Source organism: Enterobacter sp. UPMP2052, assembly GCF_053709675.1.
The window spans coordinates 1-461,373 of the sequence record NZ_JBSKJR010000001.1 but is presented as its reverse complement, the minus strand read 5'-3'; the positions used below and the strand labels follow the sequence as shown (position 1 = coordinate 461,373).

General features: G+C 56.3%; 400 protein-coding genes, 8 tRNA genes, 1 rRNA gene, 1 pseudogene and 1 riboswitch (1 of these 411 only partly in view). Of the genes and pseudogenes, 148 read left to right on the top strand and 262 right to left on the bottom strand.

The window, feature by feature from the left end; translation table 11 throughout:
• The 25 genes from ACWKX3_RS02050 to ACWKX3_RS01930 all read right to left on the bottom strand — a co-directional run.
• Window positions 1–781: the 5' portion of a glycosyltransferase family 4 protein gene (locus ACWKX3_RS02050; protein ID WP_454541186.1), read on the bottom strand. Its footprint begins 272 nt before the window's first position; 781 of the gene's 1,053 nt are visible here — the first part of the coding sequence; its start codon is at window positions 779–781; its stop codon lies beyond the left edge, outside the window.
• The gene (locus tag ACWKX3_RS02045) at window positions 768–1,868 is read right to left on the bottom strand and encodes a glycosyltransferase family 4 protein (RefSeq protein WP_454541185.1); all 1,101 of its coding nucleotides are present in this window, start codon (window positions 1,866–1,868) and stop codon (window positions 768–770) included. Before ACWKX3_RS02045 ends, ACWKX3_RS02050 begins: the two co-directional genes overlap by 14 nt.
• The gene (locus ACWKX3_RS02040) at window positions 1,865–3,025 is read right to left on the bottom strand and encodes a CDP-glycerol glycerophosphotransferase family protein (RefSeq protein ID WP_137272378.1); all 1,161 of its coding nucleotides are present in this window, start codon (window positions 3,023–3,025) and stop codon (window positions 1,865–1,867) included. The genes ACWKX3_RS02045 and ACWKX3_RS02040 overlap by 4 nt, the downstream gene beginning before the upstream one ends.
• Window positions 3,022–3,417 (bottom strand): adenylyltransferase/cytidyltransferase family protein, encoded by a 396-nt coding sequence (locus ACWKX3_RS02035; RefSeq protein ID WP_137272376.1) that lies wholly within the window; start codon window positions 3,415–3,417, stop codon window positions 3,022–3,024. Before ACWKX3_RS02035 ends, ACWKX3_RS02040 begins: the two co-directional genes overlap by 4 nt.
• A 316-nt stretch (window positions 3,418–3,733) precedes the next feature.
• Window positions 3,734–4,627, bottom strand: a complete 894-nt coding sequence (gene galF, locus ACWKX3_RS02030; protein ID WP_454541184.1) for a GalU regulator GalF — start codon at window positions 4,625–4,627, stop codon at window positions 3,734–3,736.
• Between the two features lie 175 nt (window positions 4,628–4,802).
• A complete protein-coding gene (gene wcaM, locus ACWKX3_RS02025; RefSeq protein ID WP_006176297.1) occupies window positions 4,803–6,194 on the bottom strand; it encodes a colanic acid biosynthesis protein WcaM in 1,392 nt (463 codons plus the stop codon).
• 12 nt (window positions 6,195–6,206) lie between these two features.
• Window positions 6,207–7,427 (bottom strand): colanic acid biosynthesis glycosyltransferase WcaL, encoded by a 1,221-nt coding sequence (wcaL, locus tag ACWKX3_RS02020; protein WP_006176298.1) that lies wholly within the window; start codon window positions 7,425–7,427, stop codon window positions 6,207–6,209.
• Complete coding sequence (gene wcaK, locus ACWKX3_RS02015) at window positions 7,424–8,704, bottom strand: colanic acid biosynthesis pyruvyl transferase WcaK (RefSeq protein WP_088208134.1); 1,281 nt, start codon at window positions 8,702–8,704, stop codon at window positions 7,424–7,426. The genes wcaL and wcaK overlap by 4 nt, the downstream gene beginning before the upstream one ends.
• A gap of 15 nt (window positions 8,705–8,719) precedes the next feature.
• On the bottom strand, window positions 8,720–10,198 hold the full coding sequence (gene wzxC / locus ACWKX3_RS02010; protein ID WP_102890507.1) for a colanic acid undecaprenyl disphosphate flippase WzxC: 1,479 nt from the start codon (window positions 10,196–10,198) through the stop codon (window positions 8,720–8,722).
• A gap of 1 nt (window position 10,199) precedes the next feature.
• On the bottom strand, window positions 10,200–11,594 hold the full coding sequence (gene wcaJ, locus ACWKX3_RS02005) for an undecaprenyl-phosphate glucose phosphotransferase (protein WP_006176301.1): 1,395 nt from the start codon (window positions 11,592–11,594) through the stop codon (window positions 10,200–10,202).
• Between the two features lie 115 nt (window positions 11,595–11,709).
• Entirely contained in the window at window positions 11,710–13,080 is a 1,371-nt protein-coding gene (gene cpsG, locus ACWKX3_RS02000; protein WP_454541183.1) for a colanic acid biosynthesis phosphomannomutase CpsG, read from the bottom strand.
• Window positions 13,081–13,190: 110 nt separating this feature from the next.
• Entirely contained in the window at window positions 13,191–14,627 is a 1,437-nt protein-coding gene (gene cpsB, locus ACWKX3_RS01995; protein ID WP_006176303.1) for a mannose-1-phosphate guanyltransferase, read from the bottom strand.
• Between the two features lie 3 nt (window positions 14,628–14,630).
• Window positions 14,631–15,854 (bottom strand): colanic acid biosynthesis fucosyltransferase WcaI, encoded by a 1,224-nt coding sequence (gene wcaI, locus ACWKX3_RS01990; protein WP_454541182.1) that lies wholly within the window; start codon window positions 15,852–15,854, stop codon window positions 14,631–14,633.
• On the bottom strand, window positions 15,851–16,330 hold the full coding sequence (locus ACWKX3_RS01985) for a GDP-mannose mannosyl hydrolase (protein WP_006176305.1): 480 nt from the start codon (window positions 16,328–16,330) through the stop codon (window positions 15,851–15,853). Before ACWKX3_RS01985 ends, wcaI begins: the two co-directional genes overlap by 4 nt.
• 2 nt (window positions 16,331–16,332) lie before the next feature.
• Window positions 16,333–17,298 carry a GDP-L-fucose synthase gene (gene fcl / locus ACWKX3_RS01980; protein WP_006176306.1) on the bottom strand — a complete coding sequence of 322 codons (966 nt, stop codon included), beginning with the start codon at window positions 17,296–17,298 and terminating at the stop codon, window positions 16,333–16,335.
• A 2-nt stretch (window positions 17,299–17,300) separates the two neighbouring features.
• A complete protein-coding gene (gmd, locus tag ACWKX3_RS01975; RefSeq protein WP_088208132.1) occupies window positions 17,301–18,422 on the bottom strand; it encodes a GDP-mannose 4,6-dehydratase in 1,122 nt (373 codons plus the stop codon).
• A 21-nt stretch (window positions 18,423–18,443) separates the two neighbouring features.
• On the bottom strand, window positions 18,444–18,998 hold the full coding sequence (gene wcaF, locus ACWKX3_RS01970; protein WP_006176308.1) for a colanic acid biosynthesis acetyltransferase WcaF: 555 nt from the start codon (window positions 18,996–18,998) through the stop codon (window positions 18,444–18,446).
• A gap of 16 nt (window positions 18,999–19,014) precedes the next feature.
• Entirely contained in the window at window positions 19,015–19,761 is a 747-nt protein-coding gene (wcaE, locus tag ACWKX3_RS01965) for a colanic acid biosynthesis glycosyltransferase WcaE (protein WP_058609786.1), read from the bottom strand.
• Between the two features lie 16 nt (window positions 19,762–19,777).
• Window positions 19,778–20,998 carry a colanic acid polymerase WcaD gene (gene wcaD, locus ACWKX3_RS01960; RefSeq protein ID WP_454541181.1) on the bottom strand — a complete coding sequence of 407 codons (1,221 nt, stop codon included), beginning with the start codon at window positions 20,996–20,998 and terminating at the stop codon, window positions 19,778–19,780.
• A complete protein-coding gene (wcaC, locus tag ACWKX3_RS01955; RefSeq protein ID WP_454541180.1) occupies window positions 20,973–22,190 on the bottom strand; it encodes a colanic acid biosynthesis glycosyltransferase WcaC in 1,218 nt (405 codons plus the stop codon). Before wcaC ends, wcaD begins: the two co-directional genes overlap by 26 nt.
• A complete protein-coding gene (wcaB, locus tag ACWKX3_RS01950; RefSeq protein ID WP_042320603.1) occupies window positions 22,187–22,678 on the bottom strand; it encodes a colanic acid biosynthesis acetyltransferase WcaB in 492 nt (163 codons plus the stop codon). Before wcaB ends, wcaC begins: the two co-directional genes overlap by 4 nt.
• On the bottom strand, window positions 22,678–23,520 hold the full coding sequence (wcaA, locus tag ACWKX3_RS01945) for a colanic acid biosynthesis glycosyltransferase WcaA (protein ID WP_006176315.1): 843 nt from the start codon (window positions 23,518–23,520) through the stop codon (window positions 22,678–22,680). Before wcaA ends, wcaB begins: the two co-directional genes overlap by 1 nt.
• 106 nt (window positions 23,521–23,626) lie before the next feature.
• A complete protein-coding gene (gene wzc, locus ACWKX3_RS01940) occupies window positions 23,627–25,789 on the bottom strand; it encodes a tyrosine-protein kinase Wzc (RefSeq protein WP_006176316.1) in 2,163 nt (720 codons plus the stop codon).
• A gap of 2 nt (window positions 25,790–25,791) precedes the next feature.
• The gene (gene wzb / locus ACWKX3_RS01935; RefSeq protein ID WP_006176317.1) at window positions 25,792–26,235 is read right to left on the bottom strand and encodes a low molecular weight protein-tyrosine-phosphatase Wzb; all 444 of its coding nucleotides are present in this window, start codon (window positions 26,233–26,235) and stop codon (window positions 25,792–25,794) included.
• 6 nt (window positions 26,236–26,241) lie between these two features.
• Window positions 26,242–27,381, bottom strand: a complete 1,140-nt coding sequence (locus ACWKX3_RS01930) for a polysaccharide export protein (RefSeq protein ID WP_006176318.1) — start codon at window positions 27,379–27,381, stop codon at window positions 26,242–26,244.
• A 694-nt stretch (window positions 27,382–28,075) separates the two neighbouring features.
• Between ACWKX3_RS01930 and ACWKX3_RS01925 the strand changes: the two genes are divergently transcribed.
• Window positions 28,076–29,659, top strand: coding sequence for a TerC family protein (locus ACWKX3_RS01925; protein WP_006176320.1), 1,584 nt, complete (start codon window positions 28,076–28,078; stop codon window positions 29,657–29,659).
• 90 nt (window positions 29,660–29,749) lie between these two features.
• Here ACWKX3_RS01925 and asmA read toward each other — a convergent pair whose 3' ends face one another.
• The 3 genes from asmA to udk form a co-directional block, all read right to left on the bottom strand.
• Complete coding sequence (asmA, locus tag ACWKX3_RS01920) at window positions 29,750–31,600, bottom strand: outer membrane assembly protein AsmA (RefSeq protein WP_101737316.1); 1,851 nt, start codon at window positions 31,598–31,600, stop codon at window positions 29,750–29,752.
• Window positions 31,601–31,622: 22 nt separating this feature from the next.
• Window positions 31,623–32,204 carry a dCTP deaminase gene (dcd, locus tag ACWKX3_RS01915; protein ID WP_006176323.1) on the bottom strand — a complete coding sequence of 194 codons (582 nt, stop codon included), beginning with the start codon at window positions 32,202–32,204 and terminating at the stop codon, window positions 31,623–31,625.
• Window positions 32,205–32,294: 90 nt separating this feature from the next.
• Window positions 32,295–32,936 carry a uridine kinase gene (gene udk / locus ACWKX3_RS01910; RefSeq protein WP_006176324.1) on the bottom strand — a complete coding sequence of 214 codons (642 nt, stop codon included), beginning with the start codon at window positions 32,934–32,936 and terminating at the stop codon, window positions 32,295–32,297.
• Between the two features lie 342 nt (window positions 32,937–33,278).
• On the opposite strand from udk, the gene ACWKX3_RS01905 reads away from it, so the two are divergent.
• Window positions 33,279–36,608 (top strand): diguanylate cyclase, encoded by a 3,330-nt coding sequence (locus tag ACWKX3_RS01905; protein ID WP_202560875.1) that lies wholly within the window; start codon window positions 33,279–33,281, stop codon window positions 36,606–36,608.
• Here the strand turns inward: ACWKX3_RS01905 and alkA are convergent.
• Complete coding sequence (gene alkA / locus ACWKX3_RS01900) at window positions 36,573–37,445, bottom strand: DNA-3-methyladenine glycosylase 2 (protein WP_101737314.1); 873 nt, start codon at window positions 37,443–37,445, stop codon at window positions 36,573–36,575. The genes ACWKX3_RS01905 and alkA overlap by 36 nt on opposite strands.
• Window positions 37,446–37,576: 131 nt before the next feature.
• On the opposite strand from alkA, the gene yegD reads away from it, so the two are divergent.
• Window positions 37,577–38,929 carry a molecular chaperone gene (yegD, locus tag ACWKX3_RS01895; RefSeq protein WP_454541179.1) on the top strand — a complete coding sequence of 451 codons (1,353 nt, stop codon included), beginning with the start codon at window positions 37,577–37,579 and terminating at the stop codon, window positions 38,927–38,929.
• 252 nt (window positions 38,930–39,181) lie between these two features.
• Here the strand turns inward: yegD and ACWKX3_RS01890 are convergent.
• The 4 genes and pseudogenes from ACWKX3_RS01890 to ACWKX3_RS01875 form a co-directional block, all read right to left on the bottom strand.
• Window positions 39,182–39,490, bottom strand: a pseudogene (locus ACWKX3_RS01890) (type VI secretion system Vgr family protein); the annotation flags it as partial.
• 59 nt (window positions 39,491–39,549) lie between these two features.
• The gene (locus tag ACWKX3_RS01885; protein WP_454541178.1) at window positions 39,550–40,701 is read right to left on the bottom strand and encodes an Imm72 family immunity protein; all 1,152 of its coding nucleotides are present in this window, start codon (window positions 40,699–40,701) and stop codon (window positions 39,550–39,552) included.
• Window positions 40,698–42,242 carry a hypothetical protein gene (locus ACWKX3_RS01880; protein ID WP_454541177.1) on the bottom strand — a complete coding sequence of 515 codons (1,545 nt, stop codon included), beginning with the start codon at window positions 42,240–42,242 and terminating at the stop codon, window positions 40,698–40,700. Before ACWKX3_RS01880 ends, ACWKX3_RS01885 begins: the two co-directional genes overlap by 4 nt.
• Window positions 42,239–44,791 carry a type VI secretion system Vgr family protein gene (locus ACWKX3_RS01875; protein WP_454541176.1) on the bottom strand — a complete coding sequence of 851 codons (2,553 nt, stop codon included), beginning with the start codon at window positions 44,789–44,791 and terminating at the stop codon, window positions 42,239–42,241. Before ACWKX3_RS01875 ends, ACWKX3_RS01880 begins: the two co-directional genes overlap by 4 nt.
• A 458-nt stretch (window positions 44,792–45,249) precedes the next feature.
• Between ACWKX3_RS01875 and ACWKX3_RS01870 the strand changes: the two genes are divergently transcribed.
• The 7 genes from ACWKX3_RS01870 to trhP all read left to right on the top strand — a co-directional run bounded on the left by ACWKX3_RS01870 (window position 45,250) and on the right by trhP (window position 57,793).
• Window positions 45,250–46,494 carry an MdtA/MuxA family multidrug efflux RND transporter periplasmic adaptor subunit gene (locus ACWKX3_RS01870; protein WP_454541175.1) on the top strand — a complete coding sequence of 415 codons (1,245 nt, stop codon included), beginning with the start codon at window positions 45,250–45,252 and terminating at the stop codon, window positions 46,492–46,494.
• The gene (locus tag ACWKX3_RS01865; RefSeq protein ID WP_454541174.1) at window positions 46,494–49,616 is read left to right on the top strand and encodes an MdtB/MuxB family multidrug efflux RND transporter permease subunit; all 3,123 of its coding nucleotides are present in this window, start codon (window positions 46,494–46,496) and stop codon (window positions 49,614–49,616) included. Before ACWKX3_RS01870 ends, ACWKX3_RS01865 begins: the two co-directional genes overlap by 1 nt.
• The gene (gene mdtC, locus ACWKX3_RS01860) at window positions 49,617–52,694 is read left to right on the top strand and encodes a multidrug efflux RND transporter permease subunit MdtC (protein WP_454541173.1); all 3,078 of its coding nucleotides are present in this window, start codon (window positions 49,617–49,619) and stop codon (window positions 52,692–52,694) included. It begins immediately after the preceding gene.
• Window positions 52,695–54,110, top strand: coding sequence for an MFS transporter (gene mdtD, locus ACWKX3_RS01855; RefSeq protein ID WP_088208121.1), 1,416 nt, complete (start codon window positions 52,695–52,697; stop codon window positions 54,108–54,110).
• Window positions 54,107–55,510, top strand: a complete 1,404-nt coding sequence (gene baeS, locus ACWKX3_RS01850) for an envelope stress sensor histidine kinase BaeS (protein ID WP_006176338.1) — start codon at window positions 54,107–54,109, stop codon at window positions 55,508–55,510. Before mdtD ends, baeS begins: the two co-directional genes overlap by 4 nt.
• Complete coding sequence (gene baeR, locus ACWKX3_RS01845; RefSeq protein WP_058609798.1) at window positions 55,507–56,229, top strand: envelope stress response regulator BaeR; 723 nt, start codon at window positions 55,507–55,509, stop codon at window positions 56,227–56,229. Before baeS ends, baeR begins: the two co-directional genes overlap by 4 nt.
• A gap of 202 nt (window positions 56,230–56,431) precedes the next feature.
• Window positions 56,432–57,793: a prephenate-dependent tRNA uridine(34) hydroxylase TrhP gene (gene trhP / locus ACWKX3_RS01840; RefSeq protein WP_454541172.1), complete on the top strand. Its 1,362-nt coding sequence runs from the start codon at window positions 56,432–56,434 to the stop codon at window positions 57,791–57,793.
• A 255-nt stretch (window positions 57,794–58,048) separates the two neighbouring features.
• Here the strand turns inward: trhP and ACWKX3_RS01835 are convergent, their stop codons facing one another.
• Entirely contained in the window at window positions 58,049–58,387 is a 339-nt protein-coding gene (locus ACWKX3_RS01835) for a contact-dependent growth inhibition system immunity protein (protein ID WP_137272351.1), read from the bottom strand.
• Between the two features lie 7 nt (window positions 58,388–58,394).
• Window positions 58,395–59,207 (bottom strand): RNase A-like domain-containing protein, encoded by an 813-nt coding sequence (locus ACWKX3_RS01830; RefSeq protein WP_454541171.1) that lies wholly within the window; start codon window positions 59,205–59,207, stop codon window positions 58,395–58,397.
• 423 nt (window positions 59,208–59,630) lie between these two features.
• Here ACWKX3_RS01830 and yegS point away from each other — a divergent pair, with 423 nt between their 5' ends.
• On the top strand, window positions 59,631–60,530 hold the full coding sequence (gene yegS, locus ACWKX3_RS01825) for a lipid kinase YegS (RefSeq protein ID WP_454541170.1): 900 nt from the start codon (window positions 59,631–59,633) through the stop codon (window positions 60,528–60,530).
• A gap of 173 nt (window positions 60,531–60,703) precedes the next feature.
• On the opposite strand, the gene fbaB is transcribed toward yegS, so the two are convergent.
• Window positions 60,704–61,756: a class I fructose-bisphosphate aldolase gene (gene fbaB, locus ACWKX3_RS01820; RefSeq protein WP_454541169.1), complete on the bottom strand. Its 1,053-nt coding sequence runs from the start codon at window positions 61,754–61,756 to the stop codon at window positions 60,704–60,706.
• 251 nt (window positions 61,757–62,007) lie between these two features.
• On the opposite strand from fbaB, the gene ACWKX3_RS01815 reads away from it, so the two are divergent.
• The 3 genes from ACWKX3_RS01815 to ACWKX3_RS01805 are packed head-to-tail and all read left to right on the top strand — an operon-like array spanning window position 62,008 to window position 65,236.
• The gene (locus tag ACWKX3_RS01815) at window positions 62,008–63,285 is read left to right on the top strand and encodes a nucleoside permease (RefSeq protein WP_006176350.1); all 1,278 of its coding nucleotides are present in this window, start codon (window positions 62,008–62,010) and stop codon (window positions 63,283–63,285) included.
• Window positions 63,282–64,286, top strand: a complete 1,005-nt coding sequence (locus ACWKX3_RS01810) for an ADP-ribosylglycohydrolase family protein (RefSeq protein WP_101737306.1) — start codon at window positions 63,282–63,284, stop codon at window positions 64,284–64,286. The genes ACWKX3_RS01815 and ACWKX3_RS01810 overlap by 4 nt, the downstream gene beginning before the upstream one ends.
• The gene (locus ACWKX3_RS01805) at window positions 64,283–65,236 is read left to right on the top strand and encodes a PfkB family carbohydrate kinase (RefSeq protein ID WP_454541168.1); all 954 of its coding nucleotides are present in this window, start codon (window positions 64,283–64,285) and stop codon (window positions 65,234–65,236) included. The genes ACWKX3_RS01810 and ACWKX3_RS01805 overlap by 4 nt, the downstream gene beginning before the upstream one ends.
• Here the strand turns inward: ACWKX3_RS01805 and ACWKX3_RS01800 are convergent.
• From ACWKX3_RS01800 to thiM, 3 genes are read right to left on the bottom strand one after another with little or no spacing between them, the layout of a single operon-like run.
• On the bottom strand, window positions 65,210–65,956 hold the full coding sequence (locus ACWKX3_RS01800) for a GntR family transcriptional regulator (protein ID WP_006176355.1): 747 nt from the start codon (window positions 65,954–65,956) through the stop codon (window positions 65,210–65,212). The two genes, ACWKX3_RS01805 and ACWKX3_RS01800, sit on opposite strands and share 27 nt — an antisense overlap.
• A 42-nt stretch (window positions 65,957–65,998) precedes the next feature.
• Window positions 65,999–66,799: a bifunctional hydroxymethylpyrimidine kinase/phosphomethylpyrimidine kinase gene (thiD, locus tag ACWKX3_RS01795; protein ID WP_006176356.1), complete on the bottom strand. Its 801-nt coding sequence runs from the start codon at window positions 66,797–66,799 to the stop codon at window positions 65,999–66,001.
• Complete coding sequence (gene thiM, locus ACWKX3_RS01790) at window positions 66,796–67,566, bottom strand: hydroxyethylthiazole kinase (RefSeq protein WP_454541167.1); 771 nt, start codon at window positions 67,564–67,566, stop codon at window positions 66,796–66,798. The genes thiD and thiM overlap by 4 nt, the downstream gene beginning before the upstream one ends.
• Window positions 67,567–67,601: 35 nt before the next feature.
• A riboswitch (TPP riboswitch) is annotated at window positions 67,602–67,699 on the bottom strand.
• A gap of 767 nt (window positions 67,700–68,466) precedes the next feature.
• Here thiM and ACWKX3_RS01785 point away from each other — a divergent pair.
• The 3 genes from ACWKX3_RS01785 to ACWKX3_RS01775 all read left to right on the top strand — a co-directional run bounded on the left by ACWKX3_RS01785 (window position 68,467) and on the right by ACWKX3_RS01775 (window position 72,079).
• Window positions 68,467–68,904: a hypothetical protein gene (locus ACWKX3_RS01785; protein ID WP_058609806.1), complete on the top strand. Its 438-nt coding sequence runs from the start codon at window positions 68,467–68,469 to the stop codon at window positions 68,902–68,904.
• Window positions 68,905–69,217: 313 nt separating this feature from the next.
• Window positions 69,218–70,594, top strand: coding sequence for a diaminobutyrate--2-oxoglutarate transaminase (locus tag ACWKX3_RS01780; protein WP_006176373.1), 1,377 nt, complete (start codon window positions 69,218–69,220; stop codon window positions 70,592–70,594).
• Window positions 70,595–70,612: 18 nt separating this feature from the next.
• On the top strand, window positions 70,613–72,079 hold the full coding sequence (locus tag ACWKX3_RS01775; RefSeq protein WP_058609807.1) for a pyridoxal phosphate-dependent decarboxylase family protein: 1,467 nt from the start codon (window positions 70,613–70,615) through the stop codon (window positions 72,077–72,079).
• A 36-nt stretch (window positions 72,080–72,115) separates the two neighbouring features.
• Here ACWKX3_RS01775 and ACWKX3_RS01770 read toward each other — a convergent pair whose 3' ends face one another.
• Both ACWKX3_RS01770 and ACWKX3_RS01765 read right to left on the bottom strand, forming a co-directional pair.
• On the bottom strand, window positions 72,116–72,631 hold the full coding sequence (locus ACWKX3_RS01770; RefSeq protein ID WP_088208112.1) for a protein disulfide oxidoreductase: 516 nt from the start codon (window positions 72,629–72,631) through the stop codon (window positions 72,116–72,118).
• 76 nt (window positions 72,632–72,707) lie between these two features.
• Window positions 72,708–73,628, bottom strand: coding sequence for a LysR family transcriptional regulator (locus ACWKX3_RS01765; protein ID WP_167519796.1), 921 nt, complete (start codon window positions 73,626–73,628; stop codon window positions 72,708–72,710).
• Between the two features lie 123 nt (window positions 73,629–73,751).
• Here ACWKX3_RS01765 and ACWKX3_RS01760 point away from each other — a divergent pair, with 123 nt between their 5' ends.
• Together ACWKX3_RS01760 and ACWKX3_RS01755 are read left to right on the top strand one after the other, a co-directional pair.
• Window positions 73,752–75,530, top strand: a complete 1,779-nt coding sequence (locus ACWKX3_RS01760; RefSeq protein ID WP_236347936.1) for an adenine deaminase — start codon at window positions 73,752–73,754, stop codon at window positions 75,528–75,530.
• A 20-nt stretch (window positions 75,531–75,550) separates the two neighbouring features.
• Window positions 75,551–76,894 (top strand): NCS2 family permease, encoded by a 1,344-nt coding sequence (locus ACWKX3_RS01755; RefSeq protein ID WP_088208110.1) that lies wholly within the window; start codon window positions 75,551–75,553, stop codon window positions 76,892–76,894.
• Here ACWKX3_RS01755 and ACWKX3_RS01750 read toward each other — a convergent pair.
• From ACWKX3_RS01750 to ACWKX3_RS01740, 3 genes are read right to left on the bottom strand one after another with little or no spacing between them, the layout of a single operon-like run.
• Entirely contained in the window at window positions 76,891–79,089 is a 2,199-nt protein-coding gene (locus ACWKX3_RS01750) for a polysaccharide biosynthesis tyrosine autokinase (protein WP_454541166.1), read from the bottom strand. The two genes, ACWKX3_RS01755 and ACWKX3_RS01750, sit on opposite strands and share 4 nt — an antisense overlap.
• Complete coding sequence (locus tag ACWKX3_RS01745) at window positions 79,089–79,538, bottom strand: arsenate reductase/protein-tyrosine-phosphatase family protein (RefSeq protein WP_006176381.1); 450 nt, start codon at window positions 79,536–79,538, stop codon at window positions 79,089–79,091. Before ACWKX3_RS01745 ends, ACWKX3_RS01750 begins: the two co-directional genes overlap by 1 nt.
• Window positions 79,538–80,674 carry a polysaccharide export protein gene (locus tag ACWKX3_RS01740; protein WP_153681811.1) on the bottom strand — a complete coding sequence of 379 codons (1,137 nt, stop codon included), beginning with the start codon at window positions 80,672–80,674 and terminating at the stop codon, window positions 79,538–79,540. Before ACWKX3_RS01740 ends, ACWKX3_RS01745 begins: the two co-directional genes overlap by 1 nt.
• 467 nt (window positions 80,675–81,141) lie before the next feature.
• On the opposite strand from ACWKX3_RS01740, the gene ACWKX3_RS01735 reads away from it, so the two are divergent.
• Together ACWKX3_RS01735 and ACWKX3_RS01730 are read left to right on the top strand one after the other, a co-directional pair.
• Window positions 81,142–81,474, top strand: coding sequence for an RcnB family protein (locus ACWKX3_RS01735; protein ID WP_006176384.1), 333 nt, complete (start codon window positions 81,142–81,144; stop codon window positions 81,472–81,474).
• Complete coding sequence (locus tag ACWKX3_RS01730) at window positions 81,425–81,904, top strand: GNAT family N-acetyltransferase (RefSeq protein ID WP_058609898.1); 480 nt, start codon at window positions 81,425–81,427, stop codon at window positions 81,902–81,904. The genes ACWKX3_RS01735 and ACWKX3_RS01730 overlap by 50 nt, the downstream gene beginning before the upstream one ends.
• Window positions 81,905–81,995: 91 nt before the next feature.
• Here the strand turns inward: ACWKX3_RS01730 and apbC are convergent, their stop codons facing one another.
• Window positions 81,996–83,105 carry an iron-sulfur cluster carrier protein ApbC gene (gene apbC / locus ACWKX3_RS01725; protein WP_042320242.1) on the bottom strand — a complete coding sequence of 370 codons (1,110 nt, stop codon included), beginning with the start codon at window positions 83,103–83,105 and terminating at the stop codon, window positions 81,996–81,998.
• A gap of 136 nt (window positions 83,106–83,241) precedes the next feature.
• Here apbC and metG point away from each other — a divergent pair, with 136 nt between their 5' ends.
• Window positions 83,242–85,275: a methionine--tRNA ligase gene (gene metG / locus ACWKX3_RS01720; RefSeq protein ID WP_042320245.1), complete on the top strand. Its 2,034-nt coding sequence runs from the start codon at window positions 83,242–83,244 to the stop codon at window positions 85,273–85,275.
• Window positions 85,276–85,374: 99 nt separating this feature from the next.
• On the opposite strand, the gene ACWKX3_RS01715 is transcribed toward metG, so the two are convergent.
• Genes ACWKX3_RS01715 through ACWKX3_RS01705 form a run of 3 tightly spaced genes read right to left on the bottom strand, consistent with a single transcriptional unit; the run spans window position 85,375 to window position 88,291 of the window.
• Window positions 85,375–85,845, bottom strand: coding sequence for a YehS family protein (locus tag ACWKX3_RS01715; RefSeq protein WP_006176388.1), 471 nt, complete (start codon window positions 85,843–85,845; stop codon window positions 85,375–85,377).
• Between the two features lie 47 nt (window positions 85,846–85,892).
• Window positions 85,893–86,612: a two-component system response regulator BtsR gene (gene btsR, locus ACWKX3_RS01710; RefSeq protein ID WP_337278475.1), complete on the bottom strand. Its 720-nt coding sequence runs from the start codon at window positions 86,610–86,612 to the stop codon at window positions 85,893–85,895.
• Window positions 86,606–88,291: a sensor histidine kinase gene (locus tag ACWKX3_RS01705; protein WP_006176390.1), complete on the bottom strand. Its 1,686-nt coding sequence runs from the start codon at window positions 88,289–88,291 to the stop codon at window positions 86,606–86,608. Before ACWKX3_RS01705 ends, btsR begins: the two co-directional genes overlap by 7 nt.
• Window positions 88,292–88,508: 217 nt before the next feature.
• Between ACWKX3_RS01705 and mlrA the strand changes: the two genes are divergently transcribed.
• Together mlrA and ACWKX3_RS01695 are read left to right on the top strand one after the other, a co-directional pair.
• A complete protein-coding gene (mlrA, locus tag ACWKX3_RS01700; RefSeq protein ID WP_454541165.1) occupies window positions 88,509–89,249 on the top strand; it encodes an HTH-type transcriptional regulator MlrA in 741 nt (246 codons plus the stop codon).
• 69 nt (window positions 89,250–89,318) lie between these two features.
• On the top strand, window positions 89,319–89,432 hold the full coding sequence (locus ACWKX3_RS01695) for a protein YohO (protein WP_071599713.1): 114 nt from the start codon (window positions 89,319–89,321) through the stop codon (window positions 89,430–89,432).
• Here the strand turns inward: ACWKX3_RS01695 and ACWKX3_RS01690 are convergent.
• The 5 genes from ACWKX3_RS01690 to bglX all read right to left on the bottom strand — a co-directional run bounded on the left by ACWKX3_RS01690 (window position 89,407) and on the right by bglX (window position 95,603).
• Window positions 89,407–90,144, bottom strand: a complete 738-nt coding sequence (locus ACWKX3_RS01690; RefSeq protein ID WP_058609812.1) for an ABC transporter permease — start codon at window positions 90,142–90,144, stop codon at window positions 89,407–89,409. The genes ACWKX3_RS01695 and ACWKX3_RS01690 overlap by 26 nt on opposite strands.
• Window positions 90,128–91,078 (bottom strand): ABC transporter ATP-binding protein, encoded by a 951-nt coding sequence (locus ACWKX3_RS01685; RefSeq protein WP_006176393.1) that lies wholly within the window; start codon window positions 91,076–91,078, stop codon window positions 90,128–90,130. The genes ACWKX3_RS01690 and ACWKX3_RS01685 overlap by 17 nt, the downstream gene beginning before the upstream one ends.
• Entirely contained in the window at window positions 91,071–92,228 is a 1,158-nt protein-coding gene (locus tag ACWKX3_RS01680) for an ABC transporter permease (protein WP_088208102.1), read from the bottom strand. The genes ACWKX3_RS01685 and ACWKX3_RS01680 overlap by 8 nt, the downstream gene beginning before the upstream one ends.
• Window positions 92,229–92,240: 12 nt before the next feature.
• Window positions 92,241–93,158, bottom strand: a complete 918-nt coding sequence (osmF, locus tag ACWKX3_RS01675) for a glycine betaine ABC transporter substrate-binding protein OsmF (RefSeq protein ID WP_313827062.1) — start codon at window positions 93,156–93,158, stop codon at window positions 92,241–92,243.
• A gap of 147 nt (window positions 93,159–93,305) precedes the next feature.
• Window positions 93,306–95,603 carry a beta-glucosidase BglX gene (bglX, locus tag ACWKX3_RS01670; protein WP_088208101.1) on the bottom strand — a complete coding sequence of 766 codons (2,298 nt, stop codon included), beginning with the start codon at window positions 95,601–95,603 and terminating at the stop codon, window positions 93,306–93,308.
• 189 nt (window positions 95,604–95,792) lie between these two features.
• On the opposite strand from bglX, the gene dld reads away from it, so the two are divergent.
• Both dld and ACWKX3_RS01660 read left to right on the top strand, forming a co-directional pair.
• On the top strand, window positions 95,793–97,541 hold the full coding sequence (gene dld, locus ACWKX3_RS01665; RefSeq protein ID WP_058609817.1) for a D-lactate dehydrogenase: 1,749 nt from the start codon (window positions 95,793–95,795) through the stop codon (window positions 97,539–97,541).
• A gap of 112 nt (window positions 97,542–97,653) precedes the next feature.
• Window positions 97,654–98,208, top strand: a complete 555-nt coding sequence (locus ACWKX3_RS01660) for a GNAT family N-acetyltransferase (protein ID WP_042320259.1) — start codon at window positions 97,654–97,656, stop codon at window positions 98,206–98,208.
• Window positions 98,209–98,305: 97 nt separating this feature from the next.
• On the opposite strand, the gene pbpG is transcribed toward ACWKX3_RS01660, so the two are convergent.
• Together pbpG and ACWKX3_RS01650 are read right to left on the bottom strand one after the other, a co-directional pair.
• A complete protein-coding gene (gene pbpG, locus ACWKX3_RS01655) occupies window positions 98,306–99,226 on the bottom strand; it encodes a D-alanyl-D-alanine endopeptidase (protein ID WP_454541164.1) in 921 nt (306 codons plus the stop codon).
• Window positions 99,227–99,393: 167 nt separating this feature from the next.
• Complete coding sequence (locus ACWKX3_RS01650; protein ID WP_006176402.1) at window positions 99,394–99,981, bottom strand: Yip1 family protein; 588 nt, start codon at window positions 99,979–99,981, stop codon at window positions 99,394–99,396.
• 157 nt (window positions 99,982–100,138) lie between these two features.
• On the opposite strand from ACWKX3_RS01650, the gene ACWKX3_RS01645 reads away from it, so the two are divergent.
• Window positions 100,139–100,708, top strand: coding sequence for a DedA family protein (locus ACWKX3_RS01645; RefSeq protein WP_006176403.1), 570 nt, complete (start codon window positions 100,139–100,141; stop codon window positions 100,706–100,708).
• Window positions 100,709–100,789: 81 nt separating this feature from the next.
• On the opposite strand, the gene ACWKX3_RS01640 is transcribed toward ACWKX3_RS01645, so the two are convergent.
• Both ACWKX3_RS01640 and mdtQ read right to left on the bottom strand, forming a co-directional pair.
• A complete protein-coding gene (locus ACWKX3_RS01640; RefSeq protein ID WP_137849384.1) occupies window positions 100,790–101,554 on the bottom strand; it encodes an SDR family oxidoreductase in 765 nt (254 codons plus the stop codon).
• A 50-nt stretch (window positions 101,555–101,604) separates the two neighbouring features.
• Window positions 101,605–103,023, bottom strand: a complete 1,419-nt coding sequence (gene mdtQ / locus ACWKX3_RS01635) for a multidrug resistance outer membrane protein MdtQ (protein WP_236347953.1) — start codon at window positions 103,021–103,023, stop codon at window positions 101,605–101,607.
• Between the two features lie 207 nt (window positions 103,024–103,230).
• On the opposite strand from mdtQ, the gene yohP reads away from it, so the two are divergent.
• Window positions 103,231–103,314 carry a small membrane protein YohP gene (gene yohP / locus ACWKX3_RS01630; protein WP_015572324.1) on the top strand — a complete coding sequence of 28 codons (84 nt, stop codon included), beginning with the start codon at window positions 103,231–103,233 and terminating at the stop codon, window positions 103,312–103,314.
• 40 nt (window positions 103,315–103,354) lie between these two features.
• Here yohP and ACWKX3_RS01625 read toward each other — a convergent pair whose 3' ends face one another.
• The 6 genes from ACWKX3_RS01625 to map form a co-directional block, all read right to left on the bottom strand.
• Window positions 103,355–104,749, bottom strand: coding sequence for a glycoside hydrolase family 1 protein (locus ACWKX3_RS01625; protein ID WP_088208096.1), 1,395 nt, complete (start codon window positions 104,747–104,749; stop codon window positions 103,355–103,357).
• A 12-nt stretch (window positions 104,750–104,761) separates the two neighbouring features.
• Window positions 104,762–106,615: a PTS beta-glucoside transporter subunit IIABC gene (gene bglF, locus ACWKX3_RS01620; protein WP_454541163.1), complete on the bottom strand. Its 1,854-nt coding sequence runs from the start codon at window positions 106,613–106,615 to the stop codon at window positions 104,762–104,764.
• A gap of 135 nt (window positions 106,616–106,750) precedes the next feature.
• The gene (gene licT, locus ACWKX3_RS01615) at window positions 106,751–107,584 is read right to left on the bottom strand and encodes a BglG family transcription antiterminator LicT (RefSeq protein WP_006176409.1); all 834 of its coding nucleotides are present in this window, start codon (window positions 107,582–107,584) and stop codon (window positions 106,751–106,753) included.
• Between the two features lie 165 nt (window positions 107,585–107,749).
• Window positions 107,750–109,039 (bottom strand): carbohydrate porin, encoded by a 1,290-nt coding sequence (locus ACWKX3_RS01610; RefSeq protein WP_454541676.1) that lies wholly within the window; start codon window positions 109,037–109,039, stop codon window positions 107,750–107,752.
• Between the two features lie 366 nt (window positions 109,040–109,405).
• Complete coding sequence (gene dusC / locus ACWKX3_RS01605) at window positions 109,406–110,338, bottom strand: tRNA dihydrouridine(16) synthase DusC (RefSeq protein WP_101737283.1); 933 nt, start codon at window positions 110,336–110,338, stop codon at window positions 109,406–109,408.
• 66 nt (window positions 110,339–110,404) lie between these two features.
• Window positions 110,405–111,184, bottom strand: a complete 780-nt coding sequence (map, locus tag ACWKX3_RS01600) for a type I methionyl aminopeptidase (RefSeq protein ID WP_006176412.1) — start codon at window positions 111,182–111,184, stop codon at window positions 110,405–110,407.
• Window positions 111,185–111,385: 201 nt separating this feature from the next.
• Here map and ACWKX3_RS01595 point away from each other — a divergent pair, with 201 nt between their 5' ends.
• The 4 genes from ACWKX3_RS01595 to sanA all read left to right on the top strand — a co-directional run bounded on the left by ACWKX3_RS01595 (window position 111,386) and on the right by sanA (window position 114,331).
• Window positions 111,386–111,784, top strand: coding sequence for a CidA/LrgA family protein (locus ACWKX3_RS01595; RefSeq protein ID WP_006176413.1), 399 nt, complete (start codon window positions 111,386–111,388; stop codon window positions 111,782–111,784).
• Window positions 111,781–112,476 carry a CidB/LrgB family autolysis modulator gene (locus tag ACWKX3_RS01590; protein WP_058609826.1) on the top strand — a complete coding sequence of 232 codons (696 nt, stop codon included), beginning with the start codon at window positions 111,781–111,783 and terminating at the stop codon, window positions 112,474–112,476. Before ACWKX3_RS01595 ends, ACWKX3_RS01590 begins: the two co-directional genes overlap by 4 nt.
• Window positions 112,477–112,605: 129 nt before the next feature.
• A complete protein-coding gene (gene cdd, locus ACWKX3_RS01585) occupies window positions 112,606–113,490 on the top strand; it encodes a cytidine deaminase (RefSeq protein WP_102890473.1) in 885 nt (294 codons plus the stop codon).
• Window positions 113,491–113,617: 127 nt separating this feature from the next.
• Window positions 113,618–114,331, top strand: coding sequence for an outer membrane permeability protein SanA (gene sanA / locus ACWKX3_RS01580; protein ID WP_006176416.1), 714 nt, complete (start codon window positions 113,618–113,620; stop codon window positions 114,329–114,331).
• A 104-nt stretch (window positions 114,332–114,435) separates the two neighbouring features.
• Here the strand turns inward: sanA and mglC are convergent, their stop codons facing one another.
• From mglC to ACWKX3_RS01545, 7 genes are all read right to left on the bottom strand, one after another.
• On the bottom strand, window positions 114,436–115,446 hold the full coding sequence (mglC, locus tag ACWKX3_RS01575; protein WP_006176417.1) for a galactose/methyl galactoside ABC transporter permease MglC: 1,011 nt from the start codon (window positions 115,444–115,446) through the stop codon (window positions 114,436–114,438).
• Between the two features lie 15 nt (window positions 115,447–115,461).
• The gene (gene mglA / locus ACWKX3_RS01570; RefSeq protein WP_454541162.1) at window positions 115,462–116,982 is read right to left on the bottom strand and encodes a galactose/methyl galactoside ABC transporter ATP-binding protein MglA; all 1,521 of its coding nucleotides are present in this window, start codon (window positions 116,980–116,982) and stop codon (window positions 115,462–115,464) included.
• Window positions 116,983–117,061: 79 nt separating this feature from the next.
• On the bottom strand, window positions 117,062–118,060 hold the full coding sequence (gene mglB / locus ACWKX3_RS01565) for a galactose/glucose ABC transporter substrate-binding protein MglB (protein WP_006176419.1): 999 nt from the start codon (window positions 118,058–118,060) through the stop codon (window positions 117,062–117,064).
• 294 nt (window positions 118,061–118,354) lie between these two features.
• Window positions 118,355–119,377 carry an HTH-type transcriptional regulator GalS gene (gene galS, locus ACWKX3_RS01560; RefSeq protein WP_042320612.1) on the bottom strand — a complete coding sequence of 341 codons (1,023 nt, stop codon included), beginning with the start codon at window positions 119,375–119,377 and terminating at the stop codon, window positions 118,355–118,357.
• Window positions 119,378–119,532: 155 nt separating this feature from the next.
• A complete protein-coding gene (gene yeiB, locus ACWKX3_RS01555; RefSeq protein WP_454541161.1) occupies window positions 119,533–120,690 on the bottom strand; it encodes a DUF418 domain-containing protein YeiB in 1,158 nt (385 codons plus the stop codon).
• A gap of 18 nt (window positions 120,691–120,708) precedes the next feature.
• Complete coding sequence (folE, locus tag ACWKX3_RS01550; RefSeq protein ID WP_042320272.1) at window positions 120,709–121,377, bottom strand: GTP cyclohydrolase I FolE; 669 nt, start codon at window positions 121,375–121,377, stop codon at window positions 120,709–120,711.
• A gap of 103 nt (window positions 121,378–121,480) precedes the next feature.
• On the bottom strand, window positions 121,481–122,629 hold the full coding sequence (locus tag ACWKX3_RS01545; RefSeq protein ID WP_137272328.1) for a YbfB/YjiJ family MFS transporter: 1,149 nt from the start codon (window positions 122,627–122,629) through the stop codon (window positions 121,481–121,483).
• Between the two features lie 137 nt (window positions 122,630–122,766).
• Between ACWKX3_RS01545 and fghA the strand changes: the two genes are divergently transcribed.
• Window positions 122,767–123,594 (top strand): S-formylglutathione hydrolase, encoded by an 828-nt coding sequence (gene fghA, locus ACWKX3_RS01540; RefSeq protein WP_454541160.1) that lies wholly within the window; start codon window positions 122,767–122,769, stop codon window positions 123,592–123,594.
• Window positions 123,595–123,695: 101 nt separating this feature from the next.
• Here the strand turns inward: fghA and cirA are convergent, their stop codons facing one another.
• The 3 genes from cirA to yieE form a co-directional block, all read right to left on the bottom strand.
• Entirely contained in the window at window positions 123,696–125,666 is a 1,971-nt protein-coding gene (gene cirA, locus ACWKX3_RS01535) for a catecholate siderophore receptor CirA (RefSeq protein ID WP_058609831.1), read from the bottom strand.
• Window positions 125,667–125,893: 227 nt separating this feature from the next.
• Window positions 125,894–127,363 carry an amino acid permease gene (locus ACWKX3_RS01530; RefSeq protein WP_153688093.1) on the bottom strand — a complete coding sequence of 490 codons (1,470 nt, stop codon included), beginning with the start codon at window positions 127,361–127,363 and terminating at the stop codon, window positions 125,894–125,896.
• A 180-nt stretch (window positions 127,364–127,543) separates the two neighbouring features.
• Entirely contained in the window at window positions 127,544–128,410 is an 867-nt protein-coding gene (gene yieE, locus ACWKX3_RS01525) for a DNA-binding transcriptional regulator YeiE (RefSeq protein WP_006176427.1), read from the bottom strand.
• A 97-nt stretch (window positions 128,411–128,507) separates the two neighbouring features.
• Here yieE and ACWKX3_RS01520 point away from each other — a divergent pair, with 97 nt between their 5' ends.
• Window positions 128,508–129,554, top strand: a complete 1,047-nt coding sequence (locus tag ACWKX3_RS01520; protein WP_454541159.1) for a YeiH family protein — start codon at window positions 128,508–128,510, stop codon at window positions 129,552–129,554.
• Window positions 129,555–129,618: 64 nt separating this feature from the next.
• Entirely contained in the window at window positions 129,619–130,476 is an 858-nt protein-coding gene (nfo, locus tag ACWKX3_RS01515) for a deoxyribonuclease IV (RefSeq protein WP_006176429.1), read from the top strand.
• 47 nt (window positions 130,477–130,523) lie between these two features.
• Here the strand turns inward: nfo and fruA are convergent, their stop codons facing one another.
• Genes fruA through fruB form a run of 3 tightly spaced genes read right to left on the bottom strand, consistent with a single transcriptional unit; the run spans window position 130,524 to window position 134,294 of the window.
• Complete coding sequence (fruA, locus tag ACWKX3_RS01510) at window positions 130,524–132,209, bottom strand: PTS fructose transporter subunit IIBC (protein ID WP_313827100.1); 1,686 nt, start codon at window positions 132,207–132,209, stop codon at window positions 130,524–130,526.
• A gap of 16 nt (window positions 132,210–132,225) precedes the next feature.
• Entirely contained in the window at window positions 132,226–133,164 is a 939-nt protein-coding gene (fruK, locus tag ACWKX3_RS01505) for a 1-phosphofructokinase (protein WP_006176431.1), read from the bottom strand.
• Complete coding sequence (gene fruB, locus ACWKX3_RS01500; protein ID WP_454541158.1) at window positions 133,164–134,294, bottom strand: fused PTS fructose transporter subunit IIA/HPr protein; 1,131 nt, start codon at window positions 134,292–134,294, stop codon at window positions 133,164–133,166. The genes fruK and fruB overlap by 1 nt, the downstream gene beginning before the upstream one ends.
• A 353-nt stretch (window positions 134,295–134,647) precedes the next feature.
• Here fruB and setB point away from each other — a divergent pair, with 353 nt between their 5' ends.
• Entirely contained in the window at window positions 134,648–135,829 is a 1,182-nt protein-coding gene (gene setB, locus ACWKX3_RS01495; protein ID WP_102890465.1) for a sugar efflux transporter SetB, read from the top strand.
• Here the strand turns inward: setB and ACWKX3_RS01490 are convergent.
• Window positions 135,826–136,080 carry a YkgJ family cysteine cluster protein gene (locus ACWKX3_RS01490; RefSeq protein ID WP_454541157.1) on the bottom strand — a complete coding sequence of 85 codons (255 nt, stop codon included), beginning with the start codon at window positions 136,078–136,080 and terminating at the stop codon, window positions 135,826–135,828. The two genes, setB and ACWKX3_RS01490, sit on opposite strands and share 4 nt — an antisense overlap.
• A gap of 163 nt (window positions 136,081–136,243) precedes the next feature.
• Here ACWKX3_RS01490 and yeiP point away from each other — a divergent pair, with 163 nt between their 5' ends.
• Entirely contained in the window at window positions 136,244–136,816 is a 573-nt protein-coding gene (gene yeiP, locus ACWKX3_RS01485; RefSeq protein ID WP_006176435.1) for an elongation factor P-like protein YeiP, read from the top strand.
• A 117-nt stretch (window positions 136,817–136,933) separates the two neighbouring features.
• On the opposite strand, the gene uxuA is transcribed toward yeiP, so the two are convergent.
• Window positions 136,934–138,124 (bottom strand): mannonate dehydratase, encoded by a 1,191-nt coding sequence (gene uxuA / locus ACWKX3_RS01480; protein WP_058609836.1) that lies wholly within the window; start codon window positions 138,122–138,124, stop codon window positions 136,934–136,936.
• A 205-nt stretch (window positions 138,125–138,329) separates the two neighbouring features.
• Between uxuA and ACWKX3_RS01475 the strand changes: the two genes are divergently transcribed.
• The 9 genes from ACWKX3_RS01475 to yejF all read left to right on the top strand — a co-directional run bounded on the left by ACWKX3_RS01475 (window position 138,330) and on the right by yejF (window position 149,920).
• Entirely contained in the window at window positions 138,330–139,796 is a 1,467-nt protein-coding gene (locus tag ACWKX3_RS01475) for a mannitol dehydrogenase family protein (protein ID WP_454541156.1), read from the top strand.
• Between the two features lie 123 nt (window positions 139,797–139,919).
• Window positions 139,920–140,906 carry a CobW family GTP-binding protein gene (locus tag ACWKX3_RS01470; RefSeq protein WP_337285089.1) on the top strand — a complete coding sequence of 329 codons (987 nt, stop codon included), beginning with the start codon at window positions 139,920–139,922 and terminating at the stop codon, window positions 140,904–140,906.
• Window positions 140,907–140,939: 33 nt separating this feature from the next.
• Window positions 140,940–141,656, top strand: a complete 717-nt coding sequence (locus tag ACWKX3_RS01465) for a phosphatase PAP2 family protein (RefSeq protein ID WP_454541155.1) — start codon at window positions 140,940–140,942, stop codon at window positions 141,654–141,656.
• Window positions 141,657–142,067: 411 nt separating this feature from the next.
• A complete protein-coding gene (mepS, locus tag ACWKX3_RS01460; RefSeq protein WP_006176441.1) occupies window positions 142,068–142,637 on the top strand; it encodes a bifunctional murein DD-endopeptidase/murein LD-carboxypeptidase in 570 nt (189 codons plus the stop codon).
• 127 nt (window positions 142,638–142,764) lie between these two features.
• Window positions 142,765–144,321 (top strand): cyclic di-GMP phosphodiesterase, encoded by a 1,557-nt coding sequence (locus tag ACWKX3_RS01455; RefSeq protein WP_137849400.1) that lies wholly within the window; start codon window positions 142,765–142,767, stop codon window positions 144,319–144,321.
• A 73-nt stretch (window positions 144,322–144,394) separates the two neighbouring features.
• Window positions 144,395–146,200, top strand: coding sequence for an extracellular solute-binding protein (locus tag ACWKX3_RS01450; protein ID WP_454541154.1), 1,806 nt, complete (start codon window positions 144,395–144,397; stop codon window positions 146,198–146,200).
• A 9-nt stretch (window positions 146,201–146,209) separates the two neighbouring features.
• Window positions 146,210–147,304: a microcin C ABC transporter permease YejB gene (locus ACWKX3_RS01445; RefSeq protein ID WP_006176444.1), complete on the top strand. Its 1,095-nt coding sequence runs from the start codon at window positions 146,210–146,212 to the stop codon at window positions 147,302–147,304.
• On the top strand, window positions 147,304–148,329 hold the full coding sequence (locus ACWKX3_RS01440; protein ID WP_006176445.1) for an ABC transporter permease: 1,026 nt from the start codon (window positions 147,304–147,306) through the stop codon (window positions 148,327–148,329). The genes ACWKX3_RS01445 and ACWKX3_RS01440 overlap by 1 nt, the downstream gene beginning before the upstream one ends.
• A 1-nt stretch (window position 148,330) precedes the next feature.
• Window positions 148,331–149,920 (top strand): microcin C ABC transporter ATP-binding protein YejF, encoded by a 1,590-nt coding sequence (gene yejF, locus ACWKX3_RS01435; protein WP_006176446.1) that lies wholly within the window; start codon window positions 148,331–148,333, stop codon window positions 149,918–149,920.
• 3 nt (window positions 149,921–149,923) lie between these two features.
• Here yejF and ACWKX3_RS01430 read toward each other — a convergent pair whose 3' ends face one another.
• The 3 genes from ACWKX3_RS01430 to rsuA all read right to left on the bottom strand — a co-directional run bounded on the left by ACWKX3_RS01430 (window position 149,924) and on the right by rsuA (window position 152,467).
• Entirely contained in the window at window positions 149,924–150,268 is a 345-nt protein-coding gene (locus ACWKX3_RS01430; protein ID WP_042320285.1) for a YejG family protein, read from the bottom strand.
• A 279-nt stretch (window positions 150,269–150,547) separates the two neighbouring features.
• On the bottom strand, window positions 150,548–151,744 hold the full coding sequence (locus ACWKX3_RS01425; protein ID WP_454541153.1) for a Bcr/CflA family multidrug efflux MFS transporter: 1,197 nt from the start codon (window positions 151,742–151,744) through the stop codon (window positions 150,548–150,550).
• A 15-nt stretch (window positions 151,745–151,759) separates the two neighbouring features.
• Window positions 151,760–152,467 carry a 16S rRNA pseudouridine(516) synthase RsuA gene (gene rsuA / locus ACWKX3_RS01420; RefSeq protein WP_088208074.1) on the bottom strand — a complete coding sequence of 236 codons (708 nt, stop codon included), beginning with the start codon at window positions 152,465–152,467 and terminating at the stop codon, window positions 151,760–151,762.
• A gap of 151 nt (window positions 152,468–152,618) precedes the next feature.
• Here rsuA and ACWKX3_RS01415 point away from each other — a divergent pair, with 151 nt between their 5' ends.
• The gene (locus ACWKX3_RS01415) at window positions 152,619–154,379 is read left to right on the top strand and encodes a DEAD/DEAH box helicase (RefSeq protein WP_454541152.1); all 1,761 of its coding nucleotides are present in this window, start codon (window positions 152,619–152,621) and stop codon (window positions 154,377–154,379) included.
• A 125-nt stretch (window positions 154,380–154,504) separates the two neighbouring features.
• Window positions 154,505–154,789 carry a 50S ribosomal protein L25 gene (rplY, locus tag ACWKX3_RS01410; RefSeq protein ID WP_006176451.1) on the top strand — a complete coding sequence of 95 codons (285 nt, stop codon included), beginning with the start codon at window positions 154,505–154,507 and terminating at the stop codon, window positions 154,787–154,789.
• Between the two features lie 51 nt (window positions 154,790–154,840).
• Here the strand turns inward: rplY and yejK are convergent, their stop codons facing one another.
• Window positions 154,841–155,848, bottom strand: coding sequence for a nucleoid-associated protein YejK (yejK, locus tag ACWKX3_RS01405; protein ID WP_006176452.1), 1,008 nt, complete (start codon window positions 155,846–155,848; stop codon window positions 154,841–154,843).
• A 157-nt stretch (window positions 155,849–156,005) separates the two neighbouring features.
• On the opposite strand from yejK, the gene ACWKX3_RS01400 reads away from it, so the two are divergent.
• The 3 genes from ACWKX3_RS01400 (at window position 156,006) to ACWKX3_RS01390 (ending at window position 158,162) form a co-directional block, all read left to right on the top strand.
• Complete coding sequence (locus tag ACWKX3_RS01400; protein ID WP_001135586.1) at window positions 156,006–156,233, top strand: YejL family protein; 228 nt, start codon at window positions 156,006–156,008, stop codon at window positions 156,231–156,233.
• Between the two features lie 19 nt (window positions 156,234–156,252).
• The gene (gene yejM, locus ACWKX3_RS01395; protein ID WP_137272316.1) at window positions 156,253–158,013 is read left to right on the top strand and encodes an LPS biosynthesis-modulating metalloenzyme YejM; all 1,761 of its coding nucleotides are present in this window, start codon (window positions 156,253–156,255) and stop codon (window positions 158,011–158,013) included.
• A 72-nt stretch (window positions 158,014–158,085) separates the two neighbouring features.
• Window positions 158,086–158,162: transfer RNA gene (locus tag ACWKX3_RS01390), tRNA-Pro, on the top strand.
• A 55-nt stretch (window positions 158,163–158,217) separates the two neighbouring features.
• Here the strand turns inward: ACWKX3_RS01390 and ACWKX3_RS01385 are convergent.
• The gene (locus ACWKX3_RS01385) at window positions 158,218–158,478 is read right to left on the bottom strand and encodes a DUF2534 family protein (RefSeq protein WP_042320288.1); all 261 of its coding nucleotides are present in this window, start codon (window positions 158,476–158,478) and stop codon (window positions 158,218–158,220) included.
• A gap of 215 nt (window positions 158,479–158,693) precedes the next feature.
• Here ACWKX3_RS01385 and eco point away from each other — a divergent pair, with 215 nt between their 5' ends.
• The gene (gene eco, locus ACWKX3_RS01380; protein ID WP_454541151.1) at window positions 158,694–159,197 is read left to right on the top strand and encodes a serine protease inhibitor ecotin; all 504 of its coding nucleotides are present in this window, start codon (window positions 158,694–158,696) and stop codon (window positions 159,195–159,197) included.
• Window positions 159,198–159,290: 93 nt separating this feature from the next.
• On the opposite strand, the gene mqo is transcribed toward eco, so the two are convergent.
• Window positions 159,291–160,940 carry a malate dehydrogenase (quinone) gene (gene mqo, locus ACWKX3_RS01375; protein ID WP_454541150.1) on the bottom strand — a complete coding sequence of 550 codons (1,650 nt, stop codon included), beginning with the start codon at window positions 160,938–160,940 and terminating at the stop codon, window positions 159,291–159,293.
• A gap of 186 nt (window positions 160,941–161,126) precedes the next feature.
• Here mqo and ACWKX3_RS01370 point away from each other — a divergent pair, with 186 nt between their 5' ends.
• On the top strand, window positions 161,127–162,413 hold the full coding sequence (locus tag ACWKX3_RS01370; RefSeq protein ID WP_137272552.1) for a SulP family inorganic anion transporter: 1,287 nt from the start codon (window positions 161,127–161,129) through the stop codon (window positions 162,411–162,413).
• Here ACWKX3_RS01370 and mgtE read toward each other — a convergent pair.
• From mgtE to ACWKX3_RS01340, 6 genes are all read right to left on the bottom strand, one after another.
• The gene (gene mgtE / locus ACWKX3_RS01365) at window positions 162,376–163,812 is read right to left on the bottom strand and encodes a magnesium transporter (RefSeq protein ID WP_006176459.1); all 1,437 of its coding nucleotides are present in this window, start codon (window positions 163,810–163,812) and stop codon (window positions 162,376–162,378) included. The genes ACWKX3_RS01370 and mgtE overlap by 38 nt on opposite strands.
• A 186-nt stretch (window positions 163,813–163,998) precedes the next feature.
• A complete protein-coding gene (locus tag ACWKX3_RS01360) occupies window positions 163,999–165,642 on the bottom strand; it encodes a multidrug ABC transporter permease/ATP-binding protein (protein WP_454541149.1) in 1,644 nt (547 codons plus the stop codon).
• A gap of 75 nt (window positions 165,643–165,717) precedes the next feature.
• Window positions 165,718–166,368: a DNA oxidative demethylase AlkB gene (alkB, locus tag ACWKX3_RS01355; RefSeq protein WP_006176462.1), complete on the bottom strand. Its 651-nt coding sequence runs from the start codon at window positions 166,366–166,368 to the stop codon at window positions 165,718–165,720.
• Complete coding sequence (gene ada, locus ACWKX3_RS01350; RefSeq protein ID WP_454541148.1) at window positions 166,368–167,423, bottom strand: bifunctional DNA-binding transcriptional regulator/O6-methylguanine-DNA methyltransferase Ada; 1,056 nt, start codon at window positions 167,421–167,423, stop codon at window positions 166,368–166,370. The genes alkB and ada overlap by 1 nt, the downstream gene beginning before the upstream one ends.
• Window positions 167,424–167,495: 72 nt before the next feature.
• Window positions 167,496–168,551 carry an FAD:protein FMN transferase ApbE gene (apbE, locus tag ACWKX3_RS01345; RefSeq protein ID WP_202560902.1) on the bottom strand — a complete coding sequence of 352 codons (1,056 nt, stop codon included), beginning with the start codon at window positions 168,549–168,551 and terminating at the stop codon, window positions 167,496–167,498.
• Between the two features lie 115 nt (window positions 168,552–168,666).
• Window positions 168,667–169,773 carry a porin OmpC gene (locus ACWKX3_RS01340; RefSeq protein WP_058609847.1) on the bottom strand — a complete coding sequence of 369 codons (1,107 nt, stop codon included), beginning with the start codon at window positions 169,771–169,773 and terminating at the stop codon, window positions 168,667–168,669.
• A 742-nt stretch (window positions 169,774–170,515) separates the two neighbouring features.
• On the opposite strand from ACWKX3_RS01340, the gene rcsD reads away from it, so the two are divergent.
• Both rcsD and rcsB read left to right on the top strand, forming a co-directional pair.
• A complete protein-coding gene (rcsD, locus tag ACWKX3_RS01335) occupies window positions 170,516–173,191 on the top strand; it encodes a phosphotransferase RcsD (protein ID WP_446186918.1) in 2,676 nt (891 codons plus the stop codon).
• A 16-nt stretch (window positions 173,192–173,207) separates the two neighbouring features.
• Window positions 173,208–173,858, top strand: coding sequence for a response regulator transcription factor RcsB (gene rcsB, locus ACWKX3_RS01330; RefSeq protein ID WP_006176468.1), 651 nt, complete (start codon window positions 173,208–173,210; stop codon window positions 173,856–173,858).
• A gap of 111 nt (window positions 173,859–173,969) precedes the next feature.
• Here rcsB and rcsC read toward each other — a convergent pair whose 3' ends face one another.
• Window positions 173,970–176,816: a two-component system sensor histidine kinase RcsC gene (gene rcsC, locus ACWKX3_RS01325; RefSeq protein WP_454541147.1), complete on the bottom strand. Its 2,847-nt coding sequence runs from the start codon at window positions 176,814–176,816 to the stop codon at window positions 173,970–173,972.
• Between the two features lie 140 nt (window positions 176,817–176,956).
• Window positions 176,957–179,593 carry a DNA topoisomerase (ATP-hydrolyzing) subunit A gene (gyrA, locus tag ACWKX3_RS01320; RefSeq protein WP_088208022.1) on the bottom strand — a complete coding sequence of 879 codons (2,637 nt, stop codon included), beginning with the start codon at window positions 179,591–179,593 and terminating at the stop codon, window positions 176,957–176,959.
• Window positions 179,594–179,739: 146 nt separating this feature from the next.
• On the opposite strand from gyrA, the gene ubiG reads away from it, so the two are divergent.
• The 4 genes from ubiG to yfaE all read left to right on the top strand — a co-directional run bounded on the left by ubiG (window position 179,740) and on the right by yfaE (window position 184,571).
• Window positions 179,740–180,468, top strand: coding sequence for a bifunctional 2-polyprenyl-6-hydroxyphenol methylase/3-demethylubiquinol 3-O-methyltransferase UbiG (gene ubiG / locus ACWKX3_RS01315; protein ID WP_006176471.1), 729 nt, complete (start codon window positions 179,740–179,742; stop codon window positions 180,466–180,468).
• 332 nt (window positions 180,469–180,800) lie between these two features.
• Window positions 180,801–183,086, top strand: a complete 2,286-nt coding sequence (gene nrdA / locus ACWKX3_RS01310; RefSeq protein ID WP_006176472.1) for a class 1a ribonucleoside-diphosphate reductase subunit alpha — start codon at window positions 180,801–180,803, stop codon at window positions 183,084–183,086.
• Window positions 183,087–183,186: 100 nt separating this feature from the next.
• Window positions 183,187–184,317 carry a class Ia ribonucleoside-diphosphate reductase subunit beta gene (nrdB, locus tag ACWKX3_RS01305; protein ID WP_042320295.1) on the top strand — a complete coding sequence of 377 codons (1,131 nt, stop codon included), beginning with the start codon at window positions 183,187–183,189 and terminating at the stop codon, window positions 184,315–184,317.
• Entirely contained in the window at window positions 184,317–184,571 is a 255-nt protein-coding gene (gene yfaE / locus ACWKX3_RS01300) for a class I ribonucleotide reductase maintenance protein YfaE (protein ID WP_042320298.1), read from the top strand. Before nrdB ends, yfaE begins: the two co-directional genes overlap by 1 nt.
• 34 nt (window positions 184,572–184,605) lie before the next feature.
• Here the strand turns inward: yfaE and ACWKX3_RS01295 are convergent, their stop codons facing one another.
• From ACWKX3_RS01295 to glpT, 4 genes are all read right to left on the bottom strand, one after another.
• Window positions 184,606–185,532: a LysR family transcriptional regulator gene (locus tag ACWKX3_RS01295; RefSeq protein ID WP_454541146.1), complete on the bottom strand. Its 927-nt coding sequence runs from the start codon at window positions 185,530–185,532 to the stop codon at window positions 184,606–184,608.
• 29 nt (window positions 185,533–185,561) lie between these two features.
• Complete coding sequence (locus ACWKX3_RS01290; protein WP_454541145.1) at window positions 185,562–187,103, bottom strand: GMC family oxidoreductase; 1,542 nt, start codon at window positions 187,101–187,103, stop codon at window positions 185,562–185,564.
• 165 nt (window positions 187,104–187,268) lie between these two features.
• Window positions 187,269–188,330, bottom strand: coding sequence for a glycerophosphodiester phosphodiesterase (gene glpQ / locus ACWKX3_RS01285; protein ID WP_454541144.1), 1,062 nt, complete (start codon window positions 188,328–188,330; stop codon window positions 187,269–187,271).
• An 11-nt stretch (window positions 188,331–188,341) separates the two neighbouring features.
• Complete coding sequence (gene glpT / locus ACWKX3_RS01280) at window positions 188,342–189,694, bottom strand: glycerol-3-phosphate transporter (RefSeq protein ID WP_006176478.1); 1,353 nt, start codon at window positions 189,692–189,694, stop codon at window positions 188,342–188,344.
• Between the two features lie 251 nt (window positions 189,695–189,945).
• Here glpT and glpA point away from each other — a divergent pair, with 251 nt between their 5' ends.
• From glpA to glpC, 3 genes are read left to right on the top strand one after another with little or no spacing between them, the layout of a single operon-like run.
• The gene (glpA, locus tag ACWKX3_RS01275) at window positions 189,946–191,574 is read left to right on the top strand and encodes an anaerobic glycerol-3-phosphate dehydrogenase subunit A (protein WP_454541143.1); all 1,629 of its coding nucleotides are present in this window, start codon (window positions 189,946–189,948) and stop codon (window positions 191,572–191,574) included.
• Window positions 191,564–192,781 (top strand): glycerol-3-phosphate dehydrogenase subunit GlpB, encoded by a 1,218-nt coding sequence (gene glpB, locus ACWKX3_RS01270; RefSeq protein ID WP_454541142.1) that lies wholly within the window; start codon window positions 191,564–191,566, stop codon window positions 192,779–192,781. The genes glpA and glpB overlap by 11 nt, the downstream gene beginning before the upstream one ends.
• Window positions 192,778–193,968 carry an anaerobic glycerol-3-phosphate dehydrogenase subunit GlpC gene (gene glpC, locus ACWKX3_RS01265; RefSeq protein WP_454541141.1) on the top strand — a complete coding sequence of 397 codons (1,191 nt, stop codon included), beginning with the start codon at window positions 192,778–192,780 and terminating at the stop codon, window positions 193,966–193,968. Before glpB ends, glpC begins: the two co-directional genes overlap by 4 nt.
• A gap of 33 nt (window positions 193,969–194,001) precedes the next feature.
• On the opposite strand, the gene ACWKX3_RS01260 is transcribed toward glpC, so the two are convergent.
• From ACWKX3_RS01260 to tctD, 4 genes are all read right to left on the bottom strand, one after another.
• On the bottom strand, window positions 194,002–195,201 hold the full coding sequence (locus ACWKX3_RS01260; protein ID WP_058609857.1) for a nicotinamide mononucleotide deamidase-related protein YfaY: 1,200 nt from the start codon (window positions 195,199–195,201) through the stop codon (window positions 194,002–194,004).
• 94 nt (window positions 195,202–195,295) lie between these two features.
• A complete protein-coding gene (locus ACWKX3_RS01255; RefSeq protein WP_042320303.1) occupies window positions 195,296–195,835 on the bottom strand; it encodes a YfaZ family outer membrane protein in 540 nt (179 codons plus the stop codon).
• A gap of 127 nt (window positions 195,836–195,962) precedes the next feature.
• Window positions 195,963–197,372, bottom strand: a complete 1,410-nt coding sequence (locus ACWKX3_RS01250; RefSeq protein WP_454541140.1) for a sensor histidine kinase — start codon at window positions 197,370–197,372, stop codon at window positions 195,963–195,965.
• A complete protein-coding gene (gene tctD / locus ACWKX3_RS01245; RefSeq protein ID WP_101737233.1) occupies window positions 197,359–198,033 on the bottom strand; it encodes a transcriptional regulator TctD in 675 nt (224 codons plus the stop codon). Before tctD ends, ACWKX3_RS01250 begins: the two co-directional genes overlap by 14 nt.
• Before the next feature lie 152 nt (window positions 198,034–198,185).
• Between tctD and ACWKX3_RS01240 the strand changes: the two genes are divergently transcribed.
• Genes ACWKX3_RS01240 through ACWKX3_RS01230 form a run of 3 tightly spaced genes read left to right on the top strand, consistent with a single transcriptional unit; the run spans window position 198,186 to window position 201,135 of the window.
• Window positions 198,186–199,166, top strand: coding sequence for a Bug family tripartite tricarboxylate transporter substrate binding protein (locus ACWKX3_RS01240; RefSeq protein WP_058609860.1), 981 nt, complete (start codon window positions 198,186–198,188; stop codon window positions 199,164–199,166).
• Between the two features lie 11 nt (window positions 199,167–199,177).
• Window positions 199,178–199,609, top strand: coding sequence for a tripartite tricarboxylate transporter TctB family protein (locus tag ACWKX3_RS01235; protein ID WP_102890431.1), 432 nt, complete (start codon window positions 199,178–199,180; stop codon window positions 199,607–199,609).
• Between the two features lie 11 nt (window positions 199,610–199,620).
• A complete protein-coding gene (locus tag ACWKX3_RS01230; RefSeq protein ID WP_058609861.1) occupies window positions 199,621–201,135 on the top strand; it encodes a tripartite tricarboxylate transporter permease in 1,515 nt (504 codons plus the stop codon).
• Here the strand turns inward: ACWKX3_RS01230 and menE are convergent, their stop codons facing one another.
• The 8 genes from menE to ACWKX3_RS01190 all read right to left on the bottom strand — a co-directional run bounded on the left by menE (window position 201,136) and on the right by ACWKX3_RS01190 (window position 209,048).
• Window positions 201,136–202,497 (bottom strand): o-succinylbenzoate--CoA ligase, encoded by a 1,362-nt coding sequence (gene menE / locus ACWKX3_RS01225; RefSeq protein WP_454541139.1) that lies wholly within the window; start codon window positions 202,495–202,497, stop codon window positions 201,136–201,138.
• Complete coding sequence (gene menC, locus ACWKX3_RS01220) at window positions 202,494–203,459, bottom strand: o-succinylbenzoate synthase (protein WP_454541138.1); 966 nt, start codon at window positions 203,457–203,459, stop codon at window positions 202,494–202,496. The genes menE and menC overlap by 4 nt, the downstream gene beginning before the upstream one ends.
• Complete coding sequence (gene menB / locus ACWKX3_RS01215) at window positions 203,459–204,316, bottom strand: 1,4-dihydroxy-2-naphthoyl-CoA synthase (RefSeq protein WP_006176492.1); 858 nt, start codon at window positions 204,314–204,316, stop codon at window positions 203,459–203,461. The genes menC and menB overlap by 1 nt, the downstream gene beginning before the upstream one ends.
• On the bottom strand, window positions 204,313–205,089 hold the full coding sequence (menH, locus tag ACWKX3_RS01210; protein WP_454541137.1) for a 2-succinyl-6-hydroxy-2,4-cyclohexadiene-1-carboxylate synthase: 777 nt from the start codon (window positions 205,087–205,089) through the stop codon (window positions 204,313–204,315). Before menH ends, menB begins: the two co-directional genes overlap by 4 nt.
• Window positions 205,086–206,756, bottom strand: coding sequence for a 2-succinyl-5-enolpyruvyl-6-hydroxy-3-cyclohexene-1-carboxylic-acid synthase (gene menD, locus ACWKX3_RS01205; protein WP_102890427.1), 1,671 nt, complete (start codon window positions 206,754–206,756; stop codon window positions 205,086–205,088). Before menD ends, menH begins: the two co-directional genes overlap by 4 nt.
• Before the next feature lie 88 nt (window positions 206,757–206,844).
• A complete protein-coding gene (gene menF, locus ACWKX3_RS01200) occupies window positions 206,845–208,131 on the bottom strand; it encodes an isochorismate synthase MenF (RefSeq protein ID WP_454541675.1) in 1,287 nt (428 codons plus the stop codon).
• A 96-nt stretch (window positions 208,132–208,227) separates the two neighbouring features.
• Window positions 208,228–208,533 carry a stress response protein ElaB gene (gene elaB / locus ACWKX3_RS01195; protein WP_042320308.1) on the bottom strand — a complete coding sequence of 102 codons (306 nt, stop codon included), beginning with the start codon at window positions 208,531–208,533 and terminating at the stop codon, window positions 208,228–208,230.
• Between the two features lie 53 nt (window positions 208,534–208,586).
• Window positions 208,587–209,048: a GNAT family N-acetyltransferase gene (locus tag ACWKX3_RS01190; protein ID WP_101737226.1), complete on the bottom strand. Its 462-nt coding sequence runs from the start codon at window positions 209,046–209,048 to the stop codon at window positions 208,587–208,589.
• Window positions 209,049–209,120: 72 nt separating this feature from the next.
• Here ACWKX3_RS01190 and rbn point away from each other — a divergent pair, with 72 nt between their 5' ends.
• Both rbn and ACWKX3_RS01180 read left to right on the top strand, forming a co-directional pair.
• Entirely contained in the window at window positions 209,121–210,038 is a 918-nt protein-coding gene (gene rbn / locus ACWKX3_RS01185) for a ribonuclease BN (protein ID WP_101737225.1), read from the top strand.
• Window positions 210,039–210,102: 64 nt separating this feature from the next.
• Window positions 210,103–211,107, top strand: coding sequence for a chemotaxis protein (locus tag ACWKX3_RS01180; protein ID WP_006176501.1), 1,005 nt, complete (start codon window positions 210,103–210,105; stop codon window positions 211,105–211,107).
• Between the two features lie 99 nt (window positions 211,108–211,206).
• On the opposite strand, the gene nuoN is transcribed toward ACWKX3_RS01180, so the two are convergent.
• The 14 genes from nuoN to lrhA all read right to left on the bottom strand — a co-directional run bounded on the left by nuoN (window position 211,207) and on the right by lrhA (window position 227,870).
• On the bottom strand, window positions 211,207–212,664 hold the full coding sequence (gene nuoN / locus ACWKX3_RS01175) for an NADH-quinone oxidoreductase subunit NuoN (protein ID WP_006176503.1): 1,458 nt from the start codon (window positions 212,662–212,664) through the stop codon (window positions 211,207–211,209).
• Between the two features lie 6 nt (window positions 212,665–212,670).
• Entirely contained in the window at window positions 212,671–214,200 is a 1,530-nt protein-coding gene (gene nuoM, locus ACWKX3_RS01170) for an NADH-quinone oxidoreductase subunit M (protein ID WP_006176504.1), read from the bottom strand.
• Window positions 214,201–214,375: 175 nt separating this feature from the next.
• Window positions 214,376–216,217, bottom strand: a complete 1,842-nt coding sequence (gene nuoL / locus ACWKX3_RS01165) for an NADH-quinone oxidoreductase subunit L (protein ID WP_006176505.1) — start codon at window positions 216,215–216,217, stop codon at window positions 214,376–214,378.
• On the bottom strand, window positions 216,214–216,516 hold the full coding sequence (nuoK, locus tag ACWKX3_RS01160; RefSeq protein ID WP_006176506.1) for an NADH-quinone oxidoreductase subunit NuoK: 303 nt from the start codon (window positions 216,514–216,516) through the stop codon (window positions 216,214–216,216). Before nuoK ends, nuoL begins: the two co-directional genes overlap by 4 nt.
• The gene (gene nuoJ / locus ACWKX3_RS01155; protein WP_006176507.1) at window positions 216,513–217,067 is read right to left on the bottom strand and encodes an NADH-quinone oxidoreductase subunit J; all 555 of its coding nucleotides are present in this window, start codon (window positions 217,065–217,067) and stop codon (window positions 216,513–216,515) included. Before nuoJ ends, nuoK begins: the two co-directional genes overlap by 4 nt.
• Window positions 217,068–217,077: 10 nt before the next feature.
• Window positions 217,078–217,620 (bottom strand): NADH-quinone oxidoreductase subunit NuoI, encoded by a 543-nt coding sequence (gene nuoI / locus ACWKX3_RS01150; protein ID WP_003861491.1) that lies wholly within the window; start codon window positions 217,618–217,620, stop codon window positions 217,078–217,080.
• A 13-nt stretch (window positions 217,621–217,633) separates the two neighbouring features.
• On the bottom strand, window positions 217,634–218,611 hold the full coding sequence (nuoH, locus tag ACWKX3_RS01145; RefSeq protein ID WP_006176509.1) for an NADH-quinone oxidoreductase subunit NuoH: 978 nt from the start codon (window positions 218,609–218,611) through the stop codon (window positions 217,634–217,636).
• A complete protein-coding gene (gene nuoG, locus ACWKX3_RS01140) occupies window positions 218,608–221,331 on the bottom strand; it encodes an NADH-quinone oxidoreductase subunit NuoG (protein ID WP_137272295.1) in 2,724 nt (907 codons plus the stop codon). Before nuoG ends, nuoH begins: the two co-directional genes overlap by 4 nt.
• Window positions 221,332–221,437: 106 nt before the next feature.
• Window positions 221,438–222,775 carry an NADH-quinone oxidoreductase subunit NuoF gene (gene nuoF, locus ACWKX3_RS01135; RefSeq protein WP_454541136.1) on the bottom strand — a complete coding sequence of 446 codons (1,338 nt, stop codon included), beginning with the start codon at window positions 222,773–222,775 and terminating at the stop codon, window positions 221,438–221,440.
• Complete coding sequence (nuoE, locus tag ACWKX3_RS01130) at window positions 222,775–223,275, bottom strand: NADH-quinone oxidoreductase subunit NuoE (RefSeq protein ID WP_006176513.1); 501 nt, start codon at window positions 223,273–223,275, stop codon at window positions 222,775–222,777. Before nuoE ends, nuoF begins: the two co-directional genes overlap by 1 nt.
• Before the next feature lie 2 nt (window positions 223,276–223,277).
• A complete protein-coding gene (gene nuoC, locus ACWKX3_RS01125; RefSeq protein WP_006176514.1) occupies window positions 223,278–225,080 on the bottom strand; it encodes an NADH-quinone oxidoreductase subunit C/D in 1,803 nt (600 codons plus the stop codon).
• Between the two features lie 89 nt (window positions 225,081–225,169).
• On the bottom strand, window positions 225,170–225,844 hold the full coding sequence (nuoB, locus tag ACWKX3_RS01120; RefSeq protein ID WP_006176515.1) for an NADH-quinone oxidoreductase subunit NuoB: 675 nt from the start codon (window positions 225,842–225,844) through the stop codon (window positions 225,170–225,172).
• A 15-nt stretch (window positions 225,845–225,859) separates the two neighbouring features.
• Entirely contained in the window at window positions 225,860–226,300 is a 441-nt protein-coding gene (gene nuoA / locus ACWKX3_RS01115; RefSeq protein WP_006176516.1) for an NADH-quinone oxidoreductase subunit NuoA, read from the bottom strand.
• 631 nt (window positions 226,301–226,931) lie between these two features.
• Window positions 226,932–227,870 (bottom strand): transcriptional regulator LrhA, encoded by a 939-nt coding sequence (gene lrhA, locus ACWKX3_RS01110; RefSeq protein ID WP_042320321.1) that lies wholly within the window; start codon window positions 227,868–227,870, stop codon window positions 226,932–226,934.
• A 946-nt stretch (window positions 227,871–228,816) separates the two neighbouring features.
• On the opposite strand from lrhA, the gene alaA reads away from it, so the two are divergent.
• On the top strand, window positions 228,817–230,031 hold the full coding sequence (gene alaA, locus ACWKX3_RS01105) for an alanine transaminase AlaA (protein WP_006176518.1): 1,215 nt from the start codon (window positions 228,817–228,819) through the stop codon (window positions 230,029–230,031).
• Window positions 230,032–230,148: 117 nt separating this feature from the next.
• Window positions 230,149–230,748 carry a 5'-deoxynucleotidase gene (gene yfbR, locus ACWKX3_RS01100; RefSeq protein WP_058609873.1) on the top strand — a complete coding sequence of 200 codons (600 nt, stop codon included), beginning with the start codon at window positions 230,149–230,151 and terminating at the stop codon, window positions 230,746–230,748.
• 65 nt (window positions 230,749–230,813) lie between these two features.
• Here the strand turns inward: yfbR and ACWKX3_RS01095 are convergent, their stop codons facing one another.
• The 4 genes from ACWKX3_RS01095 to yfbV all read right to left on the bottom strand — a co-directional run bounded on the left by ACWKX3_RS01095 (window position 230,814) and on the right by yfbV (window position 234,436).
• The gene (locus ACWKX3_RS01095) at window positions 230,814–232,646 is read right to left on the bottom strand and encodes an SLC13 family permease (RefSeq protein WP_088208006.1); all 1,833 of its coding nucleotides are present in this window, start codon (window positions 232,644–232,646) and stop codon (window positions 230,814–230,816) included.
• 77 nt (window positions 232,647–232,723) lie between these two features.
• Window positions 232,724–233,383 (bottom strand): sugar phosphatase, encoded by a 660-nt coding sequence (locus tag ACWKX3_RS01090; protein ID WP_454541135.1) that lies wholly within the window; start codon window positions 233,381–233,383, stop codon window positions 232,724–232,726.
• A gap of 11 nt (window positions 233,384–233,394) precedes the next feature.
• Window positions 233,395–233,889 carry a YfbU family protein gene (locus tag ACWKX3_RS01085; RefSeq protein WP_006176522.1) on the bottom strand — a complete coding sequence of 165 codons (495 nt, stop codon included), beginning with the start codon at window positions 233,887–233,889 and terminating at the stop codon, window positions 233,395–233,397.
• 91 nt (window positions 233,890–233,980) lie between these two features.
• Window positions 233,981–234,436 carry a terminus macrodomain insulation protein YfbV gene (gene yfbV, locus ACWKX3_RS01080; RefSeq protein WP_006176523.1) on the bottom strand — a complete coding sequence of 152 codons (456 nt, stop codon included), beginning with the start codon at window positions 234,434–234,436 and terminating at the stop codon, window positions 233,981–233,983.
• Between the two features lie 337 nt (window positions 234,437–234,773).
• On the opposite strand from yfbV, the gene ackA reads away from it, so the two are divergent.
• Window positions 234,774–235,976: an acetate kinase gene (gene ackA, locus ACWKX3_RS01075; protein ID WP_006176525.1), complete on the top strand. Its 1,203-nt coding sequence runs from the start codon at window positions 234,774–234,776 to the stop codon at window positions 235,974–235,976.
• 76 nt (window positions 235,977–236,052) lie between these two features.
• Window positions 236,053–238,194, top strand: coding sequence for a phosphate acetyltransferase (pta, locus tag ACWKX3_RS01070; RefSeq protein ID WP_058609876.1), 2,142 nt, complete (start codon window positions 236,053–236,055; stop codon window positions 238,192–238,194).
• A gap of 113 nt (window positions 238,195–238,307) precedes the next feature.
• Here pta and ACWKX3_RS01065 read toward each other — a convergent pair whose 3' ends face one another.
• From ACWKX3_RS01065 to ACWKX3_RS01045, 5 genes are all read right to left on the bottom strand, one after another.
• A complete protein-coding gene (locus tag ACWKX3_RS01065) occupies window positions 238,308–239,261 on the bottom strand; it encodes a transketolase family protein (protein WP_454541134.1) in 954 nt (317 codons plus the stop codon).
• Window positions 239,254–240,084, bottom strand: a complete 831-nt coding sequence (locus tag ACWKX3_RS01060) for a transketolase (RefSeq protein ID WP_400444838.1) — start codon at window positions 240,082–240,084, stop codon at window positions 239,254–239,256. The genes ACWKX3_RS01065 and ACWKX3_RS01060 overlap by 8 nt, the downstream gene beginning before the upstream one ends.
• The gene (locus tag ACWKX3_RS01055; protein ID WP_006176529.1) at window positions 240,081–241,472 is read right to left on the bottom strand and encodes a PTS ascorbate transporter subunit IIC; all 1,392 of its coding nucleotides are present in this window, start codon (window positions 241,470–241,472) and stop codon (window positions 240,081–240,083) included. The genes ACWKX3_RS01060 and ACWKX3_RS01055 overlap by 4 nt, the downstream gene beginning before the upstream one ends.
• 21 nt (window positions 241,473–241,493) lie before the next feature.
• Window positions 241,494–241,766, bottom strand: a complete 273-nt coding sequence (locus ACWKX3_RS01050; RefSeq protein WP_006176530.1) for a PTS sugar transporter subunit IIB — start codon at window positions 241,764–241,766, stop codon at window positions 241,494–241,496.
• 80 nt (window positions 241,767–241,846) lie between these two features.
• Entirely contained in the window at window positions 241,847–242,290 is a 444-nt protein-coding gene (locus ACWKX3_RS01045; RefSeq protein WP_454541133.1) for a PTS sugar transporter subunit IIA, read from the bottom strand.
• A gap of 237 nt (window positions 242,291–242,527) precedes the next feature.
• Between ACWKX3_RS01045 and ACWKX3_RS01040 the strand changes: the two genes are divergently transcribed.
• Window positions 242,528–243,547, top strand: coding sequence for a LacI family DNA-binding transcriptional regulator (locus ACWKX3_RS01040; RefSeq protein WP_454541132.1), 1,020 nt, complete (start codon window positions 242,528–242,530; stop codon window positions 243,545–243,547).
• A gap of 3 nt (window positions 243,548–243,550) precedes the next feature.
• Here ACWKX3_RS01040 and yfcD read toward each other — a convergent pair whose 3' ends face one another.
• From yfcD to yfcF, 3 genes are read right to left on the bottom strand one after another with little or no spacing between them, the layout of a single operon-like run.
• On the bottom strand, window positions 243,551–244,105 hold the full coding sequence (gene yfcD / locus ACWKX3_RS01035; protein WP_404599908.1) for an NUDIX hydrolase YfcD: 555 nt from the start codon (window positions 244,103–244,105) through the stop codon (window positions 243,551–243,553).
• A 55-nt stretch (window positions 244,106–244,160) separates the two neighbouring features.
• Window positions 244,161–244,712, bottom strand: a complete 552-nt coding sequence (yfcE, locus tag ACWKX3_RS01030; protein ID WP_442779561.1) for a phosphodiesterase — start codon at window positions 244,710–244,712, stop codon at window positions 244,161–244,163.
• Window positions 244,713–244,769: 57 nt separating this feature from the next.
• Window positions 244,770–245,414 carry a glutathione transferase gene (gene yfcF, locus ACWKX3_RS01025; protein ID WP_042320328.1) on the bottom strand — a complete coding sequence of 215 codons (645 nt, stop codon included), beginning with the start codon at window positions 245,412–245,414 and terminating at the stop codon, window positions 244,770–244,772.
• Window positions 245,415–245,552: 138 nt separating this feature from the next.
• Between yfcF and yfcG the strand changes: the two genes are divergently transcribed.
• The 4 genes from yfcG (at window position 245,553) to ACWKX3_RS01005 (ending at window position 248,086) form a co-directional block, all read left to right on the top strand.
• A complete protein-coding gene (gene yfcG / locus ACWKX3_RS01020) occupies window positions 245,553–246,182 on the top strand; it encodes a GSH-dependent disulfide bond oxidoreductase (protein WP_006176537.1) in 630 nt (209 codons plus the stop codon).
• Window positions 246,183–246,257: 75 nt separating this feature from the next.
• A complete protein-coding gene (gene folX, locus ACWKX3_RS01015) occupies window positions 246,258–246,626 on the top strand; it encodes a dihydroneopterin triphosphate 2'-epimerase (protein WP_006176538.1) in 369 nt (122 codons plus the stop codon).
• 13 nt (window positions 246,627–246,639) lie between these two features.
• Window positions 246,640–247,533: a TIGR01777 family oxidoreductase gene (locus tag ACWKX3_RS01010; protein ID WP_058609882.1), complete on the top strand. Its 894-nt coding sequence runs from the start codon at window positions 246,640–246,642 to the stop codon at window positions 247,531–247,533.
• 43 nt (window positions 247,534–247,576) lie between these two features.
• Window positions 247,577–248,086 (top strand): GNAT family N-acetyltransferase, encoded by a 510-nt coding sequence (locus ACWKX3_RS01005; RefSeq protein ID WP_446186903.1) that lies wholly within the window; start codon window positions 247,577–247,579, stop codon window positions 248,084–248,086.
• Window positions 248,087–248,260: 174 nt separating this feature from the next.
• Here ACWKX3_RS01005 and hisP read toward each other — a convergent pair whose 3' ends face one another.
• The 15 genes from hisP to pdxB form a co-directional block, all read right to left on the bottom strand.
• Window positions 248,261–249,034: a histidine ABC transporter ATP-binding protein HisP gene (hisP, locus tag ACWKX3_RS01000; protein ID WP_042320620.1), complete on the bottom strand. Its 774-nt coding sequence runs from the start codon at window positions 249,032–249,034 to the stop codon at window positions 248,261–248,263.
• Window positions 249,035–249,042: 8 nt separating this feature from the next.
• Complete coding sequence (locus tag ACWKX3_RS00995; RefSeq protein WP_006176542.1) at window positions 249,043–249,759, bottom strand: ABC transporter permease; 717 nt, start codon at window positions 249,757–249,759, stop codon at window positions 249,043–249,045.
• Entirely contained in the window at window positions 249,756–250,442 is a 687-nt protein-coding gene (locus ACWKX3_RS00990; RefSeq protein WP_006176543.1) for a histidine ABC transporter permease HisQ, read from the bottom strand. The genes ACWKX3_RS00995 and ACWKX3_RS00990 overlap by 4 nt, the downstream gene beginning before the upstream one ends.
• Window positions 250,443–250,530: 88 nt before the next feature.
• The gene (hisJ, locus tag ACWKX3_RS00985; protein WP_454541131.1) at window positions 250,531–251,313 is read right to left on the bottom strand and encodes a histidine ABC transporter substrate-binding protein HisJ; all 783 of its coding nucleotides are present in this window, start codon (window positions 251,311–251,313) and stop codon (window positions 250,531–250,533) included.
• 226 nt (window positions 251,314–251,539) lie between these two features.
• Window positions 251,540–252,322: a lysine/arginine/ornithine ABC transporter substrate-binding protein ArgT gene (argT, locus tag ACWKX3_RS00980; RefSeq protein WP_088207996.1), complete on the bottom strand. Its 783-nt coding sequence runs from the start codon at window positions 252,320–252,322 to the stop codon at window positions 251,540–251,542.
• A 290-nt stretch (window positions 252,323–252,612) separates the two neighbouring features.
• Window positions 252,613–253,182, bottom strand: coding sequence for a UbiX family flavin prenyltransferase (locus ACWKX3_RS00975; RefSeq protein WP_404599904.1), 570 nt, complete (start codon window positions 253,180–253,182; stop codon window positions 252,613–252,615).
• An 89-nt stretch (window positions 253,183–253,271) separates the two neighbouring features.
• Window positions 253,272–254,789 (bottom strand): amidophosphoribosyltransferase, encoded by a 1,518-nt coding sequence (purF, locus tag ACWKX3_RS00970; RefSeq protein WP_006176547.1) that lies wholly within the window; start codon window positions 254,787–254,789, stop codon window positions 253,272–253,274.
• Between the two features lie 36 nt (window positions 254,790–254,825).
• Window positions 254,826–255,314, bottom strand: a complete 489-nt coding sequence (gene cvpA / locus ACWKX3_RS00965) for a colicin V production protein (RefSeq protein ID WP_000262116.1) — start codon at window positions 255,312–255,314, stop codon at window positions 254,826–254,828.
• A 253-nt stretch (window positions 255,315–255,567) separates the two neighbouring features.
• A complete protein-coding gene (gene dedD / locus ACWKX3_RS00960; RefSeq protein WP_058609886.1) occupies window positions 255,568–256,263 on the bottom strand; it encodes a cell division protein DedD in 696 nt (231 codons plus the stop codon).
• Window positions 256,253–257,521 (bottom strand): bifunctional tetrahydrofolate synthase/dihydrofolate synthase, encoded by a 1,269-nt coding sequence (folC, locus tag ACWKX3_RS00955; protein ID WP_006176549.1) that lies wholly within the window; start codon window positions 257,519–257,521, stop codon window positions 256,253–256,255. The genes dedD and folC overlap by 11 nt, the downstream gene beginning before the upstream one ends.
• A 70-nt stretch (window positions 257,522–257,591) precedes the next feature.
• Entirely contained in the window at window positions 257,592–258,497 is a 906-nt protein-coding gene (accD, locus tag ACWKX3_RS00950; RefSeq protein WP_006176550.1) for an acetyl-CoA carboxylase, carboxyltransferase subunit beta, read from the bottom strand.
• A 154-nt stretch (window positions 258,498–258,651) separates the two neighbouring features.
• Window positions 258,652–259,311, bottom strand: coding sequence for a DedA family protein (locus ACWKX3_RS00945; protein WP_006176551.1), 660 nt, complete (start codon window positions 259,309–259,311; stop codon window positions 258,652–258,654).
• A 28-nt stretch (window positions 259,312–259,339) separates the two neighbouring features.
• A complete protein-coding gene (gene truA, locus ACWKX3_RS00940; RefSeq protein ID WP_088207994.1) occupies window positions 259,340–260,152 on the bottom strand; it encodes a tRNA pseudouridine(38-40) synthase TruA in 813 nt (270 codons plus the stop codon).
• Complete coding sequence (locus ACWKX3_RS00935; RefSeq protein WP_006176553.1) at window positions 260,152–261,165, bottom strand: aspartate-semialdehyde dehydrogenase; 1,014 nt, start codon at window positions 261,163–261,165, stop codon at window positions 260,152–260,154. Before ACWKX3_RS00935 ends, truA begins: the two co-directional genes overlap by 1 nt.
• A 67-nt stretch (window positions 261,166–261,232) precedes the next feature.
• Window positions 261,233–262,369 (bottom strand): 4-phosphoerythronate dehydrogenase PdxB, encoded by a 1,137-nt coding sequence (pdxB, locus tag ACWKX3_RS00930; RefSeq protein ID WP_088207992.1) that lies wholly within the window; start codon window positions 262,367–262,369, stop codon window positions 261,233–261,235.
• A 112-nt stretch (window positions 262,370–262,481) separates the two neighbouring features.
• Between pdxB and flk the strand changes: the two genes are divergently transcribed.
• Entirely contained in the window at window positions 262,482–263,486 is a 1,005-nt protein-coding gene (gene flk / locus ACWKX3_RS00925) for a flagella biosynthesis regulator Flk (protein WP_042320340.1), read from the top strand.
• 83 nt (window positions 263,487–263,569) lie between these two features.
• Here flk and ACWKX3_RS00920 read toward each other — a convergent pair whose 3' ends face one another.
• Complete coding sequence (locus ACWKX3_RS00920; RefSeq protein WP_088207991.1) at window positions 263,570–264,748, bottom strand: MFS transporter; 1,179 nt, start codon at window positions 264,746–264,748, stop codon at window positions 263,570–263,572.
• 205 nt (window positions 264,749–264,953) lie between these two features.
• The gene (gene fabB / locus ACWKX3_RS00915) at window positions 264,954–266,171 is read right to left on the bottom strand and encodes a beta-ketoacyl-ACP synthase I (protein ID WP_006176557.1); all 1,218 of its coding nucleotides are present in this window, start codon (window positions 266,169–266,171) and stop codon (window positions 264,954–264,956) included.
• A gap of 158 nt (window positions 266,172–266,329) precedes the next feature.
• Here fabB and mnmC point away from each other — a divergent pair, with 158 nt between their 5' ends.
• Window positions 266,330–268,330, top strand: coding sequence for a bifunctional tRNA (5-methylaminomethyl-2-thiouridine)(34)-methyltransferase MnmD/FAD-dependent 5-carboxymethylaminomethyl-2-thiouridine(34) oxidoreductase MnmC (gene mnmC / locus ACWKX3_RS00910; RefSeq protein ID WP_454541130.1), 2,001 nt, complete (start codon window positions 266,330–266,332; stop codon window positions 268,328–268,330).
• 97 nt (window positions 268,331–268,427) lie between these two features.
• Here the strand turns inward: mnmC and ACWKX3_RS00905 are convergent, their stop codons facing one another.
• From ACWKX3_RS00905 to prmB, 6 genes are read right to left on the bottom strand one after another with little or no spacing between them, the layout of a single operon-like run.
• Window positions 268,428–268,709, bottom strand: coding sequence for a YfcL family protein (locus tag ACWKX3_RS00905; RefSeq protein WP_006176560.1), 282 nt, complete (start codon window positions 268,707–268,709; stop codon window positions 268,428–268,430).
• 13 nt (window positions 268,710–268,722) lie between these two features.
• Window positions 268,723–269,268 (bottom strand): elongation factor P hydroxylase, encoded by a 546-nt coding sequence (locus tag ACWKX3_RS00900; RefSeq protein WP_006176561.1) that lies wholly within the window; start codon window positions 269,266–269,268, stop codon window positions 268,723–268,725.
• Window positions 269,268–270,077, bottom strand: coding sequence for a sulfite exporter TauE/SafE family protein (locus ACWKX3_RS00895; RefSeq protein WP_006176562.1), 810 nt, complete (start codon window positions 270,075–270,077; stop codon window positions 269,268–269,270). Before ACWKX3_RS00895 ends, ACWKX3_RS00900 begins: the two co-directional genes overlap by 1 nt.
• Entirely contained in the window at window positions 270,077–270,901 is an 825-nt protein-coding gene (mepA, locus tag ACWKX3_RS00890) for a penicillin-insensitive murein endopeptidase (RefSeq protein ID WP_088207988.1), read from the bottom strand. The genes ACWKX3_RS00895 and mepA overlap by 1 nt, the downstream gene beginning before the upstream one ends.
• Window positions 270,902–270,903: 2 nt before the next feature.
• Window positions 270,904–271,989, bottom strand: coding sequence for a chorismate synthase (gene aroC, locus ACWKX3_RS00885; RefSeq protein ID WP_006176564.1), 1,086 nt, complete (start codon window positions 271,987–271,989; stop codon window positions 270,904–270,906).
• Window positions 271,990–272,049: 60 nt separating this feature from the next.
• Window positions 272,050–272,982, bottom strand: coding sequence for a 50S ribosomal protein L3 N(5)-glutamine methyltransferase (gene prmB / locus ACWKX3_RS00880; protein WP_006176565.1), 933 nt, complete (start codon window positions 272,980–272,982; stop codon window positions 272,050–272,052).
• Window positions 272,983–273,127: 145 nt separating this feature from the next.
• Here prmB and smrB point away from each other — a divergent pair, with 145 nt between their 5' ends.
• On the top strand, window positions 273,128–273,679 hold the full coding sequence (gene smrB, locus ACWKX3_RS00875) for an endonuclease SmrB (RefSeq protein WP_006176566.1): 552 nt from the start codon (window positions 273,128–273,130) through the stop codon (window positions 273,677–273,679).
• 48 nt (window positions 273,680–273,727) lie between these two features.
• Here the strand turns inward: smrB and sixA are convergent, their stop codons facing one another.
• The 4 genes from sixA to ACWKX3_RS00855 all read right to left on the bottom strand — a co-directional run bounded on the left by sixA (window position 273,728) and on the right by ACWKX3_RS00855 (window position 278,371).
• Window positions 273,728–274,213, bottom strand: coding sequence for a phosphohistidine phosphatase SixA (gene sixA / locus ACWKX3_RS00870; RefSeq protein WP_006176567.1), 486 nt, complete (start codon window positions 274,211–274,213; stop codon window positions 273,728–273,730).
• A gap of 209 nt (window positions 274,214–274,422) precedes the next feature.
• Window positions 274,423–276,570 (bottom strand): fatty acid oxidation complex subunit alpha FadJ, encoded by a 2,148-nt coding sequence (gene fadJ, locus ACWKX3_RS00865; RefSeq protein WP_102890412.1) that lies wholly within the window; start codon window positions 276,568–276,570, stop codon window positions 274,423–274,425.
• Entirely contained in the window at window positions 276,570–277,880 is a 1,311-nt protein-coding gene (fadI, locus tag ACWKX3_RS00860; protein ID WP_006176569.1) for an acetyl-CoA C-acyltransferase FadI, read from the bottom strand. Before fadI ends, fadJ begins: the two co-directional genes overlap by 1 nt.
• 206 nt (window positions 277,881–278,086) lie before the next feature.
• The gene (locus tag ACWKX3_RS00855) at window positions 278,087–278,371 is read right to left on the bottom strand and encodes a YfcZ/YiiS family protein (protein WP_042320346.1); all 285 of its coding nucleotides are present in this window, start codon (window positions 278,369–278,371) and stop codon (window positions 278,087–278,089) included.
• Window positions 278,372–278,743: 372 nt separating this feature from the next.
• On the opposite strand from ACWKX3_RS00855, the gene fadL reads away from it, so the two are divergent.
• Entirely contained in the window at window positions 278,744–280,072 is a 1,329-nt protein-coding gene (gene fadL / locus ACWKX3_RS00850; RefSeq protein ID WP_058610259.1) for a long-chain fatty acid transporter FadL, read from the top strand.
• 45 nt (window positions 280,073–280,117) lie between these two features.
• On the opposite strand, the gene mlaA is transcribed toward fadL, so the two are convergent.
• Window positions 280,118–280,870 carry a phospholipid-binding lipoprotein MlaA gene (gene mlaA / locus ACWKX3_RS00845; RefSeq protein WP_006176573.1) on the bottom strand — a complete coding sequence of 251 codons (753 nt, stop codon included), beginning with the start codon at window positions 280,868–280,870 and terminating at the stop codon, window positions 280,118–280,120.
• Window positions 280,871–281,186: 316 nt separating this feature from the next.
• Between mlaA and ACWKX3_RS00840 the strand changes: the two genes are divergently transcribed.
• Together ACWKX3_RS00840 and ACWKX3_RS00835 are read left to right on the top strand one after the other, a co-directional pair.
• Window positions 281,187–282,116, top strand: a complete 930-nt coding sequence (locus ACWKX3_RS00840; protein ID WP_058610260.1) for a formate/nitrite transporter family protein — start codon at window positions 281,187–281,189, stop codon at window positions 282,114–282,116.
• A 75-nt stretch (window positions 282,117–282,191) separates the two neighbouring features.
• A tRNA-Arg gene (locus tag ACWKX3_RS00835) sits at window positions 282,192–282,263 on the top strand.
• Here the strand turns inward: ACWKX3_RS00835 and ACWKX3_RS00830 are convergent.
• On the bottom strand, window positions 282,226–282,909 hold the full coding sequence (locus ACWKX3_RS00830; RefSeq protein WP_454541674.1) for a helix-turn-helix domain-containing protein: 684 nt from the start codon (window positions 282,907–282,909) through the stop codon (window positions 282,226–282,228). The two genes, ACWKX3_RS00835 and ACWKX3_RS00830, sit on opposite strands and share 38 nt — an antisense overlap.
• Window positions 282,910–283,284: 375 nt before the next feature.
• Between ACWKX3_RS00830 and lpxP the strand changes: the two genes are divergently transcribed.
• Window positions 283,285–284,202, top strand: a complete 918-nt coding sequence (gene lpxP, locus ACWKX3_RS00825; RefSeq protein WP_042320354.1) for a kdo(2)-lipid IV(A) palmitoleoyltransferase — start codon at window positions 283,285–283,287, stop codon at window positions 284,200–284,202.
• A gap of 357 nt (window positions 284,203–284,559) precedes the next feature.
• Window positions 284,560–284,631, top strand: a complete 72-nt coding sequence (gene ypdK, locus ACWKX3_RS00820; RefSeq protein ID WP_099458937.1) for a membrane protein YpdK — start codon at window positions 284,560–284,562, stop codon at window positions 284,629–284,631.
• A gap of 55 nt (window positions 284,632–284,686) precedes the next feature.
• On the opposite strand, the gene alaC is transcribed toward ypdK, so the two are convergent.
• Window positions 284,687–285,910, bottom strand: a complete 1,224-nt coding sequence (gene alaC, locus ACWKX3_RS00815; protein WP_454541129.1) for an alanine transaminase — start codon at window positions 285,908–285,910, stop codon at window positions 284,687–284,689.
• Window positions 285,911–286,294: 384 nt separating this feature from the next.
• On the opposite strand from alaC, the gene ACWKX3_RS00810 reads away from it, so the two are divergent.
• Together ACWKX3_RS00810 and ACWKX3_RS00805 are read left to right on the top strand one after the other, a co-directional pair.
• Window positions 286,295–287,992, top strand: a complete 1,698-nt coding sequence (locus tag ACWKX3_RS00810) for a sensor histidine kinase (RefSeq protein ID WP_042320358.1) — start codon at window positions 286,295–286,297, stop codon at window positions 287,990–287,992.
• A 13-nt stretch (window positions 287,993–288,005) separates the two neighbouring features.
• A complete protein-coding gene (locus ACWKX3_RS00805) occupies window positions 288,006–288,740 on the top strand; it encodes a LytR/AlgR family response regulator transcription factor (protein ID WP_454541128.1) in 735 nt (244 codons plus the stop codon).
• A gap of 37 nt (window positions 288,741–288,777) precedes the next feature.
• Here the strand turns inward: ACWKX3_RS00805 and glk are convergent, their stop codons facing one another.
• Entirely contained in the window at window positions 288,778–289,743 is a 966-nt protein-coding gene (gene glk, locus ACWKX3_RS00800) for a glucokinase (RefSeq protein ID WP_137849455.1), read from the bottom strand.
• A gap of 205 nt (window positions 289,744–289,948) precedes the next feature.
• Between glk and ACWKX3_RS00795 the strand changes: the two genes are divergently transcribed.
• Window positions 289,949–291,184: an ion channel protein gene (locus tag ACWKX3_RS00795; protein WP_042320362.1), complete on the top strand. Its 1,236-nt coding sequence runs from the start codon at window positions 289,949–289,951 to the stop codon at window positions 291,182–291,184.
• On the opposite strand, the gene ipdC is transcribed toward ACWKX3_RS00795, so the two are convergent.
• Window positions 291,185–292,843, bottom strand: a complete 1,659-nt coding sequence (gene ipdC / locus ACWKX3_RS00790; RefSeq protein WP_454541127.1) for an indolepyruvate decarboxylase — start codon at window positions 292,841–292,843, stop codon at window positions 291,185–291,187. It lies immediately after the preceding gene.
• Window positions 292,844–293,026: 183 nt separating this feature from the next.
• Between ipdC and mgrA the strand changes: the two genes are divergently transcribed.
• On the top strand, window positions 293,027–294,025 hold the full coding sequence (mgrA, locus tag ACWKX3_RS00785) for an L-glyceraldehyde 3-phosphate reductase (protein ID WP_454541126.1): 999 nt from the start codon (window positions 293,027–293,029) through the stop codon (window positions 294,023–294,025).
• Window positions 294,026–294,150: 125 nt separating this feature from the next.
• Window positions 294,151–294,492, top strand: a complete 342-nt coding sequence (gene ypeC, locus ACWKX3_RS00780) for a DUF2502 domain-containing protein YpeC (protein ID WP_058610265.1) — start codon at window positions 294,151–294,153, stop codon at window positions 294,490–294,492.
• A gap of 47 nt (window positions 294,493–294,539) precedes the next feature.
• Here the strand turns inward: ypeC and ACWKX3_RS00775 are convergent, their stop codons facing one another.
• The gene (locus ACWKX3_RS00775; RefSeq protein WP_102890405.1) at window positions 294,540–295,778 is read right to left on the bottom strand and encodes an Nramp family divalent metal transporter; all 1,239 of its coding nucleotides are present in this window, start codon (window positions 295,776–295,778) and stop codon (window positions 294,540–294,542) included.
• 345 nt (window positions 295,779–296,123) lie between these two features.
• Here ACWKX3_RS00775 and ACWKX3_RS00770 point away from each other — a divergent pair, with 345 nt between their 5' ends.
• Window positions 296,124–297,311, top strand: a complete 1,188-nt coding sequence (locus ACWKX3_RS00770) for a NupC/NupG family nucleoside CNT transporter (protein ID WP_006176588.1) — start codon at window positions 296,124–296,126, stop codon at window positions 297,309–297,311.
• 47 nt (window positions 297,312–297,358) lie between these two features.
• Here the strand turns inward: ACWKX3_RS00770 and ACWKX3_RS00765 are convergent, their stop codons facing one another.
• From ACWKX3_RS00765 to ACWKX3_RS00755, 3 genes are all read right to left on the bottom strand, one after another.
• On the bottom strand, window positions 297,359–299,548 hold the full coding sequence (locus ACWKX3_RS00765; protein WP_454541125.1) for an EAL domain-containing protein: 2,190 nt from the start codon (window positions 299,546–299,548) through the stop codon (window positions 297,359–297,361).
• Between the two features lie 212 nt (window positions 299,549–299,760).
• Window positions 299,761–299,836 (bottom strand) — tRNA-Ala (locus ACWKX3_RS00760).
• A gap of 41 nt (window positions 299,837–299,877) precedes the next feature.
• Window positions 299,878–299,953: transfer RNA gene (locus ACWKX3_RS00755), tRNA-Ala, on the bottom strand.
• A gap of 217 nt (window positions 299,954–300,170) precedes the next feature.
• Between ACWKX3_RS00755 and ACWKX3_RS00750 the strand changes: the two genes are divergently transcribed.
• A complete protein-coding gene (locus ACWKX3_RS00750; protein ID WP_006176590.1) occupies window positions 300,171–300,533 on the top strand; it encodes a YfeC-like transcriptional regulator in 363 nt (120 codons plus the stop codon).
• 1 nt (window position 300,534) lies between these two features.
• Complete coding sequence (locus ACWKX3_RS00745) at window positions 300,535–300,921, top strand: YfeC-like transcriptional regulator (protein WP_006176591.1); 387 nt, start codon at window positions 300,535–300,537, stop codon at window positions 300,919–300,921.
• A gap of 53 nt (window positions 300,922–300,974) precedes the next feature.
• On the opposite strand, the gene gltX is transcribed toward ACWKX3_RS00745, so the two are convergent.
• A complete protein-coding gene (gltX, locus tag ACWKX3_RS00740) occupies window positions 300,975–302,390 on the bottom strand; it encodes a glutamate--tRNA ligase (RefSeq protein ID WP_006176592.1) in 1,416 nt (471 codons plus the stop codon).
• Between the two features lie 259 nt (window positions 302,391–302,649).
• On the opposite strand from gltX, the gene ACWKX3_RS00735 reads away from it, so the two are divergent.
• The 5 genes from ACWKX3_RS00735 to ACWKX3_RS00715 all read left to right on the top strand — a co-directional run bounded on the left by ACWKX3_RS00735 (window position 302,650) and on the right by ACWKX3_RS00715 (window position 303,556).
• Window positions 302,650–302,725 (top strand) — tRNA-Val (locus ACWKX3_RS00735).
• Between the two features lie 41 nt (window positions 302,726–302,766).
• Window positions 302,767–302,842 (top strand) — tRNA-Val (locus ACWKX3_RS00730).
• A 29-nt stretch (window positions 302,843–302,871) separates the two neighbouring features.
• Window positions 302,872–302,947: transfer RNA gene (locus ACWKX3_RS00725), tRNA-Val, on the top strand.
• A 4-nt stretch (window positions 302,948–302,951) separates the two neighbouring features.
• Window positions 302,952–303,027: transfer RNA gene (locus ACWKX3_RS00720), tRNA-Lys, on the top strand.
• Between the two features lie 187 nt (window positions 303,028–303,214).
• On the top strand, window positions 303,215–303,556 hold the full coding sequence (locus ACWKX3_RS00715) for a FlxA-like family protein (RefSeq protein ID WP_042320366.1): 342 nt from the start codon (window positions 303,215–303,217) through the stop codon (window positions 303,554–303,556).
• On the opposite strand, the gene ACWKX3_RS00710 is transcribed toward ACWKX3_RS00715, so the two are convergent.
• Window positions 303,547–304,488 carry a LysR family transcriptional regulator gene (locus ACWKX3_RS00710; RefSeq protein ID WP_454541124.1) on the bottom strand — a complete coding sequence of 314 codons (942 nt, stop codon included), beginning with the start codon at window positions 304,486–304,488 and terminating at the stop codon, window positions 303,547–303,549. The two genes, ACWKX3_RS00715 and ACWKX3_RS00710, sit on opposite strands and share 10 nt — an antisense overlap.
• 89 nt (window positions 304,489–304,577) lie before the next feature.
• Between ACWKX3_RS00710 and ACWKX3_RS00705 the strand changes: the two genes are divergently transcribed.
• Complete coding sequence (locus ACWKX3_RS00705; RefSeq protein WP_058610269.1) at window positions 304,578–305,573, top strand: bile acid:sodium symporter family protein; 996 nt, start codon at window positions 304,578–304,580, stop codon at window positions 305,571–305,573.
• On the opposite strand, the gene ACWKX3_RS00700 is transcribed toward ACWKX3_RS00705, so the two are convergent.
• From ACWKX3_RS00700 to zipA, 3 genes are all read right to left on the bottom strand, one after another.
• Complete coding sequence (locus ACWKX3_RS00700; protein WP_006176597.1) at window positions 305,570–305,785, bottom strand: DUF3820 family protein; 216 nt, start codon at window positions 305,783–305,785, stop codon at window positions 305,570–305,572. The two genes, ACWKX3_RS00705 and ACWKX3_RS00700, sit on opposite strands and share 4 nt — an antisense overlap.
• 1 nt (window position 305,786) lies before the next feature.
• Window positions 305,787–307,802 carry an NAD-dependent DNA ligase LigA gene (gene ligA / locus ACWKX3_RS00695; protein WP_454541123.1) on the bottom strand — a complete coding sequence of 672 codons (2,016 nt, stop codon included), beginning with the start codon at window positions 307,800–307,802 and terminating at the stop codon, window positions 305,787–305,789.
• A gap of 69 nt (window positions 307,803–307,871) precedes the next feature.
• The gene (gene zipA, locus ACWKX3_RS00690) at window positions 307,872–308,873 is read right to left on the bottom strand and encodes a cell division protein ZipA (protein WP_454541122.1); all 1,002 of its coding nucleotides are present in this window, start codon (window positions 308,871–308,873) and stop codon (window positions 307,872–307,874) included.
• A gap of 230 nt (window positions 308,874–309,103) precedes the next feature.
• Here zipA and cysZ point away from each other — a divergent pair, with 230 nt between their 5' ends.
• The 5 genes from cysZ (at window position 309,104) to crr (ending at window position 313,896) form a co-directional block, all read left to right on the top strand.
• Window positions 309,104–309,865, top strand: coding sequence for a sulfate transporter CysZ (gene cysZ / locus ACWKX3_RS00685; protein WP_042320621.1), 762 nt, complete (start codon window positions 309,104–309,106; stop codon window positions 309,863–309,865).
• A gap of 163 nt (window positions 309,866–310,028) precedes the next feature.
• Window positions 310,029–311,000 (top strand): cysteine synthase A, encoded by a 972-nt coding sequence (gene cysK / locus ACWKX3_RS00680; protein WP_006176601.1) that lies wholly within the window; start codon window positions 310,029–310,031, stop codon window positions 310,998–311,000.
• Between the two features lie 317 nt (window positions 311,001–311,317).
• Window positions 311,318–311,575: a phosphocarrier protein Hpr gene (gene ptsH / locus ACWKX3_RS00675; RefSeq protein WP_000487600.1), complete on the top strand. Its 258-nt coding sequence runs from the start codon at window positions 311,318–311,320 to the stop codon at window positions 311,573–311,575.
• 44 nt (window positions 311,576–311,619) lie between these two features.
• Window positions 311,620–313,347 carry a phosphoenolpyruvate-protein phosphotransferase PtsI gene (gene ptsI / locus ACWKX3_RS00670; RefSeq protein WP_006176603.1) on the top strand — a complete coding sequence of 576 codons (1,728 nt, stop codon included), beginning with the start codon at window positions 311,620–311,622 and terminating at the stop codon, window positions 313,345–313,347.
• Window positions 313,348–313,386: 39 nt separating this feature from the next.
• Complete coding sequence (gene crr / locus ACWKX3_RS00665; RefSeq protein ID WP_003861316.1) at window positions 313,387–313,896, top strand: PTS glucose transporter subunit IIA; 510 nt, start codon at window positions 313,387–313,389, stop codon at window positions 313,894–313,896.
• Between the two features lie 44 nt (window positions 313,897–313,940).
• Here the strand turns inward: crr and pdxK are convergent, their stop codons facing one another.
• The 10 genes from pdxK to ACWKX3_RS00615 all read right to left on the bottom strand — a co-directional run bounded on the left by pdxK (window position 313,941) and on the right by ACWKX3_RS00615 (window position 322,280).
• Complete coding sequence (gene pdxK / locus ACWKX3_RS00660; RefSeq protein WP_454541121.1) at window positions 313,941–314,777, bottom strand: pyridoxine/pyridoxal/pyridoxamine kinase; 837 nt, start codon at window positions 314,775–314,777, stop codon at window positions 313,941–313,943.
• A gap of 5 nt (window positions 314,778–314,782) precedes the next feature.
• On the bottom strand, window positions 314,783–315,694 hold the full coding sequence (cysM, locus tag ACWKX3_RS00655) for a cysteine synthase CysM (RefSeq protein WP_454541120.1): 912 nt from the start codon (window positions 315,692–315,694) through the stop codon (window positions 314,783–314,785).
• A 113-nt stretch (window positions 315,695–315,807) separates the two neighbouring features.
• Window positions 315,808–316,902 carry a sulfate/thiosulfate ABC transporter ATP-binding protein CysA gene (gene cysA, locus ACWKX3_RS00650; RefSeq protein WP_088207973.1) on the bottom strand — a complete coding sequence of 365 codons (1,095 nt, stop codon included), beginning with the start codon at window positions 316,900–316,902 and terminating at the stop codon, window positions 315,808–315,810.
• Window positions 316,892–317,767 carry a sulfate/thiosulfate ABC transporter permease CysW gene (gene cysW, locus ACWKX3_RS00645; RefSeq protein WP_006176607.1) on the bottom strand — a complete coding sequence of 292 codons (876 nt, stop codon included), beginning with the start codon at window positions 317,765–317,767 and terminating at the stop codon, window positions 316,892–316,894. The genes cysA and cysW overlap by 11 nt, the downstream gene beginning before the upstream one ends.
• Window positions 317,767–318,600, bottom strand: coding sequence for a sulfate/thiosulfate ABC transporter permease CysT (gene cysT, locus ACWKX3_RS00640; protein WP_006176608.1), 834 nt, complete (start codon window positions 318,598–318,600; stop codon window positions 317,767–317,769). The genes cysW and cysT overlap by 1 nt, the downstream gene beginning before the upstream one ends.
• On the bottom strand, window positions 318,600–319,613 hold the full coding sequence (locus tag ACWKX3_RS00635; protein WP_454541119.1) for a sulfate ABC transporter substrate-binding protein: 1,014 nt from the start codon (window positions 319,611–319,613) through the stop codon (window positions 318,600–318,602). The genes cysT and ACWKX3_RS00635 overlap by 1 nt, the downstream gene beginning before the upstream one ends.
• A 175-nt stretch (window positions 319,614–319,788) precedes the next feature.
• On the bottom strand, window positions 319,789–320,688 hold the full coding sequence (locus ACWKX3_RS00630) for a Dyp-type peroxidase (RefSeq protein WP_454541118.1): 900 nt from the start codon (window positions 320,686–320,688) through the stop codon (window positions 319,789–319,791).
• Between the two features lie 92 nt (window positions 320,689–320,780).
• Window positions 320,781–321,356 carry an RpoE-regulated lipoprotein gene (locus ACWKX3_RS00625; RefSeq protein ID WP_006176611.1) on the bottom strand — a complete coding sequence of 192 codons (576 nt, stop codon included), beginning with the start codon at window positions 321,354–321,356 and terminating at the stop codon, window positions 320,781–320,783.
• 62 nt (window positions 321,357–321,418) lie between these two features.
• Window positions 321,419–321,868, bottom strand: coding sequence for a DUF2919 domain-containing protein (locus ACWKX3_RS00620; protein WP_006176612.1), 450 nt, complete (start codon window positions 321,866–321,868; stop codon window positions 321,419–321,421).
• Window positions 321,855–322,280 carry a GNAT family acetyltransferase gene (locus ACWKX3_RS00615; RefSeq protein WP_006176613.1) on the bottom strand — a complete coding sequence of 142 codons (426 nt, stop codon included), beginning with the start codon at window positions 322,278–322,280 and terminating at the stop codon, window positions 321,855–321,857. The genes ACWKX3_RS00620 and ACWKX3_RS00615 overlap by 14 nt, the downstream gene beginning before the upstream one ends.
• A gap of 212 nt (window positions 322,281–322,492) precedes the next feature.
• Between ACWKX3_RS00615 and amiA the strand changes: the two genes are divergently transcribed.
• Window positions 322,493–323,368: an N-acetylmuramoyl-L-alanine amidase AmiA gene (gene amiA, locus ACWKX3_RS00610; protein WP_006176614.1), complete on the top strand. Its 876-nt coding sequence runs from the start codon at window positions 322,493–322,495 to the stop codon at window positions 323,366–323,368.
• A complete protein-coding gene (gene hemF, locus ACWKX3_RS00605) occupies window positions 323,368–324,267 on the top strand; it encodes an oxygen-dependent coproporphyrinogen oxidase (protein WP_006176615.1) in 900 nt (299 codons plus the stop codon). Before amiA ends, hemF begins: the two co-directional genes overlap by 1 nt.
• A gap of 69 nt (window positions 324,268–324,336) precedes the next feature.
• Here the strand turns inward: hemF and maeB are convergent, their stop codons facing one another.
• Window positions 324,337–326,616: an NADP-dependent oxaloacetate-decarboxylating malate dehydrogenase gene (maeB, locus tag ACWKX3_RS00600; protein ID WP_454541117.1), complete on the bottom strand. Its 2,280-nt coding sequence runs from the start codon at window positions 326,614–326,616 to the stop codon at window positions 324,337–324,339.
• Window positions 326,617–326,906: 290 nt separating this feature from the next.
• On the opposite strand from maeB, the gene tal reads away from it, so the two are divergent.
• Window positions 326,907–327,857 carry a transaldolase gene (gene tal / locus ACWKX3_RS00595; RefSeq protein ID WP_006176617.1) on the top strand — a complete coding sequence of 317 codons (951 nt, stop codon included), beginning with the start codon at window positions 326,907–326,909 and terminating at the stop codon, window positions 327,855–327,857.
• Between the two features lie 19 nt (window positions 327,858–327,876).
• Window positions 327,877–329,865, top strand: a complete 1,989-nt coding sequence (gene tkt, locus ACWKX3_RS00590) for a transketolase (RefSeq protein WP_454541116.1) — start codon at window positions 327,877–327,879, stop codon at window positions 329,863–329,865.
• A gap of 97 nt (window positions 329,866–329,962) precedes the next feature.
• On the opposite strand, the gene ACWKX3_RS00585 is transcribed toward tkt, so the two are convergent.
• Both ACWKX3_RS00585 and nudK read right to left on the bottom strand, forming a co-directional pair.
• Entirely contained in the window at window positions 329,963–331,000 is a 1,038-nt protein-coding gene (locus ACWKX3_RS00585; protein WP_088207968.1) for a DUF1176 domain-containing protein, read from the bottom strand.
• Between the two features lie 103 nt (window positions 331,001–331,103).
• Window positions 331,104–331,700, bottom strand: coding sequence for a GDP-mannose pyrophosphatase NudK (nudK, locus tag ACWKX3_RS00580; RefSeq protein ID WP_236346781.1), 597 nt, complete (start codon window positions 331,698–331,700; stop codon window positions 331,104–331,106).
• A 280-nt stretch (window positions 331,701–331,980) separates the two neighbouring features.
• Here nudK and narQ point away from each other — a divergent pair, with 280 nt between their 5' ends.
• Both narQ and acrD read left to right on the top strand, forming a co-directional pair.
• Window positions 331,981–333,666 carry a nitrate/nitrite two-component system sensor histidine kinase NarQ gene (gene narQ, locus ACWKX3_RS00575; RefSeq protein WP_454541115.1) on the top strand — a complete coding sequence of 562 codons (1,686 nt, stop codon included), beginning with the start codon at window positions 331,981–331,983 and terminating at the stop codon, window positions 333,664–333,666.
• A gap of 201 nt (window positions 333,667–333,867) precedes the next feature.
• The gene (gene acrD / locus ACWKX3_RS00570) at window positions 333,868–336,981 is read left to right on the top strand and encodes a multidrug efflux RND transporter permease AcrD (RefSeq protein WP_101737183.1); all 3,114 of its coding nucleotides are present in this window, start codon (window positions 333,868–333,870) and stop codon (window positions 336,979–336,981) included.
• Between the two features lie 119 nt (window positions 336,982–337,100).
• Here acrD and ypfM read toward each other — a convergent pair whose 3' ends face one another.
• Window positions 337,101–337,160 (bottom strand): protein YpfM, encoded by a 60-nt coding sequence (ypfM, locus tag ACWKX3_RS00565; RefSeq protein WP_100780840.1) that lies wholly within the window; start codon window positions 337,158–337,160, stop codon window positions 337,101–337,103.
• A gap of 387 nt (window positions 337,161–337,547) precedes the next feature.
• Here ypfM and ACWKX3_RS00560 point away from each other — a divergent pair, with 387 nt between their 5' ends.
• The 3 genes from ACWKX3_RS00560 to ACWKX3_RS00550 are packed head-to-tail and all read left to right on the top strand — an operon-like array spanning window position 337,548 to window position 339,258.
• Window positions 337,548–337,904: an ArsC family reductase gene (locus tag ACWKX3_RS00560; protein WP_058610280.1), complete on the top strand. Its 357-nt coding sequence runs from the start codon at window positions 337,548–337,550 to the stop codon at window positions 337,902–337,904.
• A 3-nt stretch (window positions 337,905–337,907) separates the two neighbouring features.
• Window positions 337,908–339,035, top strand: a complete 1,128-nt coding sequence (dapE, locus tag ACWKX3_RS00555; protein WP_042320379.1) for a succinyl-diaminopimelate desuccinylase — start codon at window positions 337,908–337,910, stop codon at window positions 339,033–339,035.
• Between the two features lie 25 nt (window positions 339,036–339,060).
• Window positions 339,061–339,258, top strand: coding sequence for a YpfN family protein (locus ACWKX3_RS00550; protein WP_000383991.1), 198 nt, complete (start codon window positions 339,061–339,063; stop codon window positions 339,256–339,258).
• A gap of 39 nt (window positions 339,259–339,297) precedes the next feature.
• On the opposite strand, the gene ypfH is transcribed toward ACWKX3_RS00550, so the two are convergent.
• The 6 genes from ypfH to dapA form a co-directional block, all read right to left on the bottom strand.
• Window positions 339,298–339,993, bottom strand: coding sequence for an esterase (gene ypfH / locus ACWKX3_RS00545; protein ID WP_220710444.1), 696 nt, complete (start codon window positions 339,991–339,993; stop codon window positions 339,298–339,300).
• Window positions 339,994–340,066: 73 nt separating this feature from the next.
• On the bottom strand, window positions 340,067–342,040 hold the full coding sequence (locus ACWKX3_RS00540; protein WP_454541114.1) for a tRNA(Met) cytidine acetyltransferase TmcA: 1,974 nt from the start codon (window positions 342,038–342,040) through the stop codon (window positions 340,067–340,069).
• Complete coding sequence (gene ypfJ, locus ACWKX3_RS00535; protein ID WP_454541113.1) at window positions 342,040–342,909, bottom strand: KPN_02809 family neutral zinc metallopeptidase; 870 nt, start codon at window positions 342,907–342,909, stop codon at window positions 342,040–342,042. Before ypfJ ends, ACWKX3_RS00540 begins: the two co-directional genes overlap by 1 nt.
• A gap of 121 nt (window positions 342,910–343,030) precedes the next feature.
• Window positions 343,031–343,744, bottom strand: a complete 714-nt coding sequence (gene purC / locus ACWKX3_RS00530; protein ID WP_042320387.1) for a phosphoribosylaminoimidazolesuccinocarboxamide synthase — start codon at window positions 343,742–343,744, stop codon at window positions 343,031–343,033.
• Window positions 343,745–343,853: 109 nt separating this feature from the next.
• Window positions 343,854–344,888 (bottom strand): outer membrane protein assembly factor BamC, encoded by a 1,035-nt coding sequence (gene bamC / locus ACWKX3_RS00525; RefSeq protein WP_006176630.1) that lies wholly within the window; start codon window positions 344,886–344,888, stop codon window positions 343,854–343,856.
• Between the two features lie 16 nt (window positions 344,889–344,904).
• Complete coding sequence (dapA, locus tag ACWKX3_RS00520; protein WP_058610283.1) at window positions 344,905–345,783, bottom strand: 4-hydroxy-tetrahydrodipicolinate synthase; 879 nt, start codon at window positions 345,781–345,783, stop codon at window positions 344,905–344,907.
• 145 nt (window positions 345,784–345,928) lie between these two features.
• On the opposite strand from dapA, the gene ACWKX3_RS00515 reads away from it, so the two are divergent.
• Together ACWKX3_RS00515 and bcp are read left to right on the top strand one after the other, a co-directional pair.
• Window positions 345,929–346,498 (top strand): glycine cleavage system transcriptional repressor, encoded by a 570-nt coding sequence (locus ACWKX3_RS00515; RefSeq protein WP_042320389.1) that lies wholly within the window; start codon window positions 345,929–345,931, stop codon window positions 346,496–346,498.
• Window positions 346,498–346,968 (top strand): thioredoxin-dependent thiol peroxidase, encoded by a 471-nt coding sequence (bcp, locus tag ACWKX3_RS00510; RefSeq protein ID WP_058610284.1) that lies wholly within the window; start codon window positions 346,498–346,500, stop codon window positions 346,966–346,968. Before ACWKX3_RS00515 ends, bcp begins: the two co-directional genes overlap by 1 nt.
• A gap of 84 nt (window positions 346,969–347,052) precedes the next feature.
• On the opposite strand, the gene ACWKX3_RS00505 is transcribed toward bcp, so the two are convergent.
• Complete coding sequence (locus tag ACWKX3_RS00505) at window positions 347,053–348,117, bottom strand: AI-2E family transporter (protein WP_006176634.1); 1,065 nt, start codon at window positions 348,115–348,117, stop codon at window positions 347,053–347,055.
• Window positions 348,118–348,337: 220 nt separating this feature from the next.
• Here ACWKX3_RS00505 and bepA point away from each other — a divergent pair, with 220 nt between their 5' ends.
• Both bepA and arsC read left to right on the top strand, forming a co-directional pair.
• Window positions 348,338–349,801, top strand: coding sequence for a beta-barrel assembly-enhancing protease (bepA, locus tag ACWKX3_RS00500; protein WP_006176635.1), 1,464 nt, complete (start codon window positions 348,338–348,340; stop codon window positions 349,799–349,801).
• An 18-nt stretch (window positions 349,802–349,819) separates the two neighbouring features.
• Window positions 349,820–350,176, top strand: coding sequence for an arsenate reductase (glutaredoxin) (gene arsC, locus ACWKX3_RS00495; protein ID WP_102890392.1), 357 nt, complete (start codon window positions 349,820–349,822; stop codon window positions 350,174–350,176).
• Here the strand turns inward: arsC and ACWKX3_RS00490 are convergent.
• Window positions 350,173–350,991, bottom strand: a complete 819-nt coding sequence (locus tag ACWKX3_RS00490; protein WP_454541112.1) for an XRE family transcriptional regulator — start codon at window positions 350,989–350,991, stop codon at window positions 350,173–350,175. The genes arsC and ACWKX3_RS00490 overlap by 4 nt on opposite strands.
• A gap of 147 nt (window positions 350,992–351,138) precedes the next feature.
• On the opposite strand from ACWKX3_RS00490, the gene celB reads away from it, so the two are divergent.
• From celB to ACWKX3_RS00475, 3 genes are read left to right on the top strand one after another with little or no spacing between them, the layout of a single operon-like run.
• Complete coding sequence (celB, locus tag ACWKX3_RS00485) at window positions 351,139–352,458, top strand: PTS cellobiose transporter subunit IIC (protein ID WP_137272254.1); 1,320 nt, start codon at window positions 351,139–351,141, stop codon at window positions 352,456–352,458.
• A gap of 3 nt (window positions 352,459–352,461) precedes the next feature.
• Window positions 352,462–353,415 carry a N(4)-(beta-N-acetylglucosaminyl)-L-asparaginase gene (locus ACWKX3_RS00480; RefSeq protein ID WP_058610288.1) on the top strand — a complete coding sequence of 318 codons (954 nt, stop codon included), beginning with the start codon at window positions 352,462–352,464 and terminating at the stop codon, window positions 353,413–353,415.
• A 2-nt stretch (window positions 353,416–353,417) separates the two neighbouring features.
• Entirely contained in the window at window positions 353,418–354,839 is a 1,422-nt protein-coding gene (locus tag ACWKX3_RS00475; protein WP_454541111.1) for a leucyl aminopeptidase family protein, read from the top strand.
• A gap of 37 nt (window positions 354,840–354,876) precedes the next feature.
• Here ACWKX3_RS00475 and ACWKX3_RS00470 read toward each other — a convergent pair whose 3' ends face one another.
• The 4 genes from ACWKX3_RS00470 to ACWKX3_RS00455 form a co-directional block, all read right to left on the bottom strand.
• Entirely contained in the window at window positions 354,877–355,578 is a 702-nt protein-coding gene (locus ACWKX3_RS00470; RefSeq protein WP_212743972.1) for a DnaA inactivator Hda, read from the bottom strand.
• A gap of 95 nt (window positions 355,579–355,673) precedes the next feature.
• Window positions 355,674–356,963 carry a uracil permease gene (gene uraA, locus ACWKX3_RS00465; protein ID WP_454541110.1) on the bottom strand — a complete coding sequence of 430 codons (1,290 nt, stop codon included), beginning with the start codon at window positions 356,961–356,963 and terminating at the stop codon, window positions 355,674–355,676.
• Window positions 356,964–357,047: 84 nt separating this feature from the next.
• Window positions 357,048–357,674 (bottom strand): uracil phosphoribosyltransferase, encoded by a 627-nt coding sequence (gene upp, locus ACWKX3_RS00460; RefSeq protein WP_006176643.1) that lies wholly within the window; start codon window positions 357,672–357,674, stop codon window positions 357,048–357,050.
• A 216-nt stretch (window positions 357,675–357,890) separates the two neighbouring features.
• Window positions 357,891–359,321 (bottom strand): 6-phospho-beta-glucosidase, encoded by a 1,431-nt coding sequence (locus ACWKX3_RS00455; RefSeq protein ID WP_337285045.1) that lies wholly within the window; start codon window positions 359,319–359,321, stop codon window positions 357,891–357,893.
• A gap of 266 nt (window positions 359,322–359,587) precedes the next feature.
• On the opposite strand from ACWKX3_RS00455, the gene purM reads away from it, so the two are divergent.
• The 4 genes from purM (at window position 359,588) to ppx (ending at window position 365,070) form a co-directional block, all read left to right on the top strand.
• A complete protein-coding gene (purM, locus tag ACWKX3_RS00450; RefSeq protein ID WP_058610291.1) occupies window positions 359,588–360,625 on the top strand; it encodes a phosphoribosylformylglycinamidine cyclo-ligase in 1,038 nt (345 codons plus the stop codon).
• Complete coding sequence (purN, locus tag ACWKX3_RS00445; RefSeq protein WP_006176647.1) at window positions 360,622–361,263, top strand: phosphoribosylglycinamide formyltransferase; 642 nt, start codon at window positions 360,622–360,624, stop codon at window positions 361,261–361,263. Before purM ends, purN begins: the two co-directional genes overlap by 4 nt.
• Before the next feature lie 204 nt (window positions 361,264–361,467).
• Window positions 361,468–363,528 (top strand): polyphosphate kinase 1, encoded by a 2,061-nt coding sequence (ppk1, locus tag ACWKX3_RS00440; protein WP_006176648.1) that lies wholly within the window; start codon window positions 361,468–361,470, stop codon window positions 363,526–363,528.
• Window positions 363,529–363,531: 3 nt separating this feature from the next.
• Complete coding sequence (ppx, locus tag ACWKX3_RS00435) at window positions 363,532–365,070, top strand: exopolyphosphatase (protein WP_006176649.1); 1,539 nt, start codon at window positions 363,532–363,534, stop codon at window positions 365,068–365,070.
• Window positions 365,071–365,074: 4 nt separating this feature from the next.
• On the opposite strand, the gene ACWKX3_RS00430 is transcribed toward ppx, so the two are convergent.
• Window positions 365,075–367,318 (bottom strand): bifunctional diguanylate cyclase/phosphodiesterase, encoded by a 2,244-nt coding sequence (locus tag ACWKX3_RS00430; RefSeq protein WP_400444945.1) that lies wholly within the window; start codon window positions 367,316–367,318, stop codon window positions 365,075–365,077.
• 326 nt (window positions 367,319–367,644) lie between these two features.
• Between ACWKX3_RS00430 and ACWKX3_RS00425 the strand changes: the two genes are divergently transcribed.
• The 3 genes from ACWKX3_RS00425 to ACWKX3_RS00415 all read left to right on the top strand — a co-directional run bounded on the left by ACWKX3_RS00425 (window position 367,645) and on the right by ACWKX3_RS00415 (window position 369,193).
• A complete protein-coding gene (locus ACWKX3_RS00425; protein ID WP_042320405.1) occupies window positions 367,645–367,833 on the top strand; it encodes a YfgG family protein in 189 nt (62 codons plus the stop codon).
• 146 nt (window positions 367,834–367,979) lie between these two features.
• Window positions 367,980–368,444 carry a DUF6130 family protein gene (locus ACWKX3_RS00420; protein ID WP_006176653.1) on the top strand — a complete coding sequence of 155 codons (465 nt, stop codon included), beginning with the start codon at window positions 367,980–367,982 and terminating at the stop codon, window positions 368,442–368,444.
• An 11-nt stretch (window positions 368,445–368,455) separates the two neighbouring features.
• The gene (locus ACWKX3_RS00415) at window positions 368,456–369,193 is read left to right on the top strand and encodes an alpha/beta fold hydrolase (RefSeq protein WP_454541109.1); all 738 of its coding nucleotides are present in this window, start codon (window positions 368,456–368,458) and stop codon (window positions 369,191–369,193) included.
• Window positions 369,194–369,258: 65 nt separating this feature from the next.
• On the opposite strand, the gene guaA is transcribed toward ACWKX3_RS00415, so the two are convergent.
• Both guaA and guaB read right to left on the bottom strand, forming a co-directional pair.
• Window positions 369,259–370,836 carry a glutamine-hydrolyzing GMP synthase gene (gene guaA, locus ACWKX3_RS00410; protein WP_042320409.1) on the bottom strand — a complete coding sequence of 526 codons (1,578 nt, stop codon included), beginning with the start codon at window positions 370,834–370,836 and terminating at the stop codon, window positions 369,259–369,261.
• Window positions 370,837–370,899: 63 nt separating this feature from the next.
• Window positions 370,900–372,366, bottom strand: coding sequence for an IMP dehydrogenase (gene guaB / locus ACWKX3_RS00405; RefSeq protein ID WP_006176656.1), 1,467 nt, complete (start codon window positions 372,364–372,366; stop codon window positions 370,900–370,902).
• Window positions 372,367–372,525: 159 nt separating this feature from the next.
• Between guaB and xseA the strand changes: the two genes are divergently transcribed.
• Genes xseA through ACWKX3_RS00390 form a run of 3 tightly spaced genes read left to right on the top strand, consistent with a single transcriptional unit; the run spans window position 372,526 to window position 375,328 of the window.
• The gene (xseA, locus tag ACWKX3_RS00400) at window positions 372,526–373,899 is read left to right on the top strand and encodes an exodeoxyribonuclease VII large subunit (RefSeq protein ID WP_454541108.1); all 1,374 of its coding nucleotides are present in this window, start codon (window positions 372,526–372,528) and stop codon (window positions 373,897–373,899) included.
• 58 nt (window positions 373,900–373,957) lie between these two features.
• The gene (locus tag ACWKX3_RS00395; protein ID WP_058610294.1) at window positions 373,958–374,977 is read left to right on the top strand and encodes a M4 family metallopeptidase; all 1,020 of its coding nucleotides are present in this window, start codon (window positions 373,958–373,960) and stop codon (window positions 374,975–374,977) included.
• Window positions 374,978–375,328, top strand: a complete 351-nt coding sequence (locus ACWKX3_RS00390; protein ID WP_058610295.1) for a protealysin inhibitor emfourin — start codon at window positions 374,978–374,980, stop codon at window positions 375,326–375,328.
• Here the strand turns inward: ACWKX3_RS00390 and ACWKX3_RS00385 are convergent.
• From ACWKX3_RS00385 to ACWKX3_RS00305, 17 genes are all read right to left on the bottom strand, one after another.
• Window positions 375,325–375,546, bottom strand: coding sequence for a zinc ribbon domain-containing protein (locus ACWKX3_RS00385; protein WP_006176660.1), 222 nt, complete (start codon window positions 375,544–375,546; stop codon window positions 375,325–375,327). The two genes, ACWKX3_RS00390 and ACWKX3_RS00385, sit on opposite strands and share 4 nt — an antisense overlap.
• A gap of 49 nt (window positions 375,547–375,595) precedes the next feature.
• Window positions 375,596–376,630 carry a Gfo/Idh/MocA family oxidoreductase gene (locus tag ACWKX3_RS00380; RefSeq protein WP_088207953.1) on the bottom strand — a complete coding sequence of 345 codons (1,035 nt, stop codon included), beginning with the start codon at window positions 376,628–376,630 and terminating at the stop codon, window positions 375,596–375,598.
• A 63-nt stretch (window positions 376,631–376,693) separates the two neighbouring features.
• Window positions 376,694–378,235, bottom strand: a complete 1,542-nt coding sequence (locus ACWKX3_RS00375; protein ID WP_006176662.1) for a peptide MFS transporter — start codon at window positions 378,233–378,235, stop codon at window positions 376,694–376,696.
• Window positions 378,236–378,534: 299 nt separating this feature from the next.
• Window positions 378,535–380,010, bottom strand: coding sequence for a ribosome biogenesis GTPase Der (gene der, locus ACWKX3_RS00370; protein WP_454541107.1), 1,476 nt, complete (start codon window positions 380,008–380,010; stop codon window positions 378,535–378,537).
• 112 nt (window positions 380,011–380,122) lie between these two features.
• Window positions 380,123–381,301 (bottom strand): outer membrane protein assembly factor BamB, encoded by a 1,179-nt coding sequence (gene bamB, locus ACWKX3_RS00365; protein ID WP_454541106.1) that lies wholly within the window; start codon window positions 381,299–381,301, stop codon window positions 380,123–380,125.
• A 10-nt stretch (window positions 381,302–381,311) separates the two neighbouring features.
• On the bottom strand, window positions 381,312–381,932 hold the full coding sequence (locus ACWKX3_RS00360; protein WP_006176665.1) for a YfgM family protein: 621 nt from the start codon (window positions 381,930–381,932) through the stop codon (window positions 381,312–381,314).
• 13 nt (window positions 381,933–381,945) lie between these two features.
• The gene (gene hisS, locus ACWKX3_RS00355) at window positions 381,946–383,220 is read right to left on the bottom strand and encodes a histidine--tRNA ligase (RefSeq protein ID WP_042320417.1); all 1,275 of its coding nucleotides are present in this window, start codon (window positions 383,218–383,220) and stop codon (window positions 381,946–381,948) included.
• A gap of 81 nt (window positions 383,221–383,301) precedes the next feature.
• Entirely contained in the window at window positions 383,302–384,420 is a 1,119-nt protein-coding gene (ispG, locus tag ACWKX3_RS00350) for a flavodoxin-dependent (E)-4-hydroxy-3-methylbut-2-enyl-diphosphate synthase (protein ID WP_454541105.1), read from the bottom strand.
• A gap of 26 nt (window positions 384,421–384,446) precedes the next feature.
• Window positions 384,447–385,460, bottom strand: a complete 1,014-nt coding sequence (rodZ, locus tag ACWKX3_RS00345) for a cytoskeleton protein RodZ (protein ID WP_088207950.1) — start codon at window positions 385,458–385,460, stop codon at window positions 384,447–384,449.
• Window positions 385,461–385,752: 292 nt separating this feature from the next.
• Window positions 385,753–386,919, bottom strand: a complete 1,167-nt coding sequence (locus ACWKX3_RS00340) for a bifunctional tRNA (adenosine(37)-C2)-methyltransferase TrmG/ribosomal RNA large subunit methyltransferase RlmN (protein ID WP_006176669.1) — start codon at window positions 386,917–386,919, stop codon at window positions 385,753–385,755.
• Between the two features lie 147 nt (window positions 386,920–387,066).
• Window positions 387,067–387,498 (bottom strand): nucleoside-diphosphate kinase, encoded by a 432-nt coding sequence (ndk, locus tag ACWKX3_RS00335; protein WP_006176670.1) that lies wholly within the window; start codon window positions 387,496–387,498, stop codon window positions 387,067–387,069.
• A 122-nt stretch (window positions 387,499–387,620) separates the two neighbouring features.
• On the bottom strand, window positions 387,621–388,496 hold the full coding sequence (locus ACWKX3_RS00330; protein ID WP_454541673.1) for a 4Fe-4S dicluster domain-containing protein: 876 nt from the start codon (window positions 388,494–388,496) through the stop codon (window positions 387,621–387,623).
• On the bottom strand, window positions 388,493–389,296 hold the full coding sequence (locus ACWKX3_RS00325) for a dimethyl sulfoxide reductase anchor subunit family protein (RefSeq protein ID WP_101737166.1): 804 nt from the start codon (window positions 389,294–389,296) through the stop codon (window positions 388,493–388,495). Before ACWKX3_RS00325 ends, ACWKX3_RS00330 begins: the two co-directional genes overlap by 4 nt.
• On the bottom strand, window positions 389,289–389,918 hold the full coding sequence (locus tag ACWKX3_RS00320; RefSeq protein ID WP_006176673.1) for a DMSO/selenate family reductase complex B subunit: 630 nt from the start codon (window positions 389,916–389,918) through the stop codon (window positions 389,289–389,291). Before ACWKX3_RS00320 ends, ACWKX3_RS00325 begins: the two co-directional genes overlap by 8 nt.
• Window positions 389,915–392,293: a DMSO/selenate family reductase complex A subunit gene (locus ACWKX3_RS00315; RefSeq protein WP_454541104.1), complete on the bottom strand. Its 2,379-nt coding sequence runs from the start codon at window positions 392,291–392,293 to the stop codon at window positions 389,915–389,917. Before ACWKX3_RS00315 ends, ACWKX3_RS00320 begins: the two co-directional genes overlap by 4 nt.
• A 155-nt stretch (window positions 392,294–392,448) precedes the next feature.
• Window positions 392,449–394,776 (bottom strand): peptidoglycan glycosyltransferase PbpC, encoded by a 2,328-nt coding sequence (pbpC, locus tag ACWKX3_RS00310; protein ID WP_454541103.1) that lies wholly within the window; start codon window positions 394,774–394,776, stop codon window positions 392,449–392,451.
• Between the two features lies 1 nt (window position 394,777).
• Window positions 394,778–399,730 carry an alpha-2-macroglobulin family protein gene (locus tag ACWKX3_RS00305; RefSeq protein WP_454541102.1) on the bottom strand — a complete coding sequence of 1,651 codons (4,953 nt, stop codon included), beginning with the start codon at window positions 399,728–399,730 and terminating at the stop codon, window positions 394,778–394,780.
• Window positions 399,731–400,016: 286 nt separating this feature from the next.
• Here ACWKX3_RS00305 and ACWKX3_RS00300 point away from each other — a divergent pair, with 286 nt between their 5' ends.
• The 4 genes from ACWKX3_RS00300 (at window position 400,017) to ACWKX3_RS00285 (ending at window position 404,650) form a co-directional block, all read left to right on the top strand.
• Complete coding sequence (locus ACWKX3_RS00300) at window positions 400,017–401,561, top strand: PTS transporter subunit EIIC (RefSeq protein ID WP_454541101.1); 1,545 nt, start codon at window positions 400,017–400,019, stop codon at window positions 401,559–401,561.
• A gap of 12 nt (window positions 401,562–401,573) precedes the next feature.
• Entirely contained in the window at window positions 401,574–402,941 is a 1,368-nt protein-coding gene (locus tag ACWKX3_RS00295) for a 6-phospho-alpha-glucosidase (protein ID WP_454541100.1), read from the top strand.
• A 90-nt stretch (window positions 402,942–403,031) separates the two neighbouring features.
• A complete protein-coding gene (gene sseA / locus ACWKX3_RS00290; RefSeq protein WP_454541099.1) occupies window positions 403,032–403,880 on the top strand; it encodes a 3-mercaptopyruvate sulfurtransferase in 849 nt (282 codons plus the stop codon).
• Window positions 403,880–404,650 carry a MurR/RpiR family transcriptional regulator gene (locus tag ACWKX3_RS00285; protein ID WP_454541098.1) on the top strand — a complete coding sequence of 257 codons (771 nt, stop codon included), beginning with the start codon at window positions 403,880–403,882 and terminating at the stop codon, window positions 404,648–404,650. Before sseA ends, ACWKX3_RS00285 begins: the two co-directional genes overlap by 1 nt.
• Before the next feature lie 18 nt (window positions 404,651–404,668).
• Here the strand turns inward: ACWKX3_RS00285 and sseB are convergent, their stop codons facing one another.
• From sseB to trmJ, 11 genes are all read right to left on the bottom strand, one after another.
• Window positions 404,669–405,445 (bottom strand): enhanced serine sensitivity protein SseB, encoded by a 777-nt coding sequence (gene sseB / locus ACWKX3_RS00280; protein ID WP_454541097.1) that lies wholly within the window; start codon window positions 405,443–405,445, stop codon window positions 404,669–404,671.
• A gap of 111 nt (window positions 405,446–405,556) precedes the next feature.
• A complete protein-coding gene (gene pepB / locus ACWKX3_RS00275) occupies window positions 405,557–406,843 on the bottom strand; it encodes an aminopeptidase PepB (RefSeq protein WP_006176684.1) in 1,287 nt (428 codons plus the stop codon).
• A gap of 53 nt (window positions 406,844–406,896) precedes the next feature.
• Window positions 406,897–407,097 carry a Fe-S cluster assembly protein IscX gene (iscX, locus tag ACWKX3_RS00270; protein WP_006176685.1) on the bottom strand — a complete coding sequence of 67 codons (201 nt, stop codon included), beginning with the start codon at window positions 407,095–407,097 and terminating at the stop codon, window positions 406,897–406,899.
• Window position 407,098: 1 nt separating this feature from the next.
• Complete coding sequence (fdx, locus tag ACWKX3_RS00265; RefSeq protein ID WP_006176686.1) at window positions 407,099–407,434, bottom strand: ISC system 2Fe-2S type ferredoxin; 336 nt, start codon at window positions 407,432–407,434, stop codon at window positions 407,099–407,101.
• Between the two features lies 1 nt (window position 407,435).
• A complete protein-coding gene (hscA, locus tag ACWKX3_RS00260) occupies window positions 407,436–409,286 on the bottom strand; it encodes a Fe-S protein assembly chaperone HscA (protein WP_448891244.1) in 1,851 nt (616 codons plus the stop codon).
• Between the two features lie 15 nt (window positions 409,287–409,301).
• Window positions 409,302–409,817 (bottom strand): co-chaperone HscB, encoded by a 516-nt coding sequence (hscB, locus tag ACWKX3_RS00255; RefSeq protein ID WP_006176689.1) that lies wholly within the window; start codon window positions 409,815–409,817, stop codon window positions 409,302–409,304.
• Window positions 409,818–410,018: 201 nt separating this feature from the next.
• A complete protein-coding gene (gene iscA / locus ACWKX3_RS00250) occupies window positions 410,019–410,342 on the bottom strand; it encodes an iron-sulfur cluster assembly protein IscA (RefSeq protein WP_003860659.1) in 324 nt (107 codons plus the stop codon).
• 13 nt (window positions 410,343–410,355) lie between these two features.
• Complete coding sequence (iscU, locus tag ACWKX3_RS00245) at window positions 410,356–410,742, bottom strand: Fe-S cluster assembly scaffold IscU (protein WP_003860661.1); 387 nt, start codon at window positions 410,740–410,742, stop codon at window positions 410,356–410,358.
• A gap of 24 nt (window positions 410,743–410,766) precedes the next feature.
• The gene (gene iscS, locus ACWKX3_RS00240; protein ID WP_058610313.1) at window positions 410,767–411,981 is read right to left on the bottom strand and encodes a cysteine desulfurase; all 1,215 of its coding nucleotides are present in this window, start codon (window positions 411,979–411,981) and stop codon (window positions 410,767–410,769) included.
• A 116-nt stretch (window positions 411,982–412,097) separates the two neighbouring features.
• Window positions 412,098–412,589, bottom strand: coding sequence for a Fe-S cluster assembly transcriptional regulator IscR (gene iscR / locus ACWKX3_RS00235; protein WP_006176693.1), 492 nt, complete (start codon window positions 412,587–412,589; stop codon window positions 412,098–412,100).
• 305 nt (window positions 412,590–412,894) lie between these two features.
• Window positions 412,895–413,620: a tRNA (cytosine(32)/uridine(32)-2'-O)-methyltransferase TrmJ gene (gene trmJ / locus ACWKX3_RS00230; protein WP_058610338.1), complete on the bottom strand. Its 726-nt coding sequence runs from the start codon at window positions 413,618–413,620 to the stop codon at window positions 412,895–412,897.
• A gap of 132 nt (window positions 413,621–413,752) precedes the next feature.
• Between trmJ and suhB the strand changes: the two genes are divergently transcribed.
• Window positions 413,753–414,556, top strand: a complete 804-nt coding sequence (suhB, locus tag ACWKX3_RS00225; RefSeq protein ID WP_058610314.1) for an inositol-1-monophosphatase — start codon at window positions 413,753–413,755, stop codon at window positions 414,554–414,556.
• Window positions 414,557–414,604: 48 nt separating this feature from the next.
• Here the strand turns inward: suhB and ACWKX3_RS00220 are convergent, their stop codons facing one another.
• The gene (locus ACWKX3_RS00220) at window positions 414,605–415,585 is read right to left on the bottom strand and encodes a nickel/cobalt transporter (protein ID WP_454541096.1); all 981 of its coding nucleotides are present in this window, start codon (window positions 415,583–415,585) and stop codon (window positions 414,605–414,607) included.
• Window positions 415,576–416,214: a DUF1007 family protein gene (locus ACWKX3_RS00215; RefSeq protein WP_202560964.1), complete on the bottom strand. Its 639-nt coding sequence runs from the start codon at window positions 416,212–416,214 to the stop codon at window positions 415,576–415,578. The genes ACWKX3_RS00220 and ACWKX3_RS00215 overlap by 10 nt, the downstream gene beginning before the upstream one ends.
• 125 nt (window positions 416,215–416,339) lie before the next feature.
• Here ACWKX3_RS00215 and csiE point away from each other — a divergent pair, with 125 nt between their 5' ends.
• Window positions 416,340–417,617 (top strand): stationary phase inducible protein CsiE, encoded by a 1,278-nt coding sequence (gene csiE, locus ACWKX3_RS00210; RefSeq protein WP_454541095.1) that lies wholly within the window; start codon window positions 416,340–416,342, stop codon window positions 417,615–417,617.
• Here csiE and ACWKX3_RS00205 read toward each other — a convergent pair.
• Complete coding sequence (locus tag ACWKX3_RS00205) at window positions 417,614–418,753, bottom strand: 3-phenylpropionate MFS transporter (RefSeq protein ID WP_454541094.1); 1,140 nt, start codon at window positions 418,751–418,753, stop codon at window positions 417,614–417,616. The genes csiE and ACWKX3_RS00205 overlap by 4 nt on opposite strands.
• A gap of 174 nt (window positions 418,754–418,927) precedes the next feature.
• Between ACWKX3_RS00205 and ACWKX3_RS00200 the strand changes: the two genes are divergently transcribed.
• Window positions 418,928–419,350 (top strand): DoxX family protein, encoded by a 423-nt coding sequence (locus tag ACWKX3_RS00200; protein ID WP_006176701.1) that lies wholly within the window; start codon window positions 418,928–418,930, stop codon window positions 419,348–419,350.
• 54 nt (window positions 419,351–419,404) lie between these two features.
• Here ACWKX3_RS00200 and glyA read toward each other — a convergent pair whose 3' ends face one another.
• Window positions 419,405–420,658: a serine hydroxymethyltransferase gene (gene glyA / locus ACWKX3_RS00195; RefSeq protein WP_045783563.1), complete on the bottom strand. Its 1,254-nt coding sequence runs from the start codon at window positions 420,656–420,658 to the stop codon at window positions 419,405–419,407.
• Between the two features lie 304 nt (window positions 420,659–420,962).
• Between glyA and hmpA the strand changes: the two genes are divergently transcribed.
• A complete protein-coding gene (hmpA, locus tag ACWKX3_RS00190; protein ID WP_042320435.1) occupies window positions 420,963–422,153 on the top strand; it encodes an NO-inducible flavohemoprotein in 1,191 nt (396 codons plus the stop codon).
• Between the two features lie 83 nt (window positions 422,154–422,236).
• Here hmpA and glnB read toward each other — a convergent pair whose 3' ends face one another.
• The 5 genes from glnB to purL all read right to left on the bottom strand — a co-directional run bounded on the left by glnB (window position 422,237) and on the right by purL (window position 430,589).
• A complete protein-coding gene (gene glnB / locus ACWKX3_RS00185) occupies window positions 422,237–422,575 on the bottom strand; it encodes a nitrogen regulatory protein P-II (protein WP_003860685.1) in 339 nt (112 codons plus the stop codon).
• An 80-nt stretch (window positions 422,576–422,655) separates the two neighbouring features.
• Window positions 422,656–423,993, bottom strand: a complete 1,338-nt coding sequence (glrR, locus tag ACWKX3_RS00180; RefSeq protein WP_006176705.1) for a two-component system response regulator GlrR — start codon at window positions 423,991–423,993, stop codon at window positions 422,656–422,658.
• On the bottom strand, window positions 423,980–424,753 hold the full coding sequence (qseG, locus tag ACWKX3_RS00175) for a two-component system QseEF-associated lipoprotein QseG (RefSeq protein ID WP_236346854.1): 774 nt from the start codon (window positions 424,751–424,753) through the stop codon (window positions 423,980–423,982). Before qseG ends, glrR begins: the two co-directional genes overlap by 14 nt.
• Complete coding sequence (gene qseE, locus ACWKX3_RS00170) at window positions 424,750–426,183, bottom strand: two component system sensor histidine kinase QseE/GlrK (RefSeq protein ID WP_454541672.1); 1,434 nt, start codon at window positions 426,181–426,183, stop codon at window positions 424,750–424,752. The genes qseG and qseE overlap by 4 nt, the downstream gene beginning before the upstream one ends.
• 518 nt (window positions 426,184–426,701) lie before the next feature.
• A complete protein-coding gene (purL, locus tag ACWKX3_RS00165) occupies window positions 426,702–430,589 on the bottom strand; it encodes a phosphoribosylformylglycinamidine synthase (protein ID WP_454541093.1) in 3,888 nt (1,295 codons plus the stop codon).
• 266 nt (window positions 430,590–430,855) lie between these two features.
• Here purL and mltF point away from each other — a divergent pair, with 266 nt between their 5' ends.
• Window positions 430,856–432,406, top strand: coding sequence for a membrane-bound lytic murein transglycosylase MltF (gene mltF / locus ACWKX3_RS00160; RefSeq protein WP_058610321.1), 1,551 nt, complete (start codon window positions 430,856–430,858; stop codon window positions 432,404–432,406).
• Here mltF and tadA read toward each other — a convergent pair.
• Genes tadA through murQ form a run of 4 tightly spaced genes read right to left on the bottom strand, consistent with a single transcriptional unit; the run spans window position 432,294 to window position 435,764 of the window.
• On the bottom strand, window positions 432,294–432,800 hold the full coding sequence (tadA, locus tag ACWKX3_RS00155) for a tRNA adenosine(34) deaminase TadA (protein WP_006176711.1): 507 nt from the start codon (window positions 432,798–432,800) through the stop codon (window positions 432,294–432,296). The two genes, mltF and tadA, sit on opposite strands and share 113 nt — an antisense overlap.
• A 57-nt stretch (window positions 432,801–432,857) precedes the next feature.
• Window positions 432,858–433,493 (bottom strand): phosphatidylglycerophosphatase C, encoded by a 636-nt coding sequence (gene yfhb, locus ACWKX3_RS00150; RefSeq protein ID WP_006176712.1) that lies wholly within the window; start codon window positions 433,491–433,493, stop codon window positions 432,858–432,860.
• A gap of 3 nt (window positions 433,494–433,496) precedes the next feature.
• Entirely contained in the window at window positions 433,497–434,858 is a 1,362-nt protein-coding gene (locus ACWKX3_RS00145; protein WP_137272227.1) for a PTS transporter subunit EIIC, read from the bottom strand.
• Window positions 434,859–434,867: 9 nt separating this feature from the next.
• Window positions 434,868–435,764: an N-acetylmuramic acid 6-phosphate etherase gene (gene murQ, locus ACWKX3_RS00140; protein ID WP_102890369.1), complete on the bottom strand. Its 897-nt coding sequence runs from the start codon at window positions 435,762–435,764 to the stop codon at window positions 434,868–434,870.
• 118 nt (window positions 435,765–435,882) lie between these two features.
• Between murQ and ACWKX3_RS00135 the strand changes: the two genes are divergently transcribed.
• Entirely contained in the window at window positions 435,883–436,731 is an 849-nt protein-coding gene (locus ACWKX3_RS00135; protein ID WP_006176716.1) for a MurR/RpiR family transcriptional regulator, read from the top strand.
• Between the two features lie 56 nt (window positions 436,732–436,787).
• The gene (locus ACWKX3_RS00130; protein WP_088207935.1) at window positions 436,788–437,048 is read left to right on the top strand and encodes a YfhL family 4Fe-4S dicluster ferredoxin; all 261 of its coding nucleotides are present in this window, start codon (window positions 436,788–436,790) and stop codon (window positions 437,046–437,048) included.
• Here the strand turns inward: ACWKX3_RS00130 and acpS are convergent.
• From acpS to rpoE, 11 genes are all read right to left on the bottom strand, one after another.
• The gene (gene acpS, locus ACWKX3_RS00125; RefSeq protein WP_454541092.1) at window positions 437,045–437,425 is read right to left on the bottom strand and encodes a holo-ACP synthase; all 381 of its coding nucleotides are present in this window, start codon (window positions 437,423–437,425) and stop codon (window positions 437,045–437,047) included. The genes ACWKX3_RS00130 and acpS overlap by 4 nt on opposite strands.
• Entirely contained in the window at window positions 437,425–438,156 is a 732-nt protein-coding gene (gene pdxJ / locus ACWKX3_RS00120; protein ID WP_006176719.1) for a pyridoxine 5'-phosphate synthase, read from the bottom strand. The genes acpS and pdxJ overlap by 1 nt, the downstream gene beginning before the upstream one ends.
• Window positions 438,157–438,231: 75 nt before the next feature.
• Window positions 438,232–438,939: a DNA repair protein RecO gene (recO, locus tag ACWKX3_RS00115; RefSeq protein WP_042320627.1), complete on the bottom strand. Its 708-nt coding sequence runs from the start codon at window positions 438,937–438,939 to the stop codon at window positions 438,232–438,234.
• Window positions 438,940–438,957: 18 nt separating this feature from the next.
• Window positions 438,958–439,863, bottom strand: coding sequence for a GTPase Era (gene era, locus ACWKX3_RS00110; RefSeq protein WP_006176722.1), 906 nt, complete (start codon window positions 439,861–439,863; stop codon window positions 438,958–438,960).
• Window positions 439,860–440,540: a ribonuclease III gene (rnc, locus tag ACWKX3_RS00105; RefSeq protein WP_042320629.1), complete on the bottom strand. Its 681-nt coding sequence runs from the start codon at window positions 440,538–440,540 to the stop codon at window positions 439,860–439,862. The genes era and rnc overlap by 4 nt, the downstream gene beginning before the upstream one ends.
• A gap of 222 nt (window positions 440,541–440,762) precedes the next feature.
• Window positions 440,763–441,737: a signal peptidase I gene (gene lepB, locus ACWKX3_RS00100; RefSeq protein WP_006176723.1), complete on the bottom strand. Its 975-nt coding sequence runs from the start codon at window positions 441,735–441,737 to the stop codon at window positions 440,763–440,765.
• 15 nt (window positions 441,738–441,752) lie between these two features.
• Window positions 441,753–443,552 (bottom strand): translation elongation factor 4, encoded by a 1,800-nt coding sequence (lepA, locus tag ACWKX3_RS00095; protein ID WP_006176724.1) that lies wholly within the window; start codon window positions 443,550–443,552, stop codon window positions 441,753–441,755.
• A gap of 185 nt (window positions 443,553–443,737) precedes the next feature.
• Window positions 443,738–444,214 (bottom strand): SoxR-reducing system protein RseC, encoded by a 477-nt coding sequence (rseC, locus tag ACWKX3_RS00090; protein WP_006176725.1) that lies wholly within the window; start codon window positions 444,212–444,214, stop codon window positions 443,738–443,740.
• Window positions 444,211–445,164, bottom strand: coding sequence for a sigma-E factor regulatory protein RseB (gene rseB, locus ACWKX3_RS00085; protein WP_088207931.1), 954 nt, complete (start codon window positions 445,162–445,164; stop codon window positions 444,211–444,213). Before rseB ends, rseC begins: the two co-directional genes overlap by 4 nt.
• Window positions 445,164–445,814 (bottom strand): anti-sigma-E factor RseA, encoded by a 651-nt coding sequence (gene rseA / locus ACWKX3_RS00080; protein ID WP_006176727.1) that lies wholly within the window; start codon window positions 445,812–445,814, stop codon window positions 445,164–445,166. Before rseA ends, rseB begins: the two co-directional genes overlap by 1 nt.
• A 31-nt stretch (window positions 445,815–445,845) precedes the next feature.
• Window positions 445,846–446,421, bottom strand: coding sequence for an RNA polymerase sigma factor RpoE (gene rpoE, locus ACWKX3_RS00075; protein ID WP_006176728.1), 576 nt, complete (start codon window positions 446,419–446,421; stop codon window positions 445,846–445,848).
• 425 nt (window positions 446,422–446,846) lie between these two features.
• On the opposite strand from rpoE, the gene nadB reads away from it, so the two are divergent.
• Window positions 446,847–448,466, top strand: coding sequence for an L-aspartate oxidase (nadB, locus tag ACWKX3_RS00070; protein ID WP_141114548.1), 1,620 nt, complete (start codon window positions 446,847–446,849; stop codon window positions 448,464–448,466).
• On the opposite strand, the gene trmN is transcribed toward nadB, so the two are convergent.
• Entirely contained in the window at window positions 448,451–449,188 is a 738-nt protein-coding gene (trmN, locus tag ACWKX3_RS00065) for a tRNA(1)(Val) (adenine(37)-N(6))-methyltransferase TrmN (protein ID WP_006176731.1), read from the bottom strand. The two genes, nadB and trmN, sit on opposite strands and share 16 nt — an antisense overlap.
• 132 nt (window positions 449,189–449,320) lie before the next feature.
• Between trmN and srmB the strand changes: the two genes are divergently transcribed.
• Window positions 449,321–450,649 carry an ATP-dependent RNA helicase SrmB gene (gene srmB / locus ACWKX3_RS00060; RefSeq protein WP_006176732.1) on the top strand — a complete coding sequence of 443 codons (1,329 nt, stop codon included), beginning with the start codon at window positions 449,321–449,323 and terminating at the stop codon, window positions 450,647–450,649.
• Between the two features lie 53 nt (window positions 450,650–450,702).
• Here the strand turns inward: srmB and grcA are convergent, their stop codons facing one another.
• Window positions 450,703–451,086 (bottom strand): autonomous glycyl radical cofactor GrcA, encoded by a 384-nt coding sequence (grcA, locus tag ACWKX3_RS00055; protein ID WP_006176733.1) that lies wholly within the window; start codon window positions 451,084–451,086, stop codon window positions 450,703–450,705.
• 314 nt (window positions 451,087–451,400) lie between these two features.
• Between grcA and ung the strand changes: the two genes are divergently transcribed.
• Window positions 451,401–452,090: a uracil-DNA glycosylase gene (gene ung / locus ACWKX3_RS00050; protein ID WP_454541091.1), complete on the top strand. Its 690-nt coding sequence runs from the start codon at window positions 451,401–451,403 to the stop codon at window positions 452,088–452,090.
• Window positions 452,091–452,129: 39 nt separating this feature from the next.
• Here ung and ACWKX3_RS00045 read toward each other — a convergent pair whose 3' ends face one another.
• A complete protein-coding gene (locus ACWKX3_RS00045; RefSeq protein ID WP_042320444.1) occupies window positions 452,130–453,260 on the bottom strand; it encodes a tRNA/rRNA methyltransferase in 1,131 nt (376 codons plus the stop codon).
• Between the two features lie 193 nt (window positions 453,261–453,453).
• Between ACWKX3_RS00045 and trxC the strand changes: the two genes are divergently transcribed.
• From trxC to ACWKX3_RS00020, 5 genes are all read left to right on the top strand, one after another.
• A complete protein-coding gene (gene trxC, locus ACWKX3_RS00040) occupies window positions 453,454–453,873 on the top strand; it encodes a thioredoxin TrxC (protein ID WP_006176737.1) in 420 nt (139 codons plus the stop codon).
• A gap of 70 nt (window positions 453,874–453,943) precedes the next feature.
• Entirely contained in the window at window positions 453,944–454,642 is a 699-nt protein-coding gene (tapT, locus tag ACWKX3_RS00035; RefSeq protein ID WP_153681844.1) for a tRNA-uridine aminocarboxypropyltransferase, read from the top strand.
• 35 nt (window positions 454,643–454,677) lie between these two features.
• Window positions 454,678–457,341, top strand: coding sequence for a bifunctional acetate--CoA ligase family protein/GNAT family N-acetyltransferase (locus ACWKX3_RS00030; protein WP_454541090.1), 2,664 nt, complete (start codon window positions 454,678–454,680; stop codon window positions 457,339–457,341).
• Window positions 457,342–457,451: 110 nt separating this feature from the next.
• Complete coding sequence (pssA, locus tag ACWKX3_RS00025; RefSeq protein ID WP_153689565.1) at window positions 457,452–458,807, top strand: CDP-diacylglycerol--serine O-phosphatidyltransferase; 1,356 nt, start codon at window positions 457,452–457,454, stop codon at window positions 458,805–458,807.
• Between the two features lie 45 nt (window positions 458,808–458,852).
• Window positions 458,853–459,176 carry a YfiM family lipoprotein gene (locus tag ACWKX3_RS00020; RefSeq protein ID WP_088207924.1) on the top strand — a complete coding sequence of 108 codons (324 nt, stop codon included), beginning with the start codon at window positions 458,853–458,855 and terminating at the stop codon, window positions 459,174–459,176.
• Here the strand turns inward: ACWKX3_RS00020 and ACWKX3_RS00015 are convergent.
• The 3 genes from ACWKX3_RS00015 to rrf all read right to left on the bottom strand — a co-directional run bounded on the left by ACWKX3_RS00015 (window position 459,173) and on the right by rrf (window position 461,323).
• On the bottom strand, window positions 459,173–460,480 hold the full coding sequence (locus ACWKX3_RS00015) for an MFS family transporter (protein ID WP_454541089.1): 1,308 nt from the start codon (window positions 460,478–460,480) through the stop codon (window positions 459,173–459,175). The genes ACWKX3_RS00020 and ACWKX3_RS00015 overlap by 4 nt on opposite strands.
• Before the next feature lie 150 nt (window positions 460,481–460,630).
• Window positions 460,631–461,083, bottom strand: coding sequence for a DUF4385 domain-containing protein (locus tag ACWKX3_RS00010; RefSeq protein WP_454541088.1), 453 nt, complete (start codon window positions 461,081–461,083; stop codon window positions 460,631–460,633).
• 124 nt (window positions 461,084–461,207) lie between these two features.
• Window positions 461,208–461,323 (bottom strand): 5S ribosomal RNA (gene rrf / locus ACWKX3_RS00005).
• Between the last annotated feature and the right edge of the window lie 50 nt (window positions 461,324–461,373).

Below are 461,373 nucleotides of genomic sequence, written 5' to 3'. Positions count from 1 at the left end.
CAAAGCAGTCACTTATAAGTAATTCGTTAGATAACTTTTTATTTTCAATATAGCCTAAGAATCTGATGTTTTTGCATCTATCATCTTCAAGCTGCTTTTTTAAAGCACCATCTCCAACAAGAATTAATTCATAAGGGAGGGATTTGAATATATTGACAATGAATTCAATATTCTTTTCAGGTGAAATTCTTCCAATGTAGATAAACCGAAGCGGATTATTCCTTAGAGATTTTTTTTCATGCAATTCGGTTTCATTAAAATTTGAGAGACCGACACCATGAGTAATAACAATCTGCCCTTTGAAGGATAAAGCTTCCAAAATCGCTTTTTGCAAGTGCCCGGAAGGATATGCTAACGACATACGCCCGATAGCTAATTTTTTAAGAAACCAAGACAAACCACCTTTCTTTGTTTCGATTATACTGCTTTCGATTACTATCGCATTTTTTTTCCGCTTATTAAAGAACGCTGCTAAGGTAACCTCTTTAACTTCCCATCCTGAAAATACAATTTTCTTGTATGAAATCGTTCGTAACTTTTTTACCAAATTAAATAAAGTTGAAACTTTACTTCGCTCTTCAAAATTGCCTTTATTTAAATAAAAGTGTTCAAAGTTAAAATCGAATGAATAAAAATCATCGTTGCGTATTTTTGACTCATTTGAAACGAATATAACTAATATTTTTTTATACTTGCTTATTTCATTAAATAAATTGACTTTATAGAAAGCAGGCACATTAGTAAGAAATACTGCATCATATTCTTTCCTATTGGATTTCATTCAATAATTCTCGCCATTTAGCAATTACGTTTGTTTCTTTAAATCTATCTACAGAAGCCGCGGATTTTTTTTGTAATCTTTTCCTTTCGTCTTCATTGTTTATTAAGAATGAGATCGACTGCGATAATTTTTTTATGTCACCTGTGGGAACTAACACTCCATTATCGCTTGTGATTATGGTTTTGGGGCCTGCAGGACAGTCGAAGCTGATACATGCTAAACCACAGGTAAGTGCTTCTATAAGCACCATTCCCAGGCCTTCAAATCGAGAAGAAAGAACGAATATTTCGGAGGAGCAATATAAATACTGAATATTGGTCTGAAAGGGCACTATTTCCGCGTTAGATATTTTTAACTTAGTAATAAGTGAGTTTAAATTATCAGACTCTTCTCCATCTCCGACGATCTTTAAGCTCCAATCATTTGTGTCGGCTTCAGCCCAAGCCTGGAGAAGAAGATCAAACCCCTTTTGATAAGTTAATCGCCCTACTGCAAGCACAATCTTTTGCTTAATTTCATTCCCGGAGCTTTCAATAGCCTCAAAGCTTACAATATTTGGAATAATTTTATGTTTATTTTGTGGTAGCCATTTTAAATATTTACTTTGATCTTCAAGTGTTTGCGATACCACTGCTGAAAACTTGGGATATAATTTCCCCCTAATTTTTCTTAACACTGCGTTACCGATATCGTGTTCAAAATGCTCAATTGCTATAATTTTACTTTTTCTTGCAAACAAAGCTAACAATAGTGACATTTTAATATCACACGATAAAAGCACATCATTTTTACTTAAATTTAAATTTATCTTCTTAAGTTGCTTGAGTTTTCTCATCATGTACATGAAATCAAATTTCAATCCTGAAATCCCTTTCAGGTTACGATTATACATACTTTTTTCAAAATCATCATGTAAGTATATTACGTTGACCTTATCACTTGGAATGAATGTTAAATACTTAGTAGAACGATATAAACTAATGATAGTGACATCATAACATTTAGCCAATCCATTGGCTAAAGCTACAGAAACACGTTCTATTCCACCTTTGGAACTCAAATCACCTAAGAAAACATATAGTTTCATGACAAACTCTTCATCAATTCAACAACTCTCTGGCTACTGTTAGCATCATTATATTTGTTTATTATGCTATTCACCTGGCTGCGTCTCTCAATATATTCATCTTTGCCGGAGATAATTTTGTCAACAGAATCTAATAATGTCTTCTGACTGTTGACCTTATCTCCAGGAGTCCAAAAATCAAACGGCTCTAAAGTAAACCCACCTCGTGAAGAACTATAAGCATCAACATCTGGCACTAGGAAAATAAGAGGTTTATTTAAAATCAAATAATCTAAATAAATTGATGAATAATCTGTTATTAAAATATCAACTAAGGAAAGCAACTGATTCAAATCGATATTTTTTTGGGTAAGTTCTTCAGAGCTTATGATTGTAATATTAGAACTTAATGTTGCGATCCCTCGAAAATATTCTTCTTCATATGGATGAAGTTTTAATATTAGATGCGTTTTAGTTTTTTCTAAATAAGTATCTATTTCTTCTAAAGAGAAATCATTTACTCTAAGGAAATTATTATCAGTAATCTCCGCACCATCAGAGTATCTTTTATCTTCATTATTCATTCGAAAAGTAGGTGCAAGCATAATTATGTTTTTATCCTTGCATGATTCAATACCAACATCTGCTAAATCAATTGGTTTGAATAAAAAATCATTACGCGGTTGCCCTGTAATATAAACATTATTAGCTTTCTCACGAAAACTTGCTGATATTATAGAACGCATTACTTCTGAAGTGGCAATCCTGGTTGCTGAGAAATCGATCATTCCTTGATGATCATTCTCACCGAGGTAACAAATTTTCTTAAAAGGCATCCCGTGCCACAAGCTAATGTAGCGTTGATTTCTGGCAACAGGACCTATCATTTCATTATGTGTCGTAATTATATATTTACTGGTGAAATAATAATAATATTCTTTTAAGGTTCCAGTCGTAACCTTGGTGAAATTTGGCTGCTTAATAGCTTTTTTTAGGGACCAAACGATTTGATAGGGAAGGTTATTTTCTATAATATAATCGCTTAAAGCTTTACAATTACCGGAGTAGTCTGGTTTGCTTTTAAAAAATATTCTATTTTTTGTCTTTGGAATAAAATAATTTAGCAATGATAGTGTTCTACTGAGTATTTTTCTAAATGATTTTTTAAAATTTATCATCTGAGCGTCTTCACAACTTCAATAATTTCTGTAGTAGATACTGATGGCGTCCTTGGTAAATATATAACTTTACAAATATCATTCACCCAATCAAATCGACCAGCCCAATCATCACCCATAACCAGAACATCTGCATTGTAGTGCTTTATATACTCTTTTTTAAGTTCCAACGACTCTTCAACAAATACCTCATTCACCACTCTGAGAGAGCTTATAATTCGGCAGCGATCTTCCTGATTATAGATAGGGTAACGCCCTTTTTTACTGAAGTTTAATTTATCTGAACTAACACCAACTATCAGTTGATCACCTAAAGAAGCTGCCCGCTCAAGGATATTTACATGACCAACATGAAAAACGTCAAATGTACCAAATGTTATGATTCTCTTCATCGTTCTCTCGCAATAAGTAAGCTACCGCCCCTGGCTCAACAGCTACCAGTGCACTGCATAAAAATTCTACCTTCATAAGCTCATTTTACGAGCTATCCAGTTACAACAAGATCCATCAGTATATTTGACCCACTATTTTGGGTGCAATCTCTTCGTAAAACAAGGATAAAACTGATGTTTTAACCGAAAATTGTTCTTTTCGGAATTTTATAAATTTTTTATAAAAAAAGGCAGATATTGTGATTAGAGATGTTTATCAATCACAATAACCTGCCGTTATGTAAAGACTTAGAGTTAAACCAAGCTCCACTGCGGTTTATTTTGACAGCAACGTCTCAATCCGGCTTCTGAACTTCTGACCTTCCTTCAGGTTACGCAGGCCATACTTCACAAACGCCTGCATATACCCCATTTTCTTACCGCAGTCATAGCTGTCGCCCGTCATCAGCATGGCATCAACTGACTGCTTCTTCGCCAGCTCAGCAATCGCATCGGTCAGCTGGATACGGTCCCAGGCACCCGGCTCGGTTTTTTCCAGCTCGGCCCAGATATCTGCATTCAGCACATAGCGGCCTACTGCCATCAGGTCGGAATCCAGCGTCTGCGGCTGATCCGGCTTCTCAATGAACTCGACGATGCGGCTCACCTGCCCTTCCGTCTCCAGCGCTTCTTTTGTCTGGATAACAGAGTACTCAGACAGATCGCCTTTCATGCGTTTCGCCAGAACCTGGCTGCGGCCCGTTTCATTGAAGCGTGCAACCATCGCCGCCAGGTTGTAACGCAGAGGATCGGCAGAGGCATTGTCAATGATGATATCGGGCAGCACAACGATAAATGGATTATCACCCACCACCGGGCGTGCGCACAGAATTGAGTGGCCCAGACCCAGCGGCTGTGCCTGACGCACGTTCATGATGGTTACGCCAGGAGGACAGATAGACTGCACTTCGGCCAGCAGCTGGCGTTTGACGCGCTGCTCAAGCAACGCCTCGAGTTCGTAGGAGGTGTCGAAGTGGTTTTCAACGGCATTCTTGGAGGAATGCGTGACCAGGACGATTTCTTTGATCCCTGCAGCCACAATCTCGTCGACGATGTACTGAATCATCGGCTTGTCGACAATCGGCAGCATCTCTTTTGGAATTGCCTTTGTGGCTGGCAGCATATGCATGCCCAGACCCGCTACCGGAATGACTGCTTTCAAATTAATCATTATACCTTCCACCTTAAAATGGTTGACGAATTATAGCTTTTAAACCTGTTTTCGCCAGTATGATTTGCCGTAAATCTCATAGAATGTTACGCCACCGCACCACAAATTACAGTAGTTGTAATCTGAATAGTAAACGCTTATCTACCAGGAATAGTCGTAAAATTGCCAAATGTGCTTATCTGTGAGGCAGCGCAAAATTCAGCCGTTCTGTATTCACCGTTTGTTGGTCGACCCGGTCAATATCCACCGAGCTCTGCCCTTTTTCATTCACAGCCTTGATGTTTGCCAGCGAGAGCAAGGTCTCATCTTTGGCCATGAACTTCCCGCGCACATCTTTGCGCAGGTCAAAATTCATCTTCAGCGCCGGGCCTGTGGCCGCCTCCTGCATGACGTTGATATTGCGCAGGAAGAGATGCTGAGGCTTGTTGTGCAGTTCAAGTGTAGCACGCTTGAGGTCGAGGTTTGTGATGGCGACAAAGGAGGTCGCATTGCCCGATGAAATCTGTATTCCGCGCAGTTTATACGCAAGCTGGCGATTATCCAGGCGAATATCGTTAAGCCTGAAGTTCTGCGGGATCGACAAATAATCCCCCTTGATCACCCCGTACCCGATTAACATTCCGGCACTATTGACCATATCGATATTATCAATGATGAAATTATCACAGCCATAAATAGCTACCGTGGCATTATCAATCCCCGCCTTTTTACTGAAATCCGGTGTGATATTGGTGGCTTTTACATTACGGATAATGAAGTGTTTGCCGTTTTCGACGTGGACTAATTGCCGACAGTTGCTGCCCGTAATATTGGCGACAACGAAGTTCTTCACCGTTTGCTTTTCAGGGTAGTCATTGTCATAGGTGCTCCCGGCAAGGCCAATGCCGATACCCCAGTTCGTCTTGCCGTTGGTGCAGTTGATCGTGTCAATCACGTGGTCGGAAATCAGGATATTGCGGTCATTAATCGCCACGTTCCACTCGATTGCATCACCCTGCAAATGGCTGAATTGACAATTGATGATCCGCGCGCCGTCAACCTGGTTATGAAACCCCTGGCGCAGAATGGCGTAATTGGCCTGGCTCACGCTGAGGCCATCAATCAGCAGATTGCGCATCACGCGCGGTTTCTTTCCGCCAATATAAATCTGCGTGACCGGCCCGAAGCCGCTCATCGCCAGGCCCTTAATCACGCAGTCGGACCCGCGAACGTCCAGGGTGATGTTGTGGGTGCGCCCTTTTCCCTCACCGATAACTTTACAACCTTCCTGAAGCACAAACCGCCCGCGTCCGTTACCTTTCAGCGCGCCGCGAACGAGCAGCGTTTTACCGTCCGGAATAAAAATGCCGGTATTGATGTTCTCGCAGGTGAGCCCGGCGGGCACCACAACGGTATCGGCTTCGCTAAATGCCTGCTTAAAGGCCGCAATCCAGTCGTTATGATTGTAGCGATCGATACTGACCGTCGACCCGCCAGCTGCCCGCGCCGGTCGGGACGAGAGCAGTGGCGCAGCGGCCAGAAGCGATAAAGATGAAACAAAGCGGCGTCGGGTAATCTTTTTCAGCATACAACCTCGGCGTTACAACGTTTGCAGCAGGCTTGCTAACTGGCGATTGATCGCCTGCTGGTTAAATTCGGCTTCCACTTTTCCGCGCGCATTGCGCAATATCGACACCAGATCCTGCGGGTCAATATCGCAAAAGGCGGCGAGACGATCGGCCAGCGCTAAGGCATTGTTTTCAGGCACCAGCCAGCCGGAATGCTCCGACGTAATCAACTCGGGAATACCGCTGTGCAACGTAGACACGACGGGAATGCCCACCGCCATCGCCTCCATCAGCGCCACCGGGATCCCTTCCATGTCGCCGTCCGCTCCTGTCACCGAAGGCAGCAGGAACACGTCCGCCTCATCGAGCATGGCCTTCACCTCGTGGCTCGGCTTAAAGCCCGGCATCTCGACATAACCTTCAAGCTGATACTGTTCGATTAGCGTTCGTAAACGGCGCTCCCACGGCCCAATCCCCAGGATGCGGTAATGGAAGTCCACGCCGCGCGCTTTAAGCTGACGACAGGCTTCGATAGCCACATGCAGCCCCTTCTTCTCGGTCAGACGGGCCACGGAGATAATCTGCAAGGGTGTACCCGGCGCTTTTACCGGACGCTGGGTGAATCGCGCCATGTCCACGCCCATCCGTGATACGGTGATTTTTTCGCTCGGGCAGCCCATGGTTTTGAGCCGTCCGGCCCACAGCTCGCTGATGGGCAGCATCATGTCGCCCCGGCGGAAAAGCTGCTGATACTCAGGCGTGTAGTGGTTGAGCACCTCGCGACTCGAGATGTCGATTCCGTGGAAGATGGTGGCGATCTTGCCCTCAATCACGCCAAGCTCACGCAGTTTCGCGGCGGTCACGCCCGCCGGGCCGAAGTGGGCGATAAACACATCGGCACGATACGGCTGCGCCGTTTGCCCGCAAATAGCCGAGAGGATCAAATTGCGGGATTCGGCCCCGTAGCGTGACACGTTCAGCGCCCGCCACGTTGACGCGCGGTGGAGTCCCCGCAGCGTCTGGCCTGCACGGTAGCGCAGCTTATTCATTCGCCCGCTCGGTTCATCCTGCAGCCAGCGGGTTTTCGCCTCCAGCCCATACTGGGTATACGCCGCATGGGTGTTCTGCGTGTCGCCCTTTTGCAGGGCGACAATCTCCACGTCATATCCCATATCGATAAACGCGGTGATCTGGTTCAGCACAAAGGTTTCAGACGACAAAGGAAATTTCAGTAAGAAGAAACCAACCTTCATTTCCCCTCCCCGACGCGGTCGAGAACCGATTTCACCATCCCAATCCCTTTCTCGCGCTCGGCTTTCACCGCCGCAGCCAGCCGTTCATTGATAGCAGGCAACTGTCCCAGCGTGTCGCCGACCATGGCCCCGAGGGAGCCGTCCAGCAGATGACGTATATCGACCGCCATTTCGGGCATGCCGAGCTGCTGCATAATGCCGGCAGATTTGTGCTCGTAGTTGATCGCGATAGCGGGCGTACCGAAGTTCATGGAGATAATCGCCGAGTGCAGACGGGTGCCCACGGTCAGGTCACAGGCGGAGAGGATCTTGCCCATCTCCAGGTCGTTCAGTTCATCCATCACCACATGGTAACGCGAAGGGTCATTGACCAGCCCACGCAGGTTCAGGGCCACCATGCGGTCGTCTTTGTTATAGCTGTCGATACCGGTACAGGTTGAGAGCGCCAGCACCTGATACCCGCTGTCGAGCACCCGGTTAACCACCTCGGCGAAGGCTTTCTCATACGCCGCCTGGGTGGTGCCAAGACGTTTATCAAACGGCGCCAGCTCGCGCAGGGTAATGGCAACGGTTTTCTGTTTCGCGGTCACATCCAGCCAGTGCTGCACGGCATAGCTTGCCTGGAAAGTGGCGTCCTGATGGTCCACCAGCCAGGCGGTATCCACGCCGTGTTCGACTTTTGTGGTATCAATTTCGCTGCGCTTCATCATATCGAGGCTCACCGATTCACGCAGGATCAGCGCGTCGCAGTGGCCAAACACGTAGTTCGCCAGCTGGTTAAACTGCGGATCCTGGAATGGCCCCACGCTGTGGCCGATCATGAACAGCGGTTTTTTCGCCATAAAGGTGCAAAGCGCGTGTTCGAACTGCGGCACACCGTACAGGTCGACAAAGAACGATCCGCCCACCTGGATAATGGCGTCATAGCCCGACAGCAGACGGACAAAATCGGTAAAGCCCTGCGCGATGGCAATATTGCGCAGCTTGCCGGTATCGGTCACGCGGGAGAGCAACACCTGATGCTGATAGCGACGGCGCAGCACTTTCTTCACGCGGCCCATCACGCCCGCGGCGTTATTATGTTGTTTCATCTGGCTGTACAGCGGATCGCCCATTACCGGGCGGTTTAAAAGCCAGGAGGAGCTGACCGGGTAACGGCTCATCACGTCGACTTCCGTCTCAGGCTCAAGGGTGTTAATCGCATCCAGTAAACCGCGCAGAATGGCGCTGTCGCCACGGTTGCCGCAGGTATGGTTGCCAAGAATAAGTAATTTCATAATGGCCTCTTAAAATTAGCCTGCGCGAAGCAGCGTTTTCATTTTTTCGTTACGGCAAAACTGACGTTTCATCTCAACCACCAGCGCATTACGCGACAGCACAATCATCACCCCGAACGCCAGCGCGCCCGCCGCCACCTGCACGGCCAGCAGCGCGGCGAGCGGCAGCTGCCCGTTGAGCACCACGCCCAGCCCGTAGCTCACGACAAGGGTCGGCAATGAGAGGTAAAACGGCAGCCACAGGCTCAGGATGTACTGGCGGTAGCTGGAGCCGAGCACCGGCTTAATCATCACGAAGTAGCTCAGCACGGTATTGATGATTTGCACCAGCAGGAAGCCGAGCGTCACGCCGAGGGCGCCGGCCATGTGGCCGCCGACAACGATCGCCGGAATAAACAGAAAGGTTTTGAAGACGTTGAATTTGAAGCTGATATCAACGCGGGCTTTCGCCATCAGCAGCGAACCAATCGGGTTCCCCACCGAGCGCAACAGCCCGACCACGCAAAGCAGCTGCAGGATCGGCACGATGCTGACCCACTTATCGCCAAACACCAGCGGGACGAAGTTGCTGGAGACCACCATCAGCCCCAGCAGCACCGGGAAGTTGATAATGCCGACCACGGAGAGCAGCTTGTAGAAGTTGACGCGCAGCTTCTCCGTGTCGTCCTGGATTTTGGCGAACGCCGGGAACAGCACGCGGGTGATAATCGGGTTCAGCTTCATCGGCGGAACAACCGCGACGTTGTAAGCCAGGTTGTATCCCCCTGCGACACTCGCGCCGAGAATACGCGCCAGCACCAGCGTGGAGAGATTGGTATTGACGTAGTTAATGATACTGTCGGCGGTCAGCCATGCACCAAAGCGCAGGTTAGAGGAGACCGACGCCAGCGAGAAGTGCAGCCCCGGGCGATAAATTTTGCGGCCAAAGTAGCCAAACAGCAGCGTACGCACGGCAGAATTGACCAGATAGCCCAGAATAGCGGTCATCGCCAGCGGCCAGAAATGGGCGCTGACCACGGTAAAGGTGAAGCCCGCCAGCACGGCGCTGGTTTCGATCATGCCGATTTTGTTGAACTCCAGCTCCTTTTGCATCAGCGCGCGAAACTGCTGCCCGTGGGGGATCAGCACAAACGCAAAGGAGAGCGTGCGCATCAGCGGTGCCAGGTCCGGGTTATGCAGCACGCGGGCGATGGTGTCGCTCAGCAGGAATACCAGCACAAACACGACGATCCCAAGCCCAACGTTCAGCCAGTAGAGCGTGGTCAGCTCCAGATGGCTAATCTCCTTGCGCTGGATAATCGAGTTGGCAATACCAAAGTCAGACAGCGTATCGGCGAGGGCGATAATCACCAGCGACACGGTCAGAAGACCGAACTGGTGATTATCGATAATACGCGCCAGCACCGTCATCTGCACCAGCCCAAGGCCAATGATGACGATGGTCGCCATTGCTGACCACTTGGCGCCACTGATGGTTTTTTCTCGTAAGCTCATCTTAGTACGCCGCTTTGTTCACGAAACCTTTGAAGATAGTCAGAAAGACAATCTTGATATCGAACCAGACGCTCCACTCGCGGATGTACTCCAGATCGAACTCAATGCGTTTTTCCATTTTTTCCAGCGTGTCGGTCTCGCCGCGCCAGCCGTTGATTTGCGCCCAGCCGGTAATGCCTGGCTTCACTTTGTGGCGCAGCATGTAGCCTTCGATCAGGGTGCGGTACTGCTCGTTATGGGCGACGGCGTGCGGACGAGGCCCCACAATCGACATGCCGCCGGTAAAGACGTTGATAAACTGCGGCAGTTCGTCCAGCGAGGTCCGGCGCAGGAAGTTGCCAACGCGGGTCACGCGCGGATCGTTTTGCGTCGCCTGCGTTACCACGCTGTCGTTTTCCATCACCTTCATGGAGCGGAATTTCCACACCATAATCGGCTTACCGTCCATGCCGTAGCGGGTCTGGCGGAAGATAACCGGGCCGGGCGAGCTGATCTTTACGGCCAGCGCAATACAGCACAGCACCGGGGAAATCAGCAGCAAAATCAGCGACGAGAGCACGATATCTTCGAGGCGTTTCAGCACGCGGTTAATACCGGACAGCGGCGTGTCGTACAGCGGAACCACCGGAACGCCGTTCACTTCTTCAATACGGGAGTGGAGAATGTTAAAGGTAAAGACGTCCGGAATGAGGATTACCGAACAGGTGGTGTCCGCCAGGTCACGCACCAGCGTTTTGATGCAGGATTCATCTTTCATCTGCATGGCGATGTAGACGTTGTGGATCTTGCCAGCTTTTGCGTCCTCGACCAGCTGTTCGTAGTTTCCCGCCCAGTCCGACGACACACCGCCCGGCTTAGCATCGTGATAAATCCCAACCACGTCGAAACCTAACCACGGCTCTTTGCGGAAGGAGTTAAGCAGCACCTGACCTACCGGCAAATCACCGGCAACGGCCACATAGCGGGTGTTATAGCCCCGGTTACGCAGCCAGCCTGCGCCAAAGCGGATCAAGGATCGGCACACCACCATGCCTACGCTGGTCAGCAGATACCAGGCCAGATAGGTTACCAGACGGTTATCGAAATCCTGGCTGAAAGCCACCAGCCCGGCGCTGAAGATCAGGCTCAGGGTCCAGTTTTGCAGGAGAAGCATCAGCTCGGTGGTTATTTTCACGCCGCGCCACGAGCGATAAAAATCGGTCATTCCGCCGATCATCTGGAACACCACCAGCGCGATCAGGGCCATCAGCAGATGCATATATAAGAACGACTGCCCGCTGATCTGACACACCACCCACAATCCGCCGACCATGATGGTGATATCAGAAAATCGCTGCACCATAGAGATTAACGATGCATTCGTTCTCGCTCGGTCGCGCTTTTTTAGATTCGTCATCGTTGTTCCTTTAGTTACCTTTCCCCTCACCCCGCCCTCTCCCCAAAGGGGAGAGGATGTTCAGGTTCCCTCTCCCCTTTGGGGAGAGGGTTAGGGTGAGGGGTAGGTTTTCGTATTACTGATTCAACAGCGCCAGAATGTCCTTCGTTCGCGCTTCCATCAGCCCCGTATCGGCCCGTGATTCCACGTTCAGGCGCACCACCGGTTCGGTGTTGGAGGAGCGCAGGTTAAAACGCCACTGCGGGAACGACATGCTGATCCCGTCGGTGCGGTCGATTTCAAGTGCATGGATCGCGAAGTGATGCTCCACGCGGGCAATGGCCTCGGCAGGCTGCGCCAGCGTGCTGTTGATTTCCCCGCTTGCCGGGAAGGCGGCCATGCGGTCACGCACCAGTTCGCCCAGCGTTTGCCCTTTCAGGCACAGCAGCTCGGTTACCAGCAGCCACGGGATCATCCCGCTGTCGCAGTAGGCAAAATCGCGGAAATAGTGATGCGCGCTCATTTCGCCGCCGTAGATGGCGTCCTCTTCGCGCATGCGCTCCTTAATGAACGCATGGCCGGTTTTGGACATCACCGGCTCGCCGCCCGCCGCGCTTACCACGTCGACGGTGTTCCAGGAGAGACGCGGATCGTGAATGATCTTCGCCCCCGGGTTCTTCTCAAGGAAGGCTTCCGCCAGCAGGCCGACAATGTAATAGCCTTCGATAAACTGGCCCTTTTCATCGAACAGGAAGCAGCGGTCAAAATCGCCGTCAAAGGCAATGCCCATATCCGCGCCGTGCTCAATCACCGCGTTGCGGGTGTCGTCCCGGCACTCGGGCAGCAGCGGGTTCGGAATACCGTTCGGGAAGGTACCGTCCGGGGTGTTATGCACCTTGATGAAGGTCACCGGCACGTCCAGCGCCTTAAAGCGCGCTTCCAGCGCATCAATAACCGGACCCGCCGCGCCGTTACCGGAGTTAATCACCAGCTTCAGCGGCTTGAGGTTCGCCACGTTGATGTAGCCCAGCAGGTGGTCGATATACTCTTTTTGCAGGGTGATCTGCTGATAGCTGCCGCGTTTCGCTTCATCCACCGGCGGGAAGTCATTCGCTTCCGCCAGGCGCTGCACGTCGCGCAGGCCGGTATCACCGCTGATCGGACGCGCGCCCTTGCGCACCAGCTTCATGCCGTTGTAGTCCATCGGGTTATGGCTGGCGGTCACTTCGATACCGCCGTCCACGCCCAGGTGGAAAGTGGCAAAATAGATCTCTTCTGTGCCGGAAAGGCCGATATCCAGCACGTCTACGCCCGCGTCCTGCAGCCCTTTCGCCAGCGCCAGCTTGAGGGATTCGCTGGTCAGGCGCACGTCGCCGCCCAGCACGATTGTTTGGGGCTTTAAATATTCGCCATATGCACGGCCAATGCGCCACGCAATGTCTTCATTCAGCTCTTCGCCCAGCTTGCCGCGAATATCGTAGGCTTTAAAACAGGTTAATTTTTCCATGATGACCCCTTTTTCAGGCAACAGTTGGCCCTGACCACGTAATGGCCAAATTTATTTTTTTCATTCGTAGGCCCGGTTAGCGCAGCGCCACCGGGCGAGGTGCAAAGGCGCTATACCCGCCCGTAACGGTCCTGGAAGCGCACGATGTCGTCCTCTTCCAGATAGGAACCGGAGCGCACTTCAATTAAGTCGAGCGGAATTTTCCCCGGGTTTTCCAGGCAGTGGGTCGCCCCCAGGGGGATGTAAATAGACTCGTTCTCACCCAGCAGCTTGATTTCACCGTCGATGGTGACTTTGGCGGTCCCCGCCACCACCACCCAGTGCTCGGCGCGGTGGTGGTGCATCTGTACTGACAGCCCTTCGCCCGGCTTTACGGTAATACGCTTCACCTGATAGCGATCGCCCGCGTCGATGGAGTCATATTTACCCCACGGACGGTACACTTCACGGTGGATATGATGCTCGTGACGACCGTCGGCCTTAATCTGCTCGACGACTTTCTTCACGTCCTGCACCGCGTTACGGTCAGCGATCAGCACCGCGTCTTTGGTCTGAACGACCACCAGATCCTTTACCCCCACCGTGGTGACCAGGCCGGACTCGGCGTAAACGTAGCTGTTTTCTGTTTTGTGACTGATCACGTCACCGTGATGAACGTTTCCCTCCGGCGTATGGGCGCTGATCTCCCACAGAGAGGACCAGGAGCCGACGTCGCTCCAGCCGGCATCCATTGGCACGACCACGGCATCCGCCGTGCGTTCCATCACCGCGTAGTCGATGGACTCTTCAGGACAGGCGAGGAAAGAGGCTTCATCGACACGGATGAAATCAAGATCCGGGTCAACCACGGCCATGGCTTTTTCGCAGGCGCGTAAGATATCCGGACGATACTTTTCCAGCTCTTCCAGATAACGCCCGGCGCGGAACAGGAACATGCCGCTGTTCCAGTAATATTCCCCGCTGGCTACGTAGGCCTGCGCGGTTTCAAGATTGGGTTTTTCAACGAACTGCGCCACATCGAACGCCACGCTGTCACCTTCGCCAGCCGTGACCGTGCCGCGGCGGATATAGCCATAACCGGTTTCCGGCAGATCCGGAACGATGCCAAAGGTCACCAGCTTGCCGCTCTCGGCGTAAGGAATGGCGGCCCGTACCGCGTCGCGGAACGTCTCTTCCTGCTGAATGACGTGATCAGCGGCCAGGACCAGCATCAGCGGGTCACATTCCGGGCTGCTGCGTTTCGCCGCCAGCGCCGCCAGGGCGATAGCGGGTGCGGTATTACGTCCGGCAGGCTCCAGAATGATATTTTCTGTGAGTTTGTTCAGCTGGCGCAGCTGCTCGGCAACGATAAAGCGGTGCTGCTCGTTGCAGATCACCACCGGGCTTTCACACTCCACGCCCTGCAGACGGTTGACCGTCGTTTGCAGCATGGTGAGCTCCCCTTTCAGGCAGAGGAACTGTTTTGGATAGAGCACGCGGGACAGCGGCCACAACCGGCTACCAGAGCCACCAGCCATCACGACCGGAAACAATTTGCTTTGACTCATGATTTATCCCCGTATATCTGCAATAAATTGGCTCAGCACGTTCTCTTTTTCGAGCGTGCGTTCGGCATATTCACGTGCCACCGTGTTGACTTTTGGCATGGCAAGCGCGTGCTCAATGCCAGCGACCAGGGCGGACACCGACTCCGGCTCGACGCAAACGGCGATCCCCGGATAGTTCTCGCACAGCTGGCCTAACTCGGTCTCCGGCTCAGCGGTGATGACCGCGTTGCCGCCGACCGCCAGAATGTTGGTGAGCTTCGACGGCAATACCGCATCCGCCGCGCCGCGCTTTTGCACCACCAGATGGCAGTCGCCCATCTTCAGCAACGCAGGCAAGGCCTCGTAAGACTGAAGCGGGAAAAATTTCACGTTGGTCAGGCCGCGTTCGCTTGCCATTTTTTCCAGGCGCGCTTTACCGCCACCCTGCCCGACAATCACAAACATCCATGAATGTTTGCTTAACTGATGCGCCGCCTCGATAACGCTTTCCAGCCCCTGCTTTTCACCGATGTTGCCTGAATAAAGAATGATTTTTTGGTCATCAGGCAAACCGAGCTGAGTGCGTAACGCCCGGGCATCAATTTCCGTTACGTCACGAAAGCGCGCCACTTCGGACCAGTTCGGGAAAAAGATCACTTTCTCCTGCGCGACGCCCTTCTCCTGCGCTTTGTTCATCATTGAGCGCGAGATGGTCGACACGTAATCCACGTTGTGCAGGCCGCTGCGCTCAAAGGCGCTGGCGAGTCTGGCAACACGGCCACCCTTGCCTTTACCGGCCATGCCCAGACCGAGCATCGCATCGACTTCATAATCCTGAATGTGCAGCAGGGTGCGTGCGCCGGAGAGTTTCCCCAGCAGGCGCATGCCCGGCGTGCAAAATAGCGTCGGCACCACGCCGATAATGCGATCCGGCTTCCAGCGACGCTGCGCCATCAGCGGGAAGAAACTGCTCAGGGCAAAGCTGCCGAGATGGAGCAAGCGTTTCAGGGTTGACGGCTGCTTCGGCACGTACAGCGGGCAGCGCCAGACGGTGGCGGCCCCCTGTTCGCGGCGATAGCGCCAGCCCGAGTAACGCTCGCCTACCTTCCACTCCGGGTAATACGGCGGTGCGGTAATGACCCGCACCTCGTGGCCCTGGCTCGCCATCCACTCCACCATTTCACCGGTATATTTTCCGATGCCGGTCAGCTCCGGCGAGTAGTTGATTCCGTAAACAAGGATTCTCATAAGCCCGGCACTCCGGCCTGACGATCTGCCAGAAAATAGGCACGACTGTTGTCGTGCACATTGTCACTGGCAAGCAGCGCCTCTGGCGTTTGCCAGCGGTAGTCGTCATGTTGAGAATCAGGCAGACGCAGGTCTGCCTCACTCACTTTCAGGCGGAACCCCAGCACGATGTAGTGCGTGGTGAAGTCGCTACCGGAAAAGTTATCGTCATAGAAGTGCTGCCAGACCCCGTAAAACTGGCCCGATGCCATCGGCAGTTGCAGGCCCAGTTCCGCCAGAGTGAGACGTTCAAACGCATCGGTAAGCCGCTCATCCTTCTGCACGCGCCCGCCGGGCACGAACCAGAAGCCCTGTGCAGGACGATTGGTTCGTTTCCCCAGCAAGAACTCGCCGCGTTCGTTCTCCACAATCAAATCCATTGAGATGAGCGGTGTGGAACGAACGATCGTGGCAAAATCTTCCTGACTCAAAAACATGGTTACCCCCGGAAGCGGTGCTGATTTTCAAGGAACCACTGGTAGGTACTTGCCAGCCCCTGCTCCAGTGACACCTCGTGATACCAGCCCAGCTGATGCAGGCGGGTCACGTCGAGCAGCTTGCGCGGCGTACCGTCCGGTTTCGTGGCGTCAAACACCACGCGGCCTCTGTAGCCCACCACCTGCGCGATGGTCTGCGCCAGCTCGCGGATCGTGCAGTCCACACCGGTGCCAACGTTGATGTGCGACAGCATTGGCTCGGTGTTTTCCTGCCAGACCTCGCGATCCAGCTCCATAACGTGAATGCTGGCCGCAGCCATGTCGTCCACGTGCAGGAACTCACGCATCGGCGTGCCGCTCCCCCACACCACCACATCCGGTGCATTCTCGGCGGTCGCCTCGTGGAAGCGGCGCAGCAGCGCCGGGATCACGTGCGAGTTGCTCGGGTGGAAGTTATCGTGCGGCCCGTACAGGTTGGTCGGCATCACCGAGCGATAGTCGCGGTTGTACTGACGGTTGTAGGACTCACACAGCTTAATCCCGGCAATTTTGGCAATCGCGTACGGCTCGTTGGTCGCTTCCAGCGTCCCCTGCAGCAGTTCGCTCTCGGCGATCGGCTGCTTCGCCATTTTCGGGTAAATACAGGATGAACCGAGGAACAACAACTTGTTCACGTTGTGCAGGTGCGCCGCGTGAATGATGTTGCTCTCAATCATCATGTTTTCGTAGATGAAATCCGCCGGGTAGGTGTTGTTGGCGACGATACCGCCCACCTTTGCCGCCGCCAGATACACCTGGTCAATGCGTTCGTTCTCAAAGAACGCCTGCACTGCGCGGCTGTCGAGCAGGTTCAGCTCGTCGCGCGTGCGGACAATCACCTCGACGTCGCCGCGCTGTTCAAGCTGTCGGACAATCGCGGAACCCACCATTCCGCGATGACCGGCGACAAAAATACGTTGTTTGGTCATTCTCAGGACTCCAGCGCGATGGCAACCTCGTAGCCATGGGACTTCAGCAGTGAGTGTTTTTTCGCCGCTTCAAGATCTTTAGCTACCATCTCTGAGACCATCTCCTGCAGCGTGGTTTCTGGTTTCCAGCCCAGGGTTTCGTGCGCTTTGGTTGGGTCGCCGAGCAGGGTTTCCACTTCCGCAGGACGGAAGTAACGCGGGTCAACCTGGACAATCACGTCGCCCGGCTTCACGCCCGGTGCGTCATGGCCGGTCACGGAGACCACAATGCCCTTCTCTTCCACGCCGGTGCCTTCAAAGCGCAGTTTGATGCCCAGTTGTGCCGCGGCCATTTCCACGAACTGACGCACGGAGTACTGCACGCCGGTCGCAATCACGAAGTCTTCTGGCTTGTCCTGCTGCAGCATCATCCACTGCATTTTCACGTAGTCCTTCGCATGGCCCCAGTCACGCAGGGAATCCATGTTGCCGAGGTGCAGGCAAGACTCCAGGCCCTGAGCGATGTTGGCGATCGCGCGGGTGATTTTGCGGGTTACGAAGGTCTCGCCGCGGCGCGGGGATTCGTGGTTGAACAGAATGCCGTTACAGGCGTACATGCCGTAGGATTCACGGTAGTTCACGGTGATCCAGTAGGCGTACAGTTTTGCCACCGCATACGGTGAACGAGGGTAGAACGGCGTGGTCTCTTTCTGCGGGATCTCCTGCACCAGGCCGTACAGCTCAGAGGTGGACGCCTGATAGAAGCGGGTTTTCTTCTCAAGACCGAGGAAGCGAATCGCTTCCAGCAGACGCAGGGTACCCATGGCATCAACGTCAGCGGTGTATTCCGGGGATTCGAAAGAAACGGCGACGTGGCTCATCGCGCCCAGGTTATACACTTCATCCGGCTGCACTTCCTGCAGGATGCGGGTCAGGTTGGAGGTATCGGTCAGGTCGCCGTAGTGCAGGTGGAATTTCGGGTTCGCGGCATGGGGATCCTGATAGATATGGTCCACACGCTCGGTGTTGAAAGACGATGCACGACGTTTAATACCGTGAACTTCATAACCTTTTTCCAGCAGCAATTCTGCCAGGTAAGAACCATCCTGTCCGGTAACGCCGGTGATGAGAGCGACTTTAGACATGTTTATATTCCTCTGTACTTATCAAAGTTTTTCAGTTTCAACGCGTTCGCGTATCACCACTGCGGGATTGCCACGGCAAATTTTATTTGCCGGTAGCGATTTAAAAACACTGCTGCGGGCACCAATAACCGTGCCGTCGCCAACAGAAACACCGGGTGCAACGAAAACGTCCGTTGCTAGCCAGCATTTTTCACCAATCACAACAGGCGTGGCGGTAATATCAAAATGCGGGCTCATAAAATCATGGCTGCCGGTGCACAAATAACATTTCTGTGAAATCACCGAGTTGGCACCAATCGTAATATCGCCAAGGGTATATAGCACCGCGTCATCCCCGACCCAGGCGTAATCCCCAAGCGTTAATTTCCAGGGGTACGTAATTTTTACCGATGGACGAATAACTACGTTTTTTCCGATTTTTGCACCAAACAGGCGCAATAAAAATGCTCGCCAGCGGTACAGTATTTGCGGAGACCAGGCAAATAACGTTGCCTGAACCGCCCACCACAACTGCACCTTAATACCGTTCCCGCCCCGAAAACCTTTCGGCACGGAGAATCCGTTAAGTTCCTGCATTACGTTTCCTTATATTTCAGGCTTTGTTATATAAGGCTTTCGCTTTACCCGTCGTTTTAAGACGGAAGAAATAAGACAATTCTGCCCAGAAGCCCGGCACGCGTAATATTTTACGCTGAACGTTTTTCGCGTCCTGGCATAGTTCCAGATTATTAGAGGTTGACACGCCCCCCATCGAAAATTCGGACACCAGCCCTTTAATTCGACGGAACGGATAACCGGCTTTATACAAACTGGCCGTCAGGGCATAATCTGATGACACTTTATACTGCAAATCATAAGGCTGTTTTTTCAGCCCGCTGACCGGGTAGAAAATGGCCTGATGGCTGGCGGGCAGGCTGTGATAGATATACCAGCCCGGTTTTGCGCTACGCAGTACCCTGTTACCATCACCGAAATCGAGCAGCGCATCGCCGATAAACATCGCGTCCTCTTTCTGACGCGCCAGCTGACGGGCAAAAAGCGCCACATCATCGTGGAAGGTATCGCCGGAATTGAGGAAGATGGCATAGCGCCCTTGCGCCATGGCGATCCCCTTGTTCATGGCGTCGTAGATGCCTTTATCTTTCTCGCTGATGTAACGTAAGTTGAACTCACCGTTGAGTTTTTCCAGAAACTCCGCCGTGCCGTCGTTCGAGCCGCCGTCGACCACGATCCACTCAAAGGTGATACTCGGATCGCGCGCCAGGTTGCGCAGCGAGCGCCAGGTTTTTACCACGCCTTCGTAGTTGCGAAAGGCGACGGTAACCACACTAAGAAACATAAATCACCTCATTTCGTCATACGCGCGTAATATTAAGCGCCTTGCGCAAAATAAACGGACAGACAATCAAGAATGCATATTCCGGGCTAAATATTGACCCCGTAAAAAACAGCGACACTGGCGTAAAAAGATAAAGCTGTACGCGAAAGTTCTGGTTATCACCAAACGCGTTGATCATCATTTTGAAAACTTTAAACAGATACCACAGCGTCAACAGTACGGCGAACCAGGAAAAATAAATAATTAACAGATACAGGCCATTGTCTATTGTTTTTCCGACGTCCGCACCGTTAAAGATTCCGAATGATGCAACATATTCGTAAAGTGAGCCGAATCTTACTACGCCATCAATGTGGGTTAATGAATACCCCACCATCACCAGCGGACCAATGATGCGATAATAGGACGACGAGCCTTCGGTTCCCAAATCACCAAGACGTTCGGAGATGTACGGAAACGCAAATATTACGCCCACCAGAAATACCGTCAGGGAGATTATCGCCAGCGGCAGCTTTTTCTTAATCGCTTCTTTGTTCAGATACTGAAACACCCACTCCAGCAGGTAAAACAGGATAAATGTCATTACCCCTGAGAACGATCCGGACAGAACGATTCCTGCAAGAATCATAGCATCGGTCTTAGGGGTTTTGATACCGAACTGTTTGATGCTGAGCCAAATTGAGATTAATGCCAGAGCAAAAAACGCGGGTTCAAAATAGAGGGCAGTGGTACGTTTACCACCAAACTTAATAAAGTTCAGTACATAGCTGTTACTGTAAATGAGATATTTCGAAATTATTTCCATCAGGCTACTGCCGCCGGTCAAAATAATTTGCGCCATCTCCATGGCCGCAAGCATAACAACCAGCCCGACGACAATATAAAAGAACCTGAGGATTTTCCTATAATTGTGCGGAGAAATAGTTTTAAAGCGAATACTCCACACCATGCCAATAATAATGACGATATACACAAACAGCATGGTTGAGGTGACGTATTTGCTGGCATCCAGCGACTGACCAAACAGGTAGTTAAAGGCCGTTAAGCCAAACCCCAGCCCCAGCGCAATCATCAGTTTCTTGAGGCTGATTTTCTCAACGTAGAGCAAAAGCAGGACCGGCAAGAAGGTGACGATAGTGATCGGGAAGCTCTCTCCCAGCTGGGCAATCTTGACGTTGACCAGCAGGTAGATCAGCGGCAGCAGCAGATAACTACAGATTCTGATAGAACGAGACATACTCCTCCAGCATCTGTTGTCCACTGTAGGCCTTGCGGCTGCGGTTGCGGAACGATTCCAGGTCAGTGCCAAAAACGGCCTGCGCAATCTCCGCCTTCGGCAGCTGCACCAGAGGCAGAACCTCACTCTCTGCAAAGGTCTTTCCGCCCGATTTATCCAGCACTTCGCGCGCGGCGTCGCTGTGGGTGGCAATCACCGGCACGCCGATAGAGAGCGCTTCGCACAGGATCAGCGGGTAGTTGTCCACGCGGGAGCTAAACACCAGGGCGTCCATACCGTTGAGCGCACTCATCAGTTTGCGTTTGTCGGTTTCAAACCCGTGGTTAATCACATTCGGCCCCTCAAACGGGGAGAATTTGCCGAAGGTATGCAGCTCAATCTTGTTCCCCAGCGCCATAATGTCGCGCACCAGCTGCTGGTTGGTTTTGCCGTCGTAACGCAGATCGTGCGCCACCACGGCAATTTTCGGCTGACCTGCCGTTACGGCAACCGGCGTCAGTTCGGCCAGGATCTCTTCCGTTGCCACGTCGATCCCGTTGTTGACGATCTTGCACTGCTCTGCCCCGTACAGGCTGTTGAACGCATCCGCGACGTGCTGACTTGGCGAGATAAAGATGCAGCCGAGCGAAAGCATGGCGCGGAACAGCTGGCGCTTGCCCTCAACTAACTGGTGCGCGCGATCCACTTTAACCGGCGGATAGTTACTCAGGGTCGGGCATTTCTGGCAGTCGGTTTTCCAGCCTTCGCAGCCGTCGGTAAACGCGCAGCGCCCGGTCACGCTCCAGTGATCGTGCAGCGTCCAGACGAATCGCGTGTCCGGCTTGTGGGCCTGCACGTTTTCGCAAAACGCCACCACCTCTTCCAGGTTCAGCCAGTAACTGTGCAGGACGTGAAAATGCAGAACAACCGGCCCGGAGGTACGGGTCACGGTGCGATAGAGATTATTCAGATTGCCAAACAGATCGCGGTTAAACAGGCGGAACAGCGCAATGTTCGCCACCGACGTCAGGCGCGGCGTCTGCTTCAGAACGTGCGGATAGTTATCGTGGCTGACGCTTTTCTTGCCGCCCTTGCCGTAACCGTAGACGAAACGGGACTGTAGTCCTTTTTCCAGCGCGCGCTGGTGCAGATCCAGCGCCACGCCTGCCGCGCCGCCTTCCGCCAGGCGCACGTTAAATTGCAAAATATTCATTTGATCACCTTCACGCGGGCTTTCTCACCGACCACCAGCGCGTTGTCCGGGATGCTGTCCAGCACTACGCTACCGGCACCAATGGTGACGTTATTGCCCACGGTAATATCACCAATCATCACCACGTTAGCGCCCAGCTCGACGTTATTGCCGATAACCGGGCAGGCCAGGCTTTCCGGCCCGCGATTGCCAATAGTGACCGCGTGACGGATGGTGAAATCATCCCCTGCCACCACGAACTTATTGATCACCACCGCATAGCCATGATGAATGGTAAAGCGACGGCCAATGGTGGCCGCAGCCTGAATTTCATAGCCGAAGAAACATTCAGTGATGATGCGGTACAGCACCAGCACCGGTGCCGCCCAAAGATTGTTGAGCACATTTTTTTTGCGCCACACCGAGCAAAAATGCGCGATGCGGTAGGCAAGCACCATGCAGCACGGGCGCAGGCTCCAGCCGTTTGCGCGGCAATCTTCCAGAAACATTATTTCCCCCGAAGTCCATCGGCCAGACGCTTGCCGTTACGTACGGAAAGCAGCGTGAGCAGCGTGCGCCAGTTCATGCGCTTGTTGCGGATCTGGTAGAGGGTAAAAAGCTGATACTTACGGCTGGCACGGTCGAATTTTTCTTTGTGCTTGCGGTAAAAGTGGAAATAGCCCGAGAATTTCTTTGGCGACGAGGTGATTTGCATCTCGCCATGATTGATGTGCAGGATCTGCGTGGCCTCTTCCACCTTCCACGGCTCGCCGTACTCCACCACCATCCGCAGGAAAATGTCGTAGTCCTGCGCGGCCTTCAGTTCGGTATCAAACAGACAGGCTTTAAAGCGTTGTGCCCAGGTAAACACCTGATTACCGATAATGTTGCGCTTGTAAAACAGGCGACGGGAGTACGGTGATTTCGGGTACAGCGGCAGGCTCGCCGGCTGCGAATAAACTTCGCCCTGGCAAACATAGTCGTTGGCATACAGGAACGCGTGCGTCACCAGCTGCGCTTTGTGCGACAGGAAGATCGACAGACGGTTTGGCGTCCATTCGTCATCATCGTCGATCCCGGTCAGATACTGCCCTTTCGCCTGCATAATCGCCTGATTACGCACCGCACACGCCCCGGAATTGATGGGGTTATGCGTGTACATCACGCGCGGGTCGTTCAGGTCTTCAACAAATTTTTGCAGTTGCTCAAACGAGGAGGAACAGTCATCGACGATGATCAGTTCCCAGTTATCGTAATCCTGACGCAGGACCGATTTAATCGCGCGGATCGCCAGCTGCTGACGATTCCATGTCGGCATATAGATAGAAATCAAAGGGCGTTGTGTGGTCATGGTCTTCCCCGGATAAATTCGATGCCCTCACCCCCGCCCTCTCCCAAAGAAGAGGGGGATAACATTCCCTCTCCCTCAGGGAGAGGGTCAGGGTGAGGGAAACTGGTTATTTACTGTCAGACTTATATTCGTACTCGTAATAGCCGTAATCCTGATACCCGGTCGCGCGGCGGAAGATGGAGTTGAGGATCACCCCTTTCACCTCAATGCCGTTCTGCTCGAAGCGGCTCAGGCTGGTTTCCACTTCCTTGAGCGTGTTCACCGCGTAGCGCGCCACCATCAGCGTGGTCCCCGCATGGCGACCCACCACTGCGGCATCGGTCACGGCGAGGATTGGCGGGGTATCGATCAGTACCAGGTCGTAGTGCTTGCTCGCCCACTCGATAAGCTGGGTAAAGCGCTCGCTCATCAGCAGTTCAGACGGGTTAGGCGGTACCTGGCCGCGTGGGATCAGGTCAAACTTCGGAATCGAGGTCGGTTTCGCGCTATCGGCGATCTCCCCTTTGCCGAGCAGGATTTCAGACAGACCGTTGACGTTGTTGGTCCCCAGCAGCTCGTGGGTGTAGCCCTTACGCATATCGCAGTCGATCAGCAGCACGCGTTTGTTGGTCTGGCTCACCACTGCCGCGAGGTTGGCACAGACGAACGTCTTACCAATCGACGGGCTGACCCCGGTCATCATCAGGACGTTGTTTTTGGCCTGCATCATGGCGAAGTGAAGGCTGGTACGCAGGCTGCGCACGGCTTCAATCGCGAGGTCGGTCGGGTTACCCACGGCCAGCAGCTGGCTCTGCTTGTAACGCTTCACGCCCTTGACGGTTTTCACGCTGTCGCGCGATTTCTGCCACTCAGAGAGCGGGATGCTGGCGTAAACGCTGATGCCATTTTCTTCCAGCACCTGCGGGCTTTCGATACCGCGGTTGAACAAGGAGCGCAGCAGCACGCCCACGATGGAGAGCATCAGGCCGAGAATAATGCTGCCGAGAATAATCAGCGCCTTCTTCGGCTTCAGCACGCCAGGCTGCGTGATGGCCGGGTCAACGATGCGCACGTCGCCAACGGTACTGGCTTCGGTGATCTTCAGCTCCTGCTGTTTATTCAGCAGCTGCATGTACACCTGCTGGCCAGATTCCACGTCGCGGGTCAGACGCACAATCTCCTGCTGGGTTTTTGGCATTGCGGTGACGCGGTTATTCAGCTTCGCCTTCTCGTCTTCCAGGGTACGGCGTTTTTCCAGCAGCGTGCGGTAGGCCGGGTGGCGTTTGGTATAAAGCTTGGAGATTTCCGCCTCTTTGAAGGTCAGTTCGTTGAGCTGCGCGTCGATGTTAACCATCGAATCCAGCACCGATTTCGCTTCCAGCGGCAGGTCGACGGAGTCTTTATCCTGGCGATAAGCGTTCAGCTTGTTCTCGGCGTCATCCAGGCGCGAACGCACTTCCGGCAGCTGTTTAGCGAGGAAAGCCAGACTTTTTGCTGCTTCCGCCGACTTGCGCTCAACGTTCTGCTCAAGGTAGTTGCGGGTGATGCTGTTGAGGATGTCGCGGATCTGATCTTTATCTTCACCGGTAAAGGTCATGCTCAGAACACCAGTGTCCTTGCCGTTTTCGGTCACGGTCAGGTTGTTTTGCAGGTTATTGATCATCCCGAGCGTGGAGAATTTGGTGACCGTGAACTCACCGCCTTCCTGCGCGTGAATGGCGCTGACCATCATGCTGACGCCGTCTTTGGAGAGCATCTTCCCGACTTCACCACGCGCGCTAAAACCGGCGTCACTGGTAAGCTGATACTGGTTTGGCCCGAGAACCTCCAGGGTAAAGGTTTGATCTCCGGCCCCTTTCGGCAGCACAAAGTCGGTGACTTTCACCGTATCATTGCTGCGGCCCATCAGGCGATCCCAGCCCGCGCCAAACACCGGGAAGGTGTTTTTAGTGACCGAAATATCCAGCCCCAAATCGTGCACCGTTTTGCCGAGTACAAGACGCGACTGGATCAGCTGAATTTCCGCATCCGACGCCGGTGGCTTATTTGCCAGCGCGGAGCCGATGTCCTGTACCAGCGAGTTGCCGGTATTCTGTTCAATCTGGACCAGCGCGTCGGCGCTGTAGATTGGCGTCGCAAACAGCGTATAGATAAACGCCCCAACGGCGAACACGGCGGTGATGCCGAGCACCCACCACTTCGCTTCAACCACGGTGCCGACAAGACGACCAATATCAATTTCATCACTGCCCGAGATCGGGGCGGCAGATGTTTTTGTTTTTTCTGTCATTGTTATCCCTGCTGAGCTTTCAGTGCCTGCGCCCACTGACGGGCAGACTGGTCAAGTAAGGTGTACACCGCCTCAAATGCCTCACGGCTCTTGCGATACGGATCGGGGATCTCGCGTTCATTGTCCCAGTGACCAAACAGCATCACCTTGCCGCGCATCTCCGGGGCGATGTCGCACAGCGCATGAATATGGCGTTTTTCCATCGCGAGGATCAGGTCATACTCGCGGCACATCCGGCCCGTGACCTGACGGGCGATATGCCCGTCGAGGGAGAGGTTATGATCCAGGGCAACGTGGGTGGCACGTTCGTCGGCCCCTTTACCGACCAGCGCACCCAGCCCTGCGGACTCCACCGTGAGATCAGGCTGATACTGTTTCAGCAGGCGTTCAGCCGTGGGGGAACGGCAAATGTTCCCCACACACACCACTAAAATTTTGTTAAACATCGCGGATTACCAGGTGTGAATGTCGCGCGCCGTATCCGTCATGTAGCGAACGCCACTGATGGTTGGCAGCAACTGGTTGATCAGACGGTTCCAGCGGGCAACCGGCGCGGTGGTGACATAGACCACATCGTATGGCTGGAGGCGGAACTCGGTGGCCATGACCAGCGATGTCGCATCGGACATATCCAGCTGGTAGATATTGGCAATCTTGCCTTTCGCGCTGCCCTCGCCCTTCAGCGGACGGATCACGAAGATGCCGCTGGCGTTGGAGGAGGTCAGATCGATGCCTTCCGCATTGCCCAGCGCTTCGGTCAGGGTCATGCCGCTGAAGTCCATTTTGAGGGTGCTCTGTTTCTTCACTTCACCCATGACGAAGACTTTCAGATCGTCGTTACGCGGCACGTACAGAATATCGCCTGGATAAAGCAGGCGGTTCTGGGTCAGGTCGCCGTTTTGCATCAGCGCCTGCAGCGAAATGCGCTGCTCTTTGCCTTCGTGGGTCAGCACGACGTTGCGCCAGTCGGCGCCATCGGTTAAGCCGCCCGCGGCATTGATGGCATCCAGAACGGTGAGCGGTACGTTGGTGATGGCCTGCTGGCCGGATTTGTTCACCTGGCCGGAGATGTAGGCTTTCTGCGAGCGGAATGCGGCGATATTAACGTCCACCTGCGGGTCAGCAATGTACTGCGCTAAGCGGCTGGTAATATCACTACGGATCTCGGCAAGCGTTTTGCCGACAACATGCACTTTGCCAATGTACGGATAGAACATGGTGCCATCGGACTGGACCCAGTTCCCGGTATCGCTTGAGCTGCGGTACTGGCCCGCCGGGGTGGTGAGTTCAGGGTGATCCCAGACGGTAACGCTAATCACGTCACCCGGCCCCACGCGATACTCATAATTGGCGATTTCCTGGTCCAGAGACATATTCGGCTGGGCAACATTCGGACGCGGACGTAATTGTTCGACCAGACGCGGGGTCAGGGGATAAACATTGACCATTTTGTCGAGATCGAAATCGGCATCCTGTTGTTTAATCACATCCTTGCCCGATGTGGACATATTGCTGCCGGGAAAGACCGTGCAACCACTCATCAAGGTCACAGACACCAATAATGGCATCAATTTCATTTTGGATTTCATCATTGATTATTTATCACTTTGGCAGAGTAATTATCCTGTGCAAATTAAATAAGCGCGGGTCGTTTTGGCATTCAGCATGCAGTTAATCAATTTGAAATATAACTGGCATCTGTCCTAAAAAAACCGTATTCATCCATTGGCTATTGACAGAATAATTGAGGCTGTTTTACACGCCTTCAGGCACGCTACCGCCCTTGGCTTTCAGTTACCAATCCACTGACTAAACAATATGTTATGGATAGACACCCTCTTGGACATGGCTTCAGGGAAAATATATCGGCCATGAAAAACCCATGACGGATAAACATTTTCATTCCCTGAATACCGAAACAAAAATAGCAGCAAGAAGTTTTAACATTTGATGCTGGGAGAATTGTTGCAGCTAACCTAATAGCAGGCAAGGAGACAACCGTCTGAATAACAGTTTTTAAGATTAATATTAAGAGCAAATTTTTAAGGTTTTAGGAATTTCTTTATATTGACAAAATATCGAATAAAACCACTCAGTGCGATATATCCTAAATAACGTCTCCGATAATCAAAACCTCGCACTATACTTATTTACACCCTCCCGCATGTTGTTCATTTTTTTGGTTATCGATTAAGAGAAATCTCAGCCTGCCATTGCATTTTTGGTCAGCTTTATCCATGATCGCAATGTGACATTAGTCATATAACAGAAGGTATTGCTATTACTATGGAATGGATTGCCGATCCGTCAATCTGGGCCGGGCTGGTTACGCTGGTCGTCATCGAATTAGTGCTCGGTATTGATAATCTGGTCTTTATCGCCATCCTTGCCGAAAAATTACCGCCTTCGCAGCGCGACCGTGCGCGCGTCACGGGGCTGGTGCTGGCGATGGTGATGCGTTTGCTGCTGCTGGCCTCCATCTCCTGGCTGGTCACTCTCACCACGCCGCTGTTTACGGTTTACGGCCTGAGCTTCAGCGCCCGCGATCTGATCATGCTGTTCGGCGGGCTGTTCCTGCTGTTCAAAGCCACCGTCGAGCTTAACGAGCGGCTTGAAGGGAAAGACCATGACAACCCGACCCAGCGTCGCGGGGCAAAATTCTGGCCGGTGGTGGCGCAAATCGTGGTACTGGATGCCGTCTTCTCGCTGGACTCGGTCATTACCGCCGTCGGCATGGTAGACCACCTCGCGGTGATGATGGCCGCGGTAATCATTGCTATTACGCTGATGATCATGGCAAGCAAGGCGCTGACCCGCTTTGTGAACAGCCACCCGACCATCGTTATTCTCTGCCTGAGCTTCCTGCTGATGATCGGCTTTAGCCTGGTGGCCGACGGCTTTGGCTTCCATATTCCGAAGGGGTATCTGTACGCCGCAATCGGGTTCTCGGTGATGATCGAATCCCTTAACCAGCTGGCGATTTTCAACCGTCGCCGCTTTCTCTCCGCTAATCAGACCCTGCGTCAGCGCACCGCCGATACGGTGATGCGCCTGCTCAGCGGGCGAAAAGAGGATGCAGAACTGGACGCCGAGTCCGCCGCGCTGCTTGCCGACCACAGCGACGGGCAGATCTTTAACCCGCAGGAACGGCGCATGATTGAGCGCGTGCTGAACCTTAACCAGCGCTCGGTCAGCAGCATCATGACCTCCCGTCATGACATCGAACATGTCGACCTGACGGCCCCGGAAGAGCAGATCCGCGCCCTGCTGGATAAAAATCAGCACACCCGCGTGGTGGTGACCGGGGGCGACGAGGAAGAAGAGCTGCTCGGCGTGGTACACATCATCGACCTGCTGCAACAGCAGTTGCACGGCGAGCCGCTCAACCTGCGTGTTCTGGTCCGCCAGCCGCTGGTGTTCCCGGAGGCGCTGCCGTTACTGTCCGCCCTTGAGCAGTTCCGCAACGCGCGCACTCACTTTGCCTTTGTGGTGGATGAGTTTGGGTCCGTTGAAGGTTTAGTGACGCTGAGCGACGTGATGGAAACGATCGCCGGCAATCTGCCTAACGAAGTCGATGAAATCGATGCGCGCCACGATATCCAGAAGAATGCCGACGGCACCTGGACGGCAAACGGCCATATGCCGCTTGAGGACCTGGTGCAGTTTGTTCCGCTGCCGCTGGATGAGAAGCGTGAATACCACACCATTGCAGGGCTGTTGATGGAGTATCTCCAGCGCATTCCGACGCCAGGCGAAGAGGTGCAGGTAGGAGATTACTTGATCAAAACGCTTCAGGTTGAAAGCCATCGCGTGCAGAAGGTGCAGCTGATACCGCTACGTAGCGAGGATGAGCTGGATTTTGAGGTATAAAAAAGCCGGGTAGCGCTTCGCTTACCCGGCCTGCGATTTACGGATTTTACAGGCCGGGTAAGGCGTAGCCGCCACCCGGCACTAACACTCTCAAAGCTTATCTAACAGCTTTTTCACGTCCTTACCGTTTTGCGAATCCTTGTTGCGATCCGCCCAGTCGTTCAGCCGACGTTTTGCTTCATCCTGAAGGTGCTTACGCAGAATTTGATCAACCTGCAGGCTGTAATTCAGCGCCTGCCATTTTCCGTAGACGTGCAGCGGGACTGGCGTCGCTTTGAGGAAATCAATCAGTTCACCCTCGCCTTCCCAGCCGGAAAGCACGCGGACGTTAAACCGGGTGTCAGCCGTCTCTTTCACCAGATCCATCTTGCCCTCACCGGTGAGCGCCAGCATCGACGAGGTGCCCTGCATCTGATTCAGCGAAAGCTGCCCGTTATCCAGGGTCAGATCGCTGGTGAAGTTATCAAGACGTGTCGCGCTGTCGTAGTTTTCATTCGCCTTAACGTTACTGCTGCGCTCAACCGCCTGCTGGACCAGCTGCTGGAAGTTGAGGCCTTCCATGCGGGTGTCTTTCAGCTCAACGTGCGCCTGGCCCTGCCAGTTATGGCGGAACGCGTCGGCGTCAATTTTCGTGCCGGCGAAATCCCCCGCCAGCGACATCTGTCCGGTCAGTGAAATCGGGTAGTTAAAGGCGTTCAGAATGGTGCCGATTTCGACATTATCCAGGCGCGGCTGGAAGGCAGCGCTGGCCGTGTCTTTACGCACATCCAGCGTACCCGGCAGCGACAGATGCCCTGCCCCCATCTTGCCGCCCAGCTCGGAGATGACGAGCAATCCATTGTGATTGAACATCTGGCTACTGACGTCGGTAAACTCAATGCCGCGCCAGCGCAGCCGGTTAGCTTTTAGCAGAATATCGGCGGTAAAACCGCGCAGGCCGTTATAGTCAGGCTGATCGAGATTAGATGAAATCACTGGCCGCGGCTTCATCGCCTGGCTCTGACCGTTTTGCGCCGCACCGGCATCAGCCGTGCTGGCGGGCTGTGTTGGAAGCAGGTTTTCAAGATTCAGCGTGTCGAACTGCAAATCCAGAACCCACTTCGGCTCCTCAGCCAGGGTCACGCTCGCCTGCCCTTTCATGCTGCTGTCATTGGCCTGCAGGTTAAGGTTATTGAGCTGCAGCTGTTTGTGTTCTTCCTGCCAGATGGCCTGCAAGGTCCCCTGGCCGGCAATGCCTTTGGTCGGCAGGTCGGCGCCGGTGAGCTGCCAGTTCAACTGGCGGATATCGGCAGTCAACTGGTGCGGATAGTCCGACGCGTTTACGTTGGCATCCATCGACAACGTCAGATCGCGCTGGTCGCGGTTGATACGCCCGGAAAACGCCATGGTCGCAATGTGGTTCGCGTCCTGCTCCATCGTCAGGCTGATGTTGCGCACGGTAACCTGCTCATCGTCTTCATGCTGAAAAACCAGCACGCTGTCGGCAATTTTCAGGTTGGCGATGTCAAATGACCAGCCGGCATCGGACGGCACGTCGGGCAAGGTATTTTCGTGCGGGGCAACCGGCGCGTCCGGCTGGCGAACCGCTTCGCTTTGCGGCGTAAGCTGGATCACCGCCCCTTTCAGCATCACCCGATCAACCTGAAGCTGATGGGAGAAAAGCGGGATCAGCGCGACATCAAGACGCATGTTGTCGGCCGCCACCAGCGGCTGTGATGCCCCTGGCGCAGTCAGCGACATGCGCCCGGAGAGAATGCTCAGCTGCGGCCAGACGTGCCAGCGCAGCGGCCCGTCCAGCTTAAGTTCGTAACCACTGCGCGCTTCGACCTGACGCACCATATAGGCACGGAAGTCATTCGGGTTAACCAGCAGTACCAACGCCGAAAGGCCAGCAACCAGAACCACCAGCAAAATCATCAGCGTTGTCAGAACTCTTCTCATGGCATCCTCAATGGTCTAACAATCAGTCTTTATCAATACGACTGGCAACCGCACCCTGCTGGTCGCGATATTTTGCATCCTGACGGCGATTATAAGGACGATCCGCCGGGCCTGTCAGCGGTTCAAAGCTCAGCGCACCGATCATCATGCCCGGACGCAGCGCGAGCGGGAGTTTACCCGCATTGAAGAACTCCAGCACAATACGGCCTGACCAGCCCGGATCGATGCGGTGCGCCGTTACGTGGACCATCAAACCCAGACGCGCCAGCGAGGAGCGGCCATCGAGCCAGCCCACCAGATCGGCAGGCAGCGTGACCGATTCAAACGTCACGGCCAGCGCCAGTTCACCCGGATGCAGATAAAACGCCTCACCCTCGTCGAGGACAATTTCGTCGCTCATCACGCGGTCCAGCGCCGCGCTCACCTCGTCTTTCGGCCCGCTCAGGTCGATAAACGGCGCCGTGTGGCCGCTAAAGGTGCGAAACTTATTCCCCAGACGCACATCGACCGTCACGCCGTTAATGCGCTCAACCGGCGGACGCGGGGTGATAGACAGGCGGCCTTCATCCAGCCAGGCTTCTATATCGCGGTCACAAAGACGCATGGCACTTTCTCCTTTCGTGCATCGTACCCTGAGGCGCTATCGGCTCAGGGCAAACCAGGTTATCTCTGAACGGTACACAATTCGCGCGGCTTATTCAAAAAACTGACTGATTTTCGCTTTTAAGATATCAATGGCAATACGATTTTTACCGCCACGAGGCACGATAATATCGGCGTATTGCTTGGATGGGTCGATAAACTGCAGGAACATCGGACGCACGGTTTTCTGATACTGTGCCATCACGGAGTCCATAGAACGCCCGCGCTCGTTGACGTCACGCTTAATGCGGCGCATCAGGCAGATGTCCAGCGGGGTATCGACAAAAATAGAGAAGTTCATCGACTCGCGCAGCCGCGCGTCCGTTAACAGCAGGATCCCTTCAAGGATGATGACCTTCTTCGGCTCAATGCGAACGGTCTCTTTTAAGCGGGTATGTTCTACGTAGCTGTAAACAGGCAATTCAATAGCCTTGCCGCTTTTCAGCGCTTCTAAGTGCTGGAACAGCAGGCTGTGATCCATGGCATTAGGGTGGTCGTAGTTAGTCTTTACGCGCTCTTCCATCGACAGATGGGATTGATCTTTGTAATAGCAATCTTCGGGAATGACGCCGATATGCTCATCACCAACCTGTTCACGCAGTTCGCGATACAGCGTACTGGCAATAAGACTTTTACCTGAAGCCGATGCGCCGGCGATGCCTATAATGACGCACTGATGAGACTTATCAGTCATAAATTTAGCGACCTGATTAACCTGGATGTTAAGGAAGGACGACGCCGGAGCGTCAAACGCGGCAATTATAGGGATTTCGCAGGCGTGATACCAGTCGAAACCGCAGGTAATGCGAGAGAGCCTCCAAAGTCGCTTTTTCTCCCTGAGTGAAATTTAAATGACCACTTTTTGATCGTTTAACGGGAATTTTTTGGCGAGTAACTATTTAATAAGTCTATGATGTCAAAATCTGAGCAGTCAGCATATGAATTGTAAATTGTTTGTACTAGCATAAACCAAATTCTTAATTTCTCGCGTCCGGACATCGCTCCTGGCGACCTGGCGTCTCGGGATAAAGCGGTAATGAATAAACAATACCAGCGGGTTTTGATTACCACCCAACATCCTTTACTGCGACTTGTCTGTCTGGGTCTGGTCACGTTTATTTTTACCCTATTTTCCCTGGAACTCACCCGTTTCGGCACCCTGCTCGCGCCGTTATGGTTCCCTACCTCTATTATGACGGTGGCGTTTTATCGTCATGCCGGGAAGATGTGGCCGGGTATTGCCCTCGCCTGTTCATTCGGGAATGTCCTGGCCTCATGGATGCTCTTTTCGTGGGGATCCGTTAGCTTCATTTATACCTCCGTCAATATTATTGAGGCCTGCATCGGCGCACTGCTGCTGCGTAAGCTGCTGCCGTGGTATAACCCGCTACAAAACTTGAATGACTGGGTGCGTCTGGCGATAGGCAGCGCCCTGATCCCGCCGCTGACAGGGGGCGTGTTAATCCATTTTCTGGCGCCCGGACCTGAGCCGCTGCGTAATTTTCTGGTGTGGGTGGTTTCCGAATCAATCGGCGCGCTGGCGCTGGTGCCATTAGGGCTGCTGTTCAAACCGCACTATCTCCTGCGCCACCGCGACCCGCAGCTGCTGCTGGAAACTCTGGTCACCATGGCGGTAACGCTGGTTCTGAGCTGGGCTGCCATGAACTGGCTGCCGTGGCCCTTTACCTGCGTGATTGTCCTGCTGATGTGGAGCGCGGTCCGCCTTCCGCGCGTGGAAGCGTTTCTGGTGTTCCTGGTCACCGTCATGATGGTCTCCCTGATGATGGCGCAAAACCCCACCCCGGTAGCAACGCCGAACGCCAGCGCCATGCTCAACGCGCCGTGGCTGCCGTTTCTGATGATGTTACTGCCTGCCAACGTGATGACAATGGTGATGTATGCCTTCCGCGCCGAGCGCAAGCACATTACCGAGAGTGAAGAACGTTTTCGTAATGCGATGGAGTACTCCGCCATCGGCATGGCGCTGGTGGGCATCGACGGCCAGTGGCTGCAGGCCAATAAGGCGCTGTGCAACTTTCTTGGCTACAGCCAGACGGAGCTTCAGTCGATGACGTTCCAGCAGCTCACCTGGCCGGAGGATTTACACTCTGATATCGAACAGCTCGATCAGCTGGTCAACGGGGATATCAACAACTACAGCCTCGAGAAGCGTTACTACACCCGCGACGGGGAAGTGGTCTGGGCGCTACTTGCCGTCTCTGTCGTACGCCACGCCGACGGCACCCCGCTCTACTTTATCGCCCAGATTGAAGACATTAACGATCTCAAGCATACCGAATGGGTCAATAAGCGCCTGATGGAGCGTATTACCCTGGCGAATGAAGCGGGCGGAATTGGGATCTGGGAATGGGATTTGCAGCCGGACGTCATCAGCTGGGATAAGCGGATGTTCGAACTGTATGAGATCCCGCCCCACATCAAGCCCACCTGGCAACTGTGGAATGCGTCGATTGTGCCTGAGGACCGCGCCCATGCGGAACAGGTGATCCGCGACTCCCTGAAGGCGCGCATGCCGTTTAAGCTCGAATTCCGTATTCGTGTCAAAGAGGGGGTGCGCCATATTCGCTCCCTGGCCAACCGGGTACTGAACAAGCAGGGTGAAGTGGAGCGTCTGCTCGGCATCAACATGGACATGACCGAGGTCAAGCAGCTTAACGAGGCGCTATTCCAGGAAAAAGAGCGTCTGCACATTACGCTCGACTCTATCGGCGAGGCCGTGCTCTGCACCGACGTCGACATGAACGTGACCTTTATGAACCCGGTGGCCGAGAAGATGAGCGGCTGGCCCCAGTCCGAGGCCATCGGGCAGCCGATTCTGAACGTGCTGCACATCACCTTTGGTGAGAAAGGACCGCTGATGGAAAACATCCACAGCGGCGATATGTCCCGTTCCGATATCGAGCAGGACGTGGTACTCAACTGCCGCAACGGCGGCAGCTTCGATATCCACTACAGCATCACGCCCCTCAGCACGCTGGACGGGCAGGCCATTGGCTCGGTGCTGGTTATTCAGGATGTGACCGAATCACGCAAAATGCTGCGCCAGCTGAGCTACAGCGCCTCCCATGACGCGCTCACGCATCTGGCTAACCGCGTCAGTTTCGAAACCCATCTGAAGCGCCTGATCCAGACCGTGCAGGAGACGCGCCAGCGCCATGCCCTGATTTTCATCGATCTTGACCGCTTCAAAGCCGTCAACGATACCGCAGGCCATGCCGCGGGCGACGCCCTGCTTCGTGAGCTGTCATCCTTAATGCTGACCATGCTTCGCTCCAGCGACGTTCTTGCCCGTCTGGGGGGCGATGAGTTTGGTCTGCTGCTGCCGGACTGCAATATCGAAAGCGCACGCTACATTACCGGGCGGCTGATCCACGCCATCAATAACTATCACTTTATGTGGGAAGGCCGCCTGCACCGTATCGGCGCCAGCGCGGGCATTACCCTGATTGATGAGACCAACCATCAGGCGGCAGAGGTGATGTCCCAGGCCGATATCGCCTGCTATGCGTCTAAAAACAGCGGGCGTGGGGTGGTGACCGTTTACGAACCGCAGCAGGAGCGGATCCACAGCGCGCGCAGCATGATGTCGCTCGATGAGCAGTGGCACATGATCAAAGATAATCACCTGCTGATGATTGCCCGCAGCGTCGCCTCCCCGCGCATACCGGAGAGCAGCAACTTCTGGCTCATCTCGCTGCGCCTGTGGACCAGCCAGGGTGAAGTACAGGAGGAGCAGGCGTTCCGCTCTGGTCTCGCCGAGCCTGAGCTGCTTCACGCCCTCGACCGGCGTATCTTCAGCGAGTTCTTCCGCGCATACGCTGCCCAGGTAGCGGCCAAAGGGATGGGGGTTGCGCTACCGCTTTCGCAAGCCGGGTTATCCAGCGTCACCCTGGTAGACGAGCTGATTGAACTGCTGGAGAAAGGCCCATTCCCGGGCCGCCTGCTGCACCTGATCATCTCCGCAGAGGTACTGCGCAATACGGATGAGAACCTGCAGCAGGGTCTGCAAAAACTGCGACACGCAGGTTGCCGGGTGGTGTTAAGCCAGGTGGGGCGCGACATGAGCCTCTTTAGCCATCTCAGCGCTAACATGGCCGACTATCTGATGCTCGATCCGGACGTGGTGTCAAACGTTCACGGAAACCTGATGGATGAAATGATGGTGACCATCATTCAGGGCCACGCCCAGCGGCTGGGAATGAAAACCCTGGCAGGCCCCTGCAACCAGCCAATCATGATGGATACCCTCTCGGGCATCGGCATCGACTTTATCTATGGCGACACCATCGGCGAACCGCAGCCGCTGGAACTACTGCTCAACACCAGCTATTTCGCCATCAACTGAGGGCGTCCAGCCGTCGGTATACCAGATGTGCAACAGCGCATAGGAGCGCCACGGCTGCCAGCGTTCGGCGTAACGGCGGATTTGCGCGGGCGTCATGCCAGCGAAGCGCTGTTTAATCAGATAATCATCCGGCAGAAACACATCTTTGGCCTGCCATCCCCGCAGCGCTAAATAGTTTGCCGTCCAGCGGCCAATGCCGGGCCGCTGCTGCAACGCTTTCATGCCCGCGTCGATGTCCACCGGCGGAACGAGAGGAAAGTCACCGTCCACCACCGACCGGGCGAGATGAATCAACGATTCCGCCCTTTTTACCGGCATCCCGAGCGCTTTCAATGCCAGCGGATCGGCGGCGGCCAGCGCCTGCGGGGTGGGAAAACAGAGATAATCTGGCGCATCTTCAACCGCCTCACCGTACAGCGCCACCACCCGTCCGGTAAGTTTCGCCGCCATCGCCACGCTCACCAGTTGCCCGAGGATCGCCCGCACGCCCTGCTCGTAAGCATCCATTGCGCCAGGCAAACGCAGCCCGGGCCGCGCAGCACCCAACTCGCCGAGCGTCCGGGCAATCTGCTGCGGATCGCAGTCAAGATCGAACAGCCGTGCGATGCGGTCCAGACAGCCTGCCGCCACCGGCATTAGACCCGGGCTGAGCGTGACGTTGAGGGTGTGGGAGGCAAGGTCTGGTGTGACGCGAAAAATGCCCCGGTGCCCGTCACAGGCAAAACTGCGCTCGTAGTCGTCCTCGGTCACGGTTTCCACGCCCGTCACGGCACGCGCGCCCAGAAAGCCAAACATCCACTGCCAGTCGTAGGGGGGTTGCCAGTTCAAGGTAAACATCGTTGCTCCTGTCATGTTCTCCTCAGCATAAACCGAAAGGCCTTGTTTCGCCTTGCTTTCATATTCCAGTTGTCGCGGAAGAGACATTTCGTTAAAGTCTCGCCCCTTCTCACCGGCATGGGGATTTCTACGTGTTTATTGGATTCGATTACGGTACGGCAAACTGCTCGGTTGCGGTAATGCACAACGGGCAACCACAGCTCCTGAAAATGGAAAAAGAGAGCACGCTGCTGCCGTCAATGCTCTGCGCGCCAACCCGTGAAGCGGTAAGCGAATGGCTTTTCCGCCATCACCAGGTTCCGGCCACCGCGGCGGAAACGCAGGCTCTGCTGCGCCGCGCCGTGAGCTATAACCGCGACGAGGACATCGACGTTACGCCTGCCAGCGTACAGTTCGGCCTGTCGTCGCTCGGGCAGTACATTGAGGATCCGGAGGAGGTTTACTTCGTTAAATCACCGAAGTCATTCCTCGGGGCCAGCGGCCTGAAGCCGCAGCAGGTCGCGTTATTTGAGGATCTGGTCTGCGCCATGATGCTGCACATCCGCAATCAGGCGCAAACGCAGGTCACGGAAACCATCGACCAGGCGGTGATTGGCCGTCCGATAAACTTCCAGGGCCTGGGGGGCGATGAGGCCAACCAGCAGGCGCAGGGTATTCTGGCGCGCGCGGCGCACCGTGCAGGTTTTCGCGACGTGGTGTTCCAGTACGAGCCGGTAGCGGCGGGACTGGATTTTGAAGCCACGTTGACGGCAGAAAAACGTGTGCTGGTGGTGGATATCGGCGGCGGAACGACGGACTGCTCGCTGCTGCTGATGGGACCGCAGTGGCATCAGCGTCGCGATCGTGAAAACAGCCTGCTGGGGCACAGCGGCTGCCGCGTTGGCGGTAACGATCTGGATATTGCCCTCGCCTTTAAGAGCCTGATGCCGCTGCTGGGCATGGGCGGACAAACCGAAAAAGGGATCGCCCTGCCGGTTCTGCCATGGTGGAATGCCATTGCGATCAACGATGTGCCTGCGCAGAGTGATTTTTACAGCACCGCAAACGGTCGTTTTCTCAACGATCTGATACGCGATGCGCAGGATGCCGACAAAGTCGCGCTGCTCCACAAGGTCTGGCGTCAGCGCCTGAGCTACCGCGTGGTGTGCACCGCCGAAGAGAGCAAAATTGCGCTCTCAGATCGCCCGGAACATGCGGTCACCCTGCCGTTTATCAGCGATGAACTGGCAACGAGTATCTCGCAGGAAGGGCTTGAAACGGCCCTGTCGCAGCCGCTGCAGCGCATTCTCGAACAGGTACAGCTGGCGCTGGATAATGGCAGAGAGCAGCCGGACGTGATTTATTTAACCGGGGGTAGCGCCCGTTCGCCGCTGATTAAGAAAGCGCTGGCGGAACAACTGCCGGGCATACCGATTGCCGGTGGCGATGATTTTGGCTCCGTAACCGCAGGGCTGGCGCGCTGGGCGCAGGTGATGTTTAGCTAACACGGGTGTGGCCTGGCTATCACCCACGGAGCTATTCGGCACCGTGGGTGATAGCCACCATAAAATCTGATTTTATGTGACGTTAAATCAGGCAAGCAACATAGAGAAACGATACTGGAACTCTTTGAAACAGTAGTTAAATTCTGTCACCTCCATCACTCAGGCTTCAGGTATTTCCATCGAGTGGATAACAAAAAATCCTGCGAGATACCCGCACCTATGTCCACCGTCTGCAGATCATGAACAAACCACGTCTGCGGCCATTTCCAACTGCCGGGGCTGCTGCAGGCAGACATCGATCCCCCGTAGCGCCGTCGCCATATCCAGCACCTCGCCCGTCGCCTTCTGCTGCCCACCAGCGGTGATAAACAGCCCCTTATCGACGCGAATTACGCCGTGTTTATCGGTTTTGAGCTCAAAGCCTTTACCACGGGGTTTTTCCTGCGGGCCGGTAATATCCCCCTGATTAAGCTGTGTCGCCCCGTAAGGCGTAGTCAGGGCGATAGGTTCTTTTCCGCGCCGTTTTTCCGCCGCGGTTCGCAGGATGTTCTGGCGGTGGTTCGCGGCTAACGGGATCAATTATTGAAAATTGCGCAGGCCGTGAATCAGCCCATTTTTATCTATTTTTTAATGGGTTTAATAAAATTAGATTTGATAAAAACACCACCGTCATCATCCCGGCGCAACAGACTCCACATCGCGGGGAGTCTTATCACTGGTGCGTATATATCACTCTGATATCGGGTTGCTTCCGGCATCAACTGCCCGGCCTGAACATCAATAAACTGCTGATGCCCTCCGGCTATGGTCGCCCAGTGGCCTGAATGCGGGCAAACCTCCCCGCTCGGGCAGGTAATGCGTTTGCCTGGCGCGTCATCCAGAAAGTATTCTGATTCATCGGGAATAATGCCGTCACAGTAGCGCGTGTCTTCCCAGACCAGACGCCAGTGAACATCCCGGTAACGGATTGGATCGTCAGGGATAACCATTTCTGTGTCACTTTCAATTAATACGTCGTAATACACCTGTCGGGGAGCATTCATTCCACGAATAAAATAATTATAAGCGCCGAGATTTTTAAACCCACTGATGCCATCTTTAATAATTAATAGCTTATGGTTGTAATGAATTTTTACCGGTTCCCAGATACCATCGCAGGGCACCGGGTCATCGGTTTTAATAATAAAATCGCTGCGTTCTGGAACAGGAGGAAGATTTTCTGGGAAAGCCGGATACGCTAACTTATTAAAATTACATTCATAATTATCTAATTCTAATAGATATGCAGCATCGAAAAAGTTGCATACATTGTCATGTGGTGGATACATGATATAGTCACCATGTATTTTTGCTGCAATCTTCAGCTTATTAAGCTTTTCTATATCTGGCGGGTAAGGTTCCTGCTGAGAGCCTCGTTCATGACAAAGAGGGTAAAAAAAGCTTTCGATCAATCCAACCGGACGGGCTAATTGATGAAATGCTCCTGTCTGACGCTGCCACACCTGTCGATTTCCCATAGCCAGTTCAGCGAGCCCTTCGTCATAGAGACGCAGTGCATCGTAAGCCCAGATAATGTTTTTCGGATGAAAGCCATCTGATTTATCTTCCGGCCATGTCTTCAACGCTTCTTCATATTGCTGCACAAAATAGGCCCATGCATTCCGCTTGCGCTGCCACACGGTATAGCTGCTCAGTCGCTGTAACAGCCAGAACAATTTGCGTCTCACCAGGTCATCACTCATTGGATATTTTGTCTTTTCAATCGTAATCATTGCTCACTCCCTGTGGTCATCTGGTGTTCAATGCGTGCTGCATTAAGTATCGCCCGGTCTGTCACTTTGCTGCGCAGTTCATCATCATGTAACTCTCTTGTGGTCGTGGCATAGGGTGGCTCTATTCCTTCTGGTTTACTGTAGCCATGCACGCCGTTAGCATCCTGCCAGTTTGTGGGATAAAACTCAGCCTTTACGCCATTAATTTCAACACTGGCAGCCTGTCCGGTAGCTTTGACCTGTTCCCCAATACGGTTAACCTCTTGTTTAAACATCTCATCCAGATTAATAATCACCTGCTCGCCACCACCTTTCAGATATTGAGCTGGAATTTCGTTCCCGAACTGTTCGGCTATTTTTCCGTACCAGGCATTGCTACCCGGCATACGAGTTGCCGGGTCTTCCGGCAAATGCAGCACCACCAGAAAACCGTTGCTGTTCCACTCATCCAGTACCGCCGATAACTGGCGCCACTCTTCGGCACTGCCCGGCACTTTTTGATACCCCCAGAATCCACCAGCAGCCCACGAACCATTAGGAGCTAAATCTGTGGGATTACCAAAGGCACGAAAAATAGTGCTTCCCGCCATATCACGGGCGCTTTTAGCCGTGATGTCACCACTAAATGAAGCGATGGATGTAAATACTGGCTTATTACCAAAAGCAGGACTTTTCCCTTTACTTCTCATCAAATCTGGATATCCGGCTTTTGAATATTTTCGACGCAATGTCGTTTTATACAATTCCTCCGCATGAATACTCGGATACCGCGTCCCCTGCTTCGGCGCTTCCTGCAGCGGACGTTCAATCAAATACGCCTCAGCCTCACGCCGGACTTCAGCCCGTCCTGTTCCCGTTGCTATCGTATGAATTTCGCCTTTATACACCAGCGCCTGTAACATCCGCAGTTTCGCATCCAGCTCTTTCAGCGCCTGCGGGATCATTCTCGACGCCAGTTGTTGCAGCGCCGCAAAACCATCCCGTACCCGGAGCAAGTCCGCCTGCCATTTCTCCGGCAGCATCCGCCCGACCCGGGCTTTCAGGATTTGATTGATGGTGGTGATCATCGTGTTGCAGAAATCACTCATCTTTTCTATCAACTGCGCCTGATATTCAACGACATTCAGCTTATTCAGCCACTTCACCGCATCGCCTTCGCCGGTACGGTTCAGAAACTTAATCACAGCGCCAAGGGTTTCCACATTCTCTGCCGCTTTTGTTGTCACACGCAGGGCCAGACGTCCGACGCCTTTTATCACGCCACCAATTACCGGGATTAGTGCAAACAGCAGGATCACCAGAAATACCCATTCAGTCACGCTTTCCCGTTTCTTCGGTTCTTTTGCCAGTCCTATCGAAACGGCAATAAGATCGCGCACTGCCGTTACATCGCCGACCAGTGGGATCATGCCGATCGCCGCATCAACGATGATCTGCCCGATGGTCTGTTTTTCATTAAATGCCCCCTGAAGCGTACCCCAGATCCACTGTCCGGTTTCCAGGCTGGTTTCCTTAAACCAGGCAACGCTCACCCCACTCATTCCACACCTCCGCTGTGCTTCGCTATCAGTGAGTCAATGTCTGCCTCGCTGAGCGATGTCCCAACAAACGACTGATTATCGGTCTTATTTTTACGTAAATAATTCCGGGTATCCGGTCCGAACTCCACCTGCACACTCCCCGGCGGGACGTCTTCGAGATGCAAATATCCCTCACCGTCAAGGTTACCTTCCCGGACAGTGCCATCAGCGAGAGTCGCTTTGAAAGACGAGCCCACTACCGGAACATCGTCGTGATACAGATACTGCATCAGCGCACTGGCAGAGGATTTAACCGGATCGGCAAGCCAGGGCATTTCAGGCTGCTGTGACGCAGCCCCCGCCGCCATCGTCCTTTTCACCCGCCGCAGGTACATCGCCGTCGTGCCGTACTCGATTTTTCCGGCCTCCAGGCGCAGGTAGCTCCCGCCGCCAATCAGCGTGATGCGTTTTTTACCGGCAAAGGAGATGTCACTCGCCGAGCTCATCGTCAGCTTCTTCTCTGCAAACAACCGCAGGCTGGCGTTCTGCGCCTGGACCTCCACCTGGCCTTCACTGGCCTTCAGGCTCAGCTGGCCGGTGCGGGCAAACAGGCCGAGCTTTTCTCCCGCCAGCGCGGTCATGTTGCCCATGACGCCTGCGCTGATATCCCCTGCGGCGTTAATGGCGACGTTTTTCTTCGCGGCCATTTGCAGGTGCTCCCCGCTGGTCAGGGCCATCCCTTCCGGGGCCGACATCAGCAGCGCCTCATTGAGCGGTTTCAGCCGCTGCTCAAACATCGCTATCTGACTGTCAACGTCCGCCTTCAGGGCCTGCGCCTGTTCTGCCGCCATTTCCAGCTGCTGCAGCTGCTGATTAAGCCGGTCGATTTCCTTCAGGGCAGTGCTCATGTCCAGCGCCTCACCCTGCGCCTTTGGCTGAGCATCCGCGCTGACAAACAGCCCCTTTCCGGCGCGGATAACCCCGTGTTCATCGGTGCGCAGCTCTGCACCCTGACCGCGACGCTGCCCCTTCGCGTCCACCAGATGTCCGCTGTTGAGCTGCGTCTTACCGTATTCCGTGGCGAGCTTAATGTGCTCCTTCCCGCGCTGGTCTTCCATCCGCAGCTTGTTGTTCGCCGGGGTGCGCAGAACGTTGCGGGTGTGGTTGTCACGATTTACATGGTCCGGGTGCTCCGAGTCATGCAGGGCATACGCGATGTATGGCAGGTCAATATCTCCATTGCTGTACGCAACCTCCACTTCGGTGCCGTCGGTGAGCGGCGTGTGCCAGCCCAATGTGTCACCGGCGTAAGGCTTCGCCATCCGCAGCCACAGGTAGCCGTAGCCCGGTGCCGTCCCTTCCCGGTCAAAGTCCAGCCTGACCCGGTGGCGCCCCTGGTCATCCAGGTGGGCGTAAATGTCGTTCATCTCCCGGCTCTCAACGCGGGCAGGCAGGGTGCCGTGGATTTCAGGACGCGGGATTTCAGTCGGGCGGAAGCACCAGCGCTCGGTGTAAGGCTGGCCCCAAACCGACACGTGCAGACGGGAATCACGAGCGCCCCGGAAGGTCACCAGCGTGAGAATGACGCCCTCTTTCAGGGCAGCAATGACATCCCCCTGCGGCTCCAGCACCTGCCCGGGGGTGAGACCAGAGGCATTGCTGAACAGGTGCACGCGGGCCGATTTGTTCAGCTCCCGCTCGTGATGGATTCGCGCATAAAACGCCCCGGATTCGGTTTCCGGCTCCGGGTCAGTGTCGTCACCCGCCTTGCGGTACGGGGCGGCGTACCGGTAGTGCTCCCCGGTGGTGACAGCATCGCTTCGCACGCTGACCGCAGCGTCCATCGGCGTGGTGGCCGTACGGTAGTTGTAATCCCGCGTCGCGACGGAGCCCGTGACAACCCTGTGCCAGGTCCGCACGTCCCAGACCGATTCCGCCGCGCCGTCGAACAGGCCCGACGGCTCACGGTACGGCAGGCGCACATCGAACCGGTAGTGAAGCTGGCTGTCGGCCAGTATATACACGTCCAGCCCGCGCACGTCGTCCATCTCCGTGCGCCAGTAAATGCCCGCCTCGGACAGAATGCGCTGAATGAATTCCAGGTCCGTTTCCCGCCACTGGGTGATAATTTCACGCGCCGGGTAAGTCCGTTCCAGCCGGAGCTCAAAGTCCGGCCCCTCCAGCCCGCGGCCGCGCAGCACCTGCTCCACCACCTCCGGCACCGACTGGTTCTGAAAAACACGGCACTGGCGGGTGTATCCCAGCAGCGCCAGGCGGGAGCTGAGCCTGAGCCGGTAGTGGGACTGGTCGGCGGTGGTGGAGAGCCACTCCAGGCGGGTGACGATACCGTGAACGTTTTTGCCGTTGCGCATCCGGAACGACGCATACTTCATCAGCACCTCTTCCGGAGCGATATTGCCCTGCGGCGTGGTGAACTCAATGTCCCACCTGAACGGCTCGCTCAGCGCTTCCCTGCCGCGAAAGCACAGGACGTCCGGCTTTACCGGGCTGTCGTTGATATCCAGAAAATAGCGGGTCTGTCCGTCAAAAAGCGCCAGCCAGTTATCCATAACAAAGACCTGAATTAATGAAGGGTTAAAATGAAATGGTTACATAACCCAAATTTATTGTAAATGTCTGATCTTAGGCAGGGAAATCGCAGCATCAGATATATAATGGAGGAGATAAATAAACAGACCCGTAGGCATACAAATTATTTATATAATTACTCACACATCTGCATTCACTCTTAAAAAACAAGGCCCCTGCTTTTCCTTTTAACCGAATGTAAGAACATTAAGGAAATACGACTTCGGCATCAGTCAAGTTCTGACGCCAAAGCAGGACAACAAAGCCAAACCGATATGACCAACGAGCGGGTCAATTAACGAAACTGATAAGATCTCCAGCCATGGACACCATTCAGACAATTCCAGACAGTGTTCCACATTTCCTCCATTTTTCTGCCGGGTAGCCTGACTAAACTAGTATCATTCCCCGAAGTGTTTCAGGATGAGAACGTAAAACGATGAAAGGCAGTAACAAATCCCGCTGGGCTATCGCCGCTGGCATCATTGTGGTGGTCCTTGCCGCCGCCTGGTACTGGCACAGTCAATCCGCGAAGACCCCTGCATCCTCGGGGGCGAGCAGCTCATCTCCGCGCGCGGCGGGTGGTGGCCGCCACGGTATGCGCGGCGCGGCGCTGGCCCCCGTGCAGGCAGCGACCGCCGTCAACAAAGCCGTTCCGCGTTATCTCACCGGGCTTGGCACCATTACTGCGGCCAATACCGTCACCGTGCGCAGCCGGGTAGAGGGGCAGCTGATGGCGCTTCACTTCCAGGAAGGCCAGCAGGTTAAGGCCGGTGATTTACTGGCAGAGATCGACCCAAGCCAGTTCAAAGTCTCGCTCGCTCAGGCGCAGGGGCAGCTTGCCAAAGACAAAGCCACCTTAGCCAACGCCCAGCGCGATCTCGCCCGCTATCAGCAACTGGTGAAAACCAACCTGGTGTCGCGTCAGGAACTGGACACTCAGCAGTCGCTGGTCAGTGAAACCCGAGGCACGATCAAAGCAGACGAAGCAGCGGTCGCCAGCGCCCAGCTGCAGCTCGACTGGAGCCGCATTACCGCGCCGATTGACGGACGCGTCGGCCTGAAGCAGGTTGATATCGGTAACCAGATCTCCAGCGGCGATACCACGGGCATCGTGGTCATTACCCAGACTCACCCCATCGATTTAGTCTTTACCCTGCCGGAGAGCGACATCGCCACCGTGGTGCAGGCGCAAAAAGCCGGTAAAGGGCTGGTGGTTGAAGCCTGGGACCGCACCAACAAACAGAAACTCAGCGAAGGAGCTCTGCTGAGCCTCGATAACCAGATTGATACCACCACCGGTACCATCAAGCTGAAAGCACGCTTTAGCAATCAGGATGATGCGCTTTTCCCGAATCAGTTCGTTAATGCGCGCATGCTGGTCTCTACCGAAGAAAACGCGGTAGTGATCCCAACGGCAGCGCTGCAGATGGGTAACGAAGGCAACTTCGTCTGGGTGCTGAACGATGACAACCAGGTCAGCAAGCATCTGGTGAAAACCGGGATTCAGGATAGTCAGACGGTGGTGATTAGCGCCGGGCTCTCCGCAGGCGATCGGGTAGTGACCGACGGCATCGACCGTCTCACTGAAGGGGCGCGCGTCGAAGTGGTCGAGGCGCATGGCACGACCACCAGCGAACAGCCGGCGAAACGCGAGCACGCTAAACAGGGAGCCAGCGCCTGATGCAGGTCATGCCACCGAGCGCGACAGGTGGGCCATCACGCCTGTTTATTATGCGCCCCGTCGCCACCACGCTGTTGATGGTGGCCATTTTGCTGGCCGGGATAATTGGTTATCGCTTTCTGCCCGTGTCGGCGCTGCCGGAAGTGGATTACCCTACGATTCAGGTGGTCACGCTCTACCCTGGCGCCAGCCCGGACGTGGTGACGTCGGCCATTACCGCGCCGCTGGAGCGCCAGTTTGGGCAGATGTCCGGCCTGAAGCAGATGTCCTCGCAAAGCTCTGGGGGGGCATCGGTGGTGACGCTGCAATTTCAGCTGACGCTCTCGCTGGACGTTGCCGAGCAGGAGGTGCAGGCCGCGATCAACGCCGCCACCAACCTGCTGCCGTCTGACCTGCCTAATCCGCCGGTCTACAGCAAGGTCAACCCGGCCGATCCGCCAATCATGACGCTGGCCGTCACCTCCTCCGCCATGCCGATGACGCAGGTGGAAGATATGGTTGAAACCCGCGTGGCACAGAAGATTTCACAGGTAACGGGCGTCGGTCTGGTGACCCTGGCGGGCGGACAACGTCCTGCCGTGCGCGTGAAGCTTAACGCGCAGGCGATTGCCGCGCTGGGGTTAACCAGCGAAACCATTCGTACCGCCATCACCAGCGCCAACGTCAACTCGGCCAAAGGCTCGCTGGACGGGCCAACCCGCGCGGTCACGCTTTCGGCCAACGATCAGATGCAGTCAGCCGATGAGTATCGCCAGCTGATTGTCGCCTACCAGAATGGCGCGCCAATTCGCCTCGGCGACGTGGCGACCGTAGAACAAGGCGCGGAAAACAGCTGGCTTGGCGCGTGGGCCAACAAGCAGCAGGCGATTGTCATGAACGTTCAGCGCCAGCCGGGTGCGAACATCATCGAGACCGCCGACAGCATTCGTGCCATGCTGCCGCAACTGATTGAAAGCCTGCCGAAATCGGTCAGCGTGAAGGTGCTTTCCGACCGCACCACCAACATTCGCGCCTCCGTTACCGACACCCAGTTCGAGCTGATGCTGGCGATTGCGCTGGTGGTCATGATTATCTACCTGTTCCTGCGCAACGTGCCGGCCACCATTATTCCCGCCGTTGCCGTACCGCTCTCGCTGGTCGGAACCTTTGCGGTGATGGTGTTCCTTGATTTCTCGATCAACAACCTGACGCTGATGGCCCTGACCATCGCCACCGGATTCGTGGTGGATGACGCCATCGTGGTGATCGAGAACATTTCGCGCTACATCGAGAAAGGCGAGAAGCCCCTCGCCGCCGCGCTGAAGGGGGCGGGCGAGATCGGCTTTACCATTATCTCCCTCACCTTCTCGCTGATTGCGGTGCTGATCCCGCTGCTGTTTATGGGCGATATCGTCGGACGGCTGTTCCGGGAGTTTGCCGTCACCCTGGCGGTGGCGATCCTGATCTCCGCCGTGGTGTCGCTGACGCTGACCCCGATGATGTGCGCCCGCATGCTGAGCGTGGAGTCCCTGCGCAAGCAAAACCGTTTCTCGCGCGCCTCAGAGCGGATGTTCGAACGCATCATCGCCGCCTACGGCCACGTGCTGGCGAAGGTGCTGAACCACCCGTGGGCGACGCTTGGTGTTGCCCTGGGTACGCTGGCGCTCAGCGTGATGCTGTGGATTTTCATCCCGAAAGGCTTCTTCCCGATTCAGGACAACGGCATTATTCAGGGTACGTTACAGGCCCCGCAGACCGTATCGTTCGCCAACATGGCACAGCGCCAGCAGCAGGTGTCGGAGATCATCATGAAAGATCCGGCGGTGGAAAGCCTCACCGCCTACGTGGGCGTCGACGGCACTAACCCGTCGCTGAACAGCGCGCGCCTGCAGATCAACCTCAAACCGCTTGATGACCGCGACGATCGCATCAACACGGTGATCCAGCGCCTGCAAAACGCGGTGGCGAAGGTGCCGGGCATCGAACTCTACCTGCAGCCGATTCAGGATTTAACCATTGATACCCAGGTGAGCCGCACTCAGTACCAGTTTACTCTGCAGACCACCAGCCTGGAGGCGCTCAGTACCTGGGTGCCGCAGCTGGTTGATACTCTGCGCGGCCTCCCGCAGCTCTCCGACGTCAGCAGCGACTGGCAGGATAAAGGGCTGGCGGCCTACGTTAACGTCAACCGTGACACCGCCAGCCGTCTGGGCATTTCCATGGCGGACGTGGATAACGCACTGTACAACGCCTTTGGCCAGCGCCTGATCTCCACTATTTATACGCAGGCGAACCAGTACCGCGTGGTGCTGGAGCACAACACCGGGAACACGCCCGGGCTTGCCGCGCTGGACACCGTACGCCTGACCAGTAAGGACGGCGGCATCGTGCCGCTCAGCGCCATTGCCAGCGTGGAGGAGCGCCACACCCCGCTGACCATCAACCATCTGGATCAGTTCCCGTCGACCACCATTTCGTTTAACGTCCCGGACGGATACTCGCTGGGCGAGGCGGTGGAAGCGATCCAGCACGCCGAAAAAAACCTCGGCTTCCCGACGGATATACAGACCCAGCTCCAGGGGAGCACGCTGGCGTTCCAGGCGGCGCTGGGCAGCACCATCTGGCTGATCGTGGCCGCCGTGGTGGCAATGTACATCGTGCTGGGCGTACTGTATGAAAGCTTTATTCACCCGATCACCATCCTCTCCACCCTGCCGACGGCGGGCGTCGGGGCGCTGTTAGCGCTGATGCTGGCGGGCAGCGAGCTGGACGTGATTGCGATTATCGGCATCATTCTGCTCATCGGTATCGTCAAGAAAAACGCCATCATGATGATCGACTTCGCCCTTGCCGCCGAGCGCGAACAGGGAATGTCGCCGCGCGATGCGATCTTCCAGGCCTGTCTGCTGCGTTTTCGTCCGATCCTGATGACCACCCTCGCCGCCCTGTTAGGCGCGCTGCCGCTGATGCTAAGTACCGGCGTCGGGGCCGAGCTGCGGCGTCCTTTAGGGATCGGTATGGTCGGCGGTCTGCTGGTCAGCCAGGTGCTGACGCTGTTTACCACGCCGGTGATCTACCTGCTGTTTGACCGTCTGGCCCTGTGGACCAAAAGCCGCTTCCCGAAACGTGAAGAGGAGGCGTAAGTGAAGTTTTTCGCGCTCTTCATTTACCGCCCGGTGGCGACGATATTGATTTCGCTCGCCATCACCCTGTGCGGCGTACTCGGCTTCCGGCTGTTGCCGGTAGCCCCGCTGCCGCAGGTGGACTTCCCGGTGATCATGGTCAGCGCCTCGCTGCCTGGTGCGTCGCCGGAAACCATGGCCTCGTCGGTCGCCACGCCGCTGGAGCGGTCACTCGGGCGCATTGCGGGGGTCAACGAAATGACCTCCAGCAGTTCGCTGGGCAGCACGCGTATTATCCTTGAGTTCAACTTCGACCGGGATATCAACGGCGCAGCGCGCGACGTGCAGGCAGCGATCAACGCCGCGCAGAGCCTGCTGCCGAGCGGTATGCCGAGCAGGCCGACCTATCGCAAAGCCAACCCGTCCGACGCGCCAATCATGATCTTAACGCTCACCTCGGACACCTATTCCCAGGGCGAGCTGTATGACTTTGCCTCTACCCAACTCGCGCAGACCATCGCCCAGATCGACGGCGTGGGCGACGTGGACGTGGGCGGTAGCTCCCTGCCCGCCGTGCGCGTGGGGCTCAACCCGCAGGCGCTGTTCAACCAGGGCGTGTCGCTGGACGACGTGCGTTCCGCCATCAGCAACGCTAACGTGCGCAAACCGCAGGGGGCGATTGAAGACAGCAGCCACCGCTGGCAGATCCAGACAAACGATGAACTCAAAACCGCCGCGGAATACCAGCCGCTGATTATTCACTACAACAACGGCGCGGCGGTGCGTCTGAGCGATATCGCCAGCGTGACCGATTCGGTGCAGGACGTGCGCAACGCCGGGATGACCAATGCCAAACCGGCGATTCTGCTGATGATCCGCAAGCTGCCGGAAGCCAACATTATCCAGACGGTGAACAGCATTCGCGCGCGACTGCCGGAGCTGCAGGAGACCATTCCGGCAGCGATAGACCTGCAGATTGCCCAGGATCGTTCCCCGACGATCCGCGCCTCGCTTGAAGAGGTTGAGCAGACGCTGATCATCTCCGTCGCGCTGGTGATCCTGGTGGTCTTCCTGTTCCTGCGCTCGGGCCGCGCGACGCTGATCCCGGCCGTTGCCGTACCCGTGTCGCTAATCGGCACCTTTGCTGCCATGTACCTGTGCGGCTTCAGCCTCAACAACCTGTCGCTGATGGCGCTGACCATCGCCACCGGCTTCGTGGTGGATGATGCGATAGTGGTGCTGGAAAACATCTCACGCCACCTCGAAGCGGGCATGAAGCCGCTGCAGGCGGCGCTGCAGGGCACGCGCGAGGTCGGCTTTACGGTGCTCTCCATGAGCCTGTCGCTGGTAGCGGTATTCCTGCCGCTGCTGCTGATGGGCGGGCTTCCTGGCCGCCTGCTTCGCGAATTTGCCGTCACGCTTTCCGTCGCGATTGGTATCTCGCTGGTGATCTCACTCACCCTCACGCCGATGATGTGCGGCTGGATGCTCAAACGCAGCAAACCACACACCCAGCCGCGCCGTAATGGCTTTGGCCGCGTGCTGATGGCGATGCAGGAAGGCTACGGCAAATCGCTGAAATGGGTGCTGAACCACACCCGCATCGTCGGGCTGGTGCTGGTGGGCACCATCGCGCTGAACGTCTGGATGTATATCTCCATCCCGAAAACCTTCTTCCCGGAACAGGATACCGGGGTGCTGATGGGCGGTATTCAGGCCGACCAGAGCATCTCCTTCCAGGCGATGCGCGGCAAGCTGCAGGACTTTATGAAGATTATTCGTGAAGACAAAGCCGTGGATAACGTCACCGGTTTTACCGGCGGGTCGCGCGTGAACAGCGGGATGATGTTTATCACCCTGAAATCGCGGGATGAGCGTAACGAAACCGCGCAGCAGGTGATCGACCGGCTGCGGGTCAAGCTCGCCAAAGAGCCGGGTGCAAACCTGTTTTTGATGGCCGTTCAGGATATCCGCGTCGGCGGACGTCAGGCCAACGCCAGCTATCAGTACACCCTGCTCTCGGATGATTTAGCCGCGCTGCGCGAGTGGGAGCCGAAGATCCGCAAGGCCCTGGCTGCTCTGCCGCAGTTGGCCGACGTGAACTCCGACAGCCAAAACAACGGCGCGGAGATGAACCTGACCTACGATCGCGAAACCATGTCGCGGCTGGGTATTGACGTGGCGGCGGCCAACAGCCTGCTGAACAACGCCTTTGGTCAGCGTGAAATCTCCACCATCTACCAGCCGATGAACCAGTACAAGGTGGTGATGGAGGTCGATCCGCGCTACACCCAGGACATCAGCGCGCTGGACAAAATGTTTGTGATTAACAGCGACGGCAAGGCGATCCCGCTCTCCTACTTTGCCAGCTGGCAGCCCGCGAACGCGCCGCTGTCGGTGAACCATCAGGGGCTGTCGGCGGCATCGACGGTCTCCTTCAACCTGCCGACCGGCTCGTCGCTGTCTGAAGCGAGCGATGCCATTAACCGCACCATGATCCAGCTTGGCGTGCCCTCTACGGTGCGCGGCAGCTTTGCCGGTACCGCGCAGGTATTCCAGGACACGATGAACTCGCAGGTGATCCTGATCCTCGCGGCGATTGCGACGGTCTATATCGTGCTCGGCGTGTTGTATGAGAGCTACGTCCATCCGCTGACCATCCTCTCGACGTTACCGTCGGCGGGCGTGGGGGCGCTGCTGGCGCTGGAATTGTTCGGCGCGCCGTTCAGCCTCATCGCGCTGATTGGTATCATGCTATTAATAGGCATTGTGAAGAAAAACGCGATCATGATGGTCGACTTCGCGCTGGACGCCCAGCGCAACGGCAACCTGACGCCGGAAGAGGCCATATTCCAGGCCTGCCTGCTGCGTTTTCGCCCGATCATGATGACCACGCTGGCGGCGCTGTTTGGCGCGCTGCCGCTGGTCATTTCCGGTGGCGACGGGTCCGAACTGCGCCAGCCGCTGGGGATCACCATTGTTGGCGGGCTGGTGATGAGCCAGCTGTTGACGCTCTACACCACGCCGGTGGTCTATCTGTTTTTCGACCGTCTGCGGCTGCGTTTTTCACGTAAAAACAGAACAACGGTGACCGAGTAAATGACCGATCTTCCCCGTCAGGTTCGCTGGCAGCTATGGATAGTGGCGTTCGGCTTCTTCATGCAGTCGCTGGACACCACCATCGTGAATACCGCCCTCCCCTCCATGGCGAAAAGCCTGGGGGAAAGCCCGCTGCACATGCATATGGTGATCGTCTCCTATGTGCTGACGGTGGCAGTAATGCTCCCCGCCAGCGGCTGGCTGGCGGATAAAGTCGGGGTGAGAAATATCTTTTTCACCGCCATCGTGCTGTTTACCGTGGGATCGCTGTTTTGCGCCCAGGCGAACACGCTCGATCAGCTAATTATGGCCCGCGTCTTACAGGGCGTTGGCGGCGCGATGATGGTGCCTGTGGGGCGGCTAACGGTAATGAAAATAGTCCCGCGCGAGCAGTATATGGCGGCGATGACCTTCGTGACGCTCCCCGGCCAGGTGGGGCCGCTGCTCGGCCCGGCGCTGGGCGGGATTCTGGTGGAGTACGCCTCGTGGCACTGGATCTTCTTGATCAACCTGCCGGTCGGCATCGTGGGGGCGATCGCCACCCTGATGCTGATGCCGAACTACACCATGCAAACCCGGCGCTTCGACGTCTTTGGCTTTATCCTGCTGGCCGCCGGGATGGCCACGCTGACGCTGGCGCTCGACGGGCAGAAAGGGCTGGGGATTTCCTCTCTGACCCTGGGGATACTGGTCGCCCTCGGCATCACCGCCATTCTGTGGTATCTGTGGCATGCCAGAGGGAACGACAAAGCGCTGTTTAGCCTTCATCTGTTTAAAAACCCCACCTACCGCCTTGGCCTGTTCGGCAGCTTCGCCGGGCGCATCGGCAGCGGCATGCTGCCGTTTATGACGCCGGTCTTTTTGCAGATTGGACTGGGCTTTTCGCCGTTCCACGCGGGCCTGATGATGATCCCGATGGTGCTCGGCAGCATGGGCATGAAGCGCATCGTGGTGCAGGTGGTCAACCGCTTCGGCTACCGCCGGGTGTTGGTCGCCGCCACGCTTGGGCTGGCGCTGGTAAGCCTGCTGTTTATGGCCGTGGCGCTGATGGGCTGGTATTACGCGCTGCCGTTGGTGCTGTTCTGCCAGGGCATCATTAACTCCATGCGCTTCTCGTCGATGAATACCCTGACGCTGAAAGACCTGCCGGACGAGCTGGCAAGCAGCGGTAACAGCCTGCTGTCGATGATTATGCAGCTCTCAATGAGCGTGGGCGTGACCATGGCGGGCATCCTGCTCGGCATGTACGGCCAGCAGCATCTCAGCGTTGACACCCCGGGCGCGCATCAGGTGTTTTTATATACCTATCTCAGCATGGCGGTGATTATCGCCCTGCCCGCCTTTATCTTCGCCAGAGTCCCGAACGATACCCGTAAGAATGTCGTGATCCGACGCGGCAAAAGGAGTGCACCATGAAATTCTGGCGTCCGGGCATCACCGGCAAGCTGTTTGTCGCGATTTTTGCCACCTGTATCGTTCTGCTGATCACCATGCACTGGGCGGTGCGGGTCAGCTTCGAGCGCGGCTTTATCGACTACATCAAGCACGGCAACGAGCAACGCCTGCAGGGCTTAGGCGATGCGCTTGGCGAGCAGTACGCCCTGCACGGGAACTGGCGTTTTCTGCGCAATAACGACCGCTTCGTGTTTCAGATCCTGCGTTCGCTGGAGCACGATAACGATGACGACCGCCCCGGCCCCGGCATGCCGCCGCACGGCTGGCGCACCCAGTTCTGGGTGATTGACCAGGAGATGCGCGTGCTGGTTGGCCCGCGCGCGCCGGTTCCGCCCGACGGCTCAAAGCGCGCCATCAGGGTTAACAATGAGACCGTCGGCTGGGTCATCGCCTCCCCGGTCGAGCGTCTGACGCGCAACACGGATATCAACTTTGACCGCCAGCAGCGCCAGACCAGCTGGCTGATTGTCGCCCTCTCCACCCTGCTGGCCGCACTTGCCACCTTCCCGCTGGCGCGCGGCCTGCTTGCGCCGGTAAAACGTCTGGTAGAAGGCACCCACAAGCTGGCCGCCGGGGATTTCTCCACCCGCGTGGATACCCGCAGCCAGGATGAGCTGGGCAAGCTGGCCCAGGACTTCAACCAGCTCGCCAGCACGCTGGAGAAAAACCAGCAGATGCGCCGCGATTTTATGGCCGACATTTCCCACGAACTGCGCACCCCGCTGGCGGTGCTGCGCGGCGAGCTGGAGGCGATTCAGGACGGCGTGCGCCAGTTTACGCCTGAATCGGTGGCGTCATTACAGGCCGAGGTCGGGACGCTCACCAAGCTGGTGGACGACCTGCACCAGCTCTCAATGTCCGACGAGGGCGCGCTGGCCTACCAAAAAGCGCCAGTGGACGTGATTAACATTCTTGAAGTGGTCAGCGGCGCATTCCGGGAACGCTTTGCCAGCCGCAACCTGAAAATTGACCTCTCGCTACCGGACAGCGCCGTGGTGTTTGGCGACCCCGACCGCCTGATGCAGTTGTTCAATAACCTGCTGGAAAACAGCCTGCGCTATACCGACAGCGGTGGCGGGCTACTTATCTCTGGCAAACAAGAGAACGGACGCTTCGCCCTGACCTTTGCCGATTCCGCCCCCGGCGTGCAGGACGCGCAGCTGGAAAAATTATTCGAGCGCTTTTACCGCACCGAAGGCTCGCGCAACCGCGCCAGCGGCGGCTCCGGGCTGGGGCTGGCGATCTGCGTTAACATCGTCGAAGCCCACAACGGCACGATCCGCGCCGCCCATTCGCCATTTGGCGGGGTTAGCATTACAGTAGAGTTACCTCTGGAACGGGATTTATCGAGAGAAGCATGACCGAATTACCGATTGACGAAAACACACCGCGCATTCTTATCGTGGAAGACGAGCCTAAGCTTGGGCAACTGCTTATCGATTATTTACGCGCCGCAGGCTATGCCCCCACGCTGATTAATCATGGCGACCAGGTGCTCCCCTATGTGCGCCAGACTCCGCCGGACCTGATCCTGCTGGACCTGATGTTGCCGGGCACCGACGGCCTGACCCTGTGCCGGGAAATCCGCCGCTTTTCAGACGTGCCCATCGTCATGGTGACCGCCAAAATCGAAGAGATCGATCGCCTGCTGGGTCTCGAAATTGGCGCTGACGATTACATCTGCAAACCCTACAGCCCACGCGAAGTGGTTGCCCGCGTGAAAACTATCCTGCGCCGCTGCAGGCCGCAGCGCGAGCTGCAGGTGCTGGACGCGGAAAGCCCGCTGATTGTCGACGAAAGCCGTTTCCAGGCCAGCTGGCGCAGCAAGCTTCTGGACCTTACCCCTGCCGAGTTTCGCCTGCTGAAAACCCTCTCTCACGAGCCGGGGAAGGTTTTCTCCCGCGAACAGCTGTTGAACCACCTGTACGATGATTACCGCGTGGTGACCGACCGCACCATCGACAGCCATATCAAAAACCTGCGCCGCAAGCTGGAAGCGCTCGACGCTGACCAGTCGTTTATCCGCGCGGTGTACGGTGTCGGGTATCGCTGGGAAGCGGATGCGTGCAGGATAATGTGAGGTTACTCCCCTCACCCTGACCCTCTCCCCTGGGAGAGGGGACTGTACAGAGCCCTCTTTCACCCTCGCCCGTTCGGGTGGGGCAAAGGCTTTACCTCCCCGCCCCGCAGCGCTACAATGCCCGCCCTTAAAGTATGGGAACTCCCCCTACCGCGTCACCTGGTGCTCGCGGATCTGACCTGTCATCAGAATGAGAACAAACATGTTTAAACCGGAACTCCTTTCCCCGGCGGGAACGCTGCAAAATATGCGTTACGCCTTTGCCTATGGTGCCGATGCCGTTTACGCGGGCCAGCCGCGCTACTCGCTGCGCGTGCGCAACAACGAATTCAACCACGAGAACCTGCAGCTCGGCATCAACGAAGCGCATGCCCTGGGCAAAAAATTCTACGTGGTGGTCAATATCGCGCCGCACAACGCCAAGCTGAAAACGTTCATCCGTGACCTGAAGCCGGTGGTGGAAATGGGACCGGACGCGCTGATCATGTCGGACCCGGGTTTAATCATGCTGATTCGGGAGAACTTCCCGGAAATGGACATTCACCTCTCCGTTCAGGCTAACGCCGTTAACTGGGCGACGGTGAAATTCTGGAAACAGATGGGGCTGACCCGCGTCATTCTGTCTCGTGAACTGTCCCTCGAAGAGATTGAAGAGATCCGCACTCAGGTGCCGGACATGGAAATTGAGATCTTCGTCCACGGCGCGCTGTGCATGGCCTACTCCGGCCGCTGCCTGCTCTCGGGGTATATCAACAAACGCGATCCTAACCAGGGCACCTGCACCAACGCCTGCCGCTGGGAGTACAACGTTCAGGAAGGCAAAGAGGACGACATCGGTAACATCGTGCACAAGCACGAACCGATCCCGGTGACTAACGTGGAACCGACGCTCGGCATCGGCGCGCCGACCGACAGCGTGTTTATGATTGAAGAGGCTAAACGTCCGGGCGAGTACATGACTGCCTTTGAAGACGAGCACGGCACCTACATCATGAACTCCAAAGATCTGCGCGCCATCGCGCACGTCGAGCGTTTAACCCAGATGGGCGTGCATTCGCTGAAAATCGAGGGTCGCACCAAGTCTTATTACTACTGCGCACGCACCGCACAGGTTTATCGCAAGGCGATCGACGATGCAGCAGCCGGTAAACCATTCGACACCACCCTGCTGGAAACGCTGGAAGGGCTGGCGCATCGCGGGTACACCGAAGGTTTCCTGCGCCGTCACACCCATGACGACTATCAGAACTACGAGCACGGCTACTCCATTTCTGAACGCCAGCAGTTTGTCGGCGATTTCACCGGCGAGCGTAAAGGCCCGCTGGCAGCCGTCGCGGTGAAAAACAAATTCACCAAAGGCGACAGCCTGGAGCTGATGACCCCGCAGGGCAACATGAACTTCACGCTGGAGCATCTGGAAAACGGCAAAGGCGAGGCGATTGAGGTCGCACCGGGCGACGGTCATACCGTATGGCTGCCGGTTCCGGAAGAGGTGGAGCTGGAGTTTGCGCTGCTGATGCGCAACTTTGACGGTGAAAACACCCGCAATCCGCACGCAAAATAGTTGATTAGGGAAATTTTTTCACGCTGGGATAATTCTTAGAAACGGATCACATACCGCTTCGCTCGTTACGGGTATTATCCCCCCGCTGAAAAACATAACCCATAAATGCTAGCTGTACCAGGAACCACCTCCTTAGCCTGCGTAATCTCCCTTACGCGGGCTTATTTTTTTGCGTCAAACCACCGGACATTGTTTGACGCCGGTTTCACGACCGCTCGGTCTGGATCAGAGTGCGTAGAGCTCGCCAGCTGTATACTAGAAATGCGACAACTCTGTTGAGTAACCTTTGGCTGTCATGTAGCTTATCAGTCGGGCTTTAACAGTACTGAGCCATTCCTGCGCTGTCATATTCCAAAGGTCAGGAGCAAACTCACCTTTGTAACGAGCAATAAGCACTTCATACCCATCAGATTGGTTTTCTATTTCGTTAATATTAGCAAGAAGCATCCGTAAATTAAATTCTGTGGAAGTAGTCAAGTACTCGTCAAGAAGCTTATTAAAATCACAATCTTCAACAATAAGATCGCAATCTTGCCCGAAGTAAACAACAACTAATGTATCAAGTTCGCATGGTTTGCTGGAATCAGTATTCATAAGTACCTTATGGTGCCGGATATGCTGTCAAAATGAAGTAGGTTTTATCACCATAGCGTCTGGCTTTAATTATCACCCGAACAGTATACGCTTTTTTGACTTCCGTAGATCCTCTATCAACATACCTTCCAACCGGGTAAGGAAAGCTATGCTCCAGAGGTAATTTAGCTTCGGGCTGCATATATTTTAATGCGCCGGTTAATTGACCACGTTTTACTGAAAGAACTTCTGATATCAATAACTCTGCTTGTTTTATACTATTAAAGCTACTCACCCGAGAAAGTCTCGTTGTTGTGAGACGTGTAATCATTTGCTCTGGAGTTTGACCAATATGCCGCGCAATTGTATGCCCGAACGTACCGCCTTCATGCGCCAGCAAACGAATACGGCCAGAATACACTGAGCCAACTCTAGCGGCACCGGCTGCACTTGCGAATGCAAACGGAACAGCGAGATCAACTGTAACACCGACTTTATAGGCAACATCAGGACTTGCACCCAATCCGGTAGCTGCAAACTCTGCCAGTTGAGCGGTTGCTGTAGCAGCCTGTCTGCCCGTAATCACCTGCTTAAATGACGCCGTTAGGGTATCGAGACTATGGGAGCCAACAACAACACATCCTGCTTTAGATAACATTGTGGGTTCAGGAACCACGCACAAAACGCCTGCACCGAACATTTCTACAACGCCGCTTACAACGCCCAGACCGCCCCATAAACGGTTACTCATTGTTTCTCCTTCGCTGACAGTTTTACCACGTAATATAGCGGCCATCTGTACCGGAGATATCGTAACGGTAAGCCCATCCTGGGTTTGCATATAAACTCCCTTTTATCATTAAGCAGTTAAAACCGAGGTTATTATCCATTAGATGCACGGTCAATAATGATTCATCAGCTTACGCCTCGCGCGTATTGCTCGTTGTTTAACGCCGCCTGCCCTTCAAACACGTTTCAGCCCCGGTAGCATTACGTTTATTGGGTCTGTGCCTGTGAGATATTATCCGGGAATTTCGGAATTTTGGCCGGGCTTGATACCTTAAATTGCGGATGACTGATATCGCCTCCTGCTGCCATAACCCTTCCGCCCAAAGTACACGCATGGGCTAACGTGGTTTAACGCCTCTGCGTAACCTGGGTAGCTTTAGTGTTAGCCTTATTTTTTGCCTTTCGTCCTGTTCTTACCCGCTTTTCCCCTCCCTGAGATACACTCTTGGTAGACCAAGAAAAGGGAGCAACGTGGATGGCAACCTATCCAGACAGTTTATTGATTCTTAATGGTAAAAGTGCAGGCAATGATTTGCTGCGTCAGGCGATCGACGAACTGCGTGAAGACGGCGCATCAATTCACGTCCGGGTGACGTGGGAAAAAGGCGACGCGGCGCGCTATATCGATGAAGGGAGACACCTCGGCGTTGATACGATTATTTCCGGCGGCGGCGACGGTACTATTAACGAAATCGCCGGGGCGCTGATCGACCTCAACCCGGCGGACCGCCCGGTGATGGGCATTCTGCCCCTTGGCACCGCCAACGATTTTGCCACCAGCGCCGGCATCCCCGAGGATTTTATGAAAGCGCTACAGCTGGCGATCCTCGGTAAAGCCACCGCCGTCGACATTGCACAGGTGAACGATCAGACCTGCTTTATCAATATGGCTACCGGCGGATTCGGCACGCGCATCACCAGCGAAACGCCGGAAAAGCTGAAGGCCGCACTCGGCGGCGTCTCCTATTTGATTCACGGCCTGATGCGTATGGACACCCTTAAGCCGGACAGCTGTGAAATCAGCGGTGAGAATTTCCACTGGCAGGGCGATGCGCTGGTGATCGGCATTGGCAACGGTCGCCAGGCGGGCGGCGGACAGCAGCTCTGCCCGGAGGCGTTGATTAATGATGGGCAGCTACAGCTGCGGATCTTCACCGGCGACGGGCTGCTACCCGCGCTATTTACCACCCTGACCCAGCCAGCAGAAAGCCCGAATATTATCGACGGAAAATCCGCGTGGTTTGAGGTGGTCGCCCCAAACGGTATGACCTTTAACCTTGATGGCGAGCCGTTGAGCGGCGATCGGTTCCGCATCGAAGTTGTCCCGGGCGCGCTGCAGTGCCGGTTGCCGCCGGACTGCCCGCTTCTGCGCTGATGTTTTTGCCGGGTGGCGGCTACGCCTTACCCGGCCTACAAGTCTCGCTCTCCCTGTAGGAGGGAGGAAAAACAGTCCCGTGCGACGCCCTCCCTCATGAAGGACGAGGCTACAAGGCAACTCCGCCCGATTCCCTCTCCCACCGGGAGAGGGTCAGGGTGAGGGGCAAAACGTTACGCGATCGTCACTTTGCTATCCAGATAGACATTCTGCACCGCATTGATCAGCTTCACGCCGTCGGCCATGGTTTTCTTGAAAGCCTTACGACCAAGGATCAGCCCCATGCCGCCCGCGCGTTTGTTGATCACCGCCGTACGCACCGCGTCAGTGAGGTCGGTATCACCGCCCGCCGCACCGCCGGAGTTAATCAGCCCGGCGCGACCCATGTAGCAGTTCGCCAGCTGGTAGCGCACCAGATCGATCGGGTTTTCGCTGGTCAGCTTGCTGTACACGCGGTCATCGGTGTAACCATAGTTCACCGCCTTGTAGCCGCCGTTATTCTCGGCCATCTTCTGCTTGACGATATCCGCGCCGATGGTGGCCGCCAGATGGTTCGCCTGGCCGGTGAGGTCGGCGGAAACATGGTAATCCACCCCGTCTTTTTTGAACGCGTTGTTACGCAGATAGGCCCACAGCACTGTCACCATACCCAGCTCATGCGCGCGTTCAAACGCCGCAGAAATCTCCTCAATCTGGCGACGCGACTGTTCGGAGCCGAAGTAGATGGTCGCGCCGACCGCGACCGCGCCCATGTTGAACGCCTGCTCAACGCTCGCGTAGAGCGTCTGGTCGTATTCCGTCGGGTAGCTCAGGGTTTCGTTGTGGTTGAGTTTAACGAGGAACGGAATGCGGTGCGCATAGCGGCGCGACACCGAGGCCAGCACGCCATAGGTGGAGGCCACGCAGTTACAGCCGGCTTCAATCGCCAGCTCAACAATGTTTTTTGGGTCGAAGTAAAGCGGGTTAGCCGCAAAGGATGCCCCTGCGGAGTGCTCAACGCCCTGATCTACAGGTAAAATAGAGAGGTAACCCGTGCCGGCCAGTCGTCCGGTGTTGTAGAGCGTCTGCATATTTCGCAGTACCGCCGGTGGACGGTTGTTGTCCACCATTACGCGATCTACGTAGTCGTGACCAGGCAGGTAAAGCTGGTCGGCTGGAATGGTCATACAACGATGCTGTAAAAGGCTGTCGGCGTCTTTGCCAAGCAACTGCGCAATATCAGTCATAGTGATGCTCCCGTAAGTCCGACGTGATGTCGGCGTGTGTTATCCAGTCCCACCGTGTTGTGGGCAGACTAAGCCTGGTACCGACTTAACAGATTTTCCACCATCTGCAACTTTTTTAAGCACAATCTGCTGGCTCGTTTCGGTTACAACAATTTTGTTACACCGATCAAACAATCGCCTTAAAGGTATTTAAAAGGTATTATTAGATGGTATGTTAAAGGCGTACCCTCTCTGACATGCAGGATTAAACAATGAAAACGAAAGTCCAACTGTCATTCATGATGTTTGTTGAATGGTTTATCTGGGGCGCATGGTTTGTGCCACTGTGGCTATGGCTCAGCAAAAGCGGTTTTACCGCAGGGGAAATTGGCTGGTCTTACGCCTGTACCGCCATCGCCGCGATCGTCTCGCCGATCCTCGTCGGCTCGCTGACCGACCGTTTCTTTGCCGCCCAGAAAGTGCTGGCAGTGCTGATGTTCGCCGGGGCGGTGCTGATGTACTTCGCTGCACAGCAAACCCAGTTCAGCACCTTCTTCCCACTGCTGCTGGCCTACTCATTAACCTACATGCCGACCATTGCGCTGACCAACAGCATCGCCTTTGCCAACGTGGATGATGTCGAAGCCGATTTCCCGCGCATCCGCGTGATGGGCACCATCGGCTGGATCGCCTCCGGGCTGGCGTGCGGTTTCCTGCCGCAGATGCTGGGCTATAACGATATTTCAGATACCAATATTCCGCTGCTGATGACCGCAGCCAGCTCCGCGCTGCTCGGCGTGTTCGCGCTGTTCCTGCCAAACACCCCGCCGAAAAGTACCGGCAAGCTGGACGTCAAAGTGATGCTGGGGCTGGACGCGCTGATCCTGCTGCGCGATAAAAACTTCCTGGTGTTCTTTATCTGTTCGTTCCTGTTCGCCATGCCGCTGGCCTTCTACTACATCTTCGCCAACGGCTATCTCACCGAAGTGGGCATGAAAAACGCCACCGGCTGGATGACGCTCGGCCAGTTCTCCGAAATCTTCTTTATGCTGGCCCTGCCGTTCTTCACCAAACGCTTTGGTATTAAGAAGGTCTTGTTACTGGGCCTGATCACCGCCGCCATCCGCTATGGCTTCTTTGTTTACGGCGGCGCGGAACAGTACTTCACCTATGCCCTGCTGTTCCTCGGCATTCTGCTGCACGGGGTGAGCTACGACTTCTATTACGTAACCGCGTACATCTACGTGGACAAAAAAGCGCCCGCGCACATGCGCACCGCGGCGCAGGGCCTGATTACGCTGTGCTGTCAGGGCTTTGGTAGCTTGCTGGGTTACCGCCTGGGCGGCGTGATGATGGAAAAAATGTTCGCATATAAAGAGCCGGTGAATGGCTTGACCTTCAACTGGGCCGGGATGTGGACGTTTGGCGGGATCATGATTGCCGTGATCGCCGTGCTGTTTATGCTGTTTTTCCGCGAATCGGATAAAGAGATCACCGCAATTGAGGTGGTTGATGGCGATACCGCGCTGACACGAGGGGAAGTTAAATGAAACGAGAACGTATTCTCGGTGCTCTTTACGGGCAGGCGTTAGGGGATGCGATGGGCATGCCGTCGGAGCTGTGGCCACGAACGCGCGTCAAAGCGCACTTCGGCTGGATTGACCACTTCTTACCCGGCCCGGCAGAAAATAATGCGGCCTGCTATTTCAACCGCGCCGAATTCACCGACGATACGTCAATGGCGCTGTGCCTGGCCGACGCCATTATCGAGTGCGAGGGGGAGATCAACGCCGACGTTATCGGCAAGCATATTCTGCGCTGGGCGCTGGACTTCGACGCGTTTAATAAGAACGTGTTAGGGCCAACCTCCAAAATTGCCCTTAACGCCATCCGCGACGGCAAACCGGTCAGCGAGCTGGAGAACAACGGCGTCACCAACGGTGCGGCGATGCGCGCTTCCCCGCTGGGCTGCCTGCTTCCCGCCACGCGTCTGGCGCATTTTGTTGAGCAGGTGGCGCTGGCCTCCAGCCCAACGCATAAATCCGATCTGGCCGTTGCCGGCGCGGTCGTGATTGCCTGGGCGATTACGCGCGCCATCGACGGTGAGTCCTGGCAGAACATCGTCGATGCCCTGCCGGGGATCGCCCGCGCGGCGCAGGAGGCGAAATCCACCACCTTTAGCGCTTCGCTTGCGGCACGCATTGAGCTGGCGCTGAAAACCGTGCGCAACGCAAACGGGACAGAATCCGCCAGCGAGCAGATTTATCAGCTTATCGGGGCGGGAACCAGCACCATTGAGTCCGTACCTGCGGCTATCGCGATGGTTGAACTGGCCGGGACCGACCCGAACCGCTGCGCGATCCTGTGCGCCAATCTGGGCGGTGACACGGACACCATCGGTGCGATGGCAACGGCAATCTGCGGCGCGCTTCACGGCGTGCAGGCGATTGACCCGGCGCTTAAGGCCGAGCTAGACGCCATTAACCAGCTTGATTTCGGCCACTACTGCGAAAAACTGCTGCACTACCGGGAGCAAAGGGAGGGCGTATGAGTTCATTTGCCCACAGCCTTGCCACGCTTACGGCCACGCGTCCGGTAACGGTGCTGGGCGCGGCGGTCATTGACGTGATCGCCGATGCCTACGCCCTGCCGTGGCGCGGATGTGATATCGAGCTAAAGCAGCAGGGGGTGAACATTGGCGGCTGCGCGCTGAACATCGCCATTGCCCTGAAACGCCTTGGGATCGAGACGCAAAATGCCCTGCCCGTCGGGCACGGCGTGTGGGCGGATATCATTCGTAACGCCATGGCGAAGCAGGATCTGCACAGCGCCATCGAGGCCGAATCCGGCGATAACGGCTGGTGCCTGGCGCTGGTCGAGCCCGACGGCGAACGCACGTTTATGTCATTTAGCGGCGTGGAAAACCAGTGGCAGCAGAGCTGGCTGGATGCGCTGAACGTGCCGCCAGGGAGCCTGGTCTCGTTGTCCGGGTATCAGCTGGCCTCGCCGAGCGGTGAACGGCTGACGCGCTGGCTGGAAGGACTGCGGGACGTCACCGCGTTTATCGACTTCGGCCCGCGCATTGTCGATATCCCCGACGCGCTGATGGCGCGGATCATGGCCTGCAAACCGATTGTGTCGCTTAATCGCCAGGAGGCGGATATTGCCGCTGAACGAGCGGGTATGCATGTCGACACCCTCGGCGCGCAGTGGCAGCAGCGTTTCACCGCGCCATTGATCGTACGGCACGATAAAGACGGTGCTGCATGGTACGACGGCGACGCCTCGGGCTACGTGCCAGCGTTTTCAGCAACGGTGGTGGACACCATTGGCGCGGGCGACAGCCACGCGGGCGGCACGCTTGCCGGCCTGGCGGCGGGCTGGAGTCTGGCGGATGCGGTACGGCTGGGAAATGCGGTCGCCGCGTGGGTGGTCAGCCACCGCGGCGGTGACTGTGCCCCCACGCGCGAGGCGCTACTCCTCGCACACAAAGACGTATAAATCGCTGCGACAGTAGCTAATACTGTACTCAATCGGCCGGTGCTGTTGGTCAAGCGCAACTTGCTTGATCACCAGCACCGGTATTTTTTCGTCCATCTTAATGTGGGTCTGGAATTCAGCGTCCGGCATCCGCGCGCTGACGCGGGAGCGGGTGCGCTGGGGGTAGATATTCTGGCTGCGGAAATAGTCGTACAGCGAAACACCGATGGCATCGGGATCGGGGATCAGCCCGACCGGCACCCAGGATTCCTCAATCGACACCGCATCGTCATCCACATAGCGGATGCGTTTGAGCAAAAAAACCTGGCTGTCCGGCGGAAGGGAAAGATGGTTAGCCACCTCTTCCGGGCAGGTCACCACCCGCTTGTTGACCCACAGGGTGTTAGGCTTTTGGCCGCGTAGCACCACCTGCTGAGAAAACCCGCGCGCTTCCTTGAGCGAATATTCGAAGATATTGTTGATTTGTGTGCCGTAGCCGCGGGCGCGCGTGACCACGCCCTCCTCCTCCAGCGCCTGCATCGCTTTACGCACGGTGATGCGTGACACCCCGGTCAGCTGACTCAGGTCACGTTCGCCCGGCAGGATATTCCCGTGTGCCAGCACGCCGCTGCGTACTGCGTTTTTAACCGTTTCGGCAAATTTCAGGTACAGCGGCGTATTATCGGGCGCGGCGATCCGTTCATTGAGTTGGGCGATCAACCGGGTATGCGCTTGTTCCATCTCTGTTTTTCTCAGGCGAGGTGTATTCTGTCAGTATACGGCTTACCACCATGCATGAAAATGGTGAACAGGGCCAATACCGTGACCCACTTCCAGAGAATCGGCTTTTGCCAGCGCGTGTGAGAGCCAGACTTTGGCCTCCTGCACCGTATCGGCCCAGTTCGTATGGCGCGGACGCAGCGCCGCCAGCGCGGCAGAGAGCGTGCAGCCCGTCCCGTGGGTGTTTTTGGTCTGCACGCGCGGAGCGGTAAAACGTTGCGCGCCGTCCCGCGTGAACAGCCAGTCCGGGCTTTGTGCATCATCCAGATGTCCGCCTTTCATCAGTACCGCACCGCAGCCCATCGCCAGCAGCGCGGCCCCCTGCTCTTTCATCTCCCGCTCATTTTGCGCGTGACACGCGTTCAGCAGCGCGGCGGCTTCCGGCAGATTCGGCGTGATCAGCGCCACCTGCGGCAGGAGCTTTTTACGCAGCGTCTCAACGGCCGACGCGGAAAGCAGCGGATCGCCGCTTTTGGCCAGCATCACGGTATCAAGCACCACGTTTTGCACCTGGTAGCGGTTAAGCCGTTCCGCCACCGCTTCAACGATATCAGTCTCGGCCAGCATGCCGATTTTGGTGGTATCAATGCGCACGTCGCTGAAAACGGAATCGAGCTGCGCCGCGACAAAATCCGGCTCAATGCGATAGACCGACTGCACGCCGCGCGTGTTTTGCGCCACCAGCGCGGTAATGACGGAGCAGCCGTACGCCCCAAGCGCCGAGAAGGTTTTCAAATCGGCCTGGATCCCCGCGCCACCGCTCGGATCTGTGCCTGCGATAGTCAGTGCGTTGATGCGTTTCATGCCTGCACCTCCAGCGTGTACAGCGCGTCGAGGAAGGCGCTGGCAAAACTGCCCGGACCACGGCTTTGCGACGCGGCAAGCGTGCCGGCACGCTTCATAAATCCGCAGGCGGCCGTGACGTTATCCAGCCTGTCGCCGGGAAGCGAGCAGCTGGCCGCAACCACCGCCGAGAGCGCACAGCCGGTGCCCACTACCCGGGTCATCAGCGGATCGCCCCCGGCCACCGTGCGGGTACGCTGTCCGTCGGTGATGTAATCCACCTCACCCGTCACCACCACTATCGCATTGGTTTGCCGTGTCAGTGCCTGTGCAGCAGGTACCGCGCTGGCGGCGGTATCGGTGGTGTCTACCCCGCGTCCGCCCGCGCTCATGCCGGCCAGCGCGAGGATTTCCGAGGCATTGCCACGAATGGCGGCGGGGCTAAGGGTGAGGATTTGATGGCAAAAACGGCTGCGGAACGCCAGCGCGCCTACAGCAACCGGGTCAAGCGTCCAGGGCTTTCCTGCCGCCACGGCGCGCTCAATGGCGCGGCGCATCGACTGCGCGCGCGGTGAAGTGAGCGTGCCGACGTTAATCAGCAGTGCATCAGCAAGCGCGGCAAACTGTTCAGCCTCTTCTGCTTCAATCACCATGGCGGGCGATGCGCCCAGCGCCAGTAGCACGTTGGCGGTAAAGGTCTGCACGACGTCGTTGGTCATACAGTGCGTGAGCGGGGAACGGGTGCGGAATTGATGTAAAACGTGTAAATCGAGCAGGTCAGGCTGCATGGTTTCGCTCCTGCCTTGCGTGAAGAAGCGATGACCGGGAAGGCATCTGACTTCCCTACGCTGGCATTATCCAGATCAGGTAATACGGGTATTTCTCAGCCTTCATTTAAGAAGGGCACCCCGAGTCAAAGAGACACCAGTATAACGAATTAGCGCCCTTTGTTTAATCTATTTTTTTGACTTTTAAGAAAGGCATTTTCACGTAATACCCAGTGAGTTTCATTCGAAATAATAACCTGAAACTGTGCAATTACACCTCTACATAATAACCTTGAAAACATTACTCCAATTAACGCATGTGCAATCAACGACTTATCTTCAGAACGCCATAAAAAACACATAAGTTAATGTTTACATTAATATTTTACACTCACTCTCACTGTTGCAATTCGTGCTTAACGTGATCTTAATCAAAGTTTTAAACGTCACCTTACTGGATAGTTCACCCCAGTTATCTTTTTCACTTTTATGAAACCCCATGCGCGGGTTCGTATAAACACGATTATATTAACCTTTAGTTCGTTAGCAATAATAACGAAAACAGTCACCAACATGTCTAAATATATATTTCTCTCTGCCGCCCTCTACATGATGCTTATTACTCTCGGGATCTGGATTGGCGTGATGTACGTTTCTTATTATCTGTGTAGGTTATAAGGCAATAACATGAAGAAGTTGATGATGATAGTCATAAGCACGGCCATGCTTGCGGGATGTGTCTCGCCTGAACAGCGGATCGCGAATTGCACCGCGAAAGGGGTGAGCTACGATACATGTTATCTCTCTGAGCAACAAAGGCAGCAAAGCATTACCAATGCGTCCCTCTCCGCGGCTTATGCAAACGCGGCCCGGGCGACAGAGACGCATCCTGAACATACGAAACATCCTTGAGGCAGGAATATGAAAACGAAATTAGCCCTTATCGCATTGCTGTTCTCCGTCGCCACCGCGCCGGCTTACGCCATCAACGCGCACTATCGCGCTCAGTTAGAACGCTCGGGATGTACTGAAATAAGCGCCAGCGATGGCTCGTGCGATATTAACAAAAGCAAAGCGGAAAACGCGGCGCAGCCCGAGAAGGCAGCACAAATCCACGACCCGATGCGGGAAGCCTCTTTCTCGGCAAACGGGCTTAACGCCACCATTTCAAACGGCTTTTTTAGCGCGACGGTCAATGGCAAAAAGGCGACCGTTAAGCGTCTGAATGCCCATTTCTATGAAATCCACGGCGCGGGGTACGTTATATCGATTGTGCTTGATGACAACGGTATTACGGATGCGTCCTGGAATAAAACGACCGGTCGCGAGCACGGTGTTTTACAGGTGACGCAACAATAAGCGGTTAAAGGAGGCGTAAAGCCTCCTTATCCCTTAAAAAAAGGCACGATTTGTAACACTCTTTGACGTACATTTGCAGTCCTCATTAAACACGTGAAACCCCTTGTTCTGCCTGAATAAAAACCACCGCCTCGTGGGTTAAATTTGGGATAAAACCCGCCCTGTTCGCCATGTAACAAAACGGTAAGCAAATTATCGATTGAGCCACGTGTCAAAAGGCTCTATATTGGCGGCGTTTTTTCAGGCCCCATCTATTTTTTAAAACTATTTATTCAATCGTGGCGCATAACGAAGCCGCGGTTGTAGGAGAGATATGATGACGGATAAAGTCCGTATTGACACCGCAGATGCCCCTAAAAGCAACGAAACCTATCTGGCCCGTCAGGCCGAGTTCGAATCTAACGTCCGCAGTTATCCGCGCAAGCTGCCTTTAGCGATCACTAAAGCAGAAGGCGTGTGGATCACCGATGCAGATAATAAAGAATACCTTGATTGTTTAGCTGGCGCGGGCACCCTTGCGCTTGGTCACAATCATCCTGATGTGCTGAAAAGCATCCAAAATGTCATTACCAGCGGCTTGCCGTTACATACCCTGGATCTGACTACGCCGTTGAAAGACGCGTTTTCAGAATACCTGCTCTCCCTGCTGCCAGGTCAGGGCAAAGAATACTGCCTGCAGTTTACCGGCCCGTCCGGTGCTGACGCCGTTGAAGCGGCGCTGAAGCTGGCGAAAAAAGTCACCGGCCGTAGCGGGATCATCAGCTTCTCGGGTGGTTACCACGGCATGACCCACGGCGCGCTGTCCGTGACCGGCAACCTGTCTCCGAAAGAAGCCGTGGACGGCATGATGCCGGAAGTGCAGTTCATGCCTTATCCGCATCAGTACCGCTGCCCGCTGGGTATCGGTGGTGAAGCGGGCGTGAAAGCGCTGACCTACTACTTCGACAACCTGATTAACGACGTTGAAAGCGGCGTGCGTAAACCTGCGGCGGTGATCCTTGAAGCCGTTCAGGGTGAAGGCGGCGTGAACCCGGCTCCGGCTGAGTGGCTGCAGCGCATCCGTAAAGTGACTCAGGAACACGGCATTCTGCTGATCCTCGACGAAGTGCAGGCAGGTTTTGCCCGTACCGGTAAATTCTTCGCCTTCGAGCACGCGGGCATTGAGCCAGACATCATCGTGATGTCCAAAGCGGTTGGCGGCGGTCTGCCACTGGCTGTGCTGGGTATCAAAAAGCAGTTCGATGCATGGGCACCAGGCCACCACACCGGCACCTTCCGCGGCAACCAGCTGGCGATGGCAACCGGTCTGACGACGCTGAAAATCCTGAAAGACCAGAACATTGCAGACAAAGTGGCTGCACAGGGCGAATGGCTGAAAGGCCAGCTGAAAGAGATGGCGAAACGCTATCCGGTGATCGGCCACGTTCGCGGTCTGGGCATGATGATCGGTATTGAGATCGTCAAGCCAGACGAAGCCGCTGACCACATGGGCTGCTTCCCTGGCGACGGCGAGCTGTCAGCGCTGATCCAGAAGAAGTGCTTCGAAGCGGGCCTGATTCTGGAGCGCGGTGGCCGTAACGGCGTCGTGCTGCGTCTGCTGCCGTCACTGCTGATCAGCGATGAAGAGCTGAAAGTGTTCCTGGATAAATTCGAGCAGGCGCTGCTTGCTGCGGGCGTTCGCCCGGCGTAACCGGAGTTGTTGATTACGATGTCTGATTCAAACCCAATTTTGTTCTCCTCTGCGCAGAGCATTGATGCTTACAAGCAGGCGATTGAACAAAGCACTCAGGCTGTGATGCAGTGGCTGAAACAGCCTGAGATGTATCAGGGCAAAACGGTCGCGGAGCTGCGCGACCGTATTCAGCTGGATTTCAACCCGAAAGGGCTGGGCAACGACGCGGCGATTGAACGCGCCGTGGAGTTCTTCCTGAAAGACAGTTTGTCCGTTCATCACCCGCAGTGCGTGGCGCACCTGCACTGCCCAAGCCTGGTGGTAAGCCAGGCGGCGGAAGTGCTGATCAACGCCACCAACCAGAGCATGGACTCCTGGGATCAAAGCCCGTCCGCAACCATTATTGAGATCAAGCTGATCGAATGGCTGCGTACCCGCGTGGGTTATCAGGCTGGCGACGCGGGTGTCTTCACCAGCGGCGGTACCCAGAGCAACCTGATGGGCCTGATGCTGGCGCGCGATGCGTTCTTCGCACGTCAGGGCCACTCTGTTCAGCAGGACGGTCTGGTCGGCGATCTGCGTAAAATTCGCGTGCTGTGCTCCGAAAACGCGCACTTCTCCGTGCAGAAAAACATGGCGCTGATGGGCCTCGGCTATCAGTCCGTACTCCAGGTGAAAACGGACGAATTCTCGCGTATGGATCTCAACGATCTGGCGGCGAAAATCGAGCAGTGCAATGCCAACGGCGAGCAGATCCTGGCGATTGTTGCGACGGCTGGTACCACCGATGCCGGTGCTATCGATCCGCTGCGTGCGATTGCGGAACTGGCGGCGAAGCAGAACATCTGGGTGCACGTTGATGCGGCCTGGGGCGGCGCGCTGCTGATGTCCGAGCAGTATCGTCACTACCTGGACGGTATTGAGCTGGTGGATTCCGTTACCCTGGACTTCCACAAGCAGTTCTTCCAGACCATCAGCTGCGGCGCGTTCCTGCTGAAAGAAGCGCGTCACTATGAGCTGATGCGCTATCAGGCGGCCTACCTGAACTCTGAGTTCGATGAAGAAGCAGGCGTGCCAAACCTGGTGTCCAAGTCTTTGCAGACAACCCGTCGTTTCGACGCGCTGAAGCTGTGGATGAGCCTGGAAGCGCTGGGTCAGGAGCAGTACGCGGCGATTATCGATCACGGTGTGACGCTGGCGCAGCAGGTTGCGGACTACGTGAAAGCGCAGTCTGCCCTGGAACTGGTGATGCAGCCACAGCTGGCAAGCGTGCTGTTCCGCTTCCGCCCAGAGACGCAGATGGACGACGCGGGCATCGCCCTGCTGAACCAGAAAATTGGCGACGCGCTGCTGGAGTCAGGCCGCGCGAACGTCGGCGTGACCGAGCATAACGGCATCACCTGCCTGAAGCTGACCCTGCTGAACCCAACCGTGACGCTGGAAGATGTGAAAGTCCTGCTGTCGCTGGTTGAGCGTACCGCTCAGGAAGTTCTGGCGAAGTAATCTCAGCCCCTCTCTCGTCAGGGAGAGGGGTTATTTTTATATTCCCGCCCACCAGAGTCTGACCTTCATTCCCCAGTAGCTTGTCCAGCCCGTTGTGGTACTCACCACTTTGCCTTTCGACACAATCACCAGCGTCGGCGTGACGCTCACCTGCCATTCCTGCGACAGCGCGCCGTTGGCATCGTTGATGACCGGCATGGCGAGCTGTTTCTTCTCTACCCAGCGGTGCAGTTTGGCATTATCACCGGAGCGGAGCGCAATGCTCACGACGTTACCGCCCTCTTCTGCCAGAGCGCTGACGGACGGGGTAGTGAACCTGCAGATGCTGCACCAGGTCGCCCAGACGTAAATCAGCAGCGGCCGGTCCTGGCTGAGCGCGGCAATATCGTACGTTTTGCCGTCGATGCTTTGCATGGGTGTCGCGCTGAAGCTGGCAGGCAACGTCGGTTTGCGGAACTGATCCACGCCCCACATCACGACCATAACCAGCAGGATTAAAACACACCCTTCCCGCACCCAGCGGCGCAGTTTACTCACTTTACGGTTATCCATTGTGCCCTCATCTATTGACGAGGGTTATCTTAGCGAGCATTGCCCCGCCTCGCTGTAAAGAAGTGTCGCATAGAGGTCAGGATGACCGCAGGGTGTCGACCATCAGGGTAAAGCAGGATTCGATAAACGGTGGGAGCGTCTGAGGTGCCCGCATCAGCGCCACCGTGCGGGCCAGCGCGGGCTGTTGCAGGTGCACCACGCAAAGCTGCGGGTCCTGCAGATGGGTGGTATACAGCTGCGGTAAAATCGCCACGGCCAGCCGGGAACGCACCAGACCATACAGGGTTTCGATGTAGTCGACCTGGTAGCGCGTCTGCAGGGACAGACGATGGCTTTCTGCCAGCGCCGCCACCAGCCGCTGAATATTGCCTTTCGAAAAGACGGCGATATCGCGCCCGGCCAGCTGCTTCCATGGTATGTGTGCCGACGCGGCCAGCGGGTCGTCGCGGTGGAACACCGCCACAAAAGGATCGTCCTGAAGCGGAAAGAGGTCCAGCCGGTCGGGCACCGTATTATCGATAGCACCCACGCCAAAATCGATCTGCCCTTTTAGCAACTGGGCGACCAGCTCATCGTTAGTTTGATCGTGAAACTCCACCCTCAGACGGGGAAAAGCCTGGGCGAGGATCTGCGGAAGGCGGGGAAACAGCAGCGAACTCACGGAGGGGATCAGCCCAATGCGCACGGTGCCGTCGCCCCCGGCCTGCACGATGTGCTGCATATCATCGAAGGCGAGTTGCGCCACGCTGAGCACCCGCTGGGCGTGCGGCAGAATGGCAGCGCCAAGCTCCGTCAGCGTGACCGCCGAGGCCGTGCGGTTCACCAGTTTGCCGCCCAGCACCGTCTCGATTTGCCGCAGCGCGCTGCTCAGCGCCGGCTGGCTGATTGCCAGTTTATTAGCGGTGTCGGTAAAATGACGCAGCTGCGCCAGCGTCACAAAATACTGTAGCTGTCGAAGCGAAAGCGCGGGCAAGCGCTGCCAGGGTTCCATCATCATTATCTTTGTCTACACGTCACAGAATAACCCGCCGTTATCGGGCGATAAATTTTATCAGCTGGGCAAACGTTTGCCGAGTGCATAGAGTAGCGCCATTGTTTTAAAGCTGGAACCGTTAATTGCATGACTTCCGAAACCCGACGCCGCGCCGTTCAGGCCGCGCGAGGCGAAACGCCCTTTGATCTGCTGCTCACCCACGCGCGCATTATTGATATGGCCACGGGCGAGATCCGCGAGGCGGATATTGGCATCGTTGGCGAACTGATCGCCAGCGTACATCCCCGGGGCAGCCGTACCGACGCGCATGAGATACAGGATCTGAACAACCAGTACGTATCGCCGGGGCTGATGGACACGCACGTCCACCTGGAAAGCTCGCATCTGCTGCCCGCCCGCTACGCCGAAATCGTGCTGGCGCAGGGGACCACGGCGGTATTTTGGGATCCGCATGAACTGGCGAACGTGCTGGGCATTGAGGGCGTCCGTTTTGCCATTGAGGCCAGCCGAAATTTACCCCTGCAGGTGATGGTGGCCGCGCCGTCGAGCGTGCCCTCCACGCCGGGCCTCGAGATGTCCGGAGCCGATTTTGCCGGACAGGAAATGCAAACGCTGCTGAGCTGGCCGGACGTGCGCGGCGTGGCGGAAGTGATGGATATGCATGGTGTGCTCAACGGCAGCCCGCGCATGCTGGAGATCATGCAGGCGGGGCTGGAGAGCGGTAAGCTCATTGAGGGCCATGCGCGCGGGCTTAGCGGTGCCGATCTACAGGCTTATCTGGCCGCGGGTGTCACCTCAGACCATGAGCTGACCTCCGCAGACGACGCGCTGGAGAAATTGCGCGCCGGGCTGACGCTGGAAATTCGTGGCTCCCATCCTTATCTGCTGCCCGATATTGTTAATGCCCTGAAAACGTTGCCGCATCTCTCCTCGCAGATCACGGTCTGTACCGACGATGTGCCGCCGGACATCCTGCTGGAGAAAGGCGGCATTATCGCGCTGCTGAACCTGCTCATCGGGCACGGTTTAGCGGCAACGGACGCACTGCGCTTCGCCACGCTGAACGCGGCTATTCGCCTGCAGCGCAACGACCTGGGGCTGATTGCCGCCGGGCGCCGTGCGGATCTGGTCGTCTTTGATTCGCTGCAAAAGCTCACGGCTCGCCAGGTCTACGTTGCTGGAAAAGAGATCGCCCGCAACGGGAAGATGCTGACTTCTCTGCCCGATACCCCCCTGACGCTCCCGCGCGATACGGTGCAGCTGCCCGCGCCAGGCGTCGATGATTTCCAGATGCGCATCGCAAACGCCCACCACGGCGTTGCCCGGTTGCGCCATATCAGCGGCGCGCGATTCACCCGCTGGGGAGAAACCGAGGTTCAGGTGCGCAACGGGCAGGTGCAGATCCCGAGTGGTTTCAGCCTGATTTGGGTTCAGCATCGCCACGCGCGGCACGCGGCAAAACCGCAGATGGCCCTGCTGGAAGGCTGGGGAGAACTGCGCGGCGCTATTGCCACCAGCTATTCTCACGACTCGCATAACCTGGTGGTCCTGGGACGCGATCCCGAAGAGATGGCCCTGGCCGCCCGCGCGCTTATCCAAAGCGGCGGCGGAATGGCGCTGGCCCAGCATGGCCAGGTGATTGCCCATGTCGCCATGCCTATTGCGGGGATGCTCTCTGAGCTGCCTGCTGATGAGCTGGCCCGCCAGTTCAAGGCGCTGCGCGATCGCAGCAGCCTGATTGCCGACTGGGAGCCGCCCTACCGCGTCTTTAAGGCGATAGAGGGAACCTGTCTCGCCTGTAACGCCGGGCCGCATCTGACCGATCTTGGACTGACGGATGGATCGACACGCGAAATTGTCGATCCGCTGATTTCTTACCGGGAAACCCCGGACATTACATCATAATTGCGAAGGAGAGCCGGATAATGGCCGACAACACCGTTAATTCGCCAGCACCAGGGAGCTGGCTTGAACGACGTTTTGCACTGCGGGCGCGGGGCAGTACCGTGCGCACCGAGTGTCTGGCGGGGATCACCGGTTTTCTGGCCGCTGCCTATCTGCTGGTGGTGATACCGGGGCTGCTGGCCGTGGGCGGTATGGACAAGGGAGCAGCCACAACGGGCACCATTCTGGTCTTCGTCGCGGGCACGTTGCTGATGGCTTTCTATGCCAATCTGCCGTTTATCGTCGGGCCAGGTATTGGTGGTTCCGTGCTGGTCGGCGTGACCCTGGCGGGAAGCGAAGGCATTGGCTGGCAAATTGGCCTGGGTATCGCCTGCTGGTCGGGGATCCTGTTTTTCCTGCTGACGCGTTTTGGCCTGCGTGAAGTGGTGACCCGCTCCGTTCCCCAGTCAATCAAGCTCGGGCTGACGGCCTCCATCGGACTGTTCGTCGCCGTGCTGGGGTTCCGCAACGCCGGGCTGGTGCTGGCGAACGCCAAAACCAACGCGCTGATGCTGGGGGATTTTCTCTCTCCCGCCGCGCTGGTCGCCCTGGCGGGCCTGTTTCTGGCTATCGCCCTTCAGGCGCGTCGTATACCGGGGGCGATCCTGTGGGCAATCCTGTTTGCCACGCTGATTGGCATCCCGGCTGGCGTAACAAAGTTGCCCGTGCGTTTTCTCGATCTCCCCCACTCGCTGACCCCGGTCTTGGGCCATATCGATATGCTGGGTGCGCTCAACATTGCCTTTCTGCCTTTCCTGTTCGTCTTCTTCGCATCGGAATTTTTCTCCACCATGGGGACCACGCTGGCAGTAGGCGGTGAAGCGGGCCTGCTGGACGAGGAAGGCAACATGCCCCACATCAACCGTCCGTTTATGGTGGATTCGATTGCCGCTGCGATTGGCCCGTGGGTTGGCATTCCTGCGGCGACCGCGCTGATTGAATCTTCAGCGGCTGCCGAAGCCGGGGGCAAAACCGGCATGACGGCACTGGCTGCCGCCGTGATGTTCCTGTTGATGCTGCTCTTTACCCCGGTAGCGCTGATGATCCCGAAAGAAGCCACCGCGCCAGCGTTGATTCTGATTGGCCTGAACATGTTTAGCGGGCTGAGAAAAGTGGATTTGGCGAATTTCACCGACGGCCTGCCGGTGCTGATGATGGTGATGATCACGCTGATTGCCAACAGCTTCGGCACGGGCATTGCGGGAGGATTGCTGTTTTACATCGTGATTAAAGCAATTGCCGGGAAATGGCGTGAAATCCCCGTTGGTCTGTGGATCCTCGCCATTCCCCTGGTGTACTACTTTGCGACGCTGGTGAAGCACTAACCTTTGCGCTGCTTACGCTTCGGGGTGTAGCCGTAGTCATACTGGCTATACCCCTCGCTGTAATACAGCGCAGCGGATTTAATAATATCGTTCAGGATAATACCGCTGACGCCCACGCCAGATTGCTGCAGGCGTTTTAAGCTGTTCTCGATCTCTTTCACGCTGGTTTTGGCATAACGGGACACCAGAAGTGTAATTCCCGCCGTTTGTGCAGCCAGGGAAGCGTCGGTAACGGCCAGCACCGGCGGCGTATCAATCACAACCAGATCGTAGCGCTCGTTGGCCCATGCCATCAGCGTCCTGAAGCGTTCATTCATCAGCAGCTCCGCCGGATGGGTCGGCGCAGGTCCGCTGGTCATCACGTCGATGCCCGCTTTCTCGAAACGCTGAATCGCCTGCACGCCGTCGCATTTTCCTTCAAGCACGCTCGACAGCCCGCAGTCGTTATTCAGGCCAAAGATTTTATGAACGTAGCCCTCACGCATATCCGCATCGATAAAAAGCACCTTTTGTCCCGACTGGGCAGCAATGGCCGACAGTGAGGTACTGACCAGGGTTTTCCCGCAGTCCTGAGTCGGGCCAGAGAACATCACAATGCGGTTTGCAGCATCCATCATTGTAAAGTACAGGCTGGTACGCAGGCCCCTCACCGCTTCGACGTAGCTGTCTGCGGGACGGTCGACAGGCAAAAACGGTACGTTCGAGGTGGTGTGCCGCCAGCGTGATGCAAACAAACTTTTGCTGCGCAGATGCGTTTTCTTCCAGAGCCAAACCGAGCGCGGAAGCGTGGCCAGAACCGGAACGCCCAGCGGCTCCAGCTGTTCCGAACTCATGATGCCGCGTTTTAGCGCCACGCTGGCGATGACGTAGCCCAGTGAAAGAGCCAGCCCCGCCACAAAACCGAGTACGATAATCAGCGCTTTTTTGGGTTTGATCGGCTCAGGCTGGGTTTCAGCCTGATCGATGATACGCACGTTACCAATCGCGCTGGAACGCGAGATATTCAGCTCCTGCTGGCGCGTCAGCAGCTGGAGGTAGATGGTGCGACCGGATTCAACGTCACGGCTCAGACGCAAGATCTCCTGCTGCGTGGTGGGCATGGTTGAGACGCGGTGGTTAAGCCGGCTGCGTTCATTCTCCAGAGTCTGCCGCTTTTCCCGCAGCGCGCGATAGGTCGGGTGATCTTTCTTAAACAGCTGCGAGATCTCCGCCTCGCGGAAGGTCAGTTCGTTAAGCTGATTTTCAACGTTGACCACCTGATCGAGAATCGACTTCGCTTCCAGCGTCAGGTCGACGGAATCCCGCTGTTTACGATAGGCATTAAGCCGTTCTTCGGCCTCATCCAGCTCGCTGCTGATTTTAGGCAACTGGCGCTCTAAAAACGCCAGACTGCGGGTGTCCTGGGCTTCCTGACGCGCAATATTCTGCTTCAGAAAATTGCTGGTGATGCCGTTGAGCACCTTCGTAATTTTCTGCGGATCTTTGCCGGTCAACGTTAACGCCAGCATGCCGCTCTGCTTGGCCATTTCTTTGACCGTAAAGCTTTTGCTTAACGCGTTGATCGCCTCAAGCTTCGTGAGCGTTTTCAGCGTGAACTCGGTCCCTACCTCTGCGTCAATCGACTGGACGTTGACATAGACCCCCGCTTTCGCAAGCGGCTTGCCAACAGCGCCTCGCGCGTGAAAATTGTCGCCATCCAGAGAATACTGGCCCTGCGCCTGTACGGTGAGCACCAGCGTCTGGGGTTTACCGTCTTGATGGGGGATCTGCAGCCAGCCGAGCTGAATATCGCCCGGCTTGCGTCCCTGAATGCGCTCCCATAAACGCCCGATCACCGGGTAAACGCGCTGATGAACCTGCTGGGTCAGCCCGAGATTTTCCACCGTTTCACCAAGGATCATGCGCGACTTGAGCAGCAATATTTCCGGCGTGGCATCAGGTAACAGACCAGAATCAAGCTGGCCTAAGTTTTTAAGCAGCCCGTTTTCCTGTTTTGATTCAATTTGTACCAGCGCATCCGCCTGGTAGACCGGTGTGGTAAAGAACGCCCACGCGCCCGCCAAAAGGGTGAACAGGAGCGTGATGCAGACGATCTTGACGCGATGATCGATCGCTTCGCCGAGCAGTCGAACGAAATCAACTTCACTGGCTTGAGGTGCGGCTGCACCATAGTTGTCTGTGCTGTAAGACGTCATTAATGCGTTATTCCTTTTTGACCCAAACGGCGAGCCCACTCCCGGCTGGCTTTTCCTAACTGCTCGAAAACATATTCAAACGCTGCATAGCTTTTACGGTACGGGTCAGGAATGCTCTGCGATTCCAGCCATTGCCCAAACAGCAGCGACTTCCCGCGAATTTCAGGCGCAATGGCGGAAATAAAGTGAAGATGTTCCGGCTCCATCACCAGAATCAGATCGGCTTTTTGCATCAGGCCTGGCGTTAGCTTGCGCGCTCTGTGGTCGTCGAGAGAGATCCCATGACGCAACGCCACATACTGCGCGCCTTCGTCCGCCGGCGATCCTTCCATCCCCCACACGCCAGCAGAGGAGATCTGCTTGCCGGGTAACTGCTGGCGCAACAGCCGCTCCCCAATGGGGGAACGACAAATGTTGCCGGTGCAAACCACTAATATTGAATTAAACATTATTGCGGCCACGATCTGATGTAACGCACCGTTTCGGTCAGGTCGTGAACGCCGCTGATCGTCGGAACAAGCTGGCTTATCACGCGGTTCCAGCGCGACAGCGGCGCGGTCGTGACGTAGACGATGTCATAGGGTTCAAGCTGGAATTCCGTGCCTAACACCATGGCAGACGCATCCTGTGCATTCAGCTGGTAGATGCTGGCAATTTTGTCCTGCTGGCCTTTCTTCGCAACGGATCGAATGACAAAGATCCCCGTGGCATCCGCCATATCCTGATTCAGGCCGCCTGCACTGCTCAGCGCTTCGGCAAGCGTCATGCCGCTGCGATCCATTTTGAGGGTGCTTTGCTTAACAACTTCGCCCATCACGAACACTTTCAGGGCGTCGTTGCGCGGAATAAATAGAATGTCGCCGGGATGAAGCAGTTTATTCTGCGTCAGGTCGCCTTTTTGCATCAGCGCGTAGAGCGAGAGGCGTGAGTCCTCGCCGTTGTGGGTGAGCACCACGTTTCGCCAGTCCGCATCGACAGACAACCCGCCCGCCGCATTGACCGCATCCATCACCGTCAAGGGAATGTTGGTGATGGGCTGCTGGCCGGATTTAGCCACTTCGCCGGTGACATACGCTTTTTGCGACCGGAACGCGGCCACGCTGACATCGACCTGCGGGCTTTCAATGACGCTATCCAGCTTGCGGGTAATCGCTTCGCGCACCTCTGCCACGGTTTTTCCCAGCACGTTGAGCTTGCCGACGTAAGGATAGAAAAGCGTACCGTCCGCATTCACCCAGTTACCGGTGTCGCTTGCGCTGCGGTACTGCCCCGCCGGGGTGGTGAGTTCAGGGTGGTCCCACACGGTGACGGTCAAAATGTCACCCGCTCCGATGCGGTATTCCCAGTTTTTGATCTGCTCATCCAGTTTAGGATTCGGCTGAGATTTCGATTCCGCAGGACGGAGTTTTTCGATAATTGAAGGTGTTAGAGGATAGACGTCTATGCGTTTATCTAAATTAGTTTCATCCGAAGATGCGACAATATTTTTTCCGGTCGTGCTGAGATTCTGCCCTGGAGAAAATACGCAACCCGTTAATTGAGATATTGTTAAGAAAATTACAGAGAATGTTGTTGTGCTTTTCATTTGTATAAATTTTTTATTCATGAACGCGACGGACGCGCATACGGCAACATACTGATGTCACCACTTTTTTATTAAAAACTGAATTAAATAAAACAGATAAAGCATGCGTCATCGAATGGTGAGCAGAATTAACATTGCTACCAAAAATCCGCGAGCAATGTTTAAACGGCTCTGCTTTTATTAGCTTAAAACTTCTTTTGATAAAATGCATGCCATATTTATTATAAAATTATATCTGGCATGCATTTTCAGAATTAATTAAAAAAAATATCACAGCAATGAATTAGTCTGAGGTTTTTATATTCGCGAAAAATATATCATTAACCTTTTGCCCTACACAAAACCGTCCATTTTTGTTACATTTTTTTTCGAACAACCTCTGCTGGGGTACTTAAAATAGGCTATCTGCCACACTGTCAACGCAACAGCAGGCTGTGAGTATCAGTAACGGTATAACTGGAGAAAAAATGGCTAAGCATAAATGGCTGCTTCTGGGTGTAATGATGTCTCTGGCGGGTGCAGCGTCCGCGGCCCCGCAAACAGCGTCTGCGCCTTCTGGCATCAAGGCCTATGAAGAGCAAGAGTTCATTGCCGATTTCACAAAGTTCAAAATTGGCGATACGGCACCTGCGATGTATCAAACGCCAGAATACACGATCAAGCAGTATCAGCTCCGTAACCTTCCGGCGCCGGATGCTGGCACACACTGGACTTACATGGGCGAGAATTACGTCCTGATTGGCGATGCCGATGGCAAGATCTACAAAGCGTACAACGGCGATATCTTCTATCACCGCTAATCCCGTTTTCGTCCGTCCGTGGCAGGAAAGCGATCGTCCTTTCCTGCGCACGCTGTTTCTTCATGCCCGGCGCGAGGCCTGGCCCTGGCTGAACAGTGAAGAATGGCAGCTGGAGGATTTTGACGCGGTCACCCGCGACGAGCAGATCTGGGTGGCGGTGCAAAACGGCCATCGCGTGGGGTTTGCCTCCGTCTTGCCTAACGATAACTTCCTGCACAACCTGTTCGTCGGCCCGGAGCATCAGGGACTTGGGGTTGGCAGCGTATTGCTGGAGCAGGTGCAAAAGACCTTCACCAGCACTGGCGCACTGAAGTGTCTGGTCAAGAATGAACGGGCGGTTGCGTTTTACCAGCGTCACGGCTGGCACATCGAGGCGACGGGAGATTCGCCGGAAGGCGAGTATTATTTGATGCACTATCGGCCTGGTTAAGTCAGGTGGCGCTTCGCGTACCTGACTTACAAAACCGTATTTCACAGGCCGGGGAAGGCGAAGCCATCACCCGGCACTCAACGCAGAAGAATTACACCGCGCGGAAGGCGATTTCGCCCGGAATGATTTCGCCCTGCCAGTAGAGTTGCGCCGCGACGCGCCCCGCCAGTTGACGATACATCTCGGCAAATTCACTGTCCGGACGGCTGACGACCGTCGGTTTTCCGCTATCCAGATCTTCACGCAGGGTAATGTGCAGCGGCATCTGACCCAGCAATTGAGTGTGATACTGCGCGGCCAGTTTCTCTGCGCCACCAGTGCCGAAAATAGGCTCATGATGCCCGCAGTTGCTGCAGATATGCATACTCATGTTCTCGACAATGCCCAGCACCGGCACGTCAACTTTCTCAAACATCACGATGCCTTTTTTGGCGTCGATCAGGGCAATATCCTGGGGTGTGGTCACAACCACTGCGCCCGTCACGGGAATGTTCTGCGCCAGCGTCAGCTGAATATCACCGGTGCCCGGCGGCATATCCAGCACCAGGTAATCCAGATCCGGCCACATCGTTTCCTGCAGCATTTGCAGCAGCGCTTTGCTGGCCATCGGGCCACGCCAGACCATCGCGTTATCGTCTGTAACCAGATAACCGATAGAGTTGGTTGCCAGACCGTGCGCCATAATCGGTGCCATGTGGGTACCGTCCGGCGAGGTGGGGCGCTGGTTTTCTGCGCCCAGCATAGCCGGGATGGACGGGCCGTAGATATCCGCATCCAGAATACCGACTTTCGCCCCTTCGGCAGCCAGCGCCAGCGCCAGGTTGACCGCGGTGGAGGACTTACCTACCCCGCCCTTGCCAGAGCTGACGGCAATGATATTTTTGACGCCATTAATGCCCGGCTGGTTTTTCACGCGCTTAAGTGTGGCGATGCTGTGGCTCAGCTTCCAGTCAATCGCTTTTGCACCGGTGATGCGCAGCAGTTCGGAACTGGTTTGCTCTTTGAGGACATCAAATGCGCTGGTCCAGACGAACGGCATCTGCAGTTCAATATGCAGCGTGTCGTCCAGCCATGCGACGTGGTGAAGCGCTTTCAGCGTGGTGAGATTGTGCTTCAGGGTTGGATGCTGAAAATTAGCCAGCGTCCCGGCGACCATTGCTCGTAAGGCTTCCGGTGATTTGGCCTGGGATTGAGAACTCATCCCGACTCCTTTGTTCTTGTGAATAAGACCTTAGATGACAAGTTTACCTGAAAGGCCGTGGTTTGTGCTTACTTAATAATGCCCCTTTTGGTAATATCAAAAACCCTTTTCACAGTTAAAAGAAGTAATGACTACTATGACTCAAGTCGCGAAAAAAATTCTGGTAACGTGCGCACTGCCGTACGCCAACGGCTCAATCCACCTCGGCCACATGCTGGAGCATATCCAGGCTGATGTCTGGGTCCGTTACCAGCGAATGCGCGGCAACGAGGTCAACTTCATCTGTGCAGACGACGCCCACGGCACGCCGATCATGCTGAAAGCGCAGCAGCTCGGCATCAGCCCGGAGCAGATGATCGGTGAAATGAGTCAGGAGCACCAGACGGATTTCGCCGGTTTTGACATCAGCTATGACAACTACCACTCGACGCACAGCGACGAGAACCGCGAGCTGTCTGAGCTTATCTACACCCGTCTGAAAGAGAACGGTTTTATCAAAAACCGCACCATCTCTCAGCTCTACGATCCGGAAAAAGGCATGTTCCTGCCGGACCGTTTCGTCAAAGGCACCTGCCCGAAATGTAAATCCCCGGATCAGTACGGCGATAACTGCGAAGTGTGCGGCGCGACCTACAGCCCGACCGAGCTTATCGAGCCGAAATCCGTGGTGTCCGGCGCAACGCCTGTCATGCGCGACTCTGAGCACTTTTTCTTCGATCTGCCGTCGTTTAGCGAAATGCTGCAGGCGTGGACCCGCAGCGGTGCGCTGCAGGAGCAGGTCGCCAATAAAATGCAGGAGTGGTTCGAATCCGGTCTGCAGCAGTGGGATATCTCCCGCGATGCACCTTACTTCGGCTTCGAAATCCCGAACGCGCCGGGCAAATATTTCTACGTCTGGCTGGATGCGCCTATCGGCTACATGGGCTCGTTCAAGAACCTGTGCGACAAACGCGGCGACACCACCAGCTTTGATGAATACTGGAAGAAAGATTCCGACGCCGAGCTGTACCACTTCATCGGCAAAGATATCGTTTACTTCCACAGCCTGTTCTGGCCGGCGATGCTGGAAGGCAGCAACTTCCGCAAGCCAACCAACCTGTTCGTGCACGGCTATGTGACGGTGAACGGCGCGAAGATGTCTAAATCCCGCGGCACCTTTATTAAAGCCAGCACTTGGCTGAACCACTTCGACGCGGACAGCCTGCGCTACTACTACACCGCGAAGCTCTCTTCACGCATCGACGATATCGACCTGAACCTCGAAGATTTCGTCCAGCGCGTTAACGCGGACATCGTCAACAAGGTGGTGAACCTGGCCTCCCGTAACGCGGGCTTTATCGCCAAGCGTTTTGACGGCGTGCTGTCTGCCGAACTGGCCGATCCTGAGCTGTACAAAACCTTCACCGACGCCGCCGCTGCGATTGGCGATGCCTGGGAAAGCCGTGAATTCGGTAAAGCGATTCGTGAAATCATGGCGCTGGCTGACGTGGCTAACCGCTACGTTGACGAGCAGGCACCGTGGGTTGTCGCTAAGCAGGAAGGCCGCGATGCGGACCTTCAGGCTATCTGTACCATGGGCCTGAATATGTTCCGCGTGCTGATGACCTGGCTCAAGCCGGTTCTGCCGCAGCTCTCTGCGCGTGCTGAAGCATTCCTGAACACCGAGCTGACCTGGGATGCCATCCAGCAACCGCTGCTCGGCCACAAGGTCAACACCTTCAAGGCGCTGTATAACCGCATCGAAATGAAGCAGGTTGACGCCCTGGTCGAGGCCTCCAAAGAAGAGGTGAAGGCTGCCGCTGCGCCGGTAACCGGCCCGCTGGCAGACGATCCGATTCAGGAGACCATTACCTTTGATGATTTCGCCAAAGTCGACCTGCGCGTGGCGCTGATTGAAAATGCGGAATTCGTCGAAGGCTCTGACAAACTGCTGCGCCTGACGCTGGATCTGGGTGGCGAGAAGCGTAACGTCTTCTCCGGCATCCGTTCTGCCTATCCCGATCCGCAGGTGCTTATTGGTCGCCAGACGGTGATGGTTGCGAACCTTGCGCCGCGCAAAATGCGCTTCGGCATCTCTGAAGGGATGGTGATGGCGGCAGGTCCTGGCGGGAAAGATATCTTCCTGTTAAGCCCTGACGAAGGCGCGAAGCCGGGTCAGCAGGTGAAATAACAAAAAAGCCGGAGTTGATCTCCGGCTTTTTTTTGCAATGTGTTTTCTCCCTCTGGGAGAGGGGCGGGGTGAGGGCATCAGGCCGCCACCCGGCTAAAATCACGCTTTCGGGTGATGCACCCGGTGGGTCAGCCCGCGCAGGAAGTTACGCAGAAACTGGTCGCCGCACTCGCGGTAGTTTTTATGATCCGGCGCGCGCATCATGGCGGTCACTTCCGGCACCGATACGCGGTATTTTTGCTCGGTCATGATCGCCACAATATCGTCAGTTTTCAGTGAGAAGGCGATGCGCAGTTTTTTCAGCACGGTGTTGTTATTCACGCGGCGCTCCAGCGCCAGCTCGGGCGCAGACTCATCTTTGCCGCGCTTGTCGTAAATCAGGCCGTTCAGGAAGCCAGACAGAATAATGTCCGGGCAGCGAACAAAACCCTCTTCATCTTCTTTGGTCATCCAGGTATCGAAACCTGCCGACGTGGCTTCCATATCGGACAGCGCAAGAATGCGCACCATGTCGTTATTGTTTGCTTTCAGGGTGTAGCGCAGGCTACGAAGAATGTCATTACTAATCATGAGTGCCTTTAACTTTCGATGTTGCAATGGCGCGCAGTGTACCAGTTTTACAGGCCAATCGCTTCTTTCAAACTTTTCAGGTAGCGACGACTGACGGGAACCGTTTGTCCGGCCCGCAGCACCAGCTCGGCCTGGCCGTTATCCTCGAGACGGATCTCCTTGAGATGCGCCATATTAACCAGATACTGTCTGTGACAGCGGATCAGCGGGGTGCGGCTCTCCAGCGTGCGCAGCGTCAGTTCGGTGAACCCTTCGTTGCCCTCGGCACTGGTGACGTACACGCCGCTCAGCCGGCTGCTGACAAAGGCGACGTCATCCATTTGCAGCAGATAAATTCGGCTGTGTCCGGTGCAGGGGATGAACTTCAGCGGCTGCTGGTTCTCCGGCAGCAGGGTCACATCCTGCACGCCACGCTCCTGGCGCAGGCGGGTCAGCGTCTTTTCCAGACGCTTTTCCTCGATCGGCTTTAGCAGATAATCAAACGCATGTTCTTCAAAGGCTTTCACGGCATATTCATCAAAGGCCGTCAAAAACACGATATAGGGACGGTGCTGGGGATCGAGCATCCCCACCATCTCCAGGCCGCTGATGCGCGGCATCTGGATGTCGAGAAACAGCACGTCCGGGCGCAACTTGTGCACCGCGCCAATCGCCTCGATGGCATTGGCACACTCTCCTGCCACCTCAATATCACTGTGCTCCTGCAACAGAACGCCCAGGTTTTCCCGTGCGAGCGGCTCATCATCCACAATCAGCACTCTCAGCATGCGTTTTCCTCCAGCGGCAGTCGTAAGGTAATGCGGGTAAAGTGGTCTGGCTCGCAGGCGACGGTGATCCCGCAGTCGTCACCAAAATGCGCACGCAGGCGTTTATCCACCAGGCTCATGCCCAAACCGCCTGATGCGGTAGGCGCATAAAGCCCGGCGTTATCTTCAATATCGAGTACCAGATGGTGGTTAAACCGGCTGGCAGAAATCGTGATCTCGCCAATCCCCAACAGCTGCGACGTGCCGTGCTTGATGGCATTCTCGACGATAGGCTGCAGGGTAAAGGCCGGAAGGTGCTGGTACGCCAGCTCATCCGGCACCGACAGCGACACCTGCAGTCGCGACTGAAAACGCGCCTGCTCAATTTGCAGATAGGCGTTAACGTGCTCGACTTCATCCGCCAGGGTGACAATCTCCGACGGACGCTTGAGGTTCTTGCGGAAAAACGTCGAGAGGAACTGCACCAGTTGGGCCGCCTGATCGCTGTCACGGCGAATGACCGCCTTCAGCGTGTTGAGCGCGTTAAACAGGAAATGCGGGTTGACCTGAGCATGCAGAAGCTTGATCTCTGACTGCGTCAGCAGCGCTTTTTGCCGTTCATACTGTCCGGCCAGAATCTGGGCCGACAGCAGCTGGGCGATCCCCTCCCCCAGCGTGCGGTTGATCGAGCTGAACAGGCGGTTCTTCGCTTCATAAAGCTTGATGGTGCCCATTACCCGCTGGTTTTCACCGCGCAGCGGAATGACCAGCGTAGAGCCGAGCTTGCACTGCGGATGCAGGGAGCAGCGGTACGGCACTTCGTTGCCGTCGGCGTAGACCACTTCACCGGTCTCGATGGCGCGCAGGGTGTACGCAGAAGAGATCGGCCTGCCCGGCAGATGATGGTCGTCCCCGGTGCCGGTAAAGGCCAATAGCCGTTCACGGTCGGTAATCGCGACCGCGCCGATATCCAGCTCCTGATAAAGCACCTGCGCCACCTTCATGCTGTTTTCTTCGTTAAAGCCCTGGCGCAGGATCCCTTCGGTCGACGCGGCGACTTTTAACGCCGTTGCGGAGAACGCCGAGGTGTATTTCTCAAACATCGCGCGCTTGTCGAGCAATATACGCATAAACAGCGCGGCCCCGACGGTGTTAGTCACCATCATCGGCGCGGCAATGCTGCTCACCAGATGCAGCGCGTCTTCGTAGGGCCGGGCGATCAGCAAAATAATCGCCATCTGCGCCATCTCCGCCACGAAGGTAATTGCCCCGGCGGTGATCGGGCTAAAGACTTTATCCGGGCGTCCGCGTTTGATCATGTAGCTGTGCACCAGGCCACCGAGCAGCCCTTCAACAATGGTCGAGATCATGCAGCTTAGCGCCGTCATGCCGCCCATTGAGTAGCGATGCAATCCGCCGGTTAACCCAACCAGCCCGCCCACGACCGGACCACCGAGCAGACCGCCCATGACCGCGCCGATGGCGCGCGTGTTGGCAATGGAGTCTTCAATGTGCAGCCCGAAATAGGTGCCCATGATGCAAAAAATGGAGAAGGTGACGTAGCAAAGCAGCTTGTGCGGGAGACGAACGGTCACTTGCATCAGCGGGATGAACAGGCGCGTTTTACTCATCAGCCAGGCGATGACAAGAAACACACACATCTGCTGAAGCAGCAGCAGCACCAGATTGAACTCGTACATACGCAGGGACCGCACATTTCAAAAACGCGTAACATACACTGATGGCGGTAAACTTTCTTTGAAGTATTCCAAAAAAGCCGCATTTCGTGTCCGCTGTCACACCTTTTGCCGAATATCCCCCATAACGGGCATTATTCGTTCAAAAAAACGACAATTCTTCCTGGTTCGCCAAACTGGGTCTACAGTTAAGCTGGGAACGCGCAAGCCGGGGGCAACTATGGCGCTTTACACGATAGGTGAAGTGGCACTCCTTTGTGATATCAATCCCGTCACGCTGCGCGCGTGGCAGCGACGTTATGGATTACTGAAGCCGCAGCGAACCGACGGCGGTCATCGTCTGTTCAATGAGGCAGACATCGACCGCATCCGCGAGATCAAAGGCTGGATCGACAATGGCGTGCAGGTGGGCAAAGTCAAAGATCTGCTCAGCCAGGACGACCCGGATACCCAGCATCTCTGGCGCGAGCATCAGGAAACGCTGTTGCGGCTTCTGCAGGCGGGCAACCTTCAGCGCCTGCGTGCCTGGATTAAAGAGCAGGGGCGCGATTATCCCGCCCGGACCTTGATCACCCACCTTTTCATCCCGCTGCGCCGACGGCTGCAGTGTCAGCAAACCACCCTGCAGGCGCTGCTCAGCATGCTGGACGGGGTACTCATCAACTACATCGCCGTCTTTCTTGCATCGGCCAGAAACAAGGGTGGAAAAGATGCGCTGGTTATCGGCTGGAACGTTCACGATACCACCCGGCTATGGCTGGAAGCGTGGATCGCCACCCAGCGGGGCTGGCGTGTGGACGTACTGGCACATTCCCTCCCCCAGCTTCGCCCCGACCTTTTCGACGGACAAACCCTGCTGGTGTGGTGCGGCGAAGTGCCAACCGCCTCGCAGCAGCAGCTGCTCACGGAGTGGCGTGAGCATGGCTACCCCGTTTACCCGCTTGGTCCGAATGAGCCTTAACGACATTTAATGGTTCATTAACAGCTGCGCTTCACCGTATAATTGTTCCGTTAACAACAGGAGCAGATGATGAAGGCAACTAAACTGGCCGTAATAACCCTTTTCGTGCTGATGGCCCTCAGCGGTATCGGCGGCGTGATGCTGGCGGGTTACTCATTTATTGTACGCGGCGGTGTCGGCTGAGATAAACGGCCAGGCGCTCAAACAGGCGATCGACGACGATAGCTGCCAGCGCGACGAGCAGTGCACCCTGAATGATATAGGCCGTATTAAACCCGCTTAAGCCGATAATAATCGGCGTTCCGAGCGTATTAGCCCCCACCGTTGAGGCGATGGTCGCGGTGCCAATGTTGATAATCACCGACGTGCGGATCCCCGCCACGATCACCGGTGCCGCAAGCGGCAACTCAACCTTGCCAAGCCGCTGCCAGGCGCTCATCCCCATCCCTTCCGCCACGCTCAGCACCGACCCCGGAACCGAGGCAATCCCCGCCAGCGTGCCCTGAAGAATGGGCAAGACGCCGTACAGGATCAGCGCGACAATCGCCGGCACCTGACCAAAGCCCATCACCGGCACCGCAATGGCCAGCACCGCGACCGGCGGAAAGGTCTGGCCGATAGCGGCTATCGTCTCCACCAGAGGACGAAACTCCTTGCCGGATGGGCGCGTTACCGCAATCCCGGCCCCCACGCCAATCACAATCGCCACGACGCTTGAGAGGATCACCAGCCAGGCGTGCGCCAGCGCAAGATTAATAAAGCTCTCCTGCTGATAAACCGGACGCGGCAGGCCGGGAAACAGGGTACTAAACAGCCCGGCGCTGTAAGGCATGGCCCACAGCAAGACCAGAAAAAGCCCCACCAGCCAGGGCAGCGGATCACGCATCCACTTCACGCGCCACCTCCCCCACCAGCAGATCGCGGAAATGCAGCGCGCCGCAGAGTGTCCCCTGCGCATCACAGACCGGCAGCGCCTCGCACTGGCGCGCCACGAAGGCCGAAAGCGCATCGCGCAGACTCATCTGTTCCTGAAGCGGTTCGCCGCCAGGCGACGCATCGCCCCGCCGCATGTACTCGCCCACCGTGCGCAGGGAGAGCAGCCTGACGCCCAGCTCGCTGCGGCCAAAAAACTCGCGGACAAAATCATTGGTCGGATGGCTCAACAGCGCCAGCGGCGTCCCCTGCTGGATCACTTCGCCGTTGTCCATCAACACCAGGTGGTCGGCCAGCCGCAGCGCTTCATCGATATCGTGGGTCACGAGAACGATGGTGCGCCCAAGAATGCGGTGGATGCGCGTCATCTCTGCCTGAAGGGCCGCGCGCGTAACCGGATCGAGCGCGCCGAAAGGTTCATCCATCAGCAGCACCTGCGGGTTGGCGGCCAGTGCGCGCGCCACCCCGACCCGCTGCTGCTGCCCGCCGGAAAGCTGGTGCGGATAACGGTCGCGCAGCGCAGGCTCCAACCCTAACAGCGCCATCAGCTCATCCACGCGCTCGTCGATGCTGCGTCGGCTCCATTTTTCCAGCTGTAGCACCGTGGCGATATTTTGCGCCACCGTCCAGTGCGGGAACAGGCCGATGGACTGAATGGCGTACCCCATGCGACGGCGCAACTCCAGCACCGGCAGGCTGCGAATCTCTTCCCCGGCAAAGCGGATCTGCCCGCTGTCGTGCTCGACCAGGCGGTTGATCATCTTCAGGGTGGTGGATTTACCTGACCCCGAGGTGCCGATCAGCACGGAAAATGCGCCCTCGGCAAAATTCAGGTTCAGATGGCTTGCCGCCGGACGGCCCGCAAAGGTTTTACTGACATCGTTAAATTCAATCATTGGCTCTTCTCCTGAGCAACGCGAGCCACAAGGCAAACAGCGCATCAAGCACGACCGCCAGCGCGATGGTAGGGATCACCCCGAGCAGCACTAAGTCCAGCGCGCTGCTGAGCAGCCCCTGGAACACCAGCGCACCGAAACCGCCTGCACCAATCAGCGCGGCAATCACCGCCATGCCCACGGTTTGCACCGTCACCACCCGCAGGCTGCGCACCAGCAAAGGAAGCGCAAGCGGCAGCTGGATTTTCCAGAAACACTGGCGGGCGCTCATGCCCATCGCCTGCGCGCTCTCCAGCACGTCAGACGAGACCTGTCCCAGCCCGGCCACGACGCCACGGACCAGCGGCAGCAGCGCATACAGCACCAGGGCAATCAGCGCAGGCGTAAGCCCGGTTCCCGCAATGCCCAACGAGCCAAGCGCCGGAAAGGATTGCACCAGCCCCGCCAGCGGTGCGATCAGCAGGCCGAACAGCGCAACGGACGGGATGGTCTGGATAACGTTAAGCACGGTAAACACCCCACCCTGGCGCGAGGGATGGCGATAGCACCACATGCCCAGCGGTACGCCCACCAGCAGGGCCGGCACCAGCGTACCGAACAGGATGGTCAGGTGCTGCGCGAGCGCATCGTCAAACACCTCCTGACGATTGGCATACTCTTTTAATAACGACAGGTCGTTCAGCTCGCCGCTGAACAGCAGCACCAGCGGAATACACCAGAGCTGGGCGTTAAGCAGCCAGCGCCAGGCGGACATCGGCATCAGGCGGCGAATCGCATCGCTGCAGGCCAGCAGGCACAGCGCCAGCCACAGCCACAGACCGCTGCCTATCGACGTTCGCGCAAGGGGGCTTTCAAGCGAAGTCATCTGCGTCGCCGCCAGCCCCGCGCTCCAGAACAGCGCAATAAACAGCGCTTCACACAGCACGAGTGACAGCCAGAGGGATAAACGCGATGACCACAGGGATAAGGCGATCAGCACAGCCAGCGCGGCGGCAAGCAGCGCTGGCGTAAATGACCAGATAGTCCAGATCGCGCGCCCTTCGCCCGAGACCAGGCGATTGGGCGCAACGTTCACAAAGGGTAGCGCGACGGCAGCGAGGGCGACAAACACCAACAGCAGCAGTACGCGGTTATGACATTTTATTGGCACAGCCTTTCCCTGTTACTTCACAAGCCCTTGTTGTTTCAGGAAGTCGGCAGCCACTTTTTTGGCATCCAGTCCTTCAACGGCAATGTTGGCATTGAGCTGCTGCAGCGTTTTTTCATCCAGCTTTTCAAAGACCGGCTTAAGCCAGTCGCCAATCTGCGGATAGGCTTTGAGGACCGCCTCACGCACTACCGGTGCCGGGGCATAAATCGGCTGGACGCCTTTTGGATCGGTTAAGGTTTGCAGGCCCAGCGCGGCCACCGGGCCGTCGGTGCCGTAGGCCATCGCCGCATTCACGCCAGAGGTCTGCTGCGCGGCCGCCTTAATGGTCACTGCGGTATCGCCGCCCGCCAGGGAGAGGAGTTGCGACTGGTCGAGTTTAAAATCGTAGGCTTTTTCAAAGGCAGGAAGCGCGTCGGGGCGCTCAATGAACTCCGCAGAGGCGGCAAGCTTGATATCGCCCTTCTCTTTCAGATAGCGGCTCAGATCCTCAAGCGACGTCAGCTTGCCTTTCTCAGCAACATCTTTGCGCACCGCAATGGTCCAGGTGTTGTTGGCTGGTGCAGGCGTCAGCCAGACCAGTTTGTTTTGTTCCGCATCCAGCTTTTTGACCTTCTCATAACCGGCTTTGGCGTTTTTCCATGCCGCGTCGTTTTCATCTTTAAAGAAGAAAGCGCCGTTACCGGTGTATTCAGGATAGATATCCAGTTCGCCCGAGACGATCGCGCCGCGCACCACCGGCGTGGTACCAAGCTGCACTTTATTGACGGTTTTCACGCCATGGCTCTCAAGCACCTGCAAGATGATATTGCCGAGCAACGCCCCTTCGGTATCGATCTTTGAGCCAACCTTCACCGGCTCGGCGGCCTGCAATGGCAGGCTCAGCGCCGCCATTAATGCCGCCGCGCCTAAAATCCCCTTTGTCTTCGTCATTCCGCTGTCCTCATTTTTTTATCGCCTTTTTCAGAGGCTTGAGAGAAAAGCGTAGCTTAAAACGGCGGATTTAACCGTCAAAATGCCTTTTTAGCATAAGGTAAGATACATCCCCCGGCCTGCGGGGGATGTCAGAGAAAGGAAGGGTTACTGCAGCTCGAACTCGCCTTTATTCACGCGGGCGGAATCCACGCCGATAAAGACGTTGAACTTGCCCGGTTCAGCATCGTATTTCATCTGCTGGTTCCAGAACTTCAGCGCGTTGACGTCAATCGGGAAACTCACCGTTTTGGTCTCACCAGGCTTGAGATCCACCTTCTCAAAACCACGCAGTTGCTTCACCGGACGGCTCATGGACGCGGTAACGTCCTGAACGTACATCTGGATCACCGTTGCGCCGTCACGCTTGCCGCTGTTGGTCACGTCCACGCTGGCGGTGACGCTGCCGTCACGGGTCATGGTCGGAGCCGACATTTTCACGTCAGACACCGTGAAAGTGGTGTAGCTCAGCCCATAGCCAAACGGATACAGCGGGCCGTTGGCTTCGTCGAAGTAACGGGAGGTGTACTTATTCGGCTTATCGGCGTTATACGGACGGCCAGTATTAAGATGGCTGTAGTACACCGGAATCTGCCCGACGGAGCGCGGGAAGGACATCGGCAGCTTGCCGGACGGGTTGTAATCGCCAAACAGCACGTCGGCGATGGCGTTACCGCCTTCGGTCCCGGCGAACCAGGTTTCGAGAATCGCATCAGCCTGCTGATCTTCTTTCACCAGCGCCAGCGGGCGACCGTTCATCAGCACCAGTACCAGCGGCTTACCGGTCGCTTTCAGGGCGGCGATCAGATCGCGCTGGCTCTGCGGAATCGTGATGTCGGTACGGCTGGAGGCTTCGTGCGCCATCCCCTGCGCTTCACCAACCACGGCCACCACCACGTCGGACTGCTTCGCGGCGTTAACCGCTTCGTCGATCATCTCCTTCGGCGTACGCGGATCGACCTTCACGGCCTCTTCATACTGATTGAGGAAGGTGACGATATCTTTATCGTTGGTGACGTTCGCCCCTTTGGCGTACACCACTTTCGCATTATCCCCGACAGCGCTCTTAATGCCGGTCAGCACGGTTACGGACTGATCGGCTACGCCCGCGGCGGACCAACTGCCCATCACGTCGCGCTTGCTGTCGGCCAGCGGGCCGACCACGGCAATGGTGCCGGATTTCTTCAGCGGCAGCGTGTCGAGGCGGTTTTTCAGCAGCACCAGGCTTTCACGCGCCACTTCGCGCGCTTCTTTGCGGTGCAGACGGCTTTCGGCGTTGGTGTCCGCCGGGTCAGAATCTTTCGGCCCGAGGTGGCTGTACGGATCGTTAAACAGCCCCATGTCATATTTGACGTTCAGCACGTGGCGGGTGGCGTCGTCCAGCTCGGCCATCGTCACTTTGCCGCTTTTCACCAGCCCCGGCAGGTATTTGCTGTAATACTCGTCGCTCATGCTCATGTTGATGCCGGACTTAAGCGCCACGCGTACCGCATCTTCTGGATCGGCGGCCGTGCCGTGTTTAATCAGCTCTTTAATCGCGCCGTGATCCGAGACGGTGATGCCCTTAAAGCCCCACTGGTCACGCAACACGTCTTTCAGCAGCCAGGCGTCGGAGGTTGCAGGCGTGCCGTTCAGGGAGTTCAGCGCCACCATCACCGCGCCGCTACCCGCATCCAGCCCCGCTTTATACGGCGGCATATAGTCGTTGAACAGGCGCTGCGGGCTCATGTCCACGGTGTTGTACTCTTTTCCGCCTTCCACCGCGCCGTAGGCCGCGAAGTGTTTGACGCTGGTCATTACCGAGTAGCGGTCCGCCGGGCTTTTGCCCTGCATCGCTTCCACCATGGTTTTCCCCATCGTGGCGGTTAAGTAGGTGTCTTCACCGAAGCCTTCCGACGCGCGGCCCCAGCGCGGATCGCGGGAGACGTCGACCATCGGTGCCCAGGTCATGTTCAGGCCGTCGTCCGCCGCTTCATAGGCGGAAATACGCCCGACGGTTTTTACCGCGTCGAGGTTAAAGGAGGAGGCTAAGCCGAGGCTGATTGGGAAGACGGTGCGCTGGCCGTGCAACACGTCATAGGCGAAAAAGAGAGGGATTTTCAGGCGGCTGAGTTCCATCACCTGATCCTGCATTTTGCGGATATCCTGGCGGGTAACGGTGTTAAAAATGGCCCCGACCTGGCTCTCCTTGATCATGTCGCGGATAGCCTCTTTCGGGTTATCCGGGCCGACGCTGATCAGACGCAGCTGGCCAATTTTCTCATCGACCGTCATCTTCTTGAGCAGCTCGGTGACAAATGCATCACGGGCTTCAGGCGTGAGCGGATGATTACCAAACAAATCGTCTGCCAGCGCAGGTTGCAGCGCCAGGCTAACGGCGACACCTACCGAACATAGCCATTTCATGTCGTTTTACTCTCTCATCAATAACCGCCGGCAGCCCTCGGCCAGCCCGTGCGAAAAGCGCAGTGTGCCATAAACCCTTTGATCCGTGCAGGGTTATTCTCTGATTTTTCTCATGAATAGTAGACCGCTTGACGATTAATCGCGCTATGCTTTACAGCGAGAAATTTGCCCCACCACAAGGAGTGGAAGATGTCTTCTGTTCGATCTCACGATAACACCGCATTTATTAACGAACTGTCGCGCCTGGTTGGCTCCTCTCACCTGCTTACCGACCCGGCCAAAACCGCGCGCTACCGCAAGGGCTTTCGTTCCGGACAGGGCGACGCCCTGGCGGTGGTCTTCCCCGGCACGCTGCTGGAACTGTGGCGTGTACTGAGCGCCTGCGTCACCGCCGACAAAATTATTCTGATGCAGGCCGCCAATACCGGTCTGACGGAAGGCTCAACGCCGAACGGCAACGATTACGATCGCGACATCGTGATTATCAGCACGCTGCGTCTCGACAAACTGCACCTGCTGGATAAAGGCGAACAGGTGCTTGCCTTCCCCGGCACCACCCTGTATTCCCTGGAAAAAGCGCTCAAGCCGTTGGGACGCGAACCGCATTCGGTCATCGGCTCCTCCTGCATCGGCGCCTCCGTGGTGGGCGGGATCTGCAACAACTCCGGCGGCTCGCTGGTGCAGCGCGGCCCGGCTTACACCGAAATGTCCCTTTTCGCCCGTATCGACGAGAACGGCAAACTGACGCTGGTGAACCATCTGGGGATCGATCTGGGCGTGACGCCGGAGCAAATTCTCAGCAAGCTCGACGACGATCGCGTGCGGGATGAAGACGTTCAGCACGACGGACGTCATGCTCACGACCATGACTACGTAACCCGCGTGCGCGACATTGAAGCCCAGACCCCGGCGCGCTATAACGCTGACCCGGACCGTCTGTTTGAATCCTCCGGCTGCGCGGGCAAGCTTGCCGTCTTCGCCGTGCGCCTGGACACTTTCCCGGCTGAAAAAAACCAGCAGGTGTTCTACATCGGCACCAATGAGCCAGGCGTACTGACCGAGATCCGCCGCCACATTCTTGGCAACTTTACCCATCTGCCGGTGGCAGGCGAGTATATGCATCGCGATATCTACGATATCGCCGAGCGTTACGGTAAAGACACCTTCCTGATGATCGACAAGCTCGGTACCGACAAAATGCCGTTCTTCTTTACGATGAAGGGCCGCACCGACGCGATGCTGGAAAAAGTGCCGCTGTTTAAGCCGCACTTTACCGACCGCTTCATGCAAAAACTCGGCAACGTCTTCCCGGCGCATTTACCTGAAAGAATGAAAACATGGCGCGACAGGTACGAACATCATCTGCTGCTGAAGATGGCCGGCGATGGCATTGCCGAAGCGCAGACCTGGCTGACCGAGTTCTTCAAAACCGCCGACGGGGATTTCTTTGCCTGTACGCCGGAAGAAGGCAGCAAAGCCTTCCTGCACCGCTTCGCGGCGGCGGGCGCGGCCATTCGCTATCAGGCGGTTCATTCCGACGAGGTGGAAGATATTCTGGCGCTGGATATTGCCCTGCGGCGTAACGATACCGAATGGTTTGAACACCTGCCGCCGGAGTTCGACAGCAAGCTGGTGCACAAGCTCTACTACGGTCACTTTATGTGCTACGTCTTCCATCAGGATTACATCGTCAAGAAAGGGGTCGATGCACACGCTCTGAAAGAGCAGATGCTGACGCTGCTACGCGCCCGCGGGGCACAATATCCGGCGGAACATAACGTTGGGCATTTATACGAAGCGCCCGAGACGCTTAAACGGTTTTATCGCGAAAATGACCCTACAAACAGTATGAATCCCGGCATTGGTAAGACTACGCGGAATAAATACTGGAAAGAGTCGGCCGACGCGGAGCCGCACAATACGCAAGCCTCTGATTAGTTCCTACAGCCAAATTTAAGAGATTGTTAAGCAGTCCTCAAACGTACTAGAGTAGGTGCCTGACGCCAGAGAAACGTTTCTCTGGCTTTCCATGTTGAGGAGCAGGCACATCATGTCGGCTGTTGATATTTTGTCTGAAACTGAAGTCGACGTGCGCGACGCCCTTCCTGACGATGCGCATGCCATTTCGGCCATCTATGCATGGCATGTCCTTCACGGCCGTGCGTCGTTTGAAGAGGTTCCCCCCACCGTCGATGAAATGCGTCAGCGCATGCAAAACGTTGCCGACAAAGGTCTGCCATGGCTGGTTGTGCTCTATCGTGGGATTGTGGTGGGCTATTGCTATGCGACCTACTACCGCCCCCGCCCCGCCTACCGTTTCACGCTTGAAGAATCGATTTACGTCGACGCCAGCACCACCGGACGCGGTTTTGGATCGGCGCTGATGGATGCGCTGATTGCGCGCTGTGAAAAGGGTCCATGGCGACAGATGATTGCGGTTGTCGGTGACGGGAATAACAATGCCGGGTCGCTGCGTTTACATAAAAAGCACGGCTTTGAAGTCGTCGGCCAACTGCGAAGCGTGGGCTACAAGAAAGGGGACTGGCGGGATACGTTGATTATGCAGCGCCCGCTTAACGACGGGGACTGGACGCTGCCGGAGTAAGTCGCTGTTGCCCTGGGCGGCGTCGCTTACCGGGCCTGCATGCGACGCCCTTGTAGGCCGGGTAAGGCGAAGCCGCCACCCGGCGCTCACAAACGGCTCAATCGTTCTGTGCGGTCGCCATCTGTTCTGCTTTCTGCTTCTTATACGCCAGCGCTGAAGCCGGCACCGGCTGCACTTTCCCGGTCTCAATCCAGGTACGCAGGCGGCTGGCATCCGCGAAGTGGGTGTATTTCCCAAACGCATCCATCACCACCAGCGCCACCGGTTTGCCGTTGAACACGGTGCGCATCACCAGGCAGTGCCCCGCCGCGTTGGTAAAGCCCGTTTTGGTTAACTGGATATTCCAGTTATCGCGATACACCAGATGATTGGTGTTGCGAAACGGCAGCGTGTACGGAGGGTTCGAGAACGTCGCCATATCTTCACGCGTGGTGCTGAGCTGGCCGAGCTGCGGATAGCGTTTGCTGGCGACCAGCAGCTTCGTCAAATCCCGCGCCGTCGAGACGTTATGAATCGACAGGCCCGTAGGCTCCACAAAGCGGGTGTTGGTCATCCCCAGCGATTTGGCTTTGGCATTCATGGCACGAATAAACGCGTCATAGCCGCCCGGATAATGATGCGCCAGGCTCGCCGCCGCACGGTTCTCAGAGGACATCAGCGCCAGCAGCATCATATTTTTACGGCTGATCTCACTGTTCAGACGCACGCGAGAGTAGATCCCTTTCATCTCCGGCGTGTGGCTGATATCCACCTTCAGCTTTTCATCCAGCGGCAGTCGTGCATCAAGCACCACCATCGCGGTCATTAATTTGGTTATCGAGGCGATCGGGCGCACCAGGTCCGGATGGCTGGCGTAAATCACCTTGTTGGTGTTCAGATCCACGATCATCGCGCTGCCGGACGCAATTTGCGGTTGCGCAGCGGTGGTTACCGCGGGCGTTTTGGCCATCACCGGTGCGGCAACAGACGCTCCCAGCAACAGCGCCAGGCTAAGTAAAGAGACTCGGAATTTTAACATGGTGAGACTTCTGGTAATTATTCACGCACGTAATGACGTACACCGCCTGCATGGATGGGTAAATGCAGGCTGGCTTCGGCATCATAGCGGGCACTGTGCGTTGTCGCCAGCAGTTAATCGTGAACAGATGCTGCATTGCTGGCATTTACGCCAGCAATGCAATACGCCTAGAAGAGACGGTAACCATAGCCCCAAAGAATCACCGTCAGCGCCAGTAACGCCTCCAGTACCAGTACGCCAATGGCAAGCGTTGAGCTGGAGAAGCTCAGGCCCTCTTCTTTATTGATATTCAGGAAGGTGGGAATACCCAGGTACAGCAAATAGCCGGTATAAAAGAGTGCGACCGTACCGACCAGCGCGCACAGCCAGACCAGCGGATAGAGCGCAACAATGCCGCTTAAGAACAGCGGCGTCGCGACGTATCCGGCGAAGATCATGCAGTTCGCCAGCGATGGACGCTGCGGGTAGTTGCGTGCCATCCAGTAGATGACGCGTCCCATGATGGCAACACCGGCCAGCATCAGGCCATAGAACAGCACCGCAAGCCCCAGCCCGGTGAACCAGGAGAGCTGGACCACGGTGCCATCACCAAAGTTCCAGCCGATTTGAGTCGTACCAATAAACGCGCAGATCACCGGCACCGCTGCCATCAGCAGTACATGGTGCGTGTAATGATGCGCAACCGTTTCGTTCTCGCTTCTGATTACGTGCATTTCACGATCGGGATGGGAGAAGAGTCCCCAGACATGGTTCATAGCGCCCCCTTGTTGTCGGCCCGTCAGCGATAGCCTAGGTATAATGCAGGCTGTCGATTATTTTATGTACATCAGGAAATTTGCCTTGATTGCCGCGTTATTTATTCATGGGGTATATGATTAATGCAGGCACGCTGAGGGAGACTACGCTTACTTAATGGATATTAATGGTCTGATTGAACACTATGGATACGCTGCGCTGGTTGTCGGAAGCGTGGCGGAAGGCGAAACCATCACCCTGTTAGGAGGGGTTGCGGCACATCAGGGATTGCTGAAATTTCCGCTGGTTGTCGCCGCCGTGGCGCTGGGCGGCATGATAGGCGACCAGCTTCTCTACTTCCTCGGGTTACGCTTTGGGCCAACGCTGCTCAGGCGGTTTTCGAAGCACCGCAAAAAAATCAACCGGGCGCAGAGGCTTATCCAGCGCCATCCCTATCTTTTCGTCATTGGCACCCGCTTTATGTACGGATTCCGCATCATCGGGCCGATACTGATCGGGGCCAGCCGGTTACCCCCTAAAATTTTCCTGCCGCTGAATATCCTTGGCGCGATCGCCTGGGCGCTGATCTTTACCACTCTCGGCTACGCGGGTGGCGAAGTGATTGGCCCGTGGCTGCATAACCTCGATCAGCATCTTAAACACTGGGCGTGGCTAATTCTGGTGGTCGTGGCGGTGATTGCGGTGAGGCTGTGGCTGAAGCACCGGGAGAAAAAGCGGGAGGAGTAGTGCGGCCTGATGCCCTTACCCCCGTCCCGTCGGGTATCACGTTCCCTCTCCATTTGGGAGAGGGTCAGGGTGAGGGAAAACCTACTCCGCAGGTTTAAACTGCGGATTCGCCAGCATAAATCCGCCGTCGACAATAAACGATTGCCCCGTGGTATAGCTGGCATCATTGTCGCAAAGCCACGCCACCAGGCTGGCAATCTCTTTGGTGTGCCCCGGTCTCGCCAGCGGGATAGCCGGCATCGAACCCGCCTTCACCTCGCTGTCGTCCATGTCGTTCATCGGGGTGGCGATAGCGCCGGGGGCCACGGCATTCACCAGAATGTTGTGGCCCACCAGCTCCAGCGCCATCGACTTGGTTAGCCCGCCCAGAGCGTGTTTTGCCGCCGTGTAGGCGCTGGCATCGGGTAAAGGCGTATGCTCATGCACCGAGGTGATATTCACGATCCTTCCGCCCTCCCCCTGCTTCACCATCTGGCGGGCGGCGATCTGCGAACAGAGAAACGCCCCGTCAACGTCCACGGTGAAAATGCCCCGCCAGTCCTCATATTTCATCTCAAGAAACGGCGCCTTGGTCATCGCACCAGCGTTGTTGACCAGCACGTCCAGCCGCCCAAAACGCGCGATAAGCGTTTCAATCGCCTTTGCCCCTTCCGGGAGCGTACTCAAATCCAGATGGATGGCTTCGGCCCGCTGTCCGAGCGCCTCCACCTCACGGCAGGTTTCGAGCGCGCCTTTCTCGTCGGAGTGCCAGGTTACGCCGATATCAAAGCCTCTTTCAGCCAGCATCAGCGCCGTGGTTTTACCTATCCCGGAATCTGAAGCGGTGACAATTGCAACTCGGGTCATACTCACCTCCTGAAAATGTGCAGAGAGGTAAGTATAGATAACGCCCGGATTTAGCCGTGGCGATATCCGCCGCCCAGAGCAGACGTCAGCTGCAGCGTGGCGTCGACGTACTCGCCCTGAAGCGTCAACCCGGCGATACGCTCCTTCAGCGCCGGAATGCTGGCTTCGCTGACGCGCGAGCCTGCCACGATCCCCGCCCTGAAGCGCGCCTGCGCCAGTGACACCACGCGCGCCGCTTCTTTTTCAACCTTCTGCTGATGCTGGTTTTTCGCCGTCAGGGTTTCCACTTCGCTGGCCGTGCGCGCCACCTGATTGACGGCCTCCACCACGGCTTTGTTGTAGTTCGCCACCGAAAGATTATTTTGGGCCTGAGCAATATCCAGGCTGGCGTTCAGCCTGCCGCTGTCAAAAATCGGTAACGTCAGCCCGGCCGTCACGCCCATCTGCTGCGCCGACGAGCGGAACAGATCGCTCAGGTGCAGGGCATCCTGTTGCAGAAACGCCATGACGTTCACATCCGGATAAAAAGCGGCTTTGGCGGCGTCGACCTCGCTCATGGAGGCTTCGATATACCAGCGGGCCTCTTGCAGATCGGGCCGGCGGGCCAGCAGTTCGTAGCCCAGCGTGGTCGGCAATGACGCTTCAACAGCGGGCAGCGCATGAGGCGTGAGTTTCAGCGACGTGGTATGAGTCAAGGCTTCCAGCCGGGCCTCAATCGTTCTCATTTTGCCGTTCACATCGGCTATGTGTTCATCGGTTTTGCTGGCGTTGATATCGGTTTCTATCCCCTCCACAGAGGAAGTGATCCCGTGCTGATATAACTCAACGTCGGCGCCAATGATATTCTCCTGCTCATGCTTGATCCGGGTAAGCACCCCGGCGACCGCAGACTGGGTTTGCCACGCCCAGTAGAGCCGCGCCACGCTGCTGGCAAGAAGCTGGCGGGTCTGTTCCAGTTCGGCTTTTTGAGCATTGACCCTGCCGATACGGGACTCGACCTGCGCGCGGTTTTTCCCCCACAAATCCAGATCCCAGCCCGCCGTCAGGCCAAAGGTGCCGTTGGTATACCATGGCCCGGTGGTACCCGCTGCCGGGTCAGTTAGGGCAAACGGCCCCATCAGCCCTTCTGCCGACATTTTTTGCCGCTCGGCATCGGCTGAAAAATCGATTTGCGGGCCGTCGGCGGCCATCGTGGCTTTGGCCTGCGCCTCGGCCAGGGTGATTCGCTGCCGGGCAATCTGCATATCCGGTGCGTCCTGCAAGGCTTTGGCAATCAGTTCGTTAAGCTGCGGATCGTTGAAGTCTTTCCACCATTCGCTTTTTGGCCAGTCGATACGGGACAGGTGGGCGTTAACGGCAGAGGCGACCGGTTGCGCAGTTATCCCCGTCACTGTGGGATGCTGCGGGGCGCACGCGGTCAGGAATAAAATCAGAGAGGTATTAAGAGAAAGAATAAGAGAACGCTTCATGACGTTATGCACTCAAAAAATAAAGGCGCAAATTACGCTTGAAACCGTCCCTTTTTTTAGTAACGCGTGGCAATCCGCACTTTGTCATACATTTTCATAATCAGAAAATTATTTCCCTTAGTAATTAATTATATGAATGCATTCATCGCACTTATAAATTGACTGCTACACTTACCGGGAACAAACAAACATGCGCAGGAGAAGCGAATGAAAATACTATTGTGGGTTATTTTAATTATATTTCTGATTGGGCTGCTGGTGGTCACCGGTGTATTCAAGATGATTTTCTGACGCGTCTGCCCGGCGAGTTGCCGGGCAAATACTTTTTCAATCAGCCCTTGAGGGAGCCGCCGTTGGTGGCAATCACCTCTTTATACCAGTAGAAACTTTTCTTGCGGCTGCGCGCCAGCGTACCTTCTCCGCTGTCATCGCGGTCAACGTAAATAAAGCCGTAGCGTTTGGACAGTTCCGCTTTCGATGCGCTGACCAGATCGATGGGTCCCCAGCTGGTATACCCCATCACCTCCACGCCATCGTCAAGGGCTTCGCGCACCTGGACCAGATGATCGTTCAGGTAGCTGATGCGGTAATCATCCTGTACCACGCCGCTGGCGTCCGGTTTATCCTTCGCGCCGAGACCATTCTCCACGATAAACAGCGGCTTTTGATAGCGATCCCACAGCACGTTCAGCAGCGTACGCAGGCCGACAGGGTCAATCTGCCAGCCCCACTCGGAGCTTGCCAGGTGCGGGTTTGGAACCATGCTCAGAATATTGCCGCGCGCCTGCTGGTTCAACGCCTCATCGGTGGTGACACAGCCCGTCATGTAGTAACTGAACGAGATAAAATCAACGGTCGATTTCAGCGCCTCGCGGTCAGCATCGGTTATCGCTATTTCAATACCGTTGTCACGGAAGAAACGCAGCATATACCCCGGATAGGCACCGCGGCACTGCACATCGCCGAAGAACTGCCAGGCACGGTTCTCCTGCAAGGCTTCAAGCACGTCTTCCGGTTTGCAGGTCAGCGGGTACATCAAACCGCCCAGCAGCATGTTGCCAATTCTGGCGTCCGGAATGATGTCGTGACAGGCTTTTACCGCCAGGGCACTCGCCACCAGCTGATGGTGGATCGCCTGATACACGTCGCCTTTACTGCTGGACTCCGGCAGGCCGACGCCGGTCATCGGCGCATGCAGCGACATGTTGATTTCATTGAAGGTCAGCCACAGCTTGACCTTCTCCCCATAGCGCGCAAATACGGTGCGAGCGTAATGTTCAAAAAAGCCGATCGTCTTGCGATTGCCCCAGCCGCCGTACTGCTTAACCAGCCCCCACGGCATTTCGTAGTGCGACAGCGTTACCAGCGGGGTGATGTTGTGCGCGGCCAGCTCGTCAAATAGCCTGTCATAGTATGCCAGCCCCGCCTCATTTGGTTGCTGCTCGTCACCGTTCGGGAAGATCCGCGTCCAGGCAATGGACACGCGCAGGCAGCTAAAGCCCATTTCGGCAAACAGTTTGATGTCTTCCGGGTAGCGATGGTAGAAATCGATGGCGACGTCCTTGATGCCGCTGTCACCCGCCACGCGCTCCACCACCGGGCCAAACACGCCCTGCGGCTGCACGTCAGAGGTAGACAGCCCTTTGCCATCTTCCCGATAAGCCCCCTCTACCTGATTCGCGGCCAGCGCGCCGCCCCATAAAAAATCATCCGGGAAAGTCTTCATCACGTTCTCCTGTTATTGATGGCTTACGCTGAGCAATGGCGCACCGGCGGTTACGGACGTTGCCGCCACGGTCACCACGTCGCGATACTCATCGCTGTTACTGATAATAATCGGGGTCGTCAGGTCATATCCGGCGTCAATAATCGCCTGACGGTCAAATTCCAGCAGCAGGTCGCCCGGCTGCACGCTGTCGCCCACCTTCACATGGGCGGTGAACAGCCTGCCGTCGAGCTTCACGGTGTCGATCCCGACATGGATCAACACCTCAATACCGCTCTTGCTGAGCAGGCCGATAGCATGTTTGGTCTGAAAGAGAGAGGCCACCTCGCCGGCAAACGGCGCAACGACCTGATTAGTGGCGGGAATAATTGCCGCACCGCTGCCCAGCAGGCCGCTGGCAAAGGTCGTATCCGGCACCTGATCAAGCGCCAGCACGGTGCCGGTCATCGGAGAGAGCACCTCGTTTTCACCCGCTGACGGCGCGACCTCTGAGGTTGTGTGCCCCGGCATGCCCGCCGCCAGCGTCAGGCCACAGCTCAGCACCAGGGCGACCACCGTGCCGATAATGCCGCCCCACAGCGTGGCGTTTACGCCGCCCGGAGGGATCATTTGTGCGATGGTAAAAATATTGGCAAAGCCAAAGGAGTAGACGTGTGTATCGCTAAAACCGACAATCGCCCCGCCGATCGCACCCGCCACGCAGCCAAAGATAAAAGGGCGGCGCAGCGGCAGGTTAAGGCCATACACAGCCGGTTCGGTGATCCCAAAAATCCCTGCCGTGACGGAGGAGCCGGCCAGCATTTTCTGGCGCGCATCGCGGGTACGCAGGAAGATCCCCAGCGCCGCGCCCACCTGACCAAAGACGGCGGGAAGCAGCATCGGCAGCATCGAGTCATGGCCCAGCACCGCCAGGTTATTGATCATCAGCGGCACCAGCCCCCAGTGCAGGCCGAAAATCACGCAAACCTGCCACAGCGCGCCCATTGCCGCCCCCGCCAGCCACGGAGCCAGCACATAGATCCACTGATAACCGTTCGCCAGCAGCTGGCTCAGCCAGGTGGCGAGAGGGCCGATCACCAGAAACGTCAGCGGTACGGTGACGGCTAAACAGATCAGCGGCGCAAAAAAGTTTTTCATCGACGGAGGCAAAAGCGACGTGCTCCGCTTTTCCAGCCAGCAGCTTACCCACGCCGCGAGAATAATGGGGATCACCGACGAACTGTAGTTAAACCAGGTGACCGGAAGGCCGAGAAACGTCTGGGCAACCGCGCCCGACTGCTGGCTGGCGTCAAATGCGGCAATCATCATCGGATGGGTCAGCGCCCCGCCGATCACCATGGTGATAAACGGGTTGCCGCCAAACTTTTTCCCGGCGGTGTAGCCCAGCACCAGCGGGAAGAAGAAGAACAGCGCGTCGCTCGCGGCGAACCAGATTTTATAGGTCCCGCTTTCCACACTGAGCCAGCCGCACACCAGCGCCAGCGCCAGCAGTCCTTTCAGGATACCGGAGGCCGCCAGAATGCCGATAAAAGGGGTGAAAATGCCAGAGACGATATCTATCAGGCGCCCCAGTAAATGACCTTTATCACCCTTGTCGTCCACCACGGGGGCATCATCCGTTAGCCCTGCGGCATCGCGCACCGCCTGCCAGACTGTGTGAACGTGATTGCCAATCACCACCTGAAACTGTCCGCCGCTTTCAACCACCATAATGACGCCCGGATTTTTCTTCAGCCCGTCGGCATCCGCTTTTTGATTATCTTTCAGTTTGAAGCGAAGCCGGGTAGCGCAGTGAACAAGACTGACGATGTTCTCTTTTCCGCCAACGTGGCTGAGAATATCCTTTGCTAACGCCTGGTATTCCATCGCAATTTCCTTACATCCGATGCCCGCAGGCACCTGTTGACTGAGTATAAAAATAAAAAAACCCGAGGCGTCCTCCTGTCGAAGGCCGCACTCAGGTTTTGCCTGCATGATGCAGTAACAATCCAGCGTTGAGGCTTAACGCCCCTCTTTTCTCACCCGCTCAATGTGAATAGCGAGGAACATAATTTCTTCGGTTGTCAGCGCTCGCTGATAGCTTTTGTTCAGATGCTGGGCGATTTTCTCGGCGCATTTCCACGCTTTCGCGTAGTTGTCCTTCACCGCCGTATGCAGCGTAACGTCATCATCTTGCACCACGGTGCGGGTCAGCATCCGCTGGGCAAAAAATTTCAGATGGGTGACAAAGCGCTGATAGCTCAACGACTCCTCGTCATACTCCAGTTGCAGCTGATACTTCACCAGTTGCAGGATCTCCTGCATGACCCGGGTGACGTGCATCACTTCCGGCATTTCACTGTTCAGCTGCGCGGTGACCAGGTGCAGGGCGATAAACCCGGCCTCATCCTCCGCCAGCTCAACGTTAAGGCGTTTGGCAATAATGGCCCTTGCCTCCTGCCCCAGTTCGAACTCCTTTGGATACAGCCGCCTGATGTCCCACAGCAGCACGTTTTTGATTGCCAGCCCTTTTTTCTGACGCTCAATCGCAAAGAAGCAGTGGTCCGTCAGGGTGATATACAAACTGTCCTGCAATTTGCCCAGCCGCTGCGCCGCCAGCCCAATGATGCGGTCGCAGGTGGTCATAACTTCCAGCGGAATCTGGTTCAGCAACTCACCCAAACGCCGTACCAGCTCGTCGCTTTGCAGAGCAAAGACTTTTTCAATCAGCGCGGTATCCAGCGCGTCACCCATGCGCTTCTGAAAGGCCAGCCCACGCCCCATCACCACCTGTTCGCGCCCGCGCTCATCCAGAACAACCACCACATTATTATTCAGAATCTTGGCGATTTTCATCGGAACCCCAGAAACAAAAAAACCTGACCTCCGGCAGAAGCCAGAAAATCAGGTTTTGCCTGCCTAAGCAGTAACAATCCAGTTCTGGCACTCTATCAGTTTCATTCGTAGCCTCAATCTGTCACGCGTAAAAACGTGATGCAGATCGTGCTTGTCAGGGCGATATCAGAAGGTCACCACGGTTTTGAGCTCGGTGACCCATGCATCCTGAGTACGTGAAACGCCGCCCGGATGGTGCCAGTACTGAATACCCGGCTGAAGCTCAAGCCAGGCAACGGGACGGAAACGATAGTAAAACTCACCGTTGAGGGAATGGCCGGGGACCGGATGATACGCCGGGTCGTTATAGTCTGCGACGCCGTTCAGGGCATTCATCTCACGCTGGTTACGCGCGTACTGATTGCTCATGTCTATCCAGGTCAAACCAAAGCCTATCCAGTCTTCCGGACGGGCATCAAACAGCCCACGATAGCGCAGCGAGGCGGCATAGACCTGATGCATATAGTTGCTGCGTTGATCGGCCAGGCTCATGCTGACAGAGGTACTTAACCCGCGGTTTGGATCGTCGTGATGCTGCGTGAGCTGCTGGTTCAGACCGGCGTACATAAACCACGTCCGGTTGTGATGATCATATCCGTCCGGGTCGGTCGCACCCGCCCCGCCGGATTTCCCGCGATAAAGATCGGTTTGCGATGCATTGGTAAACACCACGCCCAAATTGTACGCGCCCGGCAGACCGTTAATCAGCGGACGGGCGTCGATCTCGACCGGCAGTAATACCCCTTTGCTGCCCTTCGTTGACCAACTCCAGGCGTGGCTGCGGCTTGCGGCATTGGGATTTTGCTCCATCACGCCGCCTTTCAACGTGACGGTAGGCGTCACTTTATACTCCAGCGTGGAGCCCCATGTATGCACGTTCCAGTTGTTCCAGGTGAGCGAGTTGGCCGATTTTCCGCCGCACTGGGAAAGCATCTGGAAGTCACACGGGATGATCTGATCGAAGGTCTGTACCTTGTTCATCATCCCCACCCGCCAGGTAAGACGCCGATCGTCAAAGCTTCTGGCGAAGGTTAGCCAGCCCAGGCGCGTAATCGACTGTCCGCCCCAGCTTTCCTGGGTCAGATCGTTAAAGTTTACCCGCGGGTCCTGCAGGCGTTTAGTGGTGAGATCGTCATTGTGGTTGCGGTTAACGATATTGCCTTCGATCCGCGCGTCCGGTATGCCGGTCCATCGCGCCAGGTCCTGGTTGAAGGTCAGCGCAAACTGATCGATATAGGCCACATGGGTATCATGGTTGTAGCCCCCCCCGCCGTTCGAGGCAATTTCATTCAGATAACCCAGATTATAGGTAAACCCGTTATCGTTAAGGATCTTTCGTATTCCGAGCATGTCACCGAGAATCGGATCCGGTGGGGTCTCGAAGCCTAATACGGTTCCGTTCCATTCCTGCGCCATCGACAACGAGGAAAGCGTCAATATGGCGAACGCGCACAGCTTGCAGGGAATAATTCTATATTCCATCATAACCACCTGTGAAAGAGTATTAGTGCGTAACCGGTCGCAGGAAATTTTTTAATTTCCTGTCGCGATCTGTTTATTAATTTCTTTGAATAGCGTTAAGCCAGGTTTTTCTCCTGCGTAAATGACAGGCAAAAAAAAACCTAAGCGTTCCACAGCGGCGTATGCTGCGGAACGCTTAGGTTTTGCCTGTTAACCAGTAACAATCCTGCGTTGAAAACAGTGGCACCTTAACACCGTCGCGCCACGTTTAAAACCTTCGATGTTTTCTTATTTAAAAAATTGTGAGCAAATTAACGCTTATTATTTTGACTGAATTACCCGCGCGATATCCGCCGACGTTTGCAGCGTACGGATCTCCTGAAATAATCCCAGCGCCTCGTCGTATTCTTTACGCAAATAGCTAAGCCACTGCTTGATGCGTGCGACGTGATATAAACCGGTGTCACCCTGCTTTTCCAGGCGGCTGTATTTTTGCAGCAGCGCCACGACGTCGGCCCAGGGCATCCGCGGCGCGTTATATTTCACCACCCGGCTAAGGTTCGGCACGTTCAGCGCTCCACGGCCAATCATCACCGCGTCACAGCCCGTCTCTTTCAGGCAGGCCTGGGCGCTCTCGTAATCCCAGATTTCACCGTTAGCGATAACCGGTATGCTGAGCCGCTGGCGGATCTCACCGATGGCCTGCCAGTTGATGCGCTCCGCTTTGTAGCCATCCTCTTTGGTACGGCCATGCACCACCAGCTCGGTTGCCCCGGCCTGCTGTACCGCATCGGCGATTTCAAACTGGCGCGCGCCGCTGTCCCAGCCCAGGCGCACTTTAACCGTTACCGGCAGATGCGACGGCACGGCTTCACGCATGGCTTTTGCGCCGCGATAGATAAGCTCAGGATCTTTTAACAGCGTCGCCCCACCGCCGCTGCCGTTGACCATTTTCGACGGGCAGCCACAGTTGAGATCGACGCCGTAAGAGCCCAGCTCAACCGCGCGAGCGGCGTTTTCTGCCAGCCATTCGGGATACTGGCCCAACAGCTGGATGCGCACCAGCGTACCGGAGGAGGTCCGGCTCTGGTTGTGCAGCTCAGGGCAGAGTCGGTGAAAAGATTTTACCGGCAACAGCATATCGACCACGCGTAAAAACTCCGTCACGCAGAGATCGTAATCGTTCACCTCGGTCAGAAGTTCGCGCACGAGAGAATCGAGCACGCCTTCCATTGGGGCCAGTAAAACACGCATGCAGAGTACCTGTGAAAAAAGACGCGCTATGGTATCTGCTCGCAGGGTCAGTGGGAAGCCCGGAGGTTAATCCGGGATCGTTTCTTCAGGACGCAGGGTGAGCACCTCAAATCCGTCTGCGGTAACCGCAATGGTATGCTCCCACTGCGCCGACAATTTTTTATCGCGCGTCACCACCGTCCAGCCATCTTTTTTAGTCTTGATGCGGCTGTCGCCCTGGTTGACCATCGGCTCGATAGTAAACACCATCCCCTCTTTCAGCACCGCACCTTCGCCCGGTTTTCCGTAATGCAGCACCTGTGGCTCCTCGTGCATCTCTTTGCCGATACCGTGGCCGCAGTACTCACGCACCACGCTGTAGCCGTTGCTTTCAACGTGCGACTGAATAGCGTGGCCGATATCCCCGAGCGTCGCGCCGGGCTTCACCGCCTTGATCCCTTTCCACATCGCTTCGTAGGTTTTTTTCACCAGCCGACGCGCCAGCGGTGAAACATCGCCAATCAGATACATTTTGCTGGAATCGGCAATCAGGCCCTCTTTTTCGAGGGTGATATCAACGTTCACAATTGAACCGGACTTCAGATGTTCAGATTCTTTAGGAATGCCGTGGCAGACCACCTCGTTGACGGAGGTGTTAAGCACATACGGGAAATCATACTGCCCTTTACTGGCCGGGCGGGCCTGAAGCGTATCGACGATAAACGCCTCAACACGGTTGTTTATCGCCATGGTGGTCACGCCGGGCGCGATAAATCCGTCTAACATGGTAAAGACGGAGGCCAACAGTTCCCCGGCGTGGCGCTGTCTGACGAGCTCATCGGCGGTTTTAATGATGATTGACGGCATAAATCGTCTCCTGCGCAGCCTGTTAATCGTTTGATTCATAAATGAAACTAATACTGGCATGCAAACGGGCTGCTGTCCATTTGGTGAAATGCCCAACGTTCCCTTTCGGAATGTCTGGTATTCTCAAATTTCATGATGTGATCCGTGGCACACTTCTGGGTTTAATTGTATGATGAATGCGTTTCTTCAAGGACTTTTACCATGAGCAAATCATTGAATACTGTCTGGCAATATCTGCGCGCATTCGTCCTGATTTACGCCTGTCTCTATGCCGGGATCTTTATCGCCTCGCTGCTGCCCATCACGATCCCCGGCAGCATTATCGGCATGCTGATCCTGTTTGTGCTACTGGCGCTGCAGGTGCTACCCGCAAAGTGGGTCAACCCCGGTTGCTTCGTACTTATCCGCTATATGGCGCTGCTGTTCGTGCCTATCGGCGTGGGGGTGATGCAGTATTTCGATTTGCTCAAAGCGCAGTTCGGCCCGATTGTGGTCTCCTGCGCGGTCAGTACGCTGGTGGTATTGCTGGTGGTGAGCTGGAGTTCGCATCTGGTACACGGCGAACGTAAAGTGGTCGGGCAAAAAGGAACCAAACAATGATAGCCAATATCTGGTGGTCGCTGCCGTTAACCCTGGTGGTCTTCTTCGCCGCGCGTAAACTGGCCGCACGTTTTAAGATGCCGCTGCTTAACCCGCTGCTGGTGGCGATGGTGGTGATTATTCCTTTCCTGATGCTCACCGGCATTCCTTACGAACGCTACTTTGCCGGGAGCAAAATATTAAACGATTTGCTGCAGCCTGCCGTCGTGGCGCTGGCGTTTCCTTTATATGAACAGCTGCACCAAATCCGCGCCCGCTGGAAATCCATCATTACCATCTGTTTTTTGGGCAGCCTGGTGGCGATGATCACCGGCACATCGGTGGCGCTGCTGATGGGCGCATCGCCCGAGATTGCCGCCTCCATTATGCCTAAATCCGTCACCACGCCGATTGCCATGGCCGTGGGCGGCAGCATCGGTGGGATCCCGGCCATCAGTGCCATGTGCGTGATCTTCGTGGGTATCCTGGGGGCGGTGTTTGGCCACACCCTGCTTAATGTGATGAAAATTCATACTAAAGCCGCGCGGGGTCTGGCGATGGGTACTGCCTCACACGCGCTGGGTACCGCGCGCTGTGCCGAAATGGATTACCAGGAGGGCGCATTCAGTTCCCTGGCGCTGGTCATCTGCGGGATTATGACCTCGCTGATTGCCCCGTTCCTCTTCCCGGTGATCCTGGCCGTGGTGGGCTAAAATTTTGCGATGCGTCGCGCAAATTTCATTTTGATTTCATAAGTTGCAGACATTATGAGAAGTGGATCACATATTAAGGCCCATCGGCTCCGTACACTACCGATCCATTAACCTTGATGAGGCAACGCCATGCACCCACGTTTTCAAACAGCTTTCGCCCAGCTTGCAGAGAATTTGCAATCAGCCCTGGCCCCGGTTCTGGCGGATACGCATTTCCCCGCCCTGCTGACGGCGGAGCAGGTCACGACGCTTAAACAAGCCACGGGACTGGACGAAGACGAACTGGCTTTTGCACTGCTGCCGCTGGCTGCCGCCTGCGCCCGTGCTGACCTCTCCCACTTCAACGTTGGCGCCATCGCGCGCGGCGTCAGCGGCGTCTGGTACTTCGGCGGGAACATGGAGTTCCTCGGGGCCACCATGCAGCAAACCGTTCACGCTGAACAGAGCGCCATCAGCCACGCCTGGCTGCGCGGTGAAAAGGGCCTGCGCGCGATCACCGTTAATTACACCCCCTGCGGCCACTGCCGTCAGTTTATGAACGAGCTGAACAGCGGGCTTGAGCTGCGCATCAATCTGCCGGGCCGTGAGCCGCATACGCTGGGCGATTACCTGCCAGATGCGTTTGGCCCGAAAGATCTGGAGATCAAAACGCTGCTGATGGACGCGCAGAACCACGGTTTCGCCCTCTCCGGTGATGAGCTGAGCGAAGCGGCGATTGCCGCTGCTAACATGAGCCACACCCCTTACAGCACATCGCCAAGCGGCGTGGCGCTTCAGTGTCGTGACGGGCGCATCTTCACCGGCAGCTACGCAGAGAACGCCGCGTTTAACCCGACGCTGCCGCCGTTGCAGGGCGCGCTCAACCTCCTGAGCCTCAACGGCTACGACTACCCGGACATCCAGCGCGCGATCCTCGCAGAAAAAGCCGATGCACCGCTGATCCAGTGGGACGCTACCGCCGCCACCCTGAAGGCGCTCGGCTGCTCGACAATCGACCGCGTACTGTTGGCGTAATGTTGACGGCGGGCAGAAATGCCCGCCCGTTTGCTGAAAAACCCCTCAGTTGATTCACCGATTCTTGCGCTAACCAGGCGGGTAAAGTAGCCTGAGTTAAATTTCACCTTCGGTACGAGCCATCTTCATGTTAAAGCGCGTTTTTTACAGCCTGTCTGTCCTGGTCGGCATACTGCTGTTGGTCGTGCTTGGCCTTGACCGCTGGATGAGCTGGAAAACCGCCCCCTACATCTTTGACGATTTACAGGATCTCCCGTATCGCCAGGTCGGCGTGGTGCTCGGCACAGCCAAGTACTATCGCACCGGGGTCATTAACCAGTATTACCGTTACCGTATTCAGGGTGCGCTGAACGCCTATAACAGCGGCAAGGTGAACTACCTGCTGCTAAGCGGGGATAACGCCCAGCAAAGCTATAACGAACCGGTGACGATGCGTAAGGATCTGATTGCCGGCGGCGTTGACCCGGCGGATATCGTGCTCGATTATGCCGGCTTCCGCACGCTGGACTCTATTGTGCGCACCCGCAAAGTCTTCGACACCAACGACTTCATCATCATCACCCAGCGCTTCCACTGCGAGCGTGCGCTGTTTATCGCGTTGCATATGGGCATTCAGGCCCAGTGCTACGCCGTACCGTCGCCAAAAGATATGCTCAGCGTGCGCGTGCGTGAGTTTGGCGCTCGCTTCGGTGCTCTGGCTGACCTCTACATCTTTAAACGCGAACCGCGCTTTTTAGGCCCGCTGGTGCCCATCCCAACGATGCATGAAGTGCCGGAAGATGCGCAGGGTTACCCGGCAGTACGGCCGGAACAGCTGCTGGAGTTGCAGAAGAAACGCTAAACCCCGTGGGGTGGCGGCTTCGCCTTACCCGACCTGCCATTGCGATTTTGTAGGCCCGGTAAAAAAAGCCCGCTACAGGAGCGGGCTTTTTCACATCACTTCTCTTATTTCTTACGCGCGTATTTCAGGGAGTCCAGCGCTACCGCGAAGATGATAATCGCGCCCTTGATAATGTACTGCCAGTAAGGGTTCACGCCGATATAGGTCAGACCGTAGTTGATCACGGTGAAGATGATCACACCGGTTACCACGCCGATGACGGTACCGACACCGCCGCTGAAGGAGACGCCGCCGACCACGCAGGCCGCAATCGCATCCAGCTCATACATAAAGCCGAGGTTGTTGGTGGCAGAGCCGATACGCCCCGCTTCCAACATCCCGCCAAACGCGTAGAAAACGCCGGACAGGGCATAGATCATCAGCAGGTTCAGCGCCACGTTCACGCCGGAAACTTTCGCCGCTTCCGGGTTCCCGCCGATGGCGAAGATGTTCTTACCGAAGCGCGTTTTATTCCACAGCACCCAGACGAAGGCCACCGCAATCAGCGCATAGAAGGTGATGTACGACAGGCGGAAGCTGCCCATCGCAATAAACCCTTGCGTGAAGGTTGAGAAGCCGCTGTCGAAGCCCGAAATGGGGGAAGCGCCAACAAAGTCGTAATAAAGGGAGTTGATACCGTAAACGATGATCATCGTACCCAGGGTGGTGATAAACGGCGTCACGTTCAGGTAAGCGATGATGATACCGTTAATCAGGCCGATGATTGCCCCGATGGCGCAGACAATCAGGATCACCACGAAAATCGGCATGGTTGCCATTTCCGGGAAGACCTTATTGGCGTTTTCCATCGACTGCAGCAGCGTTGCCGCGATAACCGCCGCCAGGCCAACCTGACGCCCTGCCGACAGGTCTGTCCCCTGGGTGACGATAAGACCCGCCACGCCCAGCGCGATGATAATACGCACGGAAGACTGGGTCAGAATGTTACTCAAGTTCAGCAGACTTAAGAACGTAGGGTCCTGGAAAATAATAATGGCCAGCAAGACTAAAAGAACAACGTAAATACCGCCTTCTTTCAGGTAAGTGAGAAAACTTTTTTTATTTAACGCACTCATGAGGAGCCCCTGATCTTAAAGGTGCAAAGACGCAAGACGTAAAATTTCGTTTTGCGTTGTCGTTTTGGTGTCAACAATTCCGGCAACGAGACCATTGCTCATGACCAGAATACGATCTGTGATCCCTAACAATTCCGGCATTTCGGAAGAAATAATAATGATCCCTTTATTCTTTTTCGCCAGCTCAGCGATCAACTGATAAATCTCAAACTTTGCACCCACATCGATACCGCGGGTGGGTTCGTCCAGCATCAGAATTTCTGGCTGAGTCAATAACCAACGACCAATAATCACCTTCTGCTGGTTACCACCGGAAAGCGAACCGATTTGCGTACGGTGGCCCGGCGTTTTCACGCGCATGGAGTCAATAACCCACTGGGTATCGCTTTTCATGCGGGAATTATCCAGCAGACCGATTTTACTTTTGTAGTTACGGATATTGGAGATCAGCGAGTTAAAATTAATATCCAGATAAGCATAAATGCCGGTTGAGCGACGCTCTTCCGTCACCAGCGCAAAGCCGTGATTAATGGCTTCGTTGGCGTTGTGGTTATTAATTTTTTTGCCGTGCAGCGTAATAGTGCCGCCGGATTTTTCGCGAATACCAAACAGCGTTTCCACAATATCGGTGCGCTTGGCGCCGACCAGGCCCGCGATCCCCAGAATTTCGCCTTTATGCAGATCGAACGACACGTCACGAATCGACGGCTGGCGCAGCGAGGTGAGGTTGCGCACCTCAAGGATCACTTCGCCCGGCGTGTTCCCTTTGTCCGGGAAGCGCTGGTTCAGGGAGCGGCCCACCATCATGGCGATGATTTTGTCCATGTCCAGCCCTTCCAGCGGCTGGGTGGCAATCCACTGGCCGTCGCGCAGGATGGTAATTTCGTCGCACAGCTGGAAAATCTCTTCCATCTTATGCGAGATATAGACAATACCGCAGCCGCGGTCTTTCAACTTACGAATAATGGTAAAAAGGTGGTTAACCTCTTTTTCCGTTAAGGAAGAAGTGGGTTCGTCCATAATGACGATTTTGGCGTCATAGGAGAATGCTTTCGCAATTTCGATCATCTGCATCTGGGAAACGGATAATGTTCCCACGCGGGCGCGCGGATCGATATCAATATCCAGCTCGTCGAATATGGCTTTGGTGTCGCGATACATTTTATCCTGATCGACAAATACACCTTTGGTGGGATAGCGACCCAGCCACATATTATCCATAACCGACCGTTGCAGTACCAGGTTCAGTTCCTGGTGAACCATTGAGATACCGTTTTCCAGCGCCTCTTTCGCCGAATGGAAATCGATCTCTTTCCCCTGAAAAAGAATGCTGCCAGAATCTTTTTGATAGATCCCAAAAAGACATTTTAATAACGTTGATTTACCCGCACCGTTCTCCCCCATCAGGGCATGAATAGAGTGAGGACGCACTTTTAAATTAACGTTATCGAGTGCCTTAACGCCGGGAAATGACTTGTTGATACCGCTCATTTCCAACAGGTATTCACCGGACGACTGAGTAGTTGTGCTGACCATAATTATACCTTGTTGGCCTCGCATAGCGCGTTATAAATGGGCGCAACGAATTGCGCCCAGTGGAGACAGGTTAACTCACTTATTTACCGAGAAACTCAGCCAGGTTGGACTGGTCTACGCCCACGTAAGGTACGCGAACGATTTTGTTTTCAATTTTCCAGTTGGTACCATCAGCGGCACCTTTACCGTCAGCCAGGTTTTTCGCCAGATCGAAGGTGGCTTTCGCCTGGTTGTTGGCATCGTTCAGCACGGTACCGGCCATCGCGCCAGATTTCACCAGCGCCAGCGCTTCTGGCAGAGCATCCACGCCGAACACCGGAATGGAAGATTTGTTGTGTGCTTTCAGCGCTTCTACCGCGCCCATTGCCATCGCATCGTTGTTGGCGATAACCACTTCGATTTTGTTGGCGTTCGGACCAGAGAGCCACGCGTCCATCTTATCTTTCGCCTGAGCGGTGTCCCACATGGCGGTATCTAACGCCAGCTGCTGGGTTTTCAGACCTTTGTCGTTCAGCTCTTTGATAACGTAGGTGGTACGTGCTTCCGCATCCGGGTGGCCCGGTTCGCCTTTCAGCAGAACGAACTGAATCTGACCGTCTTTGTTCAGATCCCAGTTCGGGTTTGCCGCCCAGTGTTTAGCAATCAGGTCGCCCTGGATAATACCGGACTCTTTGGAGTCAGTCCCGACGTAAAACGCTTTGTCATAGCTGTCCAGCGCTTTACGGGAAGGTTCTTTGTTGAAGAAGACGATTGGCACGTTCTGGCCGCGCGCTTTTTCAATTACCGTGCCTGCTGCAGCCGGGTCAACCAGGTTGATTGCCAGCGCTTTCACGCCTTTTGCCAGCAGCACGTCAATCTGATCGTTCTGTTTGGACTGGTCGTTCTGGGAATCATTCATCAGCAGCTGAACATCTGGCGCTGCCTTGGCATCTTTTTCAATTGCTTTACGCACAACAGACATGAAGTTGTCGTCGTATTTATAAATGGTCACGCCAATACGGGTATCCGCAGCGTGTGCAGCTGCACCAAAAAGCATGCTTGCCATTACAGCAGACAGAGTCAACACCTTCTTATTCATGGTATCTCCGGTTTTTTTATGCAGGGTAGTTCTTGTGAATAACGGTCGGCGGGCAGATGTTAAATAAACGTTACTGGCAGCCGAAGTTCACTTATAAACTTTCTCTCTTCCGTGATCGGTAAGGCTCCAGAAATGCGTTTTTTTAGATGTTTACGGCACGTTTGCTATGGTCAAAGTGAATAATCACCGTTACATAGCGTTTCAGCCCCTAAAACGCTGACATCATAGTCAGCGTCTTGTTAAGATACTGTGAATTTACTCACAGATTGAAAACGGTTACATCACTCTGTGTAATCAGTTAGTGATCGGAGCCACAATTTGCCGAATGGATACCGAATGACGACGCACTAAAGTCGGCATGAAACAGTGGGTTGCACCCGCATCAAGCATGCCTGCTGCGCCCTGTAACGCCAGCTCCGTCGCCAGTTTTGCCATGGAGGCAATGGGGTAGCGAACCGTTGTCAGCTGCGGATCGGTGTAACGCGCGATGGGGATATCATCAAATCCTATCAGCGATAAATGCTGTGGCACCGCAATACCGTTGTCCTTCAGGGCGGTCAGCGCCCCCGCCGCCATGCTGTCGTTATAGGCAAAGACGGCAGAGAGCTGAAGATTACGTCCCAGCAGCTCGACCATCGCGGCCTCGCCTCCCTGCATATCCGGCGTACCCGTGCCGATCCAGCTGTCCAGCGGGACAATGCCCTGCTCTTTCAGCGCGTTTTGCCACCCTTCCCGGCGCATATCGTCATCTTCAATGTGATGGCTGGAAGCAAGGTAACCAACGCGCTGATGGCCGTTGTTTATCAGCATCCGCGTCGCCATCATTGCGCCGCTGACGTTATCCAGCCCGACGCAGCGATGGGCATAGCCAGGGACAATCCGGTTGATCAGCACCATGCCGGGGATCTGCTCCATAAACCCGGCCAGCTCCTCATCGCTGAGCGCTTTTGAGTGCACGATTAAGGCGTTACAGCGCTGGCGGATCAACACCTCAATGGCATAGCGCTCTTTTTCCGCCTCATGATAGCTGTTGCCAATCAGCACGTACTTCTGATGCTGCTGCGCGACAACGTCCACCGCTTTGACCAGTGCGCCAAAAAAGGCATCTGACACATCCATCACCACCACGCCAATGGTGTCGCTGACCTGGGTCGCGAGCGCCTGAGCATTGGCATTGGGTCGGTACCCCAGTTGGGTGACGGCTTTTACAACGGCTTCACGCGTTTCAGGGCTGACCAGCGCACTGTTGTTCAGCACGCGAGAGACGGTCGCTACGGAAACGCCCGCCAGACGGGCAACGTCACGAATGGTGATCATGTTCACCATCCTTCAAAGGATTGCAGCAACTCACAGACACCCCCTGTGTTTAGCAAGGAGGCTATTCTGGCAGCGAGCGGAAGGGGACTACGTGAAGAAGGTCACACAGATGAAAACGCTTACATCCGTTTTGTTAATGATTGTGATCCAGATCGTTATCTGGTTGTATTACTCAATGATACACCCGACGCAAGTGCGGTTAATTGACGCCATCCCCACTCCAGCGGTCCCTGGCGGAAATAGCGCAGCCAGATAACGGAAAACGCCAGGTTCACGGCCCAGACCGGAATAACGAATGCCAGGAGCGTCAGCCGGTCGAATTTCATAAACAGGCCAAATCGATAGAACAGCGTGGTGCAAATCAGCGTCTGAAGGAGGTAGTTGCTGAGCGCCATGCGGCCTACGCAGGCCACGGCGCTGACGATCCACAGCCGGCTAAGCTGTGGCCAGAAACCGTAGATCAGCGCCGCATAGCCGATGGTCTGAAACGGCGCGCTCAGCTCACGTGGAGCCTGAAGCAGGAAGGCACACCAGCGGTAGTTCCACGACAGATGCCACTGCATCACGACCGCCGGGAGATTGATCAGCAGGCCAAGCAGCACCAGCCCTGCCCCTGTCAGACGATAATGACGTGGGCTGAATTCGCCTTTCAGCCAGCCGGTGCGCATCAGCGACGCGCCCATCAGCATCATTCCCGCCAGCTGCCAGCCGTACTGCGCGCCCAGCGCAATGAGATTGTCGCCCAACATATCCGCGCGATTGCTTATCGCCTCGGTGCCGCCTTTAAGCTTCCAGAAATGTTCGTACTGAAGGTGAGCCGCGTCCGGGATCCATGCGCGGTTGGTTGAATCGCCCGAAATAAGGCCGAGCAGCACCAGCACGCCCAGCCCCATGACGTACAGCATCACGCCGGTGTTAAACAGGCTTTTGACGCTGGGCGCATCGCGAATCAAGCGCCAGCAGATTAGCCCCACCAGCCCGTACGCCAGCAGAATATCGCCGTCCCAGAAGAACAGCCCATGGATAAAACCGAGTATGACCAGCAGCGTCAGGCGCGCCTGGATCCAGCGCGTGCCGCGCCTGAGCAACAGCTGAAGGCCCGCGCCAAACAGCAGGGCAAACAGCGTCAGGAATTTGACCTGGGCGAAGAGATCGAGCACCGCCCAGGTCCAGGCATCGCTGCGAGCGATCTCGCCATACCAGGCCGGATTAAGATAGGCCGCCTTCGGCAAACCGAAGGCGTTAATATTGAGCAGCAGGATACCGAGAATGGCGACGCCGCGAACAAAATCGAGCGTGACGTTTCGCTCCATGGTTCCTGCCCTGCCTGATTAGTTGTGGTGACGCACGGCGCGCAGAAACTCCTGGCGGGTGTTCTGGCTGGATTTAAACAGGCCACCGAGCGAGGTGGTGGTGGTCGCGCTGGTGGCGTCACGTACGCCGCGCGCCTTAACGCAGTAATGCACCGCGTCGATAGAGACGGCCACGTTGTTGGTGCCCAGCAGGGTCTGCAGCGCGGTAAGGATCTGCTGCGTCAGACGCTCCTGCACCTGCGGGCGCTGGGAGAAGAACTGCACGATGCGGTTGATCTTGGACAGACCAATCACCGTGTCTTTCGGGATGTACGCCACGGTCGCCTTGCCGTCGATGGTTACGAAGTGGTGCTCGCAGGTGCTGGTCAGGGTGATGTCGCGCACCGTCACCATTTCATCAACCTTCATCTTATTTTCGATGACGGTGATTTTAGGGAAATTGGCGTAATCGAGGCCGGAGAAAATCTCGTCGACATACATCTTGGCAATGCGGTGCGGCGTTTCCATCAGACTGTCGTCGCTCAGGTCGAGATTCAGCAGTTGCATGATCTCGGTCATGTGCCCGGAAATCAGACGTTTGCGGGTTTCATTATCCAGCTCCTGAACCGGCGGGCGCAGTGGCGTTTCAAGACCGCGCGCAACCAGGGCTTCATGGACCAGGGCAGCTTCTTTACTGAGTGATGACATTTTTTTCTCCTGCAGGTGTGGCTTCCTTCTGCCCTCGTTGTGGCAAAAGTGTGCGCTCATTGTGCGTGAGGTGACGCACATAATCCAGTATTCACGATGATAATTATTGCAATTGCCGCTGCCTTTCGGCCTGACGGTTCCACACCAGCGCGCCGCCAATGAACAAGGCGACCCCGGCCAGCCCCAGCGCAGGCTCCAGCTGATGGGTCAGCCAGGTGGAAATAGCGGAGGTGACCGGACCAATCAATTGACCGATTGCATAGCCCGTGGTCAGCAGCCCCGCCATATAGCGCGTATGGTTCGGCGCCAGCTCGCGTCCATAGAGTAAGGAGAGCTGAACCGCACACAGGAAGCCGCCGCCCACCAGCAATCCGCCCATCAGCAGTCCGCTAAGTCCGGGTAACAGCCAGGCCGCCAGCACGCCTGCACCCTGCAGCCACAGGACGATGGCCAGCCTGCGGTTCGAGGTGGAGAAATGACGCAGGGCGATACTGAGCGCAATGCCCAGCACGGCGGCCGCACCAAACAGCGGCCAGACAAACTGCGCGAAGACGCTGCCGGGGAATCGCACGGCCGCCATTTGCGAGAGAAAGGTCGCTGGCAGGATGTAACCGAATCCCGCCAGGCTGTAGCTCCAGACCAGCCGTTTCAAATCCGTGGTCAACGTGAGTGGCTCAGGCGCCGTGCCGGGTCGATGGAGTTGACCCGCACGCGGCAGATACCGCGCCACCAGCGCGATAAGCACCAGCGCCAGCACGCCATAGATTTGCCAGGCCGCCCCTGCCGACAGCCCCTTCGCCTGAATATAGACCGCCAGCAGTCCGCTCAGGGCGATACCCGCCCCCGGCCCGGCGAAGACCGCCGCGCTCAGGCCCGGCTTTCCCAACTGGCCCAGACGCTCGTTGGTCCAGGCGGCAATCAGCACCATTGACCAGCCGCTCATGCAGCCGATAACAAAGCGCAGCAGTCCGTGGACGAGCGCATTATCCGCGGCGGCGGAAAGGAGCGTCAGCGCAACCGCGCCGGTCATACCCAACCAGAGACGCGTTTCCACGAAGCGATGGGCGCGCATGGCATCCCAGGCCCCTACCAGATAACCCAGGTAGTTCATCGCCGCCACCAGCCCCGCGCTGGTCAGCGTGAGTTGCCCGGCGGCAATCATCAGCGGCACCTGAGGCGTAAAGGCAAACCGCCCGATGCCCATGGCAACCACCAGAACCACAAATCCGCTGAGCGCGATACGCAGCGCCATGATCACTCCAGTTGTTAAAGAAAAGTAAATTTATGATGCAGTATCCCGCCGTGAAGCGGAAGTGAAAGTTACTCACAGGTCAATGAAAACTCTGTATTATGAGTTTGATGAATCGTTTTTCGTATAAGGAGCCCTGCATGGAACTGCTCGAAGAGCACCGTTGTTTTGAAGGTCGACAGCAGCGCTGGCGGCACGACTCCGCCGTTCTGAACTGTGCTATGACGTTCAGCATTTTTCTGCCACCGACGGAAAATCCCCCCGTTCTGTTCTGGCTGTCAGGCCTGACCTGCAACGACGAAAACTTCACCACCAAAGCCGGGGCGCAGCGGGTCGCCGCTGAGCTGGGTATTGCACTGGTCATGCCGGACACCAGCCCGCGCGGTGACGAGGTTGCCGACGATGCTGGCTACGATTTAGGCAAAGGCGCAGGCTTCTACCTCAATGCGACCCAACAACCCTGGGCGAACCATTACCGCATGTACGATTACATCCGCGATGAACTGCCCGCGTTGATTCAGGCAGAGTTTGCGGTGAGCGAGCGTTGTGCAATTAGCGGTCACTCGATGGGCGGCCACGGCGCGCTGATCATGGCGCTGAAAAATCCGGGGAAATACACCAGCGTGTCGGCATTTGCGCCGATTGTGAACCCTTCTCAGGTGCCGTGGGGGCAAAAAGCCTTTACGCACTACTTGGGTGAGGACGCTGAACAGTGGCAGGAATGGGACAGCTGTGCGCTGATGCTGGCGAGCGATTCGGCGGATGCGATCCCCACGCTCGTCGACCAGGGCGATGCGGATCAGTTCCTCGCCGGCCAGCTGCAGCCAGCGCTACTGGCAGAGGCCGCACGTCAGAAAAACTGGCCGCTGACCCTGCGCATTCAGCCGGGGTACGATCACAGCTATTACTTTATGGCATCCTTTATTGAGGATCATCTCCGCTTCCATGCGGCGCATTTAATGGGATAAGTGCGCCCTTTGTTGCCCGGTGGCGCTTCGCTTACCGGGCCTACAAATCCCTCGAATGTAGGCCCGGTAAGGCGCAGCCGCCACCCGGCATTAAAGCGACATCAGAACTTATAATCCACGCCCACAAAGTAGCGACGACCATCTTCCGTGTAGCTGTAGTCGTCACGGCTGAGGTCTTTATCCAGCAGGTTCTGCACGCCCGCGCGCAGCTTAACGGCTTTCGTTGCCTGCCATGACGCTCCCGTGTTCCACACGACATAGCCACCCGGCGTCGCGGCACCGCTGGTTAAGGCGCGTTTCTCGCCGGTATAGTTGCCCTGCACATAGAATGACCAGTCCTGCGTGGCTTTCCAGTCAACGGTTCCGTTTGCCGTATGGAACGGCAGCTCCGACAGCGGTTTGTTGCCGCCGTTGCTGATATCGCGGCCATCGTTATAGGTGTAGTTCAGCGTGACTTTCCAGTCTTCCGCCACCGGGAATTTCAGTTCGGTTTCCACACCCCGGATGCGCGCCTTGTTAACATTGTAATAGCGGAAAATAGGCTCGCCGTCGGCGTTCAGACCGACATAATTCGGGTAGCTTTGTGCCTGATCGACGTTAGCCGTACGGCTGATACTGATACGATCGTCTACGTCGTTCTGGAAGGTGGTGATGCTCGCCTGCACACCCTCTAACCAGCCCTCTTCCCCGCTATAATAGAGACCCAGTTCGAAACTTTCGCTGGTCTCAGGCTTCAGGTCCGGGTTACCGACGATCTCACACGCCCCGCGGCACGAGCCGGTGATCCAGTCCGGGCTAAGCTGCAGCAGAGACGGCGCTTTAAACGCGGTGGCCCAGCCGCCTTTCACCGTTACCGTATCCGTTGCGTTATAGACCAGATAGGCACGCGGGCTCCAGTGGTCGCCGTAGGTTTCGTGGTCATCCATACGGATACCGGTGGTCAGCGCCAGCGGCTCAAAGATGCGCCACTCGTCTTCCAGGAAGAGTGCGTACTGGCTTGCTGAGGTGTTGCTGCTGGAGCCGCCCGTGAGGTTGACCGGATCTTTCAGCTTGTCGTGACGCCACTCGCCGCCAAAGGTCAGCAACTGGTTAATTTCACCCAACGGCAGCACATATTTACCGTCAACAGCGTTGCTCTCGGAGGTAATCGCATTGGCGTTGCCGGGATTTTTGTTATCCACCTTCTCGCCATACACTTTCAGCTCGCTATTGCCCACGCCCCAGCGGCCATTGTGGCTCAGGGAGTAGTTCTGGCGCTCGAGGCGGTTTTTATCGAGAGAGTCGGAATCGCGATCCTGACGGTCGAAGCCGTAGCCCGCGGTGAAGTCGTGGTTCTCCGTCGGCGTCCAGGCAAATTCGACGTTGGCATCACGGCTGGTGAACCCTTCAATACGCGGGGTTTCACCGGTGGAAGAGGTAGAAGATGATTGCTGGTCGTCTTTTTCGCGTTTGGACAGGCTGCCGTAGGCTTTCAGCCCCAGCACACCGTCCACCAGTGGACCGCTGGTATAGAACTGACCGTTATAGGTATCACCGCGATCGCGATGTTCCTGTATCGTTGAATCCGCACTGAGGGTACCGGTCCATTTCTGGCCGATCTTTTTGGTGATGATGTTGACCACGCCGCCCAGCGCATCCGACCCGTAGAGCGAGGACATCGGCCCGCGCACCACTTCGATACGCTCAATGGCGTCTACAGGCACCCAGTTCAGGTCGAAATCGTTATGGCGGAACACCGCGTTACGCGAACTCACGCGCTTACCGTCGATCAGGATCAGCGTATAGCTGCTGTCCAGCCCACGAATGCTGACGCCTTTACGGTTATCCCCTTCGTTGGTGAGCTGCACGCCCGGCACATCCTGTAACACATCCTTCAGGTTCTGAACCGGCTTACGCTTCAAATCTTCCTGGGTAATCACGCTGATACTGGCGGGCGCATCCTTCAGGTTTTGCTCAGTAGCCGAGGCCGTGACAACCAGCGTGTCGCCGGATTCCGCCGCTACAACAGGCAGTGCCAGGGACATAGCGGACGCACAAAGGCCTCCCCTGACGATGGGATTCAACCTAAACATTCCATATCTCCATGAGGTGAACACAACTAAATCAATGAATTATTGCTCGCAATGCCCATCATGCCGCCCACGTCTGTGGCGGGTCGGCTGGCGCGTTATAATTTTTGATAACGATAAAGCAAACGATAACTATTATCAATTTAATTGTTAAAAATTATATCCGTTCTGCATACTGTGGAGATAAAAAAGCCCGCTCGAGTGAGCGGGCTGAAAGAGAGGAACTGCGGTTATTTTTTGAATCGTTCCGGGAAATCCATTTCGCTATAGCGAACGAAACGTGTGCCTTTCACCAGCTTGTAACCAAACCAGATCGCCAGGAACAGCGGAATGCCGATGTAGGTCGCCATCACGCCGCCCCAGTCAATGGTGTCAGACAGGAACGCCTCATAGTTCTGGCCAAGCGTAATGATCAGACACAGAACAAAGGCAAAAATCGGCCCCAGCGGGAAGAACCCTGAGCGGTACGGCAGGTCATTAATGTCGTGACCCTGCATCACGTAACCACGGCGGAAACGATAGTGGCTGATGGCAATCCCCAGCCAGGCGATAAAGCCGGTCATACCCGAGGTGTTGAGCAGCCACAGATAAACGGTCTGGTTACCGAACATCGAGGTCAGGAAGCAAAGGCCCGCGATTACCGTGGTTGCGTACAGCGCGTTACGCGGTACGCCGCCGCGAGAGAGTTTGGCGAAAATACGTGGCGCTTTACCGTCGCAGGCCAGGGTGTAGAGCATACGGGTAGAGGCGTACATACCGGAGTTACCCGCAGAGAGTACCGCGGTCAGGATAACGGCGTTCATCACCGCTGCCGCCGAGAGCAGGCCAGCATGCTGGAAGACCAGAGTGAACGGGCTAACGCTGATGTCTTTCACGTCATTACGCAGCAGGCTCGGATCGGTATAAGGAATGATCAGGCTGATAATCAAAATGGCGAACACATAGAACAGCAGGATACGCCAGAACACCTGGCGCACCGCGCGCGGAATGTTCTTCTCCGGATTTTCAGATTCACCGGCCGCGATGCCGATAAGCTCGGTTCCCTGGAAGGAGAAACCGACGATCATCGCCACGCCAATCATTGCCGAGAAGCCCCCGGCAAACGGCGCGTCGCCTATGGTCCAGTTGCTCCAGCCCGCCGGCTCTGTCCCTTTGAAAATGCCGACGATCATCGCCACACCGACGACGATAAAGATGATGACGGTCGCCACTTTGATCAGAGAGAACCAGTATTCCGCTTCACCGAAGCCGCGAACGGAGATGTAGTTCAGCAGGAAAATCACCGCCAGGAACAACGCACTCCAGATCCAGCCGGGCGTGTCCGGGAACCACCAGGTCATCACCAGCTGTGATGCCACCAGGTCAACGGCGATGGTTACCGCCCAGTTGTACCAGTAGTTCCAGCCCAGCGCGAAGCCGAAGCCTTCTTCAACATACTTTTGCCCGTAAGTGGAGAAGGAACCCGAGACCGGCATGTAAGCGGCCAGTTCGCCCAGACTGGTCATCAGGAAGTACACCATCAGGCCAATCAGGATATAAGAGAAGAGTGCCCCGCCCGGGCCTGCTGCCGAAATCGTTGCGCCAGAGGCAACGAAAAGACCTGTACCAATGGAGCCGCCAATGGCGATCATCGTCAGGTGACGCGCCTTGAGTTCGCGACGTAGCGCGGGCGCTTCTGTGGTTTTATTTTCTGAAACCATGTGAAAATGCTGTCCATTTATTAAATGAGGCGCGATTGTAGCAGACGATCCGCGTTCCTTCCGGCAGAAATACCCAGTTATAAGAGAGCTTCATGACGCGGCCAGGATTATAAGTAAAGCATAAAAACAGGGGCATAAAAGCGCGCCTGGCCCCGGTCAGCGAAGCGCCACCGGGGAGGGTTACATCTCGCAGTAGCGTAAAAAACGCTGCAACGAACTGGAAAGGTGTTTCTGACGATGATGGATGCACCACAGCGTGCGCACCAGTTTTGGCAGCGGAACAGGGATTTCAACCAGCGTACCCGCCTCAAGCTGTTCAGCAATCACCCGCCGCGAAAGACAGCTGATGCCCAGCCCGTGACGCACCGCATGTTTAATGGCTTCGGAATTTCCCAGCTCCATCCCCAGCTGAAACTGTGGCAGATGGGAGAGCAGCAGGTAATCCACGATTTCGCGCGTGCCGGACCCCTGCTCACGCAGGATCCACTGGGCCTGCGCCAGGCGCTCGAGCGTTACCTCGCCCTGTAATAACGACGAGGCTGGCGAAGCGAACACCACCAGCTCATCCTCCAGCCAGGGCTCAGCAATAATGTCGACGTTGTGGCACGGCCCTTCGATAAGACCAATGTCCACGCGAAAATCGATTACCGCGTTGATCACGTCCTGACTGTTGCCGACGCTCATCTCCAGCGGCAAGGCCGGGAAGTCGCGGCGGTAGCGGGCAATGACCTCGGGCAGAATGTAGTTGCCGATGGTGCTGCTGGCGTAAACGCGGATCGCGCCGTTGTCCTCGCGGAACAGCTGTTCGATTTCCGTCGCCTGCTCCAGCAGCGCCAGCGCGCGCGGATATAAAAGCCGACCGTGTTCGTTCACCACCAGCCGCTTCCCTACCCTATCGAAAAGCTGAACGCCCAGCTGCCCTTCGAGGTCGGTTAACGCAGCGCTGACGGCAGACTGCGAAAGCGACAGCATTTGCGACGCCTGCGTCGTCGAGCCGCTTTTCAGCACTTCCGCAAACACTTCCAGCTGACGCAAAGTAATGTGCATGGTTGCTTACCACTTATAAAGATTGATTATAAATATATAATCAATTTTATTTTTAAGCCAGAGCGCCGTAACCTTTAGCCAGACAAAGGAGAAGGTTATGTCAGAAATCACCTTACAGCATCATCGTACATTGTGGCACTTCGTGCCGGGTCTTGCGCTCAGTGCCGTCATTACCGGCGTGGCGCTCTGGGGCGGCAGCATTCCGGCGGTGGCGGGCGCAGGCTTCAGCGCCTTAACGCTGGCCATTTTAATTGGCATGGTCGTCGGGAATACCGTTTATCCGCACATCTGGAAATCCTGCGACGGTGGGGTTATTTTCGCCAAGCAGCATCTTCTGCGACTCGGGATTATTCTCTACGGCTTTCGCCTCACGTTTTCCCAGATTGCGGACGTGGGCGTGAGCGGCATCGTCATTGATGTCCTGACGCTGAGCAGCACCTTCTTGCTGGCGTGCTTTATCGGCCAGAAGATCTTCGGGCTGGATAAGCAAACCAGCTGGCTGATTGGCGCGGGCAGCAGCATCTGCGGCGCAGCAGCGGTGCTGGCAACGGAGCCGGTGGTGAAAGCAGAGGCCAGTAAAGTCACCGTCGCGGTGGCAACGGTCGTGATCTTCGGTACCCTGGCGATTTTCCTTTACCCGGCCATGTACCCGCTGCTGGTGCACTGGTTTAGCCCTGAAACCTACGGTATCTACATCGGCTCGACCATGCATGAAGTGGCGCAGGTTGTCGCGGCGGGTCACGCCATTAACCCGGATGCGGAAAACGCTGCGGTGATCGCCAAAATGCTGCGCGTGATGATGCTGGCTCCGTTCCTGATTTTCCTGGCCGCACGCGTTAAACAGCTGACGCCCGCTGATGGCAACCAGAAGAGTAAAATCACGATCCCGTGGTTTGCGATCCTGTTCATCGTGGTGGCGATCTTTAACTCGTTCCATCTGCTGCCAAAAGCCGTGGTGGATATGCTGGTGACGCTCGATACCGTGCTGCTGGCAATGGCGATGGCGGCGCTGGGGGTTACCACCCACGTCAGCGCGCTGAAAAAAGCCGGGGCAAAACCGCTGCTGATGGCGCTGGTGCTGTTCATCTGGCTGATTGTTGGCGGTGGCGCGATTAACCTCGCGGTACACAGCCTGATGGCATAAACCACTACATCCTTCCCCTGTTAACCCGTTATCATACGCATTTCGGGTTAACAGGAATTCCCTTATGAAATATGTTGGAGCGCACGTTAGCGCTGCAGGCGGCCTGGCGAATGCCGCCATTCGCGCCGCAGAAATCGAGGCGACCGCTTTCGCCCTGTTCACCAAGAACCAGCGCCAGTGGCGTGCCGCACCGCTGACCACCGAAATAATTGATGATTTCAAAGCCGCCTGCGAGAAATATCACTTCGGGCCGGGCCAGATCCTTCCCCACGACAGCTACCTCATTAACCTCGGCCATCCGGTTGAAGAGGCGCTGGAGAAATCCCGTGAAGCCTTCCTCGATGAAGTTCAGCGCTGCGAACAGCTCGGGCTGACGCTGCTGAATTTCCATCCGGGTAGCCATCTGAAGCAAATTGATGAAGACGCTTGTCTGGCGCGCATCGCTGAATCCATCAACATTACGCTGGACAAGACGCAGGGCGTGACGGCGGTAATTGAAAACACCGCCGGTCAGGGCAGCAACCTTGGCTTTAAGTTTGAACATCTGGCGGCGATTATCGACGGCGTGGAAGACAAAACCCGCGTGGGCGTGTGCATCGATACCTGCCACGCCTTTGCGGCGGGTTACGATCTGCGTACCACCGAGGCGTGTCAGCACACCTTCGATGAGTTCGAGCGCATCGTCGGCTTTCAGTACCTGCGCGGCATGCACTTAAACGATGCCAAAAGCGCCTTCGGCAGCCGGGTCGACCGTCACCACAGCCTGGGCGAAGGGAACATCGGTCACGATGCGTTCCGCTTTATCATGCAGGACCCGCGCTTCGACGGGATCCCGATGGTGCTGGAAACCATCAATCCCGATATCTGGGTCGAAGAGATTGCCTGGCTGAAAGCGCAGCAAACCGCCGAACAGGCGGCATAAAAAAAGCCGGGTGCTCATGCAACCCGGCTTTTTTTTCATCTTACTGCTTATGCCGCTTTGGCTACGGCTTCAGCTTCCGGGCGTTTCAGCACGGCGTAAGAGAGGCCCGCCACCAGCGTACCGGCGACGATCGCCAGCAGATAGCCCAGCACCGGGGTGATTGCGCCAGGGATCAGCAGCACGAACAGACCGCCGTGCGGTGCCATCAGCTTCGCACCCACCGCCATTGAGATAGCGCCGGTCACCGCGCCACCGACGATGCAGCAAGGCAGCACGCGCATTGGATCACGCGCGGCGAACGGAATCGCCCCTTCGGTGATGAAGCACAGCCCCAGCACCAGCGCGGCTTTACCGCCTTCCTGCTGTGCTTTGTCGAACTTACGACGCGCGATGATTGTCGCCAGTCCAAGCGCCAGCGGTGGCACCATACCTGCCGCCATGATCGCCGCCATTGGCGCGTAGGTCTGGGTACTCAGCAGGCCAACGCCAAAGGCATAGGCCGCTTTGTTCACCGGACCGCCCATGTCGGTACACATCATGCCACCGAGGATCGCACCCAGCAGAACGGCGTTCGCCGTCCCCATGGTTTGCAGCCAGTGGGTCAGCCCTTCCAGGATGCCCGCAACCGGTTTACCAATCAGGTAAATCATCGCCAGACCGACCACCAGGCTGGAGATCAGCGGGATGATCAGGATCGGTTTCAGCGCTTCCATGCTCTGCGGCAATTTCAGCTTCGAGCTGATAAGCTTCGCGACGTAACCCGCCAGGAAGCCCGCAATGATACCGCCGATAAAGCCGGAACCGGTGCTCACGGCGAGCATACCGCCGATAAGACCTGGGGTCAGACCCGGACGGTCAGCAATGGAGAAGGCAATAAAGCCTGCCAGCACCGGCACCATCAGCGCGAAGGCTGAGCCGCCACCAATCTGCATCAGCGCCGCGGCCAGGGTGCCCTGCTCCTTAAACGCTTCAATACCAAACGCGAAGGAAAGCGCAATACACAGACCGCCCGCAACAACCATCGGCAGCATGTAGGAGACGCCGGTCAGCAGGTGGCGATACGCGCCCGCAGACTCTTTTTTCCCTTCTGTAGCGGTTTTCGCCGCGCCGGTTGCCTGATACGGCTTAGCTTCCGCCAGTGCTTTATCAAACTCCTGAGCGGTCTTTTTCAGCGCCAGGCCGGTCGAGGTGCGGTACATCGGCTTACCGGCGAACTTCGCCAGATCCACTTCGATATCCGCCGCGACGATCACCAGATCCGCCTCAGCCACCTCTTCCGCCGTAATAGGGTTGCCCGCGCCAACGGAACCGCGGGTTTCAACCTTCACCCACCAGCCGCGTTTTTTCGCTTCGGTTTCAATGGCTTCAGCCGCCATAAAGGTGTGCGCCACGCCCGTCGGGCAGGCCGTCACGGCAACAATACGTTTCGGGCCGGACGCCGCAACCGGCGCTTCAGCAACAGGTGCGCTGTACACCGTTGCGTGGCTTTTTGCCTCGCTCAGGAACAGTTCAGGATGCGCCACCGCGCGATTGATATCGCCCAGCCATACTTTTTTGCCGTTCAGCGCGCTGTCCGCCGGGATGCTGTCGCCCAGCACAATCGCCAGTTCGGCATCGCCCGGGTTGTCGATAATATCCAGATGTGCTTTGTGAGCCGCCGCGCCCAGCAGCGTCTTCGCCATATAGGCGCGAGCCTGTCCGAGTCCGGAGTCAATAATCAGCAGCGTTTTCATTATTCCTCTCCTGCTGTTAGTTAAAAGGTTTTAAGTCAACGCGCGCCATCATCGCGGCCAACTGGGTACGATCGGTAATGCCGACGTTGCTCTGGCTGACGGCCAGGGCGGCAACGGCAGTGGCAAGACGTAACGTATGCTCGCTGGATTCACGCATCAGCAGGCCGTAAATCAGGCCGCCAACCATCGAATCCCCTGCGCCGACGGTGCTGACTACCTCAACCGACGGTGGTTTGGCGATCCATTCGCCCGAGGCGTTCACCCACAGTGCGCCTTCCGCACCGAGAGAGATCACCACGTGCGCAATACCTTGCTCACGCAGGGCATGGGCAGCTTCAATCACATCTTTTAATTCTGGCAGCTTGCGGCCTGCCCAGATCTCCAGCTCGCGGCGGTTAGGTTTCACCAGCCATGGCGAGGCCTTGAGGCCGGCTACCAGGGCGTCACGGCTGCTGTCGAAGATAATGCACGGACACTGGCTGCGCAGGCGCGTCATCCAGTCGGTGAAGGCTTCCGGGCTGACGCCTGACGGCAGGCTGCCGCTGACGCAAACCATGTCAAACTGACCGAGCCAGGTCAGCGAATCGTTAACGAAACGCTCCCAGTCCGATGGCGTAACCTCGAAACCGGAGAAGTTCAGATCGGTCACTTCACCGTCTTTTTCCGTCAGCTTAACGTTGATGCGGGTACGGCCCTGAACGACCTGGAAACGGTTCGCAATGCCCAGTTCGCTGAACAACTGCTGAAAACCGTCCTGGTTGTCTTTACCGAGGAAACCGCCCACGGTGACGTCGATACCCAGATCCTTAAGAACCTTGGCGACGTTAATGCCTTTCCCTGCTGCATGCAGGCCCGTTGTGCGGACGAGGTTAACTTCGCCGCGCTCGATTTCCGGGCAGAAGCCCACCAGATCGTAAGCCGGGTTGAGGGTAATCGTAGCAACACGTCTGCTCATTATGCGCCCTCCCCCAGACCTGCCGCGATGGCGTCGCCAATAGCTTTCAGCGCCTGTTCAGCATCCGCACCCTGCGCGGTGAAACGCAGGCGGTGGCCTTTCTTCACGCCCAGCGCGACAACTTTCATCAGGCTGCGGCCATTCGCCGGTTTACCTGAACCGTCGAGGTTGGTCACGGTGATGTCACTTTCGAACTGTTTCACCGTATTCACCAGCATGGTGCCCGGGCGGGCATGCAGGCCGTGTTCATTACGTACCACAAACTCAGCGCTCAGCACGTCATCCGTCGGCACGTCGTCGCTGGTCAGCAGCGCCAGCACGGTGGCGGCATCGGCGTTCAGCAGTTTTTCAGCTTTATTGTTCAGGAGCAGATCGCCCAGGCGCTTCAGCACGGAAACCGGCTGTTCATCGGCCATGGCGACGGTGACGAGCATCGCAGCGCGTTCACCTTCTACCTCGAAAGCGGTGGCCGCGCGGCTAACGGCAATCGCGCTGCGCAGGTTGCCTTCAGCACTGTCGTTCAGCCAGATGCCCTGACCGAGATTCAGCGGTTTGTCGTTAATGACGCGCGTCACGAAGGCAGTATCAGCGGCACCGGCCTCTTTCAGGCGACCGGCGTTCAGCGCCTGCAGCGTCACCAGATCGCTTGTGGCAACGTCCAGGGTCAGCGTTTCGTTGTCCAGCTTCAGCGCTTCGCTCTGTTTTTCACCCATCAGCAGGGCGCGCAGCTCTTCGGCGGTGGTAACAGATTTCAGCTGTTCAGCAACGGCGTCATCGCTTAACACGTGCGTCAGCTGACGCAGCAAGCCCAGGTGTTCATCACTGCTCGCGGCGATACCGATGGCGACATAAGCCACCTGGCCGTCACCCCAGACGACGCCCTGCGGAAACTGATAAACCTGAACGCCGGTTTTCAGTACCTGGTCGCGGGTATCCGTTGTACCGTGCGGAATGGCAATGCCGTTGCCGAGGAAGGTAGACGTCTGCTGCTCGCGCGCCAGCATGCCATCAACGTAGCCTTCCGCGACGTTGCCTGCCTGTACGAGCGCGGCGGCAATCTGGCGAATGGCCTCTTCTTTATTCCCGGCCTGTTCGCCCGGGTGAATATCCTGAACAGATAACTGGAACATGGTTCTCCTCTCCTGCTGAACTTGAATCGTTTCAGCCTTAATGAGAAAAAATGCGCTAACCTGCTCCGTCAGTTCAAACAAGATAGCGCTGAAACGTTTCAAGAATTCTTGCCTTTTTCTTGAGAATGTTGCAAGAAAAGTTACATTCCGTATAACAGAATTTAGAGATGCCGCACATTTCTGTTGCAGCGAGCCGTTTTGCTGACGTTCAGCAAACGGCGTCAGCAGCTTCAGCTGAACGACTAAAATGAAATGCTATTTTGATTTTTTGTGGCGAAATTGACGGCACCCACTGTTTATTTTATGACGGGCGGCGTAAACTCCGCGGTTTTGTCATTCTCTGATTATAAAACATGCATAACACCCCCGCTGCCGCCTCACCAAAGCCCTTTGATTTGACGTCAACGGCGTTTCTGATTGTCGCTTTCCTCACCGGTATCGCGGGGGCATTACAAACGCCCACGCTGAGCCTGTTTTTAACGAACGAGGTTCATGCCCGCCCGGCGATGGTTGGCTTCTTCTTTACCGGCAGCGCCATTATCGGGATCCTCGTCAGCCAGTTTCTTGCTGGCCGCTCTGACCGTAAAGGCGATCGCAAAAGCCTGATTGTGTTCTGCTGCCTGCTGGGTGTGTTCGCCTGCGTGCTGTTCGCCTGGAACCGAAACTACTTCGTTCTGCTGTTTGTCGGCGTATTCCTGAGCAGCTTTGGCTCCACCGCCAACCCGCAGATGTTCGCCCTTGCCCGCGAGCACGCCGATCGCACCGGGCGCGAAGCGGTCATGTTCAGCTCCATTCTGCGTGCCCAGGTCTCCCTGGCATGGGTGATTGGCCCGCCGCTGGCGTATGCGCTGGCGATGGGTTTTGGTTTTACGGTGATGTACCTGAGCGCCGCCGTGGCGTTTGTGGTGTGCGGCGCAATGGTATGGTTTTTCCTGCCGTCGATGCGCAAAGAACCAAAAGTCACGACCGGCGTGCTGGAAGCGCCGCGCCGCAATCGTCGTGACGCGTTGCTGTTATTCATCATTTGTATGCTGATGTGGGGAACCAACAGTCTCTACATTATTAATATGCCGCTGTTTATTATTGACGAGCTGCACCTGCCGGAGAAACTGGCGGGCATAATGATGGGTACCGCGGCAGGTCTGGAGATCCCGACCATGCTCATCGCCGGTTATTATGCGAAGCGCTTCGGAAAGCGCTTTTTGATGCGCATTGCGGCCGTCGCCGGGCTGCTGTTCTATATCGGCATGCTGACGGTGCATAGCCCGGCGCTGCTGCTGGCGTTACAGCTGCTGAACGCGATTTACATCGGGATCCTGGCGGGCATCGGGATGCTCTACTTCCAGGATCTGATGCCCGGACAGGCAGGCGCAGCCACCACCCTTTATACTAATACCACCCGCGTGGGCTGGATTATTGCCGGCTCCATGGCCGGGATCGTGGCGGAAATCTGGAATTATCACACGGTGTTCTGGATTGCGCTGGTGATGTGCGTCGTGACCATCGGGTGTCTGACGCGCATTAAAGACGTTTAGGGCGCGGTGAGGCTCTCCAGCTCAAGCAGCCAGGTCATGGCCTGTTCGCGCGTGCTGCCGCACATTCCGGCACTGGGCTGAAGCCCGGCGCACACCTTCGGGCGCAAAGGCGAACTAAAGATCATGCACAGATTGGACTCAGAGAGCTGAACGCAGCGCATGTTTGCCGGCTTGCCCTGCGGCATGCCGGGTATGGGGCTTGAGATGGACGGTGCGGTACAGCACGCGCCACAGTCCGGACGACAATCCATAAAGGCTCTCTGTGGGTAGAAATGCCCGCGCAGTCGGGCATCGGGCGCACAGTAACACCTTTTGTGTATTGATAGCAAAAGCCGCGAATTCCTCTTGCCTGAAAGGGCGCGCGCGAGTAATTTGGCGCGATATTTTTTACCTCCCGTAAACAGGATTACTGCAATGCCAAGAGCGAACGAAATTAAGAAAGGTATGGTACTGAATTACAACGGCAAACTGCTGATTGTGAAAGATATCGATATTCAGGCCCCGAGCGCCCGCGGTGCTGCAACGCTGTATAAGATGCGTTTCGCCGACGTGCGTACCGGCCTGAAGGTTGAAGAGCGCTTCAAAGGCGACGATATCGTGGATACCGTGACCCTGACCCGTCGCTACGTTGATTTCTCCTATATCGACGGCAACGAATACGTGTTCATGGATAAAGAAGACTATACGCCGTATATCTTCACCAAAGATCAGATCGAAGAAGAGCTGCTGTTCATTCCTGAAGGTGGGATGCCGGACATGCAGGTGCTGACCTGGGATGGCGTGCTGCTGGCGCTGGAACTGCCGCAAACCGTCGACCTGGAAATTGTCGATACGGCACCGGGTATCAAAGGCGCGTCCGCGAGCGCCCGTAACAAACCGGCAACGCTGACGACCGGCCTGGTTGTTCAGGTGCCTGAGTACCTCTCAGCAGGCGAGAAAATCCGCATCCATATCGAAGAAAAACGCTATATGGGTCGTGCTGACTGATTGCCGCATTTGTCGGGTGGCGGCTTCGCCTGACCCGACCTGCAAAAACTAAAAAACCGGCTCTCAGGCCGGTTTTTTGTAGGCCCGGTAAGCGGTAGCGCCACCGGGCAACAGAGCTTACAGCAGCTCCGGATACTTCGTCATCTTCAGCGCCAGCTCAACGCCGCGCACTTCCGCCATCCCTTTCAGGCGACCAATCGCCGAGTAGCCCGGGTTGGTTTTCTTGCGTAAATCATCCAGCATCTGATGCCCGTGATCCGGACGGAACGGAATTGGACGCACATCGCCCGCCTGCTTACGGCGAACTTCCTGCGCCAGGATCGCATCCACCACCGCCACCATATTCACGTCGCCGCCCAGGTGCGCCGCTTCGTGGAAGGTTTTCGGGTTCTCTTCCCGGCAGGTAGCGCGAAGGTGGGTGAAGTGGATCCGATCGCCAAAGGTCTCGATCATCTGCACCAGGTCGTTATCCGCGCGCACGCCGTAGGAGCCGGTGCACATGGTAAAGCCGTTATAGATGCTGTCGACCGTCTCTTTCAGCCACTGCATATCCTCGATTGTCGAGACAATACGCGGCAGGCCGAGGATGGGACGCGGAGGATCGTCAGGATGGATAGCCAGACGCACTTTCACCTCTTCTGCGACCGGGACAATGGCGCGCAGGAAGTGGGCCATGTTGTCGCGCAGCTGGTTTTTATCGATATTACCGTACTCGGCCAGACGCGCGCGGAACTGATCCAGGGTGTACCCCTCTTCGGCCCCCGGCAGACCGGCAATGATATTGCGCGTCAGTTTTTCGATATCAGCTTCGCTGGCGGCATCAAACCACTGCTTCGCCTGCTCCTGCTCTTCGGCGGTGTAATCCGCCTGGGCACCAGAACGTTTCAGGATGTGCAGCTCAAATGCCGCAAAGGCAATCTGGTCAAAGCGCAGCGCTTTAGAGCCGTCTGCCATCTGGTATTCCAGATCGGTACGCGTCCAGTCCAGAATAGGCATAAAGTTATAGCAAACGGTATCAATCCCGCAGGCGGCGAGGTTACGAATGCTCTGCTGATAGTTGGCAATCCAGGTGTCGCACTCGCCGGAACGGGTTTTGATCTCTTCATGCACCGGAATGCTTTCGACCACGGACCAGGTTAAGCCCTTTTCCGCCAGCAGCGCCTGGCGCTGTTTAATTTCGTCAACCGGCCACACCTGGCCGTTGGGAATGTGGTGCAGTGCCGTCACGACGCCCGTCGCGCCTGCCTGACGCACATCATCAAGCGAAACCGGATCGTTCGGTCCGTACCAACGCCAGGTTTGTTCCATCGTCCCACCCCTTAAAGTTGTTATACCAATATGAATGACTTTGTTGACGACTACCATACATGTTTAATCATGAGGGTCAATATAGCCCACGGCATTGATTGATCAAACTCACATAATCGCGATATTTACGGCTTACCAATTCTCTTTGTTGTCATATAACTTTACACTGGCATTGTTAATTAATGGTTAATCAGGTGTGTATTTCATGAAGACAATTGCCTCCACCGCGCTTCCTTTCCACGTTCAACAGCCGCACTACGACCGTCAGTCACTGCGCTCGCGCATCGTCCATTTTGGCTTTGGTGCGTTTCATCGCGCGCATCAGGCATTGTTAACAGACCGGGTACTGAACGCAAAGGGGGGTGACTGGGGGATTTGCGAAATCAGCCTGTTCAGCGGCGACGTGCTGATGAGCCAGCTGCGCGCCCAGGACCATCTGTTTACCGTGCTGGAGAAAGGGCCTGACGGGAATCAGCCGATTATCGTCGGCGCGGTACATGAATGTCTGAATGCAAAACTCGACTCGCTGGCGGCGATCATTGAAAAATTCTGCGAACCGCAGGTGGCGATTGTTTCTCTCACCATCACTGAAAAGGGCTATTGCCTCGACCCGGCTACCGGCAGGCTGGATACGCAAAACGCCCGCATTGTCCATGACCTTGAAAATCCGTCTGAACCGCATTCCGCGCCGGGTATTCTGGTCGAAGCGCTGCATCGCCGCCGCGAGCGGGGGTTGCAGCCGTTTACCGTTCTCTCCTGCGATAACATCCCGAATAACGGACATGTGGTGAAAAACGCCGTGCTCGGGATGGCGCAAAAACGCTCCCCTGAGCTTGCCGCCTGGATTGATGCGCACGTCAGCTTCCCGGGCACCATGGTCGACCGGATTGTTCCGGCCGCCACCGAGGCCTCTCTGGCCGAAATCACCCAGGCCCTTGGCGTGGACGATCCCTGCGCCATCAGCTGTGAGCCATTTATCCAGTGGGTGGTTGAAGATAACTTTGTCGCCGGACGGCCAGAGTGGGAGGTCGCAGGCGTGCAGATGGTGCAGGACGTTTTGCCCTGGGAGCAGATGAAACTGCGGATGCTGAACGGCAGCCACTCGTTTCTGGCCTACCTTGGCTACCTGGCGGGCTACGCGCATATTAATGAATGCATGGAGGATGAGCACTTCCGCGAGGCCGCGCGCCGGTTGATGCTGGACGAACAGGCCCCTACCCTGCGCATTACGGATGTTGACCTCACCGCCTATGCCGACAGCCTGATCGACCGTTTTGCCAACCCGGCGCTTCAGCACCGGACCTGGCAGATTGCGATGGACGGCAGCCAGAAATTGCCGCAGCGGATGCTCGACGGCATCCGCGTGCATCTTGAACGTCATACCGCGTGGCCTCTGCTGGCGCTGGGCGTGGCGGGCTGGATGCGCTACGTCAGCGGCACGGATGACCAGGGAAACGCAATCGACGTTCGCGATCCGCTTAGCGAGAAAATCCGTGGCATTGTGAGCACCAGCAGCGAAGCCGATCGCGTCACCGCCCTGCTGGGGCTAAACGAGATCTTCGGCCACGACCTGCCGCAAACGCCGGCGTTCGTGGACGCAATCGTTCAGGCCTACCAGCGCCTCGTCCGCGATGGCGCGCGCCGGGCCGTTATCGAAACGTTAAATATTTAGCGATTATTGCGTTTAACGCGAACGGGGCGCCTCTCCGTTCGCGCCTCCCCTTCTCAATGCCCGTTTTTTTCGCCAGGATGATAGATTATCGGTTTAGCATTACGATTATCTCTCGGAGCACACGTGACCAAAACCAACCTCATCACCGGCTTCCTCGGTAGCGGCAAAACAACCTCCATTCTGCATTTGCTGGCAAATAAAGATCCGTCCGAAAAATGGGCCGTGCTGGTTAACGAATTTGGCGAAGTCGGTATCGACGGTGCGCTGCTGGCCAACAGCGGTGCGATGATCAAGGAGATCCCCGGCGGCTGCATGTGCTGTGTGAATGGTCTGCCGATGCAGGTGGGGCTGAACACGCTGCTCCGTCAGGGCAAACCCGACCGTCTGCTGATTGAACCCACGGGGCTGGGCCATCCGAAGCAAATTCTCGATTTACTGACCGCACCGGTTTATGAACCCTGGATCGATCTGCGCGCCACGCTTTGCCTGCTCGACCCGCGCCAGCTGCTCGATGAAAAAACGCTGAGCAATGAGAACTTCCGCGACCAGCTCGCCTCGGCAGATATCATTGTGGCGAATAAATCCGACCGCAGCACGCCCGAGAGCCAGGCGGCACTGGCGGCCTGGTGGCAACACGCGGGCGGCGGACGCCAGCGTGTCGAGACCACGCAGGGAAACATTGATGGCACGCTGCTCGATCTTCCTCGCCTGAATCAGACAGAACTGCCATCCAGCCCCGAGCACGCGCATCATCATGGCGTGAAGCATGGCCTGGCGGCGTTAAGCCTGCCTGAGCATCAGCGCTGGCGGCGTAACCTGAACAGCGGTCAGGGGCATCAGGCCTGCGGATGGATTTTTGACGCCGACACGCAGTTTGACACCATTGGCATCCTTGAGTGGGCCAGGCTGGCCCCGGTTGAGCGTGTAAAAGGGGTGATGCGCACGCAGGACGGCCTGGTGCGGATAAACCGCCAGGGTGAGGACTTCTTTATCGAAACGCAGAACGTCGCGCCGCCGGATAGCCGAATAGAGTTAATTAGTGCGGTTAACACCGACTGGAACGCACTCCAGTCCAGTCTGTTGAAGCTTCGTTTAAGTTCGGGTGGCTAACGTTGCCCCAGTTTTAACACTATGCTGAAGAATATGACGACTCGATACCCCCAGATATTACTGTTGAACGCTGCCGGGCTGGCGCTCTTTTTATCCTGGTATCTTCCGGTGAACCACGGCCTGTGGTTCCCGCTGGATTCCAGCATTTTCCATTTCTTTAATCAGGAACTGGTAAAAAGTAAGGCGTTTTTATGGCTGGTAGCGATTACCAATAACCGTGCCTTTGACGGTTGCTCGCTGCTGGCGATGGGCTGTTTAATGCTCTCCTTCTGGCTGAAAGAGGACAAAACAGGGCGTCGTCGTATCATAATGATGGGTCTGGTGATGCTGCTGGCGGCGGTGGTGATCAACCAGCTGGCGCAGCATCTGATGCCGGTTAAACGCGCAAGCCCCTCCCTGTCGTTCCCGAATATTTACCGCGTGAGTGAATTGCTGCATATTTCGACAAAAGACGCGTCGAAAGACAGTTTCCCTGGCGATCACGGCATGATGCTGCTTATTTTCTCCGCCTTCATGCTGCGTTATTTCGGTAAAAAAGCCTTTGCCATTGCTCTGGCCATCGTCGTGATATTTGCCTTCCCGCGCGTCATGATTGGTGCGCACTGGTTTACCGATATTGCCGTTGGCTCCCTGACGGCGGTGCTCATTGGGGCACCATGGTGCTTAATGACCCCCTTAAGCGACCGTTTAATTGCGCTTTTCGATCGTTATATGCCTGGAAATAGCAACAAAATTAAAACAAATATCTAACCTAAATTATCATCATCCATCAGGGATCGTTTGGGATCCCTGATGCGACTCCCCCCTTTCGCCTGTCTGGCTGTCATATTCTCGTCATCACATTCATGTTAGAAATGAATGAATTGCGCATTTAAGCAGCAATTTTGACGGCATTTTGCGCTATTGCAGTTATTCACTTTCTGTATCACTTTTTCTTATAAAAAAAAGGGTATTTTTGCTCGCAATAGCCCTTGCAATCGGGTAATCTCAGACTCGTTTTGCCCCACAAAGATAATTATTACTGTGGTGAATAAATTTGTGCGCTGTGCCACAGATTTGGCCATAAAGAATTGTCTGATTGTGCGCAGGTAATTAGTCTCGTCACGTTTGGCATTTTTATAACGATTTTTTCGTTAAGGACTTCAAGGGATAATAAACAACATGGTCAAATCTCAACCGATTTTGAGATATATCTTGCGGGGGATCCCGGCGATTGCAGTGGCGGTACTGCTTTCAGCATGTAGCACAACGAACACCGCGAAGAATATGCATCCTGAGACGCGTGTTGTGGGAATGGAAGATTCCTCTTCACTGCAAGCCTCTCAGGATGAATTTGAAAATATGGTACGTAATCTGGACGTGAAGTCCCGTATTATGGACCAGTATGCTGACTGGAAAGGCGTGCGTTATCGTCTGGGCGGCAGCACCAAGAAAGGCATTGATTGTTCCGGTTTCGTACAGCGTACCTTCCGCGAGCAATTTGGGTTAGACCTCCCGCGTTCAACCTATGAACAGCAGGTGATGGGCAAGTCGATTTCACGCACCAAACTGCGTACCGGTGATTTAGTCCTGTTCAAGGCAGGATCGACCGGCCGACATGTGGGCATCTATATCGGCAACGATCAGTTTGTCCATGCCTCCACCAGCAGCGGTGTGACCATCTCCAGCATGAACGAGCCATACTGGAAGAAGCGCTACAACGAAGCGCGCCGAGTTTTGACCCGCAGTTAATATAACTGTTGTATCGTGAGTTATCCCTTGGCTGGCGATACGATAAAGAAAGACACTGCTTCGGCAGTGTTTTTTTTTGCCCGTTACACTGAACACATTCAGCGGCCATTCAGGAAGCACGACGTCTATGTTTACCCGCTACTTTTTCAGCAATCGCAAAATAGCGATCCTCAGTATCCTGACAGGCCTTTTCATCGCCCTGCTTATGGGTTCAATACAGTTTTTTTGGAGCTATCAGAAGCGACAGGCCAAGTTTGATACCTTAATTTCAGACCTGAGCGTGTACATGGAGGGGTATTTCGGCGAGCTGAAAACTGCTATCGATGTGCTCCAGCCGCTCACGCTGAGCAACTGCCATGATGTGAGCGGCGAGCTGACCTCGCGCGCAGCCTTTAGTATCAACGTACGCGCCTTTTTGCTGGTCCGGGACAGCAATGCGTTTTGCTCATCCGCAACCGGGCCTATGCAGGTCCCCATGCAGGAACTCATTCCTGACCTGAATATCACTAAGCAGATCGATATGGCCCTTTTGCCAGGGACGCCCATGCTCCCCAACAAGCCGGCGATCGCCATCTGGCATCGAAATCCGCTGGTGAAAGACGGCGGCGTGTTTACCTCGGTGAACCTCAACCTGGCCCCCTACCTGCTCTACACCTCACGTCAGGACGCATTCACGGGAATTGCCGTCGTCATTGGCGATAAAGCGCTATCCACCATGTCCCCGAACCTGGTCAACGCGCACGACCTGAATCAACATCCGGCCCGCACCGCCACGCTTAAGGCCGTGCCGATCACCATCAAAATGTATGCGCAAGCCTGGACCACGGATGAAATGCTCTTCGCCCTGTTTTTCGGCCTGGTCTGCGGGATTGCGGGAGGCTCCCTTAACTTCTACATCCTGACCATTCGCCAGAACCCGGGTAAAGAGATTTTAACCGCCATCAAGGCAGGTCAGTTCTACGTGGTCTATCAACCGGTGGTGGATGCGAAAGAGCTTAAAATGCGCGGCGTAGAGGTGCTGATGCGCTGGAAGCACCCCACCATGGGCGAAATCCCGCCCGACGCCTTTATCAACTTTGCCGAAGCCCAGAAGCTGATCGTCCCGCTGACGCTGCATCTTTTCGACCTGATTATTCGCGATGCGCCGGTTTTACAAACGCTTTTACCGCCCGGCGCGAAGCTCGGGATCAACATCGCGCCAGGGCACCTGCACGCCGACAGCTTTAAAGACGATATGCGTACCTTTACCAGCCTGCTGCCTCCACATCATTTCCAGACCGTACTGGAGATTACCGAGCGCGATATGATCAACCATCATCAGGCCAATACGCTGTTTGAGTGGCTGCACAACGAAGGGTTTGAGATCGCCATCGACGACTTCGGGACCGGGCACAGCGCGCTTATCTACCTTGAGCGTTTCACCATGGACTACATCAAAATCGACCGCGGCTTCGTTAACGCCATTGGGACAGAAACCGTGACCTCCCCCGTGCTTGACGCCGTGCTGACGCTGGCGAGGCGGTTAAACATGTCCACCGTGGCGGAAGGTGTGGAAACCCCCGAACAGGCGGCCTGGCTGCGGGAGCACGGAGTGAACTTCCTGCAGGGCTACTGGATTAGCCGTCCGATGCCGCTGGAGCAATTCAGCCAGTGGACGCCGGATAAGCCGCAACCCCGCGAATAATTTCACAATCGCGTCGGCGTCACTTATTATTCAGTTTATCTGAGCCATTCGATACAAAGAGGGACCGCGGCCGATGGTGATGCGCGTAATACTGATGCTAATGGCATTCCTGTGCCTGCCCGCTCAGGCACAGACAATCAAAGAGAGCAGCGCGTTTGCCGTCATCGGCGAGCCGAAATATGCCGTTAACTTCACCCACTTTGATTACGTCAACCCCGCCGCGCCAAAAGGGGGAAACGTCACCCTTTCCGCCACCGGCACCTTCGATAACTTTAACCGCTACGCGCTGCGCGGCGTGGCGGCTGCGCGCACCGAATCGCTCTACGATACCCTTTTTGTTACCTCCGACGACGAACCGGGCAGCTACTATCCCCTGGTGGCGGATAATGTCCGTTATGCGGATGATTTTGCCTGGGCTGAAGTGTCGATTAACCCCCGCGCGCGTTTTCATGACGGCACGCCGGTAAAAGCCAGCGACATCGCCTTCACGTTCCATAAGTTTATGACCGAGGGCGTGCCGCAGTTTCGTCTGGTGTATAAAGGCACCACCATTAAGGCCATCGCACCGCTTACCGTGCGTATCGAACTGAGCGAGCCGAATAAAGAGAACATGCTGAGCCTGTTCTCCTTGCCGGTGATGCCGGAATCCTTCTGGAAGAACCATAAGCTCAGCGATCCGCTCTCCGTGCCGCCGCTGGCGGGTGGTCCCTACCGCATCACCGCCTGGCGGATGGGTCAGTATCTGGTCTATTCCCGCGTCAAAGACTACTGGGCCGCCGATCTGCCCGTCAACCGCGGGCGCTGGAACTTCGATACCATCCGCTACGATTACTACCTGGACGATAACGTCGCGTTTGAGGCGTTCAAAGCCGGTGCCTTTGATTTACGCCTCGAGAGCAGCGCCAAAAACTGGGCGACCCGCTACATCGGCAAGAACTTCGCTAAAAAGTACATCGTCAAAGACGAACACAAAAATGAGTCTGCCCAGGACACGCGCTGGCTGGCGTTTAATATCCAGCGTCCGGTCTTTGCCGACCGACGGGTCCGCGAGGCGATAACCCTGGCGTTTGATTTTGAATGGATGAACAAAGCGCTCTTTTACGGTGCCTACAGCCGCGCCAACAGTTATTTCCAGAATACGGAATATGCCGCCCGCGATTATCCCAATGCGGACGAGCTGGTCCTGCTGGCCCCGCTGAAAGCTGAACTGCCTCCCGAGGTGTTTACCTCCGTCTTTACCCCGCCGGTGTCGGACGGCAATGGCTTCGATCGCGATAACCTCCTGAAGGCCAGCCGGTTGCTGGACGCGGCGGGCTGGCCGCTTAAAAATCAAAAGCGGATCAACGCAAAAACCGGGAAACCGCTGAGCTTTGAGCTACTGCTCTCCTCGGGTGCTGATAACCAGTGGGTGATGCCGTTTAAACAGAACCTTGAACGCCTGGGCGTGACCCTGAATATTCGTCAGGTGGATAATGCGCAGATCACCAACCGCATGCGCAGCCGTGATTACGATATGATGCAGCGCCTGTGGTCCGCTCAGCCCTGGCCGAGCAGCGACCTGCAGATCGCCTGGGCCTCGAGCTATATTGACTCGAGTTATAACGCGCCAGGGGTGAAAAGCCCGGCCATCGATGCCCTCATCGCCAAAATTATTGCGGCGCAGGGCGATAAAGACAAACTGCTGCCCCTGGGCCGGGCGCTTGACCGGGTGTTAACCTGGAACTATTACATGCTGCCGATGTGGTACATGGGTGAAGATCGTACGGCCCGCTGGGATAAATTCTCGCTGCCGTCCGTGCGCCCCATTTATTCACTGGGTTTTGATACCTGGTGGTATGACGTGAATAAGGCCGGGAAGCTCCCTGCCGAGCGGCGCTAAGGAATAACCATGGGTGCTTATCTGATCCGTCGTCTGCTGCTGGTTATTCCAACGCTGTGGGCCATCATCACCATCAACTTTTTTATCGTGCAAATTGCGCCCGGCGGCCCGGTGGATCAAGCGATCGCGGCGGTGGAATTTGGCAACAGCGGCGCGATACCGGGCGGCGGCGGGGAAGGTTTAGGCGCAAGCCATGCCAGAACCGGCGTGGGTAATATCAGCGATAGCCATTACCGGGGCGGGCGCGGGCTGGATCCGGAGGTGATCGCCGAGATCACCCAGCGCTACGGCTTTGATAAGCCGCTGCACGAGCGTTATTTCACCATGCTGTGGAACTACGTACGTTTTGATTTTGGCGACAGCCTGTTTCGCAGCGCCTCGGTCCTGACCCTAATTAAGCAGAGCCTGCCGGTGTCGGTTACGCTGGGTCTGTGGGGGACGCTGATCATCTACCTGGTGTCGATTCCGCTGGGGATCCGTAAAGCGGTCCACAACGGCAGCCGCTTTGATATCTGGAGCAGCACGTTCATCATTGTGGGCTATGCGATCCCGGCGTTTTTGTTTGCCGTGCTGCTGATTGTCTTTTTCGCTGGCGGCAGTTACTTCGATATCTTCCCGCTTCGCGGGCTGGTGTCAGCCGACTTCAGCACCCTGCCGTGGTATAAAAAAATCACCGACTATTTCTGGCATATCACTTTGCCGGTGCTGGCGACGGTGATTGGCGGCTTTGCGGCGCTGACGATGCTGACCAAAAATGCGTTTCTCGATGAGATCCGCAAACAGTACGTGGTCACCGCGCGCGCCAAGGGCGTCGGTGAAAAGCAGATCATGTGGAAACACGTTTTCCGCAACGCCATGCTGCTGGTGATTGCAGGCTTTCCGGCCACCTTCATCAGCATGTTTTTTACCGGTTCGCTGCTGATAGAGGTGATGTTCTCCCTGAATGGCCTGGGACTGCTGGGCTACGAAGCGACCGTCTCTCGCGATTATCCGGTGATGTTTGGCACACTCTACATCTTCACCCTGATTGGCCTGCTGCTGAATATCATTAGCGATATCAGCTATACGCTGGTCGATCCCCGTATCGACTTTGAGGGCCGCTGATGCCGCACTTAAGCCCCGTTAATCAGGCCCGCTGGGCGCGCTTTCGTCATAACCGCCGCGGCTATTGGTCATTGTGGATCTTCGCCGTGTTGTTCGCGTTGAGCATGTGTTCGGAGCTGATTGCCAACGATAAACCCTTGCTGGTGCACTTCAACGACCGCTGGTACGTGCCCGTGCTGGCTAACTACAGCGAAAGCGATTTTGGCGGGCCCTTTGCCACACCGGCGCAATATCAGGATCCCTGGCTGCGTCAGCATATCGAGCAGCACGGCTGGGCGCTGTGGGCACCGATTCGCTTTGGCGCAAACAGCATCAATTACGCCACCCAGACCCCCTTCCCTTCTCCGCCCTCCCGGCAAAACTGGCTGGGCACCGATGCCAACGGCGGTGATGTGCTGGCGCGCATCCTCTATGGCACACGAATCTCGATCCTCTTTGGGCTGATGCTGACGCTGTTTTCCAGCGTCATGGGCGTCGTGGCGGGCGCCATTCAGGGCTATTACGGGGGCAAGGTCGATCTCTGGGGCCAGCGTATCATTGAGGTCTGGTCCGGCATGCCGACCCTGTTTTTAATCATTCTGCTTTCAAGCGTGGTTCAGCCGAATTTCTGGTGGCTGCTGGGGATCACCGTTCTGTTTGGCTGGATGGCGCTGGTGGGCGTGGTGCGCGCGGAGTTTCTGCGAACCCGCAATTACGACTACATCCGCGCCGCCCAGGTTCTGGGCGTGAGCGACAGCGGGATCATCTTCCGCCATATGCTGCCCAACGCCGTGGTGGCGACCCTCACCTTCCTGCCGTTTATTTTGTGCAGCTCCATTACCACCCTGACCTCGCTTGATTTTCTCGGGTTCGGGTTACCGCCCGGCTCCCCGTCGCTCGGCGAACTGCTGCTGCAGGGCAAGAATAATCTTCAGGCGCCGTGGCTGGGCATCACCGCCTTCCTCTCGGTGGCTATATTGCTCTCGCTGCTGATCTTCATTGGCGAAGCCGTGCGCGACGCGTTTGATCCTAACAAGGCGGTATAAGATGACGCAGCCTCTTCTGAGTATTGATCACCTGTCGATTGCGTTTTCCAGGCAGGGCGAAACGCGCAGGGTGGTCACGGATTTGTCTTTGCAGATCCAGCGCGGTGAAACCCTGGCGCTGGTGGGCGAGTCCGGTTCCGGCAAGAGCGTTTCGGCGCTCTCGGTGCTGCGCCTGCTCCCATCCCCGCCGGTCAGTTATCCGCAGGGCGATATTCTGTTTCACGGCAGCTCGCTGCTTCACGCCGATGAGCGGACCCTGCGCGGGATCCGCGGCAATAAAATTGCCATGATTTTTCAGGAACCGATGGTGTCGCTCAACCCGCTGCACACCCTGGAAAAACAGCTTTATGAAGTGCTGTCCCTGCACCGGGGCATGCGTAAAGAGGCGGCGCGAGGAGAGATCCTGGACTGCCTTGAGCGTACCGGCATACGTCACGCGGCCAAACGGCTAAGCGATTATCCCCACCAGCTCTCCGGCGGTGAGCGCCAGCGCGTGATGATCGCCATGGCCCTGCTCACCCGCCCGGAACTGCTGATTGCCGATGAGCCGACAACCGCTCTTGACGTCACGGTGCAGGCGCAGATCCTGCACCTGCTGCGCGAACTGCGTGACGAGCTGAACATGAGCCTGCTGTTTATCACCCACAACCTGAGCATTGTGAAAAAGCTGGCGGACAGCGTGGCCGTTATGCAAAACGGACGCTGCGTTGAGCAAAACCGCGCCGCCGCCCTGCTCAGTGCTCCACAGCACCCGTATACGCAGCGCCTGCTGGATAGCGAACCGTCAGGCGACCCGGTTCCCCTGAGCGCAGACAGCGTGCCGTTACTGCAGGTGAAGGATCTGGCCGTCTCGTTTCCGGTGCGCAAAGGCATACTGCGGCGCGTCGTTGACCACACAATCGTGCTAAAAAACGTCAGTTTTTCGCTGCGACCGGGGGAATCGCTCGGGCTGGTTGGCGAGTCAGGCTCGGGTAAAAGCACCACCGGCCTGGCGCTGCTGCGCTTAATTGCCTCACGGGGGGATATTATTTTCGACGGTATGCCACTGCACGACTGGAACCGGCGTCAGATGCTTCCCGTGCGTCCGCGTATGCAGGTTGTTTTTCAGGATCCGAACTCGTCGCTCAACCCACGGCTGAGCGTGTTGCAAATCATCGAAGAGGGGCTGCGCGTTCATCGCCCTGAACTGACGACCCGGCAGCGCGAAGACGACGTGATGCGCGTGATGGTGGAGGTAGGCCTGGATCCCGACACGCGGCATCGCTACCCGGCTGAATTTTCCGGCGGACAGCGCCAGCGCATTGCGATAGCCCGCGCGCTTATCTTAAAACCGGAGCTGATCATTCTTGATGAGCCAACGTCTTCACTCGACAGAACGGTGCAGGCGCAGATCCTGGCACTGCTAAAAGACTTGCAGGAAAAGCACCGCCTTGCCTATATCTTCATCAGTCATGATTTACAGGTGGTGCGGGCGCTGTGCCATCAGGTGATTGTGCTTCGGCAGGGAGAGGTTGTCGAGCAGGGGGAGTGCCAACGCATTTTCGCCGCGCCAACGCAAAACTATACGCGCCAGCTGCTGCAGGCAGACTAGCGCTTAGAAGGGATAGTGACCAGAGAAAGGCTCGGCAATCGCCACGCCAAAGTTTTTCAGACGACAAGTGGCGGCAAATTCGTCCTGGCTGTTGACGAACAGGCAGGGTTCGCCTTCGCACTCCAGCACGGAGCTGACCACTTCGATATCCGTCAACGCCTGGCTAAGACGTTCCATTACCGGCCATGCGTTTTCATCGCTCGGGCTTAGCAGCTTAAGCGCAACCAGACAATTCTCGCACTCTTTACCACTTTGCGGAATCGGTTCAACTTTTGAACCTGCAAAACCCGCCGACCAGCGATAGCTCTGGGGCAAGCGATGGACAATGGAGAGTTGTAATGTATTCACGTTCGTTCCCCGGAAGCAAAATTTACTTAACAATTTATTTACATTTATAGTAACACATCATCGCTAACCTGCACTGTTCAGCGCTTTTTATAGGAGTGGCAGCCTCGCGTCGGGGCTATATGTACCCGTTTCTGCGATCTAACTCAACCTTTTTAAATACAATGATGTGACTTTTTACACAAATAGATTTTACATAAAAGAAACAAACAGAGGGTAAACGAACGGGGGTTTGGTTGACATGTGTCAAAAAAAAGGCCCGAGTTGGGCCTTATTTATGCGCTAGTTCGCGACTTTTCGCGACCGGCTGGCGTACAGGTAAAAAAGAACCGAGCTTGTGGCGCAGAAAGCGATCGCCCAGAGCATCGGCCAGGCCGTGTTAAAGGTCGCCAGCGAAAGCAGCGCCCCCACAATCGCGCCGATGCCGAAGCGGAAGGTCCCCGCCAGCGACGATGCCGTTCCTGCCATGTGGGGAAACTCGTCGAGGATCACCGCCATCGCATTGGAGGAGATCATCGACACACAGCCGACAAACGCCGCAACCCCTATCACCAGCGCCCAGAAACCGATGCCAAAGAAGGCACTCACCACCAGCCATATCGCCATCACAAACTGGATCCACAGCCCGGCGCGGAACATATTCAACGCCCCAACGCGCCGTACGAAGCGGCTGTTAATGATGGTCATCACAAACAGGAACACGATGTTCAGCGCGAAGTAATAGCCAAAGTGCTGCGGGGAGACGTGGTTCAGCTCAATGTAGACAAACGGCCCGGCGCTCAGGAACGAAAACATCCCGGCGAAGCTGAAGCCGCTTGCCAGCATGTAGCTCAGCACGCGCTTGTGGCGGAACAGCGAAGCGAAGTTCCCGAGCGTGGTACGGATGTGGAACTTCTGCCGACGCTCAACGGGCAGCGTTTCATCAATAAAGAAGAAAATCATCGCCGACGCCAGCAGCGCGGCAATGGCCAGAATCCAGAAAATCGCATGCCAGCTGAACCACACCAGCACCGCACCGCCCACCATTGGCGCAACCAGCGGCGCAATGGTGGTCACCAGCATGACAAACGACATCATGCGGGAGAACTCTTCTTTCGGGTAGATATCACGCATCAGGGCATTAATCACCACGCTTGCCGCAGCCGCCGCCAGGCCGTGGAAAAAGCGCATGACGATCAGGTGATCGATTGTCTGCGCCAGGGCACAGGCCACCGCTGCGCCAGCAAAGATTAACGTCCCGCCAAGGATAACCGGTTTACGCCCGAGGCTGTCTGCCAGCGGGCCGTACAGCAGCTGACCGATGGCAAAACCGAGAATATAGGTACTGAGCGTCATCTGGGCGCTGCCCGCCGGTACGCCAAACTGCGCGGAAATCACCGGCAGCGCGGGCAGATACATATCGATAGACAGCGGCATCAGCATGGCCAGCAGGCCAAGAATGAAGACGATTTTGAAAGACGAGTGTGGCCTGGTGGTCACAGGGTTCTCCTGAAATTAACGCGAAGGTGTGCCTACGCTGGCGATCTCTTCTTCCGTCAGCGGGCGGTATTCGCCTGGCGCAAGTTCCGGATCGAGTTCAATGGCGCCAATGCGCTCGCGATGCAGACCCACCACCCGGTTGCCCACGGCGGCAAACATCCGTTTCACCTGGTGGTATCGCCCTTCGCTGATGGTCAGACGGACTTCCGTTGGGGTGATAACCTCCAGCACTGCCGGTCGGGTGAGATCTTTTTCATTGTGCAGCTGAACGCCTTTCGCAAAGTGTTCTGCCGTATCGTCCGCCACCGGCGACTCCAGCGTAACCAGGTAGGTTTTCTCGCAGTGGTGACGCGGAGAGGTAATGCGGTGCGACCACTGGCCGTCATCGGTCATCAGTACCAGACCGGTGGTGTCGATATCCAGACGACCGGCGGCGTGCAGCTTGTGCGCGACCGGCTCATCCAGAAAATAGAGCACCGTCGGGTGATCGGGATCGTCCGTTGAGCAGACGTAGCCTTCCGGCTTGTGAAGCATGAAGTAGCGCGGGCCGTTCTGCTGGGTAAGCGTGTTACCGTCATACTCTACCTGATGTTCAGGCTGGAGTTTGAACGCCGAGTCTTTCACAATGTCGCCATCCACGGTAACGCGGCTGGCGCGGATCTCGCGCCCTGCAATAGCGCGGCTTACGCCGAGTTGCTGAGCGATAAACTTATCAAGTCGCATGAAATCTTTTTAGCCTTAATGGTGCTGGAAGTCGGACAACGCGTCCGAAAAAGAAGCAGTCAAGAACGGTTCAGTATAATGGTCTGGTTGCGCCACTCAAGGGAAAAAGTTTCGTGGCATACTATATGCGAAATAACTAAACCGAGACCTCATGACTTTCACACTCCGCCCCTATCAGCAGGAAGCCGTTGACGCCACCCTGGCCTGGTTTCGAAAACACACAACGCCCGCGGCCATTGTGCTCCCCACCGGCGCGGGTAAAAGTCTGGTGATTGCCGAGCTGGCACGTCTGGCGCGCGGGCGCGTGCTGGTGCTGGCGCACGTCAAAGAGCTGGTGGCGCAGAACCACGCCAAATATTGTGCGCTCGGGCTGGACGCCGACATCTTCGCCGCCGGGCTGAAACGCAAAGAGAGCCACGGTAAAGTGGTGTTTGGTAGCGTGCAGTCGGTTGCCCGTAACCTGGAGCAGTTTCGCAGCGAGTTTTCGCTGCTGATCGTCGACGAGTGCCACCGCATCAGCGATGACGACGACAGCCAGTATCAGCAGATCCTGACGCATCTGAAAACGGTAAACCCGCAGATTCGCCTGCTCGGGCTGACCGCGACCCCCTTTCGCCTGGGCAAAGGCTGGATCTACCGTTTCCACTATCACGGCATGGTGCGCGGGGACGAAAAAGCGCTGTTCAGCGACTGCATTTACGAGCTTCCGCTGCGGTACATGATTAAGCACGGCTATCTGACGCCGCCCGAGCGGCTGGATATGCCCGTGGTGCAGTACGACTTCAACCGACTCCAGGCGCAGAGCAACGGATTGTTCAGCGAAGCGGACCTCAATCATGAGCTGAAAAAGCAGCAGCGGATCACGCCGCATATCATCAGCCAGATTGAAGAGTTCGCCCGGACACGCAAAGGGGTGATGATTTTCGCCGCCACCGTCGAGCACGCGAAAGAGATCACCGGCCTGCTGCCCGCTGACGATGCCGCGCTTATCACCGGCGATACCCCCGGCCCGGAGCGTGACGCGCTGATTGAGGCTTTCAAGGCGCAGCAGTTCCGCTATCTGGTCAACGTATCCGTGCTGACCACCGGCTTTGATGCCCCGCACGTCGACCTGATCGCCATTCTGCGCCCGACCGAATCGGTCAGCCTGTATCAGCAGATCGTCGGGCGCGGGCTGCGCCTGGCGCCGGGGAAAACCGACTGCCTGATCCTGGACTACGCCGGGAACCCCCACGATCTTTACGCGCCGGAAGTGGGCGCGCCGAAAGGCAAAAGTGACAACGTGCCGGTTCAGGTCTTTTGTCCTGCCTGCGGATTCGCTAACACCTTCTGGGGCAAAACCACCGCTGACGGCACGCTGATTGAACATTTTGGCCGGCGCTGCCAGGGCTGGTTTGAAGATGACGACGGCCATCGCGAACAGTGCGATTTCCGCTTCCGCTTTAAAAACTGCCCGCAGTGCAACGCGGAGAACGACATCGCCGCCCGTCGCTGCCGGGAATGCGACACCGTGCTGGTTGACCCGGACGACATGCTCAAAGCCGCGCTGAAGCTGAAAGACGCGCTGGTGCTTCGCTGTTCCGGCATGGCGCTGCAGCCGGGGGCGGACGAAAAAGGCGAATGGTTAAAAATTACCTATTACGATGAGGACGGCGCAGACGTCAGCGAGCGGTTCAGGTTACACACGCCTGCCCAGCGAATGGCGTTTGAGCAGCTGTTTATTCGCCCACATACCCGCACGCCGGGGGTGCCCCTGCGCTGGATAACGGTTGCCGATATCGTGCATCAGCAGGCGTTTCTGCGCCATCCCGATTTCGTGGTTGCCCGTCAAAAAGGCCAGTACTGGCAGGTGCGTGAAAAGGTCTTTGACTACGAAGGCCGCTTTCGCCGGGCAAATGAATTACGCGGCTGACGGGACTTTTCGTTGATGTGCGGGGCGTTTGAGTATAAAATGCCGCCCGCTTCACATCCGTGAGGCAGAACACTCACCTGCTGCTGGGTCGCCTGTAGTAGGGTTTTAAATACAGAGAGAAATCTATGTTCACTATCGAAGCAGAAGTACGTAACGTGCAGGGTAAGGGTGCGAGCCGCCGCCTGCGTAACGCTAACAAGTTCCCGGCTATCGTTTACGGTGGCGAAGCTGCTCCAGTTGCAATCGAACTGGATCACGACAAAGTATGGAACATGCAGACTAAAGCTGAATTCTACAGCGAAGTTCTGACCATCGTTGTTGGCGGTAAAGAAGAAAAAGTGAAAGTTCAGGCTGTTCAGCGTCACCCGTTCAAGCCAAAACTGTCTCACATCGACTTCGTTCGCGCGTAATCGCAAACTCGTCGAGAAAAACCCCGCTTCTGCGGGGTTTTTTTATGGCCGTTATTTACCGCCCGAGGTGCGGCGCTGCAGCTGATCGCGCAGGTTCGGCGGTGTGCCTTTGATGGTCAGCGTATCGGTCGCCGGATCCCAGAAGATACGTTCCCCCAGCAGCATGGCATCAAAGTTGATGGTTAAGCCGCCACCGCTGCCGGCAAATTTCGTCAGCTGACGCAGCGTGCTGCGATCCGCCGGGAAGCTCTCTTCAAGCTCATAGCCTTTTTCGGCGGTAAACTCCTGGAAGCTCACTTCGCTGACGCCCGCCAGCTCTTTAGAGAGCGACTCCAGTTCAATCTCCTCCCCCGCCTGCAGCTGTTCGTTACAGTAGCTATAAACCTGCTGACGCACGTTCTGGCGCTCGGATTTATCGAGCTGCGCTTCTGAGGTGAAGTCATCCACCGCCTGCAGCAGACCTTTGTTCTGCGCTTTCGCGTTCAGCCCTTCGCTCGCGCCGAGAAAGTCCATGAAGAAATCGGCCACCTTGCGGCCCACGCGGCCTTTCAGGAAGGTCAGATAACGGGTGGATTCCGGGTTGGTTTCCCATTCGGTCAAATCGATACGCGCGACGATATCCGCATGATTGATATCGAGATAGTGCGTGGAGCTGATGTCCAGCTGCTCGTTGACGCGCATGCTGCTTAAGTTGTTCAGCACCGTGACCAGTAAATACTCCACCGCCAGGTAACGGTAGTGGCAGAACAGCACGATACCGCCGTCGGCAAACGGGTATTTCGCCAGTTCATCACGCAAACGACCGGTTGCCGCGCGGCTGAACGCCAGGAAATCTTCTTCGCCCTGACGCTGCAGGCGCAGGCTATCAGCCAGTTCGCTCTCTTCGCTGAACAGGCCATAGGCTTTATTTTTTGCGCTGTAGACGCGGTGTAACTCCGCCATCATCTCTACAACGGTAGGCGTTGGTTCAAGTAACGAATCGCGCAGCACCACCTCAAGGGTTTGCTCATCACGCTTGATAAGCTGGTGCAAGGCAATCTGGTTGATTTCCAGACTCATGATAAACTCTCCTTTTAGACCGGGCGGTATTCAACCACCACCAACGCATGTGTGCAACAACCACCAACGCATGTGTGCAACAGAAGATAAAAAAGGGGAAAAAAAGCTGTTGCTACGGTAATATGTTGCCCTCTTATCAACAGACTGATTTTGATTTATGCCACAACATTCCCGCTACAGTGATGAACACGTTGAACAATTGCTCAGTGAGCTGGTCAACGTACTGGAAAAACACAAAACGCCGACCGATCTCTCCCTGATGGTACTGGGAAATATGGTCACCAACCTTATCAATACCAGCGTTGCTCCGGCTCAGCGTCAGGCGATCGCCAAATCTTTCGCCCAGGCACTGCAGTCATCTGTTAGCGACGACCAGGCCCACTAAGGGAAACGAACAACAGTTTATGGTGACGAATCGTCAGCGCTACCGTGAAAAAGTCTCCCAGATGGTTAGCTGGGGGCACTGGTTTGCCCTGTTCAACATCCTGTTGGCGATGGTGATTGGCTGTCGTTATCTGTTTGTCGCGGACTGGCCCACCACCTTAACCGGGCGTGTCTACTCCTGGATAAGCGTTGTCGGTCACTTTAGCTTTTTGGTGTTCGCTACCTATCTGCTGATCCTGTTTCCCCTGACGTTTGTCGTCATGTCGCAGCGTCTGATGCGCTTCCTGTCCGCGATCCTCGCGACAGCGGGCATGACGCTGTTGCTTATTGACAGTGAAGTCTTTACCCGTTTCCACCTGCATCTCAACCCCATCGTCTGGGAGCTGGTCATTAACCCTGACCAAAACGAGACCGCACGTGACTGGCAGCTGATGTTTATCAGCGTGCCCATTATTCTCCTGATTGAGATGCTCTTCGCCACCTGGAGTTGGCAAAAACTCCGCAGCCTGACGCGACGTCGCCATTATGCGAAGCCGGTCGCGGCGCTGTTTTTCATCTCTTTTATCAGCTCGCACATCATGTATATCTGGGCGGATGCGAACTTCTATCGCCCGATTACCATGCAGCGCGCCAACCTGCCGCTCTCCTACCCGATGACCGCGCGTCGCTTCCTTGAGAAGCACGGCCTGCTGGATGCTCAGGAGTATCAACGTCGTCTGGTTGAGCAAGGTAATCCGGAAGCGGTCAGCGTGCAGTATCCGCTGAGCGATCTGCGCTACCGCGATATGGGTCGCGGCCAGAACGTCCTGCTGATCACCGTGGACGGTCTGAACTATTCCCGTTACGAGAAACAGATGCCGGCGCTGGCCGACTTCGCCGGACAGAACATCACCTTTACGCAGCATATGAGCTCTGGTAACACCACCGACGCGGGGATCTTCGGCCTGTTTTACGGCATTTCCCCAGGCTATATGGATGGTGTGCTGGCCGCACGTATTCCGGCGGCGCTGATCACCGGGCTGAATCAGCAGGGATATCAGTTAGGGTTATTTGCCTCAGACGGCTTTAACAGCGCGCTGTATCGCCAGGCGTTGCTGTCTGATTTCTCCCTGCCTGCGCCGCGTAGTCAGTCCGACGAGCAGACCGCCAACCAGTGGGTTAACTGGCTGCAGCGCTATGCTCAGGAAGATAACCGCTGGTTCTCGTGGGTTGCCTTTAACGGCACCACGCTTGATGACAGCAATCAAAAAGGCTTTGCTCGCCGCTACAGCCGTGCTGCGGGTGATGTCGATGCGCAAATTGCGCGCGTGCTGAAGGCACTTCGCGACTCTGGCAAGCTCGACAATACGGTGGTAATTATTACTGCGGGTCACGGCGTGCCGCTGGGCGATGAGACTAAAAATATGGACTGGTCTCGTCCTAACCTGCACGTCCCACTGGTCATTCACTGGCCGGGCACCCCTGCTCAGCGCGTCACGATGCTGACCGATCATAAAGACGTCATGACCACGCTTATGCAGCGTCTGCTGCACGTCAGTACGCCAGCAAATGAATATTCGCAGGGACAGGATCTCTTCAGCGCCACGCGCCGACATGACTGGGTCACGGCAGCTGGCGGCAACACCCTGGCGGTGACAACGCCGGCGCTGACGCTGGTGCTGAACAGCAACGGCAGCTACCAGACGTACAATCTTCAGGGTGAGAAGCTCAAGGATCAGAAGCCGCAGCTCAGCCTGCTGCTGCAGGTGCTAACGGATGAGAAACGCTTCATCGCTAACTGATTAATTATAAACCAGTTAGCGTGGTCTCCCCTTGCATTCAAAAAGGATTCGAGTAGTATTCCTTTTATGCGTCGGCACGTAGCGCAGCCTGGTAGCGCACCGTCATGGGGTGTCGGGGGTCGGAGGTTCAAATCCTCTCGTGCCGACCAATCAAATACAAAAAACCCGCCTTATGGCGGGTTTTTTTATGGCTGACGCTCAGGCTTAGTGCTTGTCGCGCTCCCCGAGGAAGAAGATCCCCAGCGGAATGGCGAGCAGAACGGTGAAGACCAGGCTGTAGACAAAGATCATCGCCGACTGCAGCACATACATGCTGGTGGTCCAGGCGGAGAGCGGAATATTGTACTGCTCAATCACGCCCACAATGGTTGCCCGGCCAACGCACGCAGCGGCAATCAAAAACACAACCAGTAATGCCAGTAAAAACTTGCGGCCTTCAGCTGTTTTCAGTTTTGCACGAACCATCTTTCTCTTCCTTTTACAGATGAATAACATTTTTAACGCTTAAAATAACACGATCTCCCCCTCGACTCCACACCAGCACGAAAGACCAGTGATAGCGCCATAAGGCAGTGTATTCATCCATACATAATGAAAATGTAAGTAAATCACTCCAATCATTCATTTGAATTATGCTAATCTGGCAGCGAACGTTTTGACATAGACATAAAGGGATAACTGTGAAAAACGCATCTAAATTTGCCATCGCCCTGCTGGCTGCAGCCTGCGTCAGCACCAGCGCATTCGCCACCGACACCAAAAACGATCAGCCTCTGGAAAAAGTAGCCCCTTATCCGCAAGCGGAAAAAGGGATGAAGCGTCAGGTTATTCAGGTTCCGGCCCAGGAAAATGAAGCCAACTTCAAAGTTGAGTTGCTGATTGGTCAGACGCTGGAAGTGGACTGTAACCACCACCGTCTGGGCGGCAAGCTGAAGAGCAAAACCCTGGAAGGCTGGGGTTACGACTACTACGTCTTTGATAAAGTGACTTCTCCGGTCTCCACTATGATGGCCTGCCCGGACGGCAAAAAAGAGAATAAATTTGTGACCGCGTATCTGGGTGACAACAGTCTGCTGCGCTACAACAGCAAGCTGCCTATCGTGGTATACACGCCTGAAAATGTGGATGTGAAGTATCGCATCTGGAAGGCGGATGAGAACGTTGGGCAAGCGGTAATTCGTTGAAAAAAGTCGGGTGACGGCTTCGCCTTACCCGACCTGCAACACAGCAACGAATGTAAGCCGGGTAAGCGTTAGCGCCACCCGGCTTTTTTTATATTACAGTGCGATATCCGCGACCGGTTTATTTTCCGGCTGAGGTTTCAGCTCTGCCTTAGGTGCCGCGTCGGCGGCCTGCGGCTTGATGTACTGCAACTGCAGCACGCGGCTGGTGTATTCCAGCTCTTGTTCCGTCGCCTCAACGTTACCGTTCAGCTTCGTGCCGTAAGATGGAATGATGGTTTTCAGCTTCGCCTGCCATTCCGGGCTGGCGACTTTATCTTTAAACACTTTTTCCATCAGGTGCAGCATGATCGGTGCCGCGGTGGACGCGCCCGGTGATGCACCCAGCAGGGCAGCAATCGTCCCGTCTTTATCGCTCACCACTTCGGTACCCAGACGCAGTACCCCGCCCTCTTTAGGATCGCGTTTGATGATCTGCACGCGCTGGCCCGCCTGCCACAGACGCCAGTCCTCTTTCTTCGCCTGCGGATAGTACTCTTTCAGCGCCTCGAAGCGTTCGTCGTCAGAGAGCATCACCTGGCTAATCAGGTATTTCACCAGGTCGAAGTTATCCAGACCGACGTCGATCATAGGCTTCACGTTAGAGGTAGTGGTCGCGCTCAGCAGATCCCACAGCGAACCATTTTTCAGGAACTTGGTCGAGAAGGTTGCGAACGGCCCGAACAGCACCACGCGCTTGCCGTCAAGCATACGGGTATCGATGTGCGGAACGGACATCGGCGGCGCGCCGACAGAGGCCTGGCCGTACACTTTCGCCAGGTGACGGTTTACCACTTCAGGGTTTTCAGATACCAGGAACTGTCCGCCTACCGGGAAGCCCGCATAGCCATCCGCTTCAGGAATACCGGTCTCCTGCAGCAGCTTCAGCGCTGCCCCGCCTGCACCAATAAAGACGAACTTCGCTTTAATGACGTGCTCGGCTTCGTTGTTTTTCAGATCGGCAACGGTCACGCTCCAGCTGTTATCCGCGTTGCGCTTGAAGCCGCGTACTTCGGTGTTAAGCTGCAGCTTGAAGTTGTTTTTCTTCTGCAGGGAGCCAACCAGCTGACGGGTGATCTCACCGTAGTTCACGTCGGTACCAATTTCGGTACGGGTCGCCGCGACTTTCTGGTTCGGGTCACGACCTTCCATTACCAGCGGTGCCCACTCTTTGATTTGGGCGTGATCTTCAGAGTATTTCATGCCGCGGAACAGGGTGCTCTGCTGCAGGGCAGCGTAGCGCGCGCGCAGGAAGTTAACGTTCTGATCGCCCCACACGAAGCTCATGTGCGGAACGGTGTTGATAAAGGAGTGCGGGTTTTGCAGCACGCCGCTGTTAACCTGGTGAGACCAGAACTGACGAGAGATCTGGAACGCTTCGTTGATCTCTACCGCCTTCTCGATACTAATGGAACCGTCCTTTTTCTGCGGCGTGTAGTTCAGTTCCATGAGTGCCGAATGCCCGGTACCGGCGTTGTTCCAGCCGTTAGAGCTCTCCTTCGCCACGCCATCAAGGCGCTCGACCATGGTCATCGACCAGTCCGGCTGGAGTTCGTGCAGATAGGTGCCCAGCGTAGCGCTCATGATGCCGCCACCAATTAAAAGGACGTCCGTTTCCTGCTCTTCAGGCGTGTCGGCTTTCGCCGCCAGGGAGACGGTATTCAGCCCCACAGCCAGAGAAAAGAGCATGGCAGTCATTTTTTTCATAATTTATGCCTTCGTTGAATAGTACGTGATGCGTGGAAATTGCAGGTGAAACAGCTGCGCGGGAACGTTAACAACTTTTAAATATTGTTTAAAGGTTACGAAATTATTGTAATTGTGAAATTTAATGATGGATTGTTTGTAGGGGATTGCGCGTGCCGCTGGCAATGGCCGGTTTTTATGGCTACTATGCTGCACTTTGTGATCGCGCGCACGGAAGCCTGCCCTAACCTGCGAATTGTTATGTCATTACCCATCTCCCAAGAAAATCACGTTGCTAACGTACTTCGATCGCCATCGAGTCTGATGCGCGAAACGCTGGCGGGCGTTATTACCGCGCTGGCGCTGATCCCCGAGGTCATCTCGTTTTCCGTCGTCGCGGGCGTAGACCCGAAAGTGAGCCTGGTCGCCTCCGTGGTTCTCTGTCTGGCCCTGTCCGTGCTCGGTGGTCGCCCGGCCATGGTGACGGCTGCCGCAGGCTCCGTTGCGCTGGTGATTGGTCCGATGGTGCATCAGCACGGCGTGCAGTACATCCTGCCTGCGGTCCTGATGGCCGGGGCTATCCAGATCCTGTTTGGCGTGCTGGGCATGGCGCGGTTAATGCGCTTTATCCCCCAGTCGGTGATGACCGGGTTTGTAAACGCCCTCGGCATTTTGATTTTCTTCGCCCAGGTTCCACACTTCTGGAGCAAAAGCCCGCTGATTGTCGGCCTGTTTGTCCTGACGCTGCTGATTGTGCTATGGGTTCCGCGCTACATCAAAAGCGTCCCCTCGCCGCTGATCGCCATCGTGGTGTTAACCCTTTTCACCGTCACCAGCGGGCAGATCCTGCCCACCGTCGGCGATGAAGGCTCTATGAGCGGCGGCTTGCCGGGGCTGACGCAGCTGCTTGTTCCGCTGAATCTGCACACGCTGTCCATCATCTGGCCGTGCGCGCTAAGTATTGCCTTTGTCGGTCTGCTGGAGTCACTGCTGACGGCGAAGCTGGTGGATGAGCTGACCGTCACCCCGTCAAGCAAGCGCCGGGAAAGCATCGGGCTGGGCGTGGGTAATATCATGGCCGGGCTGTATGGCGGTATTGCAGGCTGTGCGATGATTGGACAAACCATCGTCAACGTTGAGATGGGCAAAGGCCGCAGCCGCATCTCAACCGTTGCGGCGGGCATTGTGCTGCTGGTGCTGGTCACCGCGCTCAGCGAGGTGATGGCGAAAATACCGATGGCTGTTCTGGCCGGGATCATGGCCATCGTGGCCATTAAAACCTTCAGCTGGCATAGTATTCAGCCTGCGACGTTAAAACACGCCCCGATTGCCGAAACGGTCGTGATGCTGGTCACCGTGGCGGCAACGGTCTACACCGGTAATCTGGCGATTGGCGTGCTGGGCGGGATTGTGATGATGGTTATCCTGCCCGCCCGACTTAAGCGCACGCCTCGGGTTACAGAAGAAAAATCGTCGCCAGCCCAAGAAAAATAAAGAAACCGCCGGTATCGGTAATGGCAGTGATCATCACGCTCGACCCCACTGCGGGGTCGCGCTTGAGCTTAGTCATCGTCAGCGGAATAATGACCCCCATCATTGAGGCCACCAGCAGGTTTAACACCATTGCCAGCATCATCACCCCGCCGAGCGCCATATCATCGTACAGCCACCAGGTGATGCCCCCCATGATCCCGCCCCACACCAGGCCGTTGATCAGCGCCACGCCCATCTCCCTGAAAATCAGAAAGGCGAAGTTGCCGGGCTGAATGTTTTCCAGCGCCAGCGCGCGGACGATCATGGTGATGGTCTGATTACCGGTGTTGCCGCCGATCCCTGCCACAATGGGCATCAGCGAGGCCAGCGCCACCAGTTGTGAAATGGTATGTTCAAAGCCGTCAATCACGCGCGAGGCAATGAACGCGGTACAGAGGTTGATGGCCAGCCACGCCCAGCGCGTTTTGACAGCCTTGCCGACGGAGGCGTGAACGTCATCTTCGGCGCTGATCCCCCCGAGGGCACGCAAATCGTTATCGGTCTCTTCGTAAACCACATCGACGATCTCGTCGATGGTGAGACGCCCCATCAGCTTGCCCACTGAATCCACCACTGCCGCACTCACGAGGTTGTCACGCTCGAAGGTACGCGCGGCTTTTTCCGCGTCATCTTCCGGCGAGAAGACCATCGGTTCGTTCTCCATCACCTCACTCACCCGCCGCTGGGTGCTGTTGAGCAGAATAGTTTTCAGCTCCAGCTCGCCGAGCAGGGTTTTATCCCGTGAGGTGACAAACAGCTTATCGGTGTTGTCCGGCATGTCGCCCAGGCGACGCAGATAGCGCTGCACCGTCCCGAGGGTCACATCCGGGCGCACCATGATGACGCCAAACTCCATGATCGCGCCGACGCTGTTTTTTTCGTAGTGCATCACTTGACGCACCCGCGCGCGCTCCTCCGCCGGCAGGGACGCCAGCAGTCGCCCGGTCAGGTTTCGCGGCAGGTGCTGAACCAGGTAAATCTGCTCGTCGATGTCGAGCGTTTGCAGGGCATCCAGAATGGCCTTGTCGCTCATCTCATCGATGAGGTCATCCCAGACGTTTTCGGACGCCTCAAGCAGGACCTGACCACGCTCGTGATCCTGTACCAGCCGCCACAGGGCATGGCGTTCTTCCGAAGGGAGTGCTTCAAGGGTGTCCGCCAGGTCGGGCGGGGGCAAGTGAGCAACCAGCGCTCCTACCTCAGCAATATCGTCGGATAACGTACCGACATCATATTGCTCAGCCAGGGTCAGTTTACCCAGTAAAGCAGACGTAACCGCTTTATCGGTCGTGAGAAGCCAGATTAGACGCGCACGTTCCTGATCGCGCACCCTGGCGCTGTTTTTGCTTAATACCGACATCAATCATAAATCCATGAAATGAGATGGCATTAAGCATAGCGCGGGGATATGTAAATAAGAATAAACAACGCGGCGGGATGGAGAAAAAAGCGGCATATCATGCAAAACAGCGTGCACGGCGTTGCTACCTTCGCACGGGCGTAAACATGCCGGGTGAGGCGAAGCCACCGCCCGGCACTATCGCACTCAGGCCGTACGGGCCACCGCATCACGCGAAGCCGCGTCGCGCTCTTCGCCGGTCAGCTCGCTGAGCTTCCCGTCGCGCATCTCCAGCAGACGATCGGCATGGATGAAGTAGTGATCGTCATGGCTGATGGCAAAAATGGTCTTGCCCATCTCCTGCATCAGCGGCAGAAGCACCTGATAAAACTCACGGCGGAAGTGAGGGTCCTGATCGGCTGCCCACTCGTCCAGCAGGATGATGTCGCGCTCTTCAGCCAGCGCCAGCAGCAGCGCCACGCGCTTTTTCTGCCCCTTGGAGAGCTTCAGGTTGAGGATCTTGCCGTCCTGCAATTCCAGCTTGTGCGACATTTGCAGGTGCGCAAGCCATTTGTCCACCAGCGCAGGGTCCGCCTGCTGCCCTTCCGGCCCCAGCAGGTGGTCGAACAGCCAGACGTCGGTGAATACCGCCGAGAAGAGTTTGCGGTAATCCTCCGGCTTTTCTGCGTTCAGCGCTTTGCCATCAAGCAAAATTTCGCCCGACTGCGGCTGATACAGCCCGGTCAGCAGCATCGCCAGCGTCGATTTTCCGCTGCCGTTGCCGCCAATCAGGAACAGCAGCTCGCCGCGGTGAATCGTCAGGTTTACCGGCCCGACGGAAAACGCGTTGTCCTGATAGCGGAAGGTGACGTCGCGCAGTTCCAGCGTTTGCCAGTGCGGGAAGGCCTGCGGGCACGGGAACTCGGCTTTGAACGGCGCGAGGTCGAATTTTTTAAGTTTGTTAAACGCCACCTGAGCGCTCAGCAGCGTGGGCAGCGCGCCGACAGCGGAAAGCAGCGGCGTGCGCAGGAACAACAGCGTCAGCGAGTAGGTTGCCGCCACGTTGGTATCGGCCCAGCCCAGGCTATTTGCCATCCAGAACACCAGGCCAATCGCCCCCAGCATCATAATGTTCGACCAGTTCACCGCGCTAAGATGGAAGGTATCGGCCCGAATAATATGGTGCCGGTATTCGCGCGCATCGGGCGTATACAGGTGATTAAAGATATGCTCGGCACGCTCGCGGTTCAGCGTCAGCTCCTTGCGCCCTTCCAGTACCGTCTGGTAATCGTTATAGAGCTTATCTTCGGTTTCGCGCAGCACTGCCATGTGTTTATAGACACGCGATACCAGCAGGAAGCCGCCCCAGATGGTAATGACGATCCACAGCGCGGTCACGGCCAGCATTTTGGTGGAAAGCCAGGCCAGATAGGCCGCCGAGCCAAAGGTCAGAATGATCCCCTGCACCAGTTCCGGCAGACGTACAAACGCAATGGTGATGGCACGTACGTCGCTGGTCAGCCCCGCCAGCAGAGAGGCGCTGCCAAGCTGCTCAATGCGCTCAACGTGGGTATCCATGATCCGTTTGATGAATTCGCTTCGCAGACGGAAAACGAAATGGTGGCCAAGCGCGGTCAGGGCCAACTGTGAGCCAAGCGTCACCGCCATCAGCAGCAGCAGTAATCCCAGGAATTCCGGCAAAACGGAGAGTGAAGTGTCGACCATTTCAATCAAACGCACGTTGATGAAAGCAATCAGGCCAATCCCCAACGCGGCGCTGGCAAGGCTTAGGGCCATTACCGCAATAAAAGGCCAGCGATACTGACGCCAGACAAGAAGAAGTAGTTGCATGCAGAGCAATCCGGACAATAAAAACAGCCAGCAGTGTAAACTGCCTTGCGCCTACATCAAGAATAATTCTTATTTTTATTCGCTGTACGCTGCCTGCCGGAAGGTCAGGTTGTAACGGTATTCCCCCGTCATAGGATGAACGCCAGGCTTAAGAGGCTGAATACCGTGGTAATACAGGCGGGATTCCCGGCCCCAGACCACCACGTCACCATGCTCCAGCATCAGGCGTTTCAGGGGATCGCTGCGTTTTAACCCGCCAAACTGAAACACGGCAGGCAGACCTAAGGAGACGGAAACAATGGGTGCGCGCAGGTCCGGTTCATCCTTATCCTGGTGCAACGACAGCTTCGCTCCAACGGCGTAGCGGTTTATCAGACAGGCGTCGGGCTGAAATTCGGGATACCCCGCTTCGATGGCTGCCTCGTGGCACAGAGCCTCAAAAACCGCAGGCACGGGCGGCCAGGGGTGGCCGGTGACCGGGTCTTTCGGGGCGTATAAATAGCCGCGGGCATTGGTTGCCCAGCCCAGCGGCCCGCAGTTGGTCATCGCGACAGACATGGTGTAGCCGCCGGGCGTCACCATGTGGCGAAACGGCGAGATGGCCGCTACGTCGTTGATCCCGTCGAGCAGCGCCTTCGCGCGCGTAAGCGCAAAGCGCCGCAGGATCACCGCCCCGGGAGCCAGCGGCTCCTGCCAGGGTTCAGCCTCCGCAAAAAGATCGAGCATTAGCCCTCCTGCTTTTTTGCCTCACGTTGTAATAATAGCGTCTTGCGGGCGGTTCCCCAGCGATAGCCCGACAGCGCCCCGTCGTTACGCACCACGCGGTGACAAGGAATAACAATCGCCAGCGTATTCGCCGCGCAGGCTCCCGCCACGGCACGCACGGCATTGGGTTTGCCAATGGCCTTCGCCACCTGCTGATAGCTTAGCGTTTCACCGGCCGGAATGGCGCGTAACGCCTGCCAGACCTGCTGCTGGAAGGCCGTGCCGCGAATATCCAGCGGCAGCGTCAGCGGTATCCTGTGGCTGTCGATACTGGCGATAACCTGATGGATGCGCTGGGCAAACTCGCCCTGCATAGGCTCGCGCGCCGCGTTGGGAAACAGCGTTCGCAACTCCTCTTCAAGTGCCGCGTCATTATCCCCCAGCAGTATCGCGCAGATCCCGCGTTCGCTTTCCGCCACCAGGCAGCGGCCCAGGGAACAGTCAACGAGGGTATAGCGCACCGCGATATCCCCTCTGCGATACTGTTTTGCCGTCATTCCCAGTGCGCCATCGGCTTTGCGGTAATAGCTGCTGCTGTCCGGAAAACCGGCGGTCAGTACGGCATCGGTAATGTTCTCGCCCTGAGCAAGCGCAGTACGCAGGCGCTGCGCCCGCGCGGCCTGCTGCCAGGCCTTCGGCGTCATGCCGGTCACGGATTTAAACAGACGATGGAAATGGAACGGGCTGGCGGCAACCTGCCGGGCCAGCGCCTCCAGACTCAGGGCCAGCTCCTGCTCGAGCAGACGGCAGGCCAGCTCAATTTTTTGCAGCTTTTGCGCCTGCGGATCGGGTTTGTCCGGCATGCAGCGCTTGCAAGGACGAAAGCCAGCCTGCGCAGCGCGTTTTGCATCGGGATAAAAACGAACATTCTGGCGCAGCGCGTGGCGGGCGCGGCAGGAAGGACGGCAGAAAATGCCGGTCGTCTGTACCGCAAAGACAAACTGGTTATCGGCGAGCGGATCGCGGGCCAGCACGGCCTGCCAGCGCTCATCATCGGTCATGGTCAGGTTTTTCATCATCGGCTCCTCTTACAAGCATACCCCTACCTTGCCCGAGCGCCAGCGAAGAAAAACCCGCAACCTTGCTTTTTAATTTTGTTCCTTAACCAAAAAGCTATCGAACTGCGGTGAATGCCAGGTTTTGAATCCATCCGCCTCTTTGGTGATCATGTAAACAGCCAGCCCTTCCTGACGCACAACCTCTTTTGCTTTTTCGGTACCCAGCACCATCAGCCCGGTGTCCCAGGCGTCCGCCTCCAGCGCCGTCGGGGCGATAACCGTGACCGAGACCAGGTTATGCGTGATTGGACGTCCCGTCTGCGGGTCGATCACATGCGAAATCCGTTTACCGTCAAGTTCATAGTAGTTACGGTAGCTGCCTGAGGTGCTGATGCCGTGACCGTTGATATCCACAATCGCCTGAACCGCGTTCTGCTGGTCGGTTGGCTTTTGGATAGCCACCCGCCACGGTTTACCGCTGGCGTTCATGCCCCGGCTGACCAGCGCACCGCCCACTGAAACCAGATACCGTGAAATCCCTTCCTGCGCCATCAGCTTAGCAAGATGGTCCGCTGCATAGCCCTCGCCTACCGTCGAAAGGTCGACAAACAGATCGGGAATATCTTTCTGAAGATACTGCTGACCGTACTGATAGATCGTCGTCAGATGCTGTAACCCCGTGCGGGCGCGGGCGTCATCAATCGCCGCCTGGTCGGGGGTGGTGTCAGGCTGTTTAGTGGGGCCAAAGCCCCAGAGGTTCACCAGCGGCCCGACGGTGACATCCATCGCGCCGTTGGTTTTGTATCCCACACGCATTGCTTCGGTCACGATGTCGGCCATCGCCTCACTGACCGGCCACAGCGAGGTGCTTCTGGAAAGGTTAAAGCGCATCAGCGCGGAGTCATTTTTCCAGGTCGACAGCAGCTGATCGTCAGCATCCAGCTGCGACTGGATTTTTTCGCGGAGTTCGTCGGCGCGCGCGTTGTCGAGGTTCATCACGCTGACGCGCCAGACGGTGCCCATGGTTTTACCATCCAGAACCGTTGGCGCTGGCGCGGTGGTTTTTTCCGGAGGCGTTGATGCGTCGCATGCTGTCAGAAGTAAAAGCGTAGCCAGAAAGCTGGCGCGTAAAAAAGTCATGTCCATTCTTATTATCCTCATGCCAGGGCGGCAAGAGTACACCAAACGGGGGCATTTGTAAGACCCCAATCATTGCATGAAAAAAGGGGCCAAAAGGCCCCTTCAACGTACTGAAACGCGATTAGAACTGGTAAACCAGACCCAGCGCTACGATATCATCAGTACCGATACCCGCCTGACGGGTGAATTCGTTTTCGTCCACGAGGTTGATTTTGTAATCAACGTAGGTAGACATGTTTTTGTTGAAGTAGTAAGTCGCGCCAACATCAACATATTTCAGCAGATCCTGATCGCCGTAACCTTCGATGTCTTTGCCTTTAGACTGCAGGTACGCCACGGATGGACGCAGGCCGAAGTCGAACTGGTACTGAGCAACCACTTCGAAGTTCTGCGCTTTGTTAGCAAAACCGTAGATGTCGCTGGTGCTCTGGGAATTACCGAAACGGGTTGCGTTATAGGTCTGAGAGTACTGCGCGGCCAGGTAGATGTTGTTGGCGTCGTATTTCAGACCACCGGTGTACACTTCTGCGCGATCGCCATCACCCAGTGCTGCGGTGTTGTTCTGGTCAGAGGTACGTTTGGAAGAGGACATCGCACCGCCGATGCTGAAGCCTTCGCCCAGGTTGTAGGACAGGGATGCGCCGTAACCGTCGCCGTTCTGTTTCAGGGTGCTACGACCCGCATCGTTTTCACCGCTGACGCTGCCGTTTTTACCCTGATACTGCAGAGCAAAGTTCAGGCCATCAACCAGACCGAAGAAGTCCTGGTTACGGTAGGTTGCTACGCCGTTGGCACGGGATTGCATGAAGTTGTCTGCGCCGTAGGTGTCGCCGCCAAACTCTGGCAGGACGTCGGTCCAGGAGGTCACGTCGTAGATTACGCCGTAGTTACGACCGTAATCGAAAGAACCCGCGTCAGCGAATTTCAGACCCGCGAACGCCACACGCGTCCAGGACTGGTTGTCGCTTTCATCGGTGTTACCCTGAATCTGGTATTCCCACTGGCCGTAACCGGTCAGCTGGTCGTTAACCTGAGTTTCGCCTTTGAAGCCAAGACGCATGTAGGTCTGGTCGCCGTCAGCGCTCTTGTCATCAGAGAAATAGTGCAGACCATCTACTTTGCCGTACAGATCTAATTTGTTGCCGTCTTTGTTATAAATTTCAGCCGCATTTGCTGCGCCTGCTACCAGCAGAGCTGGTACCAGGAGGGAAAGAACTTTAACTTTCATTTTATTAACCCTCTGTTATATGCCTTATTATTGCCACTGCTTACTGATCAACCCTCTTAATCAGTCGGCGGATTCATTCTCCTTAAAATTACAGAATAATCCAATGGGAATATGATACTAAAACTTTGAAGATGTTTCATTGTTCTATAAAGATGTTTCCATTTGTAAATAAAGAGGAACTTTTACAAAGCACAAACAGTGAAAAAATAGAGCACGTATAATCAAGCTTAAAAATGTCAATAATAAGATCAACAGGTTAAATCAAAATTCTTTACAGCACTGAAAGACAAAACAAAATCGCACAACCTCACTAAAATAACTCTCGCTATCATCATTAACTTTATTTATTACCGTCATTCAGCTTTGAATGTCTGTTTATCCCTGATTAGACCGAATGCAATGCATTCGGTTTTTTTTTACCTATCTTTACGTAAATATAATTTTCTTGTGCTACCCGCGTGAAATTATAACGACTATTAACTAAATCGATTATTTTCCTCTCTAAAATATCCATTCTGGCATGAATTTTTAATTTCTTGTTTATTAGTGCTATTTTCGCCCTCTTATCGCCACTTATTTGTACACTCAGCATGATGTTGTACATCTTTTAAGCTTTATGCGATGAGGGTATTCAGGCAATAAAAAGTCCCTGCTTCACCGATGACGGCGCTGGAAATTCGGTTATTACCCTTTATACTGCCCTATCCCCTTAAAGCGCAGCCACCACGGGTTAAACATATCAATGAGTCAGACTGAAACTACCGCCCCGAGCAAATTTTCCCTTCTTCCCGGGAGCATCACCCGTTTCTTTCTTCTGTTGATCATTGTGCTGTTAGTCACGATGGGGGTGATGATTCAAAGCGCGGTGAATACCTGGCTTAAGGACAAAAGCTATCAGGTCGTCGATATCACCCACGCCATCCATAAACGAATCGATACCTGGCGCTACGCCACGTGGCAGATTTACGACAATATTGCCGCCGCCCCGGCCACATCGTCCGGTGAAGGACTACAGGAAACGCGTCTTAAGCAGGACGTTTATTACCTCGAAAAACCACAGCGTAAAACGGAAGCCCTGATTTTCGGCTCGCACGACAGCGCCACGCTGGAGATGACCCAGCGCATTTCAAGCTATCTTGATACCCTCTGGGGTGCGGAGACCGTGCCGTGGTCTATGTATTACCTGAACGGCCAGGACAACAGCATGATTCTGGTCTCGACGTTGCCGCTTAAAGATCTCTCCTCCGGCTTTAAAGAGACTACCGTTGGCAGCATCGTTGATTCCCGCCGGGCGGAAATGCTCCAGCAGGCTAACGCCCTGGACGAACGCGAAAGTTTCTCCTCCCTGCGTCGGCTGGCCTGGCAAAACGGGCATTACTTTACCTTGCGCACCACCTTTAACCAGCCAGGGCATCTGGCGACGGTGGTAGCCTTCGACTTACCCATTAATGACCTGATCCCGCCGGATATGCCGCTGGACAGCTTCCGTCTGGATCCTGACAACAGCACGCAAAACATGCGCACGCCGCCGGATAAAGAAGGGGCAGAGAGCGTCTCGATCTCCTTTAACGGTTCGAAGATTGAAATTTCCTCCTCGCTGAACTCAACCGGCATGCGTCTGGTATGGCAGGTTCCTTTCGGCACGCTGCTGCTCGACACCCTGCAAAATATCCTGCTGCCGCTGCTCCTGAACATTGGCCTGCTGGCGCTGGCGCTGTTTGGCTACAGCACCTTCCGTTTCCAGCCGGGCCGCCAGAAGGGGGAATCCTCTTCCGTCTCCGTTGGAACAAGTAACGAGCTACGCGTATTGCGCGCCCTTAATGAAGAGATTGTCTCCGTGCTGCCATTGGGTGTGCTGGTTCACGACCAGGAGGCTAACCGCACGGTAATGAGTAACAAGATTGCCGACCACCTGCTGCCACATCTGAACCTGCAGAACATTACCACCATGGCGGATCAGCATCAGGGGGTAATCCAGGCCACCATTAATAATGAACTCTATGAGATCCGCCAGTTCCGCAGCCAGGTGGCATCGCGCACGCAGATTTTTGTTATTCGCGATCAGGATCGCGAAGTGCTGGTGAATAAAAAGCTGAAGCAGGCGCAGAGGCTGTATGAAAAAAACCAGCAGGGGCGCGCCGCGTTCATGCAAAACATTGGCGAGGCCTTCAAGCAGCCGTTGAAAACGCTTGCCGCGAAGGCTGCCGAACTGAGCACGCCTGAAAGCCATCAGCTTGCAGACCAGGCTGACTCGCTGGTGCAGCTGGTAGATGAAATTCAGCTTGCGAACATGCTGGAAAGCGACAGCTGGAAAGGCAATCCATCCCTGTTCTCAATTCAGGATCTGATTGATGAAGTGGTGCCTGACGTGCTGCCCGTGATTAAGCGCAAGGGTCTGCAACTGCTCATCAACAACCACTTACCGGCTAACGATAAGCGCCACGGCGATCGAGAAGCCCTGCGCCGGATCCTGTTAATGCTTATCCAGTACGCGGTGACCACCACGCAGATCGGCAAGATCACCCTGGAGGTCAGCACCGACGAGTCAACGGACGATCGTCTGACTTTCCGTATCCTCGACACCGGCGAAGGCGTCACCGTGAGTGAAATTGATAACCTGCACTTCCCGTTCCTTAACGATACGCAGGGCGACCGCTACGGCAAGGCAAATGCCCTCACCTTCTGGCTGTGCGATCAGCTGGCGCGCAAGCTGGGTGGGCACCTGAACATCAAGGCGCGTGAATCTCTCGGCACGCGCTATTCATTGCACGTAAAAATGACCGCCAACCCGCGGGAAGAAGATGAAGAACGCCTGCTGGATGATGTGGTGGTGATGGTCGATGTGACCTCAAACGAGATCCGCAATATCGTGGTTCGCCAGCTGGAAAACTGGGGCGCAAGCTGTATCACCCCCGATGAACGGCTCGCGAGTCAAGAATTTGATCTGTTTTTAACTGATAATCCGTCTAATCTTACTGCCTCCGGCTTGCTTTTAAGCGATGATGAGCCAGGCGTGCGAAAAATCGGCCCTGGGCAGATGCGCGTCAACTTTAACATGAGCAATGCGATGCAGGAGGCTGTACTACAACTGATCGAGGAGCAGCTGGCGCAGGAAGATATCCTGGAGTCCCCGTTGGGCGGTGATGAAAATGCCGAACTCCATGCCAGCGGATACTATTCACTGTTTGTTGATACAGTACCAGATGATGTTAAGCGGTTGTATACTGAGTCCGCTGCGAATGATTTTGCAGCGCTGGCGCAGACAGCACACCGGCTTAAAGGCGTGTTTGCCATGCTTAATCTGGTTCCCGGCAAGCAGTTATGTGAAACGCTGGAACATCTAATTCGTGAGAAAGATGCCTCTGGCATTGAAAATTATATCAGCGACATTGACGCCTACGTCAAAAGCTTGCTGTAGCAAGGTAGCCTTATACATGAACAATATGAACGTAATTATTGCCGATGACCATCCGATTGTACTGTTCGGTATTCGCAAATCGCTTGAACAGATCGAGTGGGTGAATGTAGTCGGTGAATTTGAAGACTCTACAGCACTGATCAATAACCTCCCAAAGCTTGATGCACACGTCCTCATCACCGATCTCTCCATGCCTGGGGACAAATACGGTGATGGGATTACGCTCATCAAATATATTAAACGTCACTTCCCTGACATCTCCATTATCGTTCTGACCATGAACAACAACCCGGCTATCCTGAGCGCGGTGTTGGATCTGGATATTGAAGGGATTGTGCTGAAGCAAGGTGCGCCTACCGACCTGCCGAAAGCGCTCGCCGCGCTGCAGAAAGGCAAGAAGTTCACCCCTGAGAGCGTATCCCGTCTGCTGGAGAAAATCAGCGCGGGTGGCTACGGTGACAAACGCCTGTCACCGAAAGAGAGTGAAGTTCTGCGTCTGTTCGCTGAAGGTTTCCTGGTCACCGAGATTGCCAAGAAGCTGAACCGCAGCATTAAAACCATCAGTAGCCAGAAAAAATCCGCGATGATGAAGCTGGGTGTGGATAACGATATCGCCCTGCTGAACTATCTCTCTTCCGTTACGCTGAGCGCGTCGGACAAGGATTGATCTCCGCTGCCTGTGCCGGGTGGCGCTCGCGCTTACCCGGCACACAGAACCCGTAGGCCCGCGCAAGCGCAGCGCCGCCGGGCAAATAAAAAGGCCCTTACGGGCCTTTTTTTATACTCTCGTTTTCCTGACCCTGTCTGCATACACCGACAACGTCTGCTTCAGCACGTCCAGCGTCACCGGTTTTGACAGGCAGCTGTCCATACCCGACTCAAGACAGCGCTGTTTCTCTTCCGCCAGGGCGTTTGCCGTCACGCCTACCACTGGCAGCGTCAGGCCAAGCTGACGAATGCGCTGCGTCAGGCGATACCCGTCCATATTCGGCATGTTCACGTCGCTCAGCACGATATCAATATGGTTTTTGCTGAGAACGTTAAGCGCATCGACGCCATCGTTCGCCGTTTTGCACTGATACCCCAGCGAGCCGAGTTGGTCAGCCAGAAGGCGACGGTTAATTGGATGGTCATCCACCACCAGGATCATCATGTCGTCATTCAGCGAGGCCAGCGACTCAGGAGAAGGCAGCGCCGATGCGTTATCCCCGTCGTCCAGCTGGATGCTGTAAATGCGCGCCAGCAAGGCTAACAGCTCGTGCGGCGTAGCCACGCTGTGCACCCACTCGCCGGGCGCGCGCTCAACGGGTATGCCGATATGACGTCGACAGAAGATCACCGCGCCCCTGCCCTGCCACGGCTGCTCCGGCGGGTCATCCGCAATCAGCATGTCGTCCGCATCCGGGTTTTGCCCTTCGTAGAGAGATACCTCGATGCCGTTACTGCTTAACAAGGATCTGAGGTATTCGTTCAGCGATGCGTTATTGACGGCCAGCCAGCAGCGTTTACCGCTCAGGCCGTCCAGCATCGGTTTGGCCGGATACTGCGCCGAGTAGAGCGGAATACGAATGGTAAACTGGCTCCCCATGCCCGGTTCGGTATCCACGGAGATATCGCCGTCCATCATGCTGATCAGTTTTTCGCAAATCGCCAGCCCCAGCCCGGTGCCCTGGAAGTTGCGCTGTACTCCGGTTCCCACCTGGAAGAAGGGATCAAACAGGCGCACTACTTCTTTCGCCGGGATCCCGACGCCCGTATCGCGCACGCGGATGGTCAAATAGTCGCCAACGAGGCAGACATGCAGCACAATACAGCCCGTGTCGGTGAATTTAATCGCGTTGCTAAGCAGGTTCGAGATGACCTGCTGCAGGCGCATCGGGTCGCCATGCAGCGTCAGCGGCACGTCAGGCTCAATAAAGCAGTACAGCCCCAGCTGTTTACGCACCACCAGCGGCATGTAGTTCGCGCTGATGTGGTTCATCACCTCGCGCGGGGAGAACTCCCGCGGCTCGATTTTGAGCTGCTCGGACTCAATTTTCGAGAAGTCGAGAATGTCGCTGATGATTTTCAACAGCAGACTTGAGGAGTTGTTCATGGCCGTGACCAGCCTGTCGACCCCTTTCGGTAACTCCTTGGTCTGCAACAGATCGAGGTTACCGATAATGCCGTAAAGCGGGGTGCGCAACTCATGGCTGACGGTGGCAAGGAACATCGACTTCGACTGGCTGGCCTGCTCCGCCGCCTGCGCCATCTCCTGCAACGACTCTTCCATTTTCACGCGCGCAGAGACATCCACCAGCACGCAGATCGCCACGTTTTCATTACGGTAGCGCGAGTGCACAAAGCTGATCTGCAGGTTAGTGTGGGTGCTGGTCAGCACGTCGACAAAGTTAACCTGCTGACCGCAGATGATCTGCGTCAGCCGCTGCCGGTCTTCGTGGGTCAGCATGTTGAGGTAGTTATGTGCCAGCTCATTGCTGAGGATGTTGGTGCCATCCTGGGTGCGCAGAATACAGATCCCCACCGGCGCAGAGGCGACAATCTTGCGGTTGAACTGCTCGTGCTCTTCCAGACGCTGGGCATCACTCTCGGCAGGGATAAATATCCGGCGCTCGTACATCCGCGCCAGCATGAACAGCGCGACGCCGACCAGCACGTTCAGCAGGATGGCATTGAGGATCAGGATACGGATCCGCTCAAGCACCATATCAACAGGCACCGAGTAGACGATGCTGAGCGAGGACGGCGGTAAACTTTTCTTGAGCACCAGCTCGCGGAAGCCCGAGGTGTAGCCAAACCACGAGCGCTCCTGCATCCAGTGCGGATCGATTTTTAAGCGGCTCTCCGGCCCGGTCAGCGAAATCAGCGTATGGCCGTTTTCATCCAGAATGGTCACGCCCATCGGCAGGCTGCCCGGCGTGAAGAAGTTTTCCATACGGATGGTTTGTTCCGTTCCCAGCAGCGCCTGCAGGCGGTTAGCCAGGTAAACGGGGGTAAGGGCATAGAAATAGCCGACGCCCATGCGCGGCCCCTGGCTTATCCAGAAGATGTTATTGCCGCGCTCTTCCTGAGGCGCATTGCGGTACTTAACGATTCGTTCATGCAAGCTTTTCAGCGCATCATCCCGTTCGACGGGCATATCACGCAGGCCAAAGTCGGCCATGCAGAGGTTTTCGCTGCCGATCAGGAACACGCGGTTCAGATCGTAGGCGGCGGAAAAATTATCGCGCCAGTAGCGCATAAACCAGGCAAGGGATTCGAGTGAACCGCGCCAGGTGTTACCCATCGCGGAGCAGTCTGAGTCCGGGAACAGTGGCTCGAAATTGGGCACTTCCGTTTTATCTTTGCGTCCACGGATAGCCATGATGCCGTTTTCCGCCGTCAGGCGATTTTCAGCAATGTATTTCAGCTCCTTCATTACATCCGACGTTCGCTGAATGTAACGCTGGGCCTGATCGGAGCTGATACTGAACTCCTGGCGAATTTCAGCTTCTTTCTGGTTAAGCGCGTTAACAATATAAAAGACCGAGATCAACGCCACCAGCAGCCACAGCAACAGTGCCAGCGCCCGAAACAGATAACGAGAGACTTTCAGCGTAGTACGAAAGGAGACAAGGTATTTCAAAGGGGCGAGGCTCCGCCATCGGGGTCAAAAAAGAATGTGGTTAAGGTAGCGGTAAACGCGCCATGCCGCAACGTTCAGTTATCTGCAACTGCAAAACAAAAGGGCCGGAAACCGGCCCTTTTCTTCACATCAGGTGATGATTACTCGTCTGCGTCATCCGCAGCATCATCGTCGGACTCGGCTTCCGGCGCGATGTCATCATCGCCTTCCGCTACGGTACCGTCGATAGAGTCAAGCTCTTCGTCATCAACTGGCTCAGCAACGCGCTGCAGACCCACCACGTTTTCATCTTCCGCAGTACGGATAAGGATAACGCCCTGGGTGTTACGCCCTACCACGCTGATCTCAGACACGCGTGTACGCACCAGCGTACCGGCATCGGTGATCATCATGATCTGGTCAGCATCGTCTACCTGCACCGCGCCCACAACGGAACCGTTACGCTCGGTCACTTTGATGGAGATAACGCCCTGCGTGCCGCGAGACTTGGTCGGGTATTCGCTTTCTGCCGTACGCTTACCGTAACCGTTCTGCGTGACGGTCAGGATTGCGCCTTCGCCACGTGGAACGATCAGGGAAACCACGGCGTCTTCCCCCGCCAGTTTGATCCCGCGAACGCCGGTCGCGGTACGACCCATTGCGCGCACCGCGTTCTCTTTAAAGCGCACCACTTTACCGGCGGCAGAGAACAACATCACTTCGTCAGAACCGGAGGTCAGATCCACGCCAATCAGTTCGTCGCCTTCGTTGAGGTTGACGGCGATGATACCGGCAGAACGCGGACGGCTGAACTCGGTCAGCGCCGTTTTCTTCACGGTACCGCTGGCGGTCGCCATAAAGACGTTAACGCCCTCTTCGTACTCGCGCACCGGCAGGATCGCGGTGATACGTTCATTCGCTTCCAGCGGCAGCAGGTTGACGATCGGACGACCACGCGCGCCGCGGCTCGCTTCCGGCAGCTGATACACTTTCATCCAGTACAGACGACCCCGGCTTGAGAAGCAGAGGATGGTGTCATGGGTGTTGGCCACCAGCAGGCGGTCGATAAAGTCTTCTTCTTTGATACGTGCGGCAGATTTGCCTTTACCGCCACGACGCTGTGCTTCGTAGTCGGTGAGCGGCTGATACTTCACATAGCCCTGGTGAGACAGGGTGACCACCACGTCTTCGCGGTTGATCAGGTCTTCGATGTTGATATCAGAGCTGTTCGCGGTGATTTCGGTGCGGCGCTCGTCGCCAAACTGGTCGCGGACCAGCTCCAGCTCTTCGCGGATCACTTCCATCAGGCGATCGGCGCTGCCCAGGATGTGCAGCAGCTCAGCAATCTGTTCCAGCAGCTCTTTGTACTCGTCGAGCAGTTTTTCGTGCTCAAGGCCGGTCAGTTTCTGCAGACGCAGATCCAGAATCGCCTGGGCCTGCTGTTCAGTCAGGTAGTACTGACCGTCACGCACGCCGAATTCAGGTTCCAGCCATTCAGGACGCGCGGCGTCATCACCGGCACGCTCCAACATCGCAGACACGTTGCCCAGCGCCCACGGCTGTGCCACTAACGCGGCTTTCGCTTCAGCAGGGGTTGGTGCGCGGCGGATCAGCTCGATAATCGGGTCGATGTTTGCCAGCGCGACGGCCAGTGCTTCAAGGATGTGCGCACGGTCGCGGGCTTTACGCAGTTCGAAGATCGTACGGCGGGTCACCACTTCACGACGGTGACGCACAAACGCGCTCAGGATCTCTTTCAGGTTCATGATCTTCGGCTGACCATGGTGCAGTGCAACCATGTTGATACCGAAGGAGACCTGCAGCTGAGTCTGGGAGTAGAGGTTGTTCAGCACCACTTCACCCACCGCGTCGCGTTTGATTTCAATCACGATGCGCATCCCGTCTTTATCAGACTCGTCACGCAGCGCGCTGATGCCTTCAACGCGTTTTTCTTTTACCAGCTCGGCGATTTTTTCAATCAAACGCGCCTTGTTCACCTGATACGGGATCTCGTGAACAATGATGGTTTCACGGCCGGTTTTGGCGTCGGCTTCCACTTCGGCGCGGGCACGGATGTAAATCTTGCCGCGACCGGTGCGGTACGCTTCTTCAATACCGCGACGGCCGTTGATGATCGCTGCCGTCGGGAAGTCTGGCCCCGGGATGTGTTCCATCAGCCCTTCAATGCTGATCTCTTCATCATCGATATAGGCCAGGCAGCCGTTAATCACTTCCGTGATGTTGTGTGGCGGAATATTGGTTGCCATGCCCACCGCGATACCGGATGACCCGTTAACTAACAGGTTCGGGATCTTGGTTGGCATAACATCTGGGATTCGCTCAGTGCCGTCGTAGTTATCGACGAAATCAACGGTCTCTTTTTCCAGGTCGGCCATCAGCTCGTGAGCGATTTTCGACATACGGATTTCCGTATAACGCATCGCCGCCGCGGAGTCGCCGTCAACAGAACCAAAGTTACCCTGACCATCTACCAGCATGTAACGCAAGGAGAATGGCTGCGCCATACGAACGATGGTGTCATAAACGGCGGTATCACCATGCGGGTGATATTTACCGATGACATCACCCACGACACGGGCAGATTTTTTATAGGCTTTATTCCAGTCATTGCCCAATACGTTCATGGCGTATAGTACGCGACGGTGTACCGGCTTCAGGCCATCGCGGACGTCCGGCAGCGCACGGCCAACAATGACCGACATCGCATAGTCCAGATAGGAGCTCTTCAGCTCTTCCTCGATGTTAACCGGTGTAATTTCTCTCGCAAGGTCGCTCATCTAACCGCTATCCCTCTACTGTATCCCGGATTCAAAGGTCGCAAATTATAACACAGCCACGGTGATTGAGGTAAAGCAATACGCTTTATTCACGGGGATTGCCTGATATACTCCTTTGTCTTGCTAAATAAGGAGTAAAAGCGCCCATGAATGCCGAAAAATCCCCGGTAGCTCACAACGTTGACCACGAAGAGATTGCCAAATTTGAAGCCGTGGCGTCCCGCTGGTGGGATCTCGAAGGTGAGTTTAAACCTCTGCATCGCATCAACCCGCTGCGTCTGGGCTATATCGCGGAGCGTTCCGGCGGTCTGTTCGGTAAAAAGGTGCTCGACGTCGGCTGCGGCGGCGGGATCCTGGCAGAAAGCATGGCGCGTGAAGGGGCCACCGTGACCGGCCTCGATATGGGCTTTGAGCCACTGCAGGTGGCGCGTCTGCACGCGCTGGAATCGGGCGTGCAGGTAGAATATGTGCAGGAAACGGTAGAAGCGCACGCGGCAGAACATGCGCACCAGTACGACGTGGTGACCTGCATGGAGATGCTGGAGCACGTTCCCGATCCGCAGTCGGTCGTCAACGCCTGTGCGAAGCTGGTGAAACCGGGCGGCCAGGTGTTCTTTTCCACCATCAACCGTAACGGCAAGGCCTGGCTGATGGCCGTGGTCGGCGCGGAGTATGTCCTGCGGATGGTGCCGAAAGGCACGCACGACGTGAAGAAGTTCATCAAGCCTGCTGAACTGCTGGGCTGGGTGGACCAGACGTGGCTCAAGGAGCAGCACATTACCGGCCTGCATTACAACCCGTTAACCGACAAGTTCAAACTCGCCCCGGGTGTGGATGTTAACTATATGTTGCACACTACGGCAAAAAATAGCTAACGTCATACGAACTTCTTATAAAGATTGCGCGACATTCGTTGCGCAATTTTGACCACTCGTTGAAGAAATCAGCACTCGATCAAATTTTAGATTTTTTTTCTGAAATATTGACATGTCGTCCAGGCCTTACGATACGAGGACTTAGGCTTTTTTACCCTTTCACAACCTCAATTTAACCTCAAAATCAACTCTTGTACTGAAATGATTCGCTACTAGAATACTCACCATCTTGCGTTAATCTTATCGTAAAACCCCTATATGTAGTATTTATCCACAGACTCCTGTGGATAAGCGGGGGATATTTTTTTATTTCACGGACAGGTAAAACCCACATGAATCAGAGTCTGCTGGTGACAAAGCGCGACGGTACTACCGAGCGTATCAATCTGGACAAAATCCATCGAGTTCTCGACTGGGCAGCAGAAGGGCTGAATAACGTATCTATCTCCCAGGTTGAACTGCGCTCACACATCCAGTTCTACGACGGCATCAAAACGTCTGATATCCACGAAACCATTATTAAAGCAGCGGCAGATCTCATCTCCCGCGACGCACCGGACTATCAGTACCTTGCAGCACGTCTGGCCATTTTCCATCTGCGTAAAAAAGCCTACGGCCAGTTTGAGCCGCCGAAGCTGTACGATCACGTCGTAAAAATGGTTGAACTGGGCAAATACGATACGCATCTGCTCGAAGACTATACGGAAGAAGAGTTCGAGCAGATGAACGGGTTTATCGATCACTGGCGCGACATGAACTTCTCCTACGCGGCGGTGAAGCAGCTCGAAGGCAAATACCTGGTTCAGAACCGTGTGACCGGTGAAATCTATGAGAGCGCCCAGTTCCTCTACATTCTGGTGGCCGCCTGCCTGTTCTCTAACTACCCGCGTGACACCCGTCTGGAATACGTGAAGCGTTTTTACGATGCGGTCTCGACGTTCAAGATTTCGCTGCCAACGCCAATCATGTCCGGCGTACGTACGCCAACCCGCCAGTTCAGCTCCTGCGTGCTGATCGAGTGCGGTGACAGCCTGGATTCCATCAACGCGACCTCCAGCGCAATCGTAAAATACGTCTCCCAGCGCGCCGGTATCGGCATCAACGCGGGTCGTATCCGTGCGCTGGGTAGCCCGATTCGCGGTGGTGAAGCGTTCCACACCGGCTGTATCCCGTTCTACAAGCATTTCCAGACCGCGGTGAAATCCTGCTCTCAGGGCGGCGTTCGCGGCGGTGCAGCCACCCTGTTCTACCCGATGTGGCACCTGGAAGTGGAAAGCCTGCTGGTGCTGAAAAACAACCGTGGCGTGGAAGGCAACCGCGTGCGCCACATGGACTACGGCGTGCAGATCAACAAGCTGATGTACACCCGTCTGCTGAAAGGTGAAGATATCACCCTGTTCAGCCCGTCCGACGTACCGGGCCTGTACGACGCGTTCTTTGCCGATCAGGACGAGTTCGAGCGTCTGTACACCAAATACGAAAAAGACGAGAGCATTCGCAAGCAGCGCGTGAAGGCCGTCGACCTGTTCTCGCTGATGATGCAGGAACGTGCCTCTACTGGCCGTATCTACATCCAGAACGTTGACCACTGCAACACCCACAGCCCGTTCGATCCGGTTGTTGCGCCGGTACGCCAGTCCAACCTGTGTCTGGAGATCGCCCTGCCGACCAAACCGCTCAATGACGTGAACGATGAGAACGGTGAAATCGCGCTGTGTACGCTGTCTGCCTTCAACCTGGGCGCGATTAAGAGCCTGGACGAGCTGGAAGAGCTGGCGGTGCTGGCGGTTCGCGCACTCGACGCCCTGCTCGACTATCAGGACTACCCAATCCCGGCGGCCAAACGCGGCGCGATGGGTCGTCGTACCCTGGGGATTGGCGTGATTAACTTCGCCTACTGGCTGGCGAAAAACGGTAAGCGTTACTCCGACGGCAGCGCCAACAACCTGACGCACCAGACGTTTGAAGCTATTCAGTATTACCTGATGAAAGCCTCCAACGAGCTGGCAAAAGAGCAAGGCGCGTGCCCGTGGTTCAACGAAACCACCTATGCGAAAGGCATTCTGCCGATCGACACTTATAAGAAAGACCTGGACGGGATCGTCAGCGAACCGCTGCACCTGGACTGGGAAGGCCTGCGCGAGTCCATCAAGACTCACGGCCTGCGTAACTCCACGCTCTCTGCCCTGATGCCGTCCGAGACCTCTTCGCAGATCTCTAACGCCACCAACGGCATCGAGCCACCGCGCGGCCACGTCAGCATCAAAGCGTCGAAAGACGGCGTGCTGCGCCAGGTCGTACCCGATTACGAGACGCTGGGCAACAACTACGAACTGCTGTGGGAAATGCCGAACAACGACGGTTACCTGCAGCTGGTGGGTATCATGCAGAAGTTTATCGACCAGTCGATCTCGGCGAATACCAACTATGACCCGACGCGCTTCCCGTCTGGCAAGGTTCCGATGCAGCAACTGCTGAAAGACCTGCTCACCGCCTATAAATTTGGCGTGAAGACCCTGTACTATCACAACACCCGTGACGGTGCAGAAGACGCGCAGGACGATATGGTGCCGTCAATTCAGGACGATGGCTGCGAAAGCGGCGCATGTAAGATCTAAGCACTTCGCCGGGTGGCGCTACGCTTACCCGGCCTACGGTTTTGTAGGCCCGGCAAACGCAGTGCCGCCGGGCAATAAAATCTCAACAGGACTCACCGCAATGGCATATACCACCTTTTCACAGACGAAAAACGACCAGCTCAAAGAGCCCATGTTCTTCGGCCAGCCGGTCAACGTGGCACGCTACGATCAGCAAAAATATGACATCTTCGAAAAGCTGATTGAAAAGCAACTCTCCTTTTTCTGGCGCCCGGAAGAAGTTGACGTCTCTCGCGACCGTATCGATTTCCAGGCCCTGCCGGAACACGAAAAGCATATCTTCCTTAGCAACCTGAAGTATCAGACGCTGCTGGACTCCATTCAGGGCCGTAGCCCGAACGTGGCGCTGCTGCCGCTGATCTCCATTCCGGAGCTGGAAACCTGGGTTGAGACCTGGGCGTTCTCCGAAACGATCCACTCCCGCTCGTACACCCATATCATCCGCAATATCGTGAACGATCCGGCGGTGGTGTTTGACGATATCGTCACCAACGAGCAGATCCAGAAGCGTGCCGAAGGCATCGCGCACTACTACGACGAGCTGATTGAGATGACCAGCTACTGGCATCTGCTGGGCGAAGGCACCCACAACGTGAACGGCAGAACTGTCACCGTGAACCTGCGCGCGCTGAAAAAGCAGCTGTATCTGTGCCTGATGAGCGTTAACGCGCTGGAAGCGATCCGCTTCTACGTCAGCTTCGCCTGCTCCTTCGCCTTTGCCGAGCGCAAGCTGATGGAAGGCAACGCCAAAATTATTCGTCTGATCGCCCGTGACGAAGCCCTGCACCTGACCGGTACCCAGCACATGCTGAACCTGCTGCGCAGCGGTACGGACGACCCGGAAATGGCGGCTATCGCCGAAGAGTGCAAACAGGAGTGCTACGACCTGTTCGTGCAGGCCGCACAGCAGGAGAAAGAGTGGGCAGATTACCTGTTCCGCGACGGCTCCATGATTGGTCTGAACAAGGACATCCTGTGTCAGTACGTTGAGTACATCACCAACATCCGTATGCAGGCGGTGGGTCTTGATCTGCCGTTCCAGACACGCTCAAACCCTATCCCGTGGATCAACACCTGGCTGGTGTCCGATAACGTGCAGGTCGCGCCTCAGGAAGTGGAAGTCAGCTCTTACCTGGTCGGTCAGATTGATTCTGAAGTCAACACCGACGACCTGAGCGACTTCCAGCTCTGATGAGCCGGGTGACGCTACGCCTTACCGGCACAGAAGTCCTGTGTCGGGAAGAGCACCCTTCCCTGTTGGTCGCCCTTGAGGCGCATCAGGTTGAGGTTGAGTATCAGTGTCGGGAAGGCTATTGCGGCTCGTGCCGCTGTCGCCTGGTCGCAGGCCAGGTGGACTGGCTGACCGAACCGCTGGCCTTTATCAGCGAAGGGGAAATTTTGCCCTGCTGCTGCCGGGCAAAAGGCGATATTGAGATCGAGATGTAACGTCCCTGATACCCTTTTCCTGTGGGAGAGGGCATCAGGGCAGTTGTCCATTCAGGCGCAATCGTCTTTCCCATTCTGGCTCCGCGCCCAGATGTTCTCCAATGCAGTTCACTAAAGCCTGTATCACCGGTGAATCCCGACGCGTTTTGCGATACAGGGCAACAATATTCCCACCATCCGGACGCCACTCGGGCAGTATCACCTGCAGTTCACCTTTTTCAACGGCCTCTGCGCCTAAAAAAAGCGGCAACAGCATAATACCCAATCCGGCCTTTGCAGCTGCCAGCAGGCTGAAGGCGTTATCCGAACGCAGACGACTGCGGACGCGCCATGGCTGAACCTCCCCCTGATGAACAAGCTGCCAGACCCCGCCCGGCGCGCGGTGGCTGTACAGTAGCCCGTCGTGGTGCGCCAGTTCCTCTGGATGCAGCGGCGTGCCACAACGCTGGAGATAGGCCGGGCTGGCGCATAAATAGGTCAGGTTACGCGCCAGATGCCGGGCAATCAGGGTGGAATCCGGCAGTGTGCCAAGGCGGATCGCCACGTCAAAGCCGGGCTGATGCATATTGATATGCCGATCTTCAGTGACGATATCCAGCGCGATCTGCGGATAGCGCGCGGCGAAATCGGCCAGAATGGGCGACAGGTGCGTACACATAAAGGTGTGCGAAGTGGTCATTCGCAGCCTGCCACAGACGTCGGTTCGCCCTGGCGTCACCGCCTCTTCCGCAAGGCTTACCTCATCCAGAATGCGTACGCATTCGCGGTAGAACAATAGCCCCTGTTCCGTGAGACTCAGGCTCGGCCCGCGCTCCAGCAGGCTTACGCCCAGGCGCTTCTCCAGCCCCTTGATACGCTGGCTAACCACCGATTTCGTTGTCCCCAGCTTTTGCGACGCGCCGACAACGCTCAGCGCGTCCACCACCGCGATAAAGGTGCTCATCTCCACGAATTTGTTCATCAGGTATTCCGTTCGGGCACGTCCTTTTACTATGGCCCACTGGCGGAGGCGGCGAAACGGCTGGCGATATATTCTGCTGCCATGATCACATCCGGGTTGGTGGCCTGAGAGGGCACGTCCGGGAAAATTGACGCATCGGCAACATAAAGTCCCTGGGTACCCAACACCCGCCCCTGCTGATCCACAACGGCCTGCGGATCGCTCTCCAGCCCCATCGGCGCCGTGGCGGAGAGGTGAAGATTGCTCTTGACCGTTGCGTACTGCTCTTTCACCTTTTGCGACTTCGTGACCGCCAGCTTTCCGCCCTTCACGGCGGGAAATTCCCCGGTAACCAGCTCGCGCAACGGTGTTTCCTCCACCAGCGCGCGCGACAGTTCCAACGCCTCCAGCATACGCGCGACGTCCCGCTCATCGTCCAGCAGATTGAGATCGATGTTCGGCTTCAGCAGCGGGTTAAGGCTGGTGAGCGTCAGCGTCCCGCGCGACCAGGGGCGTGAAACGGTATAAAACAGCTGAAAGCCTGACCCTTGCGGAAACAGCGCCGGATCAACGAAATGGTTATTACTGATGTAAATATCCAGCTCACCGGGTTCCGCCAGGGTGGAACGGGTCCAGAGCGTCGCGCCGATGGGTGGGCTGTCGCTCTGCGGCGGCAGCGTGCCGAGCATAATACCGTTCACCGGCTGCTCCTGCAGATTCAGCCCTACAGGTAAATCCTGGCAGACGGGAATATCAAGCTGGCGCAAATCACTCCCTGGCCCCACGCCCGAGCGGAGCAGTATAGCGGGCGTTCCCGCCGCGCCAGCGCACAGGAACACCGTATCGGCAAACAGGCGGTTGCCCTCAGCCAGTTGCACGCCCTCGACGCGGCCTTTATTCAACAGAACTTTGTCGACCACCGCCATGCCTGCGATTTCCAGATTAGGCCTGGCGCGAACCTGCGCGTTGAGATAAACCATGCCGGTGTTCTGCCTGACGCCGTTCACGACATTGAGCGGATAGAGGGCAATACCGTGCTGATGCGGCCCGTTCACGTCTGCAATTTCCGCAAAACCATGTGCACGGCAGGCGTGATAAAACGCCTGGCTGGCGGGGCTCAGCGATGCCAGCGTCGGCAGCCTGACCGGTACAGGTCCGTGACGCCCGTGCCAGTCATCGTCGCCATAATCGGCGCTCTCCAGCGCCTTGAACCAGGGTAAGACCTTATCGAAAGACCAGTCCGTCAGGCCGCGCTTTACCCAGCGATCGAAATCAGACCTGGGGGCCCTGACGAAGGCCCCGGCATTGATCGCCGATCCGCCGCCCAATACCCTTGCGCGGAGATGCTCTGCGGTGTGATCGGTTCCGGTCGCCGTGCCTCGCTCCCAGACATAGTCGCCACCGCCCACGCGGTGACTCATCGACAGCTCGGGGGGATACTCATCTGGCGCAAAGGCCGGCCCCGCTTCCAGCAGCAGCACGCGCCGGTCCGGATTTTCACTTAGCCTTGCAGCCACCACCGCACCGCCTGAACCGCCCCCGACCACTATCACGTCCCAAACATCGTTGATACCGGCTGTCGTTGCACTCATCTCTTTCTCCTCTGTCGCGCTACCGGCAGAAAACAGCCACGCCGGGGTATAAAAGGAGAATATGTGAGGCCAACCGCGCTGAACAGAGCGCCAAACGCGAACCGGCGTTCATAAAACAAGAACAAAAAAAGACCCGCCGAAGCGGGTCCATGTCAGTGCAACGCGTTACTGAGACGTTCGCAGGAACTGCACTGCTTTATCCGTGAAATCCGTAAACAACCCGTCGACGCCCGCCTGGTTATACAGCACGTCATAAAGCTGATTCACATCCGTCGCATAGTCCGGCAACTGGTCTGCACGTACCGTGTAAGGATGCACCTGCATCTTGCTGGCGTGCGCCTCTTTCACCATCGCCGTGAAGGTGATGTGCCCCGGCGTGGAGCCTTCCGCCACCAGCATGTGGTAATCCGGCCCGATGCCGTCGGCGTACTGCGCAATCTGCTTCATCGCGCCCGGCTTAAACATCCAGTCGTAGTTGTAGTTAACCCACTTGCCGTCCGGCTGTTTCTCCTGCGTTTCATTCCAGTCGGTATAGGCAATCAGCTGCACCAGGTTGAGATCCATCCCCCGCTTCGGTTCCAGCTCGTTTTTGATGCGCTTGAGTTCAGCCGCATCAAAGCACTGGAGGTAGACCTTATCCTTCTTACTGGTGTAGCCGTACTGCTTCAGCACATCCAGCGTTTTCGCCGCAATGTCCTTCCCTTCCTGATGATGGAACCACGGCGCTTTGATCTCCGGGTAGATACCTATGTTTTTACCGGTAGAGTGGTTAAGCCCCTGAACAAATTCGATTTCCTCTTCAAAGGTATGAATGCGGAAGTCGGACTTGCCCATCGGGAAACGCCCCGGATAGACCTGCACCTTCTTGCCGTTTTCAATCTCGAAGCCTTCGGTAAATTTCAGCGAGCGGATCTCGTCAAGCGTGAAGTCGATGGCGTAATAACGGCCGTCCTTGCGGGCACGGTCGGGAAAACGGTCGGCGACATCTGTGACGCGGTCAAGATAGTGGTCATGCAGGACGACCAGATGATCGTCCCTGGTCATCACCAGATCCTGCTCAAGGTAATCCGCCCCCTGCGCGTAAGCCATCGCTTTCGCGGGCAGCGTATGCTCGGGCAGATAGCCGCTGGCACCACGGTGAGCAATGACAATCTTATCTGCCGCCAGCGCCGAGCCTGTCATGACACTGGCCAGCAGCAGGCCGGTAGCGAGTTGAGTCAGTTTCATCGTAATGCTCCTTATTGACGACGTGCCTGTATTTCGGCGTGATGACGTTTTTCACCAATCATGACAACAATCAGCAGCAGTACCGCCAGTACGCTACCGCCAATCATGACCATGAAGCCGCCATCCCAGCCGAAGAAGTCAACGGTATAGCCGACAATGGCGCTTGCGGCGACCGAGCCACCAAGGTAGCCAAACAGGCCGGTAAAGCCTGCCGCCGTCCCTGCCGCTTTTTTCGGTGCCAGCTCAAGGGCATGCAGGCCAATCAGCATCACCGGACCGTAGATCAGGAAGCCGATCACAATCATACAGGCCATGTCCACGCCCGGGTTGCCCGGCGGGTTAAGCCAGTAAACGACGGTGGCGATGGTCACCAGGGTCATAAAGAACACGCCCGTTGCACCACGGTTGCCGCGGAAGACCTTGTCCGACATCCAGCCACAAATCAGCGTGCCCGGGATACCCGCGTATTCATACAGGAAGTAGGCCCAGGACGATTTATCCAGCGCGAAGTGTTTCACCTCTTTCAGGTAGGTTGGCGACCAGTCGAGGATGCCGTAACGCAGCAGGTAAACGAAAACGTTGGCTACCGCGATGTACCACAGCAGTTTGTTGGGCAGCACGTACTTCATGAAGATCTGTTTGGCCGTCAGCTCCTCTTCATGCTGTTCGCTGTAGTCGTCCGGATAATCGTTTTTGTACTCTTCAATTGGCGGCAGGCCGCAGGACTGCGGCGTATCGCGCATCAGGGCGAAGGCGATAATCGCCACTACGATCGCGCCAAAAGCCGGCATGTAAAGGGCGGCTTTCCAGTCGTTGAACCATGCCATCCCGAGCAGGAACAGCAGCGGAGGAATACCGCCGCCCACGTTATGCGCGCAGTTCCAGACCGACACAATTCCGCCACGCTCTTTCTGCGACCACCAGTGCACCATGGTGCGTCCGCACGGCGGCCAGCCCATCCCCTGGAACCAGCCGCAGAGGAACAGCAGCACAAACATAATCGCAATACTGGACGTCGCCCACGGTACAAAGCCCATAAACAACATCACCGCAGCCGCCAGAATCAAACCGGCTGGCAGGAACACGCGCGGATTCGAGCGATCCGACACCGACCCCATAATGAATTTGGAAAACCCGTAGGCGATAGAGATCCCCGAGAGCGCAAACCCTAAATCACCGCGGGAGAAACCCTGCTCCACCAGATACGGCATGGCGAGCGCGAAGTTTTTACGTACCAGATAATACGCCGCGTACCCGAAGAAAATCCCCAGGAAGATTTGCCAACGCAGACGGCGGTAAAGCGGATCTATCTCTGCCTCTGGCAGACGCGCCCGATGCGGCGCAGGTTTAAAGATACTGAGCATGACAGCCTCCGTGGCCTTGTAATGAATGAGAAGGTGCCTCGCACCCGATTCCAGAGGCGGCGATGTTAAGAAATCACGGTGATTGTTACTGTGAATCAACGCACAGATTGTTACAGAAATATGACAGAATGCGCAAAAAAGCGCATGGAATCACGTTTCACTTTCGAATAACGCGCGTTTATGTTCGAAATCAAACAAACCACATTTTCAGTGTGGCTAAATGATAAAAAAACGAACATAGAGGGAAGACAATGACGGTTCTCGATCCTCGCTACAGCGATGTGATAATCATTGGCGGCGGCGCAACCGGGGCCGGCATCGCCCGCGACTGTGCCCTGCGTGGCCTGAGCGTGACCCTGCTGGAGCGCCATGATATTGCGACAGGTGCCACAGGCCGCAACCACGGCCTGCTGCACAGCGGCGCGCGGTACGCGGTGACCGACGGTGAGTCAGCCCGGGAGTGTATTGCGGAAAATCAGATCCTGAAACGCATCGCCCGCCACTGCATCGAGCCAACCAACGGACTGTTCATTACCCTTCCCGAAGACGATCTCGCGTTTCAGCAAACCTTTATTTCCGCCTGCACGGCCGCAGGGATCCAGACCGACGCCATCGACCCGGCGCTGGCGCGTCGGCTGGAGCCGTCTGTCAACCCGGCGCTCACCGGCGCGGTGAAAGTCCCCGACGGCACGGTCGATCCGTTTCGCCTGACCGCCGCAAATATGCTGGACGCCCGGGAACACGGCGCACGCATTCTGACCGGGCATGAGGTCACCGGGCTTATTCGCGAAGGCAACACAGTGCGCGGCGTGCGGGTGTTCGACCCGCAATATAACGAGCGCAGCGAACTGTACGCCGCCGTGGTTATCAATGCAGCGGGGATCTGGGGGCAACGCATCGCGGAATACGCCGACTTATCCATCCGCATGTTCCCGGCAAAAGGTTCGCTGCTGATCCTCGACCATCGCATCAACAACCACGTCATCAACCGCTGTCGTAAACCTTCCGACGCCGATATTCTGGTGCCGGGCGACACCATTTCGCTTATCGGCACCACCTCCACCCACGTCGATTACAGCGAGATTGACGTTAACCGGGTAACGGCCGAAGAGGTGGATATTCTGCTGCGCGAAGGCGAGAAACTGGCTCCGGTGATGGCGCAAACCCGCATTCTGCGCGCCTATGCGGGTGTGCGACCGCTGGTCGCCAGCGATAACGACCCAAGCGGGCGCAACGTTAGCCGGGGGATCGTCCTGCTCGATCATGCCCAACGTGACGGCATGGAGGGTTTTATCACCATTACCGGCGGCAAGCTTATGACCTACCGCCTGATGGCGGAGTGGGCCACGGATGCGGTCTGCCGCAAACTCGGTAACACAACGCCGTGCGTCACGGCAGAACAGCCCCTGCCCGGATCGCGTCAGTCCACCGAGAAAACGCTGCAGAAAATCATCTCTCTGCCCGCTCCGCTGCGCGGCTCCGCCGTTTATCGCCACGGCGACAGAACCCCGCAGTGGCTTGGCGAGGGGCGGCTTAGCCGCAGCCTGGTGTGCGAGTGCGAAGCGGTGACCGCAGGCGAGGTGCAATATGCCGTCGAGAATCTGACGGTCAATACGCTGCTCGATCTTCGCCGCCGCACGCGCGTCGGCATGGGTACCTGTCAGGGCGAGCTTTGCGCCTGTCGCGCCGCCGGGCTGCTGCAACGCTTTCACGCCACCACCTCAACGCAGTCCCTGACCCAGCTCAGCGATTTCCTCAATGAACGCTGGAAAGGCATTCAGCCCGTTGCCTGGGGCGATGCCCTGCGCGAAAGCGAGTTTACCCGCTGGGTTTATCAGGGACTTTGCGGCCTGGAGAAGGAGCCACATAATGAAATTTAATACCGTTATTGTCGGCGGCGGGCTGGCAGGGCTGCTGTGCGGGATCACGCTCACGCAACGTGGTCTGCGCTGCGCCATCGTCACCCGCGGGCAGAGCGCTTTGCACTTCTCTTCCGGATCGCTGGATCTCCTCGACGATGCCTGTCGCGGCGCACTTGCGCCTGAGCATCCCTACAGCCTGATCGGCGAGCACAACATTGCCCGCCTGGCGCAGGAAACCGAAAGGCTGCTGAGCGCCTGTGGCGCGCGGATGCAGGGCAGCGCTGAGAAAAATCACCAGCGCGTGACGCCGCTCGGCACCCTGCGTTCCGCGTGGCTCAGCCCGGAAGAAGTTCCTGTCGCCCCGTTCAGCGCAGAACGCGTAATGGTGGTGGGGATTGGCGGTTTTCTTGATTTTCAGCCGCACCTGGCGGCGGCCTCGCTCTGTCAGCGCGGTATTAACGCGACGGCGGCGGAAATAGACCTTCCCGAACTGGACGTGCTGCGCGAAAACCCCAGCGAGTTTCGGGCAGTGAATATCGCGCGGCTGCTGGATAACGACGATAACTGGCCGCTGCTGTATGACGCGCTCAGGCCGCTCGCCGAACAGTGTGACGCCCTGTTGATGCCTGCGTGCTTTGGCCTCACCGACAATCGACTCTGGCGCTGGCTGTCGGACCGTCTGCCGTGCACGCTCGGCTTGCTGCCGACCCTTCCCCCTTCCGTACCGGGTATTCGGCTGCACACGCAGCTTAAGCAAAAATTTATTGCCCAGGGCGGCGTGTGGATGGCGGGTGACGAGGTGAAAAAGATCACGCTGTCTGATAGCGATGTCAGCAAGGTGTGGACGCGAAACCACGGCGACATTCCGCTGCGCGCACGCGCCGTGGTACTGGCCAGCGGCAGCTTCTTCAGTAACGGCTTACTGAGTACCCGCGAGGGGATCCGCGAAGCCATTCTGGGGCTGGATGTCCGGCAGAGCGCCTCCCGTTCGGACTGGTATCAGAGTGATTTCTTTACGCCGCAGCCCTGGCAGCAGTTTGGCGTGATTGTCGATAACCAGCTGCACCCGCAGCTCAGCGGCCGGTCGCTTAACGGCCTCTACGCCATCGGCTCGATTCTGGGCGGCTATGATCCGATTGCCCAGGGCTGCGGCGGCGGCGTGTGTGCGATCACGGCGCTTCATGCCGCAGAGCAGATAATTCAACGCACGGAGGCAGAACAATGAGCGATAGCCGTTTCGAAAGCTGCATAAAATGCACGGTGTGCACCACGGTCTGCCCGGTCAGCGGCGTGAACCCGCGTTATCCCGGCCCAAAACAGGCCGGGCCTGACGGCGAGCGCTTGCGTCTGAAAGACGCCGCACTCTACGATGATGCGCTGAAATACTGCATTAACTGCAAGCGCTGCGAGGTGGCCTGTCCGTCAGACGTCAAAATCGGCGACATCATCCAGCGCGCCCGGGCGCAGTACAGCACGCAAAAACCGACGCTGCGCGATGCGATCCTCAGCCATACCGACCTGATGGGCAGCGTTTCCACGCCCTTCGCGCCGCTGGTGAATGCCGCCACCTCCCTGAAACCGGTACGCCGGCTGCTCGACGCGACGCTGAAAATTGACCACCACCGCAGCCTGCCGAAATACGCCCACGGCACCTTCCGTCGCTGGTACAAATCGGTGGCGGCAGAGCAGGCCCGCTTTGCCGAGCAGGTGGCGTTCTTCCACGGCTGCTACGTGAATTACAACCACCCGCAGTTGGGAAAAGACCTGCTGAAAGTGCTGAACGCGATGGGCACGGGTGTGCAGCTCCTCAGCAAGGAAAAATGCTGCGGCGTGCCGCTGATTGCCAACGGCTTTACGGATAAAGCGCGCAGGCAGGCCCGCAGCAACGTCACCTCCCTGCGCGACGCGATCGTCGGGAAAGGCATACCGGTCCTGGCCACCTCGTCTACCTGCACCTTCACCCTGCGCGACGAGTACCCTCACCTGCTGGACGTGGATAACACCGATCTGCGCGACCATATTGAACTGGCAACGCGGTTTTTGTGGCGCATGCTGGACAGCGGGAAGACCTTACCGCTGGGCACCCTGCCGCTGAAGGTGGTGTATCACACGCCGTGTCATATGGAAAAGATGGGCTGGTCGCTATATACCCTGGAGCTGCTGCGGCTGATCCCGGGGCTGGAGCTGACGGTGCTGGATTCGCGCTGCTGCGGGATAGCAGGCACCTACGGATTTAAGCGTGAAAATTACGACACGTCGCAGGCAATTGGCGCGCCGCTGTTCAGGCAGATAGAGGAGAGCGGAGCCGACCTGGTAGTGACCGACTGCGAAACCTGCAAATGGCAGATTGAAATGTCCACCAGCAAACGCTGCGACCATCCCATCACCCTGCTGGCAAACGCGCTGGGCTAAGCGATGCCGGGGCGGTTTGCCCCGGCACATTCGTTACTCAACAAACAGGGAATCAACCACATTGATCCAGCCATGCTCGCTGGCGACCGGTTTGCCGTTCAGCCAGCGTCGCAGCATGTTGAGCGCCATCATGGCACACACCTCCTGACGCACCGCCTGGCTGTGGCGGGTGATACTCATTTTTACCTGCAGCGCATGGGTTCCTTCCGGCGTCGCGAGGGCAAAATTAAGGTGCTCGCCCTCCACGCCGCCGACGGCCAGCGCCAGCCCGGCGAAATGCTTAACCCTGCGCTCCGACGCCCAGCGCGCGGTCTGCGCCAGCGTTTCCTGCTGGAACGGCACCACTTCACTGGCCAGAAGCGGCGCATCCGCCCGTGAAAGCTGCAGCGCCAGAAGCCCGCCGGTGAACTGTTCGCTCAGCGTGACGCTCAGCTGACGCGACTTCAGGGTGCGGGCTATCTGCGCAGGCAGCCCTTCCGTTCCCTCAAAGATCAGGCTCTCTCCCGCTACGCGCTGTACCTCAGGCCACAGCGCCAGCATGGCCTCCTTTTGCGTCGCCGGGCCGGTCAGCTTCAGCTCGATAATCGGCATAGAAGAGCGGTAGCCCATCGAGACGCCCGGCGGCAGCGGCAGGCTGTCGAGGCTCTGGGCAAGATCGCTTTCAGAGCGGCCAAAGGTGGTCAGACGCAGACACAGCGGCGGCTCAGGCAGGGTGAAACGCGCGCGCAGGCGCGGCAGGATTTGCTGCTCGACCATCACTTTAAATTCAGACGGCACGCCCGGCGTGAAGAACATCAGGCAGCGGTTAAGCTTAACGGCAAAGCCACAGGCGGTACCGACGGGGTTATCCACCAGCTCGGCGCTAGCGGGGATTTCGGCCTGCTTGCGGTTGCTGGGGGCCATGACGCGACCGCGCTCGGAGAAAAAGCGCTCCATCTGCGCCAGCCACGCTTCGTGGAGGACCAGCCCTTCGCCTTTCGCCGTGGCGGCGGCCAGCGCGCTAAGATCGTCGCCGGTTGGGCCAAGGCCGCCGTTCACAATCAGCACGTCAGCGTGCTCGCTGCGTTCGCGCAGAATGTTCACCAGCGACTCAAGGTTGTCGCCTACCGTATTGCGGCGCGTTAACGGTAATCCCTGCTCAAAGAATAAATCGGCGAGCCAGGCCGCATTGGTATCGATGATTTGACCATGCAGCACTTCATCGCCGGTGGATAACATCTCCACGTTAATCATTGTGTTCTCCCGCTTTAATAGTCAAAACACTATAGCGCAATTGGGAGAGGGGGGAAGCGATAAACTGGCGCGGCAGGCCGCCGCGCCGGGGGGATTAGAAGCCTGCGCTCACGCCCACGTACGGGCCGTCGGCCAGCGCGTTGTCGCGGTTGCCGTCTTTACCGGCCAGGTTCAGATAGCGGTAGCCTGCTTCGATGGTAACAGGACGCATGATGGTCCAGCGTGCACCGGCGTTAGCTTCCTGATAGCTGTCGATACCGCTGGAGAGCGAATCCGGAGAGTAGTAGTACTCGCCGAACAGGCCGAAGCTGTCGCCAATTTTCCACTGCAGTCCGCCGCCAACGGCCGCCGCGTATCCTTCGTCACCGTCGTTCGGGTTGGTGTAGATACCTTTACCGCCCACGGTTGCCAGGAATGGCCCCAGCGGAACGTTAAGGCCAAGGCCGAGGCTTGCCGCATCGCCGTCGTCGTCGTTATGCGTCCAGCCGCCCGTCATCGCCAGGCCAGAGGTTTCCGTCCCCAGGCCAAAGCCCAGGTGGGTGTAATCCTGACCCGCTGAGCCGTTAAAGGAAATTGCGTTTGCCGCAACTGAAACAAACATCAGGCCTGCGCCCAAAAATGCCACTTTTTTCATTGTCATGTCCCGCACGTAATAATTAGAGATGTCCCAAAACCGCGAGATTTTAACCTGCGTGTCTTTGGGATCAAGCACTCTGCGTGCGTCAGGCAATTAGTTTGTAACGATTTGATAATTTCGGTATTTACACCATCAATAAAAAGCGCATTTTCACGCTCAGCCCGCCCAGATTTTCGCTGCGCGTTAGCTGAAGATGGCTACGGTGCAGGCGGGCAATATCATTTGCCAGCGCCAGCCCAATGCCGGACCCGGCGGCGTCGCCCACGTTATCCAGCCGGTGAAACGGCAGCAACGCCTGCGGGATGAGATCGTCGGCAATCCCCGGCCCGCTGTCCTCCACGCTCAGCTCAACCGCGCCGTTGTCCGTGCGCAGGTACACCGTCACGATCCCGTGCTCGGGCGTGTATTTGATCGCGTTCTCCAGCAAGTTGGCGCAAAGTTCGCCCAGCAGCACGTCATCGCCCTCAATCATCACCGGCTGCTGAACGCCGTCATAACCCAGATCGATAGCCTTACTGCGCGCCTGCGCCAGCCGGGAGAAACAGCAGTTTTGCACCACCTGCACCAAATCGACCGGGGCAAACTGCCGTTCCCCCTGCTCTTTTCGCTTCACCACCGAAAGCTGTAACAGCCGTTCGGTCAGCACGATGGTGTTATCCAGGGTGACGTTCATCGCCCGCAAGCTCTCCTGCCACAGCGCCGGATCGTTACGCGTCAGGGCAACGGAAACCTGGGTTTTCAGCACCGCCAGCGGCGTTTTGAGCTGATGAGAGGCATCGGCATTGAAACGCGCCTGTCGCGACAGCACACCGCGCAGCCGATCGATGTAACGGTTAAACGCCACGATCAGCAGGCGCGTTTCAGACCAGGGCAACAGCTCCGGCAGCGGGGCCAGCAACCCTGGCTCACGGCGGACCATCAGCGACGAGAGTTGACGCATCGGGCGCAGCACGCGGCGCAGCAGCCAGGCGGTTAAAAACAGCGTCAGCAGCACCAACAGTCCCTGGGACACGAGTGATGAGAACAGAAGCTGAGTCGCCAGATAACGCCGGGACTGGAGGGTTTCGGCGACGTAGATCTCCGCCATCCCCACCACATTGTCTTCGTTTACGGGCTGGAGCAGCTTCGCCACGCGGATCGCCTGCCCGCGATACTCGGTATGGTAAAACCAGGCCAGCGCGGGATAGAGCCGGGTGCGCGACGTGGAGGGGGGCATTTTCGGCAGATCGTCATAGCCGGAGATCACCCGACCGTCGGGATCGACCACCTTGTAGTAAAGACGATCGTTCATGTTCAGCTCGAAGCTGTCGAGCACCACCCAGGGGACGTTCACCTGGAGCTTACCGTTGTGTACCTCCAGCCGCTCCGACACCGTGCGCGCCGAAGATAACAGCGTGCGGTCATAGGCCTGCGTCGCCGCCTGTAGTGCACTGACGTAGCTGTTAAAGGCTGACAACCCCCATAACAGCAGCAGCGGTAAACCCAGAAAGAGCAAAAGTTGCAGGTAAAGCGACTGCGGCTTAAGCCACTTCATCGCCGCACTCCAGCACGTAGCCCAGCCCTCTGAGCGTGGTGATCCGCACGCCGCTACCGGTCAGTTTCTTACGCAGGCGATGAACATAAAGGTCGATGCTCTCGGGACTGACGTCATCGTTCAGGCTAAACACCTGGTCGAACAATTGCTGTCGTGAGACGGGGCGGGTCCGGCGGTGCATCAGCACCTTCAGTAAAGAGAGTTCGCGCGGCGTCAGGGAGAGGGGTTCATCGCGCAGCAGGAAAAAGCCTTCATCATCGTATTCAAGCTCCCCCAGACGCTGACGCTCCTGGGTCCGCCCTTCACTTCGACGCAGCAGCGCGCGCAGGCGCGCATCAAGCTCTTCCAGCTCGAACGGCTTCGGCAGATAGTCATCCGCCCCGGCATTCAGCCCTTTGACCCTGTCTGCCACGTTGCTGCGCGCGGTTAGAAACAGCACCGGCAGCGTCTGCCCGCGTTTTCTCAGACGATGGACCACCTCCAGCCCGTCGAAGCCGGGCATGCCGATATCAAGAATAGCGACAGCGTAGTTTTCGCCCTGCAGAAGGTGATCTGCCGCGCGTCCGTCGTTGACGCAGTCCACGGCAAAACCGTTCTGTACCAGCGCTTTCTCCAGCCAGTGAGCCAGCTCACGATTATCTTCCGCCAGTAAGAGACGCATATCACATCCTGTAAAGTTGGTGCCGCAGTGAAAGGGAAATGAAAGGTTATTGTTTTAACAATCACGCAACGGAACCGCTACAAGGTGGTTCACATAATCAGAAAAAAGACACCCGTACCCGTACTCCCGGTTCTCCGGCGTGAGGATAAACGATGAAAAAACAATTACTTTCCACCCTTGCTGCAAGCGTATTGATGTTGAGTGCCTCTGTTGTCCAGGCGCAGGAAGCGCCCTCCCGCACCGAATGTATCGCCCCGGCCAAACCCGGCGGCGGCTTTGATCTGACCTGCAAGCTGATTCAGGTCAGCCTGCTGGAGACGAAGGCCATCGAAAAACCGATGCGCGTCACCTACATGCCCGGCGGCGTAGGCGCGGTGGCCTATAACGCGATTGTCGCGCAGCGCCCTGCCGAAGCGGGTACCGTGGTGGCCTTCTCCGGCGGCTCCCTGCTTAACCTGGCACAAGGAAAATTTGGCCGATATGACGTGAATGACGTGCGCTGGCTCGCCACCGTGGGCACCGATTACGGCATGATTGCCGTACGCGCAGACTCCCCGTGGAAATCCCTGAACGATTTGCTGGCCGCCATGGAAAAAGACCCCAACAGCGTAGTGATTGGCGCGGGGGCCTCTATCGGCAGTCAGGACTGGATGAAAGCCGCTCTGCTGGCGCAGCAGGCGAAAGTCGATCCACACAAGATGCGCTACGTGGCGTTTGAAGGCGGCGGTGAGCCGGTGACGGCGCTGATGGGTAATCACGTCCAGGCGGTATCGGGCGATCTCAGCGAAATGGTGCCCTACCTGAGCGGGGACAAAATTCGCGTGCTGGCGGTGTTCTCAGAAAACCGTCTGCCGGGCCAGCTGGCAAACGTCCCTACCGCCAAAGAGCAGGGTTATAACCTGGTCTGGCCGATCATTCGCGGCTTCTTCGTCGGGCCGAAAGTGACCGACGCCGAATACCAGTGGTGGGTGGAGACCTTCGCGAAGCTCCAGCAGACCGACGAGTTCAAAAAACAGCGCGATCTGCGCGGGCTGTTTGAGTTCAATCTGAACGGTAAGCCGCTGGACGAATACGTTAAAAAACAGGTGAATGACTACCGCGAGCAGGCGAAAGCCTTTGGTCTGGCGAAATAACCGGAGGCGCTATGAGCGATCGTATTTTTGCCGGAATTTGGCTGCTGCTCTGCATTGGCGGGATGTTCATCGCCTGGCAGATCCACAGCGAATACAGCTATGAACCCGTGGGGCCGCGCCCCTTTCCCGTGGGCATTGTCGGCCTGATGCTGCTCTGCTCGGTGGCCCTGCTGCTGCGCCACCCGGACACCATAGAGTGGCCGCCACGCCGCACCCTGCAACGGCTGCTGGTCATGGTGATCGTCCTGCTGATGTACGCCTGGGGCTTTGAATGGCTCGGCTTCCCGATTGCCACTGCCATTCTGACAATGGTGATTGGCATGCTATTTAACGCCTCGCTGCCTGCGGCGGGGATCTCCGGGGTCGTACTGGGCATTTTACTCTGGTACGCCTTCGACCGTCTGCTGGACGTGACGCTGCCCCTCGGCGCATGGTTTAACTAACGGAGCACGCTATGGATACCTGGATCTATCTCTCTCAGGGGTTCGCGGTAGCGATGACCCCGGAAAACCTGGTGATCGCCCTGATCGGCTGTTTCGTCGGGACCATCGTCGGCCTGCTGCCCGGCCTTGGCCCCATCAATGGCGTGGCGATTCTGTTACCGCTGGCCTTTGCCCTGCATTTGCCCGCGGAGTCGGCGCTGATCCTGCTGGCGACGGTCTATATCGGCTGCGAATACGGCGGGCGCATTTCGTCGATACTGCTTAACGTGCCCGGCGATGCCGCCGCCATTATGACCGCGCTGGATGGCTACCCGATGGCGCAACAGGGACGCGGCGGTGTGGCGCTCTCGATTTCCGCCGTCAGTTCGTTCTTTGGCTCCCTGATCGCCATTGGCGGCATCATTCTGTTCGCGCCGGCGCTGGCCGAGTGGTCGCTGGCGTTTGGTCCGGCCGAATATTTTGCACTGATGGTGTTTGCCATCGCCTGCCTTGGCAGCATGATGGCGCAAAATCCGCTGAAGTCGTTTTTGTCCGCACTGATTGGCTTAGGGTTAGCCACCGTCGGTGTGGATGCCAACACCGGGGTTTATCGCTTTACCTTCGACAGCGTTCACCTGTCTGACGGCGTGCAGTTTATCGTCGTTGTGATTGGGCTGTTCTCTGTATCGGAAATCTTACTGATGCTGGAACATACCAGCAGCGGGCAGACGCTGGTCCGTAAGACCGGACGTATGCTCTTTAATGCCAAAGAGGGGGCGCAGTGTGTGGGTGCCACCTTACGTTCGTCGGTGATCGGCTTCTTCGTCGGCGTTCTGCCCGGCGCAGGGGCCACCATCGCCAGTGCCATCACCTACATGACCGAGAAAAAGCTGAGCGGTAACAGCGACAGCTTTGGCAAAGGCGATATCCGTGGCGTGGCCGCGCCAGAGGCGGCGAATAACGCCTCGGCCTGCGGCTCGTTTATCCCGATGCTGACCCTCGGTGTGCCCGGCTCCGGCACCACGGCGGTGATGATGGGCGCGCTGACGCTCTACAACATAACACCGGGTCCGGCAATGTTTACCGAACAGCCGGATATCGTCTGGGGTCTGATTGCCGCCCTGCTGATCGCCAACGTGATGCTGCTGGTGATGAACATCCCGCTGATCGGCCTGTTCACGCGTATGCTGACCATTCCCCTGTGGTTCCTGGTTCCTGCTATCGCCGCCGTCTCTGCGGTTGGGGTGTATGCGGTGCACAGCACAACCTTTGACCTGGTCCTGATGGTGCTGCTTGGGGTGCTGGGCTACATCTTACGCAAGATGCACTTCCCGATGTCGCCGCTGATCCTGGGGTTTGTATTAGGTGAAATGCTGGAGCAGAACCTGCGCCGCGCCCTCTCCATCAGCAACGGCAACATGGCTATTCTGTGGGAGAGTAGCGTGACGAAAGTCCTGCTGGCGCTGGCGATTATGGTGATTGTCGTGCCACCGGTGCTGCGCTGGGTTCGTCGCCGCCAGCACAAACCGCAGCCGGATATCGGCTGATTACCCTCTTAGCAGGGCATTGACCCACTGTTTTAACGCCTGGCGGGAGATCTTTATCCCGCCATTTTTCAGCTCTGGCGGCAGCGCCAGCCAGTGGACCGGCTGCTCAAAGCGCGCCAGCTTACCCTGAACCCACTCCGGTAATTCCGTGATGTCCGTGCCCGGCTCACATTCCACCACTGCGACCGGGCGCTGCCCGAACTCAGCGTCGTCCAGCGGGACGATAAACACCTGATTTACCTGCGGATGGGTAACGATCACGCGCTCCAGCGATTCCGGCTGGATCCCCTCTCCCCCACTGAAAAAGAGATTGTCCATGCGGCCCAGAATAGTCAGGCGACCGTTGTGCCACTCACCGCGATCGCGGGTGGCAAACCAGCCCTGCTCGTTGACCAGCGGTAAGAGTGCGCCGTCTCGCCAGTAGCCCGCCGCCATGCTTTGCGCCCTGATCCAGACTTCACCGTTCACCACCTGTACGTCTCTGCCCGGCAGCGCGCTGCCCACATCCGGCGCGCCGTCGGCCTCTTTGGCGCAGACGGTGGAGGCGAACTCGGTCAGTCCGTAGCCGCAGAAGGTCCGAATACCCTGCTCACGCGCGCGCGCAGTCAGTTCAACGGGGATTTCCGCCCCGCCAAGCAGCACGGCTTTCAGTGCGATGCGGCACTCACCATTAAGCAGTCGCCACAGCTGTGTTGGCACCAGCGAGGCGTGGGTGCAGCCCTGTAGCGCCTGCTCCAGCGGCTGTTTCACACGCACCGTAAGACGCGCCCCGGCCTGAAGCCAGCGCCACAAAATCCCCTGACCGGAGACGTGAAACAGCGGCAGGGAGAGCAGCCAGTCGTCGTCATCGCCGTAAGGCATCAGCGACAACACGCCTGCCGCGCTGGCAAGATGCGCCGCACAGGTGTGTACCGCCGCCTTGGGTAAGCCGGTAGAGCCGGAAGTGAGCGTCATCGACGCCAGACGCTCCGGCTGCCACGGGGCGGCATGCTCACCGGGTTGGTCATCCAGCGCGAGCCGCGAAAGCCCGTCAAACGCGCCGTCAAGCAGCAGCGCGAAGCGCAGCGTCATCTGCGGGAGCAGGACGTCAAGCAGAGGGCGCGGAAGCTGAGGATTGACCGGAAGAATACGCGCGCCGCACTGCAACAGTGCCAGCCACGCCAGCAGCGTTTGAGGATGGTTATGGGCGAGCAGCATCACGCCATCGCCCTCACTCAGCCCCTGACGGTGGAAGCCTGTCGCCAGCCTGTCCACCCGCTCGCACAGCTGCTGCCAGCTCAGCGCGTCGTCGTTTAACCGCAGCGCGGGTTTATCCGCACGCTGCGCGCGCCAGTGTCGCCACGGCCAGTCAGTAAACATCATAACAACGGCTCCAGCGCCTCGACCCCGAGGCACGGCAGGGCACTGTCCGGCCACGTGCGGATCAGCTGCGCCTGCATCAGGTTCAGCGTGTCGAGACCCGGGAGGGTGTCGGGCGTTAACCACGCGGCGAGGCGCGCCAGCTGGGTCAGCCCGAGGCTGGATTCAATGGATGAACTGATCACCGCCGTCAGCCCTAAGGCATGGGCCGCCGCGACCTGCTCGCGCACTTTATCCAGGCTGCCGGTGAGCGTGGGTTTGATCACCACCGCGCTCACGCCAGGCTCGGCGATGAATGCAAAATCCGCCTCGCGCAGGCTTTCATCCCACGCAATCGCAATGCCCGTTTCACGGGCAAAGGCGCGGGAGTCATCGCGGGTTTTGCAGGGCTCTTCAAGGAAGGCGATACGGTTGCGGTATGCGGGATTAACATACTTCGCAAACTGCTGAGCCTTGAGCGGCGTCCAGGCGCGGTTGGCGTCCAGACGCAGATGCAAATCGGGGATCGCTTCAAGCAGCAGGTTAGCCACCATTCCGTCGCGCACCGCTTCGTACAGCCCGACCTTGATTTTCGCCACTTTTTCGCCCGGCATGGCGGAGAGCAGCGCAAACAGCTCGTCCGGATCGCCGGTGCAGAGCGGCGCGGCGCGATAGTTCGCCGCGTTGGGCAAGCGGCCCTCAAGCTCGGCCAGCGCGCAGCTGACACCGAAGGCAGCGGAGGGGATGTCCGGCAGTGCCGGTTCGGCCCCCTCGCGCCATTCGCGCGCCCAGGCAAGCACTGCAGCCCGCGCCTCCTCCAGCGACTCCTGGCTAAAGCCCGGAAGGGGCGAAACCTCGCCCCACCCTTCGCGCTCGCCCTGCCGGAGATGCACGAACAGCCCGTCACGGGTTTTTAACCGCCGTTCACGCAGCACCACGCCCGCGTCCATGGGTATCTGCCAGCGGTAAACCTGCGCGCGACGCATTACGGGTTCCGTTTGTATTTGCTGAAGTCTGGCTGACGTTTTTCATTGAACGCGTTGCGTCCTTCCTGACCCTCTTCGGTCATGTAGAACAGCATGGTGGCGTTACCCGCCAGCTCCTGCAGACCCGCCTGGCCGTCGCAGTCGGCATTGAGTGCCGCCTTCAGGCAGCGCAGCGCCATTGGGCTGTTTTGCAGCATTTCGCGACACCAGCGGACGGTCTCTTTTTCGAGATCGGCGACAGGTACCACGGTATTCACCAGGCCCATGTCCAGCGCTTCCTGAGCGTTGTACTGACGGCACAGGAACCAGATTTCGCGTGCTTTTTTCTGACCGACAATGCGAGCCATGTAGGACGCGCCCCAGCCGCCGTCGAACGAGCCGACTTTCGGGCCGGTCTGGCCGAAGATGGCGTTTTCAGCGGCAATGGTCAGGTCGCACATCATGTGCAGCACGTGACCACCGCCGATGGAGTAGCCCGCGACCATGGCAACAACCGGTTTTGGACAGGTGCGGATCTGGCGCTGGAAATCGAGCACGTTCAGGTGGTGCGTACCGGCATCATCCTGGTATCCGCCGTAATCGCCACGCACTTTCTGGTCACCGCCGGAGCAGAAGGCTTTGTCGCCTTCACCGGTCAGGACGATGACGCCGATATTGTCGTCATAGCGTGCATCCGCCAGCGCCTGAATCATCTCTTTTACGGTCAGCGGGCGAAACGCATTGCGCACCTGCGGGCGGTTGATGGTGATTTTGGCAATCCCATCAGCCGATTTGTGATAACGAATGTCGGTATAGCCTTCGGAGCAGTCTTGCCATTCAACCGGTGCGTAGAGCATGTTTTCATCAGGATAGATCATAGTGTGTCCTTTGTTGGAAGACGCAGAATCTGCGCCAGAGTCGCAGCCACCGCAGCGGGATTTTCCCGATGGGCGTTGTGTCCGGCATGAGGGATAGCATGGCGAACGGCGTTCAGTTCGGCGGCGATGCCACCAAATTTTTCATCACGTTCACCATAGAGATAGTAAAAAGGCACGGTATTTGCCGCGAGCGCAGAACGGAGGTCGGGCTGTACGGCGAGCGAGGTCGCCTCGAGCATATCCGCCAGAGCCGCGCCGCTGTTCTGGCTGCGCAGGGTTATCAGCTCGCTGCGCTGCGCCTGCGTGAGTGAGGCGAACACCGGCTGCTGATACCAGTCGGCGAAAACCGTGCCGAGCGGTTCCGTGCGCAGACGCTTCGCCCAGCGGCGATCGGAATCCAACCGGGCGTCGCGCGCGTGCGCATCCTGCAGCCCCGGATGGCCCCCTTCGACCACCACGCCGCGCAGCCCTGTTGGCTGCTGGCAGGCGTGAAACATCGCAATGCGGCCGCCGAGGGAGTACCCCACCAGCCAGTAAGAGAGTATGTTGTAACTAATGAGCATTGTGGTCAGCAACTGGCTGACCTCATTAAAGCCCGAAACGGAGATACAGGTAGAGCCACCGTGCCCCGGCAGGTCAAGGTACAGCTGCGGGTAGTCGCCGAGCTGCTCCCCAACCGCCCGCCACTCGCGGGCATCGCCGGAAAAACCGTGCAAAAAGACCAGCCAGGGGTAACCTGGTTTCCCGGCCCTTTGCTCGCCCGCGAGGATCACAGCTGGCTCACCTGCGCCAGCAGATTTTGCAGCCGCTGGGCGCCGTCAGAGTCGTTAACCACCAGCTCAATCAGCGTAGCGCCAGGCTGACGCCAGGCCGTGCTCAACGCCGCGTCCAGATCGGCCCAGCTTTCCGGGCGATGGTACGTGAGGCTGAACATCGCTGCCGCATGCTCGAACTGCACGTTCTGCGGCATCAGGTAGAAACGCTCGCGCTCGCTCTGCGGAGTAGGAAGCAGAGAGAAAATTTGTCCGCCGTTGTTATTCACCACAATCAGCACAAACGGCGCGGAAGCCTGACGCAGCAGCGCCAGCGCGTTGAGGTCGTACAGGGCGGAAAGATCGCCAACAATCGCAAGCGTGGATTTCGCACTGGCGCGCTGCACGCCTGCCGCGGTGGAGATCAGCCCGTCAATTCCGCTGGCCCCCCGGTTACTGTACACCGGGTAGCCCGCAGGCAGCTGAGATAAGGCGTCAATCAGACGCACCACCAGACTGTTGCCGACAAACAGCTGCCCCTGCTCCGGCAGATACTGACGGATCCGGTGCGCCAGTTCCGCCTCGCCAAACCCTTCGCACTGCGCCTGGGTAAGTTCCCACGCCTGGCGGGCAAGGTCCGGGATTGCCGTTGCCCAGGGTTTGCGTTTTTCAGCAGGATGCTGCTCAAGCCAGGCGTCAATCTCGCAGACCAGACGGCGACCACGATGGTGCGCCGGGTCGAGCCGCCCTTCCAGCGGGTCCACCAGCCAGTACTCTTCCGGCTTGCAGGTCGCCTGCCACTGCAGGAGCCGTTTACCGGTCAGGCTGGAGCCAATCTGCACCACGATATCCGCCTGCGCCAGTTCGGTCACCGCCTTGGCGTTCCCCAGCCAGAGATCGGCACAGGGCAGCGGCTGGCCAGTCTGGGAAAGCACGTCGCCAATCAGCGGCCAGCCGAGCGTCTTCGCCCAGTCGGCGACCAGTTTGCCCTCGGCGGCGCTCATGCGCCCGGCAACCACCACGCCGCGCTTCTGCCGCCAGAAAAACCAGTCACGCTGTCTGGCGCTTTCCAGATGCGTGTGTTCACGCAGCCAGGGTTTTTCGCTTTCCCACCACTCGCCAAGCTGCTGCTGCCAGACCCGACCCGTTTCGTTCATTTCGCCATACAGCGGCTCGGCAAACGGGCAGTTGATATGTAATGCGCCGCTGCGCAGCGATCCCATTGCATGGTCAATGGTCGAGACCAGCCAGGCTGCCGGAATATCCTGCGTCGGGCGCGGTAAAGACAGGGTCTCTGACGGATGGGTCGCAAAGATATTCGGCTGACGAATCGCCTGATTTGCACCGCAGTCAATAAGCTCAGGGGGACGGTCGGCGGTGAGCAGGATCAGCTTTTCGCCCGTCAGCCCGGCCTCAATAATCGCCGGGTAGAGGTTCGCCACCGCCGTACCGGAGGTCACAATCACCGCGACAGGCGCTTTGCTGACTTTCGCCAGGCCCAGCGCCAGATGTCCCAGACCGCGTTCATCAAAATGGGTATGGTGAATAAAGGCCCGGTTCTCTGCTGCCGCAAGGGTCAGCGGAGTGGAACGAGAGCCTGGTGCAATGCACACGTGCCTGACGCCATGGCGGGTCAGGGCTTCAAGGATCACCGTCGCCCAGCGTCGGTTGAAAGAACTTACTGACATGAGATTGTCCGGTATCAATAATGCGACACAGTATAAATAATAGAGAAAGTTGTAATTTTGATATGAATCGGGATTGCGAGAATCAGTATTAATCCCTTAGGAGCAGAGATCGCAGTCCGGCAGCTTTATTTTCAATCTCCTGCCACTCCTGCTCCGGGTCCGACCCGCTGACAATACCCGCACCGGCGTACAGGCGCAGGGTGTCATCGTGGATCCGCGCCGAGCGTAGCGCCACGCAGAACTCGCTGCGTTCGGGCGATAAAAAGCCCGCTGACCCGGCATACCACTCCCTGTCGAAGGGTTCGTTATTATCGATAAACTCACGCGCCGGCTGGCGCGGCAGGCCGGCGACTGCCGCCGTCGGCTGTAGCACATGCAGACAGCGTTCGTCGTCCGCCTGTTTCAGCTCGGTCCAGATGCATCGACGCAAATGCTGGACTTTACGCAAGCGAACCACCTGCGCGGGCAGAACCTCGAGCGTCCGGGTATGATGCTGTAACCGCTGGCAGATATCTTCGACCACCAGCATATTTTCGCGCTGGTTTTTATCATCGTTCAATAACCATTCACCCAGGCGTTGCGCCTGGCGATCGTCAGGATGGCCTGCGACCGTTCCCGCCAGCGCTTCGGTACGCAGCAGCGCGCCGCGCCGCCGCCATAACCGCTCCGGCGTGGAGCCGATAAAGGCGTTGTGGGCATCAAACACCATGCAAAAATGGTAGCAACGTAAGTTCACCGCCCGGCTCGCTGCCATCAACGCGACGGCGGAAATCGGCCGGTTAAACTGCAAATCGGTAGCCCGCGCGAGCACAACTTTTTCGAAATTGCCCTGGGCTATGGCATCGGTGGCCTGTTGCACCAGACGTAACCACTCGGGCTTTTGCGGGTGGTGGGTTTCATGCAGAACCTGAACCGACAGCGGAGAGATCGGTCTGGCCTCACGCAGGGCATCTAAAAACGCCAGCGCGGTACGGGCATCGTCCTGAAGCGAGGTATCACTCCACAACTGCAGGCGCAGGGTAGCAACCCCGGCATGTCGTCGCCAGAGCAGGCGCGGTAAAAATAACGATCCCTGCTCAGGATTGAAGGCGTTAAGGCCGCAGATCCGGGTATCGGCCTGCTGAGGATGGTTGTGCAAAAACTGTGAGGCAGAAGCCAGAGAGGAGAAGTGGATGACGGCACCGAGCGCGGAAAGCTCCTCGTCGCCGTTTCGCTGCTGCCAGTAAAATTGCGGATAGCACACCTGCACGCCCAGCCAGGCGAGAGGATCAAAGGCATCGTTTAACGGGAAAGAGACGTCAAAATGACGTAAACCGGGTGTAGCGGGTAACGCTTGCGCAAGCTGGCTGCGCAGGCGCTCCAGCGCGATGGACATCGAATGCACGCGAACCTCTCCCTGCTAAAACCTCACATTATACGGGGTACTGGCGATAAAGTGCAGTACCCACGTATAGGGAGTGGTTACACGCGATTAACGACGTGCCAGAAGCAGCCCAAGCACCAGGCCTGCCGCCGCCCCGACGCCAATGCCTTGCCACGGTTTTTCATGCACGTAATCATCGGCACGGTAGACCGCTTTTTTCGCACGGTAGTAGTAATTGTCTGAGGCATGGCTGACGCGGTTTTTAACCTCGTGCAGCGCCTGTTCAGCGCGCGCTTTCAGCTCGATGTATTTTTGATCGGCAGGGTCGCCAGATGAACGTAACACCTCTTCCAGCGTTTCGCTCAGTAACGCCAGGTCGTCGTCAATGCGGGTATCCAGGGATTGATATGACATATTTATCTCCATGTTAGTACACCAGTTCGCTAACTATAGCTAATGACTGACGATTACGCCTGCTTCGCTTCCCGCGCCATACCGATATGGGGAATGCCGTCTTCGTCGTACACCTCCGTCACGGGGGTAAAACCAAAGTGCGCATAGAATGGCTGGAGGTGCGCCTGAGCGCCAAGGTATAACGCCTTGTCCGGCCACTGTTTTTGACAGGCATCGAGCGTTTTTTCCATCAGCTGATAGCCCAGCTTTTCGCCCCGCGCGTGGCTGCTGACAATCACCCGGCCAATCACCACCGGCTCGACATCGTCTTCGCTTTTCAGAATCCTCGCATACGCCACCAGGACGTTATTTTTCCAGCCGAGGATGTGACGGTTTTCGCCCACCAGATCATCGCCGTCGATGTCCTGATACGGGCAGGTTTGCTCTACCACAAACACTTCGCAGCGCAGTTTGAGCAGGGCATAAAGTGCCGTAACGGTCAGCTCGCTATGGTGTAAATCTTGCCACTGGATCATGTCATTCTCCTTCCTGGGGTTCATCACGTTATACTAAACACTTTACCGTTCGGCAAAGGGTCTGACTGCGTTATGGAACTGATTTTTCTGGGGACGTCCGCTGGCGTGCCAACCCGCTCGCGAAACGTGACGGCCATCCTGCTGGATTTGCAGCATCCTACCCGCGGCGGGCTGTGGCTGTTTGACTGTGGAGAAGGGACTCAGCATCAGCTGCTGCACACCCCTTATCACCCGGGAAAGCTGGATAAGATTTTTATCACCCACCTGCATGGCGACCACCTGTTTGGCCTGCCCGGCCTGCTGTGCAGCCGGTCGATGGCGGGGATCGCCAGCCCGTTAACGATTTACGGCCCCGCTGGGGTTCGTGAATTCGTTGACACCGCCCTGCGTCTGAGCGGCTCCTGGACGGATTATCCGCTTGAGATCGTTGAGATTGCCGAAGGGTTAATCTTTGATGATGGGGTATATAAAGTCACTGCCACAGCGCTTAACCATCCCATTACGTGCTACGGCTACCGTATTGAAGAGCATGATAAGCCCGGCGCGCTCAACGCGGCTGCGCTGCTGGCAGACGGCGTGAAACCAGGGCCACTGTTCCAGCGCCTGAAGCAAGGCGAAACCGTCACGCTGGACGATGGCCGCATCGTCAACGGGCAGCACTATCTCTCGGCTCCTCTGCCGGGCAAAAAACTGGCCATCTTTGGCGACACGGCCCCCTGCCCTTCCGCCCTGCAGCTGGCACAGGGCGTGGACGTGATGGTGCATGAAGCTACCCTCGAAGCGGCAATGGAGGAGAAGGCCAACAGCCGCGGTCACAGCTCCACGCGTCAGGCCGCGCGGCTTGCCCGTGAAGCGGGCGTCGGGAAGTTAATCATCACGCACGTTAGCTCCCGCTACGATGCCCACGGCTGCGAGCGGCTGCTGGCGGAGTGCCGGGATGCGTTCGCACACTGTGAACTGGCCGAAGATTTTACGCAGTTCAGCGTTTAGTCCTTCATTTTTCCCTCAGGATGCCGATAACGATTAAAAGGTCAGCATTTTACTTGAGGGTACAATGGATAATTTCCAGAAAGATATTGATGACAGGGCGAATCTCACGCTGTCGAACCGTTTTGAACTGCTGCTGTTTCGGCTCGGCACCTCGCTGAACGAAAACAAATCCGAGCTGTTCGGCATTAACGTGTTTAAGCTGCGTGAGATCGTGCCGATGCCGGAGTTCACCAAACCTGCGGGAATGAAGTCGCCGCTGATGGGGATGGTGAACATTCGCGATCAGGTGATCCCGGTCATCGACCTCGCCGCCGTGGCTGGCTGTAAGCCGACAACCGGGCTGAACATTCTGCTGATCACCGAATATGCCCGCAGCGTTCAGGCGTTTGCCGTGGAGTCCGTTGAGAACATTATGCGCCTGGACTGGAAGCAGGTTCACGCGGCTGAAACTGCCGTCAGCGGGCGTTACATCACCAGTATTGCGTGCCTGGACGAAAAGACCGACACCAACGACCTGGCGATGGTGCTGGACGTTGAGCAGATCCTGTATGACATCACCCCGGCGAACCACGATCTGCACGCTACCGACCTGAAAACCACCCAATTCAACATCAAGCCAGGGTCCGTTGCGATTGTCGCAGAAGATTCCAAAGTGGCGCGTTCAATGCTGGAGAAAGGTCTGCAGGCAATGCAGATCCCGGCGCAGCTGCATATTACCGGTAAGGACGCGTGGGAGAAGATCGGCGTGCTGGCCGCGCAGGCTCAGGCTGAGGGTGTGCCGATCACCGATAAGATTGCGCTGGTGCTGACGGATCTCGAAATGCCGGAGATGGACGGTTTTACGCTGACGCGCAAGATTAAGTCTGACCCGGTGCTGAAGGATATTCCGGTGGTGATCCACTCATCGCTTTCGGGCAATGCCAACGAAGACCATATCCGCAAGGTGAAAGCCGACGGCTACGTGGCGAAGTTCGAGCTGAACGAGTTGTCGTCGGTAATTGAAGAGGTGCTGGACCGCTCGATGAAGAAGATTGACGGACCGTTGATCAGTAGGAAACAGCTGGCTTAGTCGGGTGGCGCTACGCTTACCCGACCTACAAAACCCGTAGGCCCTGCAAGCGTAGCGCCGCTGGGCAATAAAAAAACCCGCCGAGGCGGGTTTTTGTTTTTACATCAGCGGCATTGCATGCTGCACGATATCAATCAGCGGCTGCGGATAGATACCGAAGATGAGCACCAGCAGCGCGGAGATGAGCACCACGATACCGCCCGCGCTGTACTGCCAGTTAGACGGCGCATCGCGGTTGAGCTGCTGAGGCGCGCTCAGGTAGAGGCTCACGGCAACGCGCAGGTAGTAGTACAGACCAATCGCGGAACCGATAACCACACCGGCGGTCAGCCACCACAGGCCAGCCTGCACACCGACAGCCAGGACGTAGAACTTACCGATAAAGCCCAGGGTCATTGGGATACCCGCCAGGGACAGCATCATCACCGTCATCACCGCAGACAGAATCGGACGGTGCCAGAACAGACCACGGTAAGAGAACAGTGAGTCAGCATCCGGGCCACGGTACGGGCTGGACATCAGGCTCACCACGCCGAACGCGCCGAGGCTGCTGAACAGATAACCGGCCAGATACACGCCCACGGTTTCCATCGACATTTCACCGCTCTGCAGCGCAATCAGCGCCACCAGCAGATAACCCAGATGGGAAATAGACGAGTAGCCCAGCAGACGTTTGATGTTGGTCTGGCTCAGCGCCATCAGGTTACCGAAGATGATGGAGACGAACGCGATAATGCCCAGCACCACGCGAACCGCTTCGCTATCCCCCACCGGCGCGTACAGGAACAGACGCATGACCACACCGAAGATAGCGATTTTGCTCGCCGTCGCCAGGAAGGTCGATACCGGTGCCGGAGCACCCTGGTAAACGTCTGGCGTCCACAGGTGGAACGGAACCAGAGAGAGCTTAAAGCCAAGGCCAACGATCATCATGCCCAGACCCGCCAGCAGCAGCGGCTCGTGCAGCATACCGTCGCCAAGGCTCTTGCCGATAGCCAGGAAGGAGAGGTTACCCGTCTGTGCGTACAGCAGCGCGATACCGAACAGCAGGAACGACGACGCGGCAGCGGACAGGATCGTGTACTTGATCGCCGCTTCCAGCGAGCGTTTCTGGCGGAAGGCGTAACCAATCAGGCCAAACAGCGGCAGAGAGATCAGCTCAATACCGAGGAACAGCGCGGCCAGGTGGTTTGCATTCGCCAGCAGAATGCCGCCAAGCGCGGCAATCAGTACCAGCAGGTAAAACTCTTCTTTGTTGTCGTTGTAACCTTCAAGCCACGGGTACGCAAAGGTGCAGGTTGCCAGGCTCGCCAGCAGAACCAGACCGGTATACAGCATGGCATAGCCATCAACGCGCATCAGCGGCGTGACGTCCATCGCGCCCGCCTGGCCTACAAACCAGAGGGACACTAACGCAGCGTTCAGACCCAGAACGGACAGGGTCGCATTCAGGAAGTGATTGCGTCGCCACGCAATGGAGAGCATCACAACCACCACCGTCAATCCGACGATCAGCAGCGGTAGCAGCGCGATCAGTTGTTGTGGAGTTATTGTCATGGCGAATTACGGCCTTGTAGTAGAAGCAGAATTAACAAACCACTGCTGGATGTTACCCATCGCGGAGTGCGAGGTATCCAGAATCGGCTGCGGATAGAAGCCCAGCAGCACCAGCAGTACGACCAGCAACAGGATGATGAACAGCTCACGCAGCGACATCCCCGGCAGTTGTTGTGCAGCAATTTCGCTCTTCGCTTTACCGAAGTAGGCGCGATGCAGCATCGCCAGTGAGTAGACGGAAGCGAACACCAGACCAAAGGTGGAGATCACGGTAATCACCGGAACCACCTTGAAGCTGCCGAACAGAATCATAAATTCGCCGACGAAGTTACCGGTACCCGGCATACCCAGCGTCGCCACTGCGAAGAACATGGAGAGCGCTGGCAGCCATTTCATCTTGCCCCACAGGCCGCCCATCATGCGCATGTCGCGGGTGTGCAGACGCTCATACAGCTGACCACACAGGATGAAGAGACCGGCTGCGGACAGACCGTGCGCAATCATCTGAATCACCGCGCCCTGGTACGCCAGCTGGCTGCCGGTGTAGATAGCAATCAGCACGAAGCCCATGTGGGAAACGGAGGTGTAAGCAATCAGACGCTTGATGTCGTACTGCGTGAAGGCCATCCAGGCACCGTAGAAGATACCAATCACACCCAGCCACATGGCAATCGGCGCGAACTCTGCGGAAGCGTTCGGGAACAGCGGCAGCGCGAAGCGCAGCAGACCGTAGGCCGCGGTTTTCAGCAAGATACCCGCGAGGTCAACGGAACCCGCCGTTGGCGCCTGAGAGTGCGCATCCGGCAGCCAGCCGTGCAGAGGAACCACCGGCATTTTCACCGCAAAGGCGATGAAGAAGCCCAGCATCAGCAGGTATTCAATACCGTGAGACATTGGGGTATTCAGCAGATCTTCGTAGTTGAAGGTCCAGACGCCGGTCGCCTTGTAATGCACAAACACCAGCGCCAGGATCGCAATCAACATCACCAGACCACTCGCCTGGGTGTAGATGAAGAATTTGGTTGCCGCCGTGATACGCGTTTTACCGTCGGACGCCTTATGGCCCCACAGCGCGATCAGGAAGTACATCGGCACCAGCATCATCTCCCAGAAGAAGAAGAAGAGGAACATGTCGATGGCCAGGAACACGCCGATCACGCCGCCCAGGATCCACATCAGGTTCAGGTGGAAGAAGCCCTGGTATTTTTCGATTTCTCGCCAGGAGCAGAGTACCGCCAGAACGCCGAGCAGGCCGGTCAGCACCACCATCAGCAGCGACAGACCGTCAATCGCCAGGTGGATCGTGATACCGAAACGTGGGATCCACGGGAGGATAAACTCAGACTGCCACTGCGGAATGCCCGCAGACTGGGTCAGAGAGTAGCCACCCTGCAACCAGAGTTGCAGACCAAGCGCGAGCGTTAATCCCATGGTGATCAGCGCAATCCAGCGCGGCATCTTCACGCCAAAGCGTTCAGTCTGCCAGCACAGGAAGCCGCCGATGAAGGGAATTAATATTAGCCAGGGTAGTAACATGGCGATTTTTATTCCTTGTTAAAGTCCCTAAGGGACCGATTTTCAACGAATTCGACTACATTCACGGTTGAGTGCGGTTTGTTGTGTCGGGTGGCGCTAACGCTTACCCGACCTACGGTCTCGTAGGCCCGGTAAGCGCAGCGCCACCGGGCAAAACCGCAATCTCAAATCACAATCAACGCAACACCATCAGCAGCGCCAGCACGACAACCGCACCGATGCTCATGGACGCCACATACCAGCGCAGGTAACCGTTCTCGCTGTACAGCAGGCCTTTACCTGCAAAGCGGGAGAGGATCGCCGGGATATTCATCATGCTGTTCATCGGGTCGCGCTTCAGCAGCCACGCAATGCCCAGGAACGGCTTGACGAAAATCATGTCGTACAGCCAGTCGAAGCCCCACGCGTTGTACCACCAGGTACCCAGCAGACGGCCTGGCGCACTGTTGGCAACGGCAGTCACCAGCGTACGTTTGCCCAGCCACAGCCATGCAGCAATCAGGATGCCCGCAATGGCTACCACACCGGAGGTGATTTCAAGCGTCAGTACGCGACCGTGCTCAAGCTCGGTTGTTGCCGGCAGTACGCCCTGCAGCGGTGGCACAATCATCGCGCCAACGAAGGTGGAGAGTACCAGCAGCACAATCAGCGGCAGGTGGTGGGTAATCCCCTTCCCTGCGTGTGCGTGAATTTGTTCTTTACCGTGGAATACGATGAAAATCATACGGAAGGTATACAGGGAGGTCATAAACGCACCGACCAGACCCGCAACCATCAGATTGATATGTCCATTCGCCATGGCACCCGCAAGGATTTCGTCCTTACTGAAGAAGCCCGCGGTGATCAGCGGCAGTGCCGCCAGTGCCGCGCCGCCCACCAGGAAGCAAGCATAAACCAGCGGGATGGACTTGCGCAGTCCGCCCATCTTGAAGATGTTTTGCTCGTGGTGGCAGGCCAGAATCACCGAACCGGATGACAGGAACAGCAGCGCTTTAAAGAACGCGTGAGTCATCAGGTGGAAAATGGCCGCGTCCCACGCCTGAACGCCCAGCGCCAGGAACATGTAGCCAATCTGGCTCATGGTGGAATACGCGAGAACGCGTTTGATGTCGGTCTGCACCAGCGCGGCAAAGCCTGCCAGCACCAGCGTTACCGCACCAACAATACCCACCAGATGCAGAATTTCCGGCGTCATCAGGAACAGGCCATGGGTACGCGCAATCAGGTAAACACCTGCGGTTACCATGGTCGCGGCGTGGATCAGCGCGGAGACAGGGGTTGGACCCGCCATCGCGTCGGCCAGCCACGTTTGCAGAGGAAGCTGCGCGGATTTACCCACGGCGCCGCCCAGCAGCATCAGCGTTGCCCACCACAGCATGTCGTTGCCTGCAGCGAAGTGTGCCGGTGCCAGTTCCACCATTTCGCGGAAGTTCAGCGTGCCCAGTTCGTTGTAAAGAATGAACAGCGCGAAGGCGAGGAAGACGTCACCCACGCGGGTCACGACGAACGCTTTCATGGCCGCTGCGCCATTCTTCGGATCGGTGTAGTAGAAACCGATCAGCAGGTAAGAGCACAGACCCACGCCTTCCCAGCCGAGATACATCAGCAGCAGGTTATCGGCCAGCACCAGAACAACCATGCTGGCGATAAACAGGTTGGTGTAGGCGAAGAAGCGGGAGTAACCCTCTTCACCGCGCATATACCAGGAAGCGAACATGTGGATCAGGAAGCCCACGCCGGTGACCACAGAGAGCATAGTCAGCGACAGTCCGTCCAGCACCAGATTAAAGCCGATGTTGAAATCACCGACCGACATCCAGGTCCACAGTGGAACGCTAAAGGCCTGACGTCCGTTGTTGAAGAAATCGATGCCCGCATAGGCTGTCACCAGCGCAGACAAACCGATAGAGCCGATGCCCACGGTTGCAGACAGATTCTCAGACCAGCGGCCACGAGAAAACGCCAGCAGCACGAAGCCGATCAGCGGAAAAATAATGGTTAAGGCAAGCATGTTCATCCACGCAACTCACTTACTGAATCGATGTTCAGGTTCTGGCGGCGACGATGGAGCTGCAGCAACAGCGCCAGGCCAATACTCGCTTCGGCAGCCGCGAGGCTGATGGCGAGAATGTACATCACCTGACCATCGGCCTGGCCCCAGTAGCTCCCGGCGACCACGAAGGCCAGCGCCGAAGCGTTAATCATGATTTCCAGCCCAATCAGCATAAACAGCAGATTGCGGCGGATAACCAGACCGGTTAAGCCCAGGACGAACAAAATCGCAGCGAGGATCAGTCCATGTGTTAAGGGGATCATGCGCGCTCCTCCGTTTTTCTTTTCGCGCGGTCATCAGTGCGGTTGCTCAGCACCTCGCCGACACGCTCTTCGCGGCCAACGTGGAAGGCAACAACCAGGCCCGCCAGCAGCAGCATTGACGCCAGTTCAACCGCCAGAACGTACGGGCCAAACAGGGCAATACCCACGGCCTTGGCGCTGATCGGCGTGCCGTCGATGCCCTGATCGTTCACGCCCAAAATTGCGTAAACAATTACCACCAGCATGATGGCCGACAAAATTGCCGGGCCAATCCACACCTGCGGTTTTAACCACTGACGTTCCTGCTCAATTTCGGAGCCGCCCAGGTTCAGCATCATCACCACGAAGACGAACAGCACCATGATGGCCCCGGCGTAGACGATGATTTCCAGCGCACCGGCGAAATGCGCGCCCAGCGCAAAGAACACCCCGGAAATGGCCAGCAGCGAGATGATTAAATACAGCAGCGCATGCACCGGGTTGGTGTGCGTAATCACTCGTAGCGTAGCCAGGATGGCGATAAGGCCACAGATATAAAAAGCGAATTCCATTGCCCTCTCCTTACGGTAACAGGCTCTTGACGTCGATAGGCTTAGCTTCGTTCTCTGCTTCGCCCTTATCTTTGCCGTCGATTGCCATACCCGCCATCCGGTAGAAGTTATATTCCGGGTATTTGCCCGGACCGGAAATCAGCAGATCCTCTTTCTCGTACACCAGATCCTGACGCTTGTACTCACCCAGTTCGAAATCTGGAGTCAGCTGAATCGCCGTGGTTGGGCACGCTTCTTCACACAGACCGCAGAAGATGCAGCGTGAGAAGTTAATGCGGAAAAACTCAGGGTACCAGCGGCCGTCTACCGTCTCTGCTTTCTGCAGAGAGATACAGCCTACCGGACAGGCTACCGCACACAGGTTACAGGCAACGCAGCGCTCCGAACCGTCCGGATCGCGCGTCAGCACGATACGGCCACGGTAGCGCGGCGGCAGATATACCGGCTCTTCCGGGTACATCCGGGTTTCGCGTTTGGCAAACGCGTGCAGGCCGATCATCCAGATACTGCGTACCTGGGTGCCGAAGCCTACCAGTAATTCTTTTAAGGTCATGGTCTATAGCCCCTTATGGCTGCTGCCAGAGAATGACAGCCGCCGTTACCAACAAGTTGACGAGCGTCAGCGGCAGGCACACTTTCCAGCCGAAGGACATTACCTGGTCATAACGCGGACGCGGTAAGGACGCACGAATCAAAATGAACATCATCATGAAGAACGCGGTTTTCAGCGCGAACCAGATGAACGGCGGTAAGAACGGGCCATGCCAGCCACCAAAGAACAGCGTTACCATCAACGCGGAAATGGTGACGATACCGATGTACTCGCCCACGAAGAACAGACCGAACTTCATGCCGGAATATTCAATGTGGTAACCGTCGGCCAGTTCCTGTTCGGCTTCTGGCTGGTCAAACGGGTGACGGTGACACACCGCCACGCCCGCGATAGCAAAGGTAACAAAACCAAAGAACTGCGGGATTACGTTCCAGATGTCGGCCTGGTTGTTGACGATGTCGGTCATGTTGAATGAACCGGCCTGCGCCACCACGCCCATCAGGGAGAGACCCAGGAACACTTCGTAGCTCAGCGTCTGCGCGGAAGCACGCATCGCACCCAGCAGCGAGTATTTGTTGTTACTGGACCAGCCGGCGAACAGCACCGCGTAGACCGCGAGGCCTGCCATCATCAGGAAGAACAGGATGCCGATGTTCAGGTCAGCCACAACCCAGGTCGGGCTGACGGGAACGATAGCAAATGCCAGCAGCAGCGAGGTAAAGGCGATCATCGGTGCCAGAGTGAAGATCACGCGATCCGAGAAGCGCGGGATCCAGTCCTCTTTGAAGAACATCTTGATCATGTCCGCGACCAGCTGGAGTGAACCACCCCAGCCCACGCGGTTCGGTCCGTAACGGTTCTGGAACAGACCGAGCAGACGACGTTCACCAAAGCTCATGAACGCACCGCAGGTGACCACCACCAGCAGAATCACAACCGCTTTCAGAATGCTCAGCAGGATGTCGATAAGATCCGGCGTTAACCAACTCATGCTTTTGCCTCCTGCAGGTTATCAAGTCGCGCACCCGCCAGTACCGGCGCGATGCCAGGCATTCCCATCGGCAGACCCACCTGCCCCGCGGACAGACCTTCAGAGATGATCAGCGGCAGGCTGATCGTCTGGCCGTCGTAGCTAAAGGCGATGTTCGCACCCGCGTTAACGCCAAGCTTCGCGGCATCGGCCGGGTTGAGCTTGATGTACGGTTGCGGCATACGGGTCTGGAAGACCGGAGAGCGCTGGGACATTTCGTCGCTACCAAACAGATGGTAGTACGGCGCAATACGCCAGTTGCCTTCCTGAGCCTGGAAACGTTCCGGAACGGTAGTGAAGAAGTCCAGACCGGTTTCGGAGGCTTCAATCAGACGCACGCCCGGGTCGCCGTGGCGCAGAGAACCGCCCACTTCAGCCTGGAACTTGTTCCATGCCTGCGGGGAGTTCCAGCCCGGTGCCCATGCAAACGGAACCTGAGAGCGTGGCGCAGACGGCTGGTTGTTCCCTTCCATGGAGAAGGCGAACATCGTGTCTTTATCCTGCGGCTGACGAGGTTCATGCACGCTGATATTGGCACGCATCGCGGTACGACCGCTGTAGCGGTGCGGCTCACGCGCCAGTTTCTGGCCGCGAATGCGGAAGCTTGCGTCAGGAGCTGCATCTTTGATGCCCGCCAGCTGTGGCAGTTTTTCCACTACCGCGTCGATAACGTGGTCGAGTTGCGTCCAGTCCACTTCACGGCTCTGCACGGTGCTGTGCAGGGAGTGCAGCCAGCGCCAGCTTTCCAGCATCAGCGTATTGCTGTCATAGTACGCCGGGTCATAAACCTGGAAGAAGCGCTGTGCACGGCCTTCGTTGTTGATGACCGTGCCGTCGCTTTCGGCGAAGCTTGCCGCAGAGAGCACCAGGTGCGCTTTGTCCATAATGGCGGTGCGCTGATGGTCAATGACCATCACCAGCGGCGCTTTAGAGAGCGCTGCGTCAACGCGAGCGGCTGAGGCGTGGCGATGCAGGTCGTTTTCCAGCACCACAACGGCGTCAGCAGAACCGGATTCCAGTTCACTTAACGCTTCTTCCAGCGAGCCGCCGCCAATCATACCCAGACCGATGCTGTTCACCGCACGGGCAATCATGGTGATACCCACGTCCGCGCCGCGGCCTTTCAGGGCTTTAGCAACGTTCGCTGCCGCCTGAACGATCTCGGCGCTACCGGCGTTGGTACCGGAAATAATCAGCGGTTTTTTCGCGCCAGCCAGGGCCTGAACAATCACGTCAACCTTGTTTTGCAGGTCGCGATCCAGTTCAACCGCCGGCGAGCTGTTATCCAGCGCGTGAGCAATCGCGAAGCCAAGACGCGCCTGATCTTCCACCGGTGCGCAGTAGGTCCACGCGGCGATGTCGTCCAGACGGGTGTTGTCGACGTTGGTCACAAACAGCGGATGCTTCGCGCGCTGACCGATGTTCAGGATTGCCGCAATCTGCCAGTCAGCCACTTTCTGGGCCGCTGCCATTTCACGCGCTTTACCTTTCACCGCCTGACGAACCGCCAGAGCTGCACGCGCGCCGGTCTGGGTCAGATCTTCACCGAGCACAAGCACCGCATCATAAGATTCGATTTCGCGCAGCGCAGGAGTATGAATACCGCCTTCGCGCAGCACTTTCAGCACCAGCTGCAGACGTTCCTGCTCACCCTGGGCGATACCGGTGTAGAAGTTTTCTGCCCCAACCAGCTCGCGCAGCGCAAAGTTGCTCTCGATGCTGGCACGCGGGGAGCCGATACCGATCACTTTCTTCGACTGACGCAGAATATCCGCAGCGCCCTGCATCGCCTGCTCGGCGTTCAGGGTGATCAGGTCATCGCCACGGCGCTGAACCGGCTGACGCGGACGGTCTTTCAGGTTTACATAGCCATAGCCGAAACGACCGCGGTCGCAAAGGAAGTAGTGGTTAACGGTACCGTTGTAACGGTTTTCGATACGACGCAGTTCGCCATAACGTTCACCCGGGCTGGTGTTACAACCCAGGGAGCACTGCTGGCAGATGCTTGGCGCAAACTGCATGTCCCATTTACGGTTGTAGCGCTCGGAGTGCGTTTTGTCGGTGAATACGCCGGTCGGGCAGATTTCTACCAGGTTGCCGGAGAATTCGCTTTCCAGAACGCCATCTTCCGGACGACCGAAGTAGACGTTGTCATGCGCGCCATACACGCCCAGATCCTGACCATCTGCATAGTCTTTGTAGTAACGCACGCAGCGGTAGCAGGCGATGCAGCGGTTCATTTCGTGAGAGATGAACGGCCCCAGATCCTGGTTACGGTGGGTACGCTTGGTAAAGCGATAGCGACGGAAGCTGTGACCGGTCATTACGGTCATATCCTGAAGGTGGCAGTTACCGCCCTCTTCACAAACCGGACAGTCGTGCGGGTGGTTGGTCATCAACCACTCCACCACGCTTTCGCGGAACTGTTTGGCTTCTTCGTCATCAATCGAAATAAAGGTGCCTTCGGTGGCTGGCGTCATACAGGACATCACCAGGCGACCACGCGTGTCTTCCGCGTTCTGATATTGCTTCACCGCACACTGGCGGCAAGCACCGACGCTGCCCAGCGCCGGATGCCAGCAAAAGTACGGAATATCGAGGCCAAGAGACAGACAAGCTTCTAGCAGGTTGTCCGCCCCGTTGACTTCGTATTCTTTGCCGTCTACATGAATCGTAGCCATTAGCATGCTTCCAGTTGGCTCGAATTGCTTCGAGCGTTAATCAAAATTCTTTTATCGCCCTCACCCTCCCCCTCTCCCTGAGGAAGAGGGCCGGAATGAGGGGGAATTACCAGCGTGCTTTTAGCAGGTTCGGCTGAATCCCATTGATGGCATGGGTATTACTGAACGGCTGCTTGATGCCTGCTTCGAATTCTTCGCGGAAATATTTAATCGCGCTTTGCAGTGGCTCGACCGCACCCGGTGCGTGGGCGCAGAAGGTTTTGCCTGGGCCCAGGAATCGACACAGTTGCTCAAGTGTCTCGATATCGCCAGGCTGGCCTTCGCCACGCTCGAGGGCGCGAAGGATCTTCACGCTCCACGGCAGACCATCACGGCACGGTGTACACCAGCCGCAGGACTCACGGGCAAAGAACTCTTCCAGGTTACGCACCAGCGGAACCATGCCGATTTCGTGATCGACGGCCATTGCCAGCGCCGTACCCAGACGGCTGCCTGCTTTACCAATGCTTTCGAATTCCATCGGCAGATCAAGGTGGGCCTCGGTCAGGAAGTCTGTTCCTGCCCCGCCCGGCTGCCAGGCTTTGAACTTCAGGCCATCACGCATGCCGCCCGCGTAGTCTTCAAGAATTTCACGCGCGGTGGTACCGAACGGCAGTTCCCAGACGCCAGGATTCTTCACGCGCCCGGAGAAGCCCATCAGCTTGGTGCCGGCATCTTTGCTTGAAGAGATGCCCTGATACCACTCCACGCCGTTGGCAAGGATCGCCGGGACGTTACACAGGGTTTCGACGTTGTTAACGCAGGTCGGTTTACCCCACACGCCGGAGCTGGCCGGGAACGGTGGCTTGGAACGTGGGTTCGCACGGCGGCCTTCCAGGGAGTTAATCAGCGCGGTTTCTTCACCGCAGATATAACGCCCTGCGCCGGTGTGCACAAACAGTTCGAAGTTAAAACCGGTGCCCAGAATGTTTTTACCGAGCAGACCGGCTTCGGTCGCTTCGGCAATCGCGCGACGCAGATTTTCTGCCGCTTCGATATATTCGCCGCGCAGGAAGATGTAACCACGGTAGGCTTTCAGCGCAAACGCGGAGATCAGCATGCCTTCCACCAGCAGGTGCGGCAGCTGCTCCATCAGCAGGCGGTCTTTATAGGTGCCCGGCTCCATTTCATCGGCGTTACACAGCAGGTAACGGATGTTCATGGATTCGTCTTTTGGCATCAGGCTCCACTTCAGACCGGTGGAGAAGCCCGCGCCGCCGCGCCCTTTCAGGCCGGCGTCTTTAACCGCATTGACGATCTCATCCGGTGCCATACCGCCGAGCGCCTTGCGCGCGCCAGCATAGCCGTTCTTCGCCTGATACTCTTCCAGCCACACCGGCTGCTTGTCGTCGCGAAGACGCCAGGTCAGCGGATGGGTTTCGGGAGTCAGAATAATATTTTTCATTATTTATACTGCTCCAGCAGGTCAGGAATCGCTTCCGGCGTCAGATGGCTGTGAGTGTCCTCATCAATCATCATGGTCGGCCCCTTGTCGCAGTTACCCAGGCAGCAGGTTGGCAGCAGGGTAAAACGCCCGTCGAACGTGGTCTGGCCTGGCTTGATATTGAGTTTCTTCTCAATGGCGGCCTGAATACCCTGATAACCCGTGATGTGGCAAACCACGCTGTCGCAGTAGCGGATCACGTGACGGCCTACCGGCTGACGGAAGATCTGGCTGTAGAACGTCGCGACGCCTTCGACATCACTGGCCGGGATACCCAGCACTTTTGCGATCTCGTAGATCGCGCCATCCGGCACCCAGCCACGCTGTTTCTGTACGATTTTCAGCGCTTCAATGGACGCCGCACGCGGGTCTTCGTAGTGGTGCATCTCGTGCTCAATGGCGGCACGCTCTGCTTCACTCAGCTCAAAAGCCTCGGTTTGTGGTTGTTGATTCTCGTGCATAATTAGCGGTCCACATCTGACATAACAAAATCGATACTACCCAGATACACAATCAGGTCGGAGACCAGACTGCCGCGAATGGCTGCCGGGATCTGCTGCAGGTGCGCAAAGCTTGGCGTACGCACGCGGGTACGGTAGCTCATGGTGCTGCCGTCACTGGTCAGGTAGTAACTGTTAATACCCTTGGTCGCTTCAACCATCTGGAAGGATTCTTGCGCCGGCATGACCGGACCCCAGGAAACCTGCAGGAAGTGGGTGATCAGGGTTTCGATATGTTGCAGCGTGCGCTCTTTCGGTGGCGGCGTGGTCAGCGGGTGATCCGCCTTGAACGGGCCTTCCGGCATGTTATCGAGGCACTGCTGGAGAATGCGCAGGCTCTGGCGCAGCTCTTCCACTTTCAGCATGACGCGGGTGTAGCAGTCGGAAACCCCGCCGCCAACCGGTACTTCAAAGTCGAAGTTCTCATAGCCAGAGTATGGACGGGCTTTACGCACGTCGAAATCAATACCTGCTGCACGCAGACCTGCACCCGTGGTACCCCACTCCAGCGCTTCTTTCGCGCCGTAAGCGGCGACACCCTGTGAACGGCCCTTGAGGATGGAGTTGCGCAGCGCGGCTTTCTCGTAAGAATCCAGACGCTTCGGCATCCACTCCAGGAACTCGCGCAGCAGACGGTCCCAGCCGCGCGGCAGATCGTGCGCCACGCCGCCGATGCGGAACCAGGCCGGGTGCATACGGAAACCGGTAATCGCTTCCACCAGATCGTAGATTTTCTGACGATCGGTAAAGGCGAAGAAGACCGGGGTCATTGCGCCGACGTCCTGAATGAACGTGGAGATGTACAGCAGGTGGCTGTTAATACGGAACAGTTCTGACAGCATGACGCGGATCACGTTAACGCGGTCCGGCGTGGTGATGCCTGCCAGTTTCTCAACGGCCAGCACGTATGGCATTTCGTTCACGCAGCCGCCGAGGTACTCGATACGGTCGGTGTACGGAATGTAGCTGTGCCAGGACTGACGCTCGCCCATCTTCTCAGCACCACGGTGGTGATAGCCGATATCGGGGACGCAGTCGACAATCTCTTCGCCATCAAGCTGAAGAATAATACGGAATGCACCGTGCGCAGACGGGTGGTTTGGACCGAGGTTGAGGAACATGAAGTCCTCGTTGTCGGTACCGCGCTTCATACCCCAGTCTTCCGGCTTGAAGGTCAGCGCTTCCATCTCCAGATCCTGCTTGGCTTTGGTCAGCTCAAACGGGTCGAATTCAGTTGCGCGCGCCGGGTAGTCTTTACGCAGCGGGTGGCCGGTCCAGGTCTGCGGCATCATGATGCGCGTCAGGTGCGGGTGGCCGTCAAAGGTCATGCCGAACATTTCCCAGGTCTCACGCTCGTACCAGTTAGCGTTCGGGAAAAGTTTGGTGATCGTCGGCAGATGCATGTCGTTTTCAGACAATGCCACCTTGAGCATGATATCCGTGTTGCGGTCTATTGAGATCAGGTGGTAGAAAACGGAAAAATCCGCAGCAGGGAGACCCTGGCGGTGCGTACGCAGACGTTCATCCATGCCGTGTAAGTCAAACAGCATGACGTATGGTTTTGGCAATTTCTTAAGGAAATCGACCACTTCCAGTAATTGTTCACGCTTCACCCAAACGACGGGTACGCCGGTGCGGGTGGCCTGAACAGTAAAGGCATCCGGCCCAAAACGGTTGCGCAGTTCGCCAATGACGGGGTCATCAAGATGATCCCTTGTCTGCCAGGCGGCTTCTTGCGCGGTTAAGTCGGTCATATTGTTCACCATTGCAAATGGTCCGTGGTGACTGTTAAGTCTGGCTTCGCGCTATTTGAGTAGTGATATGCGAAGGTTTTCTCCAGGCTCACAGGCGCAAATTAAATTTCGTCAGGCGTACGCAGGTTGGTTACTGCAATACGTTCACCGCGTTTACGCTCGCGCTCAGACGGCATATTGGCGCGGTACACGCCCTGATCGCCAACCACCCACGAGAGCGGGCGACGTTCTTTACCGATAGACTCCTGCAGCAGCATCAGCGCCTGCATGTAAGCTTCCGGACGCGGCGGGCAGCCCGGGATGTACACATCCACAGGAATGAACTTATCAACGCCCTGCACAACAGAATAAATGTCGTACATACCGCCAGAGTTTGCACATGCGCCCATGGAGATAACCCATTTTGGCTCAAGCATCTGGTCATACAGACGTTGAATAACCGGCGCCATTTTGGTGAAGCAGGTGCCCGCCACCACCATCAGGTCAGCCTGACGTGGAGAAGCACGGAGTACCTCTGCCCCAAAACGCGCAACGTCATGCACCGCAGTGAATGACGTCACCATTTCAACGTAGCAGCAAGAAAGGCCAAAGTTATAAGGCCAAATGGAGTTCTTACGACCCCAGTTGACCATATCGTGCATGGCATGTTCGAGCTTGCCCATGTACACGCTTTTATTGACTTCTTGCTCCAGGGGGTCTGTTACGATCTCCTGTTTCTGCAGGGGGTAACGGTCATTCTCACCGTTAGGATCTATGCGGGTGAGCGTATAATCCATCTTGTTGCCTCGCTGTTACTGCTGACGATTAGAGATACTGTTTTCCGGGTTGATGTGTTCACGACGTGAACGCGCAGGCGTCCAGTCAAGCGCGCCAATACGCACCAGATAAACCAGACCGGCCAGTAGCACTAAAATGAAAATTGCGGCCTCGACAAAGCCCACCCAACCACTTTCGCGTATGGACGTTGACCATGCGAAAAGGTAAAGCGCTTCCACGTCGAAGATGACGAAGAACATGGCTACCAGATAGAACTTGGCAGACAGGCGTAAGCGAGCGGTGCCGACTGAATCAATACCTGATTCAAAAGGCGTGTTTTTGTGCCTTGCGCGGGCGCGACCGCCCAGGAACCAGCCGCCGACTAACATCAGGCAGCACAGGCCAATGGCTACAATAAGAAAGATTGCGAATGCCCAGTGATGAGCGATGACTTCTGTGGATGTTGACATACTCATTGCTTACTCATCAAAAGTGATACCTGTGAGACTGCTCTTGCTGGCAGATGGGTATCACATCGATTCATGGGGAGGAACAAAATAACCTTACACTAACTGTCAGAAATGAGACATAGACAGCAAAATGATGGGGTTTTTTACTCCTTTCTATAACCTTTTGTCAACTTTAACAAAGGTTTCTTCACAGTAAATTACATCGAGCGATTCTCATTAACATTTCATGCCCTTTAACCCTGGTGGGTACATGACTATACGTCAAATGCATGCTGTTGAATCGTGTCCGTTTTGGAAGTAAAAAAAATAACCCTCCTATTTTGACAGGATTTGCCAACGATTCCTCCCCCCAAAGAGGAGTATTTTCTTGATCTGAGACACGCTTTTGTTAATTCAATCAAAAAAACAGCAACATATTTCCTGTTTTTTTAACATGGAGGGGAGATGAAGCAGGAGAGAACTGAAATCGTTCGAAGATCAGCCAAAAACATTTATCGTAATGATAATTAATGGTTATTTCTTAATCCCATTCTATGAAAGTGGGTATAACTGACGAAAAAAAACCACTCAACGCGAAAACCGCGCGAGTGGTCTTTTTTTACACTTACATTTTGTTACGAGAATTTTGAGTGGTTGATCACTCAAAATCCCCCTCAGCGATCAGGGAGTTATCCCCCCCTTCTGGAGTAACATGCTCGAACTGCCACGGATTGTGGTAGTTTTCCATCGCGTCAAACACCACTTTCGCCAGCTCGTTGTTGCTGGAAGCGTTATGGCACAGCATGTACTCCGTATCTGGCAATACAGGCAGGCCATCACTTCTCCCCAATACTCGCAGATCCGGGCTCATCATCTCCACCGGTCGGGCCGTCACACCCAGCCCGGCTTTCACGGCGGCGCGAACGGCGGGCAACGTTGAAGCAACGTAGGCCAGACGCCACGGAATATTGGCTTCATTAAGCGCAGAAAGCACCATATCGCGGAACGGGCTTGGATCATCCAGTAACACCAGAGGAATGGCCTCGCCTTTTTGCAGCACATATTCCGCCGCACAATACCAGTGCGTGGGCGATGTGCGAAGCGTCAGGCAATCAAACGCCCCTGGACGATGGGTGGTGACGACCAGGTCCACTTCGTTCTCTTTCAACATCTCAACCATAAACGCATTGCGTTTTACGCTGACATCTAACGCAAGCTTCGGATAAACCGAACTAATTCGGTTGAGAAGAAACGGTAATATGGTGTCCGCTGACTCATCAGATGCACCTAACGTTAGTACCCCCTGAAGGTTGCTAAACATTAACGACATACATGCTTCATCATTAAAGCGAAGTATTTTTCTGGCATAACCCAGTAGCTGTATACCGTGTTCGGTTAAGAGCTTATTGCGCCCGTGACGCGCAAAGAGTTCTTTACCCACCAGCTGCTCCAGCCTCTGCATCTGTTGGCTTACGGCAGACTGGGTTCGGCAAACTGCGGCAGCAGCTGCTGCAAAAGTGTTGAGATCGGCGACCGCAACAAACGTTCTCAGCAGATCGAGGTCGAGATTCATGATCGGACGATTTGCATTTATCATATCTATTCACTTTCAGGTTGCTCGTGCGGAGCTGCCCGGGTTGAAGCTGTGTGTAAAAGTTAAGCAATTCCCTCTGAAGGTTTCCCTCGCATCCCGGCCCGGCAGTCTGCCTGACAGACAGTTATTGTGCTGCGTTAAACCAACAGTCAGAAACAAGGTTTCATGACGTTATTTTTATTCTCTAAAACGTTCAGGTTATTTAGATGTTTGCAGATGTAGGTAAATCCCTTTAAAGGGAAAACATATTTCTGCCATCTTTATCGCAGCGCTGTCAACGTGACAGGATGTGATCCTCACAATCCAGCCAGAGATAACTTTAACAATAACAATCGATTAATTTAGAACAGCGGGTTCAGATGGACATAACAAGCTTATCTGTCATCTGCTTTCCCGTAAGACATCTTAACTCAAATCCACTATATTTATAAGTCTTATTGTAAAGCTGGAGATTAAACTGCGTTGAAAAACCGCTACTGTAATTTTATTAAAATTAATGAAGTTGCATTTTCGTCGATAATAATAAATAAATTTTAATTTAGAATAAGGCCATACATTAATAACACTTAACATTTAATTCACACGAGTAACTTTTAGCCCATCAGGCATATTAGTACAACCCTTATGTTAACATTCAGGTTTTACGAAAGGTCACCTGGAGCAACGGCCCCCGCCTGTTCACGCCTGTGGGAAAATCACCTCATTTTTAACAGAATAAAATTCAATTAATTTACCTTTAACCAGCACATTAATCCCTTTAATGCATTAAAAACGAGATGATAACCACCGTAAAACAATCCATGGCAGCAATATAAATTTAAAGCAAAATTCACCTCTGCACAAAATCTTCTGCTGTATACCCTTCAAAACGCAGCGAGGGGGGAGTACATTGTTCCGTGCTGACTTCCACGGCAGGGAGTGGCAATAATAGCGAAAAGGTTAAAGGTTCATGTCCCCTATCGAAAAATCCAGCAAGCTAGATAACGTCTGTTATGACATTCGAGGCCCGGTACTTAAAGAGGCGAAACGCCTTGAAGAGGAAGGTAATAAGGTTCTCAAACTCAACATTGGCAACCCTGCGCCGTTTGGTTTTGAAGCGCCGGATGAGATCCTGGTTGATGTGATCCGCAACCTGCCTACGGCACAAGGTTACTGCGATTCAAAAGGACTCTACTCTGCACGTAAAGCCATCATGCAGCATTATCAGGCGCGCGGCATGCGTGATGTGACCGTTGAAGACATCTATATTGGTAACGGCGTTTCTGAGCTGATCGTCCAGGCGATGCAGGCGCTGCTGAACAGCGGAGACGAAATGCTGGTACCGGCACCGGATTACCCGCTGTGGACGGCGGCTGTCTCTCTGTCCAGCGGCAAAGCGGTGCATTACCTGTGCGATGAGTCGTCTGACTGGTTCCCGGACCTCGACGATATCCGCGCCAAAATCACGCCGCGCACCCGCGGTATCGTGATCATCAACCCGAATAACCCGACGGGTGCCGTCTATTCCAGAGAGCTGCTGATGGAGATCGTTGAGATCGCCCGCCAGCACAACCTGATTATTTTTGCCGACGAAATCTACGACAAAATTCTTTACGACGCCGCACAGCATCACTCTATCGCCGCGCTGGCGCCGGATTTGCTCACCGTCACCTTTAACGGTCTGTCAAAAACCTACCGCGTGGCCGGTTTCCGTCAGGGCTGGATGGTGCTTAACGGGCCGAAGAAACACGCGAAAGGCTATATCGAAGGGCTGGAGATGCTGGCGTCAATGCGCCTGTGCGCCAACGTTCCGGCGCAGCATGCGATCCAGACGGCGCTGGGTGGCTACCAGAGCATCAGTGAATTCATTGCCCCCGGTGGCCGTCTGTACGAACAGCGTAACCGCGCCTGGGAGCTGATTAACGATATTCCCGGCGTCTCCTGCGTGAAGCCTAACGGCGCGCTCTATATGTTCCCGAAAATTGACGCTAAGCGCTTTAATATTCACGACGACCAGAAAATGGTGCTCGATTTCCTGTTACAGGAGAAGGTGCTGCTGGTGCAGGGTACCGCGTTTAACTGGCCGTGGCCGGATCACGTCCGTATCGTGACGCTGCCGCGCGAAGACGATCTTGAAATGGCGATCAGCCGCTTCGGGCGATTCCTCTCCGGCTATCATCAGTAATGTAGTCTGTCTGCCGGTTGGCGCGATGCTGACCCGGCAGACACAATCCGCAAATTTGCATCTTGCCTCCCCTCCCCCCACAATGAAGCCTGTCGCAGTGAAGACAAAAGGTAACCTATGAGTCAGAGTCATTTCTTTGCCCACCTCTCCCGCCTGAAACTCATCAACCGCTGGCCGCTGATGCGCAACGTGCGCACCGAGAATGTGTCCGAGCACAGCCTGCAGGTGGCGATGGTCGCTCATGCGCTGGCGGCCATTAAGAATCGTAAGTTCAACGGACGCGTGAATGCGGAACGTATCGCCCTGCTGGCGATGTATCACGACGCGTCAGAAGTCCTGACCGGGGATCTGCCTACGCCTGTGAAATATTTCAACTCGCAGATTGCCCAGGAATATAAAGCCATTGAGAAGATCGCCCAGCAAAAACTGATCGAGATGGTGCCGGAAGAGCTGCGCGATATTTTTGAGCCGCTGATCGACGAACACCAGTACACCGAAGAAGAGACGTCGCTGGTGAAGCAGGCTGATGCGCTGTGCGCTTATCTGAAATGTCTGGAAGAGCTGTCGGCTGGCAATAATGAGTTTTTACTGGCGAAAACGCGTCTGGAAAAAACCCTGGAATCCCGCCGCAGCGAAGAAATGGATTACTTTATGCAAGTGTTCGTGCCGAGCTTCCATCTCTCCCTGGATGAAATCAGTCAGGATTCCCCCCTCTGACTTTTCGCCTGTTTTTTGCCGGGTAGCGGCTTCGCCTTACCCGGCCTACGTTTCTGGCCCCACGCTTAAAACGGGAACAGGACCGGGATCAACACCACGCATACCACCATCACCAGCACGGTGAATGGCACCCCAAGCTTCACGAAATCGCTAAATGTATAGTTCCCTGGCCCCAGCACCAGCGTGTTAACCGGTGATGAAACGGGCGTCATAAACGCAGCCGAGGCGGCCATCGCCACCATCATGGCAAACGGATAGGGGGAGACGCCCATAGACTTCGCCATCGCCAGCGCAATCGGCGCCATCAGCACCGCGGTCGCCGTGTTAGAGATAAATAACCCTATCGATGCACACATCACAAACAGGCAAACCAGCATCATATACGGGCTATAACCTCCGCCGATGTCCATCAGCCCTTTGACAACCAAATCCACTCCGCCCGTTTTTTGCAGCGCTAAGGCAAACGGCATCATTCCGACAATCAGGATAATGCTCGGCCAGTGAATGGCTTTATAGGCACTTTCGGCATCAATACAGCGGAATTTCCCCATCAGCAGGCAGGCAATAATCGCCGCCACCGGGTTGGGAATTTCATCGGTGAGCATCAAGGCTACCATCAGCACCAGGCAAAAGATGGCGTGCGGGGCCTGGCTGTGGGCGGGAGAGGCATCGCTCTCTTCGACGGGCATATTCAGCACCACGAAATCACGCCCCATCTGACCGAGCTGGCTAATCAGCTTCCAGTTACCGACCACCAGGAAGATATCCCCCAGCAGGATAGGCTCGTCCACCACCGCACCTTCCATCGCCACGCCATCGCGCTTGAGGCCCACCACGTTAAGCCCGTAGCGGGTGCGGAATCCCATCTCGCGTACCGTTTTACCCAGCAGTTCCGATTCCGGAATCAAGGAGACTTCTGCCATCCCCACGTCCAGCGCCTGATCGGAGAAGTATTCCCCGCGCAGGACCATCGGTTCCAGCAGCTGTTCGCTGCAGAACTCTCGCAGGTCGACGTCAGCCGTGGACATATCAATAAGCAGCACGTCACGCGCGCGGAATTCCGATACCCCGTTGACGTTGACGATCACCCGGCGAAAGCGCCGCCAGCGCTCGACGCCGATGACGTTTGCCCCGTAGCGTTCGCGCAGCTTGAGATCGTCAAGCCGTTGGCCGATCAGTGGTGAACCGGGACGAATAGCCAGGCGACGTGCGCGTCCGGTTAAACGGTACTCTTTGATCAGGTCGCGAAACGTCCGCCGTTTCCAGCTCTCTTTGCTTTTGTCGTGCTTCTCCCCTTTCAGGGCAAAGCGCGTCAGCAGCATATAGACGACGCCCAGCACCAGGATCACCAGCCCAAGCGGGGTGACGCTGAAAAAACTAAATCCCTGCAACCCTTCGCGGAGCAATTCGCTGTTAACGACCAGGTTCGGTGGCGTGGCCACCAGCGTCATCATGCCGCTGATCAGCCCGGCAAAGCTCAGGGGCATCATCAGGCGTGACGGCGAGGTCTGCATCCGCATCGATACGCTGAGCACGACCGGAATAAAAATGGCGACTACGCCCGTTGAGCTCATGAACGCGCCCAGCCCGGCCACCGTCACCATCAGGTAGATCAGCATTTTGGTTTCGCTACTGCCCGCCACCTTTACCAGCCAGGCGCCCATGATAGTCGCCACGCCGGTGCGCACCAGGCCATCGCCGATGATAAACAGGGCAGCAATCAAAATAACGTTGGGATCGCTAAAACCGGAGAACGCCTCAGACAGCGTGAGCGTACCGCTCAGCACAAAGGCGACAATCACAAACAGGGCGACGGCATCCATGCGCACCTTGCCTGTCGCAAAGAGAATGATGGCGATTAAGAGCAGGCTGAGCACCCAAATCAGTTCACCGTTCACAACATATCCTTGTCAGTGGAAGAAGACGCGATTTTGCCATAAAAAAAGCCCCGACAATGCGGGGCTAAATCATAGGATTACATTTTCAGCGAGACGGTTACACTTCCATCCGGTGCCTTCGCGACGTTTAACGCGGCCAGGGAGTTAACCACATAGTCCGCCTCGTCCAGTCGGGGGGAGCCCGCCGGTACGTTAACGGCGATAACGTGGCTTCCGGCATTCAGCCCGGCTAAAACGCCCGCCGCAGCATCTTCCACCACCACGCACTCGGCTGGCGCAAGGCCCAGCATTTCAGCGCCGAGTAAAAAGGCATCCGGTTCAGGCTTGCCGCGCTTTACGCGTTCAGCCGTAATAAAGACCTCCGGCCTCGGCAGGCCCGCGGCCTGATGACGCGCGTGGGCAACGGGAACAGAACCTGAGGTCACAATCGCCCAGGGGATCTGCGCTTCGTTGAGGTGTTCAAGCAGCTCGCGCGCGCCGGGTAAGGCGGTGATCCCGTTCGTGTCGTTGGCTTCGATCTTTTCGAGGTAGCGAAATTCCGCCTGGATCTCTTCCTCAGAACGCCCGGCCAGGAAGTGCCGCAATGAGGTAATGGCCTGTTTGCCATGGATGAAATTCAGTACGTCCTGATGGTCGATGCCGTGCCTGTCGGCCCAGTGGCACCATGAACGCTCCACTACCGGCAGCGAATCTACCAGCGTACCGTCCAGATCAAACAGAAAACCTTTACACTGCACACGCACCTCCGTCAGGCATTAATGATTTGTTGAATTTCGTTGCTGCTCAAATGGTACTGGCGCGGGCAGGAGTGCCATACGCTCAGCATACGTTGATATTTATCCCACATTGGGGTCTGGGCGTTAAAGCCATGCGTACCCGCATCAAAATGGGTGTAACGCCCTTCGGTATTCACCATAAAGCGTACATAGCTGAGATAGCGCGCTTCCGTCGCGGCATCGAATCCGAGGAAGGTCACGCGGCGCTCGTCGATGGACTCACGGTCTTTCAGGTTGGTCCAGGAAACATGCAGCGCGTGATACATCTCCATAATGTCGATCACGAGGCGGCAGGTTTCTTCTTTTAGCTCGCCGAACTCGCGGTCCAGCTCGCGCATCTGCAGGCCAAACCCGCGTTCGACAATGGTCTGTAAGCGGCTGTAGCGCTCAGCGTTGTCGGGATCAAGCATAGTCATCATCTTGTACTGGTTAGACAAAATCAGACGTTGAGCATGGGTCATTTCCATCTTTCGACTCCTGTAGCGCATGGCACTTGAAAAAAAAGACACGGTAACGTTTGTCACTGTGCCTTCTTTTCGTCGTCGTTTCGATGATCAATCACAAGTCATCGAGGAATGTTTTATCAAGTTGTTTGAAAGCCCGCTTAAGGGTATCGGCCAGCGCCTGATAATCTGGCTTGCCTTCGACGGGTGCCAGCGCCTGCCCGGCCTCTTCAAGTTTTCCACGGACTTCATAAAACCAGTGTAAAATTGTAGGCGGGAGCGGCGTAATGGATCGTTTACCGAGCCACCACAGCCCCTGCATCGGAAGACTCAGCGCGAAAAGCGCCGTGGCAACGGCCGGACCGAGCTGGCCGCCGAGTGCAATTTGCCAGCACAGGGTAAAGATGGCGACGGGCGGCATAAAGCGAATCGCGTAGCGCGTGGCGCGGATTGTACGATTCTCAATAAACATTGGCGCAAGGCGCTTTTCCATTGGCCACGTCTTTGCGTAATGCTGCCCCCGGCGAAACAGACTGAAGAAGTTCACGGATGGGATTTCGGGTGTCGACATGGCTTTACCTCAACTTCACGTATAAAAATTAAAATTTTTGTACAAAACCACAACAGGCTATGACAACGTTCAAAATATTTTGTCATCGCTACCCAGTATCAGGTATTCTGTGCCAGCCTGATGCGGCCTTAGACGAGAAACATTAACTCGTCAAATTATCGCATATTATGCCATTGCCTGAAAAATGTTCAAAATGGCATAAAATCATATGTATTTCTTCCGTCATGCCAGAATGTTCGTTTGGCATGATGTTAATCATAAATGTCTGGGTCAGCATGCGTTACGCTTTTAGACTCACTGACGTTTTTTTAGCCACGTATCAATAATAGGTACTTCCATGTCGAGTAAGTTAGTACTGGTTCTGAACTGCGGTAGTTCTTCCCTCAAATTTGCCATCATCGATGCGCTGAACGGTGAAGAATACCTCTCTGGTTTGTCCGAATGTTTCCATCTGCCTGAAGCACGTATCAAGTGGAAGATGGACGGCAACAAACAAGAAGCGGCTTTAGGTGCAGGCGCCGCTCACAGTGAAGCGCTGAACTTTATCGTTAACACTATTCTGGCACAAAAACCAGAACTGTCTGCTCAGCTGACCGCGATTGGTCACCGTATCGTCCACGGCGGCGAAAAATACACCAAATCCGTGATCATTGACGACACCGTGATCCAGGGTATCAAAGATGCTGCGCCGTTTGCGCCACTGCACAACCCTGCTCACCTGATCGGTATCACTGAAGCGCTGAAATCCTTCCCGAATCTGAAAGACAAGAACGTTGCCGTGTTCGATACCGCGTTCCATCAGACCATGCCGGAAGAGTCTTACCTCTACGCCCTGCCGTACAACCTGTATAAAGAGCACGGCGTACGTCGCTACGGCTTCCACGGTACCAGCCACTACTATGTGACGCAGGAAGCCGCGAAAGTCCTGAACAAGCCGGTTGAAGAGCTGAACATCATCACCTGCCACCTGGGTAACGGTGGTTCCGTTTCGGCTATCCGCAACGGTGAATGTGTTGATACCTCTATGGGTCTGACCCCGCTGGAAGGTCTGGTGATGGGTACCCGTACCGGTGACATCGACCCGGCGATCATCTTCTTCCTGCACGACAACCTGGGCATGAGCGTTGATCAAATCAACAAAATGCTGACCAAAGAGTCTGGCCTGCTGGGTCTGACCGAAGTCACCAGCGACTGCCGTTACGTTGAAGACAACTACGACGCGAAAGAAGACGCTAAACGTGCAATGGACGTTTACTGCCACCGTCTGGCGAAATACATCGGCTCCTACACTGCGCTGATGGACGGTCGTCTGGACGCGGTTATCTTCACCGGTGGTATCGGTGAAAACGCGGCAATGGTGCGTGAACTGTCCCTGGGTAAACTGGGCGTTCTGGGCTTCGAAGTTGATCACGAGCGTAACCTGGCTGCCCGCTTCGGTAAGTCTGGCTTCATCAACAAAGAAGGTACCCGTCCTGCTATCGTTATCCCAACTAACGAAGAGCTGGTCATTGCGCAAGACGCGCATCGCCTGACTGCCTGATTCCACACCGCCAGCCATGCTGGCGGTGCTGTTTTGTAGCCCGCCAAACGTCGGCGGTAACGAAAGAGGATAAACCGTGTCCCGTACTATTATGCTGATCCCTACCGGAACCAGCGTCGGCCTGACCAGCGTCAGCCTTGGCGTGATCCGTGCTATGGAACGCAAAGGCGTTCGTCTGAGCGTCTTTAAACCTATCGCCCAGCCTCGTGCCGGTGGCGATGCACCAGACCAGACCACCTCCATCGTGCGTAAAAACTCCAATCTTCCAGCGGCTGAACCGCTGAAGATGAGCCACGTTGAGTCTCTGCTCTCCAGCAACCAGAAAGACGTGTTGATGGAAGAGATCATCGCCAACTACCACGCGAACGCGCAGGACGCTGAAGTGGTGCTGGTTGAAGGCCTGGTCCCGACCCGCAAACACCAGTTTGCCCAGTCGCTGAACTTCGAAATTGCCAAAACGCTGAACGCTGAGATCGTTTTCGTGATGTCTCAGGGCACCGACACCCAGGAACAGCTGAAAGAACGTATCGAACTGACGCGCAGCAGTTTCGGCGGCGCAAAAAACAGCAACATCACCGGCGTTATCGTTAACAAACTGAACGCCCCGGTTGATGAGCAGGGCCGTACTCGCCCTGACCTGTCCGAGATCTTCGACGACTCCTCCAAAGCGAAAGTGGTTAAAGTTGATCCGGCTACGCTGCAGAACTCCAGCCCGCTGCCGGTGCTGGGCGTAGTGCCGTGGAGCTTTGATCTGATTGCGACCCGTGCAATCGACATGGCGCGTCACCTGAACGCAACCGTGATCAACGAAGGCGACATCAATACCCGCCGCGTGAAGTCCGTGACCTTCTGTGCGCGTAGCATTCCGCACATGCTGGAACACTTCCGTGCTGGTTCCCTGCTGGTGACCTCTGCAGACCGTCCGGACGTGCTGGTTGCTGCCTGTCTGGCCGCGATGAACGGCGTTGAAATTGGCGCTATCCTGCTGACCGGTGCATACGAAATGGACCCACGCGTGAGCAAACTGTGCGAACGCGCCTTTGCTACTGGCCTGCCGGTATTTATGGTCAACACCAACACCTGGCAGACCTCCCTGAGCCTGCAGAGCTTCAACCTCGAAGTGCCGGTTGATGACCACGAGCGCATTGAGAAAGTTCAGGAATATGTCGCAAGCTACATCAACGCAGACTGGATCGAATCCCTGACCGCGACCTCCGAGCGCAGCCGTCGTCTGTCTCCGCCAGCCTTCCGCTACCAGCTGACCGAGCTGGCACGCAAAGCAGGCAAACGCGTGGTTCTGCCAGAAGGCGACGAACCACGTACCGTGAAAGCGGCTGCTATCTGTGCCGAACGCGGCATCGCGACCTGTGTGCTGCTGGGTAACCCAGACGAAATCAACCGCGTTGCGGCGTCTCAGGGCGTTGAGCTGGGTGCTGGCATCGAAATCGTTGACCCGGAAGTGGTTCGCGAAAGCTACGTTGCCCGTCTGGTTGAGCTGCGTAAGAGCAAAGGCATGACCGAAGCCGTTGCGCGCGAGCAGCTGGAAGACAACGTGGTGCTGGGTACGCTGATGCTTGAGCAGGATGAAGTTGACGGTCTGGTTTCCGGTGCTGTTCACACCACCGCCAACACCATCCGTCCACCGCTGCAGCTGATCAAAACCGCGCCAGGCAGCTCTCTGGTCTCTTCCGTGTTCTTCATGCTGCTGCCTGAACAGGTTTATGTTTACGGCGACTGTGCGATCAACCCGGACCCAACCGCAGAGCAGCTGGCAGAAATCGCTATCCAGTCCGCAGACTCCGCGATTGCCTTCGGTATCGAACCACGCGTTGCGATGCTCTCCTACTCCACCGGCACCTCTGGTGCAGGTAGCGACGTAGAGAAAGTGCGTGAAGCCACCCGTCTGGCGCAGGAAAAACGTCCTGACCTGATGATCGACGGCCCGCTGCAGTACGATGCGGCCGTGATGGCTGACGTGGCGAAATCCAAAGCGCCGAACTCGCCGGTTGCAGGTCGCGCTACCGTGTTCATCTTCCCGGATCTGAACACCGGTAACACCACCTACAAAGCGGTACAGCGTTCTGCAGACCTGATCTCCATCGGGCCGATGCTGCAAGGCATGCGCAAGCCTGTGAACGACCTCTCCCGTGGTGCGCTGGTAGACGATATCGTCTACACCATCGCGCTGACGGCGATTCAGTCTTCGCAGCAGCAGTAAGCTTAAGGTCTTGCCGGATGGCGCCTCGCTTATCCGGCCTGCAGGACCGTAGGCCCGGTAAGCGCCAGCGCCACCGGGCAACAAAAAGGCGACCTCACGGTCGCCTTTTTTATTTACAGCAACTCTCGCGCCGCCGACACAATGTCATGCGCCGTCAGGCCATACTCCTTCTGCAGAAAGTCCTGCGTCCCCACCTGGCCGTAACGCTCCTTCACCCCCACCCGCCGCATCGGTACCGGGCAGGTTTCCACCAGCACTTCGGCCACCGCCGATCCCAGCCCGTTATGAATACTGTGGTTTTCACAGGTCACGATGCGCCCGGTTTTTTCGGCGTAGTTTTTCACCAGCATCCGGTCGATGGGCTTGAGGGTGAACATGTCTATCACCGCCGCGCTCACGCCCTCCTGCTCCAGCTGGCGCGCCGCCTCCAGCGCTTCTGCAACCATAATGCCGTTGGCGATCAGGGTAATATCGCTCCCCTCGCGCAGCACGTTGCCTTTGCCAAGGGTAAAGGTTGACCCCGGGGCATACACGCTCGGTGCCTGCTTGCGAATGGTGCGCACCCAGTAGAACCCCTCAAGGTCGATAAGCTGGCGCAGCACATCCTCAAACATCACCGCGTCGGTCACCTCCAGCACCACCGAATGGGCCAGACCACGCACGATGCCCATATCCTCAAACGACATGTGCGTGCCGCCGTTGTGACAGGCGGTCACGCCCGCGTCCGAGGCGATAACCTTCACATTGTTGCGCTGGTAGTCCAGGGACATAAACAGCTGGTCGAAGCAGCGACGGCTGGCGAAGGCGGTAAACGTATGGACGAACGGCTTGCGCCCGGTCAGCGACAACCCGGCGGCCGTCCCGATCACGTTCGCCTCCATAATGCCGCAGTTGATCACATGCCGGGGATAATCGCGCGCCACGCCGTCCATCGCCATGGAACTCATCAGGTCGGCCTCCAGCGCGATGATCTCGCTTCCGGCTTCGATCTGTTTGGCTATAAAACCGGCGTAGACTTTGCGCATCTCGACGGCATCTTTCTGTCCTGCGGGTGCGATCTTAATCATGTGAAGCCTCCAGTTGGCGGATCGTCTCGTTAAGCGCCGCTTTGCTCTCCTCTGTTAAACGCAGGTGGTGCGAATTGCCGAGCTGCTCCAGATACGGCACCCCCTGCCCTTTAATGCTGTCGAGGATCACCACCCGCGGGCGCGCATTGGCCTCCGGCACCCGTGATGTGACCTCCAGCAGCGCCGGAATGTCGTCGCCTTTCACCGTCACCACGTCATACCCGAAGGCGCGGAATTTGCCTTCAAGGTCAAACGCGCAGATGATTTCATCCAGCTCACCGTCAAGCTGCTGCTTGTTCCAGTCCACAAATATCGTCAGGTTGTTCAGGCGATGATGGGCAATAAACTGGAACGCCTCCCAGCACTGGCCTTCATTGAGTTCACCATCGCCAACAATGCAGAAGACCCGGTTTGGCCTGCCCGCCAGCTTGTGCGACAGCGCCATGCCGCCAGCAATGGAGATCCCTTGCCCCAGCGAGCCGGTGGTGGCATCGACGCCGCGCGTTTTCAGGCGGTCCGGGTGGCTGGGCAAACGCGTCCCGTTGTGGTTCAGCGTGCTCAGCTCTTCTATCGGGAAGTAGCCCTTAATCGCCAGAGTGCTATACAGCGCAGGGCCAGCATGGCCTTTTGACAGCACAAAATAGTCGCGCTCAGGCCAGTCCGGGTCGGCCGGGTCGATCTTCATCACTGCGCCGTACAGCACGGCCAGCGTTTCGACGACCGACATGCTGCCGCCGTAGTGCCCAAAACCGAGCTGCGTCAGCGCCTTCAGGGTTTCGAGGCGGATATCACGCGCCAGTTGGGTGACTTCTTTCACATTCATGATTTAGCTCCGGTATTTTCCTGCGCGCTCTCGCCCGCGGTTTTGTTTTTAGCGAACACGTTGTACGCCACCAGCAGAGCAAACAACGCAACCACAAGTCCGGTGATGGCAAGCGGCGACAGGAAGCGCGCCAGATTGCCCAGCACAATACCGACCGCGCCGAAATCAGCGTCGGAGAAGGTGGTGTTGGCAAAGCCGATAGCGCCCAGCACCGGCAACAGCAGCACCGGCAGGAAAGTGATCAGCAGACCGTTGGCAAACGCGCCGATCATCGCCCCGCGACGCCCACCCGTGGCGTTGCCAAACACGCCTGCGGTTGCGCCGGTGAAGAAGTGCGGCACCACGCCCGGCAGGATCAGCACCCAGCTGAACTGGCCGCAGATGAACAACCCGACCAGGCCGCCGAGGAAGCTAAACAGAAAACCAATCAGTACCGCGTTGGGCGCATAGGGGTAAACCACCGGGCAGTCCAGCGCGGGGCGCGCATTAGGCACCAGTTTTTCAGAGAAGCCGGTAAAGGCCGGCACGATTTCCGCCAGAATCAGACGCACGCCCTGCAGGATGATAAATACCCCGGCAGCGAAGGTGATCGCCATGATGATGGCGTAGACCAGATAGTTCTGGCCGCCGCTGAAGGTGCCCTCAACGTACTCACGACCAGCGCTTACCGCCATGATCAGGTAGATAATCATCATGGTCAGCGAGATGGAGATCGAACTGTCGCGCAGGAAGCTGAGGTTTTTCGGCAGGTTCATCTCTTCCGTCGAGCGCGAGCCTTTGCCGAAGCGGCTGCCAATCCAGCCGGACAACACATATCCCAGCGTGCCGAAGTGGCCGAACGCGATATCATCGGTACCGGTAATCCGCTTCATATAACGCTGGGCGATCGCCGGGAAGAAGGCCATGACCAGGCCGAGGATCAACGAGCCGGTAAAGACCAGCCCCACGCCCTCGAAGCCCGCCACCGTCAGGATCACGCCAATCATGCACGCCATATAGAAAGTGTGGTGTCCAGTCAGGAAGATGTATTTCAGACGGGTAAAGCGGGCAACAATAATATTTGCCACCATCCCGAAGGCCATAATCAGCGCGGTAGAGGCACCGTATTTTTCCAGCGCGATAGAAACAATCGCTTCATTGTTTGGAATAATGCCCTGAATGGTAAAGGCGTGCTCAAACATCCCGCCTAAAGGATTTAACGATCCCACCAGCACGGTGGCCCCACCGCCCAGCACAATAAAACCCAGAATGGTTTTAATTGTCCCTTTGACGACGTCAGAAAAGGCTTTTTTCTGCGCAACCAGACCAATTAACGCAATTAATCCCACCAGCACAGAAGGGACTTTTAAAATATCAACAACGAAATTCAGCGTTTCAAGGATAAACATATCCACCTCGCCTAATCAGGATTATTGTCTGTCGAACCAGGCGCGCAGTTGCGCTTCGAGTTCGTTGATATCGATGATGTTGTTGATCACCACCAGCTGGCTTTCCGGCACGCTGGCGCTGGCCGCGATATCCTTTGCCATCACAAAGAGATCGGCCGCCCCCGGCGTAGCGGAAGAGAGATCGGAGTGCTCTACCTCCGCGTCGATCTCCAGTTTTTTAAGGACTTTTTTAATATTCATTTCGACCATGAAACTGCTGCCCAGGCCAGAACCGCAAATAGCCATGATTTTCATTGTTAGCCCCTTTTTTGGTGTAGAGTACGCCCCATCACGCTGGTGCGTAATGTTGTGAAGAATCGGATGAAATCAGTAAATCAGAAGCGGTCGACGATAATTTTTATCTCCTCCAGCGTATTCGCCCGGTGTAATTTGGCCATGTCATCCTCGCTGGAAAATAATTCAGCCAGCGCGGAGAGTGCGTCGATATGGCTATTTTTGTCCGGTGCCGCCAGCATCACTATCACATCAACCGGGTCGAATTCTCCCGCGCCGAATGAGACGCCCTGATTCAGCTTTAATAATGACAGCCCCAGCCCGTTAGCCCCTTCCTCTGGCCGCGCATGCGGCATCGCCAGTCCTGGTGCCAGCACATAGTACGGCCCTAAGGCGTGATGCTGCTCGATGATGGCCGTCACGTATGCTGGCGAAATCACCTGCTGCTCCAGCAGCGGTTGCGCGCAAAGCGCCATCGCCTGCGACCAGCTGTCGACGCTATCCCTGAGCGTGATGGTTGTCTCGTTTAGCCACGTTTTGAGCATTTCTCCTCCCGCCATACCCCAAAAGATGAGCAAACTTTATTCAACGCCTGCGCTATTCGCTGCGATCGCGGTCACAAAGATAGCGCTACCAACGACAAACATGCAGAAGTGTGATAGCGCTATCAAATTGTAATCATCGGGTTAAATCACAGCAAAAAAAGGGATTTAAGGCGTATACTGCGTTTCACGTGAAGCGAAGGATGACAATAAGAACGCGTCTGGTCAGCAGGAAGGTGTATGTCTCTAACCCGAAAACGGCGCAGTACTGGTAAAGTGACACTTGCCGATGTCGCACAGCTTGCCGGTGTAGGCACAATGACCGTGTCCCGTGCGCTCCGCACGCCGGAGCAAGTTTCCGATAAACTGCGTGAAAAAATTGAAGCCGCTGTGCAGGAACTGGGTTATATGCCCAATCTCGCTGCCAGCGCGCTGGCATCGGCCTCGTCATGGACGATTGCGATGGTCGTTCCAAATCTTTCCGAAGCAGGCTGCTCGGAAATGTTCGCCGGGCTACAGCAGGTGCTGCAGCCTGCCGGATATCAAATCATGCTGGCGGAATCTCAGCACCGGCTTGAGCAGGAAGAAAAATTGCTGGAAACGCTGCTGGCGTCGAACATTGCCGCGGCGATTTTACTGAGCGTCGAGCATAGCGACACCGTGCGCCACTGGCTGAAAAATGCCTCGATTCCGGTAATGGAGATAGGGGCCATGCGCGCCGATCCCATTGATATGAATATCGGGATTGATAACGTCGCCGCGATGTATGAGCTGACCGAAACGGTGATCCAGCGCGGTTACCAGAATATCGGCCTGCTGTGCGCTAACCAGGAGCAGTGGATTTTCCAGCAGCACCTGCAGGGCTGGTACAAGGCCATGCTTCGCCATCATATGTCGCCCAACCGGGTGATTAACGCCGCCATGCCGCCCGTCTTTTCCACGGGTGCGGCGCAGCTGCCGGAATTTCTGTTGGCGTGGCCGGAGCTGGATGCGCTGGTCTGCGTGTCGGACGAACTGGCCTGCGGTGCGCTCTACGAGTGTCAGCGTCGACGCATCAAAGTACCGGATGATTTGGCCGTAGTAGGCTTTGGGGATAGCGACGTCAGCCGCGTCTGTCAGCCGCCGCTGACAACCATGGCGGTACCGCATCGGAAAATTGGCGTGGAAGCGGGGAAAGCCTTGCTGGAACGTCTGAATGACGGAGACTGGCGCGAGCATAAACCCATCGCGTCCAGTCTGTGTCTGCGGGAGAGTTGTTAAGGCTTATTCAGCCTCTTCTTCTTTTTCCGGTCGGGTGGATTCATTTTTGGCGTTGCGGGTCATCCACAGCGCCAGCGCTTTTAACGAATCGGGCGTGAACTCATCACAGCGTGCGGTGATCTCTTCTGGCGTCATCCAGCTGACCTCGCTCACCTCTTCTTCCTGCAGCGCGAACGGCCCGTGGGAGACGCAGCTGAACAGCCCGCCCCAGACGCGGCAATGTTGGTCTTCGAAATAGAACTGACCGTGCTCGGCGAACGGCACGCCAGCGATCCCTAACTCTTCTTCCGCTTCACGGCGCGCAGAATCCAGCAGCACTTCGTCTGCCTGTACCACGCCGCCCGCGGTGGCATCCAGCATACCGGGTAGAAAATCTTTGGTGTCCGTGCGGCGCTGGACCAGAATTTTGCCCATACCATCATGCACCACGATATACGTCGCACGGTGACGCAGGCGCTCCGCACGCATTTGTGCGCGGCTGGCCTGCGCGATCACTTCATTTTCTTCGCTGACAATGTCAACCCATTCTGTACTTGCCAAATGACTCTGCTCCACCATCGGGAAACCTTCTCGTCTAAGCGCTCTTTCGGCGCGTTTGCAGTTGAGGTGTAACTTACGGATTAATCTCTACCTGCGCAATAACTTGCTGATCATTAAGTGCGATTACGCGTAATGAATTCTCATCCAGCATGCCATAGCTTGCAGGGTATCCCCCTTTTGGGATGCTAACCGAACCGGGGTTAAAGTGATAAATCTCGCCACGTTTTTCCGCGACCGGAATATGAGTATGGCCGTAAACCAGGACATCGCCAGCCGCCAGCGCGGGAAGCGCATCCGGGCCAAAAAGGTGTCCGTGGGTTAAAAACAGACGGCATTTTTCCAGCAGCACCTGCTGCCAGGGCGCGGTGATGGGAAATTGCAGCAGCATCTGGTCCACTTCGCTGTCGCAGTTGCCGCGCACGGCGATAATGCGCGGCGCACAGGCATTTAGCTTTTCAGCGACCTGCGCCGGGGCATAGTCTTCCGGCAGCGCGTTTCGCGGGCCGTGATTCAATACGTCGCCCAGAATGATGAGCCACTGCGCCCCGCTTTGGGCGAACAGAGAAAGAACACGCTCGGTCGCGGGCAGCGATCCATGGATATCCGACGCAAACATGAGTTTCATCAGTCATTCCTCAGGAAAATAAAACTGCCCCTATCATACCTTATGCGTCAGGGCTTATCAGCCCGCGCGCTTAGCGGAGAGTGCCACAAAACGCTGCACTGACGCCCGCTGCCACTGGAACGCCGCATAATCCACCAGCAGCTGCGGCACGGCATCGCCGTTAAGGATCAGGCGATTGAGCATCAGGGCAAGATCGGTGTCGGCGATGCACCATTCGCCAAAGAGATTAGGATTACCATGAGCCAGCAGTGACGATGCTGTATCGATCAGCTTTTGCGCGCTGAGCAGCCCCTCTTCACTGAGCGTGGGCTTTTTCACGCCGGCAAACACCACGTCGGTTGAACGTTCGACGCGAACTGGCACCAGATCGCTGCGCAGCCAGGCCTGGATCTGGCGGGCGCGGGCACGTTTTTGCAGATCGTGTGGATAAATGCGTTCCCACTCCGGTGGTGCAAAGCGATCTTCGAGATACTCATCGATCGCCGAGGATTCGCTCAGCGTGAAGCCATCAATGTCCAGCATCGGCACACGTCGCGTTTGTGCGTACCCCTGCCACTGCGGTTTAAGATGCTCACCGCCGTCCAGATCGACGGTTTTAAGGGTAAAAGAGAGCCCTTTTTCGGCCAGCGCCACGTAAGCGCTCAGAACATAGGGTGAAAAGAAATTCGCATCGGACCACAATGTGATTACGGGCTGGTTCATAACATCCTCATCGGCTGATCGGTTTTCACTCAACATATAATCTCTTTGCTTCGCTGTCACTTGATGAAAACTCACGATTTTCAACATGCACCTATACTCCTTTTATGGCATTACGGTTTGCAATGACAGGAGTTAAGAATGATAGATCTCTATTATGCGCCCACCCCTAACGGCCATAAGATCACCCTTTTTCTCGAAGAGGCCGAACTCGATTACCGGATCATCCGCGTGGATATCAGCAAGGGCGATCAGTTCCGGCCCGTTTTTCTGGCGATTTCGCCAAACAATAAAATTCCGGCCATTATCGATAACCTGCCCGCTGACGGAGGGCGGCCGCTGAGCCTGTTTGAATCCGGCGAGATTTTGCTTTATCTGGCGGAGAAAACCGGCCAGCTGCTGAGTGGGGAACTGCGCGAGCGCCACCATACGCTGCAATGGCTTTTCTGGCAGACGAGCGGTCTGGGGCCGATGCTCGGGCAAAATCACCATTTCACCGCCTATGCCCCGCAGCCGATCCCTTACGCTATTGAGCGCTATCAGGTAGAAACGCAGCGGCTCTACGGCGTGCTTAACCGTCGGCTGGAGAAATCACCGTGGCTCGGGGGCGATCACTACAGCATTGCCGATATCGCCTGCTGGCCGTGGGTGAATACCCATGTGCGCCACCGCATCGATTTAGCCTCTTACCCGGCCGTCAATAACTGGTTTGAGCGCATCCGGACTCGCCCTGCGACCGAGCGCGCGATGCAAAAGATCCAGCAGATTTAGGCCTGTGCCCGGTTGGGCGCAGGTCAGGCTCTCATGTATGATGGGGAGGCATGACTGACACGGAGAAGACCTGCAATGTCGCAGCAAGACGCTATTATTCGTATAAAAAATCTACGCTTACGCACGTTCATCGGTATTAAAGAGGAAGAGATCGTCAACCGTCAGGATATCGTGGTCAACGTGACCATCCATTACCCGGCGGACAAGGCGCGCGCCAGTGAAGATATTAATGATGCGCTGAACTATCGCACCATTACCAAAGAGATCATCCAGTACGTTGAAAACAACCGTTTCTTCCTGCTGGAAAAATTAACTCAGGATGTGCTCGATATCGCACGCGAACATCACTGGGTCACTTATGCTGAAGTCGAGATCGATAAACTTCACGCTCTGCGCTACGCCGACTCCGTCTCGATGACGCTAGGCTGGCGGCGCGACGCGTAAACCTGGAGGTTATATGAAGATTCTGCTGACCGGCGGTACCGGCCTGATTGGTCGTCATCTCATCCCGCGCCTGCAGGCGTTGCATCACGAAATTACCGTGGTGACGCGCAGCCCGGAGAAAGCGCGTCAGGTGCTCGGTAGCGGCATTGAGGTCTGGAAAGGGCTGGCGGATAAGCAGAATCTGGACGGCTTTGACGCCGTCATTAACCTCGCGGGTGAGCCTATCGCCGACAAGCGCTGGACGCAGGAGCAGAAACAGCGGTTGTGCCACAGCCGGTGGAACATTACCGAAAAGCTGGTCGAGCTTTTCCGCAATAGCGACACGCCGCCGTCGGTGCTGATTTCCGGCTCGGCGGCAGGTTATTATGGCGATCTCGGCGAAGTGGTGGTCACCGAAGAGGAGCCGCCACACAACGAATTTACCCACAAACTTTGCGCGCGCTGGGAGCAGATCGCCTGCGGCGCGCAGAGCGACAAAACCCGCGTCTGTCTGCTGCGCACTGGCGTCGTCCTGGCCCCGAAAGGCGGCATTCTGGGCAAAATGGTCCCTCCCTTTAAGCTCGGTCTCGGTGGCCCCATCGGCAATGGCCGTCAGTATCTCGCCTGGATCCATATCGACGATATGGTCAACGGCATTATCTGGCTGCTGGATAACGACCTGCGCGGGCCGTTTAACATGGTCTCGCCATACCCGGTTCGTAACGAGCAGTTTGCGCACGCGCTGGGACATGCCCTGCATCGTCCGGCGGTGCTGCGCGCCCCTGCCACCGCAATTCGGCTGTTGATGGGCGAATCATCGGTACTGGTGCTGGGTGGTCAGCGCGCGCTGCCAAAACGGCTTGAAGCGTCCGGGTTTACGTTTCGCTGGCATGACCTGGAAGAGGCACTGGGGGATGTGGTGCGGTGAATATGTTACATTTATACGCCTGTTCAGCTGACCGGGCGTAATAATGGCAACCATCACAACCTCCCGACTTTCACTCACTCCTTTCGAACCCTCTGACTGGGCATTCTTCCGCAGCCTGCGTGAAGACCGCTCCGTTATGCGCTATATGGCCGCAATCGCCCCGGAAAAAGAGACTCGACGCGTTTTCGCCGCGCGTCTGACGGCGGGACATGTGTTTGTCATTCGTCTGCATGACGACGACACCCCGCTCGGCGACATTGGCCTGCAAATTAGCCCTGAAAACCGTGAAGAAGCGGACATCGGCTATACCGTCGTCCCCGCCGCACAGGGGAAAGGCATTGCCAGCGAAGCGCTGCGCGCGGTGTGTGATTATGCGTTTAACCAGACGGGCGTGAAGGCGATTAACGCCTGGGTGCTGGCAGATAACACCGGGTCGGTACGGGTGCTGGAGAAAGCCGGGTTTGTGCGCACGCAGGTGCTTGAGAAGGCATACGAGATTGACGGCGTGCGGTATGACGACTGGGGATATCGGCTGGAGCGCGGTGCGGTTTGAGTATCGTGGGCCCGATTTATCAGGCCCGGTAAGCGAAGCGCCACCGGGCGACTGACTGCGCTGCGGCCTGATGCCCTCACCCCGGCCCTCTCCCACGGGAAGAGGGAGTATTCTGCGCCGGGCTGAAATTTCTGGGGATTGCTCAGCCCACGGGGAGAGGGAGAAAGGCAAAAACTACTTCAACGATCCTTTCAAAAATTGCTGCAAGCGCGGGCTTTGTGGGTTCGCTAACACCTCGTCCGGGTGTCCCTGCTCCTCAATTTTCCCCTGATGCAGGAAAATGACGTGGTTCGAGACGTTACGGGCAAAGCCCATCTCGTGCGTCACCACCACCATCGTTTTACCCTCTTCGGCCAGTTTCTGCATGATGCGCAGCACTTCGCCAACGAGTTCAGGGTCAAGCGCCGAGGTGGGTTCGTCGAACAGCAGCACCTCGGGCTCCATTGCCAGCGCGCGGGCGATAGAGACACGCTGCTGCTGGCCGCCGGAGAGATGCACCGGGTATTTGATCTGCTGGCGTTCATCAATACCCACTTTCGCCAGATATTTCACCGCCCGCTCGCGCGCTTCCTGCTTGCTCAACCCCAGCACCTGGATCGGCGCCTCCATCACATTCTCCAGCACCGTCATGTGGCTCCAGAGATTGAAATGCTGAAATACCATGGTCAGGCGCGTGCGCAGCAGCCGCAGCTGGTTTTTATCCGCCACCTTCAGCTGGCCGTCTTTATCACGGACCAGATTAATGTTCTGTCCGCTCACCACAATCTGGCCTTCACTCGGTTTTTCGAGGAAGTTAATGCAGCGCAGGAAAGTACTTTTACCGGAACCGGATGAGCCGATAATACTGATTACGTCGCCTGCATCAGCCTGCAGCGATACCCCTTTCAGCACTTCGTGTTCGCCGTAGCGTTTGTGCAAATCAATTACGTTTAATTTGTTCTCAGCCATCATCATTCTCAGTGCGTCGAAGAAGGTTTTATATGCTGCAGCCAGCGTTTTTCCGCCTTGCGGAACAGGCTAATCAGGACGTATGAAATAATTAAATAGAGCACCGCTGCAATCCCGAAGGCGGTAAAGGGCTGATAGGTCGCGGAGTTAATATCACGGGCAATCTTCAGCAGGTCCGGGACCGTTGCGGTGAAGGCCAGCGCGGTTGAGTGCAGCATCAAAATCACTTCGTTGCTGTAGGCAGGCAGCGCAATGCGCAGCGCCGACGGCAGAATGATGCAGCGGTAAAGCTTAACCGACGAAAAGCCGTACGCGCGCGCCGCCTCAATTTCACCGTAGGGTACAGACCGGATGGCGCCAGCGAAGATCTCGGTGGTGTAAGCGCAGGTATTCAGCGTTAACGCCAGCACCGTACAGTTCAAACCGCTGCGAAAGAAGGCGTTCAGCATCTCGGTGCCTTTCACTATCTCCAGCGTATACATGCCTGAATAGAACACCAGCAGCTGCACATACAGCGGCGTACCGCGGAACACGTAGGTGAACAGCCAGATCGGGAAGCGGATGTATTTATTGTTCGACACGCGGCCAATGGCGAGAAAAATGGCCAGAATGCCACCCATCACCACCGACGAGATCAGCAGCCACAGCGTAATCGCCACGCCGGTAAAACGGTAGCCATCTGTCCACAGCAGCGCTTTCCAGTATTCCTGAATAATCTCAATCACAGGTCAGCCCTCTTCACACCCACGGAGTAGCGACGTTCAAGCAGAAGCAGCACGCCGTTGGAGGCGGTCGTAAAGACCAGATAGATCACACCGCAGACGACGGCAAAATAGAAGGGTTCCCAGGTACTCTTGCCCGCCAGCTGGGTCGCTTTCACGACATCTTCCAGGCCGAGCAGGGAAACCAGCGCCGTGGCTTTGAGGATAACCTGCCAGTTGTTACCGATGCCCGGAAGCGCATAGCGCATCATGGCCGGGAACATGATCCGGCGAAACGTCTGTGAGGAGGTGAAACCGAATGCGGTCGCCGCTTCGATATGGCCCTTCGGCACCGCCATGTACGCGCCACGGAAGGTTTCGGTGAAGTACGCCCCGTAGATAAAACCGAGAGTAATGATACCGGCCACCATCGGGTCAATATCAATCTGGTCCATGCCGATGGCATCCGTTACGCCGTTCAGCGCAATCTGCAGACCGTAAAAAATCAGCAGCATCAGGACCAGATCAGGCACGCCGCGAATCAGCGTGGTATAGCCTTCAAAAATCAGCGCGAGCGGTTTATTTGCCGACAGCTTTGCTCCCGCCCCCGCCAGTCCTATCAGCACGGCGAGTACCACGGAGCTAAGAGCCAGCTCCAGGGTGACAAGCGCGCCCTGTAAAATAACGCCAGAAAATCCGTACAGCATACCGCCTGCCCTGTCGTGTCGTGAGTGGTGAAACCGTGTCTTTTCCCCTCCCACACGGGGAGGGGCCGCACGTTATTTGACGGAGCGATTAGCCGCCGTAAACATTAAAATCGAAGTATTTTTTGGCCAGTTTGTCGTACGTGCCGTCAGCACGCATTTCCGCGAACGCTTTGTTCAGCGCTTCACGCAGTTCGTTGTCTTCTTTGCGCAGGCCCATACCGGTGCCGACGCCAAAGAGTTTTTCGTCCTTAATAGACGGACCGCCGAACTTATAGGCTTTACCCACCGGCTGCTTCAGGAAGCCTTCGCTCGCCGCGACTTCATCCTGGAACGCCGCGTCGATACGGCCTGCCGTCAGGTCAGCGTAGATGTTTTCCTGGCCCTGATAAGAGACAATCTCAATCCCTTTCGGTGCCCAGTGCTCATTGCCGTAGGTTTCCTGCGTCGTGCCCTGCAGAACGCCGACGCGCTTGCCTTTCAGGGAGTCAAGGGTTGGCTGGATATCAGAGGATTTCGCCACCACCAGTCGGGAATCTGCCGCATACAGCTTGTCCGTAAAGGCAATCTCCTGCTGGCGTTTTTCAGTAATGGAGAGAGAAGACATGATAACGTCGATTTTTTTCGCTTTCAGCGACGGGATCAGCGCATCCAGCGGGTTCTCAACGTAGGTACATTGCGCTTTGATGCGTTTGCACAGCTCATTCGCCAGATCGATGTCAAAACCGACCAGTTCACCCTTCGCATTCTTCGATTCGAAGGGGGCATAGGTTGGATCGGTACCGATACGAATTTTTTGCGGGATCGCTGCGAATGCCGCGGTAGCGCTGGAAAAGGCCAGCACCAGAGAAAGGGACAACACCAGTTTTTTCATATCTATCCTCAACAGACTGTCTTCATACGGGATTTTTACGACGACGGGGTGCCGTTAATGTGCCATTAATCCCCTCTGTCAGGCAAAGATTAATGCCTTTCGGGCGGTATTTTTTGCATTATTAGTGCTTAACTATGCACGAGCCGAACCAATATGGTGCACACACTGCACCATATTGGCTCATTCGCGCCCCGAAGCGCACCGTTTCGGGGCATCACCGTCCGTCTTAATCACCGTATACGTTGAAGTCGAAATACTTCTTCGCCAGCTTGTCGTAGGTGCCGTCTTTGCGCAGTTCGGTAAACGCTTTATCAAAGGCGGCTTTCAGCTCGGTGTCGTCCTTACGCAGGCCGATACCGGTCCCGTCACCAAAGTATTTTTTATCTTTAACCGAGGGGCCAGCAAAGGCGTACTCTTTGCCCGCAGGCTGTTTCAGGAAGCCTTCGCTTGCAGCGACTTCATCCTGGAACGCAGCGTCCAGACGCCCGGCAGTCAGATCCGAGTAAATCAGATCCTGGTTCTGATAAGGCACCACGTCCACGCCCTTCTCGCGCCAGTTGGCATTGGCATACCCTTCCTGCGTCGAGCCCTGAAGCACACCCACGTGCTTGCCTTTCAGCGAGTCGATCGTCGGCTGGATCGGCGAGCCTTTGGCTGCAATCAGACGAGAATCCGCCGCATAGAGCTTCTCGGAGAAAGCAATCTCCTGCTGACGTTTCTCGGTAATGGAGAGTGAAGAGATAATGGCGTCGATTTTCTTGGCTTTCAGCGACGGGATCAATGCGTCGAAGTCGCTGCCCACCCATGTGCATTTCACCTGCATGCGTTTGCACATCTCATTTCCCAGGTCGATATCAAAACCGACAAATTCACCTTTCGCATCCTTCGAAGAGAATGGCGCGTAGGTGGCGTCCGTACCGATACGTACCGTCTGTGGAAGCGCTGCGTAGCTGCTCACAGCAGCGCTTAATCCCACCAGCAAAGACAGAGCCAGAACCGTCTTCTTCATACATTTACCCTCAAGTACCGTGATTTTATTATGGTTGTGTTGTGTGTTGTCGTGCAGGGCTTCTCTTGCAGGTCTTATGCCATTTTGACGTCGGGTCAATTTTTCGACGTTAAATATGTTAATAAAACGTTGCGATATTGCCTTAATGGTGAAAGATAGCAGGTCTGCCGAACGAACCGCAGAGAGAAAAAGGGAAAAAACGAATTAAATGTCGAGGATATGATCGCGGTTGCAGTTTTGCCCTGAAACAGGGCAACTTGTCTTCTCATGCACTCAGGCAGTGCAGCGACTCACGCGCCCTGCCAGCGGGTAAAGAGATCTTCAGGCAGGTCAATGTCAAACTGATCCAGCACGCGGTTGACCGTCTGGTTAATCACATCGTCAAGGTTTTTAGGCCGATGATAGAACGCCGGGACCGGAGGCATGATCACCGCACCCAGTTCCGCAGCCGCGGTCATTAACCGCAGGTGGCCCAGGTGCAGAGGCGTTTCACGCACGCACAGCACCAGCGGACGGCGCTCTTTCAGCACAACGTCGGCAGCGCGGGTGACGAGCGTGTCGGTATAACTGTTCACAATGCCCGAGAGGGTTTTGATGGAACACGGCAGGATCACCATGCCCGCCGTTTTAAACGAGCCAGAGGAGATGCTGGCGGCAATATCGCGGGCATCATGCACGACATCAGCCAGCGACTGTACGTCACGCAGGGAGAGATCGGTTTCAAGCGACAGGGTCTGACGCGCCGCCTGGCTCATCACCAGATGCGTTTCTACTTCAAATACGTCACGCAGCACCTGCAACAGGCGCACGCCGTAAATGGCACCGCTGGCACCGCTAAGCCCGATAATGAGTCGTTTCATGATTTTTGCCCTTGCTGAATTCAGGGCTGACTGTGCAGGATTTTACGGGGAGTTGCAAGTGAGGGCACCCGCCCTCACCTGCTCAGGCGTTAGCCTTCGTTGTGCATCTCTAAGCTTTCGAGATCGTTTTGCAACTGGACGGCTTTCGCGTCGTCGTTACGCAGCGAATCAAGGTAGTCGAGATATTGCTGATCAACGTCTTTGGTTACATAGATACCGTTAAACACCGAGCATTCGAACTGCTGAATATCCGGGTTCTCGGCACGTACCGCGTCGATCAGATCGTTGAGATCCTGGAAAATCAGGCCGTCGGCCCCGATGATCTGACGGATTTCATCCACTTCGCGGCCATGGGCGATCAGCTCGTTGGCGGTTGGCATATCAATGCCGTACACGTTCGGGAAGCGAATTTCCGGGGCTGCAGAGGCCAGATACACTTTCTTCGCCCCGGCTTCACGCGCCATCTCGATAATCTGCTCAGACGTCGTGCCCCGCACGATGGAGTCATCCACCAGCAGGACGTTCTTGTCACGGAACTCGGCGCGGTTGGCATTCAGCTTGCGGCGCACGGATTTACGGCGCAGCTGCTGGCCCGGCATGATGAAGGTGCGGCCAACGTAGCGGTTTTTTACAAAACCCTGACGGTACGGCTTGTCCAGAATACGGGCAATTTCCAGCGCGATATCGCAGGAGGTTTCCGGGATGGGGATAACCACGTCGATATCCAGATCGTCCCACTCGCGGGCAATCTTTTCACCCAGTTTGGTTCCCATGTTCACGCGGGCGCTGTACACGGAAATCTTGTCGATGAACGAGTCCGGACGCGCGAAGTAGACGTATTCGAACAGGCACGGGTTGCTGACCGGGTTGTCGGCACACTGGCGGGTAAACAGCTGCCCCTTCTCGGTGATGTACACCGCTTCGCCCGGCGCGACGTCGCGCAGGAATTCAAAGCCCAGGGTATCAAGCGCCACGCTTTCGGAGGCGACCATGTATTCGGTACGACCATCGCCGAGATCGCGTTTGCCGAGCACCAGCGGGCGAATGCCGTTTGGATCGCGGAAGGCCACCATACCGTGACCGATAATCATCGCCACGCAGGCGTACGCGCCGCGGATCAGGCGGTTGGTCGCGGCCACGGCGGCAAAGATGTTATCGGCTTCCAGCGGATAGTGACGGAAGTTATCCAGCTCGCTGGCAAAGATATTTAGCAGGATTTCAGAATCAGAGGTGGTGTTAATGTGGCGACGTTTTTCTTCGAACAGCTTTTTACGCAGCTCGTGGGCATTGGTCAGGTTGCCATTGTGGGCAAGCGTGATGCCGTACGGTGAGTTGACGTAAAAAGGCTGAGCCTCAGAGGCGCTGGAGCTGCCAGCAGTAGGATAACGAACGTGACCAATCCCCATATTACCTTGCAGGCGCTGCATATGGCGGGCTTCAAACACATCGTTTACCAGGCCGTTTGCCTTACGTAAACGGAAGCAGTTGTGTGCATCAATGGTGATGATACCCGCAGCATCCTGACCACGGTGCTGAAGCACCGATAATGCGTCATAAATAGACTGGTTAACCGGCATGAAACCGGCGATACCGACAATACCGCACATTCGTCTTTTCCTCGTTAAGCCACATCTCAGAGCCAGTCAGGCTCTGGGCAAGAAACTCGACGAGCTTTGCAGATAGTCAAAGAACCATCTGATGATGAAGCTGAACTCCGGAATGAGCTGCGATTTTTGCCAGTCTTCGCTTTTTGAGAACCCGGTAAAGGTATCCAGGAAGAACAGTATCGCGGCCACAATCAGCACGCCTCGTAACGCCCCAAAACAGATCCCGAGTACCCTGTCCGTTCCTGACAGACCGGTTTTCTCGACCAGCTGACCTATCACGTAATTGACGATAGCGCCGACAATCAGCGTCGCGATAAACAGCACCGCGATGGCGATTCCGTTTCGGACCAGTTCATCTTCAAAGCCCGTGAACCAGACAGACAGGTAAGTGTAGTAATGACTGGCAACAAAGAAAGCACAACCCCATGTCACCAGCGATAACGCTTCACGAACAAAGCCACGGATCAGGCTAACCAGACAGGAAAAACCAATCACCGCAATGATGGCGTAATCAATCCAGACCATATATGTTCCACGATTTAACGCCCTGTCATCCAGTTCGGGGCGAATTCTAACAGAAAAAGAAAACGTTTGCGTAGGGATTTCCTTTCCCCGCGTAAATAAAAAAGGCGCTGAAAAAAAGCTCAACGCCACGGTCCTTTTGACGTCGCTGTGAACGTCTGTTGCCCCTCCCCCCGGCTCTCTCCCTCAAGGAAGAGGGAGCAAACCCTCCCCTCGCCCCTCTGGAGAGAGGGTCAGGGTGAGGGGAAAGATCTTATCAGTTCGCGCTGTAGTTCATCACCACACCGCTCAGACCGGAAATCTGCTTCAGCTCGCCGAGCGACCCTTTGAGCTTATCTTTCGACGCATCCGGTCCGACGAGGATACGGGTAATTTTACCCTGTACCGGCGTGGAAGGTGAAGTGTAAACACGATATCCCGCGCCGCGCAGCTTACTCACTACCTCATTAACCTTATCGGCATTTTTCAGCGCGCCGAGCTGCACAACGTACGCTTTACCCACAGGGGCTGGCTCTTGCTGGGCAGGTTTTGCCGGCGGCGGTGTTTCTGACGCAGCGGCAAGCCGATCGTCGGTCTGGTCACGCTGCGGTTTAGGCTGCGGTTTCTCTACCGGCTTCGGTTTAACTACCGGTTTCGGCTGTTCAACCGGCACAGGATCGATATCGGTATTGCTGTTTGCCGCCAGGCGAGACGGGTCCAGCGACGGGGCTGCCGCATCGCCCGCACGCACCTCTTCGGCAGCGCCTTCCGGCGGCTGAGCAGGCAGCGCCTGCGTCGCCGCAGGCAGCATATCCGGCTCATCGCGATCGCCTGGTTTTGGCACCAGCGGGATCGCCGCAAACTCATCCTGATAATGCTTTTTCTGCCCGTCAAGCAGCCCCGGGAGGATAATCACCCCGAGCGCGACCAACACAATGGTTCCTGTCAGACGGTTCTGAAACTTACTCGCCACCGGTTCTCCCCGCGTCCATCACTTCCATGACATGTGCCACCGTGTGGAACGAGCCACACACCAGCACGGTATCTTCTGGTTTCGCATCCGCCATCGCGGCATGCCAGGCCTCCACTACGCTTGCGTAGGCTTTGCCTTCGCCAAGATGCGCCATCAGCTGTTCAGCGGTGGCGCCTCGCGGCCCTTCCAGAGGAGCACAATACCAGCTATCGACCACACTCTCCATGCAGGCCAGCGTGCCGCCAATATCTTTATCATGAAGCATACCGATAACCGCCCGGACCTGCCCGGTTTTTGGTAACGATTTGAGACGTCCTGCGAGATAGGCCGCCGCGTGCGGATTATGCGCCACGTCCAGAATCAGACGTGGCGATTCGCTGACGATCTGGAAACGCCCGGGCAGGATGGCATTTTTGATGCCGTCGCGGATCGCCTGCTCGCTCACTGCCAGCCCGCTTGCGCGCAGTGCCGCCAGCGCGGTAGCCGCGTTAGGCTGTGGCACCTGCGGCAGCGGCAGGTTATCCAGCGCGCCCTGTGCATCGCGGTAGCACCAGCCGTTATCCTCAACACTGTACTGCCAGTCCACGTCGCGGCGAAGCAACGTGGCCCCCTTCTCTTTCGCCACATCGGCAATGGTGTGCGGCATATCCGGTTCACCGACAACGGCAGGCTTACCGGCGCGGAAAATGCCCGCTTTCTCGCGACCAATGCTTTCGCGATCCGGCCCCAGCCAGTCAACATGGTCCAGCGCGATGCTGGTCACCACGGAAACGTCGGCATCCACCATGTTGGTGGCATCAAGCCGCCCGCCAAGGCCCACTTCCAGAATCACCACGTCCAGCTGCGCCTGTTTAAACAGCCACAGCGCCGAAAGGGTACCGTATTCGAAATAGGTTAATGAGGTCTCACCGCGCGCGGCTTCGATTTCAGCAAACGACGCCGTATGGGCCGATTCCGGCAGCTCGGTGTTTTGCACCCGCACGCGCTCGGTATAGCGCACAAGATGCGGGGAGCTGTAAACGCCGACCTTATAACCGGCGGCCATCAGCACGGATTCCAGCGTGCGGCAGGTGGTGCCTTTACCGTTCGTTCCGGCAACGGTAAACACGAAAGGTGCGGGTTTCAGCACATCGAGACGCGCGGCAACCTGGCTTACGCGCTCAAGCCCCATATCGATGGTTTTACCGTGCAGATTTTCCAGATAAGAAAGCCACGCGACCAGGGGCGACGTGGCTTGGGGAATGCGTTTATTTTCCATGATGCCCGGTTGTCATTAACAGTTTAGAAAGCAAAAGGGCAGCGCCAACCGGCCCTGCCCTTTTCAGTTATCAGGCCTCGGGTACCTGATCCGGTACAACCACACCTTCACGCGGTTCATCCGGGTTAGGCGTTGGCAGATTCATCAGCTTCGCCAGGATGCTGGCCAGTTTCAGGCGCATTTCCGGGCGGCGGACGATCATGTCGATAGCGCCTTTTTCGATGAGGAACTCACTGCGCTGGAAGCCCGGCGGCAGCTTTTCACGTACGGTCTGTTCGATAACGCGAGGACCGGCAAACCCGATCAGCGCTTTCGGCTCGGCGATGTTCAAATCACCCAGCATCGCGAAGCTGGCTGAGACGCCACCCATGGTTGGGTCGGTCAGCACGGAGATATACGGCAGACCGCGCTCCTGCATTTTCGCCAGCGCCGCAGAGGTTTTCGCCATCTGCATCAGGGACATCAGCGCTTCCTGCATACGCGCGCCACCGGAGGCAGAGAAGCAGATCAGCGGACAGTTGTCTTCCAGCGCCTGCTCAACGGCACGTACGAAACGCGCACCGACTACAGAGCCCATTGAGCCACCCATAAAGGCGAACTCAAACGCGGCGGCGACAACCGGCATCTCGTGCAGGGTGCCTTTCATGACGATCAGCGCGTCTTTCTCGCCGGTCTCTTTTTGTGCAGAGGCCAGACGATCTTTGTATTTTTTGGAATCGCGGAACTTCAGCACATCTTTTGGCTCAAGTTCGCTGCCCAGTTCAACTAAGGAACCTTCGTCCAGCAGGCTATGCAGGCGGTTACGCGCCGACATACGCATGTGGTGGTCACACTTCGGACACACCTCGAGATTGCGTTCCAGCTCTGCGCGATACAGAACCTGGCCGCAGCTATCACACTTCGTCCATACCCCTTCAGGAATGCTCGCTTTGCGCGTTGGGGTAATGTTGCTTTTAATTCGTTCAATCCAGCTCATTGATAACCTTTCTGCCTGAACCTGGTCGTATGCCAGTTTTGCTGTAAGAGGCGAATAATGCCATTTTTGCCTCCAACAGACCATGAATGTTGCACATTAAAACATAACAGCCCGAAACTTTGGATAAAAAAGTGGTCGAACCGCCAGAGTGCTGTTACTTCGCTTGTTTTGCCGCCGCGCGCTTATGGCGAATAATTTCGATAACGCCAGGCAGGACGGAAAGCACAATAATCGCTACAATCAGTAACTTAAGGTTTTCCTGAACCACCGGCAGATCGCCAAATAGATAGCCCGCGTAGGTAAACAGCAGGACCCACAGCAGCGCCCCCGCCACGTTGTACATCGCAAAGTGACGATAGGACATATGTCCCATTCCCGCCACAAAGGGTGCAAATGTACGCACAATAGGCACAAAACGCGCAAGGATAATGGTTTTACCGCCATGACGTTCATAGAACGCATGGGTTTTATCCAGATAGCTGCGGCGGAAGATTTTCGAATCCGGATTGCTGAACAATCGTTCACCGAACACCCGCCCAATGGTGTAGTTGACCGCATCGCCGACAATGGCGGCAATAATCATCAGTATCACCATCAGATGCACATTCAGATCGTTGGTGGGCAGCGCAGAGAGCGCACCGGCCACGAACAGCAGCGAATCTCCCGGCAAAAACGGGGTAACCACCAGCCCGGTTTCGCAAAAGAGGATTAAAAACAGAATGGCATACACCCAAATGCCGTACTGAGCGACCAGTTCAGCCAGGTGAACATCAATATGCAGAATGAAATCAATCAGAAAACGTATTACGTCCATATTGTCTAAGCCTTAATAGCACCGTTGATTAGTCCGCTAAAAACAGCGGACCCATTGGCGGTTTTGGAAGGTCGAACCGGTCCGGATAATCCACCGAAACCAGATACAGCCCTTCCGCTTTCGCCGTTGCTGCCGCAAGCGTTCTGTCCTTCGCTGCCAGCAGCTCAGCAATCCAGCTCTCCGGCTGGTGTCCGGCACCCACTTCCATCAGGCTGCCCACAATATTCCGCACCATATGATGTACAAAGGCATTCGCTTTGATATCCACCACCACATACGCGCCATAACGACTGACGTTTATGTGCATCACGTTACGCCACGGCGTGCGGGACTGGCACTGCACCGCACGGAACGACGTAAAGTCATTTTCGCCAATCAGACACTGCGCCGCGCGCTGCATACGTTCTGCATCGAGCGGTTCATAGAAATGCGTCACGCCCTGGCTGAGCACCGCCGGACGCAGACGCTGATTGTAGATGACATAGCGGTAACGACGCGCCGTGGCGCTGAAACGCGCATGAAAATCATCGGGCACATTTTTGACCCAACGCACCGCGATGTCTCCAGGCAGATTCGCATTCACGCCCAGGGTCCAGGCGGCGTCTTTACGCACGGCGGTGGTTTCAAAATGAACCACCTGCCCCGTGCCGTGGACACCGGCGTCCGTCCGCCCTGCGCAAAGAACGTTAATCGGTTCGTTCGCCACCTGAGAAAGCGCTTTTTCCAGCTTTTCCTGCACGCTGCGCACTTCGTTCTGACGCTGCCAGCCATAGTATTTACTGCCATCGTACTCAATGCCGAGGGCAATTCTATGGACCGGCTTGTGTTCCACTTCTGACATCAGTACAGATACTCCTGCACCAGTTTCTCAGCGATTTTGACCGCCATCAGCGCACCGCCAAAACGGACGTTATCCGCCACCGACCAGAACTGAACCTGCTCCGGCATGCCGTAATCATTGCGCACGCAGCCGACTGAAAGATGCGCGCTTCCGGTTGCATCACCCACCTGCGTCGGGAATTCGCTCTCTTCAGAAAGGACGATGTCTTCACCGCGGCCAAACGCATCGCGCGCCTCTTCGGCCGCCAGCGGACGCAGCGCCTCAAAGCCCACCATCTGCGCATGGCCATAGAATACCGGTGACTGGATACAGCTGGCGGAGATCATCAGGCCGTCATCCTGGAGGATTTTGCGCACTTCATCGACGATACGACGCTCATCACGCACGCTTCCTTCACGATCCGGCAACAGTGGCAGCATGTTGAACGCCAGCTGGCGGCCAAAATAGTCGTCTTCGTCAATCGGAACACCGTTAAGCAGTTTCGCGCTCTGCCCGGCCAGCGCATCGACCGCTTTCTTGCCGTTAGCAGAGGCTGACAGCAGGCTGGTCACGTTGATACGCGACAGACCACCGTCGTCAATCAACGGCTTAAGCGCGGTCAGCAGTTGGCTGGTGAGGCTGTTCGGTACCGCAATAACGTTGCGGTTACGGTAGTCAGCCAGGACAAACGGGTTCACGTCCGGCACCACCAGTGGGACGTCTGGCTCCAGTGAGAACAGACCGCTCAGATCAATCACCAGGCAGCCCGCGTTAGTGGCGTCTTCAACGTAAGATGCGGTGGCTTCGGCACCTGCGGCGAAAAATGCCAGCTGAGCCTGCGTCCAGTCGAACTCAGCGGCGTCCTGGACCCTCACGGATTTACCGTTATAACGCAGATGTTCGCCCGCGCTGTCAGTACGCGCCAGCGCGTAAATATCGCCCACCGGGAACTGACGCTCAGCAAGGGTTTCGAGCAGGGCTTCGCCCACGGCGCCAGTGGCACCCAAAATGGCAATGTTCCAGCCTTCAGACATGGTGGTTTACTCCAGAAATAAAAAAGCGTCCCTGTCAGAGTATCCAACAGGGAGCATGAAGAAGACATTAACGCGCCGGGTGATGAACCGCGTTAAAACCCAGTGCGTGCAGCAGCGTCGCCGCTGAAGCATCATCGCAAATCACATACAGGGAAGACCATTCGCGACGCTCAACATAATTTTTGCGCAGTGCGTCAAATTCACCCGGGATCCCTGCCACCTTACGAAGCAGCGCGTCATCGCGGCGCACATCATACACCAAATGCACCAGCCTTTTCAGCGTTGGCTCATCAAGCGGGCCGTGGAGGGTAATACGCCCAAACTCGGGCGCGGGCAGCAAAGTATCCAGCGCAACCTGCTGCGGATGGCCGATAAAGGCGCTGTAGGCCTCAAAGACCTGAGTGGTACCCCGCGCTTTACCTTCAAGGGTATAGCCCGCGATATGCGCGGTGGCAACGTCTGATTTATTCAGCAGACTGACGTTCAGGTCTGGCTCAGGCTCCCAGACATCCAGCACCACGCTCAGATCCTGCCCCTCTTCCAGGCATTTCAGCAGCGCGGCGTTATCAACCACCGGACCACGGCAGGCGTTAATCAGAATAGTGCCAGGCTTGAGACGGCGGATCAGCGCCTCGTCCGCCAGGTGCAGAGAGGTATACGGCCCCGTTTTAAAGAGCGGCGTGTGGAAGGTGATTACGTCGCAGGCCTCAACCAGCTCGTCCAGCGTGCGGAAATCCCCTTCATCGCCATTATCCTTACGCGGCGGGTCACACAGCAGGGTGCGAATGCCTAAGGCTTCGAGGCGTTTTTGCAGACGCCCCCCGACGTTGCCCACGCCGACAATGCCGACGGTGCGGTCTTTCAACGCGAAGCCGTCGCGCTCTGCCAGCATCAGCAGTGAGGAGAAGACGTATTCCACCACGGCGATGGCGTTACAGCCGGGCGCGGCGGAAAAGCCAATGCCCGCCTGGTTGAGCCATGCGTCATCCACATGATCGGTGCCGGCCGTTGCCGTCCCGACAAATTTAATCGCTTTGCCGGCAAGCAACGCCTCATTTACTTTGGTTACCGAGCGCACCATCAGGGCGTCGGCATCCTCCAGCTCGTTTACCGGGATCGGGCGACCAGGAACAGCCTTAACATCGCCCAGGCGGCTAAACAGCTCACGGGCGTAAGGCATATTTTCATCAACGAGGATTTTCACGTCTGAGTACCTGTTTGAGAGGAAGAAAACCTGCCAAGTGTGCCATAATCTCGCCGCCGGGCATATATGTCTGCCCGGTTTAGGCAGAGTTTTGACTTTAAGGATTTTGACGATGCAGCCCATTTCAGGTTCGCCGCCTCGCCCTCCGGGTGAAGGCCCCGCAATGCCCAACGTCGCAGGCGAACAGCCGCTCTCAACGCAACAGCGCACCGTGCTGGAGCGTTTGATTACGCGTCTGATCGCGCTGACCTCACAGCAGAACGCTGAAGTGTGGGCAGGGGTTAAGCATGATTTAGGCGTCAGGAACGATGCGCCGCTGCAATCGCGCCATTTTCCGGCTGCCGAGCAGAACCTGAATCAGCGTATTACCGTTGCGCAGCAGAATCACGCCACCCGCCAGACGGTCTCACAGTTAACCGAACTGCTGGGCCAGGGCAATAACCGCCAGGCGGTGAGTGATTTTATTCGTCAACAGTTCGGTCAAACCGCGCTGAGTCAGCTCACGCCAGACCAGCTGAAAACGGTTCTTACGCTGCTGCAGAACAATCAGCTTTCCATTCCGCAACCGCAACAGCGCCCAGCCACCGAGCGCCCGTTGCAGCCAGCGGAACATAACACCCTGAAGCAGATGGTGGCCCGGCTTGCCGCTGCCACCGGTGAACCCACGAAGCTTATCTGGCAATCGATGCTGGAGTTATCGGGTGTCAAAACCGGCGAGCTGATCCCGGCTAAGCAGTTTACCAACCTGGTGACCTGGCTGCAGGCGCGCCAGACGCTCAGTACCCAGGCGACCCCGACGCTGCACACGCTGCAGGCGGCACTGAAACAGCCGCTTGAGCCGCGCGAGTTTGAAGCGCTTCGCGATTACGCCCAGCAAACCTGGCAGGCCACGCCGCAGACGGTGCTGACGACCGCGCAGGTTCAGGATTTACTTAATCAGGTATTCACGCGCCGCGCCGAGCGCGAAAGCGGCGTACCGGAAGTGCGCAATATCCAGCCCATTTTCAGCCCGCTGTTTGCCCCGGTGGTGGACACGTTTAAACATCTCTCTGCCCGCCCCGGGCTGATGTTTGTCGCGTTGATGATTGCGCTGGCGCTTTTCTGGCTCGTCGCGTAACCCGCCGGGTGGCGGTTTCGCCTTACCGGGCCTGTAATGGCACACATTGCAGGCCCGGTAAGCGCAGCGCCACCCGGCAAAACTTACTCCCGGCGAAATGCCAGGAGTGTTACCACAATCCCGACAACTGCCGAAATTGCCCCCGCCAGGAACACCGACGGATAGCCAAACGACGTGGCTAACAACCCCGCCAGCGGCCCGGTCACGCCATAGGAGATATCCTGAAACGCCGCGTAGCCGCCGAGCGCCGTGCCGCGTACCTGCGGCGCAACGCGTTTCACGACTTCAACGCCCAGCGCCGGGAAGATCAGCGAACAGCCGCAACCGGTTAACGCGGCACCCAGTAACGCAACGGACGCGGTGGGTGCCTGCCAGAGCAGCACCAGACCGACGGTCTCGATCACCAGCGACGCCACGGCGACCTTCACGCCGCCGAAGCGATCCGGCATCCAGCCAAACAGCACACGCATCAGGACAAACGCGCCGCCAAATGCGGTGAGGGTAAAGCCCGCCATCGCCCAGCCGCGGCTCATAAAGTACAGTGAAACAAACGTGCCGATCACGGCGAACCCTACGCCCTGCAGCGCCAGCCCAAGGCCCGGCTGCCAGATTTGCCCCACCACGCTCCACAGGGAGGGACGTTCACCTTTATGCGCCGGCACTTTGCGCACCGAACCGTTAAACGCCCAGGCTAACAGCGGCAGCGCCATAGTGGTGGCCGCCAGCGCGGCAAAACCAAACTGACTGTGAATCAGCAGGCCCAACGGTGCGCCTGCGGCAAGTGCGCCGTAAATGGCCATGCCATTCCAGGACATCACTTTACCCGAACGCGCAGGGCCAACCAGCCCCATCCCCCAGGTCAGGGTGCCGGTCAGCAGCTGGCTTTCGCCAAAGCCCAGAATCAAACGCCCGACGACCAGCAGCGCAAATTTGTACATCGGTTCCACCGGCAGAAGCGCCGCCAGTAGCCAGGCACCGCCCGCCAGGGCGCAGGCAAACATCCCCTGCAGCGCCGAGCGCTTTGCGCCATGCTGGTCGGCCAGGCGTCCGGCGTAGCCACGGGTGAGAACGGTCGCTAAAAACTGAATACCCACGGCGATGCCGACCATGGTGTTGCCATAGCCCAGCTCCTGGTGAACAAACAGCGGGATTACCGGCAGCGGCAGGCCAACGGTCATGTAGGTCAGGAATACCGCAAATGCGATACGAAACAGCGAGACGTTCGCTGAAGAGGATGTTTCTGTTTGGGTTGCTGCAGTCATGCTTTACTCCAGAATGAAGAGTAAGGCGGGGAAATGCCACGCCCCCTCTACCTGATTATCAGGATTAAGGTGCGTTGGTTGACGTTAAACGCTTACGCATTATCGTGAGGATAATGTTGAGATGTGGATTTTGCCTGCCAGTTCAACTGCTTGTCAATGCATAAAAAAAGGAGCCTGTAGGCTCCTTTTTACCGCTGCGTCAAACTCAGTCTTTCAGCTTACGCATCACCAGCGTGGCGTTGGTACCGCCGAAGCCGAAGCTGTTGGACATAACGGTTGTCAGCGTCGCATCGGTTGGCTTAGTCACGATGTTCAGGCCTTCAGCCTGCTCGTCCAGCGCTTCAACGTTAATGCTTGGCGCAATAAAGCCGTGCTCCAGCATCAGCAGGGAGTAGATGGCTTCCTGCACGCCTGCAGCACCCAGAGAGTGACCGGTCATGGCTTTGGTCGCAGAGATCGCCGGGCTCTTATCAGCGAACACTTCACGGATTGCACCGAGCTCTTTCACGTCACCAACCGGGGTGGAGGTACCGTGGGAGTTCAGGTAGTCAATTGGCGTATCAACGCCGTGCATCGCCATCTTCATGCAGCGCACCGCGCCTTCACCGGATGGTGCAACCATGTCTGCGCCGTCGGACGTTGCGCCGTAGCCAACGATTTCAGCATAGATGTGGGCACCACGTGCCAGAGCGTGTTCCAGCTCCTCAACCACAACCATACCGCCGCCGCCAGCGATAACGAAACCGTCACGGTGCGCGTCGTAGGTACGAGACGCTTTTTCCGGGGTTTCGTTATATTTGGTGGACAAAGCGCCCATCGCGTCGAATTCGCAGGCCATTTCCCAGCCCAGCTCTTCACCGCCGCCTGCAAACACGATGTCCTGTTTACCCAGCTGGATCTGCTCAACCGCGTTACCGATACAGTGTGCGGAGGTCGCACAGGCGGAGCTGATGGAGTAGTTCACGCCGTGGATTTTGAACGGCGTTGCGAGGCAGGCGGAAACCGCTGAGCCCATCGCTTTGGTCACAACGTAAGGACCCACCGCTTTCAGCCCACGTGGGCTACGCATGGCATCGGCACCGAACACCTGAGCTTTAGACGAACCGCCGGAGCCGGCGATCAGGCCAACACGCGGGTTGTTCTGGTAAACGTCTTCGCTCAGACCAGCATCAGCAATCGCTTCCTGCATGGACAGATAGGCGTAGATAGAGGCATCGTTCATGAAACGAACCACTTTACGGTCAATCAAACCGGTGGTGTCCAGTTTGACGTTACCCCATACGTGGCTACGCATTCCCGAATCTTTAAACTCTTCAGAGAAAGTGATCCCGGAGCGTCCTTCACGCAGAGATGCCAGGACTTCCTGCTGGTTATTACCGATGCTGGAAACGATGCCCAGGCCAGTAATCACTGCACGTTTCATTCAATACCTCTGTCAGTCGCACTATAATAAGTTTCGAGTCGCACAATAGCGTACACTTGTACGCCGAACAAGTCCGATCAGCCAATTTCTGCGGAAATTTGCACCAATGGACACACATCGTTAAGATCGTGCCACTGCCTGTCAGACGAGTAACTTACGTGAAACAAAACGCTATACAACCCGCCAACCTCGAATTTAACGCTGAGGGTACACCTGTTTCCCGAGATTTTGGTGACGTCTATTTTTCTAATGATAACGGACTTGAAGAAACCCGTTATGTTTTCCTCGAAGGAAATCATCTCAGCAGCCGTTTTCCGCGTCACCCGCGTAATCTTTTTGTGGTGGCAGAGAGCGGGTTTGGTACCGGGCTCAACTTCCTGACGCTCTGGCAGGCCTTTGATCGTTTCCGCGCCGCCCACCCAGAGGCTACGCTCCAAAGATTACATTTCATCAGTTTCGAAAAATTTCCGCTTACGGCAGGCGATCTTGCCCTGGCGCATCAGCACTGGCCGGAACTCGCGCCGTGGGCAGAACAGCTTCAGGCCCAGTGGCCACCGGCAATTGGCGGATGCCATCGTCTGCTGCTGGACAGTGGGCGCGTTACCCTCGACTTATGGCTGGGGGATATCAATACGCTCACCGATAGCCTTGATGACTCGATGAATCAGCAGGTGGACGCATGGTTCCTGGACGGTTTTGCTCCAGCCAAAAACCCGGATATGTGGACGCCGCATCTGTTTTCCGCCATGGCACGGCTGGCCCGCCCCGGGGCAACGCTTGCCACCTTCACCTCCGCCGGTTTTGTCCGCCGTGGTTTGCAGGAAGCGGGCTTTACCATGCGCAAAACCAAAGGGTTTGGCCGCAAGCGCGACATGCTGGTCGGCGAGATGGAACACGCACTGACGTTTCCCGCAGAGACGCCGTGGTTTGCCCGCAGCCCCAGCGCATCGCGCGAAGCCGCCATCATCGGCGGCGGCATTGCCAGCGCCCTGCTTTCGCTCGCGTTGCTCCATCGCGGCTGGCAGGTGACGCTCTACTGCGCTGACAGCGCGCCCGCGGCAGGGGCATCCGGCAACCGTCAGGGCGCGCTCTATCCCCTGCTGAGTTCGCACGATCCGGCGCTGTTCCGGTTTTTCCCGGCGGCGTTCACCTTTGCCCGTCGCCTGTATGACCTGCTTCCCGTGGCGTTCGACCACGACTGGTGCGGCGTCACGCAGCTCGGCTGGGATGAAAAGAGCCAGCAAAAAATCACGCAAATGCTGTCGCTGGGCCTGCCGGATGCGATCGCCCACGCGATAGACGCGCAGCGCATTGCCGACGAAGCGGGCGTTGAGACAGGCTGTGACGGTATCCACTACCCGTCCGGGGGCTGGCTGTGCCCTGCCGAACTGACCGCAGCGGCGCTGTCCCTCGCGCAGTCACGCGGCCTGACGGTGCATTACGGCCATAAGGTTGAGTCGCTCAGCCGGAATACGCACTGGGAGGTGCGTTTTGACGATGGCAAGCAGGCGCAGCATGCCAGCGTAGTGCTGGCTAACGGCCATCACATCAGCCAGTTTGTGCAGACGGAAACGCTGCCGGTCTATCCGGTCGGGGGACAGGTGAGCCACATCCCCGCGACGGCGGAGCTGGCTAAACTGCGTCACGTGCTCTGTTACGACGGCTATCTGACCCCACAAAACCCGTCTAACGGGCAGCACTGTATCGGGGCCAGCTACCATCGCGGTCAAACCGACATGCACTACAGCGAAGAGGATCAGCAGCAAAATCGTCAGCGGCTGATCGACTGCTTCCCACAGGCAACGTGGGCAAAGGAGGTTGACGTCAGCGCGGGTGATGCACGCTGCGGCGTACGCTGCGCGACGCGCGATCACCTGCCGATGGCCGGGAACGTGCCGGACTATGACGCAACGCTTGAGGTTTATCATGAACTTGCGGACAACCGCGATTCGGCGGCACGCGCGCCGGTGTATCCGGAACTCTTCATGCTGGGCGGGCTGGGGTCGCGGGGATTATGTTCTGCCCCGCTGTTGGCTGAAGTGCTGGCTGCGCAAATGAGCGATGAGCCACTGCCGCTGGACAGGACAACGCTGGCAGGGCTGAACCCGAACCGGTTATGGGTGCGCAAACTGCTGAAGGGGAAAATGGTCAAATCGTAGGCCCGGTAAGCGCAGCGCCACCGGGCATCAGGCAGAAGAGCCGTTTTCACGCCGGGCGGCGCATATGCTTGCCCGGCCTGCCTATCCGAACGCTAACTTATGATGTCAGGCTGGCTTTCTGAAACAAATTGTCCCACATGCCTAAAACCAGAGACTGATCGCGTGGGGAGAGTTCCCCGGCCTGAATCGCTTTCTCCAGGCTGCGGGTGACTTCATCATGCACCGCCTCGGCGGAGTGATCGTCCCCAGCTTCCAGCTCGGCAACGGCCAGCGTCAGGTGACCACGCAGATAACCGCTGGCGAACAGCTCATCATCGCTGGCGTGTTCCACCATGTCATCAATTAACGCCAGAATGCGTGATTCAAATTCTGCGATCATCTTCTTTCCTCTGTTAAATATCTTCCGGCCACGGGAAGCAGTCCGCCGTGATCTCCGGCGTGTGGTAATAATTCTGTAAAGCCTTGATAAAGCGCGCCGGACGTTCCGGAATGCCGTTTTCAAGGTAGTCCATCACCTGCGCGTGAACGCGGCGCTGGAACACAATACGGTCTGGTTCGAAGTCACCTTCGAGGTTGTCACAGCTGACGTTAAACGGGTAACCTGCCGCGACGCAAAACAGCCAGTCGAACGCCTGGGGTTTGACTTCCACATCTTCAAACTTGCCCTGCGTTGCGGCGTCGCGCCCGTCCGGGCAGTACCAGTAACCAAAGTCCACCAGCTCGCGGCGCGCTTTTCCTGCAATGCACCAGTGGGAAATTTCATGCAACCCGCTGGCATAAAAGCCGTGCGCGAACACAATCCGGTTATACGGAACCTCAGCATCAGCAGGAAGATAGATCGGTTCGTCGTCGCCTTTAATCAGACGGGTATTAAAATCTTCAGCAAAGCAGCCATCGAAAATCTCGATCAGCTGTTCGTAATTATGCGTACTGTTCATTAGTTCATCCCCAACCAGTGGAGGATCTCCTGTCCGTGGCTGTCATAAAGAAGTTTGGCGCTCATCACCGCGGATACAATCACGATCATCGGACGAATGAGCTTCTGCCCTTTGCTTAATACCAGACGCGAGCCTGCGCGCGCGCCTAAAAACTGCCCTACCATCATCACAAAACCGGTCGCCCAAATCACCTTGCCGCCGATAATAAACAGCAGCAGGCCGCCGACGTTAGAGGTGGCGTTTAAGACCTTTGCATGCGCGGTGGATTTTGCCAGGTTAAAGCCCGCGAGCGTAACAAACGCCAGCGCGTAAAAAGAGCCGGCCCCCGGACCGAAGAAACCGTCATAAAACCCTACGCAGCCGCCGGCAATCAGCGCAAACGGCAGGCCGTGCAGCCGACGCTGGCGGTCTTCTTCGCCTAATTTTGGCATCAGCAAAAAATAGAGGCCAATGCAGATAACCAGAATCGGCAGGATCTGGCGCAAGATGTCAGACTGAACGTGCTGCACCAGCAGCGCACCTGCGGTTGAGCCAATAAAGGTCATCGCAATATTGAGCTTTTGATCCGCAAGATTGACCACTTTGCGGCGAATAAAATAGAGCGAGGCGGAGAGCGACCCGCCGCAGGCCTGCAGTTTATTGGTCGCCAGCGCCTGCGCCGGACTCATTCCCGCTGCCAGCAGCGCGGGCACCGTTAATAACCCACCGCCGCCCGCCAGGGCATCGATAAAACCGGCCAGCATCGCCACAAAAAAGAGCACCGCCAGGAGCAGCGGTGACACCATAAACAGATCGACGAAGTTATCCATTAAAGTACATGCTCATCCAGTAGCGCCTGGCAGGAAGGCGGCAGCGGAGGCGGTGTCTTCTTCTCAGGCTTAGAGGTTCCAGGCTTGGCTGGTTCGAACCAGCTTTGCAGTTCGTAACCACAGCCATCGCCAGGCGGCGGCAGCGGCTGATCTTCACATTCCAGGCTGTTCGCCGGGCAGCGCAGACGAACGTGCATATGCGCACGATGCTGGAACCACGGGCGCACTTTGCGCAGCCAGTCGCGATCCGTCCCCGCATCCAGGCAGAGCTGCTGCTTGATGGCCGGGTTCACAAAAATTCGCGTCACGTCGTTATCTTCCGCCGCCAGCTTGATCATGCTGGAGACGTCGCGCGTCCAGAGCGAGGGCACCACGCTTTTGCCGTCGCGCGCGACCAGATCCAGCGCCTGCGGCTTCAGCAGTTGCGCCGAACTCCAGCGCGTTTTTGGCAGCTGCAGGAAGATATCAACGTCCAGTCCGGTCTGGTGGCTGGCGTGCCCGCCGTTGAAGCGCCCCCCGGCAGGCATGCCCATATCGCCAATAAGCATCGTCCCCAGCCCCAGGTTATGCACCTGACTTCCCAGACGCTGGATAAACAGCACCAGATCCGGGTGACCAAAGTAGCGGCGCTGATCGGTACGCATCACCTGATACGTATCGGATTGCAAGGGCAGCTCCTGCGCCCCCACGATACAGCCGTTGGAGAACGCCCCAATCGACTGCGCGCTTCCCGCCACCGGATGGGTGATTTTTTGCCACGGCGTGGCGGCCAGACTGGCTCCGCTGGCGAGCAGCGCCAGCAGAGCAACAACGGTTTTTTTCATGTTTACCAGCGTGGTAGTGTGGTCGTCACATCCGCATTCTGCGCGCGCTGGCGCAGGAAGTGATCCATCAGCACGATCGCCAGCATCGCTTCGGCGATCGGCACGGCGCGGATCCCCACGCAAGGATCGTGACGTCCTTTGGTGATCATCTCAACTTCTTCGCCAGAGCGGTTAATCGTATGGCCTGGCACCGTAATGCTCGAGGTTGGCTTCAGCGCAATGTTGGCGACAATCTGCTGGCCGCTGCTGATCCCGCCGAGAATGCCCCCCGCGTGGTTGCTCTGAAAGCCCTGTGCGGTGATTTCGTCGCGATTCTGGCTGCCGCGCAGCTGAACCACATCAAAACCATCGCCGATTTCCACGCCTTTCACGGCGTTAATGCTCATCAGCGCGTGGGCGATGTCAGCGTCCAGGCGGTCAAATACCGGCTCGCCCCAGCCTGGCGGCACGCCGTCGGCTACGACGGTAACTTTCGCCCCAATGGAGTCGCCCTCTTTTTTCAGGCCGCGCATCAGCTCGTCCAGCGCGTCCAGCTTATCGGCATCGGCGCAGAAGAACGGGTTTTGCTCAACCAGCGCCCAGTCATTGATAGCCAGCGGAATGTCACCCATCTGGCTCAGACAGCCGCGGATCACGATGCCAAATTTCTGCTGCAGGTATTTTTTGGCGATGGCCCCTGCCGCGACGCGCATCGCGGTTTCACGTGCCGAAGAGCGTCCGCCGCCGCGATAGTCGCGAAAGCCGTATTTTTGCTCGTAGGTGTAGTCGGCGTGACCCGGACGGAAGACGTCCTTGATGGCGCCGTAATCCTGGGAGCGCTGATCGGTATTTTCAATCAGCAGGCCAATGCTGGTGCCGGTGGTGCGGCCTTCGAAAACGCCGGAGAGGATTTTGACGCTATCAGGCTCGCGACGCTGCGTGGTGTAGCGCGAGGTTCCCGGACGACGGCGGTCAAGGTCGTGCTGTAAATCGGCTTCGGTCAGCTCAATGCCGGGCGGAACGCCGTCAACAATGCAGCCAAGTGCCAGCCCGTGTGACTCACCAAAGGTCGTCACGCGGAATAATTGTCCAATACTGTTTCCTGCCATCACGGCTCCGATGTCGTTATTTGTGTGTGAGCGTTGTGAAACGGGCCGAAGCCCGCTGGATTAATCTTTGTAAATGCTGAAGTATTCGCGCGCGTCGAGAAGCTGCGCTTTGGTCAGCATAAAGACGCCGTCACCGCCGTTATCGAACTCAAGCCAGGTGAACGGCACATCCGGGTACTGCTCTATCAGATGTACCATGCTGTTGCCCACTTCACAAATCAGAACGCCGTCGTCGGTCAGGTAATCCGGCGCGCAAGCCAGAATGCGACGCGTCAGTTTCAGGCCGTCAGAACCTGAGGCCAGGCCGAGTTCCGGCTCGTGGCGATATTCGTTTGGCAGATCGGACATGTCTTCCGCATCCACGTAAGGCGGATTGGTGACGATCAGATCGTACTGCAGCGTTGGCAGGTCGCGGAACAGGTCAGAGCGGATTGGCGTGACGTGATGGATCAGACCGTGCTCTTCAATGTTGTGCTCGGTCACGGCCAGCGCGTCGGTGGAGATATCGACAGCGTCCACTTCCGCTTCCGGGAAGGCATAGGCGCAGGCGATTGCGATGCAGCCGCTGCCGGTACACATATCCAGAATGTGCTGCGGCTGGTGTTGGATCAGCCCTTCAAAGTGGTTGTTGATCAGCTCGCCAATGGGGGAGCGCGGCACCAGCACGCGCTCATCGACGAAGAACTCGTGACCACAGAACCAGGCTTTATTGGTCAGATAGGCGACCGGAATACGCTCGTTCACGCGGCGGATCACGCGCTCAACGATGCGGTGCTTTTCGCTGGAGGTCAGGCGCGCGGTACGCATATCTTCAGGAATATCCAGCGGCAGGTAGAGAGACGGCAGCACCAGCTGAACCGCCTCATCCCACGGGTTATCGGTGCCGTGACCGTACCAGATATTGGCGGCGCTGAAGCGGCTAACCGACCAGCGCAACATGTCCTGTATGGTATGCAGCTCGTTTACTGCTTCATCGACAAAAATTTTATCCACTCTTTCCTCCAGGGCATGCTCGCATAATTTTCGGCGGCTAGTTTGCCATGAAGACGGCGATAAATCAGCAATGACGCGTACCGCTTGAGGTTAAAAAATGCGTTTAGTCAGGTACACTGTGGGAAATCAGAGATGAGACGGACCAATGAAAAAGAAAACATCGCTCAGCGAGGAGGATCAGACGCTCTTCCGGCAGCTTATGACCGGGACGCGTCAAATCAGACAGGACACCATTGTCCATCGACCTCTGCGCAAAAAAGTCACTGAAGTTCCGGTCAAACGTCTTCTCCAGGAGCAGGCGGATAACAGCCACTATTTTTCAGACGAATTTCAGCCGCTGCTGAACACACAGGGCGCGGTGAAGTACGTGCGTGAAGACGTCAGCCACTTTGAGCTGAAAAAGTTACGTCGCGGGGATTATTCGCCGGAGCTGTTTCTGGATTTACATGGCTTAACGCAGATGCAGGCGAAGCAGGAACTGGGGGCGTTGATCGCCGCCTGCCGCCGGGAACACGTTTTCTGCGCATGCGTGATGCATGGACACGGGAAACATATCCTGAAGCAACAAACGCCGCTTTGGCTGGCTCAACATCCACACGTAATGGCTTTTCACCAGGCACCGAAAGAGTATGGCGGAGATGCAGCATTACTGGTGTTGATTGAAGTAGAGGAGTGGCAGCCACCGGAGCTGCCCTGACGGTCAGGCGGGCGTCGCATGCTGCGCCCCGCCTCATCACACGTCACATCAGATAGCTTTTGCCATCTTCAGATTGCATGGACTCATTTGCCAGTTAAACACCCCTTTGCCCGTTTCGTCGAGAGTGACGTTGGCAATGGCGGAGGTCGTGAACATTGGCGGCGTTTCGCCCGGGCACAACTCAGAGACCAGGTAGCCGACCAGCGGCAGGTGGGAGATCACCAGCGCGGACGCGACACCTTCGTTGCACAGCGCCTGAAGGTAGGCACTGACCAGCCCAACATCGCCGCACGGGGTAAGCTCGGGCAACACATCCACCTCAGACGGCAGGTTCATACACTCCCCCACCACCCCCAGCGTCTGTTCTGCGCGCAGGAACGGACTTACCAGAACGCGTTCGATGTCCACTTTTTGACCTTTAAGCCAGGTAGCCATCTGACGAGATTCGTCGCAGCCACAGAGGGTCAAAGGACGTACTGAGTCACTGGCGGCATCGAGTGCCGCGTCGCCGTGACGCATGATAAAAACTTGCATATTGCACCGCTTTTGTTAACCAGGATCACCAGCGTTAACTACCTGCGCTAACATCTTTGAGGTAGAAAACCCGATGGCCGGGCATTGTGCCTGATCCATTCGGTGAATGAAACGCCGTTTTTTACCTCATTGGCGTAAGTATAGTCAATCTCTGTTTACAACTTCGCCAGAACAGGTTCATTCACCACAGGATTTACCCTTCTTTGACCTCAGCTTACGAGGACAGTTTCTCTTGCAGGCCAAAATGTCTGGCCCCGCTCCGCCATCTGCAATAATTCGTCACACGGTGTAAAGCGCGGACCATACTGCGAGGCAAGACGTTGCAGAATTGCAACTACTTCACCCGCACCGAGGGTATCCATGTACCGGAACGGGCCGCCAAGGAAGGGCGGGAAACCTATACCAAATACGGCACCGATGTCGCCATCGCGTGCGCTTTTGACAACCTGCTCACCGAAGCAGCGCGCCGCCTCGTTAAGCATCATCATGACGCAGCGTTCAGCACACTGAGCCGCCGACAGTCTTCCCTGCCCTGTGGTCGTAATGAGCCCATAAACTGAAGGGTCGACCTGTTTCTTGCTTTTACGCCCTTTTGCAGCGTAAAGATAGAAACCGCGTTCATTTTTTCTGCCTTTGCGATCGTCCTTCAAAATTGCAGAAACAATGTTTGCAGGCGGGCTAAACCGATCGCCGTAAGCGGCTTCCAGTACAGGTATAATTTTAGTGCCGGTGTCGATTCCTACCTCATCCAAAAGTTGGATTGGACCAACGGGGAAGCCAAAGTTAACCAGCGCCTCGTCGACGTGTTCGATCTTTTCGCCCTCCGTCAGCAGCCGCATCGCTTCATTGATATACGGTGCCAGGATACGGTTGACGTAGAAGCCCGCTTTATCCGCTACCACAATGGGCGTTTTACCCTGCTTTTTCGCCAGCTTCACCACCGTAGCGACCGTTTGCGGGCTGGTCGTAGCGTGCGGGATGACTTCCACCAGCGGCATTTTTTCGACAGGGCTAAAGAAGTGCAGCCCAATCACCTGCTCAGGACGTGCGGCGTTGGCCGCAATCTCCCCAATCGGGATGGATGAGGTGTTCGACGCAAAAATGGTATGCGGCGCACAGTGCGCCTCGACATCCGCAACCATTTGCTGTTTAAGCGCCAGGTCTTCAAACACGGCCTCAATCACCAGATCGCGATGCCTGAAGCCGCTGTAGTCCGTGGTGCCCGTAATCATCGCCAGGGTTTTATCCCGCTCGCTCGCCTTGATATGGCGGCGTTTGACCTTGCGATCAAGGTTCTGCCAGCTGTACTGCAGCGCGTGATTTATCCCCTTCGCGTTGATGTCTTTGATACGTACGGGCAATTTGCCTTTACTGGCGGTGACAAACGCAATGCCGCCCCCCATCAGCCCGCCCCCCAGCACGCCAACCGCCTGCAGCGGCGCGGGTGCAGCATCGCTGCCGGGATCTTTTTTTACCTCCGTGCTGGCAAAGAAAATATTGCGCAGCGCCTGAGATTGCGGCGTCATCGCCAGCTCGCCAAAGGCTTTTGCTTCGGCAGCATAACCGCTGCTGGCACCTTGCGATAACCCGGTTTCAATCACCTCCAGGATCCGCTTCGCCGCCGGATAGTTACCTCGTGTTTTTTGCTCGGTTTTCTTGCCTGCCAGTTTGAACAGCACCGCACGCCCCAGCGGCCCGGCCAGAATGCGCTCGCGCACCGGCAGGGGACGTTTTGCCTGTCGTCCTTTTAGCGCGCGTTCAACGGCGGCGTCGAGCAAGATTGCCTGCGGGACTACCTCATCCACCAGGCCGGCTTTCAGCGCCTGGCGGGCGCGAAGCTGTTTTCCGGTGAGGATCATCTCCAGCGCGGTGCTCACCCCCACCAGACGCGGCAGGCGCTGCGTTCCGCCGGAGCCGGGTAGCAGCCCAAGCTGAACTTCAGGCAGGCCCAGCACGGTTTTCGCATCGTCGGTACAGATGCGGCTATGACAGGCTAACGCCAACTCCAGCCCGCCGCCCAGGCACGCGCCGTGGATCGCCGCAATAACGGGGATCGGCAGCGCATGAATTTCTGCCATCACCTGCTGCCCCTGACGCGCCAGCGCTTCGGCTTCCTGAGCGCTTTGCGCGCGGGCAATCATGTTGATATCCGCTCCGGCGATAAAATTATCCGGCTTGGCGGAGATAAAAACCAGGCCGCGCAGAGCTTTGTTCTCGCGAACGTGCTTTAGCATCTCGCGCACCTGCACGCCAAACTCTGCCTTCAGGGTATTCATCTTTTCATCAGGCACATCGATGGTGATGACGGCGACGTTATCGAGGCGTACAACCAGATTAAATGCAGATGTCGTGTCCATTATTCCGCCTCCAGAACCATTGCCGCACCCAGGCCGCCCGCCGCGCAGGCGGTCACCAGACCAAAACCACCGCCACGGCGGCGTAGCTCATGTAACGTTTGCGTGATCATTCGCGCGCCCGTCGCCGCAAACGGATGACCGTAGGCGATGGAGCCGCCGAGAACGTTAAACTTGCTCTGATCCACCTCGCCGGTCGCATGCGTGCGGCCAAGCACATCGCGGGCAAAACGTTCGCTTGCCAGCAACTGGAGATTTGCCAGGGTTTGGGCTGCAAAGGCTTCGTGCATATCGATCAGGGTTAAATCAGAGAGCGACAGCCCGGCGCGTTCCAGCGCCAGGGGCGTTGACCAGGCGGGGCCTAGCAGCATGTCCTGCCAGACATCGATGGCCGTGAACGCGTAGCTGCGTAAATATCCCAACGGGGTGAGTCCCAGCTCTTTGGCGCGGGACTCGGTCATCAGGATCACCGCCGCAGCACCGTCAGTTAGCGGCGTACTGTTGGCGGCCGTGACGGTACCGTGCTTGCGATCAAACGCCGGGCGTAATTTTGCGTAATCCGCCAGCGTCGAGGCTCCACGGATGTTGTTATCTTCCACGAGCGGCTCGCGGTAAGGTGGCGTATAGGCCGCCATGACCTCATCGGCCAGCTTGCCTTCTGCCCAGGCTTTTGCGGCGAGCTGGTGCGAGCGGTGCGCCAGCGCATCCTGTTGCTCACGCGTGATGCCGTAGGTTTTCGCCATCTGTTCAGCGGTGTCGCCCATGCGCAGCCCGGTGGAATACTCCGCTACGGCGGGGGGAACCGGCATGAGATCGCGTAACCGTAAACGCGAGAAAAGTTTGAGTTTCTGTCCGGCAGTGCGCGCCTTGTTGGCATCTACCAGGATCCGCGCCAGCTTTTTACTTACGCCAATCGGCAGGACTGAAGATGAATCCGCGCCGCCGGCAATCCCGGCTCGAATGGTGCCCGCCATCAGGCTTTCCGCGACGTTGGCGACCGCCTGGAAGCTGGTCGCACAGGCGCGGCTGACGCTGTAGGCATCGGTGTGCACGTTCATGCCCGTTCCAAGAACAATTTCGCGCGCGATATTGGGCGCTTCCGGCATCTGAACGACCTGGCCGAAAACCAACTGTTCAATCACCTCGGGGGGGATTTCGCTGCGAGCCAGCATTTCACCCACTACCATTTTCCCCAGATCGACTGCCGGTACTCCGTGAAATGCGGTTGCCTGGCGCGCAAACGGCGTGCGTAACCCGCTGACAATGGCGATGCGGTCACCGTGTCGGGTGATAAGCGGTAATGCCTGACTCATAACACTCCCCTGTAAAATTTTTATGCTGACGCGCAAAGTGGTCTGACCTGATAACAGTCTTAACCATTTTTTTACATTGAGCCAATCGGGGAAACGAAAAAATGCGAGCTAATACACAGAGAAGAAAAAGAAAATGCCCCTGTTGAGCAGAGGCATTGTTGCGGTTTTTGCCCTCTCAGGTAAAAGAAGGCCGCGGACCGGTGGAATTAACGCAGACCCAGCTGGAAAATCAGAGTTTCGGCTTCGCAGGCGAAAACAAAATCGATGTCCAGCTGCACGCCGCCATCCACTTCAGTAAAGGTGGACGTGATTTCGCACGGATCGGATTCAACCTCGCGCGCACGCTGGCTCAGCGCGGCCAGGGTTTCTTCCGCTTCGGCACGGTTGCTGAACACACGGCTGTAAGACGCGGTGCAATCGGTGTTGTCCATAATGGTTCCAACATCCATACAGCAGCAAACCGGGGTTTCATCAGCACTGCATTTACTCATAGCTCAATTTCCTCTGTATTCGCGTAAGACGCGAGATAAACACGTTGAGGATATTTTACGCCCCGGCGCAGCCTCTCTCCAGCCGTTAATGAGGCAAAATGAGATAAGTGACCGATATCACACTAAAAAATGATCTAAAACAAAAATCCCCTTTTCGGACGACGCCCTATGGTCACATTTTTGCCAACCAGATCTCGTTTCTAGAAACATGTTTGAAAATATTAATAAACATACTTGCAACATTCCAGCTGGTCAGACCTATACTCTCGCCACTGGTCTGATTTGTCTGCGGTACCTCAGACCCTACACTTCGCGCTCCTGTTACGGTATGTAACAAATATTGAATAAAAATAACTCAATGAGGTTATGGTCATGAGCCAGAAAACCCTGTTTAAAAAGACTGCGTTAGCAGTTGCAGTGGCAATCGTCTCAACGTCCGCCTGGTCAGCGGGCTTCCAGTTAAACGAATTTTCTTCCTCTGGCCTTGGCCGTGCGTATTCCGGGGAAGGTGCAATTGCCGATGACGCAGGCAATGCCAGCCGCAACCCGGCACTGATCATGATGTTTGATCGCCCAATGTTCTCCGCAGGCGCTATTTTTGTCGATCCGGGTGTGGATATCACCGGGACCTCGCCTACGGGCGCCAGCCTGAACTCTGATAACATCGCGCCTACCGCATGGGTACCTAACCTGCACTTCGTCGCGCCTATCAACGATCAGTTCGGCTGGGGTGCATCCGTCACCTCAAACTACGGTTTAGCGACCGAGTTTAATAACAACTACGCGGCCGGTGCTTACGGTGGTAAAACCGACCTCGAAACGCTCAACCTGAACCTGAGCGGTGCATACCGTCTGAACAACCACTGGAGCTTCGGCGTTGGCTTTGATGCGGTATACGCCAGAGCGAAAATCGAACGTTACGCGGGTGACCTCGGTCAGATCGTGGCAGGCTCAGGCGTTCTGCCGCCCGTCCCTGGCCTTGCACAGCAGGTTGCGGGACTGCCTGCAGATACCCAGATTGCGCACCTGAAGGGTGATGAGTGGGGCTTTGGCTGGAACGCCGGTATCCTGTACGAAATCGACAAGGATAACCGTTACGGCTTTACCTACCGCTCTGAAGTGAAAATTGACTTTGATGGCGACTACAAGAGCAGCCTGCCTTCCGCTTATAACCAGATCCTCGGCAGCTTCGGTCTGCCAATGGGCACCGATGGCCGCACCACGGGCGGTTCTCTGAGCCTGCATTTACCTGAAATGTGGGAACTGTCGGGTTATAACAAAGTGGCACCGCAGTGGGCCGTTCACTATAGCCTGACCTACACCAGCTGGAGCCAGTTCCAGGAACTTAAGGCCACCAACAGCAACGGCGATACCCTCTTCTATAAAGATGAAAGCTTCCGTGACGCGTACCGTATCGCGCTGGGGACCACTTACTATATGGATGACAACTGGACATTCCGTACCGGTATTGCCTTCGATGACAGCCCGGTACCAGCGGATAAGCGCTCTATCTCCATCCCGGATCAGGACCGCTTCTGGCTGAGCGCCGGTGCGACCTATGCCTTTAACAAAGATGCCTCTATCGATGCGGGCGTCTCTTATATGCACGGTCAGAAAGTGTCGTTCCAGGAAGGCCCGTATGAGTTCTCTTCTGAAGGTAAAGCCTGGCTGTACGGCATGAACTTCAACTACGCGTTCTAATCGCGCGCAGATCAAAAAAAGGTGAGCATTGCTCACCTTTTTTATTTATTCCGAGTCGATATCTTTTAGCTCGTTCTCGATGGCTTTCGCGTTTGGATTGTCTTCCGGCTTCAGCTTGCCGCCATTGGCAATAAAGTCGTGATTCTGGAAGTAGGCCTCACGCACCATGATGTACGGGTCTGAGGACTGACGGAGCAATCCGTCTGAATCCAGCAGCTGCGCACGCGTTTCGACGCCTTCAATCGTCCATTTACCAATCGACAGCGGCCAGGTCAGCCACGACAGCACCGGATAAAGCGTATCCACCATATCGCCGCCATCATCACGCACGGTAAAGCTGCCATAGAATGGCAGATGGACATACGGGCCGTACCCTACGCCATAGTGACCCAGCGTGCTACCGAAGCGGTGCGGCTGTTCACGCTGCAGCTTCTGGTTAGCCATGCCTGCCACATCAATGAAGCCGCCCATCCCCAGCAGGGTGTTCAGGAAGAAACGGGTGAAATGCACCATCCCCTGATACGGATCCCCTTGCAGGAAGTAGTTCGCCATCACCGCGGGTTCTTCCAGGTTGCTGGTGAAGTTACTGAGCCCGTTACGCGCAGGTTGGGGAACATAATCGCGCCATGCTACCGCTACAGGGCGAACCACGTACGGGTCCAGCACGTTGTAGTTGAAGTTATACATTGAGCGGTTAAATCCTTCGAAAGGATCGGAGCGTCCCGTTTGCTCGCCAGAGCTGGCGCAGCCCACAAGCATCGTTGCGCCCAGCGCAAGCGCCGACAGCCGAAGTTTCATAAATTTCTCCCTGTTCAATATGGCTATCGTTGATTGCCATCCGTAACGGAGCAGGTGGCGCTCCGCATGAAAACGTGCAAATGATTGTAACAGCACGTTTCCCGATGTCTACGAGCACACGTACGGGCAGGCGTTAGCGTGACTCTGATCTCAGCATAGCCTGTCTTTCACAATTCGTTTCGCTGGCAATTTTATCCTGTCTTTACAGGAGGAGTATCACCTTTGTTGTCATTTCCGGCAATTTAAGAGCATCCCCACGGGGTTTTTGTTAAATGCCGCTACGCTTAAAAGAAAAGGTTTTCCTCAAGGAGCGGTTATGAAAGACATTGGTGAAGAAAAAATAGGCGAAAGTCATGAGGATCATGAGATTGAAAGTGAGGAAAAAGATCGCGGTGAGGAAATAGAGATTGACGAGGACCGCCTTCCCTCGCGCGCGATGGCGATCCACGAGCATATTCGTCAGGACGGCGAAAAAGAGATGGAGCGCGACGCCATGGCGCTGCTCTGGTCAGCCATCGCAGCCGGTCTGTCGATGGGGGCTTCTCTGCTGGCTAAAGGGATTTTCCACGTTCAGCTCGAGGGCGTGCCCGGCGGATTTTTAGTCGAAAACCTCGGTTATACCTTCGGTTTTGTCATCGTGATTATGGCGCGTCAGCAGCTGTTTACCGAGAACACCGTCACCGCCGTTTTACCGGTGATGCAAAACCCTACCCTGAGTAATTTCGGCTTACTGATGCGCCTGTGGAGCGTGGTGTTGCTGGGTAATATCATCGGCACCGGCATCGCCGCCTGGGCATTCGAATATATGCCTATTTTCGATGAACCCACGCGCGACGCCTTCGTCAAAATCGGCATGGACGTTATGAAAAACACGCCGTTAGAGATGTTCTCGAATGCCATCATTTCCGGGTGGATCGTGGCAACCATGGTCTGGATGTTCCCGTCGGCAGGCAGCGCTAAAATTGTGGTAATCATTCTGATGACATGGCTTATCGCGCTGGCGGACACTACGCATATCGTGGTCGGTACCGTGGAAATCCTTTATCTGGTGTTCAATGGCACCCTGCACTGGACCGAGTTCTTCTGGCCGTTTGCGCTCCCTACCCTTGCCGGAAACATCTGTGGCGGCACCTTTATCTTTGCCCTGCTGAGCCATGCGCAGATCCGTAACGACATGTCCAACAAACGCAAAGCTGAGCGCAAGGCGCAGGAAAATAAGGACAAATCGGCAAAAAAACCGGCCTGAGTGGCGACTCTTTAAGCAGTCAGGCGGCAATGCGCTTAACGCAAAGTGTAAATAACGTTATACTCGTGCCGCCTCGTCCCCTTAGTTAAATGGATATAACGAGCCCCTCCTAAGGGCTAGTTGCAGGTTCGATTCCTGCAGGGGACACTTCCGATTCACCTCCGATCATCACCGCCTGGTACACAGGAATGCGTCGCGTTGTGCTGGTGAGCGTATCGAAAACGTCCCTTTCTGATGTGACTATCCTCATCCCTGCTTTCCTTAGTCTCTGAATGTCAGCGGCAATCCGCTGAATGCCGAACCAGAAAAGTCCGTCCAGAGCGGTGACTTCAAGCCCGCTCTCCAGCGCCAGCTTAAGCCGTTCACGCGGCAGTTTGACCTGCTGAGCAATATGCCGGTAGGCCGCCTCCGTGCTGCCCGTTGCGTCGATTCGTCGGATGCGGGTGGTCAGGTGATACTGAAATTCATCGGGTATGGTGGCGAGATCGCTTTTGATGCTCCAGACACAGCCGAATCGTTTGCCGTTGAAGGTGACGTTCTTCTGATTCACCTGCAGTTCATTTCGCACGGCGGCAATCAGCTGCGGCGTGCGGATAAGCAGCAGGCGAAAAGGAAGCTCAAAGCTGGTGACATAATCGACATTCAGGAGGGCAAAACGTAATCGCTCTTCTGCGCCCAGCCTGTTCGCCTGACACTCGTTAAGGACATCTGACCATTGTTGTTTCAGGCGAGGCGGTTCATTCGCTTCTGAAAAGCTGTATTTTTCGATTTGATAGTCGATGCGCACGCTCACCTTTCGCCCCTGCTGGTCAAATTTTTTGCGGATAATCCTGACTTTATCAGCACCCGTTAGCGATCGGAAGATGCGTCAGATAGTTAAAAATCAGATTCTGTAATAGAAAATAACGCGCTAAAATGGTTTCCGTTTGTGATTAAAAGCCAGCGAAATCAATCGGCTCACGAAGAGCCGCTTTTTTAATCAAAAACGTTTCATAGCACATAGCGTATAACGGTGCTACATTATGCCGCCCACCCAACGTCAGCACTGGCCAGGCAACGCCGTAAAGTTCGGTAAAGCCTGCAACCCTGCCCAAGTTCTACGGTCTAATTGGCACGTGGTATCGCGAATTGGCGCTACTTTCACAGGCTTTACATAGGTTCCACTATTTTGTCTCAATCCAATTTCAAACGCGCGTTTTTGCACCCGCGTTACTGGTTTACATGGTTTGGCCTTGGCGTTCTTTGGCTGCTGGTTCAGCTCCCTTACCCCGTCATTCGTTTCCTGGGCTCAAAGCTCGGAAGCGCATCGCGCCATTTTCTTAAACGCCGTGAATCTATTGCCCGTAAAAACCTCGAGCTTTGCTTTCCGCAATACAATGCGCAAGAGCATGAAAAGCTGATTGCTGAAAACTTCAAATCCATCGGCATGGCATTGCTTGAAACCGGCATGGCCTGGTTCTGGCCTGATGAACGCGTCCGTAAATGGTTTGACGTTGAGGGTCTTGAAAACCTGAAACGCGCGCAGTTGCAAAACCGTGGCGTTATGGTCGTTGGCGTTCATTTTATGTCGCTGGAGCTGGGTGGCCGCGTCATGGGTCTTTGTCAGCCGATGATGGCAACCTATCGTCCGCACAACAGCGCCCTGATGGAATGGGTGCAGACGCGGGGGCGTATGCGTTCCAATAAGGCGATGATCAGCCGCAACAACCTGCGTGGCATGGTCAGCGCACTGAAAAAAGGCGAAGCCGTCTGGTTCGCGCCCGATCAGGATTACGGGCGTAAAGGCAGTAGCTTTGCACCTTTCTTCGCGGTTAAAGACGTCGCGACGACCAACGGCACCTTTGTGATTTCACGCCTCTCCAGCGCCGCCATGTTGACGGTAACGATGGTGAGAAAAGCGGATAAGTCAGGCTATCGCCTGCATATCTCTCCGGAAATGGCGAACTACCCTGAAAACGAGTGCGAAGCCGCTGCGTTCATCAACAAAATCATCGAGACAGAGATCATGCGTGCGCCTGAGCAATACCTGTGGATGCACCGTCGTTTCAAAACGCGCCCGCTCGGTGAAAGCTCACTCTATATCTGAGTCCGGTTAACAGGTTAGTTTTGTAGAAAAATTAACCTGTTAATTCCCTGTAATGACGATGCGTTATCGGTTTAGTGTGCGTCGCTCAATACGAATTTATTTCTCACCGAAATCATACTGTCGCCGTTCCACGACACTTGTAAGTCACGGAAAGTATTTAAAAAAATCTCACTTGTCACCCCCCATATTTAGGCGTACATTAGCGCCGTCTGTTGATGGGAATGTACAGAATTCTGAGCGGAAGTCGGCGGCGTAGCGGGATAATTCTTATTTCCGTTTAAGTGCGATTCCCACTCTCTATACTCAAGTGGACTCTGTTTGTTAATGCGTACCAAAAGATACGCGGAGCGATGAAACGTGAAATATTTCTTTATGGGCATTTCGGTGATTGTATTGGTTTGGGCCGGAACCTTTGCCCTGATGATCTAGTCGAGCACATGCATAAAAAAGGCGCCCAGGGCGCCTTTTTTACTTTTCAGCCTGGTTACTCGGCTGTGTTTCTCGACACGAGTAGCCCGTCCGCCCGGAACATACTCTTGATGCCCCTCACCGCCTGGCGAATACGGTCGCTGTTTTCAATCAGGGCAAAGCGCACATGGGTATTGCCATAATCACCGAAGCCAATCCCCGGTGAGACGCAGACCTTCGCATCCTGCAGAAGCTTCTTAGCAAACTCCAGCGAGCCCATCGCCGCGTAAGGTTCAGGGATTTTAGCCCAGACGTACATTGAGGCTTTAGGCATCTCGACCATCCAGCCCGCCTCGTGCAACCCTTTGACCAGCACGTCGCGACGGCGCTTATACTGCGCAGCAATATCCTGGACACACTGCTGGTCGCCTTCCAGCGCCGCAATCGCGGCTACCTGCAACGGTGTGAACGTGCCGTAGTCGTGATAGCTCTTAATCCGCGCCAGCGCACTCACCAGCGTTTTATTGCCCACCATAAAGCCAATGCGCCAGCCGGCCATGTTGTAGCTTTTCGACAGCGTAAAGAACTCCACCGCGACATCACGCGCGCCTGGTACCTGCATAATGGAAGGCGCTTTCCAGCCGTCATAGACGATATCGGCATAGGCTAAGTCGTGAACCACCAGCACATCGTAACGTTTTGCCAGGGCGACCACTTTCTCGAAGAACTCCAGCTCAACGCACTGCGCCGTCGGGTTAGACGGGAAGCCCAGGATCATCATCTTCGGTTTCGGGTAGCTTTCCCGAATGGCGCGTTCCAGCTCGTTAAAGAAATCCACCCCTTCCACCAGCGGCACAGAGCGCACCTGCGCGCCAGCAATAACGGCACCATAGATATGAATGGGGTAGCTGGGATTCGGCACCAGGACGGTGTCGCCGTGATCCAGCGTGGCCAGCATCAAATGCGCCAGCCCCTCTTTTGAACCAATGGTGACAATCGCTTCGCTCTCAGGGTCGATCTCGACGCTGTAGCGTTCCTGATACCAGCGCGAGATCGCGCGGCGCAGTCGGGGAATACCACGCGAAGTCGAGTAGCCATGCGTGTCGGGACGCTGGGCGACCGTACAGAGTTTCTCGACGATGTGCGCAGGCGTTGGGCCATCAGGGTTACCCATGCTGAAATCGATAATGTCTTCGCCGCGCCGACGCGCAGCCATTTTCAGTTCAGCAGTGATATTAAAGACATAAGGGGGAAGACGATCGATACGCGTAAAACGGCGTTCAGGACTGGAGTCAGCCATATATTCCTCAGATTAACGTGAGCGCCCGGACCGTCCGAGCGACGCTGCCACCGATGTGGCGAGCTTAGAAAATAACCTGAATAAAAAGCGGCTGTCGAGAGGGAAAATAAAAAATACGTTCTGGTTTAAAACCGGAAGCAGGGATTTGCGAAAAGCGGAAGCCAGACTGCGGAAAACATTGCGTGATATCTTTCGGTTAACACCATGATATCAATGTATTTACGTTATACCTGTCGCCACCTCAGAGCGCAGGATTTTTCAGCCACCTGACAACAATCCCCTTTGTAAATTATGGTTTTTCCCCATTTGATAAACCGGACGGATAGCTGGTCATTGAGTCGCAGGTTTTTTATCATAGCGCTTTCCCCTTTCCGTGGTTAACCCGTGCACGAAATATTCAACATGCTCCTGGCGGTTTTTGACCGCGCGGCATTAATGCTGATCTGCCTGTTCTTTCTCATTCGCATTCGCCTGTTTCGCGAGCTTTTGCACAAGTCTGCACACTCGCCTAAGGAGCTGCTGGGCGTTACGGCTATTTTCTCGATGTTCGCCCTGTTCAGCACCTGGTCCGGCGTCCCGGTAGAGGGATCATTGGTCAACGTGCGAATCATCGCCGTGATGTCGGGCGGGATCCTGTTCGGCCCATGGGTAGGCGTGATTACCGGCATCATTGCAGGCACGCACCGCTACCTGATTGATATCGGTGGCGTGACGGCCGTTCCCTGCTTTATTACCAGCATTATTGCCGGGATATTGTCAGGCCTGATTAACCGACGCGTGCCGAAAAAACAGCACTGGCGCGTTGGGATCATCGCGGGCATGGTGTGCGAAACCCTGACGATGATCCTGGTTGTCGCCTGGGCACCGACCGTGGCGCTGGGTCTCGATATTGTGTCAAAAATCGGTATTCCGATGATTCTCGGTAGCGTCTGCATCGGCTTTATCGTGCTGCTGGTACAAAGTGTCGAAGGGGAAAAAGAGGCGCTCGCGGCCCGTCAGGCCAAGCTTGCGCTGGATATTGCCAACAAAACGCTGCCGCTGTTCCGCCATGTAAACGCCGAATCGTTACGCCAGGTATGCGATATCATTCGGCGTGATATACACGCCGATGCCGTCGCCATCACCAACATCGACCGCGTGCTGGCCTACGTTGGCGTGGGTGAAGATAACTATCGTGACAATGACGACACCATTAGCCCGACCACGAGAAAAGCGATCAACTACGGGAAAATCATTATTAAAAACAATGATGAGGCCCATAGGACGCCCGAAATTCACTCCATGCTGGTGATCCCGCTTTGGGAAAAAGGGGTGGTCACCGGTACGCTGAAAATTTATTACTGCCACGCCCACCAGATAACCTCCTACCTCCAGGAGATGGCTATCGGGCTGTCGCAGATTATCTCCACGCAGCTCGAAGTTTCCCGCGCGGAGCAGCTTCGTGAGATGGCAAATAAGGCAGAGCTTCGCGCGCTGCAAAGTAAAATAAATCCCCATTTCCTGTTTAACGCCCTGAATGCCATCTCCTCTTCCATTCGGCTTAATCCGGACACCGCGCGTCAGCTGATCTTCAATCTGTCGCGCTATCTTCGCTACAACATTGAGCTGAAAGACGACGAGCAGATCGACATCAAAAAAGAGCTGTATCAGATTAAAGACTATATCGCGATCGAGCAGGCGCGCTTTGGTGACAAACTCACGGTCATTTACGATATTGATGAAGAGGTGAACTGCGTGATCCCGAGCCTGCTTATCCAGCCGCTGGTCGAAAACGCGATCGTTCACGGTATTCAGCCCTGTAAAGGCAAAGGGGTGGTGACCATCAGCGTGACGGAAAGCGGCAATCGGGTACGCATTGCGGTGCGTGATACCGGCCACGGCATTGATGCGCAGGTGATTGAGCGCGTGGAGTCCAATGAAATGCCGGGGAACAAAATCGGGTTACTGAACGTGCATCACCGCGTCAAGCTGCTGTATGGCGATGGCTTGCATATCCGCCGCCTGGAGCCAGGCACTGAAATCGCCTTTTACGTCCCGAATGAACGCTCGGCCGTTCATGCGCCCTCTTCACTGCTGCCATAGGCCGGAGTAATACATGAAAGTCATCATCGTGGAAGATGAAATTCTGGCTCAGCAGGAGCTGAGCTGGCTGATTAAAACCCACAGCCAGATGGAGATCGTGGGAACGTTTGACGATGGCCTGGACGTGCTGAAATTCCTGCAGCACAACCGCGTCGACGCCCTGTTTCTTGATATCAACATTCCCTCCCTGGACGGCGTACTGCTGGCGCAAAACATCAATCAGTTCGCCCATAAGCCGTTTATCGTGTTTGTCACCGCGTGGAAAGAGCATGCGGTTGAAGCCTTTGAACTTGAGGCTTTTGACTACATCCTTAAGCCGTATCAGGAATCACGGATTGTGAGCATGCTGCAAAAGCTGGAATCGGCCTGGCAACAGCAGCAGGCCGCGCCGGTCAGCGCCAGCCCTGCCGCGCGCGAAAATGACACCATTAACCTGGTCAAGGATGAGCGGATCATCGTAACCCCCATCAATGATATTTATTACGCCGAAGCGCATGAGAAAATGACGTTTGTTTATACGCGGCGCGAATCGTACGTGATGGCGATGAATATCACCGAGTTTTGCAGCAAACTGCCTGCGTCGCACTTCTTCCGCTGCCACCGGTCGTTTTGCGTGAATTTAAGTAAGATCCGCGAGATCGAACCTTGGTTCAACAACACCTATATTTTGCGCCTGAGGGATCTGGATTTTCAGGTGCCGGTAAGCCGCAGCAGGGTAAAAGAGTTTCGCCAGTTAATGCATCTGTAACGAAAAAGCCCTCTTCGGGTGAAGAGGGCTTAACATGTCAGAGGATCTGACCGAGTACCTGACGCAAATGCGCGCCAGAGCCGAGCAGACCCGGGTTATCGTGCACAATCAGGTAAACCGGAATGTCCTGAATGTAGCTTCTGAAACGTCCTTTATCTTCAAACCCGCCACGGAAACCGGACGCTTTAAAGAAGTCGAGGAAGCGCGGGACGATCCCGCCCGCGATATAAACGCCGCCGAAGGTGTTGAGATTCAGCGCCAGGTTTCCGCCGAACCGTCCCATGATCACGCAGAACAGCGACAGCGCGCGACGACAGTCGGTGCAGCTGTCTGCTAACGCGCGTTCAGTGACATCTTTCGGTTTAAGGTTTTCCGGCAGCCGACCGTCGGATTTCACAATCGCACGGTACAAATTCACGAGGCCCGGCCCGGAGAGCACGCGCTCTGCAGAGACGTGCCCAATTTCCGCCCGCAGCTCTTCAAGGATAATTCCCTCTTCTTCACTGTTAGGCGCGAAATCCACGTGACCGCCTTCGCCCGGCAGGCTGACCCAACGTTTATCCACATGCACCAGGTGAGCCACCCCCAGCCCGGTGCCCGCCCCGTAAACGGCGATTGGTTTGCCTTCAACGGGCGCGGTGCCGCCAAACTGTATCAGGTGGTCTGGCTTCAGCATCGGGATCGCCATGGACACGGCGGTGAAGTCATTGATGATTTCCAGATGTGCAAAACCGAGGTTTTTTTGCATTTCGGCAATAGAGAATGCCCACGTGTGGTTGGTCATCGCCACCCAGTCACCGGTAATCGGGCAGGCAATGGCAATGCAGCCATCTTTAACCTGAACGTTATGCTCGTCCAGGTAGACGCGCACAACGGCTTCCAGGCTTGGATAATCCAGCCCTGAATAGGTTTTCGCTTGCGTTATTTCACCGGTATTGATATCGCACAATGCCAGCCGTGCGTTGGTGCCGCCCACATCACCCACTAAAGCATACTTTGTCATTCTTCTACTGCTCCGCTAAAGTCAGAATAAATCTTTGGGACACTGTAAATTCAAGGCGTCATAACAACAACGACCAGAAGATGAATGCCCCAGGATAATCGATCTTCGTCACAGAATAACTTTACCGTTTCAGCACCTTTTACACTATTGCCACAATGCTGAATACGCAAAGTCACGTTAGGCCGTTTTGTACAAGGAAATTATCATGCTCCACCCGCGAGCCAGAACCATGCTGTTATTGGCCATCCCGGCGCTGATTATTGGCATAGCGTCAAGCCTGGTGCTTATCGTCGTCATGAAAGTCGCCGCGGTACTGCAGACGATGCTGTGGACAGCGTTGCCGACCAGCCTGGGGATGAACATTGATTCCCCGGCGTGGATTATCGCCATGCTGACGCTTACCGGTATTGCCGTGGGGCTGGTGATCCGCTTTAGCCCAGGCCACGCCGGGCCGGATCCGGCGCTGGAACCGCTGATCGGGGCACCGGTTAACCCGTCGGCCCTGCCGGGGCTCATCATCGCGCTGATCCTGGGCCTGGCGGGAGGCGTGAGCCTCGGCCCGGAACACCCGATCATGGCGGTGAATATCGCTCTGGCGGTGTTTCTCGGGTCGCGTATTTTTCCGCGCGTTGATGCCCTGGACTGGACGATCCTGGCCTCCGCAGGCACCATCGGCGCGCTGTTTGGCACCCCCGTTGCCGCCGCGCTGATCTTCTCTCAGACGCTCAGCAGCAATAACGATGTTCCGCTGTGGGATAAGCTGTTTGCACCGCTGATGGCCGCCGCAGCGGGCGCTCTCACCACCAGCCTGTTTTTCCATCCCCATTTTTCCCTTTCGCTGCCTCACTATGGCCAAATGCAGCTTGCCGATATCTTCAGCGGCGCAATCGTGGTTGCTATCGCCATTGCGCTGGGCATGGTCGCGGTGTGGTGTCTGCCGCGCCTGCATCGTCTGATGCACAAACTTAAGCATCCGGTTTTGATTCTGGGCGTCGGCGGTCTCATTCTGGGGGTTTTAGGGGCAATCGGCGGGCCGGTAACCCTGTTTAAAGGGCTGGACGAGATGCAGCAGCTGGCGTTTAGTCAGGTATTTAGCGTCTCGGATTACCTGCTTTTCGCGCTGATTAAGCTGGCAGCGCTGGTGGTGGCAGCAGCATGCGGTTTTCGCGGAGGCCGTATTTTCCCGGCGGTGTTTGTCGGGGTGGCGCTGGGGCTGATGTTGCATGAGCACGTGGATGCCGTACCGGCAGCCATTACCGTCTCCTGCTCTATTCTGGGGCTGGTGCTGGTGGTCACACGTGATGCCTGGCTAAGCCTGTTTATGGCCGCCGTGGTTGTGCCGGACACCACCTTACTTCCGCTGCTCTGCATCGTGATGTTGCCCGCCTGGCTCCTGCTGGCGGGCAAACCGATGTTGATGGCCTGGCGTAACGATAAGTGATCAGGCGCTGTTTCGCGCCTCCAGCGCTTTGGTAAGGGCGGCCAGCAGCGGCGGGATATCGGCTTTGGGGAGCATCACCTCAATCAGGGCCAGACGCTCGTGGTGCGCCACTTTGTCCAGCACCTCCGCCAGCTGTTCCGCCTCACTGACGCGCCAGCACTCCGCCTGGGGATCCAGGCTGAGCGCCTGCGGGATCTGCGTCCAATTCCACAGCGCGATATCGTTATAGCGCTGCTCTGGCCCGTGGATCGCCCTCTCCACCGTGTATCCTTCGTTATTGAGCACCAGCACGATGGGATGCTGTTTATCACGCAGCATTGACCCCAGCTCCTGAATAGTCAGCTGCGCTGCGCCGTCCCCGGTCAGCACGATCACCCGGCGGTTCGGGCACGCCGTTTGCGCCCCGAAGGCCGCCGCCAGCGTATAACCAATCGACCCCCACAGCGGCTGGACGATAAAGTTCACGTCCGCCGGCAGCCGGAGATCGATGGCCCCGAAGGCCGACGTACCCTGGTCGGCAAGTATAATATCGCCAGGGCGGATAAAGGTTTGCAGCGTGCTCCAGAAGTTCTCCTGGGTGAGCGAGCCTGTCTGCACGGAATGGGTATCACGGTGCGCGTCACCGGAGATCCGGGCGTGATGCACATGCTGTTTGCACAGCTGCGTCAGGGTTTCAATCGCCTGCTGCATGGTAATGCCGGTATACCAGACGTCGCCCACGCGTGAAGCATGTGGCTGCACTTCTATCGTCTGCGCCGGCGTGAGCTGATGGGTAAACCCGGCGGTCAGGGTGTCGGTAAACCGGGTCCCGATGCACAACACCGTATCGGCCCCCTCAATCGCCTCTTTCACCGCTGCAGCACTCGCCGAACCGCTGTAAGTACCGTAAAAACCGGCCTGACGTTCATCGAAAATGCCTTTGCCCATCAGCATGGTGGCGTGCGCCATCGGCACCTCGTTTACCCATTTTTGCAGCGCCTGTTTTAGCCCGTGGCGAAGCACTAAAAAATCGGCCAGCAGCGCGGTGCGCCTGGTGGCGGCCAGGCGCTGTTGCGCGGCGTCGCGAAACGCCTGCAGGCACGCATCATCTCCCTCGGTAGCGCGCAGCGTGAGAGCGTTTACAGGTGGCGTCGCGGCTTTTTTGGCCACATCGGCGGGCAACATCAGATAGCCCGGACGGCGCTCGCGAAGCATCGTCGTGAGGACGCGGTCAATTTCATAGCAGGCATTTTGTTCGGTCAGGATCGCCTGCGCCACAGTGATCGGTTCGCTCATGTGATAGAAATGGCGAAACTCCCCGTCGCCCAGCGTGTGGTGCAATAACTCACCGCGCTGCTGTGACGCCATGCCCGGCGCCCCTACGATATGCAATACCGGCACATGTTCGGCAAAGCTGCCCGCGATGCCGTTCATGGCGCTTAATTCCCCCACGCCAAATGTCGTCAGCAGTGCGGCAAAGCCTTTGCAGCGGGCATAGCCGTCGGCGGCGTAAGAGGCATTCAGCTCGTTGGCACAGCCCACCCAGCAGATGTCCGGGCTGTCTATTACGTGATCGAGAAACTGCAGGTTGTAGTCGCCCGGCACACCAAACAGATGATCGGCACCACAATCTGTAAGACGGTCCAGCAGGTAATCGGCGACGCAGTATGGGGTTGTCATAACAGGTGTCCTTCTGACGTTGACCTCCCTCTGAGTATTAGAGAAGCGCGATGACTGTCCAGAAACGCCAATAAGTAGGCCATGGAAAGATTGCTTTACAAAAAATACGGCGTTCTTTCCCTTTTCGTTGAGTTAGTGTAAACGTATACACACATTTTTCTTTTCAACGCCTGAGGTGATGAAATGGGTTATCAGCCGGACAAAAATCGTTATCAGACAATGCAGTATCGCCGTTGTGGACGCAGTGGTCTCAAGCTGCCCGCTATCTCCCTTGGCCTCTGGCACAACTTCGGTGACGCCACGCTACTCGAAACCAGCCGTCAACTTTTACAGCGCGCCTTCGATCTGGGCATTACGCATTTTGACCTTGCCAATAACTACGGCCCACCACCTGGCTCTGCAGAACGCAACTTTGGGCGCATTTTGCAGGAGGATTTCCTGCCGTGGCGCGATGAACTGATCATCTCTACAAAAGCGGGCTACACCATGTGGGACGGCCCTTACGGCGACTGGGGTTCACGCAAATACCTGATTTCGAGCCTGGACCAAAGCCTGAGGCGTATGGGGCTGGAGTATGTCGACATCTTTTATCACCACCGTCCGGATCCTGAAACGCCGTTAACAGAGACGATGAAAGCGCTCGACCATCTCGTGCGTCAGGGCAAAGCGCTGTACGTCGGATTATCCAACTACCCTGCCGAACTGGCGCGTCAGGCGATAACGATCCTGGAGGATCTCGGCACACCCTGTCTCATCCACCAGCCGAAATACTCCATGTTCGAGCGCGCGCCTGAGGCGGGTTTGCTGGACGTACTGAACGAGAAAGGCGTGGGATGTATTCCTTTCTCCCCGCTGGCGGGCGGCCAACTGACCAATCGCTATTTGAACGGCATTCCTGAAGACTCGCGAGCCGCCAGCGGCAGCAAGTTCCTCAACCCCGATCAGTTGACCGAGGAAAAGCTGGTTAAAGTCCGCAAGCTGAATGCATTGGCCGAAAGCCGGAACCAGAAGCTGTCGCAGATGGCACTGGCCTGGATCCTGCGCCACGATGCCGTGACGTCTGTGCTGATTGGTGCCAGTAAAACGGCGCAAATTGATGACGCAGCAGGCATGCTCGAGAATCGGCATTTCTCGACAGAGGAACTGGCGAAAATTGACGCGATCCTTAGCGGGTCAGAATAAACCCGTTTTTAGCATTTCGTGCTCTCGTTGACGAATTCGGAGTTGAGGCGATGATACGAGTCTTTACCAACTCGTAATATTGCGTTAACAGGCCACACAAGGCCCCGATCGTGAAGGAGAAAAGTATGTTCAGGTCACTGATTCTGGCTGCCGTTTTACTGGCTGCTGCACCGCTGGTTGCTAACGCGGGCGAAATCACCCTGTTGCCATCCGTAAAATTACAAATTGGCGATCGTGATAATTACGGTAACTACTGGGACGGCGGTGGCTGGCGCGACCGCGATTACTGGCACCACCATTATGAATGGCGTAAAAACCGCTGGTGGAAGCACGACAATGGCTATCATCGCGGCTGGGACAAACGCAAAGCCTATGAACGCGGCTACCGTGAAGGCTGGCGCGATCGCGACGACCATCGCGGTGGCAGAGGTCACGGCAGAGGCCATGGTCACGGCCATCATCATTAATGAACAAAGGAGCCTCGCGGCTCCTTTTTCTTTTTGCTTTTTTTTATTTATAACCCTAATGCCGTTCCTGCCAGCAGCCACAGGTTGAGCACCACCACCACCACCACGATGGCCCACCCCGCTCTTTTCACCAGCGTGGTGTTCACTAACTCCCCCATCAGCGATTTGTCACTGGTAAATATCAGCAGCGGCACCAGCGCCAGCGCGATACCAAAACTCAGTAAGACCTGACTCATCACCAGAATACGGGTGGGATCCAGCCCCATCAAAATGACGATGAAGGACGGCAGCATTGTGACCGCGCGACGTACCCAGAGCGGAATATGAAAGCGCACAAAGCCCTGCATTACCACCTGCCCGGCCAGCGTACCCACCACGGTTGAGGAGAGGCCGGCAGCCACCAGGCTAAGCCCGAAGATGGTCGCCGCGGCGTGGCTAAGTAAGGGTTCGAGAGTCAGATAGGCCTGATCAAGATCGGCGACGCCCGTATGGCCATTAAAATGGAAAGCGGCAGCTGCGGTTGCCATCATCGCCAGGTTCACAAATCCGGCAATGGTCATGGCAATCGCCACGTCCCATTTGGTGGCGGAGTAACGGTCTTTACGCGTTCCGCCGTGCAAATCCTGGGTTAATGAAGAGTGGAGATAGATAACGTGCGGCATGATGGTTGCGCCCAGCACCCCTGCCGCCAGGAATACGGCTTCGGTATTAGGCAGGCTCGGGATCGCCATCCCTTTACCGAGCTGCACCAGATTCGGCTGAGAAAATACCAGCTCAACAATATAGGCTGCGGCCACAAACAGCAGCAGACCACCAATCACCTTTTCGAGCGGTTTTTGCCCGCGACGCTGCAGCATCAAAATCAGGAACGTCGCAATCCCGGTCAGCACGGCACCCTGCAGCAGCGACACGCCTAAAATCAGCTTGAAGCCGATAGCCGCCCCGATAAATTCGGCGAGATCGGTCGCCATGGCGATAATTTCCGCCTGGATCCAGTACAGCCACACCGCCGGACGCGGATAGTGGTCGCGGATCTGCTCCGCCAGGTTTTTACCTGTGGCGATACCCAGCTTTGCCGAAAGCATCTGGATCAGCATCGCCATGAAGTTGGCCCAGACTACCACCCACAGCAGCTTATAGCCGAAGCTGGCCCCGGCCTGAATGTTGGTCGCAAAATTACCCGGATCGATATAGCCAATAGCAGCAATGAACGCAGGTCCCATTAACGCGAACCGCAACTTGCGCGCTGCTCTGCCACTGCTACCCTCTACGCGACTGTTTGTCATGTCTGCCTCTGGAAATATAGCCTTTGCTATGTTTTATGCTATCAAAATGAGAATGATTATCAAGACCATTTAGGTGGTTAAAAATGATTTCATTGATAGCTAAGAACAATAGGTGGGCAGGTGGTGCGACATCACAGATTGTGAAAATGCGCAGTCATTTGTGAAGCGTAGCACACAAACTTAACTTTTCACTCATTTACCTAACATAACAAAAATGTATTGTTGATCACTATTTTTGAGACTCGTCACAGGATGTAACTATAGTGTGGCCTTGATCTCGTTTTCTTTGCGCTTGTTACATAGAATGTGCACGGAAATTAAACCTGCCTCATATTTGGAGCAAATATGGACCGCGTCCTTCATTTTGTCCTGGCACTCGTTGTCGTTACTGCGCTTGCGTTGCTGGTCAGCCATGACCGCAAAAAAATCCGCATCCGCTTTGTTGTTCAGCTTCTGGTTATTGAAGTTTTACTCGCGTGGTTCTTCCTGAACTCCAACGTGGGACTCGGCTTCGTCAAAGGCTTTTCCGAAATGTTCGAAAAACTGCTCGGTTTTGCCAACGAAGGGACCAATTTCGTCTTCGGTAATATGAACGATCAAGGCCTGGCGTTCTTCTTCCTGAAAGTGCTGTGCCCTATCGTCTTTATCTCTGCGCTGATTGGTATTTTGCAGCACATCCGCGTGTTGCCTGTTGTTATCCGCGCTATCGGTACCGTGCTGTCAAAAGTGAACGGTATGGGCAAACTGGAATCTTTCAACGCCGTAAGCTCCCTGATCCTCGGTCAGTCTGAGAACTTTATCGCGTATAAAGACATCCTCGGCAAAATGTCCCGCAATCGTATGTACACCATGGCTGCAACGGCGATGTCTACCGTTTCCATGTCGATTGTTGGCGCATACATGACCATGCTGGAGCCAAAATACGTTGTTGCGGCACTGGTTCTGAACATGTTCAGCACCTTTATCGTTCTGTCTCTGATCAACCCGTACCGTGTTGAAGAGGGCGAAGAGAACCTGCAGATGGCAAATCTGCATGAAGGTCAGAGCTTCTTCGAAATGCTGGGTGAATACATTCTGGCGGGCTTTAAGGTTGCGATTATCGTTGCGGCAATGCTGATCGGCTTTATCGCCCTGATTTCAGCCCTGAACGCCCTGTTCGCGGCGGTGCTCGGTATCTCCTTCCAGGGCATTCTGGGCTATATCTTCTACCCTGTTGCCTGGGTAATGGGTGTTCCGGCTCACGAAGCGCTGCAGGTCGGCAGTATCATGGCCACCAAGCTGGTGTCTAACGAATTCGTTGCAATGATGGATCTGCAGAAAATTGCCAGCACGCTCTCTCCGCGCGCAGAAGGCATCCTCTCTGTGTTCCTGGTTTCCTTCGCCAACTTCTCATCCATCGGTATTATCGCCGGTGCGATTAAAGGTCTGAACGAAGAACAGGGCAACGTGGTTTCTCGCTTTGGTCTGAAGCTGGTGTACGGTTCGACGCTGGTCAGCGTGCTCTCCGCCTCTATCGCGGCGCTGGTCCTGTAACCCATACCGTGAAATAAAAACCGGGAGCCTTGTGGCTCCCGGTTTTTTTATGCCTGCAATTCGCTTAGCGGCGCGGGTTTGCCGATGAGATACCCCTGCAGATAATCCACCCCGAAGCGCAGCAGCATCTCCCGCTGCTCCGGTGTCTCTACATATTCAGCCACCACGCAGAGCGATTTCGTCTTCGCCAGATTGCATATTGACTGGACGATCATCGCGTCCATGCTGTCACTACAGATATCTTTGACGAAGCAGCCATCAATCTTAATGATGTCAGCCTGCAGGCGTTTGAGGCGCTCGTAGTTGGCGTATCCCGTGCCAAAATCATCGATTGCTATGCGGAAGCCATACTCCCGAAGCGTCTGGATATTTTTAATGCTCGCCCCGGAATTAGAGAAGGCCTGCTCTTCGGTTATTTCGATGACCACTGCATTTGGGCTGACAAAATAGCGCTCAAAGAGCTGAATTATCTCGCTCGCCGCCTCTTTTTGCATCAGCGTCAGCGGCATCAGGTTGACGGAGAAACGCGTTTCGGCGTGTGGTTCCGGGTGGTTCTTAAGCCATTCCAGAAGGCTTTCAACCACGCTCATATCAAACCGATGGCTCAGGTTAAACTGGGCAACAAGCGGGATAAAGCGGTCAGGTGTGATGATTTCGCCCTCGCTCTCTATACGGGTCAAAATCTCGTAATACCCCTTCCCCTGCGCGTTCTGGATGGGCTGCGCGTACAGACGAAGGCCACCTTCTTCGAGCGCCCGCTTAATGCGGCCCAGCATCAACACCCGATCCGTTGTCTGGCCCGAGACGGTCTCCAGGCTGTTGGTCAGCCCCAGAACGCGGTGGTTGGCGCAGGATTGTTCTGCAAGCCAGCTCAGCTGGCCCAGCATAGGGTGCAAGTGCTCACCGCCTTCCACTTCGCCCCACGCTGCACCGAACTCGATTTCCAGCGCCGTTTTGTTCCAGATAATCTTCCGGCTGTTCAGGTGATCCACCATGTACTGGAGCCGCTCGGACGGTTCCGGCCCAAGTAACACCACAACCAGCTCGCTACCGGGTAGCTGAAAAAGTTTTTCCTCTTGTTGCAAATAAGGCTGAAGGGTGGCGGTGACCGATCGTTTGCAATGTACCCGCATCAGTATGCCGTAATGGCGACTGAGGAACTCCAGGTTGTCCATCCGCAGACAACAGACTTTGGCGTCGGGGTGGTCCTGCAGGTAGTCTTCCAGTGCGCGGATGTTGGGTAACCCGGTCAACGGATCGGTGAGCGCCCTTTCCTGCCAGCCCTGCTTCATCCATTCGCTGCGGCGGTAGATCTTCGACATATAGAGCAGGCAGATAGCAAATGAGATCAGCACCGACAAGATAAAGGAGAGCGAGTAGCCCGTTTCTACGCCATTCAAAAAGTTGTAGTTGTAGGTCAGCAGCATCAGGGCTGATACAGCCCAGAGCAAGGAGATCAGCGCATAGCTCAGACGGCTTATCCCCAGCGTGAAGAGGATAAAGACGATCGGCATCAGGTAGCCGGCAATAATCGGCGACTCAAAGGGCGCACATAAAATTGCGATAAAGAGAACTAACAGCGTTAACCAGACGATGATAAATAACGGCTTTTTATTGAAAAGAAACGGCTTTAAGCTTCGACGCCAGAACACCCTGGCATAACCGGGATTCATTATCATTCTTAATGGGTAATAGAACATCATGGTAAATATTAGCGCTGCACAAATCAGGCTTTGAATATCAATGATGTTATAAATGGCGGAGCCTTCTCCGAAGAAAGTGGAGACCGCCACGGGGAAATCAAATAAATAGCCCGCCAGATACATCAGGAGTTTAATCCCGACGGGCACCATAAAGCCGAGCCAGAAAATACGCATGCCAATATATTTATTTGGCACGCTGTGCCGCCAGCGCGGCCCGATCACCAGCCGAAGCAGGCCGCATGCCGCAAACACGGGAAAAGTCTGACAACACACTAAGATAACGTGCTGAAGCGCGGTTAGCTGAAGATTATAAATATTTGTTACAATAATACTTATCAGAACCGGAATAACCGCCCGTCGGCCAAATAATAAAACGGCGGCCAGCATTACGCTCAACGGCAACCATGCCAAATAAACCTCGTAACCGTTAACAACCGCCCGAGGAGAAACATAGCGGGAAAAAGGGACCGTAACCAGACACAATGCCAGGGCAAGCATTATTATCTTTACATTATTGTCAGTTTTTCTTTTCATTAATTTCGACTGTTTATTTACATTTCATCTCATTGACCATCTGGATAATAGGTTTATTAATTGTACGAATCAAGTTGAACGCCATAAAGCGCCAACTTTATTGATATAGATTGAGCTGATGTATAGAAATTCGCGAAGTTGGCAACAAAAAGATCGTAAAGCTGTTACAGACGCATAAAAAAACCCCCGTCTTTCGACGAGGGTTCAAATTTTGGTGGAGCTAAGCGGGATCGAACCGCTGACCTCTTGCATGCCATGCAAGCGCTCTCCCAGCTGAGCTATAGCCCCACATGTTACTTTACCTACCGCACTCTGTTGGGTTCAGAGTTTGGTGGAGCTAAGCGGGATCGAACCGCTGACCTCCTGCATGCCATGCAGGCGCTCTCCCAGCTGAGCTATAGCCCCGTCGTAAAGCTGTCATGTTGACGGGCGGCATAATATGAATTCCGCCGCTGAGTGTCAACGGCAAAATAAGCCTTTAACTTTCAACCGCCGAAAAATCAGTCAAATGAACCACTTTGCGAGCCTGCTCGCAGCCAGTAGTTAAGCCTGTCACGTTTTCACGTAAAACGGTGCTATAAGATGAACCACTAAGTAACCACACGAATACTCAGGAAATTGCATGATCAAGGAACGAATGACGCCAGAAGAATTGGCCTTGCTCACTGGCTATAGCCGCCAGACCATCAATAAATGGGTTCGTAAAGAGGGTTGGATTACATCGCCAAAACCAGGAGTTCAGGGCGGTAAGGCGCGTCTGGTACATGTGAATGAGAGAGTGCGGGAATTTATCCGCAGCGCACGTAAGGCTCCAGACACCGCTGAAATGCCGGAAAGCGGCGGCCAGGACGGCGCGCTTCGCACTTTACTTCTGACGCTGGCGAATGAAATGACGCCGGATGAGCAAAAGCAGATGACATCTCTGTTACTGCGGGAAGGGATTACCGGATTGTTGCAACGTTTAGGGATTCGCGACCAGAACTGATATGAAAAGAATACGCAGTAAAATGACCACGGAAGAGCTGGCTGATAGCCTGGGGGTCGCAAGACAAACCGTGAACCGCTGGATACGCCAGAAAGGCTGGAAAACGGAAGGTATCAACGGTGTGAAAGGTGGCAGAGCGCGGCTTATACATATTGATGGACGTGTGAAGGGGCATATCATGAGCCTTCCCGCCGTGCGTAACCGTCAGACGATGTACCAGCTGGCAGAAGCGCCCACGTTATACGGTCAACCGCCCACGTCGGGCCTGCTCCCGCAAATAATCGATTCGCTGGAAAATATGACGCAGGACGAGCAGGAACGTTTGCACGTTTTGCTGGCTCGGGAAGGCATTCATGGTTTTCTTGCGCGACTGGGCATCGCTGAATAACAGGCATAAAAAACGGCAGTGTAAACTGCCGTTTTTTTTTAGCCAAAGCTTAATTACTGCTGGCTTTCACGCTCTGCAATAAAGCCCAGCGCTTTGTTAATACGCGCGACGCTGCGTGATTTACCGATAGCGTGGACGGTGACATCCAGCGCAGGAGACTGGCCCGCACCGGTTACCGCAACGCGCAGTGGCATACCGACTTTACCCATGCCGACTTCCAGCTCATCGGCGGTTGCCTGAATCGCGTGATGGACATTCTCAGCCGTCCAGTCGGTGATGGCAGCCAGTTTGTCACGTACCACTTCCAGCGGCTGGCGAGCAACCGGGCGCAGGTGTTTCTTCGCCGCGTCGGCATCGAACTCGTCAAACTCTTCATAGAAATAGCGGCAGCTTTCCGCGATCTCTTTGAGGGTTTTGCAGCGCTCGCCCAGCAGCTTGACCAGATCCGCCAGCTCAGGGCCGGTACGGGTATCGATGTTCGCCTGCTCAATATGCCACTGCAGGTACGTTGCCACATATTCTGGCGGCATGGTGTTGATGTAGTGATGGTTCAGCCACAGCAGTTTGTCCGTGTTGAACGCGCTGGCAGACTTGCTCACGGAGTTAAGCGAGAACAGCTCGATCATCTCTTCACGGCTGAAGATCTCCTGGTCACCACTTGCCCAGCCCAGACGCACCAGATAGTTCAGCAGCGCTTCTGGCAGATAGCCATCATCGCGGTACTGCATAACGCTCACCGCGCCATGGCGTTTGGAGAGCTTTTTACCGTCATCACCATTAATCATGGAGACGTGCGCATACACAGGCACAGGGGCATTCAGCGCTTTGAGGATGTTGATCTGGCGTGGAGTGTTGTTGATATGGTCTTCACCACGAATGACATGGGTGATTTCCATATCCCAGTCGTCAACCACAACGCAGAAGTTATAGGTCGGGGAGCCATCCGTACGGCGGATGATCAGGTCGTCCAGCTCCTGGTTGCTGAATTCAATCGGCCCGCGGATCTGGTCATCAAAGATAACAGAGCCGTCCTGCGGGTTAGCAAAACGCACCACGCACGGCTCGTCGGCAGCGTGTTCGCTATGGTCGTGACGGCAGCGGCCGTCATAACGTGGTTTTTCGCCATTGGCCATCTGCTCTTCGCGCAGCGCATCCAGACGTTCTTTGGAGCAGTAGCATTTATAGGCCGTGCCCGCCACGAGCATCTCGTCGATGACCGCGTTATAACGGTCAAAGCGTTTGGTCTGGAAATACGGGCCTTCATCCCACTCCAGATTCAGCCAGTTCATCCCATCCATAATGGCTTCGATTGCTTCCGGCGTGGAGCGTTCGAGATCGGTGTCTTCAATACGCAGTACGAACTCGCCCTTGTTATGGCGTGCAAAAAGCCAGGAATAGAGCGCGGTACGTGCGCCACCGACGTGCAGATAGCCTGTCGGGCTTGGCGCGAAGCGGGTTTTGATTTTCATGAATTGGCCTTACGTTATAAAGGTGCCGGCATCCGGCGAATCCCGGGGGAAAAAACAATGGGCAATATTCTATCACTGTAGGGCGATTCCTCAATGTCGATCCCTGCATCAGGTTCGAGTTTACTGTTTTTGTTTAGAATTCAAGCTCCACAGCCCATTTTGCGATCGCTTTGTTTAAATTTACGACGAACGAATAAAAACTTTAGAAAAGGCGTTGACTCATTTTCAACTCTCCCTATAATGCGACTCCACACAGCGGGGGTGATTAGCTCAGTTGGTAGAGCATCTCCTTTACACGGAGGGGGTCGGCGGTTCGAGCCCGTCATCACCCACCATCTACTTCGGTAGGCTCGCAGTGTAGATAAGAATTGAGATTGGGCGATTAGCTCAGTTGGTAGAGCATCTCCTTTACACGGAGGGGGTCGGCGGTTCGAGCCCGTCATCGCCCACCATTCTCACCTTATCGCAGCAGTTCCGAAATGGGCGATTAGCTCAGTTGGTAGAGCATCTCCTTTACACGGAGGGGGTCGGCGGTTCGAGCCCGTCATCGCCCACCATTTCGGGTCGTTAGCTCAGTTGGTAGAGCAGTTGACTTTTAATCAATTGGTCGCAGGTTCGAATCCTGCACGACCCACCAATGTAAAAAGGCGCCCTAAAGGCGCCTTTTTGCTATCTGCAATTTGAATGATTCGAACCTGCAGCAGGTTCGAGCCGAACGCATTGAGGCGATCAGAGCTCCCCTAACCCTCTCCGCCGTATAGCAATTTCCCTCAAGCTAATCCTTTTTTTGCCGATATCTCTGTTTTATGGCGCGAGGAAAAAGCATGACAACCATTCAGACATCAACCCCCTCTCTGCAAACCAGCAGCAGCGGAAGCAGCGGTTCAGGCGGTAACGATATCGCGGCCCAGATTAGCCGCATCACAGCCAAAATTGTCAAACTGACGCAGCAGTTAAAAGAGATCCCTAACGGCAGCGGCAGTGTAGAAGATAAGAAAAAAGAGCAGGAGATGATTCAGATGCAGCTCAAGATGCTGCAGACCCAGCTGGCGCAGCTTCAGCGTCAGCAGGCCGAAGAGGCGCAGCAAAAACATGAGCAGAAGCAGGCCCGCGCTGAAGGGGTAAATATTCCTTCAGACGATCGTCAGATTGACATCTATATCTGACGTTCCGGCGCGTGGAACAGCGGGTCGCGCGTGCGAGCCTCGGTTAGCTTCCGGGCCTGAATGCGCACCCCTTCCCAGACAGCCTGTGCCGCGCCCGACAACGAGCGGTTTTTACGACGCACCAGCATCAGCTGACGTTCAATACAGGGAACCAGTCGCTTCACCGCCAGACGGCTACCCTGCGGCAGGGGCAAGGCCAGCGCCGGTAGCACGCTGATGCCAATTCCCGCCTCCACCATCGGAAATAGCGTGGCAGGATGCCCAATCTCCTGCACGATCTCCGCCTGCACGCCCTGCGCAACAAGCGCGGCATCGATCAGCGGACGGCTTCCCGAGGCGTAGTCCTGCAAAACCAGGTTCGCACCCTGCAGCGCCATCCAGTCAACATGCGGCAGCAGAGCCAGCGGATCGTCGTCGCGGCACAGCAGCAGGAAAGGCTCTGAAAGCACAATTTCCGTCTCTAGATCGCTCACCTGCCCCGGATCGATAACGATACCGAAATCCACCTCCCCCTGACGTATGCTCTCAAGCACCCACTGCTGCGGACGGTCGTGAAGAACAAAATCTATGTCCGGGTAGCGTCGATTGCTCTCGGCAATACATTGCGGAATGAGGTGAGCAGAGATGGTCTGGCTCGCCGCCACCCGCACGGTGCCCGAAAGCTGCTGTCCGAGCCGCCCCACATCCCGCAATGTGCTGTTCAATTCATCCAGCAGCCGCTCCAGCCGCGTCGCCAACTGTAGCCCAGCCTCGGTAAGCACGACTTCGCGCGTGGTGCGGTCAAGCAGCTTCACGCCGGTCTGGTTTTCCAGCTCTTTAACGCTGTGGCTAACGGCGGACTGGCTTAACCCAATCATCTCCCCTGCCCGGCTAAAACTTCGGGCATGGGCAACGGTGACAAAAATGCGTAGCTGGCGGAGTGAGTAATTCATCTGTTTTATTCATATATGGATGCAATAAATCAATTTTATTTCTCAAATCGAAAAAAGCACAATAGCCATATCTGCATTCAGGAGTCATTATGAAACTCTTTCGTATCCTTGATCCTTTTACGCTTACCCTCATCGTCACCGTTCTGCTGGCCTCGTTCTTTCCGGCACGCGGCGGATTCGTTCCCTTTTTTGAAGGGCTGACCACGGCGGCCATCGCCCTGCTGTTCTTTATGCACGGTGCAAAACTGTCGCGTGAAGCGATCATCGCAGGCGGCAGTCACTGGCGATTGCACCTGTGGGTGATGTGCAGCACCTTCATTCTCTTCCCCGTTCTCGGCGTCCTCTTTGCCTGGTGGGCACCGGTTAACGTCGACCCGGCGCTCTATACCGGCTTCCTGTATCTGTGCATTTTGCCCGCTACCGTGCAGTCCGCAATTGCGTTTACGTCGCTGGCTGGTGGTAACGTTGCGGCGGCGGTGTGTTCGGCTTCCGCCTCCAGCCTGTTGGGCATTTTTGTCTCGCCGCTGCTGGTCGGGCTGCTGATGAACATGCATGGCGCGGAAGGTAACCTGGAGCAGGTCGGGAAGATCTGTCTGCAGCTGCTCCTGCCGTTTGTGCTTGGGCATCTCTCCCGTCCGTGGACGGCGAACTTCGTTACGAAGCACAAAAAGTGGATTTCAAAAACCGATCAGACGTCAATCCTGCTGGTGGTCTACTCCGCCTTCAGTGAAGCCGTGGTCAATGGCATCTGGCATAAAGTCGGTGCTGGCTCGCTGCTCTTCATCGTGGTGGTAAGCATTGTTCTGCTGGCGATAGTCATTGCGGTGAATGTGTTTGTGGCACGCAAATGCGGCTTCAACAAAGCCGATGAAATTACCATTGTCTTCTGCGGATCGAAAAAGAGCCTGGCGAACGGTATCCCGATGGCCAACATTCTTTTTCCAACCTCGATGATAGGGATGATGGTGCTGCCACTGATGATTTTCCATCAGATACAGCTGATGGTCTGCGCGGTGCTGGCGCGTCGCTACAAGCGTCAGGCAGAAAAGCAGGCGCAGGAAGAGACCCGCGCCGCGAAAGCTTAAGGGCGTTTCAGGGGCTGAACCAGCTGTGTCAGCCCCTCGGTTTTAACCAGTAACGTGATAGCCATAAGTTCACCCAGTCTTCCGGCGGGAAACTCATCCTTACGGGCAAACCACAGCAAATACTCTTCCGGCAAATCAATCAGCCTGCGGCCTTTATACTTGCCGAACGGCATCTCCGTGTTGGCGATGTCGATAAGCTGCTCTTTCTCCACGTTATTCTCCCAACAGGCGCAGCATTTCCGCCTCGTCGATTACCTCAATGCCCAGCTCCTGCGCTTTAGCAAGCTTCGAACCGGCGGCTTCCCCGGCGATCACCAGGTCGGTTTTCTTCGATACGCTGCCCGCCACTTTTGCGCCCAACGCCACCAGACGCGCTTTAGCATCATCACGTGAAAGCTGGCTCAGGCTCCCTGTCAGGACCACCGTTTTACCGGCGAACGGGCTGTCTATTTCCTCGGCATTCACCACAACCGGCGCAGGCCAGCTGATCCCCTCGGCCAGCAGTTTGCCGATAACCTCGCGGTTGCTCTCTTCAGCAAAGAAGTTAAAGACATGCGTCGCGACCACAATTCCGACGTCCGGGACTTTTTGCAGTTCGTCGATACTGGCTTTCTCCAGCGCCTCCAGGGTACCAAAATACGCGGCCAGACCAGCGGCCGTAGCTTCGCCCACTTCACGAATACCCAGCGCATAAAGGAAACGGGCAAAGGTCGTCTTTTTGGCGGTTTCGAGGGCGTTCACCACATTTTGCGCCGACTTCGGCCCCATGCGATCAAGACCGGTCAGTTTACCCGCCGTCAGCTTAAACAGATCGGCTGGCGTATGGACGTACTCTTTTTCCACCAGCTGATCGATGATTTTGTCGCCCATGCCGTCGACGTCCATGGCGCGACGTGAAACGAAGTGCTTCAGCGACTCTTTGCGCTGGGCCCCGCAGATCAAGCCGCCGGTGCAGCGCGTTACGGCCTCACCTTCAACGCGTTCAACGTCCGAACCGCATACCGGGCAATGTGACGGGAACTCAATTGCACGGGTATCGTCCGGGCGTTCTGACTCCACGACGTTCACCACCTGCGGGATCACATCACCCGCACGGCGAATCACCACCTTGTCGCCAATGCGCAGCCCCAGGCGCGCAATTTCATCGGCATTGTGCAGCGTCGCATTGCTGACGAGCACGCCAGCCACCTGCACCGGCTCAAGACGCGCCACCGGCGTGATCGCCCCGGTGCGCCCGACCTGAAACTCCACGTCGCGAACAAAGGTCATCTGCTCCTGCGCCGGGAATTTAAAGGCCACCGCCCAACGCGGCGCGCGTGCGACAAAGCCTAACTGCTCCTGTAACGCCAGCGAGTTGACCTTAATCACCACGCCGTCGATGTCAAAGCCCAGGGTCGGACGATCTTCTTCCACCTTGTGGTAGAACGCCAGCACGGCCTCAGGGGAATCACAGAGCTGCACGCGGTTGCTTACCGGCAGCCCCCAGGCCTTAAACTGCAGCAAACGGCCCAGATGCGTATCAGGCAGTTCACCGCCCTCCAGAATACCCACGCCGTAGCAGAAGAACGTCAGCGGTCGCTTCGCGGTGATACGCGGATCAAGCTGGCGTAAGGAGCCCGCCGCCGCATTACGCGGGTTAGCAAACACTTTGCCGCCGGTCCGACGCGCCTCTTCGTTAATCTTTTCAAAGCCCGCCTGTGGCAGGAACACTTCCCCGCGCACTTCAAGACGCGCAGGAATGTTATCGCCGTGCAGCTTCAGCGGGATGGCGCGAATAGTGCGAACGTTCGTGGTGATATCCTCACCCGTGGTGCCGTCGCCGCGGGTCGCCGCGCGCACCAGTACGCCGTTTTCATACAGAATGCTGACGGCCAGGCCGTCCAGCTTCAGCTCGCAGCACCAGGTCAGCGCATCGCTGCTTTTAAGCCGATCCTGCACGCGCTTGTTGAATGCCAGAAAACTCTCTTCATCAAAGACGTTATCCAGCGACAGCATAGGCACTTCATGACGCACCTGACTGAATGCACCCAGCGGCTCTGCACCGACGCGCTGCGTTGGGGAGTCCGGGGTAATGAGCTCGGGATGCTGCGCTTCTAATTCACGCAGCTCACGCATCAGGCGGTCATACTCCGCATCCGGCACTTCCGGCGCGTCCATAACGTGATAGAGATATTCATGATGGCGAAGCGTGGTTCGCAGTTCAGTGAATTGTTGTTCGATTGAGTCCATATCGCACCATCAATGAGAAAAAACCCCCGACATGCGGGGGTTGAGGAGGTGGTGAAGTGAGCGCGTGTATTACGCGTTCGCTTCCTTAACGTCGCGGATGCGGTCCTGATACTCGCGCAGTTTTTGCGGCGTCATCATCCGACGCTGATCGTCAAGCACCACACCGCCCACTTCGTCGGCAATGTGCTGGGCAGACTGCAGCATCAGCTTAAAGTTTTGCAGCTCGTCACCGTAGGACGGTACCTGCATAAAGATGGTGATCCCCGGCGTCACGAAATCCCCGGTCATTTCAGGATCAAAGGTGCCAGGATTCACCATATTGGCGAGGCTAAACAGCGCCGGGCCGCTACCGTCCGGGCTAAGGTGGCGATGGAAGATGTTCATATCGCCAAACTTGAAGCCTGCCTGTTGAATGCTGTTAAGCAGCACGTCACCGTTGAGGTGGCTACCGTGATGCGCGGCCACGTTCATGATGATGACCGTTTCCTTACGCTGCGGTTTTTCAACGACCGGCTCTGGCTCAACAACGGGCTCTGGCTCAACGAGCGGCGCCGGAGCGGGCTGCACGGGTTCAGGCTGCGGTTGCGGTTGTTGCATCGGCTGCGGCTGTTGCATCGGCTGCGGCTGCGGTTGTTGTACCGGTTGCTGCGCAGGCTGGTGAACAGGTTGCTGCTGCACCGGTTGTGGCGCGGCAGGCTGCTGCTGAACAGGCTGTTGCGGTTGACGCACCGGCTCCTGAACAGGCGGCTGCGCGGGCTGGCGCGGCTGGGCAGAGGCATACGGCGGTTGATACTGGTGCTGCGCAGGACGAGGGGCGTCATGCTCCCCATGCGCTACGCCGGGCGCAGTATTGACCCGATGAACACGAACTTCACCCACGCCGTCGTCGTCGCTTCCTACGATGTCGTCTTCACCGTCATCGTCTTCACGACTGGACTTCATGCGCTTCAGTGGGCGATCGCGAAACATAGAAGAGCGCTCTTTACGGCTGGTCCAGAAACCATGGACCAGTAAAGCGATTATGGCGATCGCGCCAACAATGATTAATATCAGACGCAAATCCTGCATCATTATATTCTCTGTTGTTCTAACACCTTGCCACCACGGCAAACATTTACTCACTAAGAGTATTTGCCGTTTACGTCAAGTGCAAGTGTATGCAGAGCATTCACAGCATAAAGATGCGCTAAAACGTGCTTTTTGCTGTTTTTTCGAACATTTCCGAACTGGTCATTGGCCCGCAACTGGATAATATAGGCGGGCAATTTCACTGGTTGTGTAAAAAGGAGTACAGCCTGGTTATGGTTTCAACATCGTCTTCAACGCCCCGCAGCGGCGTGTGGTATTTCTCTCAGGGCTGGAAACTGGTCTCCCTGCCGGGTATTCGCCGCTTTGTTATTCTGCCACTGCTGATCAACATCCTGCTGATGGGCGGCGCGTTCTGGTGGCTGTTCACGAAGCTGGAAAGCTGGATCCCCTCACTGATGAGCTACGTGCCGGACTGGCTACAGTGGCTGAACTATCTGCTGTGGCCGGTTGCGGTTGTGTCCGTGCTGCTGGTGTTTGGCTATTTCTTCTCAACGATTGCCAACTGGATCGCCGCGCCGTTTAACGGCCTGCTGGCGGAACAGCTGGAAGCGCGACTGACCGGTGCGACACCGCCGGACACGGGCGTACTGGGCATCATGAAAGATGTGCCGCGCATCATGAAGCGCGAGTGGCAAAAGTTTGCATGGTACCTGCCGCGCGCGATTGTCCTGCTCATTCTCTATTTCGTGCCGGGCATCGGGCAGACGGTGGCCCCGGTGCTGTGGTTCCTGTTCAGCGCGTGGATGCTCGCCATCCAGTACTGCGACTACCCCTTCGATAACCATAAGGTGCCGTTCAAAGAGATGCGCACCGCCCTGCGAACGCAGAAGGTGGCCAACATGCAGTTCGGCGCGCTGACCAGCCTGTTCACCATGATCCCGTTCCTGAATCTGTTCATCATGCCGGTCGCTGTGTGCGGTGCCACCGCAATGTGGGTGGACTGCTACCGTGCTAAGCACGCGTTATGGAAATAATGCAAAAATGTGTAAAGAGGGAGTAGCTTATGCTCTCCCTTATTCCATACTGATCCCCATTATTTCCTTGCAGCATATAGATATGCGAATTCCTTACTTCCCCCTACCTGTACTACAGGTATGCTGGGTCGGTATCCCAATTTCATACAGTTAAGGACAGGCCATGAGTAAGATTTATGAAGACAACTCGCTGACTATCGGTCATACGCCCCTGGTTCGACTGAACCGTATCGGTAATGGACGCATCCTGGCGAAGGTCGAATCTCGTAACCCGAGCTTCAGCGTGAAATGCCGTATCGGTGCAAACATGATTTGGGATGCCGAAAAACGTGGCGTGCTGAAGCCTGGCGTTGAGCTGGTTGAGCCTACCAGCGGCAACACCGGTATTGCTCTGGCTTACGTGGCAGCCGCGCGCGGCTATAAGCTGACGCTGACCATGCCTGAAACCATGAGTATTGAACGTCGCAAGCTGCTGAAAGCGCTAGGTGCAAACCTGGTGCTGACCGAAGGCGCGAAAGGCATGAAAGGGGCCATCCAGAAAGCCGAAGAGATTGTGGCGAGCGACCCGGCCAAATACCTGTTGCTGCAGCAGTTCAGCAACCCGGCAAACCCGGAGATTCATGAGAAAACCACCGGCCCGGAAATCTGGGAAGATACCGACGGCCAGGTTGATGTTTTCATTTCCGGCGTGGGTACCGGCGGCACCCTGACGGGCGTATCGCGCTATATTAAAGGCACCAAAGGCAAAAAAGATTTAATCACCGTGGCCGTGGAGCCAACCGACTCTCCAGTAATTGCTCAGGCGCTGGCGGGTGAAGAGCTGAAACCAGGCCCGCATAAAATCCAGGGCATTGGCGCAGGCTTCATTCCGGGTAACCTGGATCTGAAGCTGATCGACAAGGTTGTCGCTATTACCAACGAAGAGGCGATCTCCACCGCACGTCGTCTGATGGACGAAGAAGGCATTCTGGCCGGTATCTCTTCAGGTGCAGCCGTCGCGGCGGCACTCAAGCTTCAGGAAGATGAAACCTTTACCAATAAGAATATTGTGGTTATCCTGCCCTCCTCGGGTGAGCGTTACTTAAGTACTGCCCTGTTTGCCGATCTCTTTACTGAAAAAGAGCTGCAACAGTAATGCCAGCATGTTAAAAACGCGTAAAAAAGCACCTTTTCGGGTGCTTTTTTGTGGTCTGCTTCAAAGTTTTACCCCTCCTGGCATTGATTCACCCCGTCTGGTCTGGTATTTAAACCAGCAATTATTTTGAAGCGCGAAATTAATCATTCAACGAAATCGCCTTGCTGAATCGATTTTATGATTTGGTTCAAGTCTTGCTTTCACTGCATAATGTTTAATGACGGTAGAAACGTCAGCGCTAACAATACAGGCTAAAGTTAAGTCGCCAGGCTAGACTTTAGTTCCACAACACTAAACCTATAAGTTGGGGAAATACAATGTTCCAGCAAGAAGTTACCATTACCGCTCCGAACGGTCTGCATACCCGCCCTGCTGCTCAGTTTGTTAAAGAAGCGAAAGGCTTCACTTCTGAAATCACTGTGACTTCCAACGGCAAAAGCGCCAGCGCAAAAAGCCTGTTCAAACTGCAAACTCTGGGCCTGACTCAGGGTACCGTTGTGACCATCTCCGCAGAAGGCGAAGATGAGCAGAAAGCAGTTGAGCATCTGGTAAAACTGATGGCTGAGCTCGAGTAAGTTTACGGGTTCTTTTATATATCAGTCACAAGTAAGGTAGGGTTATGATTTCAGGCATTTTAGCATCCCCGGGTATCGCTTTCGGCAAAGCACTGCTGCTGAAAGAAGACGAGATCGTCATCGACCGGAAAAAAATTTCTGCCGACAAGGTTGATCAGGAAGTTGAACGTTTTCTGAGCGGTCGTGCCAAGGCATCTGCGCAACTGGAAGCGATCAAAACTAAAGCTGGTGAAACTTTCGGTGAAGAAAAAGAAGCCATCTTCGAAGGGCACATCATGCTGCTCGAAGATGAGGAGCTGGAGCAGGAAATCATAGCCCTGATTAAAGATAAAGGCATGACGGCTGATGCAGCTGCGCATGAAGTTATCGAAGGTCAGGCAACTGCCCTGGAAGAACTGGATGATGAATACCTGAAAGAGCGTGCGGCGGACGTACGTGACATCGGTAAGCGCCTGCTGCGCAACATCCTGGGTCTGGCCATTATCGATCTGAGCGCGATTCAGGACGAAGTTATCCTGGTTGCCGCCGATCTGACCCCGTCTGAAACCGCACAGCTGAACCTGAACAAGGTGCTGGGTTTCATCACCGATGCGGGTGGACGTACCTCCCACACCTCTATCATGGCGCGTTCACTGGAACTGCCTGCCATTGTGGGTACCGGTAGCGTCACCTCTCAGGTGAAAAACGACGACTATTTGATTCTGGATGCCGTAAACAATGTGGTTTACGTCAACCCAACCAACGACGTGATCGAGCAGCTGCGCACCGTTCAGGAGCAGGTTGCTACCGAGAAAGCGGAACTCGCTAAGCTGAAAGATCTGCCAGCCATTACGCTGGACGGTCATCAGGTTGAAGTGTGCGCTAACATCGGTACCGTCCGCGACGTCGACGGCGCTGAGCGCAACGGCGCGGAAGGTGTCGGTCTGTATCGTACTGAATTCCTGTTCATGGACCGCGACGCGCTGCCAACCGAAGAAGAGCAGTTCGCTGCTTACAAAGCGGTGGCTGAAGCCTGTGGCTCTCAGGCGGTTATCGTACGTACCATGGACATCGGTGGCGACAAAGAGCTGCCGTACATGAACTTCCCGAAAGAAGAGAACCCGTTCCTGGGCTGGCGTGCGGTTCGTATCGCCATGGATCGTAAAGAGATCCTGCGTGACCAGGTTCGCGCTATCCTGCGTGCCTCTGCGTTCGGTAAGCTGCGCATTATGTTCCCGATGATCATCTCTGTTGAAGAAGTGCGTGCACTGAAAAAAGAGATCGAAATCTACAAACAGGAGCTGCGCGACGAAGGCAAAGCCTTTGACGAGTCAATTGAGATCGGCGTGATGGTGGAAACACCAGCGGCGGCGACCATTGCGCGTCATTTAGCCAAAGAAGTTGATTTCTTTAGTATCGGTACCAATGATTTAACGCAGTACACCCTGGCAGTTGACCGTGGTAATGATATGATTTCACATCTCTACCAGCCAATGTCACCGTCCGTACTGACGCTTATTAAGCAAGTTATTGATGCTTCTCATGCAGAAGGTAAATGGACTGGCATGTGCGGTGAGCTTGCAGGCGACGAACGTGCTACACTTCTGTTGCTGGGTATGGGTCTGGACGAATTCTCTATGAGCGCCATTTCCATCCCTCGCATTAAGAAGATTATCCGTAACACGAACTTCGAAGATGCGAAGGTATTAGCAGAGCAGGCTCTTGCTCAACCGACAACGGACGAGTTAATGACGCTGGTTAACAAGTTCATTGAAGAAAAAACAATCTGCTAATCCACGAGATGCGGCCCAATTACTGCTTAGGAGAAGATCATGGGTTTGTTCGATAAACTGAAATCTCTGGTTTCTGATGACAAGAAAGACTCCGGAACTATTGAGATTGTTGCTCCGCTCTCCGGCGAGATCGTCAACATCGAAGACGTGCCGGACGTAGTGTTTGCTGAGAAAATCGTTGGTGATGGCATTGCTATCAAACCAACTGGCAACAAAATGGTTGCTCCAGTTGACGGCACCATCGGTAAAATTTTTGAAACCAACCATGCGTTCTCTATCGAATCTGATAGCGGTATCGAACTGTTCGTTCACTTCGGTATCGACACCGTTGAACTGAAAGGCGAAGGCTTCAAACGTATCGCAGAAGAAGGCCAGCGCGTTAAAGTTGGCGACCCGGTGATTGAATTCGATCTGCCACTGCTGGAAGAAAAAGCCAAGTCTACCCTGACGCCGGTTGTTATCTCCAACATGGATGAAATCAAAGAACTGATCAAACTGTCTGGCAGCGTGACCGTGGGTGAAACCCCGGTTATCCGCATCAAGAAGTAATTCTTGCCGCACAGAAAAATGGCGCCTTCGGGCGCCATTTTTGTTTATGCAGGAAGAATAAGCTCGTCATAGCCTTTTTCATGCGTGAACATCATCACCTCCGTGACGCGGTCCCCCGCCCTGCGAATCGCCTCTGCAACGCTCTTTCCTTCAACGATACCGCTCACCAGCTCAGAGCAGAACAGATCGCCGGTGCCTTTCAGGTCCGTCTTCACGCGTGGGTGCGCGCTCACGGTAACGCCTTCCCGGGTGACCAGCACCACATGGATGTTTTCCGGGGCGTCAGCAACGGGCGCGCTGGTGATGGCTACCCATTTCAGCGTGTCTGAGAGCAACCCCTGAGCCGCCGCGATGGCGCTTTCAGGCGTGCGGCACGGTTTGCCGCTGAGCACCTCGAGTTCAAAGACGTTAGGCGTAATCCCCTGCGCCAGCGGCAGCAGATGCTGGCGGTAGGCTTCCGGGATATCGGGCTTCACGTACATGCCGCTGTCGATGTCCCCGATAACCGGGTCAACCAGCACCAGCAGGTCGGGATGCTTAACTTTGATCGCTTTCAGCCAGTGAGACAGCAGCGCAATCTGGCTGGCGCTACCCATATAGCCCGTGGTCACGGCTTTCAGCTCGCGCAAAATCTCGCGCTCTTCCAGCGCCTTCAGATAGCCGCTAAACCACTCGTCCGGGATCACCCCGCCGTAAAACGTATCGTAATGGGGTGTATTGCTGAACAGCACCGTTGGCACCGCCGTAACGTTCAGTTGATGGGTCCTGATATTCGGCACCGCAATGCTGTTACCCACGCTGCCGTAAACCACCTGCGACTGCACGGCAACAATGTCGGTTTGCTGCGCCCGGGTTTTATCCCGGAATAAAATCATCTCCATGACGCTTAAATCCCCGCCCCCTGCGAATAACTCTCTTCACCAAAGACGCCGGTAGACAGATAACGATCCCCGCGATCGCAGATTATCGCCACCACCACCGCGCCCGGATTGTCCTGCGCTACCCGGATCGCACCGGCTACCGCGCCGCCCGAACTGACGCCGCAGAAGATACCTTCACGCACGGCCAGCTCACGCATGGTATTCTCCGCCTCGCGCTGGCGAATATCCAGCACCAGGTCCACCAGCTGCGCATTAAAAATGCCCGGCATGTACTCTGCGGGCCAGCGGCGAATGCCGGGGATGCTGCTTCCCTCTTCCGGCTGCAGGCCGACGATGGTGACCGCTTTTTCCTGCTCACTCAGAAAACGCGACACGCCGGTAATGGTGCCGGTTGTGCCCATGCTGGAGACAAAGTGGCTGATGCGCCCCCCGGTTTGCTGCCAGATTTCTGGCCCGGTGGTGGTGTAGTGAGCGTACGGGTTATCGGGATTGTTGAACTGGTCGAGCAGCTTGCCTTCGCCGCGCCCGGCCATCTCTAACGCCAGGTCGCGCGCCCCTTCCATCCCCTGCTCTTTGGTGACCAGAATCAGCTCTGCGCCGTAGGCACGCATTGCCGCACGGCGCTCCTGGCTCATGTTGTCCGGCATCAAAAGCTTCATCCGGTAACCTTTGAGCGCAGCAATCATCGCCAGCGCAATGCCCGTGTTGCCGCTGGTTGCCTCAATCAATACGTCGCCGGGCTTAATTTCACCGCGTTTTTCGGCCTCGACTATCATCGACAGCGCCGCCCGATCTTTTACCGATCCAGCGGGGTTATTGCCTTCAAGTTTGACCCAGATTTCGCTGCCATTGTCAGGCCCCAGGCGCTGTAGTTTGACCAGAGGGGTATTGCCGATGGTGTGTTCTAATGTATTCATGATCGCTGTCCAATAAAAAGCCCGGTGGCGCGCAGCGATCCGGGCCTACAGACGTCATATTGTAGGCCGGGTAAGCGCAGCGCCACCCGGCAAAACTACGTAATCCTAACCTATCAGGCCGACTCCGCCAGAGCAATATCCTCGCGCGTCTCAATGCGCTCGTTGCCATGATAAATACGGGCATGCTGCAGGCCCACAAACAGGCGTTCACCCCGGTGCGGCGGCACGTCATCACGCATCACCACGGTCAGCGGCTCGGTGTACCAGCCCAGCGGTTGTACCACCAGTTGGGTGTAGTGCCCTTTAGGGCTAGCCTCAAGAACCTGCACCGGCAGCGGTGAATCCAGGCTGGTACGACGGCTGACGTCCACTTCCCACGGACGCAAGAACAGATCCACCGGCCCCTGATGGGCGGAGGTGTAGCCCAGCGGCCAGCGGTGCGCGCCGACATGGAACTGGCCGCCGCGAATGGTGCCCTGCAGGCGGTTCACTTCCCCCATGAATTCGAGCACGAAGCGGGTGGACGGCTCGCGCCAGAGTTGTTCCGGCTCGTCTACCTGCTCAATGTTCCCCTGGCTCATCACCACCACGCGGTCCGCGACTTCCATCGCCTCTTCCTGATCGTGGGTCACGAAGACGCTGGTAAACTTCAGCTCTTCGTGCAGCTGACGCAGCCAGCGGCGTAGCTCTTTTCGCACCTGCGCGTCCAGCGCGCCGAACGGTTCGTCCAGCAGCAGGATCTGCGGCTCAACGGCCAGCGCGCGCGCCAGGGCGACACGCTGTTTCTGACCGCCGGAAAGCTGGGCGGGAAAACGATCCGCCAGATGGGCGAGCTGCACCATCTCCAGCAGTTTGGTCACTTTCGCTTTGATGGCTGCCGCACTGGGACGCTCGCGACGCGGCAGCACGGTCAGGCCAAAGGCGATGTTGTCGAATACGGTCATGTGGCGGAACAGCGCGTAGTGCTGGAACACAAAGCCCACCTTACGGTCGCGGGCATGCAGGCGGCTCACGTCGGTACCGTGGAAGCGGATGTGTCCGCTGGTCTGGTGCTCAAGCCCGGCGATGATGCGCAGCAGCGTGGTTTTACCGGAACCAGACGGCCCCAGCAGCGCGACCATTTGTCCGGAAGGGATATCCAGCGAGATATCATTCAGCACCTGGGTGCGACCAAAAGACTTCTTAATATTGGCAATCTCAATGCTCATGATTTCCCTCCTGATGCTGACGTTTTTCCTGATTCTCTAAACGCCACTGCACCACACTCTTCAAAAACAGGGTCAAAATCGCCATCAGCGTCAGCAACGCTGCGGCAGTAAAGGAACCGACGGTGTTGTAGTCCTGTTCCAGTAATTCAATCTGTAACGGCAGCGACAGGGTTTCGCCGCGGATCGAGCCGGACACCACCGACACCGCACCAAATTCGCCAATCGCGCGGGCGTTGGTCAGCACCACGCCATAGAGCAGTGCCCAGCGGATATTCGGCAGCGTGACGCGACGGAACATCTGCCAGCCGGAGGCGCCCAGCAGCACCGCCGCTTCGTCTTCATGGCTGCCCTGGCTTAGCATCACCGGAACCAGTTCGCGCACCACAAACGGACAGGTGACAAAAACCGTCACCAGCACCATGCCCGGCCAGGCGAACATGATTTGCAGGTTATGCTCGTCCAGCCAGCCGCCCAGCGGGCCGTTGGAGCCGTAGAACAGCAGGTAAACCAGGCCCGCCACCACCGGCGAAACCGCAAAGGGGATATCCAGCAGGGTCAGTAAAAGCTGGCGGCCTGGGAAGTTAAAGCGCGTCACCAGCCAGGCCAGCAACGTACCGAACACCAGATTCACCGGCACGGTGATCAGCGCAATCAGCACGGTCAGCCAGATGGCGTGGAGCATATCCGGGTTCGCCAGGTTTTCCAGCGCAGGCATCAGCCCTTTGCTGAACGCCTGTACAAAGATGTAGACCATCGGCACGACGAGAATAAACGCCGACACCAGCACGCCCGTGCCAATCAGAAACCATTTGCCCCAGTTGATACGGGGCGCGTCATAGCGCTTCAATTGAGTAACTTCCGCCATCAGTGACCTACCACGCGTCGACCAAAGCGACTTTGCAGAGTGTTAATCGAGAACAGCAGCAGCAGCGACGCGGCGAGGATCACCGAGGCAATCGCACTGGCCGCCGGATAATCAAACTCCTGCAAACGCACAAAAATCATCAGCGAGGTCACTTCCGTTTTCCACGCGATATTCCCGGCGATGAAAATCACCGCGCCGAACTCACCGAGGCTGCGGGTAAACGACAGCGCCACGCCCGCCAGCAGCGCCGGAGACAGCTCCGGCAGCACCACCTTGCGAAAGCTCTGCCAGCGCGTAGCGCCCAGCGTTTCTGCCGCCTCTTCATACTCCGGGCCTAACTCTTCCAGCACCGGCTGAACGGTACGCACCACGAACGGGATGCTGGTGAAGGCCATCGCCACTGCGATACCAAGCCAGGTATAGGTCACTTTGATATCAAACTTCGCCAGCCACTCGCCGTAAAACCCGTTGACGGAGAACAGCGACGCCAGCGTTAAGCCTGCAACCGCGGTCGGCAGCGCAAACGGCAGGTCCATCAGCGCATCCAACAGCGTACGGCCCGGGAAACGGTAGCGGGTTAAGATCCACGCCATCAGCAGGCCGAACACGCCGTTAAAAATGGAGGCCACAAACGCCGACAGCAGCGTGACCTTATAGGCCGCCACCACCTGCGGGTTGGTAATGACCTCCCAGTACTGCGCCCAGCTCATCTGCGCGAGTTGCATGACCAGCGCGCTGAGCGGCAACAGCAAAATCAGGCAGACGAACAGCAGGCTGGTCCCGAGGCTCAGGGTAAAGCCCGGCAGCACGCGTCTTGTTGATCCTGCAAACATTACTTACGCCCCGCCGCCAGCAGTTTGTCTAACTCTCCGCCGCTGACAAAGTGCGTCTTCATCACCTCAGGCCACGCGCCAAAATGATCTTCCACGCGGAACAACTCGGTCTGCGGGAATTTATCCTTCAGCGTGTTCATCACGTCCGGGTTATTCACGCGGTAGTAATAATCAGTAATGATGGACTGCGCCTGCGGGCTGTACAGATAGTTCAGGTAAGCCTTCGCCGCCTTCTCGGTGCCGTTGGCCTTCACGTTTTTATCCACCCACGCCACCGGGAACTCGGCCAGGATGTTGGTTTTCGGGATGACCACCTCGAAGCCCTGCGCCTCGTACTGTTTGCGGATGTTGTTCACTTCCGATTCGAAGCTTATCAGCACGTCACCCAGGCCGCGCTCGGCAAAGGTGGTGGTGGCTCCGCGTCCGCCGGTATCAAACACCTCGACGTTTTTCAGGAACTGGGTCATGAACTGCTCGGTTTTGGCTTTGTCGTTGCCGTCCGCCTTGTCCGCCGCGCCCCACGCGGCCAGATAGGTGTAGCGCGCGTTACCGGAGGTTTTTGGGTTCGGGAAGACAAGCTTCACGTCGGAACGCACGAGATCGTTCCAGTCGTGGATATTTTTCGGGTTGCCCTTGCGCACCAGGAAGCCCATGGTGGAGTAGAACGGCGAACTGTTGTTCGGCAGGCGGCTCTGCCAGTCCGCCGGGATCAGCTTGCCCTTGTCGTGCAGGATCTGTACATCCGTTACCTGGTTATACGTCACCACGTCCGCTTTCAGCCCCTGCAGGATCGCCAGCGCCTGCTTGGACGAACCGGCATGAGACTGCTTAATGGTCAGCTTGTCACCGTTGTTGTCTTTGGCCCACTGCTGTTCAAACGGCGGGTTAAGGGCGGCAAACAGCTCGCGGGAGACATCATACGAGCTGTTCAGCAGCTCGGTTGCCTGCGCCTGTGCCACCAGCAGTAAACCTGCCAGCGCCAGGGAACCTTTTTTCAGTACAGAAGCGGCCATTACGCACCCTTATAAATGAGATGACTATCTTATGGTCATAATATTTATAACGAGGACGAAAGGAGTAACGGTTTTATATACCGTTTGGTGATTTAGAAGCAGAAAAGAGAATAAGGCTGCGGGGAAAATTGCCGGGTGGCGCTAACGCTTACCCGGCCTGGGTATGGGGAGCAGTTTACAGCGCGAGCAGGCGCTCCACGGACGGCGCAAAGTAGTAGCCGCCGGTCACCGGTTTGGTGAAGCGCAGCATGGCGTCGCGCTTGCCGTCGGTGTCGCCGAACATGCTCAGCAGCTGCTGTTCAATGTTATACAGGCGCGCGCAGTAGGCACAGAAGTAAAGGCCGTGCGTGCCGCTGGCGGTGCCGTACGGCAGGCTCTGGCGCACAATCTTCAGCCCTTTGCCGTCTTCCTTGAGGTCTACGCGAGTCAGGTGCGAGGTCACAGGACGGACGTCGCCGTCGATCTCTTCGTTGGCGTCCTTGGTGCGGCCGATCATCATCTCCTGATCGTGCACGCTCATGCGGTTAAGCTGCTTGAGGTTATGTTCCCAGCGCTGGACGAACACGTAGCTGCCGCCCGCATCCACGCCGTCTTTGATCACCGCCACGTCGCGACGCGTCTCTTCACCCGCCGGGTTTTCGGTTCCGTCTACGAAGCCGCTCAAATCGCGCTCTTCCACCCAGCGGAAACCGTGCACCTCTTCCTGCACCTTGATGCTGTCGCCAAAGGCCTCCAGCGCCGCCTGGGCCACGGAAAAGTTCAGGTCATGACGCAGGGAAAGGATATGGATCAGCACGTCGTACTGGGTTGCCGGGGCCAGGCCTTTGCCGTAAGGGATGAAATCTTTCAGCTCTTGCGCCCCTTCGCCGCCGCTCAGCTGGCGCCAGACGTTATTGCCAAACGCGACAACCGCGCCAAGGTGGGCATCCGGGAATCTCGCCTGAAACGTCGCCAGTTTATCGATAAAAATTTTGCTGGCCGCACGCAGGGCATCCACGTCCCCGTTGACGTTGGCTTCAATCCAAATCGCCGCGCGGCAATGTTCTGGCAAAATGCCACTCTGAACCTGAGACATCGCTCCTCCTGAAAAAAAGATGCCACGGTAGCGTGGCATTGATGGCGGCTATTATACCTGGATTTCAGCGAGGCGGTTTGTTCAGGCGCAAATTACTGCTTCCAGATAATCTTGCTCACTTTCCAGGTTTTCAGCGTGTCGTCAGACGGCATTAACCCTTCCGGGCCGCTCCACTCGCCGGTGAAGAGATAGCTGATGTGCAGGCTGCCCTCCGCCTTACACTCTACCGCGACGCGGTCGTCCGACGGCACGCTGGCGCAGTGGCCAAAGGCTTTTTGATAAAGATCGCCAAACGGCGTGCCGACCTTGACGCCGCTCGCCGTCGGAATATCCTCGTCCATCACCGCCACGCGATTAACGGTGCCGTTATCGCCGTTGATCACCAGCGCCAGTTTGTCATCCTTCAGGGCTTCAAAATAACGCACGATGGTGCCGTTTTCGGTTTTCATACCGCTGCGCAGGCGGTAGTCGCTGCCCAGCGCATCCTGAATGGCGTCCTGGTTCAGCGCGGTGGCGGCGGTGATGTTACCCACGCCCTGCTCGGTGACTTCCGTTGAAGAGCCAAACCAGTTCCACGGATAGGCTGCAGACCAGTTAACGGAGGAGAGCGTGGAGCAGCCGGTTAACGCCAGCGGCAGAGCGCATAAAAGTAAACGCAGCGATTTCATTAAAACGTCCTTTCTTAGTCAATCAACGCTTGTTGGAGTGCGGCATCGGCAAAAAGTGCCGCTTAATCTTTCTCGGGGGTAAAACAGGCGCGCAGACGCGGGTTGGTCAGCAGCCACAGCAGCGCGACGATATCCGCCACCACCAGCGCAACCCCGATGCCCGACAGCGGCTCGCCGTTAAGCCAGAGCCACGGTTGCCAGCCCAGCAGCACCACCTGCGCAAGGATCAACAGCCCGCGCAGCGCGCTCCAGACGCGCGGGATAACCTGCCGCCGTCCGCTGCACAGAAACGCCAGCACCGCAGGCACGCCGGGCAGCAGTCCGAGCCAGAACGCGTCGTGGTCGGGGTAGAACAGATTCAGCAGCGTGTCGCCCTGCCCGCGCGACGCGCCGGCCATCACAAACAGTACCCAGGTGCGTGCCTGTAACAGCAGCACGCACCAGAACAGGAAGGGCAAACGAAGACGACCCTGGGTGTCGTAATCGGCAGGGTGAAACTCAATACTCTTCATCTTCGATCAAACGCTTACCTAAACTCAGCACGTCGGCATGCTCATAGCCCAGACGCTCATACATGCCCAACACCACGTCGTTGTCTTCCCGCACCATGATCTGGATCTTCGGACAGCCGCGAGCAATCAGTTTCTTTTCCAGACGATTAAGCAGCGCGTTAGCAATGCCGCGCGCGCGGTATTCCGGATGAACGCCCAGATAATAGGCCGAGCCGCGATGTCCGTCGTAACCGCCCATCACCGTACCAACCACCTCGCCGTTCACTTCCGCAATGAGGAACAGGCTGACGTCGTGATTGACCTTACGTTCGATATCCATTTCCGGATCGTTCCACGGACGCAGCAAATCGCAGCGCTCCCAAAGGGTAATCACCTCTTCGAAATCTTCCTGGCGAAAAACGCGTATCTCCATGGTATTAACCGCCTTTTTGGGTTTAAAAACAGTAATTATCGCCCGAACGCCCCGTTTAGCCAATATGCGGGGAAAATCTCGCCAAAATTTGGCATAATGTCACTTTGTCACGTATTGAAATGAAAAGTAAAACAATTCTCAATAAGGACTGTCGTAACACCAAACGCGATACGATATAACACCAGGACCCCAATTTTTACTATTCAGGCCGCATGAGCACATTCAAACCATTAAAAGCACTCACATCGCGTCGTCAGGTTCTCAAAGCGGGGCTGGCGGCCTTAACGTTAACGGGCATCGCAAAGCAGGCTCAGGCAAAAGACGAGAGTACGCTAAAAACCCACAATGGGCACAGCAAGCCAAAAGCAAAAAAAGCGGGCGCACGACGCCTGGTTATGCTGGATCCGGGTCATGGGGGCATTGATACCGGCGCCATTGGAAGAAACGGTTCGAAAGAAAAACACGTCGTGCTGGCGATTGCAAAAAATGTGCGATCGATTTTACGCAGCAACGGCATTGACGCGCGTCTGACGCGCACCGGCGACACCTTTATTCCCCTGTACGACCGCGTTGAAATCGCCCATCAGCACGGCGCCGATCTGTTTATGTCGATTCACGCCGACGGTTTTACCAACCCATCCGCGGCGGGCGCATCGGTGTTTGCCCTCTCTAACCGTGGGGCCAGTAGCGCCATGGCTAAATACCTCTCCGACCGTGAAAACCGGGCGGACGAAGTGGCCGGGAAGAAAGCGACCGACAAAGATCACCTGCTCCAGCAGGTGCTGTTTGACCTGGTTCAGACGGACACCATTAAAAACAGCCTGACGCTCGGCTCGCATATCCTGAAAAAGATCAAGCCCGTGCATCGGTTGCACAGTAAAGGCACCGAGCAGGCGGCGTTTGTGGTGCTGAAATCGCCGTCGATCCCCTCAGTGCTGGTTGAAACCTCGTTTATCACCAACCCGGAAGAGGAGCGACTGCTCGGTACCACGGCGTTTCGCCAGAAGATCGCCAATGCCATTGCCTCCGGGATCATCAGTTATTTCAACTGGTTTGATAATCAAAAAGCGCACTCCAGGAAACGTTAATGAAACCCAATGCACAGCGGGTGAAATCCTTCCTGATGCAGCTGCAGGATGAGATTTGCCAGAAACTGGCCGCCGAAGACGGCGGTGAATTCCAGGAAGATAGCTGGCAGCGCGACGCGGGCGGCGGTGGCCGAAGCCGCGTGCTGCGTAACGGCGGCGTCTTTGAGCAGGCCGGCGTAAACTTTTCCCACGTTCATGGCGATGCCATGCCCGCCTCCGCAACCGCGCACCGCCCGGAGCTGGCGGGCCGTAGCTTCGAGGCGATGGGCGTATCGCTGGTGGTGCATCCGCATAATCCCTTTGTGCCGACCAGCCACGCCAACGTGCGTTTTTTCATTGCGGAAAAACCGGGGGCCGATCCGGTCTGGTGGTTTGGCGGCGGGTTCGACCTTACGCCCTACTACGGCTTTGAAGAGGACGCCGTGCACTGGCACACCACCGCGCGCGACCTGTGCCTGCCGTTTGGCGAAGACGTTTACCCGACCTACAAAAAGTGGTGCGACGACTATTTCTATCTCAAGCACCGCGATGAGCAGCGCGGCATTGGCGGGCTGTTCTTTGACGATCTCAACACGCCGGATTTTGACACCGCGTTTCGCTTTATGCAGGCGGTAGGCCAGGGCTTTACCGACGCCTACCTGCCCATCGTCGAGCGGCGCAAAAACACCGATTACGGCGTGCGCGAACGGGAGTTCCAGCTCTATCGACGCGGGCGCTACGTGGAGTTCAACCTGGTGTGGGATCGCGGCACGCTGTTTGGCCTGCAAACCGGCGGGCGCACGGAGTCGATCCTGATGTCGATGCCGCCGCTGGTGCGCTGGGAGTACAACTTTGATCCGAAAGAAGGCAGCCCTGAGGCTGCCCTGAAAGCGTTTATTCGGGTTCGGGACTGGGTTTAATGCCGGCGCTTGCCCGGCCTGCATAATCCGTCGGTCGGGTAGGCGAATGCGCCACCCGACACCACGCCCTTACAGCGGCTGCGTCTGCGCCTCAACCACCGCCAGCGCCACCATGTTCACAATCCGACGCACAGAGGCAATCGGTGTTAACACATGCACCGGCTTCGAGATGCCCATCAGCACCGGTCCTACGGTGACCCCTTCAGAGCTGGACACGCGCAGCAGGTTGTAGCTGATCCGCGCCGCTTCGACGTTCGGCATGATCAGCACGTTAGCCGAGCCTTTCAGCGGGCTGTCCGGCATCCGTTCGTTGCGAATGCTCTCTACCAGCGCGGCATCGCCGTGCATCTCACCGTCGATCATCAGCTCCGGCGCACGCTCGCGCACCCGCTCCAGCGTCTCGCGCATTTTGCAGGCCGCCGCAGATTTCGAGGAACCAAAGTTCGAATGAGAGAGCAGCGCAACTTTCGGCTCGATACCAAACCGGCGCACGGTTTCCGACGCCATCACGGTGATTTCCGCCAGCTGCTCCGGCGTCGGATCGTCGTTGACGTAGGTATCCGCAATAAAGGTGTTCCCGCTTGGCAGCAGCAGCGCGTTCATTGCCCCGGCGGTATGCACCCCGTCGCGATAGCCGAAGATCTCCTGCACCACGCTGAAATGCTCATGGTAATCACCGACAGTGCCGCAGATCAGCGCATCCGCTTCGCCACGCTGAACCATGATCGCGCCGATCACCGTGGTGTTGCTGATCACGGCTTTCTGCGCCTGCTCCTGGGTGATCCCGCGACGTTTCATGATCGCGTAGTATTCGTTCCAGTACTCTTTGAAACGCGGATCGGATTCGTTGTTAACGATCTCAAAGTCCACGCCCGGCTTAATCTGTAGCCCCAGCTTCTGGATACGCATCTCGATTACGCTCGGACGGCCAATCAGGATCGGTTTCGCCAGCCCTAAGGTGATCAGCTCCTGCGTCGCGTGCAGCACGCGCGCCTCCTCCCCTTCCGCCAGCACCACGCGCTTCGCGTCGGCGCGCGCCTGGGAGAAGATCGGCTTCATGAACAGGTTGGTTTTGTAAACAAACTCGGTGAGCTTATCGACGTAGGCGTCGAAATCCTGAATCGGACGCGTCGCCACGCCGGAGTCCATCGCCGCTTTGGCTACCGCTGGCGCGATTTTGACAATCAAACGCGGGTCGAACGGTTTAGGAATGATGTAGTCCGGGCCAAAGCTCAGATCCTGATCGCCATAGGCTGAGGCAACCACTTCGCTCTGCTCGGCGTGGGCCAGCTCGGCGATGGCGTGAACAGCGGCCAGCTTCATCTCTTCGTTGATTGCCGTCGCACCCACGTCCAGCGCGCCGCGGAAGATGAACGGGAAGCACAGCACGTTGTTCACCTGGTTTGGGTAGTCCGAACGACCGGTACAGATAATAGCGTCTTCACGCACCGCTTTCGCCAGCGGCGGCAGGATTTCCGGCTCCGGGTTCGCCAGCGCCAGGATCATCGGCGCGCGCGCCATCTTCTGCACCATCTCCTGGGTCAGGACTTTCGGTCCGGAGCAGCCCAGGAAGATATCCGCGCCGTCGATCACGTCGTCCAGGGTCCGTTTTCCGTCATCGTCCACCGCATACGCCGCTTTGGTTTCCGCCATGTTTGGCTCGCGGTCTTTATAGATCACGCCTTTGGAGTCGCAGACCACAATGTTGTGTTTCTGCATCCCAAGCGCCACCAGCAGGTTCATACAGGCAATCGCCGCCGCGCCCGCCCCCGAGACCACCATGCGCACGTCAGACAGATTTTTTTCCACCACCCGCAGGCCGTTCAGAATGGCCGCGGTGCTGATAATTGCCGTGCCGTGCTGGTCATCGTGGAACACGGGAATGTTCATGCGCTCGCGCAGCTTTTGCTCGATATAGAAACATTCCGGCGCTTTGATATCTTCCAGGTTGATGCCGCCGAATGTGGGCTCCAGGGCTGCCACCACGTTGATGAATTTGTCCGGGTCCAGCTCGTCCACTTCGATATCAAACACGTCGATACCGGCAAATTTCTTGAACAGTACGCCCTTCCCTTCCATCACCGGCTTACCCGCCAGCGCACCGATATTGCCTAATCCCAGTACCGCCGTGCCGTTGGAGATCACCGCCACCAGATTACCGCGCGCGGTGTATTTGTAGGCTGCCAGCGGGTCTTTTTCAATTTCAAGACACGGCGCGGCAACGCCCGGCGAGTAGGCCAGCGCCAGATCGCGCTGGGTCGCCAGCGGCTTGGTAGGGGAAACCTGGATTTTGCCCGGAACCGGGAATTCATGAAAATCGAGAGCACTTTGTTTTAACTGATCATCCATCTTGTTATTCCTTCACGTATCGATCAAAAAGGGTGATGTTTACGATCCTGATGCACACCCTGGAGTGCCGCATAGTATCGCCGCAGGTGGCCGACTAAACTTTGAAGGCTGCCAAACTCTCACCATTGCAGAGCAAAAATTGTTATCAATTTATAACAGTGATGTTACCCGTCTCAGAAAGCAATGCCTCCCCCGTCTGCTATGCTTTTTTGTTAAGTCGATCATGATTTTCGCAGAAGTGTGAACAAACACACTCGACTAACTCTTTTATTTCCAAGGAGTAATTATTTATGAACCAGCTAGACGGCATCAAACAATTCACCACCGTAGTCGCGGACAGCGGCGATATCGAGTCTATCCGCAGCTATCAGCCGGAAGATGCGACCACCAACCCCTCGCTGTTGCTCAAAGCGGCAGGGCTTGAACATTTCAGTCATCTGATTGATGACGCCATCGCCTATGGCAAACAGCGCGGGAAAACCCAGGAGCAGCAGGTCGCCGAAGCCAGCGACAAGCTGGCGGTCAATATCGGTGCGGAAATTCTGAAAAGCATACCGGGACGCGTGTCGACCGAAGTGGACGCCCGCCTTTCCTTCGACCAGGAAAAAAGCATCAACAAAGCCCGCCGCCTGGTAGAGCTTTATCAGGAGCAGGGAATTGATAAATCGCGCATTCTGATCAAGCTCGCTTCAACCTGGGAAGGCATTCGCGCCGCCGAGGTGCTGGAAAAAGAGGGGATCCACTGCAACCTGACGTTACTGTTCTCCTTTGCTCAGGCACGTGCCTGCGCCGAGGCGGGCGTGTTCCTCGTCTCACCGTTCGTCGGGCGTATCTACGACTGGTATCAGGCAAAACAGCCGATGGACCCGTACGTGGTGGAAGAAGACCCCGGCGTGAAGTCGGTCCGCAATATCTATGACTATTACAAACAGCACCGCTACGAGACCATCGTGATGGGGGCCAGCTTCCGCCGCACCGAGCAGATCCTCGCCCTGGCAGGCTGTGACCGTCTGACCATCTCTCCTGACCTGCTGAAAAAGCTGCAGCAGAGCGACGAGACGGTGATCCGTAAACTGGTGCCGACCTCAACCGTGCTGCCAAAACCGAAAGCGATGACGGAGGCGGAGTTCCGCTGGGAGCACAACCAGGACGCAATGGCCGTCGATAAACTGGCGGAAGGCATTCGCCTGTTCGCCGTCGACCAGCGCAAACTTGAAGATCTTCTTGCCGCCAAACTTTAACCTTGCCATGGAGTGAACTATGTCCCGTAAAGAGCTCGCCAATGCCATTCGCGCCCTCAGCATGGATGCCGTGCAGAAAGCCAATTCCGGCCACCCTGGCGCCCCGATGGGCATGGCAGATATTGCCGAAGTGCTGTGGAACGACTTCCTGAAGCACAACCCGACCGATCCCACCTGGTACGATCGTGACCGTTTTATTCTTTCAAACGGCCATGCCTCCATGCTGCTCTATAGCCTGCTGCACCTCTCCGGCTACGATCTGCCGCTTGAGGAGATCAAAAACTTCCGCCAGCTGCATTCGAAAACGCCGGGTCATCCGGAGATTGGCTACACGCCGGGCGTAGAGACCACCACCGGGCCGCTCGGTCAGGGTCTGGCGAACGCCGTCGGTCTGGCGATTGCCGAGCGCACGCTGGGCGCGCAGTTTAACCAGCCGGGCCATGACATCGTTGACCACTACACCTATGTGTTTATGGGCGACGGCTGTCTGATGGAGGGGATCTCGCACGAGGTCTGCTCGCTGGCGGGCACGCTGGGGCTGGGCAAGCTGATTGGCTTCTACGATCACAACGGTATCTCGATTGACGGGGAAACCGAAGGCTGGTTTACCGACGACACGGCCAAACGCTTCGAGGCCTACCACTGGCACGTGGTGCACGAAATCGACGGTCACGATCCTGAGGCGGTGAAAAAAGCGATTCAGGAAGCGCAGAGCGTGAAGGACAAACCGTCCCTGATTATCTGCCGGACCACCATCGGCTTCGGCTCACCGAACAAAGCGGGCAAGGAAGAGTCGCACGGCGCGGCGCTGGGCGAAGAAGAGGTGGCGCTGACCCGTCAGAAACTGGGCTGGAAATACCCGGCGTTCGAGATCCCAAAAGAGATCTACAAAGCCTGGGACGCGCGTGAAGCGGGTGAACACGCGCAGCACGCCTGGAACGAGAAGTTCGCCGCCTACAAAAAGGCGCATCCGGCGCTGGCCGCCGAGTTTTCCCGCCGCATGAGCGGGGGTCTGCCGGAGGACTGGGAAGCGAAAACCCAGGCGCTGATTGAAGAGTTGCAGTCCAATCCGGCGAAAATTGCCACCCGTAAGGCATCGCAAAACACCCTCAATGCCATCGGCCCGATCCTCCCGGAACTGCTCGGCGGCTCGGCGGACCTGGCACCAAGTAACCTGACCATCTGGTCTGGCTCTAAATCCCTGAAGGAGGACGTGGCCGGGAACTACATTCACTACGGCGTGCGTGAATTCGGGATGACGGCCATTGCCAACGGTATCGCCCATCACGGCGGCTTTGTGCCTTATACCGCCACCTTCCTGATGTTTGTTGAATATGCCCGCAACGCGGCGCGTATGGCGGCGCTGATGAAGGCGCGGCAGATCATGGTCTACACCCACGACTCCATCGGTCTGGGGGAAGACGGGCCGACGCACCAGGCAGTTGAACAGCTGGCGAGCCTGCGCCTGACGCCAAACATCAGCACCTGGCGTCCGTGCGATCAGGTAGAGGCCGCGGTCGGCTGGAAGCTGGCGGTTGAACGCCACAGCGGGCCGACGGCGCTGATCCTGTCGCGTCAGAATCTGGCGCAGATTGAGCGTACGCCGGAGCAGGTGAAAAATATCGCCCGCGGCGGCTACATTCTGAAAGACAGCGGCGGCAAGCCGGACGTGATTTTGATTGCTACCGGTTCTGAGATTGAAATCACCGTTAAGGCAGCGGAGAAGCTGACCGCCGAAGGTCACGCGGTGCGCGTGGTCTCCCTGCCCTCTACCGATATTTTCGACGCACAGGATGAGGCTTACCGTGAATCGGTCCTGCCTTCAAACGTTGCGGCACGCGTGGCGGTGGAAGCGGGGATCGCCGACTACTGGTACAAGTATGTCGGGCTGAAAGGCGCGATTGTCGGGATGCGCGGCTACGGCGAATCGGCCCCAGCCGACAAGCTGTTCCCGTATTTCGGCTTTACCGTCGAGAACGTGGTTGAGAAGGCGTTGAGCGTGATGTAGTGCGGTTTTCGTTGCCGGGTGGCGGCTACGCCTTACCCGGCCTACGATGTGGCGGCTTTGCAGGCCGGGTAAGCGACAGCGGCATATGGCCAAAAAACTACCGCGTGATCCACAGCGTGGGCCAGGCATCTGGCCCATTCCAGCCATCGCAGCTTGGCTCTTCCGCATAGCGCACCAGGCGAAAGCGCTGGCCGTCAAAACGCCAGCGCGTCTGAATGCCGCAATCCCCGATACCGCGTCCTAACGCGAGAGTCGTTAACTCCCGGTTTTTCTCATCGAAGCTGGCGTTCATCAACTCCATTTCACTGCTCTGGCTTGACGGGGTAAACGGCAATCGCAGCCTGACGGAACGGGCCGCGAACGGCTTTTTGCGTGATACCAGCCATGCCAGATCGACGGTGTTGTACGCCCCCGCCTCACAGCTGACGATCAGCAGCGCTTTGTCATCCGTTAACGCCGTGACGCGGACCTCGCGACGGCTGGGATCCAGCGAGCATTGGCTGTTATTCATCCGCCAGGTGCCATAGTCCAGCAGATCGTTTAGCTCAGCGTGAGTAAGCGGCGTGGGCGTCGGATTGACTGTCGCCACCTTTTTGAGGGCTGGCGCAGGAGGAACGCTCAGCGGCGGATCGTCCCCTTTTTTAATCCAGGCGGTTTCGCTGCCGACACGCTTTTGCTGAGCGTCGATAAACAGCAGCGCGGCTTTAAGGCCGTCCAGAGAGGCAATCTGCCTGCCGCCGCGCAGCGTCAGCGTATGCCCTTCCTGAATATGCTTTAAAAAGGCAGAGATGGTCGCCGCATCGTCGGTTTTCAGGTGCCAGGGCGTAAGCTGCCAGCGCTGCGGGTCAAGCTTCACCGGCGCGTTGTCGAGCAGTAATCGCGGCGCGATGTCTGGCTCTTTCACCGAAGGCGAAGAAAACCCGCCGAGATCGATGCGCAGCGTGGCATCGGTTTTGGCCCCGGCGCTGCGGCTCAGCGTCATGACCAGTCCATGATGCTCGCCGGTATTGCGCGCCACGCAAAAATTCTGGTTATTGCAGGTGACCTGCCAGTCTGAGAAGGACTGCTGAGCAGGCGCAGCCCACACCAGCGGCGCGGACAATACGCAAAGAAGGAACAGAAAGAAAAGGCGCATGAATGGCACAACCCCGGAAACGAAAACGCAAAACTGGGCGGTATCTTCGTGGCACAACCGGGCTTGCTCAATCAGATTTATCGGATAGATTTATCCGAAAGCCTCACTCCTGACGTTCGAAAGCGGGGGTCATGAGGCCGGATGTTTGTAAATATTGTAACAATATCACCGCCTTACCGTCCCTGATCTCACCGTTTTTCACCATGTTAAGGGCTTCTGTAAAGGGGATCTCCAGCACGTCGATATCTTCATCTTCCACGCCGCCGCCCGGGTTGACCCGCTGCGCGTCGTGGTATTCGGCGATAAAGAAATGAACGATCTCCGTCACGCCGCCCGGCGACATAAACAGCTCAAAGACCTTTTTAACCTCGCCCACCTCGAAGCCTGTCTCTTCAATCGCCTCTTTGCGAATACAGACTTCCGGCTCATCATCGTCCAGCAGGCCTGCGCAGGTTTCGATCAGCCGCCCGTCCGGGTTGCCGTTCACCCACGTCGCGACGCGAAACTGGCGGATCAGCACCACGCTCTTTTTTTCGCGGTTATAGAGCAGAATAGTTGCGCCGTTGCCACGATCGTAGACCTCGCGTTTATGGCGGATCACCTCGCCGTTTTTACGCGTTAAATCGTAGGTGATGTTACGCAGTACAAAGTAATTTTCAGAGAGGATTTTGTCTTTGATAACGTCTATTTTCAGGGTCATACAGGCTCCACGGCTAAATGAGTGTGGGTATACTACGCCGCGAAATCCGCTTTGTCGCCCGTCGACGCGCGTGTGTTTTAAGCGTTTTACGCTGCGCCGTTGCAAAATCACCGCGTCGGCGAGCAGACGCAGCCGCTTATTTCGTGTAAACAATACCCCTACTCTTTATATAAAAAATCGCTTTACCCACAGCGGGGCTTACGGGCAGGGTTCACATCCCCGGAAGCCGGGCGATGTCCAGTGACCCTGTGGCAGATTAATTTTTTCAGGAAGCCGTTTTGTGACCGTTAAACGCCCCGTCTCCCGAAGCCTGGCTCGGGCTTTCTTTTCGATTATTATGCTGTCCGTGCTCACCAGCGCCATTGCGCTGCTGACGCTTGCCAGCAGCCAGCGCGACGCCGAGGCGATCAATATCGCCGGGTCGCTACGCATGCAGAGCTACCGGTTGGGCTACGAGATGCAGCGCACCAGCCCTTCGCTGGCGGAACACCGGGCAGTGTGGCAACAGACCCTCAGCGCGCCCGCGCTGCAAAAACTCAGCCGCTGGTACGTGCCGGACGACGTGAAGCAGCGTTATCATCAGTTACATCTCGCCTGGCAGGAGATGGACAAACGCATCGCCAGCGGGGACACCGCGTGGTACCAGAGCCACATTGAAGATTTTGTGGGCCGTATTGATGCCTTTGTGCTGGCGCTTCAGCACTACACCGAGCATAAAATTCAGCTGGTTATCCTGATGTCGCTGGCAGGCGGCCTCGGCATTTTGCTGCTGGCGATGACGACCCTGCGGCGGATCCGGCGTCAGGTCGTTCTGCCGCTCAAAAACCTGGTGGCGGCAAGCGAGCGCATCGAGCAACGCGCGTTTGATACCCCGGCTCCCGACACCCATCTGCCCAACGAACTGGGCCAGCTCTCCCGCGCCTTCAACCATATGTCAGGCGAACTGCACACGCTGTATCGCTCGCTTGAGCACTCCGTCGCCGAAAAAACCCGGCACCTGAACGAAGCGCATCAGCAGCTGGAAATGCTCTTCACCTGCTCTCAGGCGCTCAACACCGGGCAGATAGACAGCCACTGCTTCAGGCATATTTTGCAGATTGTGCATGACTACACGCAGATGAATTATCTGGAGCTTCGCACCAGCGACGACTGGCGGCTGGCGGAGGGCACCGAGTCTGACACCGTCCAGATGCAGAGCCTGCCGGTGCTGATGCAGGATACGCTGTATGGCGAACTCCGCTGGCAGAGCGACACCGCGAACGTGTCCCTGCCCCTGATGAAAAGCGTCGCAACGATGCTGGGGCGTGGGCTTTACTTCAATCAGGGGCAAAAGCACTTTCAGCAGCTGCTGCTGATGGAAGAGCGCGCGACCATCGCCCGCGAACTGCATGACTCGCTGGCGCAGGTGCTTTCTTACCTGCGGATCCAGCTTACGCTGCTCAAACATGCTGTACCGGAGGAGAACGCGCCCGCGCAGACCATCATTGCCGACTTTTCCCGCGAGCTCAACAACGCCTGGCAGCAGCTGCGTGAGCTGCTCACCACCTTCCGCCTGACGCTGAACCATGCCAACCTCCCCGCCGCGCTGCAGGAGTCGCTCGACGGCCTGCAAAGCCAGACCCAGGCGAAGCTGACGCTCGACTGCCGCCTCTCTTCGCTGGCGCTGGATGCCCAGAAGCAGGTTCACCTGCTGCAAATTGTGCGCGAGGCGGTGCTGAATGCCATCAAGCACGCCGAGGCGAGCGAGATCACCGTAAGCTGCATTACCGCTGCGGATGGCACCCACACGGTGACGATCCGCGACAACGGCATCGGTATTGGGGAGGCCAGCGAACCACCGGGGCACTACGGGCTGAATATCATGCGCGAACGCGCAGGGCGGCTTGGGGGCACGCTAAGCTTCTCTCAGCCGCCAAATGGCGGCACGCAGGTCAGCGTAAGGTTCAGTACGCCTGCGGGTAAATAACGGTAAAGTCATGCGTTATGCCAACGCCTCGTCCTGAAGATGCAGGATACTTTCCGTCGCGCCCGCGTGGGGGCGCGGCGTAAACGCGCATGATAATTTACATTATCTCCTTTATTTCTCCACGTTTGGCTCTGCTCTTGCCGCTACAGTGATGCGGGCAATTTACAATAATGACGTGCAGCAAAACGAGGTCACTTTTTCATGGCGAATTTTTTCATCGATCGCCCCATTTTTGCCTGGGTACTTGCCATCCTGTTGTGTCTGACAGGTGTCCTGGCGATTACATCGCTTCCCGTTGAGCAATATCCCGAACTGGCGCCGCCTAACGTGCGCATCACGGCTAACTATCCCGGTGCCTCGGCGCAGACGCTTGAGAATACCGTGACGCAGGTTATCGAGCAGAATATGACTGGCCTCGACAACCTGATGTATATGTCTTCCCAGAGTAGCGCCACTGGTCAGGCAACCGTGACGCTCAGCTTTACGGCGGGTACCGATCCGGACGAAGCGGTGCAGCAGGTGCAAAACCAGCTCCAGTCGGCCCTGCGCAAGCTGCCTCAGGCCGTGCAAAACCAGGGCGTAACCGTGCGTAAAACCGGTGACACCAACATTTTGACCATAGCCTTTGTCTCCACCGACGGCTCGATGGATAAGCAGGATATTGCCGACTACGTTGCCAGTAACATTCAGGATCCGCTGAGCCGGATTAACGGCGTAGGGGATATCGACGCCTACGGTTCGCAGTACTCCATGCGCATCTGGCTTGACCCGAATAAGTTAACCAGCGTCCAGATGACCGCTAAAGATGTCACCGATGCCATCGAATCCCAGAATGCGCAAATCGCGGTGGGACAGCTCGGCGGCACGCCGTCGGTGGATAATCAGGCGCTGAATGCCACCATTAATTCGCAGTCGCTGCTGCAAACGCCGGAGCAGTTCCGCAATATCACCCTGCGGGTCAATCAGGACGGTTCTGAAGTGCGCCTGGGCGATGTCGCCACGGTTGAAATGGGGGCGGAGAAGTATGATTACCTGAGCCGCTTTAATGGTAAGCCGGCGTCAGGTCTGGGGGTAAAACTGGCTTCAGGCGCTAACGAGATGGCAACCGCTGAACTCGTACTCAACCGCCTGGACGAACTGTCGCACTTCTTCCCGCACGGCCTGGAGTACAAAGTCGCCTACGAGACCACCTCATTTGTGAAGGCGTCCATTGAGGACGTGGTGAAAACCCTCCTCGAAGCCATCGCGCTGGTGTTCCTGGTGATGTACCTGTTCTTACAGAACTTCCGCGCCACGCTTATCCCCACCATTGCCGTGCCGGTAGTCCTGCTCGGCACCTTCGCGGTGCTCTACGCCTTCGGATACAGTATCAACACGCTGACCATGTTCGCCATGGTGCTGGCCATCGGCCTGCTGGTGGATGATGCCATCGTGGTGGTGGAGAACGTTGAGCGCATCATGAGCGAAGAAGGACTTTCGCCGCGCCAGGCAACGCGCAAATCGATGGGGCAGATTCAGGGCGCGCTGGTGGGTATCGCGATGGTGCTGTCGGCGGTATTTATCCCGATGGCCTTCTTTGGCGGCACCACCGGCGCAATTTACCGCCAGTTCTCTATCACCATCGTCTCTGCCATGGTGCTGTCGGTGCTGGTGGCGATGATCCTCACCCCTGCCCTCTGCTGTACCCTTCTTAAGCCGCTGCATAAAGGCGAACATCACGGCCAGAAAGGCTTTTTCGGCTGGTTTAACCGCATGTTTAACCGCAACGCGGCCCGCTATGAGGCGGGCGTGGGGAAAGTTCTCCACCGCAGCGTGCGCTGGATGGTGGTGTATGTCCTGCTGCTGGGCGGCATGGTTTTCCTGTTCCTGCGTTTGCCCACCTCCTTCCTGCCGCTGGAAGACAGAGGGATGTTTATCACCTCGGTCCAGCTCCCGAGCGGCTCGACCCAGCAGCAGACGCTGAAAGTGGTGCAGAAGGTGGAGAATTATTTCCACACCCAGGAGAAGGACAACGTGGTTTCTATCTTCTCAACCGTGGGTTCCGGCCCCGGCGGTAACGGGCAGAACGTGGCGCGTATGTTCATACGTCTGAAAGACTGGGAACAGCGCGACAGCAAAACCGGCTCCTCCTTTGCCATTATCGAGCGAGCCACGAAGGCGTTTAGCCACATCAAAGAGGCGCGCGTCTTCGCCAGCAGCCCTCCCGCCATCAGCGGAATGGGCAGCTCGGCAGGGTTTGATATGGAGCTGCAGGATCACGCCGGCGCGGGGCACGACGCGCTCATGGCTGCCCGCGATAAGCTTCTGGATCTGGCTGGCAAAGATCCGCAGCTCACGCGCGTTCGTCACAATGGCCTGGATGACAGCCCGCAGCTGCAGGTGGATATCGATCAGCGCAAAGCGCAGGCGCTTGGCGTCTCTATCGACGATATCAACAATACGCTGCAAACCGCCTGGGGCTCGAGCTATGTGAACGACTTTATGGATCGCGGCCGTGTGAAAAAGGTCTACGTCCAGTCGGCCGCCAAATACCGCATGCTGCCGGATGATATCAACCGCTGGTACGTGCGAAATAACGCGGGCGGTATGGTGCCGTTCTCAGCGTTTGCTACCTCCCGCTGGGAAACCGGTTCGCCTCGTCTTGAGCGTTACAATGGCTACTCGGCCCTGGAAATTGTCGGCGAAGCGGCGCCGGGGGTGAGTACCGGTACGGCGATGGACGTTATGGAAAAACTGGTGCAGCAGCTGCCGGCCGGTTTTGGCCTTGAGTGGACGGCCATGTCTTACCAGGAGCGCCTCTCCGGTGCGCAGGCACCTGCCCTGTACGCGCTGTCGCTGCTGGTGGTGTTCCTCTGCCTTGCCGCCCTGTATGAAAGCTGGTCGGTACCGTTCTCGGTCATGCTGGTGGTGCCGCTAGGGGTGATTGGCGCCCTGCTCGCCACCTGGATGCGCGGCCTGGAGAATGACGTTTACTTCCAGGTCGGGCTGCTCACCGTGATTGGCCTGTCGGCGAAAAACGCCATTCTGATCGTCGAGTTTGCCAACGAGATGAACGCTAAGGGGCACGACCTGATGGCCGCCACGCTCCACGCCTGCCGCCAGCGCCTGCGACCGATCCTGATGACCTCCCTGGCGTTTGTCTTTGGCGTGCTGCCAATGGCGACCAGTTCAGGGGCTGGCTCCAGCAGCCAGCACGCGGTAGGGACTGGCGTCATGGGCGGTATGATTTCGGCAACGATCCTGGCTATCTATTTCGTCCCGCTGTTCTTTGTGCTGGTTCGTCGCCGTTTCCCGCTGAAGGAACGCCCTGAATAAGCGGGCAACGCGTGACGGGTATAAAAAAGGCGGCTCAGTTAGCCGCCTTTTTACTGTGTGATAGATTCACACTATGGTTATTTTACTTATTTAAGTGCTCTTGCAATTCTTACTGAATATCATTTACGAAGCATGTCTTCGATAAAGTCTTTCCAGTTCCCCAGTTCACGTTCAATCATAACAACCTCTCTTATTATTATGCGTATTCTACGAAAAACCATCGTCATTGTGAAGATAATTTAGCCAATCACTGCGATTGCACCCCGCGCATACCCGGTGTTCAGGGTAACTATGCGCCGGGGCGAGTAAATTTTATGTGACGTGCAGCAATATTTAGAAATAACTCAGCGAACCGGTGAATTTTTATTAATGTAGTCACGCAGTTCACTATTTTGAGTGAATGGACAACTATGCTTAAATGATGAAATAATATTCAGCATACAGATGTACGTTGAATTATGAAGAATAACGAATTAAGCGATTTACTAAGCGTGCTATATTTCACTTAAGGATATATCTTCGAAATAATTGAACATTTCATCATCATTAGAGCAAAAGGATTCAACATGGTTGTGATGTACGGCATTAAAAACTGCGACACCATCAAAAAAGCCCGCCGCTGGCTGGAGGCCAGGAACATTGAGTACCGCTTCCATGACTACCGCGCCGATGGCCTTGATGCAGAATTTCTGCATACCGCCATCAACGAGCTGGGGTGGGAAGCACTGCTGAACACCCGCGGTACCACCTGGCGAAAACTCGATGAATCACTGCGAGCCAGCATCACAGACGCCGACAGCGCGGCCAGGCTGATGCTTGAAATGCCAGCAATTATCAAACGCCCATTGCTCTGCAAGCCAGGTCAGCCTATGCTGCTGGGTTTCAGTGAAACCTTATATTCAGACTTTTTTGTTGAGGTGTAGTCTATGTCATGCCCGGTCATTGAGCTGACTCAGCAGCTTATTCGCCGTCCTTCCCTAAGCCCGGACGATGCAGGTTGTCAGGCATTAATGATTGAACGCCTGCGGGCCATTGGGTTTACCGTTGAAACGATGGACTTCGGCGACACGCAGAACTTCTGGGCATGGCGCGGCGAAGGCGAAACGCTGGCGTTTGCCGGGCATACCGATGTGGTTCCTGCGGGCGACGCAGACCGCTGGATCAACCCGCCGTTCGAGCCGACTATCCGCGACGGCATGCTGTTTGGCCGCGGTGCGGCGGACATGAAAGGTTCGCTGGCGGCCATGGTCGTGGCGGCCGAGCGCTTCGTGGCGCAGCATCCAGACCATAAAAACCGTCTCGCGTTTCTGATCACCTCCGATGAAGAAGCCAGCGCGCACAATGGTACGGTTAAAGTGGTTGAGGCGCTGATGGCGCGCAACGAACGCCTGGACTACTGCCTGGTGGGCGAACCGTCCAGTACCGAGGTCGTCGGCGATGTGGTAAAAAACGGGCGTCGCGGGTCGCTGACCTGTAACCTGACGATCCACGGCGTGCAGGGGCACGTGGCCTATCCGCATCTCGCCGATAACCCGGTTCACCGTGCGGCCCCGATGCTCAATGAGCTGGTGGGTATTGAGTGGGACAAAGGCAACGAATACTTCCCACCGACCAGTATGCAGATAGCAAACATCAAGGCCGGGACGGGCAGTAACAACGTCATCCCGGGCGATTGTTTCGTTCAGTTCAACTTCCGCTTCAGCACTGAACTGACCGACGAAATGATCAAAGCGCGCGTGATGGCGCTGCTGGAGAAGTATGAATTGCGCTATACCGTGGACTGGTGGCTGTCCGGCCAGCCGTTCCTGACGCAGCGCGGTAAACTGGTGGATGCGGTGGTGAATGCCATCGCGCACTATAATGAAATAAAGCCACAGCTGCTGACAACGGGCGGCACCTCCGACGGACGCTTTATTGCCCGCATGGGGGCGCAGGTAGTCGAACTGGGTCCAGTTAACGCGACCATTCATAAAATCAATGAGTGCGTCAACGCGGCAGATTTACAACTGCTGGCCCGTATGTATCAACGTATTATGGAGCAACTCGTCGCCTGACGGTTGCTCTGAGAAGGAATAGCGAATGGATTGGCTTTCAAAGTACTGGTGGATCCTGGTGCTGGTGTTTTTAGTGGGCGTGCTGCTTAACGTGATTAAAGATCTGAAGCGCGTTGATCACAAAAAATTCCTCGCCAACAAACCGGATCTCCCGCCGCATCGTGACTTTAACGACAAGTGGGACGATGAAGACGACTGGCCGAAGAAAGACCAGAAGAAGTAATTGTGATTCCCCTCACCCTGTAAGGGAGAGGGGAAATAATTACATAAACTCGACAATATCATCATCATTCGGCTTAGCGCCGCTGAGCGCTTCGTCGAAGTAGTGCTTCGGCACGGTGTAACGCAAATGGTCGAGCGCAAACTGCATGCTACGATCGTCAATCGCATGCCCCAGATCCTCGACGATATCCAGCGTGACATCCCCGCCTTCACGAATGAGCGCCTCCTGGGCAGCCACCGCGTGAGCCAGATCGATTACCCTGTCTTCACCACCGTGGATCAGGTGAATAGTAGTGTGCGTAGTGGCCCGCTGCGGCAACGTCGCAAAGCGTCCGTTAAAAGCAATGACGCGCGAAACCAGACCCGGCTGCGCCTTCACGCTCTCAAGCGACATAATCGACCCCTGTGAGAAGCCAATCAGCGCGGTGGCGTTAGCCCCCACGCCGCTCTGCTGCTGCCAGTAGCGCACGATGTCGATAAAAGCAGGCATCACGGCATCAATGCGCGCCTGACGGTTCTCTTCGGTCACGCCCTGCACGGAGAACCACTGCCGGCCATCCGGGCCGCATGGCTCCACGCCACCAATGCTGACAATCAGCGCGTCCGGGAATATCGGTGCGAACCAGCTGCCAATCTGCCCCATGTTGACGGCATTATCGCCAACGCCATGAAACAGCAGCAGTAACTGTTTAGCCGGTTTGTCCGGGCTTTGAACAACAAAATGGTCATGTTTCATGGCGAGCTCCTTAATTGATAAGCAGGATTTTACGCCTCTCGAGGGTAATGACCATGCCACTTTACTGAAGAAGTCATTGAAAAAATTGCCATTGCAAAACGCGCTCTCTCAGTTGCTGACAGCGCGCGCGATCGAGCGTTTCCAGCGCCAGGGCGGCGTCATTACGCAGGCGCGCCAGCAATGCTTTACGCCCGGAAAGAGAGAGTTCGGCGCTGAGCGCGGCCTCCTCTTTTCGTGCCTCGATTTTTCCGCGCAGCGCCGCCATCGGCGCATCCACCGCGAGCAGCAGACGCGTTAAGGCCGCCACCGAGGTCGAAAACGGGCGATGAGCAAAGGCAAATCCTGCCAGCTCCAGCCAGTCATCACTGTTAAGGGTAGCCTCCCAGCGATCGGGCACAGGGATCTTTTCTTCATTCCACGCCGAAAGAACGCGCGCATCGCGGCACAGTCGCCGGTGTTCCTGCTCGCACAGCCGGTGCCCTGGCTCAGTTAGCGGTCGCATCGCCATCGCCGTGTAGCAGCCGCTGCTGGCCTCCCGGTGGCTGCCCATGCGCACCAGCATAAAGCCGCACTGCCGCCAGAAGCGCCACAGCTCGTCGGTATAGCCGAAACTGACGGAGAGGTAATCCTGCCCCCCGGCAGTGCGGATCAGCGCCTGGCCGATCCCCTCCCGCTGACGATGGGGATGCACGGCTATGCGGGTCACGCGTCGCCCGCTAAGCGTTGCGGCTAGCGGCGACCCGCCGTGCGCCGCCAGAGACTGGGCCACAAGATTTCCGCGTGGACGGCGATATCCCGCCCAAACTGCGCGACTCAATTCAGGGGATAACCCGCCCTCCTCCACCAGCCAGAGCGCCCCGACAATAGCGCTGCCCGCTTGCGCGACGGCAAAATGCTGACCAGGGGCATCCATCATTCGGCGTAAATCGAGCGGCGACGTACGGTAGTGTGCGGCGCACAGCAGCTCGTAAACGCCCGCCACGCGCGCCGGATGACGCTCCCAGTCCTGCGGTTCAAGCGAGCCTAAGGTCACGTCGCCTGCGGGACGCAGGTCGATAAGCGCATCGTCAAACAGCAGGGCGCTATCAACAACCCGCTCAAGCGGACACCCGGCCGCCCAGCGGATCGGGCTGGAAAGCGTGTAACGCTGCAACGCGCTAAACCGCGCGCAGAATTTAAGCAAAAAGCCCCTGCCGGTGCCTTCATAGCCCTGCACCGTCGTGGTTAGCACAACCCGTGGGAAACGGTTGACCAGCTGTTCAAGCAGCGGGCCGGGGATGGCAGCCGCCTCGTCAACGATCAGCCAGTCCGCCTGCACGTCGCTTGCCAGGATGGCGTCCGGGGCCATGAAGTGAAATCGCTCTCCGGCGAAGCGCGCGATCACGTCGGTCGCGCCTTTTGCCGGCGCGGTGACGATAGCGCAGCCCGCCACACGCGTAACCAACATCCCCGCGAGGGCCGATTTCCCACGCCCGCGCGGGGCGGTGATGGCCGCAACGCCAGGCTCCATCGCCAGCAGCGCCGCCAGAATAGCGGCCTGCTCGCGCTGCGGCTCGCCGCGGGCGGGCTGCCAGTCAGGCACGTCAGGGAAGGATGGAAGGGATAACGCCTTTTCTTGCTGCCAGATAATCGCGTCGGGATCGGCGGCGATTATCCGGCAGAAATGGTGAACGAAGTGCGGGGTGGCGATCGGGTCGGGTCGGTCGCTCCAGCGTACGGAATCCGCGTCCGGCGTATCAGCCCACCGGGAAAGGGGTGGAACCAACAGCACCAGCAGGCTTCCGGCGCGCAGCGTTCCGGCAAGCGCGGCAAAAGCGGAGGCGTCAAACCCAACGCGGGCATCAAAGACGGCATGCAGAAACTCGCGCCCCAGCAGCCCGCTCATGGCCTTTGAGGGATGTTCATCAAGCCACGGCCAGTCGCCGGGCAGGGTATCGCGCAGGGCGACTGCCTGCGCAAGTGCCCACTGCGGCTCCCCGCTGAGCACCACCAGCCGACGATGGCCTGTGCGCCCGAGCAGGGTTATCAGATTTTCAAACGCCAGCATTACATGGCTTTACCGAAGGTATCACACTGCGCCGGGTCGCCACTGTCGAAACCCCGTTTGAACCAGGTGTAGCGCTGTTCAGAGGTTCCATGCGTAAAGCTGTCCGGCACCACGCGGCCCTGGCTCTGCTGCTGCAGACGATCGTCGCCAATGGCTTCAGCCGCGTTCAGCGCCTCTTCCAGGTCCCCCGCTTCGAGCACGCCCTGCTTCTGCATGCTGTTGCCCCACACGCCGGCAAAGCAGTCCGCCTGCAGCTCCATGCGCACCGACAGGTGATTCACTTCCGTCTGAGAGGCATTCTGCTGCATCTGACGCACTTTAGGTTCGATACCGAGCAGCTTCTGTACGTGGTGTCCGACTTCATGCGCAATTACGTAGCCCTGGGCAAAATCGCCGTCAGCGCCGAGCTTGCGTTTCATGTCGTCGTAAAAAGAGAGATCGATATAGACGGTACTGTCAGCCGGACAGTAGAACGGGCCCATCACCGACTGCCCGGTACCGCAGCCGGTACGCGTCGCACCGCGGTACATCACCAGTTTCGGCGGCTGATAGGTTTTCCCCATCTTCTCGAACTGCTGACTCCAGGTGTCTTCGGTCGTGGCGAGGATCACGGAGGTAAATTTCGCCGCTTCATCTTCATTCGGGCTGATGGAGCGCGACGAATGTTGCTGCTGCTGAAGAGGTTCTCCGGTCAGCATCCCGGTTAAATCGACACCGTAATAGCCCGCAACCAGCACCACGATCAGCAGAATAATCCCGCCCTTTCCACTGGGTAACCGGAAGCCAGGACCGCCCATAGACGGGCCGCCGCCGCTACTGCTGCGCCTGTCTTCTACATTGTCACTTTCACGACGCCCTTGCCAGCGCATAAACACCTCGAAAATATCCTATTATTCATAGCTATGATCGTAGGCGGTTAATGGCAAGATTACCATAGGAAACAAAGGTAAGACGCCAAAGGATGCAAACATCCTTTGGCAACAGAGAGGATTAGTCGAGCTTAACGCCTAAACGGTGAGCAACCGCTTCGTAGGCTTCAATCAGGCCGCCCAGGCTCTGACGGAAACGGTCTTTATCCATTTTATCCAGCGTCTCTTTGTCCCACAGGCGGCTGCCGTCCGGGGAGAACTCATCGCCCAGCACCACTTCGCCTTTGAACAGACCGAACTCCAGCTTGAAATCAACGAGGATCAGGCCCGCGTCGTCGAACAGCTTTTTCAGCACGTCGTTGGCTTTGTAGGTCAACTCCTGCATACGCGCCAGATTCTCTTTACTGACCCAGCCAAAGGTTTCGCAGTAGGATTCGTTAACCATCGGATCGTGCATGGCGTCGTTTTTCAGGAACAGATCGAACAGCGGAGGATTCAGCTCGATACCTTCTTCAATGCCAAGACGCTTCACCAGTGAGCCAGCGGCGCGGTTACGCACCACGCATTCCACCGGGACCATATCGAGTTTCTTCACCAGACATTCCGTATCGGACAACAACGCTTCCATCTGGGTCGGAATACCCGCTTCGGCCAGTTTGGTCATAATGAAGTGGTTGAACTTGTTGTTCACCATGCCTTTACGATCGAACTGCTCAATGCGCGCGCCATCCCCTGCTGACGTATCATTGCGGAACTCGAGCACCAACAGATCGGGGTTTTCCGTGCTGTATACGGTCTTCGCTTTGCCACGATACAACTCAGCTTGCTTCTGCATCTTCATTACTCCTGGTGTGATAATTTGAGTTCAAAACTGGGAATATTATGCCACGCACACGTTTGCGTAGCACGAAAATAAAAAGGGCTGGATTAACCAGCCCTCATTTTTATTTGCTGAATGCAGCCTGGAAGACCGCGACCAGCGCATCGTTCTGCGACTGGGTCAGCGTGTGGCCTTTCGGATCGATAAACTGCAGGCTACTGCGGTTATCGAGGTCACCGACCTGAATTTTATAATCGCCGGAGGCCAACTGTGGATCGCGTGCGCCCAGTTCCTGCCATGCGCTATCGGACAGCGGTTTATAGGTTGCCGTCATGCTACCCGTTGAACGCGTGCTGTCAGAAACCTTCATGCCCATTTTTTCCAGCGTCGCTGGCAGGCGCTGCCAGGTCTGGTTAAATGGCGCACGAACGACCAGCATTGGCAGACCGGTCTCATCAGCGGCGCTCTGCACGTCGAAGGTGGTCCCGTTACTGCTCCGCGCTGCGTTAGCCGCATCCGTCGCGTTTTTATCCAGACCGGCGGCAATCACGTTCAGCATTTCGGTGCTGTAGCGCTGCATGGAAGCCGGATCGGCCACCGCTTTACCCGCCTGCTCCAGGTTCAGCAGCTTAACGGTGACCGCCTGCTGATAACCCTGAGGCTTAACGGAGACTTGATAACGACCACGGTACTGCTGATCTTCATCCAGACGGTTCCAGTTAATCCAGTCGGTGGTTAACGTCTGGCTGGCGTCGTCACGTTTGTCGATGGTGTAATTCTTCGCCTGAATGACGCTCACCACCTGCGGCCACAGGGTGCTATTGCGACCGCTTTCAACCAACAGCGATGCGGTATCACCGGTAAACTGGGTACGCGCGCCGCTCACCAGCGCCAAAGGCTGTGCCGGTGGTCGAATATCAAGCGCTTTACCCACCTGACCGCTACCGTTGGTCACGGGAATATTGTAATCACCGTTTTGAATCGGCAGGATCATGCCAGCAGGTGCGTGAAGTTCAGCAAGCGGTGTCGCATCCAGATAGGATTCATCACCGCTCACCTGGCGCTTGTAGCGCGAGTCTGAACTACAGGCAGCGAGCAGCATCACAAGCGAAACACTCGCAACCTTCGCCAGGCGCGACTTCTGTACTGAATAAGCCATCAAATCTCCCTAAACTTTACAGCAAACCAGCATGCTTGAGCGCGCCAGCGACGATATCGCGACCGTGGTCGGTAATCGGTGTCATTGGCAGACGCAGCGTGTCGGTTGCTACAAGTCCCAACTCCTTACAGGCCCATTTCACTGGGATCGGATTGGGTTCGACAAATAATTTATTGTGCAACGGCATCAGACGCTGATTAATCACGCGAGCGTCATCAAAATGACCGGCCGCCGCCAGCTTGCACATTTCCGCCATATCGCGCGCCGCAACGTTTGCCGTTACGGAAATCACGCCATGGCCTCCGAGCTGCATAAAGTCCAGCGCGCTCGCGTCATCACCACTCAACAGGATAAAGTCGTCTGAAACCAGCTCTTTGATCTGATGAACGCGGCTTAAGTTCCCCGTTGCCTCTTTAATCCCGATAATATTTTTTACTTTCGAGAGGCGACCAACGGTTTCCGGCAGCATATCGCAACCGGTGCGGGACGGCACATTATACAGAATTTGTGGCAAGTCAGTATGTTCAGCGATGGCTTTGAAATGCTGGAACAAACCTTCCTGGGTAGGACGGTTGTAGTAAGGGGTAACCGTCAGACAGCCGACAATGCCGCTGTCGTTGAAACGTTGAGTCAGGCTGATAGCTTCTGCGGTGGCATTCGCACCCGTTCCCGCGATGACGGGAATGCGTCCGTCAGCCAGCTCAAGGGTCAGCATCACCACATCGCCGTGCTCTTCGTGGCTCAACGTGGCAGATTCACCGGTAGTCCCTACCGAAACGATCGCCGAGGTTCCGTTGGCGACATGGTAATCAATCAGCTTCTTCATGCTTGACCGGCAGACATTACCTTTTTCATCCATCGGTGTAACAAGCGCGACAATACTTCCCGTGAACATGGGCCATCCTCTGTGCGAACAAGAGCCTCAATGTTACGTTTGGAACTGTAATAAAAGCAAGCGACCTGAGGCTCTCAGGCGGTTGTATGCATGTTTTTTTTATGCTTTCCTTAGGAAGACTTAACCAAGCAAAGGAAGAACAGGTTTGACAACCTCATCACAACATTACCTGGTTATCACTGCGCTGGGTGCTGACAGGCCGGGTATTGTGAACACCATCACCCGCCACGTAAGCAGCTGCGGCTGTAATATCGAAGACAGCCGCCTGGCTATGCTTGGCGAAGAGTTCACGTTTATTATGCTGCTGTCCGGGACATGGAACGCCATTACGCTTATTGAATCTACCCTGCCCCTGAAAGGCGCGGAGCTGGATCTGCTGATCGTCATGAAGCGTACCACCGCGCGCCCGCGCCCGGCGCTGCCTTCCACCGTCTGGGTACAGGTTGAAGTTCCTGATTCTCCGCATTTGATTGAGCGTTTCACCGCGCTGTTTGACAGCCATCAGATGAATATTGCCGAGCTGGTTTCCCGTATACAGCCGGGAGACAATAGCGAGACCCCCACACTGTTTATTCAAATCACGGCGCACAGTCCTGCCTCGCAGGATGCCTCAAATATTGAGCAAGCCTTCAAAGCCCTCTGTACAGAATTACGCGCGCAGGGCAGTATAAGCGTCGTTAATTATTCTCAGCATGAACAAGACGGAGTCGAGTAATGAACCCACTGAAAGCCGGTGATATCGCACCGAAATTTAGCTTGCCGGATCAAGACGGCGAGCAAGTAAATTTAACCGACTTCCAGGGACAGCGTGTTCTGGTCTATTTCTACCCGAAAGCCATGACCCCGGGCTGTACCGTACAGGCCTGTGGTTTGCGCGACAACATGGATGACCTGAAAAAAGCCGGTGTAGAAGTGCTGGGTATCAGCACCGATAAGCCCGAAAAGCTGTCACGGTTTGCGGAAAAAGAGCTGCTGAACTTTACGCTGCTTTCCGACGAGGACCACCAGGTCTGCGAACAGTTTGGCGTCTGGGGCGAGAAGTCTTTTATGGGCAAAACCTACGACGGTATTCACCGCATCAGCTTCCTGATTGATGCTGACGGGAAAGTTGAGCATGTGTTCGATGATTTCAAAACCAGCAACCACCATGACGTGGTGTTGAACTGGCTAAAAGAAAACGCGTGATACTTTTGTGCCGGGTGGCGCTGCGCTTACCCGGCCTACATTCGCGTGCAGGTCGGGTAAGGTGAAGCCGCCACCCGGCAAAATCTACTTCTCTTCCACCGCCGGTACATCCGGCCATGCGTGAACCACCGCTTTAATCAGCGTCGCCAGCGGAATCGCAAAGAACACGCCCCAGAATCCCCACAGCCCACCGAAGATCACCACCGAAAGAATGATGACCAGCGGGTGCAGATTCACCGCCTCAGAGAACAGCACCGGCACCAGCAGGTTGCCGTCCAGCCCCTGAATAATCAGATACACCGCGAAACAGCTCCAGAACTCGGTCCCCAGACCAAACTGGAACAGCGCCACGCCCACCACCGGGATTGTCACGACAAAGGCACCGATATAGGGAATGAGCACCGAGAAGCCCACCAGCACCGCCAGCAGCAATGAATAATTGAGGCCGAAAATCACGAAGCCAATCCAGGTCGCGACGCCGACCACAATCATCTCCAGCACTTTGCCGCGAATATAGTTGGTGATCTGCTGGTTCATCTCCTCCCAGACCTGCCCGGCCAGACCGCGGTTGCGCGGCAGCACCCGGCGCACGGCGTTCAGCATCTGCTCTTTATCTTTCACCAGGAAGAAGACCATCAGCGGCACCAGCACCAGATAGACCGCCAGCGTCAGCAGCCCCACCAGCGAAGCCAGAGAGTATTTCACTACCGAATCGCCCATCGTCATGATGCGGGCGCGCATGTTTTCTGCCATGGCGTCGATAATCCCGGCGTCCATCAGCGCGGGATAGCGGCGCGGCAGCGTAGCGGCAAAATCAGAGAGCTTATTGAGCATGCCGGGCATATCGCGGATAAGATAGATTCCCTGCTGCCAGGCAACCGGCATCACCACAAACGCCATTAACAGCAGAATGCCAACGAACAGCACCAGCACGATGCTGGTCGCCCAGCGGCGGGAACAACCGATATTTTCCAGACGGGCCGTCGGCCACTCCAGCAGATACGCCAGAACTATCGCCACCAGCAAAGGCGCCAGCAGGCCGCTAAAGAAGAACAGGATGCCGAATCCCGCAACCAGAATAACCAGCAAAGCGATGGCCTCCGGGTCACTGAACCGACGCCGGTACCACTGCATTAACATTTCGAGCATACAACCCTTCCCTGAATCGGATGGCGGGACTGAGACGGTGAATTGTATCTAACTGTCACAAAAAAGACTTTCCTTTTTGTATCACTGTAATCATTCGCAAAAGCCTGAGGAATGGGATTTTCTTCATGCCTTAACACGGCTACACTCGCATGGCAGTGGAGATGAACGATATACCGCTTCATCGGTCAAATTAGCACATCCAACATACAGGACAGTGGTTATGTTCAGGCAGTTGAGAAAAACACTGGTTGCGACACTTATCGCCGCGCTGACGGTGGGTCAGGCAGCGCCTGCTTTCGCTGACTCGGCCGATACCTTGCCGGATATGGGTACCACCGCAGGAAGCACGCTCTCCATCGGTCAGGAGATGCAAATGGGTGATTACTATGTCCGCCAGCTGCGCGGCAGCGCGCCGTTGATCAACGATCCGCTGCTGGTGCAATACATTAACGGCCTGGGGATGCGCCTCGTCGCGCACGCCAACTCGGTGAAGACCCCCTTCCACTTCTATTTGATCAATAACGACGAAATCAACGCCTTTGCCTTCTTCGGGGGCAACGTGGTGCTGCATTCGGCGTTATTCCGCTACTCCGATAACGAAAGCCAGCTGGCTTCGGTCATGGCGCACGAAATTTCGCACGTCACCCAGCGCCACCTGGCCCGCGCGATGGAAGACCAGAAGCGCAACGCCCCGCTCACCTGGGTGGGCGCGCTCGGCTCCATCCTGCTGGCGATGGCCAGCCCGCAGGCGGGGATGGCCGCCCTGACCGGCACCCTGGCGGGCACGCGTCAGGGCATGATCAGCTTTACCCAGCAAAACGAACAGGAAGCGGACCGCATCGGTATTCAGGTGCTGCAGCGCGCGGGCTTTGACCCGCAGGCGATGCCGAGCTTCCTGGAGAAACTGCTCGACCAGGCGCGCTACTCGTCGCGTCCACCCGAAATTCTGCTGACGCACCCGCTGCCGGAAAGCCGCCTGTCGGATGCGCGCAACCGCGCCAACCAGATGCGCCCGGTGGTTGTGCAGTCTTCGCAGGATTTCTACATGGCGAAGGTCAGAACCCTGGGGATGTACAACTCCGGGCGTAACCAGCTCACCAGCGACCTGCTGGATGCCCTGGCAAAAGGCAACGTGCGCGAGAAAAATGCGGCCCGGTACGGTCAGGCGCTGCAGGCGATGGAAGCAAGCAAGTACGATGAGGCGCGTAAAGCCCTCCAGCCACTGCTGGCCGCCGACCCCAACAACCCGTGGTACCTCGACCTTGCGACCGATATCGATCTGGGGCAGAAAAAAGCGACCGATGCCATTAACCGTCTGAAAGGGGCGAAAGAGGTGGGGACCAATCCGGTACTGCAGCTTAACCTGGCGAACGCTTACTTACAGGGTGGGCAGGCCCGCGAGGCGGCGGCGATCCTGAACCGCTACACCTTTAATAACAAAGACGATCAAAACGGCTGGGATCTGCTGGCGCAAGCGGAAGCTCAGCTCGGCAACCGCGATCAGGAGCTGGCGGCGCGCGCCGAAGGCTTTGCGCTGGTGGGCCGTCTCGATCAGGCCATTTCAATGCTCAGCAGCGCCAGTTCGCAGGTTAAGCTCGGCAGCCTGCAGCAGGCGCGCTACGATGCGCGTATCGATCAGCTGCGCGGATTGCAGCAGCGCTTCAAGCCGTACGAAAAGATGTAACAAAGGAGAATGCACGTTATGACAGACGCGGTAAAAATCTACCACAATCCCCGCTGCTCCAAGAGCCGCGATACCCTCAGCCTGCTGAAGTCTAACGGCGTTGACCCGGAGATCGTATTGTATCTGGATACGCCGCCGGACGCGCAGACGATCCGCCAGCTGCTGCGTATGCTGGATATGGGCAGCGCGCGCGAACTGATGCGTCAGAAAGAGGATCTGTATAAATCACTCGGTCTGGATAACACCCGTCTCTCTGAAGATGAGCTTGTCCAGGCGATGGTGGACAATCCGAAGCTGATCGAACGCCCCATCGTCGTGGCAAACGGCAAGGCGCGTATCGGACGCCCACCGGAACAGGTGCTTGAGATCCTCTAATCCTTACGCCGCAGCGCTTCAAGAAACGCCTGCGGCGTGCAGTCCCCCAGCCTTTTCTGCGCTTTCCCCTGGTTGTAAAACGCGCACAGCTGAATGAGTAACTCTTCGGCTGGCTCGACGCTCACGCGTGGAATAATCTCACGTAACGGCACCGTAACCTGAACGGCACTGCGTGTTTGCGCATGCGCTTTTACGGTAACCTCCTGCCCGGGCACCGACACGTCAAAACCAAAAGTCTCAACACATTGGATATCGACCGGGCATGCCGCCAGCAGCGCCTGCGTCCAGTGAGCGAGCAGTTGGGGCGACAGTCCCGCATAGAGCCGGGCATGACACCAGCCGCTCACCGGTTCGCGCGCCCACAGCAGATGCTGCTCACCGCCATCGTCCATATGCAGCGACAGCGGCTGATGATAAAGCATAAGCTTATCCGGCATGATGCCTGCCTTCAGGGCCTTTTTGCCCTGCAGCGCCGCGCCCTTTTGTCTGGCAGACCCGAGACAGCGGTTTAACGTCGCCCGCGAAACGGCAATCCCCAGCCCCTCATTCACCAGCAGCAGTAGCTCATCGAGCGGAGCACCGGTGGCATCGCGCAGCACATTCACCAGCGCAACCTGTTCCTGTCTCAATGCCTTGTGTACCACTTTTGGCGTTGTATGGTTATCGGCAACCTGCTCGCGATTGCGCCAGCGCCTGACGGTGGTAACCGAAATTCCCAACTCCTGCGCCAGCTCTCTGTCGCTTTTCGTCGACTGCTGGAGGTAGCGGCGAACCCGTGGTGTGGTCGTGGCATTGGCGTGCAGTTTAATTTCCATCGCAACATTCCATGAAACTAATCTTGTGAGATTTATAGTGCGTCAGCGAATGCTTTGTGACCGATTTCACCTTTCGCTCGCCGCGATTCACTGATAATCACCAGACATAACATAAACAACGCCACTCAATCTTGTACGGAGTTCACAATGAACAATGTTCTGGGATTTCTTGAAGCAAAACTGATGCCGCTGGCAGCCAAAACGGCACAGCAGCGTCATCTCGGTGCCATACGCGGGGCCTACGTTTCGTTTATGCCGTTTATCATCGTCGGCTCCATCCTGCTGGTTATCTCATCCTTTCCGAATCAGGCCTATCAGCACTTTATGTCCCGGGCCTTCGGCGAAAGCTGGAGCGCCATTATCGAGATCCCGTTTAACGCGGTGTTTTCGACCATGTCGCTGTTTATCAGCTTCCTTGTGGCGTTTCGCCTGGCGGAACATTACGGCGAAGATCGCATCTCCTGCGGGATCCTGGCGCTGGTGGCATTTCTGATCCTCACGCCGTTTATCAAGGTGGCGGAAAACGGCGGGATCACCGTTATGCCGGTGGAGTGGATTGGCAGTAAAGGGCTGTTCGTGGCGATGATTGGCTCGCTGCTGTGGACGGAGCTGTTCTGCTGGCTGAAGCGCAAAAAGCTGGTCATCAAAATGCCGGACGGCGTGCCGCCTGCGGTGCAGGAGTCTTTCGCCGCGCTGATCCCTGCCCTGCTGGTGATGATCCTGGTGCTGATTATCCGCATCATCTTCGAAAACACCCACTACAACACCATTCACCAGTTCATCTATGAGGTGGTTGCCACGCCGGTTCGCCACTACGGCACCTCCTATTTCGGCGCGCTGATGACGGTATTCAGCATCACGATCCTGTGGTCGGTGGGGATTAACTCCGGTTCGATGATCAACGGCATCATCCGCCCGCTATGGATGGAGAACCAGACCGACAATATCGCCGCCATTCAGGCGGGGACAACGCCGCCGCACATTATCACCGAACAGTTTTTTGACATGATCTGGATGGGCGGCGCGGGTGCCACGCTGTCGCTGGTGATTGCGATGCTGATTTTCGCCCGCAGTAAAAACATGCGTGAAGTAGCGCGCTTAGGCGCAGGGGCTTCGGTGTTCAACATCAACGAACCGATCCTGTTTGGCCTGCCGGTGATCATGAACCCGATCATGCTCATCCCGTTCAACCTGGTGCCGCTGGTGCTGGTCACCGTGCAGTATGTCGCGATGAAAATTGGCGCGGTGGCCGTCACCACTGGGGTGTTTATCCCCTGGACCCTGCCCCCGGTCATCAGCGGTTTTATCGTTACCGGCCATCTGAGCGGCAGCGTGATGCAACTCATTAACCTGCTGATTGGCGCCATGCTGTACCTGCCTTTCATGCGAATCGTGGATAAACAGTACCGCGCAGCGGAACTGACCACGGCTACGCAAACCGACACCACCCTTGCAAAACAGGAGTAAAGCATGTGGGGAATTATTGCAACCTGGCGCATGGCGCTTGAGGGCGTAACGGAGTCTGCATCCGCGCTGGCTGCGGGAAAACCGGTCGCCGACGCGGTGGTCGATGCCGTCGCCACCGTCGAGGACTTCCCGTTTTATAAATCCGTGGGTTACGGTGGCCTGCCAACCGAAAACGGCGAGGTGGAACTCGACGCGGCCTACATGGATGGCGACACGCTGGCTTTCGGTGCCGTGGGCAATCTGGTGGATATTGCCAACCCGGTGCGCGTGGCCCATGCGCTTAGCCGCCAGCGCTATAACAGCCTGCTGGTCGGCCAGGGCGCGCGCGAGTGGGCGCTGAGCCAGGGCTTTAGCGACAAAACCATGCTCACGGACCGCGCGATGCAGCATTACCGCAAGCGCTGCCGTGAAACGCTGGATAAAGGTCTCAGCCCATACGACGGGCACGACACCGTCGGGATTATCGGCCTCGATAAGCAGGGATCGATGGGCGTGGCCACCTCCACCAGCGGCCTGTTTATGAAAAAGCGCGGCCGCCTGGGCGACTCCCCCATTATCGGCTCGGGTTTTTACTGCGACAGCGAAACCGGTGCCGCCACCGCCACGGGCGTGGGCGAAGACCTGATGAAAGGCTGCACCAGCTACGAAATTGTTCGCCGCATGGCGCAGGGCATGACGCCGCAGCAGGCGGCAGACTCGGTGGTGTTTGAACTGGAAGACAAGCTAATGTCGCGCTTTGGCCGCGTGGGAGATCTCTCGGTGGTGTGTATGAACAACAAAGGGGAATTCGGCGCGGCGACCAACATCAAAACCTTCTCGTTTGTGGTCGCCACCGCCCATCAACCGCTGACCGTATTTCGCACCGATCGCCTGCGCGAGAAAACGCATTATCAGGCCGTAGACGAGGCGTGGATGCAGGCCTACGCCGAGCGCATTCGCGCGCCGATTGAGGACTAACGATGATTACCTGGGATCTTATTACCACACCTGAAAGCGCGACACCGTACAGCCATCTGATTGCCCGAAGCGACAGCACGTGGCTACCGGATACCGCGCTGATAGCCGATATGCAGGCGCAAAAGAGTGTTGCGGATACGCGATTTGGCTGCGCCCCGTTTGCCCGCATCACCCTTTTACCGGACGCGCTCTGGCACGACAGCCTGACCGAAGGCTTGCTGACCGCGCTCAGGCCGCTGCTGGCCTCGCCCGCCAGCGCCGATGTGGTGCTGGACGTCACGGATATCGACGAGGTTGTCCTGGCCCAGGTGCTGCGTTTTCTCTTTAACCAGGCGCACACGCTTGCCGACCTGCACCTGAAGAAAACGGACGACACGGCGGTGCGGGTTCGCCATATTACCGCGCTGTGTCTGGCGCAACAGCAGGAAAAGCTGGAGGTGATTTTCCGCGAGCAGCAGGCGATTGCCCGCGGTATGGTCGCCGCCCGGCGGCTGGCGGATATGCCTGCCGATCGTTGTACACCGCAGTTTGTCGTCGAAGAGGCGCAGCGGCTGTGCGCCGCCTTCCCCGCGCTGCGCTGTGAAGTGCTTGATGAAAACGCGATCGTTGAGCAGGGCCTGGGGCTGCTGCATGCCGTCGGCAAAGGTGCGACCTGCCCGCCGCGCCTGCTTGCCATCCACTATGAGGGCGCGTCGGAAGGCCCGGTGCGCTGCTATGTGGGCAAAGGCGTTACATTCGATACGGGTGGCCTGTGGCTGAAGGAAGGCGCGGGCATGTACACCATGAAGTATGACATGTGCGGGGCGGCAAACGTGCTCGGCCTGATGCTCACCGCCGCCGAACTGGCGCTGCCCGTGCGCATGATGGGCGTGCTGGCGCTGGCAGAAAACGCCATCGGGCCGAACGCTATGCAGCCAGGCAGCGTGGCCCGCGCCTGTAACGGCATGACGGTTGAAATCAACAACACCGATGCCGAAGGCCGGCTGGTACTGGCGGACGCCATTGCCTGGGCCAGCCAGCGTCATCCGCAGGCGCGCTACATCATCGATATGGCGACCTTAACGGGCGCGGTGGTGAAGGCGCTCGGCTATGAACTGAGCGGGCTGATGACCCAAGATGAACCGCTGCGCGAAGCGCTGACTCAGGCGGGAAAACGGTGCGCAGACGAAGTCTGGTCGCTGCCGCTGGACGCGAGGCTGAAAAAGCAGACCGACAGCGCGATAGCCGATCTCTGCAATACGCCGACCAACAACGCGGCGATCAGCGCCTCGGCAGCCTGGCTGCTGCACCACTTCTGCCCGCTGACCATTCCGTGGGCGCATCTGGATATCAGCGGAACGGCGTTATGGCGTGAGGGTGGACGGAGCGTGGCGTCGGGAAGACCGATTCCGCTGCTGGTAGAGCACCTGATGGGGGATCTTTAAGCCCGGTGGCGCTGCGCTTACCGGGCCGGCAAAAAACTCAAAGCTTGAGAATATCTTTCACAAACGGAATGGTCAGCTTACGCTGGGCGGTAATAGAGGCGCGATCGAGCTGATCCAGGGTATCGAAAAGAGTGCGCATCTCACGATCGAGTCGCTTCAGGAGGAAGCGACCGACGTCTTCCGGCAGCTCAAAGCCGCGCAGCCGTGAACGGAGCTGTAGCGCCTGAAGTTTATCTTCATCAGACAGCGGCTGCAGCTTGTAGATTTGCCCCCAGTCCAGGCGGGATGCCAGATCCGGCAGCCCCAGGTTAAGCTGGCGCGGCGGCCTGTCGCCGGTAATCAGCAGCCGGGTTTTGCCCGACTCGAGTATGCGGTTATAAAGATTGAAGATCGCCATTTCCCACGGCTCATCCCCCGCCACGCACTCGATATTATCGATGCAGACTAACGAGAGATGTTCCATTCCCTCCAGCACTTCAGGCACAAACCAGGTGCGTTTATCCAGCGGCACATAGCCTACTGCATCACCTCGCGCAGAAAGCTCCGCACAGGCGGCGTGCAACAGATGGCTGCGCCCCGCGCCTTCGCGTGACCAGATATAGATGTATCCGCTGTGATCCTGACGCAGCACGTTTTGCAGTGCAGCCAGTAAAGAGGGGTTATCACCCGGCCAGAAACTCGCGAAAGTTTCGTCGTCAGGGAGATAGAGTGGCAGAGAGAGCTGTGCCGGTCCGTTCAGAAATACCTCAACCAGATATCACATAAAATCGGCAACGAGTTTATCACGGAACCCGCAAGGAGAGAACCGGGCGGATCGCCCACCCGGTTTAACGATCAATGAGACGTTTTTTCGCCCTCATCCGCGTCCAGGACCTCTTCTTCCGGACGAACGATGGAGATCAGCTTGAAGATCAGGCTCAGGGCAATCCCGACGATGGTCGCCAGCGCCATGCCTTTCAGCTCTGCCGCACCAATGTGTACCGTCGCGCCGCTCACGCCAATAATCAGGATCACGGAGGTGAGGATCAGGTTTTGCGCTTTGTTGTAGTCCACTTTGGATTCAATCAGCACGCGAATACCGGACGCACCGATCACCCCGTACAGCAGCAGAGAAACGCCGCCCATCACCGGCTCCGGGATGGCCTGAATCGACGCTGCCAGTTTGCCCACGCAGGAGAGCAGAATAGCAATGATTGCGGCACCGCCAATAACCCACGTACTGTAGACGCGCGTGATGGCCATTACGCCGATATTCTCGCCGTAGGTGGTGTTCGGCGTTGAGCCGAAGAAACCGGAGATAATGGTCGAAAGACCGTTGGCAAACATCGACCGGTGCAGACCCGGGTCGCGGATCAGGTCGCGCTTCACGATGTTCGCCGTGACCACCAGGTGACCTACGTGTTCCGCAATAACCACCAGCGCGGCTGGCAGAATCGTCAAAATCGCAAACCATTCGAAGCGTGGGGTATAGAAGGTAGGCAGTGCGAACCAGTGCGCGTTAGCAATCAGGTCGGTATTGACGATACCCATGGCGAAGGAGAGCGCGTAGCCTGCCAGCACGCCAATCAGGATCGGGATAATCGCCAGAAAACCGCGGAACAACACGGAGCCAAACACCGTAACGCCCAGCGTCACCAGCGAGATGATAATGGCTTTCGAGTTCGGTGACTGGCCGTCGGCAGGCAGCAGCCCCGCCATGTTTGCCGCCACTCGCGCCAGCTCAAGGCCGATGACGGCAACGATTGCGCCCATCGCCGCAGGCGGGAACATCACATCCAGCCAGCCCGTACCGGCTTTCTTGACGATGAAAGAGACCAGACAGAACAGCACGCCGCACATGATAAAACCGCCGAGCGCCACCTCATAGCCCAACGGTAACAGCAGCAGCACCGGGGAGATAAAGGCAAAGCTCGACCCCAGATACGCCGGGATCTTCCCCTTACAGATGAAGAGATACAGCAGCGTTCCCACGCCGTTGAAAAGCAGCACGGTGGCCGGGTTAATATGAAAAATCATAGGCACCAGCACGGTTGCGCCAAACATGGCGAACAGATGCTGCAAACTAAGCGGGATAGTCTGTAAAAGCGGCGGTCTTTCACTCATCCCGATAGTACGGCGCGTCATAGTGTTTTCCTCTGAACAGTGTTGTGGGTGTTTTTATTCAAAAAAAAGCCGACTATCAAAGTCGGCTTTTTTATCGTTATTCGATTATTTGGTACCAAAGATTTTGTCGCCGGCATCGCCAAGCCCCGGGATGATGTACCCGTGCTCGTTAAGCCCCTGGTCGATTGAGGCGGTGTACAGCTCAACATCCGGGTGCGCTTTTTCCAGCGCCGCGATACCTTCCGGCGCGGCAACCAGTACCAGCACCTTAATGCTGCTGCAGCCTGCTTTTTTCAGCAGGTCGATGGTGGCGATCATAGAACCGCCGGTCGCCAGCATAGGGTCAACCACCAGCGCCATACGCTCGTCAATGTTAGAGACCAGCTTCTGGAAGTACGGAACCGGCTCCAGCGTCTCTTCATCGCGGTAGACACCCACTACGCTGATACGCGCGCTTGGGACGTGCTCCAGCACGCCTTCCATCATGCCCAAACCGGCACGCAGGATCGGCACAACGGTAATTTTTTTGCCTTTGATTTGCTCAACCTGTACCGGACCGTTCCAGCCTTCGATGGTCACTTTTTCCGTTTCCAGGTCAGAGGTCGCTTCGTAGGTCAGCAGGCTGCCCACTTCAGAAGCCAGTTCGCGAAAACGCTTCGTGCTGATGTCATGCTCACGCATCAGGCCCAACTTGTGTTTAACGAGCGGGTGTTTCACTTCCACAATCTTCATTCTCTTTCTCCTCTGAGGCGGCATCCGCAAAAAAATCGCGGGATTATACCGCTTTTTTCGGATTGTGCCATACCCATCTTGCTTGACATATATCAATCAAAAACAAAAAAGCCGGAGGCAAGCTCCGGCTTTAGTGCGAGGTGCTGCCCGGTGGCGCTACGCTTACGCGGGCCTACGTGTAGTGTAGGTCGGGTAAGCGTTAGCGCCACCCGGCTGTTACAGGTTATCGCCGTTGCTGGCAATCACCTGCTTATACCAGTCGAACGATTTTTTCTTGCTGCGGTTCAGCGTGCCGTTCCCTTCATTATCTTTATCAACAAAGATAAAGCCGTAGCGTTTTTTCATCTCGCCGGTACCGGCAGAAACCAGGTCGATACAGCCCCATGGGGTATAGCCCATCAGATCAACGCCATCTTCCACCACCGCTTTTTTCATCTCGCTGATGTGCGCGGCCAGATAATCGATGCGGTACTGGTCGTTTATCGTGCCGTCGCTCTCCTGCACGTCGATTGCGCCAAAGCCGTTCTCAACAATAAACAGCGGCAGCTGATAGTGATCCCAGAACCAGTTCAGGGAGTAGCGCAGGCCCACCGGGTCAATCTGCCAGCCCCAGTCGGATTTCTGCACGTACGGGTTGGAGACCAGGCTTTTGCTCTCGTCGTAATCCAGCTGTGGGTTGTCTGCCGTCGCCTTGGTCGCGAAGGACATGTAATAGCTGAAACCGATGTAATCCACGCAGCCCTGTTTGAGCGCGATGTTGTCTTCCTCAGTGATATCCAGCGCGAAGCCACGACGTGCAAAATAGTTGAGCAGGTGCTGCGGATACGCGCCGCGCACATGCACATCGGTGAACCAGTAACGACGATGCATGGCGTTCATCGCCATCATCATGTCATCCGGCGCGCAGGTCAGCGGATAGATCGGGCACATCGCAATCATGCAGCCGATGTGCAGCGAAGGGTTAATCTCGCGCCCGGCTTTCACCGCCAGGGCACTCGCCACCAGCTCGTAGTGGGCGGCCTGGAACATGACCGGCTCGCGGTCTTCGCCCGGCTCATACTTCAGCCCGGAGTTGGTAAACGGCGCAAAATCCTCGTGGAAGTTTGCCTGGTTGTTGATCTCGTTAAAGGTCATCCAGTACTTCACTTTATGCTGATAACGCTCGAAAACGACCTTCGCGAAGCGGACAAAGAAGTCGATCAGCTTACGGTTGCGCCAGCCGCCGTATTCGGTGACCAGGTGGAAAGGCATCTCGAAGTGAGAAAGGGTGATAACCGGCTCGATACCGTACTTCAGGCACTCGTCGAACAGGTCGTCGTAGAATTTCAGGCCCGCCTCGTTTGGCTCCAGCTCGTCCCCTTTTGGGAAGATGCGCGTCCAGGCGATAGAGGTACGGAAGCATTTAAATCCCATCTCGGCAAAGAGTTTGATGTCTTCTTTATAGCGATGGTAGAAATCGATGGCTTCATGGTTAGGGTAGTTCTTCCCCTGCAGGACGCCGTTGGTGATTTCACGCGGGACACCGTGCGCGCCTGCGGTCATGACGTCAGCGACGCTAACCCCTTTACCGCCCTCTTTCCAGCCGCCCTCAAGCTGGTGTGCCGCCACGGCCCCACCCCACAGAAAACCTTCTTTAAATCCTGGCATTCTCTTTCCCTCATTCTGCGTTATCTTCTGCAAAAACAATTACAGAAACCGGTTTCACTCTGATGATGTGCAAAGGGATAACGTGTTGCAAGCAGTTAACCGAAACCGGTTTCATTTTCGTGAACAGAGTCAAGTTTGACGCTGCTGGCGGGCCGCAGGGAAAAAAAGATCCTCGCACCGAGAATAGGCTCGCAAACGTTTGCCTGGACTGTTAGAATTGCGCCGATTTTTCTTACTAGCTATGCAATCGCGTGGGGACTTGAGCCGTGACCAACAAAACTTCTCTCAGCTACAAAGATGCCGGTGTTGATATTGACGCAGGTAATGCGCTGGTTGACCGAATCAAAGGTGTGGTGAAAAAAACCCGCCGCCCTGAAGTGATGGGTGGACTGGGTGGATTCGGCGCACTGTGCGCGCTGCCGCAAAAATATCGTGAACCTGTTCTGGTCTCGGGTACGGATGGCGTGGGCACAAAACTGCGCCTGGCGATGGATCTTAAGCGTCACGACACGATCGGTATCGATCTGGTGGCGATGTGTGTTAACGACCTGGTGGTACAGGGCGCAGAGCCGCTGTTCTTCCTCGACTACTATGCCACCGGCAAGCTGGACGTGGACACCGCAGCCAGCGTAATTAACGGGATTGCCGAAGGCTGCCTGCAGTCAGGCTGCGCGCTGGTGGGTGGCGAAACCGCCGAAATGCCAGGGATGTATCACGGCGAAGATTATGACGTCGCAGGCTTCTGCGTCGGCGTGGTAGAAAAATCAGAAATCATCGACGGCAGCAAAGTGGCTGACGGCGATGTGCTGGTGGCGCTGGCCTCCAGCGGCCCGCACTCTAACGGCTACTCCCTGGTGCGTAAAATCCTCGAAGTGAGCGGTTGTGACCCGCTGACCACCGAGGTTGACGGCAAACCGCTGGCCGATCACCTGCTGGCTCCGACCCGCATCTACGTGAAAAACGTGCTGGCACTTATTGAGAACGTAGACGTTCACGCCATCGCCCACCTGACCGGCGGCGGTTTCTGGGAAAACATTCCGCGCGTATTGCCGGATAATACCCAGGCGGTGATCGACGAATCCTCCTGGCAGTGGCCGTCCGTGTTTAACTGGCTGCAGACCGCAGGCAACGTCAGTTCTCATGAAATGTACCGCACCTTTAACTGCGGCGTAGGGATGGTTATCGCCCTGCCTGCAAGCGAAGCGGATAACGCGGTTAAGCTTCTGAATGAGAAAGGTGAAAACGCGTGGAAAATCGGTATTATCAAAGCATCCGATTCCGAACAGCGTGTGGTCATTGAATGAAAAACATTGTGGTGCTCATTTCCGGTAACGGAAGCAATTTGCAGGCGATAATTGATGCCTGCAAACAGAAGAAAATCAATGGCACCATTCGGGCAGTATTCAGCAACAAGGCCGACGCATTCGGCCTTGAGCGGGCGCGGGAAGCGAATATTCCCGCGCATGCGCTGGAAGCCAGCCAGTTTTCCGGGCGGGAAGCCTTCGACCGCGAACTGGTGCAGGAAATTGACGCCTACGCGCCAGATGTTGTGGTGCTGGCCGGTTACATGCGCATTCTGAGCCCGGCGTTTGTTTCGCACTACGCCGGGCGTCTGCTCAATATTCACCCTTCCCTTCTGCCGAAATATCCCGGTTTACACACCCACCGTCAGGTACTGGAGAACGGCGATGAGGAGCATGGCACGTCCGTACACTTCGTCACCGACGAACTGGACGGCGGCCCGGTGATCCTGCAGGCGAAGGTCCCGGTCTTTGAGGGCGATAACGAAGATGATGTGACCGAACGCGTGCAGACGCAGGAGCACGCCATCTACCCGCTGGTGGTGAGCTGGTTTGTCGACGGGCGTCTGGTGATGCGCGACGGTGCCGCCTGGCTGGACGGCGTGAAGTTGCCCCCGCAGGGCTATGCGGCAGAAGAGTAGTTTGTTATGTCGGGTGGCGCTACGCTTACCCGACCTACAGAGTGCATTACCCGATACTCCCTTCTCCAACCCTCTAAAATCCCCAACAAAAAAAATAACTGTCATACTTTTCTGGCACTGTTGGACATATCGTGGAAATGCTCGCCATAATAAGGACGAGACGGATTTACCACGTCCTGTGAATGAACTGGAGTGTGAGCTGTAATGGGTCAGGAAAAGTTATACATTGAGAAAGAGCTGAGTTGGTTAGCCTTCAACGAGCGCGTGCTTCAGGAAGCGGCGGATAAAAGTAACCCGCTGATTGAGCGTATGCGTTTCCTGGGTATTTATTCCAATAACCTGGATGAATTTTATAAAGTCCGCTTTGCCGAGCTTAAACGCCGCATCATCATCAGTGAAGAACAGGGTTTAAACTCGCACTCGCGCCATCTGCTTGGCAAAATACAGTCTCGCGTGATGAAAGCCGATCAGGAATTTGATGGCCTTTACAACGAGCTGCTGCTGGAAATGGCCCGCAACCAAATTTTCCTGATCAATGAACGCCAGCTTTCCGTCAACCAGCAGAGCTGGCTTCGTCACTATTTCAAACATTATCTGCGCCAGCACATCACCCCGATCCTGATCAACCGCGAAACGGATCTGGTGCAGTTCCTGAAAGACGATTACACCTATCTGGCGGTGGAGATCATTCGTGGCGACAACATCAGCTACGCGCTGCTGGAAATTCCGTCCGACAAAGTGCCGCGCTTTGTCAACCTGCCGCCGGAAACCCCGCGCCGCCGCAAGCCGATGATCCTGCTGGACAACATCCTGCGCTACTGTCTGGATGATATCTTCAAAGGCTTCTTCGATTACGATGCGTTAAACGCCTACTCGATGAAGATGACCCGTGACGCCGAATATGACCTGGTGCACGAGATGGAAGCCAGCCTGATGGAGTTGATGTCTTCAAGCCTGAAGCAACGTCTGACGGCCGAGCCGGTGCGCTTTGTCTATCAGCGCGATATGCCGGACGCGATGGTCGAAATGCTGCGCGATAAGCTGACCATCTCCCGCTACGACTCCATTATCCCCGGCGGGCGTTATCACAACTTTAAAGACTTTATTGGCTTCCCGAACGTCGGCAAGGCCAATCTGGTGAATAAACCGCTGCCCCGCCTGCGCCACATCTGGTTCGATAAGTTCCGCAACGGGTTTGATGCCATTCGCGAGCGCGACGTGCTGCTGTACTACCCGTACCACACCTTCGAGCATGTGCTGGAGTTGCTGCGTCAGGCGTCGTTTGACCCGAACGTGCTGGCGATCAAAATCAACATCTACCGCGTGGCGAAAGATTCCCGCATCATCGACGCGATGATCCACGCCGCGCACAACGGCAAGAAAGTGACCGTGGTGGTGGAACTGCAGGCGCGTTTCGACGAAGAAGCAAATATCCACTGGGCGCGCCGCCTGACCGAAGCGGGCGTGCACGTAATTTTCTCCGCGCCGGGACTGAAAATTCACGCCAAGCTATTCCTTATCTCCCGTAAAGAGGGAGACGACGTGGTGCGTTATGCTCACATCGGTACCGGAAACTTTAACGAGAAAACCGCGCGAATTTATACCGACTACTCGCTGCTGACCGCCGATGCACGCATCACCAACGAGGTGCGCCGGGTGTTCAACTTTATTGAGAACCCGTACCGTCCGGTGAGCTTCGACTATCTGCTGGTTTCACCGCAGAACTCGCGCCGCCTGCTGTACGATATGATCGATAAAGAGATCGCCAACGCGCAGAAAGGGCTGTCGTCCGGCATTACGCTGAAGCTCAATAACCTGGTCGATAAAGGCCTGGTGGATCGTCTTTACGCCGCCTCCGGTTCAGGCGTGCCGGTGAACCTGCTGATCCGCGGCATGTGCTCTCTGATCCCGGAACTGGAAGGCATCAGCGATAATATTCGCGTCATCAGCATCGTTGACCGCTATCTGGAACACGATCGGGTCTATATTTTCGATAACGCAGGCGATAAGCAGGTGTATCTCTCCTCTGCGGACTGGATGACGCGCAATATTGATTATCGAATTGAAGTTGCGGCCCCGCTGCTTGACCCACGTCTGAAGCAGCAGATCCTCGACATCATCGAGATTTTGTTTAGCGATACGGTGAAAGCACGCTATATCGATAAAGAACTGAGTAACCGCTATGTTCCGCGCGGCAACCGCCGTAAAGTGCGGTCCCAACTGGCGATTTACGACTATATCAAATCACTCGAGCAACCCGATTAACCTATGCCGATAAATGATAAGACACCACGCCCGCAGGAGTTCGCTGCGGTCGATCTTGGTTCTAACAGTTTCCACATGGTCATCGCCCGTGAGGTGGATGGCGCGATGCAGATCATTGGCCGTCTGAAGCAGCGCGTGCACCTGGCCGACGGTCTGGATGCGAACAGCATGCTGAGCGAAGAGGCCATGGAGCGTGGCTTAAACTGCCTGTCGCTGTTTGCCGAACGTCTGCAGGGCTTCTCGCCCTCCAGCGTCTGCATCGTGGGCACACACACCCTGCGCCAGGCGCTGAATGCGCCGGAGTTTCTTAAACGTGCGGAAAAGGTCATCCCCTACCCGATTGAAATCATCTCCGGTAACGAGGAAGCGCGCCTGATTTTCATGGGCGTGGAGCACACGCAGCCGGAAAAAGGCCGCAAGCTGGTGATTGATATCGGCGGAGGTTCCACGGAACTGGTGATCGGTGAAGACTTCGAGCCGCGTCTGGTGGAGAGCCGCCGCATGGGCTGCGTCAGCTTCGCGCAGATGTACTTCCCGGGCGGAACCATCACCCGCGAGAATTTCCAGCGCGCGCGCATGGCTGCGGTACAAAAACTGGAAAATCTGGCCTGGCAGTACCGTATTCAGGGCTGGAACGTGGCGCTGGGTGCCTCGGGTTCGATCAAGGCCGCACATGAGGTGCTGCTGGCGCTGGGCGAAAAAGACGGTTTTATCACCCCTGAACGTCTGGTGATGCTGACCGAAGAGGTGCTCAAACATAAAAGCTTTGACGCCTTAAGCCTGCCGGGTCTGTCCGACGATCGTCAAGCCGTGTTCGTGCCCGGCCTCGCCATTCTGTGCGGCGTGTTTGATGCGCTGGCGATTAAAGAGCTGCGTCTCTCGGACGGCGCGCTGCGTGAAGGCGTGCTGTATGAAATGGAAGGCCGCTTCCGTCATCAGGATATTCGCAGCCGTACCGCGCAAAGCCTGGCGAACCAGTACAACATCGACCGTGAGCAGGCAAAGCGCGTGCTGGAAACCACGGTTCAGATGTACGAGCAGTGGCACGAGCAGAATCCTAAGCTGGCACATCCGCAACTGGAAGCGCTGCTGAAATGGGCTGCCATGCTGCATGAGGTGGGGCTGAACATCAACCACAGCGGTATGCACCGTCATTCGGCGTACATTCTGCAAAACAGCGATTTGCCGGGCTTTAATCAGGAGCAGCAGAGCATGATGGCGACGCTGGTGCGCTATCACCGCAAAGCGATCAAACTCGACGATCTGCCGCGCTTTACGCTGTTCAAGAAAAAGCAGTTTCTGCCGCTTATTCAGCTTCTGCGACTTGGCGTGTTGCTTAACAACCAGCGTCAGGCCACCACGACCCCGCCGACGTTAAAGCTGAAAACGGACGATCATCACTGGACGCTGAGCTTCCCGCACGGCTGGTTTAGCCAGAACGCGCTGGTACTGCTGGATCTGGAAAAAGAGCAGCAATACTGGGAAGCGGTCACCGGCTGGCTGTTGAAGATTGAAGAAGAGAGCGCCGAGGCCGCAGCATAGCGGCCTACGCGGTTGCGGGCAGCGCCTCAGCGTCCAGTAAAGACGCCATCTCAACCGGCTTACCAATCAGGTAACCCTGCACATAATCGATACCTAGCGCGTGAACCGCGCTACGTATCTCTTCTGTCTCGACGTACTCCGCCACCACCAGCATTTTCTTCATGCGCGCCAGATGGCAAATCGAGGCCACAATCTGGTAATCCAGACTGTTGCTGACGATATTGCGAATAAAACTGCCATCGATTTTGAGGATATCAGCATCCACGCTTTTCAGGCGGGCATAGCTGGCATATCCGGTGCCGAAATCATCGATCGCAATGCGCACTCCCATGGCCTGCAGCTGGCTGAGCGTCTGCGTGGCCTGCTCTGTTCCGTTACCGAAACATCCGCACTCGGTGATCTCGACGATCAGCTGCCAGGCCTCCACGCCATACTTCGTCAGAAGCTGCTTCACTTCCTGAGGGAACTGCGTGCGACACGCGGTAGACGGCGCAAGGTTGATCGCAAAACGCTGGGCGGGAAGCCTGTCGCGATGATCCGCTAAAAATTGCAGCGTCCGCTCCAGCACCCATAAGTCCACGCGAGACGACAGACCAAACTCCTGGGCAACCGGCAGGAAGCGATCGGGAGAGATCAGCTCGCCCTGCTCGTCCAACATCCGCAGCAACACTTCATCATAGTGATCCCCGCGTAAGCCCCTGACCCGCTGCACCATCAGGGTGAACTTATCCTCTTCCAGCGCCCGCTGAAGCAGGTTCATCATCGCGACCTTCTCTTTCAGGTTACGCTGCAGGTGCATAGCCCCGCGCTGCTGAAGGCTTTCAGGATGATGGCTTGAAAGCGACAGATTGGCGATGATGCTGAGCTCCCCCAGCAGCAGATAAAGATGATTAACCGGAGAACGCACGTAGCAGTAGCTTATGCCCACCTGCGGCTGGAGTGGCATACCATCCCAGATAAAGCGGAACAGTTTGATCCGCTCATCCAGCGCGACGATGCGTTCCTGGTGAGATTCGGTGCCCATACGAATCGCCAGATCGTAGCCGGTCAGCGTATAGACACACTCCCCCGGCAGCAGAGCGTGGTTAATCCACGCGGCCAGCTGCTGTTTGTACTGGATCCGCAACAGCACCCCGTAGTTATGCCCGAGTACCTCCAGTTCAGGAATGCGCAATAAACAGAGCGCGGACCAGGGCGATTTGCTCAGCGCGCGGGACAGCGCCCGCAGGTTTGGCATGTGAACCACCGGGTCGAGCAGCGCCAGCCTGCGGGAACGAATATTGATGGCCCGCTGGCGGGTGGCCAGCATAGACATGTAAATCACCACAAAAGAGGAGACCAGATAGCTGGACGAGGTAATAGCCAGCTGGATGTCATACCCCTGGTTTACGGGAATATAGCGATAGAAATAGTGGATCGACACCAGCAGGACCGGGGTCCAAATCACCGACATCAGCTTATAGCCAAAGCGCATTGCGCCCCAGAGCATCACCGGCATCAGCAGCGACAGCGTGTAGTTGGTGCTGAAAATGGTGCTGTTCTCATTCATGGGCATTAGCAGCAGCGAAAGTAATCCGCCCAGCAGCGCAGCCCACAACACAAACTCAGCCACCGTCACTTTACCGTCAATTTGCGCGCGGCTTTGCGATATGTACCCTCTCAGGTAGTGCGGATTGCGTATGATACGAATCAGCAAAAAGCTGAACGGAACCGCGGTCAGCCCACTCACCAGAAGCGCCTGATAGTTGATCAACGTGCGAATATTCAGCGGGTTAAGACCCGCCATGCTCTGGCGGCTTTCATACACCCCGAGATAGACCGCAAACTGGAAGAACAGCAGAAACAGCGTGGAGGGGCAGAACACCTGCCAGAACAGGCGCTGGGCCATCAGATACACGTTGCCATAGGAAACCCGGTTGCGTTTCGGCGCAAACACGCGATATCCCCCCCAGCTCAGCACGACAGGGACTAAAAAATGGAGCACGCTCGCCCAGGTTTCAAACAGGCTGACGGCGGGATAGTAGCGATAAAACAGGGACAGAACGATGCCCGGCAGCGCGGCCAGGTCAAAAATCACCATCATCGCCAGAAAGAACGAGAGGGGAAAATAGTAAAGCACAACAACGCTTTCGTTCAGCTGCGTATAAGTGTTAACCATGCTGAGCAGCGGCAGCAAAACGGGAGGCAAAACGAGGGGAAGCGCCCACCAGCGGTCTTTATTGTGCTTCAGAAAGGAGATAATTTTCATAGATGCCCGGTTAAACCCTGTGTTCTCCTGAGGGTAAATAAAGACAGGCATCCAACCTGACGTGTCAGTCACACTGTGAAAACCTGTGCATCACAATGGAGGAAGGATTTTAGTGATCAGCGGCAGGAAACCGTTGACGTAAATCAAATAAAATTATTTGGATAAAGCTTTCTTACGATTTTTATGCTTGCTTGCCGGGGTAATGAGTTGATTAGCAACAAATAATGCTGAACTGACTATTTTTTACACATTCCGGAATTGACCCTTGATTCCCGCTGTGCCTTAATAGCCGTATCGCCCAAACGGGTAAACCCAGGAAAAACAACGTGAGTCAGGCCCCGCGTATGCACAAACGACACCGATTTAACACCCGCATGACCCGCGTCATACTGCTTATCAGTTTCCTGTTTTTCTTTGGCCGCTTTGTTTATTCCTCCATTGGCGCCTGGTATCACCATCAGGACAAAATTCAGACCCAGCAATCCAGCCTCACCGTCGAAACGCCCGAACGCTGACGTCCGCCTTAACAGGTAAGACACTGTATCGCAGTGTATCCGGCTTGCCATGCTGACAAACCGGTACAAAAACCCGCCTGCAGCACATATACCTGATACATCAAAATGGTCTTCTGTCTCTGTCGTCATTATGAGGAGAGACAGAGATGATTCGTCGCTATTTAATCCCCTTCATTGCGCTGGTCACCGCCAGTAGCGCCATAGCCGCTCCGTTAGATGGCCTGAGCGCCGCCGACGTTAATGGCCCGGCAGCCGTAGCGCCACTTGAAAAACCTCAGCCGCCCGCCAGGCTAATTGTCGATCCGCCGCTCGCGGGGCCACTGAGCAAGGGGGCCGTGTTTATTCAGTACCGCGCCGAAAACCTGCGCATTGAGCCCGTCTTTGGCCCGGAGGCGCTGAACGTCACGCCACGTATCGGCCATATCCACGTCATCGTCGACGATGCCCCCTGGCACTGGGCAGATGCCAGCGGTGAGCCGGTGATCCTCGTGGGCCTGCCAGCCGGCAAGCACAAGGTCACCCTTATTCTGGCCGACCCTACGCACAAACCCATCGATCACAAAACCGTTGAATTTACCGTGCCGCCGCACGCCCCGGTTCATCACTTTTAAGGAGCCTGAAGATGAAAGCACTGTCTGTATTAACCGCTGGCCTGTTGGCACTTTCTGCCAGTGCGTTAGCGGAGAACCATTCAAGCGTAGTGCTGGTGCATGGCGCATTTGCGGATGGCAGCAGCTGGAATAAGGTGATTAGCCGTCTGCAGGAACAGCACAGGGAGGTCATTGCCGTACAGCTGCCGCTCACCTCGCTACACGATGACGTAGCCGCGACCCGGCGCGCCATCGCCCGGGCGCACGGTAAGGTTACGCTGGTTGGCCACTCGTGGGCTGGCACGGTGATTAGCGAGGCGGGGAACGATGCGCGGGTGACATCGCTGGTGTACGTGGCAGCGTTTGCTCCGGACTCCGGTCAGTCGACGGCGGATCTGGTGGGGAGCTACCCTGCCCCGCCGGGGAGTGCGGGCATTGCTAAAACGGCTGACGGGTATTTGTATCTCCCCCTCAAAGCGGTCAAAGAAGACTTCGCGCCTGATGTCAAAACGGCTGAGCAGGAACGCATTGCTGCAACGCAGGGTCCGATCCGGGCCGATGCGTTTGGCGAAAAAATCACGCATGCCGCCTGGCATGATAAACCGAGCTGGTTTGTGGTGAGCAAAAACGATCGGATGATAAACCCCGATCTGGAACGCGCCATGGCGAAAACCCTTCATGCCACCACTACGGAGGTCGCGGCAAGCCATGTCTCCATGGTGAGCCAGCCGGATACGATTGCCCGGGTGATTGAACGGGCGAGTGAATAAGCGGGATAAAAAAAAGCCCGCGTGAGGCGGGCTTTACTGGCTAAGGGTCTAGATTGCCGGGGAGATTATTCCCACTCAATCGTCGCCGGTGGCTTACCGCTGATGTCATACACCACGCGGGAAATGCCGTTAACTTCATTGATGATGCGGTTAGAGACGCGACCCAGGAAATCATACGGCAGGTGCGCCCAGTGTGCGGTCATGAAGTCGATGGTTTCAACCGCGCGCAGGGAGACAACCCAGTCGTATTTACGGCCATCGCCCATTACGCCGACGGAGCGAACCGGCAGGAACACGGTAAATGCCTGGCTCACTTTGTTGTACAGGTCGGCTTTGTGCAGCTCTTCAATGAAGATCGCATCGGCACGGCGCAGCAGGTCGCAGTACTCTTTCTTCACTTCGCCCAGCACGCGCACGCCGAGACCTGGCCCCGGGAACGGGTGACGGTAAAGCATGTCGTACGGCAGACCCAGCTCCAGGCCAATCTTACGCACTTCGTCTTTGAACAGCTCGCGCAGCGGTTCAACCAGGCCCATCTTCATCTCTTTCGGCAGGCCGCCCACGTTGTGGTGAGATTTGATGACATGCGCTTTACCGGTAGCAGAAGCTGCCGATTCGATCACGTCCGGGTAGATAGTGCCCTGCGCCAGCCATTTCACATCTTCCAGCTTCAGCGCCTCTTCATCGAACACTTCGACAAACACGCGACCGATGATTTTACGTTTCGCTTCCGGGTCGTTCTCACCCGCCAGCGCGTCCAGGAAGCGTTTCTCGCCTTCCACGTGAACGATGTTCAGACCAAAGTGGTCGCCGAACATGTCCAGCACCTGCTGAGCTTCGTTGAGGCGCAGCAGACCGTTGTCCACGAACACACAGGTCAGGTTTTTTCCGATAGCGCGGTGCAGCAGCATCGCGGTAACGGAGGAGTCCACGCCGCCGGAAAGGCCAAGGATCACTTTGTCATCACCAACCTGCTGGCGGATACGCTCCACGGCGTCGTCGATGATTTTTGCCGGGGTCCACAGGGCTTCACACTGGCAGATATCGCGCACGAAGCGCTCCAGCATACGCATCCCCTGACGGGTGTGGGTCACTTCCGGGTGGAACTGCACGCCGTAGAAGCGTTTTTCTTCGTTCGCCATGATCGCGAACGGGCAGCTTTCGGTGCTGGCAACGGTCACGAAGTCAGACGGGATGGCGGTAACTTTGTCACCGTGGCTCATCCACACGTCCAGCAGCGGTTTGCCGTCGGCGGTCAGGGAGTCTTCGATACCGCGCACCAGCGCGCTGTCGGTCACGACTTCAACCTGCGCGTAGCCGAACTCACGTTCGTTAGAGCCTTCTACGTGGCCGCCGAGCTGCATCGCCATGGTCTGCATGCCGTAGCAGACGCCGAAGACCGGCACGCCCGCTTCAAATACGTACTGCGGTGCACGCGGGCTGTTCTCTTCGGTGGTGCTTTCCGGGCCGCCGGAAAGGATGATGCCGCTTGGGTTAAACTCGCGAATCTGTGCTTCCGTGACATCCCACGCCCACAGTTCACAGTAAACGCCCAGTTCACGTACGCGACGCGCCACCAGTTGAGTGTACTGAGAACCAAAATCCAGGATGAGAATGCGATGTTTATGAATGTTTTCCGTCATTGACGCTAATTCCGAGGCAAGAGAAACAAAATCGCCCGGCATAAAGCCGGGCGTGGAAATTTATCAGGAGCCCAGGCGGTAGTTCGGGGACTCTTTGGTGATCGTCACGTCGTGAACGTGGCTTTCCTGGATACCCGCACCGCTGATACGCACGAATTCTGCCTTCGTACGCAGCAGGTCGATGGTACCACAGCCGGTCAGGCCCATACAGGAGCGCAGGCCGCCCATCTGCTGGTGAATGATCTCTTTCAGACGGCCTTTATAGGCTACGCGACCTTCGATACCTTCCGGCACCAGTTTGTCTGCCGCGTTGTCGGTCTGGAAGTAACGGTCAGACGAACCTTTGGACATCGCGCCCAGGGAGCCCATCCCGCGGTAGGATTTGTAAGAACGGCCCTGGTACAGTTCGATTTCGCCCGGGGATTCTTCCGTACCGGCCAGCATAGAACCGACCATCACGGCAGCCGCGCCCGCAGCGATAGCTTTAGCGATGTCGCCTGAGAAACGAATGCCGCCGTCAGCGATAACCGGGATACCGGTGCCTTCCAGGGCTTCAACCGCGTCAGACACGGCGGTGATCTGCGGAACGCCCACGCCGGTGACGATACGGGTAGTACAGATGGAACCAGGGCCGATACCCACTTTTACCGCGCTGCAGCCGGCTTCAGCCAGCGCGCGTGCGCCTGCGCCAGTGGCGACGTTGCCGCCGATGATCTGCAGGTCAGGGTATTTCGCACGGGTTTCACGAATACGCTGCAAAACGCCTTCGGAATGGCCGTGAGAGGAGTCAATCAGCAGCACATCAACGCCTGCTTCTACCAGCGCATCGACGCGCTCTTCGTTGCCCGCACCCGCGCCAACCGCAGCGCCAACGCGCAGACGGCCACGCTCGTCTTTACAGGCGTTAGGCTTACGTTCTGCTTTCTGGAAATCTTTTACGGTGATCATGCCGCGCAGGTGGAAGCTGCTGTCGACAACAAGCGCTTTCTCAACGCGTTTTTCGTGCATTTTTGCCAGCACGACGTCGCGAGTTTCACCTTCACGCACGGTAACCAGACGCTCTTTTGGCGTCATGTATACGCTGACAGGCTGGTTCAGGTCAGTCACAAAGCGCACGTCACGACCGGTGATAATCCCCACCAGCTCGTAATCTTCCGTCACAACCGGATAGCCAGCAAAGCCGTTACGTTCGGTCAGGGCTTTCACTTCATGCAGGGTGGTGGTTGGCAGAACGGTCTGTGGGTCAGACACAATGCCGGATTCATGTTTTTTCACGCGGCGAACTTCTTCAGCCTGACGCTCAATAGACATGTTTTTATGAATAAAGCCAATGCCGCCTTCCTGTGCCAGGGCGATCGCCAGGCGCGCTTCAGTCACGGTGTCCATTGCCGCAGAGAGCATAGGAATGTTCAGGCGAATGGTCTTCGTTAACTGCGTGCTGAGATCGGCAGTATTCGGCAGAACGGTGGAGTGAGCGGGAACGAGGAGGACGTCGTCAAACGTCAGTGCTTCTTTAGCGATACGTAGCATGGGCAATATCTCTGACCTGGGTGGTTAAATATTGCCGTGGCATTATACAGAGCGTAACCGATTGCATCTACACTTTTTTGAAAAAAATGCTTGCGATCGCCTCTCAGCAGGTTACTATCGACTGAATAACTTGCTGATTTAGAATTTGATCCCGCTCACATGTTATCCTCTCAATCTCCCTCAATTTTTACTGTCAGCCGCCTTAATCAGACGGTGCGTTTGCTGCTTGAGCAGGAAATGGGGCAGGTCTGGATCAGCGGTGAAATTTCTAACTTCACCCAGCCATCATCCGGCCACTGGTACTTTACGCTGAAAGACGATACCGCCCAGGTACGCTGCGCGATGTTCCGCAACAGCAACCGCCGGGTGACGTTCCGTCCTCAGCACGGCCAGCAGGTTCTGGTGCGCGCCAATATCACCCTGTATGAGCCGCGTGGTGATTATCAAATCATCGTCGAAAGCATGCAGCCTGCGGGTGAAGGTTTACTGCAGCAAAAGTATGAACAGCTAAAAGCAAAGCTCTCCGCCGAAGGTTTATTCGATCAGCAGTTCAAAAAAGCGCTGCCCTCACCCGCCCACTGCGTGGGGGTGATCACCTCGAAAACCGGGGCGGCCCTGCACGATATTTTGCATGTCCTGAAGCGTCGCGACCCTTCCCTGCCCGTTATCATCTATCCGACCGCCGTTCAGGGTGACGATGCGCCCGGGCAAATTGTGCGCGCCATTGAGCGGGCGAATGCCCGTCAGGAGTGCGACGTGCTGATCGTCGGGCGCGGCGGCGGCTCGCTGGAAGATCTGTGGAGCTTCAACGACGAGCGCGTGGCGCGGGCAATCTTTGCAAGCGTAATTCCCGTTGTGAGCGCCGTCGGCCACGAAACCGATGTCACCATTGCGGATTTTGTTGCGGACCTCCGCGCCCCCACGCCATCCGCGGCGGCGGAAGTGGTCAGCCGCAACCAGCTGGAGCTGCTGCGTCAGCTCCAGAACGGCCAGCAGCGTCTTGAGATGGCGATGGATTACTTCCTCGCCAACAGAACCCGCCGCTTCACCCAGCTTTACCATCGTCTGCAGCAGCAGCACCCGCAGCTGCGTCTGGCGCGTCAGCAAACCGTGCTGGAACGCCTGCGCCAGCGCATGAACGTTGCGCTGGACTGCCAGCTCAAACGTGCGACCTCGCGCCAGCAGCGCATGGCCCAGCGCCTGAACCAGCAAAATCCGCAGCCGAAAATCTACCGCGCGCAAACGCGCATTCAGCAGCTCGAATATCGTCTCGCGGAGAATGTCCGTGCACGCCTGAGCGCCACCCGCGAACGCTTTGGCAACGCGGTGACCCATCTGGAAGCCGTCAGCCCCCTCTCCACGCTGGCGCGTGGCTACAGCGTCACCACGGCGACAGATGGCAAAGTGCTGAAACAAACGAAACAGATTAAGGCCGGGGATGTGCTCACGACGCGGCTTTCAGACGGCTGGGTCGAGAGCGAAGTGAAGGCGATCAAACCGGTGAAAAAAACGCGTCAGCGTAAAACCGGATAAATCTTCGCCGGTTACAAACTATACTGCTGCTATTCCCTTTTTTACTAAGGAGAGCAGCATGCCCCATCTTCACAGCGTCATCCCCCCCTATATTCTTCGCCGTATTATCGAAAGCGGTTCGGAGCCACAGCAGCGTTGCGCCCGGCAGACGTTAACCCATGTGCAAACGCTGATGGCGCATATGCCTGGCAAACCCGCCGCGCCGCACGTCAATAAAACCGGTCAGCTTGAGCGTGATATCTATGACGCGAAACAGACTCAGGAGCTGCCGGGTACTCAGGTGCGTTACGAAGGCCAGCCGTCCAACGGTGATGTTGCAGTGGATGAAGCCTATGATTATTTAGGCATTACCCATGACTTCTTCTGGAAAGAATATCAGCGTGACTCGCTTGATAATAAAGGGCTGATCCTGACCGGCACCGTGCATTATGGCCGGGAATATCAAAACGCCTTCTGGAACGGTCAGCAGATGGTGTTTGGCGATGGCGACGGGGAGATCTTTAACCGTTTCACCATTGCCATCGACGTGGTGGCGCATGAACTGAGCCACGGCGTGACCGAGACCGAAGCCGGATTGATCTACTTTGAACAGTCGGGGGCGCTGAACGAGTCGCTGTCCGACGTGTTCGGCTCGCTGGTGAAGCAATATCACCTTAAGCAAACCGCCGACCAGGCGGACTGGCTGATTGGCGAAGGTCTGCTGGCTGATGGCATTAACGGTAAAGGATTGCGCTCTATGGCGGAACCCGGCACGGCCTATAACGATCCCCTGCTCGGTAAAGATCCGCAGCCCGGTCATATGAAAGATTTTATTAAAACGCGCGAGGATAACGGCGGCGTACATCTCAACTCCGGTATACCTAACCGCGCCTTTTATCTGGCCGCCACGGCTCTGGGCGGCTATGCCTGGGAAAAAGCCGGCTATGCCTGGTACGACACCGTGTGCGATCGCAGTCTGACGCAGGATGCCGATTTTGCGGCCTTCGCGCAACTGACCATCGCCCACGGAGAGAAGCGTTCGGGAAGCGACGTTGGGGCGGCCATCAAACAAGCCTGGGAACAGGTGGGAGTACTGTAAATGCAGGTTCCGGAACTGACGGATGACGCCGTAGTTGAGCTGGCCCGGGAAGGCGGCGTCGCGTTTATCCCTAAGCTGAGCGGCCAGCGCACCATCGCGCTTTCGTCGCTTAACGAGGCCCAGCGCCAGCGCCTGGTGAGCATTCTGGAGCAGGCTTTCCCGCGCGGTCAACCGCCCGGGCAAGCCTCTTCACCCGGCAGCGGTGACCAGCGCTATTTCCGCATCCAGATTATCTGGACCGGACAAAATCAGGCGCACTACGCCGACATCATTGTGCTGGTGCCCGAACAGGAAGCGCCCGAGTCGCTGGTTGAGCTGTGGCGAAAAGGCGAAGGCTGCGTGTGCGATTAACCTTCGGCCCGAACAAACTCCACGCGTTTTTTAGAGATCAGCCCGTGGCCGTTCTGGCAGAAATAATCCACCGCACCGCAGGCTTTTAATACCTCGAGCGGCTTATGGCATTCGGGGCAACGCGCTTCCAGCGCGACGTCTTTATTGCAGCGCGCGCAGTGGGCCGCGCCGTGCTGAGGCTCCAGCTCTGCATGGCAATCCGGGCAGGTTATCGTCATGATGACTCCTAAAGCAGTTCAGTATTACGTCGATAGTATCACGGGGCGCTTAATGCGCTCCACGCAGCCGTTGTTGCAGGTTCAGAAGCAGTTCAACCTCATCGAGCCTGCGCTGTGTCGTACGGCTAACCTCCTGCGGATCGCACCTGAACAGGCTTTGCGCGCCCAGAACGCGCTCCGCAAGGCAGTGTTCGTAAATCGCGCCGGGCAGGGTCCAGCGCTGAATATCATCCCCGTCAATCAGCTCCACGACGTCCTCTGCACCGCGTCGGTCGTGGCTGATAATGCGCCCGTCACGCAGATAAAGCCGCAACCCTTTTTGGCCGCCCGCCGGGCCCGCGTATTTATTGAGCCAGATGTTCACCGGCACACCGCTTACCCTCCCCTGAAGATGCGCTTCACCCTCAGCCGTGATCAGGTCGCCCTGGGTAATGTCGTGGCCCAGCCGATCGCGGGCGGTCATCACCTGTAGAGCCATGTCATCCTGCCCACCGAGATAGCGCACCGTTTCACGCAGCATCGCCAGAACATGGGTCCCAATATCCAGAATGACGCCGTCCGGGTGACGAAGCGTACGCTTATCCGGCTCGCCGGTGGCAAAATTGAGCGCTACCGGTTCTCCGGCAGCGTTGAACCCGCTTGGCTCCTGGAGAAACCCTTCCATGCTGACAATCTCAGAAAAATGGCTGACCAGCGCGAACCGCACCGCGCCGAGGCGCGCCATCCAGTGATCGAGCGCCAGCACCCGGTCCGCTGCGCCAGGCTGAGCCAGCAGTGCTTTCAGTCTGGCCATCTGGGAAAGCGTCGCAACGATCGGTTTTTCGACCACAACACGCGTTACTGGCGAGGCGAGAGCCTGTTCCAGCACCTCGAGGTGATGCAGGGATGCGGTGGTGATGAACAGCGTATCAAGAGGCTGAGCGAGTAGCTCAGGGAGGGATGCGCAGCGAGTGATGCCTTCCGGCTGCTTTGTGGGGTCAAGGTCAAACCCGAGGAGGTGGAGCGAGCTGCCAAAACGGTTACGCAGCGCCGGCAGATATGCCGTTTCAACTACTGCACCAAGACCAACAAACCCTAACAGCATAGTATCGCCTCGTTAAATAACATGCCGGAGCAGAACGCCTGCCCCGGCAAGAACGAGGGGTTATCAGGCGTTGGCAGCCGGTTTCGTCTGGGCATTTTCCAGCATACGGCGTACCGGAACAATGAGGACGATCAGCACCGCGGCACAAATCAGCAGCGCGATGGAGCAGCGCGCGAAGAGATCCGGCAGCATATCCAGCTGGTCGGCCTTCACGTGACCGCCAATCAGGCCCGCCGCCAGGTTACCCAGTGCGCTGGCGCAGAACCACAGGCCCATCATCTGACCGCGCATTCTCTCCGGGGCCAGCAGCGTCATGGTCGCCAGACCAATCGGGCTAAGGCACAGCTCACCGAGCGTCAGCATCAGGATACTGCCTACCAGCCAGAACGGTGAAACGCCTGCCCCACCGTTGCTCAGCACGTTCTGCGCCGCCAGCATCATCAGGCCAAAACCTGCGGCAGCACACAGAATGCCAATCACAAACTTAGTGATGCTACTCGGGCGAATGTTTTTGCTCGCCAGCTTCGGCCATGCCCAGCTGAACACGGGGGCCAGCAGGATGATAAACAGCGCGTTAATCGACTGGAACCATACCGCCGGGATTTCAAAATCGCCAATCATGCGGTTAGTGTAGTCGTTGGCAAACAGGTTGAACGAGGTTGGCTTTTGCTCAAACGCCGACCAGAAAAAGGCGGCAGAGACCAGCAGGATGAAGCAGACCAACAGTCTGGCGCGCTCTTTGCGGTTCAGACCAGCAAAAATGAACAGGTAAATAAAGTAGAGGGCAACGGACGCCGCAATCACGTAAACCAGCACGCTCGCCACGGCGACGGGGTTAATCACAATCACGCCCTGAGCAATCAGGGTGACGATTACCGCCACGCCAACGGCCAGCGCCAGTAGCCACGCGCCGACACCGTTTCGTTTCACGACCGGGCTGTTCCAGGTGGAGTCCAGGCCAACTTCGCTGTCGTAGCGTTTCATTGCCGGAACGGCAAACACGCGGAAGATGATCAGCGCGACCAGCATCCCGATACCGCCGATACCAAAGCCCCAGTGCCAGCCATGGGATTTGATCAGCCAGCCGGAGATCAGCGGCGCGATAAACGAGCCCATGTTAATGCCCATGTAGAACAGTGAGAAACCGCCGTCACGACGCGCATCGCCCTTTTTATACAGCGTGCCGACCATGACCGAAATACAGGTCTTGAACAGACCGGAGCCGAGCACGATAAACATCAGGCCGATAAAGAACAGGTTGTCGCCCATGAAAGCAGAAAGCGCAATGGACAGGTGGCCGAGCGCAATCAGGATCGAGCCATACCAGACGGCTCTCTGCTGGCCGAGCCAGTTATCTGCCAGCCAGCCGCCCGGCAGCGCGGCGAGGTACATCGTCCCGGCAAAGATGCCGACAATCGCCGAGGCGTTCTCACGCGCCAGCCCCATCCCGCCGTCGTACACGGTAGCGGCCATAAAGAGGATCAGCAGCGGGCGTATGCCGTAAAACGAGAAACGCTCCCACATTTCGGTGAAAAACAGCGAACCGAGCGGGTAAGGATGGCCGAAGAACGTTCGGCTTTCTTTTTGATTAACAGAGGATTGCATAATTCTCCCGAGAAGGTATGTCGTCGTGCTTGTAAACGCCAGCAGGTACGCCGGCCAGTTACGTATCTGGCCGATTTTTTACATGCGGCGAAAAGTTGGTTAACCATTTGATAACCAGGCGCTAGTTTTGTCTAGTACCGAACCCTGGACTTTAAGATGAAAATTCGACGATTGTCTACTTTATTAGATTTATACGTGGTTGAAAGTGAATAGTGATTGACATCACACCGGATACCACGGCGGCAGAAAGAGATAAAAAAACCCGCGACTGGCGCGGGTTTTAGCGAGATAAACGTGTGTTATTTGCTTTTCTTAATGTGCTTAATCAAACGCTTACGCTTACGCATCTGGTTTGGCGTCAGGGTGTTACGCTTGTTCGCGAACGGGTTTTCCCCTTCCTTGAACTGAATGCGGATAGGCGTACCCATCACGTCCAGTGATTTACGGAAGTAGTTCATCAGGTAGCGTTTGTATGAATCCGGCAGGTCTTTCACCTGGTTACCGTGGATCACGACGATTGGTGGGTTATAACCACCGGCGTGCGCATATTTCAGCTTCACGCGACGACCGCGCACCAGCGGTGGCTGGTGATCTTCTGCTGCCATATTCATGATACGGGTCAGCATGGCGGTGCTCTGACGACGGGTGGAGCTGTCGTACGCCTCGCGAACGGATTCGAACAGGTTACCTACGCCGCTGCCGTGCAGCGCGGAGATAAAGTGTACGCGAGCGAAATCGATGAAGCCCAGACGGAAGTCCAGGGTCTCTTTCACCTGCTCACGCACTTCATTGCTCAGGCCGTCCCATTTGTTGACGACGATAACCAGTGAGCGCCCACTATTGAGGATAAAGCCAAGCAGAGAGAGGTCCTGATCGGAGATCCCTTCACGCGCGTCGATAACCAACAGCACTACGTTGGCATCTTCAATGGCCTGCAGGGTTTTGATAACGGAGAATTTTTCCACCACGTCGGTGATTTTCCCGCGCTTACGCACGCCTGCGGTGTCGATGAGCACGAACTCACGCTCGTCACGCTGCATCGGAATGTAGATACTGTCACGAGTCGTGCCAGGCATGTCGTAAACGACCACACGCTCTTCGCCCAAAATACGGTTAGTAAGTGTAGACTTACCAACGTTAGGACGCCCGACGATTGCCAGCTTAATCGGCAGATCCTGCGGGTTGAAGTTGTCTTCCGGCTCTTCTTCCTCGCCCGCTTCATTGGCTTCGAACTGCGCCCAGTATTCCGCGTCTTCGTCCACTTCTTCCGGCGGGTTCACTTCATCAACCCACGGCAGCAGCACGGTTTCAAGGAGGCTGGTCACGCCACGGCCATGAGACGCCGCGATCGGGTAGATATCCCCCAGACCTAAAGACCAGAAGTCCGCAACAGCCTGATCGGCATCAATACCGTCAGTTTTGTTTGCCACCAGGAAGGTAGGCTTTTCGCGTGAGCGAAGATGTTTCGCAATAGCGGAGTCCGCAGGCATCAGCCCTGCACGAGCATCCACCATAAAGAGCACGACGTCCGCCTCTTCAATCGCCAGCAGAGACTGCTCAGCCATACGCGTTTCAACGCCGTCTTCTGTCCCGTCAATACCACCGGTATCAATACAGATGAACTCGCGTCCTTCAACTTCTGCACGACCGTACTTACGGTCACGCGTCAGCCCCGGGAAATCCGCAACCAGCGCATCACGGGTGCGTGTTAAACGGTTAAAAAGAGTGGATTTTCCAACGTTAGGGCGCCCGACAAGCGCGACCACAGGTACCATGTTTGAAGCCTCATAAAATTCAACTAAACGTCGCGTCGGCGGCGTTTTTTAAAATGTCAAAACGGCCCCTGAGTTAACAGGAGCCGCTTAGTATACTACAACCGCTGTGTAATTAACGCGTGATCGCGTACAGCGTGCCGTCTTTTGCCTGAATCAGCAGTTTACCATCAGCGACAACCGGCTCAGTCAGGAAGCCGGAGCTATCCACTTTTTGCTGTGCGGTGAAGCGACCGTTTTCCGGGTCAATCCAGTGCAGGTAACCTTCGCTGTCACCCACGACCAGGCTACCGTTATACAGTGCCGGTGCGGTTAACAGACGGTGCAGCAGATCGCTCTGCGTCCACAGGGTCACGCCACCTTCGGTGCTCAGCGCCAGCAGACGATCGTTCTGGTCAACCATGTAGATACGGTTGCCGTCTACGATGAAATCGTTCACGGAACCCAGTTCGCGTTTCCACATGATCTGGCCGCTGCGCAGATCAAGCGCGGTCAGGTTACCGTTGTAGGCCAGCGCGTAAACGACGCCGTCAACGATGACCGGAGTCGTATCAACGTCGCTCAGACGGTCGATTTCAGTCGAACCGGTGGCCTGAGAGATACGCTGCTGCCAAATCATCTGGCCTTCCTGCATCAGCACAGCGCTCACGCGTCCGTTGTCACCGCCAACAATAGCAGCGCCAAAGGCGGTGGCCGGAGCCGATTCACCGCGCAGAGAGAGCGCAGGCATATCAAGGTTAACGGTCCATTTCACCAGACCGTCAGCTTCGTTCAGCGCCTGCAGCTGGCCGTTGCTGGTATGAATCAACACCATGCCGTCGCTAACCACCGGACGAGACAGTGATTCACCGGCAACCGTCGTCTGCCATGCAATAGAGCCATCGCTGGCGTTCAGCGCATAGACCTGCGCTTTTTCGCTACCGACATACACATGACCACCGGCAACGGTCAGGCCGCCAGAGAGTAGTGCAGGTTTACGCGAGAACCAGCCGTCTTTTTCCGCCAGATTAACGGACCAGACCTCTTTTCCGTCGTTGGCGTTAAGCGCTTTGACGGTGCCTTTGCGGTCAGCCGCATAGACAACGCTGTCAGCGAAGGCTGGATGCAGGTTGGAATAGAAATCACCAATTCCGTTCCCGACGGAGGTGCTCCATGCGGTAGACGGGGTAAACTGGTTTTCAACCGTCGGCAGTGGGGACATTTTGACAACATCTTCTTCGCCACTGAACAGTGAACAGCCACTCAATAACGTAACGGAAAGCAGTCCTGGCAGAAGTAATTTACGCAATTGCATCGGGTCCCTCTCAGACGGACAAATTATTTATTTTCATCTGCATCATTTCGCTCAGCGCAGGTGAAGCTTTACTCTCTACGCCGGCTTGCCACGCTTTACGCGCGCCCTCTTTATCACCTTTGCTCAGCAGTGCTTCACCGCGCAGGTCAGCCACGATGGCCGCAAAGCCTTCGCCTTTGATGGTGTCGAGGGTTTTCAGCGCGTCATCGGCTTTCTTCTGCTGAACCTGGATACGTGCCAGACGCAGGTTAATGACCGCTTTCAGGTTTTCATCGCTGGCAGCCGCAAGACTCTGCGACAGCTGGGCAGCCGCTTTATCCAGTTCGTTTTTATCAACGTACTGCTGCGCCACTTCCAGTGCGGCCAGCGCACCGTAGGTGTTTTTATTGTCGGCGACAAACTTCTCAGCAGCCGCCAGCGTTTGAGGCTGATCGGCACGAATGTCACTGACGGTATTCTCATAAGCCAGGGACGCACCGCGAGCCGAATCGGCCTGATGGCTGTTCCAGTAACGCCAGCCCATCAGTGCACCCACACCTAAAATCACCCCAACAACCAGCGCTTTGCCGTTTTCAGCAAAGAAGCGCTTAACCGCATCGACCTGGTCGTTTTCGTTCTCGTAAATTTCCACGCAGTCCTTCTCCTTAGCCCAATAAAGTGCGCAAGTGCGCCGCAACGCCGTCCTGCGTTACCGTTGTCTGTTCACCAGAGCGCAGGTCTTTAACCACAACGTCGCCGTTAGCCACTTCGGACTCACCCAGCACCAGTGCGATACTTGCGCCCCACTTATCAGCACGCGCAAACTGTTTTTTAAAGTTGCCGCCGCCGTGGTTGGTCATCAGCTTAACGTCCGGCAGCGCATCGCGCACGCGTTCGGCAAGCTGCATTGCCGCAGACTGCGTATCCGCACCTGAAGCCACCAGGTATATATCGACAACGGAATCTGCTTTAAATTCCGGATTAACTGCCTGAACCAGCAAAACAAGTCGCTCAAGGCCCATTGCAAAGCCCACGGCAGGGGCGGCACGACCACCGAGCTGCTCAACCAGACCGTCATAACGACCGCCAGCACATACGGTGCCCTGGGAACCGAGGCTGGTGGTGACCCACTCAAACACGGTACGGTTATAGTAGTCCAGACCGCGCACCAGGCGCTGGTTAACGGTATAAGCAATGCCAGCCGCTTCGAGCAGCTTACACAGCCCGTCGAAGTGCTCGCGAGACTCTGCGTCGAGATAATCACCCAGAGCAGGCGCATCGTTCAGCAAGGCCTGCACATCCGGGTTTTTGGAGTCCAGTACGCGCAGCGGGTTGCTGTACATACGGCGCTGGCAATCTTCGTCCAGCTTATCTTTGTGCTGTTCCAGGAACGCCACCAGCGCATCGCGGTAGTTCGCACGCGCTTCAAGAGAACCAATCGAGTTCAGTTCCAGAGAGACGTGTTCAGCGATGCCCAGCGCGCGCCACCAGCGGGCAGTGAGCATGATAAGCTCAGCATCAATGTCCGGCCCCTGCAGGCCAAAGACTTCCACACCCAGCTGATTAAACTGGCGATAACGACCTTTCTGAGGACGTTCGTGGCGGAACATCGGGCCGATATACCACAGGCGCTGCTCCTGATTGTACAGGAGACCATGTTCGATGCCGGCGCGTACGCAGCCCGCCGTCCCTTCTGGACGCAGCGTCAGGCTATCGCCGTTGCGGTCCTCAAAGGTGTACATCTCTTTTTCAACCACATCGGTCACTTCACCGATTGCGCGTTTGAATAACGGGGTCTGCTCTACAATCGGCAAACGGATTTCGCTGTAACCGTAGCTGCCGAGCACCTGCTTAAGTGTGCCTTCAATGCGCTGCCAGATGGCGGTTTCGCCAGGCAGATAATCGTTCATGCCGCGGATGGCTTGAATGTTTTTTGCCACGTTTATTCTCTTTCTATATACAAAAAAGAACCCAAAGAATGGGTTCAATCATACATGGGAAGCCAGCGGCTTCCCAACACGTTATTTTTCGACCTGTTGAACGCTAATGCGCTGCGCTTCATCCAGCATTGTGGCTTTGGCACGAATACGGGCTTCAAGCTGATCGATCATGTCGCTATTATCCAGACGATCTTTACGAACGCCATCTTCATAGAGACCACTTTTCTTGTTACCGCCGGTCACGCCCAGCGTGGAGACCAGCGCTTCGCCCGGACCGTTCACCACGCAGCCGATAATAGAGACGTCCATCGGGGTGATGATATCTTCCAGACGCTGCTCAAGGGCATTCACCGTACCGATCACGTCAAATTCCTGGCGTGAACAGGTTGGGCAGGCGATAAAGTTGATGCCTCGAGAGCGAATACGCAGTGATTTCAGAATATCGAAGCCGACTTTGATCTCTTCCACCGGATCGGCCGCCAGAGAGACGCGCAGGGTATCGCCGATCCCTTCTGACAGCAGCAGCCCCAGGCCGATCGCCGATTTAACGGAGCCGCTACGCAGGCCGCCGGCTTCGGTGATGCCAAGGTGCAGAGGCTGATCGATCTGTTTAGCCAGCAGGCGATACGACTCTACCGCGAGGAACACATCAGATGCTTTAACGCTGACTTTAAACTGATCGAAATTAAGACGATCCAGGTGATCGACGTGGCGCATGGCTGATTCGAGCAGCGCCTGCGGCGTAGGTTCACCGTATTTTTCCTGGAGATCTTTTTCCAGAGAACCGGCGTTCACGCCGATACGGATAGGGATATTTTTATCGCGAGCGCAGTCGACAACCATGCGAATACGCTCTTCGCTACCGATATTACCCGGGTTGATACGCAGGCAATCTACGCCATATTCGGCAACTTTGAGCGCAATGCGGTAATCGAAGTGGATGTCTGCCACCAGCGGAACGCTGACCTGCTGCTTGATCAGTTTGAACGCCTCGGCGGCGTCCATCGTTGGCACGGAGACGCGAACAATGTCCGCGCCTACGCGTTCTAACGCTTTAATTTGATTGACCGTCGCGTCCACATCCGTGGTGCGCGTGTTGGTCATCGACTGGACGGCAATAGGTGCGCCGTCGCCGACTGGCACATTCCCAACGTAAATCCGTTTTGATTTTCTACGTTGAATCGGAGCCTGGTTATGCATGAAAAATCTCCCGCGTTGCCCGTCTGTTACTGTGCTGCTGATTGTTCGGCATTAACGGTAAGACGTGCAACCTGGTTAGTTCTGATAAAGCGGCTCAGATCAACAGGTTTTCCTTGATACTGGATCTGTACCGCTGCCGGAGCGCCGATTTTAAGTTTATACGGTGCCTGGCCGGTTAGGTTTAACGTGCCATCTTTACGCTGCAGGCCGCTAAACAGTTTTTTTCCTGTTGCGTCAGTGACTTCTAACCAGCAATCTGCCGTAAAGTTCATCACCAGCGCATTAGGATCGGCCGCAGGTGTCGCGACACCCGCCTGGTCCGTTGGTAACGGTGCAGCGTTTGTTTCTGTTGGCTGGGTCGCGGCCGGGGTAGTCGTTGCCGTATCGACATTGGCCTGCGAAGGCGCAACAACCGCATTCGGATCCTGAGTTGCCGGAGCGGTGTTAGCCGTGGCAGCCGGGGTCTGTGCAGAATCGGTTGCTGGCGCGTCTGTCGCTGCGGTCTGAGGATCGGTTGAAGGGGTTTCAGCGCCCGTGTTCAACGGCACGCTTTGCGCATTATCATTACCGGACTGATTAAGCTCGGCCGAAGACTGATCGGCCATCGTCGTGATCTCTTCCTGCTGCGCTTTGTGGTTTTGCCACCACCATGCGCCCGTCAGACCGACCACCACGAACAGCACCAGCCAGGTGAAGCTCATCAGCCAGCCATCGCGTTTCTTACGACGCTTACCCAGAGAGAACGTCTGCATCGGCGCAACTTTCGCTGCACGTACCGGTGCCTGCTTCTCCATCATGGGCAGTAATTCTTCTTCGGGGATATGCACCAGTTTTGCATAAGAGCGGATATAACCACGCAGAAATGTTGAAGCCAGATCGGCAGGCGCCTTATCTTCTTCAATATCGCGAACCGTGGAAACCTTCAGGCATAAGCGTTCTGCAACGGCCTGTTGGCTAAGTCCGAGTTGTTCACGGGCGTTGCGAAGACGAACGCCAGTGGAGAGTGCTTCATGTTGGTCGTGAGTGGCTTCAGTATTCATTCGCTACAACTACTGGTACGTGAAAAAAAGGGTTCAGGTGCCGGTGAGTCACAATGCTACCCGCACCGCGAAACTTCTGGTCAGTTAACCTTGAACAGACAGTATAAGACTGTCAACCTTGAGATGACAGTGCCGCCCTGCCCATGAAGCTAAACTGTTGTTACGTCGTTACATACTGCCCGAAAGTCATATGAAACGCACCGTAATTATTGATAAAACGTCACGAATCTGACTGATTATTCAATGAGATTACGCCTCACGGCGCAGATAGTGCGCCGTGAATGCATAATAATCAAACAGCTTTGACCGCAATCGTCTCGCCCTGCATGCGTTTACGCAGGGTACGTTTGGTACGGTCAATGACGTCACCCGCCAGCTGCCCGCATGCGGCATCGATGTCATCGCCACGGGTTTTACGCACGATAGTGGTAAAACCGTACTCCATGAGCACTTTCGAGAAGCGATCGATGCGGCTGTTGGAGCTGCGGCCATACGGCGCGCCCGGGAACGGGTTCCACGGGATCAGGTTGATCTTGCACGGCGTATCTTTGAGCAGCTCAGCCAGTTCGTGTGCATGCTCGGTGCCGTCATTCACATGATCCAGCATCACGTACTCAATGGTCACGCGGCCCTGGTTGGCATTGGATTTCTCCAGGTAACGACGCACGCCGGCCAGGAAGGTCTCGATATTATACTTTTTGTTGATAGGTACAATTTCGTCACGAATCGCATCGTTCGGCGCATGCAGCGAGATCGCCAGCGCAACGTCAATCATGTCGCCCAGTTTATCCAGGGCAGGCACTACACCAGAAGTGGAGAGCGTAACGCGACGCTTGGAGAGGCCAAAACCGAAATCGTCGAGCATGATTTCCATCGCCGGAACCACGTTGGTCAGGTTCAGCAGCGGCTCGCCCATCCCCATCATCACCACGTTGGTGATAGGACGGGTACCGGTCACTTTTGCCGCACCAACGATTTTCGCCGCACGCCATACCTGACCGATAATTTCAGATACGCGCAGGTTACGGTTGAAGCCCTGCTGAGCCGTAGAGCAGAATTTACACTCCAGCGCACAGCCAACCTGTGAGGAGACGCACAGCGTGGCGCGATCGTCTTCCGGGATATAGACCGTTTCAACGCGCTGATCGCCTACGGCAATCGCCCATTTGATCGTGCCGTCTGAAGAGCGTTGCTCTTCAACCACTTCAGGCGCACGGATTTCGGCCACTTCTTTGAGCTTATTACGCAGGACTTTATTGATGTCAGTCATGTCATCAAAATTGTCGCTGCAATAGTGGTACATCCATTTCATGACCTGGTCGGCACGAAACGGCTTCTCGCCCATCTCTTTAAAGAACTCGCGCATCTGCTGACGGTTCAGGTCCAACAGGTTGATTTTTCCATTTTTATTTGGAACCGCAGGAATGGCGACTTCGGAGGTGTTCACTAATTCAGACATAATTTTATCCGGCCTCGTTGTTACACGTTATGGCCCATGGAGGGTTGAAAAGAAACGCCCCGGCAGGCAGTGTGCTCATCCGGGGCGTTGCATTGTACAAAGTCTGGCGCAGGGATGCCACGTTTGCACGCGGCATTTACGAAATTATTAGCGAGTGCGAGCGCACACTTCGCCTTCTGCGAAGAAGAACGCGATTTCGCGCGCAGCAGATTCAACGGAGTCGGAACCGTGGGTGCCGTTTTCGGTGAAGCTGTCCGCGTAATCTGCACGCAGGGTGCCTGCCAGCGCGTTTTCCGGGTTGGTCGCACCCAGCAGGTCACGGTGACGCTGTACGGCGTTTTCACCTTCCAGCACGGAAACCACGATCGGGCCGGAGGTCATGAACTCGACCAGGCCATCGAAGAATGGACGACCTTCGTGCTCAGCGTAGAAACCGCGAGCCTGTTCAACGGTCAGGTGCAGCATTTTGGTGCCAACGATCTTAAACCCTGCTGATTCAAAGCGAGAGAAGATGCTGCCAATAACGTTTTTTGCCACCGCGTTTGGCTTGATGATGGAAAAAGTACGTTCAATAGCCATGATAACCTCTGTCAAATGTTCTGTTGTTTTGCATACCTGAGTATGGTGTGGCGCGGATTATAATGAGCAATAGCGCGATTGCCTATGGATTCAGGTAACATTTTTTTAAAATGAGACGAAGATTAGCAACAGGTCAAGTTTCTCATGCTCTGCGTCTGCCCCGCACAGAGATAGCACTGCTTTTCATCGGCGTTAAATCGCCAGAACGGACGGCTGCATGACGTACAGGTAGCGGCCTGCGCCTCCCACGTATGCTGCTGCGCCTCCCCTTCTGCGGGCATCACCTTTATGGCATGAGAAGGACAAACCGCTTCACACCCGCCGCATCCGGTACAGCGCGCGTTCTCCATCACCAGCGCATTATCCTCAAACCGTATGGCTTTTTCGGGACAGCTTCGCCAGCAGGCACCGCACAGAATGCATTTTTCCGTGTCGGGAATCACGTCGAATTCGCTGAAACGGGGGAATGCCTGCCGCTGCTGACGTTTGCCCGGCTGCACGGTACAGGCCTTCACGTCTTCTCGGGGAGCGTGGATCAGCGCGCGTCGCGACAGGCTAATGTCGCTCGCTGGAACCGCTTTGAAGGACCAGGCTGGCTCACCCAGGCGTCGAAGCGCCAGGTTCAGGCGGGCAAGCGCCACCATCCAGGCGGAAGAAGATTCCGCATCAATGCTAATAAAGCGTATGCCGTACTGAGCGTGCCAGAGCAACAGCTCATTGACCGTCGGGGGGTGAACGGCGAACGGGCCGGTAAGCGTATCGCTATAAATGAAACGCCGCTGAGGAACGACACCGGAGATGGCGTCTGTGGGGCAAACGAAGAGGCAATCGCCGCATTCAATGCAGCGTGAAGGGTCGATGGTAAACTGCCCGTCCGTCACGGAAAACGCCTGCGCCGGACAGACGTCCGCGCAGGCGTGGCAGGATGCGTGCCGAAATCGGCGACGGACGCAGGCTTGCGTCACGTCCATCGCCGTAGCAAACGTAATCTTCATCAGCCAATACTAAAGAAGACGAAACGCAGCACAATCTCACCCAGGATCAGCAGCGCGCTTCCCGCCAGCAGGAGGCTTCGCGTCTGTTTGAGGCCGCCTGCCGCAAAGCAAAGCATCCCCGCAACCGATACGCACCAGCCCAGCAGATAGACATTGCGCAGTTGCTCAAACATCTGCAGCGGCGTGTGCGGGAAGGTCACCACGGTGTTATCCACCGCCATGATGTCCGAGAGCCACACGGGTTGCATGATCAGGCGAGCCAGCACCAGCAGGGTCACGACGATTGCCGCCGTACGCAGCGCATTTCGGGTTTGTGCCCCCAGCGCTACACAGGCCGAACCAACAATCCCGACTGAGCCCATAAACAAGAACAGCGTATTGATATGCTGCCAGGTCACCACCGAGGCGTGGATGTAAATCTGTGCCATACAGAACACGTCCACCAGCCCAATGAGGCCCGCCAGCGCCAGCAGTGCTTTACCGCCAGGCTTACTGAAGAACATCAGCAGCACCGCAAAACCGAGTGCCGCCAGATACAGGCTGGCAAAGACAATCTCACGGCTAAGCCAGGAGCTGGCTACGTGGCGCAGCGCGTTCAGCGCATTCAGTGGATAACCCATGTGGAGCGCTGAGGCCAGCAGGCCCAGGCTCGCCAGCACGAACGCACCGGCAGCGGCGATGGCAACGCTACGGTCACAGGCGCGCGCGCCCATAACCTGCTGGCGTCCCAGACCCAACCACAGCGTGACGCCTACTGAACCTTGCAGGAACAGCGTAAAAATCAGCAGCGGTAACTCATGCATGACGTTTACCCTCTTTCTCTGCGCCCTGGTGCGCTTTCACTACCAGATTAGGATGGGTGATGGATGAATCAGGCAGCCCTTTGACGTCACATACTGAGCCATATTTGGCGCGCAGTTCGTCAATCGGACCAAACTTGATCGCTTCCAGCGGACAGGTTGCTACGCAGACCGGCTGCTCGCCTTTCGCCTGCAGATCCACACAGAAATCGCATTTCGACATCTGCCCGGTCTGTTCGTTAAGCTGCGGCGCGCCGTAAGGGCAGGACCACGCACAGTAGCCGCACCCTACGCACTTATCCGTATCGACGCGCACAATGCCGTCACCCGGACGCTTGTGCATGGCGGTTGTCGGACAGTTTTTGGTGCAGATTGGGTCTGCACAGTGGTTGCAGGAGATCGAGAGCGTATAGGCAAAGACGTTGTTGCTCACGCCCCCCTGTCCGGTAGGAATAAAGTTCCCGCCGTTCACTTCATATACCCGGCGAAAACGACGCCCAACCTCAAGGTTGTTTTTATCTTTACACGCTACCTGACAAGCCTTACAGCCCGAGCAGCGGGAAGAATCAATAAAGAAACCCAGCTGTTTATCGCTCACCGGCGCATAGTGTTTAAACTTACTCATGCTTTTGCTACCTCCACCAGCATGGTTTGATGTGAATTCCCTTTCGCGAGCGCAGTAATACGTGCAGAGCTCAACACGTTCGCGCAGCCGCCTTTATCGACGCCCTGCTCGTCCGGCTGCCACCAGGCACCGGCCTGCATGGCCACTACGCCAGGGATAATGCGTGGCGTAACCTCCGCCGGAACTTCGCAGATCCCACGCTGGTTATGAATGCGTACCGTATCGCCCTGCGAAATGCCGCGACGCTGCGCATCCTGCGGGTTGATCCACAGTTTCTGCTGCTGCACTTCAATCAGCCACGGGTTAGCGTACTGGGTAGAGTTGGCGCGATTTTTACCTTTCCAGGTAATCAACTGCAGCGGGAAGCTTTTCGCCAGCGCGTCTTCCGGGCCTTCATGCGCAGGCACGTAGTGCGACAGCGCCGGGATTTCCGGATGATTCATGTCGTACAGGCGCTTCGAGAAGATCTCAATTTTCCCGGACGGGGTCGGGAATGGATGATTGTCCGGATCGCGAATGTTGTCTTCAAAGGCGACAAACGGCGCGCTTTTAAACAGGTGCTGACGCGTTTTTTGCAGCGTCGCGAAATCAGGCAGGTTTTCATCCGGCATCGCCAGGCGCGTCTGTTCCCAGATATGCTCAATCCAGGCTTTTTCGTCGCGCCCCTGGCTGAATTCATGTTCAATCCCCAGCTTCGCCGCAACCTCACGCAGCCAGTCATAGTCTGAACGGCGTTCAAATTCCGGCTCGATCAGTTTTTCTGACAGGATAAGATAGCTTGCCGTACCCCAGGTTTCGCCGATGTTCCAGCGTTCCATGAAGCTGGTTTCCGGCAGCAGCAGATCCGCATACCGGGCGCTCGGCGTCATATACAGATCGCTTGCCACGATGAACTGAATTTTGGACTCATCTTCCAGCACGCGGGTCGCCTGATGAAGATCCGGGTTCTGGTTGGCAAGATAGTTCCCGGCCAGCGAAAACAGAATACGGATATTGCTGTCGAGTTTGTCAGCATCTTTCAGGCCATCTTCAGGCGTCACCTTTGTGGCGTCGTCTGCGGCCTGCACCCAGTTCATCACCGAGATTTTGGCCTTCACCGGGTTATCCGGCATTTCTGGCCCGGCGGCAAATTTACGATTGCCGCAGCCACCGTAGCCTGCCGCCCAGCCGCCTTTCACGCCAACGTTACCGGTCAGCGTCGCGAGCAGCGTCGAACCGCGCGCAGTACGCTCGCCGCAGTTATGACGCTGCGGGCCCCACCCCTGGATCAGGGCTGCGGGTTTGGTATTGGCATAGTCACGCGCCAGCTGGCGGATCGTCTGTGCGGGAACATGGGTAATTTTTTCTGCCCATTCCGGCGTTTTCGCAACGCCATCTTTTGCACCGGTAAGGTAGGCAACCAGCGACTCATTTGCCGGCACGCCTTCCGGCATTGATGCTTCATCAAAGCCAATGGTATGGCGGGTGATAAAATCGCGATCGTGCAGATTTTCCGTCACGATGACGTACATCATGGCGTCCATCAGGGCATTATCGGTGGTCGGCAGCAGCGGGATCCACTGGTCTGCCAGCGAAGAAACCGTATCAGAATAACGCGGGTCGACGACGATAAAGCGGGTACCGTTTTGCTTCATCTTCTGGAAGAAGTAGTTGGTATGGCCAAAAATGGTTTCCGTTGGGTTATGTCCCCACAGGATCACCAGTTTGGTATCCAGAAGCGTGTCGAGCGAGCTGCCGCTGGCCGCGGTGCCATAGGTGTAAGGGGTGGCCGCCGCCGTGTTACCCATGCTGACCGAATGATAGCTTTCAAGGTAGCCGCCGGTTAAATTAAGCAGGCGACGTACCATTTTATCGCCGGAGAACGTTCCGCCGGAAACCGCCGTACCCACATGAACATAGCGTGACGCGACGCCATATTTTTCGGTGATCGTTTTTAAATTATTGGCAATCAGCGTTGTCGCTTCATCCCATGAAATACGCTCAAATTTTCCTTCTCCGCGTTTGCCAACGCGTTTCATTGGATATTTAAGACGGTCAGGATGATAAACGAATTTACGATAGGAGCGACCGCGAACGCAGGCACGCATAACGGGCATCTGAGGATCGAGTTCATTATCCGGACGGGTAGAAATACGCGTCACTACCCCATCACTAACGTGCGCACGAATATCACATTTTCCGCCGCAGTCAAACGTACTGCATGTCTGGACAACCTTTTCTGAAGGCGTATTTTCCACCACAGAAGGGGTAGCCGCATCAGCCCTGACTGACGTTGAGACAAACGGCAGGGCAACCAGCGCCGAACTGGCCTGGATAAAATGGCGTCGAGACAGGGCAGGAATGACACCGTCTCCCTGGCTGGCTATTTTTTTCATTGCTCGGTCCTTCAAATAAAAGCGCATTCTCGCGGTTTTGAAGGCCGTCACATTTGATAATTATCAAGTTAACCCTTTCGGGTTACCACTAAATTTCGATAATAAGAATCGTTATTTTTTAAAATAATAAATCGCTTAACAGATTTAATATATTACTAACGATTCAAGGAAAAATTCACCGCAACGACCTGCCCGGACTCATCCATTACGACCAGTTGATATTCACCGGGTTTATTCAATAATAAAGATTGATAATTATTCCGCCCGTCCAGAGGCTCACCGTTTAAAAACCACCAGCGCTGACCTTCCCCGCCGCTGGTCGTCACAGCAAGCGTCATGTTTTCCTGCCCCGGCAGTCGCTTAATTACCGCCCCTTCCCGCACGCCTGAAAGCATGAGCGGTGCAACATTGTGGTTATCAAACGGCGGACAGGTTTTAGACGCAGCCGGGATGCGGGCAGCCCGTCTTTCTGACGGCGGCAGCCAGGGGTCGAGCGGCAGCGGCCATACATCCAGTACTTTCTCTGTCGCCTCCGGGCAGTCTGCTGCCACGCGTTTTCCGGCACTATCCACCCAGATGGGGAAACGGATCCCGCGAATGCCTTCCTGCTCAGGCAGCAGCAGGGTTGGCGGCTCGCTGCCCTCCAGCAGCCAGGTTGAAAGGCGGCGTCGACAGTTTTCACTGCCTTCCGGCAGCGATTGCCCCCCTGGCCAGCAAATGGTCCCGCGCCCTACGCTGGCGGGACGCGGATCGCGCGGCAGACGGGCCTCATCGATCGTGGAACGAGACTGAAGCAGATTGTTGACCTGGTTTAACAGCGGGACGGCGCTGGCAAATCCAAACTGCCCGGCCACCGGCGTGCCATCCGGGCGACCGGTCCAGATGCCGATCACGTAGCGGGCGTTAATTCCGATGGCCCAGGCATCACGGTAGCCATAGCTGGTTCCGGTTTTCCATGCCAGCGGTGCCACCTGAGGAAGCGCACCGTCCGGCAGAGGCTGCGCTTCATTAGCCAGGATCCGTCGAATGATCCACGCTGAACCTTGCGACAGCAAAGGCCGCTCGGTGAGTGGATCTTGCGGCTGCAAACGAAGCCTCCCCGCCTTTCCATGACGGGCGAAGGCGCTGTAGGCGGCGGCAATGTCGGACAAACGCGCCCCCGCCCCGCCCAGAATGAGCGACAAATTCGGCTGCGCCCCGGCAGGTAGGATCAGCGGAAGCCCCGCGTTGCTCAGCATGCCGGCGAAGCGTTTTGGCCCGTAGGCTTCAAGGACCTGCACGGCGGGCAGGTTGAGCGAACGCACCAGCGCCTCGCTCATGCTGACCGGGCCATGAAAGCCGCTGTCAAAATTACCGGGACGATAATCACCCGTTTTTCGCGGCACGTCCTGAAGCAGAGAGGCGGGATGAATCAAGCCTTCATCCATCGCCATACCATAGATAAAGGGCTTTAAAACCGATCCCGGCGATCGTACGGCGTTAACCATATCCACATGGCTGAAGCGACTATCATCATTGATATCCACCGAACCGACCCAACCGCGAACCTTCATGTTGGTGTGATCGACCACGATCATCGCCAGGGAACTGCGCGCGGGCAGGCGGGATTTCCAGTTCAGCGCCAGCTCCTCAAGCTGCCGTTGTAACGACGCATTCAGGGTGGTGACAATTTTCGTCTCATGGCTTTTCGTCAACATCATACGGGAGAAAAGCGGTGCCAGCTGCGGCATCTGGCGTGGTGCCAGCCAGACCGGCTCCTCGCGTGACTCCTTTACCTGTTTTGCTGACCAGACGCCCTGCGTCACCATTCGATCAAGAACCTTATTGCGGGCTGCTTCCGCGCGTTCCGGCCAGCGGTCAGGTCGTAAGCGACTGGGGGCCTGGGGTAACACCGCAAGCAGCGCCGCTTCGGAGTAGCTCAGTTGGGAAGGCGGTTTACCCAGGTACGTCCAGCTTGCCGCGCCGATCCCCTGCAGCGTGCCGCCAAACGGGGCGCGATTGAGATAGAGCGTGAGAATATCGCGCTTGGAGAGGTGCCACTCCAGTTGCATGGCGCGCCAGAGCTGACGAATTTTGCCGCCAAAAGTGCGCGGATGCGGATCTAAAAGACGAGCCACCTGCATGGTGAGCGTGCTGCCGCCAGAAATGACCTTACCGGAGCTCAGATCCTGCCAGGCCGCGCGCAGCACGGAGAACGGATTCACGCCAGGATGATCCCAGAACCAGCGGTCTTCATACTGGATCAGGGCGTCGAGGTACAGCGGAGAAACGTCTTCAAGCGTAACCGGATAACGCCAGATACCGTCGCTGTCGGCAAAACGCCACAGCGGCGTGCCTTTTTCATCCACCACAACCCGTGCAGGGTTGACCTCCTTCAAGGGCAACGGCCACAGGCGGTCAGCGGCGATAATCAGCCCCCATAAAATAAGAAGCGCTCCCGCCAGCCACAGCCAGCGGGAGCGTATCAGACGTGCCATCAGCATCTTACGGAACAACAATCAGTGGGCCACTGGCCGACCCCGTTGCCCGCCACTGAGGAACGTACATCGATTCCACCATCGGGACCGGCACTTTATAGACCCCCGGCGTGACCGCACGCGCCAGATAAACCAGCGTTACCGGCTGGCCTTCGTTGACCGGTACCGCTGCGACGAAGCGATCGTCGCGGAATTCCATATGCTGGATATCTGCCTGCTGCATTTGGTTAAGCAGGTTCTGAACTTCACTGCCGCTGTCCTGCAGGCTGGCGCTGCTGCTTGCCAGGTTCTGGTTTTCCAGCTCTAGCCCCGCAGGAAGCAGATCCACCACCAGGGCATCCGGGACGTTCTGGCTGGCTTTCACTTCCAGCCACACCAGCACCAGCTCACCGCTCTTCAGGGATGAAAGCGATTTAGTGCTGCCATCGGTCGCCAGAATATGGCGCTCAATCTGCAGAACGTTTGAGGAAGGCTGCGGCATGTATTCCGGATACCCCGTGCTGTCGAGACGTATCCACAAAGGCGTCGTGCCGGTATTGGTCACCTGCAGCGAACCAAGCTGGTCACCGTTGAGGTTTTGTACCTGCGCTTTGTCTGCACCTGAGGCAGCATCAGACAGAGAGGTTTTCGCCTGCCATGCCCCGCTCAGGGTTTGCAGCGAACGCCCTGCCAGGAACAGCGCATTGCTCTCCTGCGTTGAGAGCCAGCGCTGGCTGAAGGCCTGCTCAGACAAGGTATTCAGAAGCGTATTCTGCGCATCCGGCAACAGCTTGTACTCTTCGAGAAGGGAGAGCATTAACGCATTGTCACGCAGTTGGCTTCCGTAATCCGCCATCCAGGTTTTTCTGTCGTTACGCGGCGTTCTAAGTGCCAGATCCAGCGCCTGCTGGCTGCGGGGGGCGTCGCCCATCAATTTCAGCGCCATTCCGAGTTGCATAAGCGGTAGTCCGGAAGCCGCCTGTGAATGGCGATCCCAAATTTCACGCAGCGCCCCCAGCGGCGCTTTTTGCTGACGGGCCAGAACCAGCGCAGCATAGGCTTGCACCGCAAACTTGCTCCCCTGCGTGTCGTCGCTGTAGCGAATGGACATCATCCCCGGGTCCTGCAGATAGCGCAGCAGTCGGTTGTTGGCATTGTTGACCGCATCGGCAGGCACGCTGTAGCCCTGCTCGCCTGCGCGAACGAGGAAGTCCGTGACATAGGCCGTCAGCCAGTACTCTTCCGGACCGTTTTTATCCCACAGCGCAAACCCGCCATCGTCACGCTGCATCTGCAGCAGACGGGAGATGCCAACATCAATCGCCGCGCGACGTTTGTCGTCTGTATCTCCTTTAATGCCGAGCGCCGTTAACTGCGCTGCATTGGTATAGAGCGACGGGAACAGGCCGCTGGTGGTTTGTTCGAGACAGCCGTACGGATAGGCCTGCAGTTCACGGATATAGCGCGCCAGGTTCAACGGCGGCTTACCACTCAGCAGCAGTTGTCCTTGCAGCGTCGCCGGAGAAAAACCATCAATGTGTTGTGCTGGCGCGGTCCATGACTCGCCCGGGTTGAGCATAGCGCCGGTATTCACCGTCTGAGCAGGGAATGCAGGGCGTACGCCGATTTTCCAGCTCTTCTGCTGCGGCGCAAACGTCTCGCCCGGAAGCTGGAGCCCCGTCACCTGAGCAGCAATTTCCCCCTCACCGTAGCCATCCAGCGCGCGTACCGGGATAAATATCGTGGTGCGTGCTCCCGGAGGAAGCTGAACCGGCTGCGGCTGCATCCCTTCCAGGGCAATTTTTCCGTTAGCCGTCAGGGCAACATTCAGCGTTTGCGGCTGGTCGGTGAGGTTAGTCAGGTCGAGCGTCAACCGCGAGGTGTCGCCGCTGGCAAGGAAGCGCGGCGTATTAAGTTCGGTAATAACAGGTGCGGCCACAATCACTTTGCTTTCGCTGCTGCCAAAGTCTTCTTCCGTCCAGGCCTGCGCCATCAGACGCAGCTCCCCGTTGAAATCACCAATCGGCAGCGTAAGGGTACCTTCGCCATTGGCATCCAGTTCAACCGGCTGTGTTTGCTGAGCAATAATGTTGACATGATTTACCGGTGGCTTACCGCCGCGCTTAAGCTCATCGCCATCGCCACCAAAGCGCAACGCGGCCATACGGCCCTGCCCTTCAATCACCTGACCATAGATGTCATAAATATCTGCGCCATAGCGTTTCTGGCCAAAGAATGCTTCCCACGGATCCGGCGTGACGTAGTCGGTGATATTCAACACGCCGCTGTCGACGGCTGACACCAGCACGTTCACTTTCTGCGGTACAGCGCCCTCTTTCACGCTGGCTTTAACCTTCACGGAAAGCGTCTGATTCGGACGCATTTTTTGCGGATTATCCAGCGCGATGTTCAGACGGCGATTTTCGTCGCCCATCGGCAGATGCAGCAAACCTACCGCACGTTTCGGCGTGGCCGATTTGGATTTATCACCGGGACGCACCACCAGCGTGCTGAGGTAGAGATCGTGGCGTTTCCAGGCTTTATCGACCGGGATGCTAAGATCCAGACCATTGGCCGGAACGTCGATCTCTTTCCACCACAGCGGACCTTCGCTGGATTCGATCATGGCGTAGCCTTTCCCTGCGGCTGGGGCAGCGATATGCAGCTTAATGGTGTCGCCCGGCTGATAGGCGGGTTTATCAAGCTTCAGCGTTACGCGGTCAGGACGTGCGGCACCCGTGCCGTCGCTGTTATCCTGCCAGCTGTAACCCGCCCAGAAGCGCACGCTACTGACCTTATCGTCAGGCGCTTTGACTTCCAGACGGTAAGAGCCCCACTCCACCGGGAAGGTGACTTTGCCGGTTTCATCAGCTTTAAGGGTCAGCTCCTGCTCACCCTCAATCAGATCTTTTTGATCAAACTGAGACTGCCAGCCGTCACTCTCTGACCAGTTCCAGAAGTAATCCCGACGTTCGCGAACCAGACGTACCTGAAGCCCGGAAACCGCCTTTTTCGCGCCGGTGGCATCAGCATAAACAATATCAAAGCTGGCGTTGCCGTTCTCGTCGACAATCGGCTGATTAACGGTGGTGTCGGTACGGTAATCATATACCGCCTTGCTGGCGAACTGCGGACGAATGCCCGGCAGCGCTGCTGCAGGCCAGATCGCCTGCTCGGCACGACGCGTCACCGGACGACCGCCCGATTCCAGGAGGCTGGCCTGCAGGATCAGCTGCAGCGGAGAATGGGCCTCTTTCCACTGGCTCTCCAGTGTGACCTGCCCGCGCCCTTGTTCATCAAGCGTGAGCTGCACTTCATCCAGGCTGCGGCTCAGGTTCTCTTCGGTGATATCGCCAAACTGGAAGCCTGGCAGCGCGGCGACCGCATCACGCAGCGGGCGCAGGAAGAGTTGGCCTTGCAGGGAGTTACCGTTGGCCGGTGCGCCATACAGATAGTAGCCGACCACGTCAAAGTTCACGTCCTCCTGCGGGGAGATCGGCGTTTTCTGACCGGTCAGATTCAGCGCCATGCGCTCCGGCATAAAATCTTCGACGTGGAAATCCCACAGGCGTTGCTGATTGTCGCCCGTATTGGCACGAATGTGCCACATCCCGGTCTGCGCCCCGCTGTCGAGCGGATAATTAAAGCGATAGAGGCCGTTTTCCGGTTGAACGACGACGGTACGCGCTACCTGCCCGTCCGGGCGCAGGACGTCGAGTTTAACGGGCTGCGCGGGCAGCGGTTTCCCGTCGCTGTCGCGCAACAGGCCGTTCAGGATCACCGTTTCGCCAGGGCGATAGAGATCGCGTGGGCCAAACATAAAGAATTGCTTGCTGTAGCCCGGCGCGCCTGCGATATCAAACTCCGCCAGGTCCAGCGCGGGCAGCTTAAGATCGAGCAGCGTGGTTTGACCGTCTTTGCTGGCCAGAATCAACGCCGCCTCTTTGTCGGTTTCGAGCTTTGCATGTCCGTCGGCGTCGCTGTTCGCTTCGGCAAGCGTTTGGCCTTTATCGTTCAGCAGCGTGACAGTTACGCCAGATTGCGCGGCGCCGTTTTCCAGGCTCTGGGTGAAAATATCAAGACGGTTATGATAGCGGTGAGCGGACAGGCCGATATCGCTTAAGGTGAAAAGCGTGGCCGCATTACTGTAGTTGTAGTGGCCCGCCTGGTTCATCACGGCGATGTAGACGCCAGACTGCTGCAGCGGTTTGATATCGCGCAGCGGCAGCAGCAGTTTTTCACGGGTGTTACGGGCCGGGTTGAGATCGAAACGCCCGGTATACACCAGGTCCGCCATTTTCAGCAGATTGTCAGATTCCCAGTTGGTGAGGGAATTACGGTATTCCCACAGGCTGACAAACGAGGCCAGTGATTCTGGCTTCACGCGGTAGAAATTTACATCCACGTTGTTCACGTTCAGCGCCATCACCGGCAGCCCTTCGACCACTTTACCCGGCAGCAGCGAGCCACGGCTGGCAAAACCGACCGTCGGCTCGACGTCGTGGGTGGTCAGCGCTTTTTCGTAGTCGGTGCCAAATGTGGCTTTGTTGAGCGCCTGCAGAGAGCGTTCAATGGTGACGACCAAATTACGATTCGGCTCGAGGTGGCGCAGGCGCAGCTCTTTCAGATTGGGCGCAAGTTCCCATGCGCCATCCACTTTGCCGCTTTTCTTATCGACAACGTGCACCGTTTTGGCGAAATCCTGATCGGGATTGAGCGGAACGGAGAAGGTCAACACCAGCGTGGCCGCGCCATCGAGCTGGGCTTCGGAGGCATCCAGCAAGGTCAGCGGTTTCCCCTGACTCGCTGCCGCCAGTTTTGCCAGCGTCTCAGCGTTTGGTTTTTCGGGTGCCTTCTGGGCCGCTGTCGTTGTCGCTGCAGGCGCTGCTGCCTGAGGTTTTTCGTCGCTGTTATCACAGCCGACAAGCGCGAACGCGGTGAGTAGCGCGAGTGAGAGCGCGCCTAAGCGAAACGGTTTCATCCTTTGTCCCTGGCCTTTAGGGCCTGTTGGTCGTCTTCCGGGTAAGTATTATCCGCAAGTTTCATTAATACCAGAAGTCCATTTTTAGATTCTGGAGAGCGCCTCGCAAAGTTATTTAGGGCTGCAGGAGGCGCCTGATACCGCGATCACAGGCTCAAACGTAATATGTGACCTTTCAAGTCATTTGTTTTTAAAACAACTAGATAGCTGGATTAAGTCGCTGATCGCCTGCTAATTTTAAGCCTGAGACGCACGCCAAGTGCGCGGTTCAATAAGAGAGATAGCCATGAAACGAGCCGTGAACGCCCTACAAAATTTCGGAAAATCATTATATGGCCCGGTACTTATCTTACCGATCGTCGGGCTGTTTATCGCCCTGGGTAACGTGCTCGGTAACGGTAATCTGGCGGAGTATCTGCCGTTTCTCGGCCATCCGCTGATTCAGAGTATCGGCCAGCTGATCGCCAAATCCGCCGTGTCGGTGCTGGTCAACCTGGCGCTGGTGTTTGCGGTCGGCATTCCGATTGGCCTGGCCTCGCGCGATAAAGGCTACGCGGCGCTGATTGGGCTGGTCACCTTTGTCGTGTTTATCAATGCCATGAACGTTACCCTGCAGTTACAGGGGGAACTGGCACCGGCTGACCAGATGAAAGCCGCCGGGCAAGGCATGGTGCTGGGCGTGCAGGTACTTGAGATGGGCGTGTTTGCCGGGATCCTGACCGGGGCGCTCTCCGGGTATCTGTACAACAAATACTCCGGCGTTCAGTTTAACGGCGCGATGGCGATTTACTCCGGCCACTGTTTTGTCGCCATTGTGATGCTCCCGGTCTCCATGCTGCTGGGCGTGGTGATGAGCGAGCTGTGGCCTTTCGCTCAGCACGGCATCAGCGCGCTGGCGCTGGCAATCAAGGGTTCGGGTCCATTTGGCGTGATGATCTACGGTTTTCTGGAACGTATTCTGGTGCCGACCGGGCTGCATCATCTGGTCTATACGCCTTTCCTGTACACCGAACTGGGCGGCACGCAGGAGGTCTGCGGGGCAACCTATCAGGGTGCCCGTAATATCTACTTTGCTGAAATGGCCTGCCCGGACGTGAAACAGCTGAGCAGCACGGTGGTATGGGATGCGCGCGGCATCAGCAAAATGTTCGGCCTGCCCGCGGCGGCACTGGCGATGTACATGACCGCCAGACCCGAGCGTAAGGCCATCGCAAAAGCCATTCTGATCCCGGCGGCGCTCACCTCCCTGCTGGTGGGCGTAACTGAACCCATTGAGTTTTCTTTCCTGTTTGTCGCACCGCTGCTGTTTGTGGTTCACGCGGTGCTGACCGGCATCGGCATGATGCTCTTTTCGCTGTTTGGCGTACACGCCATCGGTGCCAACGGCATTATCGATTTCATTCTCTACAACCTGCCGCTTGGGACGGAGAAATCCAACTGGCCGATGTACATCGTGGTCGGGCTGATTATGTTCGCGCTCTACTTCCTGGTGTTTCGCTTCCTGATCCTGCGCTTGAACATGAAAACGCCAGGGCGGGAGGATGACGAGCAGGAGACGCGTCTCTACAGCAAGCAAGAGTACCAGGCAAAAGGCAACAACGACGGTCTGGGCGAGTCCATCGTCACAGGCCTTGGCGGTCGGGACAATATTGAGGTCGTGGATAACTGCTACACCCGTCTGCGCGTCACGGTAAAAGATGTTGCCATTATCGACGAGCCGCGACTCAGAGCGACCGGCGCGAAAGGCATTATCAAACAAGGTAACAACGTTCAGGTGGTCTACGGGCTGCACGTCAAAAAAATGCGAGAAGCCGTTGAGACGTTTCTCTGACAGGAGCAAAACATGTTTACACCCCCGTTCATTCTCTCTATTGCCGGCGGCGGTAGTACCTACACGCCGGGTATTGTGAAAAGCCTGATGGTGCGCCTGCAGGATTTCCCGCTGGCCGAAATACGCCTCTATGATATTGATGACGCGCGTCAGAACACCATTGCGCCGGTCGTCGAGAAGGTTATCCGTGACCACAGCCAGAGCATCAAATTTACCGTCACCGCCGATCCGGAAGTGGCCTTCAGCGGGGCGCACTTCGTGTTCGCGCAGATGCGCGTCGGTCAGTACAAGATGCGCGAGCAGGATGAAAAGATCCCCCTGCGACACGGTGTGGTTGGGCAGGAGACTTGCGGGCCGGGCGGGCTGGCCTACGGTCTGCGTACGATCCTGCCGATGGTGGAGCTGGTCGATCTGGTCGAACGCTACGCGCATCAGAAAGCCTGGATCGTCAACTACTCCAACCCGGCGGCCATCGTCGCCGAAGGTGTGCGTCGCCTGCGCCCGAACGCCCGGGTATTGAACATCTGCGATATGCCCGTTGCCGCCATGCGTAATATGGGGGCGATTCTCGGTGTGGATCGCCGCAGGCTCGACGTGGATTACTTTGGCCTGAATCACTTCGGCTGGTTCACCCGCGTGCGGGTCGACGGTGAGGACAAACTGCCGGAGCTGCGTCGCCATATCGCGAAGTTTGGCCTGCTGACGGAGGATGCGGCCAAAACCGATCCACAGCACTCAGATCCGTCGTGGGTGAAGACCTGGCGCAACATCAAGCCGATTATGGATAACTTCCCGGAGTATCTGCCGAACCCGTATCTGCAGTATTACCTGATGCCGAACCAGATTGTGGAACATCAGAACCCGGATTATACCCGCGCCAACGAAGTGATGGACGGGCGTGAGAAAAAGCTGTTTGCCGCCGCCGAAGAGTACAAGCGTACTGGCATTCTCCCGGATGCTTTCCACGTCGGCGTTCACGGCGAATTTATTGTCGACGTGGCCTGCTCGCTGGCATTCAACCTGCGCCAGCGCCATCTGGTGATGGTGGAAAACCGCGGGGCGATTACCAACCTGCCGTACGATGCGGTGGTGGAAGTCCCGGCCTATATCACCTCTGAAGGGCCAGAGCCGGTCCGTGTGGGCCAGGTTCCGCTGTTCCACCAGACGCTGCTGCAACAGCAGCTTGCCTGCGAACAACTCCTGGTGGAGGCCACCCTTGAGGGCAGCTACGAGAAAGCGCTGCAGGCATTTACCCTGAATCGTACCGTACCGACGATGGAGCACGCGAAAGCCATTCTTGATGAGATGATTGAGGCTAACCGTGACTACTGGCCGACGCTGCAAAAAGCCTGGCAGGACGGCGAAGCGGTGAAAAAATAGGGGCTTGCTCGCGAGTTGAACGTGGTTTGCTTGTCGGTGTCAGAAAAAACACCGACAATCTTCTTTTATGGAAAAGAACGGAGGCAACCCATGTCCACCTCATATTTTGTCGCCGCCGACTGGCTGATTGAGCACAGCGACGACCCGGAAGTTCAGATTATTGACGCGCGAATGGCCCCTGCCGGGCAGGAGCATCTTCGCGATATGACCGCGGAATACCGCGCCGGACATCTGCCGGGCGCGGTATTCTTTGATATCGAAGCGCTGTCCGATCACACCTCTCCCCTGCCGCACATGCTCCCGCGCCCGGAAGCCTTCTCCGTAGCCATGCGCGAGCTGGGCGTTAGCCGCGACAAGCATCTGGTGATTTACGACGAAGGTAACCTCTTCTCTGCACCGCGCGCGTGGTGGATGCTGAAAAATGCCGGCGTTGAGAAAGTCTCTATTCTCGCGGGCGGCCTCGCAGGCTGGAAGCGCGATGAACTGCCATTGCAGCAGGGTGACGTTACCCTGCCGGAAGGCGATTTCGACGCGCAGTTTGATGCGAACGCGGTGAAACGCCTGACGGACGTGCTGGTCATTAGCCACGAAAAAACAGCGCAAATTGTCGATGCCCGCCCGGCTCCCCGTTTCAACGCCGAAGCCGATGAACCGCGTGCAGGGCTGAAGCGCGGCCATATTCCCGGCGCGATCAACGTGCCGTGGGGCGATCTGGTGTTTGAGGGCGAGCTAAAAACCACCGACGAGCTGCGCGCTATTTTCGAGCGTCAGGGCGTGGATTTACAGCACCCAATCGTTGCCAGCTGCGGTTCCGGCGTGACGGCCTGCGTGGTGATTGTGGCGCTTGCCACCCTCGGCGCAAACGACGTTACGCTGTATGACGGTGCCTGGAGCGAATGGGGCGCGCGTGACGATCTGCCCGTAGAACCCGCTCAGTAATGGATAACCGCCTGACCACGCTGTTAACGCGCGGAACGTCTCTGACCCGCGCGGAATATCGCGTGCTGGCCCACCTCACGGAACATCCGCTGCTGGTGGGCAACATCACGGTGCGCGAGTTGGCCCAGGCGACGTTTGTCTCTACCGCCACCATTATGCGACTGTGCCAGAAGCTGGGTTTCAGCGGCTTTAGCGAGTTTATCTGGCACTGCAAGCAACTCCTTTCAGACACCCCGCACATTACCGCGCAGGCTGAGCAGCACGCAGAGTTGCCCGCGCTGTTTAACCAGTTTATTGCCAACTATCGACAGACCTTTCAGTGGGCGACGCAGGACAAACGCCAGCGCTTTGCCGACCTGCTCCGCCAGAAGGAGAGTTTTTTTCTCTACGGTGCCGGGTTTTCTTATCTGTTCGCCGAGTACCTCACCAAAAAATTGCAGGTGCTGGGCAAAACTGCGTTTATTTCCGGGCCGGGCGATAGCCGGAATATCTTTCTCAGCAATGCCGCGCGCTATCAGGTCTTTATTGCCGTTTCCCGCAGCGGTGAAACCGAGCAGGTGCTGGACAAAGCGCGGATCGCAAAAAACGTTGGGATGACGGTGGTGGCCTTTACCCGCGCCTCGGCAAACACGCTGGCAGGCATGGCGGATTTACATTTCGCGTTATATGACGAAGCGGTGCACTACGCCGCCGAAGCCGCGGGGGTGACGTCGTTTGAGTCGAATCTGGTCATGCTGATGGATTTACTGCTGCTGGAAGCAACGGGGTGAGGCTTCACCCCGAGGAATTCAGATAATGCGGTTGGTTTTGAGATCGCGCAGGAACCCGCCCCAGCGACGCTCATAGAACGGCGTGATGTGTTCGGTAATAAAGTGGCTAATGCCTTTCTCGCCTTTCTTCACCTGACAGATATCAATGGGTTCATCGCCCGGCAGCGTGTCGGTAGCAACACTTCCCGTCGCCTGGATAATCTCGTCAATGTCGCCGTCTGCCTCAATGCCAATCAGCAGCACCGGTTGTTCATCGGCGCTCTCTTTGATGGAGCAGAGAAACGCGCGTTTCACCGGCTTGATGGTTTTGAAGAGCGTGGTCAGAGAATCGATCATCTGCGCGGGCGGTTCGGCCACTTCAGAAAGCAGCAGCGTTTCGCCCCCTTCCAGCACCTCTTGCGTGCTGAGCGGGTTGCCCTCCTCACCAATCAAATGGCTGATTTCACGCGGGGTGAACTCTTTGCCGGTCGGCAGTTTGGCGTTGAGGAACAGTGTTTCGCCCAGCGTCATTTCAAACAGGGTACGCACGGGCATAACCACAAACGCCTGTTCGTCTTCCACCGCTTGCTGAAGGGCCTCAAGAGAGGTGAAGAACGGGATCACTGACGTGCCGTCGTCTTTTTCCCAGTGCAGCAGATCCAGCGCGCTGTCTTCAACAACCTGCTCGCCTTCCGCCGCGGTACCCGGCACCCAGACGGTGGACTCCAGCAGCGTGCGGAAAAATGCCGGACGGTGGGCAGGCTCGGTCGCCGCCTGTTCCAGCAGGGTTTCTAATTCATTTTTGGTTTCGGACATAACAATTCCAGATGTCGAATTTCCCCCTCACCCCGGCCCTCGCCCTCAAGGGAGAAGGAGCAAACCATCCCCTCTCCCCGTGGGAGAGGGTTAGGGTGAGGGCAAAGAGCCTTACTCTGCCGTCAGCAGGTTCGCAATGGTACGCACGCCCAGGCCGGTCGCACCCGCAGACCACTGTTCAACCGCCGCTTTACGGTAGGTGGCCGAGCAGTCGATGTGCAGCCAGCCTTCCTGATAGTTCTCAACAAAGTGAGACAGGAAGCCTGCGGCGGTGCTTGCTCCGGCCGGGTAGGCCGCGCTGGCGGTGTTGTTCAGCTCGGCAAAGTTCGACGGCAGCTGGCTGCGGTGGAACTCGGCCAGCGGCAGACGCCAGAACGGCTCGTTTTCTTCGGCGGCACTCGCCAGTACGCGGGCCGCCAGCTTGTCATCAAAGCTGAACAGCGCATGGTAATCGTTGCCCAGGGCGGTTTTCGCCGCACCGGTCAGGGTTGCCATATCGATAATCAGCTCCGGCTTCTGGGCAGAGGCGTCGATCAGGCCATCGGCCAGTACCAGGCGGCCTTCCGCATCGGTGTTCATCACTTCGACGTTTTTGCCATTACGGTAGCGAATGATATCGCCCAGCTTGAAGGCGTTGCCGCTGACCATGTTGTCCGCGCAGCACAGGTACAGCTTCACGCGTTTGTTCAGACCACGGGTGATGGCGAAGGCCAGCGCGCCGGTAATGGTTGCCGCGCCGCCCATGTCGGACTTCATGGAGTCCATAAACGCGCTCTGCTTCAGGCTGTAACCGCCGGTATCGAAGGTGATACCTTTACCCACCAGGCAGGCGAAGACCGGGGCTTCTTTATCACCGGTTGGGTTGAAGTCCAGCGCCAGCAGCACCGGCGGGCGCTCAGAGCCGCGGCCCACGGTGTGGATGCCCATATAATTCTGCTCGCGCAGATCTTCGCCTTTGGTGATGCGGTAGGACATGTTGTCGCCCGCCACGCCGCACAGCAGGTCAACCGCGCGCTGCGCCAGCTGCTCAGGGCCGAGCTCTTCCGCCGGAGCGTTGATGGTGTCACGCACCCAGTCGATAATTTTCAGGCGGTTTTCCAGCTCTTTCTGTCCGGCTTCGTCGAGGCTCGCCCACTCGATTTTGCGGGTGCCTTTCGGGCCTTTGTATCCCGCCCAGAATGCCCAACTGCGGTCGGTATCCCAGCCTTCACCGTCAAGGGTCACGTGCTTAATGCCCAGACCGTCGATTTTGCGCGCGGCGCGTTGAATCAGCCCGGTGTCATCTTTGCCGGTAAGGTGCAGGGTGATGCCGTCGTGAGTGATGCTCCAGGCGGCTTTCTCGCCCCAGCGCGCGTCGGCAGGCTGAGTGGAGAGCGTAATCTTCATCGCTTCGGTCATTTTATTTATCCTTATTAGCAAACGGGCCGCCTGAAGGCAGCCCGTTAAGTGATTTACTCTGCTTCATCTAACCAGACTAACAGAATCGCCTCCAGAATTTTTTCATTGGATGCGCTGGGATCGTCATCAAAATCCTCTAACTCGCAGATCCACTGATGCATGTCGGTGAATCGTACGGTTTTCGGATCGAGATCCGGGTTTGCGTCGTAGAGCGCTTCGCCGATTTCACGGCTGTCAGTCCACTTCAGTCCCATATTAGTGCTCGCGTGCGTGGTTGATGGTGTAACGTGGGAATTCCACGACCAGATCTTCATCGGTAACCTGCGCCTGGCAGCTTAAACGGCTGTCCGGCTCAAGGCCCCATGCTTTATCCAGCATGTCGTCTTCATCTTCGGTGCTCTCGGCAAGAGAGTCGAAACCTTCACGCACGACGCAGTGACAGGTTGTACACGCACAGGATTTTTCACAGGCGTGTTCCACTTCGATACCTGCACGCAGGGCAACATCGAGAATGGTTTCACCGGTCTTCGCTTCCAGAACTGCGCCATCCGGACAGAGGTCCGCATGAGGCAAAATAACAATCTTTGGCATATTAAACCTCGTCCACGGACTGGCCTTTCAGCGCGACGCGGACAGATTTGTCCATGCGGCGTGCGGCGAAGTCCTGGGTTTGTTTATCAACGTTTTTAATGGCTTCTTCTATTGCGTCAGCGTCATTGCCTTCGGCAACGGCGCTTAAGTGCGCAGCCGCCTCGTCAATCACCTGACGCTCAGCGGCGCTGAGCAGCGCGGCATCGGCAGTGAGTGCACCGTTCAGGCTTTCCAGCACGCGTGCGGCTTCAACTTTCTGTTCAGCCAGCATACGCGCCTTCACATCCTGCTCGGCGTAGCTCATTGAATCCTGAATCATGGTGGCGATTTCGCCGTCGGTCAGGCCGTAGGACGGCTTCACCTGGATGGACGACTCCACGCCGGTCGATTTTTCCATCGCCGTGACGCTAAGCAAACCGTCAGCATCGACCTGGAAGGTGACGCGAATGTGCGCCCCGCCCGCAGGCAGCGCCGGAATGCCGCGCAGCGCAAAGCGTGCCAGTGAACGGCAGTCCTGCACCAGCTCGCGTTCGCCCTGCATCACGTGAATGGACATCGCGGTCTGGCCGTCTTTGAACGTGGTAAATTCCTGCGCGCGCGCCACCGGAATGGTGGTGTTGCGTGGAATGACTTTCTCCACCAGACCGCCCATGGTTTCTAATCCCAGCGACAGCGGGATGACGTCCAGCAGCAGCATTTCGCTGTCCGGCTTGTTGCCAACCAGAATATCGGCCTGAATAGCAGCACCCACGGCAACCACTTTGTCCGGGTCGATGGAGGTGAGCGGCGTGCGGCCAAAGAATTCGCCTACGCGTTCGCGCACCAGCGGTACGCGGGTAGAGCCGCCGACCATGACCACTTCCAGCACCTCGTCTGCCTCAACGCCCGCATCTTTCAATGCGCGGCGGCAGGCCAGCAGCGTGCGTTTAACCAGCGGAGCAATCAGATCGTTGAACTGGTCCCGGGTGATGTCACCCTGCCAGCCCGCCACGTTCACGGTAACAGTCTGCGCATCGCTCAGGGCGATTTTGGCGTCGATGGCTGCATCCAGCAGTTCACGCTGTACGCGCGCATCGCTGCGATCGGCAATCCCCGCCTGCTCGCGGATGTAGTCCGCCAGCAGATGGTCAAAGTCATCGCCGCCCAGCGCGGAGTCGCCGCCGGTCGCCAGCACTTCAAACACCCCGCGGCTCAGGCGCAGGATCGAGATATCAAAAGTGCCGCCGCCAAGATCGTAAACCGCAATGACCCCTTCCTGACCGGAGTCGAGGCCGTAGGCAATTGCCGCCGCCGTCGGTTCGTTCAGCAGGCGCAGCACGTGCAGGCCCGCCAGACGCGCGGCGTCTTTGGTGCCCTGACGCTGTGCATCGTCAAAATAGGCCGGCACGGTAATGACCACGCCGTCCAGATCGCCGCCGAGCGTCGCCGTGGCACGGGCCGCCAGCGCTTTGAGGATATCCGCAGAAACACGAATCGGGTTAAGCAGACCGGCCGCCGTGGCGATCATCGGCAGGCCATTTTCACTGGCCTGTAACCTATACGGCAGATGCGGGTAGCGGGTCTGGATATCGGCCAGCGAGCGGCCCATCATGCGCTTCACGGAGCTGATCGTGTTGGCCGGGTCGCGCGCGGCGTTTGCGCGGGCATCAAAGCCCACCGCGTGGCCCTGCTGCTGGTAGTGGACCACGGAAGGCAGCAGATGGCGGCCCTGCTCGTCAGCCAGCGTCTCCGCCTGGCCGCTGCGCACGGTCGCCACGAGGGAATTGGTGGTGCCAAGGTCGATCCCCACCGCCAGACGACGCTGGTGCGGTGCGGCACTTAAGCCCGGCTCACTGATTTGTAATAAGGCCATAATTGCTTCCGAAAATTAAAAATCGAGCAGCTTTTCTTCGAGTTGTTCAGCGCTGCTTCGCAGTTTATCGAGAAAACGGAGTTTACGCACAGTATCTGCCGCCACATCCCACGTCTCGTTGTTCAGTTGCTCCACCATCTGCTGATGGCGGGTATCAAACATGCCCTTCACGCGCTTGATAAAACGTTCCAGGCGCGCTTCGTCTTTCGCCTGTTCAATTTCATCCAGCTCTTCGCGCAGTTCCAACTGCTCCATCAGAAACGCCGTGTCGCGTACCGTGTGCTGTTCACTTGCGAGATCAAACCCGTGAAGCGACAGCAGATACTCTGCCCGCGCCAGCGGATGGCGCAGCGTCTGCCAGGCCTGGTTGATAGTTGCAGAGTGTGACACCGCCGCCAGCTGCTCTGCCTGCGTACCGCTGGCAAATTTGTCCGGGTGGTACTGACGCTGCAAATCCTGGAAACGGATCGTCAGGGCCTGCAGATCGATCGGGTATTGAGCGGGTAATCCGAAGAGAGTGAAGTAATCCATAACAATCTCATGGGTAGCCAGTTAGAACAAACCCCACGCGTAGCGGTAGAGCCACGGTGGGGTTATACCTTCTTACTTCGCGCTGCAGATGCGTTGTCTGCACTCGTTCACCCCGGTCACTTACTTAAGTAAGCTCCCGGGGATTCTCTCGCTTGCCGCCTTTCTGCAACACGAATTAATCGGTATAACAGCGGAACGCGGTTAAACGTGGAAGCTTTCGCCGCAACCACACTCGTCTTTAACGTTCGGGTTCGTGAATTTGAACCCTTCATTCAGGCCTTCTTTTACAAAGTCCAGCTGAGTGCCGTTGAGGAACTGCAGGCTTTTGCCATCGACCACCACCTTCACGCCCTTGTCTTCAAACACGGTGTCGTCAGACGCCGGTTCATCAACAAACTCCAGTACGTAAGCCATACCAGAACAGCCGGAGGTACGTACGCCCAGTCGCAGGCCAAAGCCTTTACCACGGTTCGCCAGAAAAGAGCTTACTCGCGCGGCAGCGCTGTCGCTAAGGGTAATCGACATACTCAAACCTCAATTATTTTGCTTCACGTTTGCTTTTGTAATCCGCAATGGCGGCTTTGATCGCGTCTTCTGCCAGAATAGAACAGTGAATTTTCACCGGTGGCAGTTCGAGTTCTTCAGCAATGTCCGTGTTCTTGATTGCCTGTGCTTCGTCCAGAGACTTGCCCTTCACCCATTCGGTCACCAGGGAGCTGGACGCGATAGCAGAACCGCAGCCGTAGGTCTTGAAGCGCGCGTCTTCAATGATACCTTCATTGTTGACTTTAATCTGCAACTTCATCACGTCGCCACACGCCGGTGCACCGACCATGCCGCTACCGACAGACTCGTCGCTGTTGTCAAAGGAGCCAACGTTGCGCGGGTTCTCGTAATGATCAATAACTTTTTCGCTGTATGCCATGATTGAATTCTCCTTATGTACCGATTAGTGATGTGACCATTCAATGCTGTTCAGATCCACGCCCTGCTTAAACATTTCCCACAGTGGAGAAAGGTCGCGCAGACGGCCGATGGAGTTGCGAACCAGCTTGATGGTGTAGTCAATCTCTTCTTCGGTAGTGAAACGACCTAAAGAGAAACGGATAGAGCTGTGTGCCAGCTCGTCAGTCATGCCCAGCGCGCGCAGTACATAGGATGGCTCGAGGCTTGCAGACGTACAGGCAGAACCGGAAGAGACGGCCAGGTCCTTCAGCGCCATGATCAGCGATTCGCCTTCAACATAGTTGAAGCTGACGTTGAGGATGTTCGGTGCGCCCTGCTCAAGATCGCCGTTCAGATACACTTCTTCCATATCTTTCACGCCGTCCCACAGACGGTTACGCAGCGTGCGCAGACGCGCCATCTCGCTTTCCATCTCTTCTTTCGCGATGCGATATGCTTCGCCCATGCCCACGATCTGGTGGACAGGCAGGGTGCCGGAACGCATGCCGCGCTCGTGACCGCCGCCGTGCATCTGTGCTTCGATGCGGATACGTGGCTTACGACGCACGTACAGCGCACCGATACCTTTCGGACCGTAGATTTTGTGGCCGGAGAAGGACATCAGGTCAACTTTCAGCTGGCTCAGGTCGATAGGCAGTTTGCCCACGCTCTGGGTCGCATCAACGTGATAGATGATGCCGCGCGCACGGCACATTTCGCCGATGGTGGCGATATCCTGCACGACGCCGATTTCGTTGTTAACATGCATGATGGAGACCAGAATGGTGTCGTCGCGCATTGCCGCTTCGAGTTCTTTCAGGTCGATGATGCCGTTGCTCTGCGGCGCAAGATAGGTGACGTCAAACCCTTCACGCTCGAGCTGGCGACAGGTGTCCAGCACGGCTTTGTGTTCGGTTTTGCTGGTGATAATGTGCTTGCCTTTTTTCTGATAAAAGTTAGCGGCACCTTTGATCGCCAGGTTGTCGGATTCGGTCGCACCGGAGGTGAAAACAATTTCACGCGGATCGGCACCGACCAGGTCAGCAATCTGATTACGGGCGATATCAACCGCCTCTTCAGCATGCCAGCCAAAACGGTGTGAACGGGACGCTGGGTTACCAAAGTTTCCGTCCAGGGTCAGACACTGCATCATTTTCTCGGCAACACGCGGGTCCACCGGCGTGGTTGCGGAGTAGTCGAGATAAATCGGTAATTTCATTGCTCTATAAACTCCGTACATCGCTTCAATGCAAGGAATCAGGCAACCGGCTGGATGTACGACCGAGTACACGGGGCGCGATGCCCCGGCCTGATTCTGAAATCTTTATCGTTTTATTACGCGCGCAGTTTGACGTCGATTGCGTCTTGCGCGCGGGTGCTGCGTTGTGATTCATGGCTATGCTGACGACCTGACACGTCCAGAACTTCCTGGTTATTGACCAGTTCACCGAGGGTGATGTTGTTCAGGAAGCCGGTCAGACGGTCGCTCAGATCGCGCCACAGCGCGTGGGTCAGGCACTTATCGCCGCCCTGGCAGCCGCCTTTACCCTGGCAACGGGTCGCGTCAACGGATTCATCAACCGCGCTGATCACTTCGCCAACGGCAATACTGCCCGCGTCTTTACCCAGCAGATAACCGCCGCCCGGGCCGCGTACGCTGGAAACCAGGCCATTCTTACGCAGTCTGGAGAACAGCTGTTCCAGATAAGAGAGGGAAATCCCTTGTCGTTCAGAAATATCAGCCAACGGAACCGGGCCCGCTTCGGAGTTGAGCGCAACGTCCAGCATCGCGGTCACGGCATAACGCCCTTTAGATGTCAGTCTCATGTCTTACTTAACCTCAAACTCGCCCCTGCCCGGGGTTTTTTATTGTAAAATGGGGGTATTGCATAGCAGGGCCAAGTCTGACATTCCTGACTAAATTGGTCAACTATTTACTTGACTGTTTTAGTCAGGTATTTAACCTTCTGTGCCGTTTTTTGTCGGGTGGCGCTGCGCTTACCCGACCTACAAAACCGTGTCGTATCACAAGGGTGCTGCCTGATGCCCTCACCCCAGCCCTCTCCCACGGGGAGAGGGAGAATACATGGTAGGCCGGGTAAGTGCAGCGCCACCCGGCGAACAGACGACCACTATTTATTCTTCTGCTCAATCGACGCCAGAATGCCGCGCAGGATGTTCAGCTCCTGGCTTTCCGGGCGCGCACGGGTAAACAGACGGCGCAGCTTGTTCATCACCTGGCCCGGGTGGTCCTGGCGGATAAACCCGGTGGAGAGCAGGGTTTGCTCGAGGTGACCATAGAAACGTTCCAGATCGTCCACCAGCGGATAGGCGTTCTCTTCCTGAGGCTCTGTACGTGCTTTCCCCTGAGTCGCCAGCCACGCCATACGGACTTCATAGGCGATAACCTGTACCGCCATCGCCAGGTTCAGCGAGCTGTAGTCCGGGTTCGCCGCAATCGCCACGTGGTAGTGGCATTTTTGCAGTTCGTCGTTGGTCAAGCCGACGCGCTCACGGCCAAATACCAGCGCCACCGGCGCCTGCACCGCTTCTGAAACGCTTTTCAGGCCGCACTCACGCGGGTCCAGCATCGGCCACGGCAGCGTACGGGAGCGCGCGCTGGTGCCAACCACCAGGCTACACCCGGCAAGCGCTTCGTCCAGGGTATCGACGATCTGCGCGTTGCCGATCACGTCGCTGGCACCCGCCGCCAGGGCGATGGCCTGGGAGTCAGGTTTGACCAGCGGGTTAACCAGCCACAGGTTCGTTAAGCCCATGGTTTTCATAGCGCGGGCAACAGAGCCCATATTGCCGGTGTGCGATGTTTCGACCAGCACGATTCGAATGTTTTGCAGCATAATTTTTAGGTGTCTGAATTCAGTGTCTGAAGAATATTCCGGCATATTAGCATAATCGAGAGACATAATCCGATCCCGCTGCTATACTCTGCGCCGATTTTCCTGTTCTTTAACATCCAGTGAGAGAGACCGATGCATCCGATGCTGACCATCGCCGTGCGCGCAGCGCGCAAGGCGGGTAATGTAATTGCCAAACACTACGAAACACCCGACTCCGTAGAAACCAGCCAGAAAGGCAGCAATGATTTCGTGACTAACGTCGATAAAGCCGCAGAAGCGATTATTATCGAAACGATCCGCAAATCTTACCCACAGCACACCATCATCACCGAAGAAAGCGGTGAACATGAAGGTACCGATCAGGATGTTCAATGGGTTATCGATCCACTGGATGGCACCACCAACTTCATCAAACGTCTGCCACATTTCTCTGTGTCTATCGCGGTACGCATTAAAGGCCGTACCGAAGTCGCCGTTGTTTACGATCCAATGCGTAACGAACTGTTCACCGCTACCCGCGGTCAGGGCGCGCAGCTGAACGGCTATCGTCTGCGTTGCAGCAACGCTCGCGATCTGGACGGCACTATTCTGGCGACCGGTTTCCCGTTCAAGGCGAAACAGCACGCAACAACCTATATGAATATCCTGGGCAAACTGTTCACTGAATGTGCTGACTTCCGTCGCACCGGTTCAGCAGCGCTGGATCTGGCCTACGTGGCAACCGGCCGCGTTGACGGCTATTTCGAACTGTCACTGAAGCCATGGGACTTTGCTGCGGGCGAGCTGATCGCACGTGAAGCAGGGGCCATTGTCTGTGATTTCACCGGCGGCCATAACTACATGTCTACCGGCAACATCGTTGCGGGCAACCCACGCGTCGTGAAAGCCATGCTGGCAAACATGCGCGATGAGCTGAGCGACGCGCTGAAGCGTTAATCGGTCAATACCCTCTCCCTGTGGGAGAGGGTATCAAACCGCGCCTGACTAAAACGGCCTTAATCCCCTGCCCACCGGCACCGCACTCACCCACATCGTTACCGCAGCCACCAGCAAGATGACCCCGCCCGCCAGCGCCAGGGTTGTCCATCCTATTTGTCGCCACAGTACCGGCGTGTTGTTGCCGCTCAGTTTTACCGCCAGACGGCGGAAGCTGTGCACCAGCAGCGCCAGGGACGAGATCGTCAGTGACGTACCCGCCGCCATCGCCAGGGCCGAGAGAATTCCCCAGCCGAATACGCCGATTACCTTGCTGAACAGCAGCACCATGATCGCCCCCGAACACGGGCGCATCCCCATAGACAGAATAATCATCAGCCGCGCGCGCCAGTCGTCGCCGTTCTGTAACTGTTCCTGCGTCGGCAGATGCTGATGCCCGCAACCACAGTGCGCGTCGTGGACGTGGTGGGGCGTAAAGGCTTTGAAGGTCGGTTTACGTAACAGCGCGCGCAGTTTTTTCAGCGCCCGCCAGCAGAGGATCAGCCCCAGCACGCCCACCAGCGCATAACTCCCCTTCTCCAGCCAGAAGCTGCTCATGTGCAGCTGGCGAGCAGGAAGCTGTAACAGTGCAAGCACCACCACGACCAGCGCTATTGCCACGCCGCCCTGCAGCAGCGACGATGCCAGCGTCAGGCCGATGCTCGACTTGAGCTTAGAAGGATGCGTGGCAAGCCAGGTGGCGATCACGATTTTGCCGTGCCCCGGCCCCAGCGCATGCAGTACGCCGTAGATAAAGCTAAACGCCAGCAGGGAGCCGCCCGCTTTGGTGGGGTTTTCCGCCACCGCCTTGAGCAGCCCGCTCATCTGCTGATTGACCTCCCGCTGCCAGACGATGCTTTTAATCATCACCTGCGGCCACGCCTGCCACAACCACAACATGCCGCACACGGCCAGCAGCACAAAGAGCGCCAGCGGCCAGAGGTGCAGCCAGCGGCGCGGTTTTTGGGTGGGAGAAGCGATCACTGACATTGTAACGTTACCTGCTGTGCAAACTGTTTGCCCAATTCCATATCCTCTGGCGGCGCATCGGCTTTATCGAGCGATACCGCAAAGTTCAGCATCTCATCGCTGGGCGTTGGCGTGTGAACCGCAACCGTGCAGTTTTTTTGCAGAGCGGCGGGCAGCTCAACGTCGCTGTCCTGCGCGTAATGCATGTCGACGTAATAGGTCGGGTCAAAGGTGGAGAAGGTGTATTTCTGCCCGGCCAGCGGCTGAGGGTGAGCCAGCGGGAGCACGAACGTCAGCACCGCCTGATGGCCCTCGCGCGCCAGGCCGTACTCCGTCGGGCGGTTCAGAAACGTCACCTTTTGCCCGTTGTGCCAGAACTCGGTGAAGTAGTGTTGCCCAAGGACGTTGGCCATCACTTCCGCCGCCAGCTTTTTCCAGACCTCATCCCCGGGTTTTGCATTGCCCGCATCGTACAGCAGGTCTGCAGAGGTGATTTCATCCATCGTCCAGCGCATTTTCAGCCCGCTAAGCTCAGTGCCGTCCGTCACCAGCCCGGTCTTCAGGCTGATAAAACTGTGAGGATGTGCGCTGGCGCCGAAAGTGAAAACCGCCAAAAATAGCGCCATTGCGCTGTGTTTAACTATTTGCATCATCTCCTCACGTCAAAAATTCTGTGATGTTCGCCCGCAATCCTGAGTGAAAGGCCCGCCGGCGCGCTTTTCAGCGCCCATCCTTTAGCTATTCTTATCTTACATTCACACTGGATACCCGACAGATGATGACGACGCTTGAAATTCCATCTGTGCTTTCCAGTTCGCAGCGCCGCTGCCAGGTGCTTTTGATGCTTTACCTGCCCGATGCTGCCGTCACCGCACAGAGCATCATTGCTGCCAATGGGGTGGACGATGCCATCGCACGGCAAGATATAGCCGAGACGCGCGATGAAATCCAGCGCTATCACCAGCTGGATATCGTTACGCACCACGACGGCTGCTACCGACTTGAAGGCTCCTCCCTTAACCAGCGCTTATGTTTGCTGCACTGGCTGCGCCGCTCGCTCCGGCTTTGCCCGCATTTTGTCTCGCACCAGTTTACCCCTGCGTTAAAAACCGCGCTTAAACAACAGGGTATCGCGCGACCGCTTTATGATGATGCGAACCTGCGGGCGTTGATTAACTTTTGCTCACGTAAGCTGCAGCGTCAGTTTGAGTGCCGCGACGTTCAGTTTTTACAGCTCTACCTGCAATACTGTCTGATTCAACACCATCGGGGCAACACTCCGCAGTTTTCGCCGGTTCAGCGCAGCTGGACGCAGTCGAGAGGGGAGTATTTTACGGCGCAGGAGATTGTCCGCCACTGGAAACGTCGCGTCCCGCAGGGCACCCATGGCGATGAGCAGCTGTTTCTCGCGCTGCTGTTTATGATGCTGCGCACCCCCGACCCGGCGCTCGATAAACACCAGCAGGATCAGCGTTTACGCCGGGCGATTGTGCGGATGGTCGCCCGTTTCCGGGCGCAAACGGGGATGAACTTCAGCGATGAACAGGGGCTGACCGACCAGCTGTATGTCCATCTCGCGCAGGCGCTGGACCGCTCGCTGTTTGAGATTGGCATCGACAATAGCCTGCCGGAGGAGATCCATCGGCTTTATCCACGCCTGTTGCGCACCACCAAAGAGGCGCTGTATGAGCTGGAAGCCGAGTTTGGGCTGCGGTTCTCGGATGAAGAGATGAGCCTGGTGGCGGTGATTTTTGGTGCCTGGCTGATGCAGGAGACCGACCTGCACGAAAAACAGGTGGTGTTACTGACGGGTGAAGATAAAGCGTGCGAGGCGCATATCGAACAGCAGTTGCGCGAGCTCACGCTGCTGCCGCTCAATATCCGTTACCTGACGCTACAGAGCTTTCAGAAAGAGGGCGCACCGCGCGAAGCGGCGCTGGTTATCACGCCCTATCCTACCGCTCTGCCGCTGTTCTCGCCGCCGCTGATCCATGCCGTAGAGACACTGAACGCGCAGCAGCAAGAACATATCCGCGCCATGCTGGAACATTAAGCCCGGGCGGTTACCTTAGGACGCACGATGATGGCAGGCAGCGCGACCAGCGCCATCACCCAGAACACGCCGTGCCCAAGGTGCTGATACAGGAAGCCCGCAAAGACGGTCATGATCGCAATACTGCCGCCCATCGCGACTGCAGAGTAGACCGCCTGCAGGCGAATAACGTCTCCGCCCTCTCGCGCCGCGATATAGCGCATCGCCGCCAGATGACAGACGGTAAAGGTACCGCAGTGCAGGATTTGCGCGACGATGAGCCACGGCAGTTCGGTGGTCCAGCCCATGATGCCCCAGCGCGCCACACCGCAAATGGCGGAGAGCAACAGCAAATCACGCGCGCCAAAGCGGCTGAACAGTTTTTTACTCAGCGCAAAGATAATGACCTCGGCGACCACCCCCAGCGACCACAGGTAGCCCACCGCAGACGCAGAGTATCCCGCCCCCTGCCAGTAAATGGCACTGAAGCCATAATAGGCCGCGTGTGCCCCCTGAAGCAGGCATACGCAGGCCAGGAAACGCCAGCTTTGTGCCACCAGGCTGCGCCATGCGGGCCAGCCTGCGCTCTCATGGTGACGGCTTTCACCCTGCGGCATCACGGACGGGCGGAGCAGCATCCCCAGCAGCATTGAGGCAATCCCGATGCTCAGCAGCGCCAGGATCGCGTGATAATCATAGAGGCTGACCAGCTTCCCCACCAGCGCAGAGCCAATCACAAAGGCGATCGATCCCCACAGCCGCACGCGGCCATAGTCCATGGTGATCTGTTTTTGCCAGGTGTTCGCCAGCGCATCCGTCAGCGGAACCAGGGGAGAGAAAAACAGGTTAAAACCAACCATCACCACCATCAGCCAGGCAAACTGATGGCTGACCCAGAAGCAGGCGACAAACACCAGCGTCAGCAAGGCGAGTATGCGTACGGCTTTAATCAGTAAGGACGGATCGCTAACGCGCGGCGCAATCAGCAGGCTACCGAGGAAACGCGCCACCAGCCCTGCCCCCAGCAGGACGCCGATGGTTTCCGGGCTCAGGCCGATCCCTTTGAGCCAGACGCTCCAGAATGGCAGAAAAATGCCGTAGCTAAAGAAGTAGGTAAAATAGCTGAGCGCCAGCCAGCGCGTGGAATGCAAGACCATGAATCCCTCCCGAAATGAAGGCCATAGTCTGGCGAGAATAGGCAAATTAAGCAAGTCGATAGCCTGCTATAAGTTAACGAAAATTTAACATTCCGTGCAGTCGGCTGGCTTATGGCAAGGCAGGAAAATCTGTATTAGGTTTAAATGACTCCCCTCTGCAGAGGTATTTCTGCCATGAACTCGCTTCGCTACCTCGATTTTGGCCAGTCGCGCCACCTGTTGCTGTTGGTTGCCCGCATCGCCATCGTTGTGTTGTTTATTATTTTTGGCTTCCCAAAACTGACGGGCTTTAGCGGCACCGTGCAGTATATGACGTCGCTTGGCGCACCCATGCCAATGCTGGCGGCGATTATCGCGGTGGTCATGGAAGTGCCCGTCGCGATAGTGATCGTGCTTGGCTTTTTCACCCGTCCTCTCGCCGTGCTGTATGTTTTTTACACCCTGGGAACAGCGGTGATTGGTCACCATTACTGGAATATGACCGGCGATGCGGTTGTGCCGAATATGATTAACTTCTACAAGAATGTGAGTATTGCGGGCGCGTTTCTTTTGCTGGCGATTGTCGGGCCGGGCGCAATCTCCCTCGACCGACGTTAGCCCATAAAAAAAGGCCGCAAGCGCGGCCTTAATACTGTCTGCAAAGCAGTAAGATTATGCGTACACCGGGAAGCGTGCACAGATATCCAGCACTTTACCTTTAACACGCTCAATGACCGCTTCGTCATTGATGTTGTCCAGCACGTCGCACATCCAGCCCGCCAGCTCTTTCACTTCTGCTTCTTTGAAGCCACGGCGCGTGACGGCCGGAGAGCCGATACGGATACCGGACGTCACAAACGGGCTCTTAGGATCGTTTGGTACGCTGTTTTTGTTGACGGTGATGTTGGCGCGGCCCAGGGCAGCGTCAGCTTCTTTACCGGTCAGGTTCTTATCAACCAGATCCAGCAGGAACAGGTGGTTTTCAGTACCGCCGGAAACCACTTTGTAGCCACGGTTCAGGAACACTTCCACCATCGCTTTAGCGTTCTTAGCAACCTGCTGCTGGTAAACTTTGAACTCTGGCTCCATCGCTTCTTTCAGCGCCACGGCTTTTGCCGCGATGACGTGCATCAGCGGGCCGCCCTGTGCGCTTGGGAACACGGCTGAGTTCAGTTTCTTATACAGATCTTCGTCGCCGCCTTTTGCCAGGATCAGGCCACCGCGTGGGCCGGCCAGCGTTTTGTGGGTGGTGGTGGTGACAACGTGCGCATGTGGAACCGGGTTCGGATAGACGCCTGCAGCAATCAGACCGGCAACGTGTGCCATGTCGACGAACAGGTAAGCGCCGATGCTGTCTGCGATTTCGCGCATTTTAGCCCAGTCAACCACGCCGGAGTAAGCGGAGAAGCCACCGATAATCATCTTCGGCTTGTGCTCTTTGGCCTGCTTCGCCATGTCTTCGTAGTCAATTTTACCGGACTCATCAATACCGTAAGGAATGATGTTGTACAGTTTGCCAGAGAAGTTAACCGGGGAGCCGTGAGTCAGGTGGCCGCCCTGCGCCAGGTTCATACCCAGAACGGTATCGCCCGGCTGCAGCAGCGCGGTATAGACCGCAAAGTTAGCCTGAGAGCCGGAGTGTGGCTGGACGTTTGCGTAGTCAGCGCCAAAAAGCTCTTTTGCGCGGTCAATCGCCAGCTGCTCAACGATATCAACGTACTCGCAACCGCCGTAATAGCGCTTGCCCGGATAACCTTCAGCATATTTGTTGGTCAGCTGAGAACCCTGCGCCTGCATGACGCGCGGGCTGGTGTAGTTCTCGGAGGCGATCAGTTCGATGTGCTCTTCCTGACGTACTTTTTCCTGCTCCATAGCCTGCCACAGTTCGGCATCATAATCGGCAATGTTCATTTCACGCTTTAACATCCGCATCTCCTGACTCAGCTAACAAGTAAATTTTTGGCCTGAAAAGGCAGTCCTGTTGGACGACGCGCAACAGTATAACCGAATAGTTCTTCGATAACAGGTCTTGACAAACGATTTTACGCAAACGTTTTCCTGCGCGCCACGCAAGGGTTTGAGCAATAAAGCGGTCGTCCGTTTCAGCGGATTTCTTTTCAGCTTTGTGATGCATATTTTTCACTATGCAAAGAACCATTTACATTACAGGGTTATTTTTATAAGATGCATATAAAATACATCATTAAAGTAACATATGAAGGAAGTTGCTATGTTAGACGCTCAAACCATCGCTACCGTTAAGGCTACTATTCCCCTGCTTGTCGAAACCGGCCCTAAACTTACCGCCCACTTTTACGATCGCATGTTCGCGCATAATCCGGAGCTCAAAGAGATTTTTAACATGAGCAACCAGCGCAACGGCGACCAGCGTGAAGCGTTGTTTAACGCCATCGCTGCCTATGCCAGCAATATTGAAAACCTGCCGGCCCTGCTGCCTGCGGTAGAGAAAATCGCGCAGAAACATACCAGCTTTCAGATCAAACCGGAGCAGTACAACATTGTTGGCGCTCATCTGCTGGCAACGCTGGACGAGATGTTCAGCCCAGGCCAGGAGGTGCTTGACGCCTGGGGCAAAGCCTACGGCGTGCTGGCAGGCGTGTTTATCAACCGTGAAGCAGAGATCTACAGCGAAAACGCCAGTAAAAACGGCGGCTGGGAAGGCACTCGTGCGTTCCGCATCGTCGAAAAAACGCCGCGCAGCGCGCTGATTACCAGCTTTGAATTCGAGCCGGTCGACGGGCAGCCGGTGGCAGATTACCAGCCGGGCCAGTATCTCGGCGTGTGGCTGAAGCCAGACGGTTTCCCGCATCAGGAGATCCGCCAGTACTCCCTTACCCGTAAGCCGAACGGCAAAGGCTACCGTATTGCGGTGAAACGCGAAGAGGGTGGCCAGGTATCAAGCTGGCTGCATAACGAAGCGAAAGTGGGCGACGTGGTGCATCTGGCCGCACCGGCGGGCGATTTCTTTATGGCCGTTGAGTCAAATGTACCGGTTACGCTGATCTCTGCGGGTGTGGGTCAAACGCCAATGCTGGCGATGCTGGATACTCTTGCAAAATCTCACCACAGCGCGCAGGTGAACTGGTTCCACGCTGCAGAAAACGGTGATGTGCATGCTTTTGCGGATGAAGTGACAGCGCTGGCAGCAGGTCTGCCGCACTTTACGGCGCACACCTGGTATCGTCTGCCAACGGATGCGGACCGCGCGGCAGCACGTTTCGACAGCGAAGGTCTGATGAATTTGAGCCAGCATGAAGGGGCGTTTAGCGCGCCGGAAATGCAGTTCTACGTGTGTGGACCGGTAGCGTTTATGCAGTATGCCGCGAAGCAGTTGGTTGACCTGGGCGTCAATAAAGACAACATTCATTACGAATGTTTCGGGCCGCATAAGGTGCTGTAACGCAAAAAGCCCCTCAAACGAGGGGCTTTTTTTTCGCCGGATGGCGGCTGCGCCTTACCCGGCCTACATAACCATTAACAACGTTAAATCGCCGCGTCGTCTTCTTCACCGGTACGAATACGGATCACGCGCGCCACGTCAAAGACGAAGATTTTGCCGTCGCCGATTTTACCCGTCTGAGCCGTGCGGATAATGGTATCCACGCAGGTGTCCACGATGTCGTCGCTGACCACGATTTCAATTTTTACTTTCGGCAGAAAGTCCACCATGTACTCTGCGCCACGGTACAGCTCAGTGTGACCTTTTTGACGACCAAAACCTTTCACTTCCGTCACTGTCATCCCGGTGATGCCCACTTCTGCCAGCGCTTCACGTACATCATCCAGTTTGAAAGGTTTAATAATCGCATCAATTTTTTTCATGGTGGGTCCTTAAACTCTTGCCTGTAAGCTGCCTCGTAATCGATTGCTCACAGTATCATATTCGTTCGGATTTTGCGGTACTACTCTTTAAAATCGTTCGCTTCCAGCTCGTGGCGTGACAGCAGCTTGTAGAACTCGGTACGGTTGCGTCCGGCCATGCGCGCCGCGTGGGTCACGTTGCCCTTAGTGATTTGCAAAAGCTTGCGCAGATAATTGAGTTCGAACTGATTGCGCGCTTCCGCGAAGGTGGGCAGCGCCGTGTTTTCCCCTTCCAGCGCCTGCCCTACCAGCGCATCGCTAATGACCGGCGACGACGTCAACGCCACGCACTGCTCAATGACGTTTACCAGCTGACGGACGTTGCCCGGCCAGCTTGCGGTCATTAGACGTTTCATCGCATCGGTGGAAAAGGCCCGCACAAAAGGTTTATGACGATCGGCGGACTGGCGCAGCAGATGGTTCGCCAGCAGCGGGATATCTTCCGCTCGCTCGGCCAGCGCCGGAATTTTCAGGTTCACGACGTTCAGGCGGTAATAGAGATCTTCGCGAAACTCGTTGCGCGCCATCACCTTCGGCAAATCACGGTGGGTTGCAGAGATAATGCGCACGTTGATGTCGATATCCCGGTTGCTGCCGAGCGGGCGAACTTTGCGTTCCTGCAGCACGCGCAGCAGTTTAACCTGCAGCGGCGCGGGCATATCGCCAATCTCATCAAGAAACAGCGTGCCGCCTTCCGCTGCCTGGAAGAGCCCTTCCCGGCTGCTGACCGCGCCGGTAAAGGCACCGCGCGCGTGACCAAAGAGTTCGGATTCCAGCAGTTGCTCCGGCAGCGCGCCGCAGTTAATGGCGATAAAGGCATTTTTGCTACGCGGGCTGGCGTTGTGGATCGCCTGCGCCAGGATCTCCTTCCCGGTTCCGCTCTGGCCGTTAATCAGAACGCTGACGTCAGATTGCGCCACCATCCGCGCCTGTTCGAGCAAGCGCAGCATAACAGGGCTACGCGTCACGATGGATTCACGCCAGGTCTCATCACCGGAAGGCGCGGCATGTTCAAGCGCGCTGTCGATGGCCTTATACAGCGCGTCTTTATCTACCGGTTTGGTCAGGAAGCTGAACACCCCCTGCTGCGTTGCGGCCACGGCGTCCGGAATAGAGCCGTGCGCGGTAAGGATAATCACCGGCATTCCCGGCTGCTGCTTCTGGATCTCGGCGAACAGCTGCATGCCGTCCATCTCGTCCATCCGTAAATCGCTGATGACCAGATCGATCTTCTCGCGGGAGAGGACTTTTAGCCCTTCCTGGCCGCTTTCGGCAGTCACCACGGTGTAGCCTTCACTGACCAGACGCATCCCCAGCAGTTTTAACAGCCCGGGATCGTCATCCACCAGCAGGAGATGGGCAGGTTTACGGCTTGTCATGACTCACATCCTCTTGTTTGGGCGTGTCGCTCTCCTGATCCTCAGGCACCGCGGAAGGTTGATTACCTTTAGAGCCATCAGGCAGGTAGCTGCCCGTCGGCTTACGCGTTGAGAGTTGCCTTTCAATGTCGGTCAGATTTTCCAGCTTGCGGGTCGTGGTATCGAGCTGCGCGCGTAACGCGTCCTGCTGCTGGCGAAGGGTATCTAACTCGGCATCCGTCGCTTGTTGCAACCTGCTGTAGCGCGAGCGCTCCTCAGAGAGCTGCAACTGCAGGGCCTGTCCGTCACGCCACAGCTGGTACACCGGCCGCACCTGAGAGGGAATACTCATTGCCTGAGCATCGAGGCGCGTGGTATTCGCGCGGCGCTCAACCGGCGTGATTTTGGCATCTGCCATCAGGATCGCGCGCTTAAAGTTGTCCTGCCAGGTCTCTGCGCCCCACAGGGCCGCCTGCGCACGCGCGTCTACAGGCGCCAGACGCTGCGCGCAGTCGATCCCCCGCAGCCAGAACAACGGGTTGGTTTCGACGTCGTGCCCCGATAACTGCCAGATGCCCTCACACGGGGTGGTCAGGAAATTCGCCAGCTGGTTGACGGGCCATTTATCGTCTTGTTTTTCACTGATGGCACTCTTAGGTGCATGGGTGACACAGCCTGCCAGTAAAAGACATGGCAGGGTCAGGCGCAATGGTTTGCTGGAAAACGCCGCGCGCATTGCGCGGAAAAAGACGTGTGACATACTCACCAGACTTAGATTCATTTCATTGATTTTTCCGGCTCAAGAGGCAGTTCAATACGGAAGCAAACGTCCGATCGCGCATCGCTAACGATCTTCAGTTCACCCTGCATACGTCTTATGCAGTCGCGGGCAATACTCAGCCCCAGACCGCTTCCTTTTACCGCACCTTTCCGCTGATGACTGCCCTGAAAGAAGGGTTCAAATATCATTGTTTTTTCGTCATCCGGGATCGGGGTGCCCGTATTCGCTACGTCAATAAACACCCGAGAACCGTTCGTATAGCTTCTGATATAAATGTTACCGGATTCAGTACCATAGTGCACCGCATTGGAATAAAGATTATCCAGTACGCTCATCAGCAGCATCGGTTCGGCCAGACAAGCCGGCTCGTCGAGCGCCACAGCGGTATGCATCATTTTAGCCCTTGCGGGCAGGCTATGGGCAGAGATCACCATATCCACCAGCGGTTCAATCTCAACCCTCTCCAGCACCACCACACCATCCGCCAGCTTGCGGTTATAGTCCAGCAGTTGCTCAATAAGCTTTTGCAAATTGCGGCTGCTGGCGTCCAGTATCTCGACAATCTCTTTCTGCTCAGAGGTCAACGGCCCTGCCACCTCATCCGCCAGCAGTTCTGTGCCTTCGCGCATGCTGGCAAGCGGGGTTTTAAGCTCATGGGAGATGTGGCGCAAAAACTGATGGCGCTGAGATTCGAGCCACGCCAGGCGCTCCGAAAGCCAGATGATACGCTGCCCCACGGAGCGCAGCTCGCGCGGCCCTTTAAAGGCCACCGTGTCACCCAGGGACTTCCCCTCCCCCAGCCGGTTAATCATCCGCTGGATGCCCTTCACCGGGCCGATGATCATGCGCGTGAACAACACCACCAGCGCGAGGCTAACGAGAAAGAGTATTAACGCCTGCCAGCCAAAGAACTGCCCGCGCTCGGCAATCTCCTGCTGCAACTGCTGTCCACGCGAGAAAATCACCGTTCGCGTGGTCTGCACCATTTCGGTATTGGCGTTGGCAAAGGCTTCAAGACGCGCCGCGGCGGCTTCATCCGGGCCACTGTTTTTACACTGGAGCTGGGCAAGGCTGTTCAGATCCTGGCGCAATGCCTGGTAGAGTTTATCATCTGGCAGTACGCCCGCATGGGCGTCCAGCATTTCGCTGTAGCGCTTACGCTGATTCTGATAGACCTTCTCCAGCGTGCTGTCGTCGAGAACGCAATACTGGCGATAGCTGCGCTCCATCTCCAGCGCGGCGTTGGTCATTGCCTCACTGCGTCTGGCGTCAATGAGCGTGGTGCGGTTGGTTAATGCCGCCTGCGCGCTCAGGGCATTCAGGCTTTGCCACGCCTGCCATGCCAGCACCAGCAGTGGCAGCAGGATCAGCAAGAACGCCATCATAACGAGCTGTCGCAGGGAACGGGGGAAAGCGGGCCAGCGTTTCAACACATTACTCTCTTAATGTGGGTTTGATGAGAGCGTAACTGAGACTGACCGTCAGATACAACAAAGCCGGGTAAAAACCCGGCTTTGTCATGAAATGAGGCGGTGCCTAACTCGACGTTTCGCCCTGTCCTGATAAAGCATCGCTATGATCAGTAGTTGGACGGCAGGCACCTTTTTGTGCGTCATTCGAAGTTTATGTAGCACGTCCCGAAGGGGCTGACATAAGAGGGTGAATGAGCCACTGACTATTATTATGCAACAGCTGTGCCAACTTGCAAATAAATAATTTATCTTGATGATATTTAACGTTTTTATGCGTTAACTGAATTCATTATGACGTGAACGATTTTGCAGCTAAGTGTCGTTAATTAGCAACACCTTAACCGCAACCTGGTTACCACTATAAAAATCAACATGTTAAGTGTCGCCATCTGGCGACAACCAGTATAGGGGTTTGTCTCGATATCCCGACACCAAAAAAAAGCCTCCTGACGGAGGCTTTATTCTGCGCGGGAAACTTACCCCAACTGCTTGCGTGCGTTGCGGAAGATACGCATCCACGGGCTGTCCTCGCCCCAGTTTTCCGGGTGCCAGGAGTTGCTCACTGTACGGAACACGCGCTCAGGATGCGGCATCATAATCGTCGCCCGGCCGCTTTCGCTGGTCACAGCGGTGATCCCGTTTGCCGAACCGTTCGGGTTAGCCGGGTATGTTTCGGTTACCTTACCGAGGTTATCGACAAAGCGCAGCGCCACCAGGCCTTTGCTTTCAAGCTGCGCCAGGTGCGCGGCATCACGCACTTCGACCTGACCTTCGCCGTGAGAAACCGCAATGGGCATCTGTGACCCGACCATTCCCTGCAGCAGAAGTGACGGGCTTTGCGTTACTTCCACCAGGCTGAAACGCGCTTCGAAGCGGTCAGAGCGGTTACGCACGAAGCGCGGCCAGGCTTCGCTGCCCGGGATAAGCTCGCGCAGGTTAGACATCATCTGGCAGCCGTTACACACGCCCAGCGCCAGCGTCTGCGGACGGTGGAAAAAGGTCTCGAACTCATCTCGCACGCGGCTGTTGAACAGGATCGATTTCGCCCAGCCCTCACCCGCGCCCAGCACATCGCCGTAGGAGAAACCGCCACACGCCACCAGCGCCTGGAAATCATCCAGACCGGTACGCCCTGCCAGCAGGTCGCTCATGTGAACGTCAATGGCATCAAAGCCCGCACGGTGGAAGGCGGCCGCCATCTCAACGTGGGAGTTAACGCCCTGCTCGCGCAGTACCGCCACTTTTGGACGCGCGCCGGTGGCAATGTACGGTGCCGCAATGTCGTCGTTGATGTCGAAGGAGAGTTTCACGTTGAGGCCAGGATCGTTGTCGTTGGCCTTGGCCTCGTGTTCCTGATCGGCACACTCCGGGTTGTCGCGCAGGCGCTGCATCTGCCAGGTGGTTTCAGCCCACCACATACGCAGAGTGGTACGGCTTTCGCTGAACACCACGTGGCCGTCTGCTTCAATCACGAAGCGGTCACCCTGAACGGCTTTACCCAGATAATGCACGCAGTCAGCCAGACCGTGCTGCGCCAGAACAGCGTCGACCGCGTCGCGATCTGCCGCACGCACCTGAATCACCGCGCCCAGCTCTTCATTGAACAGCGCCGCCAGACGGTCATCCCCCAGCGAGGCGATGTTCGCCTCAACGCCGCAGTGGCCGGTGAAGGCCATCTCGGCCAGGGTGACCAGCAGGCCGCCATCAGAGCGGTCGTGGTAGGCCAGCAGCTTACGCTGCGCCACCAGCGCCTGAATCGCGTCGTAGAAGCCTTTTAACTGAGCGACGTCGCGCACGTCTGCCGGCTTGTCGCCGAGCTGACGATACACCTGCGCCAGCGCGGTCGCACCGAGCGCATTCTGCCCTTTGCCGAGGTCAATCAGCAGCAGGGCGTTGTCTTCGGTAGAGAGCTGTGGCGTCACGGTATGACGCACGTCCTCCACGCGGGCAAAGGCGGTAATCACCAGCGACAGCGGGGAGGTCATCTCGCGCTGCTCGTTGCCTTCCTGCCAGCGGGTTTTCATCGACATAGAGTCTTTACCCACCGGAATGGTCAGGCCAAGCGCAGGACACAGCTCCTCACCCACCGCTTTCACGGCTTCGTACAGGCCAGCATCTTCTCCCGGGTGTCCGGCTGCGGCCATCCAGTTCGCGGAGAGTTTGATCCGTTTGATATCACCGATCTGCGTCGCGGCGATGTTGGTCAGCGCTTCACCGACCGCCAGACGGGCAGAGGCGGCGAAGTCCAGCAGCGCCACCGGCGTACGTTCACCCAGCGCCATCGCTTCGCCGTAGTAGCTGTCGAGGCTCGCGGTGGTTACGGCACAGTTCGCCACCGGGATCTGCCACGGGCCAACCATCTGGTCACGCGCCACCATGCCGGTGACGGTACGGTCGCCAATGGTCACCAGGAACGTCTTCTCCGCGACGGCAGGCAGGTGCAGCACGCGGTTGACCGCGTCAGCCACGGTGATTGCCTGACGATTCAGCGCCTTACCCGCGGCTTTACGGGTCTGGACATCGCGGGTCATTTTTGGCGTTTTGCCGAGCAGCACGTCCAGCGGCAGATCGATAGGCTGATTATCGAAGTGGGTGTCGTTCAGGCTCAGGTGCTGTTCTTCCGTCGCTTCACCGATGACGGCATACGGGGCGCGCTCGCGGCGGCACAGCTCGTCAAACAGCGGCAGCTGGTCGGCGGCAACGGCCAGCACGTAGCGCTCCTGGGATTCGTTACACCAGATTTCCAGCGGGCTCATGCCTGGCTCATCGTTCAGAATGTCGCGCAGGTTAAAGCGCCCGCCGCGTCCACCGTCGCTCACCAGCTCCGGCATGGCGTTAGACAGACCGCCTGCGCCCACGTCGTGAATAAAGAGGATCGGGTTAGCGTCGCCCAGCTGCCAGCAGCGGTCGATCACTTCCTGACAGCGGCGCTCCATTTCAGGGTTATCACGCTGCACGGAGGCGAAATCGAGATCGGCGTCAGACTGGCCGGAGGCCATTGAGGAAGCAGCCCCGCCGCCCAGACCGATGTTCATTGACGGGCCGCCGAGGACGATCAGCTTCGCGCCCACCACGATCTCACCTTTCTGAACGTGATCGGCGCGAATGTTGCCGATCCCGCCTGCCAGCATGATCGGCTTGTGGTAGCCGCGCAGCTCTTCGCCGTTGTGGCTGTCCACCTTCTCTTCATAGGTACGGAAATAGCCGTTCAGCGCGGGACGACCAAACTCGTTGTTAAACGCCGCGCCGCCCAGCGGGCCTTCGGTCATGATATCCAGCGCGGTTACGATGCGCTCCGGCTTGCCGAAGTCTTCTTCCCACGGCTGTTCAAAGCCCGGAATACGCAGGTTAGAGACCGAGAAGCCCACCAGACCCGCCTTCGGTTTTGCACCGCGGCCCGTTGCACCTTCGTCACGGATTTCACCGCCGGACCCCGTTGCCGCGCCCGGCCACGGAGAGATCGCCGTCGGGTGGTTGTGCGTTTCTACCTTCATCAGGATATGTGCAGGTTCCTGATGGAAATCGTAGCGCCCTGCTTCGCGATCGGCGAAGAAGCGGCCCACCTCAGAGCCTTCCATCACCGCGGCATTGTCTTTATAGGCAGACAGTACGTGGTCAGGGGTGTGCTCCATGGTGTTTTTAATCATTTTGAACAGCGACTTCGGCTGCTGTTCGCCGTCAATAATCCAGTCGGCGTTGAAAATCTTGTGGCGGCAGTGCTCAGAGTTGGCCTGCGCGAACATATACAGCTCGATGTCGTTCGGATTGCGGTTCAGCTTCACAAAGGCATCGTGCAGGTAGTCGATTTCGTCTTCCGCCAGCGCCAGGCCGAGACGCAGGTTGGCGTCAATCAGCGCCTGACGGCCCTGCCCCAGCAGATCCACGCTCTGCACTGGCGCAGGCTGGTGGTGGGAGAACAACTTCTGCGCGTCGTCCAGAGAGGTAAATACGCTCTCCATCATGCGATCGTGCAGTTCAGCGGCTACGGTCTGCCACTGTTCCGCAGTCAGGGTAGAGGCTTCAACATAGTACGCCACACCGCGTTCCAGACGGTTAATCTGGTTCAGACCGCAGTTGTGAGCGATGTCGGTGGCTTTAGAAGACCAGGGGGAGATGGTGCCCGGACGCGGGGTAGCAAGGATCAGTGTGCCGGTTGGCGTGTGGCTACTCAGGCTTGGACCATACTTGAGCAGGCGTTCCAGCTGCTCGCGCTCTTCTGTGTTCAGGGGGGCGTTCAGATCAGCAAAATGGACATACTCAGCGTAAATATTGCTTACCGGAAGGTTGGCTGCCTGAAAGCGTGCCAGCAGTTTGTTGATACGGAAGGCAGACAGTGCAGGCGAACCACGCAGAATTTCCATCATAAGTCTCTCGTCTTCGAAGCGCCGGGGCGCTTTCAGTGTGCGCAAGGGGGAAAACGGGCGTCATTATAGAGAATCCTGAGCGCCGACGAAACCGTTTGCGTCGAAATAAAATCGGCGTTTACGTTTAACAATAGATGTGGCCTCTTTCTCTAATGGGTTGCCAACTGGCGCGGGTTTACGCAAAATGCCGCTCATCCAATGGCAATCCTTATTCTTACTATGGCTACAGCATACTGAGGCAACCGGCGTCGCAGAGAATTAACTAATTGAAAAAATTAAAGATTAATTATCTGCTCATCGGCATTGTGACGTTGCTGCTGGCAGTGGCCCTCTGGCCTTCAATCCCCTGGTTCGGTAAAGCCGAAAACCGCATCGCCGCCATTCAGGAGCGGGGGGAACTGCGCGTCAGTACACTTTCTTCGCCGCTTATCTACAGCGACATCAACGGCAAAACCATCGGCCTGGACTATGAGCTGGCGCAGCAGTTCGCCAACTACCTCGGCGTGAAGCTGAAGGTGACCGTGCGCCAGAACATCAACCAGCTGTTTGACGATCTCGATCATAACGAGGCGGACATACTTGCCGCCGGACTGGTGTACAACAGCGAGCGCAGCAAAAGCTATCAACCAGGCCCGACCTACTACTCCGTTTCCCAACAGCTGGTCTACCGCGTCGGCAGCCTGCGCCCGCGCTCGCTTGCCGGGATTGGCGAGCAGCAACTGACCATCGCCCCTGGCCATGTGGTGATTGACGATTTACGCGCGTTAAAAGAGACGAAATACCCGGATCTCAGCTGGACGGTTGACCCTAAGCTCGGCACCAACGCGCTGCTGGAGCAGGTGAAGGATAAAAAAATTCCGTACACCATTGCCGACTCGGTGGCGATCAGCCTGTTTCAGCGCGTTCACCCCGAAATCGCCGTCGCGCTGGACGTCACGGACGAACAGCCGGTGACCTGGTTTACCCAGCTTGATAACGATCAGACCCTCTCAGCGGCCATGCTGGATTTCTACAACACCATCAATGAAGACGGTACGCTGGCCCGCCTAGAAGAGAAATATCTCGGCCACGGTGATGACTTCGATTACGTCGACACCCGCAGTTTCTTACGCGCCGTCGATAGCGTTCTGCCTGACCTGCAGCCGTTGTTTGAGAAGTATGCCCAGGAAATTGACTGGAAATTACTGGCGGCCATTTCGTATCAGGAATCACACTGGGATACGCAGGCGACCTCTCCTACCGGGGTGCGTGGCCTGATGATGCTGACCAAAAACACGGCACAGAGCCTTGGCCTGACTGACCGCACCGATGCCGAGCAGAGCATCAGCGGTGGCGCGCGTTACCTGCAGGATATGATGGGGAAAGTGCCTGAATCGGTTCCGGAAGAGGAGCGTATCTGGTTTGCGCTGGCGGCCTATAACATGGGGTACGCGCACATGCTGGATGCCCGTGCGCTGACGGCGAAAACGAAGGGTAATCCGGACAGCTGGTCTGACGTTAAGCAGCGCTTGCCGCTCTTAAGCCAGAAGCCGTGGTACAACAAGCTGACCTACGGCTACGCGCGCGGGCATGAAGCCTACGCCTATGTGGAAAATATTCGTAAATATCAGATAAGCCTGGTGGGTTATCTGCTGGAAAAAGAAAAAGAGGCTGCTGAAGCGCAGCAGCTTGCGCAAAGCTACCCGATCGTCGCGCCGGATGAGCTTAATCGTCCGACCGCGTCAATTCTGCCTTTTGCTGCTTTTTCTGCTGCCGACGCATTCGAAAGAAGTCACTCAATAGACCCGAACATTCTGGTGCAAGTACCCCACCGATAATCTTCACCTGGTGGTTCATCCCCGGATGGCCGAGAACATCCATCAGCGAGCCTGCCGCCCCGGTTTTTTCATCCCGGGCACCAAAAACCAGCGTACCGATGCGGCTGTGGACCATCGCCCCTGAGCACATGACACAGGGCTCGAGCGTAACGTACAGCGTGGTATCAAGCAGGCGATAGTTTTGCATGACCAGTCCGCCCTGACGTAACGCCATAATCTCGGCGTGCGCGGTCGGATCGTGGCGGCCAATTGGCCGATTCCACCCTTCCCCAATGACCTGATTATTATGGACCAGCACGGCCCCCACGGGGACTTCGCCCTCTTCCCAGGCACGTTGGGCCAGCGTAAGCGCGTGGCGCATCCAGTATTCATGATCGCGTTCAGGGTTGGACAACGGTTAATACTCCTGTCTAAAAGCGGGCGGCATTATACACACCCGCTCTCAAGAAGACTATTCGAGTTGCTGGAGTTCACCTGACGGCGTGACGCGCCAGCGGTGCTGGCAAAAGTAGAGAAGCGGGTTGTCCTGTTTGCTGTCGCTGTAGCCGCTGTAAAGACGCAGCGGCGTACCGATGCGCTTTTCAAGCTGGACGACTTTTTCGTGCCCGAGGCAGCGCAGGGTGAGCACCCAGCCACCATAGCCTCTTGAGATCTGCGTGGCGATGAGATTGACGCGCGGTAGCCACGGGGTATCAACGTAAACCTGCTCAACCAGCGGCTGCGGCGAGCCGGTAATCAACCAGATGTCGGCGTCATTGGCATCGAGATACTGAGTGAGCCTTTCCTGAACTACGGGAAACGCGGTCACATGACCGCGAAACCAGTGCACAAAATCCTGTTCGAGCTGTTTAAGCCGCGCATCGCTGTGGCCGAACGTGCAGCCCCACAGCAGCAGGCTCATTGGCCATCGCGCGGCACGGCCTTTCACCAGCAGCGCAATGCCAATGACGGGTAAGAGCGGTAAGACGAGCAACGCATTCACAGGCTGACGCCGCAGCAGGTAGCGCATAAACGTGCCGAACATATCCTGCTGGTGCAGCGTTCCGTCCAGGTCGAAAAAGACAACGCGACGCTCGTGATTTGCCAAACCTTACTCCTCTGGGTCGTTGAATCCTAATAGCCAGGTAAACAGGAAACCTGCAATTACCGTTACCAAATAGCCTAACAGATAGAGCATGACTTTTCCGGTGACGATCGTTAATGCCAGCGGTAAACCCGACAGCCCAAAGGTAATCACGGTCGCCACTTTCCAGTAGCTAATCAGCGCCCCACCTACCGCACCGCCCAGACAGGCGGCAAGAAAGGGCTTACCCAATGGCAGCGTCACGCCGAAAATTAATGGCTCACCAATGCCGAGTAATCCGACTGGCATCGCGCCTTTAATCACTTTTTTCAGCCGCGCATTGCGGGTTTTCATCAGTACCGCGAGGGCCGCGCCCACCTGACCCACCCCGGCCATAGAGAGAATCGGCAGCAACGCGTTATACCCGTGCGCCTGTACCAGTTCGACGTGGATCGGTACCAGCCCCTGATGCAGACCGGTCAGTACCATCGGCAGGAACGTCCCCGACAACACCGCGCCGACCAGCAAGCCGCCGCGATCGATAGCCAGAGAGGCACCGTGCGCAATCGCCTCGGAGATCCATCCCCCCAGCGGCTGCAGCGCAACGATGGCGATTCCGCCTGCGATAAGCGTCGTCAGCAGCGGATTGAGGATAAGCTCAAGCGAGCCCGGCAGCAGGGCACGCAGTCTTTTCTCAATCCAGCACATCAGGATGACCACCAGCAGCACGGCAATGACGCCGCCCCGGCCAGGCTGAAGCGCCTCACCAAACAGCGTGATCTGCGCCAGCTGCGGGCTGGACAAAATGCCCGCCATCACGCCGCCCATGGCCATCGAGCCGCCAAACACCTTCGCAGTGTTGACCCCGACCAGAATGCTCATGATGGCAAACACGGCGCTGCCGAAGATCCCCAGAATGCCCAGCAGGTTCGGATAGTGGGTGGCGAAATCACCCACGATGTCCGGACGCTTGAGGATATTAATGATCCCTGTGATTAAGCCGGAGGCAATAAACGCCGGGATCAGGGGAATAAAGACGTTTGCCAGCTGGCGCAGCGCATCGCTCATCGGGGCTTTGTATTTGGCTTTCGCCTGCGCTTTGGTACGCTCGGCATCGTTAACTGTCGCTGTCGCCTCACCGCCCATTTGCGCACGCATGGCATCAACCACCTGTGCCGCTTTGCCCGGCCCGACGATCAGTTGATGCTGTTGCCCCTGCTTGACGTAGCCGCTGACGCCAGGAAGCTGCTTAAGACGCACGATGTCGAGCTGCTCATCGTCATGCACCTCGACGCGCACGCGCGTCATGCAGTTTTCCAGACGCTGTATATTTTTTTCCCCACCGATTCCCTTCAGGATGTCGCCGGCGAGCGCTGCTGTTTTTTCCATACACGCCTCTTATACGTTTTCTAATGCCGCCCGCAGGAAGCCTTGATGCCTTTCAAGGCTGGCTCGTGCGGCGGCTGCATCCAGCCCGCTTAATATCATCAGGATGGCCGGTTTCACATCGTAGTCCGTCTGCTTGAGTACCTTTTCCGCCTCCTCGCGGCTTGTCCCTGTGGCTTCCACCACCATGCGACACGCTCTGTCCACCAGCTTCACGTTGGTGGCCTTCATATCCACCATCAGGTTCTGGTAAACCTTGCCAAATTTCACCATCGCGCCGGTAGAGATCATATTCAGTACCAGTTTTTGTGCGGTTCCGGACTTCAGCCGCGTGGAGCCGGTAAGCGCTTCAGGCCCGACGACCGGTGAGATAGCGATATCTGCCACCTGCGCAATCGGGGAGCCGGGGTTGCAGGAGATAGCCACCGTGGTGCACCCGGTCTGCCTGGCGTACTCGAGGCCGCCAATGACGTACGGTGTACGCCCCGAGGCAGCCAGGCCCACCACCAGATCCTGCGCGGTCAGGTTCAGCGCCTTCAGGTCATCCTCACCCAGCTGTTTGCTGTCTTCCGCCCCTTCTACCGCCTTAAGCAGCGCGCCAGGACCACCGGCGATCAGCCCCACCACCAGGCCATGCGGTACACCAAAGGTCGGCGGGCATTCAGACGCGTCCAGCACGCCGAGACGTCCGCTGGTACCTGCGCCCATGTAAATAATGCGTCCACCGGCTTTCAGCGCGGCCGCTGCCGCATCGACCGCCTTCGCGACCTCTGGTAATGTCTCTTTCACCGCCAGCGCGACCAGCGTATCCTGCTGATTAAAACGGTTAACCAGTTCCAGCGTGGAGAGCGCATCCAGATCCATGGTTTGCGGGTTGCGCGTTTCAGAAACAAGTGAGCCAAGATTCATCTTTTGTACCTCAAGAATTTTTAATTCATAATAATCACACTATAATGGAATATAAAATTCATTCAGGCGAGCAAAATCCGTATTTGCGCAGGCAATCACATTTTCGCCAGGAGATCGTATGAACTGTTTAATTCGCATTCGCCAGCGTTACGCGGGCTTTGCCCAGAGCGATAAGAAGCTCGCGGACTTTCTACTGTCCCAGCCCGATCGGGCGCGCCATCTTAGCTCGCAGCAGCTGGCGAGCGAGGCGGGGGTAAGCCAGTCCAGTGTGGTGAAATTTGCCCAGAAGATTGGTTTTAAAGGCTTCCCGGCGCTGAAACTGGCACTCAGCGAAGCGCTGGTCAGTAACCCGAACCCGCAGTCGATGCCGGTGCATAACCAGATCCGCGGCGACGATCCGATGCGCCTGGTGGGCGAAAAGCTGATCAAAGAGAAGGTCGCGGCCATGCATGCGACGCTCGACGTCAACACCGAAGAGAAGCTGCTGGATAGCGTCGCGATGCTGCGTAACGCGCGGCGCATTATTTTGACCGGGATTGGCGCGTCCGGGCTTGTGGCGCGTAACTTTGGCTGGAAGCTGACAAAAATCGGTCTTAACGCCATTGTTGAGCAGGATATGCATGCCCTGCTGGCGACGGTCCAGGCAATGGATCCTGAAGACGTGCTGCTGGCGATCTCCTATTCCGGCGAACGCCGGGAGATCAATATGGCGACGGATGAAACGCTGCGCGTGGGTGGCAAAATTTTGGCTATCACCGGTTTCACCCCTAACGCGCTGCAACAGCGTGCGACACGCTGTCTGTATACCATCGCCGAAGAACAGGCCACGCGCAGCGCAGCCATCTCCTCCACCAGCGCCCAGATGATGCTGACGGATCTGCTGTTTATGGCTCTCGTTCAGCAGGATCTTGAGCATGCGCCGGAGCGGATCCGCCACAGCGAGGCGCTGGTAAAAAAACTGGTTTGAACAGAGAATGAGCGTATAATGCCCGCCCTGTTTGTGTTGTTTCTGAGAATTTCCCGATGGCGCTGTTAATCACCAAAAAATGCATCAATTGCGATATGTGCGAACCCGAATGCCCGAACGAGGCCATTTCGATGGGTGAGAGCATTTATGAGATTAACAGCGACCGCTGCACCGAATGCATCGGCCACTACGAGACGCCGACCTGTCAGAAGGTGTGCCCTATCCCCAATACCATTCTTAAAGATCCGGCACACGCTGAGAGCGAAGAGCAGTTGTGGGACAAGTTTGTCATGATGCACCACGCGGACAAACTTTAACTTTCGATGATGACCGTGGCGCAGGCGTAATGGCATTCATCGGCCAGCGTGACGTGCATATGCGCTACGCCGAGTTTTTCCGCCAGCTTTTGCGCCTCGCCCCATAAGCGCAGGCGCGGTTTCCCCAGTTCATCATTGAAAACTTCGAACTGATTAAACGCCAGCCCGTTACGAATGCCGGTTCCGAAGGCTTTCGCCGCCGCCTCTTTCACCGCAAAGCGCTTCGCCAGAAAACGCACCGGCTGCTGGTGCGCTTCCCAGATGGCCCATTCGTTGTCGCTCAGCACGCGTCTTGCCAGGCGATCGCCGCTCCGGGCGATCACCGCTTCTATGCGGGCGATTTCTACGATATCGGTGCCTAAGCCCAGAATGGCCATTACTGGCGTGCTTCCAGCATCAGGCGCTTCATTTCCGCCACGGCGTCTTTCAGGCCGCTCATCACCGCACGGCCAATAATGGCGTGTCCGATATTCAGCTCGTGCATTTCCGGAAGCGCGGCGATGGCTTTTACGTTGTGGTAAGTCAGCCCGTGACCGGCATTGACCTTCAGGCCGAGGCTTGCTGCATAGGTGGCGGCTTTCGCGATGCGCTCCAGCTCTTTCGCCTGCTCGGCATCGTTTTTGGCATCGGCATAACAGCCGGTATGAATTTCGATATACGGCGCGCCTGCATCAGCCGCCGCTTTGATCTGCGCGTCATCGGCATCGATAAACAGGGAAACCAGAATACCGGCATCTGCCAGACGTTTGCAGGCATCGCGCATTTTCTCAGGCTGGCCCGCCACGTCGAGACCGCCTTCGGTGGTCACTTCCTGACGCTTTTCCGGCACCAGGCAGCAGAAATGCGGCTTCGTTTCGCAGGCAATTGCCAGCATCTCCTCGGTGACGGCCATCTCCAGATTCATGCGGGTATCCAGCGTTTGACGCAGAATGCGCACGTCACGGTCGGTGATGTGGCGGCGATCTTCACGGAGATGAACGGTAATACCGTCGGCGCCAGCCTGTTCGGCGATAAACGCCGCCTGAACCGGATCGGGATACGCCGTTCCGCGCGCATTACGCAGCGTGGCAATGTGATCGATGTTGACGCCTAACAGTAATTCAGCCATGACAATCCTCGGTATTTTGGTTCATTTCCTTTCCTCCTCACCCTTCAGGAGAGGGCTGGGGTAAGGGGTAAAACGTTAACGTTTCGGCAAAAACTGCCTGAATAATTCTCGGCTCTTTAAGGGCTTGCCACCAAGATACGGCTTGAGTGCAATTCGGGTAAAGCGTTTTGCCGCACGCAGGGTATCCGCATCGGGGAACTCCCGCTCATACAGCGCCCGCAGGTGCCGCCCGGTAAAGGTGCTGTTATCGACCACGATGCTGGCAATAAAGCCTTTTTCCTCGCGATAGCGGTAGGTCATGGTGTCTTCCACCTCCTCACCACTGCCCGCACAATGCAGAAAATCGACGCCGTAACCCAGATGCCCCAGCAGCGCCAGCTCAAAACGGCGCAGCGCAGGTTCCGGCGTGCCGGTTGCGCCAGCTAAGGCCTGGATACAGTGAAGGTAATCAAAGAAAAGTTCAGAGAAGCGAGTCTCATGTTCAAGAACGCGCGAGATAAGCTCGTTGACATACAGACCGCTGTAAAGCGTGATACCAGAAAGGGGAAGCGCCAGAGAGACGGCTTCGGCACTGCGCAGGGTTTTGACTTCACCGCGCCCGCCAAAGCGGACCAGCAGCGGCGTGAAAGGCTGTAATGCACCTTTCAGGTTAGAACGTTTGGAACGTGCGCCTTTAGCCACAAGGCGCACGCGACCCGACTCTTCCGTGAAGACGTCCAGCATCAGGCTGGTTTCGCTCCAGGGACGACTATGGAGAACGAAGGCACGCTGCCAACCTTCCATACTGTTCGTCGTCTTGCGTTACTGGTCTTCGCCGTAACCGAGGCTGCGCAGCGCGCGCTCATCATCGGCCCAGCCAGATTTCACTTTCACCCACAGCTCCAGGTGAACCGGCGCTTCAAACATCTCCATCATGTCCTTACGGGCTTCAATGCCGATGGTTTTGATCTTGGCCCCTTTGTTGCCAATAACCATCTTCTTCTGCCCTTCACGCTCAACGAGGATCAGACCGTTGATGTCGTAGCCGCCACGCTCGTTGGTCTGGAAACGTTCGATCTCCACGGTCACCGAGTAAGGCAGTTCCGCGCCGAGGAAACGCATCAGCTTTTCGCGGATGATTTCAGAGGCCATAAAGCGCTGTGAGCGATCGGTAATGTAATCTTCCGGGAAGTGATGGATCGCTTCCGGCAAATGTTTGCGCACGATGCCAGCGATGGTATCCACGTTCAGACCGGTCTCTGCAGACAGCGGTACGATATCAAGGAAGTTCATCTGGCTGCCCAGCCACTGCAGGTGCGGCAGCAGGTCGGCTTTTTCCTGCACGTTGTCAACTTTATTGACGGCAAGGATCACCGGCGTTTTACCATCACGCAGCTTGTTGAGCACCATTTCGTCGTCCGGCGTCCAGCGGGTACCTTCGACCACGAAAATCACCAGCTCAACATCGCCAATCGAGCTGCTTGCCGCCTTGTTCATCAGGCGGTTGATGGCGCGTTTCTCTTCCATATGCAGGCCCGGGGTATCGACGTAAATCGCCTGATACGCGCCTTCAGTATGTATGCCCACAATGCGGTGACGGGTCGTCTGCGCCTTGCGAGAGGTGATTGAAATTTTCTGTCCAAGCAGATTATTTAACAGGGTGGATTTGCCGACGTTCGGACGTCCGACGATGGCAATAAATCCGCAATAGGTTTTTTCTTCGCTCATTCCAGCTCCAGCATTTTTAACGCCTGTTCGGCGGCAGCCTGTTCCGCCTTACGACGGCTAGAACCTGTGCCAACCACCGGTTCACTCAGGCCACTGACCTGGCAATGGATGGTAAATTCTTGATCGTGCGCTTCGCCACGCACCTGCACAACCAGATAGGACGGCAGCGGAAGGTGGCGACCCTGCAGATATTCCTGCAGACGCGTTTTCGGATCTTTTTGTTTATCGCCTGGACTGATTTCATCCAGACGGGTTTGATACCAGTTAAGGATCATTTTTTCTACGGTCTGGATATCGCTGTCCAGGAATACGCCACCAATCAATGCTTCGACGGTATCGGCGAGAATAGACTCACGACGGAAGCCGCCGCTTTTCAGTTCACCCGGCCCCAGACGCAGACATTCACCCAGCTCAAATTCGCGCGCGATTTCCGCCAGAGTGTTACCCCGCACCAGCGTGGCGCGCATGCGGCTCATATCCCCTTCGTCCACACGTGGGAAACGATGGTAAAGCGCATTAGCAATCACAAAACTTAAAATAGAGTCGCCTAAAAACTCGAGACGCTCATTATGTTTGCTGCTGGCACTGCGGTGGGTTAATGCCTGTTGCAACAACTCCTGATGAATAAAAGTGTAGCCCAGCTTCCGTTGAAGCCGATTAATTACGATGGGGTTCATGCGATACCAATAAATGAATGCGTCAAAAATGCAGCACACGAAACCGACCTGAGAAGACCAACGCGGTTTCGTGTGCCGTGGCACCCTTGCAGGGCCAACCTTAAACTTCGGGGGAATATTCTATACACAACGACAGGGGATGTCGTTAGTTCATAGAGATTTATCGCGGAAATAATTCACGTAGCCGCAAAATAACGCGGCTACGTGTTCATTTAATGAGAATTAATGGATTCCGCCAATACGATTCAGGCGAACGCCGGTTGGCCATTCCCCTTCCTGTTTCTCAAAACTCATCCAGATGGCGGTAGCTTTACCGACCAGATTCGCTTCCGGCACAAAGCCCCAGTAACGGCTGTCCGCAGAGTTATCGCGGTTATCACCCATCATGAAGTAGTGCCCCGGTGGAACGATCCAGGTTGCCAGCTGCTGGCCTGGCTGACGGTAATACATCCCCACCTGATCCTGCGCGATTGGCACGGTCAGAATGCGGTGCGTTACGTCGCCCAGCGTCTCTTTACGCTCGACCAGACGAATGCCATTTTCTTTGGTTTCGCCCTTCGGTACCTGGAAGAAACCGCTGGTCGCTTCGCCGCCGTTACGACGGGCAAACGTCTGCACAAAATCGCTTGGCTCCACATTGGAGTAAGTGATTGGCAGCGCATTTTCACATGCGGTACCGGAGCTGCAGCCTGGCTGTACGGTCACTTCTTTCGCAACCGGATCGTAGGTCACTTTATCACCCGGCAGGCCGACAGCGCGCTTGATGTAGTCCAGGCGCGGATCTTCCGGATATTTAAAGACCACGATGTCGCCACGTTTCGGGTGGCCGGTCTCAATAAGTGTTTTCTGGTAGATAGGATCTTTAATTCCGTAGGCAAACTTCTCGACCAGAATGAAATCACCAATCAGCAGCGTAGGCATCATTGAGCCTGACGGGATCTGGAACGGCTCGTAAATGAACGAACGAACCACCAGCACAATCGCCAGCACCGGGAAGACCGAGGCTCCTGTTTCCAGCCAGCCCGGTTTTGGGCCGACTTTTTTCAGGGTCTTCGCGTCCAGCTGATCGCCAGTGGCTGCCTGCGCGGCAGCCTGACGTTCACGGCGTTTTGGGGCGAAAATAAACTTATCCAGACACCACAACAGACCTGTCACCAGGGTCGCGATGACCAGAATCAGGGCAAACATGTTCGCCATGCCAACTCCTTAGGGTTATTTGCCGTCTTTACCAACGTGAAGGATGGCAAGGAATGCTTCCTGCGGCAGCTCAACGTTACCGACCTGCTTCATACGCTTCTTACCGTCTTTCTGTTTCTGCAACAGCTTTTTCTTACGGCTGACGTCGCCGCCGTAGCATTTCGCCAGAACGTTTTTACGCAGCTGCTTCACGGTAGAACGGGCGATAATGTGGTTACCGATGGCCGCCTGAATCGCGATGTCGAACTGCTGACGCGGGATAAGATCTTTCATCTTCTCGACCAGCTCACGTCCACGATACGGCGCGTTGTCGTTATGGGTGATCAGCGCCAGAGCGTCGACACGCTCGCCGTTGATCAGCACGTCAACACGAACCATGTTGGAGGCCTGGAAGCGTTTGAAGTTGTAATCCAGCGACGCATAGCCACGGGAGGTAGACTTCAGACGGTCGAAGAAGTCGAGCACCACTTCCGCCATTGGAATTTCATAGGTCAGCGCCACCTGGTTACCGTGGTAAACCATGTTGGTCTGCACGCCACGCTTCTCGATACACAGGGTGATCACGTTGCCCAGGAACTCCTGTGGCAGCAGCATGTGACACTCTGCGATAGGCTCGCGCAGTTCATGAATGTTGTTCAGCGGCGGAAGCTTGGACGGGCTGTCGACATAGATAACTTCTTTCGACGTCGTTTCAACTTCGTACACTACCGTCGGGGCGGTGGTGATCAGATCCAGATCGTATTCACGCTCCAGACGTTCCTGAATGATCTCCATGTGCAGCAGGCCAAGGAAGCCACAGCGGAAACCGAAGCCCAGCGCGGTTGAGCTTTCTGGCTCGTAGAACAGGGAGGCATCGTTGAGGCTCAGTTTGCCGAGCGCATCGCGGAAGTTTTCATAGTCGTCAGAGCTGACCGGGAACAGACCCGCGTAAACCTGCGGCTTCACCTTTTTGAAACCAGGCAATGCTTTGTCCGCCGGGTTACGTGCGCCCGTCAGGGTATCGCCCACTGGCGCACCGAGGATGTCTTTGATGGCGCAAACCAGCCAGCCAACCTCGCCGCATTTCAGCTCGGTACGGTCAACCTGTTTTGGCGTGAAGATCCCCAGACGGTCGGCGTTATAGACCTGCCCGGTACTGATAACCTTGATTTTATCGCCTTTACGCATGGTGCCGTTTTTGATACGCACCAGTGAGACAACACCGAGATAGTTGTCAAACCAGGAGTCGATGATCAGCGCCTGCAGAGGGGCATCCGGATCACCTTCAGGGGCCGGAATATCGCGTACCAGACGTTCCAGCACATCAGGAACACCCACGCCGGTTTTCGCCGAGCAGCGCACGGCATCGGTGGCATCAATACCGACGATATCTTCAATCTCTTCTGCCACGCGCTCAGGATCGGCTGCCGGCAGGTCGATTTTGTTCAGGACCGGCACAACCTCCAGATCCATCTCCATCGCAGTGTAGCAGTTTGCCAGCGTCTGGGCTTCTACGCCCTGCCCGGCATCGACCACCAGCAGCGCACCTTCACAGGCCGCCAGCGAGCGGGAAACTTCATAAGAGAAGTCAACGTGGCCCGGGGTGTCGATAAAGTTAAGTTGATAGGTTTCACCATCAGACGCTTTATAGTCGAGCGTCACGCTTTGCGCTTTAATGGTGATACCGCGTTCGCGTTCCAGGTCCATGGAGTCCAGTACCTGGGCTGCCATTTCACGATCAGACAGGCCACCGCAAATCTGGATAATACGGTCAGACAGCGTCGACTTACCGTGGTCAATGTGAGCAATGATCGAAAAGTTACGTATGTTCTTCATATAGTTAAATAATTATGCCTTACGAATTCCTGGAGGCCGCTGTTCTTAGCCTGACGTTTTTCAGTGCGAAAACGCAGCATTCTACACTACATCCCCGTCACCTGGAAATGCACTTAGAGCCAAGCATAGCGCGAAGAAACGGCGTTTTCTTTTTTGGGATGTAAATAATGATAAAGCCCGGCAGATTACCGGGCCTCAGAAGAGAGCGTTTCAACACGAAGCTGGTCAGGCGCCAGCGCTACGCTGAGAATAACAGGCTGCCACTCTTCGCGGGCGGCAAGCTTAGGCGAGATGCCTTTGGCAAGCCAGAAACCGCCCACACCGCCCAATGCAGCCCCGCACATGGCGGCAATATCGGTACCGAAAAGCATCTGGAAAACACCGCCCATGACAAACAGCCCCACCAGCGGAGAAAGGTAAACCAGCATTGCGGAACCCAGCAGGCTGCCTTCGGCAATTCCCAGTTCGACTTTCTGCCCTGCCATCAGAGGCTGTTCGCTCGGCACGGAGAGGGTGTGCGAGGTCTGAGGGCCGAGTTTATTCAGCACCCGGCTTCCGCAACCCGCTCTGGATGCGCAGCTGTTGCAGGATGCTTTCACATCACAGCTAACCAGTGCGATGCCGTCCTTCCATGAGACGACGGTAGCCCACTCTTTAATCATTGCGTAGCCTTGAATTTGATGCTGTCGGAAATGCGCTTCGCGGTTTGCGGCGGCAATTCCCCGACGATGGTAATTTCAGCATTTTCGCGAACCGTCGTGCTCACCGTCCGGCGGCCGGTGCGCAGCATCTGTTCAGAACTGTTAGCCGTGGCACGGTTAATGTTTACCGAGAAGCTGAACAAACCGTCAGAGTAGAGTCGTGACTCAACGGGCGTTTCAATGGTCGGCAACTGACGACGACTGCTGGACACTTCACTAAACCCTTGCGGGATCCAGGAAGGCACCCAGCTGAAATTGACGGAATCACCCGCAGGGACAGAAAGCAGCGGCGGCAGGCTGGCCTTGGCCAGGTTCTGCATGCTGTTCCCGACCTGGCTGTTAACGCTAAAGGAGATCACGCGGAACTGTTCCAGCGTTTCACCATCACGATCGAGCAGGTCAACGCGCATCGGCAAGTGGGTTTCCGCATCTATCCAGACGATATAGCTGTAGCGCGTACCGTCGCGAGCAACCACGCGGATCACTTCACACAGTCGGTCTGCAATTCGCGTGCGTCCTACCGAGATAAAATCATAGTAAGGGGCAAGTCGCTTAAAATCGGTATAGATAAGTGACGGCAGAGAATCGACGATATAGTCGCCATTCAGGGTGAACGGCTCAAGCCCGGGTTCGAAATAGCTGATTTCGTTCCCCCGCTGCACCACTTCACGCCGTGGGCCATCCATCTGTAAAAGCTGAGCGAGAGGCTGATTATCAAGACGTGCATGGCGATAACGTAACGATTCGACGCCCTGCTTATTGATGCTGATAAATGCCAACTCATAGTTGAGTGACTGGCTGGCCAGATTCATTTGCTGCAACAACGCCCCGGATGAAACATCAGCCGAGGCGTTGGCAGAGAAGAACAGGCTACCCGCCATCAGAGACATGGCGAACCAAAGTTGCTTCATTACTGCGATTGCGTTCCTAAAGTTTGGTTTCCAGGCACCTGCACAGCGGCCTGCTGGGTTTGTGCCTGCTCAAACTGAAGCTGCTCTGAGTGCAGTCGACGCTGCAGCTCATAGTCCTGCAACATCGCATTAATGCGACGACGCTGCTCCTGAACCTGCACTTGCTGTCCGCCGCTGGCGGAGGCATCTGCAGGAACACCCAGACTTACCGGGCTGGCTTTGCCCATCATCGGCAGCGTATTAAACACTGGCGCTTCAGGCTGCTGGCTGGCTTCAGACTGCGTGTTATAGTGCTGGACACCAACGATAACTGCAAGCGATACGCAAGCCGCCACGCCCATTTGGGTGAGTTGACTGGCCCACGGTCGCACCTTGTGCCAGAACGGCATTTTCTGCCACTGGTGCGGTGCTGGCTGCGCTTCAGGGATCAGCGGAGTGGTCTGATGAACAGGCTCATTCTCAATGGCCGCCATCACGCGGGCTGAGATATCGAAATGGAGAACCTCGCTGGTGTCACCGCGAAGCGCATCACGGATGAGGTGATAACTCTCCCAGGTCTGTTGCATCTCGGAGGAGTGAGAAAGCTCGTTGAGCAACTCACTGTCCAGCGTTTCACCATCCATTAAAGCGGAAAGTTTTTCTTTCTGCATGCCTAATACCTTTTCCAGTATCCCGCTATCGTCAACGCCTGATAAGCGGTTGAACTTTATTATCAATAGCTTCTCGCGCACGGAAAATACGAGAGCGTACCGTGCCAACCGGACAATCCATGATAGCGGCTATCTCTTCATAGCTCAGACCATCAAGCTCCCGCAGGGTAATAGCCATGCGTAAATCTTCCGGGAGCGACTCGATTGTGCGAAAAACGATTTGTCTCAGTTCTTCTGACAACATTAAGTTCTCAGGGTTCGAAATTTCTTTCAATGCGCCGCCACTTTCGAAATTTTCGGCGTCGATTGCGTCCACATCACTTGAAGGTGGACGACGGCCCTGAGCGACCAGATAGTTCTTGGCTGTGTTGACCGCAATACGGTACAGCCAGGTATAAAAAGCACTATCCCCCCGGAACGAATCCAGCGCACGATAGGCCTTAATAAAAGACTCTTGCACCACATCAGGCACGTCACCTGAGGGTACATAGCGGGATACCAGACTCGCCACCTTATGCTGGTAGCGCACTACCAGGAGGTTAAAGGCTTTCTGATCTCCCTTCTGGACCCGTTCAACCAGGACCTGGTCCGTTAACTGCTCGCTCATCCGAGGTAATGTCTCCCCAAACCAAAATTCCACGCGTTATCGAAACGCCACTCTAAAACATCGCACTTTGAGCAAGCACCGACTTAGAGCGTTTATTCTTCAATAAGTTCCGTCACGCTTTTGTTTTTGTTCATCGTGTCGTCGACCGTTCATTTTCTCTCATTATAAGTCGGTTCACGATACATACGCACTTTCTGTCAAGAATGCGCCACTTTACCGCCTGAAGAGTAACGCAACCCGGGTTTTATTTCATCACATAATCTGACGCTAACGATCTGCTTCGCAAAATATTTTCGTTCATTTACCTCCCGTTTACGCCTTGTCACACGTTTAGCCATTGTAACAGCGATTAAAAAAAACGTGCGATATCTCGCAATCAGGTGCTATTCTGGCCTAACTCTGTTTAGTAAATTAAACAACACAACATGAACACTACGCCAGAACTCCATTGTGATGTACTGATTATCGGCAGCGGTGCTGCGGGGCTGTCCCTTGCACTGCGACTGGCCGAACATCAGCGGGTGATCGTACTCAGTAAAGGGCCGATGAGCGAAGGATCGACCTTCTACGCACAGGGCGGCATCGCCGCCGTGTTTGATGAAACCGACAGCATCGCCTCCCACGTAGAAGATACCCTGATTGCCGGGGCCGGGATCGTGGACACCCACGCCGCTGAGTTTGTCGCAAGCAACGCCCGACACTGCGTGCAGTGGCTGATAGACCAGGGCGTGTTATTTGATACCGAAGTTCAACCCAATGGTGAACAGAGCTATCATCTGACCCGCGAGGGTGGACACAGCCATCGCCGCATCCTTCATGCTGCCGATGCCACCGGTAAAGCGGTCGAAACCACGCTGGTGAGTAAGGCCCTGAGCCATCCCAATATCCAGATCCTTGAGCGCAGTAATGCAGTGGATCTGATTATCTCCGATAAAATTGGCCTGCCCGGCACGCGGCGCGTGGTCGGTGCCTGGGTATGGAATCGTAATAAAGAGAAAGTTGAAACCTGCCGCGCCAAAGCGGTTGTGCTGGCAACGGGCGGGGCGTCTAAGGTCTATCAGTACACGACGAATCCGGACATTTCTTCAGGCGATGGCATCGCGATGGCATGGCGGGCCGGATGCCGCGTGGCGAATCTTGAATTTAATCAGTTCCATCCTACTGCTCTGTACCATCCCCAGGCGCGCAACTTCCTGCTGACGGAAGCCCTGCGCGGCGAAGGCGCTTACCTGAAGCGCCCGGACGGCTCGCGCTTTATGCCGGACTTTGATGACAGAGGCGAACTCGCCCCGCGTGACATTGTCGCCCGCGCTATCGATCATGAAATGAAGCGCCTTGGCGTCGATTGCATGTATCTAGATATCAGCCATAAGCCGCCTGAATTTATTCGCCACCACTTTCCGACAATCGACGAAAAACTGCGGGGTCTGGGCATAGATTTGACCCGCGATCCGGTTCCTGTCGTTCCCGCTGCCCACTATACCTGTGGCGGTGTGATGGTTGACGACCACGGGCGTACCGATGTGGATGGGTTATATGCCATCGGTGAGGTGAGTTACACCGGGCTGCATGGCGCTAACCGGATGGCGTCCAACTCGCTACTGGAGTGTCTGGTCTATGGATGGTCTGCTGCGGAAGATATCACCAAACGCATGCCGTATGCCCGCCAGACGGAGCACTTGCCCGCCTGGGACGAAAGTCGGGTGGAGAATCCGGATGAGCTGGTCGTCATCCAGCATAACTGGCATGAGCTGAGACTCTTCATGTGGGACTACGTGGGGATTGTGCGAACGACTAAGCGCCTTGAGCGTGCGTTACGCCGCATCACGATGCTGCAACAAGAGATAGATGAATACTACGCCAACTTCCGCGTATCCAATAATCTGCTGGAGTTGCGCAACCTGGTTCAGGTGGCTGAGCTGATCGTTCGCTGCGCGATGATGCGTAAAGAGAGCCGTGGCCTGCACTATACCCTGGACTATCCTGATGCTTTACCGACATCCGGCCCGTCGATCCTGTCGCCACATACTCACATAAACAGATAAAAAGCCTGGGTCAGGGCAGTGTAATCTTCGGAATAGCGCTGGTCTGGCCCGCGTATCACCAGCCGGTCAGTAAAGCACTCCCCTTCTTTCGGGGAGAGCGCCAGCAGCACGCGGTGCGGCAAACGCCCTTCGGTATCGGAGATATCAGTCCGCAAACGGAGTTTCCATCCTATCTGCTGCGCTATCTCAATAAAGGTGTTGCCGGTACTTTCCGGCAGTACGACGCAGAAAAAACCCTCTTCCGCGATCAGCTCTGCGGCACTGGTTAGCAGCGCCTTATGATCAAGCGAGCCGGTGTAGCGGGCCTGTTCACGTTCCGGTGTACCGCATTCCACGCCGGGTTCAAAATAGGGCGGGTTGCTGACGATAAGATCGTAACGCGCCGTCTGCTCTGGTGCCCAGGCAAGTACATCAGCACACTTGACGTTAATGCGCTCCGCCCAGGGTGATTCGGCTGCATTTTCACTCGCCTGGCCTGCCGCCTGCGCGTCCAGTTCGACGGCATCAATCGTGACGTGATTTTTGGTGCGCTGTGCCAGCATTAATGCCAGAAGCCCGCTCCCGGTTCCGATATCCAGAATACGCGTAGCCTCGGCGACGGGTGCCCAGGCACCCAGTAAAATAGCATCAGTGCCGACTTTCATCGCGCAGCGGTCGTGAGCAACAAAGAACTGTTTAAATGTGAAACCATCGCGGCGCAATTGCGCTTTGAGTTGAGACATGTTGGGGCAACCTTCTGAACGAAACTGGAGTAGCATAGGGGAAAGCAATGTGGCCGAAAAGCGATATCCATACAAACAGATGAAGATTACAGCCGTAACGTCTATAATCAGCGCCCCACACAGAGGTAGAACATGACTGTAACGACTTTTTCCGAACTTGAACTCGATGAAAGCCTGCTCAATGCACTTGAGAGCAAAGGCTTTACACGCCCGACCGCCATTCAGGCCGCGGCCATTCCGCCTGCGCTTGAAGGCCGCGATGTGCTCGGTTCTGCGCCAACCGGCACGGGGAAAACAGCAGCCTATTTGCTGCCTGTGTTGCAGCACCTGCTCGATTTCCCGCGTAAAAAATCTGGCCCACCGCGTATTTTGATCCTGACGCCAACTCGCGAACTGGCGATGCAGGTTGCCGATCACGCGCGTGAGCTTGCGGCTAATACCCATCTGGACATTGCCACGATCACCGGCGGCGTTGCGTATATGAACCACGCCGAAGTGTTCAGCGAGAACCAGGACATCGTCGTTGCAACGACGGGCCGCCTGCTGCAATACATTAAAGAAGAGAACTTCGACTGCCGCGCGGTTGAAACCCTGATCCTCGACGAAGCTGACCGTATGCTGGACATGGGCTTTGCCCAGGATATCGAGCACATTGCAGGTGAAACGCGCTGGCGTAACCAGACGATGCTGTTCTCTGCGACCCTCGAAGGGGACGCCATCAAAGATTTCGCAGAACGTCTGCTGGAAGATCCGGTAGAAGTGTCTGCTACGCCGTCCACACGCGAGCGCAAAAAGATCCACCAGTGGTATTACCGTGCGGATAATCTTGAGCACAAAATTGAACTGCTCAAGCAGCTGCTGAAGCAGGAAGATGCGACCCGTACCATCGTGTTTGTGCGTAAACGCGAGCGTGTGCATGAGCTGGCAGAGATCCTGCGTAACGCCGGGATCAACAACTGTTATCTCGAAGGCGAGATGGCGCAGGTCAAGCGTACCGAAGGGATTAAGCGCCTGACCGATGGCCGCGTGAACGTGCTGGTAGCCACCGACGTCGCGGCGCGCGGGATCGACATTCCGGATGTCAGCCATGTCATCAACTTTGATATGCCGCGCAGCGGTGATACCTATCTGCACCGTATCGGTCGTACCGGACGTGCGGGCCGTAAAGGTATTGCTATTTCCCTGGTTGAAGCACATGACCATCTGCTGCTGCAGAAAATTGGCCGCTACGTCGACGAACCGCTGAAATCGCGGGTGATTGACGGGTTGCGTCCAACCACGCGTGCCCCGAGTGAAAAAATGACGGGTAAACCGTCTAAAAAAGCGCTCGCGAAGCGTGCCGAGAGAAAAGAGAAAGAAAAAGAGAAGCCGCGCGTGAAGCAGCGCCACCGCGACACCAAAAACGTAGGTAAACGTCGCAAGCCAAGCTCAGCTGCGCCTGAGACGAAAACTGAAGAATAAAAAAAGCCGGGGAAATCCCCGGCTTTTTTATGCCACCCCCGTGGCTGAGACCCTTACAGACTTTCAGTAAAGGTACGCGCAATAACGTCGCGCTGCTGCTCTGGCGTCAGCGAGTTGAAACGTACCGCATAGCCAGACACACGGATGGTCAGCTGTGGATATTTTTCCGGATGCTCAACGGCATCCATCAGCGTTTCGCGACGCAGAACGTTGACGTTCAGGTGCTGACCGCCTTCCACGCGCACTTCCGGTTGCACTTCCATCGGAATTTCACGGTATTCGATTTCGCCCAGCTTGTTCACCGGAACGATTTCATCTTCAGCAAAACCGGCTTTCGCTACTACACAGCGTGCTTCATTTTTTTCGCTGTCCAGCAGCCAGAAAGAGTTCAGCAGGTCGTCATTTGCAGCTTTAGTAATCTGGATACCCGTAATCATGTGATGCCTCCCTTAGGCTACATTAACTGGTGTCGGCCTCACGCGGCCAATTGGTAAAACCATTGTTGCTTGTGTGTATATATATCATTCACCCCTGCGAGATTTATTGATTTAAATCAACAAAAACACCAACCACATAAAGAGTGTGGTTTGATTTTATTGTTTTAGATCAATTTTAAACCTTACCAATTCAAACCATGGCATAGACTTTCAAATAAAATTTAAAGGGTTAGCGTGATTTTCCGACCCGAAATTTTGCGCGCCGGGATTTAGCAGTTAAGCTAGGCACAGATGAAAATTCGCAGGAGAGCGAGATGACAACCCCGTTAACGTGGCACGATGTGCTGGCCGAAGAGAAACAGCAGCCCTATTTTATCAATACGCTTAGCACGGTTGCCGCAGAGCGGCAGGCGGGTCAGACGATCTATCCGCCGCAAAAGGATGTTTTCAACGCGTTTCGCTATACCGAACTGGGCGACGTCAAAGTGGTGATCCTGGGTCAGGACCCCTACCATGGGCCAGGGCAGGCGCATGGCCTGGCGTTTTCCGTGCGTCCTGGCGTTGCCATTCCCCCTTCCCTGTTGAATATGTATAAAGAGCTCGAAGCGACGATACCCGGGTTTACCCGGCCAAATCACGGCTACCTGGAAAGCTGGGCGCGCCAGGGCGTACTGCTGTTGAACACCGTGCTCACGGTGCGTGCCGGGCAGGCGCATTCCCATGCCAGCCTGGGGTGGGAAACCTTTACGGATAAGGTGATCAGCCTGATTAACGAGCATCGCGAAGGGGTCGTATTTTTACTCTGGGGATCGCATGCGCAGAAGAAAGGGGCGATCATCGACAGGCAGCGTCATCACGTTCTCAAAGCGCCGCACCCGTCACCGCTCTCTGCCCATCGCGGTTTCTTTGGCAATAATCACTTTGTTCTGGCGAATGAATGGCTGGAGAAACGTGGCGAAACGCCGATTGACTGGATGCCTGTGTTGCCGGCTGAGGGTGAATAAATATTGAATGTGCCGGGTCAAGCCCGGCACATAAGAGGCTTATGCCTTATTCTGACGCCACCATTCGGCCAGCAATACGCCGGTCGCGACGGACACGTTGAGGCTTTCAACATTACCCGTACCGTCGATGGAGACACTGAGATCGGCGCTGGACAGCGCTGCATCAGACAGGCCATCACGCTCCTGACCTAACACCAGCACCATTTTACGCGGCAGCGTTGCTTTAAACAGCGGCGTAGCGGCATGGCTGGAAGTGGTCACGATGGAGTAGCCCGCTTTGCGGAACTGCTCAATTGCGTCCAGAACGCTGTCGCCGGTGATCGGCTGAACATGTTCCGCTCCGCCTTCTGCGGTACGGATCGCCGCGCCGGATTCCAGCAGGGCAGCATCCTGCAGCAGGACACCTTTCACGCCGAAGTGCGCGCAGCTGCGCATCATCGCGCCCAGGTTGTGCGGGTTGCCCACATCTTCCAGCGCCAGCACGCAGTCATCCGCTTCAGCCTGGCTAACCCACTGCTGCACGGTAGTACCGTTACGTTTTTTGATCAGGAAGCAGACGCCGCCGTGGTGTTCCGTACCGGATGCTTTCGTCAGCTCGGCATCATCCACCACATGGTAGGCCTTACGGTTTGCCGCCATCCAGCGTAACGCTTCTTTGAAGCGTGGGGTCACGCTCTGGATGAACCAGGCGCGGACGATGCACTCAGGGCGGCTCTGGAACAGGGCCTGACAGGCGTTTTCGCCATAGACGCGGGTCTCTTCTGCACGCTGGCGGCGCAGAACTTCCGGATCGATAAAGCTTTTGCCGCTGATCCCGCCGTGATCGGCTTTCTCTGGCGTCTCTTCGCCAGGCGCGCGCGAGACGGTACGCCACGGTGAGGCATTATCACGCGAATAGTCATCACGCGGACGATCGTCGCGAGGGCGGTCATTACGTGGACGATCGCTGCGTGGACGGTCATCGCGTTTGCGATCGTCACGTTTGCGGTCATCGCCGCGGTTATTTCTGTCATCGCGGGCGGGGCGACGGCCACCGTCTGCACGAGAAGACGCCGGACGCCCGCCCCCTTTTCCGGTACGCGGATTTTGGGTGCGTTTATCTGAGTCATCATCACTGCGGACATACATCACTTTGACCTTGCCGCTTTTGTTTTTCATTTCGTCGTTCATGCTTTTCTCCACCAGCGCTGCGCGAAGCGCGCAGATTACCCGATGTGCAAGCTCATAGCCATAATTTCGTACAAAAGCCTGTGACTATTGTTCTCATTGAATAAAACGCATTGTCGTTTCAAACAGGCTCACTGATAATATGTAACATATAAGAAACATTCTCGGCATTCTGCCGCTGTATCAGAGGTTAGTTATGAATACCGTATGTGCCAACTGTCAGGCCCTGAATCGCATTCCGGACGATCGTATTGACGATGCCGCTAAATGCGGACGCTGTGGCCACGAACTGTTTGATGGCGATGTCATTAACGCGACGGGTGCTACGCTGGACAAACTCCTCAAGGACGATCTCCCGGTGGTTGTCGATTTTTGGGCACCGTGGTGTGGTCCGTGCCGTAACTTCGCGCCGGTATTTGAAGACGTGGCGGAGGAACGTAGCGGTAAAATGCGTTTTGTGAAGGTGAACACCGAAGCGGAACGTGAGTTAAGCGCCCGTTTTCGCATTCGCAGCATCCCTACCATCATGATCTTTAAAAATGGTGAAGTGATTGACATGCTGAACGGTGCGGTTCCTAAAGCACCTTTTGAAAGCTGGTTGAACGAGTCACTCTAACATTCCCCGGGGCACATCTTGTGCCCCGCTCCCGCCTCTGCGAAAATAGCGTTTTTCCTGTGTTTCGCCCATGACTGATAACGCTGTCCTGCAACTGCGCGCCGAACGACTCGCCCGCGCCACTCGCCCTTTTCTTGCCCGAGGCAATCGTATTCGCCGCTGCCAGCGCTGCCTGCTTCCGCTCAAGGTCTGCCTGTGCGACACGCTGGCTCCCTGCCCCGCCGAAAGCCGCTTTTGCCTGGTGATGTTCGATACCGAACCCATGAAGCCCAGCAATACCGGGCGTCTGATCGCCGATATCCTGCCCGAAACCGCCGCGTTCCAGTGGTCGCGAACGGAGCCGCCACAGGCACTGCTGGACCTGGTCACCCATCCTGACTATCAGCCGATGGTGGTTTTTCCGGCCTCCTATGCCGGAGAACAGCGTGAAGTTCTCTCTGCGCCGCCGTCAGGCAAACCGCCGCTGTTTATCATGCTGGATGGCACCTGGACCGAAGCCCGAAAAATGTTTCGTAAAAGCCCGTATCTGGATGCCTTACCGGTGATCTCTGTTGATTTATCCCGCGTCTCGGCCTATCGCCTGCGGGAAGCGCACGCTGACGGGCAATACTGCACCGCAGAAGTGGCCATCGCGCTGCTGGATTTGGCCGGGGATACCGCTGCCGCCACCGCCCTTGGCAACCATTTCTCCTGTTTTCGCGAACGCTATCTGGCGGGAAAAACCATTCATAAGGGCAGCGTCACAGCAGCAGAGTCAGAAAGCGTTTAAAATCATCAGGTCGCTTGCATTCACAGGAGAGTTGCATGAGCCAGCGAGGGTTAGAAGCGCTATTACGTCCAAAGTCCATTGCCGTTATTGGCGCCTCGATGAAACCGGATCGCGCAGGTTATCTGATGATGCGCAATCTCCTGGCCGGTGGTTTCAGTGGCCCTGTTCTGCCCGTCACGCCCGCTTATAAGGCGGTTCTGGGCGTACTGGCGTGGCCCGATGTGCCCAGTCTGCCATTCATACCCGACCTCGCCGTCCTCTGTACCCATGCTAAGCGTAATCTGGACTTACTGGAGTCGCTTGGGCAAAAGGGGTGTAAAACCTGCATTATTCTCTCGTCTCCTCCTGAACAGCAGGCCGAGCTACTGGCCTGTGCCGGACGCTTTCAGATGCGGATCCTTGGCCCGAACAGTCTGGGCCTCCTTGCCCCCTGGCAGGGTCTGAACGCCAGCTTCTCACCGGTGCCGATTCGCAAAGGTAAACTGGCGTTTATTTCGCAGTCTGCTGCCGTATCGAACACGATTCTGGACTGGGCGCAGCAGCGGGAAATGGGGTTTTCCTACTTTATTGCGTTGGGTGATAGCCTCGATATTGACGTTGACGAGCTGCTGGACTTCCTGGCGCGTGACAGCAAAACCAGCGCAATTCTGCTCTACCTGGAGCATCTCAGCGATGCCCGTCGTTTTGTCTCAGCGGCCCGAAGCGCGTCACGTAACAAACCGATTCTGGTAATCAAAAGCGGACGCAGCCCCGCCGCGCAACGGTTGCTTCATTCCCACTCGGGCATGGATCCCGCCTGGGACGCGGCGATCCAGCGCGCTGGGTTGTTGCGTGTACAGGATACCCATGAGCTCTTTTCCGCCGTTGAGACCTTAAGCCACATGCGTCCGCTGCGCGGTGAGAAACTAATGATCGTCAGTAACGGCGCAGCGCCCGCGGCGCTGGCACTGGATGAACTGTGGCTGCGCAATGGAAAGCTGGCAACGCTCGGAGACGAGACGCTTCAGCGCCTGCGAGACGCTCTGCCTGCCAGCGTTACCCCGGGCAATCCACTCGATTTACGCGACGATGCCAGCAGCGAGCGATACATCACCGCGCTTTCCATCCTGCTGGATAGCCAGGATTTTGATGCGCTGATGATTATCCACTCGCCCAGTGCGGCAGCGCCGGGTAGCGACAGCGCGCGAGCACTCATTGAGGCGGTAAAACGTCATCCTCGCGGAAAATACGTCACGCTACTGACGAACTGGTGCGGCGAATTTTCGTCTCAGGAGGCGCGACGGTTGTTCAGCGAGGCCGGGTTACCCACGTACCGTACCCCGGAAGGTACCATTACCGCGTTTATGCATATGGTTGAATATCGCCGTAATCAGAAGCAACTCCGTGAAACGCCCGCCCTGCCTGGCAATCTGACGGCTAACGCGGTGGATGTCCATCGACTGCTGCACCAGGCTATCGCGGAAGGCGCAACGTCCCTGGATACCCACGAAGTGCAGCCTATTCTTGGCAGTTACGGTATTCAGACGCTCCCCACCTGGATTGCCAGCGACAGCGCCGAGGCGGTCCATATTGCCGAGCAACTCGGCTATCCGGTTGCCCTTAAGCTTCGCTCGCCCGATATTCCGCATAAGTCAGATGTTCAGGGGGTAATGCTGTATCTGCGAACTGCGGCAGAAGTGCAGCAGGCGGCGGATGCCATTTTCGATCGCGTCAAAATGGCCTGGCCTCAGGCACGGATCCACGGCCTGCTGGTCCAAAGCATGGCTAACCGGGCGGGCGCGCAGGAACTGCGGGTTGTGGTCGAGCACGACCCGGTCTTTGGCCCGCTCATCATGCTGGGTGAGGGTGGCGTAGAATGGCGACCGGAGGAACAAGCCGTGGTGGCGCTGCCGCCGCTCAACATGAACCTGGCGCGCTATCTGATCATTCAGGCGATTAAGAGTAAAAAAATCCGTGGCCGAAGCGCCCTGCGCCCGCTTGATATTGCCGGTTTAAGCCAGTTTCTGGTGCAGGTCTCTAACCTGATCGTTGATTGCGCGGAGATCCAGCGGCTGGATATTCATCCCCTGCTCGCCTCCGGAAATGAATTTACCGCGCTGGACGTCACGCTGGATATTGCGCCTTTTGACGGAGACGGTGAAAGCCGCCTCGCCATTCGCCCTTATCCTCTGCATCTTGAAGAGTGGGTCGAGATGAAGAATGGGGAGCGGGCGCTGTTTCGCCCTATCCTGCCGGAAGATGAACCCCAGTTGCGGGTCTTCATTTCGCAGGTGACCAAAGAGGATCTTTACTATCGCTACTTTAGCGAAATCAATGAATTTACCCACGATGATTTAGCCAATATGACGCAGATCGACTACGATCGAGAAATGGCGTTTGTGGCGGTTCGCCGGACTGACAGCGGGGATGAGATCCTCGGCGTCACGCGTGCGATCTCTGATCCGGACAATGTGGATGCAGAGTTTGCCGTCCTGGTGCGTTCCGATCTGAAGGGGCTGGGTCTGGGAAGACGGCTGCTTGAAAAGCTTATCAGCTATACGCGCGATCATGGATTGTTACGCCTGAACGGCATTACTATGCCAAACAATCGCGGCATGGTGACACTCGCGCGCAAACTCGGTTTTGATGTTGATATCCAGTTGGATGAAGGCATTGTTTCCCTTTCGCTCAGCCTTATATCCGTGGGTAAACAAGAGTAAGCTACTGGAAATGTTGCCCACTTTGGACGGTACTGGTGGTATCATTGCCCGCTTATGTTGTTTGCATGATACATACAACCCTTCAATGAACAGAGAAGAAACGCACTGTGATGTTGTCAAAATTTAAGCGTAATAAACATCAACAACACCTTGCTCAACTACCGAAGATTTCTCAGTCAGTTGATGATGTCGAATTCTTTTATGCTCCCGCTGATTTTCGGGAGACGCTTCTGGAAAAGATTGCCAGTGCGACGCGACGTATCTGTATCGTGGCGCTGTATCTTGAACAAGATGAAGGTGGGCGCGCTATTCTGAACGCGCTCTATGAAGCGAAACGTCAGCGTCCGGAACTGGACGTTCGCGTGCTCGTCGACTGGCACCGTGGCCAGCGCGGGCGCATTGGCGCTGCGGCGTCAAACACCAATGCTGACTGGTACTGCCGCACGGCGCAGGAAAATCCTGGCGTCGATGTGCCTGTTTACGGCGTGCCGGTGAATACCCGCGAAGCGCTGGGCGTGCTGCATTTCAAAGGATTTATCATTGATGACAGCGTGCTGTACAGCGGCGCCAGTCTGAATGATGTCTATCTTCATCAGCTCGATAAGTACCGTTACGACCGCTATCATCTTATCCGCAATCCGCAGATGGCGGACATCATGTTCAACTGGGTTGATAAATACCTTGTGCATGGCCGGGGCGTAAACCGTCTTGACGATCCGCAGCGCCCTAAAAGCCCGGAAATTAAAAACGACGTGCGTTCCTTCCGCCAGGAGCTGCGCGACGCGGTCTATCACTTCCAGGGTGATGCCAATAACGAAGAGCTCTCCGTTACGCCACTGGTCGGTTTGGGCAAATCCAGCCTGCTGAACAAGACTATCTTCCATCTGATGCCGTGTGCAGAGCAAAAGCTTACGATCTGCACACCCTACTTTAACCTGCCTGCCGTGCTGGTGCGGAATATCATTCAGCTGCTGCGTGATGGCAAGAAAGTGGAAATTATCGTTGGAGATAAAACGGCTAACGACTTCTTTATTCCGGAAGATCAGCCCTTCAAGATCATCGGCGCACTGCCTTATCTCTATGAGATCAACCTGCGTCGCTTCCTGAGCCGTTTACAGTACTATGTAAACACAGACCAGCTGGTTGTGCGCCTGTGGAAAGATGAAGACAATAGCTATCATCTCAAAGGCATGTGGGTGGACGATGAGTGGATGCTGCTGACCGGCAACAACCTCAACCCTCGCGCCTGGCGGCTGGATCTGGAAAACGCCATTCTGATCCACGATCCGCAGCACGAACTGGCGGCGAAGCGTGAACGCGAGCTGGAACTGATCCGCACGCATACGACCATTGTGCGCCATTACCGCGATCTGCAGAGCATTGCGGATTACCCGGTAAAAGTCCGCAAGCTGATTCGTCGCTTACGTCGGATCCGTATCGATCGCCTTATCAGCCGTATTCTGTAATATTCCGGCCCTGCCATCGACAGGGCTTTTTTATGGAGCCTGTTGATGCGTATCCTTCTCCTGCTTATCTCCCTTTGTCTGACCGGATGCAGCCATATGGCGAACGACAGCTGGACAGGCCAGGACAAAGCTCAACACTTTATTGCTTCTGCGATGTTGTCCGCTGCGGGTAATGAAGTCGCGCAGCACCAGGGTTACAGCCGGGATCGCAGCGCAGCCATCGGATTGATGTTCTCCGTCAGCCTTGGCGCATCTAAAGAGTTTTGGGACAGTCGTCCGGCGGGAACCGGCTGGAGCTGGAAAGATTTTGCCTGGGACGTAGCCGGTGCAACAACCGGCTACGCGGTATGGCAGATGGCCCATTATTAAAGGCGAATACCCTTACCCTTGCGATGCAGCATCAGGGAGACGATAAAGGCCAACGCCCCCATTACGGTGACATACCAGAAGAACGTTGTCTCACTGCCCAACGATTTAAGCGACAGCGCGACGTACTCCGCTGACCCACCAAATAGCGCGTTAGCCACCGCGTACGACAGCCCTACCCCGAGCGCCCTGACCTGGGCGGGGAACATCTCTGCTTTCAATATCCCGCTGATTGACGTGTAAAAACTGACGATGACCAGTGCAATCATGATCAGTCCAAAAGCAGCATAAGGTGAGGTGGTATGCTGCAGCGCACTTAATAGCGGGACGGTACCGAGCGTCAGTAAACTGCCAAAAATGAGCATTGAGGTTCGGCGGCCTATCTTATCGGATAGCGCACCGATAGCAGGCTGAATAAGCATAAAGACCAGTAGGGCGACTGTCATGACCACGCTTGCCACGTTAGCGTGCATGCCGGAGGTATTGACCAGATACTTTTGCATATAAGTGGTGAAGGTGTAGAAGCTCAACGACCCCGCGGCGGTAAAACCGAGCACCATTAAAAAGGCTTTACGGTTACGCCACAGCCCTTTGAGAGACCCGGCCTCTTTCAGTGCCCTGACCTCTTGTTGAGAGGTTTCGTCCAGTTGGCGGCGCAGCCAGAGAGCCACAACCGCCAGAGCGGCCCCCATCGCAAATGGGATGCGCCAGCCCCAGGCGCGAAGATCTGCATCGCTAAGAATATGTTGAAGCATCACCACAACGAGCAGAGCAAGCAGTTGCCCGCCGATTAGCGTGACATACTGGAATGAAGCATAGAACCCTTTGCGCCCTTCAACAGCGACTTCACTCATGTATGTCGCGCTGGTGCCGTACTCGCCGCCAACAGAAAGTCCCTGGAACAGACGTGCCAGCAGGAGCAACGCGGGTGCCCAGGTGCCGATTACGTTATATCCGGGCAGGCAGGCAATGACCAGCGAACCCACGCACATCATGCAGACCGATATGAGCATTGAGGTCTTTCGCCCTTTCCTGTCGGCGATACGGCCGAACAACCACCCGCCAATTGGACGCATCAAAAACCCGGCGGCAAAGACGCCTGCGGTTTGCAGAAGCTGTGTGGTGGTATTACCGGATGGGAAAAAGATATGCGCGAAGTAGAGAGAGCAGAATGAATAAACGTAAAAATCGAACCACTCTACCAGGTTCCCCGATGAAGCCCCAACAATTGCCCAAACCCGACGGCGTGTATCTTTCGCCGTTAAGTTTGTGTTTTCCGTATCTGTACTTGCTACGGTTTCTGTCATTTTAAATCCCCTGTCTCACATTGCGGGCCAGTGCCCACCCACAGTAAAACCGGATTTAAAACGAACCGTTAGGTAAAAGAAATGTTTCCAATATGTTTCATTACGTTTTGTGAAGTTGATCAGATATTGAATTATTAGCGAACGTAGTAATTATCCCCACTTACGTTGATGCGCTTTTTTTCTCTGCAAATAATCGTCGTCCTCACGGATCTTATCCCACCACACTTTGAATACCGCAGCGGCTTCAGCTTTTACCAGATCGTGATCGAGGGGTTTGACCTGACGCTCCTCATCGTACTTTTTACCGCCTTTATGGTTGGCATATCGACGGGCGCGCGTATAGCCCATCTGAATGAATTTTCGAGCCATATCCATGCCAACAAAGTCGTTCTGCTGGCGGTATTCTTCAAACAGGGCATATATCTCTTTTGCAGAACGCGCCGCCACTTCAGCATTTTTGTAGCGCCAGTAAGGAAGGATTTCGCTTTTATAAGGCTCGACCATCAAAACGCCCTGTTCACCCCGGCCAACCTGGTACAGTTCGGGACGTTCGCGAAAATTAATGTTGGCAAAATCTTGCTGATAATCAAATGGACGGGTCAAAGCGGCACCATTGTTAAAGTCTTTTTAACAATTTTAGACGGCAATGAAGAAAAGGTGTTGAGGTTTTTGGGGTACAAAAACGCAAAAAGGCCATCCTTCCGGATGGCCTCTTTACTTGTTTGATGCCTGGCAGTTCCCTACTCTCACATGGGGAGACCCCACACTACCATCGGCGCTACGGCGTTTCACTTCTGAGTTCGGCATGGGGTCAGGTGGGACCACCGCGCTAAAGCCGCCAGGCAAATTCTGTTAATCTGTATCAAAGCTGAAATTTAATTGTCTCTCTCACC

Coding starts and splice junctions, on each gene's coding strand:
- ACWKX3_RS02045 (WP_454541185.1), bottom strand. CDS start 1,868: ATGAAACTATATGTTTTCTTAGGTGATTTGAGTTCCAAAGGTGGAATA.
- ACWKX3_RS02040 (WP_137272378.1), bottom strand. CDS start 3,025: ATGATAAATTTTAAAAAATCATTTAGAAAAATACTCAGTAGAACACTA.
- ACWKX3_RS02035 (WP_137272376.1), bottom strand. CDS start 3,417: ATGAAGAGAATCATAACATTTGGTACATTTGACGTTTTTCATGTTGGT.
- galF (WP_454541184.1), bottom strand. CDS start 4,627: ATGATTAATTTGAAAGCAGTCATTCCGGTAGCGGGTCTGGGCATGCAT.
- wcaM (WP_006176297.1), bottom strand. CDS start 6,194: ATGCTGAAAAAGATTACCCGACGCCGCTTTGTTTCATCTTTATCGCTT.
- wcaL (WP_006176298.1), bottom strand. CDS start 7,427: ATGAAGGTTGGTTTCTTCTTACTGAAATTTCCTTTGTCGTCTGAAACC.
- wcaK (WP_088208134.1), bottom strand. CDS start 8,704: ATGAAATTACTTATTCTTGGCAACCATACCTGCGGCAACCGTGGCGAC.
- wzxC (WP_102890507.1), bottom strand. CDS start 10,198: ATGAGCTTACGAGAAAAAACCATCAGTGGCGCCAAGTGGTCAGCAATG.
- wcaJ (WP_006176301.1), bottom strand. CDS start 11,594: ATGACGAATCTAAAAAAGCGCGACCGAGCGAGAACGAATGCATCGTTA.
- cpsG (WP_454541183.1), bottom strand. CDS start 13,080: ATGGAAAAATTAACCTGTTTTAAAGCCTACGATATTCGCGGCAAGCTG.
- cpsB (WP_006176303.1), bottom strand. CDS start 14,627: ATGAGTCAAAGCAAATTGTTTCCGGTCGTGATGGCTGGTGGCTCTGGT.
- wcaI (WP_454541182.1), bottom strand. CDS start 15,854: ATGAGAATCCTTGTTTACGGAATCAACTACTCGCCGGAGCTGACCGGC.
- ACWKX3_RS01985 (WP_006176305.1), bottom strand. CDS start 16,330: ATGTTTTTGAGTCAGGAAGATTTTGCCACGATCGTTCGTTCCACACCG.
- fcl (WP_006176306.1), bottom strand. CDS start 17,298: ATGACCAAACAACGTATTTTTGTCGCCGGTCATCGCGGAATGGTGGGT.
- gmd (WP_088208132.1), bottom strand. CDS start 18,422: ATGTCTAAAGTCGCTCTCATCACCGGCGTTACCGGACAGGATGGTTCT.
- wcaF (WP_006176308.1), bottom strand. CDS start 18,998: ATGCAGGAACTTAACGGATTCTCCGTGCCGAAAGGTTTTCGGGGCGGG.
- wcaE (WP_058609786.1), bottom strand. CDS start 19,761: ATGTTTCTTAGTGTGGTTACCGTCGCCTTTCGCAACTACGAAGGCGTG.
- wcaD (WP_454541181.1), bottom strand. CDS start 20,998: ATGTCTCGTTCTATCAGAATCTGTAGTTATCTGCTGCTGCCGCTGATC.
- wcaC (WP_454541180.1), bottom strand. CDS start 22,190: ATGAATATTTTGCAATTTAACGTGCGCCTGGCGGAAGGCGGCGCGGCA.
- wcaB (WP_042320603.1), bottom strand. CDS start 22,678: ATGTTTCTGGAAGATTGCCGCGCAAACGGCTGGAGCCTGCGCCCGTGC.
- wcaA (WP_006176315.1), bottom strand. CDS start 23,520: ATGACCACACAACGCCCTTTGATTTCTATCTATATGCCGACATGGAAT.
- wzc (WP_006176316.1), bottom strand. CDS start 25,789: ATGACAGAAAAAACAAAAACATCTGCCGCCCCGATCTCGGGCAGTGAT.
- wzb (WP_006176317.1), bottom strand. CDS start 26,235: ATGTTTAACAAAATTTTAGTGGTGTGTGTGGGGAACATTTGCCGTTCC.
- ACWKX3_RS01930 (WP_006176318.1), bottom strand. CDS start 27,381: ATGATGAAATCCAAAATGAAATTGATGCCATTATTGGTGTCTGTGACC.
- ACWKX3_RS01925 (WP_006176320.1), top strand. CDS start 28,076: ATGGAATGGATTGCCGATCCGTCAATCTGGGCCGGGCTGGTTACGCTG.
- asmA (WP_101737316.1), bottom strand. CDS start 31,600: ATGAGAAGAGTTCTGACAACGCTGATGATTTTGCTGGTGGTTCTGGTT.
- dcd (WP_006176323.1), bottom strand. CDS start 32,204: ATGCGTCTTTGTGACCGCGATATAGAAGCCTGGCTGGATGAAGGCCGC.
- udk (WP_006176324.1), bottom strand. CDS start 32,936: ATGACTGATAAGTCTCATCAGTGCGTCATTATAGGCATCGCCGGCGCA.
- ACWKX3_RS01905 (WP_202560875.1), top strand. CDS start 33,279: ATGAATAAACAATACCAGCGGGTTTTGATTACCACCCAACATCCTTTA.
- alkA (WP_101737314.1), bottom strand. CDS start 37,445: ATGTTTACCTTGAACTGGCAACCCCCCTACGACTGGCAGTGGATGTTT.
- ACWKX3_RS01885 (WP_454541178.1), bottom strand. CDS start 40,701: ATGATTACGATTGAAAAGACAAAATATCCAATGAGTGATGACCTGGTG.
- ACWKX3_RS01880 (WP_454541177.1), bottom strand. CDS start 42,242: ATGAGTGGGGTGAGCGTTGCCTGGTTTAAGGAAACCAGCCTGGAAACC.
- ACWKX3_RS01875 (WP_454541176.1), bottom strand. CDS start 44,791: ATGGATAACTGGCTGGCGCTTTTTGACGGACAGACCCGCTATTTTCTG.
- ACWKX3_RS01870 (WP_454541175.1), top strand. CDS start 45,250: ATGAAAGGCAGTAACAAATCCCGCTGGGCTATCGCCGCTGGCATCATT.
- ACWKX3_RS01865 (WP_454541174.1), top strand. CDS start 46,494: ATGCAGGTCATGCCACCGAGCGCGACAGGTGGGCCATCACGCCTGTTT.
- mdtD (WP_088208121.1), top strand. CDS start 52,695: ATGACCGATCTTCCCCGTCAGGTTCGCTGGCAGCTATGGATAGTGGCG.
- baeS (WP_006176338.1), top strand. CDS start 54,107: ATGAAATTCTGGCGTCCGGGCATCACCGGCAAGCTGTTTGTCGCGATT.
- baeR (WP_058609798.1), top strand. CDS start 55,507: ATGACCGAATTACCGATTGACGAAAACACACCGCGCATTCTTATCGTG.
- trhP (WP_454541172.1), top strand. CDS start 56,432: ATGTTTAAACCGGAACTCCTTTCCCCGGCGGGAACGCTGCAAAATATG.
- ACWKX3_RS01835 (WP_137272351.1), bottom strand. CDS start 58,387: ATGAATACTGATTCCAGCAAACCATGCGAACTTGATACATTAGTTGTT.
- ACWKX3_RS01830 (WP_454541171.1), bottom strand. CDS start 59,207: ATGCAAACCCAGGATGGGCTTACCGTTACGATATCTCCGGTACAGATG.
- yegS (WP_454541170.1), top strand. CDS start 59,631: ATGGCAACCTATCCAGACAGTTTATTGATTCTTAATGGTAAAAGTGCA.
- fbaB (WP_454541169.1), bottom strand. CDS start 61,756: ATGACTGATATTGCGCAGTTGCTTGGCAAAGACGCCGACAGCCTTTTA.
- ACWKX3_RS01815 (WP_006176350.1), top strand. CDS start 62,008: ATGAAAACGAAAGTCCAACTGTCATTCATGATGTTTGTTGAATGGTTT.
- ACWKX3_RS01810 (WP_101737306.1), top strand. CDS start 63,282: ATGAAACGAGAACGTATTCTCGGTGCTCTTTACGGGCAGGCGTTAGGG.
- ACWKX3_RS01805 (WP_454541168.1), top strand. CDS start 64,283: ATGAGTTCATTTGCCCACAGCCTTGCCACGCTTACGGCCACGCGTCCG.
- ACWKX3_RS01800 (WP_006176355.1), bottom strand. CDS start 65,956: ATGGAACAAGCGCATACCCGGTTGATCGCCCAACTCAATGAACGGATC.
- thiD (WP_006176356.1), bottom strand. CDS start 66,799: ATGAAACGCATCAACGCACTGACTATCGCAGGCACAGATCCGAGCGGT.
- thiM (WP_454541167.1), bottom strand. CDS start 67,566: ATGCAGCCTGACCTGCTCGATTTACACGTTTTACATCAATTCCGCACC.
- ACWKX3_RS01785 (WP_058609806.1), top strand. CDS start 68,467: ATGAAAACGAAATTAGCCCTTATCGCATTGCTGTTCTCCGTCGCCACC.
- ACWKX3_RS01780 (WP_006176373.1), top strand. CDS start 69,218: ATGATGACGGATAAAGTCCGTATTGACACCGCAGATGCCCCTAAAAGC.
- ACWKX3_RS01775 (WP_058609807.1), top strand. CDS start 70,613: ATGTCTGATTCAAACCCAATTTTGTTCTCCTCTGCGCAGAGCATTGAT.
- ACWKX3_RS01770 (WP_088208112.1), bottom strand. CDS start 72,631: ATGGATAACCGTAAAGTGAGTAAACTGCGCCGCTGGGTGCGGGAAGGG.
- ACWKX3_RS01765 (WP_167519796.1), bottom strand. CDS start 73,628: ATGATGATGGAACCCTGGCAGCGCTTGCCCGCGCTTTCGCTTCGACAG.
- ACWKX3_RS01760 (WP_236347936.1), top strand. CDS start 73,752: ATGACTTCCGAAACCCGACGCCGCGCCGTTCAGGCCGCGCGAGGCGAA.
- ACWKX3_RS01755 (WP_088208110.1), top strand. CDS start 75,551: ATGGCCGACAACACCGTTAATTCGCCAGCACCAGGGAGCTGGCTTGAA.
- ACWKX3_RS01750 (WP_454541166.1), bottom strand. CDS start 79,089: ATGACGTCTTACAGCACAGACAACTATGGTGCAGCCGCACCTCAAGCC.
- ACWKX3_RS01745 (WP_006176381.1), bottom strand. CDS start 79,538: ATGTTTAATTCAATATTAGTGGTTTGCACCGGCAACATTTGTCGTTCC.
- ACWKX3_RS01740 (WP_153681811.1), bottom strand. CDS start 80,674: ATGAAAAGCACAACAACATTCTCTGTAATTTTCTTAACAATATCTCAA.
- ACWKX3_RS01735 (WP_006176384.1), top strand. CDS start 81,142: ATGGCTAAGCATAAATGGCTGCTTCTGGGTGTAATGATGTCTCTGGCG.
- ACWKX3_RS01730 (WP_058609898.1), top strand. CDS start 81,425: ATGGCAAGATCTACAAAGCGTACAACGGCGATATCTTCTATCACCGCT.
- apbC (WP_042320242.1), bottom strand. CDS start 83,105: ATGAGTTCTCAATCCCAGGCCAAATCACCGGAAGCCTTACGAGCAATG.
- metG (WP_042320245.1), top strand. CDS start 83,242: ATGACTCAAGTCGCGAAAAAAATTCTGGTAACGTGCGCACTGCCGTAC.
- ACWKX3_RS01715 (WP_006176388.1), bottom strand. CDS start 85,845: ATGATTAGTAATGACATTCTTCGTAGCCTGCGCTACACCCTGAAAGCA.
- btsR (WP_337278475.1), bottom strand. CDS start 86,612: ATGCTGAGAGTGCTGATTGTGGATGATGAGCCGCTCGCACGGGAAAAC.
- ACWKX3_RS01705 (WP_006176390.1), bottom strand. CDS start 88,291: ATGTACGAGTTCAATCTGGTGCTGCTGCTGCTTCAGCAGATGTGTGTG.
- mlrA (WP_454541165.1), top strand. CDS start 88,509: ATGGCGCTTTACACGATAGGTGAAGTGGCACTCCTTTGTGATATCAAT.
- ACWKX3_RS01695 (WP_071599713.1), top strand. CDS start 89,319: ATGAAGGCAACTAAACTGGCCGTAATAACCCTTTTCGTGCTGATGGCC.
- ACWKX3_RS01685 (WP_006176393.1), bottom strand. CDS start 91,078: ATGATTGAATTTAACGATGTCAGTAAAACCTTTGCGGGCCGTCCGGCG.
- osmF (WP_313827062.1), bottom strand. CDS start 93,158: ATGACGAAGACAAAGGGGATTTTAGGCGCGGCGGCATTAATGGCGGCG.
- bglX (WP_088208101.1), bottom strand. CDS start 95,603: ATGAAATGGCTATGTTCGGTAGGTGTCGCCGTTAGCCTGGCGCTGCAA.
- dld (WP_058609817.1), top strand. CDS start 95,793: ATGTCTTCTGTTCGATCTCACGATAACACCGCATTTATTAACGAACTG.
- ACWKX3_RS01660 (WP_042320259.1), top strand. CDS start 97,654: ATGTCGGCTGTTGATATTTTGTCTGAAACTGAAGTCGACGTGCGCGAC.
- pbpG (WP_454541164.1), bottom strand. CDS start 99,226: ATGTTAAAATTCCGAGTCTCTTTACTTAGCCTGGCGCTGTTGCTGGGA.
- ACWKX3_RS01650 (WP_006176402.1), bottom strand. CDS start 99,981: ATGAACCATGTCTGGGGACTCTTCTCCCATCCCGATCGTGAAATGCAC.
- ACWKX3_RS01645 (WP_006176403.1), top strand. CDS start 100,139: ATGGATATTAATGGTCTGATTGAACACTATGGATACGCTGCGCTGGTT.
- ACWKX3_RS01640 (WP_137849384.1), bottom strand. CDS start 101,554: ATGACCCGAGTTGCAATTGTCACCGCTTCAGATTCCGGGATAGGTAAA.
- mdtQ (WP_236347953.1), bottom strand. CDS start 103,023: ATGAAGCGTTCTCTTATTCTTTCTCTTAATACCTCTCTGATTTTATTC.
- yohP (WP_015572324.1), top strand. CDS start 103,231: ATGAAAATACTATTGTGGGTTATTTTAATTATATTTCTGATTGGGCTG.
- ACWKX3_RS01625 (WP_088208096.1), bottom strand. CDS start 104,749: ATGAAGACTTTCCCGGATGATTTTTTATGGGGCGGCGCGCTGGCCGCG.
- bglF (WP_454541163.1), bottom strand. CDS start 106,615: ATGGAATACCAGGCGTTAGCAAAGGATATTCTCAGCCACGTTGGCGGA.
- licT (WP_006176409.1), bottom strand. CDS start 107,584: ATGAAAATCGCCAAGATTCTGAATAATAATGTGGTGGTTGTTCTGGAT.
- ACWKX3_RS01610 (WP_454541676.1), bottom strand. CDS start 109,039: ATGGCGCAGGAATGGAACGGAACCGTATTAGGCTTCGAGACCCCACCG.
- dusC (WP_101737283.1), bottom strand. CDS start 110,338: ATGCGTGTTTTACTGGCCCCAATGGAAGGCGTGCTCGATTCTCTCGTG.
- map (WP_006176412.1), bottom strand. CDS start 111,184: ATGCCGTCAATCATCATTAAAACCGCCGATGAGCTCGTCAGACAGCGC.
- ACWKX3_RS01595 (WP_006176413.1), top strand. CDS start 111,386: ATGAGCAAATCATTGAATACTGTCTGGCAATATCTGCGCGCATTCGTC.
- ACWKX3_RS01590 (WP_058609826.1), top strand. CDS start 111,781: ATGATAGCCAATATCTGGTGGTCGCTGCCGTTAACCCTGGTGGTCTTC.
- cdd (WP_102890473.1), top strand. CDS start 112,606: ATGCACCCACGTTTTCAAACAGCTTTCGCCCAGCTTGCAGAGAATTTG.
- sanA (WP_006176416.1), top strand. CDS start 113,618: ATGTTAAAGCGCGTTTTTTACAGCCTGTCTGTCCTGGTCGGCATACTG.
- mglC (WP_006176417.1), bottom strand. CDS start 115,446: ATGAGTGCGTTAAATAAAAAAAGTTTTCTCACTTACCTGAAAGAAGGC.
- mglA (WP_454541162.1), bottom strand. CDS start 116,982: ATGGTCAGCACAACTACTCAGTCGTCCGGTGAATACCTGTTGGAAATG.
- mglB (WP_006176419.1), bottom strand. CDS start 118,060: ATGAATAAGAAGGTGTTGACTCTGTCTGCTGTAATGGCAAGCATGCTT.
- galS (WP_042320612.1), bottom strand. CDS start 119,377: ATGATCACCATTCGTGACGTTGCCCGTCTGGCGGGCGTTTCCGTAGCG.
- yeiB (WP_454541161.1), bottom strand. CDS start 120,690: ATGGAGCGAAACGTCACGCTCGATTTTGTTCGCGGCGTCGCCATTCTC.
- folE (WP_042320272.1), bottom strand. CDS start 121,377: ATGTCATCACTCAGTAAAGAAGCTGCCCTGGTCCATGAAGCCCTGGTT.
- ACWKX3_RS01545 (WP_137272328.1), bottom strand. CDS start 122,629: ATGGCGCTGCGTATCGCGCTCAGCGGATTTGTGGTTCTGGTGGTTGCC.
- fghA (WP_454541160.1), top strand. CDS start 122,767: ATGGAACTGCTCGAAGAGCACCGTTGTTTTGAAGGTCGACAGCAGCGC.
- cirA (WP_058609831.1), bottom strand. CDS start 125,666: ATGTTTAGGTTGAATCCCATCGTCAGGGGAGGCCTTTGTGCGTCCGCT.
- ACWKX3_RS01530 (WP_153688093.1), bottom strand. CDS start 127,363: ATGGTTTCAGAAAATAAAACCACAGAAGCGCCCGCGCTACGTCGCGAA.
- yieE (WP_006176427.1), bottom strand. CDS start 128,410: ATGCACATTACTTTGCGTCAGCTGGAAGTGTTTGCGGAAGTGCTGAAA.
- ACWKX3_RS01520 (WP_454541159.1), top strand. CDS start 128,508: ATGTCAGAAATCACCTTACAGCATCATCGTACATTGTGGCACTTCGTG.
- nfo (WP_006176429.1), top strand. CDS start 129,619: ATGAAATATGTTGGAGCGCACGTTAGCGCTGCAGGCGGCCTGGCGAAT.
- fruA (WP_313827100.1), bottom strand. CDS start 132,209: ATGAAAACGCTGCTGATTATTGACTCCGGACTCGGACAGGCTCGCGCC.
- fruK (WP_006176431.1), bottom strand. CDS start 133,164: ATGAGCAGACGTGTTGCTACGATTACCCTCAACCCGGCTTACGATCTG.
- fruB (WP_454541158.1), bottom strand. CDS start 134,294: ATGTTCCAGTTATCTGTTCAGGATATTCACCCGGGCGAACAGGCCGGG.
- setB (WP_102890465.1), top strand. CDS start 134,648: ATGCATAACACCCCCGCTGCCGCCTCACCAAAGCCCTTTGATTTGACG.
- ACWKX3_RS01490 (WP_454541157.1), bottom strand. CDS start 136,080: ATGGATTGTCGTCCGGACTGTGGCGCGTGCTGTACCGCACCGTCCATC.
- yeiP (WP_006176435.1), top strand. CDS start 136,244: ATGCCAAGAGCGAACGAAATTAAGAAAGGTATGGTACTGAATTACAAC.
- uxuA (WP_058609836.1), bottom strand. CDS start 138,124: ATGGAACAAACCTGGCGTTGGTACGGACCGAACGATCCGGTTTCGCTT.
- ACWKX3_RS01475 (WP_454541156.1), top strand. CDS start 138,330: ATGAAGACAATTGCCTCCACCGCGCTTCCTTTCCACGTTCAACAGCCG.
- ACWKX3_RS01465 (WP_454541155.1), top strand. CDS start 140,940: ATGACGACTCGATACCCCCAGATATTACTGTTGAACGCTGCCGGGCTG.
- mepS (WP_006176441.1), top strand. CDS start 142,068: ATGGTCAAATCTCAACCGATTTTGAGATATATCTTGCGGGGGATCCCG.
- ACWKX3_RS01455 (WP_137849400.1), top strand. CDS start 142,765: ATGTTTACCCGCTACTTTTTCAGCAATCGCAAAATAGCGATCCTCAGT.
- ACWKX3_RS01450 (WP_454541154.1), top strand. CDS start 144,395: ATGGTGATGCGCGTAATACTGATGCTAATGGCATTCCTGTGCCTGCCC.
- ACWKX3_RS01445 (WP_006176444.1), top strand. CDS start 146,210: ATGGGTGCTTATCTGATCCGTCGTCTGCTGCTGGTTATTCCAACGCTG.
- ACWKX3_RS01440 (WP_006176445.1), top strand. CDS start 147,304: ATGCCGCACTTAAGCCCCGTTAATCAGGCCCGCTGGGCGCGCTTTCGT.
- yejF (WP_006176446.1), top strand. CDS start 148,331: ATGACGCAGCCTCTTCTGAGTATTGATCACCTGTCGATTGCGTTTTCC.
- rsuA (WP_088208074.1), bottom strand. CDS start 152,467: ATGCGACTTGATAAGTTTATCGCTCAGCAACTCGGCGTAAGCCGCGCT.
- ACWKX3_RS01415 (WP_454541152.1), top strand. CDS start 152,619: ATGACTTTCACACTCCGCCCCTATCAGCAGGAAGCCGTTGACGCCACC.
- rplY (WP_006176451.1), top strand. CDS start 154,505: ATGTTCACTATCGAAGCAGAAGTACGTAACGTGCAGGGTAAGGGTGCG.
- yejK (WP_006176452.1), bottom strand. CDS start 155,848: ATGAGTCTGGAAATCAACCAGATTGCCTTGCACCAGCTTATCAAGCGT.
- ACWKX3_RS01400 (WP_001135586.1), top strand. CDS start 156,006: ATGCCACAACATTCCCGCTACAGTGATGAACACGTTGAACAATTGCTC.
- yejM (WP_137272316.1), top strand. CDS start 156,253: ATGGTGACGAATCGTCAGCGCTACCGTGAAAAAGTCTCCCAGATGGTT.
- ACWKX3_RS01385 (WP_042320288.1), bottom strand. CDS start 158,478: ATGGTTCGTGCAAAACTGAAAACAGCTGAAGGCCGCAAGTTTTTACTG.
- mqo (WP_454541150.1), bottom strand. CDS start 160,940: ATGAAAAAAATGACTGCCATGCTCTTTTCTCTGGCTGTGGGGCTGAAT.
- ACWKX3_RS01370 (WP_137272552.1), top strand. CDS start 161,127: ATGCTGCACTTTGTGATCGCGCGCACGGAAGCCTGCCCTAACCTGCGA.
- mgtE (WP_006176459.1), bottom strand. CDS start 163,812: ATGTCGGTATTAAGCAAAAACAGCGCCAGGGTGCGCGATCAGGAACGT.
- ACWKX3_RS01360 (WP_454541149.1), bottom strand. CDS start 165,642: ATGCAACTACTTCTTCTTGTCTGGCGTCAGTATCGCTGGCCTTTTATT.
- alkB (WP_006176462.1), bottom strand. CDS start 166,368: ATGCTCGATCTTTTTGCGGAGGCTGAACCCTGGCAGGAGCCGCTGGCT.
- ada (WP_454541148.1), bottom strand. CDS start 167,423: ATGAAAAACCTGACCATGACCGATGATGAGCGCTGGCAGGCCGTGCTG.
- apbE (WP_202560902.1), bottom strand. CDS start 168,551: ATGGACATGACTTTTTTACGCGCCAGCTTTCTGGCTACGCTTTTACTT.
- ACWKX3_RS01340 (WP_058609847.1), bottom strand. CDS start 169,773: ATGAAAGTTAAAGTTCTTTCCCTCCTGGTACCAGCTCTGCTGGTAGCA.
- rcsD (WP_446186918.1), top strand. CDS start 170,516: ATGAGTCAGACTGAAACTACCGCCCCGAGCAAATTTTCCCTTCTTCCC.
- rcsB (WP_006176468.1), top strand. CDS start 173,208: ATGAACAATATGAACGTAATTATTGCCGATGACCATCCGATTGTACTG.
- gyrA (WP_088208022.1), bottom strand. CDS start 179,593: ATGAGCGACCTTGCGAGAGAAATTACACCGGTTAACATCGAGGAAGAG.
- ubiG (WP_006176471.1), top strand. CDS start 179,740: ATGAATGCCGAAAAATCCCCGGTAGCTCACAACGTTGACCACGAAGAG.
- nrdA (WP_006176472.1), top strand. CDS start 180,801: ATGAATCAGAGTCTGCTGGTGACAAAGCGCGACGGTACTACCGAGCGT.
- nrdB (WP_042320295.1), top strand. CDS start 183,187: ATGGCATATACCACCTTTTCACAGACGAAAAACGACCAGCTCAAAGAG.
- yfaE (WP_042320298.1), top strand. CDS start 184,317: ATGAGCCGGGTGACGCTACGCCTTACCGGCACAGAAGTCCTGTGTCGG.
- ACWKX3_RS01295 (WP_454541146.1), bottom strand. CDS start 185,532: ATGAACAAATTCGTGGAGATGAGCACCTTTATCGCGGTGGTGGACGCG.
- ACWKX3_RS01290 (WP_454541145.1), bottom strand. CDS start 187,103: ATGAGTGCAACGACAGCCGGTATCAACGATGTTTGGGACGTGATAGTG.
- glpQ (WP_454541144.1), bottom strand. CDS start 188,330: ATGAAACTGACTCAACTCGCTACCGGCCTGCTGCTGGCCAGTGTCATG.
- glpT (WP_006176478.1), bottom strand. CDS start 189,694: ATGCTCAGTATCTTTAAACCTGCGCCGCATCGGGCGCGTCTGCCAGAG.
- glpA (WP_454541143.1), top strand. CDS start 189,946: ATGACGGTTCTCGATCCTCGCTACAGCGATGTGATAATCATTGGCGGC.
- glpB (WP_454541142.1), top strand. CDS start 191,564: ATGAAATTTAATACCGTTATTGTCGGCGGCGGGCTGGCAGGGCTGCTG.
- glpC (WP_454541141.1), top strand. CDS start 192,778: ATGAGCGATAGCCGTTTCGAAAGCTGCATAAAATGCACGGTGTGCACC.
- ACWKX3_RS01260 (WP_058609857.1), bottom strand. CDS start 195,201: ATGATTAACGTGGAGATGTTATCCACCGGCGATGAAGTGCTGCATGGT.
- ACWKX3_RS01255 (WP_042320303.1), bottom strand. CDS start 195,835: ATGAAAAAAGTGGCATTTTTGGGCGCAGGCCTGATGTTTGTTTCAGTT.
- ACWKX3_RS01250 (WP_454541140.1), bottom strand. CDS start 197,372: ATGAAGTGGCTTAAGCCGCAGTCGCTTTACCTGCAACTTTTGCTCTTT.
- tctD (WP_101737233.1), bottom strand. CDS start 198,033: ATGCGTCTCTTACTGGCGGAAGATAATCGTGAGCTGGCTCACTGGCTG.
- ACWKX3_RS01240 (WP_058609860.1), top strand. CDS start 198,186: ATGAAAAAACAATTACTTTCCACCCTTGCTGCAAGCGTATTGATGTTG.
- ACWKX3_RS01235 (WP_102890431.1), top strand. CDS start 199,178: ATGAGCGATCGTATTTTTGCCGGAATTTGGCTGCTGCTCTGCATTGGC.
- ACWKX3_RS01230 (WP_058609861.1), top strand. CDS start 199,621: ATGGATACCTGGATCTATCTCTCTCAGGGGTTCGCGGTAGCGATGACC.
- menE (WP_454541139.1), bottom strand. CDS start 202,497: ATGATGTTTACTGACTGGCCGTGGCGACACTGGCGCGCGCAGCGTGCG.
- menC (WP_454541138.1), bottom strand. CDS start 203,459: ATGCGTCGCGCGCAGGTTTACCGCTGGCAGATACCCATGGACGCGGGC.
- menB (WP_006176492.1), bottom strand. CDS start 204,316: ATGATCTATCCTGATGAAAACATGCTCTACGCACCGGTTGAATGGCAA.
- menD (WP_102890427.1), bottom strand. CDS start 206,756: ATGTCAGTAAGTTCTTTCAACCGACGCTGGGCGACGGTGATCCTTGAA.
- menF (WP_454541675.1), bottom strand. CDS start 208,131: ATGTCCATCGCGCTGGAGCGCCTGCGCAGCCAGCTTGCGCAAGCGTTA.
- elaB (WP_042320308.1), bottom strand. CDS start 208,533: ATGTCATATCAATCCCTGGATACCCGCATTGACGACGACCTGGCGTTA.
- ACWKX3_RS01190 (WP_101737226.1), bottom strand. CDS start 209,048: ATGATCCAGTGGCAAGATTTACACCATAGCGAGCTGACCGTTACGGCA.
- rbn (WP_101737225.1), top strand. CDS start 209,121: ATGGAACTGATTTTTCTGGGGACGTCCGCTGGCGTGCCAACCCGCTCG.
- ACWKX3_RS01180 (WP_006176501.1), top strand. CDS start 210,103: ATGGATAATTTCCAGAAAGATATTGATGACAGGGCGAATCTCACGCTG.
- nuoN (WP_006176503.1), bottom strand. CDS start 212,664: ATGACAATAACTCCACAACAACTGATCGCGCTGCTACCGCTGCTGATC.
- nuoM (WP_006176504.1), bottom strand. CDS start 214,200: ATGTTACTACCCTGGCTAATATTAATTCCCTTCATCGGCGGCTTCCTG.
- nuoL (WP_006176505.1), bottom strand. CDS start 216,217: ATGAACATGCTTGCCTTAACCATTATTTTTCCGCTGATCGGCTTCGTG.
- nuoK (WP_006176506.1), bottom strand. CDS start 216,516: ATGATCCCCTTAACACATGGACTGATCCTCGCTGCGATTTTGTTCGTC.
- nuoJ (WP_006176507.1), bottom strand. CDS start 217,067: ATGGAATTCGCTTTTTATATCTGTGGCCTTATCGCCATCCTGGCTACG.
- nuoI (WP_003861491.1), bottom strand. CDS start 217,620: ATGACCTTAAAAGAATTACTGGTAGGCTTCGGCACCCAGGTACGCAGT.
- nuoH (WP_006176509.1), bottom strand. CDS start 218,611: ATGAGTTGGTTAACGCCGGATCTTATCGACATCCTGCTGAGCATTCTG.
- nuoG (WP_137272295.1), bottom strand. CDS start 221,331: ATGGCTACGATTCATGTAGACGGCAAAGAATACGAAGTCAACGGGGCG.
- nuoF (WP_454541136.1), bottom strand. CDS start 222,775: ATGAAAAATATTATTCTGACTCCCGAAACCCATCCGCTGACCTGGCGT.
- nuoE (WP_006176513.1), bottom strand. CDS start 223,275: ATGCACGAGAATCAACAACCACAAACCGAGGCTTTTGAGCTGAGTGAA.
- nuoC (WP_006176514.1), bottom strand. CDS start 225,080: ATGGTGAACAATATGACCGACTTAACCGCGCAAGAAGCCGCCTGGCAG.
- nuoB (WP_006176515.1), bottom strand. CDS start 225,844: ATGGATTATACGCTCACCCGCATAGATCCTAACGGTGAGAATGACCGT.
- nuoA (WP_006176516.1), bottom strand. CDS start 226,300: ATGAGTATGTCAACATCCACAGAAGTCATCGCTCATCACTGGGCATTC.
- lrhA (WP_042320321.1), bottom strand. CDS start 227,870: ATGATAAATGCAAATCGTCCGATCATGAATCTCGACCTCGATCTGCTG.
- alaA (WP_006176518.1), top strand. CDS start 228,817: ATGTCCCCTATCGAAAAATCCAGCAAGCTAGATAACGTCTGTTATGAC.
- yfbR (WP_058609873.1), top strand. CDS start 230,149: ATGAGTCAGAGTCATTTCTTTGCCCACCTCTCCCGCCTGAAACTCATC.
- ACWKX3_RS01085 (WP_006176522.1), bottom strand. CDS start 233,889: ATGGAAATGACCCATGCTCAACGTCTGATTTTGTCTAACCAGTACAAG.
- yfbV (WP_006176523.1), bottom strand. CDS start 234,436: ATGTCGACACCCGAAATCCCATCCGTGAACTTCTTCAGTCTGTTTCGC.
- ackA (WP_006176525.1), top strand. CDS start 234,774: ATGTCGAGTAAGTTAGTACTGGTTCTGAACTGCGGTAGTTCTTCCCTC.
- ACWKX3_RS01065 (WP_454541134.1), bottom strand. CDS start 239,261: ATGATTAAGATCGCACCCGCAGGACAGAAAGATGCCGTCGAGATGCGC.
- ACWKX3_RS01060 (WP_400444838.1), bottom strand. CDS start 240,084: ATGAATGTGAAAGAAGTCACCCAACTGGCGCGTGATATCCGCCTCGAA.
- ACWKX3_RS01055 (WP_006176529.1), bottom strand. CDS start 241,472: ATGTTTATCCTTGAAACGCTGAATTTCGTTGTTGATATTTTAAAAGTC.
- ACWKX3_RS01050 (WP_006176530.1), bottom strand. CDS start 241,766: ATGAAAATCATGGCTATTTGCGGTTCTGGCCTGGGCAGCAGTTTCATG.
- ACWKX3_RS01045 (WP_454541133.1), bottom strand. CDS start 242,290: ATGCTCAAAACGTGGCTAAACGAGACAACCATCACGCTCAGGGATAGC.
- ACWKX3_RS01040 (WP_454541132.1), top strand. CDS start 242,528: ATGTCTCTAACCCGAAAACGGCGCAGTACTGGTAAAGTGACACTTGCC.
- yfcD (WP_404599908.1), bottom strand. CDS start 244,105: ATGGTGGAGCAGAGTCATTTGGCAAGTACAGAATGGGTTGACATTGTC.
- yfcE (WP_442779561.1), bottom strand. CDS start 244,712: ATGAAACTCATGTTTGCGTCGGATATCCATGGATCGCTGCCCGCGACC.
- yfcF (WP_042320328.1), bottom strand. CDS start 245,414: ATGAACCAGCCCGTAATCACATTGTGGTCCGATGCGAATTTCTTTTCA.
- yfcG (WP_006176537.1), top strand. CDS start 245,553: ATGATAGATCTCTATTATGCGCCCACCCCTAACGGCCATAAGATCACC.
- folX (WP_006176538.1), top strand. CDS start 246,258: ATGTCGCAGCAAGACGCTATTATTCGTATAAAAAATCTACGCTTACGC.
- ACWKX3_RS01010 (WP_058609882.1), top strand. CDS start 246,640: ATGAAGATTCTGCTGACCGGCGGTACCGGCCTGATTGGTCGTCATCTC.
- ACWKX3_RS01005 (WP_446186903.1), top strand. CDS start 247,577: ATGGCAACCATCACAACCTCCCGACTTTCACTCACTCCTTTCGAACCC.
- hisP (WP_042320620.1), bottom strand. CDS start 249,034: ATGGCTGAGAACAAATTAAACGTAATTGATTTGCACAAACGCTACGGC.
- ACWKX3_RS00990 (WP_006176543.1), bottom strand. CDS start 250,442: ATGCTGTACGGATTTTCTGGCGTTATTTTACAGGGCGCGCTTGTCACC.
- hisJ (WP_454541131.1), bottom strand. CDS start 251,313: ATGAAAAAACTGGTGTTGTCCCTTTCTCTGGTGCTGGCCTTTTCCAGC.
- argT (WP_088207996.1), bottom strand. CDS start 252,322: ATGAAGAAGACGGTTCTGGCTCTGTCTTTGCTGGTGGGATTAAGCGCT.
- ACWKX3_RS00975 (WP_404599904.1), bottom strand. CDS start 253,182: ATGAAACGACTCATTATCGGGCTTAGCGGTGCCAGCGGTGCCATTTAC.
- purF (WP_006176547.1), bottom strand. CDS start 254,789: ATGTGCGGTATTGTCGGTATCGCCGGTTTCATGCCGGTTAACCAGTCT.
- cvpA (WP_000262116.1), bottom strand. CDS start 255,314: ATGGTCTGGATTGATTACGCCATCATTGCGGTGATTGGTTTTTCCTGT.
- folC (WP_006176549.1), bottom strand. CDS start 257,521: ATGGAAAATAAACGCATTCCCCAAGCCACGTCGCCCCTGGTCGCGTGG.
- accD (WP_006176550.1), bottom strand. CDS start 258,497: ATGAGCTGGATTGAACGAATTAAAAGCAACATTACCCCAACGCGCAAA.
- ACWKX3_RS00945 (WP_006176551.1), bottom strand. CDS start 259,311: ATGGACGTAATACGTTTTCTGATTGATTTCATTCTGCATATTGATGTT.
- truA (WP_088207994.1), bottom strand. CDS start 260,152: ATGTCAGAAGTGGAACACAAGCCGGTCCATAGAATTGCCCTCGGCATT.
- ACWKX3_RS00935 (WP_006176553.1), bottom strand. CDS start 261,165: ATGTCTGAAGGCTGGAACATTGCCATTTTGGGTGCCACTGGCGCCGTG.
- flk (WP_042320340.1), top strand. CDS start 262,482: ATGCAGCCCATTTCAGGTTCGCCGCCTCGCCCTCCGGGTGAAGGCCCC.
- ACWKX3_RS00920 (WP_088207991.1), bottom strand. CDS start 264,748: ATGACTGCAGCAACCCAAACAGAAACATCCTCTTCAGCGAACGTCTCG.
- fabB (WP_006176557.1), bottom strand. CDS start 266,171: ATGAAACGTGCAGTGATTACTGGCCTGGGCATCGTTTCCAGCATCGGT.
- ACWKX3_RS00905 (WP_006176560.1), bottom strand. CDS start 268,709: ATGATCGCAGAATTTGAATCACGCATTCTGGCGTTAATTGATGACATG.
- ACWKX3_RS00900 (WP_006176561.1), bottom strand. CDS start 269,268: ATGAACAGTACGCATAATTACGAACAGCTGATCGAGATTTTCGATGGC.
- ACWKX3_RS00895 (WP_006176562.1), bottom strand. CDS start 270,077: ATGGATAACTTCGTCGATCTGTTTATGGTGTCACCGCTGCTCCTGGCG.
- mepA (WP_088207988.1), bottom strand. CDS start 270,901: ATGAAAAAAACCGTTGTTGCTCTGCTGGCGCTGCTCGCCAGCGGAGCC.
- aroC (WP_006176564.1), bottom strand. CDS start 271,989: ATGGCAGGAAACAGTATTGGACAATTATTCCGCGTGACGACCTTTGGT.
- smrB (WP_006176566.1), top strand. CDS start 273,128: ATGAAAAAGAAAACATCGCTCAGCGAGGAGGATCAGACGCTCTTCCGG.
- sixA (WP_006176567.1), bottom strand. CDS start 274,213: ATGCAAGTTTTTATCATGCGTCACGGCGACGCGGCACTCGATGCCGCC.
- fadJ (WP_102890412.1), bottom strand. CDS start 276,570: ATGGACACGACATCTGCATTTAATCTGGTTGTACGCCTCGATAACGTC.
- fadI (WP_006176569.1), bottom strand. CDS start 277,880: ATGAGTCAGGCATTACCGCTTATCACCCGACACGGTGACCGCATCGCC.
- ACWKX3_RS00855 (WP_042320346.1), bottom strand. CDS start 278,371: ATGAGTAAATGCAGTGCTGATGAAACCCCGGTTTGCTGCTGTATGGAT.
- fadL (WP_058610259.1), top strand. CDS start 278,744: ATGAGCCAGAAAACCCTGTTTAAAAAGACTGCGTTAGCAGTTGCAGTG.
- mlaA (WP_006176573.1), bottom strand. CDS start 280,870: ATGAAACTTCGGCTGTCGGCGCTTGCGCTGGGCGCAACGATGCTTGTG.
- ACWKX3_RS00840 (WP_058610260.1), top strand. CDS start 281,187: ATGAAAGACATTGGTGAAGAAAAAATAGGCGAAAGTCATGAGGATCAT.
- alaC (WP_454541129.1), bottom strand. CDS start 285,910: ATGGCTGACTCCAGTCCTGAACGCCGTTTTACGCGTATCGATCGTCTT.
- ACWKX3_RS00805 (WP_454541128.1), top strand. CDS start 288,006: ATGAAAGTCATCATCGTGGAAGATGAAATTCTGGCTCAGCAGGAGCTG.
- glk (WP_137849455.1), bottom strand. CDS start 289,743: ATGACAAAGTATGCTTTAGTGGGTGATGTGGGCGGCACCAACGCACGG.
- ACWKX3_RS00795 (WP_042320362.1), top strand. CDS start 289,949: ATGCTCCACCCGCGAGCCAGAACCATGCTGTTATTGGCCATCCCGGCG.
- ipdC (WP_454541127.1), bottom strand. CDS start 292,843: ATGACAACCCCATACTGCGTCGCCGATTACCTGCTGGACCGTCTTACA.
- mgrA (WP_454541126.1), top strand. CDS start 293,027: ATGGGTTATCAGCCGGACAAAAATCGTTATCAGACAATGCAGTATCGC.
- ypeC (WP_058610265.1), top strand. CDS start 294,151: ATGTTCAGGTCACTGATTCTGGCTGCCGTTTTACTGGCTGCTGCACCG.
- ACWKX3_RS00775 (WP_102890405.1), bottom strand. CDS start 295,778: ATGACAAACAGTCGCGTAGAGGGTAGCAGTGGCAGAGCAGCGCGCAAG.
- ACWKX3_RS00770 (WP_006176588.1), top strand. CDS start 296,124: ATGGACCGCGTCCTTCATTTTGTCCTGGCACTCGTTGTCGTTACTGCG.
- ACWKX3_RS00765 (WP_454541125.1), bottom strand. CDS start 299,548: ATGAAAAGAAAAACTGACAATAATGTAAAGATAATAATGCTTGCCCTG.
- ACWKX3_RS00750 (WP_006176590.1), top strand. CDS start 300,171: ATGATCAAGGAACGAATGACGCCAGAAGAATTGGCCTTGCTCACTGGC.
- ACWKX3_RS00745 (WP_006176591.1), top strand. CDS start 300,535: ATGAAAAGAATACGCAGTAAAATGACCACGGAAGAGCTGGCTGATAGC.
- gltX (WP_006176592.1), bottom strand. CDS start 302,390: ATGAAAATCAAAACCCGCTTCGCGCCAAGCCCGACAGGCTATCTGCAC.
- ACWKX3_RS00715 (WP_042320366.1), top strand. CDS start 303,215: ATGACAACCATTCAGACATCAACCCCCTCTCTGCAAACCAGCAGCAGC.
- ACWKX3_RS00710 (WP_454541124.1), bottom strand. CDS start 304,488: ATGAATTACTCACTCCGCCAGCTACGCATTTTTGTCACCGTTGCCCAT.
- ACWKX3_RS00705 (WP_058610269.1), top strand. CDS start 304,578: ATGAAACTCTTTCGTATCCTTGATCCTTTTACGCTTACCCTCATCGTC.
- ligA (WP_454541123.1), bottom strand. CDS start 307,802: ATGGACTCAATCGAACAACAATTCACTGAACTGCGAACCACGCTTCGC.
- zipA (WP_454541122.1), bottom strand. CDS start 308,873: ATGATGCAGGATTTGCGTCTGATATTAATCATTGTTGGCGCGATCGCC.
- cysZ (WP_042320621.1), top strand. CDS start 309,104: ATGGTTTCAACATCGTCTTCAACGCCCCGCAGCGGCGTGTGGTATTTC.
- cysK (WP_006176601.1), top strand. CDS start 310,029: ATGAGTAAGATTTATGAAGACAACTCGCTGACTATCGGTCATACGCCC.
- ptsH (WP_000487600.1), top strand. CDS start 311,318: ATGTTCCAGCAAGAAGTTACCATTACCGCTCCGAACGGTCTGCATACC.
- ptsI (WP_006176603.1), top strand. CDS start 311,620: ATGATTTCAGGCATTTTAGCATCCCCGGGTATCGCTTTCGGCAAAGCA.
- crr (WP_003861316.1), top strand. CDS start 313,387: ATGGGTTTGTTCGATAAACTGAAATCTCTGGTTTCTGATGACAAGAAA.
- pdxK (WP_454541121.1), bottom strand. CDS start 314,777: ATGGAGATGATTTTATTCCGGGATAAAACCCGGGCGCAGCAAACCGAC.
- cysM (WP_454541120.1), bottom strand. CDS start 315,694: ATGAATACATTAGAACACACCATCGGCAATACCCCTCTGGTCAAACTA.
- cysA (WP_088207973.1), bottom strand. CDS start 316,902: ATGAGCATTGAGATTGCCAATATTAAGAAGTCTTTTGGTCGCACCCAG.
- cysW (WP_006176607.1), bottom strand. CDS start 317,767: ATGGCGGAAGTTACTCAATTGAAGCGCTATGACGCGCCCCGTATCAAC.
- cysT (WP_006176608.1), bottom strand. CDS start 318,600: ATGTTTGCAGGATCAACAAGACGCGTGCTGCCGGGCTTTACCCTGAGC.
- ACWKX3_RS00635 (WP_454541119.1), bottom strand. CDS start 319,613: ATGGCCGCTTCTGTACTGAAAAAAGGTTCCCTGGCGCTGGCAGGTTTA.
- ACWKX3_RS00630 (WP_454541118.1), bottom strand. CDS start 320,688: ATGTCTCAGGTTCAGAGTGGCATTTTGCCAGAACATTGCCGCGCGGCG.
- ACWKX3_RS00625 (WP_006176611.1), bottom strand. CDS start 321,356: ATGAAATCGCTGCGTTTACTTTTATGCGCTCTGCCGCTGGCGTTAACC.
- ACWKX3_RS00620 (WP_006176612.1), bottom strand. CDS start 321,868: ATGAAGAGTATTGAGTTTCACCCTGCCGATTACGACACCCAGGGTCGT.
- ACWKX3_RS00615 (WP_006176613.1), bottom strand. CDS start 322,280: ATGGAGATACGCGTTTTTCGCCAGGAAGATTTCGAAGAGGTGATTACC.
- amiA (WP_006176614.1), top strand. CDS start 322,493: ATGAGCACATTCAAACCATTAAAAGCACTCACATCGCGTCGTCAGGTT.
- hemF (WP_006176615.1), top strand. CDS start 323,368: ATGAAACCCAATGCACAGCGGGTGAAATCCTTCCTGATGCAGCTGCAG.
- maeB (WP_454541117.1), bottom strand. CDS start 326,616: ATGGATGATCAGTTAAAACAAAGTGCTCTCGATTTTCATGAATTCCCG.
- tal (WP_006176617.1), top strand. CDS start 326,907: ATGAACCAGCTAGACGGCATCAAACAATTCACCACCGTAGTCGCGGAC.
- tkt (WP_454541116.1), top strand. CDS start 327,877: ATGTCCCGTAAAGAGCTCGCCAATGCCATTCGCGCCCTCAGCATGGAT.
- ACWKX3_RS00585 (WP_088207968.1), bottom strand. CDS start 331,000: ATGCGCCTTTTCTTTCTGTTCCTTCTTTGCGTATTGTCCGCGCCGCTG.
- nudK (WP_236346781.1), bottom strand. CDS start 331,700: ATGACCCTGAAAATAGACGTTATCAAAGACAAAATCCTCTCTGAAAAT.
- acrD (WP_101737183.1), top strand. CDS start 333,868: ATGGCGAATTTTTTCATCGATCGCCCCATTTTTGCCTGGGTACTTGCC.
- ACWKX3_RS00560 (WP_058610280.1), top strand. CDS start 337,548: ATGGTTGTGATGTACGGCATTAAAAACTGCGACACCATCAAAAAAGCC.
- dapE (WP_042320379.1), top strand. CDS start 337,908: ATGTCATGCCCGGTCATTGAGCTGACTCAGCAGCTTATTCGCCGTCCT.
- ACWKX3_RS00550 (WP_000383991.1), top strand. CDS start 339,061: ATGGATTGGCTTTCAAAGTACTGGTGGATCCTGGTGCTGGTGTTTTTA.
- ypfH (WP_220710444.1), bottom strand. CDS start 339,993: ATGAAACATGACCATTTTGTTGTTCAAAGCCCGGACAAACCGGCTAAA.
- ACWKX3_RS00540 (WP_454541114.1), bottom strand. CDS start 342,040: ATGCTGGCGTTTGAAAATCTGATAACCCTGCTCGGGCGCACAGGCCAT.
- ypfJ (WP_454541113.1), bottom strand. CDS start 342,909: ATGCGCTGGCAAGGGCGTCGTGAAAGTGACAATGTAGAAGACAGGCGC.
- purC (WP_042320387.1), bottom strand. CDS start 343,744: ATGCAGAAGCAAGCTGAGTTGTATCGTGGCAAAGCGAAGACCGTATAC.
- bamC (WP_006176630.1), bottom strand. CDS start 344,888: ATGGCTTATTCAGTACAGAAGTCGCGCCTGGCGAAGGTTGCGAGTGTT.
- dapA (WP_058610283.1), bottom strand. CDS start 345,783: ATGTTCACGGGAAGTATTGTCGCGCTTGTTACACCGATGGATGAAAAA.
- bcp (WP_058610284.1), top strand. CDS start 346,498: ATGAACCCACTGAAAGCCGGTGATATCGCACCGAAATTTAGCTTGCCG.
- ACWKX3_RS00505 (WP_006176634.1), bottom strand. CDS start 348,117: ATGCTCGAAATGTTAATGCAGTGGTACCGGCGTCGGTTCAGTGACCCG.
- bepA (WP_006176635.1), top strand. CDS start 348,338: ATGTTCAGGCAGTTGAGAAAAACACTGGTTGCGACACTTATCGCCGCG.
- arsC (WP_102890392.1), top strand. CDS start 349,820: ATGACAGACGCGGTAAAAATCTACCACAATCCCCGCTGCTCCAAGAGC.
- ACWKX3_RS00490 (WP_454541112.1), bottom strand. CDS start 350,991: ATGGAAATTAAACTGCACGCCAATGCCACGACCACACCACGGGTTCGC.
- celB (WP_137272254.1), top strand. CDS start 351,139: ATGAACAATGTTCTGGGATTTCTTGAAGCAAAACTGATGCCGCTGGCA.
- ACWKX3_RS00480 (WP_058610288.1), top strand. CDS start 352,462: ATGTGGGGAATTATTGCAACCTGGCGCATGGCGCTTGAGGGCGTAACG.
- ACWKX3_RS00475 (WP_454541111.1), top strand. CDS start 353,418: ATGATTACCTGGGATCTTATTACCACACCTGAAAGCGCGACACCGTAC.
- uraA (WP_454541110.1), bottom strand. CDS start 356,963: ATGACGCGCCGTACTATCGGGATGAGTGAAAGACCGCCGCTTTTACAG.
- upp (WP_006176643.1), bottom strand. CDS start 357,674: ATGAAGATTGTGGAAGTGAAACACCCGCTCGTTAAACACAAGTTGGGC.
- ACWKX3_RS00455 (WP_337285045.1), bottom strand. CDS start 359,321: ATGCCAGGATTTAAAGAAGGTTTTCTGTGGGGTGGGGCCGTGGCGGCA.
- purN (WP_006176647.1), top strand. CDS start 360,622: ATGAAAAACATTGTGGTGCTCATTTCCGGTAACGGAAGCAATTTGCAG.
- ppk1 (WP_006176648.1), top strand. CDS start 361,468: ATGGGTCAGGAAAAGTTATACATTGAGAAAGAGCTGAGTTGGTTAGCC.
- ppx (WP_006176649.1), top strand. CDS start 363,532: ATGCCGATAAATGATAAGACACCACGCCCGCAGGAGTTCGCTGCGGTC.
- ACWKX3_RS00430 (WP_400444945.1), bottom strand. CDS start 367,318: ATGAAAATTATCTCCTTTCTGAAGCACAATAAAGACCGCTGGTGGGCG.
- ACWKX3_RS00420 (WP_006176653.1), top strand. CDS start 367,980: ATGATTCGTCGCTATTTAATCCCCTTCATTGCGCTGGTCACCGCCAGT.
- ACWKX3_RS00415 (WP_454541109.1), top strand. CDS start 368,456: ATGAAAGCACTGTCTGTATTAACCGCTGGCCTGTTGGCACTTTCTGCC.
- guaA (WP_042320409.1), bottom strand. CDS start 370,836: ATGACGGAAAACATTCATAAACATCGCATTCTCATCCTGGATTTTGGT.
- guaB (WP_006176656.1), bottom strand. CDS start 372,366: ATGCTACGTATCGCTAAAGAAGCACTGACGTTTGACGACGTCCTCCTC.
- xseA (WP_454541108.1), top strand. CDS start 372,526: ATGTTATCCTCTCAATCTCCCTCAATTTTTACTGTCAGCCGCCTTAAT.
- ACWKX3_RS00395 (WP_058610294.1), top strand. CDS start 373,958: ATGCCCCATCTTCACAGCGTCATCCCCCCCTATATTCTTCGCCGTATT.
- ACWKX3_RS00390 (WP_058610295.1), top strand. CDS start 374,978: ATGCAGGTTCCGGAACTGACGGATGACGCCGTAGTTGAGCTGGCCCGG.
- ACWKX3_RS00385 (WP_006176660.1), bottom strand. CDS start 375,546: ATGACGATAACCTGCCCGGATTGCCATGCAGAGCTGGAGCCTCAGCAC.
- ACWKX3_RS00380 (WP_088207953.1), bottom strand. CDS start 376,630: ATGCTGTTAGGGTTTGTTGGTCTTGGTGCAGTAGTTGAAACGGCATAT.
- ACWKX3_RS00375 (WP_006176662.1), bottom strand. CDS start 378,235: ATGCAATCCTCTGTTAATCAAAAAGAAAGCCGAACGTTCTTCGGCCAT.
- der (WP_454541107.1), bottom strand. CDS start 380,010: ATGGTACCTGTGGTCGCGCTTGTCGGGCGCCCTAACGTTGGAAAATCC.
- bamB (WP_454541106.1), bottom strand. CDS start 381,301: ATGCAATTGCGTAAATTACTTCTGCCAGGACTGCTTTCCGTTACGTTA.
- ispG (WP_454541105.1), bottom strand. CDS start 384,420: ATGCATAACCAGGCTCCGATTCAACGTAGAAAATCAAAACGGATTTAC.
- rodZ (WP_088207950.1), bottom strand. CDS start 385,460: ATGAATACTGAAGCCACTCACGACCAACATGAAGCACTCTCCACTGGC.
- ACWKX3_RS00340 (WP_006176669.1), bottom strand. CDS start 386,919: ATGTCTGAATTAGTGAACACCTCCGAAGTCGCCATTCCTGCGGTTCCA.
- ndk (WP_006176670.1), bottom strand. CDS start 387,498: ATGGCTATTGAACGTACTTTTTCCATCATCAAGCCAAACGCGGTGGCA.
- ACWKX3_RS00325 (WP_101737166.1), bottom strand. CDS start 389,296: ATGCATGAGTTACCGCTGCTGATTTTTACGCTGTTCCTGCAAGGTTCA.
- ACWKX3_RS00320 (WP_006176673.1), bottom strand. CDS start 389,918: ATGAGTAAGTTTAAACACTATGCGCCGGTGAGCGATAAACAGCTGGGT.
- ACWKX3_RS00315 (WP_454541104.1), bottom strand. CDS start 392,293: ATGAAAAAAATAGCCAGCCAGGGAGACGGTGTCATTCCTGCCCTGTCT.
- pbpC (WP_454541103.1), bottom strand. CDS start 394,776: ATGCTGATGGCACGTCTGATACGCTCCCGCTGGCTGTGGCTGGCGGGA.
- ACWKX3_RS00305 (WP_454541102.1), bottom strand. CDS start 399,730: ATGAAACCGTTTCGCTTAGGCGCGCTCTCACTCGCGCTACTCACCGCG.
- ACWKX3_RS00300 (WP_454541101.1), top strand. CDS start 400,017: ATGAAACGAGCCGTGAACGCCCTACAAAATTTCGGAAAATCATTATAT.
- ACWKX3_RS00295 (WP_454541100.1), top strand. CDS start 401,574: ATGTTTACACCCCCGTTCATTCTCTCTATTGCCGGCGGCGGTAGTACC.
- sseA (WP_454541099.1), top strand. CDS start 403,032: ATGTCCACCTCATATTTTGTCGCCGCCGACTGGCTGATTGAGCACAGC.
- ACWKX3_RS00285 (WP_454541098.1), top strand. CDS start 403,880: ATGGATAACCGCCTGACCACGCTGTTAACGCGCGGAACGTCTCTGACC.
- sseB (WP_454541097.1), bottom strand. CDS start 405,445: ATGTCCGAAACCAAAAATGAATTAGAAACCCTGCTGGAACAGGCGGCG.
- pepB (WP_006176684.1), bottom strand. CDS start 406,843: ATGACCGAAGCGATGAAGATTACGCTCTCCACTCAGCCTGCCGACGCG.
- iscX (WP_006176685.1), bottom strand. CDS start 407,097: ATGGGACTGAAGTGGACTGACAGCCGTGAAATCGGCGAAGCGCTCTAC.
- fdx (WP_006176686.1), bottom strand. CDS start 407,434: ATGCCAAAGATTGTTATTTTGCCTCATGCGGACCTCTGTCCGGATGGC.
- hscA (WP_448891244.1), bottom strand. CDS start 409,286: ATGGCCTTATTACAAATCAGTGAGCCGGGCTTAAGTGCCGCACCGCAC.
- hscB (WP_006176689.1), bottom strand. CDS start 409,817: ATGGATTACTTCACTCTCTTCGGATTACCCGCTCAATACCCGATCGAT.
- iscA (WP_003860659.1), bottom strand. CDS start 410,342: ATGTCGATTACCCTTAGCGACAGCGCTGCCGCGCGAGTAAGCTCTTTT.
- iscU (WP_003860661.1), bottom strand. CDS start 410,742: ATGGCATACAGCGAAAAAGTTATTGATCATTACGAGAACCCGCGCAAC.
- iscS (WP_058610313.1), bottom strand. CDS start 411,981: ATGAAATTACCGATTTATCTCGACTACTCCGCAACCACGCCGGTGGAC.
- iscR (WP_006176693.1), bottom strand. CDS start 412,589: ATGAGACTGACATCTAAAGGGCGTTATGCCGTGACCGCGATGCTGGAC.
- trmJ (WP_058610338.1), bottom strand. CDS start 413,620: ATGCTGCAAAACATTCGAATCGTGCTGGTCGAAACATCGCACACCGGC.
- suhB (WP_058610314.1), top strand. CDS start 413,753: ATGCATCCGATGCTGACCATCGCCGTGCGCGCAGCGCGCAAGGCGGGT.
- ACWKX3_RS00220 (WP_454541096.1), bottom strand. CDS start 415,585: ATGTCAGTGATCGCTTCTCCCACCCAAAAACCGCGCCGCTGGCTGCAC.
- ACWKX3_RS00215 (WP_202560964.1), bottom strand. CDS start 416,214: ATGCAAATAGTTAAACACAGCGCAATGGCGCTATTTTTGGCGGTTTTC.
- csiE (WP_454541095.1), top strand. CDS start 416,340: ATGATGACGACGCTTGAAATTCCATCTGTGCTTTCCAGTTCGCAGCGC.
- ACWKX3_RS00205 (WP_454541094.1), bottom strand. CDS start 418,753: ATGGTCTTGCATTCCACGCGCTGGCTGGCGCTCAGCTATTTTACCTAC.
- ACWKX3_RS00200 (WP_006176701.1), top strand. CDS start 418,928: ATGAACTCGCTTCGCTACCTCGATTTTGGCCAGTCGCGCCACCTGTTG.
- glyA (WP_045783563.1), bottom strand. CDS start 420,658: ATGTTAAAGCGTGAAATGAACATTGCCGATTATGATGCCGAACTGTGG.
- hmpA (WP_042320435.1), top strand. CDS start 420,963: ATGTTAGACGCTCAAACCATCGCTACCGTTAAGGCTACTATTCCCCTG.
- glnB (WP_003860685.1), bottom strand. CDS start 422,575: ATGAAAAAAATTGATGCGATTATTAAACCTTTCAAACTGGATGATGTA.
- glrR (WP_006176705.1), bottom strand. CDS start 423,993: ATGACAAGCCGTAAACCTGCCCATCTCCTGCTGGTGGATGACGATCCC.
- qseG (WP_236346854.1), bottom strand. CDS start 424,753: ATGAATCTAAGTCTGGTGAGTATGTCACACGTCTTTTTCCGCGCAATG.
- purL (WP_454541093.1), bottom strand. CDS start 430,589: ATGATGGAAATTCTGCGTGGTTCGCCTGCACTGTCTGCCTTCCGTATC.
- ACWKX3_RS00145 (WP_137272227.1), bottom strand. CDS start 434,858: ATGGAAAAAACAGCAGCGCTCGCCGGCGACATCCTGAAGGGAATCGGT.
- murQ (WP_102890369.1), bottom strand. CDS start 435,764: ATGAATCTTGGCTCACTTGTTTCTGAAACGCGCAACCCGCAAACCATG.
- ACWKX3_RS00135 (WP_006176716.1), top strand. CDS start 435,883: ATGAACTGTTTAATTCGCATTCGCCAGCGTTACGCGGGCTTTGCCCAG.
- ACWKX3_RS00130 (WP_088207935.1), top strand. CDS start 436,788: ATGGCGCTGTTAATCACCAAAAAATGCATCAATTGCGATATGTGCGAA.
- acpS (WP_454541092.1), bottom strand. CDS start 437,425: ATGGCCATTCTGGGCTTAGGCACCGATATCGTAGAAATCGCCCGCATA.
- pdxJ (WP_006176719.1), bottom strand. CDS start 438,156: ATGGCTGAATTACTGTTAGGCGTCAACATCGATCACATTGCCACGCTG.
- recO (WP_042320627.1), bottom strand. CDS start 438,939: ATGGAAGGTTGGCAGCGTGCCTTCGTTCTCCATAGTCGTCCCTGGAGC.
- era (WP_006176722.1), bottom strand. CDS start 439,863: ATGAGCGAAGAAAAAACCTATTGCGGATTTATTGCCATCGTCGGACGT.
- rnc (WP_042320629.1), bottom strand. CDS start 440,540: ATGAACCCCATCGTAATTAATCGGCTTCAACGGAAGCTGGGCTACACT.
- lepB (WP_006176723.1), bottom strand. CDS start 441,737: ATGGCGAACATGTTTGCCCTGATTCTGGTCATCGCGACCCTGGTGACA.
- lepA (WP_006176724.1), bottom strand. CDS start 443,552: ATGAAGAACATACGTAACTTTTCGATCATTGCTCACATTGACCACGGT.
- rseC (WP_006176725.1), bottom strand. CDS start 444,214: ATGATTAAAGAGTGGGCTACCGTCGTCTCATGGAAGGACGGCATCGCA.
- rseB (WP_088207931.1), bottom strand. CDS start 445,164: ATGAAGCAACTTTGGTTCGCCATGTCTCTGATGGCGGGTAGCCTGTTC.
- rseA (WP_006176727.1), bottom strand. CDS start 445,814: ATGCAGAAAGAAAAACTTTCCGCTTTAATGGATGGTGAAACGCTGGAC.
- rpoE (WP_006176728.1), bottom strand. CDS start 446,421: ATGAGCGAGCAGTTAACGGACCAGGTCCTGGTTGAACGGGTCCAGAAG.
- nadB (WP_141114548.1), top strand. CDS start 446,847: ATGAACACTACGCCAGAACTCCATTGTGATGTACTGATTATCGGCAGC.
- trmN (WP_006176731.1), bottom strand. CDS start 449,188: ATGTCTCAACTCAAAGCGCAATTGCGCCGCGATGGTTTCACATTTAAA.
- srmB (WP_006176732.1), top strand. CDS start 449,321: ATGACTGTAACGACTTTTTCCGAACTTGAACTCGATGAAAGCCTGCTC.
- grcA (WP_006176733.1), bottom strand. CDS start 451,086: ATGATTACGGGTATCCAGATTACTAAAGCTGCAAATGACGACCTGCTG.
- ung (WP_454541091.1), top strand. CDS start 451,401: ATGACAACCCCGTTAACGTGGCACGATGTGCTGGCCGAAGAGAAACAG.
- ACWKX3_RS00045 (WP_042320444.1), bottom strand. CDS start 453,260: ATGAACGACGAAATGAAAAACAAAAGCGGCAAGGTCAAAGTGATGTAT.
- trxC (WP_006176737.1), top strand. CDS start 453,454: ATGAATACCGTATGTGCCAACTGTCAGGCCCTGAATCGCATTCCGGAC.
- tapT (WP_153681844.1), top strand. CDS start 453,944: ATGACTGATAACGCTGTCCTGCAACTGCGCGCCGAACGACTCGCCCGC.
- ACWKX3_RS00030 (WP_454541090.1), top strand. CDS start 454,678: ATGAGCCAGCGAGGGTTAGAAGCGCTATTACGTCCAAAGTCCATTGCC.
- pssA (WP_153689565.1), top strand. CDS start 457,452: ATGTTGTCAAAATTTAAGCGTAATAAACATCAACAACACCTTGCTCAA.
- ACWKX3_RS00020 (WP_088207924.1), top strand. CDS start 458,853: ATGCGTATCCTTCTCCTGCTTATCTCCCTTTGTCTGACCGGATGCAGC.
- ACWKX3_RS00015 (WP_454541089.1), bottom strand. CDS start 460,480: ATGACAGAAACCGTAGCAAGTACAGATACGGAAAACACAAACTTAACG.